Annotated in this window: 415 protein-coding genes, 13 tRNA genes, 20 pseudogenes and 1 riboswitch (2 of these 449 only partly in view); of the genes and pseudogenes, 275 read left to right on the top strand and 173 right to left on the bottom strand. The window is 60.9% G+C overall.

Translation table 11 applies throughout. The annotated features are described in order from the left end of the window. Nucleotides 1-591 carry the 5' portion of a GAF domain-containing sensor histidine kinase gene (locus JFV30_RS21430; RefSeq protein ID WP_201125127.1) on the bottom strand. Its footprint begins 585 nt before the window's first position, so only the first 591 of its 1,176 coding nucleotides appear in the window; the start codon lies at nucleotides 589-591; its stop codon lies beyond the left edge, outside the window. Nucleotides 592-776: 185 nt separating this feature from the next. Beyond that, nucleotides 777-1,082: a PepSY domain-containing protein gene (locus JFV30_RS21425; RefSeq protein WP_010169805.1), complete on the bottom strand. Its 306-nt coding sequence runs from the start codon at nucleotides 1,080-1,082 to the stop codon at nucleotides 777-779. Between the two features lie 140 nt (nucleotides 1,083-1,222). Between JFV30_RS21425 and JFV30_RS21420 the strand changes: the two genes are divergently transcribed. Further along, the gene (locus tag JFV30_RS21420; protein WP_201125126.1) at nucleotides 1,223-2,152 is read left to right on the top strand and encodes a sterol desaturase family protein; all 930 of its coding nucleotides are present in this window, start codon (nucleotides 1,223-1,225) and stop codon (nucleotides 2,150-2,152) included. On the opposite strand, the gene JFV30_RS21415 is transcribed toward JFV30_RS21420, so the two are convergent. Next, nucleotides 2,093-2,770, bottom strand: coding sequence for a helix-turn-helix domain-containing protein (locus JFV30_RS21415; RefSeq protein WP_201125125.1), 678 nt, complete (start codon nucleotides 2,768-2,770; stop codon nucleotides 2,093-2,095). The two genes, JFV30_RS21420 and JFV30_RS21415, sit on opposite strands and share 60 nt — an antisense overlap. Continuing rightward, nucleotides 2,771-3,899 (bottom strand): annotated as a pseudogene (locus tag JFV30_RS21410) (glycerophosphodiester phosphodiesterase). It abuts the gene before it with no gap. Nucleotides 3,900-4,130: 231 nt separating this feature from the next. On the opposite strand from JFV30_RS21410, the gene JFV30_RS21405 reads away from it, so the two are divergent. Continuing rightward, nucleotides 4,131-4,454, top strand: a complete 324-nt coding sequence (locus tag JFV30_RS21405) for a DUF2025 family protein (RefSeq protein WP_010169801.1) — start codon at nucleotides 4,131-4,133, stop codon at nucleotides 4,452-4,454. Between the two features lie 170 nt (nucleotides 4,455-4,624). Here the strand turns inward: JFV30_RS21405 and JFV30_RS21400 are convergent, their stop codons facing one another. Together JFV30_RS21400 and JFV30_RS21395 are read right to left on the bottom strand one after the other, a co-directional pair. Next, nucleotides 4,625-4,948, bottom strand: coding sequence for an antibiotic biosynthesis monooxygenase family protein (locus tag JFV30_RS21400; protein ID WP_201125124.1), 324 nt, complete (start codon nucleotides 4,946-4,948; stop codon nucleotides 4,625-4,627). Continuing rightward, nucleotides 4,945-5,640: a CTP synthase C-terminal region-related (seleno)protein gene (locus JFV30_RS21395; protein ID WP_201125123.1), complete on the bottom strand. Its 696-nt coding sequence runs from the start codon at nucleotides 5,638-5,640 to the stop codon at nucleotides 4,945-4,947. Before JFV30_RS21395 ends, JFV30_RS21400 begins: the two co-directional genes overlap by 4 nt. 79 nt (nucleotides 5,641-5,719) lie before the next feature. On the opposite strand from JFV30_RS21395, the gene JFV30_RS21390 reads away from it, so the two are divergent. Continuing rightward, on the top strand, nucleotides 5,720-6,604 hold the full coding sequence (locus tag JFV30_RS21390; RefSeq protein ID WP_201125122.1) for a LysR family transcriptional regulator: 885 nt from the start codon (nucleotides 5,720-5,722) through the stop codon (nucleotides 6,602-6,604). 105 nt (nucleotides 6,605-6,709) lie between these two features. Here JFV30_RS21390 and JFV30_RS21385 read toward each other — a convergent pair whose 3' ends face one another. The 4 genes from JFV30_RS21385 to JFV30_RS21370 form a co-directional block, all read right to left on the bottom strand. After that, nucleotides 6,710-7,225 (bottom strand): DUF1003 domain-containing protein, encoded by a 516-nt coding sequence (locus JFV30_RS21385; RefSeq protein WP_169386064.1) that lies wholly within the window; start codon nucleotides 7,223-7,225, stop codon nucleotides 6,710-6,712. Between the two features lie 79 nt (nucleotides 7,226-7,304). Next, a complete protein-coding gene (locus JFV30_RS21380) occupies nucleotides 7,305-8,624 on the bottom strand; it encodes a methyl-accepting chemotaxis protein (RefSeq protein WP_201125121.1) in 1,320 nt (439 codons plus the stop codon). 239 nt (nucleotides 8,625-8,863) lie between these two features. After that, nucleotides 8,864-9,922 carry a diguanylate cyclase gene (locus tag JFV30_RS21375; RefSeq protein WP_201125120.1) on the bottom strand — a complete coding sequence of 353 codons (1,059 nt, stop codon included), beginning with the start codon at nucleotides 9,920-9,922 and terminating at the stop codon, nucleotides 8,864-8,866. A gap of 190 nt (nucleotides 9,923-10,112) precedes the next feature. After that, nucleotides 10,113-10,733 (bottom strand): TetR/AcrR family transcriptional regulator, encoded by a 621-nt coding sequence (locus tag JFV30_RS21370; protein WP_010169794.1) that lies wholly within the window; start codon nucleotides 10,731-10,733, stop codon nucleotides 10,113-10,115. Between the two features lie 124 nt (nucleotides 10,734-10,857). Here JFV30_RS21370 and JFV30_RS21365 point away from each other — a divergent pair, with 124 nt between their 5' ends. From JFV30_RS21365 to JFV30_RS21355, 3 genes are all read left to right on the top strand, one after another. Beyond that, complete coding sequence (locus tag JFV30_RS21365) at nucleotides 10,858-11,916, top strand: MBL fold metallo-hydrolase (RefSeq protein ID WP_169386060.1); 1,059 nt, start codon at nucleotides 10,858-10,860, stop codon at nucleotides 11,914-11,916. A gap of 274 nt (nucleotides 11,917-12,190) precedes the next feature. Then, a complete protein-coding gene (locus tag JFV30_RS21360) occupies nucleotides 12,191-12,952 on the top strand; it encodes a hypothetical protein (RefSeq protein WP_201125119.1) in 762 nt (253 codons plus the stop codon). 212 nt (nucleotides 12,953-13,164) lie between these two features. Next, nucleotides 13,165-14,547 (top strand): amidase family protein, encoded by a 1,383-nt coding sequence (locus JFV30_RS21355; RefSeq protein ID WP_446739865.1) that lies wholly within the window; start codon nucleotides 13,165-13,167, stop codon nucleotides 14,545-14,547. Between the two features lie 6 nt (nucleotides 14,548-14,553). Here the strand turns inward: JFV30_RS21355 and JFV30_RS21350 are convergent, their stop codons facing one another. Beyond that, nucleotides 14,554-15,348, bottom strand: coding sequence for an SDR family NAD(P)-dependent oxidoreductase (locus JFV30_RS21350; protein WP_201125118.1), 795 nt, complete (start codon nucleotides 15,346-15,348; stop codon nucleotides 14,554-14,556). A gap of 116 nt (nucleotides 15,349-15,464) precedes the next feature. Here JFV30_RS21350 and JFV30_RS21345 point away from each other — a divergent pair, with 116 nt between their 5' ends. Continuing rightward, complete coding sequence (locus tag JFV30_RS21345; RefSeq protein ID WP_201125117.1) at nucleotides 15,465-16,403, top strand: GlxA family transcriptional regulator; 939 nt, start codon at nucleotides 15,465-15,467, stop codon at nucleotides 16,401-16,403. Between the two features lie 34 nt (nucleotides 16,404-16,437). Here the strand turns inward: JFV30_RS21345 and JFV30_RS21340 are convergent, their stop codons facing one another. The 4 genes from JFV30_RS21340 to JFV30_RS21325 form a co-directional block, all read right to left on the bottom strand. Next, the gene (locus JFV30_RS21340) at nucleotides 16,438-16,776 is read right to left on the bottom strand and encodes a helix-turn-helix domain-containing protein (protein ID WP_169386056.1); all 339 of its coding nucleotides are present in this window, start codon (nucleotides 16,774-16,776) and stop codon (nucleotides 16,438-16,440) included. Beyond that, entirely contained in the window at nucleotides 16,751-17,092 is a 342-nt protein-coding gene (locus tag JFV30_RS21335; RefSeq protein WP_274610299.1) for a type II toxin-antitoxin system RelE/ParE family toxin, read from the bottom strand. The genes JFV30_RS21340 and JFV30_RS21335 overlap by 26 nt, the downstream gene beginning before the upstream one ends. Nucleotides 17,093-17,160: 68 nt before the next feature. Then, nucleotides 17,161-17,481, bottom strand: a complete 321-nt coding sequence (locus JFV30_RS21330) for a helix-turn-helix domain-containing protein (protein ID WP_201125116.1) — start codon at nucleotides 17,479-17,481, stop codon at nucleotides 17,161-17,163. Nucleotides 17,482-17,585: 104 nt separating this feature from the next. Then, nucleotides 17,586-18,356, bottom strand: a complete 771-nt coding sequence (locus JFV30_RS21325; RefSeq protein ID WP_201125115.1) for an AraC family transcriptional regulator — start codon at nucleotides 18,354-18,356, stop codon at nucleotides 17,586-17,588. Nucleotides 18,357-18,471: 115 nt separating this feature from the next. On the opposite strand from JFV30_RS21325, the gene JFV30_RS21320 reads away from it, so the two are divergent. From JFV30_RS21320 to JFV30_RS21310, 3 genes are all read left to right on the top strand, one after another. Then, nucleotides 18,472-19,278, top strand: a complete 807-nt coding sequence (locus JFV30_RS21320) for a sulfite exporter TauE/SafE family protein (RefSeq protein ID WP_201125114.1) — start codon at nucleotides 18,472-18,474, stop codon at nucleotides 19,276-19,278. Between the two features lie 78 nt (nucleotides 19,279-19,356). Continuing rightward, nucleotides 19,357-19,719: a hypothetical protein gene (locus tag JFV30_RS21315; RefSeq protein WP_201125113.1), complete on the top strand. Its 363-nt coding sequence runs from the start codon at nucleotides 19,357-19,359 to the stop codon at nucleotides 19,717-19,719. Nucleotides 19,720-19,764: 45 nt separating this feature from the next. Then, nucleotides 19,765-20,421, top strand: a complete 657-nt coding sequence (locus JFV30_RS21310) for a DUF6933 domain-containing protein (RefSeq protein WP_201125112.1) — start codon at nucleotides 19,765-19,767, stop codon at nucleotides 20,419-20,421. Nucleotides 20,422-20,433: 12 nt separating this feature from the next. On the opposite strand, the gene JFV30_RS21305 is transcribed toward JFV30_RS21310, so the two are convergent. The 6 genes from JFV30_RS21305 to argH form a co-directional block, all read right to left on the bottom strand. Continuing rightward, nucleotides 20,434-21,384 (bottom strand): hypothetical protein, encoded by a 951-nt coding sequence (locus tag JFV30_RS21305; RefSeq protein ID WP_201125111.1) that lies wholly within the window; start codon nucleotides 21,382-21,384, stop codon nucleotides 20,434-20,436. Between the two features lie 64 nt (nucleotides 21,385-21,448). Beyond that, nucleotides 21,449-22,618, bottom strand: coding sequence for an MFS transporter (locus tag JFV30_RS21300; RefSeq protein ID WP_169386048.1), 1,170 nt, complete (start codon nucleotides 22,616-22,618; stop codon nucleotides 21,449-21,451). Between the two features lie 176 nt (nucleotides 22,619-22,794). Next, nucleotides 22,795-23,616, bottom strand: a complete 822-nt coding sequence (locus JFV30_RS21295; RefSeq protein ID WP_201125110.1) for an ABC transporter substrate-binding protein — start codon at nucleotides 23,614-23,616, stop codon at nucleotides 22,795-22,797. A 25-nt stretch (nucleotides 23,617-23,641) separates the two neighbouring features. Beyond that, on the bottom strand, nucleotides 23,642-24,406 hold the full coding sequence (locus JFV30_RS21290) for an amino acid ABC transporter ATP-binding protein (protein ID WP_003211502.1): 765 nt from the start codon (nucleotides 24,404-24,406) through the stop codon (nucleotides 23,642-23,644). Nucleotides 24,407-24,429: 23 nt separating this feature from the next. Further along, on the bottom strand, nucleotides 24,430-25,308 hold the full coding sequence (locus tag JFV30_RS21285; protein ID WP_003211504.1) for an amino acid ABC transporter permease: 879 nt from the start codon (nucleotides 25,306-25,308) through the stop codon (nucleotides 24,430-24,432). 120 nt (nucleotides 25,309-25,428) lie between these two features. Next, nucleotides 25,429-26,856, bottom strand: a complete 1,428-nt coding sequence (gene argH / locus JFV30_RS21280; protein ID WP_010169780.1) for an argininosuccinate lyase — start codon at nucleotides 26,854-26,856, stop codon at nucleotides 25,429-25,431. Between the two features lie 262 nt (nucleotides 26,857-27,118). On the opposite strand from argH, the gene JFV30_RS21275 reads away from it, so the two are divergent. Continuing rightward, nucleotides 27,119-28,078, top strand: coding sequence for a LysR family transcriptional regulator (locus JFV30_RS21275; RefSeq protein WP_201125109.1), 960 nt, complete (start codon nucleotides 27,119-27,121; stop codon nucleotides 28,076-28,078). Between the two features lie 154 nt (nucleotides 28,079-28,232). Here JFV30_RS21275 and JFV30_RS21270 read toward each other — a convergent pair whose 3' ends face one another. The 6 genes from JFV30_RS21270 to JFV30_RS21245 form a co-directional block, all read right to left on the bottom strand. Beyond that, on the bottom strand, nucleotides 28,233-28,874 hold the full coding sequence (locus tag JFV30_RS21270; protein WP_201125108.1) for an HAD-IB family hydrolase: 642 nt from the start codon (nucleotides 28,872-28,874) through the stop codon (nucleotides 28,233-28,235). Nucleotides 28,875-28,947: 73 nt separating this feature from the next. After that, a complete protein-coding gene (locus tag JFV30_RS21265; protein WP_201125107.1) occupies nucleotides 28,948-29,661 on the bottom strand; it encodes an HNH endonuclease in 714 nt (237 codons plus the stop codon). Between the two features lie 145 nt (nucleotides 29,662-29,806). Further along, nucleotides 29,807-31,057 (bottom strand): ribonucleotide-diphosphate reductase subunit beta, encoded by a 1,251-nt coding sequence (locus JFV30_RS21260; protein ID WP_023659243.1) that lies wholly within the window; start codon nucleotides 31,055-31,057, stop codon nucleotides 29,807-29,809. Nucleotides 31,058-31,473: 416 nt separating this feature from the next. Then, nucleotides 31,474-32,727: a DUF1479 domain-containing protein gene (locus tag JFV30_RS21255; protein ID WP_201125106.1), complete on the bottom strand. Its 1,254-nt coding sequence runs from the start codon at nucleotides 32,725-32,727 to the stop codon at nucleotides 31,474-31,476. A gap of 128 nt (nucleotides 32,728-32,855) precedes the next feature. Next, nucleotides 32,856-33,719, bottom strand: coding sequence for a helix-turn-helix domain-containing protein (locus tag JFV30_RS21250; protein WP_201125105.1), 864 nt, complete (start codon nucleotides 33,717-33,719; stop codon nucleotides 32,856-32,858). A 145-nt stretch (nucleotides 33,720-33,864) separates the two neighbouring features. Beyond that, nucleotides 33,865-34,134: a DUF2790 domain-containing protein gene (locus tag JFV30_RS21245; RefSeq protein ID WP_010165605.1), complete on the bottom strand. Its 270-nt coding sequence runs from the start codon at nucleotides 34,132-34,134 to the stop codon at nucleotides 33,865-33,867. A gap of 393 nt (nucleotides 34,135-34,527) precedes the next feature. Between JFV30_RS21245 and acs the strand changes: the two genes are divergently transcribed. The 7 genes and pseudogenes from acs to JFV30_RS21210 all read left to right on the top strand — a co-directional run bounded on the left by acs (nucleotide 34,528) and on the right by JFV30_RS21210 (nucleotide 42,454). Beyond that, entirely contained in the window at nucleotides 34,528-36,483 is a 1,956-nt protein-coding gene (gene acs / locus JFV30_RS21240; RefSeq protein WP_201125104.1) for an acetate--CoA ligase, read from the top strand. Nucleotides 36,484-37,149: 666 nt separating this feature from the next. Next, the gene (locus JFV30_RS21235) at nucleotides 37,150-37,935 is read left to right on the top strand and encodes an ABC transporter substrate-binding protein (RefSeq protein ID WP_010165608.1); all 786 of its coding nucleotides are present in this window, start codon (nucleotides 37,150-37,152) and stop codon (nucleotides 37,933-37,935) included. A 91-nt stretch (nucleotides 37,936-38,026) separates the two neighbouring features. Then, nucleotides 38,027-38,716, top strand: a complete 690-nt coding sequence (locus tag JFV30_RS21230; protein WP_003214341.1) for an ABC transporter permease — start codon at nucleotides 38,027-38,029, stop codon at nucleotides 38,714-38,716. Beyond that, complete coding sequence (locus JFV30_RS21225) at nucleotides 38,713-39,411, top strand: ABC transporter permease (protein ID WP_010165618.1); 699 nt, start codon at nucleotides 38,713-38,715, stop codon at nucleotides 39,409-39,411. Before JFV30_RS21230 ends, JFV30_RS21225 begins: the two co-directional genes overlap by 4 nt. A 1-nt stretch (nucleotide 39,412) precedes the next feature. Then, complete coding sequence (locus tag JFV30_RS21220; protein WP_201125103.1) at nucleotides 39,413-40,525, top strand: succinylglutamate desuccinylase/aspartoacylase family protein; 1,113 nt, start codon at nucleotides 39,413-39,415, stop codon at nucleotides 40,523-40,525. Between the two features lie 27 nt (nucleotides 40,526-40,552). Beyond that, complete coding sequence (locus JFV30_RS21215) at nucleotides 40,553-41,317, top strand: ABC transporter ATP-binding protein (RefSeq protein WP_003214336.1); 765 nt, start codon at nucleotides 40,553-40,555, stop codon at nucleotides 41,315-41,317. 157 nt (nucleotides 41,318-41,474) lie between these two features. Then, nucleotides 41,475-42,454: pseudogene (locus tag JFV30_RS21210) on the top strand (GlxA family transcriptional regulator). A 3-nt stretch (nucleotides 42,455-42,457) separates the two neighbouring features. On the opposite strand, the gene JFV30_RS21205 reads toward JFV30_RS21210, so the two are convergent. After that, entirely contained in the window at nucleotides 42,458-47,452 is a 4,995-nt protein-coding gene (locus JFV30_RS21205; RefSeq protein WP_201125102.1) for a dermonecrotic toxin domain-containing protein, read from the bottom strand. 314 nt (nucleotides 47,453-47,766) lie between these two features. Between JFV30_RS21205 and JFV30_RS21200 the strand changes: the two genes are divergently transcribed. From JFV30_RS21200 to astE, 7 genes are all read left to right on the top strand, one after another. Further along, complete coding sequence (locus JFV30_RS21200) at nucleotides 47,767-48,987, top strand: aspartate aminotransferase family protein (protein ID WP_169386037.1); 1,221 nt, start codon at nucleotides 47,767-47,769, stop codon at nucleotides 48,985-48,987. A gap of 247 nt (nucleotides 48,988-49,234) precedes the next feature. Beyond that, complete coding sequence (gene aruF, locus JFV30_RS21195) at nucleotides 49,235-50,254, top strand: arginine/ornithine succinyltransferase subunit alpha (protein WP_010165630.1); 1,020 nt, start codon at nucleotides 49,235-49,237, stop codon at nucleotides 50,252-50,254. A 49-nt stretch (nucleotides 50,255-50,303) separates the two neighbouring features. Beyond that, nucleotides 50,304-51,329 (top strand): arginine N-succinyltransferase, encoded by a 1,026-nt coding sequence (gene astA / locus JFV30_RS21190; RefSeq protein WP_003214325.1) that lies wholly within the window; start codon nucleotides 50,304-50,306, stop codon nucleotides 51,327-51,329. Next, the gene (astD, locus tag JFV30_RS21185) at nucleotides 51,326-52,795 is read left to right on the top strand and encodes a succinylglutamate-semialdehyde dehydrogenase (RefSeq protein ID WP_201126226.1); all 1,470 of its coding nucleotides are present in this window, start codon (nucleotides 51,326-51,328) and stop codon (nucleotides 52,793-52,795) included. Before astA ends, astD begins: the two co-directional genes overlap by 4 nt. A gap of 101 nt (nucleotides 52,796-52,896) precedes the next feature. Then, nucleotides 52,897-54,243 (top strand): N-succinylarginine dihydrolase, encoded by a 1,347-nt coding sequence (gene astB / locus JFV30_RS21180; protein ID WP_010165635.1) that lies wholly within the window; start codon nucleotides 52,897-52,899, stop codon nucleotides 54,241-54,243. A 23-nt stretch (nucleotides 54,244-54,266) separates the two neighbouring features. Further along, nucleotides 54,267-54,557 (top strand): hypothetical protein, encoded by a 291-nt coding sequence (locus tag JFV30_RS21175; protein WP_003214319.1) that lies wholly within the window; start codon nucleotides 54,267-54,269, stop codon nucleotides 54,555-54,557. An 11-nt stretch (nucleotides 54,558-54,568) separates the two neighbouring features. Continuing rightward, nucleotides 54,569-55,573, top strand: a complete 1,005-nt coding sequence (gene astE, locus JFV30_RS21170) for a succinylglutamate desuccinylase (protein ID WP_201125101.1) — start codon at nucleotides 54,569-54,571, stop codon at nucleotides 55,571-55,573. A 40-nt stretch (nucleotides 55,574-55,613) separates the two neighbouring features. Here astE and JFV30_RS21165 read toward each other — a convergent pair whose 3' ends face one another. After that, nucleotides 55,614-56,123: a 6,7-dimethyl-8-ribityllumazine synthase gene (locus tag JFV30_RS21165; protein WP_003214313.1), complete on the bottom strand. Its 510-nt coding sequence runs from the start codon at nucleotides 56,121-56,123 to the stop codon at nucleotides 55,614-55,616. 114 nt (nucleotides 56,124-56,237) lie between these two features. After that, a riboswitch (FMN riboswitch) is annotated at nucleotides 56,238-56,407 on the bottom strand. Between the two features lie 191 nt (nucleotides 56,408-56,598). Here JFV30_RS21165 and ltaE point away from each other — a divergent pair. The 8 genes from ltaE to mgtE all read left to right on the top strand — a co-directional run bounded on the left by ltaE (nucleotide 56,599) and on the right by mgtE (nucleotide 64,348). Next, nucleotides 56,599-57,603: a low-specificity L-threonine aldolase gene (gene ltaE / locus JFV30_RS21160; RefSeq protein ID WP_201125100.1), complete on the top strand. Its 1,005-nt coding sequence runs from the start codon at nucleotides 56,599-56,601 to the stop codon at nucleotides 57,601-57,603. 146 nt (nucleotides 57,604-57,749) lie between these two features. Continuing rightward, nucleotides 57,750-60,368, top strand: a complete 2,619-nt coding sequence (gene alaS, locus JFV30_RS21155; RefSeq protein ID WP_201125099.1) for an alanine--tRNA ligase — start codon at nucleotides 57,750-57,752, stop codon at nucleotides 60,366-60,368. Between the two features lie 95 nt (nucleotides 60,369-60,463). Further along, nucleotides 60,464-61,705 carry an aspartate kinase gene (locus JFV30_RS21150; RefSeq protein WP_010165647.1) on the top strand — a complete coding sequence of 414 codons (1,242 nt, stop codon included), beginning with the start codon at nucleotides 60,464-60,466 and terminating at the stop codon, nucleotides 61,703-61,705. A 185-nt stretch (nucleotides 61,706-61,890) separates the two neighbouring features. Beyond that, the gene (gene csrA, locus JFV30_RS21145) at nucleotides 61,891-62,079 is read left to right on the top strand and encodes a carbon storage regulator CsrA (protein WP_002554426.1); all 189 of its coding nucleotides are present in this window, start codon (nucleotides 61,891-61,893) and stop codon (nucleotides 62,077-62,079) included. A 62-nt stretch (nucleotides 62,080-62,141) separates the two neighbouring features. Further along, a tRNA-Ser gene (locus tag JFV30_RS21140) sits at nucleotides 62,142-62,232 on the top strand. Between the two features lie 108 nt (nucleotides 62,233-62,340). Next, nucleotides 62,341-62,417: transfer RNA gene (locus tag JFV30_RS21135), tRNA-Arg, on the top strand. Nucleotides 62,418-62,489: 72 nt separating this feature from the next. Next, nucleotides 62,490-62,566, top strand: a tRNA-Arg gene (locus JFV30_RS21130). 339 nt (nucleotides 62,567-62,905) lie between these two features. After that, entirely contained in the window at nucleotides 62,906-64,348 is a 1,443-nt protein-coding gene (mgtE, locus tag JFV30_RS21125; protein ID WP_010165747.1) for a magnesium transporter, read from the top strand. A 104-nt stretch (nucleotides 64,349-64,452) separates the two neighbouring features. On the opposite strand, the gene JFV30_RS21120 is transcribed toward mgtE, so the two are convergent. The 3 genes from JFV30_RS21120 to JFV30_RS21110 form a co-directional block, all read right to left on the bottom strand. Further along, nucleotides 64,453-64,779, bottom strand: a complete 327-nt coding sequence (locus tag JFV30_RS21120; RefSeq protein WP_003175643.1) for an Arc family DNA-binding protein — start codon at nucleotides 64,777-64,779, stop codon at nucleotides 64,453-64,455. 436 nt (nucleotides 64,780-65,215) lie between these two features. Beyond that, the gene (locus tag JFV30_RS21115) at nucleotides 65,216-65,395 is read right to left on the bottom strand and encodes a PA3371 family protein (RefSeq protein WP_201125098.1); all 180 of its coding nucleotides are present in this window, start codon (nucleotides 65,393-65,395) and stop codon (nucleotides 65,216-65,218) included. A 20-nt stretch (nucleotides 65,396-65,415) separates the two neighbouring features. Then, the gene (locus JFV30_RS21110; RefSeq protein WP_201125097.1) at nucleotides 65,416-65,643 is read right to left on the bottom strand and encodes a hypothetical protein; all 228 of its coding nucleotides are present in this window, start codon (nucleotides 65,641-65,643) and stop codon (nucleotides 65,416-65,418) included. Between the two features lie 336 nt (nucleotides 65,644-65,979). Here JFV30_RS21110 and JFV30_RS21105 point away from each other — a divergent pair. Then, a tRNA-Arg gene (locus JFV30_RS21105) sits at nucleotides 65,980-66,056 on the top strand. Between the two features lie 343 nt (nucleotides 66,057-66,399). Continuing rightward, entirely contained in the window at nucleotides 66,400-67,788 is a 1,389-nt protein-coding gene (locus JFV30_RS21100; RefSeq protein ID WP_201125096.1) for an MFS transporter, read from the top strand. Nucleotides 67,789-67,849: 61 nt separating this feature from the next. On the opposite strand, the gene JFV30_RS21095 is transcribed toward JFV30_RS21100, so the two are convergent. From JFV30_RS21095 to flgA, 4 genes are all read right to left on the bottom strand, one after another. Continuing rightward, complete coding sequence (locus tag JFV30_RS21095) at nucleotides 67,850-68,599, bottom strand: flagellar brake protein (protein ID WP_201125095.1); 750 nt, start codon at nucleotides 68,597-68,599, stop codon at nucleotides 67,850-67,852. A 95-nt stretch (nucleotides 68,600-68,694) separates the two neighbouring features. Continuing rightward, nucleotides 68,695-69,162 (bottom strand): flagella synthesis protein FlgN, encoded by a 468-nt coding sequence (locus tag JFV30_RS21090; RefSeq protein ID WP_177042923.1) that lies wholly within the window; start codon nucleotides 69,160-69,162, stop codon nucleotides 68,695-68,697. A 48-nt stretch (nucleotides 69,163-69,210) separates the two neighbouring features. Further along, nucleotides 69,211-69,534, bottom strand: a complete 324-nt coding sequence (flgM, locus tag JFV30_RS21085) for a flagellar biosynthesis anti-sigma factor FlgM (RefSeq protein ID WP_003214254.1) — start codon at nucleotides 69,532-69,534, stop codon at nucleotides 69,211-69,213. Between the two features lie 142 nt (nucleotides 69,535-69,676). Next, a complete protein-coding gene (flgA, locus tag JFV30_RS21080; protein ID WP_201125094.1) occupies nucleotides 69,677-70,441 on the bottom strand; it encodes a flagellar basal body P-ring formation chaperone FlgA in 765 nt (254 codons plus the stop codon). Nucleotides 70,442-70,521: 80 nt separating this feature from the next. Between flgA and JFV30_RS21075 the strand changes: the two genes are divergently transcribed. The 6 genes from JFV30_RS21075 to flgE all read left to right on the top strand — a co-directional run bounded on the left by JFV30_RS21075 (nucleotide 70,522) and on the right by flgE (nucleotide 75,610). Then, on the top strand, nucleotides 70,522-71,454 hold the full coding sequence (locus JFV30_RS21075; RefSeq protein ID WP_003214250.1) for a chemotaxis protein CheV: 933 nt from the start codon (nucleotides 70,522-70,524) through the stop codon (nucleotides 71,452-71,454). 43 nt (nucleotides 71,455-71,497) lie between these two features. Continuing rightward, nucleotides 71,498-72,325 carry a protein-glutamate O-methyltransferase CheR gene (gene cheR / locus JFV30_RS21070; RefSeq protein WP_010165768.1) on the top strand — a complete coding sequence of 276 codons (828 nt, stop codon included), beginning with the start codon at nucleotides 71,498-71,500 and terminating at the stop codon, nucleotides 72,323-72,325. A gap of 340 nt (nucleotides 72,326-72,665) precedes the next feature. After that, a complete protein-coding gene (gene flgB / locus JFV30_RS21065) occupies nucleotides 72,666-73,073 on the top strand; it encodes a flagellar basal body rod protein FlgB (RefSeq protein ID WP_003214246.1) in 408 nt (135 codons plus the stop codon). A gap of 3 nt (nucleotides 73,074-73,076) precedes the next feature. Continuing rightward, nucleotides 73,077-73,529, top strand: coding sequence for a flagellar basal body rod protein FlgC (gene flgC, locus JFV30_RS21060; protein ID WP_003214244.1), 453 nt, complete (start codon nucleotides 73,077-73,079; stop codon nucleotides 73,527-73,529). Between the two features lie 16 nt (nucleotides 73,530-73,545). Beyond that, entirely contained in the window at nucleotides 73,546-74,268 is a 723-nt protein-coding gene (gene flgD / locus JFV30_RS21055) for a flagellar hook assembly protein FlgD (RefSeq protein WP_201125093.1), read from the top strand. Nucleotides 74,269-74,299: 31 nt separating this feature from the next. Next, nucleotides 74,300-75,610 carry a flagellar hook protein FlgE gene (gene flgE, locus JFV30_RS21050; RefSeq protein WP_201125092.1) on the top strand — a complete coding sequence of 437 codons (1,311 nt, stop codon included), beginning with the start codon at nucleotides 74,300-74,302 and terminating at the stop codon, nucleotides 75,608-75,610. Nucleotides 75,611-75,817: 207 nt separating this feature from the next. Here the strand turns inward: flgE and JFV30_RS21045 are convergent, their stop codons facing one another. Then, nucleotides 75,818-78,715 (bottom strand): ribonucleoside-diphosphate reductase subunit alpha, encoded by a 2,898-nt coding sequence (locus tag JFV30_RS21045; protein ID WP_010165776.1) that lies wholly within the window; start codon nucleotides 78,713-78,715, stop codon nucleotides 75,818-75,820. A gap of 818 nt (nucleotides 78,716-79,533) precedes the next feature. On the opposite strand from JFV30_RS21045, the gene JFV30_RS21040 reads away from it, so the two are divergent. Both JFV30_RS21040 and JFV30_RS21035 read left to right on the top strand, forming a co-directional pair. Next, nucleotides 79,534-80,259 carry a response regulator gene (locus JFV30_RS21040; RefSeq protein WP_201125091.1) on the top strand — a complete coding sequence of 242 codons (726 nt, stop codon included), beginning with the start codon at nucleotides 79,534-79,536 and terminating at the stop codon, nucleotides 80,257-80,259. Continuing rightward, entirely contained in the window at nucleotides 80,256-81,866 is a 1,611-nt protein-coding gene (locus JFV30_RS21035; RefSeq protein WP_169386029.1) for an ATP-binding protein, read from the top strand. Before JFV30_RS21040 ends, JFV30_RS21035 begins: the two co-directional genes overlap by 4 nt. 88 nt (nucleotides 81,867-81,954) lie before the next feature. Here JFV30_RS21035 and JFV30_RS21030 read toward each other — a convergent pair whose 3' ends face one another. After that, the gene (locus JFV30_RS21030; RefSeq protein ID WP_201125090.1) at nucleotides 81,955-82,671 is read right to left on the bottom strand and encodes a 4'-phosphopantetheinyl transferase family protein; all 717 of its coding nucleotides are present in this window, start codon (nucleotides 82,669-82,671) and stop codon (nucleotides 81,955-81,957) included. Between the two features lie 180 nt (nucleotides 82,672-82,851). Here JFV30_RS21030 and JFV30_RS21025 point away from each other — a divergent pair, with 180 nt between their 5' ends. The 3 genes from JFV30_RS21025 to JFV30_RS21015 are packed head-to-tail and all read left to right on the top strand — an operon-like array spanning nucleotide 82,852 to nucleotide 85,199. Beyond that, on the top strand, nucleotides 82,852-83,160 hold the full coding sequence (locus tag JFV30_RS21025) for a hypothetical protein (RefSeq protein WP_010165784.1): 309 nt from the start codon (nucleotides 82,852-82,854) through the stop codon (nucleotides 83,158-83,160). Nucleotides 83,161-83,178: 18 nt separating this feature from the next. Further along, nucleotides 83,179-83,856, top strand: a complete 678-nt coding sequence (locus JFV30_RS21020; RefSeq protein WP_003214228.1) for a response regulator transcription factor — start codon at nucleotides 83,179-83,181, stop codon at nucleotides 83,854-83,856. Next, entirely contained in the window at nucleotides 83,853-85,199 is a 1,347-nt protein-coding gene (locus JFV30_RS21015) for an ATP-binding protein (protein WP_010165788.1), read from the top strand. The genes JFV30_RS21020 and JFV30_RS21015 overlap by 4 nt, the downstream gene beginning before the upstream one ends. Before the next feature lie 129 nt (nucleotides 85,200-85,328). On the opposite strand, the gene JFV30_RS21010 is transcribed toward JFV30_RS21015, so the two are convergent. Then, the gene (locus tag JFV30_RS21010; protein WP_201125089.1) at nucleotides 85,329-86,327 is read right to left on the bottom strand and encodes an AraC family transcriptional regulator; all 999 of its coding nucleotides are present in this window, start codon (nucleotides 86,325-86,327) and stop codon (nucleotides 85,329-85,331) included. 338 nt (nucleotides 86,328-86,665) lie between these two features. On the opposite strand from JFV30_RS21010, the gene JFV30_RS21005 reads away from it, so the two are divergent. Together JFV30_RS21005 and JFV30_RS21000 are read left to right on the top strand one after the other, a co-directional pair. Then, on the top strand, nucleotides 86,666-88,000 hold the full coding sequence (locus tag JFV30_RS21005) for a dicarboxylate/amino acid:cation symporter (protein ID WP_010165794.1): 1,335 nt from the start codon (nucleotides 86,666-86,668) through the stop codon (nucleotides 87,998-88,000). A 150-nt stretch (nucleotides 88,001-88,150) separates the two neighbouring features. After that, complete coding sequence (locus JFV30_RS21000; protein WP_201125088.1) at nucleotides 88,151-89,332, top strand: CaiB/BaiF CoA transferase family protein; 1,182 nt, start codon at nucleotides 88,151-88,153, stop codon at nucleotides 89,330-89,332. A gap of 88 nt (nucleotides 89,333-89,420) precedes the next feature. On the opposite strand, the gene JFV30_RS20995 is transcribed toward JFV30_RS21000, so the two are convergent. Continuing rightward, nucleotides 89,421-89,915, bottom strand: a complete 495-nt coding sequence (locus tag JFV30_RS20995) for a SprT family zinc-dependent metalloprotease (protein ID WP_010165798.1) — start codon at nucleotides 89,913-89,915, stop codon at nucleotides 89,421-89,423. A 129-nt stretch (nucleotides 89,916-90,044) separates the two neighbouring features. Further along, the gene (locus JFV30_RS20990; protein ID WP_004371402.1) at nucleotides 90,045-90,647 is read right to left on the bottom strand and encodes a Yip1 family protein; all 603 of its coding nucleotides are present in this window, start codon (nucleotides 90,645-90,647) and stop codon (nucleotides 90,045-90,047) included. Between the two features lie 256 nt (nucleotides 90,648-90,903). Here JFV30_RS20990 and ttcA point away from each other — a divergent pair, with 256 nt between their 5' ends. After that, on the top strand, nucleotides 90,904-91,728 hold the full coding sequence (gene ttcA, locus JFV30_RS20985) for a tRNA 2-thiocytidine(32) synthetase TtcA (RefSeq protein ID WP_010165804.1): 825 nt from the start codon (nucleotides 90,904-90,906) through the stop codon (nucleotides 91,726-91,728). 67 nt (nucleotides 91,729-91,795) lie between these two features. Further along, nucleotides 91,796-92,467, top strand: coding sequence for a DNA-3-methyladenine glycosylase I (locus JFV30_RS20980; protein WP_010165806.1), 672 nt, complete (start codon nucleotides 91,796-91,798; stop codon nucleotides 92,465-92,467). 102 nt (nucleotides 92,468-92,569) lie between these two features. Here the strand turns inward: JFV30_RS20980 and JFV30_RS20975 are convergent, their stop codons facing one another. From JFV30_RS20975 to arsC, 3 genes are read right to left on the bottom strand one after another with little or no spacing between them, the layout of a single operon-like run. Continuing rightward, on the bottom strand, nucleotides 92,570-92,989 hold the full coding sequence (locus tag JFV30_RS20975) for a DUF2069 domain-containing protein (RefSeq protein WP_004371393.1): 420 nt from the start codon (nucleotides 92,987-92,989) through the stop codon (nucleotides 92,570-92,572). Beyond that, complete coding sequence (wrbA, locus tag JFV30_RS20970) at nucleotides 92,973-93,587, bottom strand: NAD(P)H:quinone oxidoreductase (RefSeq protein WP_201125087.1); 615 nt, start codon at nucleotides 93,585-93,587, stop codon at nucleotides 92,973-92,975. Before wrbA ends, JFV30_RS20975 begins: the two co-directional genes overlap by 17 nt. Next, nucleotides 93,584-93,937, bottom strand: a complete 354-nt coding sequence (gene arsC / locus JFV30_RS20965; RefSeq protein WP_201125086.1) for an arsenate reductase (glutaredoxin) — start codon at nucleotides 93,935-93,937, stop codon at nucleotides 93,584-93,586. The genes wrbA and arsC overlap by 4 nt, the downstream gene beginning before the upstream one ends. Nucleotides 93,938-94,052: 115 nt before the next feature. Here arsC and JFV30_RS20960 point away from each other — a divergent pair, with 115 nt between their 5' ends. Next, nucleotides 94,053-94,514 (top strand): TlpA disulfide reductase family protein, encoded by a 462-nt coding sequence (locus JFV30_RS20960; RefSeq protein WP_010165813.1) that lies wholly within the window; start codon nucleotides 94,053-94,055, stop codon nucleotides 94,512-94,514. Nucleotides 94,515-94,642: 128 nt separating this feature from the next. Here JFV30_RS20960 and JFV30_RS20955 read toward each other — a convergent pair whose 3' ends face one another. From JFV30_RS20955 to JFV30_RS20940, 4 genes are all read right to left on the bottom strand, one after another. After that, nucleotides 94,643-95,047, bottom strand: a complete 405-nt coding sequence (locus JFV30_RS20955; RefSeq protein ID WP_010165815.1) for an META domain-containing protein — start codon at nucleotides 95,045-95,047, stop codon at nucleotides 94,643-94,645. Beyond that, the gene (locus tag JFV30_RS20950; protein WP_010165817.1) at nucleotides 95,044-95,484 is read right to left on the bottom strand and encodes a hypothetical protein; all 441 of its coding nucleotides are present in this window, start codon (nucleotides 95,482-95,484) and stop codon (nucleotides 95,044-95,046) included. Before JFV30_RS20950 ends, JFV30_RS20955 begins: the two co-directional genes overlap by 4 nt. A 71-nt stretch (nucleotides 95,485-95,555) precedes the next feature. Then, nucleotides 95,556-96,545 carry a 2-hydroxyacid dehydrogenase gene (locus tag JFV30_RS20945; protein ID WP_010165819.1) on the bottom strand — a complete coding sequence of 330 codons (990 nt, stop codon included), beginning with the start codon at nucleotides 96,543-96,545 and terminating at the stop codon, nucleotides 95,556-95,558. Between the two features lie 155 nt (nucleotides 96,546-96,700). After that, on the bottom strand, nucleotides 96,701-99,454 hold the full coding sequence (locus JFV30_RS20940) for a response regulator (RefSeq protein WP_201125085.1): 2,754 nt from the start codon (nucleotides 99,452-99,454) through the stop codon (nucleotides 96,701-96,703). Nucleotides 99,455-99,659: 205 nt separating this feature from the next. Here JFV30_RS20940 and JFV30_RS20935 point away from each other — a divergent pair, with 205 nt between their 5' ends. Next, nucleotides 99,660-100,388, top strand: coding sequence for a response regulator transcription factor (locus JFV30_RS20935; RefSeq protein ID WP_201125084.1), 729 nt, complete (start codon nucleotides 99,660-99,662; stop codon nucleotides 100,386-100,388). Beyond that, nucleotides 100,375-101,745, top strand: a complete 1,371-nt coding sequence (locus JFV30_RS20930; protein WP_201125083.1) for a HAMP domain-containing sensor histidine kinase — start codon at nucleotides 100,375-100,377, stop codon at nucleotides 101,743-101,745. Before JFV30_RS20935 ends, JFV30_RS20930 begins: the two co-directional genes overlap by 14 nt. A gap of 3 nt (nucleotides 101,746-101,748) precedes the next feature. Here the strand turns inward: JFV30_RS20930 and JFV30_RS20925 are convergent, their stop codons facing one another. After that, nucleotides 101,749-102,264, bottom strand: coding sequence for a DUF2062 domain-containing protein (locus JFV30_RS20925; protein WP_169386021.1), 516 nt, complete (start codon nucleotides 102,262-102,264; stop codon nucleotides 101,749-101,751). A 147-nt stretch (nucleotides 102,265-102,411) separates the two neighbouring features. On the opposite strand from JFV30_RS20925, the gene JFV30_RS20920 reads away from it, so the two are divergent. From JFV30_RS20920 to JFV30_RS20875, 10 genes and pseudogenes are all read left to right on the top strand, one after another. Next, nucleotides 102,412-104,703 carry a DNA internalization-related competence protein ComEC/Rec2 gene (locus tag JFV30_RS20920; RefSeq protein WP_201126225.1) on the top strand — a complete coding sequence of 764 codons (2,292 nt, stop codon included), beginning with the start codon at nucleotides 102,412-102,414 and terminating at the stop codon, nucleotides 104,701-104,703. Nucleotides 104,704-104,734: 31 nt separating this feature from the next. Then, entirely contained in the window at nucleotides 104,735-105,370 is a 636-nt protein-coding gene (locus tag JFV30_RS20915; RefSeq protein WP_010165826.1) for a MotA/TolQ/ExbB proton channel family protein, read from the top strand. After that, a complete protein-coding gene (locus JFV30_RS20910) occupies nucleotides 105,367-105,795 on the top strand; it encodes an ExbD/TolR family protein (protein ID WP_004371361.1) in 429 nt (142 codons plus the stop codon). Before JFV30_RS20915 ends, JFV30_RS20910 begins: the two co-directional genes overlap by 4 nt. Further along, nucleotides 105,795-106,804 (top strand): annotated as a pseudogene (gene lpxK / locus JFV30_RS20905) (tetraacyldisaccharide 4'-kinase). The gene JFV30_RS20910 and the pseudogene lpxK overlap by 1 nt, the downstream one beginning before the upstream one ends. Nucleotides 106,805-106,828: 24 nt before the next feature. Beyond that, complete coding sequence (locus JFV30_RS20900) at nucleotides 106,829-107,014, top strand: Trm112 family protein (protein ID WP_003174668.1); 186 nt, start codon at nucleotides 106,829-106,831, stop codon at nucleotides 107,012-107,014. Then, nucleotides 107,011-107,775: a 3-deoxy-manno-octulosonate cytidylyltransferase gene (kdsB, locus tag JFV30_RS20895; protein ID WP_201125082.1), complete on the top strand. Its 765-nt coding sequence runs from the start codon at nucleotides 107,011-107,013 to the stop codon at nucleotides 107,773-107,775. The genes JFV30_RS20900 and kdsB overlap by 4 nt, the downstream gene beginning before the upstream one ends. Then, nucleotides 107,775-108,239: a low molecular weight protein-tyrosine-phosphatase gene (locus tag JFV30_RS20890; protein ID WP_010165863.1), complete on the top strand. Its 465-nt coding sequence runs from the start codon at nucleotides 107,775-107,777 to the stop codon at nucleotides 108,237-108,239. Before kdsB ends, JFV30_RS20890 begins: the two co-directional genes overlap by 1 nt. After that, nucleotides 108,236-109,255 (top strand): UDP-N-acetylmuramate dehydrogenase, encoded by a 1,020-nt coding sequence (murB, locus tag JFV30_RS20885; RefSeq protein ID WP_201125081.1) that lies wholly within the window; start codon nucleotides 108,236-108,238, stop codon nucleotides 109,253-109,255. Before JFV30_RS20890 ends, murB begins: the two co-directional genes overlap by 4 nt. Nucleotides 109,256-109,380: 125 nt before the next feature. Next, on the top strand, nucleotides 109,381-110,367 hold the full coding sequence (locus JFV30_RS20880; protein WP_201125080.1) for an XdhC family protein: 987 nt from the start codon (nucleotides 109,381-109,383) through the stop codon (nucleotides 110,365-110,367). Continuing rightward, the gene (locus tag JFV30_RS20875) at nucleotides 110,364-110,951 is read left to right on the top strand and encodes a nucleotidyltransferase family protein (RefSeq protein WP_201125079.1); all 588 of its coding nucleotides are present in this window, start codon (nucleotides 110,364-110,366) and stop codon (nucleotides 110,949-110,951) included. Before JFV30_RS20880 ends, JFV30_RS20875 begins: the two co-directional genes overlap by 4 nt. A 66-nt stretch (nucleotides 110,952-111,017) precedes the next feature. Here the strand turns inward: JFV30_RS20875 and rne are convergent, their stop codons facing one another. Then, complete coding sequence (rne, locus tag JFV30_RS20870; RefSeq protein WP_446739864.1) at nucleotides 111,018-114,272, bottom strand: ribonuclease E; 3,255 nt, start codon at nucleotides 114,270-114,272, stop codon at nucleotides 111,018-111,020. Nucleotides 114,273-115,010: 738 nt separating this feature from the next. On the opposite strand from rne, the gene rluC reads away from it, so the two are divergent. The 3 genes from rluC to JFV30_RS20855 are packed head-to-tail and all read left to right on the top strand — an operon-like array spanning nucleotide 115,011 to nucleotide 117,633. Further along, complete coding sequence (rluC, locus tag JFV30_RS20865; RefSeq protein WP_004371325.1) at nucleotides 115,011-115,970, top strand: 23S rRNA pseudouridine(955/2504/2580) synthase RluC; 960 nt, start codon at nucleotides 115,011-115,013, stop codon at nucleotides 115,968-115,970. Next, a complete protein-coding gene (locus JFV30_RS20860) occupies nucleotides 115,957-116,619 on the top strand; it encodes an HAD-IA family hydrolase (protein WP_201125077.1) in 663 nt (220 codons plus the stop codon). The genes rluC and JFV30_RS20860 overlap by 14 nt, the downstream gene beginning before the upstream one ends. A 21-nt stretch (nucleotides 116,620-116,640) precedes the next feature. After that, complete coding sequence (locus tag JFV30_RS20855) at nucleotides 116,641-117,633, top strand: S49 family peptidase (RefSeq protein ID WP_201125076.1); 993 nt, start codon at nucleotides 116,641-116,643, stop codon at nucleotides 117,631-117,633. Nucleotides 117,634-117,763: 130 nt separating this feature from the next. On the opposite strand, the gene JFV30_RS20850 is transcribed toward JFV30_RS20855, so the two are convergent. Next, a complete protein-coding gene (locus tag JFV30_RS20850; protein ID WP_201125075.1) occupies nucleotides 117,764-118,342 on the bottom strand; it encodes a Maf family protein in 579 nt (192 codons plus the stop codon). Nucleotides 118,343-118,447: 105 nt separating this feature from the next. Here JFV30_RS20850 and JFV30_RS20845 point away from each other — a divergent pair, with 105 nt between their 5' ends. The 21 genes and pseudogenes from JFV30_RS20845 to JFV30_RS20745 all read left to right on the top strand — a co-directional run bounded on the left by JFV30_RS20845 (nucleotide 118,448) and on the right by JFV30_RS20745 (nucleotide 136,701). Next, nucleotides 118,448-118,975 carry a YceD family protein gene (locus JFV30_RS20845; protein WP_010165880.1) on the top strand — a complete coding sequence of 176 codons (528 nt, stop codon included), beginning with the start codon at nucleotides 118,448-118,450 and terminating at the stop codon, nucleotides 118,973-118,975. Nucleotides 118,976-118,988: 13 nt separating this feature from the next. Further along, nucleotides 118,989-119,171, top strand: a complete 183-nt coding sequence (gene rpmF, locus JFV30_RS20840) for a 50S ribosomal protein L32 (RefSeq protein WP_004371305.1) — start codon at nucleotides 118,989-118,991, stop codon at nucleotides 119,169-119,171. Nucleotides 119,172-119,175: 4 nt separating this feature from the next. Next, a complete protein-coding gene (gene plsX / locus JFV30_RS20835; RefSeq protein ID WP_081480041.1) occupies nucleotides 119,176-120,186 on the top strand; it encodes a phosphate acyltransferase PlsX in 1,011 nt (336 codons plus the stop codon). Between the two features lie 126 nt (nucleotides 120,187-120,312). Beyond that, nucleotides 120,313-121,251 carry an ACP S-malonyltransferase gene (fabD, locus tag JFV30_RS20830; protein WP_201125074.1) on the top strand — a complete coding sequence of 313 codons (939 nt, stop codon included), beginning with the start codon at nucleotides 120,313-120,315 and terminating at the stop codon, nucleotides 121,249-121,251. Between the two features lie 27 nt (nucleotides 121,252-121,278). Continuing rightward, nucleotides 121,279-122,021, top strand: a pseudogene (fabG, locus tag JFV30_RS20825) (3-oxoacyl-ACP reductase FabG). A gap of 192 nt (nucleotides 122,022-122,213) precedes the next feature. Further along, a complete protein-coding gene (gene acpP / locus JFV30_RS20820) occupies nucleotides 122,214-122,450 on the top strand; it encodes an acyl carrier protein (protein WP_010165887.1) in 237 nt (78 codons plus the stop codon). Nucleotides 122,451-122,560: 110 nt separating this feature from the next. Next, a complete protein-coding gene (gene fabF / locus JFV30_RS20815; RefSeq protein ID WP_201125073.1) occupies nucleotides 122,561-123,805 on the top strand; it encodes a beta-ketoacyl-ACP synthase II in 1,245 nt (414 codons plus the stop codon). Then, nucleotides 123,805-124,620, top strand: coding sequence for an aminodeoxychorismate lyase (gene pabC / locus JFV30_RS20810; RefSeq protein WP_201125072.1), 816 nt, complete (start codon nucleotides 123,805-123,807; stop codon nucleotides 124,618-124,620). The genes fabF and pabC overlap by 1 nt, the downstream gene beginning before the upstream one ends. 1 nt (nucleotide 124,621) lies before the next feature. Next, on the top strand, nucleotides 124,622-125,746 hold the full coding sequence (mltG, locus tag JFV30_RS20805; protein ID WP_029615718.1) for an endolytic transglycosylase MltG: 1,125 nt from the start codon (nucleotides 124,622-124,624) through the stop codon (nucleotides 125,744-125,746). 19 nt (nucleotides 125,747-125,765) lie between these two features. After that, nucleotides 125,766-126,398, top strand: a complete 633-nt coding sequence (gene tmk, locus JFV30_RS20800; RefSeq protein WP_010165894.1) for a dTMP kinase — start codon at nucleotides 125,766-125,768, stop codon at nucleotides 126,396-126,398. Further along, complete coding sequence (locus JFV30_RS20795) at nucleotides 126,391-127,380, top strand: DNA polymerase III subunit delta' (RefSeq protein ID WP_169386006.1); 990 nt, start codon at nucleotides 126,391-126,393, stop codon at nucleotides 127,378-127,380. Before tmk ends, JFV30_RS20795 begins: the two co-directional genes overlap by 8 nt. Before the next feature lie 63 nt (nucleotides 127,381-127,443). After that, nucleotides 127,444-128,229: a TatD family hydrolase gene (locus tag JFV30_RS20790; RefSeq protein WP_169386005.1), complete on the top strand. Its 786-nt coding sequence runs from the start codon at nucleotides 127,444-127,446 to the stop codon at nucleotides 128,227-128,229. Between the two features lie 437 nt (nucleotides 128,230-128,666). Continuing rightward, the gene (locus JFV30_RS20785) at nucleotides 128,667-129,323 is read left to right on the top strand and encodes a TetR/AcrR family transcriptional regulator (RefSeq protein ID WP_010165901.1); all 657 of its coding nucleotides are present in this window, start codon (nucleotides 128,667-128,669) and stop codon (nucleotides 129,321-129,323) included. 114 nt (nucleotides 129,324-129,437) lie between these two features. Then, nucleotides 129,438-130,406, top strand: coding sequence for a GTP 3',8-cyclase MoaA (locus tag JFV30_RS20780; protein ID WP_010165903.1), 969 nt, complete (start codon nucleotides 129,438-129,440; stop codon nucleotides 130,404-130,406). Between the two features lie 75 nt (nucleotides 130,407-130,481). After that, entirely contained in the window at nucleotides 130,482-131,087 is a 606-nt protein-coding gene (locus JFV30_RS20775) for a DUF4823 domain-containing protein (protein ID WP_010165905.1), read from the top strand. 17 nt (nucleotides 131,088-131,104) lie between these two features. Continuing rightward, the gene (locus tag JFV30_RS20770) at nucleotides 131,105-131,665 is read left to right on the top strand and encodes a DUF1285 domain-containing protein (RefSeq protein WP_201125071.1); all 561 of its coding nucleotides are present in this window, start codon (nucleotides 131,105-131,107) and stop codon (nucleotides 131,663-131,665) included. A gap of 70 nt (nucleotides 131,666-131,735) precedes the next feature. Beyond that, nucleotides 131,736-132,449: a GntR family transcriptional regulator gene (locus JFV30_RS20765; protein ID WP_201125070.1), complete on the top strand. Its 714-nt coding sequence runs from the start codon at nucleotides 131,736-131,738 to the stop codon at nucleotides 132,447-132,449. After that, on the top strand, nucleotides 132,446-133,447 hold the full coding sequence (locus JFV30_RS20760; protein WP_201125069.1) for an ADP-ribosylglycohydrolase family protein: 1,002 nt from the start codon (nucleotides 132,446-132,448) through the stop codon (nucleotides 133,445-133,447). The genes JFV30_RS20765 and JFV30_RS20760 overlap by 4 nt, the downstream gene beginning before the upstream one ends. Before the next feature lie 107 nt (nucleotides 133,448-133,554). Next, nucleotides 133,555-135,021 (top strand): purine-cytosine permease family protein, encoded by a 1,467-nt coding sequence (locus JFV30_RS20755; RefSeq protein WP_010165912.1) that lies wholly within the window; start codon nucleotides 133,555-133,557, stop codon nucleotides 135,019-135,021. Further along, a complete protein-coding gene (locus JFV30_RS20750; RefSeq protein WP_201125068.1) occupies nucleotides 135,014-135,934 on the top strand; it encodes a PfkB family carbohydrate kinase in 921 nt (306 codons plus the stop codon). Before JFV30_RS20755 ends, JFV30_RS20750 begins: the two co-directional genes overlap by 8 nt. Before the next feature lie 38 nt (nucleotides 135,935-135,972). Continuing rightward, entirely contained in the window at nucleotides 135,973-136,701 is a 729-nt protein-coding gene (locus JFV30_RS20745; protein WP_201125067.1) for a class I SAM-dependent methyltransferase, read from the top strand. Nucleotides 136,702-136,706: 5 nt separating this feature from the next. On the opposite strand, the gene JFV30_RS20740 is transcribed toward JFV30_RS20745, so the two are convergent. The 4 genes from JFV30_RS20740 to JFV30_RS20725 all read right to left on the bottom strand — a co-directional run bounded on the left by JFV30_RS20740 (nucleotide 136,707) and on the right by JFV30_RS20725 (nucleotide 139,406). Beyond that, the gene (locus JFV30_RS20740; protein ID WP_010165918.1) at nucleotides 136,707-136,973 is read right to left on the bottom strand and encodes a hypothetical protein; all 267 of its coding nucleotides are present in this window, start codon (nucleotides 136,971-136,973) and stop codon (nucleotides 136,707-136,709) included. A gap of 48 nt (nucleotides 136,974-137,021) precedes the next feature. After that, the gene (locus JFV30_RS20735; protein WP_010165919.1) at nucleotides 137,022-137,369 is read right to left on the bottom strand and encodes a hypothetical protein; all 348 of its coding nucleotides are present in this window, start codon (nucleotides 137,367-137,369) and stop codon (nucleotides 137,022-137,024) included. An 85-nt stretch (nucleotides 137,370-137,454) separates the two neighbouring features. Further along, on the bottom strand, nucleotides 137,455-138,648 hold the full coding sequence (locus tag JFV30_RS20730) for an MFS transporter (RefSeq protein ID WP_201125066.1): 1,194 nt from the start codon (nucleotides 138,646-138,648) through the stop codon (nucleotides 137,455-137,457). Between the two features lie 113 nt (nucleotides 138,649-138,761). Next, nucleotides 138,762-139,406, bottom strand: a complete 645-nt coding sequence (locus JFV30_RS20725; protein ID WP_169386001.1) for an HD domain-containing protein — start codon at nucleotides 139,404-139,406, stop codon at nucleotides 138,762-138,764. Between the two features lie 112 nt (nucleotides 139,407-139,518). On the opposite strand from JFV30_RS20725, the gene JFV30_RS20720 reads away from it, so the two are divergent. The 6 genes and pseudogenes from JFV30_RS20720 to JFV30_RS20695 all read left to right on the top strand — a co-directional run bounded on the left by JFV30_RS20720 (nucleotide 139,519) and on the right by JFV30_RS20695 (nucleotide 145,530). Continuing rightward, on the top strand, nucleotides 139,519-139,998 hold the full coding sequence (locus tag JFV30_RS20720; RefSeq protein WP_010165922.1) for a GNAT family N-acetyltransferase: 480 nt from the start codon (nucleotides 139,519-139,521) through the stop codon (nucleotides 139,996-139,998). 149 nt (nucleotides 139,999-140,147) lie between these two features. Then, nucleotides 140,148-140,969 (top strand): SDR family oxidoreductase, encoded by an 822-nt coding sequence (locus tag JFV30_RS20715; protein WP_201125065.1) that lies wholly within the window; start codon nucleotides 140,148-140,150, stop codon nucleotides 140,967-140,969. 36 nt (nucleotides 140,970-141,005) lie between these two features. Beyond that, nucleotides 141,006-141,995 carry a substrate-binding domain-containing protein gene (locus JFV30_RS20710; protein WP_169386000.1) on the top strand — a complete coding sequence of 330 codons (990 nt, stop codon included), beginning with the start codon at nucleotides 141,006-141,008 and terminating at the stop codon, nucleotides 141,993-141,995. Beyond that, nucleotides 141,992-143,500 carry an L-arabinose ABC transporter ATP-binding protein AraG gene (araG, locus tag JFV30_RS20705; protein ID WP_201125064.1) on the top strand — a complete coding sequence of 503 codons (1,509 nt, stop codon included), beginning with the start codon at nucleotides 141,992-141,994 and terminating at the stop codon, nucleotides 143,498-143,500. The genes JFV30_RS20710 and araG overlap by 4 nt, the downstream gene beginning before the upstream one ends. Before the next feature lie 19 nt (nucleotides 143,501-143,519). Next, a pseudogene (gene araH / locus JFV30_RS20700) lies at nucleotides 143,520-144,486 on the top strand (L-arabinose ABC transporter permease AraH). A gap of 240 nt (nucleotides 144,487-144,726) precedes the next feature. Then, a complete protein-coding gene (locus JFV30_RS20695) occupies nucleotides 144,727-145,530 on the top strand; it encodes an IclR family transcriptional regulator (protein WP_169385997.1) in 804 nt (267 codons plus the stop codon). On the opposite strand, the gene JFV30_RS20690 is transcribed toward JFV30_RS20695, so the two are convergent. After that, nucleotides 145,531-146,583, bottom strand: coding sequence for an NAD(P)-dependent alcohol dehydrogenase (locus JFV30_RS20690; protein ID WP_201126224.1), 1,053 nt, complete (start codon nucleotides 146,581-146,583; stop codon nucleotides 145,531-145,533). It abuts the gene before it with no gap. A gap of 181 nt (nucleotides 146,584-146,764) precedes the next feature. Here JFV30_RS20690 and JFV30_RS20685 point away from each other — a divergent pair, with 181 nt between their 5' ends. Further along, complete coding sequence (locus tag JFV30_RS20685; protein ID WP_201125063.1) at nucleotides 146,765-147,655, top strand: AraC family transcriptional regulator; 891 nt, start codon at nucleotides 146,765-146,767, stop codon at nucleotides 147,653-147,655. Nucleotides 147,656-147,709: 54 nt separating this feature from the next. On the opposite strand, the gene JFV30_RS20680 is transcribed toward JFV30_RS20685, so the two are convergent. Next, nucleotides 147,710-149,374 (bottom strand): electron transfer flavoprotein-ubiquinone oxidoreductase, encoded by a 1,665-nt coding sequence (locus JFV30_RS20680; protein WP_008434918.1) that lies wholly within the window; start codon nucleotides 149,372-149,374, stop codon nucleotides 147,710-147,712. Between the two features lie 532 nt (nucleotides 149,375-149,906). On the opposite strand from JFV30_RS20680, the gene JFV30_RS20675 reads away from it, so the two are divergent. From JFV30_RS20675 to JFV30_RS20610, 14 genes are all read left to right on the top strand, one after another. Beyond that, a complete protein-coding gene (locus JFV30_RS20675; RefSeq protein ID WP_004371224.1) occupies nucleotides 149,907-150,656 on the top strand; it encodes an electron transfer flavoprotein subunit beta/FixA family protein in 750 nt (249 codons plus the stop codon). 2 nt (nucleotides 150,657-150,658) lie between these two features. Beyond that, on the top strand, nucleotides 150,659-151,588 hold the full coding sequence (locus JFV30_RS20670; RefSeq protein WP_169385996.1) for an electron transfer flavoprotein subunit alpha/FixB family protein: 930 nt from the start codon (nucleotides 150,659-150,661) through the stop codon (nucleotides 151,586-151,588). An 82-nt stretch (nucleotides 151,589-151,670) separates the two neighbouring features. Beyond that, the gene (locus tag JFV30_RS20665; RefSeq protein ID WP_201125062.1) at nucleotides 151,671-152,486 is read left to right on the top strand and encodes a substrate-binding periplasmic protein; all 816 of its coding nucleotides are present in this window, start codon (nucleotides 151,671-151,673) and stop codon (nucleotides 152,484-152,486) included. A 9-nt stretch (nucleotides 152,487-152,495) separates the two neighbouring features. Beyond that, on the top strand, nucleotides 152,496-152,858 hold the full coding sequence (locus tag JFV30_RS20660) for a DUF4398 domain-containing protein (RefSeq protein WP_010165943.1): 363 nt from the start codon (nucleotides 152,496-152,498) through the stop codon (nucleotides 152,856-152,858). Then, nucleotides 152,855-153,667 carry an OmpA family protein gene (locus JFV30_RS20655; RefSeq protein ID WP_201125061.1) on the top strand — a complete coding sequence of 271 codons (813 nt, stop codon included), beginning with the start codon at nucleotides 152,855-152,857 and terminating at the stop codon, nucleotides 153,665-153,667. The genes JFV30_RS20660 and JFV30_RS20655 overlap by 4 nt, the downstream gene beginning before the upstream one ends. 191 nt (nucleotides 153,668-153,858) lie before the next feature. After that, nucleotides 153,859-155,298, top strand: coding sequence for an aminotransferase-like domain-containing protein (locus JFV30_RS20650; RefSeq protein ID WP_008434911.1), 1,440 nt, complete (start codon nucleotides 153,859-153,861; stop codon nucleotides 155,296-155,298). A 104-nt stretch (nucleotides 155,299-155,402) separates the two neighbouring features. After that, on the top strand, nucleotides 155,403-155,903 hold the full coding sequence (locus JFV30_RS20645; RefSeq protein WP_010165948.1) for a hypothetical protein: 501 nt from the start codon (nucleotides 155,403-155,405) through the stop codon (nucleotides 155,901-155,903). Between the two features lie 162 nt (nucleotides 155,904-156,065). Beyond that, on the top strand, nucleotides 156,066-156,320 hold the full coding sequence (locus tag JFV30_RS20640) for a YkgJ family cysteine cluster protein (RefSeq protein WP_201125060.1): 255 nt from the start codon (nucleotides 156,066-156,068) through the stop codon (nucleotides 156,318-156,320). A gap of 44 nt (nucleotides 156,321-156,364) precedes the next feature. Beyond that, nucleotides 156,365-156,970 (top strand): START domain-containing protein, encoded by a 606-nt coding sequence (locus tag JFV30_RS20635; protein ID WP_010165952.1) that lies wholly within the window; start codon nucleotides 156,365-156,367, stop codon nucleotides 156,968-156,970. Between the two features lie 103 nt (nucleotides 156,971-157,073). Then, nucleotides 157,074-157,310 (top strand): hypothetical protein, encoded by a 237-nt coding sequence (locus tag JFV30_RS20630; RefSeq protein ID WP_029615722.1) that lies wholly within the window; start codon nucleotides 157,074-157,076, stop codon nucleotides 157,308-157,310. A gap of 213 nt (nucleotides 157,311-157,523) precedes the next feature. Continuing rightward, complete coding sequence (locus tag JFV30_RS20625) at nucleotides 157,524-157,865, top strand: ribonuclease E inhibitor RraB (protein ID WP_003193463.1); 342 nt, start codon at nucleotides 157,524-157,526, stop codon at nucleotides 157,863-157,865. A 425-nt stretch (nucleotides 157,866-158,290) separates the two neighbouring features. Beyond that, nucleotides 158,291-159,700: a circularly permuted type 2 ATP-grasp protein gene (locus JFV30_RS20620; RefSeq protein ID WP_010165963.1), complete on the top strand. Its 1,410-nt coding sequence runs from the start codon at nucleotides 158,291-158,293 to the stop codon at nucleotides 159,698-159,700. A 3-nt stretch (nucleotides 159,701-159,703) separates the two neighbouring features. Then, nucleotides 159,704-160,654, top strand: a complete 951-nt coding sequence (locus tag JFV30_RS20615) for an alpha-E domain-containing protein (protein ID WP_010165965.1) — start codon at nucleotides 159,704-159,706, stop codon at nucleotides 160,652-160,654. Beyond that, on the top strand, nucleotides 160,651-161,454 hold the full coding sequence (locus tag JFV30_RS20610; protein ID WP_010165966.1) for a transglutaminase family protein: 804 nt from the start codon (nucleotides 160,651-160,653) through the stop codon (nucleotides 161,452-161,454). Before JFV30_RS20615 ends, JFV30_RS20610 begins: the two co-directional genes overlap by 4 nt. Before the next feature lie 206 nt (nucleotides 161,455-161,660). On the opposite strand, the gene JFV30_RS20605 is transcribed toward JFV30_RS20610, so the two are convergent. Further along, the gene (locus JFV30_RS20605; RefSeq protein WP_201125059.1) at nucleotides 161,661-162,464 is read right to left on the bottom strand and encodes a c-type cytochrome; all 804 of its coding nucleotides are present in this window, start codon (nucleotides 162,462-162,464) and stop codon (nucleotides 161,661-161,663) included. Nucleotides 162,465-163,145: 681 nt separating this feature from the next. On the opposite strand from JFV30_RS20605, the gene JFV30_RS20600 reads away from it, so the two are divergent. From JFV30_RS20600 to JFV30_RS20590, 3 genes are all read left to right on the top strand, one after another. Next, nucleotides 163,146-164,351 (top strand): acetyl-CoA C-acetyltransferase, encoded by a 1,206-nt coding sequence (locus JFV30_RS20600; RefSeq protein WP_201125058.1) that lies wholly within the window; start codon nucleotides 163,146-163,148, stop codon nucleotides 164,349-164,351. Nucleotides 164,352-164,367: 16 nt separating this feature from the next. After that, nucleotides 164,368-166,509, top strand: a complete 2,142-nt coding sequence (locus JFV30_RS20595) for a 3-hydroxyacyl-CoA dehydrogenase NAD-binding domain-containing protein (protein WP_201125057.1) — start codon at nucleotides 164,368-164,370, stop codon at nucleotides 166,507-166,509. A gap of 95 nt (nucleotides 166,510-166,604) precedes the next feature. Beyond that, the gene (locus JFV30_RS20590; protein ID WP_201125056.1) at nucleotides 166,605-167,333 is read left to right on the top strand and encodes an amidotransferase; all 729 of its coding nucleotides are present in this window, start codon (nucleotides 166,605-166,607) and stop codon (nucleotides 167,331-167,333) included. Nucleotides 167,334-167,459: 126 nt separating this feature from the next. On the opposite strand, the gene JFV30_RS20585 is transcribed toward JFV30_RS20590, so the two are convergent. The 3 genes from JFV30_RS20585 to JFV30_RS20575 all read right to left on the bottom strand — a co-directional run bounded on the left by JFV30_RS20585 (nucleotide 167,460) and on the right by JFV30_RS20575 (nucleotide 170,164). Further along, entirely contained in the window at nucleotides 167,460-168,431 is a 972-nt protein-coding gene (locus JFV30_RS20585) for a magnesium and cobalt transport protein CorA (protein ID WP_169385988.1), read from the bottom strand. Between the two features lie 72 nt (nucleotides 168,432-168,503). Then, entirely contained in the window at nucleotides 168,504-169,259 is a 756-nt protein-coding gene (locus JFV30_RS20580; RefSeq protein WP_010165976.1) for a lysophospholipid acyltransferase family protein, read from the bottom strand. A gap of 215 nt (nucleotides 169,260-169,474) precedes the next feature. Then, nucleotides 169,475-170,164 (bottom strand): crotonase/enoyl-CoA hydratase family protein, encoded by a 690-nt coding sequence (locus tag JFV30_RS20575; protein WP_201125055.1) that lies wholly within the window; start codon nucleotides 170,162-170,164, stop codon nucleotides 169,475-169,477. Between the two features lie 333 nt (nucleotides 170,165-170,497). Here JFV30_RS20575 and JFV30_RS20570 point away from each other — a divergent pair. Both JFV30_RS20570 and JFV30_RS20565 read left to right on the top strand, forming a co-directional pair. Continuing rightward, nucleotides 170,498-170,587, top strand: a tRNA-Ser gene (locus JFV30_RS20570). Nucleotides 170,588-170,845: 258 nt separating this feature from the next. Next, nucleotides 170,846-171,358 (top strand): RIP homotypic interaction motif-containing protein, encoded by a 513-nt coding sequence (locus JFV30_RS20565; RefSeq protein ID WP_201125054.1) that lies wholly within the window; start codon nucleotides 170,846-170,848, stop codon nucleotides 171,356-171,358. 65 nt (nucleotides 171,359-171,423) lie between these two features. On the opposite strand, the pseudogene JFV30_RS20560 reads toward JFV30_RS20565, so the two are convergent. After that, a pseudogene (locus JFV30_RS20560) lies at nucleotides 171,424-171,767 on the bottom strand (site-specific integrase); the annotation flags it as partial. Nucleotides 171,768-171,784: 17 nt separating this feature from the next. On the opposite strand from JFV30_RS20560, the pseudogene JFV30_RS20555 reads away from it, so the two are divergent. Further along, nucleotides 171,785-172,752 (top strand): annotated as a pseudogene (locus JFV30_RS20555) (phage portal protein); the annotation flags it as partial. Nucleotides 172,753-172,846: 94 nt separating this feature from the next. Here JFV30_RS20555 and JFV30_RS20550 read toward each other — a convergent pair. The 7 genes and pseudogenes from JFV30_RS20550 to JFV30_RS20525 all read right to left on the bottom strand — a co-directional run bounded on the left by JFV30_RS20550 (nucleotide 172,847) and on the right by JFV30_RS20525 (nucleotide 178,950). Then, nucleotides 172,847-173,656 carry an RES domain-containing protein gene (locus JFV30_RS20550; protein ID WP_201125053.1) on the bottom strand — a complete coding sequence of 270 codons (810 nt, stop codon included), beginning with the start codon at nucleotides 173,654-173,656 and terminating at the stop codon, nucleotides 172,847-172,849. Between the two features lie 33 nt (nucleotides 173,657-173,689). Beyond that, nucleotides 173,690-174,397, bottom strand: coding sequence for an SOS response-associated peptidase family protein (locus tag JFV30_RS20545; protein WP_201125052.1), 708 nt, complete (start codon nucleotides 174,395-174,397; stop codon nucleotides 173,690-173,692). Between the two features lie 28 nt (nucleotides 174,398-174,425). After that, nucleotides 174,426-174,764 carry a hypothetical protein gene (locus JFV30_RS20540; RefSeq protein WP_201125051.1) on the bottom strand — a complete coding sequence of 113 codons (339 nt, stop codon included), beginning with the start codon at nucleotides 174,762-174,764 and terminating at the stop codon, nucleotides 174,426-174,428. 872 nt (nucleotides 174,765-175,636) lie between these two features. Continuing rightward, nucleotides 175,637-175,978, bottom strand: coding sequence for a hypothetical protein (locus tag JFV30_RS33305; RefSeq protein ID WP_242487110.1), 342 nt, complete (start codon nucleotides 175,976-175,978; stop codon nucleotides 175,637-175,639). 90 nt (nucleotides 175,979-176,068) lie between these two features. After that, nucleotides 176,069-176,296, bottom strand: a pseudogene (locus JFV30_RS33700) (HNH endonuclease); the annotation flags it as partial. Next, on the bottom strand, nucleotides 176,297-177,523 hold the full coding sequence (locus JFV30_RS20530; RefSeq protein WP_201125049.1) for an AAA family ATPase: 1,227 nt from the start codon (nucleotides 177,521-177,523) through the stop codon (nucleotides 176,297-176,299). A 277-nt stretch (nucleotides 177,524-177,800) separates the two neighbouring features. Beyond that, nucleotides 177,801-178,950: pseudogene (locus JFV30_RS20525) on the bottom strand (IS3 family transposase). Between the two features lie 182 nt (nucleotides 178,951-179,132). Here JFV30_RS20525 and JFV30_RS20520 point away from each other — a divergent pair. Both JFV30_RS20520 and JFV30_RS20515 read left to right on the top strand, forming a co-directional pair. Continuing rightward, nucleotides 179,133-179,771, top strand: a complete 639-nt coding sequence (locus JFV30_RS20520) for a hypothetical protein (RefSeq protein ID WP_201125048.1) — start codon at nucleotides 179,133-179,135, stop codon at nucleotides 179,769-179,771. A gap of 108 nt (nucleotides 179,772-179,879) precedes the next feature. Continuing rightward, nucleotides 179,880-180,338: a DUF2442 domain-containing protein gene (locus JFV30_RS20515; protein ID WP_201125047.1), complete on the top strand. Its 459-nt coding sequence runs from the start codon at nucleotides 179,880-179,882 to the stop codon at nucleotides 180,336-180,338. Between the two features lie 75 nt (nucleotides 180,339-180,413). On the opposite strand, the gene JFV30_RS20510 is transcribed toward JFV30_RS20515, so the two are convergent. From JFV30_RS20510 to JFV30_RS20485, 6 genes are all read right to left on the bottom strand, one after another. Further along, nucleotides 180,414-180,683, bottom strand: coding sequence for a short-chain dehydrogenase (locus tag JFV30_RS20510; RefSeq protein WP_201125046.1), 270 nt, complete (start codon nucleotides 180,681-180,683; stop codon nucleotides 180,414-180,416). Between the two features lie 244 nt (nucleotides 180,684-180,927). After that, nucleotides 180,928-181,281 (bottom strand): gamma-glutamylcyclotransferase family protein, encoded by a 354-nt coding sequence (locus JFV30_RS20505; protein WP_087692752.1) that lies wholly within the window; start codon nucleotides 181,279-181,281, stop codon nucleotides 180,928-180,930. Between the two features lie 18 nt (nucleotides 181,282-181,299). Continuing rightward, nucleotides 181,300-181,962, bottom strand: coding sequence for a M24 family metallopeptidase (locus tag JFV30_RS20500; RefSeq protein ID WP_201125045.1), 663 nt, complete (start codon nucleotides 181,960-181,962; stop codon nucleotides 181,300-181,302). 158 nt (nucleotides 181,963-182,120) lie between these two features. After that, a complete protein-coding gene (locus tag JFV30_RS20495) occupies nucleotides 182,121-183,017 on the bottom strand; it encodes a hypothetical protein (protein ID WP_201125044.1) in 897 nt (298 codons plus the stop codon). A 132-nt stretch (nucleotides 183,018-183,149) separates the two neighbouring features. Further along, a complete protein-coding gene (locus tag JFV30_RS20490) occupies nucleotides 183,150-183,728 on the bottom strand; it encodes a DUF4337 domain-containing protein (RefSeq protein WP_010165986.1) in 579 nt (192 codons plus the stop codon). Nucleotides 183,729-183,782: 54 nt separating this feature from the next. Next, nucleotides 183,783-184,667, bottom strand: a complete 885-nt coding sequence (locus tag JFV30_RS20485) for a LysR family transcriptional regulator (protein WP_201125043.1) — start codon at nucleotides 184,665-184,667, stop codon at nucleotides 183,783-183,785. Between the two features lie 96 nt (nucleotides 184,668-184,763). Here JFV30_RS20485 and JFV30_RS20480 point away from each other — a divergent pair, with 96 nt between their 5' ends. Beyond that, on the top strand, nucleotides 184,764-185,732 hold the full coding sequence (locus JFV30_RS20480) for an SDR family oxidoreductase (RefSeq protein WP_201125042.1): 969 nt from the start codon (nucleotides 184,764-184,766) through the stop codon (nucleotides 185,730-185,732). Here the strand turns inward: JFV30_RS20480 and JFV30_RS20475 are convergent. Next, on the bottom strand, nucleotides 185,719-186,075 hold the full coding sequence (locus JFV30_RS20475; RefSeq protein WP_201125041.1) for a DUF2784 domain-containing protein: 357 nt from the start codon (nucleotides 186,073-186,075) through the stop codon (nucleotides 185,719-185,721). The genes JFV30_RS20480 and JFV30_RS20475 overlap by 14 nt on opposite strands. Nucleotides 186,076-186,099: 24 nt before the next feature. Further along, nucleotides 186,100-186,996, bottom strand: coding sequence for a LysR family transcriptional regulator (locus tag JFV30_RS20470; RefSeq protein ID WP_010165995.1), 897 nt, complete (start codon nucleotides 186,994-186,996; stop codon nucleotides 186,100-186,102). A 97-nt stretch (nucleotides 186,997-187,093) separates the two neighbouring features. On the opposite strand from JFV30_RS20470, the gene JFV30_RS20465 reads away from it, so the two are divergent. Together JFV30_RS20465 and JFV30_RS20460 are read left to right on the top strand one after the other, a co-directional pair. Next, nucleotides 187,094-187,942, top strand: a complete 849-nt coding sequence (locus tag JFV30_RS20465) for an oxidoreductase (protein WP_201125040.1) — start codon at nucleotides 187,094-187,096, stop codon at nucleotides 187,940-187,942. A 103-nt stretch (nucleotides 187,943-188,045) separates the two neighbouring features. Then, nucleotides 188,046-188,732 carry an HAD-IA family hydrolase gene (locus JFV30_RS20460; RefSeq protein WP_004371166.1) on the top strand — a complete coding sequence of 229 codons (687 nt, stop codon included), beginning with the start codon at nucleotides 188,046-188,048 and terminating at the stop codon, nucleotides 188,730-188,732. A gap of 155 nt (nucleotides 188,733-188,887) precedes the next feature. Here the strand turns inward: JFV30_RS20460 and JFV30_RS20455 are convergent, their stop codons facing one another. Both JFV30_RS20455 and JFV30_RS20450 read right to left on the bottom strand, forming a co-directional pair. Next, the gene (locus JFV30_RS20455) at nucleotides 188,888-189,271 is read right to left on the bottom strand and encodes a YbaN family protein (RefSeq protein WP_201125039.1); all 384 of its coding nucleotides are present in this window, start codon (nucleotides 189,269-189,271) and stop codon (nucleotides 188,888-188,890) included. A gap of 20 nt (nucleotides 189,272-189,291) precedes the next feature. Continuing rightward, nucleotides 189,292-189,879 carry a UPF0149 family protein gene (locus JFV30_RS20450; RefSeq protein WP_004371163.1) on the bottom strand — a complete coding sequence of 196 codons (588 nt, stop codon included), beginning with the start codon at nucleotides 189,877-189,879 and terminating at the stop codon, nucleotides 189,292-189,294. A gap of 276 nt (nucleotides 189,880-190,155) precedes the next feature. Between JFV30_RS20450 and recQ the strand changes: the two genes are divergently transcribed. Both recQ and JFV30_RS20440 read left to right on the top strand, forming a co-directional pair. After that, complete coding sequence (gene recQ / locus JFV30_RS20445) at nucleotides 190,156-192,282, top strand: DNA helicase RecQ (protein ID WP_169385975.1); 2,127 nt, start codon at nucleotides 190,156-190,158, stop codon at nucleotides 192,280-192,282. 121 nt (nucleotides 192,283-192,403) lie between these two features. After that, the gene (locus tag JFV30_RS20440) at nucleotides 192,404-192,838 is read left to right on the top strand and encodes a MarR family transcriptional regulator (protein ID WP_010166006.1); all 435 of its coding nucleotides are present in this window, start codon (nucleotides 192,404-192,406) and stop codon (nucleotides 192,836-192,838) included. 166 nt (nucleotides 192,839-193,004) lie between these two features. Here JFV30_RS20440 and JFV30_RS20435 read toward each other — a convergent pair whose 3' ends face one another. Next, the gene (locus tag JFV30_RS20435; RefSeq protein WP_201125038.1) at nucleotides 193,005-195,194 is read right to left on the bottom strand and encodes a patatin-like phospholipase family protein; all 2,190 of its coding nucleotides are present in this window, start codon (nucleotides 195,192-195,194) and stop codon (nucleotides 193,005-193,007) included. An 83-nt stretch (nucleotides 195,195-195,277) separates the two neighbouring features. Between JFV30_RS20435 and JFV30_RS20430 the strand changes: the two genes are divergently transcribed. Then, entirely contained in the window at nucleotides 195,278-195,565 is a 288-nt protein-coding gene (locus JFV30_RS20430) for a SelT/SelW/SelH family protein (RefSeq protein WP_010166010.1), read from the top strand. Between the two features lie 35 nt (nucleotides 195,566-195,600). Here JFV30_RS20430 and JFV30_RS20425 read toward each other — a convergent pair whose 3' ends face one another. The 3 genes from JFV30_RS20425 to JFV30_RS20415 all read right to left on the bottom strand — a co-directional run bounded on the left by JFV30_RS20425 (nucleotide 195,601) and on the right by JFV30_RS20415 (nucleotide 197,851). Next, the gene (locus tag JFV30_RS20425; RefSeq protein ID WP_201125037.1) at nucleotides 195,601-195,882 is read right to left on the bottom strand and encodes a hypothetical protein; all 282 of its coding nucleotides are present in this window, start codon (nucleotides 195,880-195,882) and stop codon (nucleotides 195,601-195,603) included. A 131-nt stretch (nucleotides 195,883-196,013) separates the two neighbouring features. After that, a complete protein-coding gene (locus JFV30_RS20420; protein WP_169385973.1) occupies nucleotides 196,014-196,895 on the bottom strand; it encodes a DMT family transporter in 882 nt (293 codons plus the stop codon). A gap of 158 nt (nucleotides 196,896-197,053) precedes the next feature. Beyond that, on the bottom strand, nucleotides 197,054-197,851 hold the full coding sequence (locus JFV30_RS20415; RefSeq protein WP_201125036.1) for a helix-turn-helix transcriptional regulator: 798 nt from the start codon (nucleotides 197,849-197,851) through the stop codon (nucleotides 197,054-197,056). A gap of 133 nt (nucleotides 197,852-197,984) precedes the next feature. On the opposite strand from JFV30_RS20415, the gene JFV30_RS20410 reads away from it, so the two are divergent. Further along, a complete protein-coding gene (locus JFV30_RS20410) occupies nucleotides 197,985-198,794 on the top strand; it encodes a UDP-2,3-diacylglucosamine diphosphatase (RefSeq protein WP_003214618.1) in 810 nt (269 codons plus the stop codon). A 125-nt stretch (nucleotides 198,795-198,919) separates the two neighbouring features. Here JFV30_RS20410 and JFV30_RS20405 read toward each other — a convergent pair whose 3' ends face one another. The 3 genes from JFV30_RS20405 to phhA form a co-directional block, all read right to left on the bottom strand. After that, nucleotides 198,920-200,116: an amino acid aminotransferase gene (locus tag JFV30_RS20405; RefSeq protein WP_169385971.1), complete on the bottom strand. Its 1,197-nt coding sequence runs from the start codon at nucleotides 200,114-200,116 to the stop codon at nucleotides 198,920-198,922. Next, entirely contained in the window at nucleotides 200,116-200,472 is a 357-nt protein-coding gene (locus JFV30_RS20400; RefSeq protein WP_010166022.1) for a 4a-hydroxytetrahydrobiopterin dehydratase, read from the bottom strand. Before JFV30_RS20400 ends, JFV30_RS20405 begins: the two co-directional genes overlap by 1 nt. Nucleotides 200,473-200,577: 105 nt before the next feature. Beyond that, nucleotides 200,578-201,369: a phenylalanine 4-monooxygenase gene (gene phhA, locus JFV30_RS20395; protein WP_169385970.1), complete on the bottom strand. Its 792-nt coding sequence runs from the start codon at nucleotides 201,367-201,369 to the stop codon at nucleotides 200,578-200,580. A 266-nt stretch (nucleotides 201,370-201,635) separates the two neighbouring features. Here phhA and JFV30_RS20390 point away from each other — a divergent pair, with 266 nt between their 5' ends. The 35 genes from JFV30_RS20390 to flhB all read left to right on the top strand — a co-directional run bounded on the left by JFV30_RS20390 (nucleotide 201,636) and on the right by flhB (nucleotide 238,165). Continuing rightward, nucleotides 201,636-203,192, top strand: a complete 1,557-nt coding sequence (locus tag JFV30_RS20390) for a sigma-54-dependent transcriptional regulator (RefSeq protein WP_201125035.1) — start codon at nucleotides 201,636-201,638, stop codon at nucleotides 203,190-203,192. A 315-nt stretch (nucleotides 203,193-203,507) separates the two neighbouring features. After that, nucleotides 203,508-204,248 (top strand): flagellar basal body rod protein FlgF, encoded by a 741-nt coding sequence (locus tag JFV30_RS20385; protein WP_003214611.1) that lies wholly within the window; start codon nucleotides 203,508-203,510, stop codon nucleotides 204,246-204,248. A gap of 61 nt (nucleotides 204,249-204,309) precedes the next feature. After that, nucleotides 204,310-205,095, top strand: coding sequence for a flagellar basal-body rod protein FlgG (gene flgG / locus JFV30_RS20380; protein WP_017477441.1), 786 nt, complete (start codon nucleotides 204,310-204,312; stop codon nucleotides 205,093-205,095). 53 nt (nucleotides 205,096-205,148) lie between these two features. Further along, the gene (gene flgH / locus JFV30_RS20375; RefSeq protein ID WP_010166028.1) at nucleotides 205,149-205,844 is read left to right on the top strand and encodes a flagellar basal body L-ring protein FlgH; all 696 of its coding nucleotides are present in this window, start codon (nucleotides 205,149-205,151) and stop codon (nucleotides 205,842-205,844) included. Nucleotides 205,845-205,871: 27 nt separating this feature from the next. Next, nucleotides 205,872-206,960, top strand: coding sequence for a flagellar basal body P-ring protein FlgI (locus tag JFV30_RS20370; protein ID WP_169389231.1), 1,089 nt, complete (start codon nucleotides 205,872-205,874; stop codon nucleotides 206,958-206,960). Nucleotides 206,961-206,964: 4 nt separating this feature from the next. Continuing rightward, nucleotides 206,965-208,224: a flagellar assembly peptidoglycan hydrolase FlgJ gene (gene flgJ / locus JFV30_RS20365; protein ID WP_010166030.1), complete on the top strand. Its 1,260-nt coding sequence runs from the start codon at nucleotides 206,965-206,967 to the stop codon at nucleotides 208,222-208,224. A gap of 10 nt (nucleotides 208,225-208,234) precedes the next feature. Continuing rightward, nucleotides 208,235-210,268 (top strand): flagellar hook-associated protein FlgK, encoded by a 2,034-nt coding sequence (gene flgK / locus JFV30_RS20360; protein WP_201125034.1) that lies wholly within the window; start codon nucleotides 208,235-208,237, stop codon nucleotides 210,266-210,268. 14 nt (nucleotides 210,269-210,282) lie between these two features. After that, nucleotides 210,283-211,866, top strand: a complete 1,584-nt coding sequence (locus JFV30_RS20355; protein ID WP_201125033.1) for a flagellar hook-associated protein 3 — start codon at nucleotides 210,283-210,285, stop codon at nucleotides 211,864-211,866. Between the two features lie 303 nt (nucleotides 211,867-212,169). Next, entirely contained in the window at nucleotides 212,170-213,099 is a 930-nt protein-coding gene (locus tag JFV30_RS20350) for a ketoacyl-ACP synthase III (protein ID WP_003214601.1), read from the top strand. 268 nt (nucleotides 213,100-213,367) lie between these two features. Beyond that, nucleotides 213,368-214,807, top strand: a complete 1,440-nt coding sequence (locus JFV30_RS20345) for a flagellin N-terminal helical domain-containing protein (protein ID WP_201125032.1) — start codon at nucleotides 213,368-213,370, stop codon at nucleotides 214,805-214,807. Between the two features lie 75 nt (nucleotides 214,808-214,882). Then, on the top strand, nucleotides 214,883-215,245 hold the full coding sequence (locus JFV30_RS20340; RefSeq protein WP_201125031.1) for a flagellar protein FlaG: 363 nt from the start codon (nucleotides 214,883-214,885) through the stop codon (nucleotides 215,243-215,245). 80 nt (nucleotides 215,246-215,325) lie between these two features. Next, the gene (fliD, locus tag JFV30_RS20335) at nucleotides 215,326-216,723 is read left to right on the top strand and encodes a flagellar filament capping protein FliD (RefSeq protein WP_201125030.1); all 1,398 of its coding nucleotides are present in this window, start codon (nucleotides 215,326-215,328) and stop codon (nucleotides 216,721-216,723) included. A gap of 143 nt (nucleotides 216,724-216,866) precedes the next feature. Then, nucleotides 216,867-217,256, top strand: a complete 390-nt coding sequence (gene fliS, locus JFV30_RS20330) for a flagellar export chaperone FliS (protein ID WP_026077955.1) — start codon at nucleotides 216,867-216,869, stop codon at nucleotides 217,254-217,256. A gap of 24 nt (nucleotides 217,257-217,280) precedes the next feature. Further along, on the top strand, nucleotides 217,281-217,577 hold the full coding sequence (locus JFV30_RS20325) for a flagellar protein FliT (protein ID WP_201125029.1): 297 nt from the start codon (nucleotides 217,281-217,283) through the stop codon (nucleotides 217,575-217,577). Between the two features lie 172 nt (nucleotides 217,578-217,749). After that, on the top strand, nucleotides 217,750-219,225 hold the full coding sequence (locus JFV30_RS20320) for a sigma-54 dependent transcriptional regulator (RefSeq protein WP_010166043.1): 1,476 nt from the start codon (nucleotides 217,750-217,752) through the stop codon (nucleotides 219,223-219,225). Nucleotides 219,226-219,335: 110 nt separating this feature from the next. Then, nucleotides 219,336-220,547, top strand: coding sequence for a sensor histidine kinase (locus JFV30_RS20315; protein WP_207202025.1), 1,212 nt, complete (start codon nucleotides 219,336-219,338; stop codon nucleotides 220,545-220,547). Nucleotides 220,548-220,553: 6 nt separating this feature from the next. Then, nucleotides 220,554-221,936: a sigma-54-dependent transcriptional regulator gene (locus JFV30_RS20310; RefSeq protein ID WP_201125028.1), complete on the top strand. Its 1,383-nt coding sequence runs from the start codon at nucleotides 220,554-220,556 to the stop codon at nucleotides 221,934-221,936. Nucleotides 221,937-222,065: 129 nt separating this feature from the next. Continuing rightward, nucleotides 222,066-222,398, top strand: a complete 333-nt coding sequence (gene fliE, locus JFV30_RS20305; RefSeq protein ID WP_010166049.1) for a flagellar hook-basal body complex protein FliE — start codon at nucleotides 222,066-222,068, stop codon at nucleotides 222,396-222,398. A gap of 14 nt (nucleotides 222,399-222,412) precedes the next feature. Beyond that, nucleotides 222,413-224,188: a flagellar basal-body MS-ring/collar protein FliF gene (gene fliF, locus JFV30_RS20300; RefSeq protein ID WP_010166051.1), complete on the top strand. Its 1,776-nt coding sequence runs from the start codon at nucleotides 222,413-222,415 to the stop codon at nucleotides 224,186-224,188. Continuing rightward, a complete protein-coding gene (gene fliG / locus JFV30_RS20295) occupies nucleotides 224,181-225,200 on the top strand; it encodes a flagellar motor switch protein FliG (RefSeq protein ID WP_010166053.1) in 1,020 nt (339 codons plus the stop codon). The genes fliF and fliG overlap by 8 nt, the downstream gene beginning before the upstream one ends. Before the next feature lie 10 nt (nucleotides 225,201-225,210). After that, entirely contained in the window at nucleotides 225,211-225,975 is a 765-nt protein-coding gene (gene fliH / locus JFV30_RS20290; protein WP_010166055.1) for a flagellar assembly protein FliH, read from the top strand. Next, nucleotides 225,965-227,323: a flagellar protein export ATPase FliI gene (gene fliI, locus JFV30_RS20285; RefSeq protein WP_010166057.1), complete on the top strand. Its 1,359-nt coding sequence runs from the start codon at nucleotides 225,965-225,967 to the stop codon at nucleotides 227,321-227,323. Before fliH ends, fliI begins: the two co-directional genes overlap by 11 nt. A gap of 3 nt (nucleotides 227,324-227,326) precedes the next feature. Then, entirely contained in the window at nucleotides 227,327-227,776 is a 450-nt protein-coding gene (fliJ, locus tag JFV30_RS20280; protein ID WP_008434833.1) for a flagellar export protein FliJ, read from the top strand. Between the two features lie 88 nt (nucleotides 227,777-227,864). Next, nucleotides 227,865-228,170, top strand: a complete 306-nt coding sequence (locus JFV30_RS20275; RefSeq protein ID WP_010166062.1) for an STAS domain-containing protein — start codon at nucleotides 227,865-227,867, stop codon at nucleotides 228,168-228,170. After that, a complete protein-coding gene (locus JFV30_RS20270) occupies nucleotides 228,167-229,885 on the top strand; it encodes an ATP-binding SpoIIE family protein phosphatase (protein ID WP_201125027.1) in 1,719 nt (572 codons plus the stop codon). The genes JFV30_RS20275 and JFV30_RS20270 overlap by 4 nt, the downstream gene beginning before the upstream one ends. A 30-nt stretch (nucleotides 229,886-229,915) precedes the next feature. Next, nucleotides 229,916-230,263, top strand: a complete 348-nt coding sequence (locus JFV30_RS20265; protein WP_201125026.1) for an Hpt domain-containing protein — start codon at nucleotides 229,916-229,918, stop codon at nucleotides 230,261-230,263. Nucleotides 230,264-231,182: 919 nt separating this feature from the next. Continuing rightward, nucleotides 231,183-232,553 carry a flagellar hook-length control protein FliK gene (locus JFV30_RS20260; RefSeq protein WP_201125025.1) on the top strand — a complete coding sequence of 457 codons (1,371 nt, stop codon included), beginning with the start codon at nucleotides 231,183-231,185 and terminating at the stop codon, nucleotides 232,551-232,553. A 249-nt stretch (nucleotides 232,554-232,802) separates the two neighbouring features. Next, a complete protein-coding gene (gene fliL, locus JFV30_RS20255) occupies nucleotides 232,803-233,303 on the top strand; it encodes a flagellar basal body-associated protein FliL (RefSeq protein ID WP_169385958.1) in 501 nt (166 codons plus the stop codon). Nucleotides 233,304-233,312: 9 nt separating this feature from the next. Further along, nucleotides 233,313-234,281, top strand: coding sequence for a flagellar motor switch protein FliM (gene fliM / locus JFV30_RS20250; protein WP_010166091.1), 969 nt, complete (start codon nucleotides 233,313-233,315; stop codon nucleotides 234,279-234,281). Between the two features lie 34 nt (nucleotides 234,282-234,315). Next, complete coding sequence (gene fliN, locus JFV30_RS20245; protein WP_010166093.1) at nucleotides 234,316-234,783, top strand: flagellar motor switch protein FliN; 468 nt, start codon at nucleotides 234,316-234,318, stop codon at nucleotides 234,781-234,783. Between the two features lies 1 nt (nucleotide 234,784). Continuing rightward, nucleotides 234,785-235,219, top strand: a complete 435-nt coding sequence (gene fliO, locus JFV30_RS20240; protein ID WP_029615726.1) for a flagellar biosynthetic protein FliO — start codon at nucleotides 234,785-234,787, stop codon at nucleotides 235,217-235,219. Then, on the top strand, nucleotides 235,219-235,962 hold the full coding sequence (fliP, locus tag JFV30_RS20235) for a flagellar type III secretion system pore protein FliP (RefSeq protein ID WP_003214554.1): 744 nt from the start codon (nucleotides 235,219-235,221) through the stop codon (nucleotides 235,960-235,962). Before fliO ends, fliP begins: the two co-directional genes overlap by 1 nt. 3 nt (nucleotides 235,963-235,965) lie before the next feature. Further along, a complete protein-coding gene (fliQ, locus tag JFV30_RS20230; RefSeq protein ID WP_003214552.1) occupies nucleotides 235,966-236,235 on the top strand; it encodes a flagellar biosynthesis protein FliQ in 270 nt (89 codons plus the stop codon). A 13-nt stretch (nucleotides 236,236-236,248) separates the two neighbouring features. Then, nucleotides 236,249-237,025, top strand: a complete 777-nt coding sequence (gene fliR, locus JFV30_RS20225) for a flagellar biosynthetic protein FliR (protein WP_201126222.1) — start codon at nucleotides 236,249-236,251, stop codon at nucleotides 237,023-237,025. A 3-nt stretch (nucleotides 237,026-237,028) separates the two neighbouring features. Further along, nucleotides 237,029-238,165 (top strand): flagellar biosynthesis protein FlhB, encoded by a 1,137-nt coding sequence (gene flhB / locus JFV30_RS20220; protein WP_063028108.1) that lies wholly within the window; start codon nucleotides 237,029-237,031, stop codon nucleotides 238,163-238,165. Between the two features lie 123 nt (nucleotides 238,166-238,288). Here the strand turns inward: flhB and JFV30_RS33300 are convergent. Beyond that, a pseudogene (locus JFV30_RS33300) lies at nucleotides 238,289-238,453 on the bottom strand (DUF6124 family protein); the annotation flags it as partial. A gap of 458 nt (nucleotides 238,454-238,911) precedes the next feature. On the opposite strand from JFV30_RS33300, the gene flhA reads away from it, so the two are divergent. The 14 genes and pseudogenes from flhA (at nucleotide 238,912) to JFV30_RS20150 (ending at nucleotide 253,202) form a co-directional block, all read left to right on the top strand. Next, nucleotides 238,912-241,026 carry a flagellar biosynthesis protein FlhA gene (gene flhA / locus JFV30_RS20215; RefSeq protein WP_207202023.1) on the top strand — a complete coding sequence of 705 codons (2,115 nt, stop codon included), beginning with the start codon at nucleotides 238,912-238,914 and terminating at the stop codon, nucleotides 241,024-241,026. 11 nt (nucleotides 241,027-241,037) lie between these two features. Beyond that, the gene (gene flhF, locus JFV30_RS20210) at nucleotides 241,038-242,354 is read left to right on the top strand and encodes a flagellar biosynthesis protein FlhF (protein WP_169385956.1); all 1,317 of its coding nucleotides are present in this window, start codon (nucleotides 241,038-241,040) and stop codon (nucleotides 242,352-242,354) included. 121 nt (nucleotides 242,355-242,475) lie between these two features. After that, nucleotides 242,476-243,309: a flagellar synthesis regulator FleN gene (gene fleN, locus JFV30_RS20205; RefSeq protein ID WP_003192912.1), complete on the top strand. Its 834-nt coding sequence runs from the start codon at nucleotides 242,476-242,478 to the stop codon at nucleotides 243,307-243,309. Beyond that, entirely contained in the window at nucleotides 243,306-244,046 is a 741-nt protein-coding gene (gene fliA / locus JFV30_RS20200; RefSeq protein WP_010166121.1) for an RNA polymerase sigma factor FliA, read from the top strand. The genes fleN and fliA overlap by 4 nt, the downstream gene beginning before the upstream one ends. Before the next feature lie 170 nt (nucleotides 244,047-244,216). After that, nucleotides 244,217-244,591 (top strand): chemotaxis response regulator CheY, encoded by a 375-nt coding sequence (locus tag JFV30_RS20195; RefSeq protein ID WP_005790040.1) that lies wholly within the window; start codon nucleotides 244,217-244,219, stop codon nucleotides 244,589-244,591. A gap of 18 nt (nucleotides 244,592-244,609) precedes the next feature. Next, the gene (locus tag JFV30_RS20190; RefSeq protein ID WP_010166122.1) at nucleotides 244,610-245,398 is read left to right on the top strand and encodes a protein phosphatase CheZ; all 789 of its coding nucleotides are present in this window, start codon (nucleotides 244,610-244,612) and stop codon (nucleotides 245,396-245,398) included. 11 nt (nucleotides 245,399-245,409) lie between these two features. Then, nucleotides 245,410-247,633: pseudogene (locus JFV30_RS20185) on the top strand (chemotaxis protein CheA). Between the two features lie 49 nt (nucleotides 247,634-247,682). Beyond that, nucleotides 247,683-248,804, top strand: a complete 1,122-nt coding sequence (locus JFV30_RS20180; protein WP_201125023.1) for a protein-glutamate methylesterase/protein-glutamine glutaminase — start codon at nucleotides 247,683-247,685, stop codon at nucleotides 248,802-248,804. Further along, nucleotides 248,804-249,544, top strand: coding sequence for a flagellar motor protein (locus JFV30_RS20175; protein ID WP_010166125.1), 741 nt, complete (start codon nucleotides 248,804-248,806; stop codon nucleotides 249,542-249,544). Before JFV30_RS20180 ends, JFV30_RS20175 begins: the two co-directional genes overlap by 1 nt. 15 nt (nucleotides 249,545-249,559) lie before the next feature. Beyond that, nucleotides 249,560-250,447, top strand: a complete 888-nt coding sequence (gene motD / locus JFV30_RS20170; RefSeq protein WP_201125022.1) for a flagellar motor protein MotD — start codon at nucleotides 249,560-249,562, stop codon at nucleotides 250,445-250,447. A gap of 51 nt (nucleotides 250,448-250,498) precedes the next feature. After that, on the top strand, nucleotides 250,499-251,287 hold the full coding sequence (locus JFV30_RS20165) for a ParA family protein (RefSeq protein ID WP_003210643.1): 789 nt from the start codon (nucleotides 250,499-250,501) through the stop codon (nucleotides 251,285-251,287). A gap of 151 nt (nucleotides 251,288-251,438) precedes the next feature. Further along, entirely contained in the window at nucleotides 251,439-252,248 is an 810-nt protein-coding gene (locus JFV30_RS20160; RefSeq protein WP_201125021.1) for a CheW domain-containing protein, read from the top strand. Nucleotides 252,249-252,320: 72 nt separating this feature from the next. Beyond that, nucleotides 252,321-252,806 carry a chemotaxis protein CheW gene (locus JFV30_RS20155; RefSeq protein ID WP_003210641.1) on the top strand — a complete coding sequence of 162 codons (486 nt, stop codon included), beginning with the start codon at nucleotides 252,321-252,323 and terminating at the stop codon, nucleotides 252,804-252,806. After that, on the top strand, nucleotides 252,807-253,202 hold the full coding sequence (locus JFV30_RS20150) for a DUF2802 domain-containing protein (protein ID WP_201125020.1): 396 nt from the start codon (nucleotides 252,807-252,809) through the stop codon (nucleotides 253,200-253,202). A 33-nt stretch (nucleotides 253,203-253,235) separates the two neighbouring features. On the opposite strand, the gene JFV30_RS20145 is transcribed toward JFV30_RS20150, so the two are convergent. The 4 genes from JFV30_RS20145 to fliK all read right to left on the bottom strand — a co-directional run bounded on the left by JFV30_RS20145 (nucleotide 253,236) and on the right by fliK (nucleotide 256,862). Further along, entirely contained in the window at nucleotides 253,236-254,399 is a 1,164-nt protein-coding gene (locus JFV30_RS20145) for a hypothetical protein (RefSeq protein ID WP_010166135.1), read from the bottom strand. An 83-nt stretch (nucleotides 254,400-254,482) separates the two neighbouring features. After that, nucleotides 254,483-254,827 (bottom strand): Rap1a/Tai family immunity protein, encoded by a 345-nt coding sequence (locus JFV30_RS20140; RefSeq protein WP_169385951.1) that lies wholly within the window; start codon nucleotides 254,825-254,827, stop codon nucleotides 254,483-254,485. Nucleotides 254,828-254,952: 125 nt separating this feature from the next. After that, a complete protein-coding gene (locus JFV30_RS20135; RefSeq protein ID WP_168232867.1) occupies nucleotides 254,953-255,282 on the bottom strand; it encodes an EscU/YscU/HrcU family type III secretion system export apparatus switch protein in 330 nt (109 codons plus the stop codon). Continuing rightward, complete coding sequence (gene fliK / locus JFV30_RS20130; protein WP_201125019.1) at nucleotides 255,279-256,862, bottom strand: flagellar hook-length control protein FliK; 1,584 nt, start codon at nucleotides 256,860-256,862, stop codon at nucleotides 255,279-255,281. Before fliK ends, JFV30_RS20135 begins: the two co-directional genes overlap by 4 nt. 252 nt (nucleotides 256,863-257,114) lie before the next feature. On the opposite strand from fliK, the gene ccmA reads away from it, so the two are divergent. The 10 genes from ccmA (at nucleotide 257,115) to JFV30_RS20080 (ending at nucleotide 264,413) form a co-directional block, all read left to right on the top strand. After that, a complete protein-coding gene (gene ccmA / locus JFV30_RS20125) occupies nucleotides 257,115-257,696 on the top strand; it encodes a cytochrome c biogenesis heme-transporting ATPase CcmA (protein ID WP_242487109.1) in 582 nt (193 codons plus the stop codon). Further along, complete coding sequence (ccmB, locus tag JFV30_RS20120) at nucleotides 257,693-258,361, top strand: heme exporter protein CcmB (protein ID WP_003210635.1); 669 nt, start codon at nucleotides 257,693-257,695, stop codon at nucleotides 258,359-258,361. Before ccmA ends, ccmB begins: the two co-directional genes overlap by 4 nt. A gap of 82 nt (nucleotides 258,362-258,443) precedes the next feature. Beyond that, the gene (locus JFV30_RS20115; RefSeq protein WP_093207520.1) at nucleotides 258,444-259,199 is read left to right on the top strand and encodes a heme ABC transporter permease; all 756 of its coding nucleotides are present in this window, start codon (nucleotides 258,444-258,446) and stop codon (nucleotides 259,197-259,199) included. After that, nucleotides 259,196-259,372, top strand: coding sequence for a heme exporter protein CcmD (gene ccmD, locus JFV30_RS20110; RefSeq protein WP_008434788.1), 177 nt, complete (start codon nucleotides 259,196-259,198; stop codon nucleotides 259,370-259,372). The genes JFV30_RS20115 and ccmD overlap by 4 nt, the downstream gene beginning before the upstream one ends. Further along, on the top strand, nucleotides 259,369-259,824 hold the full coding sequence (ccmE, locus tag JFV30_RS20105) for a cytochrome c maturation protein CcmE (RefSeq protein ID WP_008434786.1): 456 nt from the start codon (nucleotides 259,369-259,371) through the stop codon (nucleotides 259,822-259,824). The genes ccmD and ccmE overlap by 4 nt, the downstream gene beginning before the upstream one ends. A gap of 3 nt (nucleotides 259,825-259,827) precedes the next feature. Continuing rightward, nucleotides 259,828-261,816, top strand: a complete 1,989-nt coding sequence (locus tag JFV30_RS20100) for a heme lyase CcmF/NrfE family subunit (protein WP_010166145.1) — start codon at nucleotides 259,828-259,830, stop codon at nucleotides 261,814-261,816. Further along, on the top strand, nucleotides 261,813-262,349 hold the full coding sequence (locus JFV30_RS20095) for a DsbE family thiol:disulfide interchange protein (RefSeq protein WP_201125017.1): 537 nt from the start codon (nucleotides 261,813-261,815) through the stop codon (nucleotides 262,347-262,349). Before JFV30_RS20100 ends, JFV30_RS20095 begins: the two co-directional genes overlap by 4 nt. Further along, complete coding sequence (locus tag JFV30_RS20090; RefSeq protein ID WP_201125016.1) at nucleotides 262,346-262,819, top strand: cytochrome c-type biogenesis protein; 474 nt, start codon at nucleotides 262,346-262,348, stop codon at nucleotides 262,817-262,819. The genes JFV30_RS20095 and JFV30_RS20090 overlap by 4 nt, the downstream gene beginning before the upstream one ends. Next, nucleotides 262,812-264,005 (top strand): c-type cytochrome biogenesis protein CcmI, encoded by a 1,194-nt coding sequence (gene ccmI, locus JFV30_RS20085; protein WP_010166152.1) that lies wholly within the window; start codon nucleotides 262,812-262,814, stop codon nucleotides 264,003-264,005. The genes JFV30_RS20090 and ccmI overlap by 8 nt, the downstream gene beginning before the upstream one ends. 15 nt (nucleotides 264,006-264,020) lie before the next feature. Next, the gene (locus JFV30_RS20080) at nucleotides 264,021-264,413 is read left to right on the top strand and encodes a hypothetical protein (protein WP_201125015.1); all 393 of its coding nucleotides are present in this window, start codon (nucleotides 264,021-264,023) and stop codon (nucleotides 264,411-264,413) included. 185 nt (nucleotides 264,414-264,598) lie between these two features. On the opposite strand, the gene JFV30_RS20075 is transcribed toward JFV30_RS20080, so the two are convergent. Next, nucleotides 264,599-265,798, bottom strand: coding sequence for an MFS transporter (locus tag JFV30_RS20075; RefSeq protein ID WP_201125014.1), 1,200 nt, complete (start codon nucleotides 265,796-265,798; stop codon nucleotides 264,599-264,601). Nucleotides 265,799-265,935: 137 nt separating this feature from the next. Between JFV30_RS20075 and JFV30_RS20070 the strand changes: the two genes are divergently transcribed. Continuing rightward, a complete protein-coding gene (locus JFV30_RS20070) occupies nucleotides 265,936-266,832 on the top strand; it encodes a LysR family transcriptional regulator (protein WP_201125013.1) in 897 nt (298 codons plus the stop codon). A 191-nt stretch (nucleotides 266,833-267,023) separates the two neighbouring features. Here the strand turns inward: JFV30_RS20070 and JFV30_RS20065 are convergent, their stop codons facing one another. Both JFV30_RS20065 and JFV30_RS20060 read right to left on the bottom strand, forming a co-directional pair. Beyond that, nucleotides 267,024-267,377: a DUF6124 family protein gene (locus JFV30_RS20065; protein ID WP_201125012.1), complete on the bottom strand. Its 354-nt coding sequence runs from the start codon at nucleotides 267,375-267,377 to the stop codon at nucleotides 267,024-267,026. 298 nt (nucleotides 267,378-267,675) lie between these two features. Next, nucleotides 267,676-268,098, bottom strand: a complete 423-nt coding sequence (locus JFV30_RS20060) for an NUDIX hydrolase (protein ID WP_201125011.1) — start codon at nucleotides 268,096-268,098, stop codon at nucleotides 267,676-267,678. A 372-nt stretch (nucleotides 268,099-268,470) separates the two neighbouring features. Here JFV30_RS20060 and phnC point away from each other — a divergent pair, with 372 nt between their 5' ends. The 13 genes and pseudogenes from phnC (at nucleotide 268,471) to phnP (ending at nucleotide 278,908) form a co-directional block, all read left to right on the top strand. After that, nucleotides 268,471-269,304 carry a phosphonate ABC transporter ATP-binding protein gene (gene phnC, locus JFV30_RS20055; RefSeq protein ID WP_201125010.1) on the top strand — a complete coding sequence of 278 codons (834 nt, stop codon included), beginning with the start codon at nucleotides 268,471-268,473 and terminating at the stop codon, nucleotides 269,302-269,304. Nucleotides 269,305-269,336: 32 nt separating this feature from the next. Beyond that, nucleotides 269,337-270,338 (top strand): phosphonate ABC transporter substrate-binding protein, encoded by a 1,002-nt coding sequence (gene phnD, locus JFV30_RS20050; RefSeq protein ID WP_169385943.1) that lies wholly within the window; start codon nucleotides 269,337-269,339, stop codon nucleotides 270,336-270,338. Nucleotides 270,339-270,481: 143 nt separating this feature from the next. Continuing rightward, nucleotides 270,482-271,264: a phosphonate ABC transporter, permease protein PhnE gene (gene phnE, locus JFV30_RS20045; protein ID WP_010166166.1), complete on the top strand. Its 783-nt coding sequence runs from the start codon at nucleotides 270,482-270,484 to the stop codon at nucleotides 271,262-271,264. Nucleotides 271,265-271,300: 36 nt separating this feature from the next. Further along, nucleotides 271,301-272,005 (top strand): phosphonate metabolism transcriptional regulator PhnF, encoded by a 705-nt coding sequence (gene phnF / locus JFV30_RS20040; protein ID WP_201125009.1) that lies wholly within the window; start codon nucleotides 271,301-271,303, stop codon nucleotides 272,003-272,005. Between the two features lie 11 nt (nucleotides 272,006-272,016). Further along, nucleotides 272,017-272,454, top strand: coding sequence for a phosphonate C-P lyase system protein PhnG (gene phnG, locus JFV30_RS20035; protein ID WP_201125008.1), 438 nt, complete (start codon nucleotides 272,017-272,019; stop codon nucleotides 272,452-272,454). Beyond that, the gene (gene phnH, locus JFV30_RS20030) at nucleotides 272,454-273,044 is read left to right on the top strand and encodes a phosphonate C-P lyase system protein PhnH (RefSeq protein WP_201125007.1); all 591 of its coding nucleotides are present in this window, start codon (nucleotides 272,454-272,456) and stop codon (nucleotides 273,042-273,044) included. Before phnG ends, phnH begins: the two co-directional genes overlap by 1 nt. Beyond that, nucleotides 273,044-274,120 (top strand): carbon-phosphorus lyase complex subunit PhnI, encoded by a 1,077-nt coding sequence (locus tag JFV30_RS20025; RefSeq protein WP_169385940.1) that lies wholly within the window; start codon nucleotides 273,044-273,046, stop codon nucleotides 274,118-274,120. Before phnH ends, JFV30_RS20025 begins: the two co-directional genes overlap by 1 nt. After that, nucleotides 274,113-274,979, top strand: coding sequence for an alpha-D-ribose 1-methylphosphonate 5-phosphate C-P-lyase PhnJ (locus JFV30_RS20020; RefSeq protein WP_010166177.1), 867 nt, complete (start codon nucleotides 274,113-274,115; stop codon nucleotides 274,977-274,979). Before JFV30_RS20025 ends, JFV30_RS20020 begins: the two co-directional genes overlap by 8 nt. After that, entirely contained in the window at nucleotides 274,940-275,749 is an 810-nt protein-coding gene (phnK, locus tag JFV30_RS20015) for a phosphonate C-P lyase system protein PhnK (RefSeq protein WP_085989900.1), read from the top strand. The genes JFV30_RS20020 and phnK overlap by 40 nt, the downstream gene beginning before the upstream one ends. Then, complete coding sequence (phnL, locus tag JFV30_RS20010; RefSeq protein ID WP_169385938.1) at nucleotides 275,746-276,468, top strand: phosphonate C-P lyase system protein PhnL; 723 nt, start codon at nucleotides 275,746-275,748, stop codon at nucleotides 276,466-276,468. Before phnK ends, phnL begins: the two co-directional genes overlap by 4 nt. Next, nucleotides 276,458-277,605 (top strand): annotated as a pseudogene (locus JFV30_RS20005) (alpha-D-ribose 1-methylphosphonate 5-triphosphate diphosphatase). The gene phnL and the pseudogene JFV30_RS20005 overlap by 11 nt, the downstream one beginning before the upstream one ends. Further along, nucleotides 277,605-278,168, top strand: a complete 564-nt coding sequence (gene phnN, locus JFV30_RS20000) for a phosphonate metabolism protein/1,5-bisphosphokinase (PRPP-forming) PhnN (protein ID WP_201125006.1) — start codon at nucleotides 277,605-277,607, stop codon at nucleotides 278,166-278,168. Before JFV30_RS20005 ends, phnN begins: the two are co-directional and overlap by 1 nt. Beyond that, nucleotides 278,159-278,908 (top strand): phosphonate metabolism protein PhnP, encoded by a 750-nt coding sequence (phnP, locus tag JFV30_RS19995; protein WP_169385935.1) that lies wholly within the window; start codon nucleotides 278,159-278,161, stop codon nucleotides 278,906-278,908. Before phnN ends, phnP begins: the two co-directional genes overlap by 10 nt. 66 nt (nucleotides 278,909-278,974) lie before the next feature. Here phnP and JFV30_RS19990 read toward each other — a convergent pair whose 3' ends face one another. Further along, nucleotides 278,975-279,661 (bottom strand): ArsR/SmtB family transcription factor, encoded by a 687-nt coding sequence (locus JFV30_RS19990; RefSeq protein ID WP_201125005.1) that lies wholly within the window; start codon nucleotides 279,659-279,661, stop codon nucleotides 278,975-278,977. 74 nt (nucleotides 279,662-279,735) lie between these two features. Here JFV30_RS19990 and JFV30_RS19985 point away from each other — a divergent pair, with 74 nt between their 5' ends. Continuing rightward, nucleotides 279,736-280,845: a cytochrome P450 gene (locus JFV30_RS19985; protein WP_201125004.1), complete on the top strand. Its 1,110-nt coding sequence runs from the start codon at nucleotides 279,736-279,738 to the stop codon at nucleotides 280,843-280,845. A 3-nt stretch (nucleotides 280,846-280,848) separates the two neighbouring features. On the opposite strand, the gene JFV30_RS19980 is transcribed toward JFV30_RS19985, so the two are convergent. Further along, nucleotides 280,849-281,727: a LysR family transcriptional regulator gene (locus JFV30_RS19980; RefSeq protein WP_201125003.1), complete on the bottom strand. Its 879-nt coding sequence runs from the start codon at nucleotides 281,725-281,727 to the stop codon at nucleotides 280,849-280,851. A 216-nt stretch (nucleotides 281,728-281,943) separates the two neighbouring features. On the opposite strand from JFV30_RS19980, the gene JFV30_RS19975 reads away from it, so the two are divergent. Both JFV30_RS19975 and JFV30_RS19970 read left to right on the top strand, forming a co-directional pair. Beyond that, on the top strand, nucleotides 281,944-282,132 hold the full coding sequence (locus JFV30_RS19975; protein ID WP_201125002.1) for a type II toxin-antitoxin system HicA family toxin: 189 nt from the start codon (nucleotides 281,944-281,946) through the stop codon (nucleotides 282,130-282,132). A gap of 21 nt (nucleotides 282,133-282,153) precedes the next feature. Beyond that, the gene (locus JFV30_RS19970) at nucleotides 282,154-282,558 is read left to right on the top strand and encodes a type II toxin-antitoxin system HicB family antitoxin (protein ID WP_010166194.1); all 405 of its coding nucleotides are present in this window, start codon (nucleotides 282,154-282,156) and stop codon (nucleotides 282,556-282,558) included. Here JFV30_RS19970 and JFV30_RS19965 read toward each other — a convergent pair whose 3' ends face one another. After that, nucleotides 282,559-283,755: an MFS transporter gene (locus tag JFV30_RS19965; protein WP_201125001.1), complete on the bottom strand. Its 1,197-nt coding sequence runs from the start codon at nucleotides 283,753-283,755 to the stop codon at nucleotides 282,559-282,561. 178 nt (nucleotides 283,756-283,933) lie between these two features. On the opposite strand from JFV30_RS19965, the gene JFV30_RS19960 reads away from it, so the two are divergent. Then, on the top strand, nucleotides 283,934-284,548 hold the full coding sequence (locus JFV30_RS19960; protein ID WP_201125000.1) for a DUF5666 domain-containing protein: 615 nt from the start codon (nucleotides 283,934-283,936) through the stop codon (nucleotides 284,546-284,548). 170 nt (nucleotides 284,549-284,718) lie between these two features. Here JFV30_RS19960 and JFV30_RS19955 read toward each other — a convergent pair whose 3' ends face one another. The 8 genes from JFV30_RS19955 to gcl form a co-directional block, all read right to left on the bottom strand. Then, nucleotides 284,719-285,723 (bottom strand): sulfate ABC transporter substrate-binding protein, encoded by a 1,005-nt coding sequence (locus JFV30_RS19955; protein ID WP_010166202.1) that lies wholly within the window; start codon nucleotides 285,721-285,723, stop codon nucleotides 284,719-284,721. A 105-nt stretch (nucleotides 285,724-285,828) separates the two neighbouring features. Then, a complete protein-coding gene (locus JFV30_RS19950) occupies nucleotides 285,829-286,653 on the bottom strand; it encodes an ion transporter (protein WP_010166204.1) in 825 nt (274 codons plus the stop codon). Nucleotides 286,654-286,684: 31 nt separating this feature from the next. Next, nucleotides 286,685-287,560 carry an urea transporter gene (locus JFV30_RS19945; RefSeq protein WP_201124999.1) on the bottom strand — a complete coding sequence of 292 codons (876 nt, stop codon included), beginning with the start codon at nucleotides 287,558-287,560 and terminating at the stop codon, nucleotides 286,685-286,687. Nucleotides 287,561-287,681: 121 nt separating this feature from the next. Beyond that, nucleotides 287,682-289,097 carry a pyruvate kinase gene (pyk, locus tag JFV30_RS19940; protein ID WP_010166207.1) on the bottom strand — a complete coding sequence of 472 codons (1,416 nt, stop codon included), beginning with the start codon at nucleotides 289,095-289,097 and terminating at the stop codon, nucleotides 287,682-287,684. After that, nucleotides 289,087-290,382, bottom strand: a complete 1,296-nt coding sequence (locus tag JFV30_RS19935; RefSeq protein WP_201124998.1) for a glycerate kinase type-2 family protein — start codon at nucleotides 290,380-290,382, stop codon at nucleotides 289,087-289,089. Before JFV30_RS19935 ends, pyk begins: the two co-directional genes overlap by 11 nt. Before the next feature lie 143 nt (nucleotides 290,383-290,525). Continuing rightward, complete coding sequence (locus JFV30_RS19930) at nucleotides 290,526-291,416, bottom strand: 2-hydroxy-3-oxopropionate reductase (RefSeq protein ID WP_201124997.1); 891 nt, start codon at nucleotides 291,414-291,416, stop codon at nucleotides 290,526-290,528. A gap of 29 nt (nucleotides 291,417-291,445) precedes the next feature. Then, nucleotides 291,446-292,228, bottom strand: coding sequence for a hydroxypyruvate isomerase (gene hyi / locus JFV30_RS19925; RefSeq protein ID WP_201124996.1), 783 nt, complete (start codon nucleotides 292,226-292,228; stop codon nucleotides 291,446-291,448). Between the two features lie 10 nt (nucleotides 292,229-292,238). Then, complete coding sequence (gene gcl, locus JFV30_RS19920) at nucleotides 292,239-294,014, bottom strand: glyoxylate carboligase (RefSeq protein ID WP_010166214.1); 1,776 nt, start codon at nucleotides 294,012-294,014, stop codon at nucleotides 292,239-292,241. A 267-nt stretch (nucleotides 294,015-294,281) separates the two neighbouring features. On the opposite strand from gcl, the gene JFV30_RS19915 reads away from it, so the two are divergent. Then, the gene (locus JFV30_RS19915; RefSeq protein ID WP_169385925.1) at nucleotides 294,282-294,722 is read left to right on the top strand and encodes a GlcG/HbpS family heme-binding protein; all 441 of its coding nucleotides are present in this window, start codon (nucleotides 294,282-294,284) and stop codon (nucleotides 294,720-294,722) included. A gap of 115 nt (nucleotides 294,723-294,837) precedes the next feature. Here JFV30_RS19915 and JFV30_RS19910 read toward each other — a convergent pair whose 3' ends face one another. Further along, complete coding sequence (locus JFV30_RS19910; protein ID WP_169385924.1) at nucleotides 294,838-295,296, bottom strand: REP-associated tyrosine transposase; 459 nt, start codon at nucleotides 295,294-295,296, stop codon at nucleotides 294,838-294,840. A 194-nt stretch (nucleotides 295,297-295,490) separates the two neighbouring features. Then, nucleotides 295,491-296,096 (bottom strand): TetR/AcrR family transcriptional regulator, encoded by a 606-nt coding sequence (locus JFV30_RS19905; protein ID WP_010166220.1) that lies wholly within the window; start codon nucleotides 296,094-296,096, stop codon nucleotides 295,491-295,493. A gap of 241 nt (nucleotides 296,097-296,337) precedes the next feature. Between JFV30_RS19905 and JFV30_RS19900 the strand changes: the two genes are divergently transcribed. The 7 genes from JFV30_RS19900 to JFV30_RS19870 all read left to right on the top strand — a co-directional run bounded on the left by JFV30_RS19900 (nucleotide 296,338) and on the right by JFV30_RS19870 (nucleotide 309,145). After that, nucleotides 296,338-297,465, top strand: a complete 1,128-nt coding sequence (locus tag JFV30_RS19900; protein WP_029615731.1) for an efflux RND transporter periplasmic adaptor subunit — start codon at nucleotides 296,338-296,340, stop codon at nucleotides 297,463-297,465. A 13-nt stretch (nucleotides 297,466-297,478) separates the two neighbouring features. Continuing rightward, on the top strand, nucleotides 297,479-300,541 hold the full coding sequence (locus tag JFV30_RS19895; protein ID WP_201124995.1) for an efflux RND transporter permease subunit: 3,063 nt from the start codon (nucleotides 297,479-297,481) through the stop codon (nucleotides 300,539-300,541). A gap of 5 nt (nucleotides 300,542-300,546) precedes the next feature. Next, nucleotides 300,547-303,672, top strand: coding sequence for an efflux RND transporter permease subunit (locus JFV30_RS19890; RefSeq protein WP_029615732.1), 3,126 nt, complete (start codon nucleotides 300,547-300,549; stop codon nucleotides 303,670-303,672). Further along, nucleotides 303,669-305,084 carry an efflux transporter outer membrane subunit gene (locus JFV30_RS19885; RefSeq protein WP_169385921.1) on the top strand — a complete coding sequence of 472 codons (1,416 nt, stop codon included), beginning with the start codon at nucleotides 303,669-303,671 and terminating at the stop codon, nucleotides 305,082-305,084. The genes JFV30_RS19890 and JFV30_RS19885 overlap by 4 nt, the downstream gene beginning before the upstream one ends. Nucleotides 305,085-305,151: 67 nt before the next feature. After that, on the top strand, nucleotides 305,152-306,057 hold the full coding sequence (locus JFV30_RS19880; RefSeq protein WP_010166227.1) for a DUF808 domain-containing protein: 906 nt from the start codon (nucleotides 305,152-305,154) through the stop codon (nucleotides 306,055-306,057). Nucleotides 306,058-306,091: 34 nt separating this feature from the next. Then, complete coding sequence (locus tag JFV30_RS19875) at nucleotides 306,092-307,075, top strand: GlxA family transcriptional regulator (RefSeq protein ID WP_201124994.1); 984 nt, start codon at nucleotides 306,092-306,094, stop codon at nucleotides 307,073-307,075. Between the two features lie 72 nt (nucleotides 307,076-307,147). Further along, nucleotides 307,148-309,145, top strand: a complete 1,998-nt coding sequence (locus JFV30_RS19870; RefSeq protein ID WP_201124993.1) for an FUSC family protein — start codon at nucleotides 307,148-307,150, stop codon at nucleotides 309,143-309,145. A 30-nt stretch (nucleotides 309,146-309,175) separates the two neighbouring features. Here the strand turns inward: JFV30_RS19870 and JFV30_RS19865 are convergent, their stop codons facing one another. Together JFV30_RS19865 and JFV30_RS19860 are read right to left on the bottom strand one after the other, a co-directional pair. Beyond that, nucleotides 309,176-309,964, bottom strand: a complete 789-nt coding sequence (locus tag JFV30_RS19865) for an MlaA family lipoprotein (RefSeq protein ID WP_003210582.1) — start codon at nucleotides 309,962-309,964, stop codon at nucleotides 309,176-309,178. Next, nucleotides 309,957-311,255, bottom strand: a complete 1,299-nt coding sequence (locus JFV30_RS19860) for a serine protein kinase PrkA (RefSeq protein ID WP_010166231.1) — start codon at nucleotides 311,253-311,255, stop codon at nucleotides 309,957-309,959. The genes JFV30_RS19865 and JFV30_RS19860 overlap by 8 nt, the downstream gene beginning before the upstream one ends. Nucleotides 311,256-311,491: 236 nt before the next feature. Here JFV30_RS19860 and JFV30_RS19855 point away from each other — a divergent pair. Then, nucleotides 311,492-311,859 (top strand): annotated as a pseudogene (locus tag JFV30_RS19855) (hypothetical protein). Nucleotides 311,860-311,957: 98 nt separating this feature from the next. On the opposite strand, the gene JFV30_RS19850 reads toward JFV30_RS19855, so the two are convergent. After that, the gene (locus JFV30_RS19850; RefSeq protein WP_201124992.1) at nucleotides 311,958-313,511 is read right to left on the bottom strand and encodes a glycoside hydrolase family 17 protein; all 1,554 of its coding nucleotides are present in this window, start codon (nucleotides 313,509-313,511) and stop codon (nucleotides 311,958-311,960) included. Nucleotides 313,512-313,841: 330 nt separating this feature from the next. On the opposite strand from JFV30_RS19850, the gene JFV30_RS19845 reads away from it, so the two are divergent. From JFV30_RS19845 to JFV30_RS19835, 3 genes are all read left to right on the top strand, one after another. Further along, entirely contained in the window at nucleotides 313,842-314,693 is an 852-nt protein-coding gene (locus JFV30_RS19845; RefSeq protein ID WP_201124991.1) for a glycine betaine ABC transporter substrate-binding protein, read from the top strand. Nucleotides 314,694-314,909: 216 nt separating this feature from the next. Continuing rightward, complete coding sequence (locus JFV30_RS19840; RefSeq protein WP_010166239.1) at nucleotides 314,910-315,221, top strand: DUF485 domain-containing protein; 312 nt, start codon at nucleotides 314,910-314,912, stop codon at nucleotides 315,219-315,221. Next, complete coding sequence (locus tag JFV30_RS19835; protein ID WP_003210576.1) at nucleotides 315,218-316,876, top strand: cation acetate symporter; 1,659 nt, start codon at nucleotides 315,218-315,220, stop codon at nucleotides 316,874-316,876. The genes JFV30_RS19840 and JFV30_RS19835 overlap by 4 nt, the downstream gene beginning before the upstream one ends. A 160-nt stretch (nucleotides 316,877-317,036) precedes the next feature. Here JFV30_RS19835 and gltA read toward each other — a convergent pair whose 3' ends face one another. Next, nucleotides 317,037-318,326, bottom strand: coding sequence for a citrate synthase (gene gltA / locus JFV30_RS19830; protein ID WP_003210575.1), 1,290 nt, complete (start codon nucleotides 318,324-318,326; stop codon nucleotides 317,037-317,039). A gap of 363 nt (nucleotides 318,327-318,689) precedes the next feature. Here gltA and sdhC point away from each other — a divergent pair, with 363 nt between their 5' ends. The 10 genes from sdhC (at nucleotide 318,690) to brnQ (ending at nucleotide 331,743) form a co-directional block, all read left to right on the top strand. Continuing rightward, nucleotides 318,690-319,064, top strand: coding sequence for a succinate dehydrogenase, cytochrome b556 subunit (gene sdhC / locus JFV30_RS19825; protein ID WP_008433998.1), 375 nt, complete (start codon nucleotides 318,690-318,692; stop codon nucleotides 319,062-319,064). After that, the gene (sdhD, locus tag JFV30_RS19820) at nucleotides 319,058-319,426 is read left to right on the top strand and encodes a succinate dehydrogenase, hydrophobic membrane anchor protein (RefSeq protein ID WP_003210573.1); all 369 of its coding nucleotides are present in this window, start codon (nucleotides 319,058-319,060) and stop codon (nucleotides 319,424-319,426) included. The genes sdhC and sdhD overlap by 7 nt, the downstream gene beginning before the upstream one ends. Before the next feature lie 3 nt (nucleotides 319,427-319,429). Further along, nucleotides 319,430-321,205 (top strand): succinate dehydrogenase flavoprotein subunit, encoded by a 1,776-nt coding sequence (sdhA, locus tag JFV30_RS19815; protein ID WP_010166248.1) that lies wholly within the window; start codon nucleotides 319,430-319,432, stop codon nucleotides 321,203-321,205. Nucleotides 321,206-321,216: 11 nt separating this feature from the next. Further along, nucleotides 321,217-321,921 carry a succinate dehydrogenase iron-sulfur subunit gene (locus JFV30_RS19810; protein WP_010166250.1) on the top strand — a complete coding sequence of 235 codons (705 nt, stop codon included), beginning with the start codon at nucleotides 321,217-321,219 and terminating at the stop codon, nucleotides 321,919-321,921. A gap of 262 nt (nucleotides 321,922-322,183) precedes the next feature. Beyond that, nucleotides 322,184-325,015, top strand: a complete 2,832-nt coding sequence (locus JFV30_RS19805; protein ID WP_010166252.1) for a 2-oxoglutarate dehydrogenase E1 component — start codon at nucleotides 322,184-322,186, stop codon at nucleotides 325,013-325,015. A 44-nt stretch (nucleotides 325,016-325,059) separates the two neighbouring features. After that, complete coding sequence (gene odhB / locus JFV30_RS19800; protein WP_201124990.1) at nucleotides 325,060-326,283, top strand: 2-oxoglutarate dehydrogenase complex dihydrolipoyllysine-residue succinyltransferase; 1,224 nt, start codon at nucleotides 325,060-325,062, stop codon at nucleotides 326,281-326,283. A gap of 95 nt (nucleotides 326,284-326,378) precedes the next feature. Continuing rightward, nucleotides 326,379-327,815, top strand: coding sequence for a dihydrolipoyl dehydrogenase (gene lpdA, locus JFV30_RS19795; protein ID WP_010166256.1), 1,437 nt, complete (start codon nucleotides 326,379-326,381; stop codon nucleotides 327,813-327,815). A gap of 214 nt (nucleotides 327,816-328,029) precedes the next feature. Next, the gene (gene sucC, locus JFV30_RS19790; RefSeq protein WP_003210567.1) at nucleotides 328,030-329,196 is read left to right on the top strand and encodes an ADP-forming succinate--CoA ligase subunit beta; all 1,167 of its coding nucleotides are present in this window, start codon (nucleotides 328,030-328,032) and stop codon (nucleotides 329,194-329,196) included. Then, on the top strand, nucleotides 329,196-330,077 hold the full coding sequence (gene sucD, locus JFV30_RS19785) for a succinate--CoA ligase subunit alpha (protein WP_010166265.1): 882 nt from the start codon (nucleotides 329,196-329,198) through the stop codon (nucleotides 330,075-330,077). Before sucC ends, sucD begins: the two co-directional genes overlap by 1 nt. A 352-nt stretch (nucleotides 330,078-330,429) precedes the next feature. Then, the gene (gene brnQ / locus JFV30_RS19780) at nucleotides 330,430-331,743 is read left to right on the top strand and encodes a branched-chain amino acid transport system II carrier protein (RefSeq protein ID WP_201124989.1); all 1,314 of its coding nucleotides are present in this window, start codon (nucleotides 330,430-330,432) and stop codon (nucleotides 331,741-331,743) included. A gap of 211 nt (nucleotides 331,744-331,954) precedes the next feature. Here the strand turns inward: brnQ and JFV30_RS19775 are convergent, their stop codons facing one another. Then, nucleotides 331,955-332,197 carry a hypothetical protein gene (locus tag JFV30_RS19775; RefSeq protein ID WP_010166269.1) on the bottom strand — a complete coding sequence of 81 codons (243 nt, stop codon included), beginning with the start codon at nucleotides 332,195-332,197 and terminating at the stop codon, nucleotides 331,955-331,957. Nucleotides 332,198-332,354: 157 nt separating this feature from the next. Here JFV30_RS19775 and JFV30_RS19770 point away from each other — a divergent pair, with 157 nt between their 5' ends. From JFV30_RS19770 to JFV30_RS19755, 4 genes are all read left to right on the top strand, one after another. Beyond that, nucleotides 332,355-332,834, top strand: coding sequence for a PaaI family thioesterase (locus tag JFV30_RS19770; RefSeq protein WP_010166271.1), 480 nt, complete (start codon nucleotides 332,355-332,357; stop codon nucleotides 332,832-332,834). Further along, entirely contained in the window at nucleotides 332,831-333,283 is a 453-nt protein-coding gene (locus JFV30_RS19765; protein ID WP_201124988.1) for a PaaI family thioesterase, read from the top strand. The genes JFV30_RS19770 and JFV30_RS19765 overlap by 4 nt, the downstream gene beginning before the upstream one ends. Nucleotides 333,284-333,372: 89 nt before the next feature. Further along, entirely contained in the window at nucleotides 333,373-335,277 is a 1,905-nt protein-coding gene (htpG, locus tag JFV30_RS19760) for a molecular chaperone HtpG (RefSeq protein ID WP_010166275.1), read from the top strand. 66 nt (nucleotides 335,278-335,343) lie between these two features. After that, nucleotides 335,344-336,072, top strand: a complete 729-nt coding sequence (locus JFV30_RS19755) for a dienelactone hydrolase family protein (RefSeq protein WP_008434010.1) — start codon at nucleotides 335,344-335,346, stop codon at nucleotides 336,070-336,072. Between the two features lie 133 nt (nucleotides 336,073-336,205). Here the strand turns inward: JFV30_RS19755 and JFV30_RS19750 are convergent, their stop codons facing one another. Together JFV30_RS19750 and JFV30_RS19745 are read right to left on the bottom strand one after the other, a co-directional pair. Then, nucleotides 336,206-337,078, bottom strand: a complete 873-nt coding sequence (locus tag JFV30_RS19750; protein ID WP_201124987.1) for a pirin family protein — start codon at nucleotides 337,076-337,078, stop codon at nucleotides 336,206-336,208. Nucleotides 337,079-337,142: 64 nt separating this feature from the next. Then, nucleotides 337,143-337,559, bottom strand: coding sequence for an OsmC family protein (locus JFV30_RS19745; protein WP_177087538.1), 417 nt, complete (start codon nucleotides 337,557-337,559; stop codon nucleotides 337,143-337,145). A gap of 140 nt (nucleotides 337,560-337,699) precedes the next feature. Here JFV30_RS19745 and JFV30_RS19740 point away from each other — a divergent pair, with 140 nt between their 5' ends. The 3 genes from JFV30_RS19740 to JFV30_RS19730 all read left to right on the top strand — a co-directional run bounded on the left by JFV30_RS19740 (nucleotide 337,700) and on the right by JFV30_RS19730 (nucleotide 340,997). After that, complete coding sequence (locus JFV30_RS19740) at nucleotides 337,700-338,704, top strand: amidohydrolase family protein (RefSeq protein WP_201124986.1); 1,005 nt, start codon at nucleotides 337,700-337,702, stop codon at nucleotides 338,702-338,704. 67 nt (nucleotides 338,705-338,771) lie between these two features. Next, nucleotides 338,772-339,236: a DUF3859 domain-containing protein gene (locus tag JFV30_RS19735; RefSeq protein ID WP_201124985.1), complete on the top strand. Its 465-nt coding sequence runs from the start codon at nucleotides 338,772-338,774 to the stop codon at nucleotides 339,234-339,236. 135 nt (nucleotides 339,237-339,371) lie between these two features. Beyond that, the gene (locus JFV30_RS19730; protein ID WP_201124984.1) at nucleotides 339,372-340,997 is read left to right on the top strand and encodes a methyl-accepting chemotaxis protein; all 1,626 of its coding nucleotides are present in this window, start codon (nucleotides 339,372-339,374) and stop codon (nucleotides 340,995-340,997) included. A gap of 948 nt (nucleotides 340,998-341,945) precedes the next feature. Here JFV30_RS19730 and fabB read toward each other — a convergent pair. The 5 genes from fabB to JFV30_RS19705 form a co-directional block, all read right to left on the bottom strand. Beyond that, nucleotides 341,946-343,166 (bottom strand): beta-ketoacyl-ACP synthase I, encoded by a 1,221-nt coding sequence (gene fabB, locus JFV30_RS19725; protein ID WP_201124983.1) that lies wholly within the window; start codon nucleotides 343,164-343,166, stop codon nucleotides 341,946-341,948. Nucleotides 343,167-343,177: 11 nt separating this feature from the next. After that, nucleotides 343,178-343,693 carry a 3-hydroxyacyl-[acyl-carrier-protein] dehydratase FabA gene (fabA, locus tag JFV30_RS19720; RefSeq protein WP_003210552.1) on the bottom strand — a complete coding sequence of 172 codons (516 nt, stop codon included), beginning with the start codon at nucleotides 343,691-343,693 and terminating at the stop codon, nucleotides 343,178-343,180. Nucleotides 343,694-343,941: 248 nt separating this feature from the next. Continuing rightward, complete coding sequence (locus JFV30_RS19715; RefSeq protein ID WP_010166304.1) at nucleotides 343,942-345,843, bottom strand: ATP-binding protein; 1,902 nt, start codon at nucleotides 345,841-345,843, stop codon at nucleotides 343,942-343,944. Further along, complete coding sequence (locus JFV30_RS19710; RefSeq protein WP_201124982.1) at nucleotides 345,840-346,772, bottom strand: ABC transporter substrate-binding protein; 933 nt, start codon at nucleotides 346,770-346,772, stop codon at nucleotides 345,840-345,842. Before JFV30_RS19710 ends, JFV30_RS19715 begins: the two co-directional genes overlap by 4 nt. Before the next feature lies 1 nt (nucleotide 346,773). Continuing rightward, nucleotides 346,774-348,906, bottom strand: a complete 2,133-nt coding sequence (locus JFV30_RS19705) for a TonB-dependent receptor plug domain-containing protein (RefSeq protein WP_336604753.1) — start codon at nucleotides 348,904-348,906, stop codon at nucleotides 346,774-346,776. A 195-nt stretch (nucleotides 348,907-349,101) separates the two neighbouring features. Between JFV30_RS19705 and JFV30_RS19700 the strand changes: the two genes are divergently transcribed. The 9 genes and pseudogenes from JFV30_RS19700 to JFV30_RS19660 all read left to right on the top strand — a co-directional run bounded on the left by JFV30_RS19700 (nucleotide 349,102) and on the right by JFV30_RS19660 (nucleotide 357,825). Further along, entirely contained in the window at nucleotides 349,102-350,127 is a 1,026-nt protein-coding gene (locus JFV30_RS19700; RefSeq protein WP_169385910.1) for an NAD(P)H-dependent glycerol-3-phosphate dehydrogenase, read from the top strand. Between the two features lie 10 nt (nucleotides 350,128-350,137). Further along, nucleotides 350,138-350,485 carry a DUF4389 domain-containing protein gene (locus tag JFV30_RS19695; protein ID WP_003210547.1) on the top strand — a complete coding sequence of 116 codons (348 nt, stop codon included), beginning with the start codon at nucleotides 350,138-350,140 and terminating at the stop codon, nucleotides 350,483-350,485. After that, nucleotides 350,482-350,931, top strand: coding sequence for a phosphohistidine phosphatase SixA (gene sixA / locus JFV30_RS19690; RefSeq protein WP_201124981.1), 450 nt, complete (start codon nucleotides 350,482-350,484; stop codon nucleotides 350,929-350,931). Before JFV30_RS19695 ends, sixA begins: the two co-directional genes overlap by 4 nt. A gap of 934 nt (nucleotides 350,932-351,865) precedes the next feature. Beyond that, nucleotides 351,866-353,532, top strand: a pseudogene (locus JFV30_RS19685) (AMP-binding protein). Between the two features lie 31 nt (nucleotides 353,533-353,563). After that, complete coding sequence (locus tag JFV30_RS19680; RefSeq protein ID WP_010166324.1) at nucleotides 353,564-354,007, top strand: hotdog fold thioesterase; 444 nt, start codon at nucleotides 353,564-353,566, stop codon at nucleotides 354,005-354,007. A gap of 98 nt (nucleotides 354,008-354,105) precedes the next feature. Then, on the top strand, nucleotides 354,106-354,915 hold the full coding sequence (locus tag JFV30_RS19675) for an alpha/beta fold hydrolase (protein ID WP_010166326.1): 810 nt from the start codon (nucleotides 354,106-354,108) through the stop codon (nucleotides 354,913-354,915). Further along, complete coding sequence (locus JFV30_RS19670; protein WP_201124980.1) at nucleotides 354,912-355,766, top strand: alpha/beta hydrolase; 855 nt, start codon at nucleotides 354,912-354,914, stop codon at nucleotides 355,764-355,766. Before JFV30_RS19675 ends, JFV30_RS19670 begins: the two co-directional genes overlap by 4 nt. Nucleotides 355,767-355,868: 102 nt before the next feature. Beyond that, nucleotides 355,869-356,687, top strand: coding sequence for a DUF4892 domain-containing protein (locus JFV30_RS19665; RefSeq protein ID WP_201124979.1), 819 nt, complete (start codon nucleotides 355,869-355,871; stop codon nucleotides 356,685-356,687). 73 nt (nucleotides 356,688-356,760) lie between these two features. After that, a complete protein-coding gene (locus tag JFV30_RS19660) occupies nucleotides 356,761-357,825 on the top strand; it encodes an AI-2E family transporter (RefSeq protein ID WP_010166331.1) in 1,065 nt (354 codons plus the stop codon). Between the two features lie 26 nt (nucleotides 357,826-357,851). Here the strand turns inward: JFV30_RS19660 and JFV30_RS19655 are convergent, their stop codons facing one another. Beyond that, nucleotides 357,852-358,889 (bottom strand): sensor histidine kinase, encoded by a 1,038-nt coding sequence (locus JFV30_RS19655; RefSeq protein ID WP_010166333.1) that lies wholly within the window; start codon nucleotides 358,887-358,889, stop codon nucleotides 357,852-357,854. Continuing rightward, on the bottom strand, nucleotides 358,889-359,653 hold the full coding sequence (locus tag JFV30_RS19650) for a response regulator (protein ID WP_201126221.1): 765 nt from the start codon (nucleotides 359,651-359,653) through the stop codon (nucleotides 358,889-358,891). The genes JFV30_RS19655 and JFV30_RS19650 overlap by 1 nt, the downstream gene beginning before the upstream one ends. Before the next feature lie 290 nt (nucleotides 359,654-359,943). Between JFV30_RS19650 and pyrF the strand changes: the two genes are divergently transcribed. Continuing rightward, entirely contained in the window at nucleotides 359,944-360,642 is a 699-nt protein-coding gene (pyrF, locus tag JFV30_RS19645; RefSeq protein WP_201124978.1) for an orotidine-5'-phosphate decarboxylase, read from the top strand. 140 nt (nucleotides 360,643-360,782) lie between these two features. Here the strand turns inward: pyrF and JFV30_RS19640 are convergent, their stop codons facing one another. Then, nucleotides 360,783-361,790, bottom strand: a complete 1,008-nt coding sequence (locus tag JFV30_RS19640) for an NADP-dependent oxidoreductase (RefSeq protein WP_076015253.1) — start codon at nucleotides 361,788-361,790, stop codon at nucleotides 360,783-360,785. Between the two features lie 227 nt (nucleotides 361,791-362,017). Between JFV30_RS19640 and JFV30_RS19635 the strand changes: the two genes are divergently transcribed. The 4 genes and pseudogenes from JFV30_RS19635 (at nucleotide 362,018) to JFV30_RS33690 (ending at nucleotide 366,490) form a co-directional block, all read left to right on the top strand. Next, complete coding sequence (locus JFV30_RS19635) at nucleotides 362,018-362,779, top strand: SDR family oxidoreductase (RefSeq protein ID WP_003217185.1); 762 nt, start codon at nucleotides 362,018-362,020, stop codon at nucleotides 362,777-362,779. 203 nt (nucleotides 362,780-362,982) lie between these two features. Next, nucleotides 362,983-364,407 (top strand): aminotransferase-like domain-containing protein, encoded by a 1,425-nt coding sequence (locus JFV30_RS19630; RefSeq protein WP_201124977.1) that lies wholly within the window; start codon nucleotides 362,983-362,985, stop codon nucleotides 364,405-364,407. Between the two features lie 115 nt (nucleotides 364,408-364,522). After that, nucleotides 364,523-365,629: pseudogene (locus tag JFV30_RS33695) on the top strand (HAMP domain-containing protein); the annotation flags it as partial. Beyond that, nucleotides 365,609-366,490: a methyl-accepting chemotaxis protein gene (locus JFV30_RS33690; protein ID WP_446739877.1), complete on the top strand. Its 882-nt coding sequence runs from the start codon at nucleotides 365,609-365,611 to the stop codon at nucleotides 366,488-366,490. The pseudogene JFV30_RS33695 and the gene JFV30_RS33690, both read left to right, overlap by 21 nt. Before the next feature lie 36 nt (nucleotides 366,491-366,526). Here JFV30_RS33690 and JFV30_RS19620 read toward each other — a convergent pair whose 3' ends face one another. Both JFV30_RS19620 and JFV30_RS19615 read right to left on the bottom strand, forming a co-directional pair. Further along, entirely contained in the window at nucleotides 366,527-367,339 is an 813-nt protein-coding gene (locus JFV30_RS19620) for an alpha/beta fold hydrolase (RefSeq protein ID WP_169385903.1), read from the bottom strand. Nucleotides 367,340-367,463: 124 nt separating this feature from the next. Then, nucleotides 367,464-368,234 (bottom strand): hypothetical protein, encoded by a 771-nt coding sequence (locus JFV30_RS19615; RefSeq protein WP_010166348.1) that lies wholly within the window; start codon nucleotides 368,232-368,234, stop codon nucleotides 367,464-367,466. Nucleotides 368,235-368,592: 358 nt separating this feature from the next. Between JFV30_RS19615 and JFV30_RS19610 the strand changes: the two genes are divergently transcribed. The 4 genes from JFV30_RS19610 to JFV30_RS19595 all read left to right on the top strand — a co-directional run bounded on the left by JFV30_RS19610 (nucleotide 368,593) and on the right by JFV30_RS19595 (nucleotide 369,006). Beyond that, nucleotides 368,593-368,668, top strand: a tRNA-Glu gene (locus tag JFV30_RS19610). Between the two features lie 3 nt (nucleotides 368,669-368,671). Next, nucleotides 368,672-368,747 (top strand) — tRNA-Gly (locus JFV30_RS19605). A 104-nt stretch (nucleotides 368,748-368,851) separates the two neighbouring features. Next, a tRNA-Glu gene (locus JFV30_RS19600) sits at nucleotides 368,852-368,927 on the top strand. Between the two features lie 3 nt (nucleotides 368,928-368,930). After that, nucleotides 368,931-369,006 (top strand) — tRNA-Gly (locus JFV30_RS19595). 99 nt (nucleotides 369,007-369,105) lie between these two features. Here JFV30_RS19595 and JFV30_RS19590 read toward each other — a convergent pair. The 7 genes and pseudogenes from JFV30_RS19590 to JFV30_RS19560 all read right to left on the bottom strand — a co-directional run bounded on the left by JFV30_RS19590 (nucleotide 369,106) and on the right by JFV30_RS19560 (nucleotide 375,501). After that, nucleotides 369,106-369,651 carry a hypothetical protein gene (locus JFV30_RS19590; RefSeq protein ID WP_169385901.1) on the bottom strand — a complete coding sequence of 182 codons (546 nt, stop codon included), beginning with the start codon at nucleotides 369,649-369,651 and terminating at the stop codon, nucleotides 369,106-369,108. Further along, nucleotides 369,648-369,974 (bottom strand): hypothetical protein, encoded by a 327-nt coding sequence (locus JFV30_RS19585; protein WP_201124975.1) that lies wholly within the window; start codon nucleotides 369,972-369,974, stop codon nucleotides 369,648-369,650. Before JFV30_RS19585 ends, JFV30_RS19590 begins: the two co-directional genes overlap by 4 nt. 131 nt (nucleotides 369,975-370,105) lie before the next feature. Next, the gene (locus JFV30_RS19580; RefSeq protein ID WP_201124974.1) at nucleotides 370,106-371,323 is read right to left on the bottom strand and encodes a phospholipase D-like domain-containing protein; all 1,218 of its coding nucleotides are present in this window, start codon (nucleotides 371,321-371,323) and stop codon (nucleotides 370,106-370,108) included. A 57-nt stretch (nucleotides 371,324-371,380) separates the two neighbouring features. Further along, the gene (locus JFV30_RS19575; protein ID WP_010166356.1) at nucleotides 371,381-372,028 is read right to left on the bottom strand and encodes a MotA/TolQ/ExbB proton channel family protein; all 648 of its coding nucleotides are present in this window, start codon (nucleotides 372,026-372,028) and stop codon (nucleotides 371,381-371,383) included. Nucleotides 372,029-372,053: 25 nt separating this feature from the next. Then, nucleotides 372,054-374,336, bottom strand: coding sequence for a TonB-dependent receptor (locus tag JFV30_RS19570; RefSeq protein WP_010166358.1), 2,283 nt, complete (start codon nucleotides 374,334-374,336; stop codon nucleotides 372,054-372,056). 24 nt (nucleotides 374,337-374,360) lie between these two features. Continuing rightward, nucleotides 374,361-375,092, bottom strand: a complete 732-nt coding sequence (locus JFV30_RS19565) for an energy transducer TonB family protein (protein ID WP_201124973.1) — start codon at nucleotides 375,090-375,092, stop codon at nucleotides 374,361-374,363. A gap of 2 nt (nucleotides 375,093-375,094) precedes the next feature. Then, nucleotides 375,095-375,501, bottom strand: a pseudogene (locus tag JFV30_RS19560) (ExbD/TolR family protein). Nucleotides 375,502-375,690: 189 nt separating this feature from the next. Between JFV30_RS19560 and JFV30_RS19555 the strand changes: the two are divergent. Continuing rightward, nucleotides 375,691-376,266 carry a GNAT family N-acetyltransferase gene (locus tag JFV30_RS19555; protein WP_201124972.1) on the top strand — a complete coding sequence of 192 codons (576 nt, stop codon included), beginning with the start codon at nucleotides 375,691-375,693 and terminating at the stop codon, nucleotides 376,264-376,266. Further along, a complete protein-coding gene (locus JFV30_RS19550; RefSeq protein WP_201124971.1) occupies nucleotides 376,263-377,837 on the top strand; it encodes an alkaline phosphatase D family protein in 1,575 nt (524 codons plus the stop codon). The genes JFV30_RS19555 and JFV30_RS19550 overlap by 4 nt, the downstream gene beginning before the upstream one ends. On the opposite strand, the pseudogene JFV30_RS19545 reads toward JFV30_RS19550, so the two are convergent. After that, a pseudogene (locus tag JFV30_RS19545) lies at nucleotides 377,838-378,462 on the bottom strand (alanyl-tRNA editing protein). Between the two features lie 91 nt (nucleotides 378,463-378,553). Between JFV30_RS19545 and JFV30_RS19540 the strand changes: the two are divergent. Further along, complete coding sequence (locus JFV30_RS19540) at nucleotides 378,554-379,486, top strand: LysR family transcriptional regulator (RefSeq protein ID WP_010166367.1); 933 nt, start codon at nucleotides 378,554-378,556, stop codon at nucleotides 379,484-379,486. Nucleotides 379,487-379,679: 193 nt separating this feature from the next. Here the strand turns inward: JFV30_RS19540 and JFV30_RS19535 are convergent, their stop codons facing one another. Continuing rightward, the gene (locus JFV30_RS19535; protein WP_003217220.1) at nucleotides 379,680-380,087 is read right to left on the bottom strand and encodes a PA2817 family protein; all 408 of its coding nucleotides are present in this window, start codon (nucleotides 380,085-380,087) and stop codon (nucleotides 379,680-379,682) included. A 231-nt stretch (nucleotides 380,088-380,318) separates the two neighbouring features. Continuing rightward, nucleotides 380,319-382,766 carry an acyl-CoA dehydrogenase gene (locus tag JFV30_RS19530; protein WP_201124970.1) on the bottom strand — a complete coding sequence of 816 codons (2,448 nt, stop codon included), beginning with the start codon at nucleotides 382,764-382,766 and terminating at the stop codon, nucleotides 380,319-380,321. 191 nt (nucleotides 382,767-382,957) lie between these two features. Between JFV30_RS19530 and JFV30_RS19525 the strand changes: the two genes are divergently transcribed. From JFV30_RS19525 to JFV30_RS19510, 4 genes are all read left to right on the top strand, one after another. After that, nucleotides 382,958-383,617 (top strand): transglutaminase-like domain-containing protein, encoded by a 660-nt coding sequence (locus tag JFV30_RS19525; RefSeq protein WP_201124969.1) that lies wholly within the window; start codon nucleotides 382,958-382,960, stop codon nucleotides 383,615-383,617. A gap of 57 nt (nucleotides 383,618-383,674) precedes the next feature. Beyond that, a complete protein-coding gene (locus JFV30_RS19520) occupies nucleotides 383,675-384,298 on the top strand; it encodes a glutathione S-transferase family protein (RefSeq protein WP_201124968.1) in 624 nt (207 codons plus the stop codon). Nucleotides 384,299-384,433: 135 nt separating this feature from the next. After that, nucleotides 384,434-385,366, top strand: a complete 933-nt coding sequence (locus JFV30_RS19515; protein WP_010166381.1) for an ABC transporter ATP-binding protein — start codon at nucleotides 384,434-384,436, stop codon at nucleotides 385,364-385,366. Next, nucleotides 385,363-386,142 carry an ABC transporter permease gene (locus tag JFV30_RS19510; RefSeq protein ID WP_003217229.1) on the top strand — a complete coding sequence of 260 codons (780 nt, stop codon included), beginning with the start codon at nucleotides 385,363-385,365 and terminating at the stop codon, nucleotides 386,140-386,142. The genes JFV30_RS19515 and JFV30_RS19510 overlap by 4 nt, the downstream gene beginning before the upstream one ends. A gap of 894 nt (nucleotides 386,143-387,036) precedes the next feature. On the opposite strand, the gene JFV30_RS19505 is transcribed toward JFV30_RS19510, so the two are convergent. Beyond that, on the bottom strand, nucleotides 387,037-387,582 hold the full coding sequence (locus tag JFV30_RS19505; protein ID WP_201124967.1) for a TetR/AcrR family transcriptional regulator: 546 nt from the start codon (nucleotides 387,580-387,582) through the stop codon (nucleotides 387,037-387,039). A gap of 91 nt (nucleotides 387,583-387,673) precedes the next feature. Here JFV30_RS19505 and JFV30_RS19500 point away from each other — a divergent pair, with 91 nt between their 5' ends. The 4 genes from JFV30_RS19500 (at nucleotide 387,674) to JFV30_RS19485 (ending at nucleotide 392,442) form a co-directional block, all read left to right on the top strand. Then, the gene (locus JFV30_RS19500) at nucleotides 387,674-388,867 is read left to right on the top strand and encodes an MFS transporter (RefSeq protein ID WP_010166388.1); all 1,194 of its coding nucleotides are present in this window, start codon (nucleotides 387,674-387,676) and stop codon (nucleotides 388,865-388,867) included. 44 nt (nucleotides 388,868-388,911) lie between these two features. After that, entirely contained in the window at nucleotides 388,912-389,223 is a 312-nt protein-coding gene (locus tag JFV30_RS19495) for a cupin domain-containing protein (RefSeq protein ID WP_201124966.1), read from the top strand. Nucleotides 389,224-389,329: 106 nt separating this feature from the next. Beyond that, nucleotides 389,330-390,484 (top strand): TDT family transporter, encoded by a 1,155-nt coding sequence (locus JFV30_RS19490; RefSeq protein ID WP_201124965.1) that lies wholly within the window; start codon nucleotides 389,330-389,332, stop codon nucleotides 390,482-390,484. 83 nt (nucleotides 390,485-390,567) lie between these two features. Continuing rightward, nucleotides 390,568-392,442: an MFS transporter gene (locus tag JFV30_RS19485; protein ID WP_201124964.1), complete on the top strand. Its 1,875-nt coding sequence runs from the start codon at nucleotides 390,568-390,570 to the stop codon at nucleotides 392,440-392,442. 117 nt (nucleotides 392,443-392,559) lie between these two features. Here the strand turns inward: JFV30_RS19485 and sugE are convergent, their stop codons facing one another. The 3 genes from sugE to rdgC all read right to left on the bottom strand — a co-directional run bounded on the left by sugE (nucleotide 392,560) and on the right by rdgC (nucleotide 395,025). Next, entirely contained in the window at nucleotides 392,560-392,874 is a 315-nt protein-coding gene (gene sugE, locus JFV30_RS19480) for a quaternary ammonium compound efflux SMR transporter SugE (RefSeq protein ID WP_010166396.1), read from the bottom strand. Nucleotides 392,875-392,982: 108 nt separating this feature from the next. Beyond that, entirely contained in the window at nucleotides 392,983-393,948 is a 966-nt protein-coding gene (locus tag JFV30_RS19475) for a bile acid:sodium symporter family protein (protein WP_201124963.1), read from the bottom strand. Nucleotides 393,949-394,104: 156 nt separating this feature from the next. Then, nucleotides 394,105-395,025 (bottom strand): recombination-associated protein RdgC, encoded by a 921-nt coding sequence (rdgC, locus tag JFV30_RS19470; RefSeq protein ID WP_201124962.1) that lies wholly within the window; start codon nucleotides 395,023-395,025, stop codon nucleotides 394,105-394,107. Nucleotides 395,026-395,186: 161 nt separating this feature from the next. Here rdgC and JFV30_RS19465 point away from each other — a divergent pair. Both JFV30_RS19465 and JFV30_RS19460 read left to right on the top strand, forming a co-directional pair. Continuing rightward, nucleotides 395,187-395,262 (top strand) — tRNA-Val (locus tag JFV30_RS19465). A 20-nt stretch (nucleotides 395,263-395,282) separates the two neighbouring features. Further along, nucleotides 395,283-395,359 (top strand) — tRNA-Asp (locus JFV30_RS19460). Between the two features lie 146 nt (nucleotides 395,360-395,505). Here the strand turns inward: JFV30_RS19460 and JFV30_RS19455 are convergent. The 3 genes from JFV30_RS19455 to JFV30_RS19445 form a co-directional block, all read right to left on the bottom strand. Beyond that, a complete protein-coding gene (locus tag JFV30_RS19455) occupies nucleotides 395,506-397,929 on the bottom strand; it encodes a TonB-dependent siderophore receptor (RefSeq protein WP_201124961.1) in 2,424 nt (807 codons plus the stop codon). A gap of 77 nt (nucleotides 397,930-398,006) precedes the next feature. Then, complete coding sequence (locus tag JFV30_RS19450) at nucleotides 398,007-398,987, bottom strand: FecR family protein (protein ID WP_201124960.1); 981 nt, start codon at nucleotides 398,985-398,987, stop codon at nucleotides 398,007-398,009. Between the two features lie 7 nt (nucleotides 398,988-398,994). Then, nucleotides 398,995-399,513: a sigma-70 family RNA polymerase sigma factor gene (locus tag JFV30_RS19445; RefSeq protein WP_010166405.1), complete on the bottom strand. Its 519-nt coding sequence runs from the start codon at nucleotides 399,511-399,513 to the stop codon at nucleotides 398,995-398,997. Nucleotides 399,514-399,714: 201 nt separating this feature from the next. On the opposite strand from JFV30_RS19445, the gene JFV30_RS19440 reads away from it, so the two are divergent. Next, nucleotides 399,715-399,790, top strand: a tRNA-Val gene (locus JFV30_RS19440). A gap of 20 nt (nucleotides 399,791-399,810) precedes the next feature. Next, nucleotides 399,811-399,887 (top strand) — tRNA-Asp (locus JFV30_RS19435). Between the two features lie 80 nt (nucleotides 399,888-399,967). On the opposite strand, the gene JFV30_RS19430 is transcribed toward JFV30_RS19435, so the two are convergent. Further along, the gene (locus tag JFV30_RS19430; protein ID WP_201124959.1) at nucleotides 399,968-401,482 is read right to left on the bottom strand and encodes an MFS transporter; all 1,515 of its coding nucleotides are present in this window, start codon (nucleotides 401,480-401,482) and stop codon (nucleotides 399,968-399,970) included. Between the two features lie 107 nt (nucleotides 401,483-401,589). On the opposite strand from JFV30_RS19430, the gene JFV30_RS19425 reads away from it, so the two are divergent. Further along, entirely contained in the window at nucleotides 401,590-402,510 is a 921-nt protein-coding gene (locus JFV30_RS19425) for a LysR family transcriptional regulator (protein ID WP_201124958.1), read from the top strand. On the opposite strand, the gene JFV30_RS19420 is transcribed toward JFV30_RS19425, so the two are convergent. The 9 genes from JFV30_RS19420 to JFV30_RS19380 form a co-directional block, all read right to left on the bottom strand. Next, complete coding sequence (locus JFV30_RS19420; RefSeq protein WP_201124957.1) at nucleotides 402,470-403,162, bottom strand: response regulator; 693 nt, start codon at nucleotides 403,160-403,162, stop codon at nucleotides 402,470-402,472. The genes JFV30_RS19425 and JFV30_RS19420 overlap by 41 nt on opposite strands. Further along, complete coding sequence (locus tag JFV30_RS19415; RefSeq protein WP_201124956.1) at nucleotides 403,159-405,810, bottom strand: sensor histidine kinase; 2,652 nt, start codon at nucleotides 405,808-405,810, stop codon at nucleotides 403,159-403,161. Before JFV30_RS19415 ends, JFV30_RS19420 begins: the two co-directional genes overlap by 4 nt. Nucleotides 405,811-405,888: 78 nt before the next feature. Further along, a complete protein-coding gene (gene kdpB / locus JFV30_RS19410) occupies nucleotides 405,889-407,961 on the bottom strand; it encodes a potassium-transporting ATPase subunit KdpB (protein WP_201124955.1) in 2,073 nt (690 codons plus the stop codon). Next, nucleotides 407,930-408,631, bottom strand: coding sequence for a potassium-transporting ATPase subunit KdpC (gene kdpC, locus JFV30_RS19405; RefSeq protein ID WP_201124954.1), 702 nt, complete (start codon nucleotides 408,629-408,631; stop codon nucleotides 407,930-407,932). The genes kdpB and kdpC overlap by 32 nt, the downstream gene beginning before the upstream one ends. 10 nt (nucleotides 408,632-408,641) lie before the next feature. Further along, the gene (kdpA, locus tag JFV30_RS19400) at nucleotides 408,642-410,348 is read right to left on the bottom strand and encodes a potassium-transporting ATPase subunit KdpA (protein ID WP_201124953.1); all 1,707 of its coding nucleotides are present in this window, start codon (nucleotides 410,346-410,348) and stop codon (nucleotides 408,642-408,644) included. 107 nt (nucleotides 410,349-410,455) lie between these two features. After that, a complete protein-coding gene (gene kdpF, locus JFV30_RS33530) occupies nucleotides 410,456-410,554 on the bottom strand; it encodes a K(+)-transporting ATPase subunit F (RefSeq protein WP_003219423.1) in 99 nt (32 codons plus the stop codon). Between the two features lie 1,178 nt (nucleotides 410,555-411,732). Further along, a complete protein-coding gene (locus JFV30_RS19390) occupies nucleotides 411,733-412,674 on the bottom strand; it encodes an IS110 family transposase (RefSeq protein ID WP_200645812.1) in 942 nt (313 codons plus the stop codon). 300 nt (nucleotides 412,675-412,974) lie between these two features. After that, nucleotides 412,975-414,105, bottom strand: coding sequence for a catalase family protein (locus tag JFV30_RS19385; RefSeq protein WP_201124952.1), 1,131 nt, complete (start codon nucleotides 414,103-414,105; stop codon nucleotides 412,975-412,977). A 30-nt stretch (nucleotides 414,106-414,135) separates the two neighbouring features. Then, complete coding sequence (locus JFV30_RS19380; protein WP_201124951.1) at nucleotides 414,136-415,947, bottom strand: di-heme-cytochrome C peroxidase; 1,812 nt, start codon at nucleotides 415,945-415,947, stop codon at nucleotides 414,136-414,138. A gap of 246 nt (nucleotides 415,948-416,193) precedes the next feature. Between JFV30_RS19380 and JFV30_RS19375 the strand changes: the two genes are divergently transcribed. From JFV30_RS19375 to JFV30_RS19360, 4 genes are all read left to right on the top strand, one after another. Continuing rightward, on the top strand, nucleotides 416,194-416,934 hold the full coding sequence (locus JFV30_RS19375) for an FKBP-type peptidyl-prolyl cis-trans isomerase (RefSeq protein ID WP_010166430.1): 741 nt from the start codon (nucleotides 416,194-416,196) through the stop codon (nucleotides 416,932-416,934). 321 nt (nucleotides 416,935-417,255) lie between these two features. Continuing rightward, on the top strand, nucleotides 417,256-417,711 hold the full coding sequence (locus JFV30_RS19370; RefSeq protein WP_169385881.1) for a YkvA family protein: 456 nt from the start codon (nucleotides 417,256-417,258) through the stop codon (nucleotides 417,709-417,711). A gap of 97 nt (nucleotides 417,712-417,808) precedes the next feature. Next, on the top strand, nucleotides 417,809-418,147 hold the full coding sequence (locus tag JFV30_RS19365; RefSeq protein ID WP_169385880.1) for a helix-turn-helix domain-containing protein: 339 nt from the start codon (nucleotides 417,809-417,811) through the stop codon (nucleotides 418,145-418,147). Beyond that, nucleotides 418,144-418,515 carry a hypothetical protein gene (locus tag JFV30_RS19360; protein ID WP_010166435.1) on the top strand — a complete coding sequence of 124 codons (372 nt, stop codon included), beginning with the start codon at nucleotides 418,144-418,146 and terminating at the stop codon, nucleotides 418,513-418,515. The genes JFV30_RS19365 and JFV30_RS19360 overlap by 4 nt, the downstream gene beginning before the upstream one ends. Before the next feature lie 13 nt (nucleotides 418,516-418,528). Here JFV30_RS19360 and JFV30_RS19355 read toward each other — a convergent pair whose 3' ends face one another. Both JFV30_RS19355 and JFV30_RS19350 read right to left on the bottom strand, forming a co-directional pair. After that, a complete protein-coding gene (locus JFV30_RS19355) occupies nucleotides 418,529-420,301 on the bottom strand; it encodes a bifunctional diguanylate cyclase/phosphodiesterase (RefSeq protein WP_085989901.1) in 1,773 nt (590 codons plus the stop codon). 112 nt (nucleotides 420,302-420,413) lie between these two features. Further along, nucleotides 420,414-422,495 carry a carboxy terminal-processing peptidase gene (locus tag JFV30_RS19350; RefSeq protein ID WP_178120968.1) on the bottom strand — a complete coding sequence of 694 codons (2,082 nt, stop codon included), beginning with the start codon at nucleotides 422,493-422,495 and terminating at the stop codon, nucleotides 420,414-420,416. 138 nt (nucleotides 422,496-422,633) lie between these two features. Between JFV30_RS19350 and JFV30_RS19345 the strand changes: the two genes are divergently transcribed. Beyond that, complete coding sequence (locus JFV30_RS19345; protein ID WP_201124950.1) at nucleotides 422,634-423,596, top strand: zinc-binding dehydrogenase; 963 nt, start codon at nucleotides 422,634-422,636, stop codon at nucleotides 423,594-423,596. Nucleotides 423,597-424,496: 900 nt separating this feature from the next. On the opposite strand, the gene JFV30_RS19340 is transcribed toward JFV30_RS19345, so the two are convergent. From JFV30_RS19340 to JFV30_RS19315, 6 genes are all read right to left on the bottom strand, one after another. Beyond that, nucleotides 424,497-425,150: an HAD family hydrolase gene (locus JFV30_RS19340; RefSeq protein ID WP_010166439.1), complete on the bottom strand. Its 654-nt coding sequence runs from the start codon at nucleotides 425,148-425,150 to the stop codon at nucleotides 424,497-424,499. A 29-nt stretch (nucleotides 425,151-425,179) separates the two neighbouring features. Beyond that, on the bottom strand, nucleotides 425,180-426,169 hold the full coding sequence (locus JFV30_RS19335; protein WP_010166440.1) for an ABC transporter ATP-binding protein: 990 nt from the start codon (nucleotides 426,167-426,169) through the stop codon (nucleotides 425,180-425,182). Next, a complete protein-coding gene (locus tag JFV30_RS19330; protein WP_003219747.1) occupies nucleotides 426,166-426,966 on the bottom strand; it encodes an ABC transporter permease in 801 nt (266 codons plus the stop codon). The genes JFV30_RS19335 and JFV30_RS19330 overlap by 4 nt, the downstream gene beginning before the upstream one ends. Beyond that, nucleotides 426,953-427,798 carry an ABC transporter permease subunit gene (locus JFV30_RS19325; RefSeq protein ID WP_201124949.1) on the bottom strand — a complete coding sequence of 282 codons (846 nt, stop codon included), beginning with the start codon at nucleotides 427,796-427,798 and terminating at the stop codon, nucleotides 426,953-426,955. The genes JFV30_RS19330 and JFV30_RS19325 overlap by 14 nt, the downstream gene beginning before the upstream one ends. Further along, nucleotides 427,795-428,601 carry an alkaline phosphatase family protein gene (locus tag JFV30_RS19320; protein WP_201124948.1) on the bottom strand — a complete coding sequence of 269 codons (807 nt, stop codon included), beginning with the start codon at nucleotides 428,599-428,601 and terminating at the stop codon, nucleotides 427,795-427,797. The genes JFV30_RS19325 and JFV30_RS19320 overlap by 4 nt, the downstream gene beginning before the upstream one ends. Before the next feature lie 164 nt (nucleotides 428,602-428,765). Next, nucleotides 428,766-429,833 carry an ABC transporter substrate-binding protein gene (locus tag JFV30_RS19315; RefSeq protein ID WP_010166444.1) on the bottom strand — a complete coding sequence of 356 codons (1,068 nt, stop codon included), beginning with the start codon at nucleotides 429,831-429,833 and terminating at the stop codon, nucleotides 428,766-428,768. Between the two features lie 351 nt (nucleotides 429,834-430,184). On the opposite strand from JFV30_RS19315, the gene JFV30_RS19310 reads away from it, so the two are divergent. Next, complete coding sequence (locus JFV30_RS19310; RefSeq protein WP_201124947.1) at nucleotides 430,185-430,898, top strand: UTRA domain-containing protein; 714 nt, start codon at nucleotides 430,185-430,187, stop codon at nucleotides 430,896-430,898. Between the two features lie 889 nt (nucleotides 430,899-431,787). Here the strand turns inward: JFV30_RS19310 and JFV30_RS19305 are convergent. From JFV30_RS19305 to JFV30_RS19295, 3 genes are all read right to left on the bottom strand, one after another. Next, the gene (locus JFV30_RS19305) at nucleotides 431,788-433,134 is read right to left on the bottom strand and encodes an amidohydrolase (RefSeq protein ID WP_201124946.1); all 1,347 of its coding nucleotides are present in this window, start codon (nucleotides 433,132-433,134) and stop codon (nucleotides 431,788-431,790) included. Between the two features lie 51 nt (nucleotides 433,135-433,185). Beyond that, the gene (locus JFV30_RS19300; RefSeq protein ID WP_010166450.1) at nucleotides 433,186-435,345 is read right to left on the bottom strand and encodes a mechanosensitive ion channel family protein; all 2,160 of its coding nucleotides are present in this window, start codon (nucleotides 435,343-435,345) and stop codon (nucleotides 433,186-433,188) included. Nucleotides 435,346-435,417: 72 nt separating this feature from the next. Then, a complete protein-coding gene (locus JFV30_RS19295) occupies nucleotides 435,418-435,594 on the bottom strand; it encodes a hypothetical protein (RefSeq protein ID WP_010166452.1) in 177 nt (58 codons plus the stop codon). Nucleotides 435,595-435,772: 178 nt separating this feature from the next. Here JFV30_RS19295 and yegS point away from each other — a divergent pair. Then, nucleotides 435,773-436,656 (top strand): annotated as a pseudogene (gene yegS, locus JFV30_RS19290) (lipid kinase YegS); the annotation flags it as partial. A gap of 1 nt (nucleotide 436,657) precedes the next feature. On the opposite strand, the gene JFV30_RS19285 reads toward yegS, so the two are convergent. The 3 genes from JFV30_RS19285 to JFV30_RS19275 all read right to left on the bottom strand — a co-directional run bounded on the left by JFV30_RS19285 (nucleotide 436,658) and on the right by JFV30_RS19275 (nucleotide 438,974). Beyond that, nucleotides 436,658-437,317, bottom strand: coding sequence for a response regulator transcription factor (locus tag JFV30_RS19285; RefSeq protein ID WP_010166456.1), 660 nt, complete (start codon nucleotides 437,315-437,317; stop codon nucleotides 436,658-436,660). Continuing rightward, nucleotides 437,314-438,207 (bottom strand): sensor histidine kinase, encoded by an 894-nt coding sequence (locus JFV30_RS19280; RefSeq protein ID WP_201124945.1) that lies wholly within the window; start codon nucleotides 438,205-438,207, stop codon nucleotides 437,314-437,316. The genes JFV30_RS19285 and JFV30_RS19280 overlap by 4 nt, the downstream gene beginning before the upstream one ends. Nucleotides 438,208-438,527: 320 nt before the next feature. Further along, nucleotides 438,528-438,974 (bottom strand): hypothetical protein, encoded by a 447-nt coding sequence (locus JFV30_RS19275; RefSeq protein WP_201126220.1) that lies wholly within the window; start codon nucleotides 438,972-438,974, stop codon nucleotides 438,528-438,530. A 551-nt stretch (nucleotides 438,975-439,525) separates the two neighbouring features. Here JFV30_RS19275 and JFV30_RS19270 point away from each other — a divergent pair. Both JFV30_RS19270 and JFV30_RS19265 read left to right on the top strand, forming a co-directional pair. After that, nucleotides 439,526-440,461: a chemotaxis protein CheV gene (locus JFV30_RS19270; protein ID WP_008430676.1), complete on the top strand. Its 936-nt coding sequence runs from the start codon at nucleotides 439,526-439,528 to the stop codon at nucleotides 440,459-440,461. A 39-nt stretch (nucleotides 440,462-440,500) separates the two neighbouring features. Further along, a complete protein-coding gene (locus JFV30_RS19265; RefSeq protein WP_201124944.1) occupies nucleotides 440,501-441,307 on the top strand; it encodes an MOSC domain-containing protein in 807 nt (268 codons plus the stop codon). Between the two features lie 65 nt (nucleotides 441,308-441,372). On the opposite strand, the gene ppnP is transcribed toward JFV30_RS19265, so the two are convergent. The 8 genes and pseudogenes from ppnP to JFV30_RS19225 all read right to left on the bottom strand — a co-directional run bounded on the left by ppnP (nucleotide 441,373) and on the right by JFV30_RS19225 (nucleotide 451,314). After that, nucleotides 441,373-441,657, bottom strand: a complete 285-nt coding sequence (gene ppnP, locus JFV30_RS19260) for a pyrimidine/purine nucleoside phosphorylase (RefSeq protein ID WP_003183665.1) — start codon at nucleotides 441,655-441,657, stop codon at nucleotides 441,373-441,375. 47 nt (nucleotides 441,658-441,704) lie between these two features. Beyond that, nucleotides 441,705-442,247 (bottom strand): exonuclease domain-containing protein, encoded by a 543-nt coding sequence (locus JFV30_RS19255; RefSeq protein WP_169385869.1) that lies wholly within the window; start codon nucleotides 442,245-442,247, stop codon nucleotides 441,705-441,707. A gap of 71 nt (nucleotides 442,248-442,318) precedes the next feature. Further along, nucleotides 442,319-444,247 (bottom strand): acetyl/propionyl/methylcrotonyl-CoA carboxylase subunit alpha, encoded by a 1,929-nt coding sequence (locus JFV30_RS19250; protein WP_201124943.1) that lies wholly within the window; start codon nucleotides 444,245-444,247, stop codon nucleotides 442,319-442,321. Nucleotides 444,248-445,083: 836 nt separating this feature from the next. Continuing rightward, on the bottom strand, nucleotides 445,084-445,857 hold the full coding sequence (locus JFV30_RS19245) for an enoyl-CoA hydratase-related protein (protein WP_201124942.1): 774 nt from the start codon (nucleotides 445,855-445,857) through the stop codon (nucleotides 445,084-445,086). Continuing rightward, a pseudogene (atuD, locus tag JFV30_RS19240) lies at nucleotides 445,854-447,010 on the bottom strand (citronellyl-CoA dehydrogenase). The gene JFV30_RS19245 and the pseudogene atuD overlap by 4 nt, the downstream one beginning before the upstream one ends. 21 nt (nucleotides 447,011-447,031) lie before the next feature. After that, nucleotides 447,032-448,647 (bottom strand): annotated as a pseudogene (gene atuC, locus JFV30_RS19235) (geranyl-CoA carboxylase subunit beta). Nucleotides 448,648-448,650: 3 nt separating this feature from the next. After that, complete coding sequence (locus tag JFV30_RS19230; protein ID WP_201124941.1) at nucleotides 448,651-449,523, bottom strand: SDR family oxidoreductase; 873 nt, start codon at nucleotides 449,521-449,523, stop codon at nucleotides 448,651-448,653. Nucleotides 449,524-449,535: 12 nt separating this feature from the next. Then, nucleotides 449,536-451,314 carry an acyclic terpene utilization AtuA family protein gene (locus tag JFV30_RS19225; RefSeq protein WP_201124940.1) on the bottom strand — a complete coding sequence of 593 codons (1,779 nt, stop codon included), beginning with the start codon at nucleotides 451,312-451,314 and terminating at the stop codon, nucleotides 449,536-449,538. Nucleotides 451,315-451,467: 153 nt separating this feature from the next. Here JFV30_RS19225 and JFV30_RS19220 point away from each other — a divergent pair, with 153 nt between their 5' ends. The 3 genes from JFV30_RS19220 to JFV30_RS19210 all read left to right on the top strand — a co-directional run. Beyond that, nucleotides 451,468-452,091 carry a TetR/AcrR family transcriptional regulator gene (locus tag JFV30_RS19220; RefSeq protein WP_010166492.1) on the top strand — a complete coding sequence of 208 codons (624 nt, stop codon included), beginning with the start codon at nucleotides 451,468-451,470 and terminating at the stop codon, nucleotides 452,089-452,091. A gap of 99 nt (nucleotides 452,092-452,190) precedes the next feature. Next, a complete protein-coding gene (locus JFV30_RS19215; protein WP_201124939.1) occupies nucleotides 452,191-452,979 on the top strand; it encodes a substrate-binding periplasmic protein in 789 nt (262 codons plus the stop codon). Between the two features lie 66 nt (nucleotides 452,980-453,045). Then, nucleotides 453,046-453,054: the 5' end (the start) of a GNAT family N-acetyltransferase gene (locus JFV30_RS19210; protein WP_201124938.1), read on the top strand. 1,005 nt of this gene lie beyond the right edge of the window; only the first 9 of its 1,014 coding nucleotides appear in the window; it begins with the start codon at nucleotides 453,046-453,048; the stop codon falls past the right edge of the window.

Below are 453,054 nucleotides of genomic sequence, written 5' to 3'. Positions count from 1 at the left end.
GCGCTCGGCGCCCACGTTGATTGCGAACAGCGGGTTGCGCAGGTCGTGGCCGAGTACGGCGATGAACTGTTCCCGCAGTTCGGCGGTTTCCCGCTCTTGCTGCAAGTCGGCCTCGGTTTGCTGGAGACTTTCTTCGGCTTCGATTTGCAGCGACAGCACCCGGGCAAACGACTCCATGGTCGACTGGATGGTGCTGCTGCGCAGCTGTGCCGGGTTCGGGTCCAGGGCGCAGATGGTGCCGAAAAAACGCCCGTCGGTGCGGAACACCGGCACCGAGATGTAGCTTTCAAAGTGGTAGATGCGTGGGGTGTGGTGATCGCGGTACAGCGGGTCTTCGCTGGCTTTGTCGATCACGATCGAGACGTGGGAGCCCCGGATTTCGTGGCACAGGGTGGTGGTCAGGTCCAGTTCGCCGCCGACGGGCAGGCCGAAGTCCAGGCGGTCGAGCACGGCACAGGCCGTCCATGAATCATCGGTCACCCGGGCCACGGCGGCAAACCGCAGGCCGGTCATTTCGCTGATCACCTGGAGAATGGCGGGTACAGCACTGATTCGGCCAATGGTGGCAATGTCTGCGGCTCTTTGCCCCATGGCGAACGGTCTCGATCCTGATGCTGCTGGCGTTGTGCCTTGGCTGATAACTGGGATTCTAGCGGCCTTGAAGGTTGAAGGTACAACTTCGTGCAAGGGAATTAGACTATTTACTCTTCTGGGCGACGAGCGCGCATAAAAAAGCCGCGCGGCCCGAAGGCGGCGCGGCGTTTTTGTGGTTCAACTCAGGTGTCTTGCTTGTTTTCCAGGACTTCGCCGGTCTTGGCGTCCAGCTTCACGTCCCACTTCACATTGCTGGTGTCACGCAGTTCGGTCTCGTAGACCAGGCGACCGGCTTCGTTTTCCAACTCGGTGTCAGCGATGGTGGCGCCTTTGTGCTGGGCCAGGGCCTTGGCGTTGAGTTTTTCAAAATCCATCACGGCACCGGACTTGAGCAGGCTCGGAATGTGGTCCGGGCGAACATCGGCCTGGGCGAAACCGGCGGTCATGGTCAGGGCGGCGGCAGCGAACAGAGCGGTCAGGTTTTTCATGGTGTCATCCTTTGGGGTGAGCTGTTTAAGTGGGATCAGGTTAACCAGCGCAACTTAACTCACCCTTAAAATTGCGCCGTTTGTTCAATCGGCGACGAGTGCGGGGTTTCATGCTGGCGTCTCACTTATGGGAGACACAGATGAAACGGTTGATGACCTGGGTCTATGCGCCCGTGTTCTGGGCGGGATTTATCGGTTGGGCGTTGTGGCTGGTCGAGGTGGGCGCGCTGCACTGGCTGGGGCTGGTGTTTGTAACGGCGGTGGCGGTGTCGTTTATCGCTGAGGCGTGGTCGCCTTACGAGCCCCAATGGAATCGAAACCAGGGCGATCGCAGGCGGGACGTTCTTCATGCGTTGGTCAATGAAGGCCTCAACGCATTGGGCTTGTTGATCCTGCCGGGGTTGACCGCACTGCTGTCCATCGACGGTCTATGGCCACGGGCATGGCCGCTCTGGGAGCAATTGCTGCTGGCGATTTTCATTGCCGATGCGGGCATCACCCTGATGCATTACGCCAGTCACCGGGTCGGGGCGTTGTGGCGCCTGCATGCGGTGCATCACAGCGTGCAGCGGCTGTACGGTTTCAATGGCTTGATGAAGCACCCGCTGCACCAGATGCTGGAAGCCACGGCCGGGCTGCTGCCGTTGATCCTGCTGGGCATTCCCACGGATGTGGCGCTGCTGCTGGCGCTGGCGATTGCCATTCAGCTGTTGTTGCAGCATTCCAACGTCGACATGCGCCTGGGGCCGCTGCGCTGTGTGTTCGCCTGGGCGCCGGTGCATCGGTTTCACCACATGAAATATGGCCGGGCGGGGGATGTGAATTTCGGGCTGTTTTTCAATCTGTGGGATTGGCTGTTGGGGACGGCGTTTTACCGCCAGGACTATCGAATGGGGCAGGGCGATCTGGGGATCGGCAGCCGGCCGGACTTTCCACGGGATTATGTGGCGCAGTTGCGCGATCCGTTCAGGGCCGTGCGATTGAGCAAGGAACCGCCGGTTCCGGCCGGTCTATTCCAGGATTCGCACGTGCAGGTTGCGCAACGACGCCCCGGCCGTGACGCCAAATAGCTGCTTCATGGTCCGGGAAAAATGCGCCGAATCGGCGAACCCCGCGCCATGGGCCGCCTCGGTCAAGGTGTTGCCGCCGAGCGCCAGCCCCAGCGCTACCCGCAAGCGCCGCCACAGCACCAGGCGGCGCACCGGCAACCCCAGCTGATGGGTGAACAAGCGCTCCAACTGGCTCAACGAAACGTGCGCTGCCTGCGCGAGAGCCTGGGCCGAGACCTTGCCGCTCAGTTGCTGATCCAGCGCCAGCAGCGCGCGCTCCACACGGGTGTCTTCCAGTGCGCGTCGCGGCGACTGCCGCAGCGTGCGGTCGAGTGCCTCAAGGGACAGTTGGCTATCGGCGAGGGCGGCCTGCAAAAGGTCGAGATCAAACGCGCCGGGCTCGGCATACACCATCAACACCTCACCCTCGGTGTGGAGGATGGCGTGGGGCGTTCTTGAGGGGATAAACAGGCGATGGGCCGTGGTGACACGGCCATCGAGGCTGGCCGTGATCGGCCCGCCCGGGGAGAACATCAACTGATGGGCATAGTGCGCATGGGGCCCGGTGCGCCCCGGTATGCCCTGGATCAGCCCGTAGTCAGGCCCCAGCCACAGGCGACCTGACCATTCGGAACTCACTCAGTAACCGTTGTCCTGCAGCAGGTCGGCCACGCTCGAGGACGGCCAGCGCTTGTAGTACTTCAGCAGTTCAGCGGCGCGGTTGGTGAAGATGCCATCGACGCCGGCCTTCATCACCTTGTCGAAGTCCACCGGCTCATCCACGGTGTACACGTGCACCAGCAGGCCCTTGTCGTGGGTCAACTGGTTCATCTCGGGTTTGACCAGGTCGGAGTAGCTCTGGTCGCCCAGGTTGGTCAGCTGTGCCGAAGGGCCGGTACCGATGGCGCCCAGGCTCTTGGCCTCGTCGATCCATTTTTCGAATTCGGCGGCGTCCTTGGGCTCCTGCTTGGCGTAGTAGGCGGCTTTGGTCGGCTCGCCGGACTCGGCGAAGGTCACCTTGGATTTCGGTTCGATGCTGCCTTCACCCACCCACAGCAGCAGGATTTTCGGGGTGTTGGGCATCTCTTTTTGCAGCTCTTTCAGGCTGTCCTTCTCAAAGGTTTGCAGCACTACGCGGCCCTTGCCCTGGCCGACGCCGATGTTTTTCTGGGCCTGGTTGGAGCCGGTGGAGCTCAGCCAGCCTTTATCCAGCAGCTTGTTCTTCAGGTCGGCTTCGATACCCGGGAATTGCTTCGGCTCTTTGGTTTCGATGTACAGGCCGGGTTTGTGCTGCGGGTTGCCTTCGGCGATCTTGATGATTTCGTCCAGGCTCAGGATTTTCAGGCCGACGAAGCCAGGGCGGGCGCGGTCCGGGTAGGCGGCGTTGAACCAGCTGCCGGCGTCCAGGGTTTTAAGCTCGGCCCAGGTGAATTCGTTGGCGGGGCTGTCTTTGCGCTCGGGGAACTTGGTGGCAACGTCAGTGGTGCGTTGCAGGTTGTTGTCATGGAGGGCGAACAGTACGCCGTCCTTGCTGCGTTGCAGGTCCATTTCCAGAGTAGTCGGCACCCAGGTCGCGCGCCACTTTGTAGGCCGCGGCGGTGGATTCCGGTGCATCGAAGGACGCGCCACGGTGGGCAATCACCGCAGGGTGCGGAATGCCTTCGTTGGTGGCCAACTCGGTAGGGCTGATCGGGCTTGCCGCCTGTGCGTGGCCAAGGCCCAGCATCAGGGCCAGCAGCAGGGCACTCTTGGTAAACGTGACAGGCATATGCGAAGTCCTTTCGTGGAGGTAACTTTGAGAAGGGCTCCTTTTTAACAATTGAATGCGAATGGCGCTATCACCAAACCGACATTAACGTGTTCACGGGCCATTTTTCTGCGCTTTTGTGCTGTGCTATGCAGTACTCTTGCCCTCAGCTGCCCCATCAGAGGGCAGATTTTTTGCCACGCGTGTAAACCATCTTTCCAGTCCAAGTAGGACTTTTCAGTGAGGTTTACCATGCGCATCACCTCCGAGCTTATCTGCCAGGCCGCCGACCAACTCCACGGTTTTGTCGGCCTGAACCGCAAGACCGGCCAGTACATCGTACGTTTCAGCGAAGATTCCTTCGGCATGGACGTGGCCGATGACGGCATTATCCCTACCTCCGAGTTTGTCTGGCTGCCGGTCGACGGGCAGGCCATGACCTTGTCCCGCGAGCGGATCCAGTTGTTGCTGGACCAGAATATCGACGATCGCATCAACATCACCGAACCGCTTCGGGTGTACATGCGCCGGGTGGAGATTCCACAGATCAGTGCGGTGCGTCATTTGGTCAGTTGAGCGCCACATTGCCCCTGCGGCGAGAAAGCTTTTTGTGGCGAGGGAGCTTGCTCCCGCTGGGCTGCGCAGCAGACCCAAAAGCTTGGGAGCGCTGCGCACTCCAGCGGGAGCAAGCTCCCTCGCCACAGAAGCCCCTTGCCCACATTGAGTGTTTTGCACAGGTTGATGTTTCAGCGTTCGAACGCGTAAGACCGCTCCACCTTGCACACCCGTGTATGGCACGCCGAGTACCAGGCGGCGCGCCCTTGCTCGCGCACCTCAGTGTGTTCGGCGTGCTGCTTCCAGGCCAGGATCGCGGCTTCGCTGTTCCAGTAGGACACGGTGATGCCCAGCCCGTCGTCCCCACGCGCCGATTCCACGCCGAGAAAGCCGGGTTGTTGCCGGGCCAGCTCCAGCATGCGCTCGGCGGCTTGTCCGTAGCCTTGGTCGCCTTCGGTGCGCAGCGAGCTGAAAATCACCGCGTAGTACGGCGGGGCAGGCGTCTTGGCGATCATGCGCAGGCCTTCAGCAGCGCAATGGCCAGCGGCGGGGTGATGCCTTTAAGCGCCGCACGTTCCGGCTGGAACAAGGTGGCGACAAAAAACGGGTGGTCCAGCAACTCCACCGCCCGCAGGTCGCCCGCCGAGTCGTGGCCGCTGGCGATCAGGTCGGCCTCCAGCAGTGCGCTTTCGAAGTCTGGGTTGATGCCATAGCGGCAGCGGTAGCCTTCAAGGAGATCGAGGGTGCCGTAGGCCTCGGCGATGCGGGTAAAAGCCATCAGGCGGATGCTGTCTGTCGCCTCCACCAGGGCGCAGGTCAGGGGTGTCAGTACCGCGCGCGGCGAGTCGGGGGCCAGTTCACCATGCTCGGCGTCGGCCCAGCCCAGCACGTTGCGGGCGTATTCCAGCACCGCGTGTTGAAAACCGCCGCAGGTGCCGAGGAAAGGACGCCGCTGCTCACGGGCATAACGGATGGCCAGCAAGGCACCGTCGAGGTCGCGGTAGGGGCTGGCGGGGACGCACCAGAAGCCATCGTAGTGCTGCAATTGTTCGGTGGATTTGATCGTATCGGTGGCCAGCCAGTCGAATCGCACCGTCAGGCCCAACGCCTCGCCGGCCTGTTGCAACGCCAAGGGAATGGCCTGGTGTGCCGTGACTTGCGCATCGTAGTCGCCGATCAGGGCCAGGTGCAGGGTGGTTTTATTCATCGAGGGTATCCGTGGCTTGTTGAGTCCTGGCGCTCACTATAGATTGGCGTCCACGCAATCAATATTGGCGTTAGCACATATGTTCAATGCAGCGGCGCACTATCAAATCGACTATCCCGACCTGTCCCTGATCCTCGCACTGGTGCGCGGCGGCACGCTTGCACGGGCGGCGGCGTTGCTGCGGGTGGATGTGTCTACGGTGTTTCGCGCCGTGCGGCGGCTGGAGACGGCGCTGGGCCAGACGCTGTTCGAAAAGAGCCGCGCTGGCTACCTGCCCACCACCTTGGCCACCACCCTCGCCGAGCAGGCCGAACGTGCCGAACAGGCACTGGAGGCGGCGCGCGTGGGGGTGGAGCAGGGCGGTGAAGTGATCAGCGGCACGGTACGCCTGACCTGTACCGATTCGGTGCTGCAAGCACTGTTACTGCCGGCCCTGGCGCAGTTCATGCCCGGCTACCCGGCGCTGACCCTGGAACTGAGCACCTCCAATGACTTTGCCAACCTCAGCCGCCGCGACGCGGATATCGCCTTGCGCCTGACCAAGGCACCGCCCGAGCATCTGGTAGGACGGTGCCTGGGCACGGTGTCGTATCGGGTGTGTGCCAGTGCCGACTATGCCCGCCAGCACGCGGGCGCGGAGCTGGCCGCCCTGAACTGGATCGCGCCGGATGACTTCCTGCCGGACCACCCCACCGTCACCTGGCGGCGCCAGCACTTGCCGGGGGTAATGCCGGCCTATCGCTGCAACAGCATGGTCTCGGTGACCGAACTGGTGCGCGCGGGGCTTGGCGTGGCGGCGTTGCCGGATTACCTGCTGGGCGCGGACTTGCACCCGCTGAGCCCGCCGTTGGTAGGGCACGACACCGCCCTGTGGCTGCTGACACGCCCCGATTGCCGGGCCTTGCGCTCGGTGGTGACGTTATTTGATCAGTTGGGCCAGCATGTGCGCTTGCCGGTGAACTGACTGTGGGAGCTGGCTTGCCTGCGATACAGGCGCTGCGGTGCATCAGGCATACCGCAGTGATGCAATCGCAGGCAAGCCAGCTCCCACATTGGAGGTGTGGCAGGGTCAGGTCTTGCGGACGAAGTGGTCATGCATTTCGCTGGTCAGCCCTTCAATGCGTTCGGTCAGTTGTTTGGTCATCTCGGTGAGCTTGGTGTTCTGTTCCAGCAGTTCCAGCAACTGCTTGGTGGTGTGCGCCGCCTGGGCCTGGCGTTCGGTGTTGGCCACGGCCAGGGCTTCGCGGTGCTGGGCGTCGGCGTCGGACTGGGCCTTGTCCCGCGCGGCCTGGCGGGTTTGGGCCAGCAAGATCAACGGCGCGGCATAGGCCGATTGCAGGCTGAACGCCAGGTTCAAGAGGATGAACGGGTACACGTCAAAGTGCGTGACGCCGGTCATGTTGAGCACGACCCAGAGCACCACAATCGCGGTTTGCGCCCCAAGGAAGGTGGGCGTGCCGAAGAACCGCGCAAAGGCTTCGGCTTTCAGCGCAAACGTGTCGTTGCCAAAGGTCGGCGCGAGATGGGCGTGTTTACGGTGAAAACGCAGATGATCAACGTTGGCTTCAGGTTTATCCGGGGTCATGGCGGGCTCGAATCCGTGGCGTAAGACAGGCACCACTATAGACCGAGCCCTTGACCGGGCACATGAAGAAGCCTGTCGTTTACCGGTTGCCCTGCTCATTGGCAAACGCACTGACGGCTTGCACCGCCTCGCTGGCGCCTTCGCGAATCTGCAGGATCACCGTACCGGCCTGGTTGGCCAGGTCCACGCCCTGGGCCGCGCGGTCTCGGGTGCCGTCCATGCTGTCGATGGCCTGGCGGGTTTCGTTCTGGATCATCTCGATCATCGAGGAAATCTCTGCCGTTGAACCGCTGGTGCGCGCCGCCAATTGCCGTACTTCATCGGCCACCACTGCGAAACCACGGCCTTGCTCACCGGCCCGTGCCGCTTCGATGGCGGCGTTCAAGGCCAGCAGGTTGGTCTGGTCGGCAATCCCGCGAATGGTGTTGACGATGGCGGTGATCTGCTGCGAACGCTCGCCGAGCTTGGCGATCAGCGCGGAAGATCCGTCGATGTTGGCGGCAATCTCGCGCATGCCCGTGGCGGTCTGCTGGATCACCTCGGCGCCTTTTTCGGCGATGTCCCGGGTTTGCAGCGAGATGTGATAGGCCTGGGTCGCGCTTTGCGCGTCGGCGGCGTGTTTCTCCACCATGGCCGTGACGTCGGAGGCGTACTTCACCACCTTGCACAGGCGCCCGCTGGCGTCGTACACCGGGTTGTAATTGGCTTCCAGCCACACGATCTGGCCGTTTTTGTCGATGCGCTCGAACTGGCCGTTGAACAGTTCGCCCTGGTTCAGCCGACGCCAGAAATCGCTGTAGGCGCTGCTGTTGGCCAGCTCCGGAGTGCAGAAGATGCGGTGATGTTTGCCCTGCACCTGCGCCAGGCTGTAACCCATGCGGTGCAGGAAATTCTGGTTGGCGCTGATGATGGTGCCGTCGAGGTTGAACTCGATCACCGCCATGGCGCGGTCGATGGCCTGCAGCTTGGCGTTGGCTTCGCTCTCGGCCTGCATTTTCGGGGTGACGTCCATGGCGTATTTCACCACCTTCACCACGCTGCCGGACTCATCGCGCACCGGGTTGTAGCTGGCCTCCAGCCAGATCGGCTGGCCGCTGCGGGTCACCCGTTCGAAGGTGCCCGACTGGAATTGGCCGTTGCGCAGTTGCGTCCACAACTGGCCGTACTCGGCGCTGCGGGCAAAGGCCGGGGTGCAGAACAGGCGATGGGATTGACCCAGGACTTGGTCGGCGGTGTAGTCCATGGCCTTGAGGAAATTCTCGTTGGCCCGCAGGACGGTGCCTTGCAGGTCGAATTCGATCACCGCCATGGAGCGGTCGATGGCGTCGAGAAGGCTGGCCTGCTGGGCGATTTTGGCTTGCAGGGCGCTGATGGTTTTTTTGTGGGCGTTGAATAGCATGGTCGTGTGCTCGGGGGAAGCAAGCGTCAGGGGTATCCATGGGGGCGCCTGCCACCGTAAGGCTTCAGCTTACGGCGAGCGTGCTCATTGCCAGCTTCCTTGTGCTGACAGCGGGGTGGAACAGCGGGTTCTGAGTGGTACTGCCAGCAAGAAGTTCTACGGCTGCCGACCAATGGCGGCATTATGCTATCGGTCGGTGACGGCTGCGTTTAATTCAGACGAGGTGCAGTGCGCGGGTTTCAGGCGGTATGGGCGACCGCGTAGTCGCTGATATTGACCCGGTTACGGCCGGTGTCCTTGGCGGCATACAACGCTCGGTCCGCTGCGTTGAGCCACATGGCCGCGTCGGTGAAGGCGGGTTGGAACGAGGCCAGGCCAATGCTCAGGCTGACCCTGAGCTCGGGAATTTCCGGGTTGCGATAATTACTGAACACTTCGCGCATGCGCTCCATCACCTGCGCGGCCTGTTCCAGGGGCATGTCCGGAAGAATCACACAGAATTCGTCGCCGCCGTAACGCCCGGCCAGGTCGTTTTCCCGCAGGTTGCGCCGCAGTTCCAGGCTCAGTTGGCGCAGTACCTGGTCACCGATGATGTGCCCATAGCTGTCGTTGATCTGCTTGAAGTGGTCGATGTCGATCAGCGCGATGGTGGCGTGCACGTGTTGTTGCTGGCACTTGTGAAACTTCAGGTGCAGCAGGTCTTTCCACGAACCGTGGTTGAGCAGGCCGGTGAGGCTGTCAGTGCGGCTCAGGGCACTCAGGGCGCGTTTGTGTTCCGACAATTTGATCGCCAGGCGGTAGCAGACCATGCCCAGGGCCATGGGATACAGCGTCAGCATCGGCAGGCAGGCGTAGACCTGGATCAGGCTGACGTCGGGATTGAAGGTCATCCCGAACAGCAGCCATGACACGCCGATGCCCGCCAATTGCGCCACGATGCCGTGAAAGAACAGGCGTTTGCCGCCGGCGGCGACGTTGTTCATGGTCATCATCGACAGGATGGTCACCGCCGTCAGGGGCGTGAACTGGGTGGTGGCCGCCCAGAACCCGCCGAGCAGCGAGTCGTACAGCAGGTTTCGTCGTTCAGCCTTGTAGGGGAAGTCGGAGCGAGAGGAAAGCTGATACGCCAGGTGCGCCCAGCCAAAACCATTGAACAGCAGCAACGCCCAGACCCAGCCTGGCATGTGCAGTGGGTAAAGCGCAGCGATGACGCTGATGCAGCCGATGCCCAGGCCGATGATCCTTGGCCTGTAGATACGTCTGGCAAATGACAGCCCTTTGCCTCGTTGGTTTTCCATAGATTCCTGGGTCGATTCTTTTTTTTGCAGGTACGACGGCACACGTGATCGGGAAAACCACTGGTCGGATAATACGTATGAATATTGTCAGTTATTCGCGTGGGAATAATCAGTGTCCTTCGGGGCCATTTGCAAAGGACATGAGACGAATAAGTCAAAAAACGACCTTGGGTGTCGTTCCTGCAACAGGTCAGTGCCGTGGCACGACCTCATAGCCGGCCAGGAACAGGTCGATGGCAGACTCAATGACGCTTGCCTGGGCATCGGCGTCCAGCGTGGGCTGGCCCAGGGTGATCTGCGGCCAGAAGGCGAAAGCCTTGAGCAGGCTTTGTACCTGGTGGGCCGCGAAGCACGGGTCGGTGCAGCTCAACCGGCCATCTTCCTGGGCGGCGCGCACCCATTGGGTGAACCCTTCTTCGCGTTTGCTCAGGCGGTTGACCATGTCCTGGGCGCGTTCCGGCGAATGGATGGTGGCGGCAATCGCCACGCGAGCCAGGTCGAGGAAGTTGGCGTCCGACATCATCGTCATCTTGGCTTGCAGCAGCCCGCGCAGTTGCTCGCGCAGCGGCCGGTCACTGGCGTAGCTGACGTCCAGTTGGGCAACGCTGCTGGCCCACAGCTGGTGCAGGATTTCGGCGAACAGCTCCTCCTTGCTCGGGAAGTGGTTGTACACCGTGCGCTTGGAAACCCCCGCGGTGGCAGCAATCTTGTCCATACTGGTGACCTCGAACCCGTTGTCGCGAAACTCGGCAATGGCGGCTGCCACGATGGCTTCGCGTTTACGGTCGGTGAGGCGCTGGGGTGCAGTCATGGGGGGATTTCGGCTCTGAAGGGAAACTTACACTCGGTAGTTTACTTGCTCCCGGTTTTGTTGCAATCTAGAAACTACACTGTGCAGTGTAATTTTTTGAGCAGTCTGCAGGAGTTCCTCGGTAATGGCCACGATCTCAACCCGTCTCGACAGTTCTTCTTCAGCGCCCAAGTCTTCCGAACAGCATCAAGGTCACTTCACCAATCAAAAGCCCATCCAGCATGGCGGCTTGGGCAAAACCCTGGGCATCATGTGGAAGATGCTCTTCCAGAAGCCTCGCAGTACACGGCCGGTGGGTGAGATCCCGGTGCAGCCGCTGACCCGCGAGCAACTGTTTGCCGCCCCCGACCACAGCGTTTTCCGCCTCGGGCACTCCACTGTGCTGCTGAAAATGCGCGGCAAGTTCTGGCTGACCGACCCGGTGTTCGCCGAGCGTGCGTCGCCCTTCAGTTGGGCCGGCCCCAAGCGCTTCCACCAGCCGCCGATCAGCCTTGAGGACCTGCCGCCGATCGAGGCGGTGATTCTTTCCCACAATCACTACGACCACCTGGACCACAAGGCAGTGGTGCAACTGGCGGACAAGACCCGCTACTTCCTCGCGCCGCTGGGTGTGGGCGATACGCTGGTCAAGTGGGGCGTGGACGCCAGCAAGGTGCGGCAACTGGACTGGTGGCAGGGCACCGAAGTCGACGGGATCCGTTTTGTTTCGACCCCGGCCCAGCATTTTTCCGGTCGTGGCCTGTTCGATGGAAACCAGACGCTGTGGTGCTCGTGGGTGATGATCGACGGTCCACGACGGATTTTCTTCAGCGGTGATACCGGCTATTTCGACGGCTTCAAGCGCATCGGCGAGCAGTACGGTCCGTTCGATCTGACCCTGATGGAAACCGGCGCCTACAACGTCGACTGGCCACACGTTCACATGCAGCCGGAAGAAACCCTGCAGGCGCACATCGACTTGAAGGGCCGCTGGCTGCTGCCGATCCACAACGGCACGTTCGACCTGGCATTTCACGCGTGGCACGAACCCTTCGACCGCATCATGGCGCTGGCGTGGGAGCGTAATGTGTCCATCACCACGCCGCCGATGGGGCAGGCGTTCATGCTCAATCAGCCGGAGCGCGGGCAGGCCTGGTGGCTGGAGGTTGAGCATCAAGGCAGCGAAGAGCACGTCATCGGGTAAGGGCTTGGCAGCGGGCGCTGCAAGCCATTTCCGACATACGCCCCTCCCGACAAAAAGGTGCAATTGCTCCTCGTTAGAACCTTCGAGGAGTGGGATATATGGACGATAACAGCGGGAAAGGGATAGGGCCGGGCGTGTCACTGACGATCCGGCCGTTGTTGCCCGGGAAAGGATCCGGCCCCGCACCTGACGTTCCGGTGACGGACAAGGTTGAGGGAGTGCCGTCGAAGCATCGCAACATCAGGCCCCCGTGCTTGGAGAAACGGCCGTTGTCATGCCCGGTATTGCTGCGGCAGAAAAGGGCCACGAGCCTGGCTCGACGCCACTGGTGTTCGGCAGCCACGGCGGTGGTGCGATTGTCGATAAAAGTACGCACCAGGGCGGGCTCGAGTTTGGCGCCAGTCTTCACGCCGGGAGTCCTCTGGGCGTTGATCCAGGCCCGAGGTTCGATATCCCGGGCCCCATGATGCGCACCGTGCGCGACCCCGCGCTGTCACTGGTCGCCTTGAGCGGCGTCGAACCCGAAGGGAAGGTGATGGTGGAGATTCCCCCGGTCGCCGATGCCGGGCATTTGAGGAATACTCCGTCGCTCGCCGGCAGCCGTATCGGTTTTGCCGGTGAATACAGGTGCGGTGAGCGTCGGGAAGCCGTCTCCCACAGCAAGTATTTTTCCCGGGTATTGAGCCTGCTGCGCACTGCCGGTGCCCAGTTGGTGCCCGTGCCGGCCCTGATCGCGGATGACACGCGGTATTTCAGCCTTGCCCACAGTAATGAGATCGACGAGCGGGTCACTGAGTATCAGTTGGACGCGCTGATATCCGACGCACAAAACCCCGCTTTCCATCGTGCTTCCACCACTGTTCATCCGCGTTTCTGCCTACCGGTCGGCGCTGACGTCGAGGGTGTATCGGCCGGTGTCTGGTTCTATGGGGCGCGGTGGGCCGGAGATCGCCTGGCGACGCTGGTGCACGGTTTCCGGCAGGTGCTGTTGGCGGACAAGAGCAGTCCTGACGGGCCTACTTCGCGGAGCGAGTGATCGCACAAATTTGGGAGATTTGCCCCAACGCCATTGAGTGATTCTCTTCTTAGACTGAGCCAGGGTTATCAAGTGATACCCCTCACCTTCAGACAGCCGGGGAGTCATCAATGATTGGGCCAAACTTGGGCGCGGGATGGAGTACAGGTGTTTTCGACGCGATAACGAATGCGCCGCAGGGCTTCCGGAGTGCGCAGGCGTTGGCGGCCGACATGGCCAGCCCCAACGGAGTCAGTTCGGAGGCGGTGGTGAGGGATTCGCTCAGACAAATAGCCAACCTGGACAAGGGCCTGCAGGGCGGCAACGCGTTTATTGAAATCAATCCGGATGCCCGTGAGAACGCCCGCGCACTGGACAGGGAGCGCGCCGGCGGCAAGGTGCGTGGCCCTTTGCATGGTGTGCCGATTGCTCTCAAAGACGTCTTCGACACCAGCGACAAGATGCAGACCAGCGCGGGGTCATCGGCGCTGGTGGGTACACCTGCCGCAAAAAATGCCCGGGTGGTGGATAACCTGTTGAAGGCGGGCGTGGTCATCGTCGGAAAAACCAACATGAGCGAGTTGTCCAATTTTCGCTCTGACACGCCGGTCAACGGCTGGAGTTCCCGGGGCGGTCAAACCCTCAACCCTCACCGATTAAATGGCCAGCCGGCGGGTTCGAGTACAGGCTCGGCCGTAGCGGTGGCCCAAGGGTTGGTGCCGTTGGCACTGGGGGTCGAAACCAATGGATCGATCATTGCGCCGGCGGCCTATAACGGTGTGATTGGCTTCAAACCCACCGTGGGCCTGGTGAGTACCGAAGGGGTGATGACCAGCTCGCGCCTGGACACGGTGGGTACCTTCACCCGCACCGTGCGAGATGCTGCGCAAGCACTGGATGCGATGACCGAAACAAACCATCACACCAGCGGGCTCACGCCTGACTCGCTGGTGGGCAAACGCATAGGCTACACGCCCTTGCCTGAGTTATCGGCGGATGACGCCGAAGACCCTGATATCAGAGCCGACAGGCAGCATTTTGCAGACGCTCTCACCTTGCTGCAGGCCAAGGGCGCGACACTGGTACCGGTGGGAAAGCTGGCCGAAGGTGTGTCGGACGATACCTACGACAGTTATAGCCTCGCCCTGTACGCCGACGTTAAGCAAAAGCTTGAGGCGTACCTGGCCGGGCGGGAAGGGTTGCCGGTGAAATCGTTGTCAGAGCTGGTTGAGTTCAACGAGCGCAACACCGGGCCGGGCGTTCCCGACCAAGGGCTGCTCACCATGATCAAGGACCTGGACGTGAGCGATGACGTGCGGGAAGGGCTGTGGGCCGCTATCAGCCCGATTTTCAAGGGCACCGTCAACAAACCACTGACCGAGCACAAGCTGGATGCAATCGTGTCGAACTTCCTTTCAGACAGCTACTACTTCGCAGCGGCGGCCGGTTACCCGGGAATCTCCGTGCCGTCCGGCATGGACGATGACGGTATGCCGACGGCGCTTCATTTCTACGGTGCGAGTTTGAACGAACCCACGTTGCTCTCGGTTGCCTACGGGTATGAGCAGGCCTCCCTGGCAATCAGGGAGCCTGCATTCATTCCCGGGCCGGGTTAATCCGGTTCAGTTCAACCCGTAGCGTGCGGCAGGATTACGGTGCGACAGGTTCGGACCCAATGCCAGCCGCGCGCTTTCGTACGCCTCCCAATCCGCACTGTCCGACAGCGAAGGGATCGTCACGCGTTCACCCTGGGCAAGGCCGGCGAGGGCAGCGTCCACCAGATTTTCGGTGGTCATCACCATGGTTTCCGGCAGGTTGTTCACAGGCAGCCCTGCAATGTCCCAGAACTCCGTGGCAGTGGCGCCCGGCAGCACGACCTGAACCACCACGCCCTTGTCGGCAAGTTCATGCTGCAACGATTCGCTGAAGGCCTGCACGAAGGCCTTGGTGCCGCCATAGACGCCGTTCAGCAGCTTGGGGGCGAGGGCGACAATTGAGCCGATGTTGATAATCGTGCCGCGACCCTGGGCGACAAAGTTGGTTGCTGCAGCCTTGGCCAGGCGGGTCAGCGCCAGTACGTTCAGCAGGATCATTGCGTCCATTTTGTCGGCGTCCGACTCCAGCAGCGAAGCGGTGGCTCCTACGCCGGCGTTATTCACCAGCAGGCTGATACGGCCGTCGTCGTGGGTAACCTGGGCGATCCGCGCCAGGTCGGCCGGCAGATTGAGGTCGGCGGCTATCACCTCGACGTTACGTTGAGTGCTGGCCTTCAAGCGGGTTGCCAGTTGCTCCAGGCGTTGCTGGTTGCGGGCCACCAGAATCAGGTCGTAGCCGGCACGAGCCAGGCGGTCGGCATACACCGCGCCTATTCCAGACGAAGCACCGGTGATCAGGGCATAACCTTTGTGTTGTGACATGGCAGTTGCTCCAAATGGCCGGGGAGAGGATCGGCCTTGTTAGACCCAAGATTATGGGTGTAATGTAGTGGCTGCAATGTCATATATCCCACCTTTAGAGACATGAGGGTTTGGTCATGGTGTCCGTCGGTATCGTGCTGTTTCCCGGTTTTCAGGTGCTCAGCCTGTCCACCAGCAGCGTGTTCGAATTTGCCAACTTCGTGGTGGGGCGACCGTTCTATCGCGTCGACTTGCTGTCGGAGCACGGTGGGCCGATCAAAAGCTCCATGGGCTTTGCCATCGATAGCCTGGCCTTTGGGCAGCAGGACTACGACACGATCGTGGTGCTGGGGGACAACGAATTACTGGAGCCCACGCCTGGCATGGTGGGCTATTTGCAGGCGTCATTGACGGCGTCGCGCCGGGTCACGTCGGCCTGTACCGGTTCGTTCCACCTGGCCGCGGCCGGGCTGTTGGAGGGGCGCAAGGCAACCACCCACTGGTACCACGCCATGACGTTTCGCCAGCGCTACCCCAACGTGAAGCTCGAGGAAGACCGGATCTTCACCGTCGATGGCCCTTTATGGACGTCCGCCGGGATGACCGCCTGCATCGACCTGGCCCTGGCCCTGGTAGAGCACGACCTGGGTGTGGAAGTGGCCCGCGACGTCGCGAAGAAACTGGTGGTCTACCATCGCCGTGCCGGTGGCCAGTCGCAGTTTTCCGCGCTGCTGGAACTGGACCCCAAATCCGACCGTGTACAAACCGCTCTGGCCTGGGCCAAAGGACACCTGAAGGAGGATCTCTCGGTAGAGCAACTGGCCGAAGCGGCGCACCTCAGCCCGCGCCAGTTCAGCCGACTATTCCGCGCCGAAACCGGCCAGTCCCCGGCCAAGGCGGTCGAACACCTGCGCATTGAAGCCGCGCGGCTGATGCTCGAATCCGGCAGCCATTCCATCGATGTCGTCGCGCGGGAGACGGGGTTCGGAGACCCGGAGCGCATGCGTCGTGCCTTTCTGCGGGCGTTTGGCCAGCCGCCACAAATGATCCGCCGGGCGTTGCAGTTGCAGGCATAGACGTCAATTTACGGTGGCCAGAACCTTGGGCAGCTCAGGCGAATAGCACTTCAATACGCCCTTGAGTACGCGAAGCGGGCGCAGCCGTAATGACGATTTGCACATCTCGCCCCAGGCGGGACAAACACTCAAGCATCTTGGCTTCACTGATACCCCGGAACCTGCCACGCAGCATTTCAGACACCTTGGGCTGCGATAAACCAAGGATGACGGACGCTTGTGCCTGAGTGAGGTTTCGTGTCTTGAGAATCTCCCCGATCTTCGCCGCCAGTTGAGCCTTGACCTGCATTTCACTGGCGTCGGGTTGCCCGATGTCTTCATAGACATTGCCGCTGCTTTCTTCGATCTCAATCGCGTTGTGATGCTTGTGCATGATCCTGTGCCGCCTTGAGTCGCTGTTTGATCAGTTGTATGTCGTGCTGTGCCGTAGCGATGCCTTTTGTCGACTTCTTCTGGAAGCAATGGAGGACGTAAACAGCTGAGTCAAAACGGACGGTATATACCCCTCGATAAGTGTTGCCGTCGCAATCCTCGACGACCTCAAGCACCGCATTACCGCCAAACCCTTTCAGTGCCTTGGTTTGTGAGTGCTTGCTTCCTCCCTGAGCAAGGTGGAGCGCAAAGCCAAACACATCTTGAACAGCCCCAGGCATTTGCTGCAGATCTTTCTTGCTACCGCCCACCCACAGGAGTGGCTTCTATGAACTCATGAGAGGATATACCTAAATAGGGATAAACGTCAGTGCAAAGAGAAATCTCAATCAGCCGTTTCAACCGCTGAATGCTCTGACGACAAGGGCAAAGAGCCCCTCACACTCATCCCCCACCCCGGCGCAAACCCCGGGAAAAACACCAACCCTTCAGCCTCCAGGCGAAACGCCACACTCAGGCGGACGGCATCATCCACCTCGCCATGGCTCTCAAAACGCTGAAGCGAATCCACGTCCACTTCCGCTTCCCGGGCCAGGTCTTCCCGGCTCCAGCCCAGCATGAGGCGGGCCTGCACGCTGTGCCTCGGGGTAAATTGGTGAAGGACGATCTGCTGTTCTACGGTGCTGCTCAGTGCCAGAGAGGACATGGGCTTTCTCCAGGTTCGACGGGGGAGGGCAAACTATACTGTGTTTTTGTACAGTTGTTTTGACCGCTCATCAACTGGATTTTTTCGATAGGGTGGCCGCCGCTCTATTTGGCCTCTTCAAGGTAGGTACTCGGTGCGTGGCCAAGCACCCGCCGGAACATGCTGGAAAAAGCCGCCGGGTTTTCGTAACCCAGGTCCAGGGCGATCCGGGTGACGCTTTCGCCGCTGGCTAGCCGCGCCAGGGCCTGCACCACGCAGGCTCGCTGGCGCCATTGCAGGAAGCTCAAGCCGGTTTGCTGGCGAAAATGCCGGCTGAAGGTGCGCAGGCTCAGGTGCGAGTGCTCGGCCCATTGAACCGGCGACTGATGCACATCGGGCTGCTGCAGAAACCCCAGGCACAAGGCAAGCAGGCGCGGGTCTTGCGGCAGCGGGATATGCAGCGGCAAGTGCGCGGCGCGTGCCAGTTCGTGCAGCAGCAGGCTGATCAGCGTGCCGTCGCGCCCGGTTTCTTCATACTCGAGGGGCATCTCCACCGCATCAATCAGCAACTGACGCATCAGAGGCGAAATGCTGATGACGTGGCAGTTGGGCCCCAACTCGGCGACGGCCTGGGGTTCGATATACAGGCTACGGGTCGACACACCGAGCATCAGCACCTCATGGGGCACCTGGGCGGGAATCCACACGGCGCGCTGGGGCGGCACCACCCAATTGCCTTCCTCGGTGCTGACTTGCATCACCCCGGTGGCGCCATACAACAACTGCCCGCGCCGATGGCTATGGCGCTTGAGCAGATAGCCGTGGGGATAGTCGGTGCCGATCGCCACGACGGTACGTGGCGTCAGGTCCAATTGGGCGATGGAAACGTTACGCATGGAGCTGATTCCGAGAGTGGCAAAGTCTCACATATTATTGGCCGACTTGCGCAAGCGGGCCAAGTCTTGAATCTCTATCGTCGTCAGCTCTCTCCGATTCTGAAGGCGATGCGCGATGCTCTATTTATTACTGGCGCTGTTCGGCTGCATGACCGGCGTGACCGCCGTGCTGTTCGGATTCGGCGGCGGGTTCGTGGTGGTGCCGTTGCTGTACGGCATCCTCAGCCTCAGCCACGAGTCGGGCGTAAGTGAATCGGCGATGCATATCGCCGTCGCCACCTCCACCTGTGTGATGATCGTCAACGCGCTGATCGCCACCGGAAAACACCGCCGCAAAGGTAATCTGATTCGCCATTACCTGTGGCCGTTGGGCGGGTTTATCGCGATCGGCGCAGTGCTGGGGGCAGGCGCTGCAATATTCGCCAGCGGCAATTTCATCCGCTATGCCTTTATCGCTTACCTGGCAGTCACCCTCGTCGATTGCCTGTTGCGCAGGGGCTTTCTCAGCCAGGACGACACGCGCCAACCACGGCGCCTGGGCAGCGCGGAAGTGACGGGCGGCGGCATTGCCATTGGGTTGATCGCGACCTTCCTGGGGGTGGGCGGCAGCGTGATGACGGTGCCGCTGTTGCGCCGGTGCGGCTTGAGCATGTCCCAGGCCACGTCCATGGCCAACCCGTTGAGTGTGCCGGTGGCGCTGGCCGGTACCTTTACCTACATGGTCATGGCGGGATTCGCCAAGGTGGAATTGGGCGCGTGGTTTGTCGGCTATGTCGACTTGCTGGCGTTTGCCATCCTCACCCTGGGCTCGCTGCTGGGCATTCGCCTGGCTACGCCGTGGATCGGCCGCATCCCGGACGCGCTGCATGCGCGGGTGTATATCGGGTTGTTGGGCGCGGTGATGGTGAGCATGTTGGTCTGACGCAAGTGGCTTTTGCGTTCTTTCAGTCGCAGGGCTAGGGTTACTTCTTTATTCAAAAAAAAGTGATCGGGGAGTGTGGTGTCCATTTCCGAAAGCGATTGGAAGAAGTTCAAGGCCCTCAGGGCATTGGCGCTTGAACGCTTTTACCTAGGCGTCCTGGCTGCTGCAAAGACCATCAGCGAGCGCGAAACACTGTCTGCCGAGGCTCGGTACAGGACGCTGTATCGCCTCACCAGGGATCGCGATAACGATATCGTCCGAATGTTTGATTTCTACAGTCGTTCGAAAGCCCGCGAGAGCCTTGCGCAAATGATCAGCCATGATTTGTTGACCGATTCAGAGTTGTCGGTATTAAGCGAAGAGACATTGAGTGCTATCAGCTACGCGGTCAGGCAGCGTTATGACATCGAGTGGGTTGCTGAACAGGTTTCAGGCGACTGAAAATCTTGTCTTTGACTTCAGGCAAAATGTTCAGGAAATACATTAATGCTAAGTTTTAATTGTACGCAGGCGGCTAGCGATTTTTTTAGCCGGGTTCACAAAGGCAAAAAAATCACCCCGGTTCAAAAAGCACCGCCACAGGAGAGCCAGGGCGATGACCTGTACGCCGACCCGCATCAGTGGCTGGTCCATGCCGCGACGGTGCAACGTAAACATGTGTTGTTGGCGATACATCTGAAAACCCGCTATTGCATGGTGTTTTTTGATATGAAAAAGGCCGACGCCGATAGCTTTGTACACACCTTTATTAATCGCTGGATAAGTGGCGTTTTGGATCTCGCCTTAAAATCTGATGTTTTGGATTTGGTTGATCCGTCGGTACCTGAGCAGCAATTCGTCAGTTTGGTCGAGTCGTACTACCTGCAGCAGCGGGGTGATCGGAGTGCGCAGACTCAAATCAACGAAATATTGCGGAATTTTGAGGTGGACGCAGAAGGCGTGGATCTTGCCGCAACGTCCTGGAGCGCTCTGCATTACGACGCTCAAATCAACCATACGCCTCGAAGCTTGAAAGATGTGAGGGGGCTTCACTGGCCGGATGAGGAAATGCTGATTCATTGGTTGGTCACGGTAGGCGGCTTGGACCCTGCGGGCGCCGCACTTGCACGTGAAAAGTACGGTCTGTTCAGACGAAGGGCCTGACCCGGAATCGCATTATCGTTCTTCCAACCCCGGCGCCTCGCGAATAATCAGGTGGTCCAGGTTCTCGATATTGGCACTGAACACGCCGAACGTTTGCTCGGGGTTCTTCTTGCTCGGCACCTGTTTCAGCTCCGGCGTTACCCCGTAGAAGAAGCAATACAAAGCCCGCTCACTGTCCACCGCCGCCTTGATCTGCTCCAGGAACGCTTTGCGCTTGCGGTAGTTCTCGATCAGTTTTTTGCTCAGGTAAACGTTGATGGAGTAGGGCTTCTTGTCGAGCCAGGCCTTCTTTTCGAAGTCGATGCGAAAGCTGCTGGTGTAGTCCTTGATCGCCTTGATCTTGCCCCAGTAGATCAAGCCTTTGTTGTCTTGCAGGTATTCGATCTTCTTGAAAAACGTCCAATAGGTCGCGGTGTGATCGCCGATCTTCAAGGGCATGCTTTTAAGCTTGTCCTTGTCGCCGATATTGGACACGTAGCACTCCACCGGGTGGGCGAAGACGCTGGTTTTGTCCGGGGTGGTGTCGCTTGAGCTGTAAGACACGGCGCTGCGGGTTGTGGGCGTTTTCGGTGGTTCTTGTGGGGTGCCACCCTCGGCACCGATCACCGGTGTCTTGCGTTCGTACTGGCGTCGCGTCAGGACAAATTCCGACGGGAAATTCTCCTCCGGACCATCCTCAGCTTCACCTTTTCCGGCCTGGCGGCTGGCGTAGCGGCAGCCTTCGATATGCCGGGTGCTGGGGACATTCTTGAAGTGCGGTGTGCGCAGGTAGTTGACGTTTTTCGCATTGAACGTGCCTAGCACATTGCCTGCCGCAAACGCCGCCCGGCATTCGTCGTTGGGGCACAGGAAGCTGTCCTTGTCGGAATCGAAGGCGGCGGTTTCGTCGAAATTCAGGTCGCGCACGTCATAGATCGACAGCTTGTCGTCGAGACTCAGGCTGTAGGCCGTGTCGAATTTCATGGGGCTCGGGTCCGTGAGAGATTTCGCTATTAATAGCGGGATATCGCGCAAATATCAGCAGAAATCACGTACGCACCGTCACCCGCCGGCCACTCAAGAAGCACAAGGTGCCGCCCACCGCCGTCAGCCCGCTCAATACATAGAACATCGAGGCGGGCGAGGCATTGATCAGCAGATAGCCGCAGATCACCGGGCTCAATGCGCCGCCAAATGCCGCCAGGTTCTGCGCACCGTAATAGCTGCCGCGCAGGGCGTCGGGGGCGATGGTGTCGATAAACAGGAACTCGGACGGGTAGATGATCATCTCCCCCAGGGTGAACACGAACATTGCGACACACCACGACACCAGGCCGTCCGCCATGCTGAAGCCGATCAGCCCCGCAATGAACAGCGAGGTGCCGAGCACGATCCAGTAGCGCAGCTGTTCTCGCTTGAGAAAGCGGCCAATCTGGTACTGCATCAGAATTACCGTGATGGCGTTGCACGCCAGCACCGCGGAGAGAATTTTCAGCGCGCTCTCCGGCTTGTAGGCCACCAGCAGAAACTGCGACAGATACAGGGTGTAGCGCCCGTGGACAATGGTGCTCAACAGGCTGCCACTGGTAAACAGGATCAAGGTGCGATCACTGCGCAACGTCCTCAGGGTGCTGAGAAAACTTAACGGCTTATTGCTGTCGTCGCGCTGGGTCGGCGGGATGCCGATCATCAGGAACAGGCTGCCAAAGGCAATAGCGCTGGCGATCAGGAACGGCGCCAAGGGCATCTGGCCCGCAATCACCACGCCGAGCATCGGGCCGGTGGCGTAGCCGACATTGGTCAGGGTGTAGCGCAGGGAAAACACCTTGGCGCGCTGGCCCACCGGCAGGTTCTCGCTGATGATCGCCTTGGAGCCGATCAGGAACAGCGCCGAAGCGGCTTCGGTGATCACCAGGGTCAGGGTGGTCAGGTACAGGTTGCTGGCAAAGGTCAGCAACAAAAAACCGATAGAGCTGGAGAGCATCGCCAGGATCAGCAGCTTGCGCTTTTCCAGGCGGTCGATGATGTAGCCGCCGTAGAGGCCCAGCAGGGTGGCGATGAACACGGCGATGCCCATCAGCAAGCCGATGTCTTGCTGGTTGAGGCCCAGGCGGGTGCTGAGCAACAGCGCGAGTAGCGGACTGGTCATGGCTCGGCTGACGACGATGGTCACCGAGCAGATCATCAGGCGGCGGATTACCAGGGAGTAGGTGGCCACGGTGGTGCGGATGTCCTTGTCATAAATGCGTAGTCAAACCGAGCATGGTTCTACAGATCAATGAAGATCAAATGTGGGAGCTGGCTTGCCTGCGATGGCGGTGGGTCAGCTTGTATATTCGTCGCCTGACTCACCGCCATCGCGGGCAAGCCCGGCTCCCACAGGGTTACGCGGTGTTACTGGCCGGCATTGATGCTGATTTTTTCCACCGCACCCTGCTCCAGGTCCCACTTCTTCAGGATCTTGCCGTACGTTCCGTCATCAATCATGCCCTGCAGTGCTTCGCTGATGGCCGTGACCAATTCGGTATTGCTCTTCTCAATCCCCAACCCGGTGAACTGCTTGGAAATCGCCAGGCCCACCGGCTTGTACTTACCCTTGTCCAGCGACATCAGGTAAGGAATGGTTTCACTGCCCTGCATCGCCGCATCCAGACGGTTCTGCTGCAACTGCGCCCGGGCATCCGCCGAGCCTTCAGTGCCAATCACCACGATCGCTGGCTTACCGGCTTTTTCGCAGTTTTCCTTGCTCCACGCGGCAATTTCCGACGGCCAGGTGGTACGTCGGCTGGTGCCGACTTTCTTACCGCACAGGTCAGTCAATTCCTTGAGGTCTTCACGCTTGGCCAGGGTGTAGAACTGCGGGCCGCTGGTGAAGTAGTCGATAAAGGTCACCGCCTTCTGGCGCTCGGCGGTGTCGCTCATGCCCGACAGCACGATGTCCACGCGCTTGGTGGTCAGGCCGCTGAGCATCTGTTCGAAGCCGGTTTCCTGCCACTTGATCTTTACCCCCAGACGTTCGGCCAGGGCGTTGCCCAGGTCAAAGTCCAGGCCGGCGAGTTTGTTGGTGGCGGTGTCCTTGAAATCCATCGGCGGGTAGTTCGGCACGATGGCCGCGCTGATCTCACCCTTGTCCTTGATCGCTGCCGGCAATGCCGCCAAAACCGAAGTGGAGGCCATCAGGCCTACGAGCAAACTTGGAAGAAACAGATTTTTCATGGGGGCGTTCTCGTTAGTTTTTTAGTTAAGTGCGAACGGCAGAAATAAAGCTTTGGGTACGCGGGTTTTGTGGGCTTATTAGAATTTCTTCAGGGCTGCCGGCTTCCACAATCTGGCCGGCATCCATAAACACCATGCGGTTGGACACTTCGCGGGCGAAGCCCAGCTCATGGGTGACCACAATCATGGTCATGCCGGTGGTGGCCAAGTCGCGCATCACCGACAGCACTTCTCCTACCAGCTCCGGGTCGAGGGCTGACGTGGGTTCGTCAAACAACATCAGCTTGGGGCGCATCGCCAACGCACGGGCAATCGCCACACGCTGTTGCTGGCCGCCGGACAACTCCACCGGGTAGGCATTGCGCTTGTCCGCCAGACCGACCCGGGCCAGCAACTCCAGCGCGTCCTCGGTGGCTTCCTTGGGTGAGCGCTTGAGCACCTGGCACGGGCCTTCGATGATGTTCTGCAACACCGTCATGTGCGGGAACAAATTGAAGCGCTGAAACACCATGCCGGTGGCCAGGCGCTGACGGGCGATCTGCGATTCATTCAATTCATGCAGCTTGTTGCCGACGACCCGGTAACCCACCAGTTCGCCGTCGACCCACAGGCCGCCCTTGTCAATTTTTTCCAACTGATTGACGCAGCGCAACAGGGTACTTTTGCCGGAACCGGACGGGCCGATAATGCACAGCACTTCGCCTTGTTCGACTTCCAGGTTGATGTCCTGCAACGCGTGGTACTGGTCGTAGTACTTGTTCAGGTTCACGGCCTTGACGATGCTTCTCATGGGCAAATCTCCTCAGTCAGGGCTTACGAACGCTTGCCGGCGCCGCGGGCAAAACGACGCTCAAGGCGGCTCTGACCGAATGAAAGAACAGTCACCACCGCCAGGTACCAGATGCCGGCAACAATCAGCAGCTCCATGACCCGGGCGTTGGCGTAGTAGATGTTTTGCGCGTTGTGCAGCAGCTCCGAGTACTGGATCACACTCGCCAGGCTGGTCATTTTCACCATGCTGATGAACTCGTTGCCTACAGGCGGAATGATCACCCGCATCGCTTGGGGCAGAATCACCCTACGCAGCGCCTGAAGGCTCGGCATACCGATGGACTTGGCAGCTTCGTACTGGCCGGTGTCCACCGACAACAGGCCGGCGCGCACCACTTCGGCGGTGTAGGCACCCTGGTTGATACTCAGGCCGAGGAGGGCGGCCACGAACGGCGTCATCAGGTCCACGGTGTCGATGCTGAACAGCCCGGGAATCGCGATCACCGGGAAAATCAGCGCCAGGTTGAACCACAACAGCAGTTGCAGAATCAGCGGCGTGCCACGAAACAGCCAGGTGTAGGTGATGGCCACGTAACGCAGGATCGGGTTGGCCGACATGCGCATGATGGCGGTGATCACCCCGATCACCACCCCCAGCGCCATGGCCAGGATCGACATGATGATGGTATTCACCAAGCCCCAGATAATCGCCTCGGACGTGAGGAACTGACCGATGTAGGACCATTCGATCTGACCATTGGCGAATGCACGCAGCAAGGCGGCCAGGGCGATCACGATCAACGTGGCGAAAAACATCCGCCCGTAATAGCGACGGGGCACGTGCTCGTACTGGGTGATATCGAACTGGTTCTCGGTCTGCTGGCGCTCGGCTTGCAAGCGCTCTGCCGGGGTTTGTTTCATGGTGACTCTCCAAAACAACGATCTAACTGGATACCAACATCCTTGTAGGAGCCCGGCTTGCCGGCGATTGCGCTTTCAAGAACGCTATCGCCGGCAAGCCGGACTCCTACAAGGTGGGCGCTAAATTCGAAAGCCGGTGTAACGCTCAGCCCACTGCTGCTGAGCTGCCAACGCCACCTTCAACCGCCCAATCTGCTCCCTTACCCGCTCCGGCGCCGTGCCACCCCAACCACTGCGCGCCGCAATCGCTGCTTCCAGGGTCAGGCACTCACGCACCTCAGGTGTCAGGCGTGTATCCACCTCCGCCAACAGCGCCGGCGAGGCTTCCCACAATTCAATCTCATGCTTCTCACAGGCCTGCACCAAGGCGCCGGTAATCTCATGCGCCTCCTTGAACGGCACACCACGGGTGGCCAACCAATCCGCCACCTCAGTCGCCAGGGTGAACCCCATCGGCGCCTGGCGCCGCAGCTCTTCCACCTGCACCTTCATCGTCGCGACCATCCCGGCCATCGCCGGCAGCACCAGCAGCAACGTATCCACACTGTCCAACACGCTGTGCTTGTCTTCACTCAAATCGCGGTTGTACGACAGCGGCAAGGACTTGAGCGTCGACATCAACCCGGTCAGGTTGCCAATCAAGCGTCCAGCCTTACCCCGCGCCAGTTCGGCAATGTCCGGGTTCTTCTTCTGCGGCATGATCGAGCTACCGGTGGCGTAGGCATCGTCCAACTGCACCCAGCGAAACTGCCGCGACGACCACAGGCAAAACTCCTCCGACAGCCGCGAAATATTCACCCCGAGCATGCCCGCCACAAACAGAAACTCCGCCACGTGGTCACGGCTGGCTACAGCGTCGATCGAGTTTTCGCACGGCCCGGTGTAACCCATCTCCTTGGCCGAATGTTCCGGCTGACGAGCAATCGCCGAGCCTGCCATCGCCGCAGCACCCAACGGCGACAACGCCGTGCGCGCATCCCAATCCACCAAACGCTGCACATCCCGCAGCATCGATTGCGCGTGAGCCAGCAAGTGATGGGCGAACACAATCGGTTGTGCTTGCTGCAAGTGGGTAAACCCCGGGCAGATGCTCTCGATATGCTGCTCAGCCTGGTCCACCAGCGCCTGCTGCAAACCCAGCACCTCGGTGGTGATGGTGCGCGCGTGGTCCCGCAGGAAGAGGCGCAAATCGTTGGCGGTCTGGTCATTACGCGAACGCCCGGCGCGCAGCTTGCCGCCCAAGGCGCCCAAACGCTCGGTCAACACCCGCTCGATGAAGGTGTGCACATCCTCGTCATCCAGCGTCGGGTGCAGGCGGCCAGCGGCAAAGTCCTCACCGATCCGGTCCAGCGCTTCCAGGGTGCGCAAGGTTTCCGACTCATCCAGCAACCCGGCGCGCTGCAACTCACGGGCATGGGCCCGGGAGCCGGCCAGGTCGTAGGGCGTCAGGCGGAAATAGCGCTCAGGGCAACGGGACAGCGCGGCCAAAGCAGCGGATGGGCCGGACTTGAAACGAGCACCCCAGAGGCGATCGGTGGGCTGAGACATGGTGTTCCTCACGCTTGTTTTTAGAAGTGACAAGCCCGGTGGACGAGGCTTGGCCTTATGGATTCGGAGGGCAGTAGCAAAACGAAAAGTCCTGATCGAAGTGTCAGGTTTTCATGGGCGTTAAATCAGCCGGTAAAAGCCGTTCAACCCGCTATATTCAAGGTTGCCAAGGGCGGTTAAGTATGTTCATTATTGCCGCCCGGCGATGTTCATGGAGTAGGTCAAAGCCTGTTGAATATGGCACTTGAGGTCAACACGTATTATGGAAACCCCACTTTCCAATTCTGGAAACATACCGCCAAAACCCGGCACAAGACCGCCCCTGCAACTCAGCGGCCTGGACTTCAAATTGCTGCGGGTGTTCAAGGCTGTGGTCGAAGCGGGCGGCTTCAGCGCGGCGCAGAATGAGCTGAATGTGGGCCTGGCGGCGATCAGCAAGCAGATTTCCGACCTGGAAATCCGCATCGGCATGCGCCTGTGCACACGGGGGCGGGAAGGGTTTGGCCTGACCGAAGAAGGCAAATTAGTCTATCAGGCGTCCATAGAATTATTTGCCTCGGTAGACAGTTTTCGAGACAAGCTTAGTTCGGCGCAGAATGAGCTGATTGGCGACCTTAGTGTGGGCGTTATCGATAACACCGTATCGGACGTTAATTCACCGCTGATTAAAGCGCTGGGAAAACTACATACAGAATCGCCAAAAATAAGATTACGCCTACATGCCTCGCAATTGGACGAAGTTGAACGGGGCGTGGTGGAAGGGCGGCTGATTGTCGGTATCGTGCCGGTGTACCAGCGCCGGGAAGAATTCGATTATTTCCCGCTGTACGAAGAAAAGTCCCACGCGTACTGCGCCGTCGGGCATCCGCTGTTCGAAGCGAGCAACATCAACGCAGATGTGTTGCGCCAGCATGAAGTGGTCAATCATCGGTACGCGATCCACAGCGACAAGGCCAACTTCGTCAGCTACGACAGCCAGTCCGCGTCGGCCTCACAAGTTGAAGCCGTGGCCATCCTCATCCTCACCGGCCGCTTCCTGGGCTTCCTCCCGGAACACTACGCCGCGCCGCTGGTGAGGGAAGGGCGCCTGCGCGTGTTATGCCCGGAGCAGATCCACCTGAGCACGCCGTTCAACGTCATCCTCAAACACAACACCCCGCGCAGCCCACTGGTAAAAGCCTTCGCAACGGCACTGGGTGTGGATCTCAAAGCGCCCATCTAGTGAATTCACACCACCCTAAGAACCTACAGAGCTCCCCTGTGGGAGCTGTCGAGCTTTAGCGAGGCTGCGATGGCATCAACTCGGTTTCCCTGCCCTCCCGAACCCTCAGCATCACCCCTGCACTCGACCCCTAGCACCCCATGCTAGTGCGCGATCACCGCAGTTGTTTGCGCTTCTTCTTCGCATGAAAATGCCGAAAATGCGCATCCTGCGCCGCCGCCAACAACTCCCGATCCCCGCGCGTATCACCCCAGGCCCTGAGCCGATACTCTCCCAGATCCCCATAAACCGCCTCAAGCCGAAGCACCTTATTCTCACACCGGCAGTTATTCCCTGTGAGCTTGCCGGTCAACACCCCGTCAACCACTTCCAGCTCAGTGCCAATCAACCTGATCCCAAGCCGATCCGCAAACGGCTGCAACACCAACGCCGGCGACGCTGAACACAACGTCACCACCGCTCCGGACTTCACCTCATCGGCCACCGATTGCAGCCCGGTTGGCCGCATCAACTTGTTCCAATACGCCTGGCAATACGCTTCAGCTTTCTCCTGAACCCACGCCTTGTCCACGCCGGTCATAAAGGTGCGGATCAACTGCGCCTTGAGCTCATCACGGCTGATGACGCGCAACAGAAACTGCGCGCCAGGCACCGCCAGCTTCACCATCCTGCGCAGGAATTCGCCTTTACCAAAGGCGAACTTCAGGAACGGCACGAAACTGTCGTGGTGGGTCAGGGTGCCGTCGAAGTCAAAGACGGAAAGTACTTTGGCATCCAAGGGGCCGGATTCGAGCATGTCTGGGTTCACGGGCGGGTCTCGGTCCTATCTACTATTTTTTGGAAGGTGCATCTGCTCTGACAGCAGGAGTTTACTCCGGTATCAATCTGTTGATTTTGGAGTAAAGCCCTTTGGTGAAAACATCCCGGTCGCTCGACCGGTGACACCGCTGATGGCAATTGGGGCACAAGGCTACAGCATTGGTGATGCGATCCGAACCCTTCTGGGCGAGGTGCCTGACGTGATGTACTTCAAGAAATGGCTGACCGTCGACCTCGAAAGGCGCGTTCGAGCCGCAACCTTCGCAGATGCCATCGACCTCATTCAATACCCAAGCGCGTACTTTGGGATCGCGAACATAAGTGGTACCGACAACGGACACTTTCTGTGGCTTCGCAATTCCTTCCGGCACCTTATCGATTGGCCGCTGCAGTAGCTTGGAGGCTCGGCGGACGAGGGTTTGCTCATCTGCAGTTTGGGCTGTTTCATCTGATTCAAATATACGAAAGGCGGTGAGAACTTTGCGAATCTGTTGTTCTACTCCCGAGCCCACGTTCTTTGCAGGTTTGTATCCCTTGATCCGGTCCAGGCCCATTTGGACCAGAACCGCAGAAATATTCTGCATACGAAATTCGATAGAGCCTTCTGTGCGGCCTGCGATTGGTCCCTGACGTAGCAAGCGGTTCTCATAGGCTTTGTTAAAACGTTGGCCGCTTTTTTCCCAGGCCAACATTTTCAAGTAAGCCTCTACCGCTGCGGCTAACTCCGCGTCGTCCCAGTCCGTTTTATCTTTTGTGATATCCATGCAGTCGCCAAAGGTAGAAAACCTTCGGACGATACTGAGTGGCCACTAACGCGTCCACGAAATTTCCTACCTGTCTGTCGGATTTGGCCTTCTGCAAATACAAAAAAGCCCTGATCAAGTCAGGGCTTTTTAGTTAGCTTAGGAATCAATCCCAGCTCAGCGCACCACCAGTCTGGTACTCGATCACACGGGTCTCGAAGAAGTTCTTCTCTTTCTTCAAGTCCATGATCTCGCTCATCCACGGGAACGGATTCGTCGTCCCTGGATACTCTTCCTTCAACCCAATCTGCGACAAACGACGGTTCGCGATGAACTTGAGGTAGTCCTCCATCATCGCCGCGTTCATGCCCAGCACCCCACGCGGCATGGTGTCACGCGCGTATTCAATCTCCAGCTGAGTCCCTTGCAGGATCATCTGGGTCGCTTCTTCCTTCATCTCGGCATCCCACAGGTGCGGGTTTTCGATTTTGATCTGGTTGATCACATCGATACCGAAGTTCAGGTGCATCGACTCATCCCGCAGGATGTACTGGAACTGCTCGGCCACGCCGGTCATTTTGTTGCGACGGCCCATGGACAAAATCTGGGTGAAGCCGCAGTAGAAGAAGATGCCTTCCAGGACGCAGTAGTACGCGACCAGGTTGCGCAGCAGCTCTTTGTCGGTCTCGACGGTGCCGGTTTCGAACTTCGGATCGGAGATCGAGCGGGTGTACTTCAAGCCCCAGGCGGCCTTTTTGGCGACCGATGGAATCTCGTGGTACATGTTGAAGATCTCGCCTTCATCCATGGCCAGCGATTCGATGCAGTACTGGTAGGCGTGGGTGTGGATCGCTTCTTCAAAGGCCTGGCGCAGGATGTACTGGCGGCACTCCGGGTTGGTGATCAGGCGGTACACGGCCAGGACCAGGTTGTTCGCGACCAACGAATCCGCAGTGGAGAAGAAGCCGAGGTTGCGCATGACGATGCGGCGTTCGTCGTCGGTCAGGCCTTCGGGGTTTTTCCACAGGGCGATGTCGGCGGTCATGTTGACCTCTTGCGGCATCCAGTGGTTGGCGCAGCCGTCGAGGTATTTCTGCCAGGCCCAGTCGTACTTGAACGGCACGAGTTGGTTGAGGTCTGCGCGGCAGTTGATCATGCGCTTTTCGTCAACGGCGACACGGGCGGCGGAGCCTTCGAGCTCAGCGAGGCCTTCGGCGACGTCGAGTTTGTCCAGCGCAGCCTTGGCGCGCACGATGGCGGCGGAGTCAGCGGCGGTGACGGCGCGGGCTTCGATGGCGGCAGCAGCGCCGGCACCGTCGAGGCGGTCCATGTTGGCTTCGGTGGCGTGGCCGGCGTTGGCGCCTTTGGCAACTACTTCGCCGTCTTCTTCTTTGTCGAACTCGTCCCAGCTCAGCATGACGTGTCGTCTCCTGCGTGAGGGCTCTAAGGTGCCCGTGTGAAACCGGATGGTTGGGTGTTCACACGGCCCAAAGGCCGCGGTGGATCTTAAGGAATCGTTTGTTGCAGCTAGCGCACGCATTAAACGGAATCAGGGTTACGGGTGTTCTGCTTGAGGCTTGAGGGGCGGAGCAGTGCTTGCGAGCTCCAGCGGGGGCCTCAGGTCTGGCTCTTCATCCCAGTGTAAAGGGATATTGCAGGCCCGATTTACCCGCGCATTATAGGGAAAAATTCGGCTTTGTGTTGCGGCGGATGGTCTCGGTGAGCGGCCAAAATGGTGGTGTTTGCAGCCAAGGTCCGGGTTTACAAGGCTTTGCCTGGCTTGGAATTTTTTGACGGGCGGTAGGCGTTTGTTTCGAGGCGCCGGAGCGGTGTTTATTCCAGCCCCAGCCCTTTACGGCCGAGGGCATTCAGTTGTGGTGCCATAAAGCGGTCTTTCCAGTCTTTCTCGTAGTCCTCCCGGGCAAAGTCATCCGGCGAAACCCCTTGCTCGAACGCTCGGAGCACATCCTTGGCGTACCGCTGGTTTTTCTGGCACATGGGCGCGGCGGGTACGTACATCACGTTGCCCCAACCCTGTTGGTTTTCGACGGGGGCGACGCTGTGGATCACGTCGCAGTGCCACCACACGGAATCGCCGGCCTGCACATCAGGGATCGGGGTCATGCCCTGGACCAGCAGCGGGTGCCATTTCTCTGAAATCGGCAGCACCTTTCCCGGCGCAACGCCGCACAATTCATCTTCAGGGACGTCGTCCAGCAACGGGCGCAGCAGCAGGTAGGCCATGGCCTTGGGGATCGGCAAGGTATGCAGCACGCCCTGGTCGGCCTGCATGTCGCACAGCGCGGTCCAGCCCTGGAAGGTGCGGAAGGCCGAGCATTTCACTGTGTCCTTGTAGGCGTATTCATCAACTTCGGTGCGATGCGCGGCGTCCCATGGGTCGTACGCCTTGAAGTCGTTGCGGTAGATCTTGTCGAACACCTTGAGGTAGGCGGGGTGCAGCCAGCGTTCCAGCGCGCCGGAATCGGTGTGCGGGCCAAGCCCTTTGGAGGTGGTGCCGGGTGGGCGGCGGCGCACGCGGTCGGGGTACAGCGCATTGATGTCCGGGTCGAACCATTGCCGGCCCTTGGAGTGGACGGTCCACAGGCGGTTGAGGAATGACTGTGCGGCGCCCATGCGTTCGTGTTGGCGCACCTGCATCTGGGCGTCGGACCAATAAATGGGGAATATTTCCGGGCGTGAGGCTTCGAGGTTGCCGAAGAAGTTGTCGGCCGGGCCGCGGTACACCTCGTCGAAATGGTTGTGGTCGAGGTAGTCCAGCAGGCTCTTGTCCCACCCGAGCACTTGCTGGCGGGGGAAGTGGTTGCGGATCACCAGGCAGCCCCGGCGCTTGATGAGTGCCCGTTGTTCCTCGGTGACTTGACCGTTGGCGATGGTCTCAAAGTCGAGTTCGGGCCACGCGGTAGTAGCCTTGATCGAGGCGATTTCAGCTCTGATGAACTCGCTGACCTCGGCAAACAGCGCGGGCACATCGCCGATTTGCGTGCGCAATGCCTTTTTCATCGCGACGATGCTGCGCTTGTAGTCGTCCGGCAGCTCGGCACATTCGAAGGCGTGGTAGTTGCTCATGGGGTGACCTGTATTGTTGTTGTGCATACAGGTATGGAATCACTCCGGCCTGCTCGGGCGGCAGCCTGATTTGGAGCGTTGAGCAGTACGATTCTGGCGTTTGTTGTAACGCGTGTAGAAGAATCGGCTTATTGAAAGTGATGCCCGTGCTGAGCCCGAAAGTGTGAAGGCGTCATGCCCTTGTGCGCCTTGAACTGCCGATTGAACAACGCCTGGGAGGCATAGCCTACCTGCTCGGAAATCGCGCTGACCGCCAGGTTGCCCTGCATCAACAGCGCGCAGGCGTGTCCGATACGCAGCCGAACGATGTAGTCCAGTGCCGTGCAGCGTGTGTGTTTGCGGAACATTCGGTGGAAGGCGGAGACGCTGACGCAGGCCATTTGTGCCAATTCGGGAATGCCCACAGGTTGCGCATAGTGGCCGTGCAAGTGGTCCAGGACGCGGCGGATGCGTGCGTCTTCCGTGATGTGAGGCGTCGCAACTTCTATCGCAATAGGCTGCGCGGCGATGTCCCGGGACAATGTGTTGAGCACAGTGAGCAACGAGATCAGCCGCTGTGAGGCGTCTTGCTCGACCATGGCTTCGATCACCGGCCGCAGTGCCCGGGACGTGGCGTCACTGAAGCTCAGTGCCTGCCGCGCTGCAGCCAACAGTGCGCGCGTCGACGCCATCTCCGGAAACAGCTGCACCAGCGAATCCGCCCAGGCCTCGGAAAACCAGATGACCAAGGCAATGTGCGGTTTGGCGGGGTCGATCAGCTCGGCGGAAGACCAGCTGTGGGGCACGTTCGGGCCCACCAGCACCAGGTCGCCATCATCGTACAGCGCCACATCGTTGCTGATATAGCGGTGCCCGCGGCTGTTGAGGGTCAGGGTCAGTTCGTATTCGGGATGGTGATGCCATTCAAACGGAATCGCCTCCGGTAGACGCCTGTTCAGCAGGGTCCAGGAGGTGTTCGCCTCGGTTGGGATTTTTTCGAAACTGGCTCGCATGAATGCATCCTGCCGTGCAGGTGAGGTGGCGGCGCCACAATCGTAGCATTCGATTCAAGCGGTGGGGGGGAGAAGCCGGCTCTTTGCCGCAAGAACGATTTCTTGCGGCGAATAAGATCTGAGTCAATGGCAACTAACGAAGTTATCAGCCGTTAGAGCAACCGTTACCCATGACCTGATATTGAAGAATATGACGCTGACCTTGTGAGTCTTCATATTCCATTTTTACCGGTACAACTTCGCATACATCCGGAACATTGCTCATCGACAAAACTTTGGCGACATCCAAGTGGGTGCTGTAAGTGTAATCCTCAACAATCGGAGTGCTCTGGCTGGCTACGTCAGTCGGGGCTTCGTCGGCCAGGGCGGCGGTGGCGCACAAGCTGCTAAGGGCCATAACTAATAACGCTTTCATTTACTATTTACCTTTTGGCGGTCGAAAGGGGTCACGGGGCCCTTGTGAGGCCACGTGTGTAACTTGATTGGGAAGTTCGGATTAACGTTGCCTTCGTGGGGGCTGTTACGTTGTTAATCACAGTGCCTTGATGGCGTGGTTGATTTTAGGCGCACGGGTTTAATTCATATACCCGTGCTTTTGATAAACACTATTGGTGGTTTTTGTAACAATCCCGAGATGAAGGTTTTTTCAGAAACCTGCAAAGCGCCACAGGCCGCGGGCCAGAGCGCCGCCGGGGTATAGGTGGGCAATTTGTAGGGGCTTGTTACTACCATCGTCGAATGGTTCTATAGGCCCGGCCCGGCTACAACAGGGCCATACAACAACAACTATGTCACCGAGGTAAGAAAGATGAGTGCGGCTTCTCTGTACCCCGTTCGCCCCGAAGTAGCAGCCAATACGCTGACCGATGAGGCGACCTACAAGGCCATGTACCAGCAGTCGGTGGTCAACCCCGACGGTTTCTGGCGCGAGCAAGCCAAGCGCCTTGACTGGATCAAGCCTTTCACCACGGTGAAGCAGACCTCCTTCGACGATCACCATGTCGACATCAAGTGGTTTGCCGACGGCACCCTCAACGTTTCCTACAACTGCCTGGACCGTCATCTCGCCGAGCGTGGCGACCAGGCGGCAATCATCTGGGAGGGCGACGACCCTGCCGAAAGCCGCACCATCACCTACCGCGAGCTGCATGAAGAAGTCTGCAAGTTCGCCAACGCCCTGCGCGGCCAGGATGTGCACCGCGGCGACGTGGTGACTATCTATATGCCGATGATTCCCGAAGCTGCGGTCGCCATGCTGGCCTGTGCCCGGATCGGTGCGATTCACTCGGTGGTGTTTGGCGGGTTCTCGCCAGAGGCCCTGGCCGGTCGGATCATCGACTGCAAATCCAAGGTGGTGATCACCGCCGACGAAGGCATCCGTGCCGGCAAGAAAATTTCCCTGAAGGCCAACGTCGACGACGCCCTGACCAACCCGGAAACCAGCAGCATCCAGAAAGTCATCGTGTGCAAGCGCACCGGCGGCAACATCAAGTGGAACCAGCATCGTGACATCTGGTACGAAGACCTGATGAAAGTGGCGGGCACCGTGTGCGCGCCGAAAGAGATGGGCGCCGAAGAAGCACTGTTCATCCTTTACACCTCGGGTTCCACCGGCAAGCCGAAGGGCGTGCAGCACACCACCGGCGGCTACCTGTTGTATGCAGCCCTGACCCACGAGCGCGTGTTCGACTACCGCCCGGGCGAAATCTACTGGTGCACCGCCGACGTCGGCTGGGTCACCGGCCACACCTATATCGTCTATGGCCCGCTGGCCAACGGCGCGACCACGCTGATGTTCGAAGGCGTGCCGAACTACCCGGACATCACCCGGGTGGCGAAGATCGTCGACAAGCACCAGGTCAACATCCTCTACACCGCACCGACCGCGATCCGCGCCATGATGGCGTCCGGCAAGGCCGCCGTGGAAGGCGCCGACGGCAGCAGCTTGCGCCTGTTGGGTTCGGTGGGTGAGCCGATTAACCCGGAAGCGTGGGACTGGTACTACAAGAACGTCGGCCAATCCCGTTGCCCGATCGTGGACACCTGGTGGCAGACCGAGACCGGCGGCAACATGATGAGCCCGCTGCCTGGCGCCCATGCGCTCAAGCCGGGTTCGGCGGCGCGGCCGTTCTTTGGCGTGGTGCCAGCACTGGTGGACAACCTGGGCAACCTGATCGAAGGCGCGGCGGAGGGCAACCTGGTGATTCTCGATTCGTGGCCGGGCCAGGCACGCACGCTGTATGGCGACCACGACCGCTTTGTGGACACCTACTTCAAGACCTTCCGTGGCATGTACTTCACTGGTGACGGTGCGCGTCGTGACGAGGATGGCTACTACTGGATCACCGGCCGGGTGGACGACGTGCTCAACGTGTCTGGCCACCGCATGGGGACCGCCGAGATTGAAAGCGCGATGGTTGCCCACCCGAAAGTCGCTGAAGCGGCGGTGGTGGGTGTGCCGCACGACATCAAGGGCCAGGGCATCTATGTGTATGTGACGCTGAAAAACGGTGAAGAGCCGAATGAAGCGCTGCGCCTGGAGCTGAAAAACTGGGTGCGCAAAGAGATCGGGCCGATTGCGTCACCGGATGTGATCCAGTGGGCGCCGGGCTTGCCGAAGACGCGTTCGGGGAAAATCATGCGCCGGATCCTGCGCAAGATTGCGACGGCTGAGTACGACGGGTTGGGGGATATCTCCACCCTGGCGGACCCGAGTGTGGTGGCGCATTTGATCGAGACGCACAAGACCATGAATGTCGCGTAAGGCGGGGTTGTAGGGTAGAGCCCCATTCGGCGTAGGCCGGGTGGGGCTTTTTTGTGAGGAGCGGCAAATGCCACTCCCAAGACCGCATTAATGTGGGAGCTGGCTTGCCTGCGATGGCTGCGTATCAGACCCCACTGTGTTGGCTGGCCCACCGCTATCGCAGGCAAGCCAGCTCCCACAGTGGATCGCGTTTCAACTTCCATACCAATAAATATCGGTTTTCATTGTGGGAGGTTTCTGAATGTTACCGAACCCCGTAAATGTGTAACCCCACGCCCAAACATGAGGCAAAGTGCTACGCCATGCCCCGAAAACCCGCGTTTTAGACGCCCTGAAAAATTAGATCAAACGCTACACTTGCCGTGCTAGAAGGGTTTGCGAATAATAGGCCCGCAATTTGCAGCGTTAACAGGTTTAATATCTTTTGCCTCTGCATAAAATTCAGAGGCTGTCAATGTGCTGGAACCGCTTTCTCGGTGCTTCTGTAAATTGTTGTCGCATTGAGGAAATATCGGCTTCCGGCCTGTCGTTAGAATGCCGATCACTCGCTCGTCGTCGCCGATGTTGAACTGGCGCAGGACGCAGCAACGCTATTCGGTTTCACTCAGTCGCATCGTGGGCTCTGGCTCATACTGCTGTTTTGCCCTATACCGATGGAGTCCCAAGATGAAGAAACTCGTGCTGTTGGGCGCCCTGGCGCTGTCCGTGCTGTCCATGCAGGCTTTCGCCGAAGGCAAGCCCCTGAAGATTGGTATTGAAGCGGCTTACCCTCCGTTTGCCTCCAAGGCACCGGACGGCAGCATCGTCGGTTTTGACTACGACATCGGCAACGCCCTGTGCGAAGAGATGAAGGTCAAGTGCACCTGGGTCGAGCAGGAATTCGACGGCCTGATCCCGGCGCTGAAAGTGCGCAAGATCGACGCCATCCTGTCCTCGATGTCCATCACTGAAGATCGCAAGAAGTCCGTGGACTTCACCAACCGTTACTACCTGACCCCGGCGCGCCTGGTGTTGAAGGAAGGTACCGTTGTCAGCGACAGCCTGGATGAACTGAAAGGCAAGAAGATCGGCGTACAGCGCGGTTCGATCCACGACCGTTTCGCCAAGGAAGTCCTGGCTCCGAAAGGCGCCACCGTGGTGCCTTACAGCTCGCAGAACGAAATCTACCTGGACGTAGAAGCCGGTCGCCTCGACGGCACCGTGGCCGACGCCACCCTGTTGCAGGAAGGTTTCCTCGACACGCCAGCCGGTAAAGGCTACGCGTTCATCGGCCCGGCCTTCACCGACGCCAAATACTTCGGCGACGGCATCGGCATCGCCGTGCGTAAAGGCGACAAGGAAAACCTGGACCGCATCAACGCTGCTATCGCCGCGATCCGTGCCAACGGCAAATACAAGGCAATCCAGGACAAGTACTTCAACTTCGACATTTACGGCCCAGAAGCCAAGTAAACCGTCGCAGCTGTCTGTCCAGAATGGCGCAAGCAACAGGGTCTCTGAAGTTTGCGCCATTTTTTCATCCCCCTTTTCGAGGACCTGAATCATGTTGAAAGGCTACGGGGCTGTCATCCTCGATGGCGCATGGTTGACGCTTCAGCTCGCCTTGTCATCCATGGCCCTGGCCATTGTTCTGGGTCTGATCGGGGTCGCGTTACGCCTGTCGCCGGTGCGCTGGTTGGCCTGGCTGGGCGACCTGTACTCCACGGTGATCCGCGGGATCCCCGACCTGGTGCTGATCCTGCTGATTTTCTACGGCGGTCAGGACCTGCTTAACCGCGTTGCGCCGCTGCTCGGCTACAACGACTACATTGACTTGAACCCCTTGGCCGCCGGCATCGGCACCCTGGGTTTCATCTTTGGCGCCTACCTTTCGGAAACCTTCCGTGGCGCCTTCATGGCCATTCCCAAGGGCCAGGCCGAAGCCGGCCTTGCTTATGGCATGAGCCCCTTCCAGGTATTTTTCCGGGTGATGGTGCCGCAGATGATTCGGCTGGCGATCCCCGGGTTTACCAACAACTGGCTGGTACTGACCAAGGCCACCGCACTGATTTCGGTGGTGGGCCTGCAAGACATGATGTTCAAGGCCAAGCAGGCGGCAGACGCCACCCGCGAACCTTTTACCTTCTTCCTCGCAGTGGCGGCGATGTACCTGGTGATCACCAGCGTGTCGTTGCTGGCCCTGCGTCATCTTGAGAAGCGCTACTCGGTAGGCGTAAAGGCGGCTGATCTATGATCTTCGACTACAACGTCATCTGGGAGGCCATGCCGCTGTACCTCGGCGGCTTGCTGACCACCCTGAAACTGCTGGCCATTTCGCTGTTCTTCGGCTTGCTCGCGGCCTTGCCCCTGGGCCTGATGCGCGTGTCCAAGCAACCAATCGTCAACGGCGTGGCCTGGCTCTACACCTACGTGATTCGCGGCACGCCGATGCTGGTGCAGCTGTTCTTGATCTACTACGGCCTGGCCCAGTTTGAAGCGGTGCGTGAAAGCTTCCTGTGGCCGCTGCTGTCCAGTGCGACCTTCTGCGCGTGCCTGGCGTTCGCCGTGAACACCAGCGCCTATACCGCCGAAATCATCGCCGGCAGCCTCAAGGCCACGCCCCATGGCGAGATCGAAGCGGCCAAGGCGATGGGCATGTCGCGCTACAAGCTGTATCGCCGGATCCTGCTGCCATCGGCCCTGCGCCGGGCGCTGCCGCAATACAGCAACGAGGTGATCATGATGCTCCAGACCACCAGCCTGGCCTCCATCGTCACCCTGATCGACATCACCGGTGCCGCGCGCACGGTGAACGCCCAGTACTACTTGCCGTTCGAAGCCTATATCACTGCCGGCGCGTTCTACCTGTGCCTGACCTTCATCCTGGTGCGCCTGTTCAAGTTGGCCGAAGGCCGCTGGCTGAGCTACCTGGCTCCACGGAAGCATTGATATGGAACGTATCGATCACCTGTTGCCCTGGGGTCACCTGGGCTGCGAACGCCAGCTGACGGTGTTCCGTTTCGGCAGCGGCGAGCGCAAGGCCTTTATCCAGGCCAGCCTGCACGCCGATGAATTGCCCGGCATGCGTGCCGCGTGGGAGCTGAAGAAGCGCCTGGCCGAACTGGAACAGCAAGGCGCTCTTAACGGCGTGATCGAGCTGGTGCCGGTGGCCAATCCGATGGGGCTGGGGCAACTGTTACAAGGCAGCCATCAGGGCCGTTTCGAGATCGGCAGCGGCAAGAATTTCAACCGGGACTTCGTTGAGTTGAGCGAGCCGGTAGCCGAGCTGCTCGAAGGCAAATTGGGCGATGATCCCCACGCCAACGTGCGCATGATCCGCCAGGCCATGGGTGATGCACTCAACGCATTGCCCGAGCCAAGCAGCCAGCTGCAAGGCATGCAGCGCATACTGCTGAGCCATGCCTGCACCGCCGATGTGGTGCTCGATCTGCATTGCGATGCCGAAGCCGCGCTGCACATGTACGCGCTGCCGCAGCACTGGCCGCAGTGGCGATCGCTGTCTGCGCATTTGAATGTGAAGGTCGGCCTGCTGGCGGAAGATTCCGGCGGCAGTTCATTTGACGAAGCCTGTTCGCTGCCGTGGTTGCGCTTGTCCCGGGCGTTCCCCGAGGCGCAGATTCCACTGGCGTGCCTGGCGACGACCCTGGAGCTGGGCGGCCAGGCCGACACCGGCCGTGACGAAGCGATTTTCCACGCCGAAGGCATTCTGGCGTTCCTCGCTGAGCAAGGCCTGATCCGTGGTGAATGGCCCGCGCCGCAACACGAACCCTGCGAAGGCCTGCCCTTTGAAGGCACCGAGTTGTTGTTCGCGCCCCACGCCGGCGTGATCAGTTACCTGCGTAAAGCCGGGGATGTCGTGGAAGCCGGCGACCCGATATTTGAAGTGATCGATCCCTTGTCCGACCGCGTGAGCATTGTTTGCGCGGGCACGCCTGGGGTGTTGTTTGCCGTTGAACGGCTGCGTTATGCCCAAGCGGGTTTCTGGCTGGCCAAGGTGGCGGGGCGCGAAGCGCTGCGGCACGGGCGCTTGCTCAACGACTGACCAACTGTTTTTGTGAGAACCGACCGCATGTACAAACTTGAAGTCCAAGACCTGCATAAACGCTATGGCAGTCATGAAGTGCTCAAAGGTGTGTCCCTGGCCGCTGCGGCCGGTGATGTGATCAGCATCATCGGGTCCAGTGGTTCGGGCAAAAGTACCTTTTTGCGCTGCATCAACCTGCTGGAGCAACCCCACGCCGGCAAGATTCTGCTCAACAACGAAGAGCTGAAACTGGTGGCCAACAAAGACGGCGCCATGAAGGCCGCGGACCCCAAACAGCTGCAACGCATGCGTTCGCGGCTGTCGATGGTGTTCCAGCACTTCAACCTGTGGTCCCACATGACCGCGCTGGAAAACGTCATGGAAGCACCGGTGCACGTCCTCGGCATGTCGAAAAAAGACGCCCGGGAAAAGGCCGAGCACTACCTGGCTAAAGTGGGGGTGGGCCATCGTAAGGATGCGTTCCCCGGCCACATGTCCGGTGGCGAGCAGCAGCGTGTGGCGATTGCCCGTGCGTTGGCGATGGAACCTGAGGTGATGCTGTTTGACGAGCCCACCTCGGCCCTCGACCCGGAGTTGGTGGGTGAAGTGCTCAAAGTGATGCAGGACCTGGCCCAGGAAGGCCGGACCATGGTGGTGGTGACCCACGAAATGGGCTTCGCCCGTGAAGTCTCCAACCAACTGGTGTTCCTGCACAAAGGCATCGTCGAAGAACGTGGCAACCCGCGCGAAGTGCTGGTTAATCCGCAGTCTGAGCGTTTGCAGCAGTTTCTTTCCGGCAGCTTGAAGTAAACAGAACTGCTTTTATGCACTGAATTAGTGCAAGCTTCACAGCTTAAGCTGGCCCGGCTCCCACATTAGATCTCTATATGTTTTGAGATTTGTGTTGGTTTACGGGCTAGCATTGGCCTTTGTCTTCATTACTGTTTTTCGCTTCGGATAGCACTCCATGACTGCCCATCGAATTGGTTTCCTGATTTGGCCCAGCACTAAAGCACTGACGCTTGCGCTGGCTGAGGAGGCCTTGCGCGTTGCTCAGCGGGTGCATCCGGACGTGGTGTACGAACTCTCGTTTTTGCAGGCCGAACCGCCCGTCGACGGCGCCTGGCAACTGCCGGGTGAGCCGTGGGCCGGCAAGCTGGAAGGCTTTCAAAAGCTGTTCCTACTGGCAGATGAGCCGCCGACCGTCATCGCGTCCCAACTCAGCACCGCACTCAAACAATTGGTGCGCGCCGGTTGCGTGATTGGCGGGTTGTCGGCCGGTGTTTACCCGTTGGCACAACTCGGTTTGCTCGACGGTTATCGCGCCGCCGTGCACTGGCGCTGGCAGGACGATTTCGCCGAGCGTTTCCCCAAGGTCATCGCCACCAGCCATCTGTTCGACTGGGACCGTGACCGCCTGACCGCCTGCGGTGGCATGTCGGTACTCGACCTGCTGCTGGCGGTGCTGGCCCGTGATCACGGTGCCGAACTGGCGGGCGCCGTCTCGGAGGAACTGGTGGTTGAGCGCATCCGCGAAGGCGGCGAGCGCCAGCGTATCCCGCTGCAAAACCGCCTGGGTTCCAGCCATCCAAAGCTGACCCAGGCCGTACTGCTGATGGAAGCCAACATCGAAGAGCCGCTGACCACCGACGAAATCGCCCAGCATGTGTGCGTGTCCCGACGACAGCTCGAGCGCATCTTCAAGCAATACCTCAATCGTGTTCCCAGCCAGTACTACCTAGAATTGCGCCTGAACAAGGCCCGCCAGATGCTCATGCAAACCAGCAAGTCGATCATCCAGATCGGCCTGTCGTGCGGCTTCTCCTCGGGGCCGCACTTCTCCAGCGCCTACCGCAACTTCTTTGGCGCCACCCCCGTGAAGACCGTAACCAGCGCCGCAGCAGCAGCCCGTTCGAGTTGTCGTCGGTGCCGTCCGAGCGCGGTTAGGCTTTATTGCTCGATCGACAAACCCACGCGGTGGCGTTGCGCATAACGTCGCAGGTTGGCCAGGCTTGGCCTCGACAGTGGATTACCGTCCCATAGTATTGCGTTGAAATTTGGCGCGGGCATTTCCAGGATGCCGCTGTCGATATGCCGGATTGCATTGTCCCTGAGGTCGGCGGCGACGATGTTCCTCAATGAAAACAGCCCTTGTGGTACCTGCTGGATACCGGTGGATTGCAAGTCCAGGATCGCCAGTTGCTGCATCTTGCCCAGCCGCGGCGTGAGGCTCAATAAATTGTCGCTCAAGTCCAGATAGGTCAGCTGATGCAGGTCTGCCAGCGCGTTGTTCGACTCAACAGTGAGGTGGATATCGCCGTGTGGCAGGATCAGTTCATGCAAGCGTGCCAGCCGGAAGACTTGCTCGGGGATGCGTTGCAGCCGGTAGCCCTGGATGGAAAGGCTTCTGAGCCTGGGGAAACTTTCAAGAAAATGGCCGATGCCGCTGGTGGCGTCTTCGCCGTATAGCGACAGCAGTGTCACATGATCAAAATTGGCGGTCACGGTGGGGAAATCCCCCAGCAGCGTGGTGGTGTAACTCAGCTCGTGGGTGAGGGTGGGGCCGTCGTCGGCGTCATCCGTTGAAAGTTCCCGGCGCCAGCAGGCTTCCAGCAATTCCTTGAACGCCTGGCGTTTGACTTGCTCCTGCGCGCGAAGCTGCTGCGGGAGTTCCGTGCCCAGGATGGGGTGGTGGGTGGGGACGCTGATTTGCCACTCTTGCAGGTCTGCTGTCAGTTTTTCGTACTCGGCGCCCAGGCGGGTCAGTTCCAGTCGACCGGCTTCGAGACTGCCGGGCATGTTGAAGATGAACCGGTTGCATTCGTGGGTGCTGAAGGTCGGATAGAGTGCTTTGAGGCTATTGATATCGGGCCATGGCGCAGTCGTTTCCCAGCGTTCCCCGGTGTGCTGGAAATGCTGTTTGATACGGGCGATGAGGGGCTCGGGGAAGGGGTTGTTCTCCAGGTCTAACCCCTCACTGATCGCGCCCGACAGTTCGAATATCGCATCGGGCAATTCGGCGATGCGGTTGTTATTGAGAATTGCACTTTCAAGCCTGGGGCGTGTGAGTAAGCCGGCCGGGATTTGGTCAATCCCGGTGGAGGACAGGTCCAGGTACTTGAGGCTGGGCATCGCTTCGACACTCGGTACTCTGCCCAGCGGATTGTTGAACAGGTCCAGGGATTCCAGGCGCGTCATCGACGACAGCGCCGCCAGGCTCTGCCTGGTCAGTTGAACGTTGCAGCTGTCGAGCACCAGTTCGGTCAGTTGCGGCATCGTCGCCAATTCATCGGGAAAAACCCCCAGCGGCATGCCGCGCAATTCCAGGGTTCGCAGATTGCGAAAGTGCTGGATGAACCCCAGGGCGCCCGAGGTGCCTTCATCACCCATCAAGCCAAGTGTCGAGACATGCTCGAAGTTGGCTGTCAGCGTGGGCAGTTGCCCCATGATGGGTTCTTCGTACACCAGGCTATAGCCGACAATTCCGCCATCTTCATTCATGGCAGGCTCGGTTTCCCGGCGCCAGCAGCGTTGGATCTGCTCGGCCAGTACGCCACGTTTTTGCTGTTCATAGGCGTAGGTGTCAGCGGAAAGCGGGGCGTGTGTTTGTGGATCGGTGCGGGGGATGTCTCTACGCCAATCCGCCATATCCCGGGACAGTCGTGCGTATTCCACGTGCAGTTGCTCCAACTGTGGCAATGCACCGCCGGGGAGACGATTCAGGCGCTGCAGCAATAGTGTGTTTTGCTCTGGCGTGTCGGCGGGATAGAGCGCTTGTGCGCGCTGGAGCAAAGACAGTGGAGCACCCACCGCGGGCATCGGCGGGTGGGGTTCCGGATAACCCTTGAGGCCGCCTGGCAGCCTTGGGATTTGACCGGCGGCGGGTTGTCTGACGGGGTGGCGCTCGAGAATGGGCCGCAGCCGGTCACGGGGCAAGGCCACCCTGGCGAGGGCTTGGCGTAGTTGTGGACCTTGCCGGATGTGAAGGTTGAGTGCATTGCGCTCGTTGTCGGGCAGGGCTTGCAGCACCGCCGTGTAAAAATCGGAATCGCCCTGCAGGTGCAGGCCTTCGTTGTCGTAGGCCTGATATTGACCCTCCTCATGCACCAGTACTTTGCGATCCTTTGCGGTGGCGTTGCCAATACTGTCGCGCAGGGCGCCGCTGAAGGTGTGTTCACGCACTTCCAGTCGAACATTGCCCGACCATCCCGGCAACGCCGGCAGGGAATGCAGGGCCAGGGTGTGGGTGTCCAGGTTTGTCGGGGCGTTGAGGTACAGGCCTTCATAGGCGCGGTTCAAGCGGGTTTCCTGGCGTGCCCAGCTGGCCAGTTGGTCCAGGCGCTTGGGAATTTTTGCGCTGCGAAGTTCCGCCCGCTCCAGGTCGCTGGCCTGCTCCAGCAGCACATTGGCTACCGAGGCCGGGAGCCCGGGTTTACTGTCCATCAGTCGTTGAGCGGCGCCGTGCTCGGGTGGGTTCGCGGCCCTGTAGCGCGACTCGAACAGGTTGGTTTTTTGTGCTTCAGCGGTCTGTGCAATTTTTTTCCTGAGTAGGCGGGCGCGCGCATCAAGCGCTCGGGGCGGTTGACCAAACGCCTCGCCCAACAGTGTCTTGACCTCAGGCTCATCCAATGACAAAAGCAAGGTCTTCGGCAAGTCGCCGCTGGTGAGTTGCGCCTGGCTGATCCGCACCCGTGCGACGTTCTGGCGGGGCGCGTACTGCCACAGTGTCTGGCCTCTGGCATCGACCACTTGCAGTGTTCTGGTTTCGGGCCAGATGCCGCTGTCGCAGAGTAATTGCAGTTGAGTCAGGGGGGACGCGTTGCTATACACCGCCGGATCGTCGCTGTTCATTTGTTCGATGAAGGCCGAAATGTCTTGCTCGATCTTGAAGCGCTTGAGTGTGTCCTCCAGCAGCACGGGGGTGGGCTCGCGCTGAACATGCACCTGGCGCAGCACGTTTTCAGGGGTGTTGCTCACACGTCGTATCTGCTCCAGTTGCTCGCGGCTGAAGGTACTTGCCGTATGCCCCAGCCGACGCAGCAGTGTGTCTGTGTCCCAGTACAAGGGGTGATCAAGCTCGGTTTGCCAGGCGCCGGTTTGGTTGTGCCAGGCTTTGGGTTGATAGGCGTCGGGGCGGCGCGGATGCAACAGCGAGAAGTCGTCATCGCCGGGTGATTTATTCAGCACGTAGGGGGTGTCGTCCAGGCGGATCACGGCCTGGTCCAGGTGTTGATGGATACCTTGTTTGTTGGGGGTTGAGTGTTCGGGGAGCGTGGCTTTGCGCTCATAGGGTTTCAGGTCAGGCTTCCAGTACAGAGGTTTGCCGTTGGGAGCCTGAACCGGTTTGAAACTGTCGATGAAGGCGACCGTACGTTGCGGTAACAGCGCTCGAAACTCACCGGCGACAATCGCTGCGCCCGCACCGAAGGTACCCAGTTGCACCAACGCCTCGACCATGCCCATCAGGTGCTCAAAGGCTTCAGTGGTTTGGCCTTGCGCCCAGTCGACGATGCCTTCGAAGGTTTCATCCAGCAGTTGATAGGCCATGTAGGCCATCATCAGTTCTCCCAGTACGGGCACCAGCGGAGCAACCACCAGCGCGGCGATATCATGCAGCGTTGTGGCGATTTTCTGGAACGAATCCCACAGCTCCCAGCGCGCTTTCTGGTCGACCCTGGCGGTGGAAACGGCGATGACTTGGGCGTCGTTGAGGATCTTGTTGAGCTTTTGCTGATACACATGCGTCAATAAATCACCGGAAAACCCCGGCGCACTCAGTTGCGGGTTGGGCCGGGCCTGCGGGGTTTCGCGCCAGGTGGGTTGCGGATCGGCAGGGTTGTGAGGGTGCCAGGTGATCTTGCTCAGGCGGTCGTTGAGGTTGGCGAAAAAGAACCCACGGTCTTCGTGGGCGACGAACCGGCTGAAGAAATGTTGATAGTCGCTGTCGCGCAGTTGCCGGGTGAGTTCGGCACACAGAGCGCCCGTCGAGGCGTATTGCTTGATGGGGTGTTCCGGGTCGTCCGGGACGTAGGCCACCACCGGCACCGTGGCGCGATGGCGCTCCAGGTCGGGTGCGAAGAGCACAATCGCGGTCAGTCGCGCAGACATCATGCTCAGGTCATGGCAATGCACAGGCTTGCCCGCCATCTGCATGCCGGGCCGGCCATCCAGCACGCCCTGCAACGCCTCATAAATAGAGCCGTCCAGGTCGCCCTTCATATGGGCCAGCTTTAACGCGCTCTCCAGTGCGGCACGCTCACTCGCCCTGACTTCGCGTTGCAGAACCGTCGCGATCAGGCCATTGGTGATGCCCAGGTTCTCTTCCAGGTAGATTTTGTACTGCGCACCGATATCCAGGGTTCTGCACAGTTGGGTAAACGCGGGGACAGACAGGCTGCGGTTGATCTCGGGCAACACCTGGAAGTGGCCATGTGCATCGGGCTGGGTAATGAACGCGCTGGCGGCCTCGAAGGCGTCGGGCCGGGTCTCGCGGGCCTCGAAGTTGTGCAGCGCGGCGTCCAGCAGCGAAACGGTCCAGGTGCGCGCGGCGCCGGTTTTAACCGTAAACCAGGGAATGGTGGCGGGGATGTACAAGCGCAAAAATGTGGCCCTGACGTCCAGCGTGAGCCCGAACCGACTTTTCAGGGCTGCGGCCAGCAAGGGGGCGGCGAACGCGTTGACGTCTTGAAGCGATGCCAGGCGTTGCTCGACCTGGTTTTGCGCGGTCCAGTGGCTGGCGGTGTGCAGGCGTAACTGGCGGTGCTGCTCGCCGGTGGCGGTTTTGTACCAGGGCTTTACATGAGGCGTGGCGTTCTTGAGTCGTGCGCGGCGGTTCACGGAGGCGAGCACCAGCCATTCGGGAGTGGCCTGGGCCAGCAGTTGATAATGGCTGTCGGGGTGTTCTGCAACATCAGGGGAGAAACGTTGATCGTCGATGCCAGGCATGGCGCCTTTCCTTTTAGGCAGATGAGATCAACACTTTCACAAAGCAGTCGCCTGCCCGGGAGCTACATAGTTGCGCATTGGCGCTCGCGGCCGCCGGTTCAAATCAATTACGGCCAACGGCGCCCATAACCACGCCGGGCGGTTTAAACTGCGCCATTGCGATGCTATTTGTCGCATTGGCGTAAACCCGCGAAAATCACGGGTTGGCGCTATAAGAAGTTGTCGCTTGGCGGCAAGGCCGCGCTGAAAACTGTCCTTACAATCCCTGCATCGCCCGCCAGTTTCAGGCAGGCGTTCCTCTTCAGGAGACTCCGATGTCCGTTGAGCAAGCCCCGGTGCAACGTGCCGATTTCGACCAGGTCATGGTTCCCAACTACGCACCTGCCGCTTTCATCCCCGTGCGTGGCGAAGGTTCGCGCGTATGGGACCAGGCGGGCCGAGAGCTGATCGACTTTGCCGGCGGCATCGCGGTCAACGTATTGGGCCACGCCCACCCGGCGCTGGTCGGTGCACTGACCGAACAGGCCAACAAGCTGTGGCACGTGTCCAACGTCTTCACTAACGAGCCGGCCCTGCGCCTGGCCCACAAGCTGATCGACGCCACGTTTGCCGAGCGTGTGTTCTTCTGCAACTCCGGCGCCGAAGCCAACGAGGCCGCTTTCAAGCTGGCCCGTCGTGTCGCGTTCGACCGCTTCGGCACCGAGAAATACGAAATCATCGCTGCGCTGAACAGCTTCCACGGCCGTACCCTGTTCACCGTGAACGTGGGTGGCCAGTCGAAGTATTCCGACGGCTTCGGTCCGAAAATCGTCGGCATCACCCACGTGCCTTACAACGATCTGGAGGCACTGAAAGCCGCCGTTTCGGACAAGACCTGCGCCGTGGTGCTGGAGCCGATCCAGGGTGAAGGCGGCGTATTGCCGGCTGAGCTTTCGTACCTGCAAGGTGCCCGCGACCTGTGCGACGCGAACAACGCGCTGCTGGTGTTCGACGAAGTGCAAACCGGCATGGGCCGCAGCGGCGAGCTGTTCGCCTACCAGCATTACGGCGTCGTGCCCGACATCCTCACCAGCGCCAAGAGCCTGGGCGGTGGTTTCCCGATCGCAGCCATGCTGACCCGCGAGGACTTGGCCAAGCACCTGGTGGTCGGCACCCACGGCACCACCTACGGCGGTAACCCGCTGGCGTGCGCGGTGGCGGAAGCGGTGATCGACGTGATCAACACCCCGCAAGTGCTGGCCGGTGTTAATGCCAAGCATGACCTGTTCGTTTCCCGCCTGGAGAAGATCGGCCAGCAATACGGCATCTTCACCGAAGTGCGGGGCCTGGGCCTGCTGCTCGGCTGCGTGCTGAGCGATGCCTGGAAGGGCAAGGCAAAGGACATCTTCAACGCCGCCGAGCGTGAAGGCTTGATGATCCTGCAAGCCGGCCCGGACGTGGTGCGTTTCGCCCCGAGCCTGGTGGTGGAAGATGCCGACATCCAGGAAGGCCTGGACCGCTTCGAGCGTGCTGTTAAAAAGCTGACGCAAGCCTGATGGACCGTTTGGCGCCTGGCGATCCTGGCGTCGAACAAAAATTTTAAGGCCGGACCGGATCAAGTGTGGGAGCTGGCTTGCCTGCGATGGCGGTGCCACAGGCAACACCTGTGCTGACTGACACACCGTCATCGCGGGCAAGCCCGGCTCCCACATGGATCTGCTTACACAATAAGTCCTGTGTAGGCAGTTCCCCCCTGTCCGGCATTTTTCCCTCTGTGAGTTTTTCGAGTTAAGGAGTGACACCATGCTGGTGATGCGCCCCGCGCAAATGGCTGATCTGGGCGAGGTACAGCGTCTGGCTGCGGACAGCCCGATTGGTGTCACCTCCTTGCCGGATGATGTCGAACGCCTGAGCGACAAGATCGCCGCAAGCGAAGCGTCCTTCGCCGCCGAGGTCAGCTTCAACGGTGAAGAAAGCTATTTCTTCGTCCTCGAAGACACCGCCGCCGGCAAGCTGGTGGGCTGCTCGGCCATCGTCGCTTCGGCTGGCTACTCGGAACCGTTTTACAGCTTCCGTAACGAAACCTTCGTGCACGCCTCCCGCGAGCTGAAGATCCACAACAAGATCCACGTGCTTTCGCAGTGCCACGACCTGACCGGCAACAGCTTGTTGACCAGTTTCTACGTGGTACCGGAGCTGGTGGGTTCGCCGTGGTCGGAACTCAACTCCCGTGGCCGCCTGCTGTTCGTGGCTGGCCACCCGGAGCGTTTTGCCGATTCGGTGGTCACCGAGATCGTGGGCTACAGCGACGAGAACGGTGACTCGCCGTTCTGGGATGCGATTGGCCGCAACTTCTTCGACCTCAACTACGCCGCGGCCGAACGCCTGTGCGGGTTGAAGAGCCGGACCTTCCTTGCCGAACTGATGCCGCATTACCCGATCTACGTGCCGCTGTTGCCGGACGCCGCCCAGGAAGCCATGGGCCAGGTGCACCCGCGGGCGCAGATCACCTTCGACATCCTGATGCGCGAAGGCTTCGAGACCGACCATTACATCGACATCTTCGACGGCGGCCCCACGCTGCACGCACGGGTGTCGGGCATTCGCTCGATCGCCCAGAGCCGTGTGGTGCCGGTGAAGATCGGCGAGATGGCCAAGGGTGTCGGCCGCCAGTACCTGGTCAGCAACGGCCAGTTGCAGGATTACCGCGCAGTGATGCTGGAGCTGGACTACGCGCCCGGCAAGCCAGTGACCCTGGACCTGGAAACCGCCGAGGCCCTGGGCGTTGGCGAAGGCGCGAGCGTGCGCCTGGTAGCGGTATAAACAGAGTTTCGCGGGTGGCTGACAACAGCGGCCCGTTTGAGGAGATAGCATGATCGTTCGTCCCGTACGCAGCAGCGATTTACCGGCCCTGATTGATCTGGCGCGCAGCACCGGCACCGGCCTCACCACCTTGCCGGCCAACGAAGAGCGCCTGACCCACCGGGTCGGCTGGGCTGAGAAGACCTTTCGCGGCGAAGCCGGGCGCGGTGATGCAGACTACCTGTTCGTGCTGGAAAACGACGAAGGCCGTGTGGTGGGGATTTCCGCCATCGCCGGCGCGGTCGGCCTGCGCGAGCCCTGGTACAACTTCCGGGTCGGCCTTACCGTCAGCGCCTCCCAGGAACTGAACATCTATCGCGAAATCCCGACGCTGTTTCTGGCCAACGACCTGACCGGCAACTCCGAGCTGTGCTCGCTGTTCCTGCACGCCGATTACCGCAACGGCCTTAACGGCCGCATGCTGGCCAAGGCGCGCATGCTGTTTATCGCGGAATTCCCGCAGCTGTTCGGTAACAAGATCATCGCCGAAATGCGCGGCATGTCCGACGAAGCCGGGCGCTCGCCGTTCTGGGAAAGCCTGGGCCGGCACTTCTTCAAAATGGAATTCAGCCAGGCCGACTACCTTACCGGTGTGGGCAACAAGGCGTTCATCGCCGAGCTGATGCCGAAGTTTCCGCTGTACACCTGCTTCCTGTCCGAAGACGCGCGCAACGTGATCGGCAAGGTCCATACCGACACCGAGCCGGCCTTGAGCATGCTCAAGAGCGAAGGCTTCAGCTACCAGGGTTACGTCGACATCTTCGACGCAGGCCCGGCGGTGGAGTGTGAAACCACCAAGATCCGCGCGGTACGCGACAGCGAAGCGCTGGTGTTGGCGATTGGCACGCCGGGCGACGACGCCACGCCGTTCCTGATTCATAACCGTAAACGTGAAGATTGCCGCATCACCGCAGCACCGGCGCGGTTGGCTGCCGGCACCCTGGTGGTCGATCAGCAGACCGCCAAGCGCCTGCAACTGATCGCCGGTGATCAAGTGCGTGCCGTACCGTTGTCCGCTGCCCGGGAGTCGAAATAATGAATTCGTTGTATATCGCAGGTAGCTGGCTGGCTGGCCAGGGTGACGTGGTTGAATCGCTGAACCCGGTGACCCAGCAGGTGGTGTGGTCGGGTAACAGCGCGACTGCCGAGCAGGTCGAGTCCGCCGTTCAGGCCGCGCGCCAGGCGTTTCCAGCCTGGGCCAAGCGTTCCCTGGAGGAGCGCCTGAGCGTGCTGGAAGCCTTCGCCGCCAACCTGAAAAGCCGTGCCGATGAACTCGCTCGTTGCATCGGTGAGGAAACCGGCAAGCCTTTGTGGGAATCGGCCACCGAAGTCACCAGCATGGTCAACAAGGTTGCGATCTCGGTGCAGAGCTACCGCGAACGTACCGGCGAGAAGAGCGGCCCATTGGGCGACGCCACGGCCGTCTTGCGTCACAAACCCCACGGTGTGGTGGCGGTGTTCGGTCCTTACAACTTCCCGGGGCACCTGCCTAACGGGCACATCGTTCCAGCCTTGCTGGCGGGTAACACCGTGCTGTTCAAGCCGAGTGAGCTGACCCCGAAAGTCGCCGAACTGACCGTGCAATGCTGGATCGACGCCGGCCTGCCGGCGGGCGTGTTGAACCTGCTGCAAGGCGCACGGGAAACCGGGATCGCCCTGGCGGCGAATCCGGGCATCGACGGCTTGTTCTTCACCGGCTCCAGCCGCACCGGCAACCATCTGCACCAGCAATTCGCCGGGCGCCCGGACAAGATCCTCGCACTGGAAATGGGCGGCAACAACCCGCTGGTGGTGGACGAAGTGGCCGATGTGGATGCCGCGGTGTACACCATTATCCAGTCGGCGTTTATCTCGGCCGGCCAGCGTTGCACCTGTGCCCGTCGCTTGCTGGTGCCGGAAGGCGCCTGGGGCGATGCACTGCTCGCACGCCTGGTGGCGGTGAGCTCGACCATTGAAGTGGGCGCGTTCGACCAACAACCGGCGCCGTTCATGGGCTCGGTGATTTCCCTCGGCGCCGCCAAGGCGTTGATGGATGCCCAGGAATTGCTGTTGGCCAATGGCGCGATCGCGTTGCTGGAGATGACTCAGCCACAGGCCCAGGCCGCGCTGCTGACCCCGGGCATTATTGATGTGACCGAGGTCGCTGATCGTGCTGACGAAGAACTGTTCGGCCCGCTGCTGCAAGTGATCCGCTACGCTGATTTCGAGGCGGCGATTGCCGAGGCCAACAACACCCAATACGGCTTGGCGGCGGGTTTGCTGTCGGATTCCGAAGCGCGTTACCAGCAGTTCTGGCTGGAGAGCCGTGCCGGGATCGTCAACTGGAACAAACAGCTGACAGGTGCCGCGAGCAGCGCGCCGTTCGGCGGCGTAGGGGCTTCGGGCAACCATCGCGCCAGCGCCTATTACGCGGCGGATTATTGCGCGTACCCGGTGGCCTCGCTTGAGACCCCGAGCCTGGTGCTGCCTGCGTCGCTGACCCCAGGCGTAACGCTTAAGTGAAAGTGACACTGATCTAATGTGGGAGCTGGCTTGATCGGGTTAACAGATACAGATCTGCACTTGATGCCTATAAAAATACAGATGTTCGTGGAGCCTCGCCGATGAAATCCTGTGAAGTCAATTTTGACGGTCTCGTGGGGCCGACCCATAACTACGGCGGTTTGTCCTACGGCAACGTCGCGTCCCAGAGCAACAGCCAGCAGTCTTCGAACCCGAAGGAAGCGGCGTTGCAGGGCCTGGCGAAGATGAAAGCCCTGATGGAAATGGGCTTCGTACAAGGTGTGCTGGCGCCCCAGGAGCGTCCTGATGTGGCCGCCTTGCGCAGCCTCGGCTTTGCCGGCACCGACGCGCAAGTCATCCAGCAGGCGGCCAGGCAGGCCATGCCGTTGCTGGTCGCCAGCTGCTCGGCGTCGAGCATGTGGGTGGCCAATGCCGCGACTGTCAGCCCAAGTGCCGACACCGCTGATGGCCGCGTGCATTTCACTGCCGCCAACCTCAACTGCAAATACCACCGCAGCATCGAACACCCGACCACCAGCCGCGTGCTGGGGGCGATGTTTGCCGATCAAAAACACTTCGCCCACCACGCGGCCTTGCCGGCAGTGGCGCAGTTCGGCGACGAAGGCGCGGCCAACCACACCCGTTTCTGCCGTGACTATGGCGAGGCGGGCGTAGAGTTTTTCGTGTTCGGCCGCAGCGCGTTCGATACCCGCTACCCGGCGCCGCAAAAGTACCCGGCGCGCCAGACCCTCGAAGCTTCCCAGGCGGTCGCCCGTTTGCACGGCCTGCGGGATGACGGCGTGGTCTACGCCCAGCAGAACCCGGCGGTGATTGATGCCGGCGTGTTTCACAACGATGTGATCGCGGTGGGCAACGGCGAAGTGCTGTTCTATCACGAGGATGCGTTCCTCAATACCGAACAGATGCTCGGCGAACTGCAGGGCAAACTCGGCAAGCTTGGCGGCAATTTCCAATCGATCTGCGTGCCCCGGGCCCAGGTCGGTGTGGAAGACGCGGTGCGTTCCTACCTGTTCAACAGCCAGTTGCTGACCCGCGCCGACGGCTCGATGCTGCTGATCGTGCCGGAAGAATGCCGCGCCAACGAGCGCGTCTGGCAGTACCTGCAAGGCCTGACGTCTTCCGGCGGGCTGATCCGCGAAGTCAAAGTCTTCGACCTCAAGCAAAGCATGCAGAACGGCGGTGGCCCCGCGTGCCTGCGCTTGCGCGTGGCCTTGAATGAAACCGAACTGGCGGCGGTCAACCCAGGGGTTATCATGACGGCGCCGTTGTACGACACGCTCACCCAATGGGTCGACAAGCACTACCGCGACAGCCTGCGGGAAACCGACCTGGCTGACCCGCAATTGCTGCTTGAGTGCCGGACGGCACTGGATGAACTGACGCAAATCCTTAAACTGGGCTCGGTTTATCCTTTCCAGATCAATTAACGCCGCACGGCTGAGAACTATTTATGACCACCGACACCCTGAAACTGATCCTTGAAGACACCGACGGCACCCAGCTGGAAACTTCCTGCACCCGCGTCGCCGTGGTCTGGCAGGGCAAGGAGATCTGGATCCAGCACGACGGCCGCGGCCAACTGCTGATCGGCGTGGACGTGGAAGAAGGCGACGCCGAATACGCCAACCTGCTGATGCGCCCATTGGCCACCAACCTGATGAGCCTGCAACTGGAAATGGAACCGGCCGACGTTGAAGGTGATGACGACGATCACGTCCACGGTCCTGGCTGCAACCACTAAGGAAGCTGCTTATGCTCGCCCTCGGCAAACTGCTTGAACTGACCCTCGCCGGTCGCGAACCGGCGCAAAAAATTCAACTGACTGTCGACGGCGTGCAACTGCGCTGGCTCAGCGAGGGCGCGCTGGAAGTGCGGCCTCCTGAGGCGCGGGACAACGGCGGCGACCTGCTGTTGTCGTCCGGCATCCATGGCAATGAAACCGCGCCGATCGAATTGGCCGACCGCTTGCTGCATGGCATTGCCCGCGGGGAGATCAAGCCCCGTACCCGTATTCTGTTCCTGTTCGGTAACCCCGAGGCCATGCGCCGCGGCGAGCGTTATCTCGAACTGGACGTCAACCGGCTGTTCAACGGCCGTCACGAGCAAAACATCGGCCCTGAAGCCATGCGCGCTGCCGAGCTTGAGCAGTTGGCCCGCACGTTCTTCAGCGTGCCGGGGCGTAGCCGTTTGCATTACGACCTGCACACCGCCATTCGTGGCTCGAAGATCGAGCAGTTCGCGCTGTACCCGTGGAAGGACGGTCGCCAGCATTCACGCCGCGAACTGGCGCGCCTGCGAGCTGCCGGCATGGAAGCGGTGTTGTTGCAGAACAAGACCTCGATCACCTTCACGGCGTTCACTTACGAGCAGCTGGAGGCCGAGTCCTTCACCCTGGAGCTGGGCAAGGCTCGGCCGTTCGGGCAGAACCAGGGCGTGGACGTGTCCCGCCTGGAGGCGCGCCTCAAGCAGATCATCGAAGGCAACGAGCCGGCCACCGAGAGCCTGGACGGCCTGAAGCTGTTCAGCGTCTCCCGGGAAGTGATCAAGCACAGCGATACCTTCGTCCTGCATTTGCCGGCCGACGTGGAAAACTTTTCGGAGTTGGAGAAGGGTTACCTGCTGGCCGAAGACATTGCCAAGACCCGCTGGGTCATCGAGGAGGAGGGCGCGCGCATCATCTTCCCGAACCCGAAGGTCAAGAATGGCTTGCGAGCCGGGATATTGATTGTGCCGACCTCGGATGTTGGCCTTGCCTGAATGAAAAAACCCGGTTTTTACACCGGGTTTTTTATGCTGCTTAAACCGCTAGAGCTCGTGGCTCATTGCGACGCAGCGCGCGAACCTTGTGCAGGGTGTCGGCGCAGGTGCGTGCCGCTTCCTGGCCCTTGTGCACGAAGTGCTCATAAAAGAAGGTGTGGTGCTCGCTGCCCGCGTGGAAGTGATGCGGGGTCAGGGATACCGAGAACACCGGCACTTCGGTTTCCAGTTGAACCTGCATCAGGCCGCTGACCACTGACTGAGCAACGAACTCGTGACGGTAGATCCCGCCGTCCACCACCAGGGCGGCCGCGACGATACCGGCATAACGGCCGGACTTGGCCAGCAGCTTGGCGTGCAGGGGCATTTCAAAGGCGCCGCCGACTTCAAAGAAATCGATGTCCGATTCCTGGTAGCCCTGGGCGATCATTTCGGCGAGGAAGCCTTTACGGCTCTGATCGACAATATCCTTGTGCCAGCAGGCCTGGATAAACGCGACGCGCTCGCCGTGATGGTTTTTGCTTTTGCTGTCGATTGCGGTGGGTTGCATGTTCTGACTCCTGTTTAAGAAAAAAACAGGGCGATATGAATCGAATGGGATTTAAGGGTACGGACAGCCGGGTCATGCGAGCATGAAATCCAGCGTTCGGCCCTTAGGTGCCAATCCCGTTCTCTCTTCATCCGGACTATGACCGTCGGCCCCGGGATCACACCGGGTCTGCTGACCTTGTCGCCGTCCTGCCGAGGCAGTTCGAGGCGCCAAGCGCTCGCGGGCTATGCACGTTGCGTGCAATTACCGCCGGTGGGGAATTACACCCCGCCCTGAGAACGTTGCCGCCAGAACCCTGGCGGCGGAGAGTTTTTATCATGGTTTTTCAGAAACTGCACGGTTGGTTTATCGATAACCTATATCGGTTTGTTTGGTTGGTATTCGATTGTGCAAGCACGGGGCTTGATATTCCGCGGGTTTGCCCGCAGTAATCGTTAACACAAGAAACGCCCCAAATCCGCTAGAGGCTAGTTTGATGACCGTGATTGACCTGCGCAGCGACACAGTGACCCAACCGACCCCAGGCATGCTCGACGCGATGGCGACTGCGGCCAGTGGCGACGACGTCTACGGCGAAGACCCGAGCGTCAACCGCCTGGAAGCCGAACTGGCCAAGCGCTTGGGTTTTGCCGCCGCGTTGTTCGTGCCCACCGGCACCATGAGCAACTTGCTTGCGTTGATGGCGCACTGCGAGCGGGGCGAGGAATACATCGTCGGTCAGCAGGCCCACACCTACAAATACGAAGGCGGCGGCGCGGCAGTACTGGGTTCGATCCAGCCTCAGCCCCTGGAAGTGCAGGCTGACGGTTCCCTGAACCTTGAGCAGGTGCTGGCGGCGATCAAGCCGGACGACTTCCACTTCGCCCGCACCCGTTTGCTGGCGCTGGAAAACACCATGCAGGGCAAAGTCCTGCCCCTTGAATACCTGGCGGCTGCGCGGGCATTTACCCGGGAACACGGCCTGGCCTTGCACCTCGACGGCGCGCGGCTTTATAACGCTGCGGTCAAGCTGGGTGTGGATGCGCGGGAGATTGCCCAGCACTTCGATTCGGTGTCGGTGTGCCTGTCCAAGGGCCTGGGTGCGCCGATCGGCTCGGTGTTGTGCGGCTCCACGGCCTTGATCGCCAAGGCCCGCCGTTTGCGCAAGATGGTCGGTGGCGGCATGCGCCAGGCCGGTTCGTTGGCGGCGGCGGGGCTGTATGCCCTGGACCACCAGGTTCAGCGCCTGGCCGACGACCATGCCAATGCCCAATGGCTGGGAGATGAACTGCGCAAGGCGGGTTACACAGTGGAGCCGGTGCAGACCAACATGGTCTACGTCGATATCGGTGATCGGGCCCAGGCCTTGAAGGCGTTTGCCGCCGAGCGCGGGATCAAGTTGAGCGCCGCGCCGCGCCTGCGCATGGTCACTCACCTGGACGTCAATCGGGCACAGATGGAGCAAGTGCTCGCGACATTCGTCGAGTTTTCCCGAAAATGACAGTGCAGACCGTCTAATTGACTGTTTCTATCACATAAACACGCTGTACCACGGGCAAAGGGCCGATATAATGCGGCCCTTTGCCGTCGCTCCGTCTGATGACGTTTAGCACTGGCCTTTGGCCGCAGCCTCCGTGGAAGAACCTAATGAAAAGCGCAGAAATCCGTGAAGCCTTCCTTCGCTTCTTCGAAGAGCAAGGTCACACCCGTGTCGCCTCCAGCTCCTTGATCCCAGGCAATGACCCAACCCTGCTGTTCACTAACGCGGGGATGAACCAGTTCAAGGACTGCTTCCTGGGCCAGGAAAAGCGCGCCTACACCCGCGCCACCAGCAGCCAGAAGTGCGTACGCGCCGGCGGCAAGAACAGCGACCTGGAAAACGTGGGCTACACCGCCCGCCACCACACCTTCTTCGAGATGCTGGGTAACTTCAGCTTCGGCGACTATTTCAAGAAAGATGCGATCACCTTCGCCTGGACCTTCCTGACCGGCGTGCTGAAGCTGCCGAAGGAAAAGCTCTGGGTGACCGTCTACGCCACTGATGACGAAGCCTACGACATCTGGACCCAGCAGATCGGTGTGCCGGTTGAGCGCATGATTCGCATCGGCGACAACAAAGGCGCGCCTTACGCCTCCGACAACTTCTGGACCATGGGCGATACCGGCCCGTGCGGCCCCTGCACCGAGATCTTCTACGATCACGGCGCCGACATCTGGGGTGGCCCACCGGGCTCGCCGGAAGAAGACGGCGACCGCTACATCGAAATCTGGAACAACGTGTTCATGCAGTTCAACCGCACCGCCGATGGCGTGTTGCATCCGCTGCCAGCCCCGTCGGTCGACACCGGCATGGGCCTGGAGCGGATCAGTGCGGTGATGCAGCACGTTCACTCCAACTACGAGATCGACCTGTTCACCAACCTGCTGAGCGCTTCGGCTGCGGCCATTGGCTGCGCCAACGACAATCAGTCGTCGCTCAAGGTCGTGTCGGACCACATCCGTTCCTGCGGCTTCCTGATTGCCGACGGTGTGCTGCCGTCGAACGAAGGCCGTGGCTATGTGCTGCGCCGCATCATCCGTCGCGCCTGCCGTCACGGTAACAAGCTGGGCGCTACCGGCAGCTTCTTCTACAAGATCGTTGCCGCGCTGGTGGCCGAGATGGGCGATGCCTTCCCGGAACTCAAGCAGCAGCAAGCCAACATCGAACGCGTGCTCAAGGCTGAAGAAGAGCAGTTCTCCAAGACCCTGGAGCACGGCCTGAAGATCCTCGAACAGGACCTGGCTGAGCTCAAAGGCACCGTGGTGCCGGGCGACGTGGTGTTCAAGCTGTACGACACCTACGGTTTCCCGATGGACCTGACCGCCGACATCGCCCGCGAGCGCGAGCTGACCATCGACGAAGCAGGCTTTGAGCGTGAGATGGAAGCCCAGCGCGTCCGTGCCCGTTCCGCCAGTTCTTTTGGCCTGGACTACAACACGCTGGTAAAGGTTGATGTAGCCACTTCGTTCATTGGTTATGAGGCCACCGTTGGCTCGGCCAAGATCGTGGCTATCTATAAGGATGGCAAGTCGGTCGACGTGCTGAACGAGGGTGACGAGGCGGTTGTGGTCCTCGACCAGACCCCGTTCTACGCCGAATCCGGTGGCCAGGTCGGTGACTGTGGTTTCCTGAGCTCGACCTCCGGTCGTTTTGATGTGCGCGACACCACCAAGACCGGCGGTGCGTTCCTGCACCACGGCGTGCTGGTGCTGGGCAACCTGACCGTCGGTGCGCCGGTGGACACTCAGGTAGATGCCGACGTACGGCATGCAACTGCCTTGAACCATTCTGCCACTCACTTGCTGCACGCCGCGTTGCGTCAGGTATTGGGTGAGCATGTGCAGCAGAAAGGTTCGTTGGTGGACAGCCAGCGCCTGCGCTTTGACTTCAGTCATTTCGAGGCGATCAAGCCTGAGCAGTTGAAGGCCCTGGAAGACATCGTCAACGCCGAGATTCGCAAGAACACTCCGGTGGAAACCGAAGAAACCGACATCGAGACCGCCAAGAAGAAGGGCGCCATGGCGCTGTTTGGTGAGAAGTACGGCGACGAAGTGCGCGTGCTGAGCATGGGCGGCAGCTTCTCGGTGGAGCTGTGCGGCGGTATCCACGCCAGCCGTACCGGCGACATCGGCCTGCTGAAAATCATCAGCGAAGGCGGTGTGGCTTCCGGCGTGCGTCGTATTGAAGCGGTCACTGGTGCTGCGGCCCTGGCCTACCTCAATGCGGCTGAAGAACAACTCAAGGAAGCGGCCAGCCTGGTCAAGGGCAGCCGCGACAACCTGATCGACAAGCTCTCCGGTGTACTGGAGCGCAACCGTCAGCTGGAAAAACAGCTGGAGCAGTTGCAGGCCAAGGCGGCCAGCGCGGCGGGCGATGACCTGTCGGCTTCCGCCCTGGACGTCAAAGGCGTGAAGGTCCTGGCTGTGCGCCTGGACGGTCAGGATGGCAAGGCGCTGTTGGCCTTGGTCGATCAGTTGAAGAACAAGCTCGGCCGCGCAGTGATCCTGCTCGGCAGTGTCCATGAGGATAAGGTCGTTCTGGTTGCCGGTGTAACCAAGGACCTGACTGGCCAACTCAAGGCCGGTGATTTGATGAAGCAAGCCGCCGCGGCAGTGGGCGGGAAGGGCGGTGGTCGTCCGGACATGGCGCAAGGCGGTGGTGTAGACGCCGGTGCCCTGGACGCGGCCCTGGCCCTGACCGTGCCGTTTGTCGAGGCAGGTATTTAAGACGCTGTTAATGAGCTCGTGGTCTAGTCACGGGCTCGGTCAGTGCTGGTTGATTGAATAATAGGCGCCCCTTTACGGGCTGAGGCGGCTTAGAAATGGCTTTGATCGTACAGAAATTTGGAGGCACCTCGGTCGGCTCTGTCGAAAGAATCGAGCAGGTCGCCGACAAGGTTAAGAAATTCCGCGATGCCGGCGATGACCTGGTGGTGGTGCTGTCGGCCATGAGCGGCGAGACCAATCGCCTGATCGATCTGGCCAAGCAAATCAGTGGCGATCAACAACCGGTTCCCCGTGAGCTGGATGTGATCATTTCCACCGGTGAGCAGGTGACCATCGCGTTGCTGGCCATGGCGCTGAACAAGCGTGGTGTGCCGGCGGTGTCCTACACTGGCAACCAGGTCCGCATTCTGACGGATAGCGCCCACACCAAGGCGCGCATTCTGCAGATTGATGACCAGAAGATTCGCGCTGACCTGAAGGCCGGTCGTGTGGTGGTTGTCGCCGGTTTCCAGGGCGTCGACGAGCACGGCAACATCACCACCCTTGGTCGTGGTGGTTCCGACACCACCGGCGTGGCGCTGGCGGCAGCCCTGAAGGCTGACGAATGCCAGATCTACACCGATGTGGATGGCGTCTACACCACCGACCCACGGGTTGTGTCCGTGGCCCAGCGCCTGGACAAGATCACCTTTGAAGAGATGCTGGAAATGGCCAGCCTCGGTTCCAAGGTGTTGCAGATCCGTGCCGTTGAGTTTGCCGGCAAGTACAACGTTCCGCTGCGCGTACTGCACAGCTTCAAGGAGGGTCCGGGCACCCTCATTACTATTGATGAAGAGGAATCCATGGAACAGCCGATCATTTCCGGCATCGCTTTTAACCGCGATGAAGCCAAGCTGACCATCCGTGGCGTGCCAGACACCCCGGGCGTGGCCTTCAAGATTCTCGGGCCAATCAGCGGCGAAAACATTGAAGTCGACATGATTGTGCAGAACGTTGCGCACGATAACACCACCGATTTCACCTTCACCGTGCACCGCAACGAGTACGATGCGGCGCAGAAGGTGTTGTTGAACACCGCGAGCGAGATTGGCGCCCGTGAAGTGGTTGGCGATACCAAGATTGCCAAGGTGTCGATCGTGGGCGTGGGCATGCGTTCCCATGCGGGTGTTGCCAGCCGCATGTTCGAAGCCCTGGCCAAGGAAAGCATCAACATCCAGATGATCTCCACGTCGGAAATCAAGGTGTCGGTGGTGATCGAAGAGAAGTACCTGGAACTGGCTGTACGCGCATTGCATACCGCGTTTGAGCTGGACGCTCCGGCCCGACAGGGCGAGTGATGCGTTGCCAGGAAGGCGCGGTTATCCGCGCCTTTCATTTTTTTGCCGGGTGCGTGGTGAAGACCTGTTCTTTTACCTGTGCTCGACAATACTTAGGCGGGTAGGGCTACGGCCATTTGGTTGTAGGTCGAATGCCTTTTTTTGCAGACTGTTGTTCCCGAAATGAAATGCGTGAGGAGAAAGGTATGCTGATTCTGACTCGTCGATGCGCAGAAAGCCTGATTATTGGTGATGGCGAAATCACCGTGACCGTGCTCGGCGTCAAAGGCAATCAAGTGCGTATCGGGGTTAACGCTCCGAAAGAGGTGGCTGTCCACCGCGAGGAAATCTACCTGCGGATCAAGAAAGAGAAGGACGAAGAACCAAGCCATTAATTTTTATCGTTTTTTATGTTTGCAAACGGGGATGAAGCTGGTTAATATACGCCCCGTGTTGCGGAGAGCTGGCCGAGTGGCCGAAGGCGCTCCCCTGCTAAGGGAGTACACCTCAAAAGGGTGTCGGGGGTTCGAATCCCCCGTTCTCCGCCATTATTTGCTTAGTACGTTGCAATCTGGTTTTTTCGCTAAGTTGTTGAAACTAAACGAAAAAATAGCTTTACATAGAGATTGAACGGCCTATAATGCGCGGCAACAAATGCACTCGTAGCTCAGCTGGATAGAGTACTCGGCTACGAACCGAGCGGTCACAGGTTCGAATCCTGTCGAGTGCACCATTTAAGAGTTAGTTGCAGCAATGCAGGTAGCTTGGCTTCAACCAGTTGTGATCTGGTCTAAAAACACAATCTGCACTCGTAGCTCAGCTGGATAGAGTACTCGGCTACGAACCGAGCGGTCACAGGTTCGAATCCTGTCGAGTGCACCAAACAACAAAAAGCCCGCCTAGCGCGGGCTTTTTGCCGTCTGGGGTTTTTATTTCCCGTGGCGACTTTTTCTCCTGCCCATGTGTTTTCCTTTCGGGCTGCGTCGTCGCAGTTCATATCTGCGGCCAATGCTCAGCTTTGTGTCGCAAGCGCTTGTTCTTTCCAGTTTTTTGACGTTAAAAGCGGCCGCCCGGTGTATCATTGCGCCCGTCAGCCCCGCCGGGGCTTGTGGAACACCTCCATGGACTTACCCAGTAGTTACTCAGTACCCCGTTTTACCAATCATGAATTGACTGATTGATCCTTCCGGCGTGCCCCGCTGCTGGGAGTGGAGTTCGCCTATGACCGAAGTTGAAGTAAAGAAAACACAAGAAAGCCTGCAGGATCGCCTGGCTCAAGTCGTTGAGCTGCTGCAGCGCCAGCGCGTGGTCGAAGACCTGACGCATCGCCAGGAAGGCCCGAATCATGACCGGGTCGAGAACCTGGTTCACCGGCAAAATCTCGTCGAGCTGCAACGCAAGCTCGATGACCTGCACTCCGCCGACGTCGCCTACATCCTCGAAGCCTTGCCGCTTGATGATCGCCTGACCCTCTGGCAGTTGGTCAAGGCTGATCGCGACGGCGACATTCTCCTCGAAGTATCCGACTCGGTCCGTGAAACCCTGATCGCCGACATGGACGATCATGAGCTCCTGGCTGCTGCCAAGGACATGGATGCCGACGAACTCGCTGACCTGGCTTCCGAGCTGCCGCGTGACGTCGTCCATGAGCTGATGGAAACCCTCGACGGCCAACAGCGTGAGCGTGTGCGCTCCGCGTTGTCCTATGACGAGGAGCAAGTCGGTGCGCTGATGGACTTCGAGATGGTCACCATCCGCGAAGACGTCAGCCTGGAAGTGGTTTTGCGATACCTGCGCCGCCTCAAGGAGCTGCCAGGCCATACCGACAAGCTGTTCGTGGTCGATTACGAGGGCATTCTCAAGGGTGTGCTGCCGATCAAGCGCCTGCTGGTCAATGACCCGGAGAAGAAAGTCGCGGACGTCATGGCCAGTGACCCGGTGAGTTTCCATCCCGACGAAGACGCTTACGATGCCGCTCAGGCGTTCGAGCGTTATGACTTGATCTCGGCCCCGGTGGTCGACAAGAACGGCAAGCTGATCGGCCGTCTGACCATCGATGAAATGGTCGACCTGATTCGTGAGGAGAGCGAAAGCGAAGTCCTCAACATGGCGGGTCTGCGGGAAGAAGAAGACATTTTTGCGTCAGTCTGGAAATCCCTGCGTAACCGCTGGGCCTGGCTGGCGGTCAATTTGATTACCGCGTTTATTGCTTCACGGGTCATCGGCCTGTTCGAGGGCTCCATCGAGAAGCTCGTGGCCTTGGCCGCACTGATGCCGATTGTGGCGGGTATTGGCGGTAACTCGGGTAACCAGACCATCACCATGATCGTACGTGCCATGGCGCTGGATCAGGTGGGCACCGGGCACGGTAAGCGGTTGATGCGCAAGGAACTTGCGGTCGCGCTGATCAATGGCCTGGTGTGGGGTGGTGTCATCGGTATCGTGGCGTACCTGCTGTATGGCAGCTGGTCGCTCGGGGTGGTCATGACCGCGGCCATGACGCTTAACCTGCTGCTGGCGGCCCTGATGGGGGTGCTGATTCCAATGACCCTGGTGCGCCTCGGGCGAGACCCGGCCATGGGCGCCAGTGTGATGATCACGGCCATGACTGACAGTGGCGGCTTCTTCATCTTCCTGGGCTTGGCCACCATCTTCCTGCTTTGATCCCTTCTCCCGATCAGGGGGCTTGTGCCCCTTGATCCTTTCTTTACCAAATCACAGGCAAAAAAAAGCCAGCGCATGGCTGGCTTTCAGCTTTCGGTTGCCAATCAGTTGGCTTCTGCGGCTGCCTCAACGTCATGTGCAATAAGCGAGACGAGAGCATTTTGCTGGCGGTGGGAGAGCTGACGAAAACGCTGCAGCAGTTCGCGTTCGTGCAGTGACAGCTCGGGGCTGTCCAGGCGCATGCTCAGCTCGTCGCCCAGCGCACCTTCCTGAATCAGGCTTTGTTCCAGGCGTGCGATGATTTCGGAGTTCATGCTGCGGTGATGATTGCGAGCCACCTCGGCAATGCGTTCCCGCATTCCGTCTGGCAGACGTACGACGAACTTGTCAGCCGTACGGCTGGAATAAATTGCCTGTTTCAATGGGCGCATATATTTAACCGGTTAGTTCAGGGGAGCGGTTTTTGGAATTGGCCGCAAGATGAATGTTAGGACAAGGCTTGCTGCCAAATGTTCAACCTGAATTGCAAAGAGGCCGCATCATGCCTCAGATTTGCCAGTTCCTTGGCGTCAATTCTGTGACAAATATTGAACCGGCTACCGGCTTTATGCCAGTACTCATTTCAAAATTTGCGGACTGGTTGGAAAACTTTTCCACGGTTGCACCCAAACAGGGGGCTAGGCCGTGGGCCCTAGGCGCAAAAGGCTTTTCGGGCGCACATCCTATAGCAATATGGCCTTTTGCCCTTAACTTTAAGATTAGTGGCAAATTGCCAATTTACGAGGGCGGAGCGACATATGGTCAGCTGCCCGGACGAATGATCCGGTAGGTGGCAGCTAGTTTCGGAAGGGCGACGAGCGGGGAGATTCAGCGCAGTACGGGGTCGAATTTGATGCGGCGACCAATGACGATTGCCAGTACCCACAGGCTGCCAAACACACCGGCGGCGACGAAAGAGACGGTCTGCAGGTCTTGCGACAATACGTTCAGGCCGAGGCCGGCGCAGGCCAGGGCCAGTGTCAGAAACAGCCAGGCGGGCTTGGTCATGGAATACTCCGGTAAGCGGTTCAGAAAACCCAGTGTTCAGTCGAAGGGGCAGCTTGGGTGCCCTGGGTCAGTTGCAGCGGTGATTGCATGTCCGGCTTCATGACCGCCAATTGCGGGCGTTGCTGCAGGTGATGGGGGATCGCCTGGCTGACTTGCGCTGCATCGTCGGAGGTGTTGGATTGAAAATGGAACATCACCAGCGCAGCCAATGCAACGGTATTGAGGGCTAGTAGAAGTGCGCTGTTCATGGGCATGTTCTCCGCAGATGGCTGGGCCGGACTGTATTTGTAGGATAAAGGATTGCAGGCGCCGTGCCAGTCTTTATTTGATAATAAATCCTTTAAAATCAAATAGTTAATTAATGTCCGGGTTGGTGTCATGTTGCAATTTGCAATGATGGCATTTTGGGGGAGTGCATTTTGCACGATGGCTGCGATTGCCCGTAATCATTGGGTGCAATACAAGTTGCAGCCCCAGGCATGGGCCTACACTCAAAAAGCCCACGGACGACATGACAAAATTCACCTGCGCCGTTAACATGCACGCCGTCCGTCGCCGCGCCCATTGCCGGTTGGCTGTCATTAGTCCCAGTAGCTCAATTGGATAGAGCATCCCCCTCCTAAGGGGAAGGTTGGCCGTTCGAACCGGCCCTGGGACACCATATAATCGTTGCTGCCCAAGTGGCTGAAACGTCAGAGAGCCCCGATCAGATTTATCTGGCGGGGCTTTTTTGTGGCTGGGCGTCCAGGTGCGCCAGTCTTTTCAAACACCAACCGAACCTTGCCGGCGTTTGAGGTTCACACGGGAGGCAAGAGCGGGGCGACGCAAGTATTCGTCTGCATCGTGTACCTCGCAGGTCATTGTCGAGCGTCTGACACGTAGCCAATTGGCATGAGCAAAATATTCCCCGGCAACCGCGTGTTTTGGCTGTCCGGACCCGACGACGCGGGACTATCATTCCGGTAGCCCTGAACCCCCACTGCAAGGAGCCGCTCGGAACGCCGATGCGCCAGATCTGGAAATCTTTTCGAGCCCTTTATTTTGCCTCCTTGATGATGCTGATCGGCTCCGGCCTGCTCAGTACTTACCTGGCCTTGCGCCTGGCGGCAGACCACGTCGACAGCCTGTGGGTCGGTGCGTTGATGGCGGCCAACTATTTTGGCCTGGTATTGGGGGGCAAGATCGGTCACCGCCTGATTGCCCGGGTCGGGCATATCCGGGCGTATGCCACCTGTGCCGGGATTGTCGGCGCGGCGGTGCTCGGGCACGGGCTGATCAATTGGCTGCCGGCCTGGATCGTGCTGCGGATGATTGTCGGCCTCGGCATGATGTGCCAGTACATGGTCATCGAGAGCTGGCTCAACGAGCAGGCAGACGCCAAGCAGCGGGGTGTGGTGTTCAGCGGCTACATGATCGCGTCGTACCTGGGCCTGGTGCTGGGCCAACTGATTCTTGTGATGCACCCGCAATTGGGGCTTGAGTTGCTGATGCTGGTCGCGCTGTGTTTTGCACTGTGCCTGGTACCGGTGGCGATGACTCGCCGCATTCACCCGGCGCCCCTGCACCCGGCGCCGATGGAGCCGCGTTTCTTTATCAAGCGGGTGCCACAGTCCCTCAGTACCGTGTTGGGTGCTGGGCTGATCGTGGGTTCGTTCTATGGTTTGGCGCCGCTCTATGCCTCGCAGCAAGGGCTGACCACCGAGCAGGTCGGTCTGTTCATGGGTAGCTGCATCTTCGCCGGGCTGCTGGTGCAATGGCCGCTGGGCTGGTTGTCTGACCGCTATGACCGCGCATTGTTGATCCGCTGCTTCGCCTTGTGCCTGGCGGTGGCCGCGCTGCCGCTGGCGATCATGAGCCAGGTGCCGCTGGAAGTGCTGTTTGTTGCGGGCTTTCTCTGCTCCCTGGTGCAATTCTGCCTGTATCCGTTGGCCGTGGCGTTCTCCAATGACCACGTCGAGGGCGATCGCCGGGTGTCGCTCACGGCAATGTTGCTGGTGACCTACGGGGTCGGCGCGAGTGTGGGGCCGCTGTTGGCCGGTGTGGTGATGAAGCTGTTCGGCAGCCACATGCTGTACGCGTTTTTCAGCCTGTGTGCGTTGATCCTGGTCTGGCGCATCCGGCCGAAGGCGGTCACCAACCTGCATCAGGTGGACGACGCTCCCCTGCACCACGTGGCAATGCCCGACAGCATGTCCAGTTCGCCACTGGTGGCGTGCCTGGACCCGCGTGTGGATGAGCAGGTGGTGCAGGAGCAGATGCAGACCGCCGTTCCGGACCCGGAGCCCGAGGTCGATCCCGAGCCGGTGGTGGATGAGCAGGAACCTGTCACCGAGCCCCCGGAGCACCCGGACCCGGATGATCACCCTCACGACCTGAGCAGGGCGCGCCCCTGAAAGCAAAAACGGGCAGTTCCCTCAAGGAGCTGCCCGTTTTTTTGTCGCGACCTTTGACTGCTTAAAGATCGTCGTCCTTGTCGAACCGACGCGCTTCACGCTGCAGTTGGTAGACAAACCGCTCGACCTGGCGCTGCACCAGCCCGCTCATGTTGTGAAAGCGCACGCCGGCGAAGGTGGTGTTGATCCTTTCTTCGAAGTGCAGGTAGCGCAGTTCCACCGAGGTGGTCATGCTGCCAAAGGGCAGGGCGGCGATGAAGCGGTCGTAGACCTGGCCCAGTTGCAGGCGCTCGGAGATGTCTCCTTCGAAACGCAATTTGCAGCCGGTGGCGGAAATATCCAGCAGCTTGCCGCCGATGGGGGCCTTGAGTTTTTCACCGCCCAGCTCGACGCCCACCAGTTGCGCCAGCTTCAGCGCCGCGCGGAACGCATTGCGGCGCTGATGGTAAATCACTTCGTCGGGCATGCTGCCGCGATAAACGCGGTGGCCGTGGGCTTCGTCCAGGGTCAGGGTGCCGTTGCTTTCCCAGGCCACTCGCACGCCATCGTGAAAACCTTCGATACGGAAAGCTTCGCCATTCTTAAGGTAGCGTTCGCCGTCACGCGGGATCATTTCGTCCAGGGCCAGCGACTTGCTGTCCCGGTCGACTTCGACCAGGTAGCTTTGAAAGCGCTGGTTGCGTTCGTGGAAGGTGATGATCAGCGGGTCGTGGCTCTCTTGCAGCATCCGCAAGGTGCCAGCGATTTCCAGCGGCGTGGTGAGTACCTTGGGTGGCTGCGGAGCATCTTCCGCGTTAAGGGCGTTGAACACGGTTCTTCCATCTCCAGACAAAATACGACTACACGCAAGTGAAGTCATTTTGCCAGCATGTGGCGCGCCTTGGATAGGGCGCGCTTAAACTGGTTTCAGGCTTGGCTGCGGGTGCTTGGCTTGGCCAGGCGTGAAGTGGAGCCTTGAGCATTGTAGAGGGCCGGAGGCTCGCCGCCGTGGAGGATACGCAACTGATTGGCGGTCGTGGCTTGTTGAAGCTGGATCGCCTGGCCGTTGACGGTGTTGGTCTCCTGGCACAGGGTCAGCAACTGGTTGAGTTCTTTGCTCTGGGCCAGCAACTGGTCGCCGACCGTGGAGTGGCTGGCGAGTTGCTCCAGGCCTTTGTGGTCGGCAGGCAGGCCCAGGCTGACGAGAATCTGGCTGCGTTTCTTGCCGTGTTGTTCCAGCAGGACGATCAGCGATTGCTTGCGCGCCAGAATTTCTTCCAGCATGCGCATGTCGCGGCCGAACAGGGCCAGGGATTCTTCCCGAAGTAACTCCAGCAACTGCTGTGCGGGAGCCAAATCTTCAATGATCAGTTGTAGCAAGTTTTCGTCGTGCATGGCTGGCCTTGGGGTTTAAGCGTCCAAAAGCCTGGCGCAGGCCTTTGCCTAGCGCTCGGCTTCGAAGTTAAGCAGCTTGCTGGCTACACGGTTGCTGTCGACCTTATAGCTGCCATCCGCAATCGCCTGCTTCAATTCGGCCACGCGGGCTTTATTGACAACCGGCTGATCGCTCAGCGAGTCAGTGACCTTCTGCAACTGTTGAGCCTCATTGCTCAGGTGTACCGATTCCCCGCTTTGGCTGGCACCGGCCTGTTCTGTCTTGGCAGGCAGAGGCTGGGACTTGGCCTCAACGCTGTCTTTGGCACCGTTGGTGCGCGAAGAACCAGGCGTTGGCAGGGCGTTATTCAAACGACTGAAATCGATGACCATGTTAAAAAAACCTCTGGGTATTTGGACGCTTGCCATGTTTTCGGCCATACCCGGACAAACTTTAGGCTCGATTGACAATAAACCTATACGCGATGCTGCTTTGCGCACAGTGTAGGAAAAGCTGGCGTCCTATGCCAGTGATCTATAAAGCCACCTCAACCTGCCCCGGTGCCGTCACCCGGGCCTTGATCACGCGGTTGGAGTTGAGGTTCTTGACGCGAATCTGTTCACTCATGCCGCCATTGGACAGGGCTTCCCCGGGCATTTTTACATTCAATCCGCCGCTGCTGGCGGAAATCACCACCTGGTCGCCCTTGCGCACCACTTCGGCCTGTTCAAGGTTGACCAGGGTAATCACCTGGTCGGTGACCATTGGTCGGGTAAGTTTCTGCCCGATCGCCTGGTCAACGGACGTGAGGTAGCTCTGGGTGATCAGGCTGATGTCCCGTTCACGCATGGCAACGTCTTCGTAACCAATGATTCCGGTGCGTTTCAACGGCCGGGTCACCACCACCACGTCACGAAACAGCTTGACCTGGGCCGGCACGAACACCGTCCAGGGCGAGGCGCCTTCGCAGCGAACCTTCACGGTCACGCGCCCGATGGGTTGGGCCGGGCTTTCCAGGGAGGCTGTCAATTCCTTGTCGCACATCGGCATGCGCAGGCGCGGATCCAGCTGGTTGACCTGGATTTCATAGCGCCCGGGCGTCTGTGTGGTCGCCAGATAATCTTCTACAGTGAACTCAAGAAAGCCTTGAGTGACGCCGATAAGCAGATCAGGCAAGGTGACGTTACTGGCACGGGCCGGTTGGCCCGCAGCCAAGGCAAGCAACGCCATCGAGACGCAGAGCAATCTGCGGTACTGTGGGGATCGGGGGCGTCGGGAAACTGTCGTTTTGATGTCCATGGCCAATAAAAAAGCAAAGCTCGTGCCGTTTAGTGTTGGGTACGCGTCGTACCCCTAAGTTTTAGCGTAGGAGTCTGGGCATGGCCGGTGTAATGGATTCAGTAAACCAGCGCACACAGCTGGTGGGGCAGAATCGCCTGGAGTTGCTGCTGTTTCGTCTGGACGGCAAGCAGCTTTACGGGATTAACGTCTTCAAGGTGCGGGAAGTGCTGCAGTGTCCCAAGCTGACAATAATGCCCAAGTCCAGCCCGGTGGTGTGCGGTGTGGCGAACATCCGTGGCGCGACCATCCCGATTCTTGACCTGGCCATGGCCACCGGTTCGGCGGGTTTGCAGGACCGCGAAAGTCCGTTCGTGATCATCACCGAGTACAACACCAAGACCCAGGGTTTCCTGGTGCGCTCGGTGGAACGCATCGTCAACATGAACTGGGAAGAGATCCATCCGCCGCCCAAGGGCACTGGCCGCGATCACTACCTCACGGCCGTGACGCGGGTCGACAACCAGTTGGTGGAAATCATCGACGTGGAGAAAATCCTCGCCGAAGTGGCCCCGACCTCCGAGGCGATATCGGTCGGCGTAGTCGACGCCGAGACCGCGCACAAGGCGATCTCGCTGCGGGTGCTGACGGTGGACGACTCCTCGGTGGCACGCAAGCAGGTGTCCCGTTGCCTGCAGACGGTTGGCGTTGAAGTGGTGGCGCTCAATGACGGTCGCCAGGCCCTGGATTACCTGCGCAAGCTGGTGGATGAGGGCAAGAAGCCGGAAGAAGAATTCCTGATGATGATCTCCGACATCGAGATGCCGGAAATGGACGGCTACACCCTCACGGCCGAGATACGCAACGACCCACGCATGCAAAAATTACATATCATCCTGCATACTTCGTTGTCCGGTGTATTCAATCAGGCGATGGTCAAGAAGGTCGGTGCCGATGACTTCCTGGCCAAGTTCCGCCCTGATGACCTGGCATCCCGGGTAGTTGACCGGATCAAGGCAGCAGATCACGGCTAGGGGCTTTTTCCCTGGCGGTCACACGATTTAAGAGGCGGTATCATTGTCTACGGGTAATTTGGATTTCGAACAGTTCCGGGTCTTCCTGGAAAAAGCCTGTGGCATATTGCTCGGTGAAAACAAGCAGTACCTGGTATCCAGCCGTCTCAACAAACTGATGGAGCAGCAAGGCATCAAGTCCCTCGGGGAGTTGGTGCAGCGGATCCAGGGCCAGCCGCGCAGCGGGCTCAAGGAGATGGTGGTCGATGCCATGACCACCAACGAAACCTTGTGGTTTCGCGACACCTATCCGTTCGAGGTGCTCAAGAACAAGGTGTTGCCCGAGGCCATCAAGGCTGCCCCGGGCCAGCGCCTGCGCATCTGGTCGGCGGCCTGTTCGTCGGGGCAGGAGCCGTATTCGATTTCGATGTCCATCGACGAGTTCGAGCGGACCAACATGGGCCAGCTGAAGGCCGGGGCGCAAATCGTTGCCACTGACCTGTCCGGCACCATGCTCACCAATTGCAAGACCGGCGAATACGACAGCCTGGCACTGGGGCGCGGGTTGTCCCCGGAGCGTTTGCAGCGTTTCTTCGACCCTAAGGGTGCGGGGCGTTGGGCGGTCAAGGCGCCGATCAAGAGCCGGGTGGAGTTTCGCTCGTTCAACCTGCTGGACAGTTATGCCAGCCTGGGCAAGTTCGACATGGTGTTTTGCCGCAACGTGTTGATCTACTTCTCGGCCGAGGTGAAGAAAGACATTCTGTTGCGCATCCACGGCACCCTCAAGCGTGGCGGTTACCTGTTCCTCGGCGCTTCCGAGGCGCTGAACGGTTTGCCGGATCATTACCAGATGGTGCAGTGCAGCCCGGGGATCATTTACCAGGCCAAGTAACACGGTCTGAGTCTGAGTGAAGATCAAAATGTGGGAGCGGGCTTGCTCGCGAAAGCGGAGTTTCAGTCAAAGATGCATCGACTGACCCAACGTATTCGCGAGCAAGCCCGCTCCCACATTTTTTTGTGTACGGCCTGATATCCTTTTCGGCCATCCGCCGCAAAGCGGCAAGCCGGCATTGCCGCTTTACTGGCGTTTCGCGGAAACCCTTTGCCGCTTTTCTGGCATTGCCGCCGGCAAATCTCTCGCAAGCCCTTGATTTACGGCGCTCAGGCAACTTGGCATGGCCCTTGCTAAATCCTAGTTACGAAAAGCAGGTCAGCCCCTAAAGGTTTCCGCCATGAGCATCAGCTTCGATAAAGCGCTCGGTATCCACGAACAAGCCCTGGGCTTCCGCGCCCAGCGTGCCGAAGTCCTGGCCAACAATATTGCCAACGCCGACACCCCGAACTACAAGGCTCGGGACCTGGACTTCTCTGCCGTGCTCGCCGCACAGCAAGACAAGACCAAGAACGGCACCTTCGCCCTGAACATGACCAACAGCCGTCATATCGAAGCGCAAGGCCTGGGCAATGGTGACGAGTCGCTGTTGTATCGCACGCCGATGCAACCGTCGATCGACCAGAACACCGTGGACGCCCAGCTGGAGCAATCGGCCTACGCCGAGAACTCGGTGAACTTCCAGGCCAGCTTCACCCTGCTCAACAGCAAATTCAAAGGGCTGATGTCAGCCCTGCGTGGAGAGTAAGCCATGTCCCTCGCCAGTGTTTTCAATATTGCCGGTAGTGGCATGAGCGCGCAGACCACGCGCCTCAACACCGTCGCCAGTAACATCGCCAACGCCGAGACCGTGTCGTCGAGCATTGACCAGACCTACCGCGCCCGGCACCCGGTGTTCGCCACCATGTTCCAGGGCGGCCAGGGTGGCCAGAGCGGTAGCGGCGACTCGCTGTTCCAGAACCAGGATGCCGCAGGCCAGGGCGTGCAGGTGCTCGGTGTGGTCGAAGACCAGAGCAACCTCGAAGCCCGCTACGAGCCGAACCACCCCGCCGCGAACGAAAAAGGGTACGTGTACTACCCCAACGTCAACGTGGTCGAGGAAATGGCCGACATGATTTCCGCCAGCCGCTCGTTCCAGACCAATGCGGAAATGATGAACACCGCCAAAACCATGATGCAGAAAGTCCTGACCCTGGGTCAGTGATAAGGGGCGCCAAATAATGGCCATTGTTGATACCAGTTCGACCAACACGGCGGTCCAGGACCTTTTCAATTCCAAGGTCAAGTCTGCTTCAGACAACGTCTCCAGCGTTTCCAGCGCCGCCACCGGCAACCAGTCGTTGGGCAAGGATGCGTTCCTGCAACTGCTGGTAACCCAGCTGAAAAACCAGAACCCGCTGTCGCCCCAGGACAACGGCGCGTTCGTGGCACAGCTGGCGCAGTTCAGTAGCCTGGAAGGCATCAACACCCTGAATGACTCGGTGAACGCGATTTCCAGCAACTTCAGCTCCTCGCAGGCGCTGCAGGCTTCGTCGCTGGTGGGTCGCTCGGTGATCACCCAGACCGACAAGGCCATGGTTGATACCAGCAAGAGCATGACCGGTTCCGTGGCGGTGACGGCGGCGACGGGCAACGTCTCCGTCAAGATCACCGACAAGGACGGCAACGTCGTTCGCACCATCGACATGGGCGCCCAGAGCGTCGGCAATTCCAGCTTTGTCTGGGACGGCAAGAACGATGCGGGCGAGACCGCGCCTCCCGGCACCTACACCTTCAATGCCACTACCAAGAATGACAAGGGTGACGCGGTTGCCCTGGCCACCTCGCTGCCGGCAACGGTGACAAGCGTGACTCTGAGCCAGACCGGCGGCGAAATGCTGCTCAACCTGGCGGGCGGCATGGGCAGTATCAAGCTGTCGCAAATTCAGACTATCGGTACATAGAGCCGGCTAACTACGGCAAAAGGAGAGAACAATGTCTTTTAACATCGGCCTTAGCGGCCTCTATGCGGCCAACAAACAACTGGACGTGACCGGCAACAACATCGCCAACGTCGCGACCACCGGCTTCAAGTCGTCCCGTGCGGAGTTCGCGGATATCTACGCGGCGTCCAAGTTGGGCACCGGCCAGAACAGCATCGGCAACGGCGTGAACCTGGCGGCAGTGTCCCAGCAGTTCACCCAGGGTGACGTCAACAACAGCGGCGGTACGCTGGACATGGCGATCCAGGGCGGCGGCTTCTTCGTGCAGAAGGGCAGCGACGGCTCGCTGGAGTACACCCGTAACGGTGCCTTCCGTGCAGACAAGGACGGCTACATCACCAACAACACCGGTACCTCGCGCCTGCAAGGCTACGCGGCGGATGCAGACGGCAACATCCAGAAGGGTGGCTTGACCGACCTGCAACTCAACCTGTCGTACCTGCCGCCGAAGGCGTCCACCAAGGTGGACTCCACCAGTAACCTGAACTCCTCCGAGACGCCGATCGATCAAACCCTGCACCCGTTTGATCCGACCAAGACCGACAGCTTCACCACCCAGTACTCCACCACGCTCTACGATTCGCAGGGCAACGCGCACCCGATGGTGCAGTACCTGGTTAAAACAGACGGCAACAAGTGGAGCGCCTATACGCTGATCGATGGCCGCAATCCGGATGGTTCGTCGCCTACGGGTACACCGTCCACGCCACCGGTACCATCGACATTGACGTTTGATGGCTCCGGCAAGCTCACCGGGATTGATACCGCCGGCACGGCAGGCACCACGCTGACCATCACCGGCTGGGTACCCGGCACCGTGACCGATGGCGTGTGGAAGGCCAACGGTGCGAGCGCCAACCCTACGGGGATTGCTGTCAACATGGCGAACATTACCCAGTACAACTCCGCCACCTACCGTAACCCGCCGACCACCGATGGCTACGCCACCGGTCAAATCACCGGGCTGAAAATCGACGGCAGCGGCGTACTGTTCGCCACGTTCAGCAACCAGCAAAGCAAGGCCATCGGCCAGATCTCCCTGGCCAGCTTCAACAACGAACAGGGCCTGCAACCTGCCGGCGGCACCACCTGGAAAGAAACCTTCGCGTCGGGCCAGCCGGGTTTTGATACCCCGCAAGTCGGTACCCTGGGTTCGATCGTGGCCAACTCCCTGGAGAACTCCAACGTCAACCTGACCAACGAGCTGGTGGACCTGATCAAGGCCCAGAGCAACTATCAGGCGAACGCCAAGACCATCTCCACCCAAAGCACCATCATGCAGACCATCATTCAGATGACCTGATGCTGTCGCTTTAACCCGCTTCACCGGAAAGCCCCTCGATCGAGGGGCTTTTTTTGGTCGTCTGCCGGAACGTGCGGTATGTGGGGTTCGTCGGTATTGTTCCAGGTCTCTGCCCACGTTTTTGCGGGCAAAAGAAAACCCCCGATACGCCGTAGGCCTATCGGGGGTTTTTCAACCTTGGGTGGTTAGACCCAGGGTGGGCTCAGCTTATTGGCAAGCTTCGCAATCCGGCTCGTCGATCGCGCAGGCTTTAGGCACTGGCGCCGGGCCGGCAGGTGCGGCGAGTACCGAATCATCACCGTGGTTGCCGCCGCTGGAAACAGCGTTCAGCTTGCCGGTGTTGATGGTCGACTTCTCGGTGCTGGTAGCGGCCAGGGCACGGAGGTAGTAAGTGGTTTTCAGGCCACGGTACCACGCCATGCGGTAGGTCACGTCCAGCTTCTTGCCCGATGCGCCGGCGATGTACAGGTTCAGCGACTGAGCCTGGTCGATCCACTTCTGGCGACGGCTGGCCGCGTCGACGATCCACTTGGTGTCCACTTCGAAAGCGGTCGCGTAGAGCTCTTTGAGTTCTTGCGGGATGCGCTCGATCTGTTGCACCGAACCGTCGTAGTACTTCAGGTCGTTGATCATGACCGAGTCCCACAGGCCGCGGGCTTTCAGGTCGCGAACCAGGTACGGGTTGATCACGGTGAACTCGCCCGACAGGTTCGATTTCACATACAGGTTCTGGTAGGTCGGTTCGATCGACTGCGACACGCCAGTGATGTTGGCGATGGTGGCGGTCGGTGCGATGGCCATGATGTTGGAGTTACGAATACCTTTCTGCACGCGGGCACGTACCGGCGCCCAGTCCAGGGATTCGTTCAGGTCAACGTCGATGTACTTCTGGCCACGTTGCTCGATCAGGATCTGTTGCGAATCCAGCGGCAGGATGCCTTTGGACCACAGCGAACCCTGGAACGTCTCGTAGGCACCGCGCTCGTCGGCCAGGTCGCAGGAAGCCTGGATCGCGTAGTAGCTGACCGCTTCCATGGACTTGTCGGCGAACTCGACGGCAGCGTCCGAACCATAAGGAATGTGCTGCAGGTACAGCGCGTCCTGGAAGCCCATGATGCCGAGACCAACCGGACGGTGCTTGAAGTTGGAGTTCTGCGCCTGTGGTACCGAGTAATAGTTGATGTCGATAACGTTATCGAGCATGCGAACGGCGGTGTTCACTGTGCGTTCCAGCTTGGCGGTGTCCAGCTTGCCGTTGACGATGTGGTTCGGCAGGTTGATCGAACCCAGGTTGCAAACGGCGATTTCGTCCTTGTTGGTGTTCAAGGTGATCTCGGTGCACAGGTTCGAGCTGTGGACCACGCCCACGTGCTGCTGCGGGCTGCGCAGGTTGCACGGGTCTTTGAAGGTCAGCCATGGGTGGCCGGTTTCAAACAGCATGGAGAGCATTTTACGCCACAGGTCTTTGGCCTGGATGGTCTTGAACAGCTTGACCTTGCCTGGGTATTCGGTGAGGGCTTCGTAGTACTCGTAGCGCTCTTCGAAGGCCTTGCCGGTCAAGTCGTGCAGGTCCGGTACTTCGGATGGCGAGAACAGGGTCCACTTGCCGTCATCGAAGACACGCTTCATGAACAGGTCAGGGATCCAGTTGGCGGTGTTCATGTCGTGGGTACGACGACGGTCATCACCGGTGTTCTTGCGCAGCTCGATGAACTCTTCAATGTCCATGTGCCAGGTTTCCAGGTAGGCACACACAGCGCCTTTGCGCTTGCCACCCTGGTTCACGGCGACGGCGGTGTCGTTCACCACTTTCAGGAACGGTACAACGCCCTGGGACTTGCCGTTGGTGCCCTTGATGTACGAACCCAGTGCACGCACCGGCGTCCAGTCGTTACCCAGGCCGCCGGCGAATTTGGACAGCATGGCGTTGTCGTGGATCGCGTGGTAGATGCCCGACAGGTCATCCGGCACGGTGGTCAGGTAGCAGCTGGACAGCTGTGGACGCAGGGTACCGGCGTTGAACAGGGTCGGGGTCGACGACATGTAGTCGAAGGACGACAACAGGTTGTAGAACTCGATGGCACGGTCTTCTTTCTGCTTCTCTTCAATCGCCAGGCCCATGGCCACGCGCATGAAGAACACTTGCGGCAGTTCGAAGCGGATACCGTCCTTATGGATGAAGTAACGGTCGTACAGGGTTTGCAGGCCCAGGTAGGTGAACTGCTGGTCGCGCTCGTGGTTGATCGCCTTGCCGAGTTTTTCCAGGTCGAAGGTGGCCAGGACCGGGTTCAGCAGTTCGAATTCGATACCCTTGGCGATGTACGCAGGCAGGGCCTTGGCGTAAAGGTCGGCCATTTCGTGGTGGGTGGCGCTGTCGGCGACTTTCAGGAAGCCCAAGCCTTCGGCACGCAGGGTGTCCATCAGCAGGCGCGCGGTCACGAACGAGTAGTTCGGCTCGCGTTCAACCAGGGTACGGGCGGTCATCACCAGGGCGGTGTTGACGTCGGTCAGGGCCACGCCGTCGTACAGGTTCTTCAGGGTTTCACGCTGGATCAGATCACCATCGACTTCTTCCAGGCCTTCGCAGGCCTCGGTGATGATGGTGTTCAGGCGGCCCAGGTCCAGCGGTGCAAACGTACCGTCGGCCAGGGTGATGCGGATCGACGGGTGAGCTTGTACGGCAGCTTCTTCGGCCGGGGAGCGTACGGCACGTTCCTTGGCGCGGGAGTCACGGTAGATCACGTAGTCGCGGGCAACTTTCTGCTCGCCGGCACGCATCAGGGCCAGTTCGACCTGGTCCTGGATTTCTTCGATGTGGATGGTGCCGCCCGATGGCATGCGACGCTTGAACGTTGCGGTGACCTGTTCGGTCAGGCGGGCAACGGTGTCGTGGATGCGCGACGAGGCAGCAGCGGTGCCGCCTTCAACTGCAAGAAACGCTTTGGTGATGGCGACGGTGATTTTGTCATCGGTGTAAGGAACGACAGTGCCGTTACGCTTGATCACACGCAATTGGCCGGGCGCGGTGGCGGACAGATCCAGGTTCGAATCAGCGGCCTGCGGCACGGAGCCTTGCGGGTTCTCGCGAGTTGTGTCGGTTTGCATGGGGGTTGTCTCCACATTCTATATTTATTTGGGCACCATCACGGTGCCCACCGTTCCGTCCTGAAGCACTTACAACAGGCCAGGGCCTGGCATAACAACTTCGGGACAGGAGGAAGGGAGCTGTTCGCGCCGCTTCCATGCCGAAGTCTTCGGTTACAAGCCTTGGGGCTCTTTACCGTATTCCTGGTGGGTGACAGTTTCGTACTGCAACACCCGTACCGTTTTCGCCTGATCGGGGCAGAAAACGGCTGCCATCCGCGTGCGCGGTTTGGTCTTCTGAAAAAGGCTTAAGTTCAACCAAACAGGAGCAAGAAAGGACTTGAGTTTCTTGTCTGATTTGTGTTTGGTCTTTTCGCTGAAAACCCTACATGTAGGGTTTTTTTTGCGACGACCTACAAGATAATGCGTTTTGGGGGGCTTAGCAACGGACTACCTGTGGATAACGCTGTGGGTAAAATGTGTATGAAACGTGGAACAGCCGTGTAGGCCGCAGTACTGCTGGATTGCGCCGTTTGTCACCGGATATTCCGAGGTGAAAACACCCGGTTGAATTTTTGCGGGCGCGAACCCTATCACAAAAAAACACGATGTCCGAACGCATTTGCGCGCTTGTGCTGGAGGGCTGGCTCATGGCTACAATCGTCCTTCATTCACGCGATATCTTGTTCACTCCACATGACAACTGTAGGAGCGAGCTTGCTCGCGAAGGATGCTGGCGATAACGCTGGCAGCCAGGATGAACGCGGCGCCCATAGGCTTTCGTCGGAACGCCGCCCGGAGCAAGCCCGCTCCTACAATAATGAGAACCGAGGTAACGCATGGAGCAAGAAGCCTGGCAGGTATTGATTGTCGAGGACGACGAACGACTGGCCGAGTTGACCCGTGACTACCTGGAGAGCAACGGCCTGCGGGTGTCGGTGGAGGGTAATGGCGCCCTGGCGGCGGCACGGATCATCGCCGAACAGCCGGACCTGGTGATCCTCGACCTGATGTTGCCCGGCGAAGACGGCCTGAGCATCTGCCGCAAGGTGCGCGAGCACTATGACGGGGTCATCCTGATGTTGACTGCGCGTACCGACGACATGGACCAGGTGCTGGGCCTGGACATGGGCGCCGACGACTACGTGTGCAAACCCGTGCGCCCACGCCTGTTGCTGGCGCGGATCCAGGCCCTGCTGCGGCGCAGCGAAAGCGTCGAGCCGGCCACGCCCGAAAAACAGCGGCGCCTGCAGTTCGGCCCGCTGGTGGTGGACAACGCCCTGCGTGAAGCCTGGCTGCACGAAGGGGGCATCGAGCTGACCAGTGCCGAATTCGACCTGCTGTGGCTGCTGGTGGCGAATGCCGGGCGGATCCTGTCCCGGGAAGAAATCTTCACCGCCTTGCGCGGCATTGGTTATGACGGCCAGGACCGCTCCATCGACGTGCGCATCTCGCGGATCCGCCCGAAAATCGGCGACGACCCCATCCATCCGCGGCTGATCAAGACCATTCGCAGCAAGGGCTACCTGTTCGTCCCCGAAGCTGCTGCTGACCTTGCGCCGTGAACTCGATCTTCCTGCGCATCTACGGCGGCATGTGCGCGGCCCTGATTCTGGTGGCGTTGCTCGGCGTACTGGCCTTGCACCTGCTCAATGAAGTGCGCAGCGGCCAGTACCGCGAGCGCCTGGCCCACGGCACCTTCGCGCTGATGGGCGACAACCTGCAACCCATGAGCGCCATCGAGCGCCGCCGCGCGCTGGCGGTGTGGGAGCGCTTGCTGGGCATCCCGCTCGAGTTGCAGACCGTGGCCGAAGCGCACCTGGACCTGAGCCAGCGCACCCGCCTGCAACGCGGCCAGGTGCTGGTGGAGCAAACCGGGCCTCACGCAGCGAGGGTGCTGCGGTTGGTCAGCGACCAGGAACAACTGTTGCTCACCGGTGAAGTGCAGCAAATCAGCGAACAGCTGGCCCGCGCGACTATTTACCTGCTGGCCGATGAGCTGGTGCGTTTCCCGGTGGCCGAGCAGCCGCAGAAACTCGCCGACCTGAAAGAGGCCAAAGGCTTTGGTTTCGAGATGCACCTGGTGATGCTCGATCAGGCGGATATGGATGATGACCAGCGCCGCCGGGTGTCCGAAGGCGATACCGTGATGGCCCTGGGCAAGGGCGGCGACTCGATCCGGGTGTTTGCCGGCATGGTCGGCACGCCGTGGGTCCTGGAAATCGGGCCGCTGTACCAGATGAACCCTTACCCGGCGCAATGGCTGATCCTGATCGCGCTGATCAGCCTGACCCTGATCGGCTTGATCGTCTATTTATTGGTGCGCCAACTGGAGCGGCGCCTCAGTGGCCTGGAGGCCGCCGCCACGCGTATCGCCAAAGGCAGCCTGGAAGTGCGGGTGCCGGCCCGGGGTGCCGATTCGGTCGGCCGCCTGGCAGCGGCATTTAATGGCATGGCCGAACACCTGCAACGCCTGCTGGCGATCCAGCGCGAACTGGTGCGAGCGGTGTCCCATGAACTGCGCACCCCGGTGGCGCGCCTGCGATTCGGCCTGGAGATGATCGGTGACGCGGCCACGCCTGAAGCGCGGCGCAAGTACATGGAAGGCATGGACAGCGATATCCAGGACCTCGATGGCCTGGTGGACGAAATGCTCACCTACGCGCGGCTGGAGCAGGGTTCGCCGGCGCTGGACTTCCAGCGGGTCGACCTCAGTGCGTTGCTTGATCAGGTGATTGAGGAGCTGTCGCCGCTGCGCCCGGAAATCAATGTGGCACGGGGCATCTGCCTGTCATCGGCCCACTGGGACGATGCGTGGGTGGAAGCCGAGCCGCGCTACCTGCACCGTGCCCTGCAAAACCTGGTGAGCAACGCCATGCGCCATGCCCAGGGGCAAGTGCTGATCAGTTACCAGGTGGGCCAGGTGCGCTGCCGCATCGACGTGGAAGATGACGGGCCGGGCGTGCCGGAAAGTGCCTGGGAGCGGATCTTCACACCGTTCCTGCGGCTGGACGACAGCCGCACCCGTGCGTCGGGCGGGCACGGGTTGGGATTGTCGATTGTGCGGCGGATCATCTATTGGCACGGCGGCCGGGCATTGATCAGCAAGAGCAACAACCTGGGTGGCGCGTGTTTCAGCCTGAGTTGGCCAAGAGACCAAGAGAAAACCTGAAACGGCCATCGCAGGCAAGCCAGCTCCCACATTTTGCAGTGTGAACCCGATCAAGGGTGGGAGCTGGCTTGCCTGCGATGACGGTGCTTCAGGCGCTGACGGCCACCAGGCTCAACAACTGCCCGCCATCCACCGCAAACTGCGCCTCCAGCTCCTTGCCATGGCACCACTCGGCGGACAAGTCCGTCAGCAACCGCAGTCGCGCATGGCCGGTATCCGACCATTCCAGCAACTCGGCATGCTCAAAATAGAAGCGCTTTTGCACGATCGGGTAGAGCGCCTTGAACAGGCTCTCCTTGGCCGAAAACGTCAACGTCACCACCTGCGCAATCTGCTCCCGCGGCCCGGCAGACATACGCTGCAGTTCATCCAGCGTCAGGATTTCCCCGGCCAGGCGTTCCGCCCGCTCCAGGGTCAGCAGGTTTTCCAGGTCCATCCCCAGCCCGCGCCATAGGGCCTTGTGGGCGACGATGGCCGCCGCATGGCCGGTGCTGTGGGTGATCGACCCACTGATGTGGGCGGGCCAGACCGGCGCGCGGTCCTCGCCAATCGCCGGCACGCAATCGAGCCCATCCAGTTGTTGCAGCGCGGCGCGGGCACATAGCCGACCGGCAAGAAACTCCGCCTGCCGCTTGGCCACCGAACGCTGGATGCTCGCGGGCGGCGGCACGGCGCTGCGCTGGAAGTCGCCGATGGCCAGCAGGGCCGGGTCAAAACGGGTGCTCAGAAAGACCGTGCCGGGCAAGGCGATGGGCAACGGCCAATGGGCATCAAGTGGGGTGCAGCAAGCGGGTAGGGAATTCATGCCGGGTATTTTGCCGAGTTGGAGGGCCGCTGGATAGCCTGCGGCCGGGGATACGTAAATAACTCTTTACACAGTAGCCGGCCTCGGTTCAGCCCAGGTTCAGAGAGTGTTCAGGGGGAGTTCAGGGGCGTCTGCGTAGTCTGGCCCCGTACCCAAAGCCAAAGCGTATGAGGTAGCACCATGACTGCGATCAAGAAGCTGATGTTGGCGTTAACCATGCTCAGTGCCACTGCTGGCGTGCAGGCCTCTGACGCGAGTTTCGCGGGTTTCTCCAAAGAGAAGAGCAAAAAGCCCTACAGCCTGCTTCAGCGGGTGAGCTTCGAAGATGCCGGCGAACACGCCGCCCCCTGGGGCCAGTCCCTGGGCCAGCACCCTGCGCAGTCGGACTATCGCGTAGGCAATGAAAACCTGTCAGGTCACTTCAACGGCAGTAAACTGCGCCAGCAAGACCTGCAGGGCCGCTATGATATACCCCAGTTGGAAAGTTGATTTGCCTTGGAGAGCTTTATGAAATTGCTGGTTGTCGAAGATGAGGCGTTGCTGCGTCATCACCTGTTGACCCGCCTTACCGACAGCGGTCACGTGGTCGAGGCCGTCGCCAACGCCGAGGAGGCGCTGTACCAGACCGGGCAATTCAACCACGACCTGGCGATCATCGACCTGGGCCTGCCTGGCATGGGCGGCCTGGACCTGATCCGCCAACTGCGCGCCCAGGCCAAAACGTTTCCGATCCTGATCCTGACCGCCCGCGGCAACTGGCAGGACAAGGTCGAAGGCCTGGCCGCCGGTGCCGACGACTACGTGGTCAAGCCGTTCCAGTTCGAAGAGCTGGAAGCACGGATGAACGCACTGCTGCGCCGCTCCAGCGGGTTTACCCAATCGACCATCGTCGCCGGGCCGTTGCTGCTGGACCTCAATCGCAAGCAGGCGTCCCTCGACGAACAGCCACTGGCGCTGACCGCCTACGAATACCGCATCCTCGAATACCTGATGCGTCACCATCAGCAGGTGGTCGCCAAGGACCGCTTGATGGAACAGCTCTACCCCGATGACGACGAGCGTGATCCGAACGTCATCGAAGTGCTGGTGGGCCGCCTGCGTCGCAAGCTGGAAGGCCCGGCAGGGTTCAAGCCGATCGACACCGTGCGCGGCCTGGGCTACCTGTTTAATGAGCGCTGCCGTTGATTCGCTCGTTACGTGTGCGGTTGATGCTCGCGGCCACCACCCTGGCCGTGCTGTTTATGCTGGCCTTGTTGCCGGCCATGCAGGGCGCCTTCAGCCTGGCCCTGCAGGACTCCATCGAGCAGCGCCTGGCGTCCGATGTCACGACGCTGATTTCGGCTGCCCGGGTTGAAAACAATCGCCTGCTGATGCCCGCGCAGTTGCCGGATGAGCGCTTCAACCTCACCGACAGCCGCCTGCTGGGCTACATCTATGACCGCGAAGGCCACCTGGTCTGGCGTTCGCGTGCCACCCAGGAAGAGAACATCAACTACAAGCCGCGCTATGACGGGCGCGGCAACGAGTTCGCGCGGATTCGCGAGGCCAACGGCCAGGAATTTTTTGTCTATGACGTCGAGGTCAAGCTGCTGGGCGGCAAGAGCGCGGCGTTCAGTATTGTCGCCCTGCAACCGGTGCGCGAATACCAACTGACCCTCGAAGGCCTGCGGGAAAACCTCTACCTGGGTTTCGGCGCCGCCTTGCTGGTACTGCTCACCCTGTTGTGGCTTGGCCTGACCTGGGGCCTGCAAGCGCTGCGCCGGCTGAGCCAGGAGCTGGATGAGATCGAGGGCGGCACCCGGGAAAGCCTCAGCGAGCAACACCCCCGCGAACTGCTGCGCCTGACCGGCTCCCTCAACCGCTTGCTCCACAGCGAGCGTGAGCAACGCACCCGTTACCGCGATTCTCTGGACGACCTGGCCCACAGCCTGAAAACCCCGTTGGCGGTGTTGCAGGGCGTGAGCGAAGACATGGCCCAGCGCCCCGAAGACCGGGACCAGGCCTGGGTGCTGCAATCGCAGATCGAGCGCATGAGCCAGCAGATCAGCTACCAGTTGCAGCGCGCCAGCCTGCGTAAAAGCGGCCTGGTGCGTCACCAGGTGCGGCTGGAGCCGGTGCTGCAAAGCCTGTGCGACACCCTCGACAAGGTCTATCGCGACAAGGGTGTGAAGGTGGCTTTCGATTTGCCGGACGACTGCGATGTGCCGATCGAGAAGGGCGCCTTGCTGGAGCTGCTCGGCAACCTGCTGGAAAACGCCTACCGCCTGTGCCTGAGCGAAGTGCGCATCAGCTTGCAGGAAAGCCTGGAAGGCACCGAGCTGTGTATCGAAGACGACGGCCCCGGCGTGCCACCGGACCAGCGTGCGCGCATCCTGCAACGGGGCGAGCGGCTCGACCGCCAGCATCCGGGGCAGGGCATTGGCCTGGCGGTGGTCAAGGACATCATTGAAAGCTACAGCGCACGGTTGACCCTGGGGGATTCACCGCTTGGGGGGGCCGCGTTCAAGATTCACTTTCCGGCTGTTTGATCTTTATTGGCTATGCCGGCCTCTTCGCGAGCAAGCCCGCTCCCACATTCGATGGCATTCCCAAGGTGGAACTCGGTCAAGTGTGGGAGCGGGCTTGCTCGCGAAGAGGCCAGTCGCATCAATACACACCTAACTTTCCTGTGCTCTATAGGCCCCCGGCGTCAGCCCGGTCCACTTCTTGAACGCCCGATGAAACGCCGACGGTTCGGAAAACCCCAACTGCTCGGCGATTTCCTGCAGCGACAAATCCGCCCGTCCCAAATGATAAATCGCAATGTCCCGGCGCAATTCATCCTTGAGCGCCTGAAAGCTGGTGCCTTCTTCCCGTAAATGCCGACGCAGGGTCTGCGGGCTGATATGCAGGTGCTGGGCGACGGCTTCCAGGTCGGGCCAGGGCGTACGGTCGCGGCTTAACAAGCGCCGCAACTGGCTGCTCAAACTGTCGCCTTCATCCGGGCGTGACAACAGGTCGGCCGGTGAACGTTCGAGGAAATGCTTGAGGGTGCGCTCGTCCTGCAACAGCGGCAGGCTCAGGTAGCGGCTGGGAAACACCAGGCTGCTGGCGGGCGCCGAAAACACCTGCGGGCAGGGGAACAGCAAGTCGTACTCAGTGGCGTGGGGCGGCATCGGGTAGCTGAACGTGGCCTGGTCCAGGCGGATACGCTGGCCGATCAGCCAACTGCCGAGGCGATGCCAGATCACCAGCAGGCATTCGCTGAGGAAGTGATCCGGGTCCCAGAGTTGCGAATCATCCAGGCTCAAGCGGGCCATTTCCCCCTCGCGCGTCAGGCGCCAGCGCGGACCCTGCGGGAATAGGCTATAAAATAATAGACCGCGCTCCAGAGCCTTCTCCAGGGTGCGGCAATGAATCAGCGCGTGGCACATCATGGCGAAAGTGCCGCGCTTGCTCGGGCCTTCGGCGAAACCCAGGTATTCGTCATCCAGCGCCAACCACAGCATCTGCAGCAGCCGGGTGAATTGTTCCGGGGCGATGCGGGCGCGGGGCTCGCTCAGCAATTCCGGGGTAATGCCCACTTGCTGCAGCAGGCCCGAGTAATCGAAACCGGCCCGGCGCGCACCGCCGAGGGCGGCCCGGGCGTAGTGACTGGCGATGGTACGTTCACGCATGAGGGGCCTCGTCCATTGAGTGGCGGATGTTAGCCATCCTGTGCGGGGGCAACAAGGCGGATATCCGCCAAATTGTAGGACGAGATCGGGCGTGTAGGCGGAAACCCGCCACTGTCTACAGGCGCTGTCTGAAGCTGAAAATCCCCCGAGCGCTGATGTCTAAAGGCCTTCAGCGGCTTTCAGCCAATGTGGCACGACGCTTGCGATACAGAGCGCAGGGAGACCGGCCTTGAGCGGGCTCTCAAACAACAAATCCCTCCAGTGCAGGAGGGTTCGCAATTCAAGTGTCGTGGGCAATGGCGGATATTTGCCACACGAGACGATTGAGGAACTTTGCAATGACGACTCGTCAGCCACTGTACAAATCCCTGTATTTCCAGGTGATCGTTGCAATCGTTATCGGTATTTTGCTCGGTCACTTCTACCCGCAGACCGGCGTGGCCCTCAAGCCACTGGGTGACGGCTTTATCAAGCTGATCAAAATGGTCATCGCCCCGATCATCTTCTGCACCGTTGTCAGCGGCATCGCTGGCATGCAAAGCATGAAATCGGTCGGCAAAACCGGCGGCTACGCGCTGCTGTACTTCGAAATCGTTTCCACCATCGCCCTGCTGATCGGCCTGGTCGTGGTCAACGTTGTGCAACCGGGCGCCGGCATGCACATCGACGTGGCTACCCTGGACGCTTCGAAAGTCGCGGCCTACGTGACTGCCGGTGCAGACCAGAGCATCGTTGGCTTCCTGCTTAACGTGATCCCGAACACCATCGTTGGCGCGTTCGCGACCGGTGACATCCTGCAAGTGCTGATGTTCTCGGTGATCTTCGGTTTCGCCCTGCATCGCCTGGGTGCCTACGGCAAGCCGGTGCTGGACTTCATCGATCGTTTCGCCCACGTGATGTTCAACATCATCAACATGATCATGAAGCTCGCGCCACTCGGTGCCCTGGGCGCCATGGCGTTCACCATCGGTGCCTACGGTGTAGGTTCGCTGGTGCAGTTGGGCCAGTTGATGATCTGCTTCTACATCACCTGCATCCTGTTCGTGTTGATCGTGCTGGGTGGCATCTGCCGCGCTCACGGCTTCAGCGTCCTGAAACTGATCCGCTACATCCGTGAAGAACTGCTGATCGTACTGGGTACTTCCTCGTCCGAGTCCGCACTGCCACGCATGCTGATCAAAATGGAACGCCTGGGCGCCAAGAAGTCGGTGGTGGGTCTGGTTATCCCGACTGGCTACTCCTTCAACCTGGACGGTACTTCGATCTACCTGACCATGGCCGCCGTGTTCATCGCCCAGGCGACTGACACCCACATGGACATCACCCACCAGATCACCCTGTTGCTGGTACTGCTGCTGTCCTCCAAAGGCGCGGCTGGCGTAACCGGTTCGGGCTTCATCGTACTGGCCGCTACCCTGTCGGCTGTTGGCCACCTGCCGGTTGCCGGCCTGGCGCTGATCCTGGGTATCGACCGCTTCATGTCCGAAGCCCGCGCACTGACCAACCTGGTAGGCAACGCCGTTGCGACCCTGGTTGTGGCCAAGTGGGTCAAGGAACTGGACGAAGACAAGCTGCAAGTCGAACTGGCTTCCGGTGGTCGCGGTATCTCCGAGACCCGTGAAGAAGACGACCTGGGCGTGGCCGAAGGCCCGACCCCAACCGCCGTCAAGTAAGGCTGCACCGCGTGTAAAAAACCCATCTTCGGATGGGTTTTTTTATGCCTGTTCGAGCACAACGGTCACTGTTGGTGTTGGTTAAGGTGATTGCCGCTTTCTGCCGGGATTGCCTACTCTGTGACTCATCGAACCGGAATCGGAGTGTTCATGTCAGGCCCCTTGGCGTCCCTCAAAGTACTGGATTTCTCCACCTTGCTGCCGGGGCCGTTTGCCTCGTTGCTGCTGGCCGACATGGGCGCCGAGGTGCTGCGCATCGAGTCGCCCACGCGCATGGACCTGCTGCGGGTGTTGCCGCCCCATGACCAGGGTGTATCGGCCAGCCATGCCTACCTCAATCGCAACAAACGCAGCCTGGCCCTGGACCTCAAGCAGGCCGAGGCCGTGGCGATCGTGCGGCAGTTGGTGGCGGACTACGACATCGTGCTGGAGCAATTTCGTCCCGGGGTGATGGAGCGCCTGGGCCTGGGCTACGAGGCCTTGAAGGCGATCAACCCGAAGCTGATCTACGTCTCCATCACCGGCTACGGCCAGACCGGCCCCTACAAGGATCGCGCCGGCCATGACATCAACTACCTGGCGCTGGCCGGTATCGCCAGCTACACCGGGCGTCAGAACAGCGGCCCGTTGCCCATGGGCGTGCAGTTGGCAGATGTGGGCGGCGGCTCGTTGCACGCGGTGGTCGGCTTGCTGGCGGCGGTGATCGCCCGGCAGCAGAGCGGGGTGGGGCAATACCTGGATGTAAGCATGACCGACTGCGCGTTCAGCCTGAATGCCATGGCCGGTGCGGGTTACCTGGCGTGTGGCGTGGAGCCGGCGTGGGAGAACCAGGTGCTCAATGGCGGTAGCTTCTATGACTATTACCGTTCGCGGGAAGGGCGCTGGTTGTCGGTGGGCAGCCTGGAGCCGGCCTTTATGCAGCAGTTGTGTACGGCGCTCGGGCGGCCGGAGTTGGCCGCGCAGGGCTTGTCGCCCAAACTCGAGCAGCAGAAAGCCCTCAAGCTGGCGTTGCAGGTCGAGTTCGAGAAACGCAGCTTTGATGAGCTGTGTGCGTTGTTTGCCGGAATTGATGCGTGTGTCGAACCGGTATTGAGCCTGAGCGAGGCCGTCGAGCACCCACAGTTGAAAGCCCGGGAGCTGATCAGCCAGGTGCCGCGGGGCGATGGTTCCGCACAGGCGCAGATAGCCTGTCCGCTGAAGTTTTCCGAAGGCTTGCCGGCGGCCAGGCACATCGGAGCGGCATTGGGCGCTCACAGCGATGAGGTGTTGGCAGAGTTGGGCTTCAGTGCTCGGCAGATAGACGATCTGCGGCGTGCCAAGGTGATTCAGTAGCGCCTGGGCTGACGCTATCGCAGGCAAGCCAGCTCCCACAGTTGAAATGCATTCCAATGTGGGAGCTGGCTTGCCTGCGATGAGGCCCTTATTCCACCCTGGTTTCCCCGGTAAACACCAAAGTCTGCCGGCACCTGCGGCACAAATACCGCCGCCCCTGGCTTACCAGCCCATGACGCTGGGGCGAAAACGGGAAGTCGCTGTCGGCACACGGGCAGCGGTAGATATACCGCGTCACCCGCCGCCGCTGGATTTCATAGGTGTGGCAGCGATCCGGCGGCAGTTCGTAAACCCCACGCATGATCAACTGCCATTCCTCGCCATGGGGCTGGATGTGCTCGCCGAACAATTGGTGGGCAATCAGGTGTGCCACTTCATGGGCGACCGTCTGTTTAAGGAAGTGTTGGCTGTTTTCACGGTACAACTGCGGGTTGAAGCGCAGCAGGTTCTCGTGCAAATGCGCGACACCGGCCTTCTGGCCCCGCAGCTTGAGGCTGACCTGGGGGCGTTTGAAGCTTCGTTTGAAAAAGGATTCGGCTTGCAGGAAACAATCTTCGACGCGGGTATTGAGTTGCTCGGGCATGCTGTACATATCTCCAGAGACGTCCAGTATGCCGCAAACCAGGGTGTATCCGAATCTGTCAGGCGCCGAATGGTCATGCATAACGCACAAAGCCACCTTGCGGTGGCTTTTCCTGCGGGTTGAACCGCGTCAGTTGGTGTAGATCGGGCCTACGCCCAGCCCCCAGACGATCACGGTAAAGGCCATGATCGCCACCAGCACCACCAGGCCTACTGCCAGCACCGAGCTGGAAAACAGAAATCCCTCGTCCGGATGGATATTCATGAAGGTCGGCAGCCCTACGTACAGCAGGTACACCGTGTAGCAAATGGCGGCCGTGCCGACGACCATCCCCAGCCACATATGCGGGTACAACGCGGCCAGCCCGCCGATAAACAGCGGTGTCGCGGTGTAGGTGGCAAACGCCACGCAGCGCGCCATGCTGGGGTTGGCGTCATAGGTGCGGGCCATCCAGTGAATGAACGCGCCCATCACCGCCACGCCACCGAGCATCGCGGCGTAAGACATGAGGGTCATCCACAGCGCGCTTTCCACTGTCAGCATCACCGGGGCGCGGCTGCCGATGACCCAACCTACCTGAGTGGTACCGATAAAGGCTGATACAGCGGGGATCGCCGCGAGGATCAGCGTGTGGGTGAGGTACATGTGGCCGATGCTTTCTTCTTTATCGCCACGAATTTCCCGCCATTCCTGATCGGGGTGGGTGAAAAGTCCCACGACGTGATGGATCATGCCAGTCACTCCTGTCGTTATTACCATCGCCCCCAGTGGAGCGCCCACGGGCCAATTGGCCTGAAAGGTCTGGATATATGTGCGACCTTATGTCGCAGTATAGGAAGTGATGACCTGAAAAACTGTAGGGCTTTAGAGCAAATTGCGCTGTAAACATTGGGCTTAATCGCGGCGGGGTCTGTTAATTGGAACTCGCTCGCCCATCCCGGTAAAATACCCGGCTTTTCGTCACACACCTTTCGCGGATCCAAGCGCCATGGGCACTCTTACGGTCAACCAGAACAAACTGCAAAAACGCCTGCGTCGCCAGGCCGGTGAGGCAGTCGCCGATTTCAACATGATCGAAGAGGGCGACAAGGTCATGGTCTGCCTGTCCGGCGGCAAGGACAGCTACACCATGCTCGACGTGCTGATGCACCTGCAAAAGGTTGCGCCGATCAAGTTCGAGATCGTCGCGGTGAACATGGACCAGAAGCAGCCGGGTTTTCCCGAGCATGTGCTGCCGGCCTACCTCAAGGAATTGGGGATCGAGTACCACATCGTCGAGAAAGACACCTACTCGGTGGTCAAGGAACTGGTCCCGGAAGGCAAGACCACCTGCTCGCTGTGCTCGCGCCTGCGCCGGGGCACGCTCTACACCTTTGCCGACGAGATCGGCGCGACCAAGATGGCCCTGGGTCATCACCGCGATGACATCGTCGAAACGTTCTTCCTGAACATGTTCTTCAACGGCAGCCTCAAGGCCATGCCGCCCAAGCTGCGGGCCGACGATGGGCGCAACGTGGTGATTCGCCCGCTGGCGTACTGCCATGAGAAAGACATCCAGGCGTACTCCGACCTCAAGCAATTCCCGATCATCCCGTGCAACCTCTGTGGCTCCCAGGAAAACCTGCAACGCCAGGTGGTCAAGGACATGCTCCAGGACTGGGACCGCAAGACTCCCGGCCGCGTCGACAGCATCTTCCGCAGCTTGCAGAACGTGCAGCCCTCGCAGTTGGCCGACCGTAACCTGTTTGACTTCACCAGCCTGCGTATCGACGAAAGTGCGGCTTCGCGCTTCGTCAACGTAGTGAACCTCTGAGCCATTTCACCGCTCTGACAGACGGCGCTCCTGGGCGCCGTTTTCATTTCAATCCTTAGGAGAGGGCATGCGCGATTACAAGTGGCTGCACGAATATTGTCTGAACCGTTTCGGTTCGGCGGCCGAGCTGGAAGCCCATCTGCCCGTGCCCCTGACCCCGGCGAAACTGCGCAAGATCAGCGATGACCGCTACCTGTCGACCCTGTCGCTGCGGGTGTTTCGCGCCGGCTTGAAGCACAGCGTGGTGGACGCCAAGTGGCCGGCATTCGAGCAGGTGTTCTTTGGGTTCGACCCGGAAAAAGTCGTGCTGATGGGTGCCGAACACCTGGAGCGGCTGATGCAGGACACGCGCATCATCCGCCACCTGGGCAAGCTCAAGAGCGTGCCGCGCAATGCGCAGATGATTCTGGATGTCGAGAAGGAAAAAGGCAGTTTCGGCGCGTTGATCGCTGACTGGCCGGTGACCGATATCGTCGGCCTGTGGAAGTACCTGAGCAAGCACGGCCACCAGTTGGGCGGGCTGTCGGCGCCGCGCTTTTTGCGGATGGTGGGCAAGGACACGTTCGTGCCGAGCTATGACGTGGTGGCGGCGCTGAACGCGCAGAAGATTGTCGACAAGGTACCGACCAGCCTGCGGGACCTGGCCACGGTACAGGGCGCGTTCAACCAGTGGCATGCCGAAAGCGGGCGGCCGATGTGCCAGTTGTCGATGATGTTGGCCTACACCGTTAACCACTGAGCCCGACAAATAGCCCTGTGGTGAGGGGCTTTTGTGGTGAGGGGGCTCGCCACAACAAGCTCCCCAGCCACATTGAATGCGGCTTTGCCTGAAGAAATGCATTCAGGCAGGCAAACCTTCCCCCGCCAACCGCCGATTCAACTGATGCCGGTACCGCACATACATCAACGCCGTGCAGAACACCGCCAGGCTCGCCAGCATTTCCAGCACGCCAAACCATTGCCGGTTCGGGTCATACGCTGCCAGCGCGCCCTTGATGAAGTACAAGTTCACCACAAAGCACATCCACGAATGCCCGCGCGCGCTGCCCAGAATCATCCCCGGTGCCAGTAACAGCAGCGGCACCAGTTCGATCAGCAGAATTACCCACGGCCGCGCGCCATGCAGGTCGGCGAACACCAGGTAGTAGGCGCACAGCAACCCCACCAGACCCAGAAACGCCAGCAGGCTCAGCGCCCGCATCGCCTTGACCCGTGGCTCCAGCCAGGCCTGGGGCGGGAGTACCTTAGGCTTCCTGGCCACGGCCGTTCTCCAGTAGCGCGGCGGTCTTCGCCAGGCGCAGGCCGAGGGCGCGGCACAGGGTGATCTCGTGCTGATCCAGCGCACGCTTGCCGTCGGCGCCGGAGTGGTGGCTGGCGCCGTAGGGCGTACCGCCGCCTTTGGTGTCCAGCAACGCCTGTTCGCTGTAGGGCAGGCCGGTGATCAGCATGCCGTGGTGCAGCAGCGGCAGCAGCATCGACATCAGCGTGGTTTCCTGGCCGCCGTGCAGGCTGGCGGTAGAGGTGAAGACACCCGCCGGCTTGCCGACCAGGGCGCCGGTCAGCCACAGGTTGCTGGTGCCGTCGAGAAAGTACTTGAGCGGCGCGGCCATGTTGCCGAAACGGGTCGGGCTGCCCAGGGCCAGGCCGGAACAGTTCTGCAGGTCGTCGAGGCTGCAGTACAGCGGACCGTCGACCGGAATGCTCGGCGCCACGGCTTCGCACTCGCTGGAGATGGCCGGCACGGTACGCAGCCGCGCCTCAAGCCCGGCTTGCTCGATGCCCCGGGCAATCTGCCGGGCCATTTCGCTGACCGAGCCGTTGCGGCTGTAATACAACACCAGCACATATGGCGCACTCACGAAACCAGCTCCAGGACATTCTCCGGCGGGCGGCCGATCACGGCCTTGTCGGCGGTTTCGAGGATCGGGCGCTCCATCAGTTTCGGATGAGCGGCGATGGCGGCAATCAACTGCGCCTCGCTGAGGCTGGCGTCGGCCAGGTTGAGGGTTTTGTAGTCGTCTTCGCCAGTACGCAGCAGCTGTCGCGCGCTGATCTTCAATTTGCCGAGCAAGGCCTGCAATTGCGCGGCGTCGAGCGGGGTTTCCAGGTAGCGCACCACGTTGGGTGTGAGGCCACGGGCCTCCAGCAATTCGAGCGCACCGCGGGATTTCGAGCAGCGCGGGTTGTGATAAAGCGTCAGATCGGTCATGTGCGGGTCGCATCTTGCGTAAGGTGGCGGGTATTCTACCCGCGCTGCGCCACGTCCTTAAACCATGAGAGGCGATAGGCCGCAGCCAACGTTCATTTTTACGAAGGATTACCCCATGACGAGGCGACTGTTAGGCGCATTGGCAATCATCGGCACACTGCTGCTCAGCGGCTGTGGCAATGATTATGGCGTTGACCAATACGGTCAGAAAGTGGCCGCCGAGCGCCTGGACAAGCAATGGCTGGTGGTTAACTACTGGGCCGAGTGGTGTGGCCCGTGCCGTACCGAAATCCCTGAACTCAACGCCTTGGCCGAACAGCTCAAGGGCCAGTCGGTGGGGGTGTTCGGCGTGAACTTCGACAACGCCCAGGGTGAAGAGCTCAAAAGCGCCAGCGAGAAACTGGGCATCAAGTTCACCGTACTGGCGCAGAACCCGGACGAAATCTTCGACATCCCTCGCAGCGAAGCCTTGCCGGTGACCTACATCATCGATGACAAGGGCAAGGTGCGCGAGCAACTGATGGGTGAGCAGACGGCGGAAGGTGTGTTGGCCAAGCTCAAGGCGCTGCGCGGTTAAAAAATGTGGGAGCGGGCTTGCTCGCGAATGCGGTGGATCAGTCGATGTATCTGGTGACTGTCACACCGCCTTCGCGAGCAAGCCCGCTCCCACATTTGGATCTGTTTTGCCTTAAAGATCGTGCTTGATCAGCCTTCTTCCAGCCACAACCGCAGCGGTTTGCCGTCCGCCGGCCAGAAACGGGTCTGTTCGATCGGCGAGATGTCCCAGCGCTGTACGCCCTGCAGGGCCTGGAAGAAACGGTGTTCCTGCTCCATCAACGCCTCGGCGCAGAGTTTGCGGGTGCTGCCGACCTTGCCGAAGCTCAGCTTGTCGCCGTCCAGGGTGTAGGGCGCGAACCAGTGGTTGCAGCCGCCGTTGCCGTAAGCCCGGCCATCGGCGCCGAGGGTCACGGTCAAGTGCGCGTAATCCATCAGCGGCCGCTCACCGATCCATTCCACCACGTAGCTGTGATCCTGCTTGAGCTTGACCTCATCGCTGGCGCAGCCCGCAAGGCCTGCACCCAGCACGGCCAGCATCAGCACGGCTTTCATTGCGCGGCCTGCTGGCATTTCGGGCAGCGGTGCTTGTCACCCATCGTGGCCCAGCCCAGCTCGGTAACCCGTGCAGTGGCGGCCGGTTGCAGCGGCTCCTTGGTCAGCTTGGTTTCCACCGCGAATTCAAACTCCAGAACGTTGTCGCAGCTGTCGCAGTTGACCTTCCAGGTGTGAATCTCCAGCTCGCCGAATTTCGGCCCCTGGGCCATGGCGACCCACTGGCCCGCCGGGCGGATGGAGTAGCGCGCATCGCCTTCGACGGTGAGGCGCATCGACAGGGTTTTACTGCCGCGCAGGGTGACGATCAGAACGTCGCCGTGCTTGATCGAGCCACCGTTGCCGGTGACCTGATAACGGCCCGGCACCAGGGCGCGGCATTCGATCAGGGTGTGTTGCGGGCTCAGCAAGCTGAAGCGGAAATCGTGTTCGGCCATGGATCCTCCAAATAGGCGCGGCATCCTATCACGGGCCGCGACCCATCATGGCGCGGCTATGTGACCGCTGATCATCCTTCGACGAGGTTTTGCGCCTGCCCATCAGCCCACGCCGCGATGTTGGCCAGGGTGGTGCCGGCAATCGCTCCCAGCGCCTCGCGGGTCAGGAAGGCCTGGTGCGCGGTGATGATCACGTTGGGGAAGGTCAGCAGGCGTGCCAGTACGTCGTCTTGCAGGGGCAAGTCCGAGCGGTCTTCGAAAAACAGCTGGGCCTCTTCTTCGTACACATCCAGCCCCAAATAGCCGAGTTGGCCGTCCTTGAGCGCGTCGATCAGCGCCGGAGTGTCCACCAAACCGCCGCGCCCGGTGTTGATCAGCATTGCGCCGGGCTGCATATGGGCCAGGCTTTGGGCGTTGATCAAATGTTTGCTGTCCGCCGTCAGCGGGCAGTGCAGGCTGATGATCTGTGACTCGCCGAGCAGCTGCGGCAGGCTCACATAGCGCGCACCGAGGGCCTCGACCTGCGGGTTGGGGTAGGGGTCGTACGCCAGCAACTGGCAGCCGAACCCGGCCATGATCTTGGCGAACGTGGCGCCGATCTGCCCGGTACCCACCACGCCGACCGTCTTGCCCACCAAGTCGAAACCGGTCAGGCCATGCAGGCTGAAGTCGCCGTCGCGGGTGCGGTTGTAGGCGCGGTGCAGACGACGGTTGAGGGCCAGGATCAGCGCGACCGCATGTTCGGCCACCGCATGGGGCGAGTAGGCCGGCACCCGCACGATGGTCAGGCCCAGGCGCTTGGCGGCGGCCAGGTCGACATGGTTGTAGCCGGCCGAGCGCAGGGCGATCAGGCGCGTGCCGCCGTTGGCCAGTTGCTCCAGCACCGGGGCGCTGAGGTCGTCATTGATAAAGGCGCAGACCACTTCGTGGTGTTCGGCCAGGGCCACGGTGTCGAGGTTCAGCCGGGCCGGTTGGAATTGCAGTTGCAGACCTTCGGGCAACGGTTGGGCGAGAAAGCTCTCGCGGTCGTAGGTCTGGCTGCTGAAGAGGATGATGCGCATCAAATATTCCTTCTTGATGATGGAAAGCTGATTTTGTGGCGAGGGGGCTTGTCCCCCGTTGGAGTGCGTAGCGCTCCCGCTTTTTGGGGGCCGCTACGCAGCCCAACGGGGGACAAGCCCCCTCGCCACAGGAAAGCCTCTTTGCTGTGTGAGACTTACGCGCTGACCCGCGCCTCGCTGGCCAGCCGGGCAATCGCCATGTCCAGTTCATCCAGGGCCGGCATGGCTTTGGCGTCGTCCTGTTTGAGCAGGGTCTCGGCCCGTTGGCAGGCCGCGCGCAGTTGTGGCACGCCGCAATACCGGGTGGCGCCGTGCAGGCGGTGAACCCGCTCGATCAGGGCGTTGCGGTCGTTGGCGTCGCGGGCGATACGAATGGCTTCCCGGTCGGCCTCCAGCGAAGCCAGCAGCATCGCCAGCATGTCCGCCGCCAGATCCGCCTTGCCGGCCGCCAGGCGCAAACCTTCTTCGTGGTCCAGTACTGGCAATTGCGTGGCCTGCCCGAAACTCTCGGCGCCGCGTTCCGGGCCTTGATTGCGCAGGGCCAGCCCGGTCCATTTCAACACCACTTGGGCCAGTTGCCGTTCGCTGATGGGTTTGGTCAGGTAGTCATCCATGCCGCTTTGCAACAACGCACGTTTTTCGTTGGCCATGGCATGGGCGGTCAGCGCGACGATGGGCAGCGGTGTGCCGTGGCGTTCACTTTCCCAGGTGCGAATCGCCTCGGTGCTCTGGCGACCGTCCATGCCGGGCATTTGCACGTCCATCAACACCAGGTCGAAGGCTTCCTGTTTCACCGCTTCGATGGCCGAGTAGCCGCTTTCCACCGCCTGGACCTTGGCGCCCATGTCTTCCAGCAGGGTTTGCACCAGCAGCAGGTTGGCCGGGTTGTCATCGACACACAGCACCCGCGGCGCGCGACTGGACAACGGCTCGCCGGGTTCGCTGCGCAACGGGCGCGGGCTGATCAGGTCGGCCAGGGCACGGCGCAGTTTGCGTGTGCAGGCAGGTTTGGCCTGCAACTGGCTGTTGGGGTTGGGCACCGACGGGTTGAACAGCAGCTGTTCGGTGGTGGGGCACAACACCAGCACCTTGCAGCCCAGGTGTTCGAGGTCCCACAGATGTTGGTTCAAACGCTCCGGCGGAATGTCGTTGGCGGTAATGCCCAGTACCGCGAGGTCGATGGCCTGTTCGGTCTGGTGGGCGCTGGTGATGCCGTTGGTCAGGCTCTCCAGGCTGTTGAACGGCGTGACTTCCAGGCCGCAATCTTCCAACTGGTGTTGCAGGGCCTGGCGCGCGAGTTCGTGGTTTTCCAGCACGGCCACACGGCGGCCCAGCAGCGGCGCGGAGGGCAGGTCTTCGATGTCGTCACGGGTCTTTGGCAGGTTCAGGCTGATCCAGAATTCCGAGCCTTCCCCCGGCGTGCTGTCGACGCCAATCTCGCCGCCCATCTGCTCGATCAGGCGCTTGGAAATCACCAGCCCCAGGCCGGTGCCGCCAGGTTGCCGCGACAGCGAATTGTCCGCCTGGCTGAATGCCTGGAACAGCGCCCGCACGTCCTGGTTCGACAGGCCGATGCCGGTGTCCTGCACGCTGATGCGCAGTTGCACGCTGTCTTCCTGTTCGTCTTCCAGCATGGCGCGGGCAACGATGGTGCCTTCGCGGGTGAACTTGATCGCGTTGCTCACCAGGTTCGTGAGGATCTGCTTGAGCCGCAGCGGGTCGCCCACCAGCGACAACGGCGTGTCACGGTAGACCAGGCTCACCAGCTCCAGCTGTTTGGCATGGGCGGCCGGGGCGAGGATGGTCAGGGTGTCTTGCAGCAGGTCCCGCAGGTTGAACGGGATGCTGTCGAGCACCAGCTTGCCGGCCTCGATTTTCGAGAAATCGAGGATTTCGTTGATGATGCCCAGCAGGTTGTCGGCGGACTTTTCGATGGTGCCCAGGTAATCCAGCTGACGGGGCGACAGTTCGCTTTTCTGCAACAGGTGGGTAAAACCGAGGATGCCGTTCAGCGGTGTGCGGATCTCATGGCTCATGTTGGCCAGGAACTCCGACTTGATGCGGCTGGCCTCAAGCGCTTCCTTGCGGGCCAGGTCCAGCTCGATGTTCTGGATTTCGATGGTTTCCAGGTTTTGCCGAACGTCTTCGGTGGCCTGGTCGATGCTGTGTTGCAATTCTTCCTGGGCGTTTTGCAGGGTCTCGGCCATGCGGTTGATGCCCGAGGCCAGGTGATCCAGTTCCTGGCTGCCCAGGGGCGGCAAGCGGGTTTCCAGGTTGCCGTCCTTGAGCTGTGCCACGGCCTGCTTGATCAGGCCGATCGGTGCGTTGATCGTACGGCTGATACGCAACGCCAGCGCCGCAGTGCAAATCAGCCCGATGGCGATCAGCAGCAGGCTGGCGAACAGGCTGCGGTAGCCGCGCAGCAACATGCCGTTGTGGGAAAGCTCCAGCTCGACCCAGCCCAGCAGGCGGTCGGACTCGTCGGGGATCAGGTCACCGGCGAGGTTGCGATGGCGACCGAACACCGGCAGCAGGTAACGCGTCGCGTCATTGCCGGTGCGCTGCAACAGGTGCGAACTGTTGCCGATGGGCGGCTGATTGAGCATGGTCGGGCCGGCATGGGCCAGTGGCGTGCGGTCGGGCCCGAGGAACGACACGGCGCGCACGTCGGTTTGCTCCAGGGACTGGGTGGCGATGCGTTCCAGCAGATCGGTGTTTTTAGTACTCAGGGCCGGGGCCACCAGCGGCGCCAGTTGCTCGGCGATCATCTCGCCACGTTGCAGCAACTGCGACTGCAGCTCCGACAGTTGCATCCAGGTGAAATACCCGCCCAGCAGTAACGCCATCAGGCTGGTAGGCAATAAGGTCAGCAACAGTACGCGGCCTTTTATCCCCATTCTTCTAAGCACGCCACTCTCCTGCTACCACACTGTTGTCGAAATTCCGCGCAGGCATCCGGCCCGCGCCACCTGCGCAGTGTAGCCATTTGCGCGGCGTGGAATCTTGCAAATTAATGACCTGAAGCAAACCTTGGACCATCGGGCGCCCGGCGGCGGTTGCTCATGGGGGGCCAATCTTGAATAATCAGTCATTGAGAATGACTTGCAGACGCTAATGAATCCCGCAGCAGTTGGCTTACCCAGTATCCTGGCGATTGAAGATGATCCTGTGCTTGGCGCCTATGTCCATGAACAACTGGGCCGCTGTGGCTTTCGGGTGACCTGGTGCCAGAATGGCCAGCAGGGCCTGCAAATGGCCCGTGATCAGAGCTTCGACGTGGTGTTGATGGACATCCTGTTGCCGGGCATGGACGGCCTGTCCGTGCTCACGCATTTGCGCCGGAGCCATTCGATCCCGGTGATCCTGATGTCAGCCCTGGGCGCCGAAGCCGACCGCATCAGCGGCTTTCGCCTGGGGGCGGATGATTACCTGCCCAAGCCGTTCAGCATGGCCGAGTTGCGGGTGCGCATCGAGGCGATCCTGCGCCGGGTCGCCCTGGACCGGCGGCCACTGCCAGCGCTGGCGGCGGTACGCGGCGATGCCCGCAGCCTGCGTTTCGATGATGAGCTGTTTGACGTCTTTTACCGGGACCAATGGGCCGGGCTGACCCGCAGCGAATATCGCCTGCTGGAAACCCTGCACCGCAACAGTGAGGAAGTCCTCAGCAAAGCCTTCCTTTACCAGCACGTATTTCAGCGTGGCTACGCGCCCCATGACCGCAGCCTGGACATGCACATCAGCCAGATACGTCGCAAGCTCAAGGCCATCGGCTACAGCGAGCGGGAAGTACGCACGGTGTGGGGCAAGGGCTATGTGCTGAGTGGTCACGATGACGGGCTTTAAGGCCATGCTCAAACGGCTGCCGGGCAAGCACTCGTTATTCTGGAAACTGGCCTGCCTGCTGATTGCCTTCTGCTTGCTGATGATCTGGCTCAGTTGGTCCTGGGGCCGGTACATGGAAGAGCAGAATGCCTTTCTGTCCAGCGAGGCCCGCGCCACCCTGAGCGGTTATGCGGCCGGCGCGGAGCTGGCCTGGAACCAGGGCGGCAACGCCGGTGTAGACGAGTGGCTGCACACCATGGGCCAGCGCGAGCGTACGTGGGTGGGTGTCATTGGCAACGATCTGCAATCCCTGAGCAGCTACCCGCTGACGGACAAGGAAAGCCAGCGCCTGACCTTCCTGCGTGGCCTGGACTGGCCCGTCAGCCGGCATGCCAAGGGCCTGCCATGGTTGAAAATCCCGTTCCCGCTCGACCCGGGTGCGGGGTCCCTGGTGATCGAATTACCGCGCCGGTTCATGCCCGGACAACACCAGTTGTTCTGGCGAATCGTGACCAATGGCGTGATTCCCGGGCTGTTCACCCTGTTGCTGTGCATCGGCCTTTACCGGTTGTTGATCATGCCCCTCAACCACCTGCGCGAGCAGGCCAATGCCTGGCGCGCTGATCAGCTGAGTACCCGGCTTTCCCGCGACACCACCAGCCGCCAGGATGAACTGGGGGAGTTGGGTCGCGCGTTTGACCAGATGTCTGAACGCCTGCAAGGCACCGTGGCGCTCCAGCAGCAACTGCTGCGGGATCTGTCCCACGAGTTGCGCACGCCGTTGAGTCGCTTGCGCGTGGCCAGCGACAGCGAGCAGGACCTGACCCAACTGCGCGAGCGCCTGGGAAGGGAAATCGACGGCATGCAGCGGCTGGTAGAAGACACCCTTCAACTGGCGTGGCTCGACACTGAACGCGCGCCGCTGCCCAAGGAAGACATCCAGGTGCAGGCGCTATGGGACATGCTTCGGGAAAACGCCTGTTTTGAAAGTGGCTGGTCGCCGTCACGCTTGCAGTGCGAGCTTGGTGCTGACTGCTGGGTACGCGGCCATCTGAACCTGCTGGCCCAGGCCCTGGAAAATATCCTGCGCAATGCTATCCGGCATTCCCCGCAAAACGGCACAGTGCAGTTGGGGGGCGAACGCGAGGGCGATGACTGGCACTTGTGGCTGGAGGACCAGGGTGGCGGGATTGACGAGTTGGAGCTGGAGCGGATCTTTGCGCCGTTCATCCGGCTGGACGGCTCGCGTCCCGGTGACGGCGGGTTTGGCCTGGGCTTGAGCATTGCGCGCAACGCGGTGCAGCGTCAGGACGGCAGCCTGTGGGCGGAAAATACCGGGCAGGGATTGCGCGTGCATATGCGCTTGCTCGCCCGCTGACGCCTACAGCCTGCGCTGTTTGCGTCGTTTCCACTGGCGGGCCACCCACCAGCGCCAGTAGCCCATGGTCAGGCAATAACCCAGCGCCGCCATCACCAGCCCCAATACCACCGAGCCCAGCAGGAAGGGTTGCCAGAGCGTCGACAACTGCCCGCTGATCCATTCCCAGGTCAACTCATCGGGCAGGCTGCGGGGTGGCACGTTCATCAGCCAGGCGCCGGTCATGTAGGTGCAGAAGAATACCGGTGGCATGGTCAGCGGGTTGGTCAGCCAGACCAGGCTGACGGCAATCGGCATGTTGCCGCGCACGCTGATGGCGAGGACCGCGGCCAGCAGCATCTGCAAGGGAATAGGGATAAATGCCGCGAACAGGCCCACCGCCATGGCCCGCGCGACCGAATGCCGATTGAGGTGCCAGAGGTTCGGGTCATGCAGCAATTTGCCGAGAAAGCGTAAGGACTTGTGTTCCCGAATGCTGGTCGGATCGGGCATGTACCGTTTGAATAAGCGCCGTGGCATAAGGGGTCCAGGTCAGTTCGAGGGGCAAGTATGCCCGCATTCAACGAACGGGAAATTCAGACTTTGTGACAAATAATAATAGGCCGCATCGGTAGCCCGGCTAAGACTCATTGGGTCGCTTTCAAGGAAAGATCCATGAGAACAGGGATGTTCGCACTGGCGTTGGGGCTGCTCGCCTTGCGCTTTTTACCCGCGTTGCCGTCCAGCGGCTGGTTGCTGTTGATACCGGTGCTGGCCCTGATGCTGTTGCCTTTTCGCACCTATCCGCTGGCGTTTTTCCTGCTCGGGTTGGGCTGGGCGTGCCTCAGTGCGCAGTGGGCACTGGATGACCGGCTGGGGCCGCGTCTGGATGGCCAGACCCGTTGGCTGGAAGGGCGTGTTACTGCGCTACCACAGCAGACGGCTGACGGTGTGCGCTTCGAACTGACCGACAGCCGGTCACGCAAGGACCTGCTGCCCAAGCGTATTCGGGTGTCGTGGCGCGGCGGGCCGCCGGTTCAGAGCGGCGAGCGCTGGCGGCTGGCCGTCACCCTCAAGCGTCCTTCCGGCTTGCTCAATACCGAGGGCTTTGACTATGAAGCCTGGTTGCTGGCCCAGCGGATCGGCGCCACCGGCTCGGTCAAGGATGGCCAGCGGCTGGCGCCTGCGCGACATGCCTGGCGCGACGGGATTCGCCAGCGGCTGCTGGCGGTGGATGCCCAGGGGCGAGAGGCGGGCCTGGCAGCGTTGGTGCTTGGGGATGGTTCAGGCTTGTCCGCCGAGGATTGGCGGGTTCTGCAAGACACCGGCACCGTGCATCTATTGGTGATTTCCGGCCAGCATATCGGCCTGCTGGCGGGGTTGATCTATGGCCTGGTCGCCGGTCTGGCGCGCTACGGGTGTTGGCCGAAACCCTTGCCGTGGCTGCCCTGGGCCTGCGGGCTGGCGTTCGCTGCTGCGCTGGGCTACGGCTTGCTGGCGGGCTTCGAGGTGCCGGTGCAAAGGGCTTGCGTGATGGTGGGATTGGTCCTGCTGTGGCGGCTGAGGTTTCGCCACCTGGGGATCTGGTGGCCGCTGCTCTTGGCGCTGAACACAGTGCTGGTCCTCGAACCGCTGGCGAGCCTGCAACCGGGATTCTGGCTGTCTTTTGCGGCCGTCGCGGTGCTGATCCTGGCGTTCAGCGGTCGACTGGGCCCCTGGAGTGCCTGGCAGGCCTGGACCCGTGCCCAATGGTTGATTGCCATCGGTCTGTTTCCGCTGCTGCTGGTGCTCGGCCTGCCCATCAGCCTGAGCGGGCCGCTGGCCAATCTGGTGGCGGTGCCGTGGATCAGCCTGGTGGTATTGCCCCTGGCGCTGCTGGGGACGGCGTTATTGCCGCTGCCTTATATAGGTGAGGGTTTGTTGTGGCTGGCGGGCGGCACGCTGGATTGGCTGTTCAACGCCCTGGCGCTGCTGGCGCAGTACGTGCCGGCCTGGCTCCCGGCCCAAGTGCCAGTGGGGTTATGGCTGGTAAGCGTGTTGGGGGCAGTGCTGTTATTGCTGCCCAAGGGCGTTCCGTTTCGACTGTTGGGCTGGCCGATGTTGCTGCTGGCGGTGTTTCCACCTCGGGAATCGGTACCTCACGGGCGGGTCGAGGTGGTGCAACTGGATGTCGGCCAAGGGTTGTCGATCATCCTGCGTACCCGCAACCACGTGCTGCTGTATGACGCCGGGCCACGGTCCGGCGAGTTCGATCTCGGCGCTCGTGTCGTGCTGCCCGCGTTGCGCAAGTTGGGTGTCACCGGGCTGGACCTGATGCTGCTCAGTCACGCCGACGCCGATCATGCCGGTGGTGCGTTGGCTGTCGCCCAGGGGCTGCCGATCAAGCGTGTGGTGGGCGGTGAGACCGAGCGGCTACCGGCGGCGCTCGGTACTCAAGCGTGTGTCAGCGGCGAGCAATGGGAATGGGATGGCGTGACGTTCGAATTGTGGCAATGGCCTGATGCGACGGACGGTAACCAGATGTCCTGTGTGTTGCGGGTGCAGGCCAATGGCGAGCGGTTGTTGCTGACCGGGGATATTGACCGTGAAGCCGAGCTGGCGTTACTGGCCACGCCTTTGGGCGCCCCTGTCGATTGGTTGCAGGCGCCCCACCATGGCAGCCGCAGTTCGTCGTCGGGGCCATTTCTACAGCGGCTTGCGCCCAAGGCCGTTTTGATTTCCCGGGGCCGCAGCAATGCCTTTGGCCACCCCCATCCTCAAGTGCTGGAGCGTTACCAGGCGGTGGGCGCTGCGATTTACGACAGTGCCGAACAAGGCGCGCTTCGCCTGCAACTGGGCTCTTTCCAGCCGCCCGTGGCCGCGCGCAGCCAGCGGCGTTTCTGGCGTGAACACCCGCCGCAAAACAGCGTTACCAAAGACCGGCCCCTGCGACAGGATGCGCTGGGGCAGGCCAGCCCTTCCACCGGACCCTTATGGTAAAGTGGCGCACTTTTTCGAGGGGACATTCACTGTGTGGGAATTGGTCAAATCCGGCGGCTGGATGATGTTGCCGATCATTTTGAGTTCCATCGCCGCACTCGGCATCATCGCCGAACGCCTGTGGACCCTGCGTGCCAGCCGTGTAACACCTGACCACCTGCTGGGCCAGGTCTGGGGCTGGATCAAGAACAAGCAGCTCGACAAGGCAAAACTCAAGGAGCTGCGGGCCAACTCGCCCCTGGGTGAAATCCTCGCCGCCGGCCTTGCCAACTCCAAGCATGGTCGCGAGATCATGAAGGAATGCATTGAAGAGGCCGCCGCCCGGGTCATCCATGAGCTGGAGCGCTATATCAATGCCCTGGGCACCATCGCCGCCATGGCACCGTTGCTCGGTCTGCTCGGCACGGTGCTGGGCATGATCGATATTTTCAGCTCCTTCATGGGGTCGGGCATGACCACCAACGCCGCAGTGCTGGCCGGTGGTATTTCCAAGGCCCTGATCACCACGGCGGCGGGCCTGATGGTCGGTATTCCTTCGGTGTTCTTCCACCGGTTCCTGCAACGGCGCATCGACGAGTTGGTGGTGGGCATGGAACAGGAAGCCATCAAGCTGGTGGAGGTAGTGCAGGGCGACCGTGATGTGGACCTGGTTGAGGGCAACGCGTGAAATTTCGCCGCAAGCAACGGGAAAACGTTGATATCAACCTGGCGTCATTGATCGACGTCGTGTTTATCCTGCTGCTGTTTTTTGTCGTCACCACCACCTTTACCCGGGAAACCCAGCTGCGGGTCGACCTGCCGGAAGCCGTCAGCGGCTCGCCGGCGGAAGACCAACAGGCCAAGCAACTGGACATCGCCATCAGTGCCGACGGCGTGTTCTCGGTGAATAACCAGTTGCTGGAGAAAAACGATCTGGCCAGCCTGATGGAGGCACTGCAGAAAGAGTCGGGTGGCGATACTAACCTGCCACTTTCCATCAGTGCCGATGGCAACACCAAGCACCAGGCCGTGATCACTGCGATGGACGCTGCCGGCAAGCTCGGCTTCAGCCATTTGCGCATGACCACCGTTGAGGCGGCGAGCCAACCCTGATGGCCATCTCCGATCGTTTGCTCAAGGCCTGGTACGAAGGCCATCCGGCGCTGGCGTTGCTGCAGCCGCTGGAATCCCTCTATCGCGGTGTGGTGCAGCGCAAACGTGCGCGGTTCCTGGCGGGCGAGGGCGAGATCTATCAGTCGCCGGTGCCGGTTGTGGTCGTCGGCAATATCACCGTCGGTGGCACCGGCAAGACCCCCTGATTCTTTGGCTGATCGACCATTGCCAGCGCAGCGGCTTGCGCGTCGGCGTGGTCAGCCGGGGTTATGGCGCAAAACCGCCACAATTTCCATGGCGCGTTGAAGCCAGTGATACCGCTGCGGTGGCGGGGGATGAACCGCTGTTGATCGTACAACGCAGCGGCGTACCGCTGATGATCGACCCCGACCGCAGCCGCGCCGTAAAAGCGCTGCTGGCCAGCGAAACCCTGGACCTGATTCTTTCCGACGATGGCCTGCAACATTACCGCCTTGCCCGTGACCTGGAGCTGGTGTTGATTGACGCCGCCCGTGGGCTCGGCAATCGCCGTTGCCTGCCGGCGGGCCCGTTGCGCGAGCCGGCCGAGCGTTTGCAGAGCGTCGATGCGCTGCTTTACAACGGCGCAGGCGCTGACCGCGAGGATGGCTTTGCCTTCCGTCTGCTGCCCACCACGCTGGTCAACCTGCACACCGGGGAGCGCAAACCCGTGGATCACTTCCCTGTGGGGCAGCAGGTGCATGCGGTGGCCGGCATCGGTAACCCGCAACGTTTCTTCAACACCCTTGAAACGCTACACTGGCGCCCAATACCCCATGCTTTTGCCGACCACGCGCCCTACAGCGCCGAGGTCTTGAATTTCACACCGGCACTGCCGTTGGTCATGACTGAAAAGGACGCGGTGAAGTGCCGCGCCTTTGCCAGGCCCGACTGGTGGTACCTTGCGGTGGACGCGGCACCGTCACCGGCGTTTGTCGCCTGGTTCGACACGCAGTTGATGCGCTTGCTGCCCGCCCGCCTTTTGCCTTAAAACGCTGCTCTCCAGGACACACTCATGGACACCAAACTGCTCGATATCCTTGCTTGCCCGATCTGCAAAGGCCCGCTCAAGCTCAGCGCCGACAAAACCGAGCTGATCAGCAAGGGCGCCGGCCTGGCTTACCCGATCCGTGATGGCATTCCGGTAATGCTCGAAAGCGAAGCCCGTACCCTGACCACCGACGAGCGCCTGGATAAATGACCACCGCCTTCACCGTTGTCATCCCGTCCCGCTACGCCTCCACCCGCCTGCACGGCAAACCGCTGCAGCTGATCGGCGACAAGCCGATGATCCAGCTGGTGTGGGAACAGGCCTGCAAAAGCAGCGCCGAGCGGGTGGTGGTGGCCACCGATGATCCGCGCATCATCGAGGCCTGCAAACGCTTTGGCGCCGAAGCGGTGCTGACCCGTGAAGACCACAATTCCGGCACCGACCGCCTGGCCGAAGTGGCCACCAAGCTGGGGCTGGCAGCCGACGCCATCGTGGTCAACGTGCAAGGCGACGAGCCGTTGATTCCGCCCTGCGTGATCGATCAGGTCGCAGCCAACCTGGCAGCCCATGGCGAAGCCCGTATGGCGACCCTGGCCGAGCCGATTGAAGACATCGAGACCCTGTTCAACCCCAACGTGGTGAAAGTGGTCAGCGACATCAATGGCCTGGCGCTGACCTTCAGCCGTTCCACCTTGCCGTGGGCGCGGGATGCATTCGCCAAACAGCCGGACGTGCTGCCGGCTGGCGTGCCTTACCGCCGCCACATCGGCATTTACGCCTACCGCGCCGGTTTCCTGCATGACTTCGTCAGCTGGGGGCCGTGCTGGCTGGAAAACACCGAATCCCTGGAACAACTGCGGGCCCTGTGGCACGGCGTGCGCATTCACGTGGGCGATGCCCTGGAAGCGCCACCGGCCGGTGTCGACACCCCTGAAGACCTTGAGCGCGTCCGTCGCCTGCTGGGGGCCTGATGCAGGTTCTGTTCGTCTGCCTGGGCAATATCTGCCGTTCGCCCACGGCAGAAGGCGTGTTGCGCCACAAACTGCGTGAAGCCGGCCTGGCTGATCAGGTTGAAGTGGCTTCGGCCGGCACTGGTGAATGGCACGTCGGCAACCCGCCGGACAAGCGCAGCCAGCGAGCGGCGCTGCAGCGTGGCTACGACTTGTCGGCCCAGCGTGCACAGCAGGTGTCGCGTGCGGACTTTTCCCGCTACGACCTGATCCTGGCCATGGACCAGAGCAACCTGCGCAACCTCAAGGCCATGCAGCCGGCCCAGGGCAAGGCGGACCTGGACCTGTTCCTGCGCCGTTACGACTCGGTGGTGGATGAGGTGCCGGACCCTTACTACGAAGGCGACCAGGGCTTCGAAACTGTCCTCGACCTGATCGAGCGCGCCTGTGACTTGTTGGTGATTGAATTGAAGGGCCGGTTATGACGTTGCAGGTGCAGGCACAGGTTTCCCTCAAGCCGTTCAACAGCTTTGGCATCGACGTGCGTGCCCGGCTGTTTGCCGAGGCTCACAACGACGCGGACGTGCGTGAGGCGTTGGCCTACGCCGCCGGGGAACAGCTGCCATTGCTGGTGATTGGTGGTGGCAGCAATTTGCTGTTGACCCAGGACATCGACGCGCTGGTGCTGCGCATGGCCAGCCACGGCATTCGGATAGTGCAGGATGATGGCGTGCACGTCGTGGTCGAAGCCGAAGCCGGCGAGGCCTGGCATCCCTTTGTACTGTGGACGTTGGCCCAGGGTTTTTCCGGCCTGGAAAACCTCAGCCTCATTCCGGGCACGGTGGGCGCTGCACCGATGCAGAACATCGGCGCTTACGGGGTGGAGATCAAGGACGTGTTCGCCGGCCTGACCGCCCTCGACCGCCAGACCGGCGAGCTGCGGGATTTCAGCCTGGCCGAGTGCAACTTTGCCTACCGCGACAGCCTGTTCAAGCACGAAACCGGCCGCTGGCTGATCCTTAGGGTGCGCTTTGCCTTGAGTCGCGCCGTGCACCTGAAGCTTGAGTACGGGCCGGTGCAACAGCGCCTGACCGAGCAAGGCATTACGCAGGCCACCCCCAGCGACGTCAGCCGGGCCATTTGCAGTATTCGAAGCGAGAAACTCCCGGACCCGGCGGTGCTCGGCAATGCTGGCAGCTTCTTCAAGAACCCGCTGGTGTCCCAGGCGCTGGCCGCCGAGCTGCAGCTTCAATACCCGGACCTGGTGGCTTACCCCCAGGCCGACGGGCAGATGAAACTGGCTGCCGGCTGGCTGATCGACAAGGCTGGCTGGAAGGGCTTTCGCGAGGGAGACGCCGGTGTGCATCGCTTGCAGGCACTGGTGCTGGTGAACTACGGCGCGGCCACCGGCCAGGACATTGCCGGCCTGGCGCTACGTATCCAGCAGGACATCGAAAAGCGTTTCAAGGTTGTGCTGGAAATGGAGCCCAATCGCTATTGAACTAAGCTTGTTTTTTGACGCACCAAGCCCTGCATTGCAGGGCTTTTTTATTTCCGCTGAGTTAACTTAGCTGACTACCCATATTTTTATCAGCTCATGGAAGATTGGCAGGAGGCGAACGCCTGATGGACAGTGTCGATCTGAATGTATTGCGCAGCGTGCTGGAATGGCGCCGCGCCGGGCAGCGGGTGGTGCTGTACAGCGTGGTCCAGACGTGGGGCAGCGCGCCGCGCCCACCGGGGGCCATGTTGGCCTTGCGTGGCGATGGGGTGGTGATTGGCTCGGTGTCGGGCGGGTGTATTGAGGACGACTTGATCGCCCGTTTGCAGGATGGCCGGTTGCCTGATGACGGGCCGCCAGTACAGCTCGTGACCTATGGCGTCACCCGCGATGAGGCCGCAAGGTTTGGCCTGCCCTGTGGCGGCACCTTGCGCCTGACGGAGGAGCGGGTGGGCGATCCGGGTTGGGTCGCTGAACTGCTGGCGCGTTGCGAGGCGCACGAGATTGTCGCCCGCGAGTTGGACTTGGCCACCGGTGAGGTGGTGCTGAGCGGTGCGAGCAAGACCGATACGGTCACCTTCAACGGTGACCGATTGCGGGCGATTTATGGCCCGCGCTGGCGCCTGCTGCTGATCGGCGCAGGCCAGCTGTCACGTTATGTGGCGGAAATGGCGCGGTTGCTGGATTTCGAAGTGCTGATCTGCGACCCGCGCCAGGAGTTTGTCTATGGCTGGGAAGAGCAGCACGGGCGCTTTGTGCCGGGCATGCCGGATGAAGCGGTGCTGAATATCCAGACCGATGAACGCACCGCCATCGTCGCGCTCACCCATGACCCGCGCCTGGATGACATGGCGCTGCTGACGGCCCTCAATTCCAAGGCGTTCTATATTGGCGCCCTGGGTTCGCGGGTCAACAGCCAGAAACGCCGGGAGAACCTTGCGGCGCTGGGGTTGAGTGCGGAGGCCATTGCGCGGTTGCATGGCCCTATCGGTCTGCATATCGGCAGCCATACACCGGCGGAGATCGCCTTGTCGTTGATGGCAGAAATCGTCGCCATCAAGAACGGGATTGATCTGTTGCAGAAAAAGCCGTTGCAGGCAGCAGTCAGTTGACGGGCGTCACCGCGATCATCCTGGCGGCGGGGCAGGGCAGTCGTTTTCGGGCCGAGGCGGGCGCGGATCAGGACAAGTTGCTGGCGCCTTGCGTGGGCCGGGATGGCATCACGCGGCCGGTGATCGAACAGGTGCTGGTGAATTTGCCGCCGACGGTTAGCAGGCGTTGGCTGGTGACGTCGCCGGATCGCACGGAGGTCATCCGGCTGGCAAAAGTGCACCGTTGCGAAGTGCTGCTTTTGCGCTCGCCGGGCATGGGCGACAGCATCGCCGCGGCGGTGGCGGCCAGCGGGCCGTCTGCTGGCTGGTTGGTGGTGCTGGGAGATATGCCGTTCATCCTGTCCACGAATATCGAGCAGGTGATGGCAGGCCTTGAAGAAGACGATATCAGTGTGCCGGTGCACGCAGGCCAGTACGGGCATCCCGTAGGGTTTGGCCGTTCGTTCGGCCCGGCGTTAATGGCGCTGACGGGTGATCGTGGAGCAAAGCCACTGTTTGCCCATGCGTCGCTAAAGGAAGTGGCGGTAGATGATCCCGGTGTGTTGTGGGATGTGGACGTGCCGGCTTTGCTGAGCTATCGCTAGCTGATAGGCAGACATAAAAAAGCCCCGCCTGATCACTCAGGCGGGGCTTTTTAGTGGCCGATGGAATCAGACGAGGGGTTTAGGCTCGTGCTCTTCTTCCAGGGCTTTAGGTTGGTGCTCTACCACTTCTTCAACGGAACGCACGTTCTCGTCGACGACAGGGGCAGTGTGCTCAACCACGGCTTCGGTAACCGGAGCAGGAGCTGCTTCGACCACTTCAGCGACGGCTGGAGCTGCTTCGGCAGCAGCCTTGGCAGCAGCGGCAGCTGCTTCAGCTTCCTTGCGACGACGACGCACTTCACGCGGGTCGTTCGGCGCACGACCGTTTTCGGTCAGGGCGCTGACCGGAGCGGCTTCAACCACCGGAGCGGCGACTTCGGCAACCACGGGTGCTTCAACCACGGGTGCAGGCTCGGCAACAACGGCAACCGGTTCCGCGGCGACAACCACTTCAGCGACTGGCGCTGGAGCTTCTTCGACGACCGGAGCCGGTGCTGGAGCTTCGACTACTTCAGCCACTGGAGCTGGCTCGGCGGTCCACTGGAAGGCGGTCTGTTCTTCGCGAACTTCACGCACTTCAGGGGTTGGCTCGGCAACCGGTGCTTCAACAACCGCTTCAACCACTGGCTGTGGTTCAACCACAACCTCAGGTTCGGCAACCACTTCAGCGACAGGCTGAGGCTCGCGAACTTCACGAACGTGACGAACCGGCGCGACTTCCACTTCCGGAACAGCTGGCGCTTCGACCGGAGTCGTTGCTTCAACCACCGGGGTTTCGACGACTGGCGTCTCTACCACAGTGTTTTCCTGGATGGCAGCGGTAGCGGCTTCAGCTTGCTCGTTGGCTTGGGCTTCAGCAGGCGCGCTGATGACCGAGCTGGCAACCGCGGCGGTGACGGCCAGGCCGGCAGCCAGTTCGGCGCCAGTCGGTTCGCCGGTAGCGGCTGGGGTGGCTTCGCCGGTCTCTTCCGAGCCTTCGATTTCATTGCCGTTGGCGTCACGTTGACGCTCACGACGGTTGCTGCGACGACGCTGGCCACGGGAGCGGCGGCGTGGACGATCGCCTTCGGCGTTCTCCTGACCGTCTTCCTGTTGCTGATCTTCGTTGGACAGCAGCTCTTCTTCTTCACCGGCCACAGCAGCCTGCTCGGCACGTGGTTGACGCTCTTCACGAGGAGGGCGTGGCGCACGTTCTTCACGAGGCTGACGAGCTGGACGTTCTTCAGCAGTGGCAACGGTGGCGGCAGCAGCGGCTACAGCAGGAGCGGCGTCCAGCGGCTCACGCAATTCACGCACGCGTTCTTCACGCTCGCCACGTGGCTTGCGGTCTTCACGCGGGGCGCGTGGAGTGCGCGGTGCACGTTCTTCGCGCGGAGCACGCTCTTCACGGGCTACGACTGGCGTTTCTTCACGGGCTTCGCGCGGCTGGCGCTCTTCACGTGGGGCGCGTTCTTCGCGCGGTGCACGTTCTTCACGAGGCTTGCGCTCTTCGTCACGGCGACCGTTGCGATTGCGGCTCTGCTGACGACCGTTGCGACGCTCTTCGTTGCGTGCAGGGCGTTCAGTCACAGGCTTCTCGACCACAACCGGAGCAACCGGCTCTTCCTTGGTGGCGAACAGGCTGACCAGCGACTTCACCAGGCCCTTGAACAGGCTTGGCTCAGGCAGGGCAGCAGGCGCTGCAACCGGAGCAGCCGCTTCAACCGGAACCGGTGCGTTGGCACGGGCTGGCGCGGTCTTGACGGCGGCTTCCTGGCGAACCAGGGTGCGGGTCGCAGCGGCTGGCTGGACTTCTTCCACTTCGGCAGCGGCCGCAGCGATTTCGTAGCTGGACTGGTTGACGTGGGCTTCCGGGCTGTCATCACGCAGGCGCTGCACTTCGAAGTGCGGCGTTTCGAGATGATCGTTCGGCAGGATGACGATGCGGGCACGGGTGCGCAGTTCGATCTTGGTGATCGAGTTGCGTTTTTCGTTGAGCAGGAATGCAGCAACCGGGATCGGCACCTGGGCGCGCACTTCGGCAGTGCGGTCTTTCAGGGCTTCTTCTTCGATCAGGCGCAGGATCGCCAGCGACAGCGATTCAACGTCACGGATGATGCCGGTGCCGTTGCAACGCGGGCAGACGATGCCGCTGCTTTCGCCCAGGGATGGACGCAGGCGCTGACGGGACATTTCCAGCAGGCCGAAGCGCGAGATGCGGCCGACCTGTACGCGGGCACGGTCAGCTTCCAGGCATTCGCGGACTTTCTCTTCCACGGCGCGCTGGTTCTTGGCCGGGGTCATGTCGATGAAGTCGATCACGATCAGGCCGCCGATGTCACGCAGGCGCAGTTGGCGGGCGATTTCTTCAGCCGCTTCCAGGTTGGTCTGCAGGGCGGTTTCTTCGATGTCGCTACCCTTCGTGGCGCGCGCCGAGTTGATGTCGATGGACACCAGGGCTTCGGTCGGGTCGATCACGATGGAGCCGCCGGAAGGCAGTTCGACCACGCGCTGGAAAGCGGTCTCGATCTGGCTTTCGATCTGGAAACGGTTGAACAGCGGAACGCTGTCTTCGTACAGCTTGATCTTGCTGGCGTACTGCGGCATCACCTGGCGGATGAAGGTCAGGGCTTCGTCCTGGGCTTCAACGCTGTCGATCAGCACTTCGCCGATGTCCTGGCGCAGGTAATCGCGGATGGCGCGGATGATCACGTTGCTTTCCTGGTAGATCAGGAACGGCGCGGAACGATCCAGGGACGCTTCTTTGATAGCGGTCCACAGTTGCAGCAGGTAGTCGAGGTCCCACTGCATTTCTTCGCTGCTGCGGCCCAGGCCGGCAGTGCGCACGATCAGGCCCATGTCGGCCGGAGCGATCAAGCCGTTCAGCGCTTCACGCAGTTCGTTGCGCTCTTCGCCTTCGATGCGACGGGAGATACCGCCGGCACGCGGGTTGTTCGGCATCAGGACCAGATAGCGGCCAGCCAGGCTGATGAAGGTGGTCAGGGCCGCGCCCTTGTTGCCACGTTCTTCTTTTTCCACCTGAACGATGACTTCCTGGCCTTCGCTCAGGACGTCCTTGATGTTCACGCGGCCTTCAGGGGCTTTCTTGAAGTATTCGCGGGAGATTTCTTTGAGGGGCAGGAAGCCATGGCGCTCGGAGCCGAAATCGACAAAGGCAGCCTCAAGGCTTGGTTCGATACGAGTAATCCGGCCTTTATAGATGTTGGCCTTCTTTTGCTCGCGTGCACCGGACTCGATGTCCAGGTCGTAGAGGCGTTGGCCGTCTACCAGTGCAACACGCAACTCTTCGGGTTGAGTTGCGTTAATCAGCATTCTTTTCATGTTGTACCGTCGGTTTCCGGGCTGCCGGAAACGGCGTTCGGCACACACGACTTCTCACGGTCGGTGTCAGGTGCGTCAAGAGTGGTTGGCCACTCCAGTGTCCAGCAATACCCGCCAAAATGGGCGATATCGCGACGTACGCTTCCTGCTTGCTGTGGTGACTTAAGCACTCAGTCAGGAGGAGGAATCAACCGGCGACTGTGGACGAGATGAAGCGTCTAAATATAAGCCTAGTGCTACACGGTCCGACGGTTGTGCATCTCCACCCTACACGTATCCCTGATAATTCGGGTGCTGCCGCGCGCAGAATCCGCAGCGGGTTGGCATTTACCGCGTTCTCCAATGGGGAGAACACGCTCATGGCTAAACAAGACCGGGTGTGGGCGACTGTGCTCTCACTCAGCTCGTAACAGGCGTTGTTTCCGAAGCATTCGCCGTGGTCTGGCTCAAGACTGACTGCACTTTGTGAACTGGCCGTAAATATCGGCGCAAAAGGCGAGTAATCACTCTGCTTTTTGCACTCGCTTCAGGCCTCATGTCACCTGCGCTTGTTACAATCTCGAGCCTTCCAGGGTGGCGAAAGCCCCGTAGGACGGCCTCGCGTCCTGATGAATTGCGATGGTCAGGGCCGGCAGTTTGCCGCTAGTCCTCTGTCCAGGCCGCTTTTGGCGGCGTTCGCGACTATAGCAGCAATGATTAAGTGCTTCAATTCCATAAAAAATTGTTATCATCGCCGCCATGACGACTACCGCCCCCCAGACCCCCAGCGTCCAGCTGCTTGAGGTCTCGCCGGAATATGCCGGCCAACGCATCGACAACTTTCTTCTGGCCAGGCTCAAAGGCGTGCCCAAGACCTTGATTTACCGCATTTTGCGTAAAGGCGAAGTGCGCGTGAACAAAGGCCGGATCAAGCCCGAGTACAAACTGCAGGCGGGCGACATCGTCCGTGTGCCGCCAGTGCGGGTGCCTGAGCGGGATGAGCCCGTCCCTCTGGCCCAGGGCCTGTTGCAGCGCCTTGAGGCGTCGATTGTCTTCGAAGACAAGGCGTTGATCGTGATCAACAAGCCTTGTGGCATCGCCGTTCACGGCGGCAGCGGCCTGAACTACGGGGTGATCGAAGCCTTTCGTCAGTTGCGCCCGGACGCCAAGGAGCTGGAGCTGGTCCACCGTCTGGACCGCGACACCTCTGGCCTGCTGATGATCGCCAAGAAGCGCAGCATGTTGCGCCACCTGCATGCCGCCCTGCGCGGTGATGGCGTGGACAAGCGCTACATGGCGCTGGTGCGCGGCAACTGGGCAACCTCGATCAAGAGCGTCCGCGCGCCGTTGCAGAAGAGCAACCTGCGTTCCGGCGAACGCATGGTCGAGGTAGACGAGGAGGGCAAGGAGGCGCTGACCCTGTTCAAGGTGCTGCGCCGTTTCGGTGACTTCGCGACCATGGTCGAGGCCAAGCCGGTCACCGGCCGTACCCACCAGATTCGTGTGCACACCCTGCACGCAGGCCACTGCATCGCCGGCGATACCAAATACGGTGACGAGGATTTCTCCAAGGAAATTCGCGATCTGGGTGGCAAGCGCCTGTTTCTGCACGCCTACATGCTCACCGTGCCGCTGCCCGATGGCGGCGAATTGAAGCTTCAAGCGCCTGTCGATGAGATGTGGGCCAAGACCGTGGAGCGCCTGAGTGTCGCACCCTGACTACAAGCTGCTGATCTTTGATTGGGATGGCACGTTGTGCGACTCCATTGGTCGGATTGTCGAGTCGATGCACGCTGCGTCGACCCGTTCCGGTTACGCGTTGTGCGACGACCTGGCGGTCAAGGGCATTATCGGCCTGGGCTTGCCGGAAGCGATCCGCACCCTGTATCCGGAGATTGGCGACGAGGAGCTGATAGCCTTTCGTCAGCACTACGCCGATCACTATATGGCGCTCGATGCCCAGCCTTCGCCGCTGTTTGAGGGTGTGGCACAGGCCATGGAGGCGTTTCGCGCCGACGGCTATCACCTCGCAGTGGCGACCGGCAAGGCCCGTCGCGGCCTGGATCGGGTGCTCAAGGCCCATGGCTGGGAAGATTATTTCGACGCAACCCGTGCAGCGGATGAAACCGCCAGCAAACCCCATCCTCTGATGCTCGAACAGATCCTCGCTCAATGCGGTGTGTCGCCTCGGCAGGCGTTGATGGTGGGGGATGCGTCGTTCGACCTGATGATGGCGCGCAATGCTGGCATGGACTCCGTGGCGGTCAGCTACGGCGCCCAGTCTGCCGAAGCGTTGCAGGCGTACGAGCCGAGACTGACGATTGACCGTTTTTCTGAATTGCAGGCCTGGCTCAGCCGGGCCCATTAAGTCTCTGCTGGGGTAGATGGCATGACCGATGAGTGGAAAGCGCCTGAGAAGGCCGGTTCCGACAACAATGGCGATGACAAAAGCTGGAAGTTGCTGGAAAAAACCCTGCTGGCCAGTGTCCAGGAGCAGCGTCGCTCCCGGCGTTGGGGGATCTTTTTCAAGCTGCTGACCTTTATTTACCTGCTGGGCATGCTGGCGCTGTTCAGTCCGTTGATGGACATGGAAAAGAGCGCCACCCGAAGCGGTAACTACACGGCGTTGATCGAAGTGCGCGGAGTGATTGCCGACAAGGAGTCTGCGAGTGCCGACAATATTGTCAGCAGCCTGCGGGCCGCCTTCGAGGATTCCAAGGTCAAGGCCGTGATCCTGCGCATCAACAGCCCGGGCGGCAGTCCGGTGCAGTCGGGTTATGTGTATGACGAGATTCGTCGCCTGCGCGCGCTGCACCCGGACATCAAGCTCTATGCGGTGATCTCCGACCTGGGCGCCTCGGGCGCCTATTACATCGCCAGCGCCGCCGACCAGATCTACGCCGACAAGGCCAGCCTGGTGGGTTCCATTGGTGTGACGGCGGCGGGTTATGGGTTTGTCGGCACCATGGAGAAACTGGGGGTTGAGCGGCGTACGTACACGTCCGGCGAGCACAAGTCGTTCCTGGATCCGTTCCAGCCACAAAAGGCGGATGAAACCCAGTTCTGGCAGGGTGTGCTGGACACCACTCATCGGCAGTTCATCGCCAGCGTGAAGCAGGGGCGCGGTGACCGGCTCAAGGATAAAGAGCATCCGGAGCTGTTCTCCGGCCTGGTCTGGTCTGGTGAGCAGGCGCTGCCGTTGGGTCTGATCGACGGCCTGGGCAGTGCCAGTTCGGTGGCGCGGGACGTGGTTGGCGAGAAAGAGCTGGTGGACTTCACCGTTCAGGAATCGCCGTTTGACCGTTTCTCCAAGAAGCTGGGTGCCAGCGTGGCCGAGAAGCTGGCGCTGTACATGGGCTTCCAGGGCCCGACCCTGCGCTGAAGCCTTGAAAGCGGCTTGACTCAAAATGTGGGAGCTGGCTTGCCTGCGATAGCATCACCTCGGTGCGACTGATGCACCGAGGTGTCTGCATCGCAGGCGAGCCAGCTCCCACATTTGTTTTGGGGTGTTCTCAGGGAATCTGCACGCCTTCGGCCAGCAGCATGTCCACCAGCCTAATCAGTGGCAGGCCCACCAGGCTGGTCGCGTCCGGCCCTTCAGTGCTTTGAAACAGGCTCACCCCCAAACCCTCGGCCTTGAAGCTGCCAGCGCAGTCGTAGGGCTGTTCGATCCGCAAGTAGCGCTCGATGCGTGCCGCGTCCAGCGTGCGCATGTGCACGGTGAAGGGGATGCAGTCGACCTGGCAGTGCCCGGTGGCACTGTTCAGCAGTGCCAGGCCTGTGAGGAAGCTGACGCGCTTGCCGCTTGCCGCCAGCAGTTGCTCGCGGGCCTTCTCGAAGGTGTGGGGCTTGCCGATGATCTGGCCGTCGAGCGCGGCGACCTGGTCCGAGCCGATAATCAGGTGCCCCGGATGGCTGCCGGCCAGGGCGCGGGCCTTTTCTTCGGCGAGGCGCTTGACCAGTTCCACGGCGGACTCGTCCGGGCGGCGGCTTTCGTCGATATCCGGCGAGCTGCAGATGAACGGCAGGTGCAGGCGGTTCAACAATTCCCGGCGATAAACCGAGCTGGAAGCGAGTAATAAAGGCAGCATGGGCGTCTCCTCAAGGCAGTCGCGGATTCTAGCGGGGAGGTCCAGCGACGGACAGGGCTGAATTTCCTTTGACATGGCCGGGTGCATCCCTATAATGCTGCGCCTATGTTGAATGACCCGATTCCACCTCACGTTGACCCGCGCAAATTGGCTGATCGTGGCACCACCCTTCAAGGTGAGCTGCTCCTGGCCGATTTGGAGAGACTCTGCGACCCGCTTTCCGACACTGTCGGTACGGTGCAGGCTAAATTTATTTTTGAACGAGATGAACGTAAGTCTGTGGTAATCCACAGCTTTATCGACACCGAAGTCAAAATGGTTTGCCAGCGTTGTCTTGAGCTGGTCACCCTGCCGATCCACAGCGAATGCAGTTATGCTGTGGTGAAAGAGGGTGCGAATACCCAGTCGTTGCCGAAAGGTTATGACGTGCTGGAACTGGGCGAAGATCCTTTGGATCTGCAGTCACTGATCGAGGAGGAGCTTTTGCTCGCCTTGCCCATTGTGCCTGCTCATCATCCGGAAGAATGCCAGCAGCCGGCGGGTCTCGATGAGCCCGAACCGAGCGAGGACGAGGTAACGCGGTCCAACCCGTTCAGTGTATTGGCGCAGTTAAAGCGTGACCCAAACGTTTAGGAGTTAATCAATTATGGCTGTTCAGCAGAACAAAAAATCCCGCTCTGCCCGTGACATGCGTCGTTCGCACGACGCCCTGACGGCAAGCACTCTGTCTGTAGAAAAAACCACCGGTGAAGTTCACCTGCGTCACCACGTATCGCCAGAAGGCGTATACCGTGGCCGTAAAGTGATCGACAAGGGCGCTGACGAGTAATCACTTGTCTGCTCAAGTCATCGCGATTGACGCAATGGGCGGGGACTTCGGTCCCCGCAGCATTGTTCAGGCCTGCATTGCTTGCCTGTCTGCCACGCCCTCGCTGCACCTGACCCTCGTCGGTCAACCCTCCTTACTTGAAGAACTGATTGCCAGCCATCCGGCGGTGGATCGCGCGCGCCTGACTATTACACCGGCCAGCGAAACCATCACCATGGATGAAAAGCCTGCGCAGGCCTTGCGTGGCAAGCCTGATTCTTCGATGCGGGTGGCCCTGGAGCTGGTGCGCGACGGCAAGGCCCAGGCCTGTGTCAGCGCCGGCAATACTGGGGCGTTGATGGCGTTGTCGCGGCACGTGCTGAAGACTCTGCCGGGCATTGACCGGCCGGCGATGGTTGCGGCGATCCCGACCCAGCAAGGTTATTGCCAGTTGCTGGACCTGGGGGCGAACGTCGATTGCAGTGCCGAGCATCTGTTGCACTTTGCGCTGATGGGCTCGGTGGCGGCCGAAGCGCTGGGCGTGGCCCGGCCTCGGGTGGCATTGCTGAATATCGGCACCGAAGACATCAAGGGCAATCAGCAGGTCAAGCTGGCGGCGACGCTGCTGCAAGGCGCGCGAGGCTTGAACTACATCGGTTTTGTCGAGGGTGACGGTTTGTATCGCGGTGAAGCGGATGTGGTGGTGTGCGACGGTTTTGTCGGCAATATCCTGCTCAAGTCCAGCGAGGGGCTGGCGACGATGATCGCCGGGCGCATCGAGGCCTTGTTCAAGCGCAACCTTGCTTCACGCCTGGTGGGCGCCCTGGCGCTGCCCTTGATGCGGCGGTTGCAGGCTGACCTGGCACCGGCGCGGCATAATGGCGCAAGTTTCCTGGGTTTGCAGGGCATCGTGGTCAAAAGCCACGGTTCGGCGGGGGTGCAGGGTTTTCAAAGTGCAATCCAGCGGGCCTTGATCGAGATCCAGGAAAACCTGCCGCAACGTTTGCATGGGCGCCTTGAGGATCTGTTGCCTTAGGCGAATCGGGCCGGAAATGCTTAAATGTGACCGGCCAGTTCAATTGACCATCCAATCTGTCAGTTTCTCGCGCTCCCACATGTGGGGCGCCAATTTCCGACGACCAGATCATTAGGGGCTTGTTACATGTCTACATCCCTCGCATTCGTCTTTCCAGGGCAGGGTTCGCAGTCCCTCGGCATGTTGGCCGAGCTGGGCGCGGAACATCCGCTGGTCCTGGAAACTTTCAAGGAAGCTTCCGATGCCTTGGGTTACGACCTGTGGGCACTGACCCAGCAAGGGCCGGAAGAGCTGCTCAACCAAACCGACAAGACCCAACCGGCCATCCTGACCGCCTCCATCGCCCTGTGGCGCCTCTGGCTGGCTGAAGGCGGTGCGCGTCCGGTCTACGTCGCCGGTCATAGCCTGGGCGAATACAGCGCCCTGGTGGCTGCTGGCAGCCTGACCCTCGGTGAAGCGGTCAAGCTGGTGGAGCGTCGTGGCCAGTTGATGCAGGAAGCGGTTCCAGCCGGGCAGGGCGGCATGGCTGCCATTCTCGGCCTGGAAGATGCTGACGTGATCGCCGCCTGTGCCGAAGCGGCCCAGGGCGAAGTGGTCAGCGCCGTCAACTTCAACTCCCCCGGCCAGGTGGTGATCGCCGGTGCCAAGGCCGCCGTAGAGCGCGCCATCGAAGGCTGCAAGGCCCGTGGTGCCAAGCGTGCATTGCCGCTGCCGGTCAGCGTGCCGTCCCACTGTGAGCTGATGCGCCCGGCTGCCGAGCGTTTCGCCGAGTCCGTCGCCGCCATTAACTGGCAGGCGCCACAGATTCCATTGGTGCAGAACGTGAGTGCCGCCGTGGCTCCCGACCTGGATACCCTCAAGCGCGACCTGCTGGAGCAACTGTACAAGCCGGTCCGCTGGGTTGAGTCGGTGCAGACCCTGGCTGCCAACGGCGCCACCCAATTGGTAGAGTGCGGCCCCGGCAAAGTCCTGGCCGGCCTGAACAAGCGTTGCGCCGAAGGCGTGTCGACTTCCAACCTCAATACCCCGGATGCCTTCGCTGCCGCTCGCGCAGCCCTGGCCTGATAATTTCCGAACCTAGGAGAAGCCTGCATGAGTCTGCAAGGTAAAGTTGCACTGGTTACCGGCGCAAGCCGTGGCATTGGCCAGGCGATCGCCCTGGAGCTGGGCCGTCTGGGCGCTGTCGTCATCGGTACCGCCACCTCCGCCGCCGGCGCTGAGCGTATTGCCGCGACCTTGAAGGAAAACGGCGTTCAGGGCACCGGTCTTGAGCTTAACGTGACCAGCGATGAGTCCGTGGCGGCTGTATTGGCTGAAATCACGGCGCAATTCGGTGCACCGGCTATTCTGGTGAACAACGCCGGTATTACCCGTGACAACCTGGTGATGCGCATGAAAGACGACGAGTGGCATGACGTCGTTGATACCAACCTGAACAGTCTGTTTCGCCTGTCCAAGGGGTTTTGCGCGGCATGACCAAGGCCCGTTGGGGACGAATTATCAATATTGGCTCCGTAGTGGGTGCCATGGGCAACGCAGGCCAAGTAAACTACGCAGCCGCCAAGGCCGGTCTGGAAGGTTTCAGCCGTGCACTGGCGCGTGAAGTGGGCTCGCGGTCGATTACGGTCAACTCGGTGGCCCCAGGGTTCATCGACACCGATATGACCCGCGAACTGCCTGAAGCGCAGCGTGAAGCGTTGCTGACGCAGATTCCGCTGGGCCGTCTGGGCCAGGCTCAAGAGATCGCGAATGTGGTCGCTTTCCTGGCATCCGACGGTGCGGCATACGTGACTGGGGCTACAATCCCGGTGAACGGCGGGATGTACATGAGTTAAATTGTGACGGATCGCTTCAAAAAAATGTCATACGAGCTGTCTAAAATCCGTTATAAAGCTGCAATCTATTTATAGGCAGATGGCCGATAGGGTACGAGGGTGAAGCTTTCAGTTGAAAAGCTGAAAAGCCTTTCTATACACTTACCCACTGGCCAGCTGCCTGAATTTGTCCATTAGGAGTGAAAACAAGGTATGAGCACCATCGAAGAGCGCGTCAAGAAAATCGTTGCTGAGCAACTGGGCGTTAAAGAAGAAGAAGTGACCAACACTGCTTCCTTCGTTGAAGACCTGGGTGCCGACTCCCTTGACACCGTTGAGCTGGTGATGGCTCTGGAAGAGGAATTCGAGACCGAAATCCCGGACGAAGAAGCTGAAAAAATCACTACCGTTCAAGCTGCTATCGACTACGTTACTAGCCACCAGGCGTAATAGTTTGTAATCGTCGCTTGCTGTGATGGAAAAACCGCACTGCCCTATGGCGTGCGGTTTTTTCCTTTAAGCCTGATGCAAAGTGTCGTCATTAGAAAAAGGAGAGTGCTGTGTCGCGTAGACGCGTCGTAGTCACCGGTATGGGTATGTTGTCGCCACTGGGTACGGATGTGCCGAGCAGTTGGCAGGGCATTCTGGCTGGCCGCAGTGGTATTGGTCTGATCGAACACACGGACCTTTCTGCCTATTCCACCCGTTTTGGCGGCTCGGTAAAGGACTTCAATGTCGAGGAATATCTCTCGGTCAAAGAGTCCCGCAAACTCGACCTGTTCATTCAATACGGCCTGGCAGCCGGTTTTCAGGCGGTGCGTAATGCCGGCCTGGAAGTTACCGACGCCAACCGTGAGCGCATCGGCGTGGCCATGGGTTCGGGTATTGGCGGTCTGACCAATATCGAAGAAACCAGCCGCACGTTGCATGATTCCGGCCCCCGTCGAATTTCACCGTTCTTCGTGCCTGGCTCGATCATCAATATGATTTCCGGTTTCCTGTCCATCCACTTGGGTGCCCAGGGGCCTAACTACGCCATTTCCACGGCGTGCACCACGGGCACTCACTGCATCGGCATGGCGGCGCGCAATATCGCCTATGACGAAGCCGACGTGATGATCGCCGGCGGCGCCGAGATGGCCGCCTGTGGCCTGGGCATGGGCGGCTTCGGCGCGTCCCGTGCACTGTCGACCCGCAATGACGAGCCGACCCGTGCCAGCCGTCCGTGGGACAAGGGCCGTGATGGCTTTGTGCTGGCTGACGGCGCCGGTGCACTGGTCCTCGAAGAGCTGGAACACGCGAAGGCCCGTGGCGCTACCATCTACGCCGAGCTGATTGGCTTCGGCATGAGCGGTGATGCGTACCACATGACTTCGCCACCGTCTGACGGTGCAGGTGCTGCACGCTGCATCACCAACGCGTTGCGTGATGCCAAGGTCAACATCGACCAGGTGCAGTACATCAACGCCCACGGCACTTCTACGCCGACGGGTGATCTGGCGGAAGCCGAGGCCATCAAGTCGGTGTTCGGAGAGCACGCCTACAAGCTGGCGGTCAGCTCCACCAAGTCCATGACCGGCCACCTGTTGGGTGCGGCGGGCGCGGTCGAGGCGATCTTCAGTGTGCTGGCCATCAAGGATCAGGTCGCTCCGCCGACCATCAACCTCGATGAGCCGGATGCAGGCTGCGACCTGAACTTCGTGCCTCACGAAGCGCAGAAGATGTCGATCGACGTGGTGTTGTCCAACTCGTTCGGTTTTGGTGGCACCAACGGTTCCCTGGTGTTCCGCCGGTTCGCCGAGTGATGGAAAGCTGGGTCGACGGTCAGCCGGCGGGCGCAGTGCCCCTGAAAGACCGTGGCCTGGCATACGGTGATGGGCTGTTCGAGACCATTGCCGTCAAGGCCGGGCAGCCCGTGCTGCTCGACCGCCACCTGCAGCGCCTTGAAGAGGGTTGCAGGCGGTTGGCGATTGTTGCGGATCAGCCGTTGATTCGCAGCGAATTGCTGGCCTATGCCGCCGCCCTCGGTGACGGTGTACTCAAGTTGATCCTGACCCGTGGCGACAGCCAGCGCGGTTATGGCATCAGCGCTGGCGCTCCCGCGCGGCGCATTCTGCAAGGCAGCCCGCCTGCCACTTATCCCCCGGAACATGCAGCTTCAGGCATTCGCCTGTTTGCGTGTACCACCCGTTTGTCCGAGCAGCCCTTGCTCGCCGGCCTCAAGCACCTCAATCGCCTGGAACAGGTGTTCGCCCGCAACGAGTGGCAGGACGCCGATCACGCCGAAGGTTTGATGCTGGATATGTCCGGTCGAGTCGTCGAAGGCGTCTTCAGCAACCTGTTTCTGGTGCGTGACGGCGTGTTGCTGACCGCTGATCTGAGTCGCTGCGGTGTCGCCGGCGTCATGCGGGCCGAGGTGTTGGCCCAGGCGCAGGTGTTGGGCATCCCCACCAGCGTGGCCGACATCAGCGTTGAACAGCTGCAACAGGCCGACGAAGTCTTTGTGTGCAACAGCGTATATGGCATTTGGCCGGTGCGCGGATGTGCTGCGATGAGCTGGCCGGTTGGGCCGCTCACCCGTAAACTGCAGGGCATTGTTCGCGCACTATTGGATATTTGATTTGAGACGTAAATTTGTATTGCTGCTGGAGATCGGTCTGGTCCTGGCGGGTTTGCTGCTGGGCGCTTCGGCCTGGAAGCTCAACTCGGCCCTTGAGCAGCCCTTGAATCTGACCCAGGAGCAATTGCTGGACGTACCGGCCGGCGCGACGCCCACCGGCACCTTCAATCGCCTGGAAAATGACGGCGTGCTCAAGGATGCGTTCTGGTTGCGTCTCTACTGGCGCTTCAATCTCGACGGCCAGCCGCTGCACAGCGGTGAATATCGCATGACCCCGGGCCTCACCGCCGAAGGCTTGATCGGCCTGTGGCAGCGTGGCGAAGTGGTGCAGTACAGCATCACGCTGGTGGAGGGCTGGAACTTCCGTCAGGTGCGCGCCGCCCTGGCCAAGCACGAGAAGATCGAGCAAACCCTGTCGGGCCTGACTGACAGCGAAGTCATGGAAAAACTTGGCCACCCCGGTGTGTTCCCCGAAGGCCGCTTCTTCCCGGACACCTACCGCTTCGTGCGCGGCATGAGCGACGTCGAGTTACTGAAAAAATCCTACAACCGTCTGGACGATGTCCTCGCCCAGGAGTGGAGCAAGCGTGCGGCCGACGCGCCGTACACCGAGCCCTATCAAGCGCTGATCATGGCCTCGCTGGTGGAGAAAGAAACCGGCGTGCCGGAAGAGCGCGGCCAGATTGCCGGGGTTTTTGTACGGCGCATGCAGATCGGCATGCTGCTGCAAACCGACCCGACCGTGATCTACGGCCTCGGCGAGCGCTACACCGGCAAGCTGACCCGTGCCCATCTCAAGGAAGCCACGCCCTACAACACCTACGTGATCGCCGGCCTGCCGCCGACGCCGATTGCCATGGTCGGGCGTGAGGCGATCCATGCCGCGCTGAACCCGGTGGCGGGCAGCAGCCTGTATTTTGTCGCCCGTGGCGACGGCAGCCATATTTTCTCGGACAACCTGGATGCGCATAACGCTGCGGTGCGTGAGTTCCAGATGAAGCGCCGCGCTGACTACCGTTCCAGCCCGGCGCCCGCGCCGGCGGCAAAACCTGGGGACGCGCCGGTGGATACGCCCGCCGAGCCAACTCCAGCCACTGACGACGCAGCACCGCAAAGCCCGCAATGACTCTGACTAAGGACTGCCTGTGACTGGCTTGTTTATTACCCTGGAAGGCCCGGAAGGCGCCGGCAAAAGCACCAACCGTGAATACCTGGCCGAGCGCCTGCGCGCCGAAGGTATCGAGGTGCTGCTGACCCGTGAGCCCGGCGGCACGCCCCTGGCCGAGCGTATCCGTGAAGTGCTGTTGACCCCGGGCGACGAACAGATGAATCCCGACACCGAGCTGCTGCTGGTATTCGCCGCCCGCGCCCAGCACCTGGCCGAAGTCATTCGCCCGGCCCTGGCCCGTGGCGCCGTGGTGATTTGTGACCGGTTTACCGACTCCACCTACGCCTATCAAGGCGGCGGTCGTGGCTTATCCCTTGAGCGCATTGCGACGCTGGAAACCTTCGTCCAGGGCGATCTGCGGCCCGACCTGACCCTGGTGTTCGATCTGCCGGTGGAAGTCGGCATGGCCCGCGCCACGGCCCGTGGTCGCCTGGATCGTTTCGAGCTTGAAACCCGAGTGTTTTTTGAGGCCGTGCGCGGTGCGTTTCTCAAGCGCGCCGAAGCCGACCCCGCCCGTTATTACCTGCTGGACGCCGCGCAGCCCCTGACTCACGTACAACAGGCGATTGACGCCCTGTTGCCGAAACTCGTGGAGCGTGTCCGTGGCTGAAGCCTACCCGTGGCAGGACAGTCTCTGGCAGCAACTGGCGGGCCGTGCCCAGCACGCCCATGCCTACTTGCTTCACGGCCCGGCGGGCATCGGCAAGCGCGCCTTGGCGGAGCGGTTGATGGCCAGCTTGTTGTGCCAGCGGCCCAACGGCCTGGAGGCTTGCGGCGAATGTAAATCCTGCATGCTGCTGAAGGCCGGCAGCCACCCGGACAACTACCTGCTGGAACCCGAAGAAGCCGACAAGGCGATCAAGGTCGACCAGGTGCGTGATCTGGTCAGCTTCGTGGTGCAGACCGCGCAGATGGGTGGGCGCAAGGTGGTACTCATCGAGCCGGTGGAGTCGATGAACATCAACGCCGCCAACGCCTTGCTCAAGAGCCTCGAAGAACCGTCCGGCGATACCGTGCTGCTGTTGGTAAGCCACCAGTCCAGCCGCCTGCTGCCGACTATCCGCAGCCGCTGCGTGCAACAGGCTTGCCCGTTGCCGAGCGAAGCCATGAGCCTGCAGTGGCTGGCCCAGGCGTTGCCGGAGTGCGGCGAGGCCGAGCGCGTCGAGCTGTTGACCCTGGCCGCCGGTTCGCCCCTGGCCGCCGTCAAGCTCCATGCCCAGGGCGTGCGGGAACAGCGTGCGCTGGTGGTGGACGGCGTGAAGAAACTGCTCAAGCAGGAAGTGTCGGCCACGCAACTGGCCGAAACCGCCTGGAAAGACATTCCCTTGCTGCTGCTGTTCGACTGGTTCTGCGACTGGTCGAGCTTGGTCCTGCGCTACCAACTGACCCAGGACGAAAGCGGCCTGGGCCTTCCGGACATGCGCAAGGTGGTGCAATACCTGGCGCAGAAGAGTGCCCAGGACAAGGTCCTGAACATTCAGGACTGGATCCTCGCCCAACGCCAGAAAGTACTGGGCAAGGCCAACCTCAACCGTGTGCTGTTGCTTGAGGCCTTGCTGGTGCAGTGGGTCGGCTTGCTCGGCCGGCGTTAATTTCAGTGGCCGACGGGTGTATCGTTGGCCAGACACTTCCCGTGACTCAAGTTGTAGACCTCTATGCTCGTAGATTCCCATTGCCACCTTGATCGCCTCGACCTGGCCCAGCACGGTGGCTCCCTTGATGCCGCCCTCGAAGCAGCGCGCCAGCGCGGCGTAGGGCATTTCCTGTGCATCGGCGTCAGCGCCGAAAACGCCGCCGACGTCAAAGCCCTGGCCGATCGTTATGCCGACGTCGACTGCTCGGTGGGCATTCATCCGCTGGACCTGAAGCCCGGCGAAGCCCCGGCCCTCGACTGGTTGCTTGGCGAACTCAATCACCCGCGCGTGGTGGCCATCGGCGAGACCGGCCTGGATTACCACTACGAACCGGAAGCCGCCGAGTTGCAGCAGGCGTCGTTCCGCCTGCACCTGCAAGCGGCCCGGCAAACCGGCAAGCCGGTGATCGTCCACACCCGTGGTGCCCGTGCCGACACCCTGACCCTGCTGCGCGAAGCCGCGCTGCCCCAAGCCGGTGTGCTGCACTGCTTCACCGAAGACTGGGACATGGCCAAGGCCGCGCTCGACCTGGGTTTCTACATTTCGCTGTCGGGCATCGTCACCTTCCGCAATGCCGACGCCCTGCGCGATGTGGCGCGCCAAGTGCCGGCAGACCGCCTGCTGGTGGAAACCGATTCGCCGTACCTGGCGCCGATTCCCCATCGCGGCAAGCCCAACCTGCCGGAATACGTGCGGGATGTGGCGGATTACCTGGCGATGCTGCGGGGCGAGTCTTACGAGCGTTTTGCCGAACAGACCACCGAAAACTTCAAGCGCCTGTTCCCGCTGGCCCACGTCGGCCACTAAATCGCAGGCAAAAAAAACCCGGGTTCTGGGGGGTGAATCCGGGCTAAGACCATTAGGAGTAAAACAAGGGTACGCAGTCCGTCGGTACCCAGGTCGACGCGTCACTTGGGGGAGATGCCACGCCGACATTTCAAGTATTGATCAGTATCCGATTCAGTCCAGCCACATCTGATCGTTTTTTAAACAGATTTGGAATACGCCCGCTTCGGTTGAGTTCTCATTGATTGCGATGCACAGGCGGCAGCGGGCTGTTTTATTTCTGACTCAAATCGGCTTATTCGTTGGCGCGCTGTAAGTTAAGTGCAAAGGTTGTTCATATAGGCGTTGCCCAACGACCGTTCAGTCGGGATAATCCCGCGCACCGGGTAAAACGTTCCCACAAGCACGGCTTGGGGCACACCACCCTCCCAATATCCACCTCTGCAGACCTTTTTCTTATGCACAAAGAACCCCGCAAGGTCCGTGAGTTTCGCCGCCGCGAGCAGGAAATTCTCGACACCGCACTCAAGCTGTTCCTCGATCAGGGTGAAGACAGCGTCACCGTCGAGATGATTGCGGATGCCGTGGGTATCGGCAAAGGCACCATCTACAAGCACTTCAAGTCCAAGGCCGAGATCTACCTGCGCCTGATGCTCGACTACGAGCGCGACCTGAACGAGCTGCTGCATTCGGCCGATGTCGACAAGGACAAGGAGGCGCTGTCCCGCGCCTATTTCGAGTTCCGCATGCGTGACCCGCAGCGCTACCGCCTGTTTGATCGCCTGGAAGAAAAAGTGGTCAAGGGCCATCAGGTGCCGGAAATGGTCGAGGAGTTGCACAAGATCCGTGCCTCGAACTTCGAACGCCTGACCCTGCTGATCAAGGGCCGCATCAGCGAAGGCAAGCTCGAAGACGTGCCGCCGTATTTCCACTACTGCGCCGCCTGGGCGTTGGTGCACGGCGCCGTGGCGCTGTATCACTCGCCGTTCTGGAGCAATGTGCTGGAAGACCAGGAAGGTTTCTTCCAGTTCCTGATGGACATCGGCGTGCGCATGGGCAACAAGCGCAAGCACAGCACCGATCTGCCGAACGCCGAAACCCCAGCTGCCCAATGATTTACTGCCTTGCGCAGTAACCCAGGAATATACTCAGGCAAGGACTCTTGCTAAAACTTGATTTTTCAGTCAGGTTTTAGCGCGCCCCCAAATTATCCTCTGCCGGAGTGGTTCATGATCGTTGATCGTCAAGGCAGGCGATTCCGCAATTTGCGGATCAGCCTGACCTCAGCCTGCAATTACGCCTGTACCTACTGCGTGCCCAACGGCAAGCGGCTGGTGGCTGCGCAGGATGAACTCTCGGCTGAGGCGATGGCGCGTGGCGTCGAGTACCTGATCGAGGCCGCGGGCATCGAGCGCCTGCGCATTACTGGTGGCGAGCCACTGGTCAGCCCCAAGCTGGAAGCCTTCATGGGCGCGGTGGGGCAGATGGGCCTGAGTGACATCAGCCTGACCACCAATGGCCAGTTGCTGGCGCGCAAATTGCCGCTGCTGGTGGACGCCGGGATTCGCCGCATCAACGTGTCCCTCGACACCCTGGACGCCGACGCCTTCCGCAGCATCGCCCGGGGTGGCGACCTGGCCACCGTGCTTGATGGCATGGACCAGGCCAGCGCCGCCGGCATCAAGATCAAGGTCAATATGGTGCCGTTGCGCGGCCAGAACCTCGACCAGGTGATGCCGCTGCTCGACTATTGCCTGGAGCGTGGTTACGAGCTGCGCTTTATCGAATTGATGCGCATGGGCCACCTGGCCACCGATTCCAACGCGTTCCTGCAGCAGTTCGTCAGCCTCCAGCAATTGCTCAGCCTGATCGGCGAGCATCATGAATACCTGCAAGCCAATGCCCCGGTGGACGCCACCGCCGTTCGCTACGAAGTGCCCGGCAAGGGTTTCTTTGGCGTCATCGCCAATGAAAGCGTGCCGTTCTGCCGGACCTGCTCGCGCTTGCGCCTGTCGTCCACCGGCTGGCTGCATGGCTGCCTGTCGTCGAGCAACCGCCACTATGTCGGCGACCTGTTGGACAAACCCCGCCACCAGGCCCTGCCGGCCTTGCAGCGCTTGCTGGTCAAAGCCCTGGGCGACAAGCAGGAAGTGGCATTCTCCGGCGGCGCCACCATCATGAAGATCATCGGCGGCTAGTCCCGCAAGCTGGCGCAAAATCTGCATCTCGTGCCCATTCGCCGGTTTTCCGTCACCGGCTTCTGGAGAATTAGGATGCGTAGTCTGGTTTTGGTGCTGGCGTCACTCGCGCTGGGTGGCTGCATGACCGTCAGTGATATGGCCGAAGGCACGCGCTATCAGATGAGCGATGCCGGGCTGCTGGACCACAGCGATACCCGCCGCGTCAATTCGGTCCGCATACAACCGGACTCCTTCGTCTTCATCGCCCAAGGCGCATTCACTCCTCCGGGCAGCGCGTATCCGCGGCCTAACGTGGTGGCTGAGGAAGCGTTCAACGGGTTTGTCGAATATTTCCCGATGGTCCGCCGCGCCCGCAAGCCTGAAGGCCTGGAGCAGGCGATGTCTGAAGCCCGCGCAGCCGGCGCGCATTACCTGTTGTACTGCCGCTTTGCCCAGGCGGATGACCGTATCGGCAACGCCGATGAATGGTCTGACCAGGAGGCGGTGGATCGCCTGGGTATCGACACCGGGACCATCCAGGTCATGTTGATCGAGACCAGCACCCAGTATTTGATTGATACTGTGCGGATTCGCAGTCGTGGCGGTTTACTGACGTTCCACGACAACAAGCCTGAAGATCTGATCGGCAAGCCCCTGGCGCACTACGCGCGCAGCCTGTTGGGCATGAGCGATCAGTAAGACACAAGGAGTACCGCATGACCGATTCGGCCAAGGCCAATGAGTTGTTGGCGCAATTGCCCAAGGGCAAGGGGCCCGCGCCGGTGCATCTGTGGAACCCGGCGTTTTGCGGCGATATCGACATGCGCATCGCCCGGGACGGCACCTGGTTCTACATGGGCACGCCGATTGGCCGCAAGCCGATGGTCAAGCTGTTCTCCAATATCATCCGCCGCGATGGCGATGATTATTTCCTGATCACGCCGGTGGAAAAGGTCGGGATCAAGGTCGATGATGCGCCCTTCGTCGCCGTCACCCTGGAAGTCGAAGGGCAGGGCGAAAGCCAGGTCCTGCGCTTTACCACCAACGTGGATGAACAGGTCGAGGCCGGTATCGAACACCCGCTGCGGGTGGTGATCGACCCGCACACCCAGGAACCCTCGCCGTACCTGCGGGTGCGCACCAACCTCGAAGCCCTGGTTCACCGCAACGCGTTCTATCAGTTGGTGGAGCTGGCGGTGACCCGTCCGATCAACGGTAAGAACTGGCTTGGCGTCTGGAGCGGCGGGGTATTTTTCCCCATCGGCCTGGAACCCTGAGGCTGAATTTCCCCTTCTCCTGAAATAATTCGCTTGCTGTAGCCGGGCGCTTTCGGTTATCAATTTGTACATGATTAGACATGTCCGATTTGATAAGAAAAAACGCGTCGTCGACGAGCTGATCCGCCGGATTGAGGGTGGAGTGATGGCCGACGGTGTCCTGCTGCCGGGTGAGCACCAGTTGGCCGAAGAATTTTCCGTCAGCCGCGGCACCCTGCGTGAAGCCCTGGCCGAGCTCAAGCGCCGCAGCTACATCGCCACCCAAAGCGGCGTTGGCTCCATCGTCACCTTCGACGGCATGGTGCTGGACCAGCGCAGCGGCTGGGCCCAGGCCCTGGCTGACACTGGTGCGGTGGTGACCTCCGAAATCCTGCGTCTGGAAGCGGTCACCCGGCCAGACCTGCTCAGCAGCCACGGCACTGACCAATTCATCGCCCTCGACCGCCGCCGTCGCGCCGCCGACGGCACGTTCGTGTCCCTGGAGCGCTCGCTGATGCCGGCCTCCGGTGGCCTGGAAAGCCTGCCGCACGTCGGCCTGATCGATAACTCCCTGACCATCACCCTGGCGGCTTACGGCTTCGTCGGCGCCACCGGCAGCCAATGGATCGGTGCCGAGCCGTTGACCGAGGAAGACGCCCAATTGCTGGGCCGCCCGGTGGGCACGGTGTTTCTCAAGGCCCTGCGCACCACCTACGACCGGCAGGACCGGTTCATGGAATCCGTCGAAAGCCTGCTCGACCCTCTGCATTTCCGCCTGCACCTTCAATTTGGAACACCGACATGACCGCCACTACCCGTGCCCTCGGCGCCTTCTACGGCCTGGCCCTGGGCGATGCATTGGGCATGCCCACCCAGTCCCTGAGCCGCGAGCAGGTCAAGGCGCGTTTCGGCGTGATCACCGCCCTGGAAGATGCCGACGCCGATCAACCGATCGCGCCGAACATGCCCAAGGGCTCGATCACCGATGACACCGAACAGGCGATCCTGGTCGGCCAGTTGCTGGTCGACGGGCAGGGCAAGATTGAACCCACCGAACTCGCTCAGCGCCTGATCGACTGGGAAGCGGTGATGCGCGCCAAGGGCTCCCAGGATTTGCTGGGCCCGTCGACCAAACGCGCGATCGACATGATCCTGGCCGGCCACACGCCGGAAGAATCCGGGCGCTACGGCACCACCAACGGCGCCGCGATGCGCATCACCCCGGTGGGCATCGCGGCCGACGTCAACGACCCGGTGCAGTTCATCCAGGCGGTGATTCAGGCATGTCAGGTCACTCACAACACCAACCTGGGCATCTCCAGCGCCGCGGCGGTGGCGGCGGTGGTGTCTGCCGGGATCAACGGTGTCGATCTGGGCGAAGCGCTGAACATTGGCACCCAGATCGCCCAGCAGGCTGAAAGCCATGGCCACTGGATTGCCGGCGGGCGCATCGCCACCCGCATCAGTTGGGCGCGCACCTTGAGCGTCGACAGCGGCGACAAGGCCCTGTTTACCGATTTGCTCTACGAATTGATCGGCACCTCCGTCGCGTCCCAGGAATCGGTGGTGGTGTCGTTTGCCCTCGCGCAGCAAGTCGCGGTGGGTGAAGTGAACGCCTTCGAGGCGCTGTGCATGGCCGCCAGCCTGGGTGGCGACACCGACACCATCGCTGCGATTCTCGGCGCGATGCTCGGTGCGTGCCTGGGGATGCAGTGCTGGCCTGAGGCGATGATCGAGCAGGTCAAACAGGTGAATGGCCTGGACCTGGAGCCGCTGGTTCACGGGCTGCTCGCATTGCGCTGAGCACCGCCGCTCCCACATTGATCCAGTCGAGTCAGGAAGACCGGAACACAGATTCAACTTGCCAACCTGCCACAACCACAAAAAACAGGCATCAGGAGCACCCCACCATGAGTACGTCCTCTTCCGGCCAAAGCGCCGGGCAATTGGAAACACGCGGCATCGAGCCGGTCCCGGAAGGCGAGTGCAACGGCCATCCGCTGCAACTGTTCTGGGTCTGGTTTGCGGCCAACATCAGCATTCTCGGTTTGCCCCTGGGCGCGACCCTCGTGGCGTTTCGCGGCCTGGCGATCTGGCAGGCGATCATCGTCGCGATCCTCGGCGCCGCCGGTTCGTTTGCGGTGGTGGGCATCATCTCCATCGCCGGCCGTCGTGGCCGTGCGCCGAGCCTGACCCTGTCCCGGGCGATCTTCGGCGTGCGCGGTAATATCGGCCCTACGCTGGTGTCGCTGATGTCGCGCCTGGGCTGGGAAACCGTCAACACCACCACCGCCGCATTCGTGCTGCTGTCGTTGTGCTCGATCCTGTTCAACTCGCCGGTTGCGGCCAAAAGTGCACCGGTACTGACCCTGCTGTTCATCGGCCTCTTCGTGCTGCTGACCCTGGCCGTCTCCGGCCTGGGCCACGCCACCTTGCTGGTGATCCAGAAGTGGGCCACCTACGTGTTCGGTGCACTGAATATCCTGGTGGGCGGTTTCCTTTGCGCCACCATCGACTGGAGTGCGGTGTTCAACGCCACGCCTGCACCGATGAGCGCGATGATCATCGGCATCGGCACCATGGCGGCCGGTACCGGTATCGGCTGGGCCAACGCCGGTGCCGATATGTCGCGCTACCAGCATCGCAGCGTCAAGGCCGTGCGCCTGGTGGCGTCGGCCGCCTTTGGTGCGGGGATTCCGCTGGTGCTGTTGATCACCCTCGGCGGCCTGCTGTCGGTGGGCAACAACGACCTGGCCTCGGCCACCGACCCGATCATCGCGATCCGCGACATGCTGCCGACCTGGATGGCGGTGCCGTACCTGATCACCGCGTTTGGCGGGCTGCTGTTGTCGAATAACCTGTCGGTGTACTCGGCCGGTCTCACCACCTTGACCCTCGGTTTGAAGGTCAAGCGTGTGCACGCGGTGATCGTCGACATCGTCGCGATCTTCGCCGGCTCGATCTACTTCATGCTGATCGCCGACAGCTTCTACGGCCCGTTCATCACGTTCATCTCGTTGCTGGCCGTACCGATCACCGCTTGGGTCGGGATCTTTGTGGTCGACCTGATTCATCGCCACTACTACAGCCCCAAAGACCTGCTCGACGTGACGCCAAGCAGTGCCTACTGGTACCGCGGCGGGGTTGAGTGGCGTGCATTTGGCGCCTGGGCGATTGCGATTGTGCTGGGCTTCAGTTTCACCACCATCGGTACCACGGCCGAGAACATCTGGTTTGCCGGGCCGCTGTCCGATTCCTGGCTGGGCCACAACGGCCTGGGCTGGATCGTCACCTTCCTGGTGGCCGGCGGGATTTATGCGGTACTGGGTGGCGCGGCTGATCGTCGCCCGGCTTTGGTAGAGAGCGCTAATGTCTAGATTGCTGCACAGCGGCCAGGTCATCGTTGACCTGGTCATGTCCCTCGACACGTTGCCCGCCACTGGCGGCGATGTATTGGCCAACTCCGCCAGCTTCGAAGCCGGCGGCGGCTTCAACGTAATGGCCGCCGCCCGGCGCAACGGCTTGCCGGTGGTCTATCTGGGCCGCCATGGCACCGGTCGCTTTGGCGACCTGGCGCGCGCGGCGATGCAGGCCGAGGGCATTGAAATGGCCCTGGCCGCCAGCGACGACAAGGACACCGGCCTGTGTGTGTCCCTGACCGAAGCCACCACCGAGCGCACCTTCATTTCCCATATCGGCGCCGAAGGTGACTTGCTGGCGCAAGACCTGGCGAATGCCGTGCCCCACGCAGATGACTATGTGTACGTCAGCGGCTACAGCTTGCTGCTGGAGGGCAAGGCCCAGGCGTTGCTCGATTGGCTATTGGCATTGCCGCGCCAGATCACGGTGGTGTTCGACCCGGGCCCGCTGGTCAAGGCGCCGGACTCGGCTTTGATGGTCGCTTTGTTGCCGCGCATCGACATCTGGACCAGCAACGGCCCGGAAGCCCTGGCGTTCACCGGCGCCAGCGATCTTGCAGGCGCATTGCTCAAGCTCAACGAGCACCTGCCCGCCAACACCTTGCTGGTGGTACGCGACGGGCCGAATGGCTGCTGGGTCAGCCGTAACGGCGAGGCCGAGCATGTGCCGGGGTTCAAGGTCAAGGCGGTGGACAGCAACGGCGCCGGCGACGCCCACGCCGGGGTGTTTGTCGCAGGCTTGGCGAATGGCCTGGCGCCGGCGGTGGCCGCGCGTCGCGCGAATGCGGCGGCGGCACTTGCTGTCACGCGCTGGGGCCCGGCGACCTCACCGGGTACGGCAGAAGTGGATGCGTTGTTGAGCGCGGGCTGATTCGGCAGAATGGTCGCCATTCAGCACGGAGCAGCGTCATGACCCAGAACATCTACGACACCGAGGTTTTCTTCGAGGGCTACAGCAAAATGGGCCGCTCGGTGGAAGGCCTCGCCGGCGCCCCGGAGTGGCCCGCGTTGCAGGCGATGCTGCCGCCCATGTCGGGGTTGAAAGTGGTGGACCTGGGTTGCGGCTACGGCTGGTTCAGCCGCTGGGCCCAGGAGCAGGGCGCCGAGCAGGTTCTGGGGCTGGATGTCTCGCACAAGATGCTGACGCGGGCGAAAGAGATGACGTCCTCGTCGGCCATCACCTACGCCATCGCCGACCTTGAACACCTCGACCTTCCTGCCGCTACCTTCGACCTGGCCTACAGCTCGCTGGCTTTCCATTACATCGTCGATCTGAAAGGCCTGTTCGCGCGCATCCATCAGGCGTTGGTGCCGGGCGGGCGGTTTGTGTTTTCCATCGAGCACCCGATCTTCATGGCGCCCCGGCAACCGGGCTGGCTGATTGATGAGCAAGGGCACAAGAGCTGGCCGGTGGACAGCTATCAACTGGAGGGGCCGCGGGTCACCAACTGGTTGGCGGATGGCGTGATCAAGCAGCACCGCACGTTGGGCACATTGCTGACGCTGTTGATCGAGGCGGGTTTTACCTTGAGCCATGTGAACGAGTGGGGCCCGAGCGAGGCGGACCTGAAGGCCCGCCCGGCACTGGCCGAAGAGCTGGAACGACCGATGATGCTATTGGTCGCCGCTCACCGCTGACACCGCTATTGGCCCGCTTCGCTTTCCAGCTTGCGGGCCGCTTCCACGCCGGACGCGGTGAGCTTGATCGGCAGGTTCAGCGCGTGTTCACCGGCTTCGTTGCAGGTCACATGGCCTTCCTTGATCCAGCCGCGGTCCTGCAAGGTGGCCAGGGCGCTGGCCACCACTTTTTCACCCCGGTAGTTGTCCAGCACTTCCTTGCCCAGCCCACTCGGGTGGGCATGGAGCAGGCGGGTCAGGACTTCTTTTTCAAGGTTGTGATCGACGTTCATGCATACCTCTTCACTGGGAAATGGTTGGGTGTTCGTCTGTGCCGCGCGTTAAGGCGCTGGCTGTTTTGGCGCGCCGGGGATGTTGGAGTCGTCGCCCTTGTTGATCGAGGGCGAAGTGGCACCCGGGCCCATTTTGCCGTTTGGCACCGCACCGCTGTTGCGGTTGGTATCGTCGCCCTGGGTGCGCGGGTCTTTGCTGTTGTCGATGATGGCGCCGCCGTTGGTGTCCATGCCGGTGCCCATCGAGTCTTTCGACTCCTGGGTCGCCGGGTTGGGCGGGCTGCCGACAGGGTCGGTGGGGCCGGTGCTAGAGCCTGTGGTGGCGGCAAAGCTGCTCAGCGAAACGGCAGACAGCAAACCGGTGAGGGCGAGGGCGGCAAATTTGGAAGTCGTCATGATGGTGTCTCCATATGATTAATGTCCTTACCTGATATTGGTCCGCCCCTGTTTGCGATTCGTGCCTCGATACCGACGAACGGTGTTACGTCGCTTGTAAGATTTTGTGTGACGCGATTCGCCGCCATATCAATCGCGCCACCGTGATCAGCCAGTTGAGCAACGCCACGGCCAGCACGCTCATCAACAGGGTCGGCATGCCGTACTCGACGATGACCTTGCCCGCCAGCAGCGGGAAGCCGAACACCCCGATAAAGTACGCCAGGCTGAACAGCAGCAACGCCTGGGACGTGGTGCCCGCCGGTGCTTCGTTGGCGGCCAGGCCATTGATCACCGAATATGTGAGGCCATAACCCACGCCCAGGGTGACCGCCGCCAGCAGGTAGCTGAAGCTGCTACTGACCTTGAACCCGAACAGGAAAATCGACACCAGCATCAACCCGGACAACACACAGGCCGCCCAATACGGGTCACGCTTGACCACGAAGCTGGCGATCAACAGGCGGCTGGTAATCGCCGCGCTCATGAAGCCCAGAAAGAACAGCGAATAGTCCAGCCCGTGCATCGCCGCGTAGCTCGTCTGGAAACTCGACAGCCCGCCAAACACGCACCCGCCGAGGCCCACCATGATGATCGCGAACACCGCCCTCGACGACAGCACCTTGCGCGTGGCCGACCAGGAAATCTTCGACACCGGTGCGGTGTGCTGACGGAGTGCAGCACCCAGCCGCCAGAAAATCACCACACCGACCAGGCTCGCCAGCGCTGCGATGTGGAACGCTGCTGTCAGGGAAAAATCCAGGGCACTGGCCGCCCGACCCAGCAGCGGCCCGGACCCGATCCCTGTCATCATGCTGCCCGAGAGCAGGGCGAAATATTTGGCACGCTGCGCCGGCTCCACCAGCATCGCCACGATGATCGGCCCGAGGGTGTAGAACACGCCCCAGCCCAACCCCAGCGACAAGCCAAAGAACATCAGCCCTTCGCCAAACCCTGGCGCCAGCGCAAAGCCCAGGCACGCCACCACCAGCAGCACACCGAGCAGGGCGATCGACCTGGCCGCCCCCAACAGGTCAGCCAGATGCCCGGAAACCAACACCGCCACAAAGGTGCTGAGCATTGCCATGGAGATCACGCTGCCGGCGTCGTGTTCGTTACCACCGCGGGAATGGATCAGCAGCGACAGCAAAAACGTCGAGCCATAGGACAGGGAAAGCAAGTAGCTGGCGAGGCAGAAAAGGCCGAACAGTTTTCCGCCGACCGCAGGTGAGGAGTGCATGAAGGTGCCTGGAGTTTGTTGGATTTATGCCCAACTTTTTACCATGCACGGCTTGCGGGTTTGTTCTGTGGTTAGCGGTTTTTGCATTAGCCCGCAGCGGAGTAACGGCGCTTTTAGGGTGTGCCGATTTCTTCGATAAACAGGTCCATGAATCCCTTCAGACGCTCATGCCGAACCCGCGCCAGATGTTGCCCGGTCGGGGTCTGAAACCCGTCCGCCAGATGCAGAAGCTTGGTCTGGAAATGGTCGAGGCAAAAGCGCTTGTCGTCGTACTCGCGGTGCCGTGCCGTTGGGTCTGCCGGGTCATACAGCCCGCTACCCATGCGCCCGGCGATATAAAACGTGCGGGCCACGCCGATCATGCCGAGGGAATCCAGACGGTCGGCGTCCTGCACAATCTTCGCCTCAAGCGTCAGCGGCGTCAGGCCCGCCGAAAAGCTGTGAGTCTCGATGGCGTGGGTCACCGCAGCAATCGTCCCGGGCTGCCACTTCAATCCCTGCAAAATCTCCCCGGCCTTGTCCGCCGCCAGTTTCGATGCCTTGGACCGCAACGGCGAATTCTTCTCCACCGCCACGCAGTCATGCAGCAGCACCGCCGCCAGCAGCACTTCAAGTTCGCCGCCTTCCTCGGCCTGGATCGACCGCACGTTGTGCCACACGCGTTGCAAGTGGGACAGGTCGTGGGCGCCATCTTCCGAAGGCTCAAGGGCACAGGGCAATAAAGTCGCGGCGAGGTCGGTCAGTGGCGTGAAGGGCATGGGGATTCTCAACGGTCGATAGCCTGCAGGTTAGCCGCGAATGAAATTGCACTGCAATCGGTCATTAAACCGCCTTAGTATGTGTGCTTTCTTTTCCTGACAAGGCCAGTCCATGACCATCGAGATTCGCCCCGCCGTGCCCAGCGATGCTGCGCAAATCCTGGCCTTTATCACCGAGCTTGCCGACTACGAAAAAGCTCGCCACGAGGTGATCGCCAGCGTGGTGGACATCGAGCGCAGCCTGTTCAGCGAAGGCGCCACGGCCCACGGCCTGATCTGCCTGCGGGACGGGTTGCCGATCGGTTTTGCGGTGTTCTTCTTCAGCTATTCCACCTGGCTCGGCAGCAACTGCCTGTACCTCGAAGACCTGTACATCAACCCGGAGCAGCGCGGCGGCGGGGCGGGCAAGAAACTGCTGCGCCACCTGGCGAAAATCGCCTGTGACAACGGTTGCGGGCGTTTCGAGTGGAGCGTGCTGGACTGGAACGAACCGGCCATCGCGTTCTACAAATCCATCGGCGCCCAGCCCCAGGAAGAATGGGTGCGCTACCGCATGGAAGGCGACGCCCTGAGGGATTTTGCCCAGGGTTAAACGCGCATAAAGGGCCGGCGATCACAGCCGGTTTTTTTATGATTTTGCTCACTATATGGGATGATAATTTATATATTGAGATGTTCCGGTTTCTGGGTTTATAGTCTTGCGCATCAGCACTCACTACCAAAAACAAAACAGGTGAAGCGATGCAGGCACAACCGTTGTCGTTACCTCCGGTGCCCGAGCCGACTTACGGCGAGCGACTGAAGCACAAAGTCGTGGTCATCACCGGCGCTGCCCAGGGCATTGGCGAGGCCATCGTGGCTTGCTTCCAGGCCCAGCAGGCGCGGCTGGTGATCGGTGATATCCAGGGCGAGAAGGTCGAGCAAGTTGCCGCCCACTGGCGCGAACGCGGCGCCGAGATCTACGCGCAACCCGTCGACATCACCTCCAAGGACCAATGGCGCGCCCTGGTGGACGTGGCCATCGAACGCTTTGGTCGCGTGGACGTGCTGGTCAACTGCGCCGGCGTCAACGTGTTCCGTGACCCACTGGAAATGACCGACGAAGACTGGCGCCGCTGCTTCGCCATCGACCTCGACGGCGCCTGGTACGGCTGCCGCACTGTGTTGCCGCACATGATCGAGCAGGGCATCGGCAACATCATCAACATCGCCTCCACCCACTCCAGCCACATCATTCCCGGTTGCTTCCCGTATCCGGTGGCCAAGCACGGGCTGCTCGGGCTGACCCGTGCCCTGGGCATTGAATACGCGCCCAAGGGCATCCGCGTGAATGCCATTGCGCCGGGCTATATCGAAACCCAACTCAACGTCGATTACTGGAACGGCTTCGACGACCCCCACGCCGAGCGTCAGCGCGCCTTCGACCTGCACCCGCCAAAACGCATCGGCCAGCCGATTGAAGTGGCGATGACCGCACTGTTTCTGGCGACCGATGAGGCGCCCTTTATCAATGCCACCTGCCTGATGATCGATGGCGGGCGGTCGGTGATGTACCACGATTAAGCCGAACAACTCTCCAATAACAACAAGAGGTGGTTTATGTTCAAGAAGACAGTGCGCACCCTTGCGGTCGCCGTTGCTCTCAGCAGTCTCAGCACCCTCGCATTCGCTGAAGAAGTAAAGATCGGCTTCCTGGTCAAGCAAGCTGAAGAGCCCTGGTTCCAGACCGAATGGGCGTTCGCCGAAAAAGCCGGCAAGGACCATGGTTTCACCGTGATCAAGATCGCCGTGCCCGACGGCGAGAAAACCCTTTCTGCCATCGACACCCTGGCCGCCAACGGTGCCAAGGGTTTCGTGATCTGCCCGCCGGACGTGTCCCTCGGCCCGGCAATCATGGCCAAGGCCAAGCTCAATAATCTGAAAGTGCTGGCGGTGGACGACCGCTTCGTCGACGCCAAGGGCAAGCCCATGGAAGACGTGCCTTACGTCGGCCTGGACGCCTACAAGATTGGCCAGAAACAAGGCGAAGCCATGGCCACCGAGGCTAAAAATCGCAAGTGGGACTGGAAGGACACCTACGCCGTCATCAACACCTTCGACGAGCTGGAAACCGGCAAGAAACGCACCGACGGTTCGGTAGAAGGCCTCAAGGCCGCCGGTCTGCCGGTCGACCATATCCTGTTCACTGCACAGAAAACCCTCGACGTGCCGGGCGCCATGGACTCCACCAACTCGGCCCTGGTGAAACTGCCCAGCGGCGCGAAAAACCTGCTGATCGGCGGCATGAACGACAGCACCGTGCTGGGCGGCGTGCGCGCCACCGAAAGCGCCGGCTTCAAGGCGCCGAATGTGATCGGCGTGGGCATCAACGGCACCGACGCTATCGAAGAACTGAAAAAATCCGACACCGGTTTCTACGGCTCGATGCTGCTCAGCCCGGATGCCTCCGGTTATAAAACCGCTACCTCGATGTTCGAGTGGGTCACAAAAGGCACGGAGCCAGCCAAGTTCACCGCGCTGGATAACGTGACCCTGATCACCCGCGCCAACTTCAAGGAAGAGTTGAGCAAGATCGGTCTGTGGAAATGAGCAGCGCCGCCGCAGAGAGCCTGCGCTTCAACGGCATCGGCAAGGAGTTTCCCGGGGTGAAAGCCCTGGCGCAGATCAGCTTTGAAGCGCGGCCCCATTCGGTGCATGCGCTGATGGGCGAGAACGGCGCGGGCAAGTCGACCTTGCTGAAAATCCTCGGCGGTTTTTATCCGCCCAACAGCGGCAGTCTGCAGTTGGGCGAACGCAGCGTCAGTTTCAAGTCGGCGGCCGACAGCATCGCCAGCGGCATCGCGGTGATTCACCAGGAGCTGCAACTGGTGCCGGAAATGACCGTCGCCGAGAACCTGCTGCTGGGCCATATGCCGTCGCGCTTCGGCGTGGTCAATCGCGGCGCGATGGTGCGCAAGGCGCGGGAACTGCTCAAGGGCCTGGCGGATGAAATCGATCCGAACATGCGCCTGGGCAGCCTGTCCCTCGGCCAGCGGCAACTGGTGGAAATCGCCAAGGCCATGTCGCGCAACGCCCATGTGATTGCCTTCGACGAACCCACCAGCAGCCTCTCGGCCCGTGAGATCGAGCGGCTGATGGTGATCATCGCCCGGCTGCGGGATGAAGGCCGGGTGATCCTCTACGTGTCACACCGCATGGAAGAAGTGTTCCGGATTTGCGATGCGGTGACGGTGTTCAAGGACGGGCGTTTCGTGCGCACGTTTGAAGACATGGCGCAGTTGAACGTCGACCAGTTGGTTAACTGCATGGTCGGGCGCGACATCCAGGACATCTATAACTACCGGCCGCGCGAACACTCCGGTGAAGCGTTGCGGGTAGAAGGTTTGCTTGGGCCGGGGTTGCAGGAACCGGTGAGTTTGCAGGTGAACAAAGGCGAGATTCTCGGGCTGTTCGGTTTGGTCGGGGCAGGGCGCACGGAGCTGTTGCGCCTGCTGGCCGGGTTGTCGCGCAGCACCCAGGGTGCGCTGGTGTTGCACGGTGAGGCGCAGACGTTCAAGACCCCACGGGATGCGATTGCGGCCGGTGTGCTGCTGTGCCCCGAGGACCGCAAGAAGGAAGGCATCGTGCCTCGCGCCAGTGTCGCGGAGAACATCAACATCAGTGCGCGCCGTGACCATGCGCGGTTCGGTTGGCTGATCCAGGGTGGCTGGGAACGCACCAACGCCCAGCGGCAAATCAGCGCGCTGAACGTGCGCACACCGTCGGCCGACCAACCGATTCTGTTCCTGTCGGGCGGCAATCAGCAGAAGGCGATTCTGGGTCGTTGGTTGTCGATGCCGATGAAAGTCTTGCTGCTGGACGAGCCGACCCGCGGCATCGATATCGGTGCCAAGTCGGAGATCTACCAGATCATCCACAACCTGGCGGCCAGCGGCATTGCGGTGATCGTGGTGTCCAGCGACCTGATGGAGGTGATGGGCATCTCCGACCGCATCCTGGTGATGAGCGAAGGCGCCCTGACCGGCGAATTGACCCGCGATCAAGCGGACGAAGCACGGCTGCTGCAACTGGCTCTTCCGCGTACGCGGGATTGAAGAATACGAGGGGTAGGGTATGTCACAGGTAAAAACCGCGAGAAGCTTCTGGCCGGGTTTCAACCAGCGCAAGTTTCTCGATGATTGGGTCATGCTGCTGGCGGCCTTGAGCATCTTTGTGCTCAGTGCCATTTTCATCGACAACTTCCTTTCACCGCTGAATATGCGCGGCCTCGGGCTGGCGATTTCAACGGTCGGGATTGCAGCCTGCACCATGCTGTTCTGCCTGGCGTCGGGGCACTTCGACTTGTCGGTAGGTTCGGTGATCGCCTGTTCGGGCGTGGTGGCGGGGATCGTGATTCGCGACACCGACAGCGTGTTCTTCGGCGTGTCGGCGGCGTTGGCCATGGGCCTGGTGGTGGGGCTGATCAACGGCATCGTGATCGCCAAGCTGCGGATCAACGCGTTGATTGCGACGCTGGCGACGATGCAGATCGTGCGCGGGCTGGCGTATATCTTTTCCAACGGCAAGGCGGTGGGCGTGATGGACGAAGGTTTCTTCGTCTTCGGCAACGGCCAGCTGTTTGGCGTGCCGGTGCCGATCATCATCACCGTGTTGTGCTTTGTGTTCTTTGGCTGGCTGCTGAACTACACCACCTACGGGCGCAACACGATGGCCATCGGGGGCAACTCAGGAAGCGGCGCTGTTGGCCGGGGTGAATGTTGACCGGACCAAGATCATCATCTTTGCCGTGCACGGGGTGATCGGGGCGTTGGCCGGGGTGATCCTGGCGTCGCGCATGACCTCGGGGCAACCGATGATTGGCCAGGGGTTCGAGCTGACGGTGATCTCGGCGTGCGTGCTGGGCGGGGTGTCGTTGAGCGGCGGGATCGGGATGATCCGGCATGTGATTGCCGGGGTGCTGATTCTGGCGATCATCGAGAACGCGATGAACCTGAAGAACATCGACACCTTCTACCAGTACGTGATTCGTGGGTCGATCCTGTTGCTGGCGGTCATTATCGACCGCATGAAACAGCGTTAAGGGGCAGCGGGTTCCTTGCGGTGAGCGGGCTTTTTGTGGCGAGGGGGCTTGTCCCCCGTTGGGCTGCGAAGCGGCCCCAAAGCCATGCAACTCTGATCTGTCTGGAAAAATGGAATGACTCTCTTGGGGCTGCTACGCAGCCCAACGGGGGACAAGCCCCCTCACCACAGAAGCCCACTCGCCACAGTTACCGTGACCGCCCATAATGGCGCCGTTTTCGTACTTCCCAATAGGCCCGATATGCAGGAAAACGCCCACACTCCCGTCAAAGACGCCGCGCCCACCGGCACCCAGACCCTGCTGCGTGGCCTGGGCGTGGTGCAGGCCGTGGCGGCCGGCGCGCGGGATCTCAAGGAAATCGCCAGGCGCATCGGTACCACCCGCAGCACCACCCACCGCCTGGCCAGTTGCCTGGTGGAAGAGCGCTATCTGCGCGTGGTGCCGCAAGTCGGCTACCTGCTGGGGCCCAAACTGATCGAGCTGGGTTTCCAGGCACGGGAAGAATTGCCGCTGGTGAGCCTGGCGGTGCCGTATCTGGATGAGTTGTCGGCGTTGACCGGCGACACCATCCACCTGGCCATTCGCGAATACGACGACGTGCTGTACCTGCACAAAAATCCTGGCCGCAACGGCCCGGAAATGCGCTCGCGTGTGGGCCATCGCATGCCGTTGGCGCGCACCGGGATCGGCAAGGCGTTGCTGCTGGATGACAGCGTGCAAGAGTGGCAGCGCCTGTATGAGGTCAGCCTGCCGGCGGGCGGGAAAAACCTGCAGTGGCCGCAGCACCCCGAGCAGTCCTGGGCGCAGTTTGAACAACGCATGCAGGAGTACGTGGCGGGCGGTTATGCGTTCGATCTGGAAGACAACGAACCGTCGATCCGTTGTGTCGCGGCACCGGTGCGCGATGCCAGCCGGCGAATCGTCGCCGGCATCAGCATCGCCAGTACCGTGCCCTACATGCCGCTGGAAAAAATGGCCGAGCTGATCCCTGTGATCAAACAGGTCGCAGCGCGGCTTTCAGCGGAGTTGGGCGCGAAGGCCTGATCAGGCCTTCAGGGTCGCCATGTCGATCACGAAGCGGTACTTCACGTCACCGGCAATCATGCGGGTGTAGGCTTCGTTGATCTGGCGGATGTCGAGCATTTCGATGTCGCAGGTGATGCCGTGCTCAGCGCAGAAATCCAGGACTTCCTGGGTTTCGGCAATGCCACCGATCAGCGAACCAGCCAGTACCTTGCGGCCCAGCACCAGCTTGGCGGCATTCACGGGCGGGTCGACCGGCTCGATCAAGCCCACGAGGATGTGCACGCCATCAAAGCGCAGCACGTCGAGGTAGGGGTTCAAATCGTGCTGCACCGGAATGGTGTCCAGCAGGAAATCGAAGTGGCCGGCAGCGGCTTTCATCTGTTCAGCATCGGTGGACACGATCACGTGATCGGCGCCCTGGCGACGGCCTTCTTCAGCCTTGCTGGCGGAGCGGGTGAACAGCGTCACTTCCGCGCCCATGGCCTTGGCAAACTTGATGCCCATGTGGCCCAAGCCGCCCATGCCCAGCACCCCAACCTTGTCGCCAGCCTTCACGCCGTAGTGCTTGAGCGGCGAGTAGGTGGTGATGCCGGCACAGAGGATCGGCGCGGCGCTGGCCAGGTCGAGCGTGGCCGGGATCTTCACCACGAAGTGCTCGCTGACGACGATGCTGTCGGAGTAGCCGCCCATGGTGTTGCTGCCGTCGACCCGGTCCGGGGTGGCATAGGTCATGGTCGGGCCTTCGAGGCAGTATTGCTCAAGGTCCGCGTGGCAGGCGTCGCAATGACGGCACGAGTCGACCATGCAGCCAACGCCGACCAGGTCGCCGATTTTATGCGCGGTGACATTGGCGCCGACGGCAGTGACTTTGCCGACGATCTCGTGGCCCGGCATCAGCGGGTACACGGCGATGCCCCATTCGTTGCGGGCCTGGTGGATGTCGGAGTGGCAGACGCCGCAGTAGAGGATTTCGATCGCCACGTCATCGGCGCGCGGGCTGCGACGTTCGAAGGACATGGGGGCGAGGGGAGTGGTGGCCGATTGAGCGGCGTAACCGATAGCGGTGTACATGGAGAAACCTCGCAGGAGCAGTGACAGGTGAGGTGGCGCATTCTCCGCGCCGTGCCTGGGGGCGGCCATGGCGATTGCTCCGAGTCTCATGCCTATTCGTCCGGGAGTGCCCCTGGATTGGATCACTGTGGCGCCAGACCTGCGATGATGGTCACATCCCCTTTTTCGCGAAGTTTTTGCCATGTTGTTGACCCGCCATGTCGACGCCAATGCCGCGTTGGTTGCCCTGATCGAACCGTTGACGCCCCGCGATGGTTTTTCGCCCACGAACCTGGCCGGCGTGCAGGTATTGCGCGCCAGTTGCGACGTGGCGCGGGGCCCGCAGATTTATGAGCCGAGCCTGATGATCGTCGCCCAGGGCAGCAAGGTCGCCTACCTGGGCCCGCGTACCCTGGAATATGGCGCCGGGCATTACCTGATCCAGGCAATGCCGGTGCCGTTCGAATGCGAGACCTTTGCCATGCCCAATGCGCCGCTTTTAGGCGTGACGGTCGGCATTGACCGGGTGGTGCTGGGTGAGTTGGTGATGGCGATGGGTATCCAGAGCGGGCCACCGCCGGCGGCGCAGACGTTGGAGTCCATGAGCTCGGTGGTGCTGGATGACGCCATGCGCGGCTGTGTCGAACGGCTGCTGCAGTGCCTGCACGATCCGCTGGAGAGCCGGATCATGGGCCCGGCGCGGGTGCGGGAATTATTGTTCACGGCGTTGCGTGGGCCACAGGCCGATGTACTGCGGGCGCTGGTGGAGCAGCAGGGGCAGTTTTCACGGGTGGCGACCTCGTTGAACCACCTGCATGCGCATTACGCCGAGCCGCTGAATATCGAGACGCTGGCGGGTTATGCGCACATGAGTGCGTCGACGTTTCATGAGCACTTCAAGCGTTGCACGCTGTTGTCGCCGGTGCAGTACCTCAAGCGCCTGCGGCTGCTCAAGGCCCAGCAGTTGCTGTTGGTGGAAGGCATGGGCGTGGCACAGGCGGCGCATAGCGTGGGGTATCAGAGTACGTCGCAGTTCAGCCGGGAATACAAGCGCTACTTCGAGCGCAGTCCTGGGGATGAGCGGGCGGCCTGATCATCGGGCAATAAAAAGGCCCCCATTCGGGAGCCTTCTGTTCAAGCCAGTGACTTACATGTTCGGGTAAGTCGGCCCGCCCGCGCCTTCCGGTGTGACCCAGGTGATGTTCTGCGAAGGGTCCTTGATGTCACAGGTCTTGCAGTGCACGCAGTTCTGGGCGTTGATCTGGAAGCGCTTCTCGCCGTCTTCCTTGGTGATCACTTCATACACGCCGGCCGGGCAGTAGCGCTGCGCCGGTTCATCGTAGAGCGGCAAGTTGGTGCCGATCGGGATGCTCGGGTCTTTCAGCTTCAGGTGGCACGGCTGTTCTTCTTCGTGGTTGGTACCGGAGATGAACACCGAGCTCAGCTTGTCGAAGCTCAGCTTGCCGTCGGGTTTCGGGTAGTCGATTTTCTTGCTGTCTTTGGCCAGCTTCAGGCAGGCGTAGTCAGGCTTGGTGTCGTGCAGGGTGAACGGCATTTTGCCGCCGAGGATATTCTGGTCGAACCAGTTGAAGCCGGCACCGATGATCGGGCCGAACTTGTGCATCGCCGGGCCGAAGTTACGGCTGGCGAACAGTTCTTCGTAGAGCCAGCTGTTCTTGAAGCTGTCGACGTAAGCGGTCAGTTCATCGCCGCCTTCGGATTCGGCGAACAGGCGGTCGGCCACGGCGTCAGCGGCGAGCATGCCGGACTTCATGGCAGTGTGGCTGCCCTTGATCTTGGCGAAGTTCAGGGTGCCGAGGTCGCAACCGATCAGCGCGCCGCCTTTGAAGACCATTTTCGGCAGCGAGTTCAGGCCGCCTTTGCAGATAGCGCGGGCGCCATAGCTGATGCGCTTGCCGCCTTCCAGGTACTGGGCCAGCACCGGGTGATGCTTGAGGCGCTGGAACTCGTCGAACGGCGACAGGAAGGTGTTGCTGTAGGACAGGTCGACGATCAAGCCGACGACCACCTGGTTGTTTTCCAGGTGATAGAGGAACGAACCACCGGTGTTTTCGGCACTCATGATGTCCAGCGGCCAGCCGGCGGTGTGTACCACCAGGCCAGGCTGATGCTTGGCCGGGTCGATTTCCCAGATTTCTTTCAGGCCGATGCCGTAGTGCTGGGCGTCCGCGTCGCTGTCCAGGTTGAAACGCTGGATCAGTTGCTTGCCGATGTGCCCGCGGCAACCTTCGGCGAACAGCGTGTACTTGCCACGCAGCTCCATGCCCGGGGTGTAGACGCCTTCTTTCGGGTTGCCTTCACGGTCGACGCCGAGGTCGCCGGTGATGATCCCGCGCACCACGCCGTTCTCGTCGAACAGCGCTTCCTGGGCGGCGAAGCCCGGGTAGACTTCCACGCCCAGGTTCTCGGCCTGCTGGGCGAGCCAGCGGCACAGATTGCCCAGGGAGATAATGTAGTTGCCTTCGTTGTGCATGGTCTTGGGCACAAAGAAGTCAGGCACCTTGGTGGAAGCTTCGCTGGAGCGCAGTACATAGATGTCATCACGCACAACAGGTGTGTTGAGCGGGGCGCCGAGTTCTTTCCAGTCCGGGAACAATTCGTTCAGGGCACGGGGTTCAAACACCGCACCGGACAGGATGTGAGCGCCGACTTCGGAGCCTTTTTCGACCACGCAGACGCTGATTTCCTTACCGGCTTCGGCGGCCTTCTGCTTCAATCGGCAGGCGGCAGACAGGCCTGCCGGGCCAGCGCCGACGATGACCACGTCGAATTCCATGTATTCGCGTTCCACAGGCTATCTCCTACTCAAGGCTCAACGGCTTTTTTTCTAATGGGTGGAGGTTCGGTAATTCGTCCCACAATGCCTGCAGAAATCTCATGCAAGGGGCAGGGGACGACCCACCTTTCTCTCTAGGTGGCGCATTATATCTACACCACTCTCAGCGTCCAATACAAACGTTTGTTTGAATTGCCCGCAGGCTAGGTAAATCAAAGAGGCGCGGCTTATGACTGGCTATTTTGCCGTATTGACCAGAATAGGTGTTCCGGTCAATATACGGTCGGTTTTGCGCTTACCGTAGGCAGACTGCAGGTTTCAAGAGCACGTCCAAAAGCAAGACAGGTGACGCGCGCCCAAACGATGGCGCGCAGTTTACACGCTGCGATAAAGAATGACTTCTTGGTCACCACTGACGAACGGTCATCGCTATCCCATTGTTGTGTGAGTCCGTGCCGTTTTTGGAGGTGCCCTTGTGTGCCGATGAGCATCAACCGCCAGGTTCGCCTAGGCGACTTTCTTTTCACCGGAGAGTAACGAGGAATCCATGAAGGTTCTTGTAGCTGTCAAACGCGTTGTCGATTACAACGTGAAAGTTCGCGTCAAGGCGGACAATTCCGGCGTCGACCTCGCTAACGTCAAGATGTCGATGAACCCGTTCTGCGAAATCGCCGTGGAAGAAGCCGTACGCCTGAAAGAGAAAGGCGTTGCGACTGAAATCGTCGTCGTTTCCATCGGTCCGACCACTGCTCAAGAGCAGCTGCGTACCGCCCTGGCGCTGGGTGCCGATCGCGCCATCCTCGTCGAATCCGCTGAAGAGCTGACTTCCCTGGCCGTTGCCAAGTTGCTGAAAGCTGTTGTCGACAAGGAACAGCCATCGCTGGTGATCCTCGGCAAACAAGCCATCGACAGCGACAACAACCAGACAGGCCAGATGCTGGCTGCACTGACCGGTTACGGCCAGGGCACCTTCGCTTCGAAAGTCGAAGTGAGCGGCGACAAGGTTGCCGTGACCCGCGAAATCGACGGCGGCGCGCAAACAGTTTCCCTGAAACTGCCAGCCATCGTCACCACCGACCTGCGTTTGAACGAGCCGCGCTACGCGTCCCTGCCAAACATCATGAAAGCCAAGAAGAAGCCTCTCGAAGTGCTGACTCCGGATGCTTTGGGCGTTTCCACCGCCTCCACCAACAAGACCGTGAAAGTCGAAGCGCCGGCTGCACGCAGCGCGGGCATCAAGGTCAAGTCGGTGGCTGAACTGGTCGAGAAACTGAAAAACGAAGCGAAGGTAATCTAATCATGACTATCTTGGTAATCGCAGAACACGACAACAAGGTTGTGGCCCCGGCCACCCTGAACACCGTGGCCGCTGCCGCCAAAATCGGTGGTGATGTCCACGTCCTGGTCGCCGGCCAAAACGTTGGCGCCGTGGCTGAAGCCGCTGCAAAAATCGCTGGCGTGAGCAAAGTCCTGGTCGCCGACAACGCGGCCTACGCTCACCAGTTGCCGGAAAACGTTGCCCCGCTGGTGGCAGAGCTGGGCGCTGGCTACAGCCATATCCTGGCTGCCGCTACCTCCAACGGCAAAAACATCCTGCCGCGCGTTGCTGCGCAGCTGGACGTTGACCAGATCTCCGAGATCGTTTCGGTAGAAAGCGCCGACACCTTCAAGCGTCCGATCTACGCCGGTAATGCCATCGCTACCGTGCAGTCCACTGCCTCGGTAAAAGTCATCACCGTGCGTGCCACCGGTTTCGACCCGGTGGCTGCTGAAGGTGGTTCGGCTGCGGTTGAGGCGGTTGCGGCTGCTCACGACGCTGGCACTTCCAGCTTTGTTGGCGAAGAACTGGCCAAGTCCGATCGTCCGGAACTGACCGCTGCCAAGATCGTCGTTTCCGGCGGCCGTGGCATGCAGAACGGTGACAACTTCAAGCACCTGTACGCCCTGGCCGACAAGCTGGGCGCTGCGGTCGGCGCTTCCCGCGCTGCCGTCGACGCAGGTTTTGTACCGAACGACATGCAGGTCGGCCAGACCGGCAAGATCGTTGCGCCACAGCTGTACATCGCGGTCGGTATCTCCGGCGCGATCCAGCACTTGGCCGGTATGAAAGACTCCAAAGTGATCGTTGCGATCAACAAGGACGAAGAAGCACCGATCTTCCAGGTGGCTGATTACGGCCTGGTGGCGGACTTGTTCGAAGCCGTACCCGAGTTGGAGAAGCTGGTCTAATCCAGCCGCTTCACTTATAAAGAGCCCGGTCTTTTGACCGGGCTTTTTTTGCCCGGCAATTTTTGAATGGGAGAACCAAGCCATGGAATTGCGCCCCTGGGCTGTACTGCTGGCCCTGTCACTGCTGCCGACCGTGTCGCTGGCGGCCGGCAAGTGTGATCGCCTGGTGATCACCGGCAGCCCGGACGCACCGCCCTACCTGTGGCGTGATCCCCAGGACCCCACGCACCTGATCGGCGCCACCGCCGACATGTTGCAGCAAGTGGCCAAGGACCTCGGGGTGAAAATCGACCTGCTGTACGGCGGCAAGCGCTCTCTGGCGCTGGAAGAGGTGCGCAGCGGGCGCATGGACATCCTCGCCGACGCGCCATTGACCCTCGACGCCCTGGACGCCCTCGACTACATCCACCCGGCGCTGGTGCAAACCGATTACCTGGTCTGGACCCGCAAGGATTCGGCCCTGGCCTACCACCAGGCCAGCGACCTGCAGGGTCACAAGGGCGCGGTGTCGGAGCGGGCGCGCCTGAGCCGCGACTTCGAAACCTTCGCCGGTGAGCAACTGACCCTGCAACGCCTGCCCAGCCTGACCCCGGCGTTCCAGAAGCTGCTGCTGGGGGAAGTGGACTACGTGCTCGCCGGGCGTTATTCCGGCATGGCCATGGCCCAGACCCTGGGCATGAGCAACGACCTGGTGGCGCGCGAAATACCCATCGACCAGCCGGGCCTGTACCTGGCCATTTCCCACAACTCGGCGTGCAACGATCCGTGGTTGCGCGGACAGCTCGCCAAAAAGATGACAGAATTGCCCGCGTCCGGTCTGGCGGAAACCGCGCTGCAGAGCAATCTTGCGCGCTGGAAAGCGCAGTTGCAGCAACCCGTCGGCACCCCAACAAAGTAGGGATTTTCAGTGACTATTCGACCTCTTTTCGCGGCCCTCGCCGTTGTAGCTCTGGCGGGATGTGCAGCCGATCCTGCGCCGAATGAACAAATACGCCTGACCCAGCAAGCGCTGGAACAAGCCAACGCCGTGGGCGCCGTCGCCGATGACTCGCCCGAGCTCAAGCTGGCTGAAGACAAGTTCACCCAGGCCCAGGCCGACATGGCCGATCAATCCTACAAGGACGCCCGCATGCAGGCTGAAGAAGCCGAGCTGGACGCCCGCCTGGCAGAAGCCCGGGTGCTGACCCGCAAAAGCCAGGAGCAACTGAACGTGCTCAACACCCGTATCACCCGCCTGCGCAAGCAACTGCAGTTGGGAGATGCCCAATGAGCCCGTTGATCCGAGGGTTGAGCTGTGTGCTGTTGCTGGGCAGCGCGCTCGGCGGTTGCGCGACCCATCCTGACAGTAACGTCGCGTTGCAACAGGCGAGCAGTGACTTCCAGAAGGTCAAGGAAGATTCGAATGTGCTGCGCATCGCGCCCAAGGACGTGATCCGCGCCGGTGAGTCCCTGGCCCGTGCCGAGCGTTTTTCCAGCTTCTGGGGCAGCGGCGCCGATGTGGCCCATTACGCTTACCTGAGCCAGCGCTACAGCGCGATTGCCCGGGAACACACCGAGCAGGCGCTGAATCAGGAACGCGGGGTCAAGCTGGAGCTGGAACGCCAGCGCCTGCAACTGGCCCTGCGGGAAGCCAAGCTGAGCAGCGTGCAGCAACAGGGCAAATGGCTGGAGGCACAGATCGCCAGCCTGACCACCGTCCAGACCGATCGTGGCCTGGTGATGACCTTGGGTGACGTGCTGTTCGACACCGGCGAGGCAGAGCTGCAAAACTCGGCCAACCGCACGGTGCTGAAAGTCGTACAGTTCCTGCAATTGAACCCCAAGCGCAGAGTGCGCATCGAGGGTTACACCGACAATACCGGTGGCGAGCCGGAAAACCTCAAACTGTCCCGGGACCGCGCGCAGGCCGTGGCGGATGTGCTGAACGACTTGGGCATCGATGAAAAACGCATCCAGGTCGAGGGCTACGGCGATCAGTACCCGGTTGAAGCCAACGCTTCGGAGCGTGGCCGGGCACAGAACCGCCGGGTGGAGATTGTGTTCTCCGATGAGAAAGGCCAGTTGGGCGCCGCCCGCTGAACACCCAGTGTCACAGGAACCCGGGAATCTCCCGGGTTTTTTGTGCCTGCGATTCAGTTCGCCACCCTTACAGTTTTTTCTATCACTGCCGCCCGCGCTCGACTATTGTGGCAACTGTCCCCGTACACTTCTAAACTGTGCCGGTATGTTTCACACAAAAATAAAATACCCGTGAAATCGAGTGCTGCGTCATGACCAATCTGTTGCTTTACCAACGTATCGCCCAGCAACTGGCTGAGGATATTCGCCGCGGTGTCTATCAACCGGGCGAGCGCGTGCCTTCGGTGCGCAAAATGAGCTCCCAGCTCAACGTCAGCCACGCCACCGTGTTGCAGGCCTACGCGAACCTGGAAGACCAGGGCTTGATTCGCGCGCGGCCGCAGTCCGGGTACTACGTGCACCAGACGCCGGCGCTTACCGCGCCCACGCCGGACATCGCACGGGTCGAGCGTCCAGGGTTGGTCACCCGCAGCAGCATCATTCAACAGGTGTTGGTGGAATCCCGCCGCGAAGGCGTGTTCCCACTGGGCGCCGCCGTACCCAGTGTCGACTATTTGCCTGTACGGGCGCTGCACCAGCAACTGGCCAAGGTCACACGCTTCCAGAGCCCGCGGGCGTTCAGCTACATGTTCAGCCCCGGTTTTGAACCGCTGCGGCGCCAGGTGGCAATCCGCATGCGCGATGCCGGTGTGGTGGTCGACCCGTCCGAAGTGGTGATCACCCACGGGTGCGTGGACGCGTTGCAGATGTCGTTGCGGGTGCTGACGCGGCCGGGCGACTTAATCGCCGCCGAGTCGCCAACGTATTACGGCCTGCTGCAACTGGCGGATCTGCTCGGCCTCAAAGTTATCGAAATCCCCAGCGACCCAGCCACCGGCATGAGCCTGGAAGCCCTGCAACTGGCGGCCAACCAATGGTCGATCAAGGCCTTGGTGCTGACCACACGCCTGAGCAACCCGTTGGGCGGCACCATGCCCGAAGAGCGGCAGAAACAACTGCTGCGCCTGGCCTCGGATTTCGATATCCAGGTGGTTGAAGACGATATCTACGGCGAGCTGATGTTCGAGCTGGGCCGCACCAAGGCCCTGAAAGCCTACGACCGCCTGGACCGGGTCATCTACTGCTCCAGCTTCTCCAAGACCTTGTCACCGGGCATCCGCATCGGCTGGATGATCGCCGGCAAGTACCAGCAGGAAATCCAGCGCCTGCAAATGTTCAGCACCCATTCGGCTTGCAGCGTGACCCAGATGGGCACGGCGGCCTACCTGGAAAACGGCGGTTATGACCGGCATTTGCGCTATATCCGCCAGGAATACCGCAAAAATCTCAGCGCCTTCCAGTTGGCGGTGCAGCAGTACTTTCCCGAAGGCACGCAGATGACCCGTCCGACCGGCGGTTTTATCCTGTGGGTCAGTTTGCCCGGGCGGGTCAATACCCAGGAACTGCACGTGCGCGCCTTGCAGCAGGGCATCAGCATTGCACCGGGGCTGATCTTCAGTAATACGGAACAGTTCAACCACTGTATTCGCCTGAACTGCGGTACACCGTGGAACCGCGAGGCCGAGCGCGCGTTGATGACCCTCGGCATGCTGGCGAGCCAGTTGTGCCAGGAGACTGCGGCAGGCTTTTGAGGCGTGGAAAGGGGACATAAAGGGTAGCTGGCTATTTAGCATGCTTGTCATGCTGGCCCCAACAAGCGAGCATATGGCCTTCTGCCGTTAATGCTGCTGGCGATATGACTTATACCTTTCCTGCTGCACTGCTGATCTGCGTGTTAAGCCTGTGTAACGCGGGTGCCGTCCTGGCGGCGCCTGCCAGTGAAACAGCGCCTGCTGCCAGCACCCAGCAAAAGGCGCCGGCGAAAAAAGCCGCCCCGGCCAAGAAGGCGCCGGTGGCGAAGAAAGCACCGGCAAAGAAAGCCGCACCGACCAAAAAGCGTGCGCCTATCGCCAGCAAATCAAAATCAGCCCACGAAGTCGCCAAGACTCAGTTACCGCCTGCAGAGCTGGATTTGAGCCTGCCGTCGAACATGGTTCGCCATCTGCAGCCCCTCGGTACCATGCCGCAACCGAAGAATGTGCCGCTGTTGCCGCCGATGTTTGCCGAAAAGCCCACCGATAACAGCGCGTTCCAGATCAACGGGCGCCTGCTCAGCAATGAAATGCAGCTGCAACTGCGCAACGAAGAACGGCGCGAAGTGGAAGGCGCGGCGCTGGATTTCCAGTTCAAGCAATAAACCCGACGAGTAAAAGTGACGCGTACCCCTGACCTTCTGTCGCAGACTGGTCAGTCACTTTTGTTTTCGGTTAAAAACCCCTGTTAAGCCAATTTAAAACGTCTGTTTAAGGGCGTAGTCTTACGTGGCCATCAACACTGAGTTGTCGAGGATCTGTTCGTCATGAAATGCCGTGAAGGCTGTGGCGCTTGCTGCATTGCCCCATCCATCAGCTCTCCATTGCCGGGAATGCCTGCCGGCAAACCAGCCGGCGAACGCTGCCTGCATCTGTCGGTCGAACAACTGTGCCAGTTGTTTGGCCAGCCTGAGCGGCCGGCGGTGTGCAGTTCGTTCCAGGCGGATCTCGAGGTCTGTGGCAACAGCCAGGAAGAAGCGATCAGGTTGATCGGCTGGTGGGAACAGATGACGGCGGCTTAGTGGGCTGTTCAAAGTACTGAACTTCAACAATAAGGAATAAGACCATGGGTTCACTGAAACGAGTTGCGGTGTTGTGCGGTTTTAGCGTTTTGTTTGCGGCTGCTGCACACGCTGAAGATTGGCAGACCGCCAAGGATGAAGACGGTATCAAAGTCTCCTTGAGTGAAATCGCCGGCTCCAAGTACAAGGCTTATCGCGGTGTGACCACCATCAAGGCTCCGCTGGCCAAGATCCAGGCATTGCAGGAAGACGTGGCGGGGGCCTGTTCCTGGATCCACGAATGCAAGTCGCAAAAACTCCTCAAGCAGGAAGGCGACAAGAGCTGGACCTACACCCAGTTCAAGGCACCGTTCCCGGTGACCGATCGTGACTCGATCCTGGAAATCACCACCACCAAGGCCGCCGACGGCACGGTGACCCGCAAGCTGTTGGAAGTGCCGACCTACCAGCCCGAAGTCAAAGGCTATGTGCGTGTGGCCCAGGTCGACGGCTACTGGAAACTGGTGCCTAAGGGCGACAACCTGACCGAAGTGACCTACCAGGTGCACACCGAGCCAGGTGGCAGCGTACCGTCGTGGTTGGCCAACAAGTTTGTGGTGGACGCACCGTTCAACACCTTGAAAGCCCTGAAAGAACACGCTGAGAAGTAACAGCAGCTGATCAGGTGCCTCCGGCCTTGAGTGGAACGAATTCCAAGCCCTCAAGGTCCAGATAGAGGTAAGCCCACCCATGGGTTTTATCGAGGAGGCACTGATGCAAACGTGGAAAATTACCTTCGTTGATGATCATGGCGTGCAGTCCGTGGAGCAGTTCGTCTGCGGCGAAAGACCCAGCCTGGAAGAGGCTGCCCATATGATCCGTGCAAAGTTGCTCCCAGTGGCCGCTGAACTGGACCTCAACGACCTGGAAGGCCGCACGGCCGAGCCCACGGTAAAAAGCCTGAAAGACCAGAACAGTATTCAAATCCTCGACATTTCTCCCGCCGCCTGAACATTCCCTGTACGTCTTTAAACAGCCTCTGGTGGAGCTGATAGCTTCGCGCTACTCTGCAAGGGAGATCAGCGAATGAATCGCTAAGGTCTGGTCTTGTCAGCTACATGCTTGTCTCCCGGCGGCGACGTCATTGCCGTAACACCCGCGCCCTTGCAGCGCGGGCCTTGGGAAGCACGGAAAGTCTATCCATCGGTTTGAGGAGGACGTTTCATGAGCACAGCCTATCAAGAAGACATCAGCACCAACGTGTTGCGCCGCATGAAAGAGGGCGGCTTTGACTTCTCGCGTTTCCACCCCATCGAGTTCTACGCCATTTTCCCGGATGAGGAACGTGCGCGGCGGGCTGCGGGTCGGTTTCGTGGGGAATCCCTGAATGCCCAGGTCAGCGCGCGGGATGACGGCGCCTGGTACCTGGAACTGAGCAAAATCATGTTCGCCACCTACGACGGCATAGGAGACTTCGAGCAGGACTTTGAGGCGGTGGTCGAGCCCTTGGGCGGGATCATTGAGGGATGGGGCGTGAAACAGGAGGTGCGTGGGTTACCCATGTAGCGACATGAGCAACAACACAGCGTATCGGCTGACCTTTGGGTCGGCCGTTTTTGTTTCTGGCGCGGGAAAAATCCTGCGCAAAAAAAAGCCACCCGAGCAGGGTGGCCAAAGGGAAGATCGCAAAGGAGGAGAGCGATTCGGTACAAGCGGTAGTGCGCAATGGATGAGGCTGTAGGACGCGTCCTGTTCAGCTGATGGGGGTGATTATCCCCAGGGTTTGCCGGGCAGTGAAATCAACTCTGACTATGCTGTTGATAGTCAGGGCCTGCATTGCAATGAGGCGCCGCCCATGACAGCGGGCATTTGCTGCACCGGGACGGTGCGGTGCGGGCTGGACCTATATCCAACTGATTGATACTTAAGTGTTTATGCCGCTGGCACGGGCCTTGCGATGGTTCTTGCGTCCGGGTGACAAGGAGTACGGCATGATCCGCACTTATTATGATGAGATGTACGACGGGGCAGGGCAGGTGCGCCCCCATTACCGCGAGTTCGCCCGCTGGTTGGCCGAGACGCCCCCTGAATTACTGGCCCAGCGCCGGCGCGAAGCCGATTTGCTGTTTCACCGGGCCGGTATCACCTTCACCCTGTATGGCGACGAGCAAGGCACCGAGCGCCTGATTCCCTTTGACACGATCCCCCGCAGCATCCCGGCCAGTGAATGGCGGATCGTCGAGCGCGGCTGCATCCAGCGGGTCAAGGCGCTGAACATGTTCCTCGCCGACCTGTACCACGAACAACGCATCATCAAGGCCGGGATCATCCCCGCCGAGCAAGTCCTGGCCAACGAGCAGTACCAGTTGGCAATGCAGGGCCTGGACCTGCACCGCGACATCTATTCCCACATCTCCGGCGTCGATCTCGTACGCGATGGCGACGGCACTTACTACGTCCTCGAAGACAACCTGCGCACCCCCAGCGGCGTCAGCTACATGCTCGAAGACCGCAAAATGATGATGCGCCTGTTCCCCGAACTGTTTGCCGCCCAGCGCATCGCGCCGATCGATCACTACCCCAACCTGTTGCTCGACACCCTGAAAAGCTCCAGCCCGCTGGATAACCCCAGTGTGGTGGTGCTGACGCCTGGGCGTTTCAACAGCGCGTTCTTCGAGCATGCGTTCCTGGCTCGGGAAATGGGCGTGGAACTGGTGGAAGGCGCCGACCTGTTCGTGCGCGATGACCGTGTGTTCATGCGCACCACCGACGGGCCCAAGGCGGTCGACGTGATTTACCGCCGCCTCGACGACGCGTTCCTCGACCCGCTGGCCTTCAACCCGGATTCCATGCTCGGCGTGCCGGGCCTGCTGGCGGCGTATCGCTCGGGCAATGTGGTACTGGCGAATGCCATTGGCACCGGGGTAGCGGATGACAAATCGGTGTACCCCTTCGTCACCGAGATGATCCGTTTTTACCTGGATGAAGAGCCGATCCTGAAGAACGTTCCGACGTTCCAGTGCCGTAATCCCAGCGAACTGTCCCACGTGCTGGCCAACCTTCCGGAACTGGTGGTGAAGGAAACCCAGGGTTCCGGTGGCTATGGCATGTTGGTCGGCCCGGCAGCCTCGGCGGCGGAAATCGAAGCCTTCCGTGCACGCATCAAGGCCAAGCCCCATGCCTACATCGCGCAGCCAACGCTGTGCCTGTCGACCTGCCCGACCTTTGTCGAAAACGGCATCGCCCCACGCCATATCGACCTGCGCCCATTCGTGCTGCAAGGCAAGGAAACCCGGGTGGTCCCCGGCGGCCTGACTCGTGTGGCGCTGCGGGAAGGCTCGTTGGTGGTCAACTCGTCCCAGGGCGGCGGCACTAAAGACACCTGGGTGGTCGAGGATTGAAATATGTTGAGTAGAACTGCCTCGGATTTGTATTGGATGTCGCGCTACCTGGAGCGCGCGGAAAACCTCGCGCGCATGCTCGATGTCAGTTATTCGCTGTCGCTGATGCCCCAGGACGGGCGCGGCGATGGCCTGCATGAACTGGCGATGCCGCTGCTGATCACCGGCACCCTCGACGATTACCGCGAGCGCCACGGTGAACTGCACGCCGAACGCTTGCTGCACTTCTTCGCCCTGGATGCTGCCAACCCGGCCAGCATCTACAGCTGCCTCGGCGCTGCACGCGCCAGTGCCCATGCCGTGCGTGGGCGAATCACCGCCGATATGTGGGAAAACATCAACGCCACCTGGCTGGAAATTCGCGACATCGCCCAGCAAGGCCTGAGCCGCTACGGCATGAGCCGGTTCTGCGAATGGGTCAAGGAGCGGTCCCACCTGTTTCGGGGTGCCACCTACGGCACCATCATGCGTAACGACGCGTTTCGCTTCATTCGTCTGGGCACGTTTATCGAAAGGGCCGACAACACCTTGCGCCTGTTGGATGCCCGCTACGAAATGGCCGGCGACCAGGCCGAAGCCGTCACCGATGGCACCGCCCACGCCTACTATCAGTGGAGTGCATTGCTGCGGGCCTTGTCATCGTTCGAGGCCTACACCGAGATCTACCGCGACGCTCCCGGCGCCCGCCAAGTCGCCGAGCTGTTGCTGCTGCGCGCCGATGTTCCGCGTTCGCTGCGAGCCTGCAGTGAAGAGATCGACCAGATCCTTGGCAGCCTGCCCGGCATCAACGGTCGCCCGGCCCAGCGCCTGGCGGCCGAGATGGACGCGCGCCTGCGCTATACCGCCATCGACGAAATTCTCAAGGAAGGCCTGCACGCTTGGCTGACCGACTTCATCCCTCTCGTGCGCGAGCTGGGTGACGCTATTTACAGTTCCTACCTGGAGGCGGCATGAGACTTTCCATCAGCCACGAAACCACCTACCACTACGAAGACCAGGTGCGTGCCAGCATCCAGTACCTGCGCCTCACGCCCCATGACAGCGAGCGCCAGCACGTTCTCAGCTGGCAGTTGGACTTGCCTCGACCGGTGCGGGCGCAACTGGACCCGTTCGGCAATATCCTGCACGTGTTGACCCTGGACGAGCCCCATGAAGCCATCATCATTGGGGCCCGTGGCCAGGTGGATATCGACGAATTGCGCGAGGCTGAGCATGAAAGCCAGTCGGCCTTCCCGTTCCTGCGCTGCACCCGGTTGACCGAGCCGGACGACGCCCTGCGCAGCTTTGCCGAAAAGCACTGCCACCAGCGTCGCGACCGCAGTGCGTTGATCGACCTGATGCACGCGCTGAACCAGTACATGACCTATTCGCCGGGTTCCACTGAAGTCGACACCTGCGCCGCCAAGGCGTTTGCCGGGCGCGCCGGGGTGTGCCAGGACCACACCCACGCCTTCCTCGCCTGCGCCCGCAGCCTGGGCATTCCGGCGCGTTATGTGTCGGGGTATTTGTACAGCGAAGATTGCGAGCACCTGGCCAGCCACGCCTGGGCCGAAGCCTGGCTGGATGACGCCTGGTACAGCTTTGACGTGACGAACCAACTGGCGCGGCCGGAGCGGCATTTGAAGCTGGCGGTGGGCCTGGATTACCTGGACGCGTGCCCGGTGCGGGGCATGCGCCGTGGGGGAGGGCATGAGCAGATGCATGCCAAGGTATTTGTGGCGCCGACACCGGTGATTTCGGTGCAGCAGCAGTAGGATTCTGGGAGAGAGGGAGCTTTTCTTGGCCGGAGAGCTCCCTGTGGCAGGAAAGCTTTTTGTGGTGAGGGAGCTTGCTCCCGCTGGGCAGCGAAGCGGCCCCAAAACCTGCCCCCGAGTTCTATCTGGAGAAATGCGATCGTCTGATGGGGGCTGCTGCGCAGCCCAGCGGGAGCAAGCTCCCTCGCCACAGGTTTGCCGGAGCCTTAAGGCTGCTTTCTGCCTGCCATATGCTTCAAATACCCCACCAGCAGGTCCAGGTCCGCATCCGGCAGCACACTGGCAGCAAACGCCGGCATCTTCGCCTGCGGCCAATGCCGCATGCTTTGCGGGTCGCGGATGTAGCGCTTGAGGAAATCCCCGGCGAAATATTCGGTGGGGTTGTAAGGAATATTCAGGTCCGGCCCCACTTGCGCATCGCCGGCACCGTTCAGGCGATGACACGCCAGGCAGTTCTTCTGGAACAGCGCGAAACCTTGATTTACCGGGTCATTCGCCGCCAGCTTCGGGTCCGGCAGTAACGCTGGAAAGCGCTCCGCAACTGTCTTCAACTGCTTGATTCCGGAGATCTGAAACGGCCATTGCTCAGGGCTGATATTTCCCGCCTGCGGGTCCGTCCACACCAGATAAAAAGGCCCGGCACTGGGTTTGCCGTCTGCCAGCGGCGGCCATGGATGCGCCGGATCTTCCACGGCCAACCATGCCCGTGCACCGCTTTTTGACAGCAGCGGCGCCGCCGTCAGTTCAGCGGCAAAGCCGTCGAGGGCCACCGCCTGCAGATGATTTTCCGGCTTGAGGCCCGGCAACAGCGCCGCCAGCGGCACCGCGCGATAGGTCATGTTGCGCTTGTAGGAAACGTCATCAACGACCTGCACCGTCTGCGCATCCGGGCGCTTGAGCAGTTCGGTTGTTTCCCAGGTTTTGCTGGCGTGATCCAGCTCGACGGTCAATTGCGCGGCGTGCGCCGGCAGGGCCAGCAGCAGGGTCAGGAGGACGATGATCTGTTTCAAGGAAGGGCCACATATCGGGAAAGGCGGTGGAGCTCACGATACCGCAAAATCACAAAATTTCGGCGCGCAAAACGGCAGCTCCTGACGGGATCGCTATGCGCAATATCCCGAAAGGCGCTGCCAAAGGCTGCGATCCTGGCGCTGTGTGTGCGCAGAATGTGGAGTGCGAGTGGTCACCCAATAACCTTGGTTAGATTGGGCAAGATCAGAATCAGGGTGGTGGCGAAAAGAATAAGTCCCGCCTGCCGTACTTTCGAATGCTTGAACATGGCTGACTGCCTTTTGTTGTTATTCCTGAGCGTCAAATGCGTGCCTGTCGATTTAACTATGACGGTGCTGCATGACTCTTTTCTTACAGTTTCTACAGGTGCTCCAGCAAAACCCGGCAGCAACCCTTTACCTCTCCTACAGATTCAACCTTAGAGCCCTCGTTCTACATGGCTTAGATCCATTTCATCTCATTCGATGCGAAAATCTTATTAAAAACGCATGAGGCCAATTGCCAGCCAGACGCCAGCCCTCCGGCTAGACAGCTAAAACGATTAATCAACCGATTCCCGTAGCTTCCTACCGTTCGTCTGAGCGTGAGCGTCAAGGTCAATGAGCGGTTCGGTCATTGAATCCGGCGCCCCGGCGCCTAAGGTAAGGGCACGATTCGTTGCGCAGTCATTCGAGGACATCATGACCCAAGCTTTGATCTTTGATGCGATACGCACGCCCCGGGGCAAAGGCAAGGCTGATGGCGCCTTGCACAGCGTCAAGCCGGTAAACCTGGTGGCCGGCTTGCTGACGGCGCTGCAACAGCGCACCGACCTCGACACGCGGCAAGTGGATGACATCGTCCTCGGCTGCGTCACACCGATTGGCGACCAGGGCGCTGACATCGCCAAGACCGCCGCCCTGGTGGCGGACTGGGACGTCAGCGTCGCCGGTGTGCAGATCAACCGCTTTTGCGCCTCGGGCCTGGAGGCCGTGAACCTCGGCGCGATGAAAGTGCGTTCCGGGTTTGAAGACCTCGTCGTGGTGGGCGGTGTCGAATCCATGTCCCGCGTGCCCATGGGCAGCGACGGCGGCGCCTGGGTGCTTGACCCGCAAACCAATATGCACAGCCACTTCACGCCGCAGGGCATCGGCGCCGACCTGATCGCCACGCTGGAAGGCTTCACCCGCCACGACGTCGATGCCTTTGCCCTGCACTCCCAGCAGAAAGCGGCACGGGCCAGATCAGACGGTTCCTTCAACAAGTCGCTGATCGCGGTGCAGGACCAGAACGGCATCGTGCTGCTGGATCAGGATGAGTTCATCCGCGCCGACTCCACCCTGGAAGGCCTCGGCAAACTCAAACCCAGCTTCGAAATGATGGGCCAGATGGGCTTCGACGCCACGGCCTTGCGGGTCTACAGCCACGTCGAGCGCATCAACCATGTGCACACACCGGGCAACAGTTCCGGGATCGTCGACGGTGCGGCGTTGATGCTGATCGGCTCCGAAGCCAAGGGCCGCGAGCTCGGCCTGCAACCCCGGGCGCGGATCGTCGCCACGGCGGTCACCAGCACCGAACCCACCATCATGCTCACCGGCCCGGCGCCGGCCACCCGCAAGGCCCTGGCCAGGGCGGGGCTGCGGGTGGAAGACATCGACCTGTTCGAGGTCAACGAAGCGTTTGCCTCGGTGGTGCTCAAGTTCATCAAGGACATGGGCATTGACGCCACCCGGGTCAATGTCAACGGCGGCTCCATCGCCATGGGCCACCCGCTGGGCGCCACGGGTTGCGCGATTCTCGGCACGTTGCTCGACGAACTGGAGGTGCGCCAGCAGCGGTACGGCCTGGCCACCCTGTGTGTCGGCGGCGGCATGGGTATCGCCACCATCATCGAACGCCTCTGAGCCTAAGGAACCCATCATGACCGACGCCATTCGTTACGAAAAAGGCCAGGACCAGATTGTGGTGCTGACCATCGACATGCCCGGCCAGAGCGCCAATACCATGAACGGGGTGTACCGCGAGGCCATGGCGGCCACCGTCGCCCGGCTGGCCGCCGAGAAGGATTCGATTGCCGGTGTGATTATCACCTCGGCGAAAAAGACCTTCTTTGCCGGCGGTGACCTCAATGAATTGATCAAGGTCGACAAGCCCCACGCCAAGGAATTCTACGACAGCGTGTTGCTGCTCAAGGCGCAACTGCGCACCCTGGAAACCCTCGGCAAACCGGTGGTGGCCGCCATCAATGGTGCGGCGCTGGGCGGTGGCTGGGAGATTTGCCTGGCGTGCCAGCACCGCGTGGCGCTGGACCATAAATCGGTACAAATCGGCCTTCCGGAAGTGACCCTTGGCCTGTTGCCGGGCGGCGGCGGTGTGGTGCGCATGGTGCGCATGCTGGGGCTGGAAAAGGCCTTGCCCTACTTGTTGGAAGGTAAAAAGATTACGCCGCAGCAGGCGCTGCAAGCCGGGTTGATTGACGAGCTGGCGGCCGACCGTGACGAGCTGCTGGCCAAGTCCCGGGCGTGGATCCGGGCCAATCCGGAGGCGAAACAGCGTTGGGACATCAAGGGTTATCAGATCCCTGGCGGCACACCGTCCAACCCGAAAGTCGCGCAAATGCTCGCCATCGCACCCTCGATACTGCGCGCCAAAACCAACGCCTGCTTCCCGGCCCCGGAGAAAATCCTGTGTGCCGCCGTGGAAGGCGCCCAGGTGGATTTCGACACCGCGCACCTGATCGAGACCCGCTACTTCACCGAGCTGGTCACCGGGCAAGTGGCGAAGAACATGATTGGCACCTTCTGGTTCCAGCTCAATGAAATCAACGCCGGCAGCTCGCGGCCCAAGGGCTTTGCACCGTATGTGACACGCAAGGTCGGCGTGCTCGGCGCCGGGATGATGGGCGCCGGCATTGCCTACGTCAGCGCCTCGGCAGGCGTTGAGGTGGTGCTCAAGGACGTCAACCTGGCGGCGGCGGAGAAGGGCAAGGCCCACTCGGCAGGGTTACTGGACAAGAAGGTCGGCCGTGGGCAATTGACCGCTGAGCAGCGGGAAACCATCCTCGCGAGGATTGTTCCTACCGAATCCGATGCCGATCTTGCTGGCTGCGACCTGATCATCGAAGCCGTGTTCGAAGACCGTGAGCTCAAGGCCAGGGTTTCGGCTGCCGCACACAGTGTGGTGGGTGCCGAAGCGGTGATCGCCTCCAACACCTCCACCTTGCCCATCAGCGGCCTGGCCACGGCGGTCCCCGACCAGGGCAAGTTTATCGGCCTGCACTTCTTCAGCCCGGTGGACAAGATGCCCCTGGTGGAAATCATCAAGGGCGCCCGCACCAGCGACGAAACCCTGGCTCGGGGTTTTGATTTCGTACTGCAAATCAAGAAAACCCCGATCGTGGTCAACGACAGCCGCGGCTTCTTCACCTCGCGGGTGTTCGGCACCTTCACCAACGAAGGCATCGCCATGCTCGGCGAAGGCGTGGCCGCGCCGATGATCGAGACCGAGGCGCGCAAGGCCGGCATGCCGGTGGGGCCGCTGGCGGTCTCTGACGAAGTTTCCCTCAGCCTGATGAGCCATATCCGCCAGCAGACGGCCAAGGACCTGCAGGCCGAGGGCAAGCCGTTACCCCAGCATCCGGCGTTTGCCGTAATCGACCTGTTGCTCAACGAATACAAGCGTCCGGGCAAGGCGGCGGGGGGCTTCTACGATTACCCGGCGGGCGGGCAGAAACACCTGTGGCCGCAACTGAAAAGCCGCTTTGAAAGGCCCGGCCAACGGATCTCGGCGCAGGACGTGCGCGACCGTCTGCTGTTTATTCAGGCCATCGAAACCGTGCGTTGTGTGGAGGAGGGCGTGTTGATGTCGACGGCCGATGCCAACGTCGGCTCGATCTTCGGTATCGGCTTTGCCGCCTGGAGCGGCGGGGCGCTGCAGTTCATCAACCAGTACGGCCTGAACGACTTCATCGCCCGGGCGCGTTACCTGGCCGAGCAATATGGTGAGCGCTTCACGCCTCCGGCTCTGTTGTTGGAGAACGCTGCACAGAACGCGACCTTCTGACGGGTTTGGGCATGTGCGGGGCTTGCCTTGGAAGGGTATTTCAAGGCAGGCTCTGGGGGTGTTCATTATTCCCATCGCCGTGTCAGGTATTTTTTATGTCGTTACGCGTGTGCATCCTGGAAACCGATATCCTGCGTCCCGGGCTGATCGATCAGTACCAAGGGTACGGGCAGATGTTCAAGCGCCTGTTCTCCAAGCAGCCGATTGCCGCCGAGTTCGTCGTCTATAACGTGGTGCAGGGTGAATACCCGACGGATGACGAAGTGTTCGACGCCTACCTGGTGACGGGCAGCAAGGCCGACTCCTTTGGCACCGATCCATGGATCCAGACCCTCAAGACCTACCTGCTGGACCGCCATGCACGCGGCGACAAGCTGATCGGCATCTGCTTCGGCCATCAGTTGCTGGCACTGCTGCTGGGCGGCAAGACAGAGCGGGCGACCAAAGGCTGGGGCATGGGCATCCATGACTACAAACTGAACGCCAAGGCCCCGTGGATGAGCCCGGTGGTGGAAGAACTGACGCTGTTGATCAGCCATCAGGACCAGGTCACCACCTTGCCGGAAAACGCCACGGTGATTGCTTCCAGCGAGTTCTGCCCGTTTGCGGCGTACCACATCGAAGACCAGGTGCTGTGCTTCCAGGGCCACCCGGAATTTATCCACGACTATTCCCGCGAGTTGCTGGAGATTCTTCAGACAACCCTGGGGGAAAAGGTCTACACCAATGGCGTGGCCAGCCTGGAACGAGACCACCACGGCGTCACCGTGGCGGAATGGATGATGCGGTTTGTGGCGCACAAACCAGAAGCCGGCGCGGCTTGACGCACAATAATGTAGGAGCTGGCTTGCCTGCGATGCAGACACCTCGGTTTTTCAGTAAAACCCAGGTGATGCGATCGCAGGCAAGCCAGCTCCCACCGTTTGATCTTCTGCACATTGAAGAGAGTTTTACAGCCAGCCTGAGCGCTTGAAACTGGCCCACAACCCCGAACACCCCACCGCAATAAACCCCAGCACCGCAAAATAGCCGTAGTGCCATTGCAGCTCCGGCATGTTCTGGAAGTTCATCCCGTAAATTCCGGCCACCGCCGTCGGGAACGCCAGAATCGCCGCCCACGCGGCAAACTTGCGCTGCACCACGCTTTGGCGCTGGGCTTCCAGCAACACCCCGATCTCGATGGTCTGGCTGGCGATATCCCGCAGGGTGGTCAGGTCTTCCATCTGCCGCGTGACGTGAATCTGCACGTCGCGAAAGTACGGACGCATGTTCTTGTCAATAAACGGAAAACTCAGCTTCTGCAGCTCCTGACTGATCTCCACCATCGGCGCTACATAACGCTTCAGCCGCAGCACATCGCGGCGCAGGCCGTGGAGTTTTTGGATGTCGTGTTCATTCAGGGAGTTGCACAGCACATTGCGCTCCAGCTCATCGACCTCGGCATGAATCGCCTCGCTCACGGGCTGGTAGTTCTCGGTGACGAAATCCAGCAGCGCATAGAGTACGAAATCTTCCCCATGCTCCAGCAGCAGTGGCCGCGCCTCACAGCGCTGGCGCACATAGCCGTAGGACGCCGAATGGCCGTTGCGGGCAGTGATGATGTAGCCGTTGCCGGCAAAGATATGGGTCTCGATAAACTCCAGCTTGCCGTTATCGCGCACCGGCGAATAGGTCACGATAAACAGCGCATCGCCGAAGGTTTCAAGCTTGGGCCGGCTGTGTTTTTCCAGGGCATCTTCGATGGCCAGTTCGTGCAGGTTGAACTGGCGCTGCAGGTTGGCCAGTTCCAGGGCACTGGGCTCTTCCAGGCCGATCCATACAAAGTGGTCCGGCTTGGCGGCCCAGGCGGCGCCTTCGTCGAGGGTGATATCGGTGACTTTCTTTCCGGCGCTATAGACGGCGGCCGCAACAACTCTACCCATAGTGCTGATCGCTTCTTCTTGAATGGCAGATGACAACTGTCAGGCAGCTTAGCCTGCCCTGCCCAATCAGAGTCAGCAAATTCGGCGGGGTTCAGCCGTGATTGCAGGTGTGGTTTGCAACTCGCGATCCATCGCCTCGATGCAGTCGCGCATTTGCTCGCGGCAGGTCTGCATTAACAGCGGCATGTCATCCATCGTCAGCCCCTTCGTAGGAATCGGCGGCAACGAGCGAATCAGAATATCGCCACTGTTCCAGCGGTTGAGCTTCATCTGCTTCACATAGGTGCTGACACACACCTGCACAATCGGCACGCCTGCGGCGATTGCCATCTGGAACGCGCCCTTCTTGAACGGCAGCAACGTCTCACCGAAGTTACGCGTGCCTTCGGGGAACACCCAGATCGAGGTGTCTGCGTGTTGCAACGTGTGGGTGGTGGTCAGCATCGAGCGCCGGGCCTTGTGCGCGTTGCCCCGGTCGATCAACACATTGCCCGCCAGCCAGAACAACTGGCCGAACAACGGCACCCACTTCAGGCTCTTCTTGCCGATACACACCGTGCGGTACGGCACCACGGTGCCAAACACAAACAGGTCGTAGTTGGATTGATGGTTGGCAATGATCACGCAACTGCTGGGTTTGTTGCGCAGCGAGTCGACATCAGCCTTCACCCGCAGGCGCAACAGCCACATCGCCGGCACGGCATACAGGCGCGCACAGTAACGGCTGTTGTCCGGATTGAACGGCCGACAGATCCCCAGCAGCACGCCCAGCACGCCCGCAATCATAAAATGCAGGCCCATCAACAACATGCGTAACAAAAAAAGCATCGACACAGCCCATCGGGACAAAAGGTGGCGCAGTGTACGGATGTGCACTGTATTCGGCAATTGCCCCTATAGAGTCAGGAGATAGGCGATGTTTAAGCGCATGTTTCAACAAGACGTGACAGACACTGTCTAGAGCGGTTGTAGGCAATCCGGAATTCTTTGTAAGAAAAAGCCCGACTCAAGGTCGGGCTTCGATTCAGCAGGCGCAGGTTTGATTAACCCAAGTGCCCCTGATCCTGAATGATCGCGTCATCCAGGGCTTCCAGCAGCGCCTTACGCACCTTCAGCTTGGTGTGCTTGTGGGCGTTCATATTGATCTTCTTCAACTGGCGAGCTGCCTCCAGCGCTGCGGCCTGCAACTCATCCGGTGCGACCACCTTGTCCAGGAACCCGGCGCCCAATGCGTCCTGCGGGTTAAACATCTCGGCGTTGATTACCGAACGGTGGAACGCCGACTTGCGCAGACGATCCCGCGCCAGCTCGATCCCGGCGTGGTGCATGGTCATGCCGATCATCACTTCATTCAGGCCAATGCTGAACGGCCCGTCGACACCAATCCGGTAATCCGCCGACAACAACAGGAACGCACCCTTGGCCACCGCGTGCCCTGGGCACGCCACGATCACCGGGAACGGGTGCGACAACAGGCGGCGGGCGAGGGTGGAACCCGACGTTACCAGACTCACTGCTTCTTTAGGGCCGGCGGTCATCACCTTCAAATCATAGCCACCGGACAAAATCCCCGGCGTGCCCGTGATGATCACCACCGCCCGATCCTTCTCGGCCTGATCCAGCGCTTGATTAAACGCACTGACCACTGCCGGCGAAATGGCATTCACCTTGCCGTTGCTCAGGGTCAGGGTCGCGATACCGTCTTCGAGGTGGTAGGCAATCAACTCACTCATGACGCGATTCCTTGTAATGCTTGTAATAGAAGGACAGACGGCAGACGTTACCCACCGCGCCCGCCCTGGTAAAGCGCCGTGACTGACTACCCAGTCAGACTTTTCCCGCATGCCCGCCCGCAGGCAGCCTTCGGCAGGGCGCAGCAGCTACTATAGACAAGCGCCACGAGTGCCCGAGAATGGCAGAATCGCCGTGGTGCGCATGGCGCCGCAGAGGGCTGGAACGGCATAACCGCCTAAGCGCATGAAAATTCTGAAAAAAACCTTTGCCATCGGAAAAGCTTTCGACTACATTAGCGCGCCTCGACAGACTGAATCAGTTTGACGAGATACGGTGAAGTGTCCGAGTGGCTTAAGGAGCACGCCTGGAAAGTGTGTATACAAGAAATTGTATCGAGAGTTCGAATCTCTCCTTCACCGCCAAATTTGAAACGACTAAACCCCTGAAAACGTTAAAGTTTTCAGGGGTTTTGTGTTTTCAGGGGGGTGCAAAAAGGCCCGCATGGGAACAATGATGGGAATGATCGTAGTTTTTGAGGTGTGTCTCTCTCAGCCATGAGGTGCTGAGTGGTCCGTGTTTTTTCAGGCTAGGAGCGACGAAACATTCCTTTGGCGAGAGGCTGGTTCGGCACACCTTAGCTGTGGTATTACCGTGGCATCACAACGGGAGATTGGCTGGAAATGAATCCATTCGCATCCATGCATCAAGACAATGTCACCATCGTAAAGCCAGATGGGCGGCGTTTAGGGCCTTATAAAACGAATGTCGGCTCCAAAGGAGCTACGATTTTTGAAGTTGTATTAGATGTTGATGTTGATGACCTTTTAGAGAGGGTCTTGCCAGGAAACAAAGTAGAGCTATATACAATAACGGATGCGCATTATTCCCAAGGATCTATTGGTATCGGCCCTCACTGGTCTCTAAAATTGCGTAAAGGCCCGGTGAAAAATACTGATCCGGTAAAACAAACAACGATCAATATAAATAACTCTACCGGCTTCCAAGTAGGCGATCACAACACTCTGCATATTGAGCAAGGTGTCTCGGAACTGATCAAGCGAATTGAGCAAAGTGGTAGGCCTGAAGCTGAGATAAAGGAGGCCAAGAAGGGCGTAGCGGAAATGCTGAAGCACCCTCTGGTGACCTCTATCCTTGGTTCTGCTGTAGGCGGTCTAGTAAAGCTGCTTGGTTAAAATCAGATGCCTTGGCGGACTGTGTTTTAGCAGCCCGCTCTCAACTGCCCCTGCTGTTGATTGTCTTATATCTCCAAGGCGTGCTGCAGCATGCTGATGACATCAGGGCCATCTTCGTTGATCCACATGCTGTAGTGCTGCCGAATCATATTCGCACTGATGTGGCCCATCTGCTCCGCGATCCAGTCAACTAAAGCCGCGCCGGTGGTAAGCAGTTGACTGGCGTAAGTATGACGGCACTGGCCAGGCCCGCGATATCGAACGCCGGCCGCTTTCAAATGCGCCTTGAAGAACCTGTCCCTCACGACAAAGTCGCTGACGTGCGGCCGGCCGCTCTTGGTGTTCAGGAATACGAAGTGCAGGTTGTGCTTGCGGACGTCTTGTTGTCCCGCTCGACGACATCCACCGTATCCACGGTCTTGAGCGGTTGAAGCGTTCACTTTTGGTGATCCCGCTCCCGTGCAGGATAGCCGGGAGATCCTCGACTACCTGGAGTGCTGGGCCAATGGGCGTTGGTTTGAAACCCCGATGTCCATGGACGGCCTGGCGAAAACGACCCGGGCCAGCGTGTACCTGCAGTCAGGGTTGAATTTCAAGCGCAACATGCTCGCCCGCACGTTCGTTCCCCACCGGCTGTTGAGCCGCCAGGCCTTTGAGCAGTTCGCTCTGGACTGGCTCTGGTGTGGCAATTGCTACCTGGAAAAGCGCAACAACATGCTCCGTAACACCATGGGCTTGCTGCCTCCATTGGCCAAGTACATGCGCCGGGGTGTGGACATGGAGATCTATTACCAGGTGCGTGGCTGGAAGGATGAGCACGAGTTTGCCCCTAGTTCGATCTGCCACTGCGCGAGGCCGATATCAACCAGGAGATCTACGGCCTGCCGGAGTGGCTGGCAGCGCTGCAAAGTGCGCTGCTCAACGAGAGCGCCACGCTGTTCCGACGCAAGTACTACAACAACGGCAGTCACGCCGGTTTCATCCTGTACATGACCGACGCGGCGCAGAAGGAAGAGGACATCGACTCACTGCGCACCGCGCTGAAGAACTCGAAAGGGCCAGGCAACTTTCGAAATCTGTTCGTGTACGCGCCGGCCGGGAAGAAGGACGGCATTCAGCTCATCCCGGTGAGTGAGGTCGCTGCCAAGGACGAATTCAGCTCGATCAAGAACACCAGCCGCGACGACTTGCTCGCGGCGTTACGCATTCCACCCCAGTTGATGGGCATCGTGCCGCAGAACGCGGGCGGTTTTGGGTCGTTGCGGGAGGCTGCTGAGGTTTGGGCGGTCAACGAGCTGGAGCCGTTGCAGGCGAGGCTGGCTCAGGTAAACGAGTGGCTGGGTGAAGAGGTTGTCAGCTTCAAGGAATTTGAGCTTCCAACGGGGGATAAGTAGTCCCCCGTGCAGTAAACGAGGCGACGAGCTGGTAGGGTGACACTTGCTCGACGCTGGCTTACTCAACTAACTTGAAGTTTAAACTCCTGTATGTTCACCATATTAGTGTTCCGTTGGATTCTACGCCATCTGCGTTCCTTAATACTTCAAAGTCATATGCGCCATATTTGTACTTTTTGTTGATTTTTAATACAAAAGTTGCTCCTATTTTTAATGTGCGCTCCACAGAGTTTGGCTTGAATGCATAGTTTCGAGATGACTCAAGAGCTACTCCGCTGTAAATGATGGCATCTAAATTAGGGTTTCGGCTGAATATCAAGTTGGCTAAAGTTCTAGAGTGGATGTAGTCACTTTTTTTTGCCTCTTTGTCTTTCAATAGGGACGAAAAAAAAGAATCAGTGAAAATAACGCTTTTTCCGACGTCGTGCGGCATTTTACCCACGTAATCATTTAGGAGTTTTCCAACTGTTTCGGATGATAAGCCTGATCCCCACCTGTGCATGTGGGTAAGTTCGCCAATGGATCCGCAGCGTATTTTTTGATTTGGTAATTGCTCAAATGCAACTATGTGTATGAAGTCCCCTTCTTCTGCGCCGATTTCAATAAGAGTTGAATACTGATTGGTGGATGTATACAAAATCGGGTCATTTGCTTCATTAAGCCGCCCCGATTGTGTCAATGCTATAGGGGGGCTTCCCAGCTCAGATATATTTATAAATCCTTTTTCGGTGGGGCATTTTCGTGCTCGCCAAAATGCCTTGTTGTAGTTGAACTCGTAATTTATTATCTGATAGTGGTCAAGTATAAAGTTTAGTTTTTCGCGGATGAAGTTTGCGTCAGTGCTTTTTAATATTTTCGTCGTTAAATCATCAAGAAATCCGAGATGAAGTGTGGTGAAGTTCATTAACGCGCTTCCTGTTGAATGTTATGAGTAGTTTTATTCTTTATCCTGGATCTCACGGGATAATTGTGTGGGCTCAATCAATTGTCTACCCTGGTTTTTCACGTTCCCCACATCCTTTATGACACGGAACCAGTCAAAAGCTTCGGATGGTTCGCCCTGATGCAGCACCATCTGCTCGGCGCGATCTTTGGGCGTGGCCGGATCCAACCATTCCCGGGCCAGGTCCGGCGTCAGCACCACGGGCCGCCGGTCGTGTATGTCCACCATGCCGCCGGCACTGTCCGCGGTGATGATCACGAAGCCGTCATGTTCGCCCGAGCCTTTATCGCTTTCGGGGAGCTGGCCAATGGCGGCGCACAGCACTGGTGCGCCATCTCGCCTGCGGATCAGGTAGGGCTGCTTCTTCGCTCCACCTTCGTCCACCCACTCAAACCAGTTATCGAAGGGCGTGATTGCCCTGTGCGGCCAGATCGCGCGGAAGAACGGGCCGTGGGCGACCTTCTCTACGCGTGCATTGATCGGCGCGGCGCGATCCTTGGCCCAGTGCGGCCGCCATCCCCAGCGCACCAGGTCGGCGTGCAGCAGATCACCCTGCAGGTGGAGCAATGCGACTTGGGTGGACGGCGCTACGTTGTACCGCTCCAGGGGTAATTCACCCACGGTGTTCGCCAGGGCGTTGGGCATGCTCAGCGCCGCAACGAAGTCGTGAATACCGTTGTACTGGGAAAGTCTTCCACACATGGCCAAGTCCTCAATCCGAAACCTGAGCTTAGACGATGGTTTTCGGGCGAGACATCAGGTCGTTCAGCATTCCGCGTAGTGTTGCGGCTTCGCGTTTGCTGGATCCCTCCGATGTTCTGAGGGCGTCGATTTGCTTGCGCATGGTCGCGGCTTCAGTGCCTCTCTCAGCAAGGAACCCTCTGAACTGGGTCTTTACTGCTTCGGCCTCAGCCAGCATCTGCACCAAGCCGTGAATGTCTTCCCTCGCTTTACGCAGCTGCAGGTTTAGTTCCTGGATCTCGTTCTCCAGTAGGCGGGCGTGCTGTTTGTGCATTTCGAGAGGCGTGGGGATGCCAAGCCACCCGCAGGTGTCTTCGTCGATGTTCATGGGGTGTGATTCCGAATGCTGTATGTTCATACAGTAATCGAGGTTGGCAAGTTGTGGGATTTTGGGCGACGAGCTGTAGGAGGTTGGGCCAGTGGCGTGCTACGTCGCGCAACCCGGGGAGTTGACGTGCTACATGCGGGACTGTGACGTGCTTCATCACCCGACGCGCGCCGTCGTCCCCCCACCACGCCTGCGGGCTAAATGTGTCGCTTTTTCTGCGCCCCTGCACTCAGTCCACGCCGGCCCTGTGTGGGGCCGCGTGCACAAATTTGTGGCCTAATAAGCCTGCGAATCCCTGCGAGAACAGGGAAATTCTCGGAGGTGGCTCGGGAAAGGGTTAGTTTTTGAAAATGGGGTTAGTTATGGTTAGGTTTAAGGTTATAAATCTATAAGATGCTGATTTATAAGGGTTTTATTTTTTTGGTTTTTAACAGTTATAAAGGTTAGGAAATTACCTCTCATAACCCTATAGCTAACCTATGGCACCTGCCGCAAAGCCGCGCAGAACGAGGACTTCAGAACGATTAGCAAAAAACTAACCTTTCTAACCTCTTTCCCATGGGTCAACATGAAAAGCCGAATGCACGTAGGGGGTTGGTGCTGGAAAAGGTCCATCAGATTTTGTGCACGCACCCTGCTGCACAAACACGTCCAGGATTACAGTAACGGTCACACAGCTCTGTGTTGCGTCAACCGGATACCGCTGGAAGCCTTGAATATAGTGGAGCGGGTGAAGGGAATCGAAGCCTCGTTATTAGTTTGAAAAACTAAGTCAATACAATTTAACTTCACTACGATACCAATATCTTTAAGGGGCTCAGCCTAAGCCGGAGCCCCAGTTTTCATGAGTTTTATTTTTCTATGGGAGGGGCTCAATCTATTGCGTCTATAACTTCTTCAAGAAGTTCCGGGGAGTCGAGTATCGCCCATCTCAAGAACGCCGAGTATTCCTGTTTTTTACTCATTAGGTTTTTTATTCTTAAGATTGCGTCTTTTTTTTCCGAGTCTAACGCGTCATCATCGATGTATGTGTTTATATGTGAAAGCAGTTGTGCGTACCGTCTGTAGACCTTTTTTCTTAGGTAGGTCCCTGTTATATCTTTGTTTCCAGTATTGTCATCAGTGAATATTTTTTGGATTAGAGTCGCTGTTTGAATGGTTTTGGGGTCGGCGTTCGTTGCTTCTATTAAAACGGTTTTAACGTATGGAGTCATTGGAGGCGCGTGCCGGATTAGCCGCAAAACGTCGAGCGAAGAATCTGTGCAGTTTATTAGGTTGTTGTATAGGTGCCGTTTAAAATTGTTGCACCTTGCGCAAGCAAGAAATAAGTTTTGCCAATCGTACATTTTCTCAATGTCGTCTTGGTGTGCGTCAAAGTGCTCAACATTGAGGCTAAGAGGGTCCTTGGTTTCGCAGATATAACATTTATCGTAGAATGCTTTGCGCAATAGTTGCAGCACGTCACTGCCTGTCCAGCTTTTTTTATCTGCTAACGAGGCAGGCGGGACTATCGGTCGCTCCACATTGAACATTTAATTGTTCTCCGCTTTCGATTTAATGATTTTGTTGGCAGCTATTTGATAGAACATTTCTGACTCAGCGTCTAACACGTCTATATAAGGAGTGATAGTGCTTAATAAATGTTCCGCTGTTTGACGGTCAAAAATGTCGGATTTGGTGATTTCTGTCAGTTCGTTAATTGCATCTTCCAATTTTTTTGAGATCGGAGGTACGCCAAGTAAGCCCTCCACTACGGACTCATAGGAAAACATTGATAATTCAGCTGCGGTTTTGCAAGTTGTCATATCAAATATTACCGCGCTATCTACAGAAGTCAGTACAAATGGAGAGTGCGTTGTGACAATGAATTGAATGTTAGGGAATGAGGCTGTAAAGAATGGTAGGATTTTTCGTTGTAATGAAACGTGCAGATGCGCATCAATTTCATCAATAATCACAACGCCCGACAGGTCGGATGGCTTAATTTGTGCGTATTCGGTATGCATAAGCAGGTCGGCATATATGTCGAATATTGCAAGGTAACCAGATGATAAGCTCTGAAAAGTATATTGAGGCTTGCCGTCCTGGGAAATGAAAAATCTCAGTTGGTCTGGAGCGAAGACAAGTCGCGTAGATTGGTCTTCGAACAAATATTTGATGTTTTGAGTGAACGAATCTATCCATGATTCAGCATGAATAGGCCGTTCACCAAGTTCGCCGGCTTGCATCGCTAAAGCGCTTCTAACTTTAAGATTTACCAGGTGTTGCTCTAGGTTATTTCCCATAGGCATACCTGAGTTGATTGATTGTAAGTCTGGCTTTGATGCGGTTGCCGAAGTAACGGTGGAAATTGCTGCTTTACGGTCTGCAGCAAAAAAACGGATAGTGGATATTTTGTTTTTATATGATTCCATGGCTCCGTATGGGTCGTTATACTCTAAGTCAATAGGGCCGAGAACCGAAGCCAGTACTTGTGTAATGTGCTGAAGATTTTGCTCGTATTGTATGCGGGATGCTTCACTGATGTTAGGGTCGTTTAGTGCTTGTTCGAAAGCAAGTATGTTGCTCTTGTAGCCTGGTATGTTGTGGAAGTTTTGTTGGGCGATTTGAGTTTGTAATGTTTGGTAAATTGCTGATGCAAGTGAGGTTTTTCCTGAACCATTTCCGCCTGCGATTATAAGGTTTTTACCATCGAGTCGAATGTCTATGTTCTTGTTTGAGTTTATTACTGTGCCATTAATGTGGTTTATAAGTTTCATGTTGCCTGCTTTATTTGGTGGATGGCTCGAGGAAAGGCCACCTCGGCAGTTTGTTCTGAGGGCGGGGCTAGGACTCAAGCTAGGCCCGGACTCGGTTAGCAGTGAAGCATAGCATTTTGATAGTGCAGACCTAAGGTCGAAGCGAGGTCGGACGAAAAATGAATGGTACTAAATTGATACGAGGATATTTTGTACAGGCTGAAGCGCAGTGATTACGGGTGGTTTTTTGTTAGTTTGTCCAATCCATCATGGGGGTGACTGAATCGCCCCGGATTCTCTAGACACCTTGTAAGCTCATTGCGTGACGCTTTTCAAACTCTACCGGTGACAGCTGATTGTTGAAACCATGGCGGCGTTTTGCGTTGTAGAACATTTCGATGTAATCAAACACATCACTGCGAGCATCTTCCCGCGTGGTGTAGATTTTTCGCTTGATCCGTTCCCGTTTCAGAAGCTGGAAAAAGCTCTCGGCCACGGCGTTGTCATGACAATTGCCTCGGCGGCTCATGCTGGCAACCAAATTGTTTGCCTTCAAAAAACTGCGCCAATCGGAGCTGCTGTACTGGCTGCCCTGGTCGGAATGAACCATCACCTCTTGTTTCGGTTTTCGCCTCCAAACCGCCATCAATAACGCATCAATGGCCAAATCACTGGTCATCTGCGCCTTCATTGACCAGCCAATGACCTGACGAGAAAACAGATCCAGCACCACCGCCAAATACAACCAACCTTCATACGTACGAATGTAGGTGATGTCGGTGACCCAAATTTTGTTAGGTTCTACGACATCGAACTGGCGCTTCAGTAAATTGGGTGAGGCGACCGCTGGCTTACCGCCGTATTTGCCAGGACGGCGTCGATACCCTGTCTGAGAGCGCAGACCTTCAAGACGCATCAGCCTCGCCACACGATGCCGACCACAAGCTTCACCGACCTCGCGCAGGTCGTATGGATTTTGCGAGAGCCATAAACTCCGCCGCTCTCCAGCCACGAGTGCTTGATCAAACCCAGCAATCGCTGGTCGTCTTTAGCGCGTGCAGATTGCGGCTCAGACAACCAAGCGTAATAACCACTGGGATGGACTTTCAGCGTCAGGCAAAGCCGTCGAATGGAATAGTCGCCCGCGCGCTGCTTGATAAAGGCGTACTTCAGCCGCACTCCTTGGCAAAGTACGCGGCGGCCTTTTTTAAGATGTCTCGCTCTTCAGTGACCCGCTTGAGTTCCGCTCGCAGACGACGCAGTTCAGCGTGCTGATCGTCGTCTTGCTGCCGTTCTGCCTGAGGTTTGCTGTAGCGCTTTATCCAGGCATAGAGGCTATGCGTCGACACGCCAAGACGCGCCGCCACATCAGCGACAGGCAGCTTCTTTTCGGTCACTTGATTGACCGCTTGGATTTTGAATTCTTCGGGATAACGTGGGTTGCTCATGGCACCTCCTGATTGGCCTCAGTTTAAGGCATGGAGGTGTCTACGAAACCCGGGGCGATTCAAAGGGTGCGCAGCCCTCGTCCGGCAGGGCGTACCGCTCGCCATAGGCTTAGTACGAAACCTGGCGTACCTTTCATAGTAAGGTTGCGGCCACCAACCATCACAGGATTTGAAGGTTACCCATGCGTTTACTCTTTCCGCTGGCCGTGAGTTTGACCCTTATCGGCTGCGCCACCACTAAAACCGACGTTCGCAACGAAGCACAAATCAGCCAATACGACCCGGCCCACACAGCCCGCGTCCGCCTGATCACGGGTGACACCTCCAATGCGGGCTTCCTCAGTGGCCAGACCTGCGAGATGTTTTACAACGAGACCCTTCTGACCAAGACTCCGGAAGAAGCGGGATGGCAAACAGCGCATGTTGACTCGGCGGGTCTCTACCCTTTTCGAGCGACAGACAGCCAGAACAGCGTGATTGGCATGCCTGCCAGCAAAGCGAGCAAAGCCATCAACCAATCGCCCAAGGTGTTTGACGAGCATGTCATCCCGGCCGGTAAACCCTTTATCGCAGGGTTCGCCATGGGAGGTTCGCAAATGTCCTGCTTTCCCGCGCCTGTCACGCTTGTCCCCGAACCCGGCAAAGATTACGAAATGGAACTTCAACTCGTAAAATTCAGTACGTTCAAGGCAGGCTGCGTGATTGCCGTTCGCCAACTCTCCAATCAGGGCAATACAACGGTTGAAACACCGCTAAGGCCGCAGGTGTGTGCCAAGACCCCGTCGGGTTGGTACACCGTCAATGCGGCGCCTTTGCCCTGAAGCTTCAGACGCAGAGTTTCTGGGGGTTGAATATATGGTTTGCAAGGTGAAATCCACACCGCCGATTTTTGGTGCGTAAGGAACGAACAAAACCGGAGTAACTGACTTATGACCAGCAAGCTTCGCATCTCTGCTGTGCAACCAGTTGCCGGCAAGCATGCCATCGAAATTGAGTGGAACAACGGCAAGCGGCATACCGTTGATCTCACTGATCACATAAATACCTTTCCGATTTTAAAACCCCTTCAGGACTTGACTCTATTGGGTCGGGTTGAAGTCGGTGAGTGGGGCTTTGACGTGACTTGGGGCAATGACCTTGAGTTGTCCGCCGTCACCTTGCATCGTTTGGCACTGGAGCAGTCCGGCGAGGTCATGCTGACGCAGGACTTCAGAAAGTGGATGCTCAGCAACAACCTGTCGCTCTCCGCCGCGGCTGTAGAGCTGGGCTTCACCCGTAGGACTATTACTTCCTACAGCAGCGGGGCCGCTCTGATTCCCAAGCACGTGGGGTTGGCGTGTAAGGGGTGGGAGTACGAGCATAAGGCTCGTGGCACGCGTTGCGTTTAGATTGGTAATGTTCGCAAAAAAGGGATGACTGAGAGGTCGTCCCTTTTTCGTTTTTGCGGGATCAAGCCAATGGGTTCAGGAATACTGAGCCGCCATCCTCCGACCTATGACATCCAGCAAATCGCATCCATCGCGTAACGGAATTGCGCAGAGCAATGAAAAGTCGCTGAGTACGACCGTATCGCTGCTGATTTCCGCACGCAGCGCCAGGTTTTCAAGAACTTGGGTTACGGCGCGAATCCGATAGTTTGCAGCATCGAGCAAGACGTCCAGCGGTGCTGTGGTGTCTACGAAAAGGGCGGGTATGGTGGAGTCGTTGCTGGTGAGTGCCATGTATTGATTCATGCAGGAGTCCATCTGAGACAAATAGAAAAATTGACTAACCTTTTTCAAGCTAGTCCTTCATAAAACAGCCGTCACCTGGAAAACTGGTTCGCCGAGTTTTAGTTTTCAGATTTGTCTTCGAGTCGCCAAACTCGGTCGCCATGAGGGCGACCGAGGGACTATAGGCTTGGCATCATCAAGCGGGGGAGTGCACACCTTCCGATTGATCTGTAGGAAATCACTCCGATTGACCAACTGCACCCCCTCAAGCCTGCACATACACCCAAGCCGTCAACCCCGAAGCCAGCCCCACCGAAACCCGCTTATAGTCCGACACCTCATACGCGTCCGCCGCTGCCAGTTCCTTCTCGGTAATCTGAAACACCATCCCTTCAACACTGTCTTCATTGCGCCCGCTGGGAGCAACGATCGGATGATGAGTTTTGCCACTGGCCGCCAACACTTCAGGATCCGTAATCTCCACCCAGCTTTTTGAATACCCCAGCATCGCATCCTGCTGCCCCACCAGCTCCCGCCCAAAGTTGGACAGTTGAACGGCCTTGTCCTGCAACGTGCCGTAGGAAAACAACAGCACGGGAAATTCAGTCGAGCGTTCCATCTTTATTCCTTGAAAAAGTTAAGCCAGCAAATCTTCGTAAAACGCACCATAAGCTCCGCTCGGGTGCGCAATTTGTATCTCAAGAATCCACAGCCCTTCATTCGGATACTGGTCAAAATCCCCAAGATCACCGCCACGATAAATCGCATGCGGGAAATCGCTGACGCGATGCCCTTTGATGTCCAGGTTCAGCACCCAACCCATTTCCTTTGCTTGCTCTTCGGCAAAACGATACAGCTCCAGGCCGACGACTTTGTCGTTCCTCCAGCGCTGTTCAACCCGGTCGAACAACTCTTTCGCCGCGCTCGCGCACGCGGCCATCTCGGGGTTGTTGCCGGTGCTGAAGGTCGCACCCGCATCACCTTCATGGCCTTGCCACACGGCGCCCATGTCGATGAAGTAGATGTCGTTTTCCCCCAGCGCCGGGTCGCCGTCGGAGCGTTCCTTGAAGGTCTTTAGGGTGTTGGCACCAAAGCGCACAAGGAGTGGGTGCCAGATGCGCTGCATGTCGAGGTCGGCGAGGACTTTTTTGCCGAGTTCGCGGGCTTCGGATTCCAGTATGCCGGGGCGGATGAGTTTGGACAGCGCTTCGATGGCACGCCAGGTCATGGCCTGGGCGTAGCGCATTGAGTCGATGCTATAGGCAACGCCCACAGCCTCTTTGGATGATTGTGCGGTCACCAGCTTCTCCTCGATCTTATCGTGTCAGGCGTTATGCGTTTTACTATATAGCGGGAAGATGTGAGAGCCCAAGCAGATATGGCGTGATACGCCGATGTTTTCTGCCAAGAGGCACCAGGTGGGTACGGGTAAGCTTGGGGAGAGGGAACTTCAGATGATTAATAGAAAATTCCGGCAAGATTGCCTTTTTCTACGAATTCACGCGGCTCGCGTAAAATTTGCTCCAAAACTGAGCGTCTCGAGCTGCCTTCTTCGCGTAAAAGGGTACCGACGAGTAAGCCTCTTTTAAACGTCGCGAGCCCTGCGCTCGCCTTTCGGCTTCCTGGATGCTCAAAGCTCCACTTTGCCAGATTTCCATCCAGAAGCTGTCGGCCCGCAGCGTCTCGGAAGGTTTTGTTTGCGAAGTCGTAATAAGCATATCGTACCTCCGGCACGTAGAAGGTTAGGGATTCATAGGTCGTTTTAATCATACGCTGGATATTGCCAAGCGTGTCACCGTCCACCCAACTCAGCGACGGAATGCCGAGATGTTCATCGCCGTCAATTTGTCTCTGATGTGGCCGGATATGGTCGGTTGTTCTGTGTTTGAGGGCGGATGACAGCATTGCATCGGTTCTGCGCCGTGTTGCTATGTCCGATAGCCCGTCCGGGTCGCCGATAAACTCGCGCTTTGTATTGGCTGCGAAGGCCCCCACAGCGGCGTATATACCGTTACCACCTCTGCCTGGCTCAACCCAACTTACATCAATCCAAACCTTTTTTGGTTTCACCATCACGGAGAAGTAGTTTCCATTCATCCCTTCCGTACGAAAGGTATAAACCTCCGTATCGGAATAGATTTTCTCAACCTCGAGGCCGATAAATTTGGTGCCGAGGCTCACTTCCGGCATTAACTCAGGCAGGTATTTGGTACTGCTGGTCTGGTAGAGAAACAAGTCCTCCACTTGAGCGAAGATCTGAAGGCATTCTGCCGCGAAGTAATCATCCAGTGAGGTGTTCAACGTTTCAGCGCTTCTGGCATCCGAGACGCACTGACTGAATTCGTTTTCTCCCATCAATAGTCAACTTTCCAGGTTGCGAGCGATGGCGAGTTTTATAGTCGGTTTGGTTTGGTGATAGCTATCAGCGAAATACGACGATACGTGACGTCGTATTTCTGCTTTCGAGGGGCGATGAAAATCCAGCTCTCAAATATGCAGCCAGGCCATCCCACCCAACACCACGCTCACGCCACCGGCGGTATAGGCCATGCGCTTCAACCATTCCTTTCTTGTCAGCAAGGTAATCGCCGCCAGCGAAATCGCGATCTGAATCGCGGTCATTGCCTGCGCCCAGCGGTGATGCTGATGCAGCGCCTGCTCTGACTTTTCATCCCATTCTTTCGAGGTGGCTTCAAGCTTTTCGGCTTTTTTGCGCACGTCTTCCTTCTGGGTTTTATAACGCTCGATCTCGTCGGTGTAGTGCTTGGCGTCGACGCCCGGGATATGCGTCGCCAGCTCCGCAAGGTTCTGCCGGCTGGATTTGGCCTGGTAGTAGTTCCATTGGTTGGCGGCTTCGGTCTTGAAGATGGCGGCGTTGTTTTTGTCCATCGCCGCTTCGCTTTCGGTGGAGCCGGCCTGGTAGCTGAGCATGGCGCCGACGGTGGCCATGATGGCGGTCATCACGGCGATGCGGCTGGCGAAATTGTCGCCCTGCCTGTGGGCATGTTCGGTGGCGTGTTCGACGTGTTTTTCGTGGGGGCTGGGGACTTCGAAGGCTTCGGACATGGGGGCGTCTATGAAGGGTTTGAGGGACTCTGATTCTTCACCAGCGAAGCTGTCTCAATCCTGTACGTAATGCTGCAAACCGGCCACCAGGGCATCAAAGGTGGCGCGGCAGCGCGGGCTGTTGCGCAGGTCTTCGTGCATGGTGACCCAGGTGTCGAGCTGGAGGGCGAATGCGTCCGGCAGGACCCGGCTCAGGCGGGCGTCTTGCCGGGCCAGTTTGACCTGGCAGCCGCCGATGCCGGCGCCGGCGCGGACCAGGGCCAGTTGTGCGAGGTCGCTGTCGCTGCTGAGTGAAAACGCGCTGCGCTCGAACCCTTTGACGGCCAGGCTGCGGATGAAAGCGCTTTCCTGGTCGTAGCCGATGACTGAATGGGTGGTGAGGTCGTTCAGGCTCTGGGGCGTGCCGTGTTGTTGCAGGTAGTCGTTACGTGCGTGCAGGCCGACTTCGATCACGCCGATGCGTTTCGCCAGCAGCTGTTCCTGGCTGGGTCGGACCATTCGCACGGCGATGTCGGCTTCCAGTTGCAGCAGGTCCAGCAGGCGGTTGCTCAGCACCAGTTCAACCTTGAGGTGCGGGTGCTGCTGGCGCAGGCGGGTGATGATCGGCGGCAGCACTTCCACGCCGATCACTTCGCTGGCCGACACCCGCACCACGCCACGCACTTCGGGGCCTTGGGGCGAGGCGGCGCGCTCGAGGGCGGCGGCGGTGGTTTCCATGGTTTCGGCGTGGGTGCGCAGGGTGAGGGCGACGGCGGTGGGCAGCAGGCCGCTGGCGGAGCGGGTGAACAGCACCACGTTCAGGGATTTCTCCAGCGCAGCGATGTGCCGCCCGACCGTGGGCTGCGTAATGCCGAGCTGCCGTGCGGCCCCCGACAGCGATCCCTCCTTGAGTACCCCGAGGAATGACCGGTAAAGCTCCCAACCAATAGTCGATGCCATGCATAAATGTATAGCGTCTGGATGATCTTCGGCAATTCCTCTATAGCCCGCCGGCGAACAGAATCGCCTCATCAAACAACCCCAAGGGGAAAAAGCATGAACAAGGTTCTGGTGTTGGGCGCGACAGGCGGGATTGGTGGCGAAGTGGCGCGGCAGTTGTTTGCTGCCGGCTGGCAGGTATGTGCGCTGACGAGGGATGTGGATAAGGCCCACAACCAGAACGCCGATTTCACCTGGATAAAAGGTGATGCCCTGAACCGCGAGGAAGTGGTTGCGGCGGCGAAGGGCTGTTCGGTGATCGTGCATGCGGTCAACCCGCCCGGCTACCAGCGTTGGGCGGAGCTGGTGTTGCCGATGATCGACAACAGCATCGCGGCGGCAATCGCGGAAGGGGCAATGATTGTCTTGCCGGGCACGGTTTATAACTACGGCCCCGACGCATTTGCGCGACTAGAAGAAGACTCACCGCAGAGCCCATTTACCCGCAAGGGCGCGATCCGGGTGGAGATGGAACAGCGTTTGCGGGAGGCCACCGAGCGTGGCGCCCGCGTATTGATCGTGCGCGCCGGCGATTTCTTCGGTGCCAAGGCCGGTAGCAGCTGGTTCTCCCAAGGGTTGATCAAGCCCGCAAAACCGGTGGCCAGCGTGAGTTATCCGGGCGCGCCAGGCGTGGGGCATCAGTGGGCCTACCTGCCTGACGTGGCGAGCACCATGGTCGAGCTGATCGCGCGCCGCGACACCCTGGACGCCTTCGCCCGTTTCCATATGGCGGGGCATATTGACGCCGATGGCCGGCAGATGAGCCAGGCGATTCAGCGGGTGGTGTCACGCCGGACCGGCCAGCAGCCTTCTGTACGTGCTTTCCCGTGGTGGCTGCTGAAACTGGCCGCGCCCTTTGTCACCACCTTCCGCGAGATGCAGGAAATGCGCTACCTGTGGCAAACCGAGGTGCGCATGGACAACCGCCGCCTCGTACAGATATTGGGTAGCGAACCGCACACGCCTTTGGATGAAGCGGTTGAGGCGACATTGGTGGGCATCGGCTGCTTGCCTAAGCGCGCCTGATCAGCCGCACATACACCGCGATATTAATCAACAGCACCAGCGCGCCCAGCCCCAGTTGGATCTGCGGGGTCAGCCCGGCCGGGTAGATCAGGGTCAGGAGGTAATGCTCGATAAACCCGCCGCCATAACCATCCTGCCCGGCCAAATGACGAAACAGATTTTCCCAGCGGGTCAGCGGGCAGGGCAGATGGAACACTTCAACGGCAACGCCCCACGCGGCGGCAGGCAAATGCAGCCACATGACCGGTCGCCATTTGAGGGCGAGCAAGCCGCCGAACAGCACGAACAGAATGAACAACAGGTGAAACAGCACCAGGCCGTCGGCGGCAAAACGGTAGAGCATGATGGGGTTCGCTTTTTGAATGGATCAGGTCCCGAATTCTTCCTTCAGGAACTCAATGAACACCCGCAGTTTCTTCGGTGTGTTCGTACGGTTGAAGTAATACAAATACAGCGCGCTGTGGGCAATCCAGTCGTCCAAAACCTCCACCAACTCGCCGCGTTGCAAGTACTGCTCGACGCTGGAGCGCGCCACATAGGCGAAGCCAAACCCGTCCAGCGCACCGCGCACCATCAACTCCACGTCATTGGTCGCCAGCCGGCCTTTTACCGTCACCCGCATTTGCTTGCCGGCTTTTTCAAAGTCCCAGCGGTGCAGTGAGCCGGTCTGCGCGCTTCGGTAGTTGACGCACTCATGCTCCAGCAAATCGTGGGGATGAGTCGGCAGCTTGCGCCCCTGCAAATACTCCGGGGTGGCGACAATGACGAATCGCAGTTGCGTCGCCACCGGCACCACCACCATGTCTTCGGCCAGCACGTGGTCGTAGCGGATGCCTGCGTCAAAGCCCTGGGCGACGATGTCCACCAGGCTGTTGTCCACCGCCACTTCCAGGTTGATGCCCGGGTATTTGCGCAGGAAGCGCTGGAGCAATGGTTGCAGGACCATTCTGCTGGCGGTGGAGGGAATGTTCAGGCGCAAGGTGCCGGCAGCGTCGACGGTGGCCGCCGCTACGCTGTGCAGGCTGGTTTGCAGTTCTTCCAGCAGCGGGGTGATCTTCTGGATCAACTGCTCGCCGGCCTCGGTCACGCTGACACTGCGGGTGGTGCGGTTGAGCAGTTGCACGCCCAGCTGTTTTTCCAGGGCACGCACGCGATGGCTGACGGTCGACACCGAGAGGCTGTTGGCGTCGGCTGCCTGGGTGAAGCTTTTCGAGCGGGCGACCTGCAAAAACAGGCGTAATTGCTGGAAATCGGGCGTGTCCATTGTGTGGTATTTCCGAAAGGGCCTTGCGGATTATGCATCTTTTTAGCAAGAACAGCGGCGCGCATACTTTTCCTACACACACGAGGATTGGCCCTTCATGACGACTTCCACCGCAAAACCCGTCTGGTTCATCACCGGCTGCTCCACCGGTTTCGGCCGCCAACTGGCGTTGCACACCTTGAGCCTCGGCTACCCGACCGTGGTCACCGCGCGCAATCCGCAACAGGTGCAGGACATCGTCGCCGGTCACGAAGACAACGCCCTGGTCCTGACGCTGGACGTGACCGACCAGGCCCAGGTCGAAGGCGCCGTGAAAGCGGCTGAAGCGCGCTTCGGGCATATCGATGTGCTGGTCAACAACGCCGGTGTCGGCTACTTCGGCTCCTTCGAAGAAAGCGACCTGGATGATGTGCGCAACATGTTCGAAATCAACGTGTGGGGCTTGAGCGCCATGACCCGCGCGGCTTTGCCGGGCATGCGCGCCCGGCGTTCGGGCAGCATCGTGAACATCTCCTCGGTGGGCGGTGTGGCGGCGTTCCCGTCGTTGAGTTTCTACAACGCCACCAAGTTTGCGGTCGAGGGGCTTTCCGAGGCGTTGTCCCAGGAAGTCGCGCCGTTGGGCATCAAGGTGTTGCTGGTCGAGCCGGGCCCATTCCGTACCGACTGGGCCGGGCGTTCGGCCAACGAGGCGGCTCATGGGATTGCCGACTACCAGGAAACGGCGGTGGCCCGGGCCAACATGGTTCGCAGCTACAGCGGCAAGCAGCCGGGTGACCCGGTGCGGGCGGCGATTGCCATCGTCAAGGCGGTTGAGGCTGAGCAGCCGCCATTGCGCCTGTTGTTGGGCAAGGCTGCGCTGAACTTTGCGCGGATCAAGGTGAAGGCGTTGAGTGCGGATTTTGACGCGTGGGCTGACGTTACTGAAGGGGCGGACTTTCCTGAGTGAAGCGCTGACAGGGTTCGGCACAAGTTCGTAACGGTTGCTTGCAGGCAAGGCGGGCCGTTATTGTGCTGAATCCTTTTAGTTCTTTGCCCACGGATCTGTAGTGATGAATGCACCGCGTACCGCTGTCCCGATCAAGGCTGTGATTTTCGATATGGACGGGTTGTTGCTGGACACAGAAGGCATCTACACCGAAGTCACACAGATCATCGCCGAACGTTACGGGCGCACCTATGACTGGGGGATCAAGCAGCACATCATTGGTCGCGGCGCCCAGGACCTGGCGGATTACGTGGTCAAGGCGCTCGACCTGCCGATTACGCCCGCAGAATTTCTGGTGATCCGCGAGCCGCTGATGAGCGAGCGTTTCCCCAAGGCGCTGGGCATGCCGGGCGCTGAGGCGCTGGTGCGGCACTTGAAGGCGCATAACATTCCGATCGCCGTTGGCACCAGCTCGTCGCGCAACTCGTTTGGCCACAAGACCACGTTGCACCGCGAGTGGTTTGGGCTGTTCGACACCATCGTGACGGCGGATGACCCGGAAGTGGGGGCCGCCAAGCCTGCGCCGGATATCTTCCTCACGGCGGCGCGCCGGTTGGGTGTGGCGCCCGAAGATTGCCTGGTGTTTGAGGATTCGCCGTTTGGCGTGACGGCCGCCAAGGCGGCGCACATGACCGCGATTGCGGTGCCGGATGAAGCGATGGCGGACAGCAAGTATCACCATGCCGACCAGATTATTCGCAAGTTGGCGGATTTTGACCTGGCGGCGTATGGCTTGCCGCCGATGCGCTGAGCGCCCGCTGGATAGACTGTCTGGTGAGTGGCTTTTGTGGCGAGGGAGCTTGCTCCCGCTGGGCTGCGCAGCGGCCCCAAAAAAAGCGGGAGCGCTGCGCACTCCAGCGGGAGCAAGCTCCCTCGCCACAGGTCATTGCTCGTCTTGAACGTGCTTCAACGCTTGGGCAACGTCTTCTGCCGCAAGATATAAACCGTCACCAACACCGCACTGGTCAGCATGAACCCCCGCGCCCAGACCAGCGGCACCAGGTAGCAGGAAAACCCGATACTCAACCACATCAACCCAATGGCATACACCTTGCCCTTGAGCGGAATCCCGTTGCCATCCAGATAGTCACGGATCCACGGCCCCAGGCGCGGGTGTTCCACCAGCCATTGGTAGAAGCGCGGGGAGCTACGAGCGAAGCAGGCGGCAGCCAGCAGAAGGAAGGGTGTAGTGGGCAGTACCGGCAGGAAGATGCCGATGACCCCGAGCGCCACGCTCAACCAGCCGATGGCCAGCAGAACGTAGCGCGTGATCACAGAACGGTTGCCCATGGGCGCCACGGGCAACGGTCTTAGTGGTGGCGAGGCTTGAGGATCGCCGGCTTTTCGTCAGGTGCGTTGCACAGCAGGTACAGCGCGGTCAGCGCTTCCGGGATCTGAACGATCATGTCGTCCATCAGGTTGGCGTCGGCGGCGATGTCGGAGAACTCGGGTTGCTCGTCGAACAGGCCCGAACCGACCATGATCGGCAGCAGCATTTCGCTGACTTCTTCTTCAGCGGTTTCGAACCAGGCCTCTTCACGCAGGAACACGCCTTCCATGAAACCGATGCACCAGCCGCGCAGTTCGGAGTCGTCCGGGTCTTCGCCCAGGTCCAGGTCGCAAGGCAGTTCGAACTCTTCATCGGACGCCAGTTGGCGGCCGATGTGAGCCTTGAGGGCCAGCAGGGTGGATTCGATTTCTTCGCGCTGGGCGGCATCACTGTAGTGAGGCTCTTCGGAGAACAGTGCGTCGATCCATTCACGGTCGGGAACGACATCGGAGCAGATCGACAGCGCGGTCAGATAGCCGTGGGCGGCCACGTAGTCCAGCGCCTCGTCGTGCAGCTCATCGGCATCGAGGAAGGCTTGCAGGCGGGTTAGTTGCTCAGCGAAGGACATTGACGGACTACCTTGGGAATAAACGATGGGCAATTCTAGGCTTTCTTGAGCGCCCAGGCCAGCCGCAGCACAGATTTGGGAGGTATTTGAGCCCGGCGGCAATTCACCAACGGCACCCTTTGCCGGGTAACGCTCGGGTATACTGCCGCGTTTTGTGATGCCCCTACAGGCCAAGCGCCTGGCGCGGGAAAAGTTCGCTTACGGATTATTTCCCGACCAGGCGTGCTTTTTCGACCAGCCTGTACAGAGGGATTTCGGCGATATTTGGAGTTTTTCATGCTCGAGCAGGCTCAACGCGTCCTCAAGGACATCTTCGGCTACGACAGTTTTCGTGGCCGCCAGGGTGCGATCATTGAGCGCGTGGCCAACGGTGGCGACGCCCTGGTACTGATGCCTACCGGCGGCGGCAAGTCGCTGTGTTTCCAGGTGCCGGCCTTGCTGCGGGACGGGCTCGCGGTGGTGGTATCGCCGTTGATCGCCCTGATGGACGATCAGGTGGCCACCCTGGAAGAACTCGGTGTGGCTGCCGCGTCGCTGAACTCCACCCTCAGCGCCGAACAGCAGCGCGACCTCGCCGCCCGGATCAAGCGCGGCGAAGTGAAGATGCTTTACCTGGCGCCCGAGCGCCTGGTGCAGCCGCGGATGCTGGCGTTCCTGCAGAGCCTGGAAATCGCCCTGTTCGCCATCGACGAGGCCCACTGCGTGTCCCAATGGGGCCACGATTTCCGTCGCGAATACCTGCAGCTCGGCCAACTGGCGGAGTTGTTCCCGAATGTCCCGCGTATTGCCCTGACGGCCACCGCCGACAAACGCACCCGCGAAGAAATCGTCGAGCGCCTGCACCTCCAGGACGCCGAGCGTTTTCTGTCGAGCTTCGACCGTCCCAATATTTTTTACCGCATCGTGCCCAAGGAACAGCCGCGCAAGCAGTTGCTGGCGTTCCTCTCCGATCGACGCAGCGATGCCGGCATTGTCTATTGCCTGTCGCGCAAGAAGGTCGACGAGGTAGCCGCGTTCCTCAGTGAACAAGGCTATCCGGCGCTGCCGTATCACGCCGGCCTGCCCAATGAACTGCGTGCGTTCCACCAGAAGCGCTTCCTCAACGAGGAAGGCCTGATCATGGTCGCCACCATCGCGTTCGGCATGGGCATCGACAAATCCAACGTGCGCTTCGTGGCCCACATGGACCTGCCCAAGTCCCTCGAGGCGTACTACCAGGAAACCGGGCGTGCCGGCCGTGACGGCCTGCCGGCGGATGCCTGGATGGTCTACGGCCTGCAGGACGTGGTGATGCTCAAGCAGATGCTGCAGAACTCCGAAGGCGACGAGCGCCACAAGCGCCTGGAACAGCACAAGCTCGACGCGATGTTGTCGCTGTGCGAAGAAACCCGCTGCCGTCGCCAGACCTTGCTCGCGTACTTCGACGAAGACATGCCCGAGCCTTGCGGCCACTGCGACAACTGCGTGGACGGCGTACAGACCTGGGACGCCACCGAGCCTGCGCGCCAGGCGTTGTCGGCGATCTACCGCACCGGCCAGCGTTATGGCGTCGGCCATCTGGTGGATGTGTTGCTGGGCAAGGACAACGAAAAGATCCGCAGCTTCGGCCATGAAAAACTTTCGGTCTACGGCGTCGGCAAGGCCCGCGCCGAAGGCGAGTGGCGCTCGCTGTTCCGGCAGATGGTCGCCCGTGGGCTGGTGGATATCGACCTGGAAGGCTACGGCGGCCTGCGCCTGAACGACAGTTGCCGGCCGTTGCTCAAGGGCGAAGTCAGCCTGGAGCTGCGCCGCGACCTCAAGCCGCAAACCACCGCCAAGAGCAGCACCAGCCAGGCCAGCCAACTGGTGCGCTTCGAAGAGCGCGAACAGTGGGAAGCCTTGCGCGCGCTGCGTAAGAAGCTTGCGCAGGAACACAGCGTGCCGCCTTACGTCATCTTCCCCGACTCCACCTTGCTGGAAATGCTTCGCGAGCATCCCACCACCCTGGGCGAAATGGCCAGGGTCAGCGGCGTCGGAGCGCGCAAGCTGGAGCGTTATGGCCAGGCCTTCCTCGAAGTGCTCGGCGGGCAGGTCGAGGCGCCGAAAGAAGTCGCCGACATTCGCCACGAGCTGATCAGCCTGGCCCGTGCCGGCATGACCCCGATCCAGATCGCCGGGCAACTGCAATGCTCGGAAAAGAACGTCTACACCTTGCTCGCCGAGTCCATCGGCAAGCAGCAGTTGTCGTTGGAGCAGGCCCTTGATTTGCCGGAAGATTTGCTCGGAGAGATCCAGGATGCATTTCTCGACGGAGAAGGCGAATTGCCACCTGTTTCCGAGATCTCACCACTGTTTACTGGCCGGGTTCCCGAAGGCGTTTTGTACTGCGTGAGGGCTGCTTTGCAGTCGGAATTCGAGATTTGATGTGCCAATTACGACAATGTAACGAATCAGTACATACCGGGTCTTGCCTACTGGCATGGGTCATGCTTAGCTGACTAATAATTAGCCACACTTTATTTTCAGTCTAATCCATGAGTTTTTTATGCCGTTAACCGATCAACACCGTTTTGGCATGCAGTTGGCGCAGATGTCCCGAGGGTGGCGTGCCGAACTGGATCGTCGCCTGGCAGGTTTGGGCCTGTCCCAGGCACGCTGGCTGGTGCTGCTGCACCTGGCGCGTTTTACCGAGCCGCCTACCCAACGTGAGCTGGCGCAGAGCGTCGGAGTCGAGGGTCCCACCCTGGCCCGTTTGCTCGACAGCCTGGAAGGGCAGGGCCTGGTGGAGCGCCAGGCCGTGGTGGAAGACCGCCGCGCCAAGCGTATCGTGCTGTGCGACACCGCGAAGCCGTTGATCGAACAGATCGAAACCATCGCCACGGCCTTGCGCCATGAACTGTTTGTGGGCGTCGATGAGGAGGACCTGCGGGTGTGCATGCGGGTTCATGAGCACATCCTCGGAAACCTCGAGAAGTCCTGATCCCTAGTACACCGATGATCAAAAAATGTGGGAGCGGGCTTGTTGTGGTGAGGGGGCTTGTCCCCCGTCGGGTTCACCGCAGATTGATGGGGCTGCTTCGCAGCCCAACGCGGGGCAAGCCCGCTCACCACAACAAGCCCGCTCACACATTGGTTTTGCGGTGTAATTAGAATGTTTGCCCCAGGTTCAGATACACCGCCTGCTGACTGTCATCGTTAAACCCATAACTGAAATTCAACGGCCCCAGCGGCGTATCAAACCCCAGGAAAATACTGGCGGCGTTGATGTATCCGCTGTCGTACTCATTGTCATTGTTCCACGCCCGCCCACGTTCCAGTGACGCGCCCAGGTACAACGGGAAATCCAGCGGCAAATAAGACCGTGGCGTCAGCCGGCGATAGTAAACCGCGCGCATCAGGCTGATGTTCTGCCCGGCAATCGCATCCTCGCGGAACCCCGACAACTGCCGCGCGCCCCCCAGCAGGAAGCTGGAAATCACCACGTCCGACTGATCCAGCGTGCGCCCATAGCGCCCGCCGAGGATCAGTGTGTCCGGCCCGTTGCTCATGGCCTTGTCCAGTTTGAACTCCCACTGGCGATAGCGCTGGTCAGAGCCCAGCCCCGGTTCGAACTCACGGAAGGCCAGGCCGATGTCTTCGCCGGTGTGGGGGAAGTACACGTTGTCGAACGAGTCAAACGAGTACTTCAGCTCGTAAAAGCCTTCGCTGAAGTTGATGCTCGGCGAGTTGCGGTCGCCAATGCGCACATCCGCCTTGCCCCAGGCCTCGCCGACGCCGAAACGAATCTCGCCGCTGTTGCCGATCTGCCGGCCCACGTTCAGGCCGAAGCCGTAGCGCTCCAGGCGGTACTCGGAGATCGGGTTGTTGTCTTCAATCAGTTCAACGTTCTGCGCCTGGGCACTGATATAGGGCGCGACGAAGTAGCGCGAGCCGGTGTCCATCGGCTGATAGAACTCGCTGTACAGCTCTTGCTTGTCACCGATCTGCACCCGCGTCAGCCATTCGGCACCGAGGCGGTTGATGCCGTTCATGCGGTAGCTGGCGCCGAGGTTGAAGGCGCTGTCGCCGCGCATGTCATCCGACAGGTTGAGGCCCAGGCGCAGGTAGTCGGTGCCGCTGCGTTTGCCCCGGGCGCTGATGACCAGGGTGTTGTCCTTGCCCTTTTTCACTACGCGGTATTGCACCTGTTCGAAATAATCCAGGCCGTACAGGGTGCCCATGTCGGTTTGCAGGCGGGCCAGGTCCAGAGGCTCGCCGAGGTTCTGGCGGATGTAGTAGCGGATCACCTCGTCGCCCACCTTGGAGTCGTTCTCTACCTTGATCGCGGTGATCACCGGGTTGCGCTCGCCGGGCGTGCGGGCCGCTACCAGTGACGGGTCCACCGGCTCGGCCGGGCGCAGGTGCGCCAGGCGCACGTCGAGGGCGCGAGTGGCGCGGTAGCCGGCGTCGATCATGTCCTTGGCGCGGCCGAAATCCGTCACCCCGTAGGCGGCCAACGGCGGCTGGATCAGCACGTCCCGTGGGGCCAGGGCCTTGAGTTGTTCTTCGGAGTTGCGCCGGGTCATCAGGGTGATGGACTGGTTGAGCACGTCCACCACGGTGTTGAGTTGCTTGCGTGAGCGCAGCGGGGTGCCGATGTCGACGACGATGGCGATGTCGACCCCCATTTCCCGCGCCACATCCAGCGGGATGTTATCGGTCATGCCGCCGTCCACCAGCAGCCGGCCATCCAGTTCCACCGGGGCAAACACCGCCGGGATCGACATGCTGGCGCGGATCACCTGGGGCAAGTGGCCTTTGCGGAACACCACCTTTTCGCCGCTGGTAATGTCGGTGGCCACGGCGCGGAAGGGGATCGGCAGCTTGTCGAAATCCCGGACGTTACTGGTGTGGGCGAACATGCTTTCCAGCAGCAGGGCCAGGTTCTGGCCCTGGATCACGCCCAGTGGCAGGCCGAGGCTGCCGTCATCGCGAAAGCTGAGTTTCTGTTTGACCAGGAAATCCCGGTCATCCTGCTTGCGCCGGAACGGCACGTCTTCCCGTGGCGGCGCATCGGACAGGGCGAGCTTCCAGTCGATGTTCAGGGCGAGCTTTTCCAGCTCGTCGATCTTGTAGCCCGAGGCGTACAACCCGCCAATCACCGCGCCCATGCTGGTGCCGGCAATCGCGTCGATGTGGATGCCTTGCTCTTCCAGGGCCTTGAGCACGCCAATGTGCGCCAGGCCACGGGCGGCGCCGCCGGAGAGCACCAGGCCGATCTTCGGGCGCGGGTTTTCGACGGCTTGGACGAGGACGGGGAACAGGCACAGCAACAGGCAGGACAACAGGCGGCGCATCATCAATCTCAAGGCTGGACGATAAAGGCCGGTATTATAGCCACTCGATCCTTTCAACCCGCCAAGCAGGAGCCCGTCAATTCATGTCTGCGGCCAAACCCGAGATTGTCATCACCTATTGCACCCAGTGTCAGTGGCTGCTGCGCGCCGCCTGGCTGGCCCAGGAGCTGTTGAGCACGTTCGCTGATGACCTCGGCAAAGTGTCCCTGGAGCCGGCTACGGGCGGTGCGTTTCGGATTACCTGCGACGGCGTGCAGATCTGGGAGCGCAAGGCTGACGGTGGCTTCCCGGAAGCCAAGGTGCTCAAGCAACGGGTGCGCGACCAGATCGACCCGCAACGGGACCTGGGGCATAACGACCGCGTGCAATAAAGGCCACCGCCGCCGGCGGTGACCTCGCGGCGTGCCTACTTGGTGGCTATCCGCTGTTTGAGCCAGCCGACCACCAGCGTGAGGACCAGGCCGCCGACACCACCGCCGATAATGTTGCTGGCCAGGGCGGCAAGCGTCAGGTCACTGGCGGTTTCAGTGCCGGTGATGAGGGAGACGATCTGGCCCAGGACCAGGCCGCCAACCCCGCCGACCAGCGTGTTGAGGCCGGTCCCCAGGCTTTGTTTGCCCAGGCCAGCGATCTGCCCGCCGATGGCGCCGCTGATGATTTGAAGGACCAGGCTGATGAGCATTTCCATGGTGCAACCCCTGCATAGCGTTGATGGAATGACCACTCGCTTGCAGCAACTTCAAAAAGCACCCGGGCTGTCGTCGAGAAGTCTGGATCCGTTGAACGACCACACACTGTCACGGACACCCAAAGTATAGATCAGGCCGTGGCGGCGGGTTGTTTGGCCGGCTTGGCGCTGCCCATCAACCCCGACACCACGATGGCGACGATGATCAGCGCGCCGCCCATCAGCATGCGCAAGGTCGGCGTTTCCGCAAACAGCAACCAGGCCACCGTGATGCCGTACACCGGCTCCATCGCAAACACCACCGCCGCGGTACGCGCCTTGAGCACCGCGAGGCTGGCGACAAACAGGCTGTGGGCGAGGCCGGTGCAGAACACCCCGAGCAGGCCGATCCACAGCCAGTCCAGCGCACGCACCTCGGCCAGCCCGGGCGCGGCAACCGGCAACAGGCACAGCGCTACCACCACGTTCTGGCACAAGGCGGCCTGCACCGGCGGGATGCGCCCGCTGGCGCGGTTGTTCAGTGACAGCAGTGAGAACAACAAGCCGGAACCGACCGCCCACAACAGGCCGCTGGTGGCTTGGCTGGCGAGGTTGAAATCCGGTGTGACCAGCACCAGGCCGATGCTCACCAGTACCACCAGCAGGATTTCATTGGCGCGGATCCGCTCGCGGAAAATCAGGCCTTCCAGAATCACCGTGAACGCCGGGAACGTGGTGAAGCCCAGGGTGGCGATGGCCACGCCGGCGATTTTCACCGCAATAAAGAAGCTCACCCAATGCCCGGCCAGCAGCAGGCCGCTGACCAGCAGGCGGCGCCAGTCCCGGGCTTGCAGCGTTTGCCAGGTGGTGTTGCTGGCGAAGCGCGCGAAGATCGCCAATGCAATCACCGCGAACGCGGCGCGGCCAAACACGATAATCGCCGGCGAAGCGGCCGCCAGTTTGCCGAACACGCCAGTGAGGCCAAACATCAATGCGCCGATATGCAGGGCGCCGAGGGCTGTGCGGGGAGTCATCGCGATCCTTAAACAACGGGTTTACAGGATCGCAGTCTAGAGGGTTGTACGCGTTCGCGTCTGTCGTCGGGCTCGCGGATTTTGTCGCAGGGCTCTTGTTTCAAAAGCAGAGGAGATCAAATGTGGGAGCTGGCTTGCCTGCGATAGCGGGGGGCCAGTCAATCAATTATTAACTGATCCACTGCTATCGCAGGCAAGCCAGCTCCCACGGGAGACCGCGCTCGTCTAATGGCGCCGGGCGATGCGCCAAACTCCCGCAACATCGCTGCGGCAAACGCACTTTGCGAACCATAGCCGACCCGCGCGGCAATCTCGCCGATGGGCAACGGGTTGTCGCGCAACAGGTCGCGGGCCATCTGCAGGCGGCGGGTGCGGATGTAGTCCATCGGCGTCTGTCCGCATTCCGCCATGAACCGCGCATGCAGGCGGGCCACGGAAAGGTCGGCGAGCTTTGCCAGGTCCGCGACTTGTAGCGGGTGCGCGGCGTGTCGCTGGATATGCGCATCAAATGCGGCGTACGGCAGGCGCTTGCCCGCCGGCAACTGTGTGAGATTGAGGCTGGCCAGCAGCAATACGGCGCCTTGCTGGACGATCAGCGGATCGTCCACCGGGCTGCTCGCCAGCCACTGCACCAGTTGGCTTTGGCGGTTGTCGAGGGTCAGGTGTGCGGACTGGCCGAGCAAGCGGCGGCTGGCGTCGGCATGCTCGCCCAGAGACTGCGCCAACCAGTGTTCATCGGGCACGTCCAGCACCAGGCAGCGGCTGCCATCGCGACTGATGCACGCGTGGTGCGCGGCGTAGGGCAGTACCATCACGCTGCTGTGCTGCACCTGGCTGCCTCGGCCATCCACCTCGAAGTCCAGATGCCCGGACAGGCCAAACACCAGCTGCGCGTGGTCGTGGCTGTGGGCGATGGGCTCTTCGACGTAGTGGCGTAGCGTGAGGTTGGGTCTCATCGCAATCTCCTGGGCAGGCCCGCAGTTTACATCGCTTCGGCCGTATTGGGCGCTGTCATCAGACTGACGCAACACTGTCATGGGCTATTAATCCCATGGGCGCAAGCTCGCGAAAACACCGTGAGGCATGCCCATGACCAGCGCCGAACTCGCCAAGCCCAGCCGTAAGCAACGCGTGCGTACCCTGTGGATTTCCGACGTGCATTTGGGCACCCGGGATTGCCAGGCCGAACACCTTTCGCATTTTCTCAAGGGCTACCACGCCGACAAGGTCTACCTGGTGGGCGATATCATTGACGGCTGGAAACTGCGCAGCGGCATGTATTGGCCACAGGCCCACACCAACGTGATCCGCCGCCTGCTGACCATGAGCAAGCGCGGCACCGAGGTGATCTACGTCACCGGCAACCATGATGAGTTTCTGCGGCGCTATTCCAAGCTGATCCTCGGCAATATCCAACTGGTGGACGAAGCGGTGCACGTGACTGCCGATGGCCGGCATTTGCTGGTGATCCATGGCGACCAGTTCGACGTGATTACCCGCTATCACCGCTGGCTGGCGTTCCTCGGCGACTCGGCCTACGAGTTCACCCTGACCCTCAACCGCTGGCTGAACCACTGGCGGGCGCGTTATGGCTACGGCTACTGGTCGCTGTCGGCGTACCTCAAGCACAAGGTCAAGACGGCGGTCAGCTTTATCAGTGATTTTGAAGAAGCGATTGCCCACGAAGTGACCAAGCGCGAATTGCACGGCGTGGTGTGTGGGCATATTCACCACGCGGAGATTCGCAAGGTGGGCGAGGTGGATTACCTCAATTGCGGGGATTGGGTGGAGTCGTGCACGGCGTTGATCGAGCACTGGGACGGGCATATCGAGTTGTATCGGTTGGCGGATGCCCAGGCCAAAGAGGCGCAGCTCAAGGCCGAGATGGTGGCTGGTTAAAGATTGGCTCGGTCCAAGTGTGGGTGCTGGCTTGCCTGCGATAGCATCAACTCGGTTTTATAGACAGACCGAGTCGTCTGCATCGCAGGCAAGCCAGCTCCCACATTTTGATCCGGTTTCTTCAATTAGGTATTGGAAACATCCGCGATCGCTTCAGCCAACAGCGTCAACCGCGTCGCATCAATGCCCGCCACGTTCGCACGCCCGGAGTTGACCATATACACGCTGTGTTTCTCCCGCAGTCGTTGCACCTGTGAGGCACTCAGCCCGGTATAGGAAAACATCCCGCGTTGCGCCGCGATGTGTGCAAACCGCTCCGACAAACCATGGGGCGCCAACGCTTCCACCAACCCGGAACGCAACTGTGCAATCCGTGCGCGCATCGCTTCAACTTCTTCGGCCCACTGCTTTTTCAGCCCGGCATCACCAAGAATCGTCGCCACCACAGCGGCACCATGATCGGGCGGCGTCGACCACAAATTACGCGCAATAAACGCCAGCTGGCTGCGTACATCCGTCAGCTTCTCGGCATTCGTCGCACACACAATCAACGCGCCTACACGGTCGCTGTACAAGCCGAAGTTCTTCGAGCAGGAACTGGTGATCAGCACTTCAGGCAGCTCGGTCGCAAACAGCCGCACCGCCCACGCATCCTGCTCCAGGCCGTCACCAAAGCCCTGGTACGCAAAGTCGATCAGCGGCAGCAGTTCGCGTTCGCGGACGATTTTCAGCACCTGGCGCCAATCGTCCCGGGACAGGTCGAAGCCGGTCGGGTTGTGGCAGCAGGCGTGCAGCAGCACCACATCGCCTTTTGGCACCGTGGATAGCGTGGCCAGCATCGCCGCCACATCCAGTCGGTTGTCACTGCCCACATACGGGTAATGGCTGACCTTGAGCCCGGCCTTGGCGAAGATGGTTTCGTGGATCGGCCAGGTCGGGTTGCTCAGCCAGATGCCACGGCCAGGCAGGCTGTGGGCGATAAAGTCGGCGCTCAGGCGCAGCGCGCCGGTGCCGCCAGGCGTCTGGGTAGCGCCGGCACGACGTTCGCTCAGCAGCGGCGAACCGGCGCCCAGCACCAGCTCACTGATCAGCGTGCCGAACGCGGCATTGCCGTGGCCGCCGATGTAGGTCTTGGTGGTCTGTTGCTCCACCAGGCGCTGTTCGGCCAGCTTCACCGAATGCGGGATCGGCGTCAGGCCCTGATCGTCCTTGTACACGCCCACGCCGAGGTCGAACTTGTTCGGGTTCGGGTCCTGGGCATACAGCTCCATCAGCCCGAGGATCGGGTCCCCGGGCACCCGGCCAATTGCGTCAAAATGCATTACTTGCGGCCCTCGGCATCCTTCGCCACTTCGTCAGTGCGCGCGGCCATGATGAAGTCGTTACGGTGCAGCCCCTTGATGGAGTGGCTCCACCAGGTCACGGTGACTTTGCCCCATTCGGTGAGCAGGCCCGGGTGGTGGCCTTCAGCTTCGGAGATCGCGCCCACGGCGTTGGTGAAGGCCAGGGCAAATTTGAAATTCTTGAACAGGAAGACCTTTTCCAGCTGCATCACACCATCGCGTACTTCGATGTTCCAGTCGGGGATCTGCTTGATCAGCACCGGCAACTCTTCGTCGCTGACTTGCGGGGCGTCGGCGCGGCAGGCTTCGCAGTGGGCTTGGTTCAACGTGGTCATGTGGGTATTCCTGAAATCGAGTGTTTGGAAAACGGTCGTCAGTGGCGTCACCCTAAAGCAACGCGCGGCCAGGGAACAGACTCACCTGGCCTTAAAAGCCGCGGTTCACGCCGCCTTGGGCTTGGGCGGGAATTTCGGCGCGTGCAGGCCCAGCTGCATCCCGCGTTCGACCATGCCCATGATGTCTTCCTGCGCCACTTCGAACAGGCGCTTGAGGTTGGGCAGGGCGAAGTACAGCGGTTGCAGGATGTCGATGCGATACGGCGTGCGCATCGCTTCCAGCGGGTCGAAGGCTTGGTGCTCGGGCTCGTCCGAGAGGCTGTACACCGTCTCCTTGGGCGAAGACAGAATGCCGCCGCCGTAGATGCGCCGGCCTTCGGGCGTGTCCACCAGGCCGAACTCGATGGTCATCCAGTACAGGCGCGCCAGGTACACGCGCTGTTCCTTGGTGGCGGCCAGGCCGAGCTTGCCGTAGGTGTGGGTAAATTCCGCGAACCAGGGGTTGGTCAGCAGTGGGCAGTGGCCGAAGATCTCGTGAAAAATGTCCGGTTCCTGCAGGTAATCCAGCTCTTCACGGGTGCGAATAAACGTCGCCACGGGAAACTGTTTGCTGGCGAGCAATTCGAAAAAGGTCTGGAAGGGAATCAGCGCCGGTACCCGGGCTACTTGCCAGCCGGTGGTTTCGGCCAGCACTTTGTTGATTTCCGCCAGTTGCGGAATGCGGTCGTGGGGCAGGCCGAGCTTGTCGATGCCGTCCAGGTATTCCTGGCAGGCGCGGCCTTCGATCACTTTCAATTGGCGCGTGATCAAGGTGTTCCACACCGCGTGTTCTTCGGGCGGGTAGTCGATAAAACCGTTCGCGTCGGGCTCGCGGGCCACGTACTGCGTCTGCTTCATACTGCTCTCCTGCTAGGCATTCGTTCTTGTTATGTCCTGCGATGAGCCTATTGATACGCCGCCTGGGCCAGGAAGCCATCCTCTGTGGTCACTGTTATGTAGGAAAAGTTACTGCGTTTCGTAAAGTTTTCGTTACGGTTAGGCCGAATCGTTCTGTATATGGCGTATTCTGAGTGTGAATCGCCTCGCAGCTGTCACATAATCTTGACGATTATCTGCGCCCAGCGGCAAAAAGACGCGGCGCCTCCACCTCTTCGGGCCTTCTCATGCGTATCAAAGTGCATTGCCAGAACCGCATCGGCATCCTGCGGGACATCCTCAACCTGCTGGTGGAGTACGGCGTGAACGTGGCCAAGGGCGAGGTCGGCGGCGAGCATGGCAACGCCATCTACCTGTACTGCCCGAATCTGGTGAACCTGCAGTTCCAGGCACTGCGCCCGCAGTTCGAAGCGATCGCCGGGGTATTTGGTGTGAAGCGGGTAGGGCTGATGCCCAGCGAGCGTCGGCATATGGAGCTCAACGCTCTGCTGGGTGCGCTGGAGTTTCCGGTGCTGTCTATCGACATGGGCGGCTCCATCGTCGCTGCCAACCGTGCGGCGGCGCAGTTGCTCGGCGTGCGAGTGGATGAAGTGCCCGGCATTCCATTGTCGCGTTATGCCGAAGACTTTGATTTGCCGGAACTGGTGCGGGCCAGTAAATCGCGGATCAATGGCCTGCGGGTCAAGGTCAAGGGCGATGTGTTCCTGGCCGATATCGCGCCGTTGCAATCCTCCGAGCATGACGACAGCGAAGCCATGGCCGGCGCCGTGCTGACCCTGCACCGTGCCGACCGCGTCGGTGAGCGTATCTACAATGTGCGCAAACAAGAATTGCGCGGCTTCGACAGCATTTTCCAAAGCTCAAAAGTCATGGCCGCCGTGGTGCGTGAAGCCCGGCGCATGGCACCGCTGGATGCGCCTCTATTAATAGAAGGCGAAACCGGCACCGGCAAGGAGCTGCTGGCCCGCGCCTGTCACCTCGCCAGCCCGCGCGGGCAGTCGCCGCTGATGGCCCTCAACTGCGCCGGTTTGCCGGAGTCCATGGCCGAGACCGAGCTGTTCGGTTATGGCCCGGGCGCCTTTGAAGGGGCGAGGGCGGAAGGCAAGTTGGGGCTGCTGGAGCTGACGGCGGGCGGCACGTTGTTTCTCGACGGTGTCGGGGAAATGAGCGCGCGGTTGCAGGTGAAGTTGCTGCGCTTTTTGCAGGACGGCTGCTTTCGCCGGGTAGGCAGCGATGAAGAGGTGTACCTCGACGTGCGGGTGATCTGCGCGACGCAGGTCGACCTTTCCGAGCTGTGCGCCCGGGGTGAATTCCGCCAGGACCTCTACCACCGTCTCAACGTGCTCTCGCTGCATATCCCGCCACTGCGCGAATGCCTCGACGGTTTGCCGCCGCTGGTGGAGCACTTTCTGGATCAGGCCAGCCGGCAGATTGGCTGCCCGCTGCCCAAGCTGGCGCCGGGGGCGATGGAGCGGCTCAGTCATTACCACTGGCCGGGGAATGTGCGGCAGTTGGAGAACGTGCTGTTCCAGGCGGTCTCGTTGTGCGAGGGCGGTACGGTCAAGGCCGAGCACATTCGCCTGCCGGACTATGGCGTGCGCCAGCCGCTGGGGGATTTTTCCCTGGAAGGCGGCCTGGAAGAGATTGTCGGTCGTTTCGAAAAGGCGGTGCTGGAACAGCTGTATGCCGAACATCCCAGCAGTCGGCTGTTGGGTAAGCGGCTTGGGGTTTCCCACACCACCATTGCCAATAAACTGCGGGACTATGAAGTCCTCAAGGCCTAGCGCGGTTAGAACTGTAGGAGCTGGCTTGCCTGCGATGGCGGTGGGTCAGCAAAACAGGTAGTGGCTGATACTCCGCCATCGCAGGCAAGCCAGCTCCTACATTTGATCTTTGTCGTTCTTGATACCCGCGCTTGCCGTAAGCGGCATAAGTCCGCCGTTTTTTCGACTCTTACCGCGCCCCCGATTCCGCAACTCAATCCGCAAACCCCCGCCCCGCCTGGACTTTCCCTCATTTCAAAAAGTTGGTTCGCAAATTGCTTAAGCCTCATCAGTACAGCGGTGGGCGGCAAGCGTCCGTCAGAAAGAGGAAAGAGCGTGGATAAGTACCTTTACGTGGCAATGACCGGCGCCAGCCAGAATGCACTGGCGCAGAAGGCCCACGCCAACAACTTGGCGAACGTTTCCACCAATGGTTTCCAGCGTGACCTGGAGCAGGCGCGCTCGATGCCGGTGTTCGGTGACAGCTTTCCGGCGCGGGCCTTTGCCTTGACCGAGCGTCCAGGCACGGACTTTTCCCCTGGCGCCATGATTGAAACCGGCCGTGACCTTGACGTGGCCGTCAGCGGCGACGGCTGGATGGCCGTGCAAAACCCGGATGGCGGCGAGTCCTACGTGCGCAGTGCCAGCATGAACGTCGATGCGCTGGGCGTGCTGCGGGCCGGCAACGGTATGCCGATCATGGGCAACGGTGGCCCGATCGCGGTGCCGCCCCAGCAGCAGATCGAAGTCGGCCAGGACGGCACCATCAGCATCCGCGCCATGGGTGAAGGCCCGCGGGTGATGGCTGAAGTGGACCGGATCAAGCTGGTCCAGCCCGACCTCAAGAACATGACCAAGGGCCTCGACGGCACCATCCACACCAAGGATGGCCAGCCGGCGCAAGCCGACGCCAACGTCAAGCTGACGTCGGGCTTTCTGCAGGCAAGCAACGTGAACGCGGTCGAAGAAATGACGGCGGTCCTGGCACTGTCCAAGCAGTTCGAATTGCACATCAAGATGATGAACAGCGCCAAAGAAGACGACCAGGCCATGACCCGCGTCCTGGCGATGAGCTGATAGCAGCCACACTAATTTTTGTAGCGCGGCGCCATAAAACAGGCGCACGAAGGAGAAGAACATGCTTCCGGCTCTATACGTTGCCAAAACAGGTTTGTCCGCCCAGGACACCAACCTGACCACCATTTCCAACAACCTGGCCAACGTGTCCACCACGGGTTTCAAACGTGACCGCGCCGAGTTCCAGGACTTGCTCTATCAGATCAAGAAGCAGCCGGGCGCGCAGTCGACCCAGGACAGCGAATTGCCGTCGGGCCTGCAACTGGGTACCGGTGTGGCGATTGTGGGCACCCAGAAGAACTTCAGTGCCGGTAACCTGCAGCAAACCGGCCAGCCATTGGACCTGGCGGTCAACGGCAAAGGTTTCTTCCAGATTCTGCAGCCGGATGGCACCACCACCTACACCCGTGACGGTACGTTCCACCTGGACGCCAACGGCCAGGTCGTGACCGCCAACGGTTTCGCCCTGGAGCCGGCGATTGTCGTGCCCAACAACGCCCAGACCTTCACCGTCGGCAACGACGGCACCGTGTCGATCACCGTGGCCGGCAACCCGGCGTCCCAGGTGATCGGCAACCTGCAAACCGCCGACTTCATCAACCCGGCCGGCCTGCAGGCGATCGGTAATAACCTGTTCCTGGAAACCGCCTCCAGCGGCGCGCCGCAAATCGGCACCCCGGGCCTCAACGGTTTTGGTACCACCCTGCAAAGCACCCTGGAAACGTCCAACGTCAGCACCGTTGAAGAGATGGTCAACATGATCACCACTCAGCGCGCCTACGAGATGAACTCCAAGGTGATTTCCACCGCCGACCAGATGCTTTCGTTCGTAACGCAGAATCTGTAATCAAGTCTATGGGGCGCCATTGACGGCGCCTGCAACACCGTGAGGTATGGGTCATGAATCGCTATGTTTCTGTTCTGGCATTGAGTGGGATTGCTGCGCTCGCGGGCTGTGTCGCCCCGACGCCAAAGCCCAATGACCCGTACTATGCGCCGGTGTTGCCGCGCACGCCGTTGCCGGCGGCCGCCAACAATGGCTCGATCTACCAGGCCGGTTTCGAACAGAACCTGTACAGCGACCGCAAGGCCTTCCGGGTCGGTGACATCATCACCATCACCCTCAACGAGAAGACCCAGGCGAGCAAGAACGCCAACTCGCAGATCGGCAAGACCAGCAAGACCAGCATCGGCCTGACCTCGTTGTTTGGCGGTGTACCGAACACCAACAACCCGCTGGGCAGCGGTGACCTGAGCCTGGACGCCGGCTACAGCGGCGACCGCGCCACCAACGGCAAGAGTGCGGCCGGGCAGGGCAACAGCCTGACCGGTTCGATCACCGTGACCGTGGCCGACGTGCTGCCCAACGGCATCATCGCCGTACGCGGCGAGAAGTGGATGACCCTCAACACCGGTGACGAGCTGGTGCGCATTGCGGGCATGGTTCGCGCAGACGATATCTCCACCGACAACACCGTGCCGTCGACACGGATTGCCGATGCACGCATCACCTACTCGGGTACGGGTTCGTTTGCTGACGCCAGTCAGCCGGGCTGGTTTGACCGTTTCTTTCTTAGCCCGCTGTTCCCTTTCTAGGTGATCACTTTGAACTTCAAACAGCTGATGGCTGCGATGTTGCTGCTGGCCCTGAGCGCAGGCGCCCAGGCTGAGCGCTTGAAAGACATCGCCAGCATTTCCGGCGTGCGGTCCAACCAATTGATCGGCTACGGCCTGGTGGTGGGGCTTAACGGCACCGGTGACCAGACCACCCAGACCCCGTTCACCCTGCAGACCTTCAACAACATGCTCTCGCAGTTCGGCATCAAGGTGCCGCCGGGCTCGGGCAACGTGCAGTTGAAGAACGTTGCGGCGGTGTCCATCAGTGCCGACCTGCCCCCGTTCGCCAAGCCGGGGCAGGTGGTCGACATCACCGTCTCGTCCATGGGTAACTCGAAAAGCCTGCGCGGCGGCACCTTGCTGATGACGCCTCTTAAAGGTATCGACGGCAACGTCTACGCCATTGCCCAGGGCAACCTGGTGGTGGGCGGTTTTGATGCCGAAGGCCGCGACGGTTCGAAGATCACCGTCAACGTGCCGTCGGCCGGCCGGATTCCCGGTGGCGCCTCGGTGGAGCGCACCGTGCCCAGCGGCTTCAACCAGGGCAACAGCCTGACCCTGAACCTCAACCGTTCGGACTTCACCACTGCCAAGCGTGTGGTCGACAAGATCAATGACCTGCTGGGCCCGGGCGTGGCCCAGGCGATTGACGGCGGCTCGATTCGCGTCACCGCACCGCTGGACCCAAGCCAGCGTGTCGATTACCTGTCCCTGCTGGAAAACCTTGAGGTCGACCCGGGCCAGGCGGTGGCCAAAGTCATCATCAACTCGCGTACCGGTACCATCGTGATCGGCCAGAACGTGAAGGTTTCGCCGGCCGCCGTGACCCACGGCAGCCTCACCGTGACCATCACCGAAGACCCGATCGTCAGCCAGCCTGGCCCGTTGTCCAACGGCCAGACCGCCGTGGTGCCACGCTCGCGGGTGAATGCCCAGCAGGAAGCCAAGCCGATGTTCAAGTTCGGCCCCGGCACCACCCTGGACGAGATTGTCCGTGCGGTGAACCAGGTGGGCGCAGCGCCCGGCGACTTGATGGCGATCCTCGAAGCTTTGAAACAGGCCGGCGCCTTGCAAGCCGACCTGATTGTGATCTGACGCCATGGCCATGGACATGCGCAAGAGCGGCCTGAGCAGCACGGCGGATTCGGGTTCTTACTCCGACCTCAACCGGCTGAACCAGTTGAAGGTCGGCGACAAGAACAGCGACGGCAACATGCGCAAGGTCGCGCAGGAATTCGAGTCGCTGTTTCTTGGCGAGATGCTCAAGTCCATGCGTTCGGCCACTGAAGCCCTGGGCAAGGACAACCCGCTGAATACACCGGCGGCCAAGCAGTATCAGGAAATGTACGACCAGCAATTGGCGGTCTCGCTGTCTCGCGAGGGCGGCGGTATCGGCCTGGCCGACGTGTTGCTGCGCCAGATGCAGAAGAACAAGCCGGTGGACGCCCAGGCGGCCACGTTGCAAGGCCCGGATAAAGCTGAGAAGAAGGTGGATGTGCCCACCGAAATTGCCGCTGGCACCAAGGCCGATGGCCCGTTGGGCCGCAGCAATGGTCAGCGGCCATTGTGGGCGTATCGGGTGGCGGTGCCCGAGGGCACCAACTCCCACGCCAACGACATCGCGTTGATGAACCAGCGCCGCATCTCGTTGCCGAGCAAGCTCACCGATCGCCTGCTGGCCGGCATTGTGCCGGGCGCCGAGGCCACCACTGCCGCCAAGGCCGCGCCGCTGCGTAACAGTGCCGCCGATGACGGTGTGGTCAACAGCACCGCCCGCAGCCTTGCCGCACTGCCTCGCGGGCAAATGCAGGTTTACGGTCGCGCCGTGGCGCAGCCACCGTTGGCGCCGGCGAAAAAAGCCTTCAGCTCGCAGGATGAATTTGTCGCCACCATGTTGCCGATGGCCAAGCAGGCTGCCGCGCGGATTGGCGTCGACCCACGCTACCTGGTGGCCCAGGCCGCCCTGGAAACCGGTTGGGGCAAGTCGGTGATGCGTGCCGAGGATGGCACCAGCAGCCACAACCTGTTCGGCATCAAGGCCGGCCAGAGTTGGCAGGGTGAACAGGCCCGCGCGATCACCAGCGAGTTTCGTGATGGCGCGATGGTCAAGGAGACGGCGCAGTTCCGTTCCTACAATTCCTACCAGGACAGCTTCCATGACCTGGTGACGTTGCTGCAAAGCAATGATCGCTATAAAGAAGTTGTGAAATCAGCCGACAACCCGGAACAGTTTGTGCGCGAGTTGCAAAAAGCCGGTTATGCAACCGACCCGGATTACGCCAGCAAGATTTCGCAGATTGCAAAAACGATGAACAGCTACCAGAACTACGCTGCCGCGGGCGCTTCCACTCATTTATAAGGTCTGAATCATGAGTTTGCTCAATATCGGGATGTCGGGGCTCAATGCCGCCCAAGGATCGTTGTCGGTCTTAAGTAACAACATCGCCAACGTCAACACCCCGGGATACTCGCGTCAGCAGACCACCCAGAACGCCAACGCCTCGAACGCGTTCGGCGGTGTGTATATCGGCACCGGTACGACCCTGGCGGATGTGCGCCGGGTGTACAACGATTTCCTCAATACCGCCTACCAGAACAGCACCGCCCTCAATAGCGATGCCAACGCCTACCTGGGCCAGGCCAGTGCGATCGACAAGACCCTGTCGGACAAGAGCACCGGCATGTCGGCGGTACTCAGCGCCTTTTTCGCGGCAGCCCAGACCGCTGCGGCCACCCCCAGTGATGTGTCCGCCCGGCAGTTGCTGGTGACCAGTGCCCAGACCTTGAGCAACCGGTTCAACGCCATCTCCTCGCAGTTGAGCCAGCAGAAAGAAAGCATCAACGGCCAGTTGAGCACCATGAGTGACCAGGTCAACAAACTGACCTCCTCGATTGCGTCGCTGAACAAACAGATTGCCCAGGCCCAGGGCACCTCAAGCAGCGCGCCCGCCAACCTGCTGGATGCACGCACCGAAGCGGTCCGTTCGCTCAATGAGCTGATCGGCGTCACGGCCACCGAAAAGAACGGCCAGCTCAGCGTGACCACCGGCACCGGGCAGTCGCTGGTAGAAGGTGATATCGCCAATACCATTTCGGCAGTGCCCAGCAAGACCGACAACAGCCAGTACACCATCCAGATCAACATGGGCAGTACGTCCATGGACATCGGTTCGGTGGTCAGCGGCGGCAGCATTGGCGGCCTGATGCGCTATCGCAGCGATGTGCTGATGCCGGCCATCAATGACCTGGGCCGGCTGGCCATTGTCACCGCCGATACCGTCAACAATCAGCTGGGCCAGGGCCTGGACCTCAACGGTGATTTCGGTTCCTCGCTGTTCACCGACATCAACACGGCCGCTGCCATTTCCCAGCGCAGCCAGGCAGCGGCGGGTAACAGTGCCGGCTCCGGCAACCTGAACGTGTCGATTGCCGACAGCAGCAAGCTGACCACCTACGACTACAAGGTCACGTTTACCAGCGGCAACCAGTACAACGTGGTCCGTTCCGACGGCAAGGCCATGGGCTCGTTCGATACCACCACCACGCCGCCGCCGGTCATCGACGGTTTCACCCTGGCGCTGGATGGCAAGGGGCCGATGGCGGCCGGTGACAACTTCAAGGTCAGCCCGACCACCAATGGCGCCACCGGCATCGGTGTCGACCTCACAGACCCGAATAAACTCGCGTTCGCCGGGCCGTTGGCCGGCGTTGCCGGCAAGAACAGCGGCACCGGCACGTTCACGCCGCCGCAGTTGAGTGTGCCGCTGGATATTCACGGCGGTGCCGACACGGCCCAGTTGCGTACCGGGATCGAAAATTCGATGCCGGTGAAAATGGTGTTTGGCGAGAAGGCCGCGGACGGCACCCAGCCGTACACGGTCAGCGACGCCCAGGGTAACCCGATCGGCACCGGCAGCATCATCCCGGGCCAGGGCAACAAGATCACCATCAACGTGCCGATGCGCGATGCCAGCGGCGCGGTGATCACGGGCAAGAGCTTCAGTTTTGATACCACCGTGGGCGGCTCGCCTGCCAAGGACGACAGCACCACGTTCTCCTTCAACAGTGGCGCAACTTCCGACGGCCGTAACGCCCAGTCGCTGCTGGACCTGCAGACCAAGGCAACCGTCGGCGTGACGGACGGCAACGGGGGCGTGAGCCTGGTCAGTGCCAACAGCCGCCTGGTGTCCCAAGTGGGTTCCAAGGCCGCCCAGGCCAATACCGACAGCACCGCTACCGGCGCGCTGCTGACCGCGAACAAGGCCGCAGCCAACTCGGTGTCCCAGGTCAACCTGGATGAAGAGGCGGGCGACATGATCAAGTTCCAGCAGTACTACACCGCGTCGTCGCAGATCATCAAGGCGGCGCAGGAAACCTTCAGCACACTGATCAACGCACTTTAAGGGAGTCTGGGACGATGCGTATTTCTACACAGCAGTATTTCGACACCAGCTCCGCCAAGTACCAGGACAACTATTCCGGTGTGGTGAAGGCCCAGGACCAGGCGAGCTCCGGCGTTCGCGTGCAGACCGCCTCCGATGACCCGGTGGCCGCCGCCCAATTGCTGATGCTGCAGCAGCAGAAAGACATGCTGGGGCAGTACAACACCAACATCACCACCCTGCAAAACTCCCTGACCAACGAAGAAAGTGTGCTGCAGAGCATCAATACCGCGCTGCAAACCGCCCAGGGATTGGCGCAGCAGGCCGGTAACATCGGCAAGAGCGACGACGATCGCAAGGCCCTGGCCGCCCAGGTTGGCGCGCTGGAAGACCAGGTGTTGGGCTTGCTCAACTCCAAGGACTCCAGCGGCAACTACATGTTCTCCGGTGCCAAGACCGACACCCCGCCGTACAGCCGCAACAACGACGGTACCTACTCGTACCAGGGTGACGAGACGCCTCTGAGCCTGCAGATTTCGAACAACCTGTCGATCTCGATGGGCGATACCGGCAAGGCGCTGCTTGAGAGCTCGTCCAACACTGGTCGCACCCAGGCCACGTTGCTGCCGCCTGCGGTGAATGACGGCACGGTGGGCATCTCGGCAGGGCTGATCACCTCCAGCACAACGTTTGCCAAGAGCTTTTCCGATGGCCAGCCGTATAAGCTGACCTTCTCCAGCAGCACCCAGTACAGCGTGACCGACAAGGACGGCAACGACGTCACGTCGGAGATCACCGGTAACGGTACGTTCGACTCCACCAAGGAAGGCTCCTCCAGCATCAACCTGCGGGGCGTCACGTTCGACATTCGGCTGAACCTCGGCAAGGACGTTGCGCCGGGCGCGGCCTCTGATGCGCTGGTGGCAGGCAAGGAATTCAGCCTGGCAACCAAGCCGGACAGCTTCAGTGTCTCGCGCACGGCCAGCAATGCGTCCACTGCGCAACTGACCGGTGGCAGCGTCACGGACCAGGCGGCGTATACCAACACCTTTCCCAACTCGGGTGCGGTGATCAAGTTCACCAGTGGCACCGACTATCAGGTGTTCGCCCAGCCGTACACTGCCAACAGCAAGGCCATTGCCTCCGGGACCATGGCGGCCGGCGCGACGTCGATCACCACGGCGGGCGTGACCTTTGGGGTGAGTGGCACGCCCGGCGCCGGTGACCAGTTTTCGGTCGGTGCCACCAGCAACAAGAACATGAATGCCCTGGACACCTTGAGCCAGTTGCGCAAGGCCCTGGAAACCCCGGCAGACGGCAACCCGGTCGCCTTGAACAACCTCAAGGACGTGGTCGCCACCAGCATTGGCAACCTGGGCAATGCTTCGGCGCAGATCGACCAGGTGCGCGGCTCCATCGGTGCGCGCCAGAATGCGATGGATATCCAGAGCACGGAAAACACCAGCCTGGGCCTGGCCAATACCTCCACCATGTCGTCGCTGGCGAACGTTGATATGGGGCAGGCCGCCATTGACCTGACCTTGCAGCAGACCATGTTGCAGGCCTCGCAACTGGCGTTCGTGAAAATCTCCCAGCTGAGCCTGTTCAGCAAGATGTGATTTTCGGCGGCGGCACCCGGCGGCTCACCCTGGAAACGGGGTGGGCCGTTGTTGTTTTTGGGGCTTGTATGTCCCCGTGTTTCGCATAAAGCGCAGAAAATTGAGTGACCTGTGAGTCATAAAGCGCATCTTCACTGTATCGTGTGAAAAGGATAGGTCGTCGCCAGGTCTCTGCGAGGGCCTGCCGCCAGGGTATAAAGGCGGTTTTCGGCGAGTTTTTTGCGGGGTTATCCCCATTATTGTCAGCACCCGGCGACGTGTCTCGCGGGGTGTTCTCCAGCTATTTAGTATTGGGAAGCCACAATGATTGGCATAAAAAGCATCGCCAGTTACGTGCCGGCAGACGGGATCGATAACTACGCCCAGGGTGCCAAATTCGCCAAGGATGAAGAGTTCATCATTGGCAAGATCGGGTCGGCGTTCCTGCCGCGCAAGGATGCCGCGCAGGAAACCTCCGATCTGTGCGTCGAGGCGGTCAACGCCTTGTTTGCCAACAACCCCGATTTGAAGCGCGAATCCATTGACGCGCTGATCGTCGTTACCCAGAACGGCGACGAAGAGGGTTTGCCTCACACCGCGGCCATCGTCCAGGACAAACTGGGCCTGCCGACGCACGTGGCGGCCTTCGATATTTCCCTGGGCTGCTCGGGCTATGTCTACGGCATCTATGCGATGAAGGGCTTCATGGAAGCCACCGGCCTGAAAAACGGCCTGTTGGTGACTGCCGACCCGTACTCGAAGATCGTCGACCCGGAAGACCGCAACACCACCATGCTGTTCGGCGATGCCGCGACGGCGACCTGGATGGGTGAAGACGCGCCCTGGCAGTTGGGCAAGTCCAAGTTCGGCACTGACGGCTCCGGTGCGCCGCACCTGAAGGTCAGCGACGGCGTATTCTTCATGAACGGCCGCCAGGTGTTCAACTTTGCGTTGCTCAAGGTACCGGCGCACCTGCACGAGCTGCTCAACGAATCGGACCTCAAGGCCGACGAGATTGATGCGTTTTGCATCCACCAGGGCAGTGCGGCAATTGTCGACGCCGTGGCCCGGCGTTTTGAAGATGCTCCGGTAGATAAATTCATCAAGGACATGGTCGAGACTGGCAACACCGTGTCGTCGAGCATTCCGCTGCTGCTGGAAAAGCACATGCTCGATTCCACCTGGAAGCGCGTCGCGATCAGCGGTTTTGGCGTGGGCTTGTCCTGGGGTTCGGCGATTCTGCACCGCCCTTGAAGCTTTAAAGGCGCTGCACACAAAAACGCCCATGATCGAAAGATCATGGGCGTTTTTTATTTGACGCCAAAAAATCCAGCAATTGCTGGGGGTTGGGCTATCGTAAATGCTTGAATTACAAGGGGTGGCACGGTGCTAGTAAAAAAAATCAAAAAAGTCCTCAAGCAACCTGCATTCACGACGATAACTATTACGAAGGTTCTCTAGGCCACACCCGGCGGTTGCCAGGGCCGGAAGCCGCAGTAAACAACCCCACGAGGATTTCGTCATGGCTTTAACAGTAAACACTAACCTTGCTTCGTTGACCGTTCAGAACAACCTGAACAAGGCTTCCGGCGCCCTGCAAACTTCCATGCAGCGTCTGTCCTCCGGCCTGCGTATCAACAGCGCCAAAGACGATGCGGCCGGCCTGCAAATCTCCAACCGTCTGACCAGCCAGATCAACGGCCTGGGCGTTGCAATCAAAAACGCCAACGACGGCAGCTCGATTGCTCAGACCGCTGAAGGCGCCATGCAGCAGTCCACCAACATCCTGCAAAGCATGCGTACCCTGGCTCTGCAATCCGCCAACGGCTCGCCAAGCGCTGAAGACCGTAAGTCGAACCAGGCTCAATACGCAGCGCTGACTGCTGAATTGACCCGTATCGCTACCACCACTACCTTCGGTGGCAAGAACCTGCTGGACGGTTCTTTCGGTACCACTTCGTTCCAGGTCGGCGCCAACGCCAACCAGACTATCGACATGAGCATCGGTAACGTTGCAGCCAACAGCATCGGTTCGCAGCAGTTGAAAACTCAAGGCCTGACTCCAGGCACTGCTCTTACAGCTGGTCCAATTACCGTTACCGGTGGTGGTCAGTCGGCTACCGTGAACGTTGCTGCTACTTCTTCTGCCAAATCCATTGCCGCGTCGTTGAACGGAGCAGTCGGTGGCCTGGCGGCTACTGCCAGCACTGAAGCCCAGTTCACCGTTGATGCCGCTGCCATTAAGGCTGCAACCCCAGCAAGCGCCAACTTCACCTTGGCAGTCGGCGGTGGTACTGCGGTCCAGTTCACTGGTGTGACCAGCACTTCCGACCTGGCTGACCAACTGAAGTCCAACGCTGCGAAGCTGGGCATCAGCGTTAACTACGATTCGTCGACCGACAGCCTGTCGATCAAATCCGATACTGGCGAAAACCTGACCTTTAATGCCGGTGACACCGGTGCTGCTGCTATCAAGGTTGCTACCAAGGGTGGCGACGGTACTTACGGTACTTCTGCCGCGTTGACTGCTGCTCCACTGGTCGCGGTCGGCGCAGTGTCCCTGAACTCCAGCAGCAGCTACTCGCTGAGCGGCACTGGTGTGACTGGTCTGTTCGCAGCTACCGGTACTGCTGCCAACTCCACCAAAACTACCGTGAACAACACTGATGTAACCACATCTGCTAACGCGCAAAACGCGATCGACGTGATCACTCAAGCGATCTCCGACATCGACTCCCAGCGTGCTGGCCTCGGTGCTGTACAAAACCGTTTCGACAACACCGTTGCCAACCTGCAGAGCATCTCGGACAACTCCAGCGCCGCTCGCGGTCAGATCCAGGACGTTGACTACGCTGCAGAAACTGCTCAGCTGACCAAGCAACAAACCCTGCAACAGGCTTCCACTGCGATCCTGTCCCAGGCCAACCAACTGCCTTCCGCTGTACTGAAGCTGCTTCAGTAATAGCGACCGGTAGATGACTGACGGAAGGGCGCGTTTACGTGCCCTTTTGTCTTTTGCGTGATGAGGAGATTGGACATGGACATGAGCGTCAAGTTGAACCTGTCTTATCCTGCTGCCCCAGCGCCACAGAGTGCGCCTGCCCCTGTGACTGCCGACGCGCAGACCCCCAAGGTCGATGCAACCGTCGCAGCAGTAAAGCCCAAGCAGGAAACGAAACCGGACGACCTGGAAAAGGCCGTCAAGGATATTCGCGAATTCGTCCAGGCTGCCCAGCGCAAACTGGATTTTTCCATTGATGACTCCACCCATCAGGTGGTGGTCAAAGTCATTGCGACCGAAAGCGGCGAAGTCATTCGCCAGATCCCTTCGGAAACCGCATTGAAACTTGCACAAAGTCTTCACGACGCCAGCAGCTTGTTGTTTGACGCCAAAGTCTGAGCTGGCATGAATTTTGTTGCTGTAGCTGCTTGAGGCGCCGTCCGTCAAGAAAGCGCCAGCCCCGTATCAGGAGAAACATCATGGGTGATATATCCGTCAGCGGCCCGGTCACGGGCATTGATACCCAGTCTATCGTTACGGCCTTGGTGAACGCTGAGCAGGCGCCCAAGCAGTCGCAGATCAACAAGCAAACGCAGACGCAGACCGCCCAGTTGTCCTCGATTGGCAAGATTCAAGCGGCGCTTGATGCGTTCCGCGGCGCCATGGACAACATGGCCAAGGACGCCAGTATCGGTGGCCTGACGGCGGCGACCACGGATGCCAACGTGTCCACGGTTACCTTGGGTGCCGGTGCTTCTGCGGGTAGCTACCAGTTGGTGGTCACTCAGCTGGCGACTGCCTCGAAGATTGCCACCCAGACTTATGCGGCGGGGGCGAATGCAGTCGTCAATAAAGGCTCTACCGCGACGACCCTGGAGATTTCCCAATCGGGTAAGAGCTATGGTGTCAGCGTTCCGCCGGGCGCGACGTTGCAGCAAGTGCGTGACTCGATCAACGCGCAATACAGCAGCGCCGGCCTGAGTGCCAACATCCTGACTGACGCCACCGGTTCCCGCCTGGTCGTGACGTCGTCCAATACCGGCGCCGGCACGGACATTACCCTGGGCGGTAATACCGGCCTGGAAACCGGCACTACCGTCGTCGGCGGCGCGCCGGTGAATGCGAAATACACCATCGACGGTACCGCCCAGGAATCCAAGAGCAATACCCTGACCGAAGCGATCAGTGGCGTGAGTATCAAGTTGACTGCCGTGTCGCCTTTGCCCACAGGGGTAACAGGAGACGCCAATCGGATAGCCTCGACCATCAGCGTCACGCGCAGTACCGATACTCTCAAGAGTTCGGTAAAGGGTTTTGTCGACACCTACAACGCCTTGGTAACCGCGATCAACACCGAGACCGCCGTCACCACCAACGCGGACGGTTCCACCACCGCGGCTGCGCTGACGGGCGACTCCACCATGCGCGGCCTGCAGACCGCTTTGCGGGCTCAGCTGAACGCCTTGGCGGGTTCGGGCACGTTGAAATCCCTGGCCCAGTTTGGTGTGAACACTGACCAGACCACCGGTAAGTTGAGCATCGACGACAAGGTGTTCAGTGCGGCTATCTTGACCAACCCCACCGACATCGGCGGTATCTTCAACGGTGACAATGGCCTGCTGGCGCGTATGAAATCCGCGACCGACACCTATGCGGTGACCAACACCGGCGTCCTGGCCACACGTTCTTCGACACTCTCGGCAAACCTCAAGGACCTGCAAAACCAGCAGGACACCCTGACCGCCCGCATGGCTGCCCTGAAGACCAGCCTGACTGCCAAGTACACCACGATGAACAGCCTGGTGGCGCAACTTACCGCTCAACGATCCAGCGTAATGACCACGCTCGATGCGCTGAACAATCCCAAGACCACCTGATCCTCGATGAGGTCGCCCGCTGAAGTGAAGGCTTTATCGGGCGCGACCTTCAGCAGACCGCCGGCTTAAAGTTTTTTGCGACGCCGTCGACATAATAGTCAGAGCCCATTCTTTTTAGCTGTTGCCTGTCACGAGGTAGAAACATGAATCCCATGAGAGCCCTTCGCCAATACCAGAAGGTCAATTCCCATGCCCAGGTCTCCGAGGCCAGCCCGCACCGTCTGGTTCAAATGCTGATGGAAGGCGCGCTGGACCGCATGGCCCAGGCCAAGGGCGCCATGGCTCGTGGCGACATCGCGCAAAAAGGCCTGTTGCTGGGCAAGGCAATCGATATTTTGATTGGTTTGCGTGACGGCCTGAACCCGGAAAAAACCGATGATCCGGCGGCCTTGCAGCAATTGGATAATCTGTACGCCTACATGACCACGCGCTTGCTCGAAGCCAATACCAAGAGCGATGTCGCGATGATCGACGAAGTCGCCGGCCTGATGATTACGCTCAAGGAAGGCTGGGACGGTATTGCAACACTGTAGGCCTGCTGGCCTGAGGAAGATGTCATGAGTCACGCCCTGCAACGGATTGACGAGACCCGCGAAGCCTTGATGGATGCATTGGCCGCACGTAACTGGGACGCCATCGGCGAACTGGACCTGGGGTGCCGTGCAGTGATCGATGAGGCGCTGAGCAATGCGCCGGTGGACGAGGATGCCCTGCGGGAAAAACTGGAGAGTCTGCTGGCGGTGTATCAGCAGCTGCTTGAGGTGACAACCGGGGAGCGTCAGGCGATATTCGAGGAGATGTCGCAGATCAACCGAGCGGAAAGCGCGTCAAAGGTTTACCATCTGTTCGGCTGAAGGCTCAGTTAATCCGAACAAAGCGCGTCATAAATTTGACTGTGCACGATTTTTTGACTTAACTAGTGCTATTTTCAGACGTCAGAAAGCTGTAGCGCAGAAAATGCCTACAGCTTTTCTAGATTGCCCCAACTCGAGGGCATTAGAGTTTTACTAGGGAAGTTGCTATTGCATGTGGCGTGAAACCAAAATCCTGCTGATCGATGACGATAGCGTTCGGCGCCGCGACCTGGCGGTGATCCTGAATTTTCTTGGCGAAGAAAATCTACCCTGCGGCAGCCATGACTGGCAGCAGGCGGTCAGCTCGTTGACGTCGAGCCGTGAAGTCATTTGTGTGCTGATCGGGACGGTAAATGCTCCTGGCGCCGTTCTGGGCTTGTTAAAGACACTGTCAACCTGGGATGAGTTCCTTCCGGTGTTGCTGATGGGCGATATTTCTTCTGTGGACCTTCCGGAAGACCAGCGCCGCCGCGTTCTTTCCACCCTCGAAATGCCTCCCAGCTACAGCAAATTGCTCGACTCCCTGCACCGTGCCCAGGTCTACCGCGAGATGTACGACCAGGCCCGCGAGCGCGGCCGTCACCGCGAACCGAACCTGTTCCGCAGCCTCGTCGGCACCAGCCGTGCGATCCAGCACGTGCGCCAGATGATGCAGCAAGTGGCCGACACCGACGCCAGCGTGTTGATCCTCGGCGAGTCCGGCACCGGCAAGGAAGTGGTCGCGCGCAACCTGCATTACCATTCCAAGCGCCGCGACGGGCCTTTTGTGCCGGTCAACTGCGGGGCGATCCCGGCAGAACTGCTGGAAAGTGAATTGTTCGGCCACGAGAAGGGTGCCTTTACCGGGGCGATCACCAGCCGTGCCGGGCGCTTCGAGCTGGCCAACGGCGGCACCCTGTTCCTCGACGAAATCGGCGACATGCCGCTGCCGATGCAGGTCAAGCTGCTGCGGGTCCTGCAGGAGCGCACCTTCGAGCGCGTGGGCAGCAACAAGACCCAAAGCGTCGACGTGCGCATTATTGCCGCCACCCACAAAAACCTCGAAAGCATGATCGAGGTCGGCAGCTTCCGCGAAGACCTGTACTACCGCCTCAACGTATTCCCGATCGAAATGGCGCCCCTGCGCGAGCGCGTCGAAGATATCCCGCTGTTGATGAACGAACTGATCTCGCGCATGGAGCACGAAAAACGCGGCTCGATTCGCTTCAACTCGGCAGCGATCATGTCCCTGTGCCGCCACGGCTGGCCGGGCAACGTCCGCGAGCTGGCCAACCTGGTAGAGCGCATGGCGATCATGCACCCGTACGGGGTGATCGGCGTGGTCGAGCTGCCGAAGAAATTCCGCTACGTCGACGACGAAGACGAGCAGTTGGTCGACAGCCTGCGCAGCGACCTGGAAGAGCGCGTGGCCATCAACGGCCATACGCCGGATTTCGGTTCCACCGCCATGCTGCCGCCCGAAGGCCTGGACTTGAAGGACTACCTCGGTAGCCTCGAACAAGGCCTTATCCAGCAAGCGCTCGACGACGCCAACGGCATCGTCGCCCGCGCTGCCGAACGACTGCGCATCCGCCGCACCACCCTGGTGGAGAAGATGCGCAAGTACGGCATGAGCCGTCGCGAAGGTGATGAACAGGCGGATGATTGACGCCTGTTTTTCAACTGACTGAAAACTAAGCCTATTTTTTTAGGCACGGGTATTGCTACAGCACTCGCAACGTTCCGTTTAACTGACGGTCAGCCAAGCGAGAGAGCATGATGCCCCACGCCGCCCAACTATCTTCGGTCCCTGACATTCAGGGGCCTGCCCCCTCCGTAGAGCAGATCAGCCGCCTTGGGCTTGAGCAGGCGTTTTCCCTGTTCAACCAGATGTCCAGCCAGTTGACTGACTCCTACAGCCTGTTGGAAGCCCGGGTTTCCGAGCTCAAAGGCGAGTTGGCGGTGGTCAGTGCCCAGCGCATGGAAGAGCTGGCCGAGAAAGAACGCCTGGCCAACCGTCTGCAAAACCTCCTCGACCTGTTGCCCGGTGGCGTGATCGTCATCGACGACCAGGGCCGCGTGCGCGAAGCCAACCCGGCAGCCTGCGACATGCTCGGCCTGCCCCTGGAAGGCGAGCTGTGGCGCGAAGTCATCACCCGCTGCTTTGCGCCGCGAGAAGACGACGGCCACGAAATCTCCCTCAAGGACGGCCGCCGCCTGTCCATCGCCACCCGTTCCCTGGATGCCGAGCCCGGCCAGTTGGTGCTGCTCAACGACCTGACCGAAACCCGTCATCTGCAAGACCAGTTGGCTCGCCATGAGCGCCTGTCATCGCTGGGGCGGATGGTCGCTTCTCTGGCGCATCAGATTCGTACGCCGTTGTCCGCCGCGCTGATCTACGCCAGTCATTTGACTGATGAGCAATTGCCGGCCGCCACCCACCAGCGTTTTGCCGGTCGCCTCAAAGAGCGCCTGCACGAGCTGGAACATCAAGTGCGCGACATGCTGGTGTTTGCCCGTGGCGAATTGCCGCTGACCGACCGCGTCACCCCGGCCGCGTTGATGCAGTCGCTGCAAGCTGCCGCCGCCACGCATATCCAGGAAGCCTCAGTCCGCTGGCAGTGCGACAGCCATCACGGCGAGTTGCTGTGCAACCGCGACACCCTGGTGGGCGCGCTGCTCAACCTGATCGAAAACGCGACCCAGGCCAGTGGCCCCGGGGCGCGGCTCAAAGTGCACCTGTACAACCGTGGCGACACCTTGCGCCTGAGCATCAGCGACAGTGGCAGCGGGATTGACCCGGTGGTGCTGCAACGCCTGGGCGAGCCATTTTTCACCACCAAAACCAACGGTACCGGCCTGGGCCTGACCGTGGTCAAGGCGGTCGCCCGTGCGCATCAGGGAGAATTGCAGCTGCATTCCCGGTTGGGTCGAGGCACGTGCGCGTTGATCACGCTGCCGCTGTTTTCATGCGCCGTCAGCGCGGAGTAAAAGGTCATGGCTATCAAGGTTTTATTGGTTGAAGACGATCGCGCCCTGCGTGAAGCATTGGCTGACACGCTGCTGCTGGCGGGCCATGACTACCGGGCGGTCGGTTCGGCCGAAGAAGCCTTGGAGGCGGTCGATCAGGAGTCCTTCAGCCTGGTGGTCAGTGACGTGAACATGCCGGGCATGGACGGCCATCAGTTGCTCGGCCTGTTGCGTGCGCGCCAGCCGCAGTTGCCGGTGCTGTTGATGACCGCCCACGGTGCCGTAGAGCGTGCCGTCGATGCCATGCGCCAGGGCGCCGCGGATTACCTGGTCAAACCTTTTGAGCCCAAAGCCTTGATCGAGCTGGTCGCCCGGCACGCCCTTGGTACCCTGGGCGCCGCCGATGGCGAAGGTCCGATTGCCTTCGAGCCGGCCAGTGCGCAATTGCTGGAACTGGCCGCCCGTGTGGCCCGCAGCGACTCCACCGTGCTGATCTCCGGCGAGTCCGGTACCGGCAAGGAAGTGCTGGCGCGCTACATTCACCAGCAATCCCATCGCGCCAGCCAGCCGTTCATTGCGATCAACTGCGCGGCCATCCCCGACAACATGCTCGAAGCCACCTTGTTCGGCCATGAGAAAGGCTCGTTCACCGGCGCCATCGCGGCGCAGGCCGGCAAGTTCGAACAGGCGGACGGCGGCACGATCCTGCTGGACGAAATCTCCGAAATGCCCCTGGGCCTGCAAGCCAAGTTGCTGCGGGTATTGCAGGAGCGCGAAGTGGAGCGGGTGGGCGCGCGCAAGCCGATCCAACTGGACATCCGCGTGGTCGCCACCACCAACCGCGACCTGGCGGGCGAAGTGGCGGCGGGGCGTTTCCGTGAGGATTTGTTCTACCGGCTCTCGGTGTTCCCGTTGGCCTGGCGCCCGTTGCGCGAGCGTCCGGCAGACATCATCCCGCTGGCAGAGCGCTTGCTGAGCAAGCACGTCAATAAAATGAAGCATGCCCAGGCGCGCCTGTCGGCCGACGCCCAGGCCTGCCTGATCAGCTACCCATGGCCCGGCAACGTGCGGGAATTGGACAATGCGATCCAGCGTGCGTTGATTTTGCAGCAGGGCGGCCTGATCCAGCCCCAGGATTTCTGCCTGGCCGTGGGTACGGGCGCTGCGCCCTTGCCGACGCTGGCGGTTGCGCCGCTGATTGAAGCCGCGCCCGCCGAGTCGGCCGGTGCCTTGGGCGACGACCTGCGCCGCCGCGAATTCCAGATGATCATCGACACCCTGCGCTCCGAGCGCGGCCGCCGCAAAGAGGCCGCCGAGCGCCTGGGCATCAGCCCGCGCACCTTGCGCTACAAGCTGGCACAGATGCGCGATGCCGGGATGGACGTGGAAGCCTACCTCTACGCCACTTGAGAATTCTCGAAGCCGACAGGGTTAGTCGCCTTTTCTTACGAATTGCCACGGAGCTGGCACCCTTGTTGCTACCACCCCAGTAACCGTTGCGTAGTGTCAAAAAATTGCGGGTCGTCGGAGAGAACGTTCATGAGCCAAGGTGTTGAATTCAATCGGTTGATGTTGGATATGCGGTCCATGCAAATGGATGCCATGTCTCAACCGAAATCCGCCGCGCAAGCCGTACCGGAATTGGGTCAGAGCAGCTTTGCCGACATGCTCGGCCAGGCCATCAACAAGGTCAGCGATACCCAGCAGGCTTCCAATCAGTTGGCAACCGCCTTCGAGATCGGCAAAAGCGGCGTGGACCTCACCGACGTGATGGTCGCCTCGCAAAAAGCCAGCGTTTCATTCCAGGCCTTGACCCAGGTGCGCAACAAGCTGGTTCAAGCCTATCAAGACATCATGCAGATGCCGGTTTAAGGACGATTTGAGTCATGGCAGAAGCAGTCGTGGATAACGCACCCGCCAAGGCAGACGGCAAGCCGCCGCTGTTTGGCCTGTCGTTCCTGGAAAACCTCTCCGAGATGACCATGCTGCGTCAGGTGGGCCTGATGGTCGGCCTGGCTGCCAGCGTGGCGATTGGTTTTGCCGTGGTGCTGTGGTCCCAGCAACCGGATTACCGCCCGCTGTACGGCAGCCTGGCGGGCATGGATTCCAAGCAGATCATGGAAACCCTGGCGGCGGCAGATATTGCCTACACCGTCGAACCGAATTCCGGCGCGCTGTTGGTCAAGGCCGATGATGTAGCCCGTGCGCGCATGAAACTGGCGGCCGCCGGCGTGACCCCGTCCGACGCCAATATCGGCTTTGAGATCCTCGACAAGGACCAGGGCCTGGGCACCAGCCAGTTCATGGAAGCCACCCGCTACCGTCGCGGCCTGGAAGGCGAACTGGCGCGCACCATTTCCGCGTTGAACAACGTCAAGGGTGCCCGCGTGCACCTGGCAATTCCGAAAAGCTCGGTGTTTGTGCGCGACGAGCGCAAGCCCAGCGCCTCGGTACTGGTCGAACTGTTTGCTGGCCGCTCGCTGGAGCCTGGCCAGGTATTGGCGATCATCAACCTGGTGGCCACCAGCGTTCCCGAATTGAGCAAGTCGCAAATCACCGTGGTCGACCAGAAGGGCAACCTGCTGTCCGACATGGCGGAAAACTCCTCGCTGACCATGGCCGGCAAGCAGTTCGACTACAGCCGTCGCATGGAAAGCATGCTGACCCAGCGCGTGCACAACATCCTGCAACCGGTGTTGGGCAATGATCGCTACAAGGCTGAAGTGTCGGCCGATGTGGATTTCAGCGCGGTCGAATCGACTTCCGAGCAGTTCAACCCGGACCAACCGGCCCTGCGCAGCGAGCAGTCGACCACTGAACAACGCACCGCCAGCAATGGCCCGCAAGGTGTGCCGGGTGCCCTGAGCAACCAGCCGCCAACCCCGGCTACCGCCCCGCAAACCACCGGTGGCGCTGCCGCTACCGCAGGCGCGGTGCAACCTGGCCAGCCGCTGCTGGACGCCAACGGCCAGCAGATCATGGACCCGGCCACCGGCCAGCCGATGCTGGCGCCGTACCCGGCCGACAAGCGTCAACAATCCACCAAGAACTTCGAGCTTGACCGCTCCATCAGCCACACCAAGCAGCAACAGGGCCGGATCAATCGCCTGTCGGTGTCGGTGGTAGTGGATGACCAGGTCAAGGTCAACGCCGCTGACGGCGCCGTCACCCGTGCGCCGTGGAGCGCCGATGAATTGGCGCGCTTCACCCGCCTGGTGCAGGACGCGGTGGGCTTCGATGCCAGCCGTGGTGACAGCGTCAGCGTGATCAATATGCCGTTCTCCGCCGAGCGTGGCGAAGTCATCGCCGAGGCGGCGTTCTATACTCAGCCGTGGTTCTGGGACATCGTCAAGCAAGTGCTGGGTGTGCTGTTTATCCTGGTGCTGGTGTTCGGCGTGCTGCGTCCGGTGCTCAACAACATCACCGGCCACGGCAAAAAGCAGCTTGCTTTGGCAGGCGGCGATGTCGAGTTGGGGGGCATGGGTGGCCTCGATGGCGAACTGGCCAACGACCGCGTGAGCCTTGGTGGCCCGCAAAGCATTCTGTTGCCGAGCCCGAGCGAGGGTTATGACGCTCAGTTGAACGCAATCAAGAGCCTGGTGGCCGAAGACCCGGGTCGTGTGGCCCAGGTCGTGAAAGAGTGGATTAACGCAGATGAGTGATGCTCGAGCCGCTGTAGCCAAACTCTCCCGGGTCGACAAAGCCGCCGTGCTGTTGCTGTCCCTGGGAGAAACCGACGCCGCCCAAGTGCTGCGCCACATGGGCCCCAAAGAGGTTCAACGGGTAGGCGTGGCCATGGCGCAGATGCGCAATGTGCACCGCGAGCAAGTCGAGCAGGTGATGAGCGAGTTCGTCGAGATCGTCGGCGACCAGACCAGCCTGGGCGTCGGCTCCGACAGCTACATTCGCAAGATGCTCACCTCGGCCCTGGGCGAAGACAAGGCCAACGGCCTGATCGACCGCATCCTGCTGGGTGGCAACACCAGCGGCCTCGACAGCCTGAAGTGGATGGAGCCGCGAGCCGTGGCCGATGTGATCCGCTACGAGCACCCGCAGATCCAGGCGATCGTGGTGGCGTACCTCGACCCCGACCAGGCCGGTGAAGTGCTCGGTCATTTCGACCACAAGGTGCGCCTGGACATCATCCTGCGCGTCTCGTCGTTGAACACCGTGCAGCCGGCGGCCCTGAAAGAACTCAACACGATTCTCGAGAAGCAGTTCTCGGGCAATTCCAACGCTTCGCGTACCACGTTGGGCGGCATCAAGCGTGCGGCCGACATCATGAACTTCCTCGACAGCTCGGTGGAAGGCCAACTGATGGACTCGATCCGCGAGATCGACGACAGCCTGTCGGTGCAGATCGAAGACCTCATGTTCGTGTTCAACAACCTCTCCGATGTCGACGACCGTGGCATCCAGGCGTTGCTGCGGGAAGTCTCCTCCGACGTGCTGGTGCTGGCGCTCAAAGGCTCCGACGAAGGCGTCAAGGAAAAGATCTTCAAGAACATGTCCAAGCGGGCTTCCGAACTGCTGCGCGACGACCTCGAGGCCAAGGGCCCGGTGCGCGTCAGCGACGTGGAAACTGCGCAGAAAGAAATCCTCACCATTGCCCGCCGTATGGCCGAAGCCGGAGAAATCGTTCTCGGTGGGAAGGGCGGCGAAGAAATGATTTAAGGCGCCGCGCATGTCGAACAAAGATGAGACGCCCAGCGATCTGATTCGCGCACGGGACGTCGGAGGGTTCGACGTCTGGTCGCTGCCCAGTTTCGACCCGCATCGCCCGGAGCCTGAGCCGGAGCCGGTAGAAGAGCCGCCGGCCGAGATGGAAGAAGTGCCGCTGGAAGAAGTCCAGCCACTGACCCTGGAAGAGCTGGAAAGCATTCGCCAGGAAGCCTACAACGAGGGCTTTTCCACCGGTGAGAAAGACGGCTTTCGCAGCACCACCCTCAAGGTCCGCCAGGAAGCCGAGGCGGCGCTGAGCGTCAAGCTCGCCAGCCTGGAAACCCTGATGGGCAGCCTGTTCGATCCGATTGCCGAGCAGGACTCACAGATCGAAAAAGCCATGGTTGGCCTGGTGGAACACATCGCTCGCCAGGTGATTCAGCGCGAGCTGGCGCTGGACTCCACGCAAATCGAAAGCGTGATGCGCGAAGCCCTCAAGCTGCTGCCCCTGGGCGTCGGCAATGTGCGGTTGTACATCAACCCGCAGGATTTCGAACAGGTCAAAGCCCTGCGCGAGCGCCATGAAGAAACCTGGCGCATCGTCGAAGACGCCGCGCTGCTGCCCGGCGGTTGCCGGGTGGAGACCGAACACAGCCGCATCGACGCCACGATCGAGACGCGCATCAGCCAGATCATGGCCAAGCTGTTTGACCAGTTGCACGAGCAGGCACTGCACCCCGCCGAGCCTGACTTGAGCGTCGAGCTGGACACCCCCGATGCGCCTTGATCGCACCAGCTTTGCCAAGCGCCTGGGTGGCTATGCCGACGTCACCGAGTTGCCGGGCCAGCCGATCCTGGAGGGCCGCCTGCTGCGCATGGTCGGCCTGACCCTGGAAGCCGAAGGCCTGCGCGCCGCCATGGGCAGCCGCTGCATGGTGATCAACGACGACAGCTACCACCCGGTGCAGGTCGAAGCCGAAGTAATGGGTTTTTCCGGCAGCAAAGTATTCCTGATGCCGGTCGGCAGCGTCGCTGGCATCGCCCCCGGCGCCCGCGTGGTGCCGCTGGCTGATACGGGCCGCCTGCCCATGGGCATGAGCATGCTCGGTCGCGTACTCGACGGCGCCGGCCGTGCCCTCGACGGCAAGGGCGGGATGAAGGCGGAAGACTGGGTGCCCATGGACGGCCCGACCATCAACCCGCTCAAGCGTAACCCCATCAGCGTGCCGCTGGACGTGGGCATTCGCAGCATCAACGGTTTATTGACGGTCGGCCGTGGCCAGCGCCTGGGCCTGTTCGCCGGTACCGGCGTGGGTAAGTCGGTGTTGCTGGGCATGATGACGCGCTTCACCGAGGCCGACATCATCGTGGTCGGGCTGATCGGCGAGCGGGGCCGCGAGGTGAAGGAATTCATCGAGCACAGCCTGGGCGAAGAAGGCCTCAAGCGTTCCGTCGTGGTCGCCTCGCCGGCGGACGACGCGCCGCTGATGCGCCTGCGCGCCGCGATGTACTGCACACGCATCGCCGAATATTTTCGCGACAAGGGCAAGAACGTCCTGTTGCTGATGGACTCCCTGACCCGTTTCGCCCAGGCCCAGCGGGAAATCGCCCTGGCCATCGGCGAGCCGCCGGCCACCAAGGGCTATCCGCCGTCCGTGTTTGCCAAGCTGCCCAAGCTGGTGGAGCGCGCCGGTAACTCCGAGGCTGGCGGTGGTTCAATCACCGCGTTCTACACCGTGCTGTCCGAAGGCGATGACCAGCAGGACCCGATTGCCGACTCGGCACGGGGCGTGCTCGACGGGCACATCGTGCTGTCCCGGCGCTTGGCCGAGGAAGGGCACTACCCGGCCATCGACATCGAAGCCTCCATCAGCCGGGTGATGCCGTCGGTGGTCACACCCGAGCACATGATGCGCGCGCAGCAGTTCAAGCAACTCTGGTCGCGCTATCAACAGAGCCGCGACCTGATCAGCGTGGGCGCCTACGTGGCCGGTGGCGATCGCGAGACCGACCTGGCGATTGCCCTGCAACCGCAACTGGTGACCTATCTGCGCCAGGGCCTCAACGACAAGATCAGCATGGGTGAAAGCGAGGCGCACCTGGGCACCATATTCGCGCCGGCGCCAGGCGGATAACCCATGGCCAACACGCGTGCCGCGCGCCTTGCCCCGGTGGTGGACATGGCCGAAAAAGCCGAAAAGACCGCCGTCCAGCGCCTGGGGTACTTCCAGGGCCAGGTTCGCCTGGCGGAAAGCAAACTGGGCGACCTGGAGCGCTTTCGCGGCGAGTATCAGCAACAGTGGATCGAGCGCGGCAGCAAGGGCGTTTCCGGGCAATGGCTGATGGGGTACCAGGGCTTTCTCAATCAACTGGAAACCGCTGTCGGCCAGCAACGCCAGAGCCTGGCGTGGCACCAGGCCAACGTCGACAAGGCCCGCGACAGTTGGCAACAGGCCTACGCCCGGGTCGAAGGCCTGCGCAAACTGGTGCAGCGCTACATCGACGAAGCCCGTGCGCTGGAAGACAAGCGCGAGCAGAAATTGCTCGATGAGCTGTCCCAACGTCTTCCCCGCCAAAACCCCTATTAACCGCGCCACCGCTGCTGCATGGATTTGCCCACTTCCCCATCACCTGCTAAACCTTGTTGCACATTGCCAATGACAAGGAAGCAGTCGTATGTCAGTCGAATCAGAAGTGTCCCTGGACGGGACGAAGTTGACGATCACCGTCAGGGGGCGATTCGATTTCGGTAGCCACCAGGCCTTTCGTGATGCCTACGAGCGGTTCTACAAGGTGCCCGAGATCTACGTGGTGGACTTGAAGGAAACCACCTACATGGACAGCTCGGCCCTGGGCATGCTCCTGCTGTTGCGTGACCATGCCGGAGGCGACAATGCCGAAGTGCAGGTGGTCAACAGCAACTCCGACGTGCGCAAGATCCTCGCCATTTCCAACTTCGACAAACTGTTCGACCTCACTTGAGCGTCCTGGCCCCGGTCCTTGAGGCGCTGACGGTGTTGATCGCCGAAGACAGCGCCGCTGACCTGTTGTTGCTGTCGACCATCGTACGCCGCCAGGGGCACCAGGTGATCACCGCCAGCAACGGCGAGGAAGCGGTGCAAGTGTTCATCCGCGAGCGGCCGCAGTTGGTGTTGATGGACGCACTGATGCCGGTCATGGATGGCTTTGAGGCGGCCCGGCAGATCAAGCACCTGGCGGGGGAGGCGCTGGTGCCGATCATCTTTCTCACCTCCCTGCGCGAGAGCGAAGCCCTGGCCCAGTGCCTGGATGCGGGCGGTGATGACTTCCTGGCCAAACCCTATAACCAGGTGATCCTGGCGGCGAAGATCAACGCCATGGACCGCCTGCGCCGCTTGCAGGCCACGGTATTACAGCAGCGGGACCTGATCGCCCGGCACAACGACCACCTGTTGCAGGAACAGCGGGTGGCCAAGGCGGTGTTCGACAAGGTCGCCCACTCCGGCTGTATCAACGCCGCGCCGAATATTCGCTACGTGCAATCGCCCTACGCGCTGTTCAACGGCGATTTGCTGTTGGCGGCCTACACGCCGTCGGGTGACATGCATGTGCTGCTGGGGGATTTCACCGGCCACGGTTTGCCCGCCGCGGTCGGCGCAATGCCCCTGGCGGAAGTGTTCTACGGCATGACCGCCAAGGGTTACGGCCTGGCGCAGACGTTGCGGGAGATGAACGCCAAGCTCAAACGCATCTTGCCGGTGGACATGTTCTGTTGCGCTACCCTGCTGTGCCTCAGCGCCCAGCGGCGGGTGGTGGAAGTGTGGAACGGCGGCATGCCCGAGGGCTACGTGCATGAAATCGCCACCGGCAAGCGCACGCCGCTGGTGTCTCGGCATTTGCCGCTGGGCATATTGGCGGCCGAGGCGTTTGATGACCGCACTGAAGTCTGGCCGATGGCGCTGGGCGACCGGGTGTTCTTGTTGTCGGATGGCGTGCTGGACACCGCCGATGCCCACGAGCAATTGTTTGGCGCCGAGCGTTTGCAGCAGGTGTTTGCGGCCAATCGCGAGCCCGACCGGTTGTTCGAGGAGATCGAGCAGGCCCTGGCGGGTTTTCGCGGTGAAGTGCGCGATGACATCAGCATGGTGGAAATCAGCCTGCAGGTGGGGGAGGTGTTGCGCTCGCCGTCGGTGATGTATTCCGACAGCGGCCAGTCGTCGCCGCTGGATTGGTCGGTCAGCTTTGAATTTCGTGCCGAGACGCTCAAGTCCTACAACCCTTTGCCGTATTTGCTGCAACTGCTGTTGGAGATTCATGGGCTGCGTGAGCAGAGCGGTGCGTTGTACACGGTGATGGCTGAGTTGTATTCCAATGCCCTGGAGCATGGCGTGCTGGGGCTGGATTCGCGGCTGAAGCGGGATGCCCAGGGATTTGCGGCGTATTACCGGGAGCGTAATGAGCGGCTGGCGCAGGTGAACAGCGGGTATGTGCGGGTGCACCTCAATGTGGTGCCGGCCGGGGAGGGCGGTTGCCTGACCTTGCGGATCGAGGACAGTGGGCCGGGGTTTGATGTGGAGAAGGTGCTGGCCAGGCCGCTGGATGTTGACCGTCTGTCTGGTCGGGGGTTGAGCCTGGTACGTCAGTTGAGCAGCGATGTAGGCTGGTCTGACGGCGGGCGGTGTGTGTGCGTGGAGTTTTCATGGAAGGCTCTGGCATAATCCGCCGATTCTTGATCAAGGAGCGAACAAGTGGCAGAGATTCATCTGGACCCCGATGTGCTGACCGGCTTGCAGGAGGTCATGGAGGGCGAGTATCCGAAGCTGCTCGACACGTTTCTCGATGACTCGCAGAAGCGGGTAGAGGCGCTGCGCCGGGCGCGGGATGATGCCAAGGCGCTGGGGCGGATTGCCCATAGCTTCAAGGGGAGTAGCGGTAACCTTGGGGCCGTGCGGTTGGCTGAGCTTTGTCAGTTGCTTGAGGATAGGTCGGCCAGGCCTGTGGTTGCGGATTTGGGGCAGTTGGTGGATGAGATTGACCATGAATTCGCGTTGGTAAGGCCGTTGTATGAGCATGAGCGGGAGCGGTTTGGGCTCTGACGCTGGTGGGGTGTATATCCGTTATTTCGGTAACGGCTGCTTATGGTTTCGCTCTTACAGCGAGTCACTTTGGAAAAGCCCCAAAGTAACCAAAGGGCTCTGCCCCGCCTGTCGGCACCTCGCCTAGGCTCGGTGTGCCCTCACTCCGGGATTGCTCCGCGGGCCGCCGCGACGGGGCGTCCCTGCCCCGTCGCGGCTAAACCGGCGTCCTGCCGGTTTACCCGCTCCTCAATCCCTGCGTTCGGCCTCGGGCTTATTGGGGCAGTCAGAGCCAGATCAAGATCAAAATCTACAGCACAGCGGCCTACAGGCCGGCTTGAGTGGTAGAAGCCAGATCAAAAGCCAGAGCGAAAGCCAAATCTGAAACTGATGCAGCTCTGCTTTTCTGTGGGAGCTGGCTTGCCTGCGATGCAGACAACTCGGTTTTTCAGGTACACCGAGGCGATGCTATCGCAGGCAAGCCAGCTCCCACATTTGACCGTGCCCGCTCTGGCTTTTGATTTTGCCTTTGCTTCACACCACTCAAGCCGGCCTGTAGGCCGCTGTGTTCTTGATCTGCTTTTGATCTTGATCTTAGGCGCCCCGTTAAACCACGCTGGCCGAACGCAGGTAGTACGGAGCGGGTAAACCGGCAGGACGCCGGTTTAGCCGCGACGGGGCAGGGACGCCCCGTCGCGGCGGCCCGCGGAGTAGTACCGGAGAGAGGGCACACCGAGCCTAGGCGAGGTGCCGAGTGGTGGGGCAAGAGCCTTTTGGTTACTTTTGGGCTCCTTTCAAAAGTGACCCGCTGTAAGAGCGGAACCAATAGCGGCCCTAACCCAAACAACGGATATACACACCAAAACCAAAAGCTGGCCCAACTCTTGCTCTACCTCCTGTAACCGCACCCTCGACCCCTGTGCGGCGGAGACTCTTATATATGGCAATCACCCCGAATTCGCTCCTTCAGGCGGCCCCTGCGGCCAAGCCTCAAGCGCCCGCTGCCAATCCACCGGCAGTGGCTGCGGACCCGCGGGACAAGGCCCCGGGCTTCGCTCAGGTGTTCGCCAACCAGGCCTCCACGCCTGCGGCAAAACCCACCGACACCACGACCAGATCCACCCGCGACAAGCCTGCCGACAGCAGCGCAAAGCCCGCCGCCAACAACGACAAGCCTGCCGCCGGCACCCCATCGGTTGCCGATAACGGCAAGACTTTGCCTGCCACCCCGCCGGCCAAGTCCGACACCCCGGACACCACCGCCAAAACCGACGACGCGCCCCCGGCAGACGACCCGACCCTGGCCCAGCAACCCCCGGTTGACCCCACCGTCGACCCGGCGCTTGTGGCGGCGGTCGTCCCCGTTCCCGTTCCCGCAGCGCCGGCGCCCGTCGAAACGCCGGCACCGGCTGCAGCGAAAGACGACAAGGCCCAACCCGTGGTGGCACCTGCGGTGGCCGCGACCGATGACGCCAAGCCCGCCTTCGACCCCGAAGCCGATCCGCTGGACGCCATGCCCGCCGTGCGCCTGGCCATGGAGCAGGGCGGACACGTTTCCGCCAGCAGCCAAACCCCGGCAAAAACCGCCCCGGCCCCGACCCAGGATCAGCCGACCGCCGCGCAGAACTTCGCCACGGGCCTGGCCACTATGGTCGATCAGCAAGCGGCCAAGGACAGCACCGACCAGGGCGGCGACAAAGCCTTCACCGGCCTGATCGACAGCGGCCTCAAGGACCTGAAGGACGCCAGCAGCGACACCCGTGTCGATGACTTCGCCAACCGTCTCGCCGCGCTGACCCAGGCTGCCACGCCGAAAACCGCGAATGCCTTGCCGCCGGTCGCCAACGCGCCATTGGCCATGCACCAGAGCGGCTGGACGGATGAGGTGGTGAACCGGGTCATGTACCTGTCCAGCGCCAACCTCAAGTCGGCCGAAATCCAGTTGCAGCCTGCTGAACTGGGCCGCCTGGACATCAGCGTGAAAATGTCCGCCGACCAACAGGCGCAGGTCACCTTCATGAGCGGCCACGCGGTGGTGCGTGAAGCCCTGGAAAGCCAGTCGGGCCGCCTGCGGGAGATGTTCGCCCAGCAGGGCATGGGCCAGGTCGACGTCAACGTGTCCGACCAGTCCCGTGGCTGGCAGGGTCAACAGGGCCAGGACCAGCAACAACAGAACCAGGCCCGCGGCGTCAGTGGCAATGGCGGTCGGGGTGATGGGGCTGATGGCGGCGGTGTCGGTGAAGTGGCTGAAGTCGCAGCGCCGGTTGTGCAGTCCGTGATCGGCTCCAGTGCGGTGGACTACTACGCCTGATCTGAAGAGTGGCCTTATTTCCAGTTGGAATCGGGTCATGTGGGAGCTGGCTTGCCTGCGATAGCGGTGGGTCAGCAACCAAGATATCGCCTGGCAGGGCCTCATCGCAGGCAAGCCAGCTCCCACAGTTAATCGGCGTTGTGAGTAAGAGCACCTCACTCTTCCCGTTTGAACAGACAACTCTGGCATAACACTTGCTCTTGCCTTTCCCCAGAACTATGAATCCCCGAATAGTGACGGATTATTGGCATGGCGAAGAGCGACGACGTAGCAAAAGCACCCGCAGGCAAGGGCAAGCTCAAGCTTATCCTGCTGATTGTTCTGGGCTTGTTCCTGGCGATCGGCGTGTCCGTGGGGGCTACCTGGTACTTCATGCACAGTGCCGCAAGCAAACCGGCAGCGACAGCCGAGATCAACCCCAACGTCAAGCAACCGGCAATCTTCGAGCCGATGCTTCCGGCGTTTGTCGCCAACTTCAATCAGAACGGCCGCCAACGCTACCTGCAGGTGAGCATTACCCTGCTGGCGCGTAACCAGGCAGACCTGGATGCCCTCAAGGTGCACATGCCAGTGATCCGCAACAACCTGGTGATGCTGTTCTCTGCCCAGCCCTTCGACACCCTCGCCACCCCGGTGGGCCAGGAAATGCTGCGCCAGAAGGTCACTGCCAGCGTGCAGGAAGTGGCCCAGAAGGAAGTCGGCAAACCTGTGATCGAGCAGGTGCTCTTCACTAATTTCGTATTGCAGTAGGATCACGACATGGCCGTGCAGGACCTGCTGTCCCAGGATGAAATCGATGCGCTGCTCCATGGCGTCGACGATGGTCTGGTACAGACCGAAATGGCTGCCGAGCCCGGCAGCGTCAAAAGCTACGACCTGACCAGTCAGGATCGCATCGTCCGTGGACGCATGCCGACCCTGGAAATGATCAACGAACGGTTTGCCCGTTACACCCGCATCAGCATGTTCAACATGCTGCGCCGCTCGGCGGACGTGGCGGTGGGCGGTGTGCAGGTGATGAAGTTCGGTGAATACGTGCACTCGCTGTACGTGCCCACCAGCCTCAACCTGGTCAAGATCAAGCCGCTGCGCGGTACCGCGCTGTTTATCCTCGACGCCAAACTGGTGTTCAAGCTGGTGGATAACTTCTTCGGCGGTGACGGCCGTCACGCCAAGATCGAAGGCCGTGAATTCACCCCGACTGAACTGCGCGTGGTGCGCATGGTGCTGGAACAGGCCTTCATCGACTTGAAGGAAGCCTGGCAGGCGATCATGGAAGTCAACTTCGAGTACATCAACTCGGAAGTGAACCCGGCCATGGCCAACATCGTCGGCCCCAGCGAAGCCATTGTGGTCTCCACCTTCCACATCGAACTCGATGGCGGTGGCGGCGACCTGCACGTGACCATGCCGTACTCGATGATCGAGCCGGTGCGCGAGATGCTCGATGCGGGCTTCCAGTCCGACCTCGACGACCAGGACGAACGCTGGGTCAAGGCCCTGCGCGAAGACCTGCTGGACGTCGACGTGCCCCTGAGCGCCACCGTGGCCCGTCGCCAGCTGCGTTTGCGGGATATTTTGCACATGCAGCCGGGGGACGTGATTCCCGTCGAACTGCCGGAAGAACTGATCATGCGCGCCAATGGCGTGCCGTCGTTCAAGGTCAAGCTCGGCTCTCACAAAGGCAACCTCGCGTTGCAAGTGATTGAGCCGATCAACCGTCGCTGATCCACACTAATTTCTGCTCCGCCGAGGACATGTAATGGCTACTGAACACGAAAACACTTCCGCCGAAGACCAGGCCCTGGCTGACGAGTGGGCGGCTGCCCTGGAAGAAACCGGCGACGTCGGCCAGGACGATATCGACGCTCTGTTGGCGGCCGATGCGGCCACCGCACCGGTGGGTAATCGCATTCCCATGGAAGAGTTCGGCAGCGTGCCGAAGAACAACGAGCCGGTAACCCTGGATGGTCCGAACCTGGACGTGATCCTCGATATCCCGGTGTCGATCTCCATGGAAGTCGGCAGCACCGAAATCAACATCCGCAACCTGCTGCAACTCAACCAGGGTTCGGTGATCGAGCTGGACCGCCTGGCCGGCGAGCCGCTGGACGTGCTGGTCAACGGCACACTGATCGCCCATGGCGAAGTGGTGGTGGTCAACGAGAAGTTCGGCATCCGCCTGACCGACGTGATCAGCCCGAGCGAACGCATCAAGAAGTTGCGTTGATATGAAGCGCTCATTGGTAGGACTGTTATCGACGCTGCCCTTGAGCGCAATGGCAGCAGAGCCGGTCGCCCAGGCGGCCGCGCCGGCGCTGGGCAGTGGCGTCGGCGGGCAATTGACGCAGTTGGTGCTGGGTTTGTTGCTGGTGGTGGGGCTGATCTTCGTGCTCGCCTGGGTGCTGCGCCGCGTACAACGCATTGGCCCGGGCAATGCGCAGGTCATCGAGCTGGTGGGTTCACGAGCCCTGGGCCCGCGGGACCGGCTGGTGCTGGTGCAAGTCGGTGACGAGCAGATTCTGCTGGGCATCACCCCTGGCCGTATCACCCCGTTGCACGTGCTCAAGACGCCTGTGGAAGTGGCCCAGACTCAAGCGGCCACGCCGGAATTCGCCCAGCGCCTCATGGAGTTGCTGGGCAAGGATCAGAAGGATAAGAAGTAATGCGCGTTTTATTGACGCTCATGCTGTTGCTGGCAGCGCCGCTGGCGTACGCGGCGGACCCGTTGTCGATCCCGGCGATCACCCTGGGCACCAACGCGGCGGGCGCGCAGGAGTATTCGGTCAGCCTGCAGATCCTGCTGATCATGACCGCGCTGAGCTTCATCCCCGCGTTCGTGATGCTGATGACCAGCTTCACCCGCATCATCATCGTGTTCTCGATCCTGCGTCAGGCCCTCGGCCTGCAACAGACGCCGTCGAACCAGATCCTGACCGGCATGGCGCTGTTCTTGACGCTGTTCATCATGGCGCCAGTGTTCGACAAGGTGAACCAGCAAGCCCTGCAACCGTACCTGGCAGAGAAAATGACCGCGCAGGATGCGATCGACAAGGCGCAAGGCCCGATCAAGGATTTCATGCTGTCCCAGACCCGTTCCAGCGACCTTGAGTTGTTCGTGCGGTTGTCCAAGCGTACCGACATCGCCAGCCCCGACATGGCGCCGCTGACCATCCTGGTGCCGGCGTTCGTGACCTCGGAGCTGAAGACTGCGTTCCAGATCGGCTTCATGATCTTCATCCCGTTCCTGATCATCGACCTCGTCGTGGCGAGTGTGCTGATGGCCATGGGGATGATGATGCTGTCGCCGTTGATCATTTCGTTGCCGTTCAAGATCATGCTGTTTGTGTTGGTGGACGGGTGGGCGCTGATTATCGGCACCCTGGCCGGCAGTTTCGGTGGGGTTTAGCGCATGACGCCAGAAGTAGCGGTCGACCTGTTTCGCGAAGCCCTGTGGCTGACCACCATGATGGTCGCCGTGCTCGTGGTGCCCAGCCTGTTGGTGGGCCTGCTGGTGGCGATGTTCCAGGCCGCGACCCAGATCAACGAACAGACCTTGAGCTTCCTGCCGCGCCTGCTGGTGATGCTGATCACCCTGATCGTCGCCGGCCCGTGGCTGGTGCAAACCTTCATGGAATACATCCTGCAGCTGTACGGCAGTATTCCGCAGTTGATCGGCTGACCCCGTGAATTCGATGCTGGCGTTGACCGATACCCAGATCAGCACCTGGGTGGCGTCGTTCATCCTGCCGCTGTTCCGGGTCACGGCCGTGCTGATGACCATGCCGGTGTTCGGCACCACCCTGGTACCACGGCGCATTCGCCTGTATTTCGCGGTGGCGATCACCGTGGTCATCGTTCCGGGCTTGCCGCCGATGCCGCCGGTGAATGCCCTGGACCTCAGTGCACTGATGCTGATCGCCGAGCAAATCATCATTGGCGCCTTGCTGGGCTTTTCCCTGACGCTGTTTTTCCAGGCCTTTGTGATCGCCGGGCAAATCATCTCGATTCAGATGGGCATGGGCTTTGCGTCCATGGTCGACCCCACCAACGGCGTGTCGGTGGCGGTGATCGGGCAGTTCCTGACGATGCTGGTGACCTTGCTGTTCCTGTCCATGAACGGCCACCTGGTGGTGTTCGAGGTGATGACTGAAAGCTTCACCACCTTGCCGGTGAGCAGCGGGCTGGTGGTCAATCATTTCTGGGAGTTGGTGGGTCGCCTCAGTTGGGTGCTCGGCGCCTCGTTGCTGCTGGTGTTGCCGGCGATCACCGCGTTGCTGGTGGTCAACATCGCCTTTGGCGTGATGACCCGGGCGGCGCCGCAATTGAACATCTTCTCCATCGGTTTCCCGTTGACCCTGGTGCTGGGCATGGGGATTTTCTGGGTCGGCATGGCTGACATTCTCAATCAGTATCAACCGCTGGCGACCGACGCCTTGCAGTTTTTACGTGACTTGGCGCGGGCGCGGTAAGCCATGGCCGAGAGCGAGAGTGGCCAGGACAAAACAGAAGACCCCACGGAGAAACGTAAAAAGGACTCCCGGGAAAAGGGCGAGATTGCCCGCTCCAAAGAGCTCAACACCCTGGCGATCATGCTCGCCGGTTCTGGCGGCCTGCTGATCTACGGCGGTGGCCTGGCCCTGGACCTGATGGAATTGATGCGCCTGAATTTCTCCCTGCCCCGTGACGTGCTGTTGAGTCCCGGCGCCATGGGCTTGTACCTGCTGCACTCGGGCAAGATCGCGATCCTCGCGGTGCAGCCGATCCTGATTACCTTGCTGCTGGCGGCACTGATCGGCCCGATCTCCCTCGGTGGCTGGCTGTTTGCTGCTGGCAGCATGGCGCCCAAATTCAGCCGGATGAACCCGGGCCCGGGGCTCAAGCGGATGTTTTCCACCAAGGCCCTGGTGGAACTGCTCAAGGCCTTGGCCAAGTTCATCCTGATCCTGTTTGTGGCGTTGACCGTGTTGTCATCCGACATCGACGACCTGCTGCGCATCGCCCATGAGCCGATCGAACTGGCGATCATCCACAGCGTGCAAGTGGTGGGCTGGAGCTCGCTATGGATGGCCTGCGGGCTGATCATCATTGCTGCGGTGGACGCGCCGATCCAGCTGTGGGAAAGCCACAAGAAGCTGCTGATGACCAAGCAGGAAGTGCGCGACGAGCACAAGGACCAGGAAGGTCGGCCCGAGGTCAAACAGCGGATTCGCCAACTGCAGCGCGAGATGTCCCAGCGCAAGATGATGGCTGCGGTGCCCGACGCCGACGTGGTCATCACCAACCCGACCCACTACGCCGTGGCGCTCAAATACGACCCGGAGAAGGGCGGGGCGCCGATGTTGCTGGCCAAGGGCAGCGACTTTACGGCGTTGAAAATCCGTGAAATTGCCGTGGCCAATGACATTTTGCTGCTGGAGTCGCCGGAGTTGGCGCGGTCGATCTTCTATTCTACCGACCTGGACCAGGAAATCCCGGCCGGGTTGTATCTGGCGGTGGCGCAGGTGTTGGCGTACGTGTACCAGATCCGCCAGTACCGCGCGGGCAAGGGCAAGCGTCCGGATCCGCTCAAAGACCTGCCGATTCCGCCGGATTTGCGTCGGGATTCCTGATTTTGTAGCGCCGCCCTCGGCCCCCACATTCGACCGTGTTCCTACCGGGTGTACACGGTCAAATGTGGGAGCGGGCTTGCTCGCGAAGGCGTCCGCCCAGGCAACAAAAATCTCCTGAGCGCCTTCCCGTCGTGATTCTTCCAGTTCAAAGGCAAAGTCGCAGGTCAGTGCATGGGCCGAAGCCAGTGTTTCGGTGAGGTTGACCAGCAGGTCTTCGGTACTGATGCCGTCGATGACGCTGAATAGCACGACGGGGGCGTTGTGGGAGGAGGAGTGGCTATCTTCGATAGCGCCTTTTTCGGCGTTGCGCAGGTTATGGGAAGTTGTTTTGGTCATGGTGACGCCGCGACGCCCGCCCGCTGCGTTTGCAGCGGTGCCCGAGGACTAGAGATCGACTTTGCTACCAGCAACCCTAAATACCTGTCGGACGTTTCGCCATCTCCCGCGAACGAGCTTGTGTGGCGAGGGAGCTTGCTCCCGCTGGGGTGCGAAGCGCCCCCAATCAAGCTATCGCGGTTATTCAGGCAAAACGCGTAAGCCGTTCTGGGGCTGCTACGCAGCCCAACGGGAGCAAGCTCCCTCGCCACAGGTGATGTGTGTGCGGCGGTAGCCCTTCGCTGTTCGTGGGACCGATCTGCTTCCTCAAGCAAAAGTTGGAAGGCTTCTTGCAATACCGCCTCCAGGACGCCTTCCGGCGTCAAAAGTTTGCTTCAAGGAAACGAGGAATACCGGTGGATCGCTCTCAAATGCTCAGCACGGCCCGTGGCACCCTGACTGACCTCTCGCGAGGCAATCTGGGTGTGCCGTTGTTGTTGCTGGTGATGCTGGCAATGATGATGTTGCCGATGCCGCCGTTCCTGCTGGATGTGTTCTTCACCTTCAACATTGCACTGTCGGTCGTCGTGTTGCTGGTGTGCGTGTACGCCCTGCGGCCGCTGGATTTTGCGGTGTTCCCCACAATTCTGCTGATCGCCACCTTGCTGCGGCTGGCGCTCAACGTGGCCTCCACCCGGGTGGTGATGCTCCACGGCCAGGACGGCCACGCCGCGGCGGGCAAGGTGATCCAGGCCTTCGGTGAGGTGGTGATCGGCGGTAACTACGTGGTCGGTATCGTGGTGTTCGCGATTTTGATGATCATCAACTTCGTAGTGGTGACCAAGGGCGCCGGGCGGATTTCCGAGGTGAGCGCACGTTTCACCCTCGACGCGATGCCCGGCAAACAGATGGCCATCGACGCCGACCTCAACGCCGGCCTGATCGACCAGAACCAGGCCAAGTCCCGCCGTCTTGAAGTCGCCCAGGAAGCCGAGTTCTACGGCTCCATGGACGGTGCCAGTAAATTCGTGCGCGGTGACGCCATCGCCGGCCTGCTGATTCTGTTTATCAACCTGATCGGCGGCATGGCGGTCGGCATCTTCCAGCACGGCATGACCTTCGGCGACGCCGGCAAGGTTTACGCCTTGCTGACCATCGGTGACGGTTTAGTGGCGCAATTGCCATCACTGTTGTTATCTACAGCGGCAGCGATCATGGTGACCCGTGCTTCGGGCTCCGAAGACATGGGCAAGCAGATCAGTCGGCAAATGTTTGCCTCGCCCAAGGCGCTGGCGGTGGCGGCGGGCATCATGGCAATCATGGGGATCGTGCCGGGCATGCCCCATGTGTCGTTCCTGAGCATGGCGGCCATGGCTGCCGGCGGCGCCTACCTGTTCTGGAGAAAGCAAAACCAGATCAAAGTGATTGCCCAGCAGGAAGTGGCGCGCCAGCAGGAGCTGCTGCCATCGCCGGCCCGCGCCCAGGAAACCAAGGAGTTGGGCTGGGATGACGTCACCCCGATCGACATGATCGGCCTGGAAGTCGGCTACCGCCTGATTCCCCTGGTGGACCGTAACCAGGGCGGCCAATTGCTGGCGCGGATCAAGGGCGTGCGCAAGAAGCTGTCCCAGGACCTGGGCTTCCTGATGCCCACCGTGCACATCCGCGACAACCTTGACCTGGCCCCCAGCGCCTACCGCCTGACCCTGATGGGCGTGATCCTGGCCGAGGCCGAGATCTACCCGGACCGCGAACTGGCGATCAACCCGGGCCAGGTGTTCGGCACCCTCAACGGGATTACCGCCAAAGATCCGGCTTTTGGCCTGGAAGCGGTATGGATCGAAATCAGCCAGCGCAGCCAGGCGCAGTCGCTGGGCTACACCGTGGTAGACGCCAGCACCGTGGTCGCCACCCACCTTAACCAGATTCTGTACAAGCACTCCCACGAGCTGATTGGCCACGAAGAAGTCCAGCAACTCTTGCAATTGCTGGCCAAGGCCTCGCCAAAACTCGCCGAAGAGCTGGTGCCGGGGGTGCTGTCTACCTCGCAACTGCTCAAGGTATTGCAAGCGCTGTTGGCCGAGCAGGTGCCGGTACGGGACATTCGCAGCATTGCCGAGGCCATCGCCAACAATGCCGCCAAGAGTCAAGATACTGCCGCCCTGGTGGCGGCAGTGCGCGTCGGATTGTCGCGTGCAATCGTCCAAAGCATTGTAGGGCTTGACTCCGAGCTGCCTGTTATCACCTTGGAACCAAGGTTGGAACAAATATTGCTCAATAGTATTCAGAAGGCTGGGCAGGGCGCTGATGAAGGCGTGTTGCTGGAGCCAAGCATGGCTGAGAAGCTGCAGCGTTCGTTGATCGAGGCCGCGCAGCGCCAGGAAATGGAAGGCCATCCGGTGATCCTGCTGGTGGCTGGCCCCGTCCGGGCGATGTTGTCGCGGTTTGGACGCCTGGCTATACCGAATTTGCACGTATTGGCTTACCAGGAAATTCCTGACAATAAGCAAGTGACTATCGTCGCGACAGTAGGGCCCAACGGCTGAGGTAGTGGGATATGCAAGTGAAGCGTTTTTTCGCCGCCGATATGCGTCAGGCCATGAAACTGGTGCGTGATGAGTTGGGCGCCGACGCTGCGATTATCGGTAACCGCCGTATTGCCGGCGGTGTCGAGCTGACGGCTGCCCTGGATTACAAGCCCTCGGCCCTGGCGCCGCGTGTGCCGAACATGGAGCTGGAAGACGAGCTGCGCAAGACTGCTTCGCGCATTGTCTCGGCCCAGGCCGAACTGAGCATGCGTGGCGACAGCGACACCACCACCAACCGCCAGCTGTTTGCCGGCCTGCCGCTGACGGCGTCCGAGCCTTTGGTAGAGCCGACCTTTGTCGAACCGCCGCGTCCTGCTGCGCCCGCCCCGGCGGCAGCGGTAGACCAGCGGGTATTCGACTCGATGCGTTTCGAGCTCAACGGCCTGCGTGAACTGCTGGAAGTGCAGTTGGGCTCGCTGGCCTGGAACCAGTTGCAGGGCAGCCAGCCGCAACAGGCCAACCTGTGGCGCCGTCTGCAACGCATTGGCCTGTCTGGCCCGCTGTCCCGCGACCTGCTGCAACTGACCACCCAGATTGAAGAACCCAAGCAGGCCTGGCGCATGCTCCTGGCCCACTTGGCGCGGATGATTGTTACCCCGGAAATCGAGCCCCTGGAAGAAGGCGGCGTGATTGCCATGGTCGGCCCTGCCGGCATGGGCAAGACCACTACCCTGGCCAAGCTGGCCGCACGTTACGTGCTCAAGTACGGCGCGCAGAACATCGCCCTGGTGAGCATGGACAGCTACCGCATTGGCGCCCAGGAACAGCTCAAGACCCTGGGCCGAATCCTCAATGTGCCGGTGACCCACGTCGACCCGGGCCAGTCCCTGGCCAACGCCCTCGACCCGCTGCTGCGCAAGCGCGTGGTGTTGATCGACACCGCCGGCCTGCAAGCCAGCGACCCGGCCTTGCGCATGCAACTGGAAAGCCTGGCCGGGCGCGGGATCAAATCCAGAAACTATTTGGTACTTGCCACGACCAGCCAGAAGCAGGTACTGACGGCTGCCTACCACAGCTATAAACGCTGCGGGCTGGCGGGCTGCATCCTGACTAAACTGGATGAAACAGCGAGCCTGGGCGAAGTGTTGAGTCTGGCTATCAGCCATGAATTGCCGGTTGCCTACCTGACCGACGGGCCGCGGATCCCGGATGATTTGCATCTGCCGCGCCGTCATCAGCTGGTCAGCCGGGCTGTCAGCGTGCAAATGCAGGAAGAACCGAGTGAGGAAGCGATGGCTGACATGTTCGCCGACCTCTACCACAGTCCGAACAAACGGGTCGGCTGAGGTCAACATGAACAGGCAACACAAAACGACAGTGCAATGTATCTACATCGATGGTCTGCCAGCAGTTCGCGCGGCCAAGTCATGTAGCCTGCGTCTAAGCAAGACAAGGTAAAGAAATAAAATGGGCAGCATGCATCCCGTACAGGTGATCGCGGTGACCGGCGGCAAAGGTGGCGTCGGGAAAACTAACGTGTCAGTGAATTTGTCCCTGGCCCTGGCAGAGCTTGGCCGTCGCGTCATGCTGCTGGATGCTGACCTGGGTCTGGCGAACGTCGACGTTCTGCTGGGGCTGACGCCCAAACATACCCTGGCCGACGTGATCGAAGGCCGCTGTGAGCTGCGCGACGTGCTGTTGCAGGGGCCCGGCGGGATTCGTATCGTGCCGGCCGCTTCCGGCACCCAGAGCATGGTGCACCTGAGCCCGGCGCAACATGCCGGCCTGATTCAGGCGTTCAGCGACATCGGCGACAACCTCGACGTGCTGGTGATCGACACCGCCGCCGGTATCGGCGAGTCCGTGGTCAGCTTCGTGCGCGCAGCCCAGGAAGTGTTGCTGGTGGTGTGCGACGAACCCACCTCGATCACCGACGCCTACGCCCTGATCAAACTGCTTAACCGTGACTACGGCATGAACCGCTTCCGCGTGCTGGCCAACATGGCCCAAAGCCCGCAAGAGGGGCGCAATCTGTTCGCCAAGTTGACCAAGGTCACAGATCGCTTCCTCGATGTCGCCTTACAATACGTGGGCGCAGTTCCTTACGACGAGTGCGTACGCAAGGCCGTGCAAAAGCAGCGTGCGGTCTATGAAGCGTTCCCTCGTTCGAAGTGCGCATTGGCGTTCAAGGCTATTGCCCAGAAGGTCGATACCTGGCCGTTGCCCGCCAACCCGCGTGGGCATCTGGAGTTTTTCGTCGAGCGATTGGTGCATCAGACGAGCGCAGGACCGGTGCTATGACAGCCAGCGGCTACAACCTTTACAAGAAGTCGGCACGTGACAGTCAGGTGGAATTGATCGAGCGCTATGCGCCGCTGGTCAAGCGCATTGCCTATCACTTGCTGGCGCGCCTGCCTGCCAGCGTCCAGGTCGAAGACTTGATCCAGGCCGGGATGATCGGCTTGCTCGAAGTGTCGACCAAGTACGACGCGAGCAAGGGCGCGAGTTTCGAGACCTACGCGGGTATCCGTATCCGTGGGGCCATGCTCGATGAAGTGCGTAAAGGTGATTGGGCGCCGCGTTCGGTGCACCGCAATACACGGATGGTGAGTGACGCAATTCGCTCAATTGAAGCAAAAACCGGTCGCGACGCTAAAGATCACGAAGTTGCGGCCGAACTCCAATTGAGTCTCGACGATTACTACGGGATTTTGAACGATACCTTGGGCAGCCGCCTGTTCAGTTTCGACGACCTTTTGCAGGACGGCGAACATGAAGGGCTGCACGAGGACGGCGCGAGTGCCCATCTCGAACCGTCACGCGATCTGGAAGATGAACGCTTCCAGACTGCGCTGGCGGACGCGATTGCCAATTTGCCGGAGCGTGAGCGACTGGTGTTGGCGCTGTACTACGACGAAGAGCTGAACCTCAAGGAAATCGGTGAGGTCCTGGGGGTCAGCGAGTCGCGGGTCAGCCAGTTACACAGCCAGTGCGCAGCCCGCTTGCGGGGGCGTTTGGGAGAGTGGCGAGCGCGCTGACAGGCAGTGTGGGGACACTGCGAACGATACCGTCCAGGCCTTGCGCCCGGACGGGCTTGGCCCGTGGTGCGCCCCCGGTAGTCCTTTTTGTGTAACGCCTGTTGATTGATATGGCGCGCCCAGGTGCTGGGCGCGTTTAAGACTGCTTGGAGGTCGAATTGGACAAGAACATGAAAATCCTCATCGTTGATGACTTCTCAACGATGCGGCGGATCATAAAAAACCTGTTGCGTGACCTTGGGTTCACTAACACGGTCGAGGCGGATGACGGCATTACGGCGATTCCGATCCTCAACAGCGGGAGCATCGACTTTCTGGTAACGGACTGGAACATGCCGGGCATGACCGGTATCGATCTGCTGCGCCACGTGCGCGCTGATGAAAAACTGCGCAGCCTGCCTGTGCTGATGGTGACCGCTGAAGCCAAGCGTGAACAGATCATCGAAGCCGCCCAGGCCGGGGTTAACGGCTACGTGGTCAAGCCATTCACTGCACTGGCCTTGAAAGAGAAGATCGAAAAAATCTTCGAACGCATCGGTCATTGATGCTGCCACGGGGGAGCTATGGAGCATAAAGAATCATCGCAGGCCGACTTTGAGTCGACCCTGAAAAAACATGCTCATCAACTCGTTGAAAGCCTTGAAAAAGGCCAGTTCGGCGACGCGGTGCAGTTAATCCATGAGCTCAACCAGACCCGTGACCGCGGCCTGTACCAGGAAGTGGGCAAGCTCACCCGTGAGTTGCACAGTGCGATTGTCAATTTTCAGATTGACCCGCACATGCCCCAGGCCGAAGAAATCTCGCAGATCACTGATGCCACCGAACGCCTGTCCTATGTGGTCAGGCTGACTGAGGCGGCGGCCAACCGCACCATGGACCTGGTGGAAAACGCCACGCCTCTGGTCAACGGTATGGCCAGTGAAGCCAAGGCCCTGAGCAACGATTGGGGTCGGTTCATGCGTCGGGAAGTGGGCGCTGAAGAGTTTCGTGAACTGGCGCGTCGGGTCGATGGCTTTTTGTCCCGCAGCGAGCAGGAGAATCGCACGGTTTCCAGCAACCTCAATGACATTCTGCTGGCCCAGGACTACCAGGACCTGACCGGCCAGGTGATCAAGCGCGTGACCCAACTGGTCACCGAAGTGGAAAGCAACCTGCTCAAACTGGTGTTGATGGCGGGTCAGGTTGACCGGTTTGCCGGCATCGAACATGACCGCGAAGCGATCCTTTCTGAAAAAGATCCACAAAAACACCTCGCCAAGGGTGAAGGTCCGCAGATTCATGCCGATAAACGTGAAGACGTTGTATCCGGGCAAGACGACGTAGACGATTTGCTGTCCAGTTTAGGCTTCTAAGGAGCACACCCATGAGCTTCGGCGCCGATGAAGAAATCCTTCAGGATTTCCTTGTAGAGGCCGGCGAAATTTTAGAGCAACTGTCCGAACAGCTGGTCGAGCTGGAAAGCCGACCGGATGATGCGAACCTGCTCAATGCAATTTTTCGCGGTTTTCACACTGTAAAAGGGGGCGCCGGCTTCCTCCAGCTCCACGAGCTGGTGGAGTGCTGTCACATCGCCGAGAACGTGTTCGACATCCTGCGCAAGGGTGAGCGTCACGTCGACTCGGAACTGATGGACGTGATTCTGGAAGCACTGGACGCGGTCAACGGCATGTTCAGTGAAGTGCGCGAACGTGCACCGATCACTGCGGCCACGCCGGAACTGCTGGCCGCCCTGGCGCGCCTGGCAGAACCTGCGGCCAATGCACCGGTCGTTGAAGCGGTGGCTGAGCCTGTCGCCGAGCCTGCGGGCGACGTCACCGACAGCGAATTTGAACAACTGCTGGACTCGCTGAACGCCGTCAAGGCCGAAGCCGAGGCTCCAGCGGCCAGTGCGCCGGCCATGGTGCCGACCACTGAAGACATTACCGACGCCGAGTTCGAGTCATTGCTCGACCAGTTGCACGGCAAGGGCCAGTTTGCCCCGGACGCGGTGGCCGCAGCGCCAGCGCCAACGGAAAGCCGCGGCGCCTGCCAGCAATGAAATCACCGACGACGAATTTGAAGCGCTGCTGGACCAGTTGCACGGCAAAGGCTCGTTTGCCGCCGATGCACTGCCCGAAGTCGCTGCAACGGCCGCTGCACCTGCAGCACCCGCCGCTGCCGCTGCACCGGCTGGCGATGGCCTGATCTCCGATCACGAGTTCGAAGCCCTGCTGGATGAACTGCACGGCAAGGGCAAGTTCACCGAAGCCGTCGGCACTGCTGCACCGGCTGCTGCGGCCGCCGCTGCGGTGGCAACGCCGGCTCCGGTGGCCGCCAAGGCCGCTGCGCCCGTGGCTGCCAAGCCTGCACCGACGGCTGCACCTGCGCCCGCTCGTGCGGCTGCCGCCCCGGCCCCGGACAAGCAACCGGCCAGTGAAGCCGAAACCACCGTGCGGGTTGATACCGCGCGCCTGGACGACATCATGAACATGGTGGGCGAACTGGTGCTGGTGCGTAACCGCCTGGTGCGCCTGGGCCTGAACAGCGGCGACGAGGCCATGCAAAAGGCCGTGTCCAACCTCGATGTGGTCACCGCCGACCTGCAAACCGCGGTGATGAAGACCCGGATGCAGCCGATCAAGAAAGTCTTCGGGCGCTTCCCGCGCCTGGTTCGCGACCTGGCACGCCAGCTCAAGAAAGAGATCAACCTGGAACTGGTGGGTGAAGAAACCGACCTCGACAAAAACCTTGTCGAGGCTCTGGCCGACCCGCTGGTCCACTTGGTGCGCAACGCCGTCGACCACGGCGTCGAGACGCCGGAAGAACGCGAAGCCTCGGGCAAAAGTCGCCAGGGCAAAGTGATTCTGGCGGCCGAACAGGAAGGCGACCACATCCTGCTGTCGATCACTGATGACGGCAAGGGCATGGACCCGACGGTACTGCGCAACATCGCCGTCAAGCGTGGCGTGATGGACAAGGACGCCGCCGACCGCCTGACCGATACCGAGTGCTACAACCTGATCTTCGCCCCGGGCTTCTCCACCAAGACCGAGATTTCCGACGTGTCGGGCCGTGGCGTGGGCATGGACGTGGTGAAGACCAAGATCAGCCAGCTCAACGGCTCGATCAACATCTACTCGACCAAGGGCCAGGGCTCGAAGATCGTCATCAAGGTGCCGTTGACCCTGGCGATCATGCCGACCCTGATGGTGATGCTGGGCAACCAGGCCTTCGCCTTCCCGCTGGTCAACGTCAACGAAATCTTCCACCTCGACCTGTCGCGCACCAACGTGGTGGACGGCCAGGAAGTGGTGATCGTGCGCGACAAGGCGTTGCCACTGTTCTACCTCAAGCGCTGGCTGGTGGCCTCGGCCAAGCATGAAGAGCAGCGCGAAGGCCATGTGGTGATTCTCTCCGTGGGCACCCAGCGTATCGGCTTTGTCGTCGATCAACTGGTGGGTCAGGAAGAAGTGGTCATCAAGCCTTTGGGCAAAATGCTGCAGGGAACCCCGGGCATGTCGGGCGCGACCATTACCGGTGACGGTCGGATCGCGCTGATTCTCGATGTTCCGAGCATGCTCAAGCGTTACGCCGCACGGCGTATTTGATTCGGCCCGGGCAGGGCGGTTGTCCCTCGCCCGGCCTAACGGAGTGTTTATGGTAGTCAAGGTCCTGGTGGTGGACGATTCGGGTTTCTTCCGCCGCCGCGTCTCGGAAATTCTTTCATCGGATTCCAATATCCAGGTGGTCGGCACGGCCACCAACGGCAAAGAGGCGATCGATCAGGCCCTGGCCCTCAAGCCGGACGTGATCACCATGGACTACGAGATGCCGATGATGGACGGCATCACGGCGGTGCGGCACATCATGCAGCGCTGCCCGACGCCGGTGTTGATGTTCTCCTCGCTGACCCACGAAGGCGCCCGGGTGACCCTGGATGCGCTGGATGCCGGTGCGGTGGACTTTCTGCCGAAGAATTTCGAAGACATCTCGCGCAACCCCGAGAAGGTCAAGCAGATGCTCTGCGAGAAGGTGCACAGCATCTCCCGCAGTAACCGCCGCAGCCTGTTCAGTGCGCCGGCACCGGCACCGGTTACGCCGCCACCGGCCGCCCCGAGCACCTTCGGTCGCCCGGCACCTGCGCCGGTTGCGCGTCCGGCCGTCGCCCCTGTGCGTCCGGCTGCGCCCACTGCGCATTCGCCTGCGCCCAAGCGCAAAGCCTACAAGCTGGTGGCCATCGGTACGTCCACGGGTGGCCCGGTGGCTTTGCAGCGGGTGTTGACCCAACTGCCGGCCAACTTCCCGGCGCCGATCGTGTTGATCCAGCACATGCCTGCCGCGTTCACCAAGGCCTTCGCCGAGCGCCTGGACAAGCTGTGCCGCATCAGCGTCAAGGAAGCCGAGGATGGCGACATTCTGCGTCCGGGCCTGGCGCTGCTGGCCCCTGGCGGCAAGCAGATGATGGTCGACGGCCGTGGCGCGATCAAAATCCTGCCGGGTGACGAACGCCTGAACTACAAACCGTGTGTGGATATCACCTTCGGTTCGGCGGCCAAGTCCTACGGCGACAAAGTTCTGGCGGTGGTGTTGACCGGCATGGGCGCCGACGGCCGTGAAGGCGCGCGCCTGCTCAAGCAGGGCGGCAGCGCCATCTGGGCCCAGGATGAAGCCAGCTGCGTGATCTATGGCATGCCCATGGCGATCGTCAAAGCCGACCTGGCGGACGCCGTCTACAGCCTGGACGACATCGGCAAGCACCTGGTGGAGGCCTGCCTCTAATGGATGTCTTGAGCCTGATTGGCATCATCATGGCGTTTGTCGCGATTATCGGCGGCAACTACCTCGAAGGCGGCCACCTGGGCGCGCTGGCCAACGGCCCGGCAGCGTTGATCGTGATCGGCGGCACCGTGGGCGCAGCGTTGTTGCAGTCGCCCATGAGTTCGTTCAAGCGTGCCATGCAGATCCTCATCTGGATCATCTTCCCGCCGCGGGTCGACCTGCCGGGCGGCATCGACCGCGTGGTCAACTGGAGCCTCACGGCGCGCAAGGAAGGCTTGCTGGGCCTGGAAGGCGTGGCCGATGCCGAGCCTGACAGCTACGCGCGCAAAGGCCTGCAATTGCTGGTGGACGGCGCCGAGCCGGAAGCGATCCGCAGCATCCTGGAGGTGGATTTCTACACCCAGGAAAGCCGCGACATCAACGCCGCCAAAGTCTTTGAAAGCATGGGCGGCTACGCGCCGACCATCGGCATCATCGGTGCGGTGATGGGCCTGATCCACGTGATGGGCAACCTGGCCGATCCGTCGCAACTGGGCAGCGGGATTGCCGTGGCGTTCGTTGCCACCATCTACGGCGTGGCCAGTGCCAACCTGGTGTTGTTGCCGGTGGCCAGCAAGCTCAAGTCCATCGCCATGCGCCAGTCGCGTTATCGCGAGATGTTGCTGGAAGGCATCCTCTCGATTGCCGAGGGTGAAAACCCGCGCTCCATCGAATTGAAGCTCCAGGGCTTCATGGATTGATGGGAGGTATCTGTTGTGAGCCGTCGCCGCCGCGAGCCTGAAGAACACGTCAACCATGAACGCTGGCTGGTGTCCTACGCCGACTTCATTACGCTGCTGTTCGCGTTTTTTGTGGTGATGTACTCCATTTCCTCGATCAACGAAGGCAAGTACAAAGTGATCTCCCAGGCGCTGATCGGTGTGTTCAACGACGCCGACCGCGCCCTCAAGCCGATTCCGATCGGCGAAGAACGCCCCAAGACCGTGACCCCGGCCAAGCCGCTGGTCAACGACAGCGATGAAACCGCCGCCGGCATCGGTGGCACCAGCGACTCGCTGAAAAGCATCGCCGATGACATCAGCGCGGCCTTTGGTGATTTGATCGCCTCCAATCAGATGACCGTACGCGGCAATGAGCTGTGGGTGGAAATCGAGCTTAATTCCAGCCTGTTGTTCGCCAGCGCCGATGCGATGCCCAGCGACCAGGCGTTCACCATCATCGACAAGGTGGCGGCGATCCTGAAGCCGTTTGAAAACCCGGTCCACGTTGAAGGCTTTACCGACAACCTGCCGATCAGTACCGCGCAGTACCCGACCAACTGGGAGCTGTCTTCGGCCCGCGCCGCGAGTATTGTGCGAATGCTGGCGATGCAGGGCGTGAACCCCGGGCGCCTGGCGTCGGTGGGGTACGGTGAGTTCCAGCCGGTGGCCAATAACGCCACGGCCGAAGGCCGCGCACGCAACCGTCGGGTGGTGCTGGTGGTGTCGCGTAACCTGGATGTGCGCCGCAGCCTGACCGGTACCGGCACTGCCAATGCAACACCCGATGCCGCCTTGAAGCGGGCTGGCACACAAACTGCACCAGCGCCCGTAAAGGCGCCGGTTCGCGGGAATGCCGTCAATTCTCCGTCACCGGCTCTATAACCCCATGCAATTTCTCGGTCGAGCCTGTGCCTGCCGGGAGGAACAATCCGAATGAGAGTCTGGGCAGTTGCCAATCAAAAGGGTGGTGTCGGTAAAACCACCACCTCCATCGCCTTGGCCGGCTTGCTGGCCGAGGCCGGCAAGCGCGTGGTCGTGGTCGACCTGGACCCCCACGGCTCCATGACCAGCTATTTCGGCTATGACCCGGATGCGCTGGAACACAGTTGCTACGACCTGTTCCTGCACAAGGGCAGCGTGCCGGCCGATTTGCCGGGCCAACTGTTGCTGCCCACCAGCAATGAAAAGATCTCGCTGTTGCCGTCCAGCACCGCCCTGGCCACCCTTGAGCGTCAGTCGCCGGGGCAAAGCGGCCTGGGGCTGGTGATCGCCAAGACCCTGGCGCAGCTGTGGCAGGACTTCGACTACGCCATCATCGACAGCCCGCCGTTGCTGGGCGTGCTGATGGTCAACGCCCTCGCTGCGAGCCAGCAGTTGGTGATCCCGGTGCAGACCGAGCACCTGGCCGTCAAAGGCCTGGAACGCATGGTCAGCACCCTGGCGATGATCAACCGCTCGCGCAAACAGGCGCTGCCGTTCAGCATCGTGCCGACCCTGTTTGACCGGCGTACTCAGGCATCCCTCGGCACCTTGCGTGTCTTGCGTGACGCCTATCCGGACACCATCTGGCAAGGCTACATCCCGGTGGACACGCGCCTGCGGGATGCGAGCCGGGCCGGGCTTACACCGTCGCAATTCGACGGCAAGAGCCGTGGCGTACTGGCCTACCGGGCGTTGCTCAAGCATCTGCTGTCCCAGCAACTTGTGGCGCAGGTGGCGTGATGACCATAGACAGCCCTGTAGGAGCCTGGCTTGCCAGCGATGCAGACGCCGCGGCTTTCCTGACAAAACCGGCTCCCGATTCAAGTCCGGACACCCACAGGCCGATAACCTCTGAATACAGGGTTGATGGGGCTTGCGCGTGGGCATACAGATGAACCGTCCCGTTGATTTCAAGACCCGGCCGCAACTGGCGCTGGAGTCCTATCTGGACGCCTTGCTCCAGGACGCCACCGAGGACATGCCGGAACCGATTCTGATCCTCGATGAAGTCATCGAGCCTGAGCCGGCGGTTCTGGACGAGTTTCAGTTGGCGGTCCTGGAAGAACAGGCCCGCGATGCGTTAGTGGTGCCCGTCGCGGAGCCTGCACCGGTTGCTGTGCCCGTGCCCGTCGCGCCGGTCGTGGTCGCACCCGTAGTGGTGGAACCGGTGGTTGAGGTTCACCTCCCGCCGAGCATCACGCCGCCGCCGGTACAGGGCGATGGCCGGCCGGCGTGGGCCGCCGAGCCGTTCGAATGCTTGCTGTTCGACGTTGCCGGGCTGACCCTGGCGGTGCCGCTGGTGTGCCTGGGTTCGATCTACTCCCTGGAGGGCCAGGAGTTGACGCCGCTGTTCGGCCAGCCGGAGTGGTTCCTCGGGATCCTGCCGAGCCAGCAGGGCAACTTGAAGGTACTCGACACCGCGCGCTGGGTGATGCCCGACCGTTATCGCGACGATTTCCGCCAGGGCCTGCAGTACGTCATTTCGGTCCAGGGCTATGAGTGGGGGCTGGCGGTGCATCAAGTCAGCCGCTCGCTGCGCCTGGACCCCAACGAAATCAAATGGCGCAGCCACCGGGGCCAGCGGCCATGGCTGGCGGGCACCGTGATCGAACACATGTGCGCGTTGCTGGATGTCGCCGAATTGGCGGAGTTGATCGCCAGCGGCGCAGTAAAAGATATGCCGCTCAACAAACGCACTTGATAACAAGCGCAGCGCGCTGGCGCTGCCCAAGAACACACACCGTAACCAACGGTATTTGAAGGGGTCTGGAGTATGAACAAGTCAGTGTCCGCACAAGGTCTGGTGGATGATCCAATCCTGCAATGGGTCACCTTCAAGCTGGACAACGAGTCCTACGGCATCAACGTGATGCGTGTGCAGGAAGTGCTGCGCTATACCGAGATCGCTCCGGTTCCGGGTGCCCCGAGCTACGTGCTGGGCATCATCAACCTGCGCGGCAATGTGGTGACCGTGATCGACACCCGCCAGCGTTTTGGCCTGGTGCCGACCGAAGTCAACGACAACACCCGCATTGTGATTATTGAAGCCGACAAGCAAGTGGTCGGAATCATGGTCGACAGCGTGGCGGAAGTGGTTTACCTGCGCCAATCTGAAGTCGAGACCGCGCCGAACGTCGGCAACGAAGAATCGGCCAAGTTCATCCAGGGTGTCTGCAACAAGAACGGCGAACTGCTGATCCTGGTTGAGCTGGACAAGATGATGAGCGAAGAAGAGTGGCAGGACCTGGAGAATATCTGATTGTTCCTTGAGGTAGCGGTGATCGTCCTGGCCATCCTGTGGGCCGGGACCCTGGGCTTCCTGCTGCGCTATGTGCGCCAGCAACGGGAGGTGGCCACTCAACAGGTCGCACGCGAAGCCGCGCGCGACCGGCGCATTCTGGAACTGGTCAAGCGGGTCGACCACTTCCAGCAGAGCGCCGTGCGTGTGGGTGACGAAGTGCACGAGCTGCGTTCGGTGCTCGCACCGTTGCCGGACAAACTGTCGGCACTGGAGCAGCGCGACCCGTCGAGCCTGTCCTTCGCCCAGGCGGCGAAGCTGGTGGGCATGGGCGCCACGGTGGATGAGCTGACCCAGTCCTGCGGCTTGACCCAGGCTGAGGCGCAGTTGATGAGCAAGTTGCACAAGAGCAGTTGACGGTGACGGGCTGCAAGCGGGCTCGCTTGCAGCTTATAACTGATGCCGTTTGCTCAGCCATTCAGCCATGGTTGAGTCTTCCAGGGCGTACTCGCCACGATTGGCTTTCCAGACCAACTCCTTCTCCCGCAACACCTCCAGGGCTTTCTGAACGTTTGGCGTGCTGGCGTTCGGCTCAGCCTGGGCCAACTCCAACTTGCTGTTGACGTCCTGGAAGGTTTTTTCCGCAAAAGGCGAGAACGCTTGCTTGCCCAGGGTTCTTTCGCCCATCACCTCAAGCACCGCCTGTTGCAGGGGGGAGAGGTCGTTGTAGGCGCTCTCGTAGTCGCTCCAGATTCCCGCCTGGTGATTGAGTGCCCCAGTCCTCAGCAACTCGCCAAGGTTGCTGGCCTCACCCAGGCCCACGCTCACTTCGGTCAATAGTGTGTTGAGCATTTCCGGGCGTCGGCCAACGAGCTGGAACGCGTAGTCCATATCCTCAAGGTTGAACTGGTTGGTCGCGGCCAGGCGCTGGTTCCACAGGTCCGTCACGAACTCGACATAATCCCGGCTCAGCAGCGGGAACGGCGTGATGTGGGCGCCAAAGAAGGGTTGTTTGCTCTTGAGTACCAGGTTGGCCAGTTTGTCCCGGCTGGACCCGGTGAACACCAGGCGCAGGCCGTCTGCCGTGCTGCCGCCGTTGAGATGATCCCGTGCAGCCTTGAGGGCAAACATCGCGTTCACGCCATTTTCGCTGTTGAGGGCGTGCTGGGCCTCGTCCACGATCAGCACGATCATTTGTCCCGAGACCTGGTGCAGCACGTCCAGGGCGTGGCTAAGCGTCGTGCCGGCGGGCAGTTGAGGCTTGGTGAAATCCCAACTCAGGGTGCGCAGCAGGCTGATCTTGTCGATACCGGCTTTCTTGGCCGCTTTGCTCACGGCGCTTTCGAATTCGCCCAGGGCTTTGCCGATGGCGCCGGAAATCAGCGCGGCGGGGTCGATTTCGCGGTTCATCCAAAGGTCCACGTAAACCGGCAGCCAGCCGCGCGCCTTGCATTCAGGGATGAGGTCGTTGCGCAGGAACGTGCTCTTGCCCGTGCGGCGAGGGGCCGCGAGGAACATGCCGGAGCTGTAATCGGCAAATGACTCGCCCGCCAAATCACGGGCGAGGGCTTCGGCGAGTAGCTTTCGACTGAGGATCGGGCGGGTCGGGCTCATGACGTTATCCTGAACTATCGGGTTCGAGATAATCTATACCTTGAAAGATATAATTGCTATACATCAGTGGCTGCGGCTTCCCGCTACAGCGAGTTGGTGCCTTTTTTTGGGCAAGGATAATGTTCGGTAATTGCACCCCTGACCAGCCGGGCCGTGCCGCCTCGCTCTGCCGCAGGGTATTTCTTGCTGTACGCCAGAACCCTATCGACCAAACGCCCTGGCTCCAAGCTTTCCGGCAGGCAAAGGCGGCGGTTTCTGGGGGTGAATTCGTCCAGGTATTCCAGTGTTCTCAGCACGCCCGTGGTGATGCCAAGGCAATAGGCTGACGGGTAGGAAGGTGGCGCATCCGGCGACATTTCCCTGGCTTCGCGACAGGCCGCAAGGTATTCATGGGCCTCGTTGCTGGCCGTTGCCGTCAGGGAAAACACACAGAGACTCAGTGCTACCAGGATTGAAGTCCGTTTCAACTGCCGTGCTCCGGGATTAAGGGGTCGCGACAGATTAATTCCCAGTTGTTACGGCTTAATGTGGGCAAATCAAGCCCGCTCCCACATTAATAATCGTCGCCTCTTTCCGTCACATCCCGCTCCACCGGCCCCGCATCCGGGTCGTATCCCACCGGGAACTTGCCCTTCAGCGTCCAGGCAAACGCAATGATCTCGGCGATGGTGCGGTACAACTCTTCCGGGATGCTGTCGCCCAATTCCATGCGCGCCAGTAATTTGACCAGCTCGGCATTTTCATAAATCGGTACTTCATTTTCCCGGGCCAGCTTCAGGATGGCTTCCGCCAGGGCGTCGTCGCCCTTGGCGGTCAGGGTCGGCGCTTGCTGGCCGTCGTATTTGAGGGCAATGGCCTGGCGCGGCGGGTTGGGGTTTTTCATGCGGTTTCATCCACCCAGCGTTGTTCCAGTCCGGTTTTCGGGCCCCGTGGCGGCGTGCCGAGGTGGCAGTCCAGGTCGCCGACGTTGAGCCCCGACGACACCAGGCGTTCGCGCAGGCTGCCCAGGTGGCTTTCGATCAGGCTGGCCGTGTAGGGCCGGGTTGCCCACAGTTGGCTGGAGAGTTTGCCCTGGCTCAATTGGGCCTGGACCTGCAGCGGGCCCAGCGGCTCCATGTCGAGGGCCATTTCCACGCGCCAGAGCATGTGTTTGGGGTCTTTGCTGTCCTTGCGTTCCGGCTGTTCCTTGTCGGGGGCCGGTTCTTCCCGCTGGAACTTGACCTGCAACGGCACGATGTCCTGCAAGGTGCGCATCGGGATCTCCAACTGCCAGGTGGTCAAGAGCTTGCCGTCGGCAGTGGTGCCGGTCTGTTCCAGGCTCGACAGCTGATGGCTTTGCAGGCGCGAAATGGCCCCGGCGGCCAGGCGCAGCAGGTTTTCCAGGTCGCTTTCACCTTCCAGGCGTTGCATCAGCCGATCCGGCAACGGAAAACCAGCGGGGGCTTGTCGGGCGCCGACCTGGCCGAGGGTACCCAGCGGGCTGCGCACGAAGCTGGGGAGCATCTGCGCCAGGGTGTTGGCCGCCAGGACTGCGTTGAGGTTGGTGCTGGCGGGCAGGGCAGGCATCAGGTCGGCGACGAGGCGCAGCAGGGCGCCTTTCATGTCCAGTGGCGGTATCTGTGGGTTTTGTCCTGCCAGCAACTTGGCTTCGAGAAAGGTCCCGCTGTTCCGGATGATTTGGGCCAGTACCTTGGGATTGCTCACCTGGGCCAGGTCGGGCAGGGCCGCCAGCAAACGCGCGGCGGCGGCGCGCAGGTCGACCGAGGTGCTGTCGCTGCTGGTGGCGGGCAGGCTTTGCAGCGCGGTGAACACCACGTCCAGCGAGCCCTGGCGGCTTTGCTGGGTGGAAAGTTGCTGGGCCACGGCCAGTTGGTCCTTGAGACCGCTCAGCGGCACAAAACTCAGGGTTTGCGCACTTTGCACCACGGCGCTGAGCAGGCTGCCGATGCGCAACGGCTGCGGGCTTTCGACGGTCAGGGTCGCGCCGCTGAGGACGTTATTGAGGACTGACACCAGCGAGCGATACACCACTGGCTGGTTGGCGCCCTGGGGCAGTGCCTGGGTGGTCAGCACCTTGCCTTGCAGCAGGGTGCCCACCGGCAATTGGCTGGTATCGATGCGCGTCAGCGCGGCCACGCTGGAACTCAGCGCCTGCTGCAGGCTGATGGACAAATTGCCCGACGGCGTCTGGCTGACTTCCACCTGGGTACCCAGCGGCAGCGGCTGGCTGCTGCTGGCCTGCACCAGGGTTTGCCGGCCACCTTCCAGGGTCAGCTTGAGCAGCAACTGAAACGCATCACCGCCCTGTTTAAGCGCCAGGACCTCGGCGTTCACGGTTTTCCCAGGGTCGATCAGGCCTGTCTGCGGCTCCAGCAGTTTCAGCAGCTCACCCGTCGCCGGCGCGGGGGCAGGCCCGGCCGGAAGCGTCGGGGGAAGTGTTGGAAGAGTGATCTCACCGGTCATCGTGCGCGCCGTCTCAAGGGAAATTGCCCTCTTTAGAGTAGGGCATCACATGTATAATGCCGCCCGTCTTCAAAGAGAGCGTTAAAAACAACACAACTGATTGATCCAGCTCTCTAAAAACGGTCGCCAAAGCAGTTAATGTGCATCTCTTTAACGGCCGTTCCACCGCCGACTTGAACCGTAAAGGCCCGCGATCTCTTGACCAGCCCTCTTCTAGAAGCCGTAGCGCTCGCCTGTGAACGTGACCTGCGGATGCTGTTCGAACACCTCGAACTGCGTCTGGCGGGCGGCGACATGGTGCAGGTCAGCGGGCCCAACGGCAGCGGCAAGACCAGCCTGTTGCGCCTGCTGGCCGGGCTGATGCAGCCGACGGCGGGCGAAGTGCGGCTCAACGGCAAACCGCTGAACGAGCAGCGTACGGAACTGGCCCGCAACCTGATCTGGATCGGCCACGCCGCCGGGATCAAGGACGTGCTCACCGCCGAAGAAAACCTCAGCTGGCTCAGCGCCCTGCATCATCCAGCAAGCCGCGAGGCCATCTGGCAGGCCCTCGCCGCTGTCGGCCTGAAGGGCTTCGAAGACGTTCCCTGCCACACCCTGTCCGCCGGCCAGCAGCGCCGCGTGGCGCTGGCCCGTTTGTACCTCGACGGGCCGCCGCTGTGGATTCTCGACGAGCCCTTCACCGCCCTCGACAAACAAGGCGTCGCCCAGCTGGAAGCACACCTGGCGGCCCACTGCGAGCAGGGCGGCATGGTCGTCCTCACCACCCACCACACGCTGGCGCGCATGCCCGCCGGTTACCGCGACCTCGATCTGGGCCGGTGGTCGGTATGAGTGTATTTGCCCTGTTGGTGGCCCGCGAAGCGCGGTTACTCTGTCGCCGCCCGGCCGAACTGGCCAACCCGCTGGTGTTCTTCGCGATTGTGATCGCGCTGTTCCCGTTGGCGGTCGGCCCCGAGACTAAACTGTTGCAAACCTTGTCTCCGGGACTGGTCTGGGTAGCGGCGCTTTTGTCGGTCCTGCTCTCGCTGGACGGGCTGTTTCGCAGTGATTTTGAAGACGGTTCCCTTGAACAGTGGGTCCTTTCGTCGCACCCCCTGCCACTTCTGGTATTGGCCAAGGTACTGGCACACTGGGCGTTTTCCGGCCTGGCGCTGGTATTGCTCGCGCCGCTGCTGGCGATGATGTTGGGGTTGCCCACCGAGTGCCTGCCGGTGTTGCTCCTTTCCTTGTTGCTTGGCACGCCGGTTCTCAGTCTACTGGGCGCCGTGGGTGCGGCGCTGACAGTGGGTTTGAAGCGCGGCGGCCTGTTGCTGGCCCTGCTGATTTTGCCTTTGTACATCCCGGTGTTGATCCTGGGCAGCGGCGCGTTGCAAGCCGCGCTCCAGGGCATGCCGGCGACCGGTTACCTCCTGTGGCTTGGCAGCCTGGCCGCCCTGGCGGTAACCCTGACACCCTTTGCTATAGCGGCTGGCCTGAAGATCAGCGTCGGCGAATAATGAGGTCTGACCAAGCGTTGTCTTAGTCAGTAAAGACCCTAAGCTCCTCGCATTGACGAGAAGCAACCGTGATGGAAACAGCATGAACTGGACCTGGTTTCACAAGCTCGGCTCGCCCAAATGGTTTTACGGCATCAGTGGCAAACTGCTGCCGTGGTTGAGCATCGCCGCTGTATTGCTGATCGGCATCGGCCTGGTCTGGGGCCTGGCCTTCGCGCCGCCGGACTACCAGCAAGGCAACAGCTTTCGCATCATTTATATCCACGTTCCCGCCGCGATGCTGGCCCAGTCCTGCTATGTGATGCTGGCGGTGTGCGGCGTCGTCGGCCTGGTGTGGAAGATGAAACTGGCGGACGTGGCCCTGCAATGCGCCGCGCCCATCGGTGCCTGGATGACTGCTGTGGCGCTGGTCACCGGCGCGATCTGGGGCAAGCCGACCTGGGGTTCGTGGTGGGTCTGGGACGCGCGCCTCACCTCGATGCTGATCCTGCTGTTCCTGTATTTCGGCTTGATCGCCCTGGGCAACGCCATCAGCAACCGTGACAGCGCCGCCAAGGCCTGCGCCGTGCTGGCGATCGTCGGCGTGATCAACATCCCGATCATCAAATACTCGGTGGAGTGGTGGAACACCCTGCACCAGGGCGCCACCTTCACCCTCACCGAAAAGCCGGCCATGCCCGTGGAAATGTGGGCGCCGCTGCTGCTGATGGTGCTGGGGTTCTACTGCTTCTTCGGCGCCGTGCTGCTGCTGCGCATGCGCCTTGAAGTGCTCAAGCGTGAAGCCCGCACCAGTTGGGTCAAGGCCGAAGTGCAAAACAGCCTGGGAGCCCGTGGATGAGCTTCAACTCTTTCAGTGATTTTCTCGCCATGGGCCATCACGCCCTGTACGTCTGGACGGCCTATGGCATTTGCCTGGCGGTGCTGGCCCTCAACGTCGCCGCGCCGATCCTGGCCCGCAAGCGTTACCTGCAACAAGAGGCGCGTCGTTTGCGCCGGGAGACCGAAAAGTGAATCCGCTGCGTAGAAAGCGTCTGTTGATCATCCTGGCCATCATGGCCGGTGTCGGCATTGCCGTGACCCTGGCCCTGAGCGCCCTGCGGGAGAACATCAACCTGTTCTACACCCCGACCCAGATCGCCAACGGCGAAGCGCCGCTGGACACACGAATCCGTGCCGGTGGCATGGTCGAGAAGGGCTCGCTGCAACGTTCCGGCGACTCCCTGGACGTCAAATTCATCGTCACCGACTTCAACAAGTCCGTGACCATCACCTACCGCGGCATCCTCCCGGACCTGTTCCGCGAAGGGCAGGGCATCGTAGCCCTCGGCAAGCTCAACGCCGACGGCGTGGTGGTGGCCGATGAAGTGCTGGCCAAGCACGATGAAAAATACATGCCGCCGGAAGTCACCAAGGCCCTCAAAGACAGCGGCCAATCCGCCCCGACCCCTGCCAAGGAGGGCTAAGTCATGACGTCCGCATTGTTTATTCCGGAGTTGGGCCAGTTGGCGATGATCCTCGCCCTGTGCTTTGCCATCGTCCAGGCCGTGGTCCCGCTGCTGGGCGCCTGGCGCGGTGACCGTCTGTGGATGAGCCTGGCCCAGCCGGCCGCCTGGGGCCAGTTCGCCTTTCTGGTGTTCGCCTTCGGTTGCCTGACCTACGCCTTCATGACCGACGACTTTTCCGTCGCCTACGTCGCCAATAACTCCAACAGCGCCTTGCCCTGGTACTACAAGTTCAGCGCCGTCTGGGGTGCCCACGAAGGGTCGTTGCTGCTGTGGGCATTGATCCTCGGCGGCTGGACCTTTGCCGTATCGATCTTCTCCCGCCAGTTGCCGCAAGTGATGCTGGCCCGGGTGCTGGCGGTGATGGGCATGATCAGCATCGGCTTCCTGCTGTTCCTGATCATGACCTCCAACCCGTTCACCCGCATCCTGCCGCAGATCCCGGTAGACGGTCATGACCTCAACCCGCTGCTGCAAGACATCGGCCTCATCGTGCACCCGCCGATGCTCTACATGGGTTACGTCGGTTTCTCGGTAGCCTTCGCGTTTGCCATCGCCGCGTTGCTCGGCGGTCGCCTTGATGCGGCCTGGGCGCGCTGGTCGCGGCCCTGGACCATCGTCGCCTGGGCGTTCCTCGGCATCGGCATCACCCTGGGTTCGTGGTGGGCCTACTACGAACTTGGCTGGGGCGGCTGGTGGTTCTGGGACCCGGTGGAAAACGCCTCGTTCATGCCCTGGCTGGTGGGCACGGCGCTGATTCACTCGCTGGCGGTCACTGAAAAACGTGGCGTGTTCAAGAGCTGGACCGTGTTGCTGGCCATCGCGGCGTTTTCCCTGAGCCTGCTGGGGACGTTCCTGGTGCGCTCCGGCGTGCTGACCTCGGTGCACGCGTTTGCCTCCGACCCGGAGCGCGGCGTGTTCATCCTGATCTTCCTGCTGTTTGTGGTCGGCGGCTCGCTGACGCTGTTTGCGTTGCGCGCGCCTGTGGTCAAGAGCCACGTCGGCTTCAACCTCTGGTCCCGGGAAACCCTGCTGCTGGGCAATAACCTGGTGCTGGTGGTGGCGGCCTCGATGATCCTGCTCGGCACCCTTTACCCGTTGGTGCTGGATGCCCTGAGCGGCGCCAAGCTGTCCGTCGGCCCGCCGTACTTCAACGCGCTGTTTATTCCGTTGATGGCGCTGTTGATGGTGGTGATGGCGGTCGGCGTGTTGGTGCGCTGGAAAGACACTCCGGTGAAATGGCTGGTGGGCATGCTGACACCGGTGCTGCTGGGCAGCGCCGCGCTGGCGGTGATCGCCGGTATTGCCTACGGCGACTTCAACTGGGCCGTGCTCGCCACCTTCATGCTCGCTGCCTGGGTATTGCTGGCCGGCGTGCGCGACCTGATCGACAAGACCCGCCATAAAGGCCTGATCAAGGGCCTGCCGACCATGACCCGCAGCTACTGGGGCATGCAGGTCGCGCACATTGGCATCGCCGTGTGCGCGCTGGGCGTGGTGTTGTCCAGCCAGAACAGCGCCGAGCGCGACCTGCGTCTGGCGCCGGGCGAGTCCATGGACCTGGCCGGTTACCACTTCATTTTCGAAGGCGCCAAGCACTTCGAAGGCCCCAACTTCACGTCTGACAAGGGCACCGTACGCGTCGTGCGCAACGGTAAGGAAATCGCGGTGCTGCACCCGGAAAAACGTCTGTACACCGTACAAAGCTCGATGATGACCGAAGCCGGGATCGACGCCGGTTTCACCCGTGACCTTTACGTCGCCCTGGGTGAACCGCTGGGCGATGGCGCCTGGGCCGTGCGGGTCCACGTCAAACCGTTTGTGCGCTGGATCTGGTTCGGCGGCCTGCTCACAGGCTTCGGTGGTTTGCTGGCCGCGACAGACCGGCGTTATCGGGTCAAGGTCAAGAGCCGGGTGCGTGAAGCCCTCGGCCTGCAAGGAGCAGCGGTATGAAGCGTTGGTTGATGGTGTTACCGCTGGCGGCGTTCCTGGTGGTGGCGGTGTTTCTGTATCGCGGGCTGTACCTGGACCCGGCCGAGCTGCCCTCGGCGATGATCGGCAAGCCGTTCCCGGCGTTCTCGCTGCCGACCGTACAGGGCGACAAAACCCTGACCCAAGCGGATTTGCAGGGCAAACCGGCGCTGGTCAACGTGTGGAGCGCCTGGTGCATTTCCTGCCGCGTCGAGCACCCGGTGCTGAACAAGCTGGCCGAGAACGGCGTGGTGATCTACGGCATCAACTACAAGGACGACAACGCTGCCGCCTTGAAGTGGCTGGCAGAATTCCACAACCCGTACCAGCTGGATATCCGCGACGAAGACGGCAACCTCGGCCTGAACCTCGGCGTGTACGGCGCCCCGGAAACCTTCTTCATCGACGCCAAGGGCGTGATCCGCGACAAATACGTGGGCGTGATCGACGAAGTGGTGTGGCGCGAGCAACTGGCCGCCAAGTACCAGGCGCTGGTGGATGAGGCCAAGCCATGAAGCGTTGGTTCGCCGCCGCTGTATTGGGCTTGAGCATGGTCGGCGTGGCCCACGCCGCCATCGACACCTACGAATTTGCCAAGGACGGGGACCGCGAGCGTTTTCGCGAACTGACCAAGGAACTGCGCTGCCCCAAGTGCCAGAACCAGGACATTGCCGACTCCAACGCGCCGATTGCTGCCGACCTGCGCAAAGAGATTTTCCGCATGCTCGGCGAGGGCAAGGACAATCAGCAGATCATCGACTTCATGGTCGACCGCTACGGTGACTTCGTGCGCTACAAGCCGGCGCTCACCGGCAAGACCGCGCTGCTGTGGTTCGGCCCCGCCGGGCTGTTGCTCGCTGGCGTCGTAGTCATGGCGGTGATTGTGCGCCGCCGTCGTGTCGCCCCGGCCGATGGTTCGGACTCGCTTTCCGTCGATGAGCGTCAACGCCTCGACCAACTGCTGGACAAAAAAACTGATGATTGATTTCTGGCTCGCAGCCGGTCTGCTGCTTCTGATTGCCTTGAGTTTCCTGCTGATCCCGGTGTTACGCGGCCGTCGTGCCCAGCGTGAAGAGGATCGCACCGCGCTGAACGTGGCGTTGTATCAAGAACGTGTGGCGGAACTGCAAACCCAGCAGTCCGAAGGCGTGCTGGATGCGGCTCAACTGGACAGCGGTCGTGCTGAAGCGGCCCGTGAGCTGCTGGCGGACACCGAAGGGGTGGAAAAGCCTCGGGAGTCGCGCCTCGGCAAACCGCTGCCGTTTCTGGCTGCGTTTCTGGTGCCGGTGTTGGGCGTGGCGCTGTACCTGCATTATGGCGCCAGCGACAAGGTCGAACTGACCCGCGAATTCTCCCAGCCGCCGGTGTCCATGGAAGACATGACCCGCCGTCTGGAGCGCGCCGCCGCAGCCCAACCGGATTCACCGGAAGGCCTGTACTTCCTCGGCCGTGCCTACATGGCCCAGGACCGCTCGGCCGACGCAGCGAAAGTCTTCGAACGCACCGTGGCCCTGGCCGGTCGCCAGCCGGAGTTGCTCGGGCAGTGGGCCCAGGCCCAGTACTTTGCCGACAACAAACAGTGGTCGCCCAAAGTCCAGGCCTTGACCGACGAAGCCCTGAAACTCGACCCGAAAGAAGTCACCAGCCTCGGCCTGCTGGGTATCGCCGCCTTTGAAGGCCAGCGGTACCAGGAAGCGATCGACTACTGGAACCGCCTGCTGGCGCAACTGCCGCCGGAAGACAACTCCCGCGCCGCGCTGCAAGGCGGGATCGACCGGGCCGCCGAGAAGCTCAAGGAGAGCGGCGGTACCGTGGCACCCGTGAAGGCACAAAAGCAGATGCAAGTGCGCGTGGACCTGGCGGCGGACGTGAAGGCCAAGGCCTTGCCGACCGACAGCGTGTTCATCTTCGCCCGCGCCGTCAAAGGCCCGCCGGCTCCTTTGGCAGCCAAGCGCGTGACCGTGGCCGACCTGCCAATCACCGTCGAACTGGGCGATGCCGACGCGATGATGCCGCAGTTGAAACTGTCCAACTTTCCCGAAGTCCAACTGGTTGCGCGCATATCCCGGGCAGGTGTTCCCACCGCTGGCGAGTGGATCGGCCGCAGCCAACCCTTGGCCAGCAGTACCACTGCGTTGCAGCAGCTGACCATCGACAGTCCGGATAAATAATTCGAGGAAATGCCCATGACCGCCATTGCACGTATCACCCTGCTCAGCCTGGTATTGGGGCTGAGTGCTTGTGCGGTCCATCGGCCACCGTCGCCTACCGGGCCGACCATCCCGCCCACCGGGCCGTCGACCCAGCCGAGCACCCAGCCTTCCGGCCCGGTGATCAAACCGTCGAAGCCGGTGCCGAGCTCTTCGCCAACCTTCGCACCGCCGCCAGGTGCGGCCAGCCACTGGGACGGGAAGATGCAGGTGTACGTGCTGGACGAGCAGCCGGATACGTTTTACCGCCAGCGCACCTACTACCGCTGGAGCAAAGGCTGGAGCCGGTCCATCAGCCCGAACGGGCCTTGGGAAGAGACCGACGTCCATGGCGTACCGCCGGGGTTGAGCAAGCAGTACGCGCAATAAGAAAAGGCGACCTTCGGGTCGCCTTTTTCATGGCTGGTTTGGAATACAGTCCACCCAACAACAAAGCTCAAATGTGGGAGCGGGCTTGCTCGCGAATACGGTGTGTCAGCCAACAAATCCGGCACTGACATACCGCATTCGCGAGCAAGCTCGCTCCCACATTTTGAATCTCGTTTGATTTGAAATTACGCCAGCTCCTCAGTCTGCCTCGGCGCGCTGATCCAATGGATCACCCCCGCAATCACCCCCAGCATCACCCCAAACTCCACAATCCCCATCCAGCCCAACCGCGCCATCAACCAGCCGCTGACCGTGGCCCCCAACGCGCCGCCAAAAAACGTCGCCGTCATGTACAAACTATTGATGCGGCCCTGGGCTTTCGGGTCTACCGCAAACGCCCGGGTCTGATTAGACACCAACCCCGACTGCACGCCGATATCCAGCACGATCACCCCCAGCACCAGCAAGATAATCGAGGTTTGCGCGCCCGCCAGCAGCAGGAACGCCAAGGTCACAATCCCGATACTCGCCCCAATCACCTTACGTGAGCCCAGCCGGTCAGACGCCCGTCCACCGAGGGATGCCGCCAGCGCACCCGCCGCACCGATGATCCCGAAACCGCCGGCCCACGCGCTGCCCAGCTGCCACGGCCCGTGGGCCAGCAACGCCGCCAGGTTCACCCAGAACGCATTGAAGCAAGCCCACAACAACGCCTGCACCATCATCGACTGGCGGATCGGGCTGTTATCGCGCATCAGCGGCCACAGCGAGGCCAGCAGGCGAGGGTAGGACAGGTTCGTGCTCGGCACGCCCCGTGGCAGCAACCTGGCAGCGGCGATCCATACCGGGATCATGAAGGCCGCTTCCATCGCGTACACCGCCCGCCAGCCATAAGCCTCACCGACCACGCCGGCGATCGTGCGCCCGAGCAGAATGCCGACCATGATCCCGCTGACCACCGTTCCCACGTTGCGCCCACGTTCATGAGGCTGCGACATCACCGCCGCGAACGGCACCAGTTGCTGCGGCACACAGCTCACAATCCCCAAGCCAAAAGACGCCGCGATCAGCGCCCAGATACCCGGTGAAAACGCCGCCGCCAGGGCGAAACAGAACGCCAGCGCGATCTGCCCCAGCACCAGCTTGCGCCGGTCAAAGCGGTCGCCCATCGGCAACAGCAACGCGAGACCGGTGGCAAACCCCAGCAGGGCGGAACCGGCCACCAGGTCGACGGTGGGCACGTCCACGCCCAAGTCCGAGGCAATCAACGGCAAAATCGGCTGGGTACAGTAAATATTGGTGATCACCGCGCCGGCGATCACCGCCATCATGATGATCTTGCCGCGCGGCGCGACCGCAGGCGCTGTGGAAGGTTGGGATGTCATCGGCTGGCCACTCACGGCGCTCTCCTTCAATGCAGGTCTCCGGGGGACGGAGATGAGTGGCCAACGTTACGCACTCGCGCCTGGCAGGATAATCCCCTAGGATTTGGAATCATCCTTCCAGAATTTGATAGGTTGCCATGAACCGCCTTGAATCCATGTCCATCTTCGTTGCCGTGGTTGATGCGGGCAGCCTGACCGCTGCGGCGCGGCGCCTCGACATGCCGCTGGCCAGCGTCAGCCGCAAGGTGGCCGAACTGGAAACGCACCTGAAGACCCGCCTGCTGCACCGCACCACGCGCCAGCTGTCGTTGACCGATGCCGGCGCCTCCTACCTCGACGCGTGCCGGCGCATTCTTGAAGACATCAGCGAGGCCGAGCGCGCGGCCACTGGGGAATATTCCCAGCCTCGGGGCGAGTTGGTGGTCACCGCGCCTGTGGTATTCGGACGGCTGCACATCGTGCCGGTGGTGGCGGAATTCCTGGCGCAGTACCCGGAGATCGACATCAATCTGATCCTCACCGACCGCGTCGTGCACCTGATGGAAGAACACTGCGACGTGGCCGTGCGGATTGGCGAGCTGCCCGACAGCTCGCTCAAGGCCATGCAAGTGGGCGCGGTGCGGCGCGTGGTGTGTGCCAGCCCGGCTTACCTGGCCGCTCGCGGCGTTCCGGCTGAGCCTCAGGACTTGGCAGGGCATGACTGCATCACCTTTGAAGTGCTGGCGTCGCAAGGGGCGTGGGGGTTTGGCGCGGGTAAAACCGGGGTCTCGATACCGGTGCATTCGCGGTTGTCGGTGAACACCGCAGAAGCGGCGATTGCGGCGGCGACATTGGGGGTCGGGGTGATTCGGGTATTGTCGTATCAGGTGGCGGATGCGCTGCGGGAAGAGGCACTGGCGGTGGTGCTTGAAGCATTCGAGTCGACGCCATTGCCCATTAGTTTGGTGCACAAAGGGCAGTCACCGTTGCCGCTGAAGTTGCGCGCGTTTCTGGATTTTGTGATGCCGCGGTTGCGAGCGCGCACCGCCCAATAACACCGACGAATTTGGGCCTGATGAAGATCAAAATGTGGGAGCTGGCTTGCTGTGGTGAGGGGGCTTGTCCCCCGTCGGGTTCACTACAGATTGATGGGGCTGCTTCGCAGCCCAGCGCGGGGCAAGCCCGCTCACCACAGCAAGCCCGCTCCCACATTGGATTTATGTTGCCAGTTGGATTTCGGTTTTGATCAGGCCACCGGGCACTCTCGATCCAGCGCTCTATCCACCAACAACAATCCCAGCTCCAGCAACTGCTGCATCGCCAATATCAGGCTGCGGTCTTTGCCATCAATGTTTTCGGAAAGGTCCAACGCCATTGCATTGGCAGACTGGAGTGTTTCGTAGGCGTTGCTCAGCAGTGCTTCCTTTTCAACGTTGGCTGATACGGTGAACAGACTGAAGTGGTTTTTTTGATTGGTGGACGCTTTGGTTTCGGCGGGTTTCAGGTAGTGATCGATAGCCCGCTGGGCGGCGTCCTGAAGCTTGGTTTTTTCAGACTTGGAGCCAGACGTTTCTGGCGGATTGGGCGTGACTTTGTACATGCAATGACTCTCCATTCAATTGGAGCTCACCACATCTGCGACCAAGCAGGAGGGTGGCGAGCTGTACGCAGGTTGGTCGACCAGGGAATGGAAACCCGGCAGGGCCAGGGCCCTCCCACGCACAGCTCGCCATAAAGCGAACACGATAATGCCGCTTGCGCGGCACTGTGCGCCATTCTAACCCGGGCGACCAAACCCGATCGCTGATGAGCAGCGACTTGGAAAGGCTAGCGGCGAGTTAAGGCTGCTGCAAGCCATAGAGATCGTAGGAAAAATCACCGATCTACCGGGATCTTGATTATTCCTGAAGCGATACTTCGGCAAGACGCGGCTTTAGAAACTCCAGGGCATCTTTAAACACCTGATGCCACTCTTCTGACGGTTCGCTCGCTAGTGAGTGCCAGAAGAACTGGAATTCATGGCCTCCATCATCTTCTGTGAAATGAGTCCAGGTATCTGGCAGCTCTTGCGCGACCTGGCATTGGTGAAAGGCCCATGTATGCCCCGTGGACGCTGAGTGCCAAGTGCCCAGGTCACGTATCACCTTGCCGGTTATCCCGGCTTCTTCCTGTAATTCCCGAATCGCAGCTGCGTCGGTGCTTTCGCCAGGCTCCACACTGCCCTTGACCAGTTGAAGGCCGGCCAGTGGGTGTTTGAATGCGAGGATTTCCAGCGATTGACGGGTTCGCAGAACGACCGGACATGCCTTGTCTTTTCCCATTACGTTTCCCTCTTGCACCTATTCGCAGCCAGCTATTGCACCACAGTCCGGCACATTTTCAATGCCGGGTGAAGACCTTGTGGCGAGGGAGCTTGCTCCCGCTGGACTGCGCAGCAGGCCCAAGTCAGCCACCTCGGTCGGTACATCCGACAGACCGTGTCACCCGGGTTTGGGGCCGCTTTGCAGCCCAGCGAGAGCAAGCTCCCTCGCCACAGGTTAGGTATTCAGCGTCAGCTCCAACGTTTCATCAAACCTTCATCAAACGGTTTTACTCCAGTCATGTGCAAGTCATAGGGCTGACACAGCCCGCGCCTACTGTCGTTTGAACTCAAACGCAGCCACGGACGGCTGTTCAACCAGACAGAGAAGCCCATGACTCCAGCTATCCATGTCGATCATCTGAACAAGACCTTTGCGAAGAAGTCCGCACTGGTCGACCTCGAACTCACCGTGGCCACCGGTGAGATGGTCGCGCTGATTGGCGCTTCCGGCTCCGGCAAGTCCACCTTGCTGCGCCACCTCGCGGGCCTGGCCTGTTGCGACAAGAGCAACGGCGGCAGCGTCAAGGTGCTGGGCCGGGAAGTGCAGGCCAGCGGCCGGTTGAATGGCAAGGTGCGGCGCCTGCGCTCCGACATCGGCTATATCTTCCAGCAGTTCAACCTGGTCAATCGCCTGAGTGTGCTCGACAACGTGCTGCTCGGTTGCCTGGGCCGCATGCCGCGCTGGCGCGGCAACCTCGGTTTGTTCAATGCCGAGGAAAAACAGTTCGCCATGGAATCCCTGGCCCGCGTCGGCCTGGCAGACCTCGCCGCACAACGCGCCTCGACCTTGTCCGGCGGCCAGCAGCAGCGCGTGGCGATCGCCCGCGCCCTGACCCAGCGCGCCGAAGTGATCCTCGCCGATGAGCCCATCGCCTCGCTCGACCCGGAATCGGCTCGCAAGGTCATGGAGATCCTCGCCGACATCAATGGCCGCGACGGCAAGACCGTGGTGGTCACCCTGCACCAGGTGGATTACGCCATGCGTTATTGCCCCCGAGCCGTGGCGCTCAAGGGCGGGCGGATTCATTTCGACGGCCACGCAAGTGAGCTGAGCAGCCAGTTCCTCAATGATTTGTACGGTGCCGATGTCGACACCAGCCTGATGTTTTCCGACCAGACCCGCACACCCGTCGTCCCCGCACGGTTGGCCCTGGCCCGCGCTTGAAACCCCAATAACGACCCACAGGAATCCTCTCCATGTTGAACCGTATCGGTCATGTGTTTCTGTCCGCAGTCCTGCTAGCCAGCGTGGCCATGGGCAATGCCCAGGCCGCCGACAAGGCGATCAATTTCGGCATCATGTCCACCGAGTCTTCGCAGAACCTCAAGAGCATCTGGCAGCCATTTTTGGATGACATGCACAAGAAGACCGGCCTCACCATCAACGCCACCTTCGCCTCCGACTACGCCGGCCTGATCCAGGGCATGCGCTTCAACAAGGTCGACGTTGCCTGGCTGGGCAACAAGGCGGCGATGGAAGCGGTGGACCGCTCCAACGGCGAAATCTTCGCCCAGACCGCCGCCGCCAACGGTGCCGCCGGTTACTGGAGCGTGCTGATCGTGCGCAAGGACAGCCCGATCAACAACGTCGATGACATGCTCAAGAACGCCAAGAACCTGACCTTCGGCAACGGTGACCCGAACTCCACCTCGGGCTACCTGGTACCCGGCTACTACGTGTTCGCCAAGAACCACGTCGACGCTGCCACCGCCTTCAAACGCACCCTCAACTCCAGCCATGAAGTCAACGCACTGAGCGTGGCCAAAGGGCAGTTGGACGTCGCCACCTTCAACACTGAAAGCTGGGACCGCCTGGAAGTCACCCAGCCGGACAAGGCCGCCATGCTCAAAGTGATCTGGAAATCGCCGCTGATCCCTGCCGACCCGATGGTGTGGAGCAAGGCCCTGAGCGACAGCGAGAAAACCAAGATCCGCGATTTCTTCGCCAACTACGGTGACACCGACGAAGAGAAGGCCGTGCTGAAGAACATGCAACTGGGCAAGTTCCTCAAGTCCAGCGACGACCAACTGCTGCCGATCCGCCAACTGGAGCTGTTCAAGCAGCGCACCACCATCAGCGCCGACGACCACCTGGAAGCCGCCGACAAGGCCAAGAAACTCGCCGACATCGACGCCGACCTCGCCAAGCTGCAAGAGCGCATCACCGAACTGGACAAGAAGACCGCAGCCAACGGCTAACCCCTGTAGGCGCGGGCTTGTGTGGGAGCCGGGCTTGCCCGCGATGCAGGCAACTCGGTCTGACAGTAAAACCGAGTCGATCCTATCGCGGGCAAGCCCGGCTCCCACATAAGCCTTGCCCGCACACTTATTGAGAGTGACCCATGACTACCTTGCATGCTGAAGCAGTGGGCAAAAGGACTTGGCCGCAATACCTGGGCTGGGGCCTGTTCCTGGTCCTGCTGGCCTGGGCCTGGCACGGCGCCGAAATGAACCCGCTGGCGCTGTACCGCGACTCCGGAAACATGGCGACCTTCGCCGCCGACTTCTTCCCGCCGGACTTCCACGAATGGCGCTCCTACCTCAAGGAGATGATCGTCACCGTGCAGATCGCCCTCTGGGGCACGGTGCTGGCGATTGTCTGCTCGGTGCCGCTGGGCATTCTGTGCGCCGAGAACATCACGCCCTGGTGGATTCACCAGCCGTTGCGCCGAGTGATGGATGCGTTCCGGTCGATCAACGAAATGGTCTTCGCGATGTTGTTTGTGGTCGCGGTCGGCCTCGGTCCTTTTGCCGGTGTCCTTGCCTTGTGGATCAGCACCACCGGCGTCCTCGCCAAGCTGTTTGCCGAAGCCGTCGAAGCCATCGACCCCGGCCCCGTTGAAGGCGTCCGAGCCACCGGCGCCAGTGCCTTGCAAGAGGTGATCTACGGCGTGATCCCGCAAGTGATGCCGCTGTGGGTGTCCTACGCGCTCTACCGTTTCGAGGCCAACGTGCGTTCGGCGACGGTGGTGGGGATGGTCGGTGCCGGCGGTATCGGCGTGATCCTGTGGGAGAACATTCGCGCCTTTCAGTTCGTGCAGACCTGCGCGGTGCTGCTGGTGATCATCGTGGTGGTGAGCTGTATCGACGTGCTGTCCCAACGCCTGCGCAAGCAGTTCATCTGACGACGGAGGGGTGCCCTTGGGCGCTTTTTTTTAAGCATGCAGTTGTCTAGACAAGATGAGCCGGTGTACCGCGAACTCGCCGATATCCTGCGCCGTGAACTGAGCAGTTATCACGCCGGGGACTTCCTGCCGGGCGAGGTGCAATTGGCCGAACGCTTTGGCGTGAACCGCCACACCCTGCGCCGCGCCATCGACGAGCTGGTGTTCGAAGGCAGCCTTTTGCGCCGCCAGGGCAAGGGCACCCAAGTGCTCGACCGCCCGCTGATTTACCCGATGGGCGCCGAGACCTCCTACAGCCAGTCGTTGTCGGCCCAGGGCGTAGGCGTGGAAGCGCTGTTGCTCAAGCGCCGCTACTGCTTCGCCAGTCGCGACGAGGCGCAACAACTGGGCATCGCCGAGATGGCGCCGATGATCGAGCTGCAAACCCTGCGCAAGCTCGACCACCAGCCGGTCAGCCTGATCCGCCACCGCTACTGCGCCAGCCATGCGCCGCTGCTGGCGGACTACAACGGCGGCTCGCTGCGCCACTACCTGCGTGAACGCGACATGCCGTTGACCCGCACCCAAAGCCTGATCGGCGCGCGGTTGCCCAACCGCGACGAAGCCGCGCTGCTGATGATGCCCCGGCATTTGCCGGCGCTCACCGTATTTACCCTTTCCCGCGATCGCGACGGCCGCCCGGTGGAGCTGGCGCAGTCCACCAGCCGTTCGGATCGCTTCCAGTACCAAGTGGTGACCTGATGGAGACCCTGATGAACCTGTCCCCGCGTCAACACTGGATCGGCGTGCTCGCCCGCGCCTTTCGCAGTGAATTGCTGCCCCATGAAGACGCCCTGCGCGACGTGGATTACCAACTGATCCGCGCCCCGGAAATCGGCATGACCCTGGTGCGTGGCCGCATGGGCGGCAATGGCGCGCCGTTCAACGTCGGCGAAATGAGCGTGACCCGTTGCGTGGTGCGCCTGGCCGACGGCCGCACCGGCTACAGCTACCTGGCCGGGCGCGACAAGGTCCACGCCGAATTGGCGGCCCTGGCGGATGCGCATTTGCAGGGCGCGCACCCGAGTCTCTGGCTCAGCGATCTGATCCGCTCACTGGCCAACGCGCAGGCCGCACGCCGGGCGCAAAAAGAGGCCGATACCGCCGCCACCAAGGTCGAGTTTTTCACCCTGGTTCGAGGAGAAAACTGATGAATGCCCAACGCTTGCAACCGGCGTTTGTAGACCCGGTGCTGGACGCCCAGCGCGGTTTTCGCGGGGCCCTCAAGGCCCTCGCCGAGCCCGGTTTGATCCAGTCCTTGCCCGCTGCCCCCAGCCTTGAAGGCCTGGCGCCGGCCACCTATGCGCTGTGCCTGGCGTTGCTGGATACGGACACGCCGCTGTGGCTGGCGCCGAGTTTCGACACGCCGCTGATTCGCGCCAACCTGGCCTTCCACTGCGGCTGCCCGCTGACCGCCAACCGTGAAGAGGCCGCGTTCGCCTTGCTCGGTGAGCAGGACCTGCTCGACCTCGGCGGCTTCGACCACGGCAATGATCGCTACCCCGATCAGTCCTGCACCTTGCTGGTCCAGTTGACCGACCTGGAAGCCGGTCGCGCCTTGAACTGGTGCGGGCCAGGAATCAAGACCCAGCGTCAGGTCAACCTGCCGGTGCCCCAGGCCTTCTGGCTGGAACGCCAGCGCCGCGAGACGTTTCCCCGTGGCCTGGACGTGTTGTTCGCCGCCGGCCATCACCTGATCGGCCTGCCCCGCAGTACCCGAATTGCACAGGAGCGTGCCTGATGTACGTAGCCGTCAAGGGTGGCGAACAGGCCATCGACAATGCCCACCGTCTGCTGGCAAAAAAACGCCGGGGCGATACGTCTGTTCCTGAGCTCAGCGTGGAGCAGATCCGCGAGCAACTGCCCCTGGCGGTCGCCCGGGTGATGAGCGAGGGCTCGCTGTACGACACCGAACTGGCCGCGCTGGCGATCAAGCAAGCGGCGGGGGACCTGGTGGAAGCGATCTTCCTGCTGCGGGCCTACCGCACCACGTTGCCGCGCTTCAGCCCGAGCCTGCCGATCGATACCGCGCAGATGTCCCTGAGCCGGCGTTTGTCGGCGACGTTCAAGGACGTGCCGGGCGGGCAACTGCTGGGCCCGACCTTCGACTACACCCATCGCCTGCTGGACTTCGCGCTGCTGGCCGAAGGTGAATACCCGGGCCCGCACACCACGCCGGATGCGACCCTGGAGGCGTGCCCGAGAGTCCTGGGTTTGCTGGCCAAGGAAGGCCTGATCAAGAACGAATCCGACGACAGCGGCAGCGTCGCCGACATCACCCGCGATCCGCTGGAATACCCGGCCAACCGGGCCCAGCGCCTGCAAGCCCTGGCCCGTGGTGATGAAGGTTTCCTGCTGGCGCTGGGTTACTCCACCCAGCGCGGTTACGGCCGCAACCACCCGTTCGCCGGCGAGATTCGCATCGGTGAGGTCGAGGTGTGGATCGACCCGCAAGAGCTGGGTTTCCCGGTCTGCCTGGGCAGCATCGAAGTCACCGAGTGCGAGATGGTCAACCAGTTCGTCGGTTCGGCGACCGAGCTGGCGCAGTTCACCCGCGGCTACGGTTTGGCGTTCGGGCATGCCGAGCGCAAGGCCATGGGCATGGCCCTGGTGGACCGCTCGCTGCGGGCCAGCGAGTTCAACGAAGAGATCGTCTCGCCGGCCCAGCAGGAAGAGTTCGTGTTGTCTCACTGCGACAACGTCGAAGCGGCGGGCTTCGTGTCCCACCTCAAATTGCCTCACTACGTGGACTTCCAGTCCGAGCTGGAACTGATCCGCAAACTGCGCCAACCGGCCGAGGGCACCCGCCATGAATGACCTGACTCAAACGCCTGCGCGCGACCCGGCGTACAACTTCGCCTACCTCGACGAGCAGACCAAACGCATGATCCGCCGCGCCTTGCTCAAGGCCGTGGCGATCCCCGGTTACCAGGTGCCGTTTGGTGGTCGCGAGATGCCGCTGCCTTACGGCTGGGGCACCGGCGGCATGCAACTGACCGCCGCGATTCTGGGGGCCGATGATGTGCTCAAGGTCATCGACCAGGGCGCCGACGACACCACCAACGCCGTGTCGATCCGCCGCTTTTTTGCGCGCACGGCGGGGGTTGCCACCACCGAAAGCACCCCGGACGCCACGGTGATCCAGACCCGCCACCGCATCCCGGAAACCCCGTTGCAGGCCGACCAGATCATGGTCTACCAGGTGCCGATCCCGGAGCCGCTGCGCTTTATCGAACCGTCGGAAACCGAGACCCGCACCATGCACGCCCTCAATGATTACGGGGTGATGCACGTAAAGCTCTACGAAGACATCGCCACCTTCGGCCATATCGCCACCAGCTACGCCTACCCGGTGATGGTGGACGAGCGCTACGTGATGGACCCATCGCCGATCCCGAAATTCGACAACCCGAAACTCGACATGAGCCCGGCGCTGATGCTGTTCGGTGCCGGTCGCGAAAAGCGCCTGTACGCGGTGCCGCCGTACACCCAGGTCACCAGCCTGGACTTCGAAGACCACCCGTTCGAAGTGCAGAAGTGGGAGCACAACTGCGCCATCTGCGGCAGCCATGAATCGTTCCTCGATGAGCTGATTCTGGACGACGCCGGTACCCAGAGTTTTGTGTGTTCCGACACCTGGTATTGCGCCCAGCGGGTCAAGGAGAACAACCAGTGAGCCAGCCTTTGCTACACGTACGTGACCTGTCTTTGCTCTACGGCCCGGAGAAGGGTTGCCAGGACGTCAGCTTCGATTTGTACCCCGGCGAAGTGCTGGGGATTGTCGGCGAATCCGGCTCGGGTAAATCCACCTTGCTCTCGTTGCTCAGCGGGCGTTTGCCGCCGCAGGCCGGGAACATCGGCTATCGCGGCAAGGACGGCGAATGGCTGGATCTGTACAGCGCCAGCGAAGCTGAACGCCGCACCTTGCTACGCACCGAATGGGGCTTTGTCGAGCAAAACCCACGGGATGGCTTGCGCATGGGCGTCTCGGCCGGCGCCAACATCGGCGAGCGCCTGATGGCCCAGGGCGTACGCAATTACCAGCAACTGCGCGGTGCCGGTCTGGACTGGCTGGGCCAGGTGGAAATCGATCCGCAGCGCATCGACGACTTGCCCCGGACCTTCTCCGGCGGCATGCAACAGCGCCTGCAAATCGCCCGCAACCTCGTCTCCAGCCCGCGCCTGGTTTTTATGGACGAACCCACCGGCGGCCTGGACGTGTCGGTGCAAGCGCGCTTGCTCGACCTGTTGCGCGGCCTCGTGCGCGAGCTGGATTTGGCCGTGGTGATCGTAACCCACGACCTCGCCGTGGCGCGTCTGCTGGCCGACCGCTTGATGGTGATGCGCCGTTCGCGGGTGGTGGAATCCGGGCTGACGGACCAGATCCTCGACGATCCGCAGCACCCTTACTCTCAACTGCTGGTGTCTTCGGTATTGCAGCCATGACGAATGCCTTGATCGAGGTCCGTGACCTCTCGAAAACCTTCACCTTGCACCAGCAGAACGGCGTGGTGCTGAACGTGCTGCGCGGGGTGGAATTCAGTGTGAAGGGCGGTGAGTGCCTGGTGCTGCACGGCCAGTCCGGCGCCGGTAAAAGCACGTTGCTGCGTACCCTGTACGGCAACTATCTGCCGGCGGGCGGCAGCATCCGTGTGCAGCATGCCGGTGAGTGGCTGGAGCTGGTCGGTGCCGAGCCCCGGGACATTCTGCAGGTACGCCAGCAGACCCTGGGCTACGTCAGCCAGTTTCTGCGGGTGATCCCGCGTGTGGCTTGCCTGGACGTGGTGATGGAGCCAGCCCTGGCCCGTGGCTGGTCGAAGGCCAATGCCCAGTCGCGCGCCGAACACCTGCTGACGCGCCTGAACATCCCTCAACGCCTGTGGCAGTTGGCGCCCGGCACGTTCTCCGGTGGCGAGCAGCAACGAGTCAACATCGCCCGCGGCTTCATGGTGGCCTGGCCGGTGATGCTGCTGGACGAACCCACCGCGTCCCTCGATGACAGCAACCGCCAGGTGGTGCTGGAACTGATGAACGAAGCCAAGGCCGCCGGTGCTGCATTGATCGGCATCTTCCACGACCGCGCCGCCCGTGAAGCGGTCGCCGACCGCCATTTCGACATGACCCCCGCGCCTGTTGCCCAAGAGGAATACGCCCATGCCCGCTGAACAGATCCTCAGTAATGCCCAGCTGGTGACGGCTGACCGCATGTTCCTTGGCAGCGTGGTGCTGCGTGACGGGCTGATCGTCGACATCGCCGAAGGCCGCAGCCAACTGCCCCAGGCCCAGGACCTGGGCGGTGATTTCCTGCTGCCGGGTCTTGTGGAATTGCACACCGACAACCTGGAAAAACACATGACCCCGCGTCCCGGCGTGGACTGGCCGTCCACCTCGGCGGTGCTCAGCCATGATGCGCAGATCATCGCGGCCGGCATCACCACGGTGTTCGACGCGGTGTCCATCGGCGATGTGAATCCCAAGGGCAACCGCATGAAAAAACTGCCGGCGATGCTCGATGCCATCGCCTCGGCAGAAGGCGCCGGCCTGACCCGCGCCGAACACCACCTGCACCTGCGTTGCGAGCTGTGCCACCCGGACACGTTGAGCGTGTTCCGCGACCTGGTGGAAAACCCGCTGGTGCGCCTGGTGTCGGTGATGGACCATTCGCCGGGCCAGCGCCAGTTCGTGCTCGAATCCAAGTACCGTGAGTACTACATGGGCAAGTACCACCTCAACGACGAGACCATGGATGCATTCATCGTGCTGCAAATGGCCAACTCCAGGGAGTACAGCGACCGTTACCGTGCGGCGATCGTCGAGCATTGCCTGGCGCGCGGGCTGTCGGTGGCCAGTCATGACGACGCGACGTTGGCGCATGTCGAGGAGTCGGCGCGCTACGGCATGACCATCGCGGAGTTCCCCACGACCCTGGAAGCCGCCCGTGGCTGCCAGGCGCTGAGCATGAAAGTGCTGATGGGCGCGCCGAACGTGGTGCGTGGCGGGTCCCACTCGGGTAATGTGGCCGCCGCCGGCCTGGCTGCCGAGGGATTGCTGGATATACTTTCCAGTGACTACTACCCGGCCAGCCTGCTGCAGGCGGCGTTCGTGCTGGCCGATCAGCAGGACGGCGGCGATCTTTCCCGGGCGGTGAAGATGATCAGCCTGGCGCCGGCACACGCCGCGGGCCTGGACGATCGCGGCGAAATCGCCCTGGGCCTGCGGGCCGACCTGGTGCAAGCGAAAAAAGCCGCGACGGACTGCCCGTGGTCCAACAAGTCTGGCGACAAGCGAAGAGGGTGTTTTGATGGCGGGCAGGTTGATCTATCTCATCGGACCATCGGGTTCGGGCAAGGACAGCCTGCTGGATGCCGCACGACCGCGTTTGGCCGAGCGTGGCTGCCGGATTGTGCGGCGGGTCATCACCCGCTCGGCAGAAGCGGTGGGCGAAGCCGCGCAGGGTGTGAGCCCGGCGCAGTTTGCCGCGATGGAGGCCGAGGGCGCGTTTGCCCTCTGCTGGCATGCCAACGGGTTGTCCTATGGCATCCCCCGGGAGATTGATGAGTGGCTGGCGGCGGGGCACGACGTGCTGGTCAACGGCTCTCGCGGGCATCTGGCGCAGAGCCGGCTGCGTTACCCGAACCTGCTGGTGGTGTTGCTGACGGTGGACCAGGCGGTGTTGCGCCAGCGCTTGTTGGCGCGGGGCCGCGAATCCCTGGACGATATCGATCAGCGGCTGGCGCGCAATGCGCGATTCGCCGAGGGCTTGAGCAGTGCACCGGACGTGTTCCTGCTCGACAACTCCGGCCAGTTGGAACACACGGTCGAGCGCCTGCTTCGCTGCCTCGACGGGCAATCCGCATGCGCCTGACGCTGCTGGGCACCGGCGATGCACGGCAAGTCCCGGTGTATGGCTGCGAGTGCGCCGCTTGTGGTCTGGCCCGCAGTGACGAGAGCCTGCGGCGCCGCCCGTGCAGCGCGTTGATCGAGTGCGGCGACCAGCGCTGGTTGATCGACAGCGGCTTGCCCGACCTCACCGAACGCTTCCCGCCGCGCAGTTTCAACGGGATTTTCCAGACTCACTACCATGCCGATCACGCCCAAGGCCTGCTGCACTTGCGCTGGGGTCAGGGCCTGGTGATTCCGGTGCATGGGCCGGTGGATGCGCAAGGTTTGTCCGACCTGTACAAGCACCCCGGCATCCTGGATTTCAGCCAGCCGTTTGGCGAGTTTGAAACCCGCCGGTTTGGTGAACTGAGCGTCACCGCGTTGCCGCTGCTGCATTCCAAACCCACCCTGGGTTATCTGCTGGAAGGCGAAGGGCGGCGCATTGCCTACCTCACCGACACCGTCGGCCTGCCACCCGCCACCCGTGACTGGCTGCAACGCGAACCGCTGGATGTGCTGGTGCTCGACTGCTCCATGCCGCCCCAGCCGCAGGCGCCCCGTAATCACAATGATTTGACGCTGGCGTTGCAGTGCATTGAGGACGTCGGCGCCGAGTTGGGCGTGCTGACCCATGTGGGGCATACGCTGGATGCGTGGCTGATGCAGCACCGGCGCGAGTTGCCCCGCAACGTCACCGTGGGCTGGGATGGCAGGGTGATTTAACCCAACTCTTGAACTCGCCGCAGATCCAATGTGGGAGCCCGCTCCCACATTGAGCCTTCATCGTTCTCAAAGCTTTATTCCAAACTGGCCTGTCAGTGCTTTTCGCCCCTTTGGCGTAAGCCCAAGCGCACGACTATCCAGGTCCTGGGTGACCCACTGGCGGCTGATCACGCTTTGCAGAAAAGCCGCCCCCAGCGCCCCGGCCAAATGCGGGCGGCGCATGCTCCAGTCCAGGCACGAGCAGGCGAAACGACGCCGCTGGACGCGAAGCGCTTGCACATCAACACCCAATTCGGTCATCGCTTTTACACCGGCTTGCGTGAGTTGGTAGGTGCCGTCACCCATCAGCCAGCCGGCCTCGATGAAATGGTCATGCAGGCGCACGGCCAACGTCCCGGCCATGTGGTCGTAGCAGGTCCGTGCGAACTGCAAGCGATTGGGCGTGGTTGCAACGAACGCCGTTGCAGTGTTTTGGCTGATCACCATCAGCGCTTCAATCACCTGGGCAACGTGAGGGCCTGCGAGGCTGTAATACCGATGCCGGCCCTGAGTATGCAGCTTCACCAGCCCGTCATCCTTGAGCCTGGCCAAGTGGGCGCTGGCGGTGGAGGCGCTGACCTCGGCGATGACTGCCATTTCGGTGCTGGTGCGCGCATGGCCGTCCATCAGTGCGCAAAGCATTTTGGTCCGTGCAGGTTCCGCAATCGCGCCAGCGACCCGGGAGAGGGCAGAGTCTTCTTGGTGGGCATTCATATTTCGTTCCTGAACGAATCGTTGCCGTGTGCGGTGGCAGATAGTAGCGGTTCTTTAGGCACAGGATGTACTGAATGACCCCGCTGGAAGCTGCGACACACAACAACCCTTATGAGTATTACGCAGGCTTGAGGCTCAACGGCGAGCTGCTGTTCGATGAAGGTCTCGGGCTATGGATCGCCAGCACTGCCAGGATGGTCGAGGCGGTGCTGGCGCATCCCGATTGCCGGGTGCGGCCGTTGCATGAGCCGGTGCCTGCAGCAATTGCGCAAGGCGCGGCGGGGCAGGTGTTTGCGTCATTGATGCGCATGAATGAAGGCGCGGGCCATCGGTGCCCCAGGGCGGTCATCGAGCCGGCGCTGGCTTCGGTGGTGACTGCGGATGTCATAACCCGCATCGGTCCCCCGGCGGCTGATTTGAACGAATTTATGTTCACGTTACCGGTGTCGGCGGTCGCGCATTGGCTGGGTTTTCCAGGCGACCAACTGGGGGAAGTCGCCCGGATGACAGGTGATTTTGTCGCCTGCCTTTCACCGCTGAGCAGTGAGACTCAGATCCGCGATGCGCACACCGGGGCGAGCCGGCTAAGGGAAATGTTCAGCGGGTTGCTGGCGCAAACAGGGTTGCGGGAGCACATCCTTCGCAACTACGAAGCCAGTAGCTGGGAAGCCCCTGACGCATTGATCGCCAACCTGATCGGGCTGCTGTCACAGACCTGCGAAGCCAGTGCAGGTCTTATCGGCAACACCTTGGTCACACTACATCGGCGCCCCGATCTGCTGGAACTCGTCCAGCGTACGCCAACCCTCACCATTGCGTTGGTCGAGGAGGTCGCTCGCTACGATTCTCCGGTGCAGAACACCCGACGATTCGTGGCCAGCCGCTGCACCATTGGCGGCCGGACTCTGGAGGCTGGAGACACTGTGCTCGTGTTGCTGGCGTCGGCCAATCGGGATCCTGCGGCGAACCCGGAACCCGACCGATTTTTACTCGAGCGCCAGCAACGAAAAACCTTCAGTTTCGGCTTGGGAAGGCATCAGTGTCCGGGTCAAAAAATCGCGCTCAGCATTGCCGCGCAGGCGATCCAGGATTTACAGCGTCGTCAGCAAGGTGTGCTGAGCAGCCCGTGTGCGTTCAGTTACTGGCCGTCTCTGAATGGGCGCATTCCGCGCTTTCACGGGTAAGGATCAGCGCACCACACCCTCCACAAACTCGATAAACGCCCGGGCCTTGGCACTGACCATCCGGCCTGTGGGCAACACGGCCCACAAGTCCCGTGGCGGCAGTTCCCAGTCGGTGAGGACTGCCTTGACCTCGCCACTGGCGATCTCCGGCATGAACATCCATTCGGCGGTCATCGCCACGCCATGGTGGGACAGCACACCAGCGCGAATACCTTCGGAGGACGTGACGCGCAGGCGCCCGTGAGCGACCACCGGGTATTGATGGGCACCTTGAGTGAAGGTCCAGCAGGTGCTTTCGCTCAAGCTATAGATCACCGCCTGGTGGTGCAGGAGGTCTGCCGGGGAGCGGGGTTCGCCATGGCGTTCAAAGTAGGCGGGCGTGCCGAAAATCCGGCAGGGGCTTTGGCCAATCTTGCGGGCCGTCAGGCCGGAGTCACTCAGGTTGCCGATGCGCAGTGCGACGTCGATACCTTCTTCCACCAGATTGAGCAGGCGGTCGTCGAGTACGACGTCGACGTTCAGGCCGGGGTGTTGCTCAAGGAACGGCCCCAGGTTGGGAATGATCTGTAAACGGCAAAAAGTCACGCCCGCGCTGATGCGCAGGGTGCCCGACAGACCATTGCTGGCGCCCCGGGCGGCGTCGTCGGCATCGTTGGCCTCGTCGACCGCGCGCTTGGCCTTCTCAAAAAACGCCAGGCCCGCCTCGGTGGGCGTCAGTCCCCGGGTGGAACGCATCAGCAGCCTGACCGCCAGCCGGGCCTCCAGTTGGGCAATGCCTTTGGACACGGCGGGCTGGCCAATGCCCATGCGTTTTGCGGCCGCGGAAAACGAGCCGGTCTCGACGACGTGGACGAAGGTTTCCATGGCGGTGAGGCGGTCCATCGGGATGTCCTTTTGGCGGTGGCGTTTCGGGAATCATGGGGCCTTTGGGATGAGGGGGGAAGTCAGTCGGTTGGCATAGAATTCATTCCCTAAGGGCATGAATTGATGGGTTTCCAACATCCAGTAAAACAGCCACCAGTCAGACTGACGAATTCTGTGCTTGAGTAAAGATAACTCTAGAGTTACTTTTATTCAGGCCGGAGCAAGGAGGCTGTGGTGCAAAGCGGGCTATTGATCAAAGAGCTGCAAGAGGCAGGTTGGGTGCTGGATCGGGTGACGGGCAGCCATCATCTTTTCACCCATCGCTATAACCCGTACACGATACCGGTGCCCCATCCCAAGAAGGATCTGCCCCTGGGCACCGTGCGAAGTATCAGGAAACGTGCCGGGCTGTTTTCGTTTTAGGACGGTTTAAGGAGATTTTCCATGCAATACCCAATCTGTATCGAATGGGGCGATGACTTTGTCGCCACCGGTATCCAGATCCCCGATATTCCGGGCGCTGTGACCGCCGGGGACAGCTTTGAAGAGGCGTACAACGCCGCCGTTGAGGTGGCGCACATCATGCTGCAGGAGATCGCGGCAGAAGGTCGGGTGATTCCGATGCCAACGTCGGTGGCCGCCCACCATGACAATGAGGAATACGCGGGAATGGGCTGGGGGATGTTGGAACTCGACATTTCGCCCTATCTGGGCAAGACCGAGAAGGTCAACGTGACCTTGCCCGGCTATGTGATCCAGCGTATCGACCGCTATGTGCGCGAGCACAAAGTAAAAAGCCGCTCGTCATTTCTGGCGGATGCGGCTTTGGAGAAGTTGGTGCGGTTGTAACTAGGCGGTGGCCACCGCTCCTGGGCGCGATGCACTCAGGAACCGCAACAATGCCACCAGCGGGAACGCGCTGCCCACCAGCATCACCCCCAGCCAGCCGCCGTGTTCGTAAACGCTGCTGGCAATCGCCGAGCCGAAGGCGCCGCCGATGAAGATGCTGGTCATGTACAGCGCGTTCAGCCGGCTGCGGCTGTTGGCGTCGAGGGCGTAGATGGCGCGTTGGCCGAGGACCATGTTCATTTGCACGCAGAAGTCCAGGACCACGCCGGTGACCGCCAGGCCAATCACGCTGTACAGCGGGTGCACGAAGGCGGGCAGGAAGCTCAGCGCCGCAAACAGCATCGCCAGCAGTGAGGCGCGGTGGGTGTGGCCGGCATCCGCCAGGCGCCCGGCAATGGGGGCGGCGATGGCGCCGAGGGCACCCACCAGGGCGAACAGGGCGATCTGGCTTTGGCTCAGGCCATGGTTGCGGGACAGTTCCAGTGGGGCAGCGGTCCAGAACAGGCTGAAGGTCGCGAACATGCAGCCCTGGTAAAACGCCCGCTGGCGCAGCACCGGCTGGCGGCGCAGCAAGGTGCCCAGGGAGCCCAGCAATTGGCCGTAGCTGGCGGCATGATCGGGTTGGCGCTTGGGGATGGTCAGCATCAGCACCACGCTGATAAACGCCATCAGGGCTGCGGCAGCCATGAACATGGCGCGCCAGCCGAAGTGGTCAGCCACCACGCTGGACACAGGCCGGGCCAGCAGGATACCCAGCAGCAAACCGCCCATGATGCTGCCGACCACTCGGCCACGGGATTCCGCCGGTGCCAGGTGCGCCGCCAGGGGAATCAGGATTTGTACCGAGACCGAACTGAAGCCGATCAGCAGCGACACCAGCAGGAACAGGTTCGGCTGTTCGGTGAAGGCTGCGCCCAGCAAGCTGGCGATGGCCACCACGGTGGTGATGATCATCAGCCGGCGGTTTTCCAGCAGGTCGCCCAACGGCACCAGGAAGAACAGGCCCAAGGCATAGCCGATCTGGGTCAGGGACACGATCAGGCTGGCCATGGCCGGCGTGAGGCCGATGTCCGGGGCAATCAGCTCGATGATCGGTTGGGCGTAGTAGATGTTGGCGACGATGGCGCCGCAACAGAACGCAAACAGCATCACCATGCCTCGGGTCATGGTGCTTGTAGCGTGGGGCGTAGCGTTCATGGTGTTCTCATAAAAGCGAAGGAAAGAGGCGAGCGAGCATAAAGACTGGCCCCGGGCGGGAGTAGCCCGTTTGTGGTGATAACACTCATGCCGGGCATTAATGACTGAAACGTTAACTTTCGGGCTGAAGGTCGATGATACATTCAGTCACAACTGCATAAACAGGAAATCGACTGCCATGAAGATGACTTTCAACAAGATGCTCTTGGCCTCAAGCCTGGCCGCGCTGATGACCGTGGGCGTCGCCCAGGCCCAGGATGCCCCGCGTGTGGGCGTGCGGGGTGCGATTACCGCGATCGACGGCGATGCGATGCACGTCAAGGTCAACAGCGGTGAGGACGTCACCGTGAACCTGACCAAGGACACGCTGGTGCGCGCCGTCACCCTGGCCAAAATCGAAGACATCAAGCCTGGCAGTTACATCGGGTCGGCGGCCATGCCCAACGCGGATGGCACCCTGACGGCGCTGGAAGTCCACGTATTCCCGCCGGCCATGGCAGGCACAGGTGACGGGCACCGTGCGTTCGACCTGAAGGAAGGCAGCAGCATGACCAACGGCACCGTGGGTGACCTGGTGGTGAGCAATGGCCGGACATTGACCGTGAAGTACAAGGGCGGCGAGCAGAAGATCGTGGTGCCGGATGACGTGCCGATCGTCAACCTTGAGCCGGGTGATCGCAGCTTGCTGAAACCTGGGGTGAAGGTGGTGATGTTTGCGGCGAAGGGCGCGGATGGGAGTGTGACGGCCCAGGCGATTTCGGCGGGCAAGGATGGTGTGACGCCGCCGATGTAACAGCTGAGCGCTGAAGCAAATGTGGGAGCGGGCTTGTGTGGGAGCCGGGCTTGCCCGCGATGCAGGCACCTCGGTCTATCAGACAAACCGAGGTGAGGCTATCGCGGGCAAGCCCAGCTCCCACAAAAGCCAGCTCCCACACTGGCCTGCATTTCTTCAGTTAGAGCGGATTACTGCCCGCTGTAGATCTGGTCAAAAATCCCGCCATCATTGAAGTGGGTCTTCTGCACCGTACGCCAGTCACCAAAGGTCTTCTCGACCGACAGGAAGTCGACTTTCGGGAAGCGGTCGGTGTACTTGGCCAGCACTTTCGGGTCACGTGGACGCAGGTAGTTGTTGGCAGCGATTTCCTGGCCTTCCGGCGACCACAGGTACTTCAGGTATTCCTCGGCAGCCACTTTGGTGCCTTTTTTCTCGACCACTTTGTCGACGATCGACACCGGCGGCTCGGCTTCAGCGGAGACGCTCGGGTAGATCACTTCGAACTGATCACGGCCGAATTCACGGGCGATCATTTCGGCTTCGTTCTCAAACGTCACCAGCACGTCGCCGATCTGGTTGGTCATGAACGTGGTGGTAGCGGCACGGCCACCGGTGTCCAGCACAGGCGCGTGTTTGAACAGGTCGCCGACAAATTTCTTGGCCTTGTTCTCGTCACCGCCGTTCTTCAGTACATAACCCCAGGCCGACAGGTAGGTGTAGCGGCCATTACCGGAGGTTTTCGGGTTCGGCACGATGACTTGCACGCCATCCTTGAGCAAATCCGGCCAGTCTTTCAGGGCTTTCGGGTTGCCTTTGCGCACGATGAACACCGTGGCAGAGGTGAACGGCGCGCTGTTGTTCGGCAGGCGGGTGACCCAGTTGTCCGGCACCAGTTTGCCGTTGTCTGCCAGGGCATTGATGTCGGTGGCCATGTTCATGGTGATCACGTCAGCCGGCAGGCCGTCGATCACCGAGCGCGCTTGTTTGCTCGAACCACCGAAGGACATCTGCAGGGTCAGCTTGTCGTCTGGATGCTCGGCCGCCCAGTGTTTCTGGAAGGCGGCGTTGTAGTCCTTGTAGAAGTCGCGCATCACGTCATAGGAGACGTTGAGCAGGGTGACCGGGGCGGCCTGGACGACGCCAGCCAGTGCGAGGCCGGCGGCCAGGAGAGAGGCACTAACGAGTTTTTTCACTGCTCATTCCTTGTTGTTCGAGAAGGTTTTGAAACGCATGGGGGCAATATGCCAGCGACTATAACGGGGGGCGCATAGTCGCTTAAAGATTAAAAAGAACTTTGCTTATTCCAGTTTCTTGAAAAGCGCGCTGCCACACCGTGAGCAAAACGCCGCATTGGGCTCATGGCTGTTTTTCTTGCACACCGGGCAATCCGTTTGCAATTGCTCACCGCGCATGGCGTTGGCCAGTTCGGCGGTGAAGATCCCGGTGGGCACCGCGATGATCGAATAACCGGTGATCATCACCAGCGACGAAATCACCTGGCCCAGCGGGGTCTTCGGCACGATGTCGCCAAAGCCCACGGTGGTCAGCGTCACGATCGCCCAATAGATGCCCTTGGGAATACTGGTAAAGCCGTGTTCCGGACCTTCGATCACGTACATCAAGGTGCCGAACACCGTCACCAGGGTGCAGACGCTGACCAGGAACACCACGATCTTCTGCTTGCTGCCCCGCAGCGCCGACATCAGGTAGTTGGCCTGTTTGAGGTACGGCCCGAGCTTGAGCACGCGGAAGATCCGCAGCATCCGGATGATCCGGATAATCAGCAGGTACTGCGCGTCGCTGTAATACAGCGCCAGGATCCCGGGCACGATGGCCAGCAAATCCACCAGCCCATAAAAGCTGAAGGCATAGCGCAACGGCTTGGGCGAACAGTACAGCCGCAGCCCGTACTCGATGGCGAAAATGATGGTGAAGCCCCACTCGATGTAGGCCAGCACATCGGCGTAGTTCTGGTGGATCTGGTCGATGCTGTCGAGCATCACGATGACCAGGCTGGCAAGTATGATCAGCAGCAGAATGCCATCGAAGCGCCGTCCGGCGACGGTGTCGCTTTGGAATACCATGACGTAGAGCCGCTGACGCCAGTCGTTGTTGCTGTCCATAAAGCCCGCCTGAATTGAAGATCAGCGAAGCCTAGGGTGATTCGAACGGGCTGTCCATGCGGGCTTTCTGCATCACCCGATGACTGGCGCGCACCAGCCAGGTGGCGAGGATAAACGGTGCGGTCAGCGCGGGCAGGTTCAGGCCGGTGAAGCCGGGTGTGAGGATGATCGCCAGCAGAATGCCGATCAGCGGCAGCCAGGGTTGGCGGCGATGCTGGCTGAGGGCCAGGGCGGCCAGCGCCGGGTTATAGCTGTGCAGCCCGAGCAGGGCGCTTGCGGGTTCGTCCATCAACAGGGCGATCAGTACGCCGAGGCTGGCGCCGGCCAGCGCCCATAACGCGGCGCGGCGGCTGGCGAGCAGCAGGCCGAGGGCGATCAACAGGCCGGCCAGGGGCTGGTCCAGCAGGATCACTTGGGCCAACCCTTTAAATGGCGCGCAGAGCAGTGCCCAAGTGCCGGGTTCGCTGGCGGTGAAGGCGGTGGGCGAAGGGGTGCCGAGCAGCAGCCAGCCGAGTACCACAAACGGTGCGGTGTAGGCGGGCAGGTCGTCGGGGTTGGCAGCGCGTTTGAGCCATTGGCGAGTAAGGATCGCGCTGAGGCCGCCGCAGGCGAGAATCAACGGCGGTAGCAGTGCCGACCAGGTGAAGTGCTGGCTGATCAGCAAGCCGAGCAGCACGCCGTTGTAGCTATATAAGCCAGCCTGGCGCTCGGCCTTGGGATAGGCGCGGCGTTGGGCGGTCAGCAGCCCGGCGACACCACCCAGCAGCGCGCCGCCGAGCAGGGCCGGGGCGCCGACAAGGATCGCCAGCAGGCAGAGCAGGCCACACAGCGGGTGGCGCTGCAGGAAAATCTGGCTGAAGCCGTTGAGCAGGGCTTCGGCCCAGTCGGGGCAGGGTTGGTTGGGCATGGTGGGTGAGTCTGAGGGACCGAGTTGCCCCCATCGCAGGCAAGCCAGCTCCCACATTTGAACGGGTTCACAAATCAAAATGTGGGAGCCGGGCTTGCCCGCGATAAGGCCCTTACAGGCGCTAGATCAACGTCTCTATCCGTAGCGAGTTGGTCGAGCCCGGCTGCCCAAACGGCACCCCCGCGGTAATCACCAACGTGTCCCCGCGCTGCGCCATACCTTGTGCCTGGGCAATTTCCAGTGCCGTGGAACACACCTCATCCACTTGCCGCAGCCGGTCATTCACCACCGAGTGCACGCCCCACGCCACGCTCAAGCGTCGCGCCGTGGACAGGTTCGGCGTCAGGTTCAGGATCGGCACCGTTGGCCGTTCCCGCGCCGCCCGCAGGCTGGAGGTGCCGGACTCGCTGTAGTTCACCAGCACCGCCACCGGCAGGATGCTGCTGATACGGCGAATCGCGCAGCTGATGGCGTCCGACACCGTGGCCTCAGCCTTGGGCCGGCTGACGTCCAGCTGGGCCTGGTAATCCGGGCCGTTTTCCACCTGGCGAATGATCTTGCTCATCATCAGCACGGCTTCCAGCGGGTATTCGCCGGAAGCGGTTTCCGCCGACAGCATCACCGCATCCGCCCCTTCAGCCACTGCGTTGGCCACGTCGGTGACTTCGGCCCGGGTCGGCGCCGGGGAGAAGCGCATCGACTCAAGCATCTGCGTCGCCACCACCACCGGTTTACCCAACTGGCGGCAGACACCAATGATGTCCTTCTGGATTTGCGGCACGCTTTCCGCCGGCACTTCCACCCCCAGGTCCCCTCTGGCGACCATGATCGCGTCGCTCAGCTCGGCGATTTCCTGCAGGCGCTGCACCGCCGATGGCTTTTCGATCTTGGCCATCAGGAAGGCTTTGTCGCCGATCAATTCACGGGCTTCGCGGATGTCTTCCGGGCGTTGCACAAACGACAGCGCCACCCAGTCCACACCCAGTTCCAGACCGAAACTCAGGTCGCGGCGGTCCTTGGCGGTCAGCGGGCTGAGTTCCAGCAATGCCTGGGGCACGTTCACGCCTTTACGGTCCGACAGTTCGCCGCCATTCAGCACGGTGGTGTCGATGGCCTCGGAATGCTTGGTGATCACCCGCAGGCGCAGCTTGCCATCGTCCAGCAGCAGGTCCATGCCGGGCTGCAGGGCCGCGATGATTTCCGGGTGCGGCAGGTTCACCCGCCGCTGGTCACCGGGTGTCGGGTCCAGGTCCAGGCGCAGAGCCTGGCCGCGAATCAGTTGTACCTTGCCCTCGGCAAAGCGCCCGACCCGAAGCTTCGGCCCTTGCAGGTCCATGAGGATGCCGAGGGGATAGTTGAGCTGGCGCTCCACCTGGCGAATCCACTGGTAGCGCTGGGCATGATCGGCGTGATCACCGTGGCTGAAATTCAGGCGGAAGATGTTCACCCCGGCTTCCACCAGCTCGCGGATGTCGTCAATGCTGTCGGTGGCCGGGCCCAGCGTGGCGAGGATTTTGACCTTCTTGTCAGGCGTCATGTTCGGGGGACTCTCTTTCAGGGCTTTCAAGAATCAGAATGGCGCGAAAATCGTTGACGTTGGTGCGGGTCGGCTCGGTGATGATCAAGCCGTCGAGGGCCGCGAAATAGCCGTAGCCATTGTTGTTGTCCAGCTCATCGCTGGCGCTCAGGCCCAGGGCTTCGGCGCGGGCGTAGCTGGTGGGCGTCATGATCGCCCCGGCGTTGTCTTCGGAGCCGTCGATGCCGTCGGTGTCACCCGCCAGGGCGTAGACGCCGGGCAGGCCCTTGAGGCTGTCGGTGAGGCTCAGCAGGAATTCGGCATTGCGCCCGCCACGGCCATTGCCGCGCACGGTGACGGTGGTTTCGCCGCCGGAAAGGATCACGCAAGGCGCCGCCAGCGGCTGGCCGTGCTGGATGATCTGCCGGGCGATGCCGGCGTGCACCTTGGCCACGTCCCGCGCCTCGCCTTCCAGGTCGCCGAGGATCAGCGGGCTGAAACCGGCCTGGCGGACTTTCACCGCCACCGCCTCCAGGGATTGTTGGGGGCGGGCGATCAACTGGAAATGGCTGCGGGCGAGCACCGGGTCGCCAGGCTTGACCGTTTCCGACTCCGGGCTTTGCAGCCAGGTGCGCACCGACGCCGGGATTTCAATCTGGTAGCGCTTGAGGATCGCCAGCGCCTGTTGCGAGGTGCTCGGGTCGCCGACGGTAGGGCCCGACGCGATGACCGTGGCCTGGTCGCCCGGCACATCGGAAATCGCGTAGGTGTAGACCGTGGCCGGCCAGCTTGCCCGGGCGAGGCGGCCACCCTTGATTGCCGAGAGGTGCTTGCGCACGCAGTTCATCTCGCCAATGGTGGCGCCGGATTTGAGCAGGGCTTTGTTGATCGCTTGCTTGTCCGCCAGGGTGATGCCGGCGGCGGGCAGGGCGAGCAGCGCAGAGCCACCGCCGGAGAGCAGGAAGATCACGCGGTCGTCTTCGCTGAGGTTGCTGATCAACTCCAGCACGCGCTTGGCCACGGCTTGGCCGGCGGCATCCGGGACCGGGTGTGCGGCTTCGACCACTTCGATTTTCTTGCAGGGTGCACCGTGGCCATAGCGGGTGACCACCAGGCCCGAGACTTCGCCTTGCCAGCAGTTTTCCACCACCAGCGCCATGGCGGCGGCGGCTTTGCCGGCACCGATCACGATGACACGGCCGCTGCGGTCGGCGGGCAGATAGGGTTCGAGGACTTGCCGGGGGTGGGCAGCGTCGATGGCTGTGGCAAACAGCTCGCGAAGCAGGTGTTGCGGATCGACCGACATAAGCGGGCTCCCGGGGATTCTTGTTATTAGAGGCAATGCAAAAACTGTAGGAGCCGGCTTGCCGGCGATGGCGGCCTGAAGGCTGGCGGTGAAGCGGGTGGCCTCATCGCCGGCAAGCCGGCTCCTACAGGGAAGGGCGGGCGTTACTTATTGCGAATCGAAAAATTCGCCATATGTTCCAGGCCCTTGATCAGCGCCGAGTGGTCCCAGTTGCCGCCACCGATGGCCGTGCAGGTGCTGAACACCTGTTGGGTACCGGCGGTGTTGGGCAGGTTGATCCCCAACTCCTTGGCACCGGCCAACGCCAGGTTCAGATCCTTCTGGTGCAGGTTGATGCGGAAGCCCGGATCGAAGGTGCCCTTGATCATCCGCTCGCCATGCACTTCGAGGATTTTCGACGAAGCAAACCCTCCCATCAGGGCTTCCCGCACCTTGGCCGGGTCGGCACCGTTCTTCGAGGCGAACAGCAGCGCTTCCGCCACCGCCTGGATGTTCAGGGCGACGATGATCTGGTTGGCCACCTTGGCGGTCTGGCCATCGCCATTGCCGCCCACCAGGGTGATGTTCTTGCCCATGGCCTGGAACAGCGGCAGGGCGCGTTCGAAGGTGTGCGGGTCGCCGCCGATCATGATGCTCAGGGTGCCGGCCTTGGCGCCGACTTCACCACCGGACACCGGGGCGTCGAGGTAGCGCGCGCCGGTCTCGTTGATCTTCGCGGCGAAGGCCTTGGTGGCGGTGGGCGAGATCGAGCTCATGTCGATCACCACTTTGTTCGGCCCCAGGCCTGCGGCCACACCGTCGGCGCGGAACAGCACGTCGTCGACCTGCGGGGTGTCGGGCACCATGACGATGATGAATTCGGCTTCCTGGGCCACTTGCTGCGGGTTGGCCAGGGCCACCGCGCCAGCGGTGATCAGTTCAGCCGGGGCCTTGCCGTGATGCTCGGACAGGAACAGTTGGTGCCCGGCCTTTTGCAGGTTGGCGGCCATGGGTTGGCCCATGATGCCGGTGCCGATAAATCCGATTTTAGCCATGATTAAAATCCTCTTATTGTTTTTGTGGGTTAGATCGCGTTGTGGCTTTTGAGCCAACCCAAACCCGCTTCGGTGGTGGTCAACGGCTTGTACTCACAGCCGACCCAGCCCTGATAACCAATGCGGTCCAAATGTTCGAACAGGAAGCGGTAGTTGATCTCACCGGTGCCCGGCTCGTTGCGCCCCGGGTTGTCCGCCAGCTGGATGTGGTTGATCTCATCCAAGTGGTTCGCCATGGTGCGGGCGAGGTCGCCTTCCATGATTTGCATGTGATAGATGTCGTACTGCAGGAACAGGTTGGCACTGCCCACCTGCTCGCGAATCGACAGGGCCTGCGCCGTGTTGTTCAGGTAGAAACCCGGGATGTCGCGGGTGTTGATGGCTTCCATCACCAGCTTGATGCCCACTGTTTGCAGCTTGTCGGCGGCGTACTTGAGGTTGGCGACGAAGGTTTTTTCCAGCGTCGCGTCATCCACGCCGGCCGGGCGAATCCCCGCCAGGCAGTTGATCTGAGTATTGCCCAGCACCTGGGCGTAGGCGATGGCCAGGTTGACCCCGGCGCGGAACTCCTCGACCCGGTCCGGGTGGCACGCCAGGCCGCGTTCGCCCTTGGCCCAGTCACCGGCCGGCAGGTTGAACAGCACTTGGGTCAGGCCGTGGGCATCGAGTTGCGCCTTGATTTCAGCCGAGCTGAATTCATAGGGAAACAGGTATTCCACACCACTGAACCCCGCGTCGGCGGCGGCTTTGAAACGGGCAAGAAAGTCCTGTTCGGTAAACAGCATGGACAGGTTGGCGGCGAAACGCGGCATGGGGTTCTCCTTAATCGAGCAGTGAAATGGCGGTCGGCGCGTCGTTGCCCACCAGTGCCAGATCTTCGAATTCGTTGACGGCGTTGATCTCGGTGCCCATGGAAATATTGGTCACCCGCTCCAGAATGATTTCAACGATCACCGGCACCTTGAACTCTTCGATCATCTCCTGAGCCTTGCGCAGTGCAGGCTGGATCTGACCCGGCTCGAACACGCGCAGGGCCTTGCAACCCAGGCCTTCGGCGACGGCCACGTGGTCGACGCCATAACCGTTGAGTTCCGGCGCGTTGAGGTTGTCGAAGGACAGCTGCACGCAGTAGTCCATCTCAAACCCGCGCTGGGCCTGGCGGATCAGCCCCAGGTAGGAGTTGTTCACCACCACGTGGATGTACGGCAGCTTGAACTGCGCGCCCACGGCCAGCTCTTCGATCATGAACTGGAAGTCATAGTCGCCCGACAGCGCGACAACCTTGCGGGTCGGATCAGCCTTGACCACACCCAGCGCGGCCGGAATGGTCCAGCCGAGCGGGCCGGCCTGGCCGCAGTTGATCCAGTGGCGTGGCTTATAGACGTGCAGGAACTGTGCGCCGGCAATCTGCGACAGGCCGATGGTGCTGACGTAGCAGGTGTCTTTGCCGAACACCTGGTTCATCTCTTCGTACACCCGTTGCGGCTTGACCGGCACGTTGTCGAAGTGGGTCTTGCGGTGCAGGGTGGCCTTGCGCTGCTGGCAATCGTGGAGCCAGGCGCTGCGGTCCTTGAGCTTGCCGGCGGCTTTCCACTCGCGGGCTACTTCTATGAACAGGGTCAGGGCGGAACCGGCGTCGGACACGATGCCCAGGTCCGGGGTGAACACGCGGCCGATTTGCGTCGGCTCGATGTCAACGTGAATGAATTTGCGGCCCTCGGTGTACACCTCCACCGAACCGGTGTGGCGGTTGGCCCAGCGGTTACCGATGCCCAGCACCACGTCCGATTTCAACATCGTCGCGTTGCCATAACGGTGGGACGTTTGCAGGCCGACCATGCCCACCATCTGCGGGTGATCGTCGGGGATCGTGCCCCAGCCCATCAGGGTCGGGATCACCGGGATGCCGGTCAACTCGGCGAACTCCACCAGCAGCTCGCTGGCGTCGGCGTTGATCACGCCGCCTCCGCTCACCAGCAAGGGGCGTTCGGCCTGGTCCAGCAGGGCCAGGGCTTTTTCCACCTGGATGCGGGTGGCCAGTGGCTTGGCCAGGGGCAGCGGCTGGTAGGCGTCGATGTCGAATTCGATCTCGGCCATTTGTACGTCGAACGGCAGGTCGATCAGCACCGGGCCCGGGCGGCCGGAGCGCATTTCATAGAAGGCTTTCTGGAAGGCATACGGCACCTGGCCGGGTTCCAGGACGGTAGTCGCCCACTTGGTCACCGGCTTGACGATGCTGGTGATGTCGACGGCCTGGAAGTCTTCCTTGTGCATCCGTGCCCGCGGCGCCTGGCCGGTGATGCACAGGATCGGGATCGAGTCGGCCGAGGCGCTGTACAGGCCGGTGACCATGTCGGTGCCCGCCGGGCCCGAAGTGCCGATGCACACGCCGATATTGCCGGCCTTGGTGCGGGTATAGCCCTCAGCCATGTGCGAGGCGCCTTCAACGTGGCGAGCAAGGACGTGATCGATGCCACCGACCTTCTGCAAGGCCGAATACAGCGGGTTGATCGCGGCGCCCGGGATACCGAAGGCGGTGTCGACCCCTTCACGGCGCATCACCAGGACAGCGGCTTCGATTGCTCTCATTTTGCTCATGGTTTTGGTGCCTCTTGCGTTTTGTAATTGTATACAAGTGGTGTTTGTCTGAAGTGTATTCACGGCGAGCGGGGCAGGTCAATCCATTTTCTTGGGTGGCCTTTACGTTCGTCGGAAGGCTTCTGGACAGGAATATTTCGACGTGTGGTGCGTATGTTTCGAAATATTGTATACAAAAAATAAATCTATTGTGTTCTATTTGTTTGATCGAGCTTCTGATCAGACAGAGCCCCACGGCTTTCCCATAACAAGATAAGGACGGCACCCATGAGCGCTTTAACCTTGAAAGTCGCAGTCAACCTGGCCAGCCACGCCATCGCGGCAGGCCGCACCATTTCGGCAGCGCCGCTGACCGTTGCGGTACTCGACAGCGGCGGGCATTTGATTACGTTGCAGCGCGAAGATGGCGCGAGCCTGCTGCGCCCGCAGATCGCGATCGGCAAGGCCTGGGGCGCAATTGCCCTGGGCAAGGGCTCGCGCTTGCTGGCGCTGGATGCGCAGCAGCGGCCGGCGTTTATTGCGGCGTTGAACAGCCTGGGGCAAGGCAGCGTGGTGCCGGCGCCGGGCGGGGTGTTGATTCGGGATCAGGAGGGTGTGGTGCTGGGCGCGATCGGGATCAGCGGGGATACATCGGATATTGATGAACAGTGTGCGATCAGTGCGATCGAGGGGCAGGGGTTGTGGGCGGATGCGGGGGTTACTGCTTGATTTGAGGTGACTGATCGATAGCTATCGCGGGCAAGCCCGCTCCCACAGTTGAATGTATTCACAAATCAAAATGTGGGAGCGGGCTTGCCCGCGATGGCGGCGACCCGGTCTACAGTCAAAGCCAGATCGCATCCCACAGAGGGTAGTCGCCATATTTCTTCACGAGACCCGCTCTCAGGGGATTGGCCACGATGTACCGGGCTATGCCCTCAAGGCTTTCTTCACGCCGCACGGCATGGTCATGGAAGCCCGGTTGCCAAAGGCGCCCTTGACGCCCGGCAACAGCATTTACGATTCGAGTACTTTTGGATTTGACCTGGCGCATCAGGTCAGCCAGAGAACCGTTTTCCAGTGAAATCAACCAGTGGAAATGATCAGGCATTACCACCCAGGCCAATGAGGTTGCCAGACGTTGGTTCTGCGCAATTCTGAACTGCTGCACCACCAGTCTTCCCAGCTTGAAGTCGCTGAATATGGGCTCGCGATGCAGTGTGTTGCTGGTCAGAAGATAAATGCGGTTGGATTCGTTATAGCGCCCTGTGCGCAGACGACATGATGCGGGTAGATCAGGCATTCCGTTGCCCCTTTGCAGAAGTGAGTTCTGAAAGGCTAGATGGGAATGTTTTAAGGGGTGTTCCAGGTTTTGGCAGGATGTGTCCTGGAGATAGCTATCGCGGGCAAGCCCGCTCCCACAGTGGATCTCTGTCGTTCATACATTCTGTGTCTGGCACAAATCCACTGTGGGAGCTGGCTTGCCTGCGATGCTCTTCAGTCCGGCTCACACCCTTTAAGCACCAACCGAATAATCGTCTGCGCCGCCGCCTCATAATCCGCTTCATCCAGCTTGGCCTTCCCGGTCACCGCTGAAATCTGCCAGTCAAAATCCGCGTAGGTCTGCGTCGCCGCCCAGATGCTGAACATCAGATGATGCGGGTCAATCGGCGCAATCAGCCCCCGGTCCACCCAGCTCTGGATGCAGTCGATGTTGTGTTTGGCCTGGGCATTCAGCTGGTCCACCTGCTCCGGGCTCAAATGCGGGGCGCCGTGCATGATTTCGCTGGCGAACACTTTCGAGGCAAACGGCAGATCCCGGGAGATGCAGATTTTCGAGCGGATGTAGCCGCTCAGCACGGCCGCAGGGTCGCCCTCGGGATTGAACGGTGTGGAGGCGGCCAGGATCGGCTCGATAATGCTTTCGAGCACCTCGCGGTAGAGGTTGTCCTTGGACTTGAAGTAGTAGTAGACGTTGGGCTTGGGCAGCCCCGCCTTGGCGGCGATGTCGCTGGTTTTGGTCGCGGCGAAGCCCTTGTCGGCAAACTCCTCACTGGCAGCCCGCAGGATCAGTTCTTTGTTGCGCTCGCGAATGGTGCTCATAGACCAGGTCGTTCCTTGCCAAGACAGGCGGTCGGGCATGGTAGCACCGGCTTTGCGCAGGGCTCAAGAATCGTGCTGCAGCCCTTGCACGGTGGGGCGCCCAGCTGACTTTGTCTGTCTTGATGCTGAACGCATTCACGGTCGTACAGGCACGGCCCGAGCGCGCTGCTAGAGTTCAGGCAGCGAGCGGCCATTTAGCCGGGCCGCCCCTTCCTGATTTCGGCGTTCGAGAGAGAAACCCGTGGAGAAAAGCAGACGACGTACGTTCGCCTGGGTAGTTGGCACGTTGTTACTGGTAGCGGTGTTGATTGCCCTGGGTTTGCACTTCTTTGCAGGTGGGCACAAAGGCAGGCCGCCCGCCACCGGCGAACCGGTGGCCGTGGTGCCGGTGGTGTTGCAGGACGTGCCGGTGTACATCGATGCCCTCGGCACCGTCACCCCGACCCGCAGTGTGACGGTGGTCACCCAGGTCGATGGCATCCTCAGCAGCGTGGCGTTCAAGGAAGGCCAGCATGTCACCAAGGGCCAGGTGATCGCGCGCATCGATGACCGTGCCCTCAAGGCCCAGTTGGCCGTGGCCAAGGGCACCCTGGCCCACGACCAGGCGGTGTTGAGCAACGCCCAGCGCGATCTGGTGCGCTACCGCGAACTGGTCAAGGCCGGCTCCACCAGCCAGCAAACCGTCGATACCCAGGCCTCGCTGGTCCAGCAACAACTGGGCACCGTGGCCGCCGACCAGGGCAATGTGCAGAACCTTGAAGTGCAGGTCGGCTACTGCACCATCACCTCGCCCGTCGACGGCGTGGTGGGCCTGCGCCTGGTAGACCCGGGCAACTATGTCACTACCACCAGCACCACCGGCATTGTGGTGATCACCCAGATGAACCCGGCCACGGTAGTGTTCGCGGTCCCCGAGGACGACTTGGGTGCAATCAATCAAGCCCTGGGCCGTGGCGCCGTGACGGTGCTGGCCTACGACCGCAATAAAAAAGCCTTGCTGGCCACCGGCAGCCTGTTGGCCCTGGACAACCAGGTGGATACCACCACCGGCACCATCAAGGTCAAGGCGCAGTTCGACGATTCGGGCAATGCGCTGTTCCCCAACCAGTTCGTCAATGCGCGCCTGAAAGCCGACACCCTGACCCAGGTTGCCGTGGTACCCACCCGGGCGATCCAGCATGGCAGCAAGGGTGATTTCGTGTTCGTGGTGAACGGCGACAAGGCCAGCCTGCGCAACATCAAGACCGGCCCGTCCATGGGCGACATCTCGGCGGTGCTCGAAAGCGGGGTCAAGCCCGGCGAACAGGTGATTACCGAAGGCGCCGACAAGCTGGATGACGGTTCGGCTGTGAAGGTCGTCGCCCAGTGAGGAGCTGCCGAGCATGAACATTTCGCGGCCCTTTATCGAACGTCCCGTCGCCACCACCTTGATGATGGTCGCGGTGCTGTTGCTGGGGATGCTGGGGTATCACTTGCTGTCGGTGTCGGCATTGCCCGAAGTCGATTACCCGACTATCCAGGTCTTCACCCAATACCCCGGCGCCAGCCCGGACGTGGTCAGTTCTTCCATCACCGCACCGCTGGAGCGCCAGCTCGGCGAGATGCCGGGCCTTAAATCCATGAACTCCACCAGCTCCGACGGCGCTTCGGTGGTGACCCTGCAATTCGACCTGTCGCTATCCCTGGACGTCGCCGAACAGGAAGTACAGGCCGCGATCAACGCTGCCGGGACCTTCTTGCCGGCCAACCTGCCGTACCCGCCGGTGTACAGCAAGGTCAACCCGGCGGATGCGCCGGTGCTGACCCTGTCCCTGACCTCCGATGTGCTGCCGCTGACCAAGGTCGAAGACCTGGCGGACACACGCCTGGCGCAGAAAATCTCGCAGATCACCGGCGTCGGCCTGGTGACCATCAGCGGCGGCCAACGCCCGGCGGTGCGGGTCGAGGCGAACACCTCGGCGCTCAATAGCCTTGGCCTGTCCATCGATGACCTGCGCAGCTCCCTCGGCACCGCCAACGTCAATCAGGCCAAGGGCAATATCGATGGCAAGTTCCAGGCCTATTCCATTGGTGCCAACGACCAGCTGCAATCGGCCGAGGAATACCGCGACCTGGTAATCGCCTATAAAAACGGCGCGCCGATTCGCCTGTCACAGATCGCCAGTTCCACCCAGGGCCCGGAAAACCCGCGTCAGGCCGCGTGGACCAACAGCACGCCGTCGATTGTGCTGAATATCCAGCGCCAGCCCGGCGCCAACGTGATTGAAGTGGTCGACCGCGTGCAGCAATTGCTGCCCAAGCTGCGGGCGAGTTTGCCGGGTACCTTGAAGGTCGCGGTGCTGACTGACCGCACCCAAACCATCCGCGCCTCGGTCACCGATGTGCAGTACGAACTGGCCATGGCCATCGCGCTGGTAGTGATCGTGATTTTCGCGTTCCTGCGCAACGTGCCGGCCACGATCATTCCCGCCGTCACCATTCCGCTGACGCTGGTGGGCACCCTGGCGGTGGCCTATGCATTGGGCTTCTCCCTGAACAACCTGACGCTGATGGCGCTGACGATTGCCATCGGGTTTGTGGTGGATGACGCCATCGTGATGATCGAAAACATCACGCGCTATATCGAGGCCGGCGACTCACCGCTGGAGGCTGCACTCAAGGGTTCGGAGCAAATCGGCTTCACGATTATTTCGCTGTCGATTGCGCTGATCGCAGTGATGATCCCGCTGCTGTTCATGGGCGATGTGGTCGGCCGCTTGTTCCGCGAATTCGCCATGACCGTGGCCGTGACCATCGTGATCTCGGCGTTCATCTCCCTGACCCTGACGCCGATGATGTGCGCGCGGATGCTCAAGAATAAGCATGAAGAACGCCGTGCGGATTTCTTCGACCGCATCAACACCCACTACGTACGCGGCCTGGACTGGGTGCTGGCGCACCGCACGCTCACGCTGATTTCGGTGGTGCTCACTGCTGCGTTGACCCTGGTGACGCTGGTGATCATGCCCAAGGGCTTTTTCCCGGACCAGGACACCGGCCTGATCCAGGGCATTTCCCAGGCGGCGCCGACGGTTTCGTTCCAGCAGATGCAGACCGAACAACAGCGCCTCGCCGCCCGGATCCTCAAGGACCCGGCGGTGCAAAGCCTGTCGTCGTTTGTCGGGATCGACCAGACCAACCCGACCATCAACCAGGGCAACCTGTTGATCAACCTCAAGCCCCGGGGCGAGCGTGACAGCGCCACCGACGTGATCCGCCGGCTCTCCGATGCCAACGCCGACGACGCCGGCATCCGCCTGTACCTGCACTCGGTGCAGGACCTGACCCTCGACGCCACGGTGTCTACCACCAGCTACCGCCTGGGCCTGCAAGCCACCGACCCGGACGAGCTGGAGCAGTGGACCACCAGGCTGCTGGCGGCGATCAAGCAAGACCCGATGTTCACCGACGTGCAAAGCCAGGCGATGCAGTTCGGCAACCAGATCCAGCTGACGTTTGACCGCGCCACCGCCTCGCGCCTGGGCATCACGCCACAGGCCATCGACGATGTGCTGTACGACGCCTTCGGCCAGCGCCAGGTCTCGACGATTTATACCCAGCTCAACCAGTACCACGTGGTGATCGCCACCGACCATCCGCCGCGCAACTTGTCGGATTTGCTCACGGGGTTGTACGTGGATATTCCCGGTGGCGGTGTCGCGCCGCTGTCGAGCATGGCCACCATGCAAGTGATACGTGCCCCCGTGACCATCAACCGGCTGGGCCAGTTTCCGTATGCCGACGTGTCGTTCAACCTCGCCCCCGGCCAGACCCTTGGCGCGGCCGTCACGCGGCTCAAGGACATCGAGGCCAAGGTCGGTCTGCCGCTGTCGGTGCAGGCCAACCTTGAAGGCGCGGCGGCGACGTTCGAGCAGTCGCTGTCGAACCAGGTGTTCCTGGTGGTGGCGGCGATTGTGGTGGTGTACCTGATGCTGGGGATTCTGTACGAGAGCTTCGTGCACCCGGTGACGATCCTTTCGACGCTGCTCTCGGCGGCGCTCGGGGCCTTGCTGGCGCTGCTGGTGACTGGTACGCAGTTCGACATTATCGGCCTGATCGGTATTGTGCTGCTGATCGGCATCGTGATGAAAAACGGCATCATGATGGTCGACTTCGCCCTGGAACTCTTGCGTGAGGGTGGCCTGAGCCCTGTGGCGGCGATCCGTCAGGCGGCGGAGTTGCGGTTCCGGCCGATCCTGATGACCAGCATGGCCTCGCTGTTCGGCGCGGTGCCGCTGGCGCTGGGCACGGGGATTGGCTCGGAGCTGCGCCATCCGTTGGGTATCGCGATTATCGGCGGGCTGTTGCTCAGCCAGTTGCTGACGCTGTTTTCCACGCCGGTGATCTTCCTCGCCATGCATGGCCTGGGGCAGCGTTTCAGCCGTCGCCCGGCTGAAGCGGTCTGATGGCGATGAACCTCAGCGCGCCGTTTGTTCGCCGTCCCATTGCAACCACCTTGATGGCGGCCGGCCTCGCGCTGTTCGGCGCACTGGCTTTTATGCTGCTGCCGGTGGCGCCGCTGCCGGAGGTGGATTTCCCGACCATCAGCGTCAGCGCCTCGTTGCCCGGCGCCGATCCGACCACCGTCGCCAGTTCGGTGGCCACGCCGTTGGAACGGCAGTTCGGCCAGATTGCCGGGGTCACGCAGATGACCTCGTCCAGCAGCCTTGGCTCGGCGCGGATCATCCTGCAGTTCGACCTGAACCGCGACATCGACGGTGCTGCCCGGGACGTTCAGGCCGCGATCAACGCCGCCCGCAGCAACCTGCCCAGCGACCTGTCCGGCAACCCGACGTACCGCAAGGTCAACCCGGCCGACTCGCCAATCTTGATCATCAGCCTGACCTCCGACAGCGCCACGCCGGGGCAGATGTATGACGTGGCTTCGACCCTGCTGGAGCAGCGGCTGTTGCAGACCACCGGCGTCGGTGACGTGACCGTGGGCGGCGGCGCGCTGCCGGCGGTGCGGGTGGAGTTGAACCCCGACCGACTCAACCAGTACGGCGTCAGCCTGGAGCAGGTGCGCCAGGTGATCAACGCGTCCAACGTCAACCTGCCCAAGGGCAACGTGGCCATCGGCGACCGCAACTACGGCATTGCCGCCAACGACCAGTTGCTCGATGAAAAGGACTACGGGCCGCTGGTGGTCAAGGCGCGCAACGGCGACTTGATCCATATCGCCGACCTCGGCTACGTCCGTGAAGATGTGCAGGACCTGCGCAACTTCGGCCTGTCCAACGGCAAGCCGGCGGTGTTGCTGGTGGTGTTCAAGCAGCCCGGCGCCAACGTGATCGAAACGGTGGACGCGGTGAAAGCCTCGCTGCCGTTTTTGCAAAGCTCGATACCCGCGACGATCAAGCTCGACCTGCTGATGGACCGCACCACCACCATTCGCGCGTCGTTGCACGACGTGGAAGTGACGTTGCTGGTGTCGATCCTGTTGGTGACGCTGGTGACGTTCGGCTTCTTCCGCGACTGGCGCAGCACTCTGGTGCCGGCGATTGTGGTGCCGTTGTCGCTGCTGGGCACCTTCGGCGCGATGTACTTCCTCGGCTACAGCCTGAACAACTTGTCCCTCATGGCGCTGACCATTTCCACCGGGTTTGTGGTGGACGATGCGATCGTGGTGGTGGAAAACATCATGCGTCACCTGGAGCGCGGCAAGACCCGGGTGGAAGCCGCGCTGGCCGGCGCCCAGGAGGTGGGTTTCACGGTGCTGACCATCAGCGTGTCGCTGGTGGCGGTGTTTATTCCGCTGCTGCTGATGGGCGGGATTGTCGGGCGGCTGTTCCGCGAGTTTTCGGTATCGCTGTCGGTGGCCATCGTGATCTCGATGCTGATCTCCCTGACGGTCACGCCGATGCTTGCCAGCGTGCTGTTGCGCGCGCCGAAAGAAATTCACGCAGGCAACGAACACCCGGATTCGCGCTTTCACCGCTTCTACGATCGCACCCTGGGTTGGGTGATCGACCATACGGTGCTGATGGGCTTCGTCACGGTGCTGGTGATCGTGCTTGCCGGTGTGTTGTACGTGCTGGTGCCCAAGGGCTTCTTTCCCCAGGAAGACACCGGGCGCTTGCAGGGCAGCATCCAGGCCAACCAGAGCATTTCCTACGGGGCGATGCAGAAGGACTTCACCGAGATCAACCGCAAGGTGATGAAAAACCCGAATATCGACACCGTCGCCGGGTTTGTCGGCGGTGGCGGAGGCGGCGGCGGGGCGGTCAACAGTGCGCAGATGTTTGTATTGCTCAAGCCCCTGGGCGAGCGCAAGGACAATGCCACCGACATCATCGGGCAGATTCGCCGCAGCCTCGGCGCCATGCCCGGCACCAAGCTGTATTTGCAGTCGGCCCAGGACATCACCGTGGGTGGCCGGCAAAGTGGCGCGCAGTACCAGTACACCCTGACCGCCGATGACCAGGAATCCCTGGATGAATGGGTGCCCAAAGTGGTGGCGGTGCTGCGTAAGTTGCCGCAACTCACCGACCTCAATACCGACCAGCAAGACAACAGCCTGCTGGCCAATGTGCAGATCAACCGCGACACGGCGGCGCGCCTCGGGGTGAGTGTCTCGGCGGTCGACCAGACGCTGTACGACGCCTTTGGCCAGCGCCAGGTGGCCACCCTGTATCGCGCGGCCAACCAGTACCACGTGGTGATGGAAATCGCCCCGGAATACTGGACCGACCCTTCGGCGCTCAAGGGCATTTACGTACCGACAGGCACCCAGGCCACGACCACCAAAGGCACCACGGCGGCGCCCAGCCTGACTACCGAACAGACCCTGGTGCCGCTGTCGGCGCTGGCGGATAACACCGTGGCGCGCACGGCGATCTCCATCAGCCACCAGGGCACGTTCCCGGCGGTGACGGTCTCGTTCAACCTGGCGCCCGGCACGTCCATCGGCCAGGCGACTGCGCTGGTGGACGATGCGGTGAAGCAACTGCGCATGCCCGCCAGTGTGGTGGGCCAGTTTGCCGGTACGGCCCAGGTGTTCCAGTCGTCGGTGGCCAGCGAGCCGTTGCTGATCGTGGCCGCGTTGCTGTCGGTGTATATCGTGCTGGGCATCCTCTACGAAAACCTGATGCACCCGCTGACCATTCTCTCGACCTTGCCCTCGGCCGGTGTCGGCGCGTTGATTGCCTTGCTGCTGACCGGCACCGAGCTGTCGATCATTGCGCTGGTAGGGGTGATTCTGTTGATTGGCATCGTGAAGAAGAACGCGATCATGATGATCGACTTCGCGATCACCGAGCGGCGGGAGTTCGGCCTCACGGCGAAGGAAGCGATTCGCCGGGCGTGCCTGATCCGCTTCCGGCCGATCATGATGACCACCCTGGCGGCGATCCTTGGCGCGCTGCCGCTGGTGCTGGGCACCGGCTACGGCTCGGAACTGCGCCGGCCGTTGGGGATTTCGATTATTGGTGGCCTGCTGTTCAGCCAGGTGCTGACGCTGTACACCACCCCGGTGATCTACCTGTGGCTCGACCGGGCGTCACAGCGCCTGGGTCGGCGTAAGGAAGCAAGGTTATGAACGTGAAATACAGCGTGCTTTGCATCAGCCTGCTGCTCGGCGGCTGCATGGTCGGGCCGGATTACCAGAAGCCCGCCATGGAGCTGCCGCAGACTTTCAAGGAAGGCGCCCAGTGGCAGCGCGCGGCGGCCAACCCCCAAGGGGCGATGGACAGTCAGTGGTGGCTGGCCTATCAGGACCCGGTGCTGAACGACCTGGTGGCGCGCTCGGCCAAGGCCAACCAGTCGATCATCGCGGCGGAGGCGGCCTACCGTCTGGCCCAGGCGCAGGTGGCGTCCAGCCGGGCCGGGTTGTGGCCCACTGTCGGCGTAGGCCTGTCGGGTTCGCGGGGTGTGGGCGGCAGCGGCAGCAGTACATCCAGCACTACCTCGGGCGGTGTCGAGAACAGCGTCAGCGCGACCTTGACCGCCAGCTGGGAGCCGGACCTGTGGGGCCTGGTACGGCGCGGGATAGAGTCCAGCCAGGCCACGGCCCAGCAATCCGACGCGTTGCTGGCCGGGGTGCGGTTGTCCATCAGCTCCAGCGTGGCGAGCAACTACCTCGCCCTGCGGCAGATGGATATCGACGTGCGCCTGCTGCAACAGCAACAGAAGATCAACCAGCAACTGCTGGACATGATCCAGGTGCAGTTCACCCAGGGCGTCGCCACCAACGACCAGTTGCTGGTGGCCCAGGACCAGCTCACCACCTCGATTGCCGACCTGCAAACCTCCCTGCGCGACCGCGAGCAATACGAGCACGCACTGGCGGTGCTGGTGGGCGTGGCGCCGAGCGAATTCGCCGTGGCGGCGCGGGATGACTACACCTTCGTGTTGCCGCGCCCGCCGCTGACCTTGCCGTCAACCTTGCTGCAACGGCGTCCCGACGTGGTGGCGGCGGAGCGCTCGGCCGCGGCGGCCAACGCGAAAATCGGCGTGGCTGAGGCCGCGTTCTTCCCGACCCTGGACCTCACCGCCGAGGCCGGTTATCGCGGCAGCGCGCTGGGCGGGTTGTTCTCGCTGCCCAATCGGATCTGGACCCTGGGCCCGGCGCTGGCGGAAACCCTGTTCGACGGCGGCGCCCGTGAGGCAGCGGTCAGGCAGGCCGAGGCCAGCTACGACCAGATCGCCGCGACCTACCGTGGCACGGTGCTCAGCGCCCTGCAGAACGTCGAAGACAACCTGTCGGCGATCAACCACCTGCAAACCCAGGCCGATGCCTTCCAGCAGGTGTACCAGCGCAACCGGCAACTGTTCGGCAGCCAGGAGGCGCAATTGCGTGCCGGCACTGTCAGCCAGGAGAATGTGCTGACCCAGCAACTGGTGTTGCTGCAAGCCGAGCAGAACCTGCGTGACACCCAGGGCCAGCTCAGCCAGGGCAGTGTGGCGTTGATACAGAGCCTGGGCGGCGGCTGGCAAACCCCTGCGCACTGAACGGCTCGCTAACCCGGTGTGCGCCGCGTTATTCTCGGCGCACTTTGAATCACGGGAAGCCCGAGCCATGGCAGGAAGCAGTTTGCTGGTATTGATCGACGACATCGCAGCAGTGCTCGACGATGTGGCCTTGATGACCAAGATGGCCGCGAAGAAAACCGCGGGCGTGCTGGGGGATGATCTGGCGCTGAATGCCCAGCAAGTCTCCGGGGTGCGCGCCGAGCGGGAAATCCCGGTGGTGTGGGCGGTGGCCAAGGGCTCGTTCGTCAACAAGCTGATCCTGGTGCCCGCGGCCTTGCTGATCAGCGCATTTGCGCCGTGGGCGGTCACGCCGTTGCTGATGCTGGGCGGCGCGTATCTGTGTTTCGAGGGTTTCGAAAAGCTCGCCCATACCTTCTTGCACAAGCGCACCGAAGAACAGGCGCACCTGGTGGAAGCCGTGGCGGACCCGGCCACTGACCTGGTGGCGTTCGAGAAGGACAAGATCAAGGGCGCGATCCGTACCGACTTCATTCTCTCGGCCGAAATCATCGCCATCACCCTCGGCACCGTGGCGGATGCGCCGCTGATGCAGCAAGTGATCGTGCTGTCGGGCATCGCCATCGTCATGACCATCGGCGTCTACGGCCTGGTGGCCGGCATCGTCAAGCTCGATGACCTGGGGCTGTGGCTCACCCAAAAGCCCGGTCAGGCGGCGCGCAGCATTGGCGGGGCGATCCTGCGGGCGGCGCCGTACATGATGAAAAGCCTGTCGGTGATCGGCACGGCAGCGATGTTCATGGTGGGCGGCGGTATCCTGACCCATGGCGTACCGGTGGTGCATCACTGGATCGAGACCGTGAGCCAAAGCACCGGTGGCCTGGCGTGGCTGGTGCCGACGTTGCTCAATGCGGTGGCGGGGATCATTGCCGGGGCCGTGGTGTTGGCGGTTGTCAGCGTGGTGGGCAAGCTCTGGACGCGTGCGAGGGCATAGGCAATTGATCGAGCGACGGCAATTCAGCGGGGGCATGAAAGGCAAGAACCTGCGCTATCTGAATGAAAACCCCGGCGAGGCCCGCCAGACGGTGCGCGTGGGGTTTGTGTTGCTCGAACATTTTTCGCTGCCGGCGTTTACCCAGGCGCTGGATGCGCTGATCACCGCGAACCTGCTGCGGCCGGCGTCGTTTGCCACGTCAACGTTTGGCTTGCAGGAAGGCGAGGTGATCAGCGACCTGGGGTTGGTGATCCGGCCTGATGCGCGGCTTGAGCATTCAGTGCTTAAAGCGCTGGACCTGCTGGTGATCTGCGGTGGCTACCGTACCGAACTGAAGGCCACGGACGAATTCATCCACCTGCTGAAAAGCGCCTCGGAGCAGGGCGTGAGCCTGGCCGGGTTGTGGAACGGTGCGTGGTTCCTGGGGCGTGCGGGTTTGCTTGGCGGCTACCGGTGCGCCGTGCACCCGGAACATCGCCCGGCCCTGGCCGAGTTCTGCAAGGCGACGCAGGTCAGCAGCGAGCCGTATGTGATTGATCGCGACCGGCTGACGGCTTCCAGTCCGTCCGGCGCGTTTCATATGGCGCTGGACTGGATCAAGGGTCTGTACGGCAAAGCCTTGGTCGAAGGCATCGAGGACATCCTGGCGTTTGAGGAGTCGCGTTACCGGCGGGTGAAACCGACGGAAAACATCTGCTTGAGCGCACCGCTGCGTGAGGTGGTGAAGCTGATGGACGCCAACCTTGAAGAGCCCCTGGAGCTTGAGCAATTGGCGGTATACGCGGGCCGTTCCCGGCGCCAGTTGGAGCGCTTGTTCAAGGAGCAACTGGGCACCACGCCTCAGCGTTACTACCTGGAACTGCGCATCACCGAGGCCCGCCGGCTGCTGCAACACACCGAGCTGTCCCAGGTGGACGTGCTGGTGGCCTGCGGATTTGTCTCGCCAAGCCATTTCAGCAAGTGCTACAGCGCGTACTTTGGCTACAGGCCGTCCAAGGAAAAGCGGTTGGTCAAATAGCCGGGAGATTGGCATTCCCGGCAAATATAGATACGATGCTAATCATTAGCTTGCTATCTATATGCGGGTTTCATGAAGTTCTCCACCTTTCAGCTCCCTGATCTCTGGCAAGCGACGCTGACCCCGTCCCGCAACGATCTGCTGTTCGCCCTGCGCAACATGATCGCCGGCGGGGTCGCGTTGTACCTGGCCTTTTGTTTCGACCTGCAGCAACCACAATGGGCGTTGACCACGGTGTTTATCGTGGGCCAGTCCACCAGTGGCATGGTCCTGGCCAAAGGCGCCTATCGGCTGGTGGGCACGTTTGCCGGGGCCATGGTCTCTATCGCGATGATCGGTATGTTGGGTCAGGCACCGCTGCTGTTCCTGCTGTGCATGGCGCTGTGGCTGGCGTTTTGCACCACGGGCGCATCCTTGCTGCGTAATCACGCATCCTATGGTTTTGTGCTGGCGGGTTACACCACCGCGATTATTGCGTTGCCCGCTACGGCCGCACCTTTGGGGGTGTTCGATGAGGCGGTGGCGCGCTGCCAGGAGATCAGCCTGGGGATCCTCTGCGCCTCTATCGCCAGCACGATTTTGTGGCCGCGCCGGGTCGAGCAGGTGCTGGCGGTCCAGGCACGCGCCGCGTGGCAGGCCGGGATACGTGCCGCCGCGTCGGAGCTGTTGGGTAACGATCAGCGTAAAGGCCTGCTCGAAGCGTTGAGCCGCCTCGTAGCCGTGGACAGCCAGCGTGACCACGCCTGGTTTGAAGGGCCCAAGGGCCGGCGCCGCTCCCAGGCCTTGCGGGTGCTCAGCCGTGACCTGCTTGGCCTGCTGCGGGCAGCGCGGGGCGTGGCGCGCCAGCGGATGATGCTTGATGAGACGGTTGCCGTGGTGCCATTGATCGAAGCGGTGGCGGGCGCGTTGCAGCAAGAGCGCCTCGAAGACCTGTCCGAACTGTCGCAGCGGCTTGGCCTGGCGTTGCAGGATCCGCGTCTTGGCCAGGAAGCGCACTTTTGCCTGATGCAACTGGCGCAGGTGCTGCGTTTGATTGACCTGAGTGCATTGACGCTGGTCGCGGTCGAAGAGGGCAGGGTGCCGCCTGGCGCGCCGGGGGCGATGTCCTGGCACCGGGACATCGAGCAAGGCGTGCTCGGCGGGTTGCGCAGTGCACTGGCTTTTCTGGCGGTTGCGGCGTTCTGGATCTTGATGGCATGGCCTTCGGGGCTGGGCGCGGTGTCTATTTGTGGCGTGGTGTTGAGCCTGTTTGCGGCGCGGGAAAACCCGTCGGCCTCCAGCCTGAACTTCCTCAAGGGCATTGCGCTGTCGATTCCCGTGGCCGGGGTTGTGCGCTTTGCGTTGCTGCCGGGGTTCGAGGGTTTTGCGCTGTTATGCCTGGCGCTGGGTGTGCCGCTGTTCGTGGCGTCGCTGTGCATGAGTCGCCCCACACTGGCGGCCACGGCGTCGGCGTTCTGCATCTTTTTCGTCAACAACGTCGGGCCCAGCAATGTGATGACCTACGACTTCGCCGCGTTTCTCAACAAGGCTATCGCGACGCTGGTGGGCGTGGGCATTGCCGTGGTGGTGTTTCGGCTGATTCAGCTGAATCCTGGCGAGCATCACTATCGGCGGATGTTCAAGGCGTCGTTATTCGACCTGGCGCAACTGACCTCCCGCCCTTTGGAGCAGGCCGAAAGCTGGTTTGGCGGGCGCATGGCGGACCGGCTGATTCGCCTATCGCGCTACAGCGAAACCTTGCCTGCTGATCGGCGTGCCCACTGGGACAACGGATTGCTCGGGCTGGATCTGGGGGACGAGTTGCTGGAGCTGCGCGCGTGCCTGGCGGGCAGCCGGGGTGCGTTGGCGAGTGAGCGCGATCGCTATTTGCGGGCGTTGGAGGCGGCGCTGGAAGAGGGCGGCCCGAGCGTGACGAATGAGTCGCTGCTGGATGCACCGGGTGCGGTATTGCTGGAAGTGCTGGAGCAGCCTTCGGGATTGGCGGAGCAGGATCGGGAAATGGCCAGGGCGGCGGTGCTGCAATTGCAGTTTACGTGGCGCAGGTGGTGCAGGCGGGGAGCCGCGGTGTAGGCGCTGGCAAGCCAGCGCCTACACGGGACGTTACTCGGCGATCTGCAACTTGCGCGCTTCGGTGTACACGTAGCGCACCTTTTCGTACTCGAACGGCGAGTTCATCTGGCCGTAGCGGAAGCTGGTCTGGTAGCGCTTGTCGACGGCGCGCAGGGCCCAGATTTCCGGGTGGTTTTCGCTGACCTTGGACACGTTCAGGAAGTTGATCTCGGTCTCGGCGCCATAGTCCACCAGCAGGCCGGTGGTGTCCCGCAGGTTCGACGGACCAAACAGCGGCAGCACCAGGTAGGCGCCGCCCGGTACACCGTAGAAGCCCAGGGTCTGGCCGAAGTCTTCGCTCTGGCGCGGCAGGCCCATGGCGGTGGCCGGGTCCCACAGGCCGGCGATGCCGATGGTGGTGTTGAGCAGCAGGCGCCCGGTGGTTTCCAGGGAACGATGGCCTTTGAGCTGCAGCAGGCTGTTCAACAGGTTGGGCACATCCCCCAGGTTGTTGAAGAAGTTGCTGACGCCGGTACGCAGGAAGCTTGGGGTAACGTAGCGGTAACCGTCCACCACCGGCAGGAACACCCACTGGTCGAAGCGGTAGTTGAAGTGGTAGACCCGGCGGTTCCACGACTCCAGCGGGTCGTAGACATTCAGGGCGTTGACCGACGAACGCTCGAACTCACGCTGGTCCAGGCCAGGATTGAACTTGAGATGGCTCAGGGGCTCCTTGAAACCGTCGGAGTCCACTACGGTCGGCGTGTGGGCCTTGCTGTTGTCGGCATTGGCCACGCCCGCGCACATCAGGGCGGCGAGCAGCAGAAGATATTTAGCCACGGAAGAACTCCAGCATGGCGTCGGCGTTGACGCGGTAGTTGAGGTTGCCGCAATGGCCGCCCAGGGGGTAGACGGTCAAGCGATCGCCGAAGGTTTTACGCAGGAAGCCAAGGTCGCCAGGGCCCAGGATCACGTCGTCGGCGTTGTGCATGACGGCGATTTTCGGGCTGTCGTGCAGGTAGTCCTTGAGCGCATACAGGCTGACCTGGTCAACCAGTTGCAACAGGCTGCCGCCGTCGGAACGGGCGCGCCACATCGGGATCACCTGTTCGGTGAGGTAGCAGTCGAAATCACACTGCAGCGCACGCTTGAGAAATGGCGTGAGGCTGGTGCCTTCGCTGATCGGGTACTTGGGCGGGATGATCAGGCCGCGGCGGTTGATCAGGTCCGAGGTGAAGGCAATGTCGGCCGCCGAGAAGCGGAACGAGGTGCCGATCAGCATCGCCATCTGTTCGTTGGTCAGGTGTTCCTTGGAGTTCTGGAAGTCGTAGAGCAGGGCGTCGTTCAGGTCGATGTAGCCCTTTTGCTGGAAGTAGCGGGTCAGTTTGTTCAACACCAGTTCATAGAAGGTGGTGCTGTTGTTGATGCCCTTGACCTCGGTTTGCACCAGCTTGTCGAGGTTGGTGATCGAGGTGTAGAGGTTGACCGGCGGGTTCAGCAGCAGGACTTTCTTGAAGTTGAAGCTGCGACGGGTTTCATCCAGCTTGCTGACGAAGGCTGCGTCGAGGGCGCCCAGGCTGTAGCCGGTGAGGTAGAAGTCGGTCACCGGCAGCGTCGGGTTTTGCGCGCGCACGGCCTGCATCACGCGGTACATGTCTTCGGCGTCTTCCTGGCTGATGCCGGGGGTGGCGAAGCGCGAGGCGGCGGCGATGAAGTCGAAGCTGGTCGGGGACGACAGTTGGACGACGTGGTAACCGGCCTTGTAGTAGAGCTTTTTCAGGTATTCGTTGATGGTGCTGTCAAAGCGTGCACCGGTGCCGGCGATCAGGAAGATCAGCGGTGCGGCGCGGTCTTGCTTGGCGATGCGGTAGGTGAGTTTCTTCACCGCCCAGAAGTTGTCGGGCAGGCTGAACTCACGCTCGGGGCGCATCGTCAGGGTGTAGTCGGACTGATTGATTTCATCGTCGGACGGCAACTCCGGCCGCAGGTTGGGCGGGGTGGTCGCGATGGTTGCTTCAAACGGGTTGGTCAAAGGGTAGCCATAGCTGGCCTGGTCAATATCGACCGCCAGTGCTGACGCACTCAGAAAAAGGCTGCCCAACAGGGCCGCACAGCGCAAGGAACGGAGCATGACTAAATCCCTAAGAGGAAAACGTGCTGGGTTGGAGTTCGCAGGCTATGACCACCGCGTTGCTTCCGAAGTGCCAGCCTTCGGCACGAAAAGTCGGAAAAAACGTGGGAATCGGGGTAATAGTAGCCAGACGATACACTTTGGCACGCATTGACGAACACTTATCTGTTTACAAGCCTTGCCAACGGCTGCCGGGGGATTAAGCTGGGCGCCGTTTTCGCCTATCGGAGTGCCCTATGTCCCGCCGTTTTCCGCTGATCCTGCTGCTTATTGCCCTGCCACTTTGGCTGGCCGCCAGTTATGGCGCGCGTTACGGATTCATGGAGGATGGCCGTTGGGTGGGCATTTGTGCTGACGAAGCCAGCCGCTGGGAATGCCAGGTGCGTTCCAGCCTGGGGTTGATGATTCACTTCAAGGTGATGGGCTGGGCGGCGTTGGTCACTGCAGTGCTGGGGTTTTTGTGCCGGGCCGGGCAGGGTGGGGGTTGGCAGTGTTGGCGCTGGTGTTCGGGTTTCCGGCGTTGGCGTTGTACAACACGACGTTTGCGGTGTTTGCGGTGGTGATTGCAGGGTTGCGGTTGGTCCGTAAGCCTCGCGTCGCCTGACAGGGCCTCTTCGCGAGCAAGCCCGCTCCCACATTTGACCGAGTACATCCCTTGGAATGCGGTCGAATGTGGGAGCGGGCTTGCTCGCGAAAGCGGTCTTAAGCCTTGCGCACCCGCAGGCAACGCCACAAGGCTGCAACCATGAGCAGGCTCACCACCGCCCAACCCCACGCCTGCTGGTTCATCAATCCTTCGCGGTACAGCTGCGGCGCAATGCCGGCACCGATGATGAACGCCAGCAACGCGATCTCCCGACGCAGCCCGCTTACCGGGCGCACCAGGTACACCAGCGCCGGCAGCACCAGCGCGGCGCTCGGGAAGCTGCGATAACGCGGGTCAAACACCAGGGCCAGCATCATGACAGCCCCGGCAAACCCGGCGATTGCCACCAGCCAGCTGGCGCGCTGCTCGATCCAGTTGAACGCGCGATCGCGCCAACCTTCACGTGCACTCAAGGCCAGGGCCGCGTGGGCCAGAACGGCAAGGTTCAAGGCCACCAGCAATCCCGCCCACACCCACTCATCCGTGAAGCGCGCCGTTACCCGGTTCAATTCGGCCCAGGTACCAATCGAGCAGGCCGCCACCGAGCCCAGCAACGGCAACAACAAGGCAGCACGGGTGGTGCGCACGCGACCGCCCAGCAGCAGCGTGCCCAGCAGGATAATCCCGCCAACCCCCAGCCACAGCGGCCAGTACGGCACGTTGGTCACCGGACCGGCCAGCACGCCCTTGTCCTGGCGGTCGGCATCAAACAAACCCCAGTAACCGCCTACGGCACCTTCGCTGGCGCGTTTCCACGGCTGGTCAAAGGCTTCGATCAGGTTGTAATGCCAGCCGTTGGCTTCAGCCATGGCTACGAACCCGCGCATGAATTTCGCTTCGTTGACCCGGCTCGGCACCGCGGTTTCCCGCTGCCGGCCTTCGCTCGGCCAGCCGGTCTCGCCGATCATCACGTCCTTGGGGGCGAACTTGTTGCCGAAGGTCTGGCGAACATCGCCCACATGCTTGAGCGCCTGGTCGATGCCCGACGGGTCATCTTCCCAGTAAGGCAGCAGGTGGATGGTCAGGAAATCCACCGCCGGGGCGATTTCCGGGTGTTGCAGCCAGAACTCCCACACATCGGCATAGGTGACCGGCTGCTTGATATGGCTTTTGACGTGATGGATCAGCGTCACCAACTGCTTGGCGGTGACTTCCTTGCGCAGCAGGGTTTCGTTACCCACGATCACTGACGTGATGACGTCGGGGTTGGCGTTGGCCGAGGCGATCAGTGCCTCGACTTCCTTGGCGGTGGCCACCGGATCACTGCTGACCCACGCGCCGCTCATCAGCTTCAGGCCATGTTTGCGCGCCAGTTCCGGCAAGGCTTCAAGGCCGGTCTGGGAGTAGGTGCGGATGCACTCAAAGCGGGTGGCCAGCAACGCCAGGTCGGCGTCCATGCGCTCGGGGCGCAGTGTGAACGGCTGGTCGAATGGGGATTGGTCTTTGTCGAAGGGCGTGTAGGACGCACATTGCAGCTTGTGGCTGGCACTCGCCACGTCCGGCAGCACCACCGGTTGGCCAAGGCCATACCAGTAGCCGCCGAGGGCCAGCACACCGAGGATCAGGGCAAATAAATAGGGCAGGAGCGGGAAGCGTGCAGTCGCGGGCATGATCAGGCCGTCTGGGGGCAAAGGCGCGCATCTTACCCGGATTTGTGCCGTCCCAGTGGGGCAGCATAATTTTGACATGCAAAGTTCGGGCGGGATCGTCGGTGAATGTCCTACAAATCGTCCTGCTGGCGATGTGATGTCGTTTCTTGCTTACCTGAGGTCGCAGTCAGAGCAGGTCGGTTGTGGCAGCAGGTTGATGATCGAAGTGTCAGCCCTCCACTGATGAGGCACCCACGTGATCGATGCGCGTGAAGGGGGCGCGGTGCACCACATAACAACAGGTTGACGTCGCTCGGCATCCGCCGGGCGCAGCACTTTCGGGGAAGCACTATGAAGATGCGACGACTCTTGGGCGCAGCTGCCACTCTGGTAGTTGCGATGAGCTCCACACTGGCCAGCGCCGACAGCAAAACCCTGAGCATCGGCTATGTGGATGGCTGGTCGGACAGTGTCGCCACCACCCACGTGGCGGCAGAAGTGATCAAGCAGAAGCTCGGTTATGACGTGAAACTGCAAGCGGTCGCCACCGGGATCATGTGGCAAGGCGTGGCCACCGGCAAACTCGACGCCATGCTCTCTGCCTGGCTACCCGTGACCCACGGCGAATACTGGGCCAAGAACAAGGACAAGGTGGTCGACTACGGCCCCAACTTCAAGGACGCCAAGATTGGCCTGATCGTGCCTGAGTACGTGAAAGCCAAATCCATCGAAGACCTCAAGACCGACACCACCTTCAAGAACAAAATCGTCGGCATCGACGCCGGTTCAGGCGTAATGCTCAAGACCGACGAAGCGATCAAGGCCTACGGCCTGGACTACAAGCTGCAAGCCAGTTCGGGCGCGGCGATGATCGCCGAGCTGACCCGCGCCGAAGACAAACAGGAATCCCTTGCGGTCACCGGTTGGGTGCCACACTGGATGTTCGCCAAGTGGAAACTGCGTTTCCTGGACGACCCAAAAGGAATTTATGGTGCTGCTGAAACCGTCAACAGCATCGGCAGCAAAGGCCTGGAAAAGAAAGCCCCGGAAGTCGTGGCGTTCCTGAAGAAATTCCAGTGGGCCTCCAAGGATGAAATCGGCGAAGTCATGTTGGCCATTCAAGAGGGCGCCAAGCCTGAAGCCGCGGCCAAGGATTGGGTGGCCAAGCACCCTGAGCGTGTTGCCGAATGGACCGCTAAATAAGTCTCGAAGCCTCTAGGTCGTACCTTGCAAGCCCGCCTGGCGTTTTCGTCAGGCGGGCTTTGTCGTTTCTGGGCCAAAGGCTGTCACTTTAATCAGTGCAAAGCTGGCGTGATCGCCCATCTCCTTCTACTACTAAGGTCGTCTGGAACCTGTTCCTCAGCCGCATACAGTGGATATGTTCCAATAATAAAAAGCTGTGCTGCGAGGATAAAAACAATGAACGACAGCATTTACCTCTCGATTCAAAACAGCCCGCGCTTCAAGGAGCTGGTAAGAAAAAGGGAAAGATTCGCCTGGATTCTCTCGGCAATCATGCTTGGGCTGTACTCCGCTTTCATTCTTCTGATTGCCTATGGGCCGCAAATACTGGGGGCCAAGATCAGCCCCGGTTCGTCCATCACGTGGGGGATCCCGATCGGGGTCGGGCTGATTGTGTCGGCCTTCATCCTCACCGGCATCTATGTACGACGCGCCAACGGCGAATTCGACGACCTGAACAATGCGATTCTCAAGGAGGCTGCGCAATGATCCGTCGTCTATTGGCTGTACTCGGCGCCTCGGCCTTTGCACCTGCCGTTTGGGCGGCAGATGCGTTGACCGGCGAAGTGCATAAACAACCGCTGAATATCGCAGCGATCCTGATGTTCGTGGCCTTCGTCGGCGCGACCTTGTGCATCACCTACTGGGCGTCCAAGCGCAACAAGTCGGCGGCCGACTACTATGCGGCCGGCGGCAAGATCACCGGGTTCCAGAACGGTTTGGCGATTGCCGGTGACTATATGTCGGCAGCGTCCTTCCTGGGGATTTCCGCGCTGGTGTTCACCTCCGGCTACGACGGCCTGATCTACTCGATCGGCTTCCTGGTGGGCTGGCCGATCATTCTGTTCCTGATCGCCGAGCGCCTGCGTAACCTGGGTAAATACACGTTTGCCGACGTGGCGTCCTACCGCCTCGGGCAAACCCAGATCCGCAGCCTGTCGGCCTGTGGCTCCCTGGTGGTGGTGGCGTTCTACCTGATCGCGCAGATGGTTGGCGCGGGCAAGCTGATCCAGCTGCTGTTCGGCCTTGATTACCATGTAGCGGTGATCCTGGTGGGCATCCTCATGTGCCTCTATGTGTTGTTCGGCGGCATGCTGGCGACCACCTGGGTGCAGATCATCAAGGCAGTGCTGCTGCTGTCCGGTGCCTCGTTCATGGCGCTGATGGTGATGAAACACGTCAACTTCGACTTCAACATGCTGTTTGCCGAGGCGATCAAGGTTCACCCTAAAGGTGAAGCGATCATGAGCCCGGGTGGCCTGGTGAAAGATCCGATTTCGGCGTTCTCCCTCGGCCTGGCACTGATGTTCGGTACCGCCGGCCTGCCGCACATCCTGATGCGCTTCTTCACCGTGAGTGACGCGAAGGAAGCTCGCAAGAGCGTGCTGTATGCCACTGGCTTCATCGGCTACTTCTATATCCTGACCTTCATCATCGGCTTTGGCGCGATCCTGCTGGTCAGCACCAACCCGGCGTTCAAGGATGCTGCAGGTGCCTTGCTCGGCGGTAACAACATGGCGGCGGTGCACCTGGCCAACGCGGTGGGCGGCAGTATCTTCCTGGGCTTCATCTCGGCCGTGGCGTTTGCCACCATCCTGGCAGTGGTTGCCGGTTTGACCCTGGCGGGTGCTTCGGCGGTGTCCCATGACCTGTACGCCAGCGTGATCAAGAAAGGCAAGGCCAACGAGAAGGATGAGATTCGTGTATCGAAGATCACCACCATCGCCCTGGCAGTGCTGGCCATTGGTCTGGGTATCCTGTTTGAAAGCCAGAACATCGCGTTCATGGTGGGCCTGGCGTTCTCCATTGCCGCCAGCTGTAACTTCCCGGTGCTGCTGCTTTCCATGTACTGGAAAAACCTCACCACCCGCGGTGCAATGATTGGTGGCTGGCTGGGCTTGATCAGTGCCGTTGGCCTGATGATCCTCGGCCCAACCATCTGGGTCTCGATCCTGCACCATGAGAAGGCGATCTTCCCTTACGAGTACCCGGCGCTGTTCTCGATGATCATTGCGTTCATCGGTATCTGGTTCTTCTCCATCACCGACAAGTCGGCGGCGGCAGAGAAGGAACGTGCGCTGTACTTCCCGCAGTTTGTCCGTTCGCAGACGGGCCTGGGGGCGAGTGGGGCGGTTAGCCATTAAGCTGTAACCGTTACAAAAAAAGCCCCGGTCGTGAGATCGGGGCTTTTTTTTGCCTTTATTGGTAACGGATACGACAAAACTGTTTCTCAAATCCGGCACAAATAAAAACGGCCTCCCTATCAAAGGAGGCCGTTTTCGGTGTTGCCAAGTAGCGGTTAGCTTACTTGCGGTCTTCCAGCTTGGTGATGTCACGCGACTCGTAGCCGGTGTACAGCTGGCGCGGGCGGCCAATCTTGTACGGGCTGGAGAGCATTTCTTTCCAGTGGGAGATCCAGCCTACGGTGCGCGCCAGGGCGAAGATCACGGTGAACATGCTGGTTGGAATGCCGATCGCCTTGAGGATGATCCCCGAGTAGAAGTCGACGTTCGGGTACAGCGAGCGTTCGATGAAGTACGGGTCGGTCAGGGCGATCTCTTCCAGGCGCATGGCCAGTTCGAGTTGCGGATCGTTCTTGATCCCCAGTTCCTTCAGTACTTCGTCGCAGGTCTTCTTCATCACGGTGGCACGCGGGTCGCGGTTCTTGTAGACCCGGTGACCGAAGCCCATCAGCTTGAACGGATCGTTCTTGTCCTTGGCCTTGGCGATGAACTTGTCGATGTTCGAGACATCGCCGATTTCATCAAGCATGGTCAATACGGCTTCGTTCGCACCGCCGTGGGCAGGGCCCCACAGTGCGGCGATACCGGCGGCGATACAGGCGAACGGGTTGGCACCCGAGGAACCTGCCAGGCGCACGGTGGACGTCGAGGCGTTCTGTTCGTGGTCGGCGTGGAGGATGAAGATCTTGTCCATCGCGGCGGCCAGCACCGGGCTGATCGGTTTGATCTCGCACGGGGTGTTGAACATCATGTGCAGGAAGTTTTCCGCGTACGTCAGGTCGTTGCGCGGGTACATCATGGGTTGACCCATGGAGTACTTGTAAACCATTGCGGCCAGGGTCGGCATCTTGGCAACCAGGCGGATCGCGGAAATTTCGCGATGCTGCGGGTTATTGATGTCCAGGGAGTCGTGATAGAAGGCCGACAGGGCGCCGACTACACCGCACATGACGGCCATCGGGTGGGCGTCGCGACGGAAGCCGTTGAAGAAGGTCTTCAACTGCTCGTGAACCATGGTGTGGTTCTTCACGGTGCTGACAAACTGGGCCTTTTGCTCAGCTGTTGGCAGTTCGCCATTAAGCAGCAGGTAGCAGGTCTCCAGGTAGTCCGACTGTTCAGCAAGCTGTTCGATCGGGTAGCCGCGGTGCAGCAAGATACCGTTATCACCGTCGATATAGGTGATCTTCGACTCGCATGAGGCGGTCGACATGAAGCCTGGGTCGAATGTAAAACGGCCCGTGGCCGTCAGGCCCCGTACGTCGATAACATCGGGACCAACGGTGCCGGTTAAAATGGGCAGCTCGACGGGGGCTGCGCCCTCGATGATCAACTGCGCTTTTTTGTCAGCCATGTGGCCTCCTATTTATGCTTCAAATCATCAGACAGACCCCCCACGCAGGGCCCGCACCACTATATTGATATAAATCCAGATGTCAATTTGCCTAAAGTCTTGCGCCAGAAGGCTTTAACCGTACTTTTTCCTCGAAATTACCTGCCATTTACGCCTTTTATGCCGCCAGCGCAATGCGCTATTAGGGTGAGGAGTGCGCGTTGTCATTAGTTGCCTAACTGTCTATACTCGGCCTCCGACCGCCAGGGGCTTTTGGGCCCGTTTTGATGGGGGTCGCACTCCCTGGGTGGTGGTTACCTGACCAGTGCACTCCCCAACAACTTTGCCCTGATTGTTAGGGGCTCTTCAGTGTGAAAAAAAGCCGTGAATAGCCAACGACCTGTAAACCTAGACCTAAGGACCATCAAACTCCCCATCACCGGCGTAACGTCGTTCCTGCACCGTGTATCCGGCATCATCCTGTTTCTTGGCCTGGGCATCATGCTTTATGCATTGAGCAAATCCCTGGGTTCGGAAGAAGGGTACGCCGAGGTGAAGGCATGCTTGACCAGTCCGCTGGCCAAATTCGTCGCCTGGGGCCTCCTGTCCGCTCTGCTTTATCACCTTGTGGCCGGTATTCGCCACTTGATCATGGACATGGGTATCGGTGAGACGCTGGAAGGCGGCAAGCTGGGCTCGAAAATCGTCATCGCCATTTCCGTGGTGCTGATCGTTCTGGCGGGAGTTTGGATATGGTAACCAGCGTTACGAACCTGTCGCGTTCGGGCCTCTATGACTGGATGGCGCAACGTGTGTCTGCGGTTGTTCTCGCGGCTTATTTCATTTTCCTGATCGGGTACCTCGCGGCGAACCCTGGCATTGGCTACGCCCAATGGCACGGCCTGTTCGCTCACAACGGGATGCGCATCTTCAGTCTGCTGGCCCTTGTAGCCCTGGGCGCTCACGCCTGGGTTGGCATGTGGACCATCGCGACCGACTACCTGACGCCAATGGCGCTGGGCAAGTCCGCGACAGCAGTACGGTTTCTCTTCCAGGCAGTATGCGGCGTCGCGATGTTCGCTTACTTCGTCTGGGGTGTGCAGATTCTTTGGGGTATCTGATTCATGGCTAACACAGTTAATACGCTTTCATTCGACGCCATTATCATTGGCGGCGGCGGTGCCGGCATGCGCGCTGCGCTGCAGCTGGCCCAGGGCGGTCACAAGACTGCCGTAATCACCAAGGTGTTCCCGACCCGCTCCCACACCGTTTCGGCCCAGGGTGGCATCACGTGCGCCATCGCCTCTGCCGATCCAAACGATGACTGGCGCTGGCACATGTACGATACCGTCAAGGGTTCCGACTATATCGGTGACCAGGACGCTATCGAATACATGTGCTCCGTCGGCCCGGAAGCGGTCTTCGAGCTGGAACACATGGGTCTGCCGTTCTCCCGTACCGAACAGGGCCGCATCTACCAGCGTCCGTTCGGCGGTCAGTCGAAAGACTTCGGTAAAGGTGGCCAGGCCGCCCGTACCTGCGCCGCAGCCGACCGTACCGGTCACGCGCTGTTGCACACCCTGTACCAGGCCAACCTGAAGGCCGGCACCGTATTCCTCAACGAATACTACGGCGTCGACCTGGTGAAGAACGAAGACGGTGCCTTTGTAGGCATGATCGTTATCTGCATCGAAACCGGCGAAACCTCTTACGTGCGGGCTAACGCCACCGTATTGGCGACCGGCGGTGCAGGCCGTATCTACTCTTCTACTACCAACGCCCTGATCAACACCGGTGACGGTATCGGCATGGCCCTGCGTGCAGGCGTCCCGGTACAGGACATCGAAATGTGGCAGTTCCACCCGACCGGCATCGCCGGCGCCGGTGTACTGGTTACAGAAGGTTGCCGTGGTGAAGGTGGTTACCTGATCAACAAGAACGGCGAGCGTTTCATGGAGCGTTATGCTCCGAACGCCAAAGACCTTGCCGGTCGTGACGTTGTAGCCCGTTCCATGGTTAAAGAGATCATCGCCGGTAACGGCTGTGGCCCTGATGGCGACCACGTAATGCTGAAGCTCGATCACCTCGGTGAAGAAGTTCTGCATAGCCGTCTGCCAGGCATCATGGAGCTGTCCAAGACCTTTGCTCACGTTGACCCGGCTGTTGCGCCGATCCCGGTTGTTCCAACTTGCCACTATATGATGGGCGGCGTTGCCACCAACATTCATGGCCAGGCGATCACCCAGGACGCCGACGGCGTTGACCAGATCATCCCTGGTCTGTTCGCGGTCGGTGAAGTGGCCTGCGTATCGGTTCACGGTGCCAACCGCCTGGGCGGTAACTCGCTTCTCGACCTGGTGGTATTCGGTCGCGCTGCCGGCCTGTTCCTGGAGCAGACCCTGAAGGAAGGCGTTGATTACGCTCGTCCACGCCAGTCCGACATCGACGCTGCCCTGGCACGTCTGGATGGCCTGAACTCGCGTACCGAAGGCGAAGACGTCGCTTCCCTGCGTAAAGAGCTGCAAAGCTGCATGCAGAACTACTTCGGTGTGTTCCGTACCGGCGAATACATGCAGAAGGGTATTGCCCAGCTGGCCGACCTGCGCAAGCGCATCGCCAACGTCAAGATCAACGACAAGAGCCAGGCGTTCAACACCGCTCGTATCGAAGCCCTTGAGCTGCAAAACCTGCTGGAAGTGGCTGAAGCGACCGCGATTGCTGCCGAGGTTCGTAAAGAATCCCGTGGTGCTCACGCTCGTGAAGACTATGAAGACCGCGACGACGAAAACTGGTTGTGCCACACCCTGTACTTCCCGGGTGACAAGCGCGTAACCAAGCGTGCCGTGAACTTCTCGCCGAAGACGGTTCCGACGTTTGAACCGAAGATTCGGACTTACTAAGGGTGGCTGCCATGTTGAAAGTCAGTGTTTATCGCTACAACCCTGATCAGGACGCCGCGCCGTTCATGCAGGAATTCCAGGTCGATACCGGTGGTAAAGACCTGATGGTGCTGGACGTACTGGCCCTGGTTAAAGAGCAAGACGAAGGTTTCTCCTATCGTCGCTCTTGCCGTGAAGGTGTCTGCGGTTCCGACGGCATGAACATCAACGGCAAAAACGGCCTGGCGTGCATCACGCCGCTGTCTGCCGTGGTTAAAGGCAACAAGCTGATCGTTCGTCCACTGCCAGGTTTGCCGGTTATCCGTGACCTGGTCGTCGATATGAGCATCTTCTACAAGCAATACGAAAAGGTTAAGCCATTCCTGCAGAACGACACGCCGGCTCCGGCCATCGAACGTCTGCAGACCCCGGAAGAGCGCGAGAAGCTGGACGGTCTGTACGAGTGCATCCTGTGCGCTTGCTGCTCGACTTCCTGCCCGTCCTTCTGGTGGAACCCGGACAAGTTCCTGGGCCCGGCTGCCCTGCTGCAAGCGTACCGCTTCCTGGCAGACAGCCGTGACACCAAGACTGCCGAGCGTCTGGCTTCGCTGGATGACCCGTTCAGCGTATTCCGCTGCCGCGGGATCATGAACTGCGTCAACGTATGTCCCAAAGGCCTGAACCCGACTAAGGCCATTGGTCACGTACGTAGCATGCTGCTGCAAAGCGGCGTGTAACCGACGCTGTAGTAAAAGCAGGACCGTTGTGCCCGTAGATGCTACGGCGCAGGCTTCAACCGGCGCCGTAGTTTTAACTTGAGCAGCGACTTACAAAGCCGCGGCTCTTATTTTGAAGAAATGAGACAAGCAGGGGCATTCGGGTTGGTACCCGAACTATCAGCGTGATCCTAAGTGGCTTGTTTTGGTCGCTGCACTTGGCCTTTTGCAAGCAAACTCGGTGTTTTCGCCGGTGGTGTCCCCAAATCGAGGGTGACCAAGCATGCAAGAAAGCGTGATGCAGCGCATGTGGAACAGCGGCTATCTTTCAGGTGGTAACGCTGCCTATGTGGAAGAGCTTTATGAGCTCTACCTGCACGACCCTAACGCTGTGCCAGAAGAATGGCGCACCAAATTTCAGACGTTGTCTTCAGACGGCAACGCTGCCACCGATGTATCGCACGCAACAATTCGCGATCAGTTCGTGCTGCTGGCAAAGAACCAGCGCCGCGCCCAGCCGGTTTCCGCCGGAAGCGTGAGCAGTGAGCACGAGAAGAAGCAAGTTGAAGTACTGCGACTGATCCAGGCCTACCGTATGCGTGGCCACCAGGCAGCCCAGCTTGACCCGCTGGGGCTGTGGCAGCGTCCTGCACCTGCAGACCTGTCGATCAATCATTACGGCTTGACCAATGCCGATCTTGATACGACCTTCCGTGCCGGCGACCTGTTCATCGGCAAAGAGGAAGCGAGCCTACGCGAAATTCACGAAGCGTTGCAGCAGACATATTGCCGCACCATCGGTGCCGAATTTACGCACATCACTGATTCCGAGCAGCGCCACTGGTTCCAGCACCGTCTTGAAGGCGTGCGTGGCCGTCCAGTGCTGTCCGCGGACGTCAAGAGCCACTTGCTCGAGCGCGTCACCGCAGCGGAAGGCCTGGAAAAATACCTGGGTACCAAATACCCGGGCACCAAGCGTTTCGGCCTGGAAGGCGGCGAAAGCCTGATTCCGATGCTCGACGAGCTGATCCAGCGTTCCGGCTCCTACGGCACCAAGGAAATCGTGATCGGCATGGCCCACCGTGGCCGTTTGAACGTGCTGGTCAACACCTTCGGCAAGAACCCGCGCGAGCTGTTCGACGAGTTCGAAGGCAAGAAAAAGGTTGAGCTGGGTTCCGGTGACGTTAAATACCACCAGGGCTTCTCGTCCAACGTAATGACCACCGGCGGTGAAGTTCACCTGGCCATGGCGTTCAACCCATCCCACCTGGAAATCGTTTCTCCAGTGGTCGAGGGGTCTGTACGTGCTCGCCAGGATCGTCGTAACGACTCCACCGGTGAGAAGGTCCTGCCGATTTCCATCCACGGTGACGCGGCATTCGCAGGTCAAGGCGTGGTCCTGGAAACGTTCCAGATGTCGCAGACCCGCGGCTTCAAGACTGGCGGTACCGTTCACATCGTCATCAACAACCAGGTGGGCTTCACCATCAGCAACCCGCTGGACGCACGCTCTACCGAGTACGCGACCGACGTGGCCAAGATGATCCAGGCGCCGATCCTCCATGTGAATGGTGATGATCCGGAAGCCGTGTTGTTCGTGACCCAGCTGGCCATTGATTACCGCATGCAGTTCAAGCGTGACGTGGTCATCGACCTGGTCTGCTACCGCCGTCGCGGTCACAACGAAGCGGATGAGCCTAGCGGCACCCAACCGTTGATGTACCAGCAAATCACCAAGCAGCGCACCACCCGTGAGCTGTACGCCGACAGCCTGATCAAGGCCGGCGTAGTGGACGATGCACGTGTTCAGGCGAAGATCGATGAATACCGCAACGCGCTGGACAACGGTCTGCACGTGGTAAAAAGCCTGGTCAAAGAGCCGAACAAAGAGCTGTTCGTTGACTGGCGTCCGTACCTGGGCCACGCCTGGACGGCGCGTCACGACACCTCGTTCGATCTGAAAACCCTGCAGGAACTGTCTGCCAAGCTGCTGGAAATTCCAGACGGCTTCGTCGTACAGCGCCAGGTTGCGAAGATCTACGAAGACCGTCAGAAGATGCAAGCCGGCGGCCTGCCGATCAACTGGGGTTACGCCGAAACCATGGCGTACGCGACCCTGGCGTTCGAAGGTCACCCGATCCGCATGACCGGCCAGGACATCGGCCGTGGTACGTTCTCGCACCGTCACGCTGTGCTGCACAACCAGAAAGACGCGGGCACCTACATCCCGTTGCAGAACCTGTACGAAGGCCAGCCACGTTTCGACCTGTACGATTCGTTCCTGTCCGAAGAGGCCGTACTGGCGTTCGAATACGGCTACTCGACCACCACGCCTCAGGCATTGGTGATCTGGGAAGCCCAGTTCGGCGACTTTGCCAACGGTGCCCAGGTGGTTATCGACCAGTTCATCACCAGCGGCGAGCACAAGTGGGGCCGTCTGTGCGGTCTGACCATGCTGCTGCCACACGGTTATGAAGGTCAGGGTCCGGAGCACTCCTCGGCCCGTCTGGAGCGTTACCTGCAATTGTGCGCCGAGCACAACATCCAGGTGTGCGTGCCGACTACCCCGGCCCAGATCTACCACTTGCTGCGTCGCCAGGTGATCCGCCCGCTGCGCAAGCCGCTGGTAGTGCTGACGCCGAAATCGCTGTTGCGTCATAAATTGGCCATCTCGACCCTGGAAGATCTGGCTGATGGTTCGTTCCAGACCGTTATTCCAGAAATCGACACCCTCGACGCCGCCAAGGTCACTCGCCTGATCCTGTGCAGCGGCAAGGTCTATTACGACTTGCTGGAAAAACGCCGTGCCGAAGGCCGCGAAGACATCGCCATCGTGCGGATCGAGCAGCTTTACCCGTTCCCGGAAGACGACCTGATGGAGGCCATCGCGCCTTACACCAACCTCACCAACGTGGTGTGGTGTCAGGAAGAACCGATGAACCAGGGCGCTTGGTACAGCAGCCAGCATCACCTGCGTCGCAGCATCGGCAACCACAAACAGGCACTGGGCCTGGAGTATGCCGGTCGTGATGCTTCTGCTGCACCTGCTTGTGGTTATGCATCGATGCACGCCGAGCAGCAGGAAAAACTGCTGCAAGATGCTTTCACTGTTTAACGCCTTCGCGCTGACTGAAACCGAATTTTAAGGACCCACAGATAATGGCTATCGAAATCAAAGCCCCGTCATTCCCGGAATCGGTTGCCGATGGCACCGTTGCCACCTGGCACAAGAAACCAGGCGAGGCCGTCAAGCGTGACGACCTGATCGTCGACATCGAGACCGACAAAGTCGTTCTGGAAGTGTTGGCTGAAGCTGACGGTGTGCTGGGCGCAATCGTTGCCGAAGAAGGCGCTACCGTTCTGTCGAACCAGGTACTGGGCTCGATCGAAGAGGGCGGTGCTGCTGCTCCTGCTCCTGCCGCTGCTGCACCGGCCGCTGCCGCCGCTCCAGCTGCTGCACCGGCTGCAGGCGCTGAAGATCCAATCGCTGCACCGGCTGCGCGTCAGCTGGCTGACGAAAACGGCGTCAACCTGGCTTCCATCAAAGGCACCGGCAAAGACGGCCGCGTGACCAAGGAAGACGTGGTTGCCGCGGTTGAAGCCAAGAAAAACGCTCCGGCTGCCGCACCTGCCAAGGCCGCTGCCCCGGCTGCCGCTGCGCCTGTGTTCGCCGCTGGCGACCGCACCGAGAAGCGCGTACCGATGACCCGCGTACGTGCCACCGTGGCCAAGCGCCTGGTTGAAGCACAGTCGAACATGGCGATGCTGACCACTTTCAACGAAGTCGACATGACCGAAGTCATGGCCCTGCGTTCGAAGTACAAGGATCTCTTCGAGAAGAGCCACAACGGCGTACGTTTGGGCTTCATGTCGTTCTTCGTGAAAGCGGCCACCGAAGCGCTGAAACGCTTCCCGGCAGTCAACGCTTCCATCGACGGCGGCGACATCGTTTACCACGGCTACGCTGACGTCGGCGTTGCCGTATCCAGCGACCGTGGCCTGGTAGTACCGGTTCTGCGTAACGCCGAACTGATGAGCCTGGCTGAAATCGAAGGCGGCATCGCCAACTTCGGCAAGAAAGCCCGTGACGGCAAACTGACCATCGACGAGATGACCGGTGGTACCTTCACCATCACTAACGGTGGTACTTTCGGTTCGATGATGTCGACCCCGATCGTCAACCCGCCACAAGCTGCGATCCTGGGCATGCACAACATTCTGCAGCGTCCTATGGCGATCAACGGCCAAGTGGTTATCCGCCCGATGATGTACCTGGCGCTGTCGTACGATCACCGCCTGATCGATGGTAAAGAAGCCGTGACTTTCCTGGTGACCATCAAGAACCTGCTGGAAGACCCGGCTCGTCTGCTGCTGGATATCTGATAAAGCGGCGGTGAGCCGCACTACCCACCCTGTCGCAAGGCAGGCCGGAGTGCGGCTCACGGCTTGAAGCTTTTAGCTAAAGAGGATTTTTTTTCATGTCGCAGAAATTTGACGTTGTAGTGATTGGTGCGGGCCCTGGCGGCTACGTTGCCGCCATCAAGGCCGCACAACTGGGCCTCTCGACTGCTTGCATCGAAAAATACACCGACAAGGAAGGCAAACTGGCGTTGGGCGGTACTTGCCTGAACGTTGGCTGCATTCCTTCCAAGGCGCTGCTGGACAGCTCCTGGAAATTCCACGAAGCGCAAGACGGTTTTGCCATCCACGGCATCAACCACGCTGGCGTGACCATGGACGTGCCAGCAATGGTCGGCCGCAAGGCCAACATCGTTAAAGGCCTGACTTCCGGCGTTGCTACCCTGTTCAAGGCCAACGGCGTTACTTCCCTGCAAGGCCACGGCAAACTGCTGGCCGGCAAGAAAGTTGAAATCACCAAGCCTGACGGTTCGGTAGAAGTCATCGAAGCCGAGAACGTGATCCTGGCTCCAGGTTCGCGTCCAATCGACATTCCACCGGCTCCAGTTGACCAGAACGTAATCGTTGATTCGACCGGCGCCCTGGAATTCCAATCGGTTCCAAAACGTCTGGGCGTGATCGGCGCTGGCGTGATCGGCCTGGAACTGGGTTCGGTCTGGTCCCGTCTGGGTTCCGAAGTCACCGTGCTGGAAGCCCTGGACACGTTCCTGTTGGCTGCCGACACCGCAGTGTCCAAAGAAGCGCTGAAAACCCTGACCAAACAAGGTCTGGACATCAAGCTGGGCGCTCGCGTTACCGGTTCCAAGGTTAACGGCGACGAAGTAGTCGTGACCTACACCGACAAGGATGGCGAACAGACCATCACTTTCGACAAGCTGATCGTAGCCGTTGGTCGCCGTCCAGTGACCACTGATCTGTTGGCTTCCGACAGCGGCGTGAACATCGACGAGCGTGGTTTCATCCACGTTGACGATCACTGCGCTACCACCGTGCCGGGCGTCTACGCCATTGGCGACGTGGTTCGCGGCATGATGCTGGCGCACAAGGCTTCCGAAGAAGGCATCATGGTTGTCGAGCGCATCAAGGGTCACAAAACCCAGATGAACTACGACCTGATCCCGTCTGTTATCTACACCCACCCGGAAATTGCATGGGTCGGCAAGAACGAACAGCAGTTGAAAGCTGAAGGCGTTGAAGTTAACGTCGGCACCTTCCCGTTTGCCGCTTCTGGCCGTGCCATGGCAGCCAACGACACCGGTGGTTTTGTCAAAGTCATCGCTGATGCCAAGACTGACCGCGTATTGGGCGTCCACGTGATTGGCCCAGGCGCAGCAGAACTGGTTCAGCAAGGCGCAATCGGTATGGAATTCGGCACCAGCGCCGAAGACATCGGCATGATGGTTTTCTCCCATCCGACCCTGTCCGAAGCGCTGCACGAAGCCGCGTTGGCAGTGAATGGCCATGCCATCCACATCGCCAACAAGAAGAAGCGCTAAGCGAGATAATAAGAAACCACGGCGGTTGCCCGTCGTGAGCCTTGTGCGCAAGACTCACCGCGGAATATCCGCTGGACGCAGTCTTGCGCAGTTTCACCACCCAGGGTTCAGGCCTTTGGTGGTTTGACTGTGCAAGCAGCAGTCACAGGTGGCGCGGCACTCAATAAAGAGCGCAGCGCCGAATGCGCAGTACCTAACGAAGACGGTAATAAGCATGAATCTTCACGAGTATCAGGGTAAGCAGCTGTTCGCTGAATACGGCCTGCCAGTATCCAAGGGTTACGCAGTAGACACCCCGGAAGCAGCAGCAGAAGCTTGCGACAAAATCGGCGGCACCGAGTGGGTTGTCAAAGCCCAGGTTCACGCTGGTGGTCGCGGTAAAGCGGGCGGCGTCAAGCTGGTTCGCAGCAAAGAAGACGCCAAAGCCTTCGCTCAGCAGTGGCTGGGCAAGCGTCTGGTGACTTACCAGACTGATGCCAATGGCCAGCCAGTCACCAAGATCCTGGTTGAATCGTGCACTGATATCGCTAAAGAGCTGTACCTGGGCGCTGTCGTTGACCGTTCGAGCCGTCGCATCGTGTTCATGGCCTCCACCGAAGGTGGCGTGGACATTGAGAAGATCGCCGAAGAAACCCCAGAAAAAATTCTGAAAGCCACTATCGATCCACTGGTTGGCGCTCAGCCATTCCAGGGTCGCGAGCTGGCTTTCCAGCTGGGTCTGGAAGGCAAGCAAGTTGCCCAGTTCGCCAAGATCTTCGTAGGTCTGGCCAAACTGTTCCAGGATCACGATCTGGCCCTGCTGGAAGTGAACCCGCTGGTGATCAAGGCTGACGGCGATCTGCATTGCCTCGACGCCAAGATCAACATCGACGCCAACGCCATGTACCGTCAGCCTAAGCTGAAGACTTTCCACGATCCGTCGCAAGACGATCCGCGCGAAGCGCACGCTGCCAAGTTCGAACTGAACTACGTAGCCCTGGAAGGTAACATCGGTTGCATGGTCAACGGTGCTGGCCTGGCCATGGGTACCATGGACATCGTCAACCTGCATGGCGGCAAACCAGCCAACTTCCTCGACGTAGGCGGCGGTGCCACCAAAGAACGCGTTACCGAAGCGTTCAAGATCATCCTGTCCGACTCCAACGTCGCAGCAGTACTGGTCAACATCTTCGGCGGCATCGTTCGTTGCGACATGATTGCCGAAGGCATCATCGGTGCAGTGAAAGAAGTCGGCGTTAAAATCCCGGTGGTTGTTCGCCTTGAAGGTAACAACGCTGAACTGGGCGCTAAAGTACTGGCAGAAAGCGGTTTGAACATCATCGCTGCTACCAGCCTGACCGACGCTGCTCAACAAGTTGTCAAAGCTGCGGAGGGCAAATAATGAGCGTCCTGATCAATAAAGACACCAAGGTTATTTGCCAGGGTATTACCGGTTCGCAAGGTAGTTTCCACACCCAGCAAGCCATCGAATACGGCACCAAGATGGTCGGTGGCGTTACTCCGGGCAAAGGCGGCACCGAGCACCTGGGCCTCCCAGTGTTCAACACCGTGAAAGATGCTGTAGCTGCCACTGGCGCCACCGCCAGCGTGATCTACGTTCCAGCTCCTTTCTGCAAGGACTCCATCCTGGAAGCAGCATTCGGCGGCATCAAGCTGATCGTTTGCATCACCGAAGGCATTCCTACCCTGGACATGCTGGACGCTAAAGTTAAGTGCGACGAGCTGGGTGTTACCCTGATCGGCCCTAACTGCCCAGGCGTGATCACTCCAGGCGAATGCAAGATCGGCATCATGCCAGGTCACATTCACTTGCCAGGCAAAGTCGGTATCGTTTCCCGTTCCGGCACCCTGACCTACGAAGCTGTCAAGCAGACTACTGACGCCGGTTTCGGTCAGTCGACTTGCGTCGGCATCGGCGGTGACCCGATCCCAGGCTCGAACTTCATCGACATCCTGAAACTGTTCCAGGAAGACCCGAAGACCGAAGCGATCGTGATGATCGGTGAGATCGGCGGTTCGGCTGAAGAAGAAGCGGCTGCCTACATCAAGGCACACGTGACCAAGCCGGTTGTTTCCTACATCGCTGGTGTGACTGCCCCTGCTGGCAAGCGCATGGGCCATGCTGGCGCAATCATCTCTGGCGGCAAGGGCACTGCAGACGAGAAGTTTGCTGCCCTGGAAGACGCAGGCGTTAAAACCGTGCGTTCGCTGGCAGACATCGGCAAGGCTTTGTCCGAGCTGACCGGTTGGGCTGTCAAGTAAGCCTCGCGCTTAACTGACGCTTCACCCCACAAAGGCCACCTTCGGGTGGCCTTTGTGCATTCTGAAGGTTGGTGGAGATTAAAATGTGGGAGCGGGCTTGCTCGCACATTTGATCGTATTTCAAAATTTAGATATGAAAACGCGACATAAAAATGTCGCTTATCGGACAGTTCGCCCCGCAACAGTGCGTTTGACCCGCAAATTCGTTAGGCTAGCCGCCTCTTTATGCGTGCGCATCCCAAAAGGAAGCCCCGCGCTAGACCCGTCAGTCCCCATCAGGACCGGCAGTATTTCCCTCATCCATAGGGAAGCCCTCTCTAAATTCCGATTCAGTAGTGTGGTATTTCCTCAAATGAAAGTGTTGAAAAGCCAGGACATCCTGGCGTTGGGCTTTATGACTTTTGCCCTGTTCGTGGGCGCCGGCAACATCATCTTCCCGCCTATCGTCGGTTTGCAGTCCGGGCCTCATGTCTGGATGGCGGCGCTGGGCTTCCTGATCACCGCGGTCGGTTTGCCGGTGATCACTGTCGTCGCCCTGGCCAAGGTCGGTGGTGGCATGGACGCGTTGAGCAGCCCGATCGGCAAGATCGCCGGTGGCTTGCTGGCAGCGGCTGCTTACCTCGCAGTCGGCCCGTTGTTCGCCACCCCGCGAACCGCCACCGTTTCCTTTGAAGTGGGCCTGGCGCCGCTGACCGGTGAAAGCCCGCTGGCGCTGTTCCTCTACAGCTCGGTGTATTTCCTGTTGGTGTTCTTCATCTCCCTGTACCCGGGCCGTCTGCTGGATACCGTCGGTCGCTTCCTGGCGCCGTTGAAGATCATCGCCCTGGCCGTGCTGGGCATCGCTGCCTTCGCCCTGCCAGCCGGTGATGTGGGTGTCGCCACCCCTGAGTACGTGGCTGCTCCGTTCTCCCAGGGTTTTATCAATGGTTACCTGACCATGGATACCCTCGGTGCCCTGGTGTTCGGCATCGTGATCGTCAATGCGATCCGCTCCCGTGGCGTCGAGTCGCCGAAGCTGATCACCCGGTACGCGATCATTGCCGGGCTGATTGCCGGCGTGGGCCTGGCGCTGGTGTACATCAGCCTGTTCCGCCTCGGCTCGGGCAGCCATGAAGTGGCCGCCGGTGCTGCCAACGGCGCCGCCGTGCTGCACGCTTACGTCCAGCACACCTTCGGCTCCCTGGGCAGCGGCTTCCTCGCCGTGCTGATTTCCCTGGCGTGCCTGGTGACGGCGGTGGGCCTGACCTGCGCCTGCGCCGAGTACTTCAGCCGTGTGTTGCCGCTGTCCTACAAGACCCTGGTGGTGATCCTGGCGGTGTTCTCGCTGTTTGTGTCCAACCTGGGCCTGACCAAGCTGATTGCGTTCTCGATCCCGGTACTCACCGCGATCTATCCGCCGTGCATCGTGCTGGTGGCCCTGAGCTTCTGTAAGGACTTCTGGCAGGAGCAGGGTCGTATCGTGGGCCCGATGATGCTGGTGTCGTTCATCTTCGGCTGCATTGATGCGCTGAAGGGCGCAGGCCTGGCGAACTGGATGCCATCGCAACTGGCTCACCTGCCGTTGAGCGAGCAGGGCCTGGCGTGGTTGGTGCCTTCGGTGATGACCCTGGTGGTCGCCGTGGTTATTGACCGGCTGCTGGGCAAGCGCAGCGAAGCGATTGCTTAAAGCTTCTGGCCAAACGTTGTAATCGAAAATGCCCCGTATCAAACGATTCGGGGCATTTTTTATGGCTGTTATTCAGCGTCAGGAGCGGGGCTTAGTCCGACTTTTCGCACTTTGCTCCCCTGATAAAAGCAGCGGACAAAGTAAAGCCCGCACTTGGCGGGCTTTCTTTTGCAACATGACTTTTCAAGCCACGGTGTTCAAGTCGTCAGACTCAAGAACCGGTTGCAGGTGCTGCTTCTTTTGCGGCTGCGTTGTTCGATTCCTGCTGGGCTTTGGCAGCTTCAGCGTTTTCTTTTGCAGCGTCGTTCACTTTATCCTGAGCTTCACTCATTTTTTCTTGAGCTTGTTCAGCATGTTGGTTGGCGTCCTGAGCTTTGTCCTCGGATTTTTTATCGCAGGCAGCGAGGCCGAGGGCAGCGGCCAACATCAAGGAAATAGCTAAAGTCTTGCGCATGGGGTGTTTCTCCTTATTGAAGATATCTACTGGCCTTTCGAGCCTATGCCCAACGCTTAGTTCCTTAAATCTCACAGATATATAAGGCGTTTCCCAAGGGAACTTTCACCAAGGTTGTCTACACCGCCGGATTCACACTAATAAGAGTCTTTAACGAATGACCGAAAATCCTCTTTTATCCCGTGCCACGCGTTTTGTTTCGGCCTTGCGTCACTGCCAGGTACTGGGTATCCAGGTGCATGCCGCCAGTGAAGACGGTATGACGCTGGTATTGCCCTATGGTCCGCATATCGTCGGAGATCCGCAGACCGGGGTGATCCACGGCGGCGCGCTGACGTCCTTGATGGACACCGCCTGCGGCATGGCCACCCTGTGTGTATTGCCGGAGTTCGAGGTCTGCCCGACCCTGGACCTGCGTGTCGACTACATGCACCCGGCCGAACCCCACAGGCCGGTGTTCGGTTTCGCCCAGTGCTACCGGGTGACCACCGACGTGATCTTCACCCGTGGCTTTGCCTACCAGGATGACCCGCAGCAGCCGATTGCCCATGTGGTGGGCACGTTCATGCGCATGGGCAAGCGCCTCAAGGGCAGCCAGGGCCTGGGTAATACGATCAAGGGAGAGCAGCAGCCATGAAGCATCAGTTCAAGACCCGACTGCAGCAGGCCCACGAGCGCGGCAACTACGACGCGCTGCTCAACCTGATTCCCTACGCCCAGCTGATCGGCATCGAATGCACGCGCCTGGGGGATGAATTGCTGTTCCGCATGCCGGCCAACAAGGACAACATTGGTAACCCGATATTGCCGGCGATCCACGGCGGGGTGATTGCAGGCTTCATGGAGCTGTCCGCCGCCTTGCATCTGCTGGTGTTCACCGGTACGCCGGGTGTGCCGAAAATCATCGACTTCTCCCTGGATTACCTGCGCGCCGGCCAGTTCCGCGACACCTACGCCAAATGCCAGGTGTGGCGCCAGGGGCGGCGGGTGGCCAATGTGGCGATTACTGCGTGGCAAAGCACCCAGGCTGAACCGATTGCCACCGCCCGTGCGCATTTCAAGATTGAGGAACCGGCTCGCCCTTGAAATCCTGGTCTTAGCCCCCAACTTTGATGACAACCCGCCGCCAACCCTCAAGGGCGCGGCCACTGCCATCCAATTGGAGTTTGATGACCATGAGTGTGGAAACTCAAAAGGAAACCCTGGGCTTCCAGACCGAGGTGAAGCAACTGCTGCACCTCATGATCCATTCGCTGTATTCCAACAAGGAAATTTTCCTTCGCGAATTGATCTCGAACGCCTCTGACGCTGTCGACAAATTACGTTTCGAAGCCCTGTCCAAGCCTGAATTGCTGGAAGGCGGCGCGGAACTGAAAATCCGTGTGAGCTTCGACAAAGACGCGAAAACCGTCACCCTCGAAGACAACGGTATCGGCATGAGCCGTGACGATGCGATCACCCACCTGGGGACCATCGCCAAATCCGGCACTGCTGATTTCATGAAGAATCTGTCGGGCGACCAGAAGAAAGATTCGCACCTGATCGGCCAATTCGGCGTGGGCTTCTACTCGGCCTTTATCGTTGCCGACAAGGTTGAAGTCTTCAGCCGCCGCGCCGGCCTTGCCGCCAGCGAAGGTGTGCACTGGTCTTCCAAGGGCGAGGGCGAGTTTGAAATCGCCACTATCGACAAAGCTGACCGCGGTACGCGCATTGTCCTGCACCTGAAGTCCGGTGAAGACGAATTCGCCGATGGCTGGCGCCTGCGCAATATCATCAAGAAGTACTCCGACCACATCGCGTTGCCGATCGAGTTGCCGAAAGAGCAAGCCGCTGCGGAAGGCGAAGAAAAGCCTGCGCTGGAATGGGAAACCGTCAACCGCGCCAGCGCCCTGTGGACCCGTCCTCGTACCGAAGTCAAGGACGAGGAATACCAGGAGTTCTACAAGCACATCGCTCACGACTACGAAAACCCGCTGAGCTGGAGCCACAACAAGGTCGAAGGCAAGCTGGAATACAGCTCGCTGCTCTACGTACCGGCCCGTGCTCCGTTCGACCTGTACCAGCGTGAAGCGCCGAAAGGCCTGAAGCTGTACGTGCAGCGTGTGTTCGTGATGGACCAGGCGGAATCGTTCCTCCCGTTGTACCTGCGCTTCATCAAGGGCGTGGTCGACTCCAACGACCTGTCGCTGAACGTGTCGCGGGAAATCCTGCAGAAAGATCCGATCATCGACTCGATGAAGTCGGCGCTGACCAAGCGTGTCCTCGACATGCTGGAAAAACTGGCGAAGAACGAGCCTGAGCAATACAAGGGCTTCTGGAAAAACTTCGGCCAGGTCATGAAAGAAGGCCCGGCAGAAGATTTCGCCAACAAGGAAAAAATTGCCGGTCTGCTGCGTTTCGCCTCGACCCACGGTGACGACGGCGAGCAGAACGTTTCCCTGGCCGAATACCTGGCGCGCGCCAAGGAAGGTCAGGACAAGATCTACTACCTGACCGGCGAAACCTACGCTCAGGTCAAGAACAGCCCGCACCTGGAAGTCTTCCGCAAGAAAGGCATCGAAGTGCTGCTGCTGACCGACCGCATCGACGAGTGGCTGATGAGCTACCTCAGCGACTTCGACGGCAAGAGCTTTGTTGACGTCGCCCGTGGCGACCTGGACCTGGGCAACCTGGATTCCGAAGAAGACAAGAAAGCCGCTGAAGAAGTGGCCAAGTCCAAAGAAGGCCTGGTTGAGCGAATCAAGACCGCCTTGGGCGATGCCGTCAGCGAAGTGCGGGTTTCCCACCGTCTGACCGATTCCCCGGCGATTCTGGCCATCGGCGAGCAGGACCTGGGCATGCAGATGCGTCAGATCCTGGAAGCCAGCGGTCAGAAGGTTCCGGATTCCAAGCCGATCTTCGAATTCAACCCGGCTCATCCGCTGATCGAGAAACTCGACGGCGAGCAGAGCGAAGAGCGCTTTGGCGACCTGTCGCACATCCTCTTCGACCAGGCAGCCCTGGCTGCCGGCGACAGCCTGAAAGACCCGGCCGCTTATGTGCGCCGACTGAACAAGCTGTTGGTTGAACTGTCGGTTTAACACCGTTGTAGAAAAACCCGCTTCGGCGGGTTTTTTCGTTCTAGAGCCTTTCACCTGGAGTAAATGATGAGCCAAATCACCGTGCGTTCCGTGGTCTATCAGATTGATGGCCAGTCTTATGAAAGCCGCCTGGCATTTGATGCCAGTCATAAGGGCCCGCTGCCAGGGTTGTTGATGGCGCCGAACTGGATGGGTGTCAGTGCCGGCGCTGAAGAGATCGCCAAGAGCGTGGCCAGCAAGGGCTACGTGGTGCTGCTTGCCGACCTGTACGGGCAAACTGTTCGCCCTTCGAATGGCGATGAAGCCGGTGCGGCGATGATGCCGTTGAAGAATGACCGGCCGCTGCTGAACAAGCGCATGCAAGTCGCGCTTGATCACCTGAAAACCCAGACCGAAGCGGCGGTGGATACCTCGAAGCTGGCAACCTTCGGTTTCTGCTTCGGCGGCTGCTGCTCCCTGGAGCTGGCGCGTACCGGTGCGCCGTTGAAAGCCGCCGTTTCGTTCCACGGCAGCCTCGACACACCGAACCCGGCCGATGCGAAAAACATCAAGGGTTCAGTGCTGGTGTTGCACGGCGCTTCCGACCCGCTGGTGCCGAAAGAGCAACTGCCGGCGTTTGAAGACGAAATGAACGCTGCCGGTGTGGATTGGCAATTGCTGAGCTACGGCGGTGCAGTGCACTCGTTTACCGACCCGCACGCGAACGTGCCGGGCAAGATGATGTATGACGCGAAGACCGCCGCACGGGCCTTCCAGTCGATGCATAACTTGCTGGATGAAGTGTTCAAGGGCTGATAGCGCGGTTCCCTGAGCTGGCCCCTTCGCGAGCAAGCCCGCTCCCATATTCGACCGCATTCCCACTGAAGGAACGCGGTCGAATATGGGAGCGGGCTTGCTCGCGATGGCTATTTAATGGGCAATAAAGCGCTTAAGCCTTGCCTCCAGGCAACTCGATCCGCTCACTTTCCCCCGGCACCGTCGGCCAATCCCCGGCCGCCCAACGCTGGCGAGCCTGCTCGATCAACACCGGGTCACTCGCGACAAAATTCCAGTTGATCCGCCGTGGCCCGTCCAGCGCCGCGCCGCCGAACACCACCAGATGGCAATCCGTCTCGGCAAACAGCGCCAGGCTTTCGCCCGCCGGTAACACCACCAGGCTGTGGACCTCCAGCACCTCGCCCTCCAGCTGCGCCTCACCCTCCAGCACATACACCGCCCGTTCCGCATGCTCATCCGGGATCAGCAGCGTGGTGGCCGTCTGCATTCGAACCTCGGCATACAGGGTGGGCGACAGCACTGGCACCGGCGATTCCAGGCAAAAGCCGCTGCCGGCAATCAGGCGAATCTGCACGCCGAGGTTGTCACTCACCGGCAAGCTGGCGGCGGGGTGATGGCTGTAATGCCCGGGCCCTTGCTCATGTTCCTTGGGCGAGGCCAGCCACACTTGCAGCCCGTGCAGGCCAAAACCACTGGCCTTGAGTGCTTCGGGGCTGCGCTCAACGTGGGCAATGGCGCTGCCGGCGGTCATCCAGCTGACATCCCCGGCCTTTACCACCTGGTCGGAACCCAGGCTGTCCTTGTGCAGGAGTTCGCCTTCAAACAGGTAGGTCAGGGTGGAGAGGCCGATATGCGGGTGCTGGCGAATATTCATGCCGGTACCCGGGGCATAGCGGGTGTGCAGCATATGGTCGAAAAACACGAACGGCCCGACGCTGCGGCATTGCCGGGAGGGCAACGGGCGCAGGATCGGTTGCCCTTCAACGTCTTCGGCGCGGGGGCGGATCACGGTCACTGTGGTCATGGTGCGTCCCAATCTGAGCGGGTTAGATGCCTCTGAGCATAACCCGCTCGACGGGAGGTTGCCGCTACTGGCTGAAGGCGCCTTCCGAGAGCTTGGTCTCGATGGTGACTTCGGCCGTGGTCATCAGCTTGTGAACCGGGCAGCGATCCGCCACACGGTGCAGCTCATCACGCTGCTCGTCGGTGAGTACGCCCTTGAGGGTGAGTTTGACGTTGAGCGTGTATTTGCCCTTTTGCTCTTCGGTGCTGTCATGGGTGACTTCCACGGTGACGCCGGTGAGCGGAATATCTTTTTTCTGGGCATAGAGCTTGACGGTCAGGGCCTTGCACGACGCCAGCGCGGCATCGAAGTAATCGTGGGGAGAGGGCGCCGAGTCGTCGCCGCCCAGGCTCTTGGGCAGGTCGGTAAACAGCTCGTGGTTATTGATATTGACGCTGTGGCGGAAGTTTTCGGCGTTCAGTGTATTCACGGTAACAGGCATGGCAAACCTCACAGGGTGGCAGGAAGAAGGTCATGCAGTTATAGAGCATGCTGGCACCTTGGTGTTCCCTGTTGTTTACCGCTGAACCCGCAGGCGCGGCTTGAGGTCTACCTTCATTAGCCCTTGTTTGAGATGCCCCTGTGCGCCGGACCCGCCTGAGTATTGCCCTGTTGCTGGCTGCCGCGAGCCTTGCGGTACAGGCCCGCGACTATGCCTACAGCGATGCGCACCTGCATTACGTCGACTTCTTCCAGGAGTCGGCGGGCATGGACAAGTTGCTCAAGGCCATGGCCGATAATCGCATCGAGCATGTGATGATTTCCGGGATTCCCGTGGCCAAGAAGTGGCACGAAGACGAACCCAAGCGCCCGCGCTATTACGCCGGGGATGATGCCGACGCCTATTGGTACAGCGCCACCGACGTGTTCGTCGCCGACGCGGTCAATAAACTGAGCCCGGAGCAACGTCAGCGCTTTCATCCGTTCCTCAGCGGTTTCAACCCCAACGACAAAAACGCGGCGTCCCACATCCAGCGCATGCTCGACCTCAATCCGGGGCTGTGGCAAGGCATCGGCGAAGTCTTCACCCGTCACGATGACCTGACCGCACTGACCTCCGGCGACACGCCAAGGGCCAATAACGAGGCGATGACCCGCATCTATCACCTGGCAGCGGAGAACGATTTGCCGGTGATGGTGCACTCCAACATCACCTCCAAGCGTGAGAAAAATCCGTTGTATCTGGCGGAAATGGAAGAGCCGCTGCGCAACCATCCGCACACCCGGTTCATCTGGGCCCATGCGGGCAGCAGCATGGAAATCCACCGGCACCAGACGCAGATGGATTTCTTGCTGCCCACCCTGGCGCGCCTGCTGGAGGCTTACCCGAACCTGTACGTCGACCTGTCCTGGAGCGTGCTCACGCCTTACTTGCTGGATGAGGCGGGAACGCCACGTCCTGAGTGGGTAAAGCTGGTGGAGCGCTTCCCGGACCGCTTCATGCTCGGTTCAGACGTGGTAGGGCGCTTCAACAAGCTCGGTAAGGAAATGCGCAGCTTCGACCCGTTCCTCGATGCGCTGCCTGAAGACGTGGCCAGAAAGGTCGCGCGGGACAATTTCCTGGCGATTTTGCCCAAGCCCAAGTGATGGGGTTTGTCATCCTGTCGTCATCCCTGCGTCATAAGCTGCGGCCTTCTCAAACAAGGAGTGCAGCATGCAATTCACCCGTTCAGGTGCCCTGGCGGCGCTGATGATGATCAGCAGCCTGGCCAGTGCCGAAGTGCGTATCGAAGGTCCAGTGGAGTTCGGCGTGTTTGATGGCCCGAAAGCCGATCTGCAAGCCGGGGAGCGCGTGCTGCGCCGCAGCAACGAACAGATCCAGGCCACCACCGTGGTGCCGGCGAAGCTGGGCACCAAGTTCGGGCTGCGCTATCAATTGCTCGGCAAAGCTGCCGAAGACACGCCGCTGACCTTGCTCTACTTCACTCCGGGCATTCGCACGCCGGACGGTGTGCGTCATGACAAACTCGAAGTGACCCAGAAGCTGGTTCCCGGTGCGCCGCAGGAGGTGATGGCGTTCGAGTTCACCGAGCACCACGAAGTCGTGCCCGGGGAGTGGCGTTTCATGGTGTTCCAGGGCGACCGCCTGCTGACGCAAAAGAGCTTTACCGTACGCTGAATCGCTACAGCCGGGGCGGGGCGATCATAAGGCGTTTTGATATCGCGTTTTCGTCTTACGCAAACCCCGTTCCTCGCCGATACCTTTCAAGAGCCCGCTGCAGGTGGATGCAGCGCTTTTGGAAGGATTCCGAACATGAATATCAGAAGTCTGAATATTGCCCCTCGCGCCGGCCTGGGGTTTGGTTTGCTGGCGCTGATGGTGTTTGCCCTGGGCGGGTTTGCCCTGTTGCAGATGGGCAATATGCGCCAGCAGTCGGACCAGGTGGAAAACAACTGGCTGCCCAGCGTGATGGCGGTCGGTGAAATGAATCAGGACCTGCTGCGGGTGCGGGCCCTGACCTTACGCTTGTTGCTCAACCGCGACCCGCAGGCGATCACGCAGAATGAACAGAAAATCACCGAGCTGAAAAGCGGCCTGCACAAGGCTCAGTCTCTCTATGAAGGCTTGATTGTGCTGCCTGAAGAACGGGTGCTGTTCGATCGCTTCAAAGCCGAGGAAGCGCGCTACCTGCAACGCCAGGAGCAGGTCATGGGGTTTTCCCGGGCCAATCAGCTGGAAGACGCGATCAAGGTGGTTAACGGCGAGATGAACCAGTTGGCTGACGAGTTGGCCGGCACCTTGCGGGAGCTGGTGACGCTGAACAAGGTCAGTGCCAATCAGGCGGCGAGCCAGGCCCAAAGCGTGTTCGCCCAATCGCGCAGTTGGGTAGTCGGCATGATTGCCGTGACGGCGCTGATCACCATTGGCCTGGCGTTGCTGCTGACCCGCAGCATCGTGCTGCCGTTATCCCAGTCGCTGAAAGTCGCACAGGGCGTGGCCAGCGGCGACCTGACCGGTGTGATTACGGTCAGCGGCAAGGACGAACCGGCACGTTTGCAGCAGGCGCTGAAAAGCATGCAGGAGAGCCTGCGGGAAACCATCCGGCGTATTTCCGATTCGTCCAGCCAATTGGCGTCGGCTTCTGAAGAGCTCAGTTGCGTGACGGAAGACGCGACCCGTGGGCTGCATCAGCAGAGTCAGGAAATCGAACAGGCGGCCACTGCGGTGAATCAGATGACGGCGGCGGTGGAGGAGGTGGCGAGCAATGCGGTGGCCACGTCCCAGGCGTCGTGTGAGTCTGACCGGATCGCCCAGCATGGTCGTGAGCAGGTGCATCAGACGGTGTTGTCGATTGAGTCCCTGGCCGATGATGTGACGGCCAACGCGACGCAGGTGGAGGACCTGGCGCAGAAGGTGTATGGCATCAGCAAGGTGCTGGATGTGATTCGCTCGATTGCCGAGCAGACCAATTTGCTGGCGCTGAATGCTGCCATTGAAGCGGCGCGGGCCGGGGATGCGGGGCGTGGGTTTGCGGTGGTGGCGGATGAGGTGCGGGCGTTGGCGCATCGTACGCAGCAGTCGACCCAGGAGATCGAGCAGATGATCAGCGGGATTCAGCAGGGGACTGATCAGGCTGTGAGTTCCATGCAGCAGAGCAACACGCGGGCGCGTTCGACGCTGGATATCGCCAAGTCGGCGGGTACGGCGCTGGAGGAGATTGCTTCGGCGTTTACCTTGATCAATGAGCGCAACCTGGTGATTGCCAGTGCCTCGGAAGAGCAGGCGGCGGTGGCGCGGGAGGTGGATCGCAATTTGATGAATATCCGTGATCTGGCGCAACAGACGTCGGCGGGGGCGAATCAGACCAGTGCGGCGAGTCAGGAGTTGTCGCGGTTGGCGGTGGATCTCAACACCATGGTGGCTAGGTTTTCGGTTTAGGCTTTTGGAGGGGGCATATCCGTTATTTAGGTAACGGCGGCTTAGGGTTTCGCTCTTACAGCGAGTCACTTTGCAAAAGCGGCAAAGTAACCATAACGCTCTGCCCCGCCTGTCGGCACCTCGCTAAGGCTCGGTGTTCCCTCACTCCGGGATTGCTCCGCGGGCCGCCGCGACGGGGCGTCCCTGCCCCGTCGCGGCTAAACCGGCGTCCTGCCGGTTTACCCGCTCCTCAATCCCTGCGTTCGGCCTCGGGCTTATTGGGGCAGTCAGATCAAGATCAAAAGCAAAAGCACAGCGGCCTACAGGCCGGCTTGAGTGGTAGAAGCCAGATCAAAAGCCAGAGCGAAAGCCAAATCTGAAACTGATGCAGCTCTGCTTTTCTGTGGGAGCTGGCTTGCCTGCGATGCAGACAACTCGGTCTCTCAGGTACACCGAGGCGATGCCATCGCAGGCAAGCCAGCTCCCACATTTGACCGTGCCCCGCTTTAGATTTTGATCTTGATCTTGATGTTGCCTTTGCTTCACACCACTCAAGCCGGCCTGTAGGCCGCTGTGCTGTTGATCTGCTTTTGATCTTGATCTTAGGCGCCCCGTTAAACCACGCTGGCCGAACGCAGGTAGTACGGAGCGGGTAAACCGGCAGGACGCCGGTTTAGCCGCGACGGGGCAGGGACGCCCCGTCGCGGCGGCCCGCGGAGTAGTACCGGAGAGAGGGCACACCGAGCCTAGGCGAGGTGCCGAGTGGTGGGGCAAGAGCGTTTTGCTTACTTTTGATTGGGCCGGCATTCCGGCTGTTCAAAAGTGAGCCGCCGTAAGGGCGGAACCAATAGCAGCCCTGACCGCAGCAACGGATATGCCCCCAACCCTCCTGCACTCCCGGTGCTTTTCAGGGCGCAAAAAAAACGCCCCGAACCAGTCGGGGCGTTTTCAGGTGATCAAGCTGCGGGCTTACTTGCCCTGCCAGCGTTTCAGCACCAGGGTAGCGTTAGTGCCACCAAAGCCGAAGCTGTTGCTCATCACAGTGTTGATGCTTGCATCTTCACGGGTCTTGGTCAGGATCGGCATGTCAGCCACTTCCGGGTCCAGTTCCTCGATGTTGGCAGAACCTGCCATGAAGTTACCTTCCATCATCAGCAGGCAGTAGATCGCTTCGTGAACGCCGGCGGCGCCCAGGGAGTGACCCGACAGGCTCTTGGTAGAGCTGATCGCCGGTGCCTTGTCGCCGAATACCGCACGCACGCCTTCCATTTCCTTGGAGTCGCCGACCGGAGTCGAAGTACCGTGGGTGTTCAGGTAGTCGATCGGGGTATCAACGGTAGCCATGGCCATCTGCATGCAGCGGATGGCGCCTTCGCCGCTTGGCGCAACCATGTCGTAGCCGTCGGAAGTGGCGCCGTAGCCGACGATTTCCGCGTAGATCTTCGCACCACGGGCCAGGGCGTGTTCCAGCTCCTCGACCACCACCATGCCGCCACCGCCGGCGATGACGAAACCGTCACGCTTGGCGTCGTATGCACGGGAGGCTTTTTCCGGGGTTTCGTTGTACTGGGTCGACAGGGCGCCCATGGCGTCGAACAGGAACGACTGGCTCCAATGTTCTTCTTCACCGCCGCCAGCAAACACGATGTCTTGCTTGCCCAGCTGGATCTGCTCTACCGCAGTACCGATGCAGTGAGCACTGGTGGCGCAAGCGGAGGAGATCGAGTAGTTCACGCCCTTGATCTTGAATGGCGTGGCCAGGCAGGCGGAAACGGTGCTGCCCATGGTCCGCGTGACGCGGTACGGGCCGACACGCTTGACGCCTTTCTCGCGCAGGATGTCCAGCGCTTCCATCTGGTTCAAGGTCGACGCGCCACCGGAACCGGCGATCAGGCCGGTGCGCACGTTGGACACCTGGTCTTCGCTCAGGCCGGAATCGGTGACTGCGTCCTTCATGGCCAGGTAGGCGTAAGCGGCTGCGTGGCCGACGAAGCGATAGATCTTGCGATCGATCAGTTCTTCGAGGGGCAGGTCGATGGAGCCGGAAACCTGGCTACGCAGACCCATTTCGGCATATTCCGGGTTGAAGCGGATGCCAGGGCGACTTGCACGCAGGTTAGCGGAGACGGTCTCTTTGTCATTGCCCAGGCACGAAACGATGCCCAGACCAGTGATAACGACGCGGCGCATGCGGATAACCCTTAAAAGTTGTCAGTGGAAGTGAATACGCCGACCCGAAGGCCTTCGGCAGTATAAATCTCGCGACCGTCGACAGTCACCGAACCATCGGCAATGGCCAGGTTCAGCTTGCCCTTGAGGACGCGCTTGATTTGAATGTTGTAGGTGACTTTCTTGGCGGTCGGCAAGACCTGGCCAAAGAACTTCACTTCGCCCGAACCCAGGGCGCGACCGCGGCCCGGCAGGCCTTGCCAGCCGAGGTAGAAGCCAACCAGCTGCCACATGGCGTCGAGGCCCAGGCAGCCCGGCATCACCGGATCGCCTTCGAAATGGCAGGCGAAAAACCACAGGTCAGGGGTGATATCCAGCTCGGCGACCAATTCACCTTTGCCGTACTTGCCACCCTCTTCGCTGATATGGGTGATGCGATCCACCATCAGCATGTTCGGGGCGGGCAGTTGCGCGTTACCTGGGCCGAACAGCTCACCGCGACTGCAGCGCAGCAGGTCTTCCCGAGTAAAGGCGTTTTGTTTGGTCATGCGAGCTCCTCAATAATCCCATGCGGCAGGGCAGGGCAAATCTTCCCGGCCGACTGAAGCGTTCATGCCTCATATCGGCAGCCTACACATAGACTATTGCGTTGTAGTGAAAGTCACAGCGTCAAGGTCATGAATGTACACTTGTGCACTGAAATTATAAACCGGGCCGGTTTACGGGCCCGTTCGGGTGCCTAAGACTGCCGCACTTTCGTCTTTCACGCCAGTCGCAGTTGGCTGATGGCACCGTGTTACTGCACCCATCGTTGTAGGATTTGCTGCAAATCCGTGCGTTTGAACGGCTTTGCCAGGTAATCGTTCATTCCGGCCGCAAGGCAGGCTTCGCGGTCGCCCTGCAAGGCGTTGGCGGTGAGGGCAATGATCGGCAGGTCGGCGCAGCCGGGCAACTGACGAATCTGCCGGGTGGCCTCATAGCCATCGATGCCCGGCAGCCGGCAATCCATCAGGATCGCGGTAAAAATCAGGCTCTCGGCACTGCGGATCGCCTCGGCGCCGTCGGTGGCGATGCTCACCTCGAACCCCAGGCTGCGCAGCATGGCTTCGACCACGGTGCGATTGACCGGGTTGTCTTCCACCAGTAATACGTTGCGCCCTTCACCCGCGCTGGCATTGCCTTCGGCGTTTGGCGCGAGCACCGGCAGGCTCTGCTGGTAGATCGCCAGGGGGATTTCCAGGGTGAACACCGAGCCCTGGCCTTCTTCACTCTGGGCGCGCAGCGTGCCGCCCATGCGTTCAGCCAGGGTGCGCGCGATAGGCAAGCCAAGCCCTGTGCCGCCGTAACGTCTTGAAATGGAACTGTCGGCTTGCTGGAACGCATCGAACATCAGTTCCAGGCGCTCGGCCGAAATGCCAATCCCGCTGTCGCGCACGGTGCAGGTGAACCATAGCAATTCATGGTCCAGCGTTTGCCAGTGGGGTTCGACGGTGACGGTGCCGTGCTCGGTAAACTTGAGGGCATTGCCGATCAGGTTCACCAGAATCTGCCGGATGCGGGTCGGGTCGCCTTGCACTTGCAGCGAGTCCAGGCCCGTGGGGATTGGCACGTCAAGCACCAGCCCGCGTTGCTGGGCCGCATGCTGGAAGGCCTGGGCGCAACTGCTGATCAGCTCCACCAGGTCGAACGGAATGTGCTCAAGTTCCAGGGCGGCGCGCTCGATGCGCGAGAAGTCGAGGATGTCGTTGATCACTTTCAGCAGGTGTTCGGTGGACTCCGAAGCCAGCGCCGCGTACTCGGTCTGCTCCTCGGTCATGTCGGTGGTTTCCAGCAGTTGCAGCATGCCCAGCACCCCGTTCATCGGCGTGCGCAGTTCATGGCTCATCATTGCCAGGAAGTCCGACTTGGCATTGTTCGCCCGCTCGGCTTCTTCGCGGGTCTGGATCAGTTGGGCCATGGCCTGGTGCTGTTCGCGGCTGGCCTGGTTCAAGCCGTCGGCCAGGTTATTGATGTGGCGCGACAGGTCGCCCAACTCCGAATCGTCGACGATGGGCAGTGGCGTCTGGTAGTCACCCTGCTGGATCGCCTTGACCGCATTGCCCATGGCGCTGATCGGCTGCGACAGGCTGGCCGCCAGGCGCCGGGCCAGCAGGAAGGTAAACAGCAGGGCGAACAGCGCGAGAATCCCGGCCTTGAACAGGATTTCCTGCTGGCGCTGGCTGAACGCATCGTTGGACATGCCGACAATCACCCGCCCCAGGTAGTCTGCGCGGGGCGCCTTGGGCTCGGCGGTGCTGTCCTGGAAGAAGTCGTTGCCCAGTTGGATATGCTGCAGGCGGATCGGCGCCTGGAACACTTTCACCGACAGCGAACGATCGTGCTTTTCCGACGGTTGCTCGACGTACACCAGGATATTTTCCGAGCTGTCCTGAATCTCCAGGAAGCGCACATGTGGCGTGGCCAGGGTGGCGCGCAACAGGCTTTCGAGCACGTCGTTGTTGCCGGAAATCACCCCGTATTCGGTGGCCGGCGCCAGTTGGTTGGCGATCAATTGGCCGGTGTGGTCCAGCTCCTGGCGCAAATCCTGGATCCGCACGAAGGTAAAGAAGCTGATCAGCAACAGCGTCAGCAGGAGTGCCGGGCCCAGGGTAATGAGCTGGGTTCGGGTGTTGATGTCCCAACGGCGACGAAAGGTCATGGGCGTTTTTCTCCTTCGGCCAGGCGGGCGGCGACGTTGGTTTCGTCCACCTGTTCGATCCCCAGTGAGCGCGCAACCTGTGGGTTGCCCACGACTTTGAAACGGTCCGGGTACAACGAGCGCGGCCAGCCGGACGGGGTATGGTCCAGCAGCCGGTCGAGCACGTTCAGCCAGTCGGCCTGGTCGCTATAGGTACTGGCCAGGCTGCCGGCCTTGACGAACCCGGCGTTGGGCCCGACCAGTGGCAATTGCCTGGCGTAGCTGCTGAGCAGCAGGTTTTTTGCGGTTTTCGGGTTGTACAGCTGGGGATCATCCAGCCCCAGTAGCACGTCGCTGCTCTTGAACAGGCTTTGCAGCGGACGACTGTCATTAATGTTGTCCCAGAGCTGGGGCACGATCTCCAGGCCCATGGGCGCCGCGTATTGGCGCAGCTCACGCAGCAGGAATTCGCTGTCGATGCCGTAGAGCACGCCGATGCGCCGGGCCTGGGGCAGGATGCCGGTGATCAGGCGCAGTTGGCGGTCCAGCGGCGGATCGCTCCACAACAGGCTGATCTTCGGTGGCACGCTGTCCCCCAGGCGCTGGCGGGCTTGCAGGCGGCTGATGCGCAGCACCAGGGTCGGCGGGCCCTGGGTGTCTTGCAGGCGCCAGTCGAGGCTGGGCAGGTCCAGCAGGATCAGACGGGTGCTGGGCGGCAAGTGCGCGGGGGTGGGGAGGTCTTTGAGCGGGGTGAACGTCACGCGGTCTTCGGGGCGCTCTTGGGCCAGGGCCTGCACGAAGGTTTGTACCCCCGGGCCGTCTTCTTCGGCGGTCAGCAGGATGTCCGCCGCCCATGCCGGGGCGGCAAACAATAAAATCCCGAGCAGCACACAGCGCCGCCAGAGTGGGGCGGTAAAGGAGAGGGTCATCCGTGACGGGGCGCGGTTCATGCTAGAACTCTAACTCCGCGCTGAAGTAGAGCACGTGGCGCTGGTCATAGTTATTGTCGGGCCAGGTGGTGGGCTGATTGTCGAGCCGTTGCTGCAACATGCCGGCCAGCTCCACGTTGGCTTTGCCCAGGGCAATGCGCTTGGCCACTCGCAGGTCGACCCGTTCGAAGCGATATTGGTTGAGCGCGTCGTCGCCATAGTAGAACACCGCGCTCGACCAGCCATGGCCCCATTCACGCATCCAGCCGGCCGAGCCGCTGTTGCGGGCGGTTTGCTGTTTGTCCAGCGGGTTGGTGGCGCTGGCATCCACATAAGCATAGGTGACACGCAGCCGGTCGGCGGTGCTCATGTGCCAGTCAAGCTGGGTTTCGGTGCCGGTAAAACGCGAGCTGTTGGAGTTGCTGGCGATGTACTGGTTGTTGCGCAGCGGCTCGCTGACCATGTCGCTGATTTCGTCGTAGAACAGCTTCACGTCCACGTTCAGCCCGATGTCGGCAAAAAAGCCGTTGTAGCCCAGCTCCCGGGAGCGCATCAGCTCTTTGTCGAGGTTGCCCGGGCCACGGGTCACCACGAAGTATTGACCGGAGTTCTGGCCGTAGGTCGGCGAGCTGAGGTTGGTGACGCGGTAGCTCCAGTTGACGTTGTTCTCGAACATGTCCGGCGAGCGGATGGCCTCGGAGTACACCGCGCGCAGGCCGTGGCGCGGGTTGATCAGGTAGTTGACGGCCACCCGGGGCGTCAGCGAGTTGCCGCTCAGGTGGGTGTCTTCGTACATCGCACCGCCCTGCAGCAGCCAGTGTTCGCTGGCGCGCCATTCCAGGTGGCCGAACAGGCGCCAGGTGGTGTCGTCGATAGTGCCGTTGAAGTAGGTGTCGGAGTCGGCGCGGTCGTAGCGGTAGTTCATGCCGCTGACCAGGCGCAGGCTGTCGGACAGGCTGAGGGTGTCTTGCAGCTCCAGGTCGTAGCGGCTTTCCTTGGTGCTTTGGTCGATGTTGCCGCAGACGCTCTGGTTCGCGCCATTACGCCATTGATCCAGTACCTGATTGCCCAATGCCTGTTCGGCGGCACTGCCGGGAGGCGCCGAACCCTTGCTGAACGCATCCATATGCCGCGCCAGTTTCTCGGCATAGTTGGGATTGAGCTGCCACAGCTGGGTCAACTCCGGGCTGAACGAGACCTTGGCGTCGCAGGCGCGCCAGATCTGCCGGCGATCCCACTGCTGGGCCGAACCCTGGATATACAGGCTGTGATCGGGATTGAAGTCGAAATTCCAGCGCAGGGAGCCAGCATAGTCCTTGGCGCTGACGTCGGAATTGGTACCGCCTTCGGTAATCCCGTCGAACACCGGTTGGTAGGTGTACGGGCGTTGGTTGGTGCCTTCCTTGGCGTCCAGTTGCCAGTCGATGCTTTGTTGCGCGTTCAGTGTCTGGCTCACGGCCAGGCTGAAGCGGCTCAGGCGGCGACTGTCGCGGCGGTCGGCACCGACGCGGTCGCTGTCAAAGCCATCGTCCTGTTGCCCGGACAGCGACAGGCGCAGGTCGCCGGTTTCCCAGCCCATGCCCTGGCTGGCGTACCAGTCGTTGATCCCGCGGCCGCCCTGGGTAAGTTTCATCCGGGTGCCGTGGCTGTTGGCCGGCGACCGGGTGAGGATGTTGACGACGGCCATCAGCGCGTTGGCGCCGTAGCTGACGGTGTTGGGGCCGCGGAAGACCTCGATGCGGTCGATGTCTTCCAGGGCTACCGGGATATCACTCCAGTCCACCGTCGCCAGGCCCGCGCGGTACACCGAGCGACCATCGATCAGCACCTGCATGCGCCGGGCGTCGCCCGCCTGGGTGCCGTGGTAATTCACGGCGGCCTGGTTGCCGGTGGTGTAGCCGACCATCATCCCGGGCACCAGGCGCAGCAGTTCGGGGATGTCCCGCGCGCCGCTGGCCTTGATCAGCTCGCTGTCGATCACCGTCATGCTGCCGGGCACGGCCGCGGCCGATTGCTTGAGCCGGGTAGCGGTCAGCACCTGCGGCAGCGGTTGGCTGTCGAGGAACAGATCGTCGGCCAGCAGCGGAGCACTGCACAACGGCATGCACAACAGCGTCAGCAAAAGGGATGAGCGAGGAGGAGGGCCCAAATACACGGCACGGCCTTGATAATTACGGATAGCCGCCCATGTTAACTGAGGTGGGGCCTTTTGCCAGTCGTCGCCCCTGTAATTACTTCGCTTAAATGTCGCATTTTCCGACGAGCGTTTGAATTGACGCGGGGGCTGGCCGCAGGCGGGTCGCTCCGTATAATGCGGCCATCGCCACTGCTATGGATTAACGGATTGCATATGACTGAACAGCGCCCTATTGCGGTCCTGGGAGGCGGAAGTTTTGGTACCGCCGTGGCAAATCTGCTGGCTGAAAATGGTCACCGGGTGCGTCAATGGATGCGTGACCCCGAGCAAGCCGAGGCCATTCGGGTCAACCGGGAAAACCCCCGTTACCTTAAAGGCATCAAGATTCTCCCGGCCGTCGAGCCGGTCACCGATTTGCTGGCGACGCTGACCGAGTGCGACCTGTGCTTCGTCGCGCTGCCGTCCAGTGCCTTGCGTTCGGTGCTTGCGCCCCACGCCGAGCGGTTGGCGGGCAAGTTGCTGGTCAGCCTGACCAAGGGCATCGAGGCGCATACCTTCAAGTTGATGAGTGAAATCCTTGAAGAGATCGCCCCCGAGGCGCGTATTGGCGTGTTGTCCGGCCCGAACCTGGCGCGGGAAGTGGCTGAGCATGCACTGACCGCCACCGTGATCGCCAGCGAAGACGAAGCACTCTGCGAGCGGGTGCAGGAAGTGCTGCACGGTCGCACCTTCCGCGTGTACGCCAGTGCCGACCGCTTCGGCGTCGAGTTGGGCGGGGCGTTGAAAAATGTCTACGCGATCATCGCTGGCATGGCCGTTGCGCTGGGCATGGGCGAAAACACCAAGAGCATGTTGATCACTCGCGCCTTGGCCGAGATGACGCGGTTTGCGGTCAACCAGGGCGCCAACCCGATGACCTTCCTCGGTCTGGCGGGTGTGGGCGACCTGATTGTCACCTGCTCGTCACCGAAAAGCCGCAACTATCAAGTCGGTTTTGCCCTCGGCCAGGGCCTGAGCCTGGAAGATGCCGTCACCCGGCTGGGGGAAGTCGCCGAAGGCGTCAACACCCTGAAGGTGTTAAAGGCCAAGGCCCACGAAGTCGGGGTATACATGCCGCTGGTCGCGGGTTTGCACGCGATCCTGTTTGAAGGGCGCACCTTGAACCAGGTCATCGAGTTGCTGATGCGGGCCGAGCCGAAGACCGATGTCGACTTTATTTCCACCAGTGGTTTCAACTGAGGAACGCGCGATGAACGATCCGAAAGCAGCACCCAAGTACGAATCCATCGGCCTGCGTGTCCTGTGGATGCTGGTGTTTGCCCTGGTGTGGCAAGTGGCGCAGTTTCTGCTGGGCGCTCTGGTGGTGGTGCAACTGGTTTACCGGCTGGTGTACGGCGCGCCGAACCTTGGGCTGATGAATTTTGGTGACAGCCTGAGTCAGTTTTTGGCGCAGATTGGGCGGTTTGGCAGTTTTCACAGTGACCAGAAGCCTTGGCCGTTTGCTGATTGGCCGACGCCCCGTGCGCCTGAAGGTGAGGCTGCTCACAGCGTGCCGCCCGCGCCGCATCCTGCCCGTGATGAGGAACCGAAACTATGAAGGTGTGGGTATTGCGTCACGGTGAAGCCGAGGGGCATGCGCGCACGGATGCCGAGCGTAATTTGACGGCCCATGGGCGCGAAGAGGTGTTGCGCAGTGCGGGGCATCTGATCGGGCAGCCGATTCGGGCGATTGTTGCCAGCCCGTATGTGCGGGCGCAGCAGACGGCGCAGTTGGTGCGTGAGGCGTTGGGGTTTGAGCCGGAGATTCGGACGGTGCCCTGGTTGACGCCGGAGAGTAATCCGCTGGAGGTGCTCAAGCATCTCGACAATGACGATGATGTGTTGCTGGTTAGCCATCAGCCGTTTGTGGGCGGGCTGATCAGTTATTTGCAGCATGGGCATTTGCGGCAGCCGCAGCCTATGAGTACGGCGAGTCTGGCGGAGCTGGAGGGGGATTTTCCGCTGGCGGGGTTGATGAGCCTTTTGGGGGTTCGGAATCCTTAGGTGGGGATTGGGGTTGGGATTGAGTACATATCCGTTGCTGCGGTAACGGCTGATATGGGTTCCGCTCTTACAGCGGCTCACTTTGGAAAAGCCCCAAAGTAAGCAAAGGGCTCTGCCCCGCCTGTCGGCACCTCGCCTAGGCTCGGTGTTCCCTCACTCCGGCATTGCTCCGCGGGCCGCCGCGACGGGGCGTCCCTGCCCCGTCGCGGCTAAACCGGCGTCCTGCCGGTTTACCCGCTCCTCAAACCCTGCGTTCGGCCTCGGGCTTATTGGGGCAGTCAGATCAAGATCAAAAGCAAGAGCACAGCGGCCTACAGGCCGGCTTGAGTGGTAGAAGCCAGATCAAAAGCGAAAACCAAATCTGAAACTAATGCAGCGCTGCTTTTCTGTGGGAGCTGGCTTGCCTGCGATGCAGACAACTCGGTCTCTCAGGTACACCGAGGCGATGCCATCGCAGGCAAGCCAGCTCCCACATTTGACCGTGCCCGCTTTTGATTTTGATGTTGCCTTTGCTTCACACCACTCAAGCCGGCCTGTAGGCCGCTGTGTTCTTGATCTTGCTTTTGATCTTGATCTTAGGCGCCCCGTTAAACCACGCTGGCCGAACGCAGGCTTTGGAGCGTGGGTAACCCGGCAGGACGCCGGGTTAGCCGCGCTGGGCCAAGGATGGCCCATCGCGGCGGCCCACGCTCCAAAGCCGGAGAGAGGGCACACCGAGCCTAGGCGAGGTGCCGAGTGGTGGGGCAAGAGCGTTTTGCTTACTTTTGCGCTTTTCAAAAGTGAGCCGCCGTAAGGGCGGAACCCATATCAGCCCTGACCGCAGCAACGGATATACCCCCGAAACTTCAGAACTTGCACCCCCTGCGCTCCCATGAAATAGTCCACCCAAGCAAGTGCTTGGTTGGCTACCATCGGAACACACAGGAGCGCGTCCATGTCTGTCGCTTTTCGTTTGCCGTTGCAGGTCTTCTTCGAACGTGAAGCGCGACACCCGCGCCAACGGTTCCTGGTGCAACCCATCAAGGGCGGGGAGGTGCAAACCCTCACTTGGGCCGAAGCCGGCCACCAGGCCCGCTGCGCCGCCCACTGGTTGCGAGCCCGTGAGCTGCCCCAGGGCTCCCACATTGCCCTGATCTCGAAAAACTGCGCCCACTGGATCATCGCCGACCTCGCCATCTGGATGGCCGGCCATGTCTCGGTGCCGCTCTACCCCAACCTCACCGCCGACTCCGTGGCCCACGTACTGGAGCACTCCGAAGCCGCCCTGGCGTTTATCGGCAAGCTGGATGACTGGCCGGCCATGTCTGCCGGAGTGAAGGCCGATCTGCCGACCATCAGCCTGCCGCTGTGCCCCGACGGTGAGTTCGATTTCACCTGGGCCGACCTGCAAGCCTGCTCCCCCATCCAGGACAACCCCGCACCGGCTGCGTCCGACCTGGCCACCATCATCTACACCTCCGGCACCACCGGGCTGCCCAAGGGCGTGATGCACAGCTTCGGCGCCCTGGCCTTTGCGGCCATCCGCGGCACTGAGTTGTTCGGCCTGGGGAGGGCGATCGCCTGCTCTCCTACCTGCCGCTGTGCCACGTGGCCGAGCGCATGTTTGTGGAAATGGCCTCGATCTACACCGGGCAAACGGTATTTTTCGCCGAGAGCCTCGACACCTTTCTTACCGACCTCAAGCGGGCACGGCCTACAGCGTTGTTCGGCGTACCGCGCATCTGGACCAAATTCCAGATGGGCGTCTACAGCAAAATGCCCGCAAGCCGTCTCGACACCCTGCTGCGCCTGCCCTTTATTGGCAAACGCGTCGGGCACAAGGTTCTCGCCGGGCTGGGGCTGGACGCAGTGCGTGTAGCGATCTCCGGCGCAGCCCCGGTGCCTGAAGCGCTGTTGCTCTGGTACCGCAGGCTGGGTTTGGATGTGCTGGAGGTGTATGGCATGACCGAAAGCTGCGGCTATTCCCACGTATGCCGCCCCGGCCAACAGAAACTTGGCTGGATCGGCCCGCCATGCCCGGACGTTGAAGTGCGTATCGGTGATGACGGTGAAGTCCAGGTGCGCAGCGGCGCGACCATGCTCGGCTATTTCAAGGACCCCGCAAAAACCGCCGAGACCATCACTGCGGACGGCTTCCTGCGCACCGGTGACAAAGGCGAGCAGGGCGCCGATGGGCGTTTGCGGCTGACCGGGCGGCTCAAGGAGATCTTCAAGACCAGCAAAGGCAAATACGTGGCCCCGGCGCCGATTGAAAACCGTTTGGCCGAGCATGTGCGCATCGAACAGGTGTGCGTGGTGGGCGATGGCTTGAGCGCGCCCATAGGCTTGTGCGTGTTATCCGCAGGAGGCTTGCAAGATACGACAGGCCAAGGGCGCCAGGCGTTGCAGGGGAGTCTTGAGCGCTTGCTGGAAGAGGTTAACCAGGTGCTGGATAAACATGAACGCTTGCGCCAACTGGTGGTGGTGAAAGACAGTTGGGCGGTGGAAAACGGCTTTCTCACGCCGACCTTGAAGATCAAGCGCAACGTGATCGAATCCGTTTACGGGTCGCAGTTTCAGGCCTGGAGCGAGCGCTCCGAGGCCGTGCTGTGGCAGGATTGAGCACTGACATAACACCAATAAGGACTGATCAATGAGCCTGTGGCGCACCCAACCCAATATCGAACAACTCAATGCGATCCAGAAAAACACCATTGGTGAAGTGCTGGATATTCGCTTTGAAAGCGCTGACGACGAGTCCCTGACCGCCAGCATGGTGATCGACCACCGCACCCATCAACCCTACGGCCTGCTGCACGGCGGCGCGTCGGTGGTGCTGGCGGAAACCGTGGGCTCCATGGCCAGTTACCTGTGCATCGACGCCAGCAAGTTCTACTGCGTGGGCCTGGAAATCAACGCCAACCACCTGCGCGGTTTGCGCAGCGGGCGGGTGACGGCGGTGGCCAAGCCGATTCACATCGGGCGCACCACCCATGTGTGGGATATCCGCCTGACCAGCGATGAAGGCAAGGCCAGCTGCGTATCGCGCCTGACCATGGCGGTGGTGCCGCTGGGCGAGAACCCGCCGGCGCGATAGGCATGGCGTGAGTGTCATCATTCCTGGCAGTTACAGTCATTGCCGTGACTGCCCGGTCTGGGGAGAATCAACGCTCTGTTTACGGTGATGGATCAGGTATGTCGCAGCACGTGTTTTTTGCTCACGCCAATGGCTTCCCTTCGGCGACCTACGGCAAATTGTTTGCCGCCCTGGCCCCGGAGTACGCCGTCGCGCATTTGCCGCAGCACGGCCACGACCCCCGGTTTCCGGTGGATGACAACTGGCAGAACCTGGTGGACGAACTGATCCACCACCTTGAACAACAGCCGGAGCCGGTGTGGGGTGTGGGCCATTCATTGGGTGGCGTGCTGCACCTGCACGCGGCCATGCGCTGCCCGCAGTTGTATCGCGGGGTGGTGATGCTTGATTCGCCGGTACTCACCCTGGCCGATCGCTGGGTGATTCGCGCGGCCAAGCGCTTTGGCTTTATCGACCGGCTGACCCCGGCGGGTCGCACCCTCGGCCGTCGTGAAGAGTTCGCCGACCTTGCGGCAGCGCGCCAGTACTTTGCCGGCAAAACCCTGTTTCGCGGTTTTGATCCCGAATGTTTCGATGCTTACCTGCAACATGGCCTGGAGCCGGTGGGTGATCGCCTGCGCCTGCGGTTTGATCCGGCCACCGAAATCAGCATCTACCGTGGCGTGCCCCACACCAGCCCAGGCCAGGTCCGGCAATTGAAGGTGCCGCTGGCGGTGGTGCGCGGCCGCCAGAGCCGGGTGGTGATGCGTCACCATGCCAGCGGCGTGGGGCGCATGCCCATGGGCGAAATGCTGACCATGCCCGGCGGCCACATGTTTCCCCTTGAGCGCCCCCAGGACACCGCGACCTTGATCAAAAACCTGTTTACCCGTTGGGAAGCCCGCCAGCGCGAGCGCAGTTGCGCATGACCGCGCCCGTCGAAGAAGTCCGCCTGGCCCTGCCGCACATCGAGTTGGCGGCGCATCTGTTTGGCCCCGAAGACGGCCTGCCGGTCATCGCCTTGCATGGCTGGCTGGACAACGCCAACAGCTTTGCGCGCCTGGCGCCGAAGCTTGATGGCCTGCGCATTGTCGCCCTGGACATGGCCGGCCATGGTCACTCGGCCCATCGACCCGTCGGTGCGGGTTATTCCCTGTGGGATTACGTCCACGATGTGCTGCAAGTGGCCGAACAACTGGGCTGGAAACGTTTTGCATTACTTGGTCACTCCCTCGGCGCCATCGTTTCCCTGGTGTTGGCCGGTGCCTTGCCGGAGCGGGTGACGCACCTGGGATTGATCGATGGCGTGATCCCGCCGACCGGCACTGCCGATAACGCCGCCGAACGTCTTGGGATGGCGTTGCAGGCGCAACTGGCCCTGCAAGACAAGCGCAAACCGGTGTACAGCACCCTTGATCGTGCGGTGGAAGCGCGGATGAAAGGCGTGGTGGCAGTCAGTCGCGAAGCAGCGGAATTGCTGGCCCAGCGTGGCCTTATGCCGGTGCCGGGCGGTTACACCTGGCGCAGTGACAGCCGTCTGACCCTGGCTTCCCCCATGCGTCTGACAGAAGAACAGGCGATGGCCTTCGTGCGCCGGGTCGGCTGTCCGACACAACTGGTGGTCGCCGAAGACGGCATGCTGGCGAAACATTCCGAATTGCTTTCCGGGCTTCCGTTCCAGGTGACTACCTTGCCCGGTGGCCATCATTTGCACCTGAATGACGAGCCGGGCGCTACCCTTGTTGCAGACTGTTTCAATCGGTTCTTCTCCACGCCTTGACTTGGCGGGGTCAACTGCCGAGGCTGGGCGGATCGAAAGGGAGTCAACCATGAACGATCTCAGCACCGCAGCGCACCCCAATGGCCAGGGCGCACTGATCCGATGAGTATGCCGAAGGGATTTATCCGTATTCTGGGGCTGTGCTGTTTCAGCCCGCTGGTGTTCGCCGCCGACGTACCGGGTAGCCAGGACTTGCCCGCCGTGGCCCGTCAGGTCGACGCGCAGATCGTCGACTACCGCCCCGCCGAAGAAAAAGAACGCATCTACCCGCTGGGCTCGATCCGCAAGATCAGCGGCAAGCTGCGCTATGAAGGCCAGGCCACCGCCCGTGGGCTGAATACGGCCATTACCTACGAACTGCCTGCCGAACACACCTCCAGCGCCGCCTTTACCGCCACCCGTGAGGCCTTGCAGGCCCAGGGCGCGCAATTGCTGTTCTGGTGCCAGGCCCGGGATTGCGGCGAAAGCAGCCTGTGGGCCAACGAAGTGTTTGGCAACGCCAAGCTGGTAGGCGCCGATGGTCAACAGGAATACCTGTTGCTGCGCCTGGCGGCGCCTCAGGACAATTCCCTGGTCGCGCTGTACGGCATCACCCGGGGCAACCGTCGGGCGTATCTGCATGTGGAGCAACTGGACGCCAGCGCACCGCTGGGCGACTTGCTGCCGACTTCCGCCACGCTGCTGCGGGAGCTGAAAAGCACCGGCGAGCTGGACTTCCCCAAGCTCGGCGCCGAACCTGACGCCACCTGGCTCACCCTGATTTCCCGTGGATTGAACCTGGACGCCACCTTGCGGGTCAGTTTGACCGGGCCTACCGCTGAGGCATGGCGCCAGGGCTTGATCGATCAGGGCGTACGCGCGGCCCGCCTGGAAACCGGCACCGCCGAAGCCAAGGGTTTGCACCTGCATCTGATACGCTGACCGTTCCAGGGCGAACGGACCCGTGCCGTTCGCCTAAGCTCTTCCTCTTACAGACTTCTTTTCGAGAAACCACATGCTCAATAACGATCGCCTGCTGGTGCAAATCCTGCTGCTGGTGTTGTTCGGTGCCAGCTTCTGGGTGATGGCGCCGTTCTGGTCGGCGCTGTTCTGGGGCGCGGTGCTGGCGTTTGCCAGTTGGCCGGTGATGCGTTTGCTCACCCGCTGGCTGGGCGGGCGTGAGTCCCTGGCTGCCGGAATCCTGACCCTGGTCTGGATGCTGTTGGTGGCGTTGCCGCTGGTATGGCTGGGCTTTAACCTCGCAGATCATGTGCGCGATGCCGTGGGCCTGATCAAGGATATTCAGGTGGATGGTTTGCCCGAAGCGCCGGCCTGGCTTGGCTCCATCCCTTTTGTCGGCGAGCGGTTGGTGGCGATGTGGGACAGCATCGACCAGCAAGGCGCGGCGCTGATGGTCACCCTCAAGCCGTACCTGGGGCAGGTGGGTAACTGGTTGCTGGCCCGCAGTGCGCAGATCGGCGGCGGGATTCTGGAGCTGACCCTGAGCCTGGTGTTCGTGTTCTTTTTCTACCGTGACGGGCCGCGACTGGCGATGTTTGTGCATCGCTTGCTGGAGCGCTTGATCGGCGAACGTGCCGGTTATTACATCGAACTGGTGGCGGGCACCGTGCAACGCGTGGTGAATGGCGTGATCGGTACGGCGGCTGCCCAGGCGGTGCTGGCGCTGATTGGCTTCCTGATTGCCGGGGTGCCGGGGGCACTGGTGCTGGGCATCGTGACGTTCCTGCTGAGCCTGATTCCCATGGGGCCGCCATTGGTGTGGATTCCCGCCACGGCCTGGCTGGCGTGGAAGGGCGACTACACCTACGCCGTGTTCCTCGGGGTGTGGGGCACGTTCATCATCAGTGGCGTGGACAACGTGCTCAAGCCGTACCTGATCAGCCGTGGCGGCAACCTGCCGCTGGTGATTGTGCTGTTGGGGGTGTTTGGCGGGTTGATCGCCTTCGGTTTTATCGGCCTGTTTATCGGCCCGACATTGCTGGCAGTGGCGTATAGCCTGTTGACGGACTGGAGCGCCAGCCAGGCTCAGGTGCGGCGGGAAGATAAAGCCGAACAATAAGGGGAAACAGGGCGCAGGAATGATACCTACGCCCTCGGCAACCACATCACCGCCGTCAGGCCACCGCCTGGCGTTTCCTCCAGGCTCAGCCGTCCACCGAGGCGCTCAACCGCCTCCTTGGAAATGGTCATCCCCAACCCCACGCCGCCGGAATTACGGTTGCGTGAGCCTTCCAGCCGATAAAACGGCTCAAACACCGCTTCACGTTTATCCGCCGCAATTCCGGGACCATGGTCGATCACCTTGACCACCAGCGCCTGCGGGGTGTCCGCCAGTTCGATGCGCGCCGTGCCGGCATAGCGCAGGGCGTTGTCGATCAGGTTGTTCAGGCACGAACGCAGGGCCATCGGCTGCACCTGCAGCGGCGCGCATTCACCGCTGCATTGCACGTCGGAGCCGCGGTCCTGGGCGTTTTCACTCAGGGACTCCACCAGCGCCTGAACGTCCAGCCAATGCCGGGTTTCGCTGGTGCGCTGCTCGTGGAGGTAGCTCAGGGTGGCGTCGAGCATGCCGATCATGTCGTCCAGGTCCTGGCGCATCTGGCCCTGCAGCTTGGTGTCTTCGATCTGTTCCAGGCGCAGCTTGAGCCGTGACAGCGGTGTGCGCAGGTCATGGGACACCGCGCCGAGCATGCGGGCGCGCTGGGTGACCTGTTCTCGGATGCGCTTTTGCATCAGGTTAAAGGTCGACGCTGCCTGCCGTGCTTCCCTTGGGCCGGACTCGTTCAGCGGCGGGCTGTCGAGGTCCAGGCTCAGGCGCTCGGCCGCGGCGCTCAGGCGCTGGATCGGCCGGCTGAGCAGCTTGGCGCCATACCAGGCCGCAATGATCAGCGAAAAGAACTGGAAGGTCAGCGGCACCACCGGCCCGCCGAACCAGGAGCGGCGATGCTCCTTGGGCATGGGCGTCAGGGTGCCGTCCGGTTGCTCGATGAACGTCTCGTGGGGCGGTGGCGGCGGCGGGCCGTAGTGGTGAAACCAGAAAAATGCCAGCACGTGGGCCAGCACAATAGCCACCAGCAACACACCGAACAGCCGCCCGAACAGGGTGTTGAAGGCGTTGCGCATCAGCCGATATCCCGGGCGTCGAACAGGTAGCCTTCACCGCGTACGGTCTTGATCAGTTGCGGCGCCTTGGGGTCATCCCCGAGTTTTTGGCGCAGGCGCGAGACCAGCAAGTCGATGCTGCGATCAAAGGCTTCAATGGAACGACCGCGGGCCGCATCCAGCAGTTGTTCGCGGCTCAGCACCCGGCGCGGGCGCTCGATAAATACCCATAGCAAACGGAACTCGGCGTTGGACAGCGGCACCACCAGGCCATCGTCGGCCACCAGTTGGCGCAGTACGCTGTTGAGGCGCCAGTTGTCGAAGCGGATGTTCGCCCGTTGCTCGGTGCGGTCGTCCCGCACCCGACGCAGGATCGTCTGGATGCGCGCCACCAGCTCGCGGGGCTCGAAGGGCTTGGACATGTAGTCGTCGGCCCCCAGTTCGAGGCCGATGATGCGGTCGGTGGGTTCGCAGCGGGCGGTGAGCATCAGGATCGGAATGTCCGATTCAGCCCGCAGCCAGCGGCACAGCGACAGGCCGTCTTCACCCGGCAGCATCAGGTCGAGCACTATCACGTCGAAGGTTTCGGCTTGCATGGCCTGGCGCATGGCCGCGCCATCGGTCACGCCGCTGGCGAGAATATTGAAGCGCGCCAGGTAATCGATCAGCAGTTCGCGGATCGGCACGTCGTCGTCGACGATCAGTGCGCGGGTGTTCCAGCGCTTGTCTTCACCCACAAGCGAGCCTTTTTGATCGTCATTCAGCACAGGAGTCAGGGTTTGCATGGTGCGATCATCTACCTGGTGGGCCGCCGGGCCGAAGGTCGGCGGCGAGGTTGTTGCGTTCAGCATAGGCGCCCAGCCCCGGGGCTGGAAGTTCTGTACGGTGGTTCACGTGTGCGAGGCTAGTCTTCGGGGGTGTTGCAGGCATGTCGGGAATGTATCTGTTTTGACACAATTGCCCGGGAGCCCGCAATCTGGCGGGTAAATCGCGAATTACCGATCATCGGATCCCGCAAACCCGCCGCTTGCGCTACAATCCGCGCCGATTTCGACTTGCCTGAGAGCCCATTCCAATGTCCGTCTGCCAGACTCCTATCATCGTCGCCCTGGATTACCCCACTCGTGACGCCGCACTGAAGCTGGCTGACCAGTTGGACCCCACGCTTTGCCGGGTCAAGGTCGGCAAGGAACTGTTCACCAGTTGCGCCGCAGAAATTGTCGGCACCTTGCGTGACAAGGGCTTCGAGGTGTTCCTCGACCTGAAATTCCACGACATTCCCAACACTACTGCGATGGCGGTCAAGGCCGCCGCCGAAATGGGCGTGTGGATGGTCAATGTGCACTGCTCCGGCGGTTTACGCATGATGGCTGCGTGCCGTGAAGTGCTCGATCAGCGCGCGGGCCCCAAGCCGCTGCTGATTGGCGTGACCGTGCTGACCAGCATGGAACGTGAAGACCTGGCCGGCATCGGCCTGGACATCGAGCCACAGGAACAAGTGCTGCGCCTTGCCGCCCTGGCGCAAAAGGCCGGCCTGGACGGCCTGGTGTGCTCGGCGCTGGAAGCCCAGGCGCTGAAGACCGCCCACCCGTCGCTGCAACTGGTGACCCCGGGGATTCGCCCGGCGGGCAGCGCCCAGGACGACCAGCGTCGCATCCTGACCCCGCGCCAGGCCCTGGATGCCGGTTCCGATTACCTGGTGATCGGTCGCCCGATCAGCCAGGCGGCCGACCCGGCCAAGGCGCTGGCGGCGGTGGTTGCCGAGATCGCCTGAAACCCGGCGCGGTAAAAAATGCGGGAGCCGGGCTTGCCCGCGATGCAGACGACTCGGTGTTTCTGTGACACCAAGGCGATGCGATCGCGGGCTAGCCCGGCTCCCACATTGATAGTGCCCACAGAACGATCTGCGGTGTGTCAGCTGACTTTCAACACCAACTTCCCAAAGTTCTCGCCGTTGAACAGTTTCATCAACGTTTCCGGGAACGTCTCCAGCCCTTCGACGATATCTTCCTTGCTCTTGAGCTTGCCCTGAGCCATCCAGCCGGCCATCTCCTGCCCGGCAGCGGCGAAGTTCGCTGCGTGGTCCATCACCACAAACCCTTCCATGCGCGCACGATTGACCAGCAATGACAGGTAATTGGCCGGCCCTTTGACGGCTTCCTTGTTGTTGTACTGGCTGATGGCACCGCAAATCACCACGCGGGCTTTCAACGCCAGGCGGCTGAGCACGGCATCAAGGATGTCACCGCCAACGTTATCGAAATACACGTCCACGCCCTTTGGGCACTCGCGCTTGAGGCCGGCGTGCACGTCTTCGTTCTTGTAGTCGATGGCTGCATCAAAACCCAGCTCATCCACCAGGAATTTGCATTTGTCGGCACCGCCGGCAATGCCCACCACGCGGCAGCCTTTGATCTTGGCAATTTGCCCGGCAATGCTGCCCACCGCACCCGCCGCGCCGGAAATCACCACCGTGTCGCCGGCCTTGGGCGCGCCGGTGTCCAGCAGGGCGAAGTAGGCGGTCATGCCGGTCATCCCCAGCGCCGACAAATAGCGTGGCAACGGTGCCAGTTTCGGGTCGACCTTGTAGAAACCCCTCGGCTCGCCGAGGAAGTAATCCTGCACGCCGAGGGCGCCGTTGACGTAGTCACCCACGGCAAATTTCGGGTTGTTCGAGGCGATGACCTTGCCTACGCCCAAGGCGCGCATGACTTCGCCGATACCCACCGGCGGAATGTAGGATTTGCCCTCGTTCATCCAGCCACGCATGGCCGGGTCCAGGGACAGGTATTCGTTGTGCACCAGCACCTGCCCGTCCTGGGGCGTGCCCACCGGTACTTCCTGGTAGGTGAAGGTGTCCCGCGTGGCAGCGCCGACCGGGCGTTTGGCGAGCAGGAATTGGCGGTTGGTCTGGGCAGTCATGGCAGGGACTCTTGAGAAGTGGACCTTGAGTGATAGACCCTTAAGGCCGCACCGGCAAGGTCCGGGGCACCTGCGAATGCCCGTCGATCCACTGTGATGATAGTGAGGCTGGTGGCGTTATCACTGCGGCTCATGGTTCGCCAACCGGGCGTTTGATAGTGCTGACGCGCCCGTCATCGCTCTGGCTAGACTGAGTTCATCCAGCATCCCCATCGAAGGACATCCCCATGAGCATGACGTTTTCCGGCCAGGTCGCCCTGGTGACCGGTGCAGCCGCCGGCATTGGCCGCGCCACTGCACTGGCATTCGCCGCTGAAGGCTTGAAAGTCGTAGTCGCCGACCTGGACGTGGCGGGCGGCGAGGGCACCGTCGCGCTGATTCATCAGGCCGGTGGCGAGGCAGTGTTTGTGCGTTGCAATGTCACTCTTGAGGCGGATGTGCAGCAGTTGATGCAGCAGACCGTGGCCACCTATGGCCGGCTGGACTATGCCTTCAACAACGCCGGGATCGAGATCGAAAAGGGCAAGTTGGCCGACGGCAGCCTGGACGAGTTCGACGCAATCATGGGCGTCAACGTCAAGGGCGTGTGGTTGTGCATGAAGTACCAATTGCCGTTGCTGCTGGCCCAGGGCGGCGGCGCCATCGTCAATACCGCGTCGGTGGCCGGCCTTGGGGCGGCGCCGAAGATGAGCATCTATGCCGCGTCCAAGCACGCGGTGATCGGCCTGACCAAGTCGGCGGCGATCGAGTACGCGAAAAAGAAAATCCGCGTCAACGCGGTGTGCCCGGCCGTGATCGACACCGATATGTTCCGCCGGGCCTATGAAGCCGACCCGCGCAAAGCTGAATTTGCCGCCGCCATGCACCCGGTCGGGCGTATTGGCAAGGTCGAGGAAATCGCCAGTGCGGTGCTTTATTTGTGCAGCGACGGCGCCGCATTTACCACGGGCCAGGCCTTGGCGGTAGACGGTGGTGCGACCGCTATTTAGGAACTGACGCTGATGCCATTCAGAAAAGCGTTGGAGGCGCTGTGGGGCTTTTCCGCAGGTGGCCAGATGCCTTGGCTGAATGTGTATCAGCAGGTAAATAATTCAATTAAATCAATGATTTAATAAGAAATGGCCACGGCTGTCGCCGAGCTTCTGTGCTTAACTGGTTTGGGTTAAATGACAACAGTTTAAGTGAGTGGCTCATGGATTTAGGGATCGATCGACAAGCCCTTGTACCGGTAGTGCAGCAAATCGTCAGCGCGTTGGCCGCCTGGATTCGCGAAAGCGGGGTCAGCCCCGGGACGCGGTTGCCCTCGGTTCGGCAACTGGCCCACGAGAACCTGCTCAGCCAGTCCAGCGTCATCGAAGCGCTCGAGCGGATGGTTGCCCAAGGCGTGCTGGCCTCACGGCAAGGCGCGGGTTTCTTTGTGGCCCAGCCACCTGCCGAACGCGGCCTGAGCAGCGAAAACCCATGGTATGAAGGCGCCGAGTCGGGGTGGGGCACTTTCATCGATAATCAACTGGGTGAATTGAAACTGGGCTGCGGCTGGCTGCCGGACACCTGGCGCGAGAGCGATGACATCAGCTACGCGATTCGTGAAGTCACCCGCACCGATACCGCCGCCGTCTTCAACTACAGTACGCCGCTGGGGCTACCGGCCCTGCGTGAACAACTGCTCAAGCGTCTGTCCCACATCCACGTGGCGACCCGGGTCGACCATATCCTGACCACCCAGGGCGCGAGCCACGCCCAGGACCTGCTGATCCGTACGCTGCTCAAGGCTGGCGACACCGTTGTGGTGGAAAGCCCGGGGTACGGCAACCTGTACCGGCAACTGGCCTTTCACGGGGTCAAACTGCTGGAAGTGCCGCGCACGCGCGGCGGCCCGGACATGCCTGCACTCGAGGCGCTGTTACGCGGGCATCGGCCCAAGTGCGTGTTCATCAACAGCCTGTATCACAACCCCACTGGCACCAGCCTGTCCCTGGCGGTGGCCGAGCACTTGTTGCAATTGGCCCATTCCCAGAACTTCTTCATTGTCGAGGAAGACATCTATGGCGATCTGCAACCTGCCACTTGCACCCGGCTGTCGGCCTTGCCCCACGAGGACCGGGTGATCTATATCTCCAGTTTCTCCAAGACCCTCAGCAGTGCCCTGCGCGTGGGGTATCTCACGGCCAGTGGGGCGATCATCGCGCAACTGGTCAGGGTCAAGACCTTGACCGGCATCGGCACGTCGCGGTTTGCCGAGGCGGTGGTGGCCACCTTGCTGGCTAATGGCACCTACCGCAAGTGGGTGCAACGCCTGCGGCGGCGCCTGAGCACGGAAATGGCCATGACCCTGCAGGTGCTGGAAGACGAGGAGTGGGAGGTGTTTGCGGCGCCGGCGGGTGGCATGTTTGTGTGGGCACGTCCTGGGATGGGCGACCGTTCGACGCTGCAGGCAAGGGCTCGTCGGCTGGGGGTGTTGCTGTCGCCGGGGGCGCTTTTCAGCCCGACGGGCGAACACAGTGACTGGCTGCGCATCAACGTGGCCTATGCTGCTGATCAACGTGCCCTCGCGTTGTTCAGGGCGATGGGCCCAGCAGGATCGACCTCTACCATTCTGAAAACGACGAGGATGTAGCTTTTTGCCATTATTGTGGCGCCAAACTCTTGTGTTCAGTGCCCCGGGGTTGCGAATCTCGCTGCATCGAAACCGGGCTTGATGGCATTCGCCATTGCAAGAGGACTCAAGTGCAATGATTTCTGCCGCGCAACGACGTTTTGCCAACCTCGGTATGGCAAAGAAACTGGGCTTGGGCTTTGCCTTGGTGTTGCTGTTGACGGCGCTCGTGGCCGCGATTGGCGTGTGGTCGCTGCAAACCGTCGGCCAGCGTTTCGAGGGCCTTAAAGCCATGTCTGCGCTCAACAGCGGCCTGCTCAAGGTGCGCCTGATCGAGCAGGACTACGCGCTGCATGCTGACCCCAAGTCGGTAGACGCCTTGCACGAAAGCGTCGACGCGTTGGCCGCCCAGGCGGTGATTCTCAAGGGCCAGTCGCCCGCCAATGTCCCGGTGATGAATGATGTCGAGCAGGCGCTGGCGGCCTATCGCAAGGCGTTCGACGGGTTTGTCGAACTGACCCAGACCAAGGACCTGGCGTTGGAAATGGCCAGTTGGTCGGTCTCCAGTGTGGCCAACAACCTCGATGTGTTGCAGGCCGGCCTGGCGGACGACGGCGCCTATGGCCTCAAGGAAAGCCAGGGCAAGGAAGGCGCGGAATTTATCGAGCAGGCCGGGCAGGTCAGCCAGGTCTCGCGCCTGATGCTGCAAGCCATGAACGAAGCGCACGTGCGCCTGGATCAAAGCCGCAAGGGCGACGACGAGAACGCCGAGCAAGGCAAGATCGAGCAGGCTGACCAGGCCCTGACTCAGGTTGAACAGCTGAAAACCACGGTCAAGGACCCCGGCTATCAAACCGTGTTGAACGAAGTGTCAGGGCATATCGCGGCCTTCAGCGAAAAACTCGGCGAGTACACCGGCCTGCTGGCCCAGGAAAAGGTGGTCTACAAGCAGTTGCACGAGCGTGCCGCCGAGGTGGTGACCCGGGTCAACCAGGCGTATGACGCAGAAGACCTGTCGATGCAGGCGCAGTTGAAGAAAAGCGCGCTGCTGATCATTGGCTCTTCAGCCCTGGCCTTGCTGGTCGGGCTGATTGCCGCATGGATCATTACCCGGTTGATCGTCGCCCCGCTGCGCAGCGTGATTGCAGTAGCCCAGCAGATTGCTGCCGGTGACCTCAGTGGTCGCATGGAGGTCAGCCGTCGGGATGAAATGGGGCAGTTGATGCTTGCGATGCAGCAAATGAGCGGTGGCCTGAGCAGCATGGTCAGCGGGTTGCAGGCGGGTATCGAACAACTGGCCAGTTCCGCTCATTTGCTGTCCAGCGTGACCGAGCAGACCAACGTCGAGGTCAGCAATCAGAAGGAAGAGACCGAGCAGGTTGCGACGGCGATGAACCAGATGACCGCCACCGTGCACGATGTGGCGCGCAACGCCGAGGAAGCGGCCCAGGCTGCGCAGACGGCGGATGACAAAGTCGACAGCGGCCAGCAGGTGGTGCGCCAGAGTTTGCAGCGTATCGAGTTGCTGGCCAGTTCGGCCGCCTCTGCCAGTACCAGCATCGAAAGCCTGAGTGCGGAAATCCAGAATATCGGCACCGTGCTCGAGGTGATCAAAAGCGTGGCCGAGCAAACCAACCTGCTGGCCCTGAATGCGGCCATCGAGGCGGCGCGGGCGGGTGAGCAGGGCCGTGGTTTTGCGGTGGTGGCCGATGAGGTACGGGCGCTGGCCAAGCGTACCCAGCAATCCACCGAGGAAATCGAGCGGCTGGTCAGCACCCTGCGCAGCGCGGCGCAGTCTTCGGTGCAGCAGATCAAACAGAGCGGCGAGCTGGTCAAGCTGGCGGTCAGTGATGCCCTGGAAACGGAAAGCGCCCTGGGCAGCATTGCGGCAGCGGTGTCGTTGATCCAGCAGATGAACCAGCAGATTGCCGCGGCGGCGGAAGAGCAAAGCTCGGTGGCCGAGGAAATCAATCGCAGCGTCACCAGCATCCGTGCGAGTGCCGATCAATCGGCGTTGAGCATGCAGGGCAATGCGGCGTCGAGCATTGAGCTGGCGCAGTTGGGCACGGAGCTTAAAGGGATGGTCGGGCACTTCCGCCTTTGACCACCGCGCGCCTGCGGTGATCAAAGGGCAGGGAGGTCAGGCGTGGTTGGCGAGGAAGGTCAGCAGGGCTTCATTGACGAAGTCCGGGTTTTCCCGGCTGGAGATATGCCCGGCGTCCGGGATCAACGTCAGTGTGCAGCCGATCAAGGCCGCCATTTCTTCTGACTCGGCCGGTGGGCGTGGCTTGTCTTGCTCCCCGCACATCACCAGGGTGGTGTCGGCGTCGAGGCGCGAAAGCTGTTCCAGCACATCCGCGCGGCTGAAGATAATCCGGCCCAGGGGCACGATGCTTTGCAGCAGGCGCTCTTTGGGGAAGGCTTTCAGTGTGTTGCGAAAGTCCTGATACAGGGCCGATTCCCGGTCGATGCCGGGGCGGAAGAAGATCGGTGCAACCACATCCAGCAGCGGTTCCGGAATGGCGCCGGCGTCTTCGATCATCTTGAACAGCGAAAAATAGTACTGGCGAGTGGCTTCCGGCTCGGCGCCCAGGTGCGTGTCCATCAGCGCCAGGCTGTTGACCCGCTCGGGTGCGAGCAGCGCCAGGCGTGCGCCCCACATGCCGCCGACCGACAAACCCACGAGGTTGACCTGGGCGATGTCCAGATGATCCAGCAGGGCCAGGTTCTGGCGCGCGAGGTCGTCCAGGGATGCGGTGTTTGCAGGCAGCGGGCCGGACTCGCCGTGGCCCCATAACTCGGGGACGATCACCCGGTACTGTTGCGAAAGGGCTTCGATCTGCGGTGCCCACATCTGGCTGTCCCACAGATAGCTGGAACCGAGGAGAACGGCCGGGCCGGTGCCCTGGTCGAGGTAGTGCAGCGGTTGTCCATCGATAAGCGCGACAGGCATGGCAAAGCCCTTTTCGTTAACGGAGAGAGGGGGCCTTTTTTACGCTATTCATGGGGCGGGGGATAGGTGCAGAGTGATGGCATGTGGTGAGTGGGCTTGCCCCGCTCACCACACTGGCAGGGGATCAGTCGTAGATGACTTTCTTTTTCCAGTCCGCATCTGCATCGACCACTTTCAGGCCTTCGGTCAATTCATTGACCTCGTCTTCAGCCGGCTGGATGTTGGTCAGCACCATGGAGTTTGCGCGCGCGAGTTGTTTCTCCAGCAGTTGCAGTTGCTGGCTATACACCACCGGCTCCGGCTGCTTGCGCAGGTATTGCACGCCGCGCTCGAACGCCAGGCGTGCCTGGCCCGGCTGGCCCTGTTGCAGCGCGTGCTGGCCCAGGTTGTTGAAGAACTCGATGTGCAGCAGCACCAGGATATGGCGGATTTCCTTGATCCAGTGCTTGGCTTCATTGGTCGGCAGGAAACCGTCCTGGGCCGCGCGGGTCACCTGGCCATGCAAGGCTTCCAGCAGGAAGCGCACATCCTTGGCCTTGGCTTCGGTCTGGATCGGGGCCGGCGGGTTGTTCACCGGGATCGATTCGCCCTGGGCCACCAGCGCGTTGAGTTCGGTGATACGTGCCTTGAGGGCGGCGTTGGACCTGTCGAGGTTCAGCAGGCGCTGGTTGACGTTGAGCTCCAGGCGGGTCAGCAGCAACTTGAGTCGCGGCGTCATCAGCTGGCCTGGGAACGTCTCGGTGATTTCACCGCAGCGACGCAGCCGGTCATTGAGTTCGATCCGGGTCCGGTTCTTTTCCAGCTTATTGTTTTCCACCACGTGGTTCATGTAGCCAATGGCGATCAGTATTACGATCCCGGCTATTACCAGCAGGGTGATCATGAGTGGTGTCACCGGTGTGACCTCTTTATAGGGTTTGCGTTGAAGTGTAGTGACTGGGGCACTGGCCGGATAGGACTGAGCGACCAGTTGCGTCAGTAGTTTCTTCTATATAGCTGGGCAGTCCCTGCGTAGATGCACATTGCCATCATTTGCTGTGGCGAACTATAGCGCCTTGTCGAACGCCAGAATATAGGCGTCAAAGCCTGGACGGCGAGAAACCCTTGCAACCCCCGTAAACCACGGCGAAGTCATTGATTTAAATAAATTTATCCTTGGGGGTTGACGACCTCCCAATCCATCCATAGAATGCGCGCCACTTACAGCGTAAAGCACACAGCGAAACGCGGTAGGGAGTGAATGTTGTACGTGTGTCCCCTTCGTCTAGTGGCCTAGGACACCGCCCTTTCACGGCGGTAACAGGGGTTCGAGTCCCCTAGGGGACGCCATATGCGGGAATAGCTCAGTTGGTAGAGCACGACCTTGCCAAGGTCGGGGTCGCGAGTTCGAGTCTCGTTTCCCGCTCCAAATTTAAGCAGTGTTGCTCTCGGGCGGCACTGAGTGAAACCAGGGCGTAATCTTCGGATTTAATCTCTGGGCACTGAAATACACACCATGTGTTTCAGTAGCGTGTCCCCTTCGTCTAGTGGCCTAGGACACCGCCCTTTCACGGCGGTAACAGGGGTTCGAGTCCCCTAGGGGACGCCATTTGCGGGAATAGCTCAGTTGGTAGAGCACGACCTTGCCAAGGTCGGGGTCGCGAGTTCGAGTCTCGTTTCCCGCTCCATATTTAACGAAAACGCCGATCAGCAATGATCGGCGTTTTTGTTTGTGGATTTTTTATGGGTCGGGGCGCAACGCCTCGACCCACGTCGCACCTGAATCCCTAGAAGTTATCCATCGCGTGGCACATCGACAGCCTTCCCGACGGCGTCGGTTCAATCGGACTCCATCGTTCGGCACCCTTCGGCAGTTCCGCCAGCTCGAACGCACAACTGCGGGACAGGGATGCGCGCACCATGTAATCCATGCCGGGCTTGGGGATAAAGGTCATGGTGTTGAAACATTGCCGCCCAACGTTCGGTAACCCAAGGTAATGAAAGGCGATGGGCGTGTTTGCCGGGATCACCAGTTCGGACGACACTGCACCGTCCCACGTATAAATCGGCCCCGGCATACCCAGGCTTGCGCCATTGCGATCGGCGAAGCCGGATTTGGCGGACACCATCACGCCGGCGCCCGGCACATTCCAGTCCAGGCAATCACGTCCGGGCACCGCGCGCACCATGCCGTCACTGATAATGCGCAAGCGCGCCGTCTCGGCGGACGGCGGCGCGGTATAAGCGGTGTTGAGGGAGCGGACGTTATACACCTGGCCACAGCCGGTGAGCAGTATCAGGAGCAGGGCGGGGGCAACCCGTAACGCCCTCATGACGGGCGGCAGTTCTGGCTGGGCGACAACTGCGGCGCCGGTTCAAAGCGCACTTGTTGCAGGCCGTCGGCGCCCTGGAAGATGAAGTACTTGGAGCGGCAATCCTTGAACATCGCCGAATACCCCTCGGCCCGGAATCCCTTCCCGTCGACTTGCCTGGTCACCGTATTGTTGCGGCTGACCACGGCAAGCACGTGCTCATAGCTGTCGCCCATCTTCACCCCCGGTTCACCGGTGGTGGTCATCGAGTTGGCGCAGCCGCCGAGCCCGAGGGCCGCCCAAGCCAGCGCGGCACCGCACAGTCCATTGCGTGTGTTGTTCATTCCCTGCTCTCCATCCCTGAGTATTGATCGGCGAATATGCAGTGTTGGTCAGCGTAACGGCGGAAAAGTGCAACATTCATATCTGGCAATGTGACATTGCCCGCAAAGTCATGCCGTTTGCGGGCAAGGGTTCAAGGTTTGCCCGGATGCGGCTGCGGGTACTCGCTTGTCACTTCCAGCGCTTTGGCATACGGCCCATCCCACAGCTGTTCGTGTAAATCTCCCACGCGCTTGGCCATTGCTTCACTGCGCATCACCACTTCCAGATTGCGCGAGTTATCGAAATAACCCCCCAGCCAGTTACTGGTGCCCACCCACGCCACTTGCCCGTCAATCTCCATGGTCTTGCTGTGAATCACCCGCGCATAAGGAATGAACCCTTGCTTGGCCTCGGGCAGGGTGACGATCTTGACCTCGACATTCGGCAGCACTGCCAGGCTTTTCAGGTACGGCAATTCCAGCGCTTCGGTGTTCCAGTTGGACACCATCAACTTGATCGACACCCCGCGCGCCGCCGCTGCACGCAACGCGTTGTCGATCACCGCATAGTAAGGCCGGGTTCTGTCGGGCCCGTAGGACAGGGGCGCGTAGTCCAGCAGTTGCACCCGCACTTCCTTTTTCGCCTCGCCGAGCAGGCGCGGCAGTTCCAGTTGTGAATCGCCCACGCCAGGCGGGTTGTAACGCTGGGGACTGGCTACCAGATAGTTGCCGGTGCGCGCAGGTAGAGCCCCTGCGGCGGGCAAGGCGACGGGTTTGTTATCGGTCAGCGCCGCCTGGGCCTGCCAATCCTGGTCAAAGATCGCCTGGGTCTGGGCGACGACGTTGGCATCACTGATCAGCAGCCCGGTTTCGTGGATATGCTCCAGCGAGCGCCAGTCGAAGTTCTGGCTGCCGATAAACGCCTGCTTGCCGTCCACCGCCATGTATTTGGCGTGGATGATCCCGCCGCTCAGCTTGCCGTAGGGCAGGATGCGGAAGGTCAGGTTGGGAATGGCTTTCAGGCGTTCCAGGGTGGAAGCTTCCGACAGCCGCACGCCTTTTTCTTCCAGCAGGAAGCGAATTTTCACCCCGCGTTTGCCGGCGGCCTCCAGGTGTTCAATCACCGTGTCCATCACCGAGCCAGGATGGTCCGCCGCGTAAAACTGGCCGATGTCGATGCGACTTTTCGCGCCGTCGAACAGCCCGATCCACACGGGGCCGGGTTGGCGCAGGTCCGCCGTTCCCAATTGTGTGTCCACCGGCACGGTGTGCACCAACTCAAACCCCGGAATTGAAAAGTCCGCCTGGGCAAGCGGACTGAGGAGCAGGCCTGCGAGGCCGGCGATACGTAGCTTCAGCGATATGGACATAGGCGTCTCATCGGGCAAAAAGGAAGGGCGGGCGCAAACGGCGCCCGCCCTGAAAGGTCACGCAGTGCGGCTATGCAGTGGGGTCGGCACCAGGTGCGGCACTTCACCTTGTACGCGGGCACCGGTTGCGGCGCGGATCAGCAGGATTTTCAGCTGGTCGTTGATGCGTTCCAGGCTGTCCTGGAAGAAGTTGTGGAACACCACGCAGAACAGGGCGATGGCAATACCCAGGCCGGTGGCGAACAAGGCCGTACCGATACCACCGGAAATCTGGCCCGGGTCGGACACGCCGGCACTGGCCAGCGCCTTGAAGGTGTCGATGATGCCGAGGATGGTGCCCAGCAGGCCAAGCAGCGGTGCAGCGGTGGTGATGGTTTCGATGATCCACAGGCTGCGGGACAGCGGCGCGCGGGTCTTGAGGTACTGGGTTTCGATTTCGTCGTCCAGGTCTTTGCGCGAACCATGGGAAGCCTTCTGCGCGAGGATCGGCAGCACCATGCTCAGCGGCAGGCTGTCGCGGCGGGTCAGGTTTTCCGGCAGGTCGCGTTCGCTGTGCACGTTGGCGCCGAGCACTTCAGTCAGCGCGCGGGCCTGGCGACGCACGTAGGCGAAGTAGATGCCCCGTTCGATGGTGATAAAGATCGCAATCGCCAGCGCGGCGTACATCACATAAAAGGTAATTTGGTGAAGCAGGTTCATGTCCATGAGTGTTTTCCTCTCAGGTGATTAATCAGAAATTCGCTTCCAGGGAAACCGTGACGGTACGGTCCAGGCCAACGATGTAAGCCGGGTCGCCATCGCGGAAACCGCTGTAGCTCGCCGAGTTGGTCTTGGTGGTGTACACGCCGTCCAGGTACTTCTTGTCGAACAGGTTGTCGACGTTCAGGCGCAGGGTTGCGTCCTTGACCACTTTTTTGTCCACCGGCAGGTAGATACCGGCGCCGAGGTTGAAAATCGTGCGGGCGGAGATGGCTTCGTCGTTGGTCAGGTCGCCGTAGAGCTTGCTGGTGAACTTGCCGCCGAAAGTGCCGTAGAAGCGCCCGTCGTCATACCCGATGTTCGCTGCGAGCATGTTGGTCGGCACGTTGGCGAACTGCTTGCCGCTGGTGGGCAATACGATCGGCTTGCCGGCGCTGTAGACGGTCAGGTCATCCTGCTGCTTGGAACTGGTGTAGGTGTAGGAGGTGTAGTAGTTGAAGTTGTGCGGCAGCTTGCCGCTCCACTCCAGCTCCAGGCCTTTGTTGATGACGGTGCCGGCGTTGATATCGGCGGAATCACCGTTGCTGTCCAGGGAGGTGAGCTGGCGATTCTTGAACTGCATGTAGAACAGCGTGGCGGCGAGGGTGCTGTCTTCGCCGGTGTAGCGCCAGCCCAGTTCCTGGTTCCAGCTGAGTTCCGGCTTGGAGTCGAGGGAGCCGACGCCTTTGTCGTACAGCACGTAGTTTTGCGGAATACGCATGTTGCGCGACAGGCTGTAGAACAACTGGTCACGCTCGTCGAGCTGGTATTTCAGGCCGGCGTTGGGCAGTAATTTGTTGTAGGTCTGGCTGGCCTTGCCCGGTTGTTCGGTGAGGCTGCCGTGGTTGGTGCCGTCACGCTCGACGTTCATGTAGGCGATACCGGCAATCAGCGTCCAGTCCGAGTTGATGTACCAGGTGTCCTGGGTCCAGACTTTTTGCGCCGGGGTGACGGTGTAGCGGTCGCGACCCTGCACGGTGTTGCCGTTGGCGTCGACCACGGAGTTGCCGTCCGGCCAGGTGTCGCTCGGCTTGCCATTGTTCTTGAGGGCAATGAACGGCTGGGTCTGGCTTTGGCGGGCGCGTTCGTACCAGTAGCCGAATTGCAGGCTGTGGTCGCCCAGGTCCCAGTTCAGCTTGGTGGTGATGCCCGGGCGCCAGGTCTGGGTGCGCGAAGGGCGGTAGTAGACGCCGGTGGTCGAGGAGCCGTCGGCGTTGTATTGGGCCTGCGTCGGCAGGTTGCCGAGGTCGAAAACGCCGCCTTTGTTCGAGCCACTGTTCAGCGCATAGGCGGAGGAGCCCACGCCGCTGCCGTTACCGTAGTAGTAATACGGGATCACCGAGAGGGACAGGTTGTCGCTCAGCTTGTACTGGGTGTTGAGCACGGCGGTGAAGGTCTGGAACGGGTTCTGTGCCAGGTCGTAGTAGCTGCTGACCTTGCCGTTGGCACCCACTGCCGGTGTCGCCGGGTACGGGTCGTACTTGCGGCCGTACTGCTGGAACTGGGCCTTGGTCAACTGGCTGTAACTGTTGTTGTCCTGCTCGTGGTACTTGAGGATCAGGTTGGCGGTGTTGCCGTTGCCGGCGTCGAAGAAGCTGTTCCACTCCACCTTGTCGGCACGCACGGCACCCGAGCCGCGCCACATCTGGCCTTCCGTGTGGGAGGCCGACAGCCAGTTACTCAGGCCGTTGACTTCACCGGTGTTGAGGCGGGCAAAGGTCTTGCGGGTGGCGTTGCTGCCGACCACTTGCTTGACGAAGGCACCGGTTTCCTTGGTGGGGCGAATGGTCACGATGCCGATGTTGCCGCCGCTGGAACCGATGTGCGGGCCGTCGGCTTCCGACGAGCCTTGGGTTACGAAGATCTGGTCGATGTTTTCCGGGTCGCCCAACAGGTTGGAGTACAGCGCGTAGTTGCCGGAGTCGTTGATCGGCATGCCGTCCACCGACATGCCCACCTGGTCGGAGTTCATGCCGCGCATGGTGAAGCGGAAACCCGAGAGGCCGGTGTTGTCTTCACTGGAGATGTTCAGGCCCGGGGTGTACTTGAGCTTGTCGATCGCGTTGCCGGTGGCGGTCTGTTTGTCCAACGCTTCCTTGGTGATGGTCGAGCGGCCCTTCGCGCTCTCTTCCTGGACCATGTAACCGCCCCCCGCGGTTGCCTTGCCCTGTACCCCAATGGTCCCGACGTCACTGTCGCTGGTGTCTGCCATGACCACTCCATGGGTCATGCTCGTCGCGGCAACGAGTGCCAGATGAATCCGGGTGAACTTCATCACTGTCGTCCTGGTGGTGTGTGCTTATTGCACGCTGTAGTTGAAGGTGGCGGTGAAGCGCTGCTCGTTACGTCCACCGAAGGCTTGTTCGGGGAACGGTTTCACCTGCTTGATACGGCGCAGGCTGTTGGTGGCGGCCCGGTTGAGCAGCATGCTCGGCGCCGGGGTCTGGATCCCGGAGTCGAGGACGCGGCCTTGGCGGTCCACCATTAACCAGACCACCACCTCGCCACTCGGGCGTTCGAGGGACGCCTGGCGCCCGGTGGGGTATTGCTTGTACGTGTCCAGCTCGTTGCGCAAACCCTTGAGGTAACCGCCTTCCAGTGCCTGGCCATCGACTTTTGGCGGCGCTGGTGGCGCGGCGGGTGCCGGTGCAGGGGCAGGAGCGGCTTGCACAGGCTTGGCGGCGACCGGGGCTGGCGCAGGCGTTGGTGTGGGCTTGGCGGCCACCGGCTTGGGCACGGGTTTTGGCTTGGGCTCAGGTTTTGGGAGTGGTTTTGGCACCGGCTTGGGCGGTGGAGGCGGCGGGGCTGGCTCGGCCTCTTCGTCTTCGATTACCGGCGGCGGAGGTTCTTCAACCACGGGCTCGGGGACCACTTCCGGCTCGGGCTCGACCAGGGCGAGTTCAACCGCCGACTCGTCGTACTGCGGCTGGATTTTCAGGGGTTGGGACTGGATACCCAGTGCAATCAGCACCAGGGCGATCAGGGCCGGGACACTGCCCAGCAGCCGACGCGCACGAAACAAGGCATACATGATCAGGACTTTTTCGTGGCGATGGAGACGGAGGTAAAGCCACCCAGGCGCAGGGTGTCCATGACTTCAACCAGGCGGGCCACTTCCACGCCTTTGTCGCTGTTGACGATGATGGTCGACTTGGTATCAGGCTTCTCTGCCGACTTGAGCGCAGGCACCAACGCGTCGACGGTGATCTCCTTGCCGTCGAGCTGCAGCTGACCTTCCAGGCCCAGGGTCAAGATGAATTTATTTTGTGGCTTGAGCTGCTGCGAACTGCTGGCGCTCGGCAGTTGTGTCTTCATGCCCAGGGCAGGAATCACGTTCAAACTCACCAGTACAAAAACACCAAAAGAAACATCATCACGTCGATCATCGGGATCAGTTCGATGTGTGCCTTGCGCTTTTTGGGTTCATCCCAAGTTCTCATGCCGCTACCCCGTTGTTGATTAGGGGCGACACGCTAGCAACGAAAAATGACCGAATGGTTAACATTAATTTAAGCTTTTAAGGCTCTATTACGGCACTCCCAAGCGGACATGCGGATTATTTATGTACGTAATGAAACTGACACGGAGCGCGTACATTCTGGGAGAATTTATTTCCAGAGCCCTCTGTCATGAGCGTTGCGCTGCCTTTTTTATCCACCCCGCGACTGGTGTTGAAAGCGTTACACAAGGACCAGGCCGAGGTGCTTTGCACCCTGGCCAACGGGCCGCTGATTGCCGAAAACACCGCGACCATCCCGTCGCCCTATACCCTTGAAGTGGCCCACGCTTTTATCGGTGAACTTGAAGAAAAGTATCGTTCGGGGACGGCGCTGGGCCTCGGCATTCACTTGCGGGAAACCGAGGGGTTGGTGGGGATGGTCAGCATTCGCCTGTCTGCCAATCATCACAGTGGGCTGCTGGGTGGATGGGTGGCGGCGGATTGCCGTGACCGTGGCTACGCTGCCGAAGCTGCCTGTGGGCTGATGCACTTTGGCTTCAGCGAATTGGCGCTGCACCGTATCGGAGGGCAGTGTTTTACCCGTAATAGAGCGTCGGCCCGGGTGATGGAGAAAATCGGCTTGCGTTACGAGGGCTGCCAGCCAGGCGCCTTTCTCAAGAATGGGGTTTACGAAGACCTGTCGCTGTTCGGCGTAGTGCGCAAGGATTGGCAGAACCCGCTCGACTCCCGCGAGTACCCGCTATGAGTCATCTGCCAGATCCAGGTCGCCGTCGGGTCCTAGGCGGCCTGGCGGTTGCCACGGCGTTTTCGATCCTCAGCCCGTTCGCCCGCAGTGCGGGTATCGACTATCCCTTCACCTTGGGTGTGGCTTCCGGCGATCCATTGCCGGACGGTTTCGTAATCTGGACGCGCCTCGCGCCCTTGTTCAATGCCGCAGACGGCCGTGGTGGATTGGGCCGCGCGGTGCCGGTGCGCTGGAAGGTGGCCAGTGATGCGGCGATGACGCGGATCGTGCGCCGGGGTGAGGTCATGGCCAGCGAGCGTTTCGCCCACTCGGTGCATGTGGAAGTCGCCGGGTTGGAAGCAGGCCGGCCTTACTGGTACCAGTTTGAAGGCCTCGGCGCGCAAAGCCCGGTAGGCCAGTCGCGCACGGCGCCAGCGGTGCATGCCATGGCGTCGGCCCGGTTGGGTTTTGTCTCCTGTTCCCATTGGGAGCGCGGCTACTTCAGCGCCTATCGGCATTTGGCCGCCGAGCAGCCGGACCTGGTGTTTTTCCTCGGTGACTACATCTACGACAGTTCCTACGCGGCTGATTCCGGCAAGGTCATTCGCTCCCACGGCAGCGGCAATGCGCTGAACCTTGCGGATTACCGCAACCGCTACGCCCTCTACAAGACCGATCCGGATTTGCAGGCGCTGCATGCCGCGGCGCCCAGCGTGGCGACCTGGGACGACCATGAAGTGCAAAACGACTACGCCAGCCAGTGGTCCCAGGACCCGAAGGTCTCCGTGGCGGCGTTTCTCAAACAGCGGGCGGCGGCCTACCAGGCGTTCTATGAACATATGCCGCTGCGGACGAGCAGCCTGCCGCGAGGGCCGGACATGCGTGTATATCGGCGCCTGGACTACGGGCGGTTGGCACGTTTCCACGTGCTGGACGGCCGGCAGTATCGCTCCGAGCAGCCGTGTATTTCGGCGAACGGGAGTCGCAAGGGACATATCGCGGATGACAGCTGCATTGACCTGCGCAATCCCCGGCGCACGATGCTTGGCTGGGAGCAAGAGGCGTGGCTGGACCAAGGGTTTGCGCAGTCCCGGGCACAGTGGAACGTGATCGCCCAGGACCTGCTGGTGGCGCCGCTGATTCAGCGTGACCCCCAGAGCCAGGCAATGGGCCATTGGACGGATGGCTGGGATGGCTATATCGCAACCCGCGAGCGGGTGCTGGCGTCTATCGAGCGCCGGCGCGTGAGTAACCCGGTGTTCTGGGGCGGCGATATTCACTCATTCTGGACCACCGACCTGCACGCCGATGCCAATAACCCCGACTCACGGGTTATCGCCACCGAGTTCGTCGGCACGTCGGTGACCTCCGACGGGCCGCCGTTTGAGGCCTTCAACTCAATTTTGCCGCTGAACCCTCATGTTAAGTTCTTCGACAGCCGCCAGCGCGGCTACGTGTCGGTGGCACTCGAGGAGACGAATATGCTGACGAACTTCCGGGTGATTTCCGATCCCCGGGATCCACATGCCAGTGTCTCGACCCTCACGTCATTTGTGGTGGAGCCGGGCAGGGCGGGGGCGATTGCGGTTTAGTCAGTCCAGGCTGTAGCGCACCGACAGCGCCCCTTTTTCTCGGACAGGGCCAGGATCTTCACCTGGCCCACGTCCCCCAACGCCTGCACATGCGTCCCGCCGCAGGCATAGGCCGGCAGCTCGCCAAAACCCACTTCCCGGGTGCCTTCATCCAGTGTCATATGGCGTGGCAGGTTGGCCGCGATCCACTGATCAACTTTCTGTTGAATCGCCTCGGCGTCCATCGCTTGAGCCGAGGTACCGCGAATAAACGTGATCTTGCCTTCGCCCGGCCAGTGATGGGCCTTGATCGGCATCCAGCCCAGGGTTTCGCCGGCATTGCCGATCAGATGCCCGGCCGAATGCAGGCGCGTGTGCAGGGTGCGGCGCTCTTCATCGACGCGTGCCGGTATGGGGCCGATTGCCACGGGGCGGTCGACGTAGTGCACGACACGATCGCCTTCCTGCACCACTTTCAATACCTGGCTTTCCCCAGCCAGCCGGTGTCGGATGGCTGGCCGCCACCTTGGGGATGGAAGATCGTGGACTGCAGGATCACCGCAAACTGGTCATCAAAGGGTGTGCATCCCAGCACTTCAAGTTCGGTATTCAGGTGGTCATGGGTAAAGAACAGGCGCTGGGTCATCATTTACATCCGCATCAGGGTTTCTATCGGGCAGTATAAGAAGTGCGCCAATGGGTGATAATCCGTTCAAATCTCAATGGACTTGTGCGTCATGAGCATCAATCTTCCCTTGCCGCTGCTGGGCGAAATGGCGATTTTCGTCAAGGTGGTGGAAACCGGCAGCTTCTCCGAAGCCGCGCGGCAGCTGGGGGCATCGCCGTCCTCCGTGAGCCGCAGCATCTCGCGCCTGGAAAAGGCCCTGGCGACGCGCCTGCTGCAACGCACCACGCGCAAATTGCGCCTCAGCGAAGGTGGGGAGGAAGTGTTCAAGCGCTGCCAGGAAATGGTCAGTGCTGCGCGCTCCGTGATGGAAATCAGCGGGCAATACACCCACGAGGCCGAAGGGTTGGTGCGGGTCAGCGTGCCCAAGGCGGTGGGGCGTTTTGTGGTGCACCCGCATATGCCGGAGTTTCTGCGGCGTTATCCCAAGGTCGATGTGCAATTGATCCTTGAGGACCGGCATGTGGACCTGATTGATGACAATGTCGACCTGAGCATCCGCATCACCGACAGCCCGCCGCCGGGCTTGGTGGGGCGCCAACTGCTGCCTATCGACCACTTGGTCTGCGCCACGCCGCAGTACCTGGCCGAGCACGGTACGCCAGAGCATCCCCATGATTTGCTGGAGCACAGTTGTATCTACCTGGGGGAGACGCCCGGAGATGCGCGCTGGAAATTTCGTCAGGGCAGCAAGGCGGTGACGGTGGGCGTGCGCGGGCGCTATGCAGCCAATCACACCGGGGTGCGGCTGGATGCCGTATTGCAGCATGTGGGAATGGGTAGCTTGCCGTATTTCACGGCGCGGCATGCGCTGGAAGCGGGGGACGTGGTGCAGGTTTTGCCGGGGTGGGATTTTATTGCGTCGTACCACGGGGATGCGTGGTTGCTGCATTCACCGACGCGGTATTTGCCGCCGAAGTTGCGGGTGTTTATTGATTATCTGGTGGAGTGCATGGCTAAAGAGCCGACGCTGCATAAGCGGTAGGTGCCGAGGCGGCTTTTTGTGATGAGGCGGTTTTTGTGGTGAGCGGGCTTGCCCCGCGCTGGGCTGCGAAGCGGCCCTAAAGCCTGCCGCCTCGATCTGTCTGAAAGAATGATGTGATCTTGATGGGGGCTGCTTCGCAGCCCAGCGCGGGGCAAGCCCGCTCACCACAGTAAGCCCCTCAGCACATTACAGATCAGTGCTTTGGCTGGTCGTTGGACATGGCCAACAACTGCTTTTCCTGGTTCCAGTCGAACGGTTCGTCGTTCTGTTCAGCTTCGAAGCGACGCTCTTCCAGGGCCTGGTACAGGTCCAGTTCGTCGTCGGGCATGAAGTGCAGGCAGTCGCCACCGAAGAACCACAGCAGGTCGCGCGGCACCAGGTGAGCAATTTGCGGGTAGCGCAGGATGACCTGGCTCATCATGTCCTGGCCCAGGTACTGGCTTTCGATCGGGTCGATCGGCAGCAGGGCGCGCAGTTCATCGAAGCGCTCCAGGAACAGAAGGTGGCTTTCCTCGGGAACCTGTTCGGCTTCGCCGACGGCAACCAGGATGCTGCGCAGGTGGTCGAGCAAGACGAGATGATCGGCAACGACATTGGACACGAGATAAGTCCTCAAGAGCAAAACGGGCGCGAGAGTATATAGCTCGGTGCCTTGCCTCACAAATACGATTCCTTTTGACGAGTGGCTGTTGTTGTCAGGCAAGGCGCCGCGACGAGTCATAGCGTGCTATGGCGAGGAGCGGCAACGCAGCATGACGACAACAGACGCCGTCAAAAGGGATCAGTATTTGTGAGGCAGGGCACTCTGCCCGTTTTTATATGACCGCTGGGATTAGCGGACTTTTCCCTCTGCCTGGCTCAGCTCTTCCTTGCTGAAATCATCCACGTCGATCACCTTGCGTCGCGCCGCTTCAGCGTCACGCAGGGTCTGCGCCTCGGCCGGTTGCAGCACGCCGGCATGCAGCGCGGCGTCGATGGCGTGTTCGCCAGCAGTCGGTTTGACCTGGCCGCTCTTGAGGCCTTCGTGGAGTTTTTTCTGCAACGGATGGCTGTCGGCCAACAGGTCGTAGGCGTGTTGCAGGGCGCCCACCGGATCTTCTGCGGACTGTGGGCGATAGCAGCCCGCCAGCACCGCTTCCAGTGTCGGGTCACCCTTGGCGCGACCGAGCACTGCGGCCACCTCGGCATCCAGTGCATCGGACGGGCCTTTATGACGGCGGCCGAACGGGAACACGATCACCCGCAACAGACAACCCAGCACCTTGCTCGGGAAGTTGGTCAGCAGTTCATCCAGTGCACGCTCGGAGTGGCCAAGGCTCTCTTCCATGGCCCAGGCGAACAGTGGTTCCAGGTGGTCTGGCGAATCCAGGTCGTGATAACGCTTGAGCGCAGCCGACGCCAGGTACATGTGGCTCAGCACATCACCAAGGCGTGCCGACAGGCGTTCGCGACGTTTCAACTCGCCGCCCAGCAGCATCATGCTCAGGTCCGCCAGCATCGCAAACGCAGCGGCCTGGCGGTTGAGTGCGCGGAAGTAGCCCTGGCTCAAGCGGTTGCCCGGGGCCTTCTCGAAGTGACCGAAACCGAGGTTCAGCACCAGGGTGCTGGCAGCGTTGCTCACGGCAAAGCCGATGTGTTGCAGCAGCAGGCCGTCGAATTCCTTCAGTGCCTGGTCATGGTCCTCACGACCGGCCAGGGCCATTTCCTTGAGCACGAACGGGTGGCAGCGAATCGCGCCCTGGCCGAAGATCATCAGGTTGCGCGAGAGGATATTCGCGCCCTCCACGGTGATGAAGATCGGCGCGCCTTGCCAGCTGCGGCCCAGGTAATTGTTGGGGCCCATGATGATGCCCTTGCCGCCGTGCACATCCATCGCATGGCTGATGCACTCGCGACCGCGTTCGGTCAGGTGGTACTTGAGGATCGCCGACAACACCGAGGGTTTTTCCCCCATGTCGACCGCGTTGGCGGTGAGCATCCGCGCGCTGTCCATCAGCCACGCGTTACCGCCGATGCGGGCGAGGGCTTCCTGGATACCTTCGAAGGCCGAAAGCGGTACGTTGAACTGCTCGCGCACCTGGGCGTATTGGCCCGTCACCAGGCTGGTGAACTTGGCCGCGCCGGTGCCGACGGCAGGCAGGGAAATCGAACGGCCTACCGACAGGCAGTTCATCAACATCATCCAGCCCTTGCCGAGCATCTCCTGGCCACCGATCAGGAAGTCCAGGGGAATGAACACGTCCTTGCCGGAGTTGGGGCCGTTCATGAACGCGGCGCCCAATGGCAGGTGGCGGCGGCCGATTTCAACGCCCGGGGTGTCGGTGGGGATCAGCGCGAGGCTGATGCCGAGGTCTTCTTCGTCGCCCAGCAGGTGGTCCGGGTCATGGGCCTTGAACGCCAGGCCGAGCAAGGTCGCTACCGGGCCGAGGGTGATGTAGCGTTTTTCCCAGTTCAGGCGCAGGCCAAGGGTTTCCTTGCCTTCCCATTCGCCTTTGCAGATCACCCCGGTGTCGGGCATGGAACCCGCATCGGAGCCCGCCAGCGGGCCAGTCAGGGCAAAGCACGGGATATCGTCGCCACGGGCCAGGCGGGGCAAGTAATGGTTGCGTTGTTCATCGGTGCCGTAATGCAGCAGCAATTCGGCGGGGCCCAGGGAGTTGGGCACCATGACGGTGGAGGCGAGGTCGCCGCTGCGGGTCGCCAGTTTCATTGCGACCTGGGAGTGGGCGTAGGCGGAGAAACCCTTGCCGCCGAACTCCTTGGGGATGATCAGGGCGAAAAAGCCATGCTGCTTGATGTGTTCCCAGGCGGCGGGCGGCAGGTCCATGGCCTGGCCGATTTCCCAGTCGGTGACCATGGCGCACAGTTCTTCCGTGGGGCCATCGATGAAGGCTTGTTCTTCTTCGGTCAATTGCGCTTTGGGATAGGCCAGCAGCTTGTCCCAGTCGGGGCGGCCGCTGAACAGCTCGCCGTCCCACCACACGGTGCCGGCGTCGATGGCGTCGCGCTCGGTCTCGGACATCGGCGGCAGGACTTTCTGGAACCAGTTGAACAGCGGCGCGGTGAAGTACTTGCGGCGCAGGTCGGGCAGCAGCAGCGGGGCGGCCACCAGGGCGATCAGCACCCAGAAGATCAGCAGCAACCAGCCTGGTGCGTGGCTGAAGGCGCCCATCGCCAGCAGGTAGACGGCCACCACGCCAATGGCGGGCAGGGGCGCAGTGCGCCGGTGTGCCAGGTAGGCAACGCCGACCACCAGAACCAGTATCCACAACAACAGCATATTCAATCCTCCGTGAAACCAGGTGCGAAATCACCTCTGAGCTTAGTCGGCATCCGAAAAAGCAGGGTGACGAGGGTGTTACGTGGTGTGCCGGGGAAGATCACCACCAGGCGCCGACATTTGGCCGAATCGTCGTTATCCCTGGGTCAGGCCTGTGGTTAGACTCCAGGCTTGCCTCGGAGATTAACCTCATGAATGCGTACTTGAATCCCGGCCGCTTCATCGATAGTGACCACCCTGCGGTGGTGGAGTTCGCCGAAAAACATCGCGGTTCGAGTACCGCGCCCCGTGACCAGGCAGTCAGTCTTTACTACGCCGTGCGCGAGGCGGTGCGCTACAACCCCTACACCTTCAGCCGCGACCCGCAAACCCTCAGCGGCAGTTTTGCATTGGCCGCCGGCGAGAGTTATTGCGTGCCCAAGGCGACGCTGTTGGCGGCGTGTGCAAGGCACTGCGGGATCCCGGCGCGCATCGGTCTGGCCGACGTGCGCAACCACCTGTCCACGCCGCGTTTGATCGAGCTGCTCAGAAGTGACGTATTTGCCATGCATGGCTATACCGAGCTGTATCTGGACGGCCGTTGGGTGAAGGCTACGCCCGCATTCAACCAGCAACTGTGCGAACTGTTCGATGTGCCGCCGCTGGATTTCGACGGCATCCACGACAGCGTTTTCCACGCCTTCAACCGCAAGGGCCAGCGCTCCATGGAATATGTGGTGGACCATGGACAATTTGCCGAGGTACCCGAGGAATTCTTCTTCGCCCACATTCAGAAATGTTACCCGCACCTGTTTGGCGAGCAGATGCCGATCCTGTTGGGGGACATGCAGAGTGATTTAAGCCGGGCGTGATCCGGCGTATGCTGCCCCGGCATTCATCCAACCATCTTTTTCAAAATCGGGGCGGTCATGCTGAAAATCTGGGGTCGTAAAAATTCGTCAAATGTCAGGAAGGCACTGTGGTGCGCCGAGGAACTCGGCCTGGACTATGAGGCAATTGATGCGGGCGGGGCTTTTGGTGTGGTCGACACGCCGCAATACCGCGCACTGAACCCCAACGGCCGGGTGCCGATGATTGAAGATGGCGACTTTGTGCTGTGGGAATCCAACACCATCGTGCGTTATCTGGCCGCCAAACATGCGCCGGATTCGAATTGGTACCCCAGCGACCTGCAAGCCCGGGCCAATGCCGAAAAGTGGATGGACTGGACCACCTCGACCCTGGCCGAACCGTTCAAGACCGTGTTCTGGGGCGTGCTGCGAACCCCGGCTGAAAAGCAGAACTGGGACACCATCAATGCCGGTCGCCAGGCCTGCATCGATGTCTTGCAGACGGTGGATCAGGCCTTGGCCGTGCAACCTTACCTGTCCGGCAGCGAGATCGGCATGGGCGATATCCCCTTGGGCAGCTTCATTTATGCCTGGTTCGAAATGCCCATCGAACGCCCGTCGATGCCTAACCTTGAGGCCTGGTACCAGCGCCTGCGTGCGCGCCCGGCGTATCAGAAATCGGTCATGACCGCGTTGACCTGATACCCACTATTAATACGGGTGACTGTACTTGTGCGGCGCGGACAAGCACCATGCTTGTCACGCGCAGCCGTTGTATTCCGTGCGGTCTGCCCTCATGTAACAATTCTATTCCTCTTCTTTGGTGCGTAATCCGATATGAGTTCCGCTCTGTCCATCCGGCAGCTAACCAAAACCTACGGCAACGGTTTCCAGGCCCTGAGTGGTATCGATCTGGACGTCGCCGAAGGTGATTTCTTCGCCTTGCTCGGCCCCAACGGCGCCGGCAAATCCACCACCATCGGCATTCTCTCGACGCTGGTCAACAAGACCACCGGTACGGTGAATATCTTTGGCAACGACCTGGACAAATCCCCGGCGGCGCTCAAGCGCAGCATCGGCGTGGTGCCCCAGGAGTTCAACTTCAACCAGTTTGAAAAGACCTTCGACATCGTCGTGACCCAGGCCGGTTACTACGGCATCCCGCCGAAGATCGCCAAGGAACGCGCCGAGCAATACCTCACCCAGCTGGGTCTGTGGGACAAGCGCGACGTGCCTTCACGTTCCCTGTCCGGCGGCATGAAGCGCCGCCTGATGATCGCCCGTGCCCTGGTTCACGAACCGCGCCTGCTGATCCTCGACGAACCCACGGCGGGTGTGGACATCGAGCTGCGTCGCTCGATGTGGACGTTCCTCACCGAGCTGAACCAGAAAGGCATCACCATCATCCTCACCACGCACTACCTGGAAGAGGCTGAGCAGCTGTGCCGCAACATCGGCATCATCGACCACGGCACCATCGTCGAAAACACCAGCATGCGTAACTTGCTGAGCCAGTTGCACGTCGAGACCTTCCTGCTCGACCTGAAGAACAACATGTCCGTGCCACCGCAGTTGATCGGTTACCCGAACCGCCTGGTGGACAGCCACACCCTGGAAGTACAGGTAGACAAAGCCGTGGGCATCACCGCGTTGTTCGGCCAACTGGCCACCCAGAACATCGAAGTGCTGAGCCTGCGTAACAAAACCAATCGCCTTGAGGAGTTGTTCGTGTCCCTGGTGGAGAAAAATCTGGCGAAGGTGGCGGTATGAGTTCGGAACTGCAACCCAACCTCGTCGCGCTGCAGACTATCGTCTACCGCGAAGTGAAGCGCTTTACCCGGATCTGGCCGCAAACCCTGCTGCCGCCGGCGATCACCATGGTTTTGTACTTTGTCATTTTCGGCAACCTGATTGGTCGGCAGATTGGTGATATGGGTGGTTTCACCTATATGGAATACATCGTGCCGGGGTTGATCATGATGTCGGTGATCACCAACTCCTACGGCAACGTGGTGTCGAGTTTTTTTGGCAGCAAGTTCCAGCGTTCCATCGAGGAATTGATGGTGTCGCCGGTGTCGCCCCATACGATTCTGATCGGCTACACCCTGGGTGGTGTGCTGCGCGGGTTGATGGTCGGGGTGATCGTGACGCTGCTGTCGTTGTTCTTTACCCACCTGCAGGTGCATCACCTCGGGATCACCTTGCTGGTGGTGGTGCTGACGGCGACGATCTTTTCGTTGCTGGGGTTCATCAACGCGGTGTTTGCGCGTAACTTTGATGATATTTCGATTATTCCGACGTTTGTGCTCACGCCGCTGACGTATCTGGGTGGGGTGTTTTATTCGATCACCTTGCTGCCGCCGTTCTGGCAGACGGTGTCGTTGGCCAACCCTGTGTTGCACATGGTTAACGCGTTTCGCTATGGCATCTTGGGCGTGTCGGATATCAAGATCAGTGTGGCGATCACGTTTATGCTGGTGGCGACTGTGGTGCTGTATGTGGGCTGCGCGCGGTTGCTGGTGAGTGGGCGTGGGATGCGCACCTAAGCGTTGAGATGTAATGAAAAACGGCCTTCAGATGAGGCCGTTTTTTTTTGCGTTTGGTTGGGGGTATATCCGTTATTTAGGTAACGGCGGCTTATGGTTTCGCTCTTACAGCGACTCACTTTGGAAAAGCCCCAAAGTAAGCAAAGGGCTCTGCCCCGCCTGTCGGCACCTCGCCTAGGCTCGGTGTTCCCTCACTCCGGCATTGCTCCGCGGGCCGCCGCGACGGGGCGTCCCTGCCCCGTCGCGGCTAAACCGGCGTCCTGCCGGTTTACCCGCTCCTCAATCCCTGCGTTCGGCCTCGGGCTTATTGGGGCAGTCAGAGCCAGATCAAGATCAAAAGCAAGAGCACAGCGGCCTACAGGCCGGCTTGAGTGGTAGAAGCCAGAGCAAAAGCCAAAGCAGAGCTGCTTTTCTGTAGGAGCCGGCTTGCCGGCGAAAAACCTGAGAACGCCGCGTTCATTCAGGACGCCAACGTCATCGTTAACGACCATCGCCGGCAAGCCAGCTCCTACAGTTGGACCGCGCCCGCTTTAGATTTTGATTTTGCTTTTGCTCCACACCACTCAAGCCGGCCTGTAGGCCGCTGTGCTGTTGATCTGCTTTTGATCTTGATCTTAGGCGCCCCGTTAAACCACGCTGGCCGAACGCAGGTAGTACGGAGCGGGTAAACCGGCAGGACGCCGGTTTAGCCGCGACGGGGCAGGGACGCCCCGTCGCGGCGGCCCGCGTAGTAATGCCGGAGTGAGGGCACACCGAGCCTGAGCGAGGTGCCGAGTGGTGGGGCAAGAGCGTTTTGCTTACTTTTGCGCTGTTCAAAAGTGAGCCGCCGTAAGGGCGGAACCCATATCAGCAACAGCCCAAATAACGGATATACACCCAAACCCACAAACCACCCTACGGCAGCAAAGCCAACTCAATCAACTCATGCAGCTCTTCCACCTGCAGCGGCACGGTAGAAAACAGACTGCGAAACACGGTAGGCGCGACGATCAGGTTAATCAGCCGATCCACACTGGGTGCAGTTTCAGCGTCGCCCGGATAGCGATCCAGAATCATCTCCAGCTGCCCGGTGAGAATCCCCACGCAATACCCCGGCGCCTGGCTGCATTGCACATCGCGCATCATCTCCCGGCCAAGATCCGAACTCATTTCATCGCGATATTGCTCACCCCAGGCCCGCAGGTCTCCGCGCAGGCTGCCAGTGTTAGCCGGCTCACTGTCCGGACGCAGACGAGCCATGGCGACATCAGCCAGCAGCGCAGCAAGGTCACCCCAGCGGCGGTAGATGGTCGAGGGTGTGACACCCGCACGGGCGGCTATCTGCGGCACGGTCACGCTGGAACGCTCCTGCTCGTCGAGCAGTTCGCGCACCGCCGAATGAACGGATTCTTGTACCCGGGCACTACGGCCCCCCGGGCGGAGGCCTTCTTTTATCGCCATGCGTAAAACCTTAACACAAAGAATTTGCTTTAAGCGCCATCCAGTAGCACACTTCGCAAAAGCAAAATATTAGCTTTAGCGGAGCGTGCCCATGTCCAGCGTTACTTCCCATCGTTCCAGCCTTGTGTTCCTGGCGATCACCTTGCTGACGTTCCTCGCCGCCTCCAGCGCGCCGACGCCGTTGTACCACCTCTATCAGGAAGGCCTGCATTTTTCGGCAGCCATGCTGACCCTGGTGTTCGGTATCTACGCCTTGAGCCTGCTGGCGGCCCTGTTGACCGTGGGTTCACTGTCGGACCACCTGGGGCGCAAGCCGGTGATCTTTGCTGCGCTGCTCCTCGATATGCTGGCAATGCTGCTGTTTATCAATGCCGACAGCGTCGGCTGGTTGATTGCGGCTCGCACGGTACAAGGCTTTGCCACCGGCATGGCCACTGCCGTATTGGGCGCCGCATTGCTTGACACTGACCGCCAGCAAGGCCCGCTGATCAACAGCGTAGCGCCTTTGCTGGGCATGGCCTGCGGCGCCATGGGCTGCAGCCTGCTGGTGGAGTTCGCGCCGATGCCGACCACCTTGATTTACTGGACCTTGCTCGGCTTGATGCTGGCGCAGGCGATCTACGTGTGGCGCCTGCCGGAAACGGTCAGCCGGATTCCCGGCGCGCTGGCCTCGCTGTGGCCGACCTTGCATGTACCGCCCCAGGCGCGGCGCGCGTTGTGGATCTCGCTGCCGGTGGATGTGGCAGTGTGGGCCATGGGCGGTTTCTACCTGTCCCTGGCGCCCTCGCTGGTGCGGGCGGCGACCGGGTCTACCTCGAACCTGATCGGTGGCGGGCTTGTCGCGGTGTTGACCCTGAGCGGCGCGGTGATGATTTTCAGCCTGCGCAACCGCCCGGCGGACAAGGTCCTGCGCTTGGGCGCCGTGCTGCTGGCGGTGGGTGTCGCGCTGATCCTTACAGCCGTCCACAGCGCCAGCCTGCCGTTGTTTTTCGTCGCCACGCTGATTGCTGGCGGCGGCTTTGGCTCGGGTTTCCTCGGCGCACTGCGCAGCGTCTTGCCGTTGGCCTTGCCCCATGAACGGGCCGGTTTGATGTCGGCGTTCTATGTGCTGAGTTACCTGGCGTTCTGCGTGCCGTCGCTGTTGGCGGGCAACCTCACCCGCAGCTTCGGCTTGATCGCCACCACGGACGGTTATGGCGTGGTGTTGATCGTACTGGCGCTCGGCGCTTTGGTTGCGCTGCTGTTGCAGGATTTGGCGAGGAGCAGGGCGACGGCGGGCAATTGATTCGGTAATAATCCGCCACCCGTCGTACGCCTTGGGATTCACGCATGAAGATCATCCGCAGCAGGGACTTCACCGGCAGCCGCGCCTGGGAGGCGCTGGACATCGCCAACATGAATGGCATCACCACCCGTTTGCACTGGACCGACCAGCCCTACCGCTGGCACATCAATGATGGGGAAGAAGTGTTCGTGGTGCTGGATGGCGAGGTTCAGATGCACTACCGCGAAAACGGAACCGAACAGATTGTTTTGTTGCAGGTCGGCGACATCTTCTACGCCAGCGTCGGCACCGAGCACGTGGCCCATCCACAGGGCCCGGCGCGAATCCTGGTGATTGAAACTGAAGGCAGTGTTTGACTGCATATCTATAAAGCAGATAACAGTTAGAGATATTACCCGTTATATAGATATTCGATTCGGTTCTACCATGGTCTCAACCTCATGCGAGGAAGAGGATTTCACCATGACTTGCCCCAATACCCTTCAAAGCCATTTGAAACCGTTCAGTCACCTGACCCGTCCTCGGGAAGTGATTCGCCAGTTCACCCCCAACTGGTTTGCCGCCACCATGGGCACCGGGGTGCTGGCGTTGGCGCTGGCACAATTGCCGGTCAACGTGCCGGGGTTGCATGCCATCGCCGAAGGGCTGTGGCTGTTTACCATCGGCCTGTTTGTGCTGTTCAGCGTGCTGTACGCGGCCCGCTGGGTGATGTTTTTCCACGAAGCACGGCGCATTTTCGGGCACTCCACGGTGTCGATGTTTTTCGGCACCATCCCCATGGGCCTCGCGACCATCATCAATGGCTTTCTGCTGTTCGGCTTGCCGCGCTGGGGCGATGGCGTGCTGCACCTGGCCGAAGTGCTGTGGTGGCTGGACGTGGCGATGGCGTTGGCCTGCGGGGTGTTGATCCCGTTCATGATGTTCACCCGCCAGGAACACAGCATCGACCAGATGACCGCCGTGTGGCTGTTGCCGGTGGTGGCGGCCGAGGTCGCCGCCGCCAGCGGTGGCCTGCTGGCGCCGCACCTGGCCGACGCCCATTCGCAACTGGTCATGCTGGTGACCAGTTATGTGCTGTGGGCGTTTTCCCTGCCGGTGGCGTTCAGCATCCTGACCATCCTCATGCTGCGCATGGCCCTGCATAAACTGCCCCACGCCAATATGGCCGCGTCGAGCTGGCTGGCCCTTGGCCCCATCGGCACTGGTGCCCTGGGCATGCTGGTGTTGGGCGGTGATGCGCCTGCCATCTTCGCCGCCAACGGTTTGCCCGGCGTCGGTGAAATGGCCAATGGAATTGGTCTGATCGCCGGTATCACCCTGTGGGGGTTCGGTTTGTGGTGGATGCTGATCGCGGTGCTGATCACCGTGCGTTACCTGCGGGCCGGCATTCCGTTCAACCTGGGCTGGTGGGGTTTCACCTTCCCGTTGGGCGTGTACTCGCTGGCCACGCTGAAACTGGCGAACACCTTGCACCTGGGCTTCTTCAGTATCGTCGGCAGTGTGCTGGTGGCGGCGCTGGCGCTGATGTGGCTGATCGTGGCCAAGCGCACCGTACAGGGCGCCTATAAAGGCGAGCTTTTTGTATCGCCTTGCATTGCGGGACTAGCGAATAAGTAATCGGGATTAGGTAAAGTCGTGGCCTGACTTTCTATAACAGCCTAAAGGCGATAACAGTCTCAGGCCACGCAGGAACACGGACGATGAGCCACCCCTCGCAATTCACTTTGCTGCGCAAACGGCGCTTCCTGCCGTTCTTCATTACCCAGTCCCTCGGGGCGTTCAACGACAATATCTTCAAGCAGTCGTTGATCCTGGCGATTCTCTACAAGCTGACCATCGAGGGCGACCGCTCGATCTGGGTCAACCTGTGCGCCTTGCTGTTTATCCTGCCGTTCTTCCTGTTCTCGGCCCTGGCCGGGCAATTTGGCGAGAAATTCAACAAGGACGCGCTGATCCGGGTGATCAAGATCGGCGAGATTGTGATCATGTCCGTGGGCGCGGTGGGCTTCATGTTCAATCACCTGGAATTGATGCTGCTGGCGTTGTTTGCCATGGGCACGCACTCGGCCCTGTTCGGGCCGGTGAAGTATTCGATCATGCCCCAGGCCTTGCATGAAGATGAGCTGGTGGGTGGCAACGGCCTGGTGGAAATGGGCACGTTCCTCGCGATCCTGGCCGGCACCATCGGCGCCGGGATCATGATGTCTTCCACCCATTACGCGCCGGTGGTGTCGACCGCCATCGTCGGCATCGCGGTGCTGGGCTACCTGGCCAGTCGCAGCATTCCTCGCGCCGCGGCTTCCAGCCCGGAGATGCGCCTGAACTGGAATATCTTCAGCCAGTCCTGGGCCACCTTGAAACTGGGCCTGGGTCAGACACCGGCGGTGTCGCGCTCGATTGTCGGTAACTCGTGGTTCTGGTTTGTCGGCGCGATCTACCTGACGCAAATCCCGGCCTACGCCAAGGAATGGATGTATGGCGATGAGACGGTGGTCACGCTGATCCTCACGGTGTTCTCGGTGGGTATCGCCCTGGGCTCGATGCTGTGCGAGAAGTTGTCCGGGCGTAAGGTCGAAATCGGCCTGGTACCGTTCGGCTCCTTCGGCCTCACTGTGTTCGGCCTGCTGCTGTGGTGGCATTCCGGCGGCTTCCCGCAGAACGTCCAGGCCAACGACTGGATCGCGGTGCTGAGCTATGGCCAGGCGTGGTGGGTATTGTTCGATATCCTTGGCCTCGGCGTATTCGGCGGCTTCTATATCGTGCCGCTGTACGCGCTGATCCAGTCGCGTACCGCCGAGAACGAGCGTGCACGGGTGATCGCGGCCAATAACATCCTCAACGCACTGTTCATGGTGGTCTCGGCGATTGTCTCGATTGTGCTGCTGAGCGTGGCCAAGCTGTCGATCCCCGAGCTGTTCCTGGTGGTGTCGCTGCTGAACATCGCGGTCAACGCCTACATCTTCAAGATCGTGCCCGAGTTCACCATGCGTTTCATGATCTGGCTGCTGGGCCATTCCATGTACCGCGTCGAGCATAAAAACCTCGACCTGATCCCGGACGAAGGCGCGGCACTGCTCGTGTGCAACCACGTATCGTTTGTCGATGCGCTGCTGATCGCCGGCGCGGTGCGTCGGCCGATTCGCTTTGTCATGTATTACAAGATCTATCGTCTGCCGGTGCTGAACTTTATCTTCCGTACCGCCGGGGCGATTCCGATTGCCGGGCGGCATGAGGACATCCAGATCTACGAAAAGGCATTCCAGCGTATTGCCCACTACCTGAAAGACGGCGAGCTGGTGTGCATCTTCCCGGAAGGCAAATTGACCTCCGATGGCGAGATGAACGAGTTCCGGAGCGGCGTGACGCGGATTCTTGAAGAGACGCCAGTGCCGGTGATTCCGATGGCGTTGCAGGGGTTGTGGGGGAGTTTCTTCAGTCGTGATCCGAACAAGGGGTTCTTTCATCGGATCTGGTCGCGGGTGACGTTGGTGGCTGGCGCGCCGGTGACCGTGGAGGCGGCAACGCCCGAGGCGCTGCATGGGGTTGTGGGGGAATTGCGTGGGGGTGTCAGGTAGTTTTCTGCTGTGTTTGACGGCCTCATCGCAGGCAAGCCAGCTCCCACAGGTGACCGCGTTCTACTGAGCAACTCGGTCAAGTGTGGGAGCGGGCTTGCTCGCGAAGGCGGTAGTAGGCTAAGCGCTGATCTTGAGCCCGATCAGCCCACAGATAATCAACGCCACACTGGCCAGTCGAAACAGCGCCATGGACTCCCCGAACAGGATAATCCCGGCAATCACCGTGCCCACTGCACCGACACCGGTCCAGATGGCATAGGCGGTGCCCAGCGGCAGTTCCTTCATGGCCAGCCCCAGCAACCCCAGGCTGATGGCCATGGCGGCAATCGTCAGGGCGGTGGGCAGTGGCTTGCTGAAACCGTCGGTGTACTTCAGTCCGACGGCCCAGCCAACTTCAAACAGTCCGGCAAAAAACAGAATGATCCAGGACATGATGACCTCGCTTCTATAAGGCGGGGTCGTCCCCTGAATTAATCGCGCGATAGCGTCGCGAGGTCGTCCACGCGAAGCCCGGTAGAGTGCCGAATATTGATCAGGTGATCAAGTTTCTGACTTGCTTGCCAGCAGCTCTCGGTCTTCTTTTTCGCTCATCCGCCGGAAGTACGTCGACAGCAAGGCCCCGGAAATATTGTGCCAGACGCTGAACAATGCACTCGGCACCGCCGCCAGCGGCGAGAAGTGCGCACTCGCCAAAGCGGCGCCCAGGCCGGAGTTCTGCATGCCCACTTCCAGCGACAGGGATTTGCGTTGCGCCAGCGGCAGCCCGAACACACGGCCGGTGAAGTAGCCCAGCAGGAAACCAAAGCTGTTGTGCAGGATCACCACGGCCATGATCAGCAGGCCCGACTCGGCAATCTTCGCCTGGCTGGCCGCCACCACGGCGGCCACGATGGCCACGATGCTGACCACCGACACCAGCGGCAATACCTCTACGGCATGGCGTACACGGGCGCCCAGCAAGCGTTGCGCCAACACGCCAAGCACGATCGGCAGCAACACCACTTGCAGGATCGACCAGAACAACTCCATGAACGACACCGGCAACCAGGCCGAGGCCAGCAGCCAGATCAGCGCGGGCGTGAGCAGCGGGGCGAGGAAGGTGGTGACGGCGGCGATGGCCACCGACAGCGCCAGGTCGCCCCGGGCCAGCCAGGTCATGACATTGGAGGAGGTGCCGCTCGGGCAGCAGCCGACGAGGATCACACCGACGGCAATTTCCGGTGGCAGGTGAAAGACCTGGCACAGCAGCCAGGCCACGCCGGGCATGATCACGAAATGCGCGACCACGCCCAATGCCACGCGCCATGGGTGACGCGCGACTTCAGCGAAATCTTCAAGTTTGAGGGTCAGCCCCATACCGAACATCACCAGGCCCAACAGCGGCACGATGGCGCCCTTGAGGCCGATAAACCAGGCCGGTTGCAGGAACGCGAGCACGGCAAAAATCAGCACCCAGTAGGCGAAGGTATTGCCGACGAAACGGCTCAAGGCGGCGAGTGCGCGCATGGGGAAGGTCCTTGTTATTAGAATGCTGGAAGTACTAACCCGATCAACTGTGGGAGCTGGCTTGCCTGCGATAGCATCCCCCGGGTGTAACGGATAAACCGAGGTGCCTGCATCGCAGGCAAGCCAGCTCCCACATTGACTGTGCCCACTTAAGACTTAGATGCCCTGTGGGGTCTCCTCACCGCCCAAGGCTTCAACCAACGCCGGCAGGAAGTCGCCAAACGTCAGCATCATCAGGGTAAAGCTGGCGTCCTGTTGGCCCAGCGCTTCATCGCCGCCGTCCTGTTCAGCCTGATCCTGCAGCAGGTCCTCGAACTTCAGGCGCTTGACGGTCATTTTGTCGTCCAGCATGAAGGACAGCTTGTCCTGCCAGGCCAGGGACAATTGGGTCACGACTTTGCCGGTGGTCAGGTGCAGCTGGATCTCTTCGCCGGTCAGGTCCTGGCGCTTGCAACGCACGATGCCGCCGTCTTCGTGGGTGTCACGCAGTTCGCATTCGTCGAGGACGAAGAAGTCATCGGCCGGCTTCTGGGTGGTGACCCAGTCGGTCATGATGGCGGTTGGCGCGGTTTTCACGGTCAGCGGACGTACCGGCAGGGTGCCGATCACTTCACGCAGGGTGGACAGCAGGTCTTCGGCACGTTTCGGGCTGGCCGAGTTCACCAGGATCAGGCCCTGCTTCGGAGCGATGGCGGCGAAGGTCGACGAGCGACGGATAAACGCACGCGGCAGGAAGGCCTGGATGATTTCATCCTTGATCTGGTCGCGTTCCTTTTTGTAGACCTTGCGCATTTGCTCGGCTTCGATCTCTTCGACCTTTTCCTTCACCGCATCACGCACCACGCTACCCGGCAGGATACGTTCTTCCTTGCGCGCCGCGATCAGCAGGAAATCACCGCTGACGTGCACCAGGGGCGCCTCTTCGCCTTTACCGAAAGGGGCGACGAAACCGTAAGTGGTCAACTCCTGGCTTGCACAAGGGCGCGCCAGTTTGGTGGCCAGTGCAGTTTCCAACGCCTCGGCATCAACAGGCAGATCTTGGGTCAGGCGATAGATAAGCAGGTTTTTGAACCACATGGGGTGAGTCTCTCCTTATATACAAAGGGGGGCATTATTCTCCTCATGGCGCCATAGGCCAACCCTCGCTAAGCCATTGGAAGGCCTGAAAAAAATTATTTAAGAAAGTGCTTGCCAGACCCTGGGTCGCTCCGTAGAATGCGCGCCACACCGAAAGTGAAGGGTGATTAGCTCAGCTGGGAGAGCATCTGCCTTACAAGCAGAGGGTCGGCGGTTCGATCCCGTCATCACCCACCATTCGCTTCTTAGTGTTACGCGCAGCGGTAGTTCAGTCGGTTAGAATACCGGCCTGTCACGCCGGGGGTCGCGGGTTCGAGTCCCGTCCGCTGCGCCATATTCGGTCACCTGGAACGCTGAACGCCAGGTACCACGGAAAGCCCGCTCATTGAGCGGGCTTTTTGCTGTCTGGGGTTTGTAAAAAGCCTTGGACATAAAAACGCCCCCGATCACGTGCAGTGATCGGGGGCGTTTTTTATGCGTTTAGAAATCCCAGCGGGTGGTGACCATGAAGTTGCGTGGCTCACCATAAGCGGCAGAGTTATAGAAGCCGATGTTGGTGTAGTAGGACTTGTCGAAGAGGTTGTTGACGTTCAGCGTCGCCGACACGTTCTTGGTGATCTGGTAGCGGGTCATCAGGTCCACCAGCCAGTACGCTTCCTGGGAAAACTCTTCATAACCGCCATGGGGGGTGTTGTAGATGTCCTGCCAGCCGACGCTCTGCCAGCGCACGCCACCACCGACGGTCAGCTTGTCCAGGTTGCCCTTGAGCTTATAGGTGGTGTACAGCTTGACCTGGTCTTCAGGCTCGAACGTGGAAATCTTCAGATCCTGGTCGTCACGCACCACCTTGTGGGTGTAGCCGGCCTGAATCTGCCAGCCCGGGCTCAGCTCTCCGGACACTTCCAGCTCATAGCCCTTGGTGACGGCTTTGGTGCCCTTGTAGGCATAGTTCTGCGGCGTAGGTTTCAGGTTGTTGTAGTCGTCGTCGGAAACGGCGCGGTTGTTTTCGTGGATCTCGAAATACGCCGCGCTGGCGTTCAGCCGGCCGTCGAAGAAATCAGCCTTCAGGCCCAGTTCATAGTTCTGACCTTCGTCCGGCTCAAGCAATTGGTTCTGCCGGTCGCGGTTGTAGTTTTCCTGGGGCATGAAGATATCGGTGTAGCTGGCGTAGACCGAGTAGGTTTCATTCAGGTCGTACACCACGCCCACATACGGTACAAAGCGTCCGGTTTCGCGGTAGGACGGGTTATTGCCGGTCAGGTGATAATTGACCACCCGTCCCCCGAGCAGCAGCTTCAGGTCATCGGCCAGGTTCAGGCGCGTGGTCATATAGGCGCCGGTCTGGCGAATCGTGTCATCGATGTATTGCTGCGGCGCGCCCCAGTAGGGTTGGGGGGCGTGACCGTGCCAGTTATTGAAGTCGACGAGGTTGGGGGCGAGGTTCCAGTAGCCCTTGCCGTTCCAGTCGGAAATGCCGATGGAGCCGCCCACCACCAGTTCATGCTCACGGCCGCCCAGGCTGAAGGGGCCGCTTGCGTACAGGTCGGCGGAGTCGCTGACGGTTTCCCCGGTGTATTTTTGCGAAGTGATCTGTGCGGTGCCGTCTGCCCGTGGCTCGTCACCCTGAATCGAAGCCATCAGCGCATGGTAGCCGTTGATCTTGTGGTCCAGTTGCAGCTTGGTGACCCAGCCATTGCCGAGGTCATGTTCAAGCATGGCGAAGGCGGTGCGGGTGTATTGCTCCCAACTGCTCCAGTTCGCGGCGTTGTTGAACGAGCGCTTTACGCTATTGCGATCGCCATTGGCGTTGATCAGCGGGAAGCTGCCGGACCAGCTCGAGGCGGTGGGCAAGCTGTCCTGATAGTCGCCACCCACGGTCAGCATCGTGTCGGGGGACAGGTCGAACTCCATGATGCCGTAGTACACCGGGCTTTTGCGTGAGTAACGGTCCATGAACGAGCGCTTGTCCTGGTAGGCCGCGACCGCTCGGCCACGCACGTTGCCGCTTTCGGTCATCGGGCCGCTCACATCCAGTTCGCTGCGGTAATTGTCCCAGGAGCCCGCGCCGAGGCTGGCATGGCCCTGGAAATCTGCCGTGGGCTTCTTGCGCACCAGATTGATCGCGGCCCCCAGCGAGCCCGCACCGGTGAGCAGGCCGGTGGCGCCTTTAAGCACCTCGACCCGGTCATAGATCGCCATGTCGCTCAGGGTATTACCCGCCGAATAGGCAACGTTGCGCGCGGTGGAAGGAATACCGTCGTACTGGAAATTGTTGATGGAGAAACCACGGGCATAGTAGTTGGTGCGGTCGGTGTCGAAGGCCGACACGGTGATGCCCGGGGTGTGGCGCATCACGTCGTCGACGTTATTCAGGCCGAAGTCATCCATGTGTTTGCGGGTGACCACGGTCACCGATTGCGGGGTTTCCTTGGGGGTCAACACCAGTCGTGTCGCCGTCGCAATGCTGCCTGGAGTGTAGGAGTCAGTCCCTTCAGTAACGTTGCCCAACTGGTTGGAGCTGACCTGCGTCGGGCCCAGCTCCATGGCGCCAGTAGCCGCAGGAATGGCTTCCACTGCGTACACCTGATTGCCTTTGATCACCCGGTAACCACTGCCTTGAAGCAACCTGTCGAACCCCGCGTCCACACTGTAGGTGCCCTTCAGCCCCGGCCCATTCAGCCCCTCCAGGTTCTGGGACTGGAACACAATGGCCACGCCTGCTTGCTGGGCAAACCGGTTGAGTGTGGCACCCAGTGGCCCTGCAGGAATGTCGTAGGCTTGTGCCGCGACGTTGACCGTGTCGGCCTGGGCCAAGTGGATATCCAGCAATGTCGTCGTGAGCAGCGTGAGCGTCAGCGGCGCGCAGCTCAACAGGCGCCGACGTGGGTGGGAAGGGATGGGCATGGTGAAGGCAGTCCTTTAGTTGATCGATATACCTTCCTTGACGGGCAGCCCGGAAAAAGCGGAAGCAATGCGAATAATTATTTTTTACTTTCGGTGCCCGGGCTGACGATCACCAGCCACGGCGTAAAGGTTCTCAGCTTGATGGGCAGGGTTTGGGCCAGCATCTGCAAGGTGCGGTCGGTGTCGTCCAGAGGCAGTACGGCCGAGACCTTGAGATTCGCCAGTGCGGCTCGATCAAACTGCAAGCGGCCCGAACGGTGGCGGGCGATCTCGTCCAGCACTTCCGGCAACGGCCGGTTATCCACCACCAGTTGATGGCGGTGCCAGGCGTCGTTGACGCTCGCCGGGTCGATGCTTCCAGACAGACGCACGGCGTCCGCGCTGACCTGCGCCTGCGAGCCAGCGTCAACTTCCAGCGTCTGCTGGCCATTCGCGCTTTTTGCCGCCACGCGGGATTCGAGCATGCTCAGCACGGTCACATCGCCTTCGCGCTTGACCACAAACCGTGTGCCCAACGCGCGCAGGGTGCCCTGGGCGGTCTGCACCACAAACGGCCGCTCGCGATCGTGAGCCACGTCTACCAGGATCTCGCCTTGCAGCAGTTCGATGCGGCGCTGCCGGTTGTCGAAATGCAGGTTCGCCGCACTGATGCCGTTCAACGTCAGCGTGGAGCCATCCGCCAGGCGCAGGGTCTTCCATTCGCCGGGGCTGTTGTGCACATCGGCCATCCACTGTTGTGGGTAAGGGCTGTAGAGCAGCGCCGCAGCGGGCAGGGCCAGGCTGCACGCCAATACCAGCGCGCGGCCGTAGTGCTTGCGGGTTTTCCCGGGCCGTGGAAACGCCGCATTCAAGGCCGCCCGCGCCGGGGCTTTTTGCCCGCGCAGGGCCTGCATCCGTGCAACCACGTCTTCCATGCGCGCGGCAGAAGCGGCGTGTTGTGGACCTTGCTGCTTCCAGCGTTCGAATGACTGGCGCTGGGCTTCGGTCAATTCACCTTCGTGCAGGCGAAGCATCCATTCGGCGGCTTGTTCGTCGATCTGTTGGCGGGAGTCAGGCATGCGCGGCTCAGATGTCCACGCTGTGGCTGCAATGCAGCAGGGCCTGGATCAGGTATTTGCGGACCGTACGCTCCGACAGTTTCAGTTGGCGGGCGATTTGCTGCTGGGTCAGGTCTTCGAGGTAATACAGCACAAACGCCTGACGCACGTTGTCGTGCATGCCTTCAAGAATAAACGCGATGTGTTCAAGGGCTTCCAGGGTGGCGTGGAGCTGTTCAGGCGACTGAAAACCTTCCAGGGTTTCCACCGTCAGCATCAGTTCCTGAAGGTAGGCGTTTTCAATCTGCTTGCGCCGGGCCTGGTCGATGATCAGCCGCCTGGCGGTGGTGCTCAAATAGGCGCGGGGTTCGCGAATGCCCGTCACGGACTCCCGCGCATGCAGAATCCGCGCGAAGGTGTCCTGTGCCACGTCGGCGGCGTTGTGGGTGCAGCCCAGTTTTCGGCGCAACCAAGTGAACAGCCAGCCGTGATGCTCGCTGTACAGCTCGGTAATCTCCCGTTGGAACGGCGGTTCACCCACAGACATAAGGCGCGACCCAGGTGTTATTGAGAATAATTGTTAATTGTGGGCCCAAGGCTTGTGCAAACGCAATAGACTCGCGTTTGCACCCAAAGCACCGGTTTTGCAGGGCGCGCGCGGGGGAAGGCAAAATATTTTAAATAAATTGCATTTAAATCATGACATTACGAAAAATTGCTATAGAATGCGCCCCACACCGAAAGTGAAGGGTGATTAGCTCAGCTGGGAGAGCATCTGCCTTACAAGCAGAGGGTCGGCGGTTCGATCCCGTCATCACCCACCATTCGCTTCTTAGTGTTACGCGCAGCGGTAGTTCAGTCGGTTAGAATACCGGCCTGTCACGCCGGGGGTCGCGGGTTCGAGTCCCGTCCGCTGCGCCATATTTAGGTTACCTGGAACGCTGAACGCCAGGTCACCACAGGAAGCCCGCTCGTTGAGCGGGCTTTTTTGTGCCTGGGATTCAGGCCTGCGACTGAAGGGCGGATTCTGCCTGGACCCGTGCGGGAGGCCGCCGAGCCAGAAACGCAAAAACCACCATCGCCGTCAGCAGGGTGAATCCCGCGAGCAATTGCAGCAGGGTGTTAAAGCCTGCGAGGTAGGCCGCGCGCAGTTCGGCCAGTGGAATCGCCGTGCCGGCCTGCAGGACATCACCCATCACCAGCGCTTGTGCAATCACTGAAACATCCGCCGCTACGTTCCCGCGTAACTGGTGCGCAACCAGTGCGCCCAATACTGCCATCGTGATCGCCAACGCCACGCCTTCACTGGCCACGCGGGTCGTATTGAAAATACCCGCCGCCATTCCTGCGCGCTCCTTCGGCACCACGCTGACTGCCAGGCCATCCATCAAGCCCCACGGCAACCCCGTGCCGATCCCGATCACCAGCATCGCGGCGACGGTTTGCGCTGGCTGCCCGGCCAGGCTTAACCCCCACAGGCCCGCCGCCGCAATCAGCAAGCCAATGGCACACAACACACCCGCCGACAGCCAGCGCGTCAGGGCGGCGGCGATCATCGGCACCACCAGCATCGGTGCCGACAGCGCCAGCATCATCAAACCCGCATCCAGCGCGCTGGCGCCTTCCACACCGATAAACCGCAGGGGCAGCAACACGATCAGCACGATGTAGCAGTAACAGGTGCCGATCGGCAGCAACTGCACGCCAAGAAAGCGCGGGAAGCGAAACAGCCGCAGGTCCAGCATCGGTTGGCTTGAGCGGTTTTCGACGAGGATAAACACCAGCAGAAATACCGCCGCTGCCACCAGCAGGGCATCAACCAGCGGCGACGTCCAACCGTGTTCCGGGGCGAGGATCACCGCCGTGGTCAGGGCCACCAGCATGGCCGAAAAGGTCAGCACGCCGGTGGTATCCAACCGCAGCGCTTGCGGGTCGCGACTCTCGCGCATTTTGGGCGCGGCAAACAGCAGCGAGAGGCCGGCGAGCAGGGCGGTGCCGAGGAAAATCGCGCGCCAGCCCCAGTGCTCGATCATCAACCCCGAGAGCAACGGCCCGAACGCCAGGCCTGCACCGAACGTGGTGCCCAGCAAGCTGAAGGCGCGGGTGCGCGCGTGGCCGTCAAACTCCTGGGCCAGCGCGGCACAGCCACTGGCCAGCGCCGTGGCCGCCGCGACGCCCTGCACGCCACGCAATATATCCAGCCAGAAAATCCCCGGCGCCATTGCCAGTAGCACGGAGACCACGGTGAACAGTGCCATGCCCCACAAGAAAAGGCGCTTTCTCCCATACAGATCGGCGAGGGTGCCGGCGGCCATCAGCAGGCTGCCGAAACTCAGCATGAAGGCGTTGGTGATCCACGCCAGTTGGCTGGGCTGGGCGGCAAACGCCCGGCCGATAAGCGGCGTGGCGACGGCGCCGCCGGTGAAGCTCATGGGCAATACCAGGGCGGCCAGGCAAATCGCGGCCAGGATGGAATATCGGCCAGGGGCGGGCACAGGTTCGTGTGTGATGTTCATGGGTTATTCCCGCAGGTCTGAAGATGTAAAGACTCTAATCAGGATGCAATTATGGATAAACGGGCTTACATTCCGTTCATAGCGGACCCTATGGATGTAATGGCGTGATGGATAATCTGAGTGGCGTGATCGCCTTTGTGAAAACGGCCGAAGCCCTGAGCTTCACCGGTGCGGCCCGCGCGATGGGGATTTCCGCCTCGGCGGTGGGCAAGAACGTCGTCAAGCTAGAGGCGTCGTTGAATGTGCGACTGTTGCACCGCAGCACGCGCAAGGTCAGCCTGACCGCCGAAGGCCAACTGTTCTATGAGCGCTGCCGGAAAATTCTCGACGACCTGCAAGACGCCCGCGCCATGCTCTCCCATGCCATGCAGGCGCCCCGGGGCAAGTTGCGGGTCAGCCTGCCCACCATCGGCTATCGCTTTCTTTTTCCCCACATGATGGCGTTCCGCAAAGCCTACCCGGAGATCGAACTGGAACTGGATTTCAATGACCACCTGGTGGACGTGATCGAGGAGGGCTTCGACGTGGTCATCCGCAGCGGCGGCCTGGCGGATTCGACCCTGATGGCCCGCAGGCTGGGGCCGTTCAGGTTTGTGTTGTGTGCGTCGCCCGAGTACCTGCGCGCCAACGGTCGGCCGCAATCCCTGGGCGACCTCGAGCACCACCCGTGTCTGCGTTACCGCTTCGCCACCACCGGAAAAATCATGGACTGGACCTTGTCCGCCAACCCGGCCATCACCCAATTGCGCCTGCCCACCGCGCTGACCTTGAACAACATGGAGGCCATGCTCAGGGCTGCGATGGACGGCCATGGCATTGCCTACGTGCCGGACTTCCTGGCCCGCGAGGCCCTCGCCCAAGGCCAGCTGGAAACTGTGCTCGACGGCCATTCCGATGACCAGGGCCAGTTCTGGGCACTGTGGCCATCCAGCCGGCACCTGTCACCGAAGATCCGCGTGTTTGTCGACTTCGCCGCCGCCCATCTGTTCACAACCCCACCAGCCGGTAGCCCACCTGCAACTCGGTAATGAAGTACTGCGGCTGGGCCGGGTCCGCCTCCAGCTTTTGCCGCAGATGGGCCATATGCACCCGCAAATAGTGGGCGCGGTCCACGTAATCCAGGCCCCACACTTCGAGCAGTAATTGGCGATGGGTGAGCACCCGGCTTTGCCCGCGAATCATCGCGCACAGCAGGCGGTATTCGATGGGCGTCAGGTGCACCGGCAGTCCCTGGCGCCACACTTCATGGGTCGCCAGGTCCACTTCAATCTCGCCAAACGCCACCTTGCTGGTGGACGCCACCGTGCCGGTTTGCCCGTGTCGACGCAGTTGCGCACGGATGCGCGCCAGCAACTCGGGCACGCCGAAAGGTTTGGTCAGGTAGTCATCGGCGCCGGCATCCAGGGCGGCGACTTTTTCCTCTTCGCGATCCCGCGCCGACAGCACCAGGATCGGCACCGCCAGCCACCCCCTCAGCTCGCTGATCAACTGTTTGCCGTCGCCGTCCGGCAGGCCGAGGTCGACGATCACCAGGTCTGGCTGACGGCTGGAGGCGTGGATCAACGCGCGCTTGACGCTGTCGGCCTCGAATACCTGGAAGCCCTCATCCTGCAGGGCTATGCCGACAAAGCGGCGGATATTGGCCTCGTCTTCAACAATCAGAATGCGTGCAGTGCTCATAGGGCGTCCATTGAGGGCGGGGTGCCCGCCGGTAAAGTGATGACGAAATGCATGCCGCGCTCGCGGCCAGGCTTGGCTTCGATGCGCCCGCCGTGGGCTTCGACGATGCGCTTGGCCAGGGCCAGCCCCAGGCCGATGCCGGCGACGGAAGACTCCTGCTGGCCACGGGCAAACGGTTCGAACAGATTGGCCGGCGCGCTGCCCGGGCCGGTGTCGCTGACTTCCAGCAGGATGCTGTCCGAAACGGTGCGGGCGGCCACGGTGATGACGGTGCCGGGCGGGGTGTACTTGGCAGCGTTGTCCAGCAGGTTGACCAGCACCCGTTCGATCAACAGCGCGTCGACTTCCACCAGCGGCAACTGCGGGTCCAATGTGGTGTGCAGCACATGCCGGGCCAGCGGTTCGCGCAATTGGCGCAAGGCGCTGCCGACGATTTCTTCCAGCAAGTGCCATTGCCGGTTGAGCCGCACGCCACGCTCTTGCATGCGGGCCATGTCCAGCAGGTTTTCGATCAGGCGTTGCATGGAAGTGGCCTGCTCATGAATGCCCTGCAGCAGCTCGGTCAGCGGTCCTGGCGGCGCATGGGGCAAGGCGGTGTCGGCGGCGCCGATCAGGGTGGTCAGCGGTGTGCGCAAGTCGTGGGAAATAGCCGCGAGCAGGGTGTTGCGCATCTTCTCGCCTTCCATCTGCACCAGGGTGCTTTGCGCCACTTCGACGAAGTGCACACGCTCCAGGGCAATCGCCAACTGGCTCATGCAGGCTTCCAGCAGGCGGCGTTCTTCGGGCTCGTTGAGGCGTTCGCTTTGTGCCAGTTCCAGCACCAGCACGCCGCGCACGCGCATCGGTGCCTTGAGCGGCAGGTAGCAGCCCTTGGCGGCGGATAAGGTGTCGGTGCCCTGGCCGGCGGACTGGCCGTGGTCGTAGGTCCACTGGGCGATGCTGTCGTCGATCGGCAAGCCACCTGCGCCCACGCTGTGCACGCCATCGGCGGCGTCCGGCAGGGCCAGGCCGACCCGCGCCTCGAACACGCCACTGAAGGTGCGCAGCGCGACTTCGCTGATCTGCTCCACGGTCAGCGCCGCCGACAGGTCGCGGGCCAGGCGTGCCAGCGAGGTGGCGCGGCGTTCCCGGGCGGCGGCGGTGCGGGCTTCGTGGCGCAGGCGGGCGGTGAGTTGCCCGGTGATCAGGGCGATGCCGAGCATCAGCGCAAAGGTGAAGAAATACTGCGTGTCATTGACCGTAAACGAGTAGCGCGGCTGGACGAAAAAGAAGTCGAAACACAGCACTGCCAGCATCGCCGCCCAGACGCCGGGGCCGCGCCCGAAACGCAGGGCCACCAGCACTACCGTGAGCAGGAACAGCATCACCACGTTGGCCAGCTCGAACACTTGCAGCAGCAGCGAGGCGATGGCGCTGGCGGTGAAGCAGGCGAGGGTCGCCCAGAGATAGGCCAGGGTTTTGCCGGGCGCCGGCGTCGGTTTTTCATGGGGCGGGGCTGTGGCAGGCAATAAGCCGTGGGCAATCACGATCTGGTCGATTTGCGGATGATGCCGGCTGATCCGGTCGCCCACCGACTGATGCCAGAACCGCCATGCCCGGCGCGGGTGATGGCCGAGTACCAGGCGATTGGCGTTGTGTTCCCGGGCACAGGCGGCCAGCGCTTCGGCGACGTCCATGCCCGGCAATGTTGCCGTGTCGGCGCCGAATTCGCTGGCCAGGGCCAGGGTTTTCATCGCCGTGAGGTAGCGCCTGGCGCCGCGCCCCTGGGCTGCGGCGACGTGCACCACGATCCAGTCGGCTTCGAGCTTTTGCGCCAGGCGTGCAGCTTCGCGCACCAGGCGCTCATCCCCGGCGTCACCGGCCACGCCCACCAGCAACCGCTCGCGGGCGGGCCACAGGGTCTTGATCGACTGTTCGCGACGGTACACGCGCATCTGCGTGTCGACCCGGTCGGCGGTGCGGCGCAGGGCCAGTTCTCGCAGGGCCAACAGGTTGCCCTTGCGAAAAAAGTGCCGCGACGCGCGCTCGGCCTGGGGGCCCAGGTACACCTTGCCGTCTTTTAAACGTTGCAGCAGGTCATCCGGCGGCAGGTCGACCACCACCACTTCGTGGGCGTTGTCGAACACGTGGTCGGGTACAGTTTCCCGCACCCGAATGCCAATGATCCCACTCACCAGATCGTTAAGGCTTTCCAGGTGCTGGACGTTGAGGGTGGTCCACACATCGATGCCGGCGCTCAGCAGTTCTTCCACGTCTTGCCAGCGTTTCGGGTGGCGCGAGCCGGGCACGTTGCTGTGGGCCAGTTCATCCACCAGCAGCACGGCGGGTCGGCGTTGCAGGGCGGCGTCGAGGTCGAATTCGGTGAGGGCAAAGTCGCGGTGCAGGCGGTGGGCGCGGGGCAGTTGTTCAAGGCCGTTGAGCAGGTCGGCGGTTTCCTCGCGGCCGTGGGTTTCCACCACGCCGGCGAGTACGTCACGGCCCAGGCTGACTTCCCGTTGCGCCGCGTCGAGCATGGCGCAGGTCTTGCCCACACCGGCGTTGGAGCCGAAGTAGATACGCAATTTGCCGCGCAAGGCGGCCTGTTCTTCCTGCTGGACCCGGGCGAGCAGGGCGTCGGGGTCGGGGCGTTCTTCGTTTAATGCGGGCATGTCATTCCTGGTAAATGCGGTTCAATTGTGTGAGCGGGCTCGCCACAGCAAGCCCGCTCACACAGTGGATTTGCGGTGCTACGCGAGACCCAGCCCGGTCAGCACCAGGTCAATCAGCTTGATCCCGGCAAACGGCACCAGCACGCCGCCCAGGCCATAGATCAACAGGTTGCGATTGAGCAACGCCGCCGCACCCATCGCGCGGTAGGTCACGCCGCGCAGGGCCAGCGGAATCAACGCGACAATGATCAACGCGTTGAAGATCACCGCGCTGAGAATCGCCGAGTTGGGGCTGGTCAGGTGCATCACGTTCAACGCACCGAGCTGCGGGTAGGTCGCGACAAACGCCGCCGGGATGATCGCGAAGTACTTCGCCACATCGTTCGCCACGCTGAAGGTGGTGAGCGCGCCGCGGGTCATCAGCATCTGTTTGCCGACCTCGACCACCTCAATCAGCTTGGTCGGGTTGCTGTCGAGGTCGACCATGTTGCCGGCCTCTTTCGCCGCCTGAGTGCCGCTGTTCATTGCCACCGCCACGTCGGCCTGGGCCAGTGCCGGGGCGTCGTTGGTGCCATCGCCGGTCATGGCCACGAGCTTGCCCTGGGCCAGGTAGTCGCGGATCAGTTGCAACTTGTCTTCCGGGCGCGCCTCGGCCAGGAAGTCATCCACGCCGGCTTCCACCGCAATCGCGGCGGCGGTGAGGCGGTTGTCGCCGGTGATCATCACGGTCTTGATGCCCATGCGCCGCAGTTCGGCAAAACGCTCCTTGATGCCGCCCTTGACCACGTCCTTGAGCTCGACTACTCCCAGGGCTTTGGCACCGTCGGACACCACCAGCGGCGTGCTGCCGCGTCGCGATACTTCGTCGACCTTGGCCTGCAGGGCTGCCGGGAAACTCCCGCCCAGCGCTTCGATATGACTGCGGATGGCATCCGCTGCGCCTTTGCGAATGCCTCGGCCTTCGGGCAGGTCGACACCGCTCATGCGGGTCTGGGCGGTGAAGTGCACAAAGCTTGCGCCCAGGGCGTTGATGTCCCGCGCGCGGATGTCGAATTTCTGCTTGGCCAACACCACGATGCTGCGGCCTTCCGGGGTTTCGTCGGCCAGGGACGCCAGTTGCGCCGCGTCGGCCAGTTCGGCTTCCTTGACCCCCGGGGCCGGCAGGAAACTGCTGGCCTGGCGATTGCCCAGGGTGATGGTGCCGGTCTTGTCCAGCAGCAACACATCGATGTCACCCGCTGCCTCAACGGCACGGCCCGAGGTGGCGATCACATTGGCCGACATCATCCGGCTCATGCCCGCCACGCCGATGGCCGAGAGCAGGCCGCCGATGGTGGTGGGGATCAGGCACACCAGCAACGCCACCAGCACCGTGGCGCTGACCACGCTGCCGCTGCCGCTCATGGCCACGGCGAAGATCGAGTACGGACTCAGCGTGGCGATCACCAGCAGGAACAACAGGGTCAGGCCCACCAGCAAAATCGTCAGGGCGACTTCGTTGGGGGTCTTCTGGCGCTTGGCGGATTCGACCATCGAGATCATGCGGTCGAGGAATGATTCTCCCGGGTTGACGCTGATGCGCACCACCAGCCAGTCCGACAGCACCCGCGTGCCGCCGGTGACCGAGGAAAAGTCGCCGCCGGCTTCGCGAATCACCGGCGCCGATTCGCCGGTGATTGCGCTTTCATCCACCGAGGCCACGCCTTCGATCACCACGCCGTCCAGCGGCACCAGGTCGCCGGCTTCGATCAGCACCACCTGGTCTTTGCGCAACAGCGTCGCTTCGGTCGGCAGCCACGCCGCGCCGTGTTTGGGTTGTTGCAGCAGCTTGGCCAGGGTCTGGCGCTTCATCCCGCGCAGGCTGGCGGCCTGGGCGCGGCTGCGGCCCTCGGCCAGGGCCTCGGCGAAGTTGGCGAACAGCACGGTGAACCACAGCCACAAGCTGATACTGAGGATAAACCCGCTGGGTGCTTCACCCTGGCCGCCGAGGGACTGGAACCACAGCAGGGTAGTGAGGATGCTGCCCAGGTACACCACGAACATCACCGGGTTTTTCCACTGCGCCTGGGGCAGCAGTTTCTTGAACGCATCGCCGCAGGCAGTGAGCACGATGGCGCGGTCAAACAGAGGTAAACGAGCTTTCTTGATCATGGGGGAATCTCTTACTCACTGGCCGCAAGGGGGGCTGACGCAGGGGCAGGCGGGCGTCCAGCGCGAGGTTGAGTTGCAGCACATTGACCCGGGGTTCGCCGAGCAAACCGAAGGTGCGGCTGGCGGTGTTTTCGTTCACCAGTTGCAGCACATCGGCTTCGGGGATCTGCCGCAGGCGGGCGACCCGTGCCAACTGGATGCGCGCGTTGGCCACCGAGATATGCGGGTCCAGGCCGGAGGCGGAGGCGGTGACTGCATCCACCGGTACCTGGGCGTCGGGGGCGAGGCCGTTGTCCTGGCGGTAGGCTTTAACGCGGGCCGCGGCCTGGTCCACCAGTTTCTGGCTGGTCGGGCCCAGGTTGCTGGCGCCGCTGGAGCCTGCGTTGTAGGGCTGCGAGACGCTTTTGCCCGGGTCTTGCGGGTCGGCGCCGAGGGTCATGCTCGGGCGGCCATGGAAGTAGCCAGGCTGGGTGAAATCCTGGCCGATCAACGCCGAGCCAACCACCAGCCCGTCACGTTCAATCAGCGAACCCTGGGCCTGGAACGGGAACAGCAACTGCGCGGCGAAGGTGGTGAAGATCGGGTAGGCGAGGCCGGTCAGCGCCATGAAAAACACCGCCGAGACCAGCACCGGGCGCAACAGCCCTTTGAATATCGATTGAGTCGTCATCAACGTGTCCTTAGTTATACGTCTGGCCGGACAGCAACTGCAGTTGCTCCACCAGCGGGCCGAGCGCGAGCGCCGGCAGGAAAGTCAGGCCACCCACTACCAGCACTACAAACACCACCAGCACCATGAACAATGGCGTCGCGGTGGGAATGGTGCCGGCGCCGGCAGGCACGGTCTTTTTCATCGCCAGGGAGCCCGCCACGGCGAGCATCGGCAGCATGGTGAAGAAGCGCCCGATCAACATCGCGAGGCCAATGGTGGTGTTGAAAAACGGCGTGTTGGCGTTCAGCCCGGCGAACGCCGAACCGTTGTTGGCGGTGCCCGAGGTGTAGGCGTAGAGCACCTCGCTGAACCCGTGTGGGCCGAGGTTATTCAGGCTGGCCATGGTGTCGGGCCACAAGGCGGCAAGGGCGGTGAAACCGAGGATGCTGATGGGGTGCGCGAGCACCGAGAGCATCACCAGTTTCATCTCCCGGGCCTCGATCTTCTTGCCGAGGAATTCCGGGCTGCGGCCAATCATCATGCCCACCAGGAACACTGTCAGCAGCGCGTACTGGATCAGGTTGATAAAGCCCACGCCGTCGCCGCCGAACACGCAGTTGAGCATCATCTGCGCCAGGGGCACGAAGCCGCCCATAGGGGTCAACGAGTCGTGCATCGCGTTGACCGAGCCGGTGGTGGCCGCAGTGGTGGTGGCGATAAACAGACTGCTGTCGGCGATGCCGAAACGCAGCTCCTTGCCTTCCATATTGCCGCCGCTTTGCTCGATGGACAGCGTCTGGTTGGCGCCGGCCTGGGTCAGCAGCGGGTTGCCGTTTTGCTCAGCGCCATACACCAGCGCGAGAAAGCCGATGAACATCACCAGGAACGTGCCGAAAAACACCCAGCCCTGACGGCGTTGCAACAGCATGCTGCCGAAGGTGTAAGTCAGCGCCGACGGGATCAGCAACATGCTCAGGATATGCAGGGCGTTGGTCAGCGGTGTCGGGTTTTCGAACGGGTGCGCGGCGTTCATGCTGAAGAAGCCGCCGCCGTTGGTGCCGATATGCTTGATCGATTCAAAGCTCGCCACCGCGCCGACAATCAACTGTTGCTGCGCGCCTTCAAGCGTTGTGGCCAGGGCTTGCGAGGCAAAGGTCTGCGGCATGCCTTGCCACACATAAACCAGCGCCATGCCCACGCACAAGGGCAGCATCACACGGTACAGGGTGCGAGTGAAGTCGACCCAGAAGTTACCGATATCCGCCGAGCTTGAGCGGCTCAAACCGCGGATGAAGCCGGCGGCGGCGACCACCCCCGACGTGGCACCGACAAACATCAGGAAGGTGATCACGGCCATCTGGCTGAAGTTCGACAGGCTGGTTTCGCCCGAGTACGCCTGCCAGTTGGTGTTGGTAATAAAAGAGGCGGCGGTGTTGAACGCCAGGTCCGGGGTTTGCGCTGCCAGCCCGAGTGGGTTGATCGGCATCACTGCTTGCAGTCGCAGGATGAAGTAGCCGAGCAGCATCATCGCCGCGTTGGACAGCAACAGGGCAGAACCGTAGCGGGCCCAGCCCATGGTTTCCAGCGGGTCGATGCCCAGCAGGCGGTAGGTATAACGTTCCGGCAGGGCGTGGCGGGTCCCGGTGAAAACCCGGGTCAGCCACTTGCCCATCAGCACGGCGAGCCCGGTCATCAACCCCAGGACCAGCGCAAATTCCAGCAAAGTGCTTAGCATGTCGAGGCTCCGTTCAAATCTTGCCCATGGCGACAATGGCCATGGCTGTCGCGGCAAAAAACACCAGGGAGAGGCCGATAAAAATCACGTCGTACATGGCGGGCTCCCTAGAACTTTTCGGCGCGAATGAGGGCATAGCCCAGATAAGCGAACAGCCCGACGGCGCATAAGCCGCTGGCGATATAGATGAACTTGAGTGTGAGCACGGTGGAACTCCCCTGATTAATAAGCCGCGATTGCGGACGCGGGGAGGTTAAGAGGTTGGGCGTCAAGTTCGGGCACTGATTGCCGGTGCGGGTATTAAGACGGTGTATAGATGGGTTTGGGGTGGGCGAACGAAAACAAGGGATAGCCCGGGGGTGGGGTATCCCTTGAAAGTCTGGGGTTCTGCTGCTTTTGATGATCAGCTTATTTGGCTTTCTTTTTCTTTGATTCGCGGGTGGCGAGTTGTTCGAAGCAGAACGCGGCGGCGCCGAACAGGGCGATCATTGAGAGGACGATCATGCCTAAAGTTGAACTTTCCATGATGACTTCCTGCGGGGGTGATTGGTGTGGAGTTCACAGTAGTGGAGGGGGATTAGTTGCTCAATAGAGACGACGTAAACGTTATGGCTTGGGTTGAATCTATACGGGTTCTTTACGTGGCTGTTGTGTGTATATCCGTTTTTTAGGTGAAGGCTACTTATGGTTTCGCTCTTACAGCGACTCACTTTGGAAAAGCCGGAATGCCGGCCCAGCCCAAAGTAAGCAAAGGGCTCTGCCCCGCCTGTCGGCACCTCGCCTAGGCTCGGTGTTCCCTCACTCCGGCGATGCTCCGCGGGCCGCCGCGATGGGCCATCCTTGGCCCAGCGCGGCTAAACCGGCGTCCTGCCGGTTTACCCGCTCCGCACCACCTGCGTTCGGCCTCGGGCTTATTGGGGCAGTCAGATCAAGATCAAAAGCAAAAGCACAGCGGCCTACAGGCCGGCTTGAGTGGTAGAAGCCAGATCAAAAGCCAAAGCCAAAGCGAAAACCAAATCTGAAACGGATGCAGCACTGCTTTTCTGTGGGAGCTGGCTTGCCTGCGATGCAGACACCTCGGTTTTTCAGGTACACCGAGGCGATGCTATCGCAGGCAAGCCAGCTCCCACAGTTGACCGTGCCCGCTGTAGATTTTGATCTTGATGTTGCCTTTGCTCCACACCACTCAAGCCGGCCTGTAGGCCGCTGTGTTCTTGATCTGCTTTTGATCTTGATCTTGGGCGCCCCGTTAAACCACGCTGGCCGAACGCAGGTGGTGCGGAGCGGGTAAACCGGCAGGACGCCGGTTTAGCCGCGACGGGGCAGGGACGCCCCGTCGCGGCGGCCCGCGGAGTAATGCCGGAGTGAGCAACCGTGTCGAAATTCAAGCCATTTCAGCGAAATGCTTTTGATCGCGCACCATCGCATTCAGGATCGTCAGCAACTTTCTCATGCATGCCACCAGCGCTACTTTCTTCGTCTTCCCTGCAGCAAGCAGATGGTTGTAAAACCTCTCGATCACCGGGTTATGGCTCTTCGAGGATAAGACAGCCATGTAAAGGACACTTCGCACCTCAGCTCGACCACCCCATATCCGTCTACGTCCTTTGTAGAGGCCGCTATCGCAGTTAAAAGGGGCCACACCAACCAATGCAGCCACTTGTTTGCGATTAACCTTACCCAGCTCCGGAACCATTGCCAGCAGCGAAAGTGCGAGCACATTGCCAACGCCCGATACCTCGCGCAGCAAATCATAATTGGCCTTCCAAGCCGGCGAAGCTTTGATCGCTTCGTGCAAGTCATCGTCTGTGCTTTTAAGGCGCTTTTGAAGCCAGACGATATGTGCCTTGATGTCCCGTCGAAGTGCCTTGAATACCGCCTGTTTCAGTCGAGACTCTTCCGCCACGATCATATCGATGAGCTGGCGGCGTCGAGTCAGTAGATCCGCCAGTTCACGAGCGTGTTCATCTGGCATCTCCCGAATCTCGGGTTTGACCGCCTGGGCAAACTCCGCAATCACCTGGGCATCCAGAGCGTCGGTTTTCGCCAGCCTACCGGTCGCCTTGGCGAAATCACGAACCTGACGGGGATTGACAACAACAACGGGTAATCCAGCAGCACAAAGCTCGGCAGCGGCAAGCCGCTCATATCCACCAGTCGCTTCCAGCACCACCAAAACCGGCTCCTGAGCCTTGAGATGTTTAGCTAAACGCTGGATATCTTCTTGAGTATTGGAAAACTGTTCGACTTGGCCAGTAGTGCTGACGAATGAGTCGAGCTTGTTTTTGGAAACATCAATTCCGACGAACGCAGAGTCATGGTCCATAGCGTTTTCCTCACGTCCAACCTTGCAGAATCGGGCTTTGCGCCCAGGCAACCGTTCGGACTAGTTTAGGAAGGAACCTGCTCCGACCCATGCTCACTCACGATCTCGAAATCAGAGGGCACTAAGGTCTGAAGCAGGTGAAAACAATCTTACAAGGGCACACCGAGCATTAGCGAGGTGCCGAGTGGTGGGGCAAGAGCGTTTTGCTTACTTTTGCGCTGTTCAAAAGTGAGCCGCTGTAAGAGCGGAACCCATACCAGCCATCACCCAAATAACGGATATGCCCCCAACCCCAGGGCACTACAAATTCCGGCTATGCCGATAATCACTGACCGCCTCATACACCGCCTTACGCAATCGATTAATCCCCCCGATCGGCCGATGCGCCTCCACCCCAAACCACGGATTGAACGACTGGTTATCACACGCCAGATTCAACTCGGGCGTATCAAAATCCTGCGCCGGAATCACCACCTTGGCCACCGTCTCAAACGGCGCATCACTCTCTTTCCATTCAATGCTGGTGTCCTCGATCGGCATGAACTTCTGCGGATTCTGCCGCTGAACCTGCAACACAAAACACGCCGCCACCCGGTCGTTGGACAGTTGCTGATTCAACGCACTGCGCAAAAAGTTCGGCAGATCCTGATTCTGCTTGGGCAGCACATACGCAGGACAACCTTGCGGATCCGGCGCCACCCGAAACTTCACATTCGCCGTCCCAAACCTATACGGCGACACCGAAAAGTAAGTCGTCTGCACAGGGCTCACCGGCGGTGGCGCCAACGTCGCAAGCGCGATAAACAGATGCCGCACCTGCCAACTGCGCGGATCCACCCCGGGGAAAAACGCCATGACTTTCTTGCCATCAGCCTGAGCCGAAATGTTCTGCGCATACTCCGCCACATCACTGACAAAAAAGTTCGGATGGCTGAACATCACAAAATCCTGCTCACCCCGTGCCTGCTGATCCGCCAGCAACTGTTTGCCCGGCACGTCCAGCAACTTGATCGCCATGCCCCGGGCGTCCCGGATGCTGTCGAACTGCGGATACGCATTGCCGTTGGACAGACGCATCATCGCCTGCCAGGTCTTGCCCGGCTCGGCGAATACACCCTGGCGCAGGGCCGGGTCGAGGTCCGGCAGTACGCTGACCTCGGCCTTCACGCAGCCATGGGCCTTGGCATGCGCATCCCGCAGGTAGCGCGTGCCTTCGCGGTGTTGATCAACGATGCGCACCGCAGTCTGGATGATGCCCTGGGTCATGGCCGCTTCCCCCGGAGGAATCTGTTCATCCGGCGACACCGGGCCGCTGTGCTGCCAGCTGAACCACAGGGTGGACAGCAACCAGCCCAGCAGCCCCAGGCCCACCAGCCATAACACGGTCTTGCCGAGAAACGCGCCGAGGCGCAGCCAAAGTCGAGCGAGCATTTTAAAATCCTTTTCTGCGAAGTCGGTGGGTCAGGGCAGTTGCTGTTCCAGCGGGCCGCCCAGCACTTTCAAATATTCCAGCAGCGCCCAGCGTTCCTGGGGCAGCAAGCCTCGGCCAATCACTCCGTTGCCACGTTGCCCCGCGCGGAATTCATGGCCGCTGTTGTGGTTGCCGGTGATGCGCGTATCGAACAGGAAGGCGTTGGGGAACGCTGCCGTTTGATAGCCCAGGTGGCGCGGGTCGTATTCAAAGGTGCCTTTATAGAAGGTCGGGCTGCGCTCGTCCTGGGGCGAGAGCAATTGGTAGATCGTCGGCACCGAGCCGTTGTGCAGGAACGGCGGCGTCGCCCACACCCCGGCCAGGGGCCGAGCCTTGTAGGCGCGCAGTTCGCGCACGCCGATGGGCAGGCCGAAACCGTCCAGCTGAGGACGTTCGGCGGGTGTCACGCCGGCGGCGCGGTAGGCGTGCTCTTCGACAAAGGCAGTGATGTAGGCCAGGCCTTTGGCTGAAGAGAGGCTGCGCAAGTCCAGCGGTTCGGTGGGCGTGGGGTGCAGTTCGACGTTCATTTTTGCCAGCTCCGCCGGGTCCCATTGCAGGGCGCTGAGGTCGAAGCGGTGGTCAGCGATATTGTTGGCAGTATTGGGGTCGGTGCCGATCACCTCCACCGGGAGCATTTTCAGTTGCCGCACGGGGCGGCCATCGACCTGGGACACCGCCGGCACGTGGCAGCCGGCACAGTTTTCGGCGAACAGTGCGCGGCCTTGGGCGGCCAGTGGTTTGTCGATGGCGCCGAACAGGTCTTCCGGCCAGGTCGGCGGCTTGAGGCGTTTCAGGGTTTCTTCGAGGGTACTCAGGTCGCGTACCCGCACGCTGGAGGGATAGCGCGCATCGCCCTTGAGCGGCTGGCCGGCGCTGTCGAAGAAGTCCAGCGTGGCGCCGACGCCCAGGGCTTCGCCGATGTTGCGGGCCATGGGCTGCTGGGCCGAGCCGTTCCATTGCACCCAGTCGAAGGTCCAGATGTCCCACAGTTGCGGGTAGTCCACCGGGGCGTTGGCGATGCGGTAGTTGTCCGGGGAAATGGCGTCGCCGAAGCTCGCGTTGGCGATGCGGCCAAAGGCGTCGGTACGGCCCGGGCCTTCTTCGGTAGGGTAGAGGCCGCGGTGGGTGTCGTTCCAGGCAACCTTGAGGAAGTTGTCCAGGGACTTTTTGAAGTCCTGGCGCAGTTGCGCTTTGCTCTGGTCGTTGTAGTCGTGTCCCAGGACGGTATGGGCAAAACGCTCGAATTTCCAGGGGTTGTAGTAGGTCGAGGTGAGGCTGGCCACCAGCGCCTGGCCGAAGCTGCCACCGCGCAGCGTCGGTACGCTGGACGGCAACACATGTTGCGCCGGGCCGCCGTCGATACGCAGGCCCTGGCCTTTGAAATTCAACTGGCCGGTGTGGCAGGCGGCGCAGGTGATGTCGAGGAACTCATCACGGCTGCCGGGGTTTGTATGCCGGGCGAAACCCACCGGCAGGTTGCCGGGGTTCTGCGCAGTGGGCACCTGTTTTGGGTCTACCAGGAAACCGAAGCGCGCCAGGTATTCGGGCGTGGCGAAACGCTGCTCGGAGAACGGCAGTTCCAGTGCCGTAAACCAGTCATAGCGCAGGCCCTTGACCTGGGTGCCCTGGGGCGTGAAGTAATACGTCTGGCGATCTGCGGCGCTCCATTGGTCCTGGTAGTGCACCTGTTCCACCGGCACATAAACCGGCAGCTTCGGGTTGACCACGTAATAGAGCACCACCGCCAGGATCAGCCCCAGCAGTATGAAAATCATCAGCAAAACACGGGAAAAAATGCGCAAGATAACTATCCTTGTCGAGTTGTGTCGTTCTTATGCCATCAGGCCACCAGTGCGGCAAGTGGCCATGAGTCTGGTTCCAGCGGTCCTGCCTTCCGTTGCAGAGCCATAGAATGAATGAAAATGCTTTTAAACACGTGAACTTATCAGAAGTTTCCTGCTCACATGCCGGTAGCCATTGGTCGTGGCCGCCTGATAAGCTCGCGACTTTACTCGAATGCCCTTTTGGCACACGAACAAGGAAATAGCATGAAACAGCATCGGTTGGCGGCGGCGGTGGCCCTGGTTAGCCTGGTACTTGCGGGTTGTGATTCGCAAACCAGCGTAGAGCTGAAAACCCCGGCGCAAAAAGCTTCCTACGGTATCGGCCTGAACATGGGCAAAAGCCTTGCTCAAGAAGGCATGGATGACCTGGACTCCAAAGCGGTAGCCCAAGGCATCGAAGATGCCGTCGGCAAGAAAGAACAGAAGCTGAAAGACGACGAGTTGGTCGAGGCGTTCGCCGCACTGCAGAAGCGTGCTGAAGAACGTATGGCCAAGATGAGCGAAGAGTCGGCAGCCGCCGGCAAGAAATTCCTCGAAGAAAACGCCAAGAAAGACGGCGTTGTCACCACCGCTTCCGGTCTGCAATACAAGATCGTGAAGAAAGCGGACGGTGCCCAGCCCAAGCCTACCGACGTCGTGACGGTTCACTACACCGGCAAGCTCACCAACGGCACCACCTTTGACAGCTCCGTGGATCGCGGCAGCCCGATTGACCTGCCGGTCAGCGGCGTGATCCCAGGTTGGGTCGAAGGCCTGCAACTGATGCACGTCGGCGAGAAGGTCGAGTTGTACATCCCGTCTGACCTGGCCTACGGTGCCCAGAGCCCGAGCCCGGCGATTCCAGCCAACTCCGTGCTGGTATTCGACCTGGAACTGCTGGCCATCAAGGATCCGTCCAAGGCTGACGCTCCTGACGCACCGGCTGCTCCTGCTGCCAAGAAGTAATCAGCGTCTGAACATACAACGCCCCGTCTCGACGGGGCGTTGTTGTTTCTGGCCTGTGCATAACTTTTCCAGTTGAATCCAGCCCGCATCCAACCGAACCCCTGCGGTCTAGAGCAGTCTGATAAAAGACTCGAGCACGGGTAGACGCAGATCAACTTCAAGTCAATGAATTCTTGGGTTTTTTTTATGTGCGCAAAAAACGCCCGATCTGACTGTAGGCCTTGTATTACGTGGCTTTCAGGCTGGAAAATGGGCTCTGTTCACAAGGTTATCCACAATTTGTGTGGATAACCTTTTCTGTTGCCTGGAACTGGAGTGACGATGAAAGCGCCGTTTAATTTCACCCGCTTCCTGCCGATGGCCGCTCGCCTGCTCGGCCGCGGGCGCCTGCCTACGCTGCTGTTCGCGGTGGCGGCTAAAGGTTCGAGCCAGGGCAACCGGCTGGGCAAGCTCAAGGACGACCTCAAGCTGCTGCAGGCTTTGTGCCTGGCCTACTGGCGCGGCGAGTACCGGGCCATCAGCCCCAAGGCGCTGATTTCGGTGGTGGCGGGGCTGATGTATTTCCTGAGCCCGATTGACGCGATCCCGGACTTTATCCCGGTGTTCGGCATGCTCGATGACATTGCCGTGCTGGCGTGGGTCATGAAGACCCTGGACGGCGAGCTGAGCGCTTTTCGTGCCTGGCGCGAGCGTCAGCGCCCCGAAAAGCTCGCAGTGGTTGAGCGCCTTCCTGCGACGCCTCAGCTGCTCGCTCAAGAAAATCCGCAAAAAAACTGAACCTTGCGAATATCCCCCTGCGCTCTTTGTGGCTGTTAGGATTACACTCCTAAGGAAAGTACTTACGAAGTAAGTGTTGTGATCCTACGGGGCAGTCATGGATATTCAGATAATTACAAAGGATGGCGAACCCGAGTACGCGGTTCTGCCATGGGCTCAGTACCAGGCGCTGCTAAAAGCCGCCGGTCAACAACAGCCGACACCTCCTGCTTCGACCATTAGCCAAACCGCTGCCGAACCGGATCTGCGCCCCCTGGAGCAGCTGCGAAGCCTGCGCGAGGCCAAGGGCCTGGCCATCGAGACATTGGCACGCACAGTGGGCATCAGCCCGTCTTACCTGGGCTTGATCGAAAGTGGTGAACGCCAGCCGGACGCTGCCATCCGCCGCAGCCTGGCTTGGGAATTGGGCGTTGCAGGTTGGAGGGACGAAACGTGAGCGTACGCATCAGCCGTCAACATTGGGATGGGTTAATCAACGAACTTGACCAGGCGCGCCGACAGCGCCACCTCTTGACGTACCGCGCCTTGCTGGAGCGCCTGCAATTTCCCACGCCAGCCATGCAAACCCTGACGGCCGCGCTGGAACACCTGGCGGCGCTGGATGCCAAGGCCGACCAGCCGCTGCGCAGTTCCCTGGTGATCAGCCAGGGGGCGAGCCGCCTGCCACGTACCGGATTCTTTGAGTGTGTGGAGCGTCTTGGACGCTTCTGCGGGCCGTCCGATGGCGTGGCCGCCGCGTCGTGGCACGCATCGGAAGTGGTGCGGGTGTTTGAGTACGATTATCCCGAGTCTGCCGAAGCTTAGGCGCACGCCGCTGCTACAGGGATTCCGGCTCTTCCAGCTGCAGACTGTCGATCACATGAATGCTGTAGCCCGCCACGTTTTTTGCGTGGTGCTTGGCCTGGGAGGCCAGTTCCGCCAACTGGCTGGCATCGAGTTGTCCACAGGCCTGTGGATATAAGTGCACCACGCCGATCGACAGCGACAGCAACGCAAATTCCTGGCGCACTCCCTGGCGGTTCAACGCGACAAAACACCCCGCGTCCACGTGTTCGCTGCGATAGAAACGCCGGCACTGGGTATGGAAGTCGTCCAGCAACTGGTTAAGCCGCTTGCGCCAATCCTGCGGCCCCAGCACCAGCAAAAAGTCATCACCGCCGATATGCCCGACAAAGTCGCGGCTGGGGTCTACCCGGTCGTTCAGGCATTGCGCCAGGCACAGCAGCACCTCATCGCCCCGGCCATAGCCGTAGATATCGTTGAACGGTTTGAAGCTGTCGATATCCACGTAGCAGATCACCGACTCACGCTGTTGCTGCAACAACCGTGTCAGGCACTGCTGGATCGGTACGTTGCCCGGCAGCAAGGTCAGCGGGTTGGCATAACGCGCCTGTTGGATTTTCAGCTCGGTAATCAGCTTGAGCACATCGATCACCCGGCCCAGTCCCAGGTAATCGCCGTTGAGGGTGATGATGAAGTCTTCCTCGATCCGCTGGCGTGCACGGCTGGTGAGCAGGCGGCTGACTTGCTGCAAGGACTGGCTCAGTTCCACGGCAAGGAAGTCATCACTCATCAAGCGGCTGATGGGTTTGCGGGCGAACAGGTCGGTGGCGAATGGCTTAAGCAGTGCGTCCGACAACGAGTGCCGGTGCACGATACCGATCGGATGGCCACGCTCATCCAGCACCGCCAGAGAGTTGAGGTTGGCCTGGCGGCGGAAGGCTTCCAGCACCTGCGCCGTGGCGGTGTGCTGGCCCACGGCCGGTTGTTCGTTGAGCAGGGCGCTGAGGTCGCTGCCTTCGTCGTTCAGGGCGACGTTCGCGCTGTCGGGCTTGGGCAGCATCAACCGCGCTTCCTGCGGCGGATGTTCCTGAGGGCGGCAGAGCAGGTAGCCCTGCACCAGGTCGACGCCCATCTCGGTGAGCACCGCCAGCTCTTCCGGTAGTTCGATTCCTTCGGCGATGACTTGTGCCCGGGAGGCCTTGGCGATTTGCAGAATGGAGCCGACAAACTCGCGCTTGAGGGCGTCCTGGTGGATGCCGTCGATAAAGTGCCGATCGATCTTCACGTAGTCCGGGCGCAGCTCCGACCACAGCCGCAGGCTGGAATAGCCGGCGCCCAGGTCATCCAGGGCAATCGAAAAACCCATGGCGCGGTAATGATGTAGCGCAGTTTGCAGCAGTTGAAAATCGTCGGTCGGGGTTTGCTCGGTCAGTTCGATCACCACCTGGCTGGGCGGGATGCCGAAGTCACTGAGCAGTTGCAGGGTACGGCCGGGCTGGTGGGCGGTTTCCAGCAGGGACTCAGGCGAGACGTTGAGGAACAGCTTGCCCGGCAGTTTCTGGTCGCTGAAACGCCGGCAGGCACTTTCCCGGCAAAGCATCTCCAGTTCACTGAGGCGCCCGGCGTGACGGGCCACGGAGAACAGTGCAATGGGGGAGTGCAGCGGGCTGTTGGACGGGCCGCGACTGAGGGCTTCGTAGCCGACGATACGTCGTTCGGACAGGGAAATGATCGGTTGGAACAGACTGTGCAAACTGCCTTGAGCCAGGATTGAGCCCAATGCGTTCAGCTGTTCGGTCATGGTCATGATTTTCTCTGGTCGAAAAAAAAGGACCTGCTTAAGCAGGTCCTTCATTTCACGACAGAATGATGTCTATTTGATGACACTCCGGGGAGCGTTCACATTAAATCGCCATCATTTACTGCTTGGCCACCGTCTTACTGATTTTCAAGTAATCCAGCAGGATGCGCCCGGTCTCGCTCAGGTAGGCATCATCTTCCGGCTTGGTTTTATCAGGCTCGGCGGCGATCGCGTCTTCGTCTTCTTTCTTCAGTTCCTTGAGTGGAGCTTCGCCTTTGGCCTTGCGGCGGGCGTTCTCCAGCACCAGTTGCTGATTCTCGATGTCGGTGTGCTGCGCACGACGGTCGGCTTCGTTGAGGCTGACGGTTTTCTCTTCCATCAACTTCTTGGCCAGGGCCAATTTGTCGCGGATAAAGATGAACTCGGCATCCTTGGCGGAGCGGGCTTCGTGATCAGTTTTCAACTGCGCCACGTACGGTTTGAACGGGTCCACCGCCGGCTTGATCGCAGGACGGATGGTGTCCCACGGCATCGCCTCGGGCAGGGCGCTCTCGCCGATTTCCTTGGTGTCGATGATCGACGGGAAGTCGATATCCGGCAGTACGCCCTGATGCTGGGTGCTCTGCCCGGAAACCCGGTAGAACTTGGCCAGGGTCAGTTTCAGCTCGCCATGGTTCAGCGGCTGGATGGTCTGCACGGTGCCTTTGCCGAAGGTCTGGCCACCGATGATCAGCGCGCGGTGGTAGTCCTGCATCGCGCCGGCAAAAATCTCCGAAGCGGACGCCGAGAGGCGGTTGACCAGCAACGCCATTGGCCCTTTGTAGAAGGCACCCGGGTTCTCGTCTTCCAGCACGTCCACACGGCCGTCAGCGTTACGCACCAGCACGGTCGGACCCTTGTCGATAAACAGGCTGGTCAGCTCGGTGGCTTCCTGCAGGGAGCCGCCGCCGTTGTTGCGCAGGTCGATGACCACGCCGTCGACTTTGTCTTTCTGCAGCTCGGTCAGCAGTTTCTTGACGTCGCGGGTGGTGCTCTTGTAGTCCGGATCACCGGCGCGGAACGCTTTGAAGTCCAGGTAGAAGGCGGGGATTTCAATCACGCCCAGCTTGTAGTCCTTGCCATCCTGCTTGAGGTTCAGGATCGACTTCTTGACCGCCTGGTCTTCCAGTTTCACCGCTTCGCGAGTAATCGAAACGATTTTGCTGGTCTGGTCGTTCGGTGCGTTGGTGTGCGGAATCACTTCCAGGCGCACCACGCTGCCTTTCGGCCCGCGGATCAGCTTGACCACTTCGTCCAGACGCCAGCCGACCACGTCGACCATCTCTTTGTCGGCCTGGGCCACACCGATGATCTTGTCGGCCGGAGCGACCTGCTTGGTCTTGTCGGCCGGACCTGCCGGCACCAGACGCACGATTTTCACCTGGTCGTTATCGCTTTGCAGGACGGCACCGATGCCTTCCAGCGACAGACTCATGTTGATATCGAAATTTTCCGCGTTATCTGGCGACAGATAATTGGTGTGCGGGTCGTAGGACATTGCGAAGGTGTTGATGTAGGCCTGGAAGATATCTTCGGCACGGGTCTGGTCCAGACGTGCCAGCTGATTCTTGTAGCGCTTGGTCAACAGTTCCTGAATGGCCTTCGGCTCTTTGCCGGCAATCTTCAGGCGCAGGACTTCATCCTTGACGCGCTTGCGCCACAGGTCGTCCAGCTCGGCTTCGGTGGTCAGCCAAGGAGCGTCCTTGCGGTCAACCAGCAAGGTCTCTTTCTTGGTGAAATCGAATTTGTCGACGCCCTTGTTCAGCTCACCAATGGCGAAGTCCAGGCGCGCCTTGACGCGGTCCAGGTAGCGCTTGTAGATGGTGAAGCCGGGCTGCAGGTCGCCGCTCTTGAGGAAGTCGTCAAACTGCGTCTTCCACTTGTCGAACTCGGTGATGTCGCTGGCCAGGAAATAGCTGCGCGAGGGATCCAGCAGCTTGAGGTAGCTGTCGTAAATGATCACCGAGCGAGCGTCGTCCAGCGGCGGCTTGCTGTAATGGTGGCGCTTGAGCAACTCAACGACGTTAAGGCTCGCAATCACCTCATCGCGATCAGGCTGAAGGTTGTCCCAGCTGTTGGCTGCGAACGTATTGCTCGATAGCGGCAAAAGGCCGATACCGATAAAAAGAGCGAGGGCGGTGCTGGGGAACAAATGCTTCATGCTGATTCGACGCGGGGGCAATTGATAACGCATATTAGGCCGTCTTTGAAGTCGCCGGTTCCATATGGGCCGGTCGCATAATGCAAAAAGCCCGGCGCTACAGCAACGGGCTCAGTCCAGACTCACTATGGAGGCACTGTGAAAGCATTGCAAGGCGTTGAAGGTCATGTGGAGTGGCAAGAAGAGCCGAGTCCTACATGTGATGTAGGCCAAGTACGCATTCGTGTGGCGGCTGCGGGCCTGAATCGGGCCGATTTATTACAGCGTTCGGGGCTCTATCCTCCGCCTCCCGGCGCGAGCCAGGTGCTGGGCCTGGAGTGTTCCGGGGTGATCAGCGAAGTCGGCGCCGGTTCGTCGTGGCAGGTGGGTGACCGGGTTTGCGCCCTGCTGGCCGGCGGCGGGATGGCCGAGGAAGTGGTGGTGGATGCCCGTCATGTGCTGCCGGTGCCGGAAGGCGTGTCCCTGGCCGAAGCGGCCGGGTTGCCTGAGGTGTACAGCACCGCGTGGCTGAACCTGTTTCAGTTGGCGGGCCTCAAGCCCGGCGAGAAGGTGTTGTTGCATGCCGGCGCCAGCGGCGTGGGCTCGGCGGCGATCCAGCTGTGCAAGGCATTTGGCAGCCCGTGCTGGGTCAGCGTCGGCTCGGCGGATCGCCTGGCCTACTGTGAAGCGCTGGGAGCCCAGGGCGGTGTGGTACGTACCGACGGCATCGAGGGCCTGAGCGACTTTGGCCCGTTCGATGTGATTCTCGACCCGGTGGGTGGCAACTACGCGGCGCTGAACCTGAAACTTGCGGCTCGTGATGGGCGTTGGGTGTTGATTGGGTTGATGGGCGGCCGTGAGGCGCAGCTCGACCTGGCGCAGGTGTTGGCCAAGCGTGTGCAGGTGTTGGGGTCGACGTTGCGTAGCCGGGATGATCAGTTCAAGGCTGACCTGTTCAGTGACTTGAGCCAGCATGTATGGCCGTTGTTTGCCGAGGGCCGTTTGAGTCCGCAACTGGCCAAGACATTTCCTATCAAGGATGCCGAGGCTGCGTTTGCGGAGCTGGCGACCAATCAGATTTCCGGGAAGCTGGTGTTGGTGATCGACGAGAGTCTGACCTGATTTCAGATGCATCATTTGTGTTGGGGTTGAGTTGGGCTGGGTGCATATCCGTTATTTGGGCTGTTGCTGATATGGGTTCCGCTCTTACAGCGGCTCACTTTTGAACAGCGCAAAAGTAAGCAAAACGCTCTTGCCCCACCACTCGGCACCTCGCTAATGCTCGGTGTGCCCTCACTCCGGTACTACTCCGCGGGCCGCCGCGACGGGGCGTCCCTGCCCCGTCGCGGCTAAACCGGCGTCCTGCCGGTTTACCCGCTCCGTACTACCTGCGTTCGGCCAGCGTGGTTTAACGGGGCGCCTAAGATCAAGATCAAAAGCAGATCAACAGCACAGCGGCCTACAGGCCGGCTTGAGTGGTGTGAAGCAAAGGCAACATCAAGATCAAAATCTACAGCGGGCACGGTCAAATGTGGGAGCTGGCTTGCCTGCGATCGCATCAACTGGGTGTACCTGAAAGACCGAGTTGTCTGCATCGCAGGCAAGCCAGCTCCCACAGAAAAGCAGAGCTGCATCCGTTTCAGATTTGGTTTTCGCTTTGGCTTTTGCTCTGGCTTCTACCACTCAAGCCGGCCTGTAGGCCGCTGTGCTCTTGCTCTTGCTTTTGATCTTGATCTGGCTCTGACTGCCCCATTCAGCCCGAGGCCGAACGCAGGGATTGAGGAGCGGGTAAACCGGCAGGACGCCGGTTTAGCCGCGACGGGCCAGGGACGGGCCGTCGCGGCGGCCCGCGGAGCAATGCCGGAGTGAGGGAACACCGAGCCTAGGCGAGGTGCCGACAGGCGGGGCAGAGCCCTTTGGTTACTTTGGGGCTTTTCCAAAGTGACCCGCTGTAAGAGCGGAACCCTAAGCGGCCGTTACCTAAATAACGGATATGCACTCACCTCAAAACAGCGCAAAGTCTCAGACCCAATGATGAATCGGCCACCCAGCCTGTTCAGCATGAGCACGCAACACCGGGTCCGGATTAACCACCTGCGGGTTCTCAACCTTCAGCAACAGCGGCAAGTCATTGCGCGAATCCGAGTAGAAGTAGGCGCCATCAAGGTGCTCGCCTTCCTGCTCCAGCCATTCCATCAGGCGAGTGATCTTGCCCTCGCGGTACGTCAGTACACCGGTGGTCTTGCCGCTGTACACCCCGTGGGCGACGTCCAGCTCAATCCCCAACACTTCATCAATGCCGATCCGCGCCGCAATCGGCTTGACCAGGTGCGTACCCGAGGCGGAAATCACCAGGATCCGGTCGCCATTCTGGCGGTGCCGGGCGATGGTCTTGGTGGCTTCGCTGTAGATCAGCGGCTCGATAACGTCTTCCACCCAAGGCTCTACAAGGTGCTCGATTTCTTCTGGCGTGCGGCCGATCATCGGCTCCAGGCTGAAGTCCATGAAATCTTCCATGGCCAGTTCGCCGCGGCTGTAGGCCGCCATCAGTTCGTCGTTCCTGCGCATGAACGACTCGCCATCCACCCAGCCCAGGCGGCCCATCTGCTCGCTCCACAGGGTGGCGCAGTCGCCATGGATCAGGGTGTCGTCCAGATCAAAAATTACCAAAGCCATCTGTCACGCTCTCTCAAATAAATCGTGCGTCAGGCTACTTCACACAACGCACTTGGGTCGATGGAAAGTGCCAATCGCTGGCCGTCCGGGTGCAGATCGTCGGCCGAACGGTTGAGTACATCGACCACCAATTCCACGCCGCGCGCTTCGATGCGGTAACGGATCACGTTGCCCAACAGGCTGTGGCTGCGCACCAGGGCGTCCAGCTCGCCGCTGCGGCTGAGCTCGATGGCTTCCGGGCGAATGGCGATGCGCCCGGTGATCGGGCGCTGCAACAGTTTGCTGGCCTTGTCGGCGTCCAGCAGGTTGTAGTTGCCGATAAACCCGGCGGCGAACACATCCACTGGCGCGGTGTAGAGGGTCTCCGCATCGCCGCTCTGTACGATCTTGCCCTGGTTCATCAGGAAGATCCGGTCGGACATGGTCAGGGCTTCTTCCTGGTCATGGGTCACGAAGATGGTGGTCAGGCCCAGCTCACGCTGGATCTGGCGGATCTGTTCACGCAGGTGCTTGCGAATCCGCGCATCGAGGGCCGACAACGGCTCATCCAGCAACAGCAGGCGCGGGCGTGTCACCAGGGAGCGGGCGAGGGCCACGCGCTGGCACTGGCCGCCGGACATCTGGTGCGGGTAGCGCCCGGCGAGCTCTTTCAACTCCACCAGTTGCAGCACTTCCTGTACGCGCTTGTGGCTGTCGTCGGCATTGACCTTCTGCATGCGCAGGCCGAAGGCGACGTTCTGTTCCACGGTCATGTTGGGGAACAGCGCGTAGCTCTGGAACACCATGCCGATATTTCGTTTCTGCGGGCTCAGCGGGACGATGTCCTGGCCGTCCAGCAGGATTTTCCCGCTGTCTACCGAGGTCAGGCCGGCGATGCAGCGCAGCAGCGTGGACTTGCCGCAGCCGGACGGGCCGAGCAGGGTGACGAATTCGCCCTTGGCGATCTCGCAGTTGATGTCGCTGAAGACCGGCGTGCCGGCGTAACCTTTTTGCAGGTGTTGGACGCTGACGAAGCTCATTGGCTTTTGTCCTTGTTCAAGATGTTGGCGGCCCAGGTCAGCACCAGCACAAAGAAGAAATAGGAGATCACCAGGGCACTGGTGAAGTGGCCGCTGCTGTTACGCATATTGTTGAGGTACACCTGCAAGGTCTCGTAGCGAGTACCCACCAGGATGTTGGCGAACACGAACTCGCCGAACAGGAACGAGAACGAAAGCAGCAACGCCACCATCAGGCCCTTGCGCAGGTTGGGCAGCACCACCAGGAACGCCGCCTGGAAGGTGCTGGCGCCGAGCAGTTGGGCGGCGTCCATCAGGTCGCGCAGGTTGATCGCTTGCAGGTTGTTGGTGATCGCCCGGTACATGAACGGCAATGCCACGGTGAAGTAGCAACCGATCAGAATCCACGGCGTACCCACCATCGCAAACGGCCCCGACCCGTAGAGTTGCAGCAGTCCCACCGACGACACCACCGGCGGCACCGCGAAGGGCAGCAGGATCAAAATGTTCATCAGGGCGTCGAGTTTGGGGAAGTGGTAATGCACCACAAACAGCAGCGGCAGGATCAGCACCACCGACAAAATCAACGCACCCACACACACCAGCAATGACTGGCCAAAGGCATTCAGGAAGCGCGGGTCACTCCACAGCTGGATGTACCACTTGAAGGTAAAGCCGGAAGGCAGGATGGTCGCCGACCAGCTGCTGGCGATGGAGTAGACCAGGGTGCCGAGCAGAGGCAGTACCAGGATCGCAAACAACAGGTACACCACTACCCGGTGGTAGAGGGCGGCCGAGCCAGGTTCAGCGCGAGACATGGTAGCTCCTCTTGAGCAGCAGTTGATGGACCACGGTCACCACGGTCATCAGCGCCACCAGCACCACGGCCAGGGCGCTGGCCATGTTCGGGTCCAGGGAAATATCGCCGGAGACCATCGCCGCGATGCGGATCGGCAGTACGTTGAAGTTGCCGGTGGTCAGCGCGTACACCGTGGCGTAGGCGCCGAGGGCGTTGGCCAGCAGGATCACGAACGTGCCCAGCAGCGCCGGGGTCAGCACTGGCAAGCCGATATGCCGCCAGTATTGCCAGCCATCCGCGCCGAGCAACGAAGCCGATTCGCGCCAGTCTTCGCGCAGCGCGTCAAACGCCGGGTAGAGCAGCAGCACGCCAAGGGGAATCTGGAAGTAGGTATAAAGGATGATCAGGCCGGTCTTGGAGTACAGGTTGAAGTCCTGAATGATCCCGGCCTGCTTGAGCATGATGGTGATGCTGCCGTTGAACCCCAGCAGGATGATGAAGGCGAAGGCCAGGGGCACGCCGGCAAAGTTGCTGGTCATGTTGGCGAAGGCGGTCACGAAGTTGCGTAGCGGGCCATCCACGCGGCGCAGCGAGTAACTGCCCAGTACTGCGATGATGATCCCGAACACGCTGGAGTAGAAACTGATCTCCAGGCTGTACTGGATGGCCTGCAGGTAGAACTTCGAATTGGCGATCTTGCTGAAGTTGGCCAGGCCCCAACCGAACTCTTCCGATTGCAGGCTGCTGACCAGTACCCAGAACAGCGGTGCGATCTCGAACACGATAAAGAAGAGGGCGAAGGGCACCAGGCACAGGGCGGCCAGCCATTTGCCGCGGATTACTGAATTCACTTCAACAGCTCCCGGCATACAGGTTTGTCGTGGGGCACACCCAGCAGCTCGCAGACGGTGCCGCACAGCTCGGTCTGTTTGGGTGTGGCGTGGGCATCGAGGCTGAAGGCATTCCCCAGCACAAACAGCGGCACTTCCCGTTCTTCCGGCAACAGGCCGTTGTGGGAACGGTCGTTGTTCATGCCGTGGTCTGCCGTTACCAACACCTGGTAACCGGCGTCGAGCCAGCCTTGCAGGTAGTCGGCCAGGATGATGTCGGCCGAGCGCGCGCTGTTACGGTACTGCGGGGTATCGAGGCCGTGCTTGTGGCCGGCGTCGTCGATGTTCATCGGGTGCACCACCAGGAAATTCGGCACGTGGTTGAGGCGCAGGCTTTCGGCGTCGGCAAACAGGTGCGAGTCCGGGTAATGGTCATTCCAGTAGAAATGCCCGTGCTGGATCGCCAGTGCCGGGTCGTTGGTATGACGGTCACGGGCAGCGATGAAAGGGCTGCGGTTATACAACTCGCTGACCCAGTGATAAGCCGCCGCCGCTGTGGATAAACCGGCGTCGCTGGCGTAATGGAAAATGCTGCGCTGGTTGGACAGGCGCGAGACGTTGTTGTGGACGATGCCGCTCTCGATCGGCGGGACGCCGGTGAGGATGCATTCGTACAGTGGCCGGGACAGGGCCGGCAGTTCACATTCCAGTTTGTAGAGTGCTGCGCGTCCTGCGCCGACATAGGCCTGCAAGTGCCCCATGGCGTGTCGGGCAACCTCGTAATTCAGGCCGTCGAGCACGACAAGGATGACGTTGTGCTTCATAGGGGCTGGGGCTCCGCAACAGATTGGCTTGACTCGGTTTTTTCGGTTGGAACCGGGTGAAATGTGGGAGCTGGCTTGCCTGCGATAGCGGTGTGTCAGTCGACAACAATGCTGAATGTCATACCGTTATCGCAGGCAAGCCAGCTCCTACACTGGCCGCGTTCTTACTGCATATTGATGATGACTTCTTCCTGCCACTTCTGCGGCAGGGCCTTGGAGGTCTTCTCCCAAGCGTCGGCATCTTTGATCGGCGTGACTTTCTTGTACTGCTCGTTCGGCAGCAGCTTGGCCTGCACGTCGGCTGGCAGGGTCAGGTGCTCGGCACGAATCGGCCGCGCATTGCCTCGCGCCAGGTTGGTCTGGCCGGCGTCGCTGAAGATGTATTCGCGGGTCAGCTTGGCGGCGTTCGGGTGCTTGGCGTATTTGTTGATGATGGTGGTGTAGCCGGAAATCACCGAGCCGTCCGACGGGATCAGCACCACGTAGTCATCCGGGTTGGCCATCTTGGCTTTGTAGCTCAGGCCGTTGAAGTCCCAGACCACGCCCACTTCCACTTCGCCTTTTTCCATGGTGGCGATGGTCGGGTTGGCCAGCGACAGGCGGCCTTGCTTGGCGATGTCGGCGAACATCAGCAGTGCAGGCTGAATGTTTTTCTCGTCGCCACCGTTGGCCAGTGCTGCGGCGAGTACGCCGTTGGCAGCCTGGGCGGCGGTGCTCACGTCACCGATGGAAACCTTGTATTTGCCGGTCTTCAGGTCAGCCCAGCTTTTCGGGGCTTCAGAGCCGTGCAGCAGCTTTTTGTTGACGATAAACGCGATGGTGCCGGTGTAGGCCAGCGCCCAGTTACCGTCTTTGTCTTTCGCCCAATCCGGGACTTGTGCCCAGGTGGTCGGTTTGTACGGTTGGGTCACGCCCTGTTTTACCGCGATCGGGCCGAAGGCAGCACCGACGTCGCCGATGTCGGCGCTGGCGTTGTCTTTCTCCGCCGCAAACTTGGCGACTTCCTGGGCCGAGCTCATGTCGGTGTCGATGTGCTTGAGGCCGTAGATCTTGGCCAGGTCTTCCCAGGTGCCTTTCCAGTTGGCCCAGTCATCGGGCATGCCGACGCTGTTGACGGCGCCTTCCGCTTTCGCGGCGGCTTCAAGGGTTTTCAAATCGGTATCAGCAGCCATGGCGGCGGTGCACATGGCAATGGTCGAGCCTAACAGTGATGCCAGGAAAAGCTGTTTCATCCGAAGCTCCTTTGGGCGTTTTCAACGCTGCGTTTTTATCGACGTTTGCGGTGGTGTTGGTCTAGGTCAGCAATACCTGAGCCAATTTAGGCTTGGCGGATGACAGTTTCATGTCGATGTCGTTTTTTGTTGGCCTGGACGGGGGATCGCCGGGTAAGCGTAGACCATGCCCAACCGCCCGGAAGCCTTGGACTTGGCCGATGTATTGCAGGTCTTGTGGCAGGACGTCGCGGGGCGCTGTCATCTGTCGGTCATGTGCAATGCCTAGGCTTGCACGCAACAGCAGAGGCGCGTTTAGAGGGCGTTTTGTGCACCTGAATAGTGCTGGTCTAGTCCAGATAGGTAACGTTGATGCGTGATGAGGCAACCAAAGCGGTGACAACCATTGGCCTGGCGCTGCAAGAGCAGATCGACCATGGGTTGTTGGCGCCTGCCAGTAAGCTGCCGGCCGAGCGCAAGCTCAGCGAGTTGTTTGGTACCACCCGGATCACGGTGCGGGAAGCCTTGTTACAACTTGAGGCCCAAGGGCAGATTTATCGCGAGGAGCGGCGGGGGTGGTTTGTGTCGCCGCCCAGGCTTGCCTACAACCTGATGCAGCGCAGTCATTTTCACGCGATGGTGAGTGCGCAGGGGCGGGTGCCGTCGACCGAGGTGATCTCGGCGCGGTTGCAGCCGGCTTCGGCGTCGGTGTGTGCGTGGTTGCAGTTGCCGGCGTTGTCCAGCGTGATCCAGATTTGCCGGGGGCGCAGGATTGATGGGCGGTTGGTGTTGTATGTGGAGCACTATCTGAACCCGCAGTACTTTCCGGGGATTCTGGAGTGTGATTTGAATCAGTCGATTACGGAGTTGTATGCGCGGGTGTATGACTTGCACTACGGGCGGGTGCGGTTTGAGATTGTGCCGACGTCATTGCAGGTTGAGGCGGCGGCGGCGTTGAGGGTGTCGGTGGGGAGCCCGGGGTTGCGGATTGCCCGGGTTAATTATGATCAGCATGAGCGGTTGATTGATTGTGATCTGGAGTTTTGGCGGCATGATGCGATTCATGTTGGGGTGGATGTGGTTTGACCCGTTGACCCGTTGACCCGTTGACCGCGTACATATCCATTTCTGCGGTAACGGCTACTTATGGTTCCGCTCTTACAGCGGCTCACTTTGGAAAAGCCGGAATGCCGGCCCAGCCCAAAGTAAGCAAAGGGCTCTGCCCCGCCTGTCGGCACCTCGCTAAGGCTCGGTGTTCCCTCACTCCGGCGCTGCTCCGCGGGCCGCCGCGATGGGCCATCCTTGGCCCAGCGCGGCTAAACCGGCGTCCTGCCGGTTTACCCGCTCCGCACCACCTGCGTTCGGCCTCGGGCTTATTGGGGCAGTCAGAGCCAGATCAAGATCAAAAGCAAGAGCACAGCGGCCTACAGGCCGGCTTGAGTGGTAGAAGCCGGATCAAAAGCCAAAGCCAAAGCCAAAACCAAAACCAAATCTGAAACTGATGCAGCTCTGCTTTTCTGTGGGAGCTGGCTTGCCTGCGATGCAGGCAACTCGGTCTCTCAGGTACACCGAGGCGATGCTATCGCAGGCAAGCCAGCTCCCACATTTTTGACCGTGCCCGCTCTGGCTTTTGATTTTGATTTTGCCTTTGCTTCACACCACTCAAGCCGGCCTGTAGGCCGCTGTGCTGTTGATCTGCTTTTGATCTTGATCTTAGGCGCCCCGTTAAACCACGCTGGCCGAACGCAGGTAGTACGGAGCGGGTAAACCGGCAGGACGCCGGTTTAGCCGCGACGGGGCAGGGACGCCCCGTCGCGGCGGCCCGCTTCGTGCTGCCGGAGTGAGGGCACACCGAGCATTAGCGAGGTGCCGAGTGGTGGGGCAAGAGCGTTTTGCTTACTTTTGCGCTATTCAAAAGTGAGCCGCTGTAAGAGCGGAACCAATAGTGGCCATAACCTAGATAACGGATATGCCCTCAATCCCCCGCATTGGCATACAAATAATCAGTCGCCAACGAAGCCAACGTCCGAACCCCAACCACCAACGCCGACTCATCCACAAAGAACCCCGGATTATGATTCGGCGCCGCCTTGCTCATGTCCTGATCCCTAGGCGTCACCCCCAGAAACACAAACAACCCCGGCGCTTCCTTGGCGTAAAACGAAAAGTCCTCAGCCCCTCCCACTAACGGGGCATTCACTACGTCGCCATTCGCCGCCCAACGCAAACTCGGCAGCATCTTCTCGGTCAGCGCCGGGTTGTTGATGGTCGGATCGTACTTCTCAATGATCGTAACCTCAGCCTTGGCCCCACCACTCTCGGCGATTTTCTCGACGGTCTGGCGCACATCCGCATGCAGCTTCTGGCGAATGCCATAGTCGTAGGACCGAATGGTCCCACTCATATCCACCGACTCGGGAATGATGTTGTACCGCGTGCCACCGTTGATGGTGCCGATACTGACCACCGCCGGGAACGAAGAAATATCGGTACGCCGGCTGACCACCGTCTGCAGCCCCACAATCGCCTGCGCGCCCACGGTAATCGGGTCGATCCCATCCCACGGCCGTCCGGCATGGGTCTGTTTGCCGAGGATCTTGATCCGCAGGTCATCCGAGCTGGCCAGGGTCGGCCCCGGCCGATAGGCGATCTGCCCCGCAGGCACCCCGGCCCACACGTGAAGGCCAAACACCGCATCCGGCTTGGGCGATTTCATCACGCCTTCCTGCACCATCATTTTCGCGCCCCAGGTGTTCTTGCCGTCGGGGATAAAGTCGCTCGGGCCTTCTTCAGCCGGCTGGAAATAAAACACCACGGTGCCCGGCAGGCGATCACGCATGCCAGTCAGAATTTTCGCCGTGCTGAGCAGGATGGCGGTGTGGGCGTCGTGGCCGCAGGCGTGCATCACGTCGACTTCTTTATCGAGGTACACGCCCTTGGCCTTCGAGGCGAAGGGCAGGCCGGACACTTCCTTGACCGGCAGCGCATCCATGTCGGCGCGCAAGGCAACGATCGGGCCTGGCAGGGCGCCTTTGAGGACGGCGACTACGCCCGTGCGGGCAACGCCTGTCTTGACCTCCAGCCCCATTTCCCGCAGTTGCGTGGCCACCAGCTCCGCGGTGCGATGTTCGGTGTTGCCCAGTTCAGGATGGGCGTGGATGTCGCGCCGGGTTTCCAGCAAGGCCGGTTCCAGCACTTTCGCCTGGGCGGCGATGGTTTCACGGGCACTGTCCTGGCCGCTGCTGGCGGCGATGACCGCGCTGCTGGCGACACCGCACAGCAGGCCGAATACCCATTGGTGTGTAAGACCGGTCAAACGCATAAGGACTCTCCATGATTATTGTTGTTGATCCTGACGTCGTCCGGGCAGCGTTTATTCTTTCTCCTGCACGCCTCCCGCCGCCGTCACCACTTGCACGCTCAAGCGTGGGGTGGCCAGGTCCAGCCCGGCCTCATCCAGGTGACGCTTGAGCGACAGGTTGAATGCCCGCGAAACCTCCCACTGCTTGATCGGCGCGGTCTTGAAGCGGGCGCGAAGAATCGCACTGCCGGACTCGAAACTTTCTACACCCTGAATCTCCAGCGGCGACCAGATGTTGCGCCGCTGCAGCGGGTCGTTGCGCATCTTCTGCCCGACGTCGCGCATCAGCTTGATGGCGTCGTCGATTTCCATGTTGTACGGAATCGCCACCCGGAAGATCGCGTAGCCGAACTCCCGGGAGTAGTTCTTGATGCTTTTGATTTCACTGAACGGAATCGTGTGCACGATGCCGTCGATGTCCCGCAGGCGTACCGTACGAATGGTCAAGCCTTCCACGGTGCCCAGGTGGCCGCCGACGTCCACGTAGTCATCAATCGCCAGGGAGTCTTCGATAATGATGAACAGGCCGGTGATCAAATCCGCCACCAGCGACTGCGCACCAAAACCGATGGCCAAACCGATCACACCGGCACCCGCCAGCAGTGGCGTGACGTTCATGCCCATGTTCGCCAGGGCGACGATGGCGGCGATGATGAAGATGGTCACGAACAGCACGTTGCGAATCAACGGCATCATCGTCTGTGCCCGCGCATTGGCCAGGCCTTTGCGCGAGCGGGTGAGGGCGTGGTGGATGGCCGTGTCGCTGAGGATCCAGATCAGCCACGCGAACAGCAAGGTGCCCGCGAGGCCGAACAGCTTGACGCTGATTTCATGGCCGTCGCCTTCGGTAAAGCGGATCAGCGACAGGCCCCAGACCCGCAGGCCCAGTTCGATAAACACCAGCCACACCACCAGGTGAGCGAGGGTGTAGACGAAGCTTTTCAGGCGATCGGAGTACAGCGCATGGCGCTTGTGCCCACGTTGTGGCTTGAGGGAGTGGCGGCGCACCAGCCCGTTGATCACCATGCACAGCACCAGCAACACCGTGCACAACAACGACTGGCGCAAGGCGGTGCTGGTGTCGCCGGCGGAGACGAAGGTGGCGAACAGTGAGATGCCCACCAGCAGCAACGCCGGCAGGTACCAGAAGCTGCCGACGATCTCGATGGTGTCGCTCAGGGCGCGGCGGGTCAGGCGGCGGGACAGCGGCTGGTTGCGGATCAAGTGCGCGATGGGCCGGCGGAAACGCAGGATGAACACGCCGGTGGACAGCGCTGCCATGACATTGGCGATGGTCGCGGCGACATGGGACAAATGCTGGCCCAGGCTTTCGGCCAGGCGCGGGTCGCTGACAGCCTCGCCAAAGGCGGCAAAGCTGCCGATCAGCCACAGCGGGCGGAAGGCCTGGTGCCGCAGGATGTACAGGGCGCGGTGGCGGTGCGGACCATCCAGCACGGAAAACGCGACCACGCAGATCGCCGAGAAACAGGTGCCCACCACCAGCGCGTAGGCCAGCACCATCGCCAGGGACTTGCCGAGGGACGAGGGCAGTGCGTAGCTCATGTAGACGGTGATCACCAGCGCGATCAGCCACGGGCCGAGCTTGCGCAGGGCAAAGCGCAGCAGGTCCCAGGTCTTGGGGTGTTGGGGCAGCTCTTCGGTCAGGCCGAAGCGCTCGCGCACCCGGTGGCTGAGCCAGATCAGCACGGCAGCCAGCAGGCTCCAGAGCATCAGGATCATGGCAAACGCAAAGATGATCGGCAGCCATTCGCTGGCCGGCAGCATCAGTGCGGTGAGTTCGTCCTTGGCCAGGTCGAACTCGCTGGACCAGCGATTGATCGGGCTGTCGGCACCGGAGAACTGTTGCTCCAGGCTGGACAGGGTGCCACCGATCAAACCGAGTACGCCGAGTTCGGCGGCGGGCTGGGCTTTTTGTGTGGTTTCCCGGAGCTTTTTCAGGTCAGTCAGCAGCTTGGTGCGCTGCTGGTCGTTTTCCAGGGTCTTGATCACCTCGTCCAGGGACTGGCCCAGCGGGACGTCGGCTTGCGGCTGGGTTTTGTTGGTGCTGCCCAACAGCCCCGGCAGGCTCACGGCGTGGGCAGGCGCCATGGGCAGCAGGGTCAGCAGGCAGATAAACAGGCAGCAAGGCAGGGCAAACAGACGGGCAAGCACGAGGCGGTCAACCTTAAAAACGACGAATTGACCGAGTGTACGAGGCCGTCATGTGCAATGCGAGTGAGATTGTCATTCAGCGAGTTTGGCGAGGATCTTGTACACCACGGTGCCGAGGATCAGCAGCATGCCGATCCACATGCCGAACACGCCAATGGCTTTGTCGCGAAAGTTGAAGCCGATGGCCAGGAGGATCATGCCGGTCAGGATTGGGATGAGCATGGAGTGGAAGGCGGACATGGTGATCATGGGGCGACGGCCTTGTCGGATGGAGGATGGGTATAAGTCTAGGTCGATTTTGCGAAGTGCACGTTGATCAGTGTCAGAAACGCTACAAATCCCGGTTAATTTCTACACCCGATGGCTTTTTTTCGATTGGTCACGGTCAACATCCCTCAGGAACCCTTAAACCCAGGAGCATTCATCCATGAGCACACCCAAGGCACTGTTGATTCTGCACGGCAAGCAAGCCCTCAACGAGCAGGTGCGGGCGGCGGTGCAGGGCAAGCGCGAGCAGGGTTGGGAACTGGCCGTGCGGGTGACGTGGGAAGGCGGTGATGCCCAGCGCTTTGTCGAGCAGGCCCTGGCCGATGGCTATACGCGGCTGATTGCCGGCGGCGGTGATGGCACCCTGCGGGATGTGGCCGAGGCCATGGCCCGGGCCAAAACCGAGGCCAGCCTGGTGCTGATGCCTCTCGGTACCGCCAACGATTTTGCCCGCGCCGCCGGCGTGCCGCTGGAGCCTGAGCAGGCCCTGGACCTGCTGGATGTGCCGGCCCGGGCTATCGACCTGGGCGAGGTGGGCGGGCAGATCTTCCTGAATATGGCCACTGGCGGGTTCGGCAGCCAGGTCACCGCCAACACCTCCGAAGACCTGAAAAAGTCCTCGGTGGCGCCGCGTACCTGTTTACCGGGCTGTCACGTTTCAGCGAGTTGCGCGCGGCCTACGGTGAATTGCAGGGGCCCGACTTTCATTGGCGTGGCGAGTTGCTGGCATTGGGCATCGGTAACGGGCGCCAGGCCGGTGGCGGCCATGTGTTGTGCCCCGATGCGCTGGCCGATGATGGTTTGCTGGACATCAGCATATTGCCGGCGCCCCAGGAAGTGGTCGGCACCCTGCGCAACCTGATGACGGACGGCTGGGGCCTGGACAACATGTTTGTGCGGGCGCGGTTGCCGTGGGTCGAAATCAAAGTGGCCGAAGGGTTGGCGATCAACCTGGATGGCGAACCGCTGCAGGGCGACGACCTGCATTTCTCGGCCTTGCCCCAGGCGTTGCGGGTGCACTTGCCGGAGGATTCGCCGTTGCTGACTAATCGTCCAGGCTGATGATCTGCTCGCGCACGGCGAACAACACCAGGCCCGCCACATCGAAAATCTGCAGGCGCTTCATGATCTGCGAACGGTGGGCTTCCACGGTCTTGATGCTCAAGCCCAGGCCATTGGCGATTTCCCGGGTGGATTTGCCGCGCACGATCAAGCGCAGGATTTCCAGCTGGCGTGCCGTCAGGTTGTGGCTGTGGGGTGGCGGGTTGGGCTGGGCCTGATTGCGCACCAGCGCCTGGTTGATCACCGTATGGGCAATGGCCGGGCTCAAGTAGCGTTCGTTGTTGCGCAAGGCCAGGAGCGCGTGTTCCAGCTCATTGGCCGTGGTGTCCTTGAGCAGGTAGCCATGGGCGCCGGACTCCAGAGCGCACATGATCAGTTCCGGGTCGGTGTGCATCGACAGGATCAACACTTTGCTCTTTGGGTAGGCGCGCTTGAGCTCCTTCAGCGCGTCGAGGCCGCCGGTGTGTTTCATCGACAGGTCAAGCAGCACGATGTCGGGTTGCAGCGCGTCGAATCGCTCCAGCAGCTGCGCGCCATCGCTGGCTTCGCCGACCACTGCGTAGCCGGGAATATCCATGACCAGCGCACGCACGCCGGCCCTGATCAGGGAGTGGTCATCCACCAGGAGTAAGTTGCACGTCACTCTAGAACCTTATGGGGGTTGGCCCGTTCGAGGGCGCGGGGCGCCCAGGGGAAAAGCGCTTCGATCCTTGTCCCAAAGCCTGGCTGGCTATTGACGGACAATGTGCCGCCCAGTTGATCAATCCGCTCGGACATCCCGGCCATGCCCCGCTGGCCTTCCTGGGCGGGGTTGATGGCGGGCGAAAAGCCCTGGCCGTCATCGCTGATAAACAGCGACAGGCCTTCAGGCAGGCGTTGCAGGCGCACCAGCAGGTTACGTGCCTGGGCATGGCGCAGCATGTTGGTGACGGCTTCCTGGGTAATCCGAAAGGCGGCGACGGCCATCTCTTCCGGGATGCCGGTCAGCCGTTGATGGCATTCCAGGCTCCAGCTGACCCGGGTGTTTTCCAGGGTCTTGAGCAGGTGCGCCCGCAGGCTCGCCTCCAGCCCCAGGCTCGCCAGCTGCCGGGGGTTGAGGATGGCCGACACGTCCTGCACCTTGGCCAGGGTTTCGTTCAAGGTGTTGCACAGCACGGCGCAATGGCCCTGCAAGTCTTCCGGCAAACGACGCTTGAGCCATTCACTTTGCAGCTTGGCGGCGGTCAACAGCTGGCCGATATCGTCGTGCAGTTCACGGCTCAGGCGATGACGCTCGTTTTCCTGCACCTGCAGCAGGCGGTCGGCCAGTTCCTGGGGCTGGAACTTGATGGACTTGCGTGAGCGCCACTGTTGCAGGCCTACCACCAACAGGGTGGCCAGGTTCATCCACAGCAGGGCCAAAGGGAGATCGGCCGAGTGTGCATAAGCCCACAGGCTGAGCAGGCACGAGCACAGGCATAGCGCGAGGGTCATCCAGCGTGCATTGCTTCGGGACACGGACCTTGCGATGAGTGACTTCAGGCTGGCGTACATAGGAGGCGCATTTCACGTTTATATGCATCATGAAGTTGAGTCACTTCGAGCGGGGCATGGTACCACCACTATTACCGTTGGTCGCCTTTCGCCGAGCGGGATGAGGGTTATTAATCACGGCAGCGCCCCGGGAGGTAGTCCCGGAGTTCAAATAGGCGGGGAGTTGTATCATTGAAGTTGTTTTGTATCGGTATTGTCGTTAGTGGCTTATTGATATTTTTCTGCTAACGACGACGTCATGCAGGGTTAGTTGCTGCTGTCGTTTTTGGATATGTCGGCCATTGAATACGACGTTTTTTGCGGTTAAATGCGAAGGATATTCAAATCGCGTAAGGCATGCTGCGTTGTTGCTTATAACCAAAGTCGCTTTGCGGGATGTGCTGCACCACAGTGGCAATCAACACGGTTTGTTCCGTTTCATCCAGGCCCAGTTTGCCGGTTTTGGCGTCGATCAACTCCAGTTGCCAGGCGAGCAAGGTCAGGCAAGCATTCAGCGCGTCCAGTGCCTCGTCGTGTAGTTGCAACGGGCTGGCGGCATTGGCGATCAGGTACTGCACATGCCGGGAAAATTCGCCGATGGCCCGCAGCGCAAGGGCGTCGGACTTTTCCGCGAGCTTGATCAGGCTGCTTTTCATGCAGTCGATGGCGTCGCTGTCGTTACGGATCAAGTGCAGGTGGCTCAAGCATTCCTGGGACTTGGCCAGCAGCATTTCAGCCTCAAGGAGGAACTCGGGAAGTGCAAGTTGCCACTCTTTGCCGTCGTTCATCATGCAAGTCTCCACAACATACGGTCGGATAATGAGATGTCGCACCGGGTGAATGGCTTAAAAGTACTGCTGAAATATGACGAAGATCTGTAGGTTGGTTCCGACTTTTCAGTAGGGCATTTATTTGAATGACGCCCGCGCTCGTCCGAACCCCCCATCATCTTCAGGGCCATTCGCATAACTTCTTCGGTTGCCAAGACATAAGTCTGTGGACGACCCGTGGGCCGAGGGCTTGCGATAGCAAACAAAAGCCTGACTCCATTCATGCAATGAGAATGGCGTCACATTAATGGCTATTAGATATCGCGAATATCAGGTTGGTCCTGATTGTGGATAGGGGAATCCCTTACATGGGGGAACCTCGCGCTGACTTTGTGGTCACGCGGCGGTGGTGAAGGGCCTTGCGTTGAAGCTGGCTCAGTAAAGCATGATGTCAGTGTGACATCAATGGATTTGCATGGCATTTTAATAGGGGTCAAGGTCCGGCATTTACGGCCGATAACCTCCTTCAGTGACCAGCACTATCCATCCGCTCAACCCAGGAGTCTTTAATGGCCGGCATTCTCGACACGGTAGATCAACGCACACAATTGGTGGGTGAGAATCGCCTGGAGATCCTTATGTTTCGCCTGGCCGGGCGGCAGCTGTTCGCGATCAACGTGTTCAAGGTGCAGGAAGTGCTGCAACTGCCCAAGTTGACCCTCATGCCCCAGCGTCATCCGTTTGTCTGTGGCGTGGTCAACCTGCGTGGCCAGACGCTGCCGGTGATCGACCTGTCCCAGGCCATTGGCATGCGCCCGCTGATTCCGGGGCCCAACAGCACCATTATCGTCACCGAATACAACCGCTCGGTGCAGGCCTTCCTGGTCGGTGGCGTAGACCGCATCGTCAACATGAACTGGGAGGCGATCCTGCCACCACCGGCCAGTGCCGGGCGCCAGCATTACCTGACGGCCATCAGCAAGGTCGATGACCAGTTGGTGGAAATCATCGACGTGGAAAAAGTCCTCGCCGAAATCGTGCCCTACAACGCCAAGGTCTCCCGCGAGAAACTCGAAGACCCGGTGCTGGAGCGTGCCCGTGGCCGCGAAGTGCTGCTGGTGGATGACTCTAACGTGGCCCTCTCGCAACTGCGTGACACCCTCGGCCAACTGGGGGTGAAAATGCACATTGCCAGCGACGGCCTCAAGGCCCTGAACATGCTCAAGGCCTGGGCCGACAGTGGCCAGGTGATGACCGACAAACTGTTGATGATCTTCACCGACGCCGAAATGCCCGAGATGGACGGCTACCGCCTGACCACCGAGATTCGCAACGACCCACGCCTGCGCAGCCTGTACGTGGTATTGCACACCTCGTTGTCCGGCAGCTTCAACGATTCGATGGTGAAGAAGGTCGGTTGCGACAACTTCCTCTCCAAGTTCCAGCCTGACAAGTTGGTGGACGTGGTTCGTCAGCGTCTGATGCTGGACGAAGTCCCGGCTTGAGCTTAGGGTGACGGCTTTGTCCCTCAGGAATGCAGGCCCATGCTTCGTCTCAGCGCGTTGTACCGATACCCCTTGAAGTCTGGCAAGGGTGAAACCTTGCAGCAGATCGGCCTTGATGCACTCGGGCTTGACGGGGATCGACGCTGGATGTTGGTGGACGAAGCCAGCGGGCGTTTCCTGACCCAGCGGGCGGTGGCAAAAATGAGCCAGTTGTCGGCGCTGTGGAACAGCGTCGGTGGCCTGACGTTGAGCGCCGAAGGGCTGCCCGCCCTCGACGTGCCACTGCCCGGCAGCGATGCCGAGTTGCGCGGTGTGACCATCTGGCGCGACACCTTGCGCGTGCCGGATGCCGGTGATGCAGCAGGTGCCTGGCTCAGCGAATTCATCGGCAAACCCACACGCCTGGTGCAAGTGCCGCTGGCGCGTGCGCGCACTACCGAGGCCGGTTACGGCAAGGATGATGACAAGGTCGCGTTTGCCGATGGCTTTCCGTTGCTGCTGATTGGCCAGGCGTCCCTGGATGACCTGTCCCGGCGGGTCGGCCGGCCCATGGAGATGCTGCGCTTTCGTCCCAACCTGGTGATCGAGGGCAGCGAAGCCTTTGCCGAAGATGGCTGGAAACGCGTGCGAATCGGCGATGTGGAGTTTCGGGTGGTCAAGTCCTGCTCACGCTGCATCCTGACCACCATTGACCCGGCGAGCGGCGAGCGCAGTGCCGACCGCGAACCCTTGGCCACGCTCAAGACCTACCGCGAACAAGAGGGTGATGTGATGTTCGGGCAGAACCTGGTCAACGATGGCGTGGGTCGCCTGGAAGTCGGCATGCCGGTGACGATCCTCGAGTAACCGCCCGTGCAATAAAAAATGCCCGTCTCTCGCGAGACGGGCATTTTTTTTCGGCTATCGAACGTTTAGCCGCGGTATTCGCACAGGTAGGCGGTGTCGACGGCGACTTTCAGCTGGAACTTGCTGTTGGCGGGCACGTTGAACTGGCTGCCGGCGGCGAAGGTTTCCCAGTCGGTGCTGTCTGGCAGCTTGACGGTCAGTGCGCCTGACACCACGTGCATGATTTCACGCTGGGCGGTACCGAACTCGTATTCACCCGGGGCCATGACGCCGATGGTCGCCGGACCTTCTGCAGTGCCGAAAGCGATCGACTTGACGGTGCCGTCGAAGTACTCGTTGACTTTAAACATGGGCGAATCCTCGGAAAAGGGTCAAGAAAGGTCGGCCAGTATGCCTTCTACACGGGCAAAATCAACGGCAGCAGCCGTGCGGTATTGCGCGCATCTTCCAGCGCGCGGTGCTGTTGGCCGTGGAACTGCATACCCGCCAGTTGCAGCGCGCCGTTGAGCCCCAGCGGCTTGTCCAGGCGCCGGGCCTTGGCGAAGCGCTGCTTGAGGTTCACGTGAGGCGTCTGGCCCAGCACGCTGCTCAAGCCATGGCGCTGCCACTCCAGTTCCAGTTGCTGGCGGTCATAGTCGCCCCAGCTCGCCCAGCCTTCCAGGCGTGCCTGGTGTTGGCCGAGCCAGCGTTCGAACAACGGCCACACGTCATTCAATGGCGCGGCAGCATCGATATTCGCCTGGGTGATGTGGGTCAACTGGCGGCAGAACGGCGTCAGCAACGGCCTGCGCAACGGCCGCACGAAACGCTGGAAATGGTCCAGCTCACGGCCCTGGCGGTTGACCAGGCTCACCCCGATTTCGATGATTTCCATCTCGGTCACGGGCCAGCCGCCTTCATCCGTTGTGGCTTCAAGATCAATAATCAGCCAATGAGGCATCGCAGGTTCCCGTACTCTTCCCGTCCTGATGGGGATAGAGCGTAGCCAAGCCTGCTAGTTCCGCCCAGGGGTTACTCGATCTCCAGCAAAATCTGACGGTTCCTCACCTGATCTCCCGCAACCGCCTGGATCCGCTTGACCACGCCACTCATGCCGGCCTTGAGTGGGTGCTCCATTTTCATCGCCTCCAGCACCAGCAACAGCTGGCCCTTGCTGACCGAATCACCTTCGCTGACCCGAACTTCGACAATTGCCCCATCCATCGGCGCCTTGACCGTGCCGTTGCCGGCCTCGGCCTGGCGGGTGGCAACGGCCTGGGTGCGGTTATCGATGCGCACGCCAGGCAGCCAGAGCCGGGTGCCTTGCAAGTGGTACGCGGTGCGACGGCGAATGCCGTTGAGAACGGCGGTGGCCCAGCGTCCGTCGGTGGTGAGGTCGCGTACGTCGATGGCGTGCCGGTCAAGCTCGACGTGCAGGCAGTTGTCTCCCAGCACACTGAGGCTGACTGTGCGGGGCTGATCCTGTTCGGCCAACTGCCAGGTCCACGGCACGCTGGCGTTGTTGCGCCAGCCGGAGAGCGGCGTGGCATGAGCGCTGGCGCTGTGGTGATAAAACAGGGCGGCGGCCAGCGCCAGTTCATCGTCGGTCGCTTTGGTGCGAGCGATTTCGCTGAAGTGTTCGGCAATAAAGCCGGTGCTGAAGTCTGCAGCGATAAATTGCGGGTGCGTGAGCAGGCTGGCCAGCAGGCGCTGGTTGGTGGAAACGCCGAGCAGCACGCAGTCTTCCACCGCCCGTACCAACTTGCGCCGAGCCTCTTCGCGGGTAGCGCCGTGGGCGATGATCTTGCCCAGCATCGGGTCATAGAACGGCGTGATGCGCTGGCCTTCGAGCACGCCATGATCGAGGCGCACATTGGCTGCCGGTTCCCAGCGCAGCACGTCGCCGGTTTGCGGCAGGAAGCCCTGGGCCGGGTCTTCGGCGTAGAGGCGCACTTCCATGGCGTGGCCGCTGAGGGTGACTTGTTCCTGGCGCAAGGGCAGGGGCTGGCCGGCGGCGATGTGCAGTTGCCAGGCGACGAGGTCGAGGCCGGTGATCAGTTCGGTGACCGGGTGTTCGACCTGCAGGCGAGTGTTCATTTCCAGGAAGTAGAAGGTGCCGTTGCGGTCGAGCAGGAATTCGACCGTGCCGGCGCCGACGTAACTGACGGCGCGGGCGGCCTTGAGCGCGGCTTCGCCCATGGCCTGGCGCAGCTCGGGGGTCATGACGGGGCAGGGGGCTTCTTCGATGACTTTTTGATGGCGGCGCTGGATCGAGCAGTCGCGTTCGCCGAGGTAGATCAGGTTGCCATGGGTGTCGCCGAACAGTTGGATTTCGACGTGGCGTGGGTCGATCAAGGCTTGTTCGAGGATCAGTTCGGCGCTGCCGAAGGCATTTTGCGCTTCGGAGCGGGCGGTGCGCAGGTGTTCCAGCAGGGTGTCGGGGCTGTGCACAAGGCGCATGCCACGACCGCCGCCGCCGGCGCTGGCTTTGATCATCAGGGGGTAGCCGATGTGGGTGGCGTGTTGTTGCAGGGTAGGGTCGTCCTGGTCGGGGCCCTGGTAGCCTTTGATGCAGGGGACGCCGGCGTTGAGCATGGCGATTTTCGAGAGGCGTTTGCTGCCCATCAATTCGATGGCTTCGGGGCTGGGGCCGATGAAGGTCAGGCCAGCTGTTGCACAGGCTCGGGCGAAGTCGGGGTTTTCGGAGAGGAAGCCGTAGCCTGGGTGGATGGCGTCGGCACCGGTGCGGTGGGCGGCTTCGAGGATGGCGTCGATGTTCAGGTAGGACTGGTTGACCGGGGCGGGGCCGATGTTGACGGCTTCGTCGGCCATCTGGACGTGCAGGCTGTTGGCGTCGGGGTCGCTGTAGACCGCTACTGTGCGGTAGCCCAGGGCTTGGGCGGTGCGCTGGATGCGGCAGGCGATTTCGCCACGGTTGGCGATCAGGATTTTGTTGAACATGAGTGATCCCTTGGGTTGGCGTTTACCGTGTACATATCCATTCCTGCGGTAACGGCTGCTATTGGTTCCGCTCTTACAGCGGGTCACTTTGCAAAAGCGGCAAAGTAACCAAAACGCTCTGCCCCGCCTGTCGGCGCCTCGCCTAGGCTCGGCGTTCCCTCACTCCGGCGCTGCTCCGCGGGCCGCCGCGATGGGCCATCCTTGGCCCAGCGCGGCTAAACCGGCGTCCTGCCGGTTTACCCGCTCCGCACCACCTGCGTTCGGCCTCGGGCTGAATGGGGCAGTCAGATCAAAATCAAAAGCAACAGCACAGCGGCCTACAGGCCGGCTTGAGTGGTAGAAGCCACAGCAAAAGCAGAGCCGCTTTTCTGTAGGAGCCGGCTTGCCGGCGAAGAACCTGAGAGCGCCGCGTTGAATCAGGATGCCCACGTCATCGTTAACCACCTTCGCCGGCAAGCCAGCTCCTACAGGGGAGCGTGCTCGCTTTGGATTTTGATGGTGCCTTTGCTTCACACCACTCAAGCCGGCCTGTAGGCCGCTGTGCTGTTGATCTGCTTTTGATCTTGATCTTAGGCGCCCCGTTAAACCACGCTGGCCGAACGCAGGCTTTGGAGCGTGGGTAACCCGGCAGGACGCCGGGTTAGCCGCGCTGGGCCAAGGATGGCCCATCGCGGCGGCCCACGGTCCAAAGCCGGAGTGAGGGCACACCGAGCCTAGGCGAGGTGCCGAGTGGTGGGGCAAGAGCCTTTTGGTTACTTTTGGGCTTTTCAAAAGTGACCCGCTGTAAGAGCGGAACCAATAGCGGCCATCACCCAAATAACGGATATGCCCCCGATTCATCGCGCCCACCCCGGCTTACGCTTCTGCACAAAAGCCTGTGTCCCCTCAATCCCTTCCTCACCACCCACCGCCTCGGCAAACCACTCGGCAGCCTGGTCCAGCAAAGGCCCCAAAGCCTGCTCACCACTGGCCAACACCAACGCCTTGGTCCGCGCATTAGCCCCCGGAGCACACCGCAAAACCTGCCCCAACACCTCATCCACCCGCTCCGCCAACGCCTGCGAATCGTGCTCCACAAAATGCACCAACCCCAACCGCTGCGCCTCAACCCCATCAAACCGCGCCGCGGTCAAAGCCAGCCGCCGAGCCTGAGTCAACCCAACGCGCTTCACCACAAACGGCGCAATCTGCGCCGGCAGCAGCCCCAGGCTGGTCTCCGGCAACCCGAACTGCGCCTGATGATCCGCAATCGCCACATCACTGACACACACCAGCCCAAACCCACCGCCCAACACCGCCCCTTGCAGCACCACGATCACCACCTGCGGCAGCGCCTCAACCTCCTGCAACAGCGTGCCAAACGCCCGGTTCAAAACCTGCAAGCCACCCGCGGCCCCCGCGCGAGCCATGTCCTTCACATCCCCGCCCGCCGAAAAATGCCCTCCCGCGCCACTGATAACCAGCGCCCGTACGCTCTGGTCCCCAGCCACATCCGCCAGCACCGCGCGCAGTTCCTCGACCATCTCCAAGCTCATGGCATTGCGGCTGTCGGGCCGGTTGAGGGTCACATGCAACACCCCGTTGTGCGGCTCCAGCAGCAACGTGTTCACGACTTTTTCCCCGGCAGGGTGCCCATCAATTTGCAGATGATCCCCAGCATGATCTCGTCCGCCCCCCGCCAATCGACACCAGCCGCACATCCCGATAAGCCCGGGCCACCGGGTTGTCCCACATGAATCCCATGCCGCCCCAGTATTGCAGGCAACTGTCGCTGACTTCCCGACCCAGTCGCCCGGCCTTGAGCTTGGCCATGGAGGCCAGGCGCGTCACGTCCTGGCCCTTGATGTACTGCTCGGTGGCCTGGTACACCAGCGCCCGCAGGCACTCGATCTCGGTGGACAGTTCGGCCAGGCGGAAGTGGATCACCTGGTTGTCGATCAATGCCTTGCCGAAGGTCTTGCGCTCCTTGCAGTACTCGATCGTGCTGTCGATGCAGTACTCCAGGCCCTTGACCATATTGGCCGCGCCAAACAGCCGCTCTTCCTGGAACTGCAACATCTGCATCATGAACCCCGCGCCTTCATGGCCGATGCGGTTGCGCTGGGGGATGCGCACGTCGTCGAAAAACACCTGGGCGGTTTCCGAGCTGTGCATGCCGAGTTTTTCCAGGGGCGGGCTGACGCTGATGCCGGGGGTGTTCATCGGCACCATGATCAGTGACTTGTTGATGTGCGGCTTGTCGTCCGACGTGTTGGCCAGCAGGCAGATAAAGTCGGCACTCGGCGAGTTGGTGATCCACATCTTGCTGCCGTTGATTACGTAGTCGCTGCCGTCCTTGCGGGCATGGGTTTTCAGCCCGGCCACGTCGGAGCCGGCGCCGGTTTCCGAGACGCCGATGCAGCCTACCTGTTCGCCGCTGATGGCCGGGCGCAGGAATTCGTCGCGCAGTTCATCGGAGCCGAAGCGGGCCAGGGCCGGGGTGCACATGTCGGTTTGCACGCCGATGGACATGGGGATGCCGCCGCAACGGATGCTGCCGAACTCTTCGGCGGCGACGATGGAATAGCTGTAATCGAGACCCATGCCGCCGAATTTTTCCGGCTTGGAGATGCCCAGTAATCCGAGGTCACCGGCCTTGCGGAAGATCTCGTGGATCGGGAAGCGCCCGGCCTTTTCCCATTCATCCACGTGCGGGTTGATCTCGCGCTCGACAAAGCCGCGGACGGTGCGGCGCAATTCTTCGTGTTCCTGGGTGAAGATCATTTTTATTGTTCTCCTGAAGGTTTAGAACCGCGCCACACCAAAGCTGTTGGGCTGCAACTGCCGCACTTCGGCCTCATGGCAGATGTCCAGCAGAAGCCCCAGCAAGGTCCGGGTGTCCCGTGGATCAATCAGCCCGTCGTCCCACAGGTTCGCACTGCCGTAGAGCGCGGTGGACTGGCTGTCGAGTTTCTGGGCGGTGACCTGTTCGAGCATGTCGAGCACCTTGGGATCAGGCACCAGGCCGTCTTTCAATTGCTTGGCCTCGGTGACGATCCGCAGCACCTTGCCGGCCTGGGCGCCGCCCATCACGGCGGTACGGCTGTTGGGCCAGGCGAAGATAAAACGCGGGTCGAGGCCTCGGCCGCACATCGCGTAGTTGCCGGCGCCGTAGGAGCCGCCGACGACGATGGTCAGCTTCGGTACCCGGGCATTGGCCACCGCCTGGATCATCTTCGCACCGTGCTTGATCACGCCTTGCTGTTCCGACTCGGTGCCCACCATGAAGCCGGTGGTGTTGTGGAAGAACAGCAGTGGCGTCTGGCTCTGGTCGCACAGCTGGATAAATTGCGCGGCCTTGCTCGCGCCCTTCGGCGTGATCGGCCCGTTGTTGCCGATAAAACCGCAAGCGCGGCCCTGGATATGCAGGTGGCCGCAGACGGTGTGTGGGTCGAACTCGCCCTTGAATTCGAGGAAGTTGGAACCGTCCGCTAGTCGCGCCAGGATTTCCCGCACGTCGTAGGGCTTTTTCGGGTCGTCGGGGATCAGCCCCAGCAGCTCTTCAATCGGGTACAGCGGCTCGGCATACGCGCGTTTTTGCACGACCGGCAAACGGTCATCCCACGGCAACAGGCTGACGATCTCGCGCACGATGCGCACACCGTCAGCGTCGTTTTCCGCCAGGTACTCAGCGGTGCCGGCGGTTTGTGCGTGCATTTCGGCGCCGCCCAACGCTTCGTCGGTGGCGATTTCGCCGGTGGCGGCCTTGAGCAGTGGCGGGCCGGCCAGAAACAGTTTGGCTTTACCGCGCACCACCACCACGTAATCCGAAAGCCCTGGCTGATACGCGCCGCCCGCCGTGGCCGAGCCATGCACCACGGTGATCTGAGGCAGGCCCATGGCCGACATCCGCGCCTGGTTGGCGAAGCTGCGGGCGCCTTCGACGAAAATCTCGGCGGCGTAGTTGAGGTTGGCGCCGCCGCTTTCCGCCAGGGTCACGACGGGCAGTTTGTTTTCCATGGCGATCTGTTGCAGACGCAGGGATTTTTCAGGCCCGAAGGGGAGATGGTCCCGCCCTTGATCGCGCTGTTATTGGCCACCACCAGCATACGCACGCCGCTGACGTAGCCGATACCGGCGATCAACCCGCCGCCGGCGGCGCTGCCGTCCTTGTCGTCGTGCAGCTTGTAGCCGGCCAGGCTTGCCAGTTCGAGGAACGGCGCGCCAGGGTCCAGCAACAAATTGAGGCGTTCCCGCGGCAGCAGTTGCCCGCGCTTGTCGAACTTGGCCTTGGCTTCAGCTGCCTTGGCCAGCAGGTTTTGCTCCAACTGGCGCAGTTGATTGACGCCTGTGAGCATCGCTTCGCGGTTCTGCGCGAATGGCACGCTGTGGGCGTCGAGTTGCGAGTCGATCACCGGCATGGCTTATTTCTCCTCCTTGAGCACATCCGGCACGTACGCCCGGTGGAAACCATTAAAGGACGCGCTCGGCGGTTGCGCCTTGTGCAGCGGCCAGGCGCGGCTGCCGAGGCTGGCGGCGCCGTCGATGCGCAGGGTGCTGCCGCTGACGAACGCGGCGGCAGGGCTGAGCAAAAACACAATCGCCGCGCTGACTTCCGATTCGGTGCCGATGCGCTTGAGCGGCACATGTTCGCGCAAGGTCGGAATCACCGCCTTGAACGCACCTTCGTAAGTGTCCATGCCGCTGGAGGCAATCCAGCCCGGCGCCACGGCGTTGACCCGCACCCCGGCGTAACCCCATTCGAAGGCGGCGGTCTTGGTGAAGTTGTCCATGCCCGAACGCGCCGCGCCGGAGTGGCCCATGCCCGGCATGCCGCCCCACATGTCGGCGAGCATGTTGACGATCGACCCGCCGTGCTTGCTCATGCACTGGTTGAACACTTCCCGAGCCATCAGGAAACCGCCCACCAGGTTGGTGCGCAACACGGTTTCAAAGCCCTTCTGGTTGATCGACGCGAGCGGCGAGGGGTACTGGCCGCCGGCGTTATTCACCAGGCCATGAATCGGGCCGTGTTCCTGCAGAACCTGGCTGACCAGCGCCTTGACCGCTTCTTCATCACGGATGTCGCAGGCCTGCCAACTGGCGCGGCCGCCGTCTTCAACAATCTCTGCCGCCACCGTTTGCAGTTTTTCCGGCTTGCGCCCCACCAGAATCACATGGGCGCCAAGGGCCGCCAGTTCGTGGGCGGTGCAGCGGCCAATGCCACTGCCGCCGCCGGTGACGATAATGCTCTGCCCCTGGAACAGGTCGGCTTTGAAGATCGAGTCGAAGGCCACGGCGTGGGTCCTTTAAGTGAGTTGATCGGCGATGTGCTGCGGCACGGCAATCGGGATTTCCAGCAGTTGCTGGGCGAACGCCTTGCCTTGGGGGTCGATGCGCAGGCTGGCAATCCCGCCGCCACCCAGGGCGTTTTCCAGCAGGAAGTTCAGGCTGTGGCTGCCGGGCAAGTACCAGCGTTCGACGCGGCCGTGAATCGGGTCGAGCACGTGGCTCATCCAGTCGACGATCACTTCGGGCGTCAGCGCTTCGGCGATCCACGGCAGGTACTCGGGGTCGCGGGCGATCACCCCGATGTTGCTGTGGTTGCCCTTGTCGCCGGAGCGGGCCACGGCCAGTTTGATCAGCGGCACGTTGGCGTCGGCGCGACCCTGGGGTTTGGGCGGGTCAATCAATTCGATTGACGTGTTCAACGGTTCGGCGACAGGCAACTCACAGGCATGCCGTTCGCCAAGGAAATCGACCTGCAATGGGCAGACGCTTTTATCGATCAGGAACGAAAACAGCCGAATCAGCGGGTACACCGTGGGCCGCCCGCCGACGATGCCGGTAAGCCCCGGCGCCATGCCGGTGGCCGCCTGGGCGATCTCCCGCGCGAACAGCACCAGCGCCTGTTTGTTGGGGTGACGCACCGCCAGTTTCACCACCACTTCGCGGCAGTCCTGGCGTTGGGCGTGGGGGCCGTAGGTGGCTTCGCTGCCCAGCAGTTCGATGTTGATGTCGGTGTAGGGCGCCCAGCCGCGCTGGCTGAACAGTTCTGATGTCTTGTTGATGATCGCCTGGCTGACCCGCTCGGCCTTGGCCACTGCGTCGATCCCGGCGATCAGGCAACTGGCGGTGCAGCGAAAGCCGTCCGGGTAGGTGGCGCTGACCTTGTATTGGTCGGTCGGTGGCAGGCCTTTGGCGCCGTGCAGGTGCACGCGGTTTTTGCCTTGCTGCTGGAGTTTCACCTGGCTGAAGTCGCAGATCACGTCGGGCAACAAGTAGGCGCGCGGGTCGCCGATTTCATACAACAGTTGCTCGGCGACGCTCAGTTCACTGATCAGCCCGCCGGTGCCGTCGACTTTACTGACGGTGAACTGGCCGTCGGCACTGACCTCCACAATCGGGAAACCGATGTGTTCGTAGTCCGGCACTTCCCGCCAATCGGTGAAGTTGCCGCCGGTGCACTGGGCGCCACATTCGATGACATGCCCGGCCAATGCCGCCTGGGCCAGGCGGTCGTAATCCTGCCAGGACCAGTCGAACTCATGCACCAGCGCCGCGCTGACCACCGCGCTGTCGACCACACGGCCAGTGATGACGATATCGGCACCGAGCTTCAGCGCCTGCACGATGCCCGGCGCGCCGAGGTAGGCGTTGGTGGACACGCACATCGCCGGCAGCGGCGCGCCGCTGAACATGTCGGTGATGCCGTGCAACTGCTTGAACTGCGGTTGCAGGTCATCCCCCAGCAGCACGGCGATCTTCAACGGAATTCGAGCCTGGTCGCAGGCCGCCTGCAACGCGGCAGCGCAGGCCTGGGGGTTGATCCCGCCGGCATTGCTGATCACGCGAATGCCCTGGCGCTGGATATCCGCCAGCAGCGGCGTCAGCACGTCGACGAAGTCCGTGGCATAGCCGGCCTGGGGATCCTTCATCCGTGCCCCGGCCAGGATCGACATCGTGACTTCCGCCAGGTAGTCGAACACCAGGTAATCCAGCGCGCCGCCGTGCACCAACTGCGCAGCGGCGGTGCAGGTGTCGCCCCAGAAGGCGCTGGCGCAGCCGATGCGTACCGTCTTGTTCATGGGGCGTCCTTCCTCCGGTTGGATGAGTCGAGACTACCAAGCAAGCGCTTGGTTTGTAAACTCTGGTCACAACTTTGCCCCAAGCGCTTGCTTGGTTGGCTGCCACGGCCTAAATTGCCGGCCAAGACGTAATCAGAAGTTAAGGAGAGCAGCATGGATGAGCAAAAAGCCCTGCGGGTGATGCGCACCATGGTCGACGCCGGCCAATTGACCGACCCCGACAGTGCCCGTGGCAAGCTGCTGCAAACCGCGGCGCACCTGTTTCGCAACAAGGGCTTTGAGCGCACCACCGTGCGTGACCTGGCCGGCGCGGTCGGGATTCAGTCCGGCAGTATCTTTCATCACTTCAAGAGCAAGGACGAAATCCTGCGGGCGGTGATGGAGGAAACCATCCACTACAACACCGCCCTGATGCGCGCTTCACTGGCCGAAGCGAATAACGTGCGTGAACGGGTGCTGGCGCTGATTCGCTGCGAATTGCAGTCGATCATGGGCGGCAGCGGCGAGGCCATGGCGGTGCTGGTGTACGAGTGGCGCTCACTCTCGGCCGAGGGCCAGGCCCAGGTGCTGGCCCTGCGTGATATTTATGAAGACATCTGGTTGCAGGTGCTGGGAGAGGCCAAGGAGGCCGGTTATATCAGGGGCGATGTGTTTATCACCCGGCGCTTTCTGACCGGCGCGTTGTCCTGGACCACCACCTGGTTTCGTGCCCAGGGCAGCATGACCCTGGAGCAACTGGCCGATGAAGCCTTGCTGATGGTGTTGAAAGCTGACTAGCCCGTTCGCGCAAGCTATTAATTGTGTGGCAGAAAGTTGTCTCGATAGACAAAAACGCCTAGCTTAGCGGGATCAAAGTTTTCGACGGTGTGTGCCTTGATGTTTTCGCCTTGGCGATTGGCTGCAGGACTCTCAATATTGGCGCTTGGCGCACTGTGGCTGATGCCGGCTTCGGCGGCCCAATTGGTGAGGATCGGTGCTGCGCATTTTCCGCCGTACACCGTGCGCCCGGAGCAGGGCGCCGACACCGGTTTGCTGCCGCAACTGGTGGAAGCCTTGAACGCGCTGCAAACCGACTACCAGTTTGTGCTGGTGCCCACCTCGATTCCCCGGCGTTTTCGCGATTTCCAGCAAGGTCGGGTCGACATGGCGATCTTCGAAAACCCGAAATGGGGTTGGCAGGATATTCCCCATACGGCGGTCGACATGGGCCTGGAAGACGCCGAAATCTTCGTCGCCCAGCGGGAGCCCGGCCGCGACCAATCCTATTTCACCGACCTGGCCGGCAAGCGCCTGGCGGTGTTCAGCGGTTATCACTACGCGTTCGCCAATTTCAACCCGGACCCCAAGTACTTGGCGGAGCACTTCAACGCCACCTTGACCTATTCCCACGACAGCAACCTGCTGATGGTCGCCCGGGGTCGGGCCGACATCGCCCTGGTGACGCGCTCCTACCTCAGCGATTTCCTGGTGCGCAATGCCGACACGGCGGGGCAGTTCCTGGTGTCCGAGCGAATTGACCAGGTGTACCACCACTACGCATTGCTGCGGCCCAAGGCACCGATCACCGGGCCGGCGTTCGCCGGGCTGCTCAAGCAGTTGCGGGACAATGGCCAGTTGTTGAAGATCTTCGAGCCTTACCGCATTGATGTGATGCCGGTGCCCTGATCGTCTAAATTTTTGCCCGTGGCTCACGTCACTTGTTGAACTGTCGACGATTCGTGAGCCCATCCCATGTCCAAT

It is taken from the genome of Pseudomonas sp. TH32, assembly GCF_016650855.1.
GTDB lineage: Bacteria > Pseudomonadota > Gammaproteobacteria > Pseudomonadales > Pseudomonadaceae > Aquipseudomonas.
The sequence above is the reverse complement of the archived record's forward strand: the minus strand, read 5'-3'. Positions and strand labels throughout refer to the sequence as shown.

Bases quoted from the DNA above. Each gene is read 5' to 3' on its own strand.
- JFV30_RS21425 (WP_010169805.1), bottom strand. From the start codon at position 1,082: ATGAAAAACCTGACCGCTCTGTTCGCTGCCGCCGCCCTGACCATGACC.
- JFV30_RS21420 (WP_201125126.1), top strand. From the start codon at position 1,223: ATGAAACGGTTGATGACCTGGGTCTATGCGCCCGTGTTCTGGGCGGGA.
- JFV30_RS21405 (WP_010169801.1), top strand. From the start codon at position 4,131: ATGCGCATCACCTCCGAGCTTATCTGCCAGGCCGCCGACCAACTCCAC.
- JFV30_RS21400 (WP_201125124.1), bottom strand. From the start codon at position 4,948: ATGATCGCCAAGACGCCTGCCCCGCCGTACTACGCGGTGATTTTCAGC.
- JFV30_RS21395 (WP_201125123.1), bottom strand. From the start codon at position 5,640: ATGAATAAAACCACCCTGCACCTGGCCCTGATCGGCGACTACGATGCG.
- JFV30_RS21390 (WP_201125122.1), top strand. From the start codon at position 5,720: ATGTTCAATGCAGCGGCGCACTATCAAATCGACTATCCCGACCTGTCC.
- JFV30_RS21385 (WP_169386064.1), bottom strand. From the start codon at position 7,225: ATGACCCCGGATAAACCTGAAGCCAACGTTGATCATCTGCGTTTTCAC.
- JFV30_RS21380 (WP_201125121.1), bottom strand. From the start codon at position 8,624: ATGCTATTCAACGCCCACAAAAAAACCATCAGCGCCCTGCAAGCCAAA.
- JFV30_RS21375 (WP_201125120.1), bottom strand. From the start codon at position 9,922: ATGGAAAACCAACGAGGCAAAGGGCTGTCATTTGCCAGACGTATCTAC.
- JFV30_RS21370 (WP_010169794.1), bottom strand. From the start codon at position 10,733: ATGACTGCACCCCAGCGCCTCACCGACCGTAAACGCGAAGCCATCGTG.
- JFV30_RS21365 (WP_169386060.1), top strand. From the start codon at position 10,858: ATGGCCACGATCTCAACCCGTCTCGACAGTTCTTCTTCAGCGCCCAAG.
- JFV30_RS21360 (WP_201125119.1), top strand. From the start codon at position 12,191: ATGCCCGGTATTGCTGCGGCAGAAAAGGGCCACGAGCCTGGCTCGACG.
- JFV30_RS21355 (WP_446739865.1), top strand. From the start codon at position 13,165: ATGGCCAGCCCCAACGGAGTCAGTTCGGAGGCGGTGGTGAGGGATTCG.
- JFV30_RS21350 (WP_201125118.1), bottom strand. From the start codon at position 15,348: ATGTCACAACACAAAGGTTATGCCCTGATCACCGGTGCTTCGTCTGGA.
- JFV30_RS21345 (WP_201125117.1), top strand. From the start codon at position 15,465: ATGGTGTCCGTCGGTATCGTGCTGTTTCCCGGTTTTCAGGTGCTCAGC.
- JFV30_RS21340 (WP_169386056.1), bottom strand. From the start codon at position 16,776: ATGCACAAGCATCACAACGCGATTGAGATCGAAGAAAGCAGCGGCAAT.
- JFV30_RS21330 (WP_201125116.1), bottom strand. From the start codon at position 17,481: ATGTCCTCTCTGGCACTGAGCAGCACCGTAGAACAGCAGATCGTCCTT.
- JFV30_RS21325 (WP_201125115.1), bottom strand. From the start codon at position 18,356: ATGCGTAACGTTTCCATCGCCCAATTGGACCTGACGCCACGTACCGTC.
- JFV30_RS21320 (WP_201125114.1), top strand. From the start codon at position 18,472: ATGCTCTATTTATTACTGGCGCTGTTCGGCTGCATGACCGGCGTGACC.
- JFV30_RS21310 (WP_201125112.1), top strand. From the start codon at position 19,765: ATGCTAAGTTTTAATTGTACGCAGGCGGCTAGCGATTTTTTTAGCCGG.
- JFV30_RS21305 (WP_201125111.1), bottom strand. From the start codon at position 21,384: ATGAAATTCGACACGGCCTACAGCCTGAGTCTCGACGACAAGCTGTCG.
- JFV30_RS21295 (WP_201125110.1), bottom strand. From the start codon at position 23,616: ATGAAAAATCTGTTTCTTCCAAGTTTGCTCGTAGGCCTGATGGCCTCC.
- JFV30_RS21290 (WP_003211502.1), bottom strand. From the start codon at position 24,406: ATGAGAAGCATCGTCAAGGCCGTGAACCTGAACAAGTACTACGACCAG.
- JFV30_RS21285 (WP_003211504.1), bottom strand. From the start codon at position 25,308: ATGAAACAAACCCCGGCAGAGCGCTTGCAAGCCGAGCGCCAGCAGACC.
- argH (WP_010169780.1), bottom strand. From the start codon at position 26,856: ATGTCTCAGCCCACCGATCGCCTCTGGGGTGCTCGTTTCAAGTCCGGC.
- JFV30_RS21275 (WP_201125109.1), top strand. From the start codon at position 27,119: ATGGAAACCCCACTTTCCAATTCTGGAAACATACCGCCAAAACCCGGC.
- JFV30_RS21270 (WP_201125108.1), bottom strand. From the start codon at position 28,874: ATGCTCGAATCCGGCCCCTTGGATGCCAAAGTACTTTCCGTCTTTGAC.
- JFV30_RS21265 (WP_201125107.1), bottom strand. From the start codon at position 29,661: ATGGATATCACAAAAGATAAAACGGACTGGGACGACGCGGAGTTAGCC.
- JFV30_RS21260 (WP_023659243.1), bottom strand. From the start codon at position 31,057: ATGCTGAGCTGGGACGAGTTCGACAAAGAAGAAGACGGCGAAGTAGTT.
- JFV30_RS21255 (WP_201125106.1), bottom strand. From the start codon at position 32,727: ATGAGCAACTACCACGCCTTCGAATGTGCCGAGCTGCCGGACGACTAC.
- JFV30_RS21250 (WP_201125105.1), bottom strand. From the start codon at position 33,719: ATGCGAGCCAGTTTCGAAAAAATCCCAACCGAGGCGAACACCTCCTGG.
- JFV30_RS21245 (WP_010165605.1), bottom strand. From the start codon at position 34,134: ATGAAAGCGTTATTAGTTATGGCCCTTAGCAGCTTGTGCGCCACCGCC.
- acs (WP_201125104.1), top strand. From the start codon at position 34,528: ATGAGTGCGGCTTCTCTGTACCCCGTTCGCCCCGAAGTAGCAGCCAAT.
- JFV30_RS21235 (WP_010165608.1), top strand. From the start codon at position 37,150: ATGAAGAAACTCGTGCTGTTGGGCGCCCTGGCGCTGTCCGTGCTGTCC.
- JFV30_RS21230 (WP_003214341.1), top strand. From the start codon at position 38,027: ATGTTGAAAGGCTACGGGGCTGTCATCCTCGATGGCGCATGGTTGACG.
- JFV30_RS21225 (WP_010165618.1), top strand. From the start codon at position 38,713: ATGATCTTCGACTACAACGTCATCTGGGAGGCCATGCCGCTGTACCTC.
- JFV30_RS21220 (WP_201125103.1), top strand. From the start codon at position 39,413: ATGGAACGTATCGATCACCTGTTGCCCTGGGGTCACCTGGGCTGCGAA.
- JFV30_RS21215 (WP_003214336.1), top strand. From the start codon at position 40,553: ATGTACAAACTTGAAGTCCAAGACCTGCATAAACGCTATGGCAGTCAT.
- JFV30_RS21205 (WP_201125102.1), bottom strand. From the start codon at position 47,452: ATGCCTGGCATCGACGATCAACGTTTCTCCCCTGATGTTGCAGAACAC.
- JFV30_RS21200 (WP_169386037.1), top strand. From the start codon at position 47,767: ATGTCCGTTGAGCAAGCCCCGGTGCAACGTGCCGATTTCGACCAGGTC.
- aruF (WP_010165630.1), top strand. From the start codon at position 49,235: ATGCTGGTGATGCGCCCCGCGCAAATGGCTGATCTGGGCGAGGTACAG.
- astA (WP_003214325.1), top strand. From the start codon at position 50,304: ATGATCGTTCGTCCCGTACGCAGCAGCGATTTACCGGCCCTGATTGAT.
- astB (WP_010165635.1), top strand. From the start codon at position 52,897: ATGAAATCCTGTGAAGTCAATTTTGACGGTCTCGTGGGGCCGACCCAT.
- JFV30_RS21175 (WP_003214319.1), top strand. From the start codon at position 54,267: ATGACCACCGACACCCTGAAACTGATCCTTGAAGACACCGACGGCACC.
- astE (WP_201125101.1), top strand. From the start codon at position 54,569: ATGCTCGCCCTCGGCAAACTGCTTGAACTGACCCTCGCCGGTCGCGAA.
- JFV30_RS21165 (WP_003214313.1), bottom strand. From the start codon at position 56,123: ATGCAACCCACCGCAATCGACAGCAAAAGCAAAAACCATCACGGCGAG.
- ltaE (WP_201125100.1), top strand. From the start codon at position 56,599: ATGACCGTGATTGACCTGCGCAGCGACACAGTGACCCAACCGACCCCA.
- alaS (WP_201125099.1), top strand. From the start codon at position 57,750: ATGAAAAGCGCAGAAATCCGTGAAGCCTTCCTTCGCTTCTTCGAAGAG.
- JFV30_RS21150 (WP_010165647.1), top strand. From the start codon at position 60,464: ATGGCTTTGATCGTACAGAAATTTGGAGGCACCTCGGTCGGCTCTGTC.
- csrA (WP_002554426.1), top strand. From the start codon at position 61,891: ATGCTGATTCTGACTCGTCGATGCGCAGAAAGCCTGATTATTGGTGAT.
- mgtE (WP_010165747.1), top strand. From the start codon at position 62,906: ATGACCGAAGTTGAAGTAAAGAAAACACAAGAAAGCCTGCAGGATCGC.
- JFV30_RS21120 (WP_003175643.1), bottom strand. From the start codon at position 64,779: ATGCGCCCATTGAAACAGGCAATTTATTCCAGCCGTACGGCTGACAAG.
- JFV30_RS21115 (WP_201125098.1), bottom strand. From the start codon at position 65,395: ATGACCAAGCCCGCCTGGCTGTTTCTGACACTGGCCCTGGCCTGCGCC.
- JFV30_RS21110 (WP_201125097.1), bottom strand. From the start codon at position 65,643: ATGAACAGCGCACTTCTACTAGCCCTCAATACCGTTGCATTGGCTGCG.
- JFV30_RS21100 (WP_201125096.1), top strand. From the start codon at position 66,400: ATGCGCCAGATCTGGAAATCTTTTCGAGCCCTTTATTTTGCCTCCTTG.
- JFV30_RS21090 (WP_177042923.1), bottom strand. From the start codon at position 69,162: ATGCACGACGAAAACTTGCTACAACTGATCATTGAAGATTTGGCTCCC.
- flgM (WP_003214254.1), bottom strand. From the start codon at position 69,534: ATGGTCATCGATTTCAGTCGTTTGAATAACGCCCTGCCAACGCCTGGT.
- flgA (WP_201125094.1), bottom strand. From the start codon at position 70,441: ATGGACATCAAAACGACAGTTTCCCGACGCCCCCGATCCCCACAGTAC.
- JFV30_RS21075 (WP_003214250.1), top strand. From the start codon at position 70,522: ATGGCCGGTGTAATGGATTCAGTAAACCAGCGCACACAGCTGGTGGGG.
- flgB (WP_003214246.1), top strand. From the start codon at position 72,666: ATGAGCATCAGCTTCGATAAAGCGCTCGGTATCCACGAACAAGCCCTG.
- flgC (WP_003214244.1), top strand. From the start codon at position 73,077: ATGTCCCTCGCCAGTGTTTTCAATATTGCCGGTAGTGGCATGAGCGCG.
- flgD (WP_201125093.1), top strand. From the start codon at position 73,546: ATGGCCATTGTTGATACCAGTTCGACCAACACGGCGGTCCAGGACCTT.
- flgE (WP_201125092.1), top strand. From the start codon at position 74,300: ATGTCTTTTAACATCGGCCTTAGCGGCCTCTATGCGGCCAACAAACAA.
- JFV30_RS21045 (WP_010165776.1), bottom strand. From the start codon at position 78,715: ATGCAAACCGACACAACTCGCGAGAACCCGCAAGGCTCCGTGCCGCAG.
- JFV30_RS21040 (WP_201125091.1), top strand. From the start codon at position 79,534: ATGGAGCAAGAAGCCTGGCAGGTATTGATTGTCGAGGACGACGAACGA.
- JFV30_RS21030 (WP_201125090.1), bottom strand. From the start codon at position 82,671: ATGAATTCCCTACCCGCTTGCTGCACCCCACTTGATGCCCATTGGCCG.
- JFV30_RS21025 (WP_010165784.1), top strand. From the start codon at position 82,852: ATGACTGCGATCAAGAAGCTGATGTTGGCGTTAACCATGCTCAGTGCC.
- JFV30_RS21020 (WP_003214228.1), top strand. From the start codon at position 83,179: ATGAAATTGCTGGTTGTCGAAGATGAGGCGTTGCTGCGTCATCACCTG.
- JFV30_RS21010 (WP_201125089.1), bottom strand. From the start codon at position 86,327: ATGCGTGAACGTACCATCGCCAGTCACTACGCCCGGGCCGCCCTCGGC.
- JFV30_RS21005 (WP_010165794.1), top strand. From the start codon at position 86,666: ATGACGACTCGTCAGCCACTGTACAAATCCCTGTATTTCCAGGTGATC.
- JFV30_RS21000 (WP_201125088.1), top strand. From the start codon at position 88,151: ATGTCAGGCCCCTTGGCGTCCCTCAAAGTACTGGATTTCTCCACCTTG.
- JFV30_RS20995 (WP_010165798.1), bottom strand. From the start codon at position 89,915: ATGCCCGAGCAACTCAATACCCGCGTCGAAGATTGTTTCCTGCAAGCC.
- JFV30_RS20990 (WP_004371402.1), bottom strand. From the start codon at position 90,647: ATGATCCATCACGTCGTGGGACTTTTCACCCACCCCGATCAGGAATGG.
- ttcA (WP_010165804.1), top strand. From the start codon at position 90,904: ATGGGCACTCTTACGGTCAACCAGAACAAACTGCAAAAACGCCTGCGT.
- JFV30_RS20980 (WP_010165806.1), top strand. From the start codon at position 91,796: ATGCGCGATTACAAGTGGCTGCACGAATATTGTCTGAACCGTTTCGGT.
- arsC (WP_201125086.1), bottom strand. From the start codon at position 93,937: ATGACCGATCTGACGCTTTATCACAACCCGCGCTGCTCGAAATCCCGC.
- JFV30_RS20960 (WP_010165813.1), top strand. From the start codon at position 94,053: ATGACGAGGCGACTGTTAGGCGCATTGGCAATCATCGGCACACTGCTG.
- JFV30_RS20955 (WP_010165815.1), bottom strand. From the start codon at position 95,047: ATGAAAGCCGTGCTGATGCTGGCCGTGCTGGGTGCAGGCCTTGCGGGC.
- JFV30_RS20950 (WP_010165817.1), bottom strand. From the start codon at position 95,484: ATGGCCGAACACGATTTCCGCTTCAGCTTGCTGAGCCCGCAACACACC.
- JFV30_RS20945 (WP_010165819.1), bottom strand. From the start codon at position 96,545: ATGCGCATCATCCTCTTCAGCAGCCAGACCTACGACCGCGAGAGCTTT.
- JFV30_RS20935 (WP_201125084.1), top strand. From the start codon at position 99,660: ATGAATCCCGCAGCAGTTGGCTTACCCAGTATCCTGGCGATTGAAGAT.
- JFV30_RS20930 (WP_201125083.1), top strand. From the start codon at position 100,375: ATGACGGGCTTTAAGGCCATGCTCAAACGGCTGCCGGGCAAGCACTCG.
- JFV30_RS20925 (WP_169386021.1), bottom strand. From the start codon at position 102,264: ATGCCACGGCGCTTATTCAAACGGTACATGCCCGATCCGACCAGCATT.
- JFV30_RS20920 (WP_201126225.1), top strand. From the start codon at position 102,412: ATGTTCGCACTGGCGTTGGGGCTGCTCGCCTTGCGCTTTTTACCCGCG.
- JFV30_RS20900 (WP_003174668.1), top strand. From the start codon at position 106,829: ATGGACACCAAACTGCTCGATATCCTTGCTTGCCCGATCTGCAAAGGC.
- kdsB (WP_201125082.1), top strand. From the start codon at position 107,011: ATGACCACCGCCTTCACCGTTGTCATCCCGTCCCGCTACGCCTCCACC.
- JFV30_RS20890 (WP_010165863.1), top strand. From the start codon at position 107,775: ATGCAGGTTCTGTTCGTCTGCCTGGGCAATATCTGCCGTTCGCCCACG.
- murB (WP_201125081.1), top strand. From the start codon at position 108,236: ATGACGTTGCAGGTGCAGGCACAGGTTTCCCTCAAGCCGTTCAACAGC.
- JFV30_RS20880 (WP_201125080.1), top strand. From the start codon at position 109,381: ATGGACAGTGTCGATCTGAATGTATTGCGCAGCGTGCTGGAATGGCGC.
- rne (WP_446739864.1), bottom strand. From the start codon at position 114,272: ATGAAAAGAATGCTGATTAACGCAACTCAACCCGAAGAGTTGCGTGTT.
- rluC (WP_004371325.1), top strand. From the start codon at position 115,011: ATGACGACTACCGCCCCCCAGACCCCCAGCGTCCAGCTGCTTGAGGTC.
- JFV30_RS20855 (WP_201125076.1), top strand. From the start codon at position 116,641: ATGACCGATGAGTGGAAAGCGCCTGAGAAGGCCGGTTCCGACAACAAT.
- JFV30_RS20850 (WP_201125075.1), bottom strand. From the start codon at position 118,342: ATGCTGCCTTTATTACTCGCTTCCAGCTCGGTTTATCGCCGGGAATTG.
- JFV30_RS20845 (WP_010165880.1), top strand. From the start codon at position 118,448: ATGTTGAATGACCCGATTCCACCTCACGTTGACCCGCGCAAATTGGCT.
- rpmF (WP_004371305.1), top strand. From the start codon at position 118,989: ATGGCTGTTCAGCAGAACAAAAAATCCCGCTCTGCCCGTGACATGCGT.
- fabD (WP_201125074.1), top strand. From the start codon at position 120,313: ATGTCTACATCCCTCGCATTCGTCTTTCCAGGGCAGGGTTCGCAGTCC.
- acpP (WP_010165887.1), top strand. From the start codon at position 122,214: ATGAGCACCATCGAAGAGCGCGTCAAGAAAATCGTTGCTGAGCAACTG.
- pabC (WP_201125072.1), top strand. From the start codon at position 123,805: ATGGAAAGCTGGGTCGACGGTCAGCCGGCGGGCGCAGTGCCCCTGAAA.
- JFV30_RS20790 (WP_169386005.1), top strand. From the start codon at position 127,444: ATGCTCGTAGATTCCCATTGCCACCTTGATCGCCTCGACCTGGCCCAG.
- JFV30_RS20785 (WP_010165901.1), top strand. From the start codon at position 128,667: ATGCACAAAGAACCCCGCAAGGTCCGTGAGTTTCGCCGCCGCGAGCAG.
- JFV30_RS20780 (WP_010165903.1), top strand. From the start codon at position 129,438: ATGATCGTTGATCGTCAAGGCAGGCGATTCCGCAATTTGCGGATCAGC.
- JFV30_RS20775 (WP_010165905.1), top strand. From the start codon at position 130,482: ATGCGTAGTCTGGTTTTGGTGCTGGCGTCACTCGCGCTGGGTGGCTGC.
- JFV30_RS20770 (WP_201125071.1), top strand. From the start codon at position 131,105: ATGACCGATTCGGCCAAGGCCAATGAGTTGTTGGCGCAATTGCCCAAG.
- JFV30_RS20765 (WP_201125070.1), top strand. From the start codon at position 131,736: ATGATTAGACATGTCCGATTTGATAAGAAAAAACGCGTCGTCGACGAG.
- JFV30_RS20760 (WP_201125069.1), top strand. From the start codon at position 132,446: ATGACCGCCACTACCCGTGCCCTCGGCGCCTTCTACGGCCTGGCCCTG.
- JFV30_RS20755 (WP_010165912.1), top strand. From the start codon at position 133,555: ATGAGTACGTCCTCTTCCGGCCAAAGCGCCGGGCAATTGGAAACACGC.
- JFV30_RS20750 (WP_201125068.1), top strand. From the start codon at position 135,014: ATGTCTAGATTGCTGCACAGCGGCCAGGTCATCGTTGACCTGGTCATG.
- JFV30_RS20745 (WP_201125067.1), top strand. From the start codon at position 135,973: ATGACCCAGAACATCTACGACACCGAGGTTTTCTTCGAGGGCTACAGC.
- JFV30_RS20740 (WP_010165918.1), bottom strand. From the start codon at position 136,973: ATGAACGTCGATCACAACCTTGAAAAAGAAGTCCTGACCCGCCTGCTC.
- JFV30_RS20735 (WP_010165919.1), bottom strand. From the start codon at position 137,369: ATGACGACTTCCAAATTTGCCGCCCTCGCCCTCACCGGTTTGCTGTCT.
- JFV30_RS20730 (WP_201125066.1), bottom strand. From the start codon at position 138,648: ATGCACTCCTCACCTGCGGTCGGCGGAAAACTGTTCGGCCTTTTCTGC.
- JFV30_RS20725 (WP_169386001.1), bottom strand. From the start codon at position 139,406: ATGCCCTTCACGCCACTGACCGACCTCGCCGCGACTTTATTGCCCTGT.
- JFV30_RS20720 (WP_010165922.1), top strand. From the start codon at position 139,519: ATGACCATCGAGATTCGCCCCGCCGTGCCCAGCGATGCTGCGCAAATC.
- JFV30_RS20715 (WP_201125065.1), top strand. From the start codon at position 140,148: ATGCAGGCACAACCGTTGTCGTTACCTCCGGTGCCCGAGCCGACTTAC.
- JFV30_RS20710 (WP_169386000.1), top strand. From the start codon at position 141,006: ATGTTCAAGAAGACAGTGCGCACCCTTGCGGTCGCCGTTGCTCTCAGC.
- araG (WP_201125064.1), top strand. From the start codon at position 141,992: ATGAGCAGCGCCGCCGCAGAGAGCCTGCGCTTCAACGGCATCGGCAAG.
- JFV30_RS20695 (WP_169385997.1), top strand. From the start codon at position 144,727: ATGCAGGAAAACGCCCACACTCCCGTCAAAGACGCCGCGCCCACCGGC.
- JFV30_RS20690 (WP_201126224.1), bottom strand. From the start codon at position 146,583: ATGTACACCGCTATCGGTTACGCCGCTCAATCGGCCACCACTCCCCTC.
- JFV30_RS20685 (WP_201125063.1), top strand. From the start codon at position 146,765: ATGTTGTTGACCCGCCATGTCGACGCCAATGCCGCGTTGGTTGCCCTG.
- JFV30_RS20675 (WP_004371224.1), top strand. From the start codon at position 149,907: ATGAAGGTTCTTGTAGCTGTCAAACGCGTTGTCGATTACAACGTGAAA.
- JFV30_RS20670 (WP_169385996.1), top strand. From the start codon at position 150,659: ATGACTATCTTGGTAATCGCAGAACACGACAACAAGGTTGTGGCCCCG.
- JFV30_RS20665 (WP_201125062.1), top strand. From the start codon at position 151,671: ATGGAATTGCGCCCCTGGGCTGTACTGCTGGCCCTGTCACTGCTGCCG.
- JFV30_RS20655 (WP_201125061.1), top strand. From the start codon at position 152,855: ATGAGCCCGTTGATCCGAGGGTTGAGCTGTGTGCTGTTGCTGGGCAGC.
- JFV30_RS20650 (WP_008434911.1), top strand. From the start codon at position 153,859: ATGACCAATCTGTTGCTTTACCAACGTATCGCCCAGCAACTGGCTGAG.
- JFV30_RS20645 (WP_010165948.1), top strand. From the start codon at position 155,403: ATGACTTATACCTTTCCTGCTGCACTGCTGATCTGCGTGTTAAGCCTG.
- JFV30_RS20640 (WP_201125060.1), top strand. From the start codon at position 156,066: ATGAAATGCCGTGAAGGCTGTGGCGCTTGCTGCATTGCCCCATCCATC.
- JFV30_RS20635 (WP_010165952.1), top strand. From the start codon at position 156,365: ATGGGTTCACTGAAACGAGTTGCGGTGTTGTGCGGTTTTAGCGTTTTG.
- JFV30_RS20630 (WP_029615722.1), top strand. From the start codon at position 157,074: ATGCAAACGTGGAAAATTACCTTCGTTGATGATCATGGCGTGCAGTCC.
- JFV30_RS20625 (WP_003193463.1), top strand. From the start codon at position 157,524: ATGAGCACAGCCTATCAAGAAGACATCAGCACCAACGTGTTGCGCCGC.
- JFV30_RS20620 (WP_010165963.1), top strand. From the start codon at position 158,291: ATGATCCGCACTTATTATGATGAGATGTACGACGGGGCAGGGCAGGTG.
- JFV30_RS20615 (WP_010165965.1), top strand. From the start codon at position 159,704: ATGTTGAGTAGAACTGCCTCGGATTTGTATTGGATGTCGCGCTACCTG.
- JFV30_RS20610 (WP_010165966.1), top strand. From the start codon at position 160,651: ATGAGACTTTCCATCAGCCACGAAACCACCTACCACTACGAAGACCAG.
- JFV30_RS20600 (WP_201125058.1), top strand. From the start codon at position 163,146: ATGACCCAAGCTTTGATCTTTGATGCGATACGCACGCCCCGGGGCAAA.
- JFV30_RS20595 (WP_201125057.1), top strand. From the start codon at position 164,368: ATGACCGACGCCATTCGTTACGAAAAAGGCCAGGACCAGATTGTGGTG.
- JFV30_RS20590 (WP_201125056.1), top strand. From the start codon at position 166,605: ATGTCGTTACGCGTGTGCATCCTGGAAACCGATATCCTGCGTCCCGGG.
- JFV30_RS20585 (WP_169385988.1), bottom strand. From the start codon at position 168,431: ATGGGTAGAGTTGTTGCGGCCGCCGTCTATAGCGCCGGAAAGAAAGTC.
- JFV30_RS20580 (WP_010165976.1), bottom strand. From the start codon at position 169,259: ATGCTTTTTTTGTTACGCATGTTGTTGATGGGCCTGCATTTTATGATT.
- JFV30_RS20575 (WP_201125055.1), bottom strand. From the start codon at position 170,164: ATGAGTGAGTTGATTGCCTACCACCTCGAAGACGGTATCGCGACCCTG.
- JFV30_RS20565 (WP_201125054.1), top strand. From the start codon at position 170,846: ATGAATCCATTCGCATCCATGCATCAAGACAATGTCACCATCGTAAAG.
- JFV30_RS20550 (WP_201125053.1), bottom strand. From the start codon at position 173,656: ATGAACTTCACCACACTTCATCTCGGATTTCTTGATGATTTAACGACG.
- JFV30_RS20545 (WP_201125052.1), bottom strand. From the start codon at position 174,397: ATGTGTGGAAGACTTTCCCAGTACAACGGTATTCACGACTTCGTTGCG.
- JFV30_RS20540 (WP_201125051.1), bottom strand. From the start codon at position 174,764: ATGAACATCGACGAAGACACCTGCGGGTGGCTTGGCATCCCCACGCCT.
- JFV30_RS33305 (WP_242487110.1), bottom strand. From the start codon at position 175,978: ATGACTCCATACGTTAAAACCGTTTTAATAGAAGCAACGAACGCCGAC.
- JFV30_RS20530 (WP_201125049.1), bottom strand. From the start codon at position 177,523: ATGAAACTTATAAACCACATTAATGGCACAGTAATAAACTCAAACAAG.
- JFV30_RS20520 (WP_201125048.1), top strand. From the start codon at position 179,133: ATGCGTTTACTCTTTCCGCTGGCCGTGAGTTTGACCCTTATCGGCTGC.
- JFV30_RS20515 (WP_201125047.1), top strand. From the start codon at position 179,880: ATGACCAGCAAGCTTCGCATCTCTGCTGTGCAACCAGTTGCCGGCAAG.
- JFV30_RS20510 (WP_201125046.1), bottom strand. From the start codon at position 180,683: ATGAATCAATACATGGCACTCACCAGCAACGACTCCACCATACCCGCC.
- JFV30_RS20505 (WP_087692752.1), bottom strand. From the start codon at position 181,281: ATGGAACGCTCGACTGAATTTCCCGTGCTGTTGTTTTCCTACGGCACG.
- JFV30_RS20495 (WP_201125044.1), bottom strand. From the start codon at position 183,017: ATGGGAGAAAACGAATTCAGTCAGTGCGTCTCGGATGCCAGAAGCGCT.
- JFV30_RS20490 (WP_010165986.1), bottom strand. From the start codon at position 183,728: ATGTCCGAAGCCTTCGAAGTCCCCAGCCCCCACGAAAAACACGTCGAA.
- JFV30_RS20485 (WP_201125043.1), bottom strand. From the start codon at position 184,667: ATGGCATCGACTATTGGTTGGGAGCTTTACCGGTCATTCCTCGGGGTA.
- JFV30_RS20480 (WP_201125042.1), top strand. From the start codon at position 184,764: ATGAACAAGGTTCTGGTGTTGGGCGCGACAGGCGGGATTGGTGGCGAA.
- JFV30_RS20475 (WP_201125041.1), bottom strand. From the start codon at position 186,075: ATGCTCTACCGTTTTGCCGCCGACGGCCTGGTGCTGTTTCACCTGTTG.
- JFV30_RS20470 (WP_010165995.1), bottom strand. From the start codon at position 186,996: ATGGACACGCCCGATTTCCAGCAATTACGCCTGTTTTTGCAGGTCGCC.
- JFV30_RS20465 (WP_201125040.1), top strand. From the start codon at position 187,094: ATGACGACTTCCACCGCAAAACCCGTCTGGTTCATCACCGGCTGCTCC.
- JFV30_RS20460 (WP_004371166.1), top strand. From the start codon at position 188,046: ATGAATGCACCGCGTACCGCTGTCCCGATCAAGGCTGTGATTTTCGAT.
- JFV30_RS20455 (WP_201125039.1), bottom strand. From the start codon at position 189,271: ATGGGCAACCGTTCTGTGATCACGCGCTACGTTCTGCTGGCCATCGGC.
- JFV30_RS20450 (WP_004371163.1), bottom strand. From the start codon at position 189,879: ATGTCCTTCGCTGAGCAACTAACCCGCCTGCAAGCCTTCCTCGATGCC.
- recQ (WP_169385975.1), top strand. From the start codon at position 190,156: ATGCTCGAGCAGGCTCAACGCGTCCTCAAGGACATCTTCGGCTACGAC.
- JFV30_RS20440 (WP_010166006.1), top strand. From the start codon at position 192,404: ATGCCGTTAACCGATCAACACCGTTTTGGCATGCAGTTGGCGCAGATG.
- JFV30_RS20435 (WP_201125038.1), bottom strand. From the start codon at position 195,194: ATGCGCCGCCTGTTGTCCTGCCTGTTGCTGTGCCTGTTCCCCGTCCTC.
- JFV30_RS20430 (WP_010166010.1), top strand. From the start codon at position 195,278: ATGTCTGCGGCCAAACCCGAGATTGTCATCACCTATTGCACCCAGTGT.
- JFV30_RS20425 (WP_201125037.1), bottom strand. From the start codon at position 195,882: ATGGAAATGCTCATCAGCCTGGTCCTTCAAATCATCAGCGGCGCCATC.
- JFV30_RS20420 (WP_169385973.1), bottom strand. From the start codon at position 196,895: ATGACTCCCCGCACAGCCCTCGGCGCCCTGCATATCGGCGCATTGATG.
- JFV30_RS20415 (WP_201125036.1), bottom strand. From the start codon at position 197,851: ATGAGACCCAACCTCACGCTACGCCACTACGTCGAAGAGCCCATCGCC.
- JFV30_RS20410 (WP_003214618.1), top strand. From the start codon at position 197,985: ATGACCAGCGCCGAACTCGCCAAGCCCAGCCGTAAGCAACGCGTGCGT.
- JFV30_RS20405 (WP_169385971.1), bottom strand. From the start codon at position 200,116: ATGCATTTTGACGCAATTGGCCGGGTGCCCGGGGACCCGATCCTCGGG.
- JFV30_RS20400 (WP_010166022.1), bottom strand. From the start codon at position 200,472: ATGACCACGTTGAACCAAGCCCACTGCGAAGCCTGCCGCGCCGACGCC.
- phhA (WP_169385970.1), bottom strand. From the start codon at position 201,369: ATGAAGCAGACGCAGTACGTGGCCCGCGAGCCCGACGCGAACGGTTTT.
- JFV30_RS20390 (WP_201125035.1), top strand. From the start codon at position 201,636: ATGCGTATCAAAGTGCATTGCCAGAACCGCATCGGCATCCTGCGGGAC.
- flgG (WP_017477441.1), top strand. From the start codon at position 204,310: ATGCTTCCGGCTCTATACGTTGCCAAAACAGGTTTGTCCGCCCAGGAC.
- flgH (WP_010166028.1), top strand. From the start codon at position 205,149: ATGAATCGCTATGTTTCTGTTCTGGCATTGAGTGGGATTGCTGCGCTC.
- JFV30_RS20370 (WP_169389231.1), top strand. From the start codon at position 205,872: ATGGCTGCGATGTTGCTGCTGGCCCTGAGCGCAGGCGCCCAGGCTGAG.
- flgJ (WP_010166030.1), top strand. From the start codon at position 206,965: ATGGCCATGGACATGCGCAAGAGCGGCCTGAGCAGCACGGCGGATTCG.
- flgK (WP_201125034.1), top strand. From the start codon at position 208,235: ATGAGTTTGCTCAATATCGGGATGTCGGGGCTCAATGCCGCCCAAGGA.
- JFV30_RS20355 (WP_201125033.1), top strand. From the start codon at position 210,283: ATGCGTATTTCTACACAGCAGTATTTCGACACCAGCTCCGCCAAGTAC.
- JFV30_RS20350 (WP_003214601.1), top strand. From the start codon at position 212,170: ATGATTGGCATAAAAAGCATCGCCAGTTACGTGCCGGCAGACGGGATC.
- JFV30_RS20345 (WP_201125032.1), top strand. From the start codon at position 213,368: ATGGCTTTAACAGTAAACACTAACCTTGCTTCGTTGACCGTTCAGAAC.
- JFV30_RS20340 (WP_201125031.1), top strand. From the start codon at position 214,883: ATGGACATGAGCGTCAAGTTGAACCTGTCTTATCCTGCTGCCCCAGCG.
- fliD (WP_201125030.1), top strand. From the start codon at position 215,326: ATGGGTGATATATCCGTCAGCGGCCCGGTCACGGGCATTGATACCCAG.
- fliS (WP_026077955.1), top strand. From the start codon at position 216,867: ATGAATCCCATGAGAGCCCTTCGCCAATACCAGAAGGTCAATTCCCAT.
- JFV30_RS20325 (WP_201125029.1), top strand. From the start codon at position 217,281: ATGAGTCACGCCCTGCAACGGATTGACGAGACCCGCGAAGCCTTGATG.
- JFV30_RS20320 (WP_010166043.1), top strand. From the start codon at position 217,750: ATGTGGCGTGAAACCAAAATCCTGCTGATCGATGACGATAGCGTTCGG.
- JFV30_RS20315 (WP_207202025.1), top strand. From the start codon at position 219,336: ATGCCCCACGCCGCCCAACTATCTTCGGTCCCTGACATTCAGGGGCCT.
- JFV30_RS20310 (WP_201125028.1), top strand. From the start codon at position 220,554: ATGGCTATCAAGGTTTTATTGGTTGAAGACGATCGCGCCCTGCGTGAA.
- fliE (WP_010166049.1), top strand. From the start codon at position 222,066: ATGAGCCAAGGTGTTGAATTCAATCGGTTGATGTTGGATATGCGGTCC.
- fliF (WP_010166051.1), top strand. From the start codon at position 222,413: ATGGCAGAAGCAGTCGTGGATAACGCACCCGCCAAGGCAGACGGCAAG.
- fliG (WP_010166053.1), top strand. From the start codon at position 224,181: ATGAGTGATGCTCGAGCCGCTGTAGCCAAACTCTCCCGGGTCGACAAA.
- fliH (WP_010166055.1), top strand. From the start codon at position 225,211: ATGTCGAACAAAGATGAGACGCCCAGCGATCTGATTCGCGCACGGGAC.
- fliI (WP_010166057.1), top strand. From the start codon at position 225,965: ATGCGCCTTGATCGCACCAGCTTTGCCAAGCGCCTGGGTGGCTATGCC.
- fliJ (WP_008434833.1), top strand. From the start codon at position 227,327: ATGGCCAACACGCGTGCCGCGCGCCTTGCCCCGGTGGTGGACATGGCC.
- JFV30_RS20275 (WP_010166062.1), top strand. From the start codon at position 227,865: ATGTCAGTCGAATCAGAAGTGTCCCTGGACGGGACGAAGTTGACGATC.
- JFV30_RS20260 (WP_201125025.1), top strand. From the start codon at position 231,183: ATGGCAATCACCCCGAATTCGCTCCTTCAGGCGGCCCCTGCGGCCAAG.
- fliL (WP_169385958.1), top strand. From the start codon at position 232,803: ATGGCGAAGAGCGACGACGTAGCAAAAGCACCCGCAGGCAAGGGCAAG.
- fliM (WP_010166091.1), top strand. From the start codon at position 233,313: ATGGCCGTGCAGGACCTGCTGTCCCAGGATGAAATCGATGCGCTGCTC.
- fliN (WP_010166093.1), top strand. From the start codon at position 234,316: ATGGCTACTGAACACGAAAACACTTCCGCCGAAGACCAGGCCCTGGCT.
- fliO (WP_029615726.1), top strand. From the start codon at position 234,785: ATGAAGCGCTCATTGGTAGGACTGTTATCGACGCTGCCCTTGAGCGCA.
- fliP (WP_003214554.1), top strand. From the start codon at position 235,219: ATGCGCGTTTTATTGACGCTCATGCTGTTGCTGGCAGCGCCGCTGGCG.
- fliQ (WP_003214552.1), top strand. From the start codon at position 235,966: ATGACGCCAGAAGTAGCGGTCGACCTGTTTCGCGAAGCCCTGTGGCTG.
- fliR (WP_201126222.1), top strand. From the start codon at position 236,249: ATGCTGGCGTTGACCGATACCCAGATCAGCACCTGGGTGGCGTCGTTC.
- flhB (WP_063028108.1), top strand. From the start codon at position 237,029: ATGGCCGAGAGCGAGAGTGGCCAGGACAAAACAGAAGACCCCACGGAG.
- flhA (WP_207202023.1), top strand. From the start codon at position 238,912: ATGCTCAGCACGGCCCGTGGCACCCTGACTGACCTCTCGCGAGGCAAT.
- flhF (WP_169385956.1), top strand. From the start codon at position 241,038: ATGCAAGTGAAGCGTTTTTTCGCCGCCGATATGCGTCAGGCCATGAAA.
- fleN (WP_003192912.1), top strand. From the start codon at position 242,476: ATGGGCAGCATGCATCCCGTACAGGTGATCGCGGTGACCGGCGGCAAA.
- fliA (WP_010166121.1), top strand. From the start codon at position 243,306: ATGACAGCCAGCGGCTACAACCTTTACAAGAAGTCGGCACGTGACAGT.
- JFV30_RS20195 (WP_005790040.1), top strand. From the start codon at position 244,217: ATGAAAATCCTCATCGTTGATGACTTCTCAACGATGCGGCGGATCATA.
- JFV30_RS20190 (WP_010166122.1), top strand. From the start codon at position 244,610: ATGGAGCATAAAGAATCATCGCAGGCCGACTTTGAGTCGACCCTGAAA.
- JFV30_RS20180 (WP_201125023.1), top strand. From the start codon at position 247,683: ATGGTAGTCAAGGTCCTGGTGGTGGACGATTCGGGTTTCTTCCGCCGC.
- JFV30_RS20175 (WP_010166125.1), top strand. From the start codon at position 248,804: ATGGATGTCTTGAGCCTGATTGGCATCATCATGGCGTTTGTCGCGATT.
- JFV30_RS20165 (WP_003210643.1), top strand. From the start codon at position 250,499: ATGAGAGTCTGGGCAGTTGCCAATCAAAAGGGTGGTGTCGGTAAAACC.
- JFV30_RS20160 (WP_201125021.1), top strand. From the start codon at position 251,439: ATGAACCGTCCCGTTGATTTCAAGACCCGGCCGCAACTGGCGCTGGAG.
- JFV30_RS20155 (WP_003210641.1), top strand. From the start codon at position 252,321: ATGAACAAGTCAGTGTCCGCACAAGGTCTGGTGGATGATCCAATCCTG.
- JFV30_RS20145 (WP_010166135.1), bottom strand. From the start codon at position 254,399: ATGAGCCCGACCCGCCCGATCCTCAGTCGAAAGCTACTCGCCGAAGCC.
- JFV30_RS20135 (WP_168232867.1), bottom strand. From the start codon at position 255,282: ATGAAAAACCCCAACCCGCCGCGCCAGGCCATTGCCCTCAAATACGAC.
- fliK (WP_201125019.1), bottom strand. From the start codon at position 256,862: ATGACCGGTGAGATCACTCTTCCAACACTTCCCCCGACGCTTCCGGCC.
- ccmA (WP_242487109.1), top strand. From the start codon at position 257,115: ATGCTGTTCGAACACCTCGAACTGCGTCTGGCGGGCGGCGACATGGTG.
- ccmB (WP_003210635.1), top strand. From the start codon at position 257,693: ATGAGTGTATTTGCCCTGTTGGTGGCCCGCGAAGCGCGGTTACTCTGT.
- JFV30_RS20115 (WP_093207520.1), top strand. From the start codon at position 258,444: ATGAACTGGACCTGGTTTCACAAGCTCGGCTCGCCCAAATGGTTTTAC.
- ccmD (WP_008434788.1), top strand. From the start codon at position 259,196: ATGAGCTTCAACTCTTTCAGTGATTTTCTCGCCATGGGCCATCACGCC.
- JFV30_RS20100 (WP_010166145.1), top strand. From the start codon at position 259,828: ATGACGTCCGCATTGTTTATTCCGGAGTTGGGCCAGTTGGCGATGATC.
- JFV30_RS20095 (WP_201125017.1), top strand. From the start codon at position 261,813: ATGAAGCGTTGGTTGATGGTGTTACCGCTGGCGGCGTTCCTGGTGGTG.
- JFV30_RS20090 (WP_201125016.1), top strand. From the start codon at position 262,346: ATGAAGCGTTGGTTCGCCGCCGCTGTATTGGGCTTGAGCATGGTCGGC.
- ccmI (WP_010166152.1), top strand. From the start codon at position 262,812: ATGATTGATTTCTGGCTCGCAGCCGGTCTGCTGCTTCTGATTGCCTTG.
- JFV30_RS20080 (WP_201125015.1), top strand. From the start codon at position 264,021: ATGACCGCCATTGCACGTATCACCCTGCTCAGCCTGGTATTGGGGCTG.
- JFV30_RS20075 (WP_201125014.1), bottom strand. From the start codon at position 265,798: ATGACATCCCAACCTTCCACAGCGCCTGCGGTCGCGCCGCGCGGCAAG.
- JFV30_RS20070 (WP_201125013.1), top strand. From the start codon at position 265,936: ATGAACCGCCTTGAATCCATGTCCATCTTCGTTGCCGTGGTTGATGCG.
- JFV30_RS20065 (WP_201125012.1), bottom strand. From the start codon at position 267,377: ATGTACAAAGTCACGCCCAATCCGCCAGAAACGTCTGGCTCCAAGTCT.
- JFV30_RS20060 (WP_201125011.1), bottom strand. From the start codon at position 268,098: ATGGGAAAAGACAAGGCATGTCCGGTCGTTCTGCGAACCCGTCAATCG.
- phnC (WP_201125010.1), top strand. From the start codon at position 268,471: ATGACTCCAGCTATCCATGTCGATCATCTGAACAAGACCTTTGCGAAG.
- phnD (WP_169385943.1), top strand. From the start codon at position 269,337: ATGTTGAACCGTATCGGTCATGTGTTTCTGTCCGCAGTCCTGCTAGCC.
- phnE (WP_010166166.1), top strand. From the start codon at position 270,482: ATGACTACCTTGCATGCTGAAGCAGTGGGCAAAAGGACTTGGCCGCAA.
- phnF (WP_201125009.1), top strand. From the start codon at position 271,301: ATGCAGTTGTCTAGACAAGATGAGCCGGTGTACCGCGAACTCGCCGAT.
- phnG (WP_201125008.1), top strand. From the start codon at position 272,017: ATGAACCTGTCCCCGCGTCAACACTGGATCGGCGTGCTCGCCCGCGCC.
- phnH (WP_201125007.1), top strand. From the start codon at position 272,454: ATGAATGCCCAACGCTTGCAACCGGCGTTTGTAGACCCGGTGCTGGAC.
- JFV30_RS20025 (WP_169385940.1), top strand. From the start codon at position 273,044: ATGTACGTAGCCGTCAAGGGTGGCGAACAGGCCATCGACAATGCCCAC.
- JFV30_RS20020 (WP_010166177.1), top strand. From the start codon at position 274,113: ATGAATGACCTGACTCAAACGCCTGCGCGCGACCCGGCGTACAACTTC.
- phnL (WP_169385938.1), top strand. From the start codon at position 275,746: ATGACGAATGCCTTGATCGAGGTCCGTGACCTCTCGAAAACCTTCACC.
- phnN (WP_201125006.1), top strand. From the start codon at position 277,605: ATGGCGGGCAGGTTGATCTATCTCATCGGACCATCGGGTTCGGGCAAG.
- phnP (WP_169385935.1), top strand. From the start codon at position 278,159: ATGCGCCTGACGCTGCTGGGCACCGGCGATGCACGGCAAGTCCCGGTG.
- JFV30_RS19990 (WP_201125005.1), bottom strand. From the start codon at position 279,661: ATGAATGCCCACCAAGAAGACTCTGCCCTCTCCCGGGTCGCTGGCGCG.
- JFV30_RS19985 (WP_201125004.1), top strand. From the start codon at position 279,736: ATGACCCCGCTGGAAGCTGCGACACACAACAACCCTTATGAGTATTAC.
- JFV30_RS19980 (WP_201125003.1), bottom strand. From the start codon at position 281,727: ATGGACCGCCTCACCGCCATGGAAACCTTCGTCCACGTCGTCGAGACC.
- JFV30_RS19970 (WP_010166194.1), top strand. From the start codon at position 282,154: ATGCAATACCCAATCTGTATCGAATGGGGCGATGACTTTGTCGCCACC.
- JFV30_RS19965 (WP_201125001.1), bottom strand. From the start codon at position 283,755: ATGAACGCTACGCCCCACGCTACAAGCACCATGACCCGAGGCATGGTG.
- JFV30_RS19960 (WP_201125000.1), top strand. From the start codon at position 283,934: ATGAAGATGACTTTCAACAAGATGCTCTTGGCCTCAAGCCTGGCCGCG.
- JFV30_RS19950 (WP_010166204.1), bottom strand. From the start codon at position 286,653: ATGGACAGCAACAACGACTGGCGTCAGCGGCTCTACGTCATGGTATTC.
- JFV30_RS19945 (WP_201124999.1), bottom strand. From the start codon at position 287,560: ATGCCCAACCAACCCTGCCCCGACTGGGCCGAAGCCCTGCTCAACGGC.
- pyk (WP_010166207.1), bottom strand. From the start codon at position 289,097: ATGACGCCTGACAAGAAGGTCAAAATCCTCGCCACGCTGGGCCCGGCC.
- JFV30_RS19935 (WP_201124998.1), bottom strand. From the start codon at position 290,382: ATGTCGGTCGATCCGCAACACCTGCTTCGCGAGCTGTTTGCCACAGCC.
- JFV30_RS19930 (WP_201124997.1), bottom strand. From the start codon at position 291,416: ATGGCTAAAATCGGATTTATCGGCACCGGCATCATGGGCCAACCCATG.
- hyi (WP_201124996.1), bottom strand. From the start codon at position 292,228: ATGCCGCGTTTCGCCGCCAACCTGTCCATGCTGTTTACCGAACAGGAC.
- gcl (WP_010166214.1), bottom strand. From the start codon at position 294,014: ATGAGCAAAATGAGAGCAATCGAAGCCGCTGTCCTGGTGATGCGCCGT.
- JFV30_RS19915 (WP_169385925.1), top strand. From the start codon at position 294,282: ATGAGCGCTTTAACCTTGAAAGTCGCAGTCAACCTGGCCAGCCACGCC.
- JFV30_RS19910 (WP_169385924.1), bottom strand. From the start codon at position 295,296: ATGCCTGATCTACCCGCATCATGTCGTCTGCGCACAGGGCGCTATAAC.
- JFV30_RS19905 (WP_010166220.1), bottom strand. From the start codon at position 296,096: ATGAGCACCATTCGCGAGCGCAACAAAGAACTGATCCTGCGGGCTGCC.
- JFV30_RS19895 (WP_201124995.1), top strand. From the start codon at position 297,479: ATGAACATTTCGCGGCCCTTTATCGAACGTCCCGTCGCCACCACCTTG.
- JFV30_RS19890 (WP_029615732.1), top strand. From the start codon at position 300,547: ATGAACCTCAGCGCGCCGTTTGTTCGCCGTCCCATTGCAACCACCTTG.
- JFV30_RS19885 (WP_169385921.1), top strand. From the start codon at position 303,669: ATGAACGTGAAATACAGCGTGCTTTGCATCAGCCTGCTGCTCGGCGGC.
- JFV30_RS19880 (WP_010166227.1), top strand. From the start codon at position 305,152: ATGGCAGGAAGCAGTTTGCTGGTATTGATCGACGACATCGCAGCAGTG.
- JFV30_RS19875 (WP_201124994.1), top strand. From the start codon at position 306,092: ATGAAAGGCAAGAACCTGCGCTATCTGAATGAAAACCCCGGCGAGGCC.
- JFV30_RS19870 (WP_201124993.1), top strand. From the start codon at position 307,148: ATGAAGTTCTCCACCTTTCAGCTCCCTGATCTCTGGCAAGCGACGCTG.
- JFV30_RS19860 (WP_010166231.1), bottom strand. From the start codon at position 311,255: ATGCTCCGTTCCTTGCGCTGTGCGGCCCTGTTGGGCAGCCTTTTTCTG.
- JFV30_RS19850 (WP_201124992.1), bottom strand. From the start codon at position 313,511: ATGCCCGCGACTGCACGCTTCCCGCTCCTGCCCTATTTATTTGCCCTG.
- JFV30_RS19845 (WP_201124991.1), top strand. From the start codon at position 313,842: ATGAAGATGCGACGACTCTTGGGCGCAGCTGCCACTCTGGTAGTTGCG.
- JFV30_RS19840 (WP_010166239.1), top strand. From the start codon at position 314,910: ATGAACGACAGCATTTACCTCTCGATTCAAAACAGCCCGCGCTTCAAG.
- JFV30_RS19835 (WP_003210576.1), top strand. From the start codon at position 315,218: ATGATCCGTCGTCTATTGGCTGTACTCGGCGCCTCGGCCTTTGCACCT.
- gltA (WP_003210575.1), bottom strand. From the start codon at position 318,326: ATGGCTGACAAAAAAGCGCAGTTGATCATCGAGGGCGCAGCCCCCGTC.
- sdhD (WP_003210573.1), top strand. From the start codon at position 319,058: ATGGTAACCAGCGTTACGAACCTGTCGCGTTCGGGCCTCTATGACTGG.
- sdhA (WP_010166248.1), top strand. From the start codon at position 319,430: ATGGCTAACACAGTTAATACGCTTTCATTCGACGCCATTATCATTGGC.
- JFV30_RS19810 (WP_010166250.1), top strand. From the start codon at position 321,217: ATGTTGAAAGTCAGTGTTTATCGCTACAACCCTGATCAGGACGCCGCG.
- JFV30_RS19805 (WP_010166252.1), top strand. From the start codon at position 322,184: ATGCAAGAAAGCGTGATGCAGCGCATGTGGAACAGCGGCTATCTTTCA.
- odhB (WP_201124990.1), top strand. From the start codon at position 325,060: ATGGCTATCGAAATCAAAGCCCCGTCATTCCCGGAATCGGTTGCCGAT.
- lpdA (WP_010166256.1), top strand. From the start codon at position 326,379: ATGTCGCAGAAATTTGACGTTGTAGTGATTGGTGCGGGCCCTGGCGGC.
- sucC (WP_003210567.1), top strand. From the start codon at position 328,030: ATGAATCTTCACGAGTATCAGGGTAAGCAGCTGTTCGCTGAATACGGC.
- sucD (WP_010166265.1), top strand. From the start codon at position 329,196: ATGAGCGTCCTGATCAATAAAGACACCAAGGTTATTTGCCAGGGTATT.
- brnQ (WP_201124989.1), top strand. From the start codon at position 330,430: ATGAAAGTGTTGAAAAGCCAGGACATCCTGGCGTTGGGCTTTATGACT.
- JFV30_RS19775 (WP_010166269.1), bottom strand. From the start codon at position 332,197: ATGCGCAAGACTTTAGCTATTTCCTTGATGTTGGCCGCTGCCCTCGGC.
- JFV30_RS19770 (WP_010166271.1), top strand. From the start codon at position 332,355: ATGACCGAAAATCCTCTTTTATCCCGTGCCACGCGTTTTGTTTCGGCC.
- JFV30_RS19765 (WP_201124988.1), top strand. From the start codon at position 332,831: ATGAAGCATCAGTTCAAGACCCGACTGCAGCAGGCCCACGAGCGCGGC.
- htpG (WP_010166275.1), top strand. From the start codon at position 333,373: ATGAGTGTGGAAACTCAAAAGGAAACCCTGGGCTTCCAGACCGAGGTG.
- JFV30_RS19755 (WP_008434010.1), top strand. From the start codon at position 335,344: ATGAGCCAAATCACCGTGCGTTCCGTGGTCTATCAGATTGATGGCCAG.
- JFV30_RS19750 (WP_201124987.1), bottom strand. From the start codon at position 337,078: ATGACCACAGTGACCGTGATCCGCCCCCGCGCCGAAGACGTTGAAGGG.
- JFV30_RS19745 (WP_177087538.1), bottom strand. From the start codon at position 337,559: ATGCCTGTTACCGTGAATACACTGAACGCCGAAAACTTCCGCCACAGC.
- JFV30_RS19735 (WP_201124985.1), top strand. From the start codon at position 338,772: ATGCAATTCACCCGTTCAGGTGCCCTGGCGGCGCTGATGATGATCAGC.
- JFV30_RS19730 (WP_201124984.1), top strand. From the start codon at position 339,372: ATGAATATCAGAAGTCTGAATATTGCCCCTCGCGCCGGCCTGGGGTTT.
- fabB (WP_201124983.1), bottom strand. From the start codon at position 343,166: ATGCGCCGCGTCGTTATCACTGGTCTGGGCATCGTTTCGTGCCTGGGC.
- fabA (WP_003210552.1), bottom strand. From the start codon at position 343,693: ATGACCAAACAAAACGCCTTTACTCGGGAAGACCTGCTGCGCTGCAGT.
- JFV30_RS19715 (WP_010166304.1), bottom strand. From the start codon at position 345,843: ATGACCTTTCGTCGCCGTTGGGACATCAACACCCGAACCCAGCTCATT.
- JFV30_RS19710 (WP_201124982.1), bottom strand. From the start codon at position 346,772: ATGAACCGCGCCCCGTCACGGATGACCCTCTCCTTTACCGCCCCACTC.
- JFV30_RS19700 (WP_169385910.1), top strand. From the start codon at position 349,102: ATGACTGAACAGCGCCCTATTGCGGTCCTGGGAGGCGGAAGTTTTGGT.
- JFV30_RS19695 (WP_003210547.1), top strand. From the start codon at position 350,138: ATGAACGATCCGAAAGCAGCACCCAAGTACGAATCCATCGGCCTGCGT.
- sixA (WP_201124981.1), top strand. From the start codon at position 350,482: ATGAAGGTGTGGGTATTGCGTCACGGTGAAGCCGAGGGGCATGCGCGC.
- JFV30_RS19680 (WP_010166324.1), top strand. From the start codon at position 353,564: ATGAGCCTGTGGCGCACCCAACCCAATATCGAACAACTCAATGCGATC.
- JFV30_RS19675 (WP_010166326.1), top strand. From the start codon at position 354,106: ATGTCGCAGCACGTGTTTTTTGCTCACGCCAATGGCTTCCCTTCGGCG.
- JFV30_RS19670 (WP_201124980.1), top strand. From the start codon at position 354,912: ATGACCGCGCCCGTCGAAGAAGTCCGCCTGGCCCTGCCGCACATCGAG.
- JFV30_RS19665 (WP_201124979.1), top strand. From the start codon at position 355,869: ATGAGTATGCCGAAGGGATTTATCCGTATTCTGGGGCTGTGCTGTTTC.
- JFV30_RS19660 (WP_010166331.1), top strand. From the start codon at position 356,761: ATGCTCAATAACGATCGCCTGCTGGTGCAAATCCTGCTGCTGGTGTTG.
- JFV30_RS19655 (WP_010166333.1), bottom strand. From the start codon at position 358,889: ATGCGCAACGCCTTCAACACCCTGTTCGGGCGGCTGTTCGGTGTGTTG.
- JFV30_RS19650 (WP_201126221.1), bottom strand. From the start codon at position 359,653: ATGCAAACCCTGACTCCTGTGCTGAATGACGATCAAAAAGGCTCGCTT.
- pyrF (WP_201124978.1), top strand. From the start codon at position 359,944: ATGTCCGTCTGCCAGACTCCTATCATCGTCGCCCTGGATTACCCCACT.
- JFV30_RS19640 (WP_076015253.1), bottom strand. From the start codon at position 361,790: ATGACTGCCCAGACCAACCGCCAATTCCTGCTCGCCAAACGCCCGGTC.
- JFV30_RS19635 (WP_003217185.1), top strand. From the start codon at position 362,018: ATGAGCATGACGTTTTCCGGCCAGGTCGCCCTGGTGACCGGTGCAGCC.
- JFV30_RS19630 (WP_201124977.1), top strand. From the start codon at position 362,983: ATGGATTTAGGGATCGATCGACAAGCCCTTGTACCGGTAGTGCAGCAA.
- JFV30_RS33690 (WP_446739877.1), top strand. From the start codon at position 365,609: ATGCTTGCGATGCAGCAAATGAGCGGTGGCCTGAGCAGCATGGTCAGC.
- JFV30_RS19620 (WP_169385903.1), bottom strand. From the start codon at position 367,339: ATGCCTGTCGCGCTTATCGATGGACAACCGCTGCACTACCTCGACCAG.
- JFV30_RS19590 (WP_169385901.1), bottom strand. From the start codon at position 369,651: ATGAGGGCGTTACGGGTTGCCCCCGCCCTGCTCCTGATACTGCTCACC.
- JFV30_RS19585 (WP_201124975.1), bottom strand. From the start codon at position 369,974: ATGAACAACACACGCAATGGACTGTGCGGTGCCGCGCTGGCTTGGGCG.
- JFV30_RS19580 (WP_201124974.1), bottom strand. From the start codon at position 371,323: ATGTCCATATCGCTGAAGCTACGTATCGCCGGCCTCGCAGGCCTGCTC.
- JFV30_RS19575 (WP_010166356.1), bottom strand. From the start codon at position 372,028: ATGGACATGAACCTGCTTCACCAAATTACCTTTTATGTGATGTACGCC.
- JFV30_RS19570 (WP_010166358.1), bottom strand. From the start codon at position 374,336: ATGAAGTTCACCCGGATTCATCTGGCACTCGTTGCCGCGACGAGCATG.
- JFV30_RS19565 (WP_201124973.1), bottom strand. From the start codon at position 375,092: ATGTATGCCTTGTTTCGTGCGCGTCGGCTGCTGGGCAGTGTCCCGGCC.
- JFV30_RS19555 (WP_201124972.1), top strand. From the start codon at position 375,691: ATGAGCGTTGCGCTGCCTTTTTTATCCACCCCGCGACTGGTGTTGAAA.
- JFV30_RS19550 (WP_201124971.1), top strand. From the start codon at position 376,263: ATGAGTCATCTGCCAGATCCAGGTCGCCGTCGGGTCCTAGGCGGCCTG.
- JFV30_RS19540 (WP_010166367.1), top strand. From the start codon at position 378,554: ATGAGCATCAATCTTCCCTTGCCGCTGCTGGGCGAAATGGCGATTTTC.
- JFV30_RS19530 (WP_201124970.1), bottom strand. From the start codon at position 382,766: ATGCTGTTGTTGTGGATACTGGTTCTGGTGGTCGGCGTTGCCTACCTG.
- JFV30_RS19525 (WP_201124969.1), top strand. From the start codon at position 382,958: ATGAATGCGTACTTGAATCCCGGCCGCTTCATCGATAGTGACCACCCT.
- JFV30_RS19520 (WP_201124968.1), top strand. From the start codon at position 383,675: ATGCTGAAAATCTGGGGTCGTAAAAATTCGTCAAATGTCAGGAAGGCA.
- JFV30_RS19515 (WP_010166381.1), top strand. From the start codon at position 384,434: ATGAGTTCCGCTCTGTCCATCCGGCAGCTAACCAAAACCTACGGCAAC.
- JFV30_RS19510 (WP_003217229.1), top strand. From the start codon at position 385,363: ATGAGTTCGGAACTGCAACCCAACCTCGTCGCGCTGCAGACTATCGTC.
- JFV30_RS19505 (WP_201124967.1), bottom strand. From the start codon at position 387,582: ATGGCGATAAAAGAAGGCCTCCGCCCGGGGGGCCGTAGTGCCCGGGTA.
- JFV30_RS19500 (WP_010166388.1), top strand. From the start codon at position 387,674: ATGTCCAGCGTTACTTCCCATCGTTCCAGCCTTGTGTTCCTGGCGATC.
- JFV30_RS19495 (WP_201124966.1), top strand. From the start codon at position 388,912: ATGAAGATCATCCGCAGCAGGGACTTCACCGGCAGCCGCGCCTGGGAG.
- JFV30_RS19490 (WP_201124965.1), top strand. From the start codon at position 389,330: ATGACTTGCCCCAATACCCTTCAAAGCCATTTGAAACCGTTCAGTCAC.
- JFV30_RS19485 (WP_201124964.1), top strand. From the start codon at position 390,568: ATGAGCCACCCCTCGCAATTCACTTTGCTGCGCAAACGGCGCTTCCTG.
- sugE (WP_010166396.1), bottom strand. From the start codon at position 392,874: ATGTCCTGGATCATTCTGTTTTTTGCCGGACTGTTTGAAGTTGGCTGG.
- JFV30_RS19475 (WP_201124963.1), bottom strand. From the start codon at position 393,948: ATGCGCGCACTCGCCGCCTTGAGCCGTTTCGTCGGCAATACCTTCGCC.
- rdgC (WP_201124962.1), bottom strand. From the start codon at position 395,025: ATGTGGTTCAAAAACCTGCTTATCTATCGCCTGACCCAAGATCTGCCT.
- JFV30_RS19455 (WP_201124961.1), bottom strand. From the start codon at position 397,929: ATGCCCATCCCTTCCCACCCACGTCGGCGCCTGTTGAGCTGCGCGCCG.
- JFV30_RS19450 (WP_201124960.1), bottom strand. From the start codon at position 398,987: ATGCCTGACTCCCGCCAACAGATCGACGAACAAGCCGCCGAATGGATG.
- JFV30_RS19445 (WP_010166405.1), bottom strand. From the start codon at position 399,513: ATGTCTGTGGGTGAACCGCCGTTCCAACGGGAGATTACCGAGCTGTAC.
- JFV30_RS19430 (WP_201124959.1), bottom strand. From the start codon at position 401,482: ATGAACATCACACACGAACCTGTGCCCGCCCCTGGCCGATATTCCATC.
- JFV30_RS19425 (WP_201124958.1), top strand. From the start codon at position 401,590: ATGGATAATCTGAGTGGCGTGATCGCCTTTGTGAAAACGGCCGAAGCC.
- JFV30_RS19420 (WP_201124957.1), bottom strand. From the start codon at position 403,162: ATGAGCACTGCACGCATTCTGATTGTTGAAGACGAGGCCAATATCCGC.
- JFV30_RS19415 (WP_201124956.1), bottom strand. From the start codon at position 405,810: ATGCCCGCATTAAACGAAGAACGCCCCGACCCCGACGCCCTGCTCGCC.
- kdpB (WP_201124955.1), bottom strand. From the start codon at position 407,961: ATGATCAAGAAAGCTCGTTTACCTCTGTTTGACCGCGCCATCGTGCTC.
- kdpC (WP_201124954.1), bottom strand. From the start codon at position 408,631: ATGACGACTCAATCGATATTCAAAGGGCTGTTGCGCCCGGTGCTGGTC.
- kdpA (WP_201124953.1), bottom strand. From the start codon at position 410,348: ATGCTAAGCACTTTGCTGGAATTTGCGCTGGTCCTGGGGTTGATGACC.
- JFV30_RS19390 (WP_200645812.1), bottom strand. From the start codon at position 412,674: ATGGACCATGACTCTGCGTTCGTCGGAATTGATGTTTCCAAAAACAAG.
- JFV30_RS19385 (WP_201124952.1), bottom strand. From the start codon at position 414,105: ATGCTCGCTCGACTTTGGCTGCGCCTCGGCGCGTTTCTCGGCAAGACC.
- JFV30_RS19375 (WP_010166430.1), top strand. From the start codon at position 416,194: ATGAAACAGCATCGGTTGGCGGCGGCGGTGGCCCTGGTTAGCCTGGTA.
- JFV30_RS19370 (WP_169385881.1), top strand. From the start codon at position 417,256: ATGAAAGCGCCGTTTAATTTCACCCGCTTCCTGCCGATGGCCGCTCGC.
- JFV30_RS19365 (WP_169385880.1), top strand. From the start codon at position 417,809: ATGGATATTCAGATAATTACAAAGGATGGCGAACCCGAGTACGCGGTT.
- JFV30_RS19355 (WP_085989901.1), bottom strand. From the start codon at position 420,301: ATGACCATGACCGAACAGCTGAACGCATTGGGCTCAATCCTGGCTCAA.
- JFV30_RS19350 (WP_178120968.1), bottom strand. From the start codon at position 422,495: ATGAAGCATTTGTTCCCCAGCACCGCCCTCGCTCTTTTTATCGGTATC.
- JFV30_RS19340 (WP_010166439.1), bottom strand. From the start codon at position 425,150: ATGGCTTTGGTAATTTTTGATCTGGACGACACCCTGATCCATGGCGAC.
- JFV30_RS19335 (WP_010166440.1), bottom strand. From the start codon at position 426,169: ATGAGCTTCGTCAGCGTCCAACACCTGCAAAAAGGTTACGCCGGCACG.
- JFV30_RS19330 (WP_003219747.1), bottom strand. From the start codon at position 426,966: ATGTCTCGCGCTGAACCTGGCTCGGCCGCCCTCTACCACCGGGTAGTG.
- JFV30_RS19320 (WP_201124948.1), bottom strand. From the start codon at position 428,601: ATGAAGCACAACGTCATCCTTGTCGTGCTCGACGGCCTGAATTACGAG.
- JFV30_RS19315 (WP_010166444.1), bottom strand. From the start codon at position 429,833: ATGAAACAGCTTTTCCTGGCATCACTGTTAGGCTCGACCATTGCCATG.
- JFV30_RS19310 (WP_201124947.1), top strand. From the start codon at position 430,185: ATGCGTGATGAGGCAACCAAAGCGGTGACAACCATTGGCCTGGCGCTG.
- JFV30_RS19305 (WP_201124946.1), bottom strand. From the start codon at position 433,134: ATGCGTTTGACCGGTCTTACACACCAATGGGTATTCGGCCTGCTGTGC.
- JFV30_RS19295 (WP_010166452.1), bottom strand. From the start codon at position 435,594: ATGATCACCATGTCCGCCTTCCACTCCATGCTCATCCCAATCCTGACC.
- JFV30_RS19280 (WP_201124945.1), bottom strand. From the start codon at position 438,207: ATGTACGCCAGCCTGAAGTCACTCATCGCAAGGTCCGTGTCCCGAAGC.
- JFV30_RS19275 (WP_201126220.1), bottom strand. From the start codon at position 438,974: ATGAACGACGGCAAAGAGTGGCAACTTGCACTTCCCGAGTTCCTCCTT.
- JFV30_RS19270 (WP_008430676.1), top strand. From the start codon at position 439,526: ATGGCCGGCATTCTCGACACGGTAGATCAACGCACACAATTGGTGGGT.
- JFV30_RS19265 (WP_201124944.1), top strand. From the start codon at position 440,501: ATGCTTCGTCTCAGCGCGTTGTACCGATACCCCTTGAAGTCTGGCAAG.
- ppnP (WP_003183665.1), bottom strand. From the start codon at position 441,657: ATGTTTAAAGTCAACGAGTACTTCGACGGCACCGTCAAGTCGATCGCT.
- JFV30_RS19255 (WP_169385869.1), bottom strand. From the start codon at position 442,247: ATGCCTCATTGGCTGATTATTGATCTTGAAGCCACAACGGATGAAGGC.
- JFV30_RS19250 (WP_201124943.1), bottom strand. From the start codon at position 444,247: ATGTTCAACAAAATCCTGATCGCCAACCGTGGCGAAATCGCCTGCCGC.
- JFV30_RS19225 (WP_201124940.1), bottom strand. From the start codon at position 451,314: ATGAACAAGACGGTACGCATCGGCTGCGCCAGCGCCTTCTGGGGCGAC.
- JFV30_RS19220 (WP_010166492.1), top strand. From the start codon at position 451,468: ATGGATGAGCAAAAAGCCCTGCGGGTGATGCGCACCATGGTCGACGCC.
- JFV30_RS19215 (WP_201124939.1), top strand. From the start codon at position 452,191: ATGTTTTCGCCTTGGCGATTGGCTGCAGGACTCTCAATATTGGCGCTT.